Annotated in this window: 433 protein-coding genes, 2 tRNA genes, 1 other RNA gene and 1 riboswitch (2 of these 437 only partly in view); of the genes, 213 read left to right on the top strand and 223 right to left on the bottom strand. The window is 60.1% G+C overall.

Annotated features, from left to right (window positions below):
• Together leuA and GGD46_RS07535 are read right to left on the bottom strand one after the other, a co-directional pair.
• Nucleotides 1-307 carry the beginning of a 2-isopropylmalate synthase gene (leuA, locus tag GGD46_RS07540; RefSeq protein ID WP_184703101.1) on the bottom strand. 1,406 nt of this gene lie to the left of the window's left edge, so the window shows 307 of its 1,713 coding nt (coding positions 1-307); the start codon lies at nt 305-307; its stop codon lies beyond the left edge, outside the window.
• Nucleotides 308-635: 328 nt separating this feature from the next.
• Nucleotides 636-1,820: a benzoate/H(+) symporter BenE family transporter gene (locus GGD46_RS07535; RefSeq protein ID WP_184703100.1), complete on the bottom strand. Its 1,185-nt coding sequence runs from the start codon at nt 1,818-1,820 to the stop codon at nt 636-638.
• A 191-nt stretch (nt 1,821-2,011) separates the two neighbouring features.
• Here GGD46_RS07535 and GGD46_RS07530 point away from each other — a divergent pair, with 191 nt between their 5' ends.
• Both GGD46_RS07530 and GGD46_RS07525 read left to right on the top strand, forming a co-directional pair.
• Nucleotides 2,012-2,797 carry a DeoR/GlpR family DNA-binding transcription regulator gene (locus tag GGD46_RS07530; RefSeq protein ID WP_184703099.1) on the top strand — a complete coding sequence of 262 codons (786 nt, stop codon included), beginning with the start codon at nt 2,012-2,014 and terminating at the stop codon, nt 2,795-2,797.
• Nucleotides 2,798-2,813: 16 nt separating this feature from the next.
• Complete coding sequence (locus tag GGD46_RS07525) at nt 2,814-4,010, top strand: MFS transporter (RefSeq protein ID WP_184703098.1); 1,197 nt, start codon at nt 2,814-2,816, stop codon at nt 4,008-4,010.
• A 285-nt stretch (nt 4,011-4,295) separates the two neighbouring features.
• Here the strand turns inward: GGD46_RS07525 and GGD46_RS07520 are convergent, their stop codons facing one another.
• A complete protein-coding gene (locus GGD46_RS07520; RefSeq protein ID WP_184703097.1) occupies nt 4,296-4,883 on the bottom strand; it encodes an ATP-dependent Clp protease proteolytic subunit in 588 nt (195 codons plus the stop codon).
• A gap of 232 nt (nt 4,884-5,115) precedes the next feature.
• On the opposite strand from GGD46_RS07520, the gene GGD46_RS07515 reads away from it, so the two are divergent.
• The gene (locus tag GGD46_RS07515; protein ID WP_184703096.1) at nt 5,116-5,943 is read left to right on the top strand and encodes a DUF2076 domain-containing protein; all 828 of its coding nucleotides are present in this window, start codon (nt 5,116-5,118) and stop codon (nt 5,941-5,943) included.
• Nucleotides 5,944-5,999: 56 nt separating this feature from the next.
• On the opposite strand, the gene queF is transcribed toward GGD46_RS07515, so the two are convergent.
• Nucleotides 6,000-6,464, bottom strand: a complete 465-nt coding sequence (gene queF / locus GGD46_RS07510; RefSeq protein WP_184703095.1) for a preQ(1) synthase — start codon at nt 6,462-6,464, stop codon at nt 6,000-6,002.
• A gap of 364 nt (nt 6,465-6,828) precedes the next feature.
• Between queF and bluB the strand changes: the two genes are divergently transcribed.
• Nucleotides 6,829-7,572, top strand: a complete 744-nt coding sequence (gene bluB / locus GGD46_RS07505) for a 5,6-dimethylbenzimidazole synthase (protein WP_246806227.1) — start codon at nt 6,829-6,831, stop codon at nt 7,570-7,572.
• A gap of 38 nt (nt 7,573-7,610) precedes the next feature.
• Here bluB and GGD46_RS07500 read toward each other — a convergent pair whose 3' ends face one another.
• From GGD46_RS07500 to GGD46_RS07480, 5 genes are all read right to left on the bottom strand, one after another.
• Complete coding sequence (locus tag GGD46_RS07500) at nt 7,611-8,246, bottom strand: glyoxalase superfamily protein (RefSeq protein WP_184703094.1); 636 nt, start codon at nt 8,244-8,246, stop codon at nt 7,611-7,613.
• Between the two features lie 117 nt (nt 8,247-8,363).
• On the bottom strand, nt 8,364-9,074 hold the full coding sequence (locus GGD46_RS07495) for a TIGR02117 family protein (protein ID WP_313206289.1): 711 nt from the start codon (nt 9,072-9,074) through the stop codon (nt 8,364-8,366).
• 130 nt (nt 9,075-9,204) lie between these two features.
• A complete protein-coding gene (locus GGD46_RS07490) occupies nt 9,205-11,394 on the bottom strand; it encodes an anthranilate synthase (protein WP_184703092.1) in 2,190 nt (729 codons plus the stop codon).
• 255 nt (nt 11,395-11,649) lie between these two features.
• On the bottom strand, nt 11,650-13,173 hold the full coding sequence (locus tag GGD46_RS07485) for an ABC-F family ATP-binding cassette domain-containing protein (protein ID WP_184703091.1): 1,524 nt from the start codon (nt 13,171-13,173) through the stop codon (nt 11,650-11,652).
• 424 nt (nt 13,174-13,597) lie between these two features.
• Nucleotides 13,598-15,841 carry a TonB-dependent hemoglobin/transferrin/lactoferrin family receptor gene (locus GGD46_RS07480; RefSeq protein ID WP_184703090.1) on the bottom strand — a complete coding sequence of 748 codons (2,244 nt, stop codon included), beginning with the start codon at nt 15,839-15,841 and terminating at the stop codon, nt 13,598-13,600.
• Nucleotides 15,842-16,117: 276 nt separating this feature from the next.
• Between GGD46_RS07480 and GGD46_RS07475 the strand changes: the two genes are divergently transcribed.
• The gene (locus GGD46_RS07475; protein WP_184703089.1) at nt 16,118-16,933 is read left to right on the top strand and encodes an extensin family protein; all 816 of its coding nucleotides are present in this window, start codon (nt 16,118-16,120) and stop codon (nt 16,931-16,933) included.
• Between the two features lie 99 nt (nt 16,934-17,032).
• On the opposite strand, the gene GGD46_RS07470 is transcribed toward GGD46_RS07475, so the two are convergent.
• Together GGD46_RS07470 and GGD46_RS07465 are read right to left on the bottom strand one after the other, a co-directional pair.
• A complete protein-coding gene (locus GGD46_RS07470; RefSeq protein ID WP_313206288.1) occupies nt 17,033-17,872 on the bottom strand; it encodes a methyltransferase domain-containing protein in 840 nt (279 codons plus the stop codon).
• Between the two features lie 116 nt (nt 17,873-17,988).
• A complete protein-coding gene (locus GGD46_RS07465) occupies nt 17,989-19,668 on the bottom strand; it encodes a formate--tetrahydrofolate ligase (RefSeq protein ID WP_184703088.1) in 1,680 nt (559 codons plus the stop codon).
• Nucleotides 19,669-19,835: 167 nt separating this feature from the next.
• Here GGD46_RS07465 and GGD46_RS07460 point away from each other — a divergent pair, with 167 nt between their 5' ends.
• A complete protein-coding gene (locus tag GGD46_RS07460) occupies nt 19,836-20,345 on the top strand; it encodes a TIGR00645 family protein (RefSeq protein WP_184703087.1) in 510 nt (169 codons plus the stop codon).
• Nucleotides 20,346-20,351: 6 nt separating this feature from the next.
• On the opposite strand, the gene GGD46_RS07455 is transcribed toward GGD46_RS07460, so the two are convergent.
• Nucleotides 20,352-21,062 carry a hypothetical protein gene (locus GGD46_RS07455; protein ID WP_184703086.1) on the bottom strand — a complete coding sequence of 237 codons (711 nt, stop codon included), beginning with the start codon at nt 21,060-21,062 and terminating at the stop codon, nt 20,352-20,354.
• 171 nt (nt 21,063-21,233) lie between these two features.
• Nucleotides 21,234-22,172, bottom strand: a complete 939-nt coding sequence (locus tag GGD46_RS07450; protein ID WP_246806226.1) for a hypothetical protein — start codon at nt 22,170-22,172, stop codon at nt 21,234-21,236.
• A 621-nt stretch (nt 22,173-22,793) separates the two neighbouring features.
• Between GGD46_RS07450 and GGD46_RS07445 the strand changes: the two genes are divergently transcribed.
• Complete coding sequence (locus GGD46_RS07445; protein ID WP_184703084.1) at nt 22,794-23,525, top strand: LuxR family transcriptional regulator; 732 nt, start codon at nt 22,794-22,796, stop codon at nt 23,523-23,525.
• Between the two features lie 95 nt (nt 23,526-23,620).
• On the opposite strand, the gene GGD46_RS07440 is transcribed toward GGD46_RS07445, so the two are convergent.
• From GGD46_RS07440 to GGD46_RS07425, 4 genes are all read right to left on the bottom strand, one after another.
• Complete coding sequence (locus GGD46_RS07440) at nt 23,621-24,760, bottom strand: DUF2333 family protein (RefSeq protein WP_184703083.1); 1,140 nt, start codon at nt 24,758-24,760, stop codon at nt 23,621-23,623.
• 198 nt (nt 24,761-24,958) lie between these two features.
• Nucleotides 24,959-25,981, bottom strand: coding sequence for a hypothetical protein (locus GGD46_RS07435; RefSeq protein ID WP_184703082.1), 1,023 nt, complete (start codon nt 25,979-25,981; stop codon nt 24,959-24,961).
• Between the two features lie 71 nt (nt 25,982-26,052).
• Complete coding sequence (locus GGD46_RS07430) at nt 26,053-26,439, bottom strand: cytochrome c family protein (protein ID WP_184703081.1); 387 nt, start codon at nt 26,437-26,439, stop codon at nt 26,053-26,055.
• A gap of 92 nt (nt 26,440-26,531) precedes the next feature.
• Nucleotides 26,532-27,113 (bottom strand): thymidine kinase, encoded by a 582-nt coding sequence (locus GGD46_RS07425; RefSeq protein WP_184703080.1) that lies wholly within the window; start codon nt 27,111-27,113, stop codon nt 26,532-26,534.
• 234 nt (nt 27,114-27,347) lie between these two features.
• Here GGD46_RS07425 and GGD46_RS07420 point away from each other — a divergent pair, with 234 nt between their 5' ends.
• The 8 genes from GGD46_RS07420 (at nt 27,348) to GGD46_RS07385 (ending at nt 36,077) form a co-directional block, all read left to right on the top strand.
• On the top strand, nt 27,348-28,304 hold the full coding sequence (locus tag GGD46_RS07420; RefSeq protein WP_184703079.1) for a choline ABC transporter substrate-binding protein: 957 nt from the start codon (nt 27,348-27,350) through the stop codon (nt 28,302-28,304).
• A gap of 181 nt (nt 28,305-28,485) precedes the next feature.
• Nucleotides 28,486-29,331 (top strand): choline ABC transporter permease subunit, encoded by an 846-nt coding sequence (gene choW / locus GGD46_RS07415; RefSeq protein ID WP_184703078.1) that lies wholly within the window; start codon nt 28,486-28,488, stop codon nt 29,329-29,331.
• A complete protein-coding gene (gene choV, locus GGD46_RS07410; protein WP_184703077.1) occupies nt 29,328-30,377 on the top strand; it encodes a choline ABC transporter ATP-binding protein in 1,050 nt (349 codons plus the stop codon). Before choW ends, choV begins: the two co-directional genes overlap by 4 nt.
• A gap of 36 nt (nt 30,378-30,413) precedes the next feature.
• Nucleotides 30,414-30,905 carry a HugZ family protein gene (locus tag GGD46_RS07405; protein WP_184703076.1) on the top strand — a complete coding sequence of 164 codons (492 nt, stop codon included), beginning with the start codon at nt 30,414-30,416 and terminating at the stop codon, nt 30,903-30,905.
• 369 nt (nt 30,906-31,274) lie between these two features.
• Nucleotides 31,275-31,592 (top strand): ArsR/SmtB family transcription factor, encoded by a 318-nt coding sequence (locus tag GGD46_RS07400; protein WP_004116664.1) that lies wholly within the window; start codon nt 31,275-31,277, stop codon nt 31,590-31,592.
• 460 nt (nt 31,593-32,052) lie between these two features.
• The gene (locus tag GGD46_RS07395) at nt 32,053-33,381 is read left to right on the top strand and encodes an aspartate aminotransferase family protein (protein WP_184703075.1); all 1,329 of its coding nucleotides are present in this window, start codon (nt 32,053-32,055) and stop codon (nt 33,379-33,381) included.
• 92 nt (nt 33,382-33,473) lie between these two features.
• Nucleotides 33,474-35,171: an adenine deaminase gene (gene ade / locus GGD46_RS07390; protein WP_184703074.1), complete on the top strand. Its 1,698-nt coding sequence runs from the start codon at nt 33,474-33,476 to the stop codon at nt 35,169-35,171.
• 90 nt (nt 35,172-35,261) lie between these two features.
• Complete coding sequence (locus GGD46_RS07385; protein ID WP_184703073.1) at nt 35,262-36,077, top strand: DUF2066 domain-containing protein; 816 nt, start codon at nt 35,262-35,264, stop codon at nt 36,075-36,077.
• A 15-nt stretch (nt 36,078-36,092) separates the two neighbouring features.
• On the opposite strand, the gene GGD46_RS07380 is transcribed toward GGD46_RS07385, so the two are convergent.
• Complete coding sequence (locus tag GGD46_RS07380) at nt 36,093-37,739, bottom strand: alpha-glucosidase family protein (protein ID WP_184703072.1); 1,647 nt, start codon at nt 37,737-37,739, stop codon at nt 36,093-36,095.
• A 295-nt stretch (nt 37,740-38,034) separates the two neighbouring features.
• Here GGD46_RS07380 and GGD46_RS07375 point away from each other — a divergent pair, with 295 nt between their 5' ends.
• From GGD46_RS07375 to GGD46_RS07340, 8 genes are all read left to right on the top strand, one after another.
• On the top strand, nt 38,035-39,615 hold the full coding sequence (locus GGD46_RS07375; RefSeq protein ID WP_184703071.1) for a peptide ABC transporter substrate-binding protein: 1,581 nt from the start codon (nt 38,035-38,037) through the stop codon (nt 39,613-39,615).
• A gap of 51 nt (nt 39,616-39,666) precedes the next feature.
• Complete coding sequence (locus GGD46_RS07370; protein ID WP_184703070.1) at nt 39,667-40,590, top strand: ABC transporter permease subunit; 924 nt, start codon at nt 39,667-39,669, stop codon at nt 40,588-40,590.
• Nucleotides 40,587-41,504 carry an ABC transporter permease gene (locus tag GGD46_RS07365; RefSeq protein WP_184703069.1) on the top strand — a complete coding sequence of 306 codons (918 nt, stop codon included), beginning with the start codon at nt 40,587-40,589 and terminating at the stop codon, nt 41,502-41,504. Before GGD46_RS07370 ends, GGD46_RS07365 begins: the two co-directional genes overlap by 4 nt.
• Before the next feature lies 1 nt (nt 41,505).
• Nucleotides 41,506-42,501 carry an ABC transporter ATP-binding protein gene (locus GGD46_RS07360; RefSeq protein ID WP_184703068.1) on the top strand — a complete coding sequence of 332 codons (996 nt, stop codon included), beginning with the start codon at nt 41,506-41,508 and terminating at the stop codon, nt 42,499-42,501.
• Complete coding sequence (locus GGD46_RS07355) at nt 42,494-43,480, top strand: ABC transporter ATP-binding protein (protein ID WP_184703067.1); 987 nt, start codon at nt 42,494-42,496, stop codon at nt 43,478-43,480. The genes GGD46_RS07360 and GGD46_RS07355 overlap by 8 nt, the downstream gene beginning before the upstream one ends.
• Before the next feature lie 192 nt (nt 43,481-43,672).
• A complete protein-coding gene (locus tag GGD46_RS07350; RefSeq protein ID WP_184703066.1) occupies nt 43,673-44,587 on the top strand; it encodes a sugar kinase in 915 nt (304 codons plus the stop codon).
• 242 nt (nt 44,588-44,829) lie between these two features.
• Nucleotides 44,830-45,942: a glycosyltransferase family 4 protein gene (locus GGD46_RS07345; protein ID WP_184703065.1), complete on the top strand. Its 1,113-nt coding sequence runs from the start codon at nt 44,830-44,832 to the stop codon at nt 45,940-45,942.
• 237 nt (nt 45,943-46,179) lie between these two features.
• Entirely contained in the window at nt 46,180-46,620 is a 441-nt protein-coding gene (locus GGD46_RS07340) for a MarR family winged helix-turn-helix transcriptional regulator (protein ID WP_184703238.1), read from the top strand.
• A 29-nt stretch (nt 46,621-46,649) separates the two neighbouring features.
• Here the strand turns inward: GGD46_RS07340 and der are convergent, their stop codons facing one another.
• The 3 genes from der to GGD46_RS07325 form a co-directional block, all read right to left on the bottom strand.
• Nucleotides 46,650-48,080, bottom strand: a complete 1,431-nt coding sequence (der, locus tag GGD46_RS07335; RefSeq protein ID WP_184703064.1) for a ribosome biogenesis GTPase Der — start codon at nt 48,078-48,080, stop codon at nt 46,650-46,652.
• A 15-nt stretch (nt 48,081-48,095) separates the two neighbouring features.
• Nucleotides 48,096-48,779: a tetratricopeptide repeat protein gene (locus GGD46_RS07330; protein WP_184703063.1), complete on the bottom strand. Its 684-nt coding sequence runs from the start codon at nt 48,777-48,779 to the stop codon at nt 48,096-48,098.
• 102 nt (nt 48,780-48,881) lie between these two features.
• Entirely contained in the window at nt 48,882-49,463 is a 582-nt protein-coding gene (locus GGD46_RS07325; protein WP_184703062.1) for an NnrU family protein, read from the bottom strand.
• Nucleotides 49,464-49,639: 176 nt separating this feature from the next.
• On the opposite strand from GGD46_RS07325, the gene GGD46_RS07320 reads away from it, so the two are divergent.
• Nucleotides 49,640-50,620, top strand: a complete 981-nt coding sequence (locus GGD46_RS07320; RefSeq protein WP_184703061.1) for a polysaccharide deacetylase — start codon at nt 49,640-49,642, stop codon at nt 50,618-50,620.
• Between the two features lie 174 nt (nt 50,621-50,794).
• Here the strand turns inward: GGD46_RS07320 and sbmA are convergent, their stop codons facing one another.
• On the bottom strand, nt 50,795-52,060 hold the full coding sequence (gene sbmA / locus GGD46_RS07315) for a peptide antibiotic transporter SbmA (RefSeq protein ID WP_184703060.1): 1,266 nt from the start codon (nt 52,058-52,060) through the stop codon (nt 50,795-50,797).
• A gap of 426 nt (nt 52,061-52,486) precedes the next feature.
• Here sbmA and GGD46_RS07310 point away from each other — a divergent pair, with 426 nt between their 5' ends.
• Nucleotides 52,487-53,053, top strand: coding sequence for a PadR family transcriptional regulator (locus GGD46_RS07310; RefSeq protein ID WP_184703059.1), 567 nt, complete (start codon nt 52,487-52,489; stop codon nt 53,051-53,053).
• A 201-nt stretch (nt 53,054-53,254) separates the two neighbouring features.
• Here the strand turns inward: GGD46_RS07310 and map are convergent, their stop codons facing one another.
• The 8 genes from map to glpK all read right to left on the bottom strand — a co-directional run bounded on the left by map (nt 53,255) and on the right by glpK (nt 60,195).
• A complete protein-coding gene (gene map, locus GGD46_RS07305; protein ID WP_184703058.1) occupies nt 53,255-54,013 on the bottom strand; it encodes a type I methionyl aminopeptidase in 759 nt (252 codons plus the stop codon).
• Between the two features lie 131 nt (nt 54,014-54,144).
• A complete protein-coding gene (locus GGD46_RS07300; RefSeq protein WP_184703057.1) occupies nt 54,145-54,657 on the bottom strand; it encodes a GNAT family N-acetyltransferase in 513 nt (170 codons plus the stop codon).
• A gap of 115 nt (nt 54,658-54,772) precedes the next feature.
• Nucleotides 54,773-55,201, bottom strand: coding sequence for a DoxX family protein (locus GGD46_RS07295; protein WP_184703056.1), 429 nt, complete (start codon nt 55,199-55,201; stop codon nt 54,773-54,775).
• 30 nt (nt 55,202-55,231) lie between these two features.
• The gene (locus tag GGD46_RS07290; protein ID WP_184703055.1) at nt 55,232-55,702 is read right to left on the bottom strand and encodes an SRPBCC family protein; all 471 of its coding nucleotides are present in this window, start codon (nt 55,700-55,702) and stop codon (nt 55,232-55,234) included.
• A 100-nt stretch (nt 55,703-55,802) separates the two neighbouring features.
• Nucleotides 55,803-57,059: an RNA polymerase sigma factor gene (locus GGD46_RS07285; RefSeq protein ID WP_184703054.1), complete on the bottom strand. Its 1,257-nt coding sequence runs from the start codon at nt 57,057-57,059 to the stop codon at nt 55,803-55,805.
• On the bottom strand, nt 57,056-57,430 hold the full coding sequence (locus GGD46_RS07280; protein ID WP_184703053.1) for a YciI family protein: 375 nt from the start codon (nt 57,428-57,430) through the stop codon (nt 57,056-57,058). The genes GGD46_RS07285 and GGD46_RS07280 overlap by 4 nt, the downstream gene beginning before the upstream one ends.
• 64 nt (nt 57,431-57,494) lie before the next feature.
• Nucleotides 57,495-58,544, bottom strand: a complete 1,050-nt coding sequence (locus GGD46_RS07275; RefSeq protein ID WP_184703052.1) for a serine hydrolase domain-containing protein — start codon at nt 58,542-58,544, stop codon at nt 57,495-57,497.
• Nucleotides 58,545-58,698: 154 nt separating this feature from the next.
• A complete protein-coding gene (gene glpK / locus GGD46_RS07270; protein ID WP_184703051.1) occupies nt 58,699-60,195 on the bottom strand; it encodes a glycerol kinase GlpK in 1,497 nt (498 codons plus the stop codon).
• A gap of 230 nt (nt 60,196-60,425) precedes the next feature.
• On the opposite strand from glpK, the gene GGD46_RS07265 reads away from it, so the two are divergent.
• The 3 genes from GGD46_RS07265 to xdhB all read left to right on the top strand — a co-directional run bounded on the left by GGD46_RS07265 (nt 60,426) and on the right by xdhB (nt 65,085).
• Nucleotides 60,426-61,202, top strand: coding sequence for a 3-hydroxybutyrate dehydrogenase (locus GGD46_RS07265; protein ID WP_184703050.1), 777 nt, complete (start codon nt 60,426-60,428; stop codon nt 61,200-61,202).
• A gap of 70 nt (nt 61,203-61,272) precedes the next feature.
• Nucleotides 61,273-62,742, top strand: a complete 1,470-nt coding sequence (gene xdhA / locus GGD46_RS07260) for a xanthine dehydrogenase small subunit (protein WP_184703049.1) — start codon at nt 61,273-61,275, stop codon at nt 62,740-62,742.
• Between the two features lie 3 nt (nt 62,743-62,745).
• The gene (gene xdhB, locus GGD46_RS07255) at nt 62,746-65,085 is read left to right on the top strand and encodes a xanthine dehydrogenase molybdopterin binding subunit (protein ID WP_184703048.1); all 2,340 of its coding nucleotides are present in this window, start codon (nt 62,746-62,748) and stop codon (nt 65,083-65,085) included.
• 114 nt (nt 65,086-65,199) lie between these two features.
• On the opposite strand, the gene GGD46_RS07250 is transcribed toward xdhB, so the two are convergent.
• A complete protein-coding gene (locus GGD46_RS07250) occupies nt 65,200-65,403 on the bottom strand; it encodes a hypothetical protein (protein WP_184703047.1) in 204 nt (67 codons plus the stop codon).
• 102 nt (nt 65,404-65,505) lie between these two features.
• Here GGD46_RS07250 and GGD46_RS07245 point away from each other — a divergent pair, with 102 nt between their 5' ends.
• Complete coding sequence (locus GGD46_RS07245) at nt 65,506-66,402, top strand: LysR substrate-binding domain-containing protein (protein ID WP_210325481.1); 897 nt, start codon at nt 65,506-65,508, stop codon at nt 66,400-66,402.
• Nucleotides 66,403-66,433: 31 nt separating this feature from the next.
• On the opposite strand, the gene GGD46_RS07240 is transcribed toward GGD46_RS07245, so the two are convergent.
• Entirely contained in the window at nt 66,434-66,769 is a 336-nt protein-coding gene (locus GGD46_RS07240) for a hypothetical protein (RefSeq protein ID WP_184703046.1), read from the bottom strand.
• 213 nt (nt 66,770-66,982) lie between these two features.
• Here GGD46_RS07240 and GGD46_RS07235 point away from each other — a divergent pair, with 213 nt between their 5' ends.
• Genes GGD46_RS07235 through GGD46_RS07225 form a run of 3 tightly spaced genes read left to right on the top strand, consistent with a single transcriptional unit; the run spans nt 66,983 to nt 70,710 of the window.
• Nucleotides 66,983-68,221 (top strand): urate hydroxylase PuuD, encoded by a 1,239-nt coding sequence (locus GGD46_RS07235; RefSeq protein WP_184703045.1) that lies wholly within the window; start codon nt 66,983-66,985, stop codon nt 68,219-68,221.
• Nucleotides 68,218-69,525: a guanine deaminase gene (gene guaD, locus GGD46_RS07230; RefSeq protein WP_184703044.1), complete on the top strand. Its 1,308-nt coding sequence runs from the start codon at nt 68,218-68,220 to the stop codon at nt 69,523-69,525. Before GGD46_RS07235 ends, guaD begins: the two co-directional genes overlap by 4 nt.
• A gap of 45 nt (nt 69,526-69,570) precedes the next feature.
• Nucleotides 69,571-70,710 (top strand): alpha-hydroxy acid oxidase, encoded by a 1,140-nt coding sequence (locus tag GGD46_RS07225; RefSeq protein WP_184703043.1) that lies wholly within the window; start codon nt 69,571-69,573, stop codon nt 70,708-70,710.
• 49 nt (nt 70,711-70,759) lie between these two features.
• Here the strand turns inward: GGD46_RS07225 and GGD46_RS07220 are convergent, their stop codons facing one another.
• The 8 genes from GGD46_RS07220 to GGD46_RS07185 all read right to left on the bottom strand — a co-directional run bounded on the left by GGD46_RS07220 (nt 70,760) and on the right by GGD46_RS07185 (nt 76,406).
• Nucleotides 70,760-71,500 carry a metallophosphoesterase family protein gene (locus GGD46_RS07220; protein WP_184703042.1) on the bottom strand — a complete coding sequence of 247 codons (741 nt, stop codon included), beginning with the start codon at nt 71,498-71,500 and terminating at the stop codon, nt 70,760-70,762.
• Nucleotides 71,501-71,503: 3 nt separating this feature from the next.
• Entirely contained in the window at nt 71,504-71,860 is a 357-nt protein-coding gene (gene uraH, locus GGD46_RS07215; protein WP_184703041.1) for a hydroxyisourate hydrolase, read from the bottom strand.
• Nucleotides 71,857-72,357 (bottom strand): ureidoglycolate lyase, encoded by a 501-nt coding sequence (locus tag GGD46_RS07210; protein ID WP_184703040.1) that lies wholly within the window; start codon nt 72,355-72,357, stop codon nt 71,857-71,859. The genes uraH and GGD46_RS07210 overlap by 4 nt, the downstream gene beginning before the upstream one ends.
• Before the next feature lie 7 nt (nt 72,358-72,364).
• Nucleotides 72,365-72,727 carry a DUF86 domain-containing protein gene (locus GGD46_RS07205; protein ID WP_184703039.1) on the bottom strand — a complete coding sequence of 121 codons (363 nt, stop codon included), beginning with the start codon at nt 72,725-72,727 and terminating at the stop codon, nt 72,365-72,367.
• Nucleotides 72,728-72,804: 77 nt separating this feature from the next.
• Nucleotides 72,805-73,302: a 2-oxo-4-hydroxy-4-carboxy-5-ureidoimidazoline decarboxylase gene (gene uraD, locus GGD46_RS07200; protein WP_184703038.1), complete on the bottom strand. Its 498-nt coding sequence runs from the start codon at nt 73,300-73,302 to the stop codon at nt 72,805-72,807.
• 1 nt (nt 73,303) lies between these two features.
• Nucleotides 73,304-74,227, bottom strand: a complete 924-nt coding sequence (gene puuE, locus GGD46_RS07195) for an allantoinase PuuE (RefSeq protein WP_184703037.1) — start codon at nt 74,225-74,227, stop codon at nt 73,304-73,306.
• 181 nt (nt 74,228-74,408) lie between these two features.
• Entirely contained in the window at nt 74,409-75,116 is a 708-nt protein-coding gene (locus GGD46_RS07190; RefSeq protein ID WP_184703036.1) for a DUF1045 domain-containing protein, read from the bottom strand.
• Between the two features lie 105 nt (nt 75,117-75,221).
• Nucleotides 75,222-76,406, bottom strand: coding sequence for an NAD(P)/FAD-dependent oxidoreductase (locus GGD46_RS07185; protein WP_184703035.1), 1,185 nt, complete (start codon nt 76,404-76,406; stop codon nt 75,222-75,224).
• Here GGD46_RS07185 and mnmD point away from each other — a divergent pair.
• Nucleotides 76,405-77,139: a tRNA (5-methylaminomethyl-2-thiouridine)(34)-methyltransferase MnmD gene (gene mnmD, locus GGD46_RS07180; protein WP_184703034.1), complete on the top strand. Its 735-nt coding sequence runs from the start codon at nt 76,405-76,407 to the stop codon at nt 77,137-77,139. The two genes, GGD46_RS07185 and mnmD, sit on opposite strands and share 2 nt — an antisense overlap.
• On the opposite strand, the gene GGD46_RS07175 is transcribed toward mnmD, so the two are convergent.
• Entirely contained in the window at nt 77,136-80,387 is a 3,252-nt protein-coding gene (locus tag GGD46_RS07175) for a response regulator (RefSeq protein WP_184703033.1), read from the bottom strand. The genes mnmD and GGD46_RS07175 overlap by 4 nt on opposite strands.
• Before the next feature lie 340 nt (nt 80,388-80,727).
• Here GGD46_RS07175 and GGD46_RS07170 point away from each other — a divergent pair, with 340 nt between their 5' ends.
• On the top strand, nt 80,728-81,051 hold the full coding sequence (locus GGD46_RS07170; RefSeq protein ID WP_184703032.1) for a hypothetical protein: 324 nt from the start codon (nt 80,728-80,730) through the stop codon (nt 81,049-81,051).
• A gap of 321 nt (nt 81,052-81,372) precedes the next feature.
• Complete coding sequence (locus GGD46_RS07165) at nt 81,373-83,070, top strand: DEAD/DEAH box helicase (protein WP_184703031.1); 1,698 nt, start codon at nt 81,373-81,375, stop codon at nt 83,068-83,070.
• Between the two features lie 69 nt (nt 83,071-83,139).
• On the opposite strand, the gene GGD46_RS07160 is transcribed toward GGD46_RS07165, so the two are convergent.
• Nucleotides 83,140-84,033 (bottom strand): DMT family transporter, encoded by an 894-nt coding sequence (locus GGD46_RS07160; protein WP_184703030.1) that lies wholly within the window; start codon nt 84,031-84,033, stop codon nt 83,140-83,142.
• Nucleotides 84,034-84,411: 378 nt separating this feature from the next.
• Between GGD46_RS07160 and GGD46_RS07155 the strand changes: the two genes are divergently transcribed.
• Genes GGD46_RS07155 through GGD46_RS07145 form a run of 3 tightly spaced genes read left to right on the top strand, consistent with a single transcriptional unit; the run spans nt 84,412 to nt 87,606 of the window.
• Nucleotides 84,412-85,821 (top strand): circularly permuted type 2 ATP-grasp protein, encoded by a 1,410-nt coding sequence (locus GGD46_RS07155; RefSeq protein ID WP_184703029.1) that lies wholly within the window; start codon nt 84,412-84,414, stop codon nt 85,819-85,821.
• Nucleotides 85,822-85,827: 6 nt separating this feature from the next.
• Nucleotides 85,828-86,769, top strand: a complete 942-nt coding sequence (locus GGD46_RS07150) for an alpha-E domain-containing protein (RefSeq protein WP_184703028.1) — start codon at nt 85,828-85,830, stop codon at nt 86,767-86,769.
• 12 nt (nt 86,770-86,781) lie between these two features.
• Nucleotides 86,782-87,606 carry a transglutaminase domain-containing protein gene (locus GGD46_RS07145; RefSeq protein WP_184703027.1) on the top strand — a complete coding sequence of 275 codons (825 nt, stop codon included), beginning with the start codon at nt 86,782-86,784 and terminating at the stop codon, nt 87,604-87,606.
• Nucleotides 87,607-87,741: 135 nt separating this feature from the next.
• On the opposite strand, the gene catB is transcribed toward GGD46_RS07145, so the two are convergent.
• From catB to chvE, 7 genes are all read right to left on the bottom strand, one after another.
• Entirely contained in the window at nt 87,742-88,377 is a 636-nt protein-coding gene (gene catB, locus GGD46_RS07140) for a type B chloramphenicol O-acetyltransferase (RefSeq protein ID WP_184703026.1), read from the bottom strand.
• 293 nt (nt 88,378-88,670) lie between these two features.
• Nucleotides 88,671-90,416 (bottom strand): L-arabinonate dehydratase, encoded by a 1,746-nt coding sequence (araD, locus tag GGD46_RS07135; RefSeq protein ID WP_184703025.1) that lies wholly within the window; start codon nt 90,414-90,416, stop codon nt 88,671-88,673.
• Nucleotides 90,417-90,480: 64 nt separating this feature from the next.
• Nucleotides 90,481-91,914 carry an aldehyde dehydrogenase family protein gene (locus GGD46_RS07130; protein WP_184703024.1) on the bottom strand — a complete coding sequence of 478 codons (1,434 nt, stop codon included), beginning with the start codon at nt 91,912-91,914 and terminating at the stop codon, nt 90,481-90,483.
• Nucleotides 91,915-91,979: 65 nt separating this feature from the next.
• Nucleotides 91,980-92,978 (bottom strand): AraD1 family protein, encoded by a 999-nt coding sequence (gene araD1 / locus GGD46_RS07125; protein WP_184703023.1) that lies wholly within the window; start codon nt 92,976-92,978, stop codon nt 91,980-91,982.
• Between the two features lie 118 nt (nt 92,979-93,096).
• Nucleotides 93,097-94,305 carry a multiple monosaccharide ABC transporter permease gene (mmsB, locus tag GGD46_RS07120; RefSeq protein ID WP_184703022.1) on the bottom strand — a complete coding sequence of 403 codons (1,209 nt, stop codon included), beginning with the start codon at nt 94,303-94,305 and terminating at the stop codon, nt 93,097-93,099.
• Nucleotides 94,302-95,840, bottom strand: coding sequence for a multiple monosaccharide ABC transporter ATP-binding protein (mmsA, locus tag GGD46_RS07115; protein ID WP_184703021.1), 1,539 nt, complete (start codon nt 95,838-95,840; stop codon nt 94,302-94,304). Before mmsA ends, mmsB begins: the two co-directional genes overlap by 4 nt.
• A 105-nt stretch (nt 95,841-95,945) precedes the next feature.
• Nucleotides 95,946-97,010: a multiple monosaccharide ABC transporter substrate-binding protein gene (gene chvE / locus GGD46_RS07110; protein WP_184703020.1), complete on the bottom strand. Its 1,065-nt coding sequence runs from the start codon at nt 97,008-97,010 to the stop codon at nt 95,946-95,948.
• A gap of 270 nt (nt 97,011-97,280) precedes the next feature.
• Here chvE and GGD46_RS07105 point away from each other — a divergent pair, with 270 nt between their 5' ends.
• On the top strand, nt 97,281-98,288 hold the full coding sequence (locus GGD46_RS07105) for a LysR family transcriptional regulator (protein WP_184703019.1): 1,008 nt from the start codon (nt 97,281-97,283) through the stop codon (nt 98,286-98,288).
• 66 nt (nt 98,289-98,354) lie between these two features.
• Complete coding sequence (locus tag GGD46_RS07100; protein ID WP_184703018.1) at nt 98,355-98,828, top strand: hypothetical protein; 474 nt, start codon at nt 98,355-98,357, stop codon at nt 98,826-98,828.
• Here GGD46_RS07100 and GGD46_RS07095 read toward each other — a convergent pair whose 3' ends face one another.
• Nucleotides 98,829-99,089, bottom strand: coding sequence for a hypothetical protein (locus GGD46_RS07095; RefSeq protein ID WP_184703017.1), 261 nt, complete (start codon nt 99,087-99,089; stop codon nt 98,829-98,831).
• A 231-nt stretch (nt 99,090-99,320) separates the two neighbouring features.
• Between GGD46_RS07095 and iolG the strand changes: the two genes are divergently transcribed.
• The 4 genes from iolG to GGD46_RS07075 all read left to right on the top strand — a co-directional run bounded on the left by iolG (nt 99,321) and on the right by GGD46_RS07075 (nt 101,812).
• The gene (gene iolG, locus GGD46_RS07090; protein WP_184703016.1) at nt 99,321-100,313 is read left to right on the top strand and encodes an inositol 2-dehydrogenase; all 993 of its coding nucleotides are present in this window, start codon (nt 99,321-99,323) and stop codon (nt 100,311-100,313) included.
• 151 nt (nt 100,314-100,464) lie between these two features.
• The gene (locus GGD46_RS07085; protein WP_184703015.1) at nt 100,465-100,779 is read left to right on the top strand and encodes an ArsR/SmtB family transcription factor; all 315 of its coding nucleotides are present in this window, start codon (nt 100,465-100,467) and stop codon (nt 100,777-100,779) included.
• Nucleotides 100,776-101,135 (top strand): SRPBCC domain-containing protein, encoded by a 360-nt coding sequence (locus GGD46_RS07080; protein ID WP_184703014.1) that lies wholly within the window; start codon nt 100,776-100,778, stop codon nt 101,133-101,135. The genes GGD46_RS07085 and GGD46_RS07080 overlap by 4 nt, the downstream gene beginning before the upstream one ends.
• Before the next feature lie 44 nt (nt 101,136-101,179).
• A complete protein-coding gene (locus GGD46_RS07075) occupies nt 101,180-101,812 on the top strand; it encodes an ATP-dependent Clp protease proteolytic subunit (RefSeq protein WP_184703013.1) in 633 nt (210 codons plus the stop codon).
• A gap of 105 nt (nt 101,813-101,917) precedes the next feature.
• Here the strand turns inward: GGD46_RS07075 and GGD46_RS07070 are convergent, their stop codons facing one another.
• Complete coding sequence (locus GGD46_RS07070; protein ID WP_184703012.1) at nt 101,918-103,159, bottom strand: ROK family transcriptional regulator; 1,242 nt, start codon at nt 103,157-103,159, stop codon at nt 101,918-101,920.
• Between the two features lie 223 nt (nt 103,160-103,382).
• On the opposite strand from GGD46_RS07070, the gene xylF reads away from it, so the two are divergent.
• The 4 genes from xylF (at nt 103,383) to GGD46_RS07050 (ending at nt 107,077) form a co-directional block, all read left to right on the top strand.
• Complete coding sequence (xylF, locus tag GGD46_RS07065; RefSeq protein ID WP_184703011.1) at nt 103,383-104,423, top strand: D-xylose ABC transporter substrate-binding protein; 1,041 nt, start codon at nt 103,383-103,385, stop codon at nt 104,421-104,423.
• 290 nt (nt 104,424-104,713) lie between these two features.
• Nucleotides 104,714-106,042, top strand: a complete 1,329-nt coding sequence (locus GGD46_RS07060; RefSeq protein WP_184703010.1) for a sugar ABC transporter permease — start codon at nt 104,714-104,716, stop codon at nt 106,040-106,042.
• Between the two features lie 15 nt (nt 106,043-106,057).
• The gene (locus GGD46_RS07055) at nt 106,058-106,840 is read left to right on the top strand and encodes an ATP-binding cassette domain-containing protein (RefSeq protein WP_184703009.1); all 783 of its coding nucleotides are present in this window, start codon (nt 106,058-106,060) and stop codon (nt 106,838-106,840) included.
• Nucleotides 106,841-107,000: 160 nt separating this feature from the next.
• A tRNA-Arg gene (locus GGD46_RS07050) sits at nt 107,001-107,077 on the top strand.
• A 159-nt stretch (nt 107,078-107,236) separates the two neighbouring features.
• Here the strand turns inward: GGD46_RS07050 and GGD46_RS07045 are convergent.
• The gene (locus GGD46_RS07045) at nt 107,237-109,270 is read right to left on the bottom strand and encodes a glycosyltransferase family 2 protein (RefSeq protein ID WP_184703008.1); all 2,034 of its coding nucleotides are present in this window, start codon (nt 109,268-109,270) and stop codon (nt 107,237-107,239) included.
• A gap of 379 nt (nt 109,271-109,649) precedes the next feature.
• On the opposite strand from GGD46_RS07045, the gene GGD46_RS07040 reads away from it, so the two are divergent.
• The 4 genes from GGD46_RS07040 to GGD46_RS07025 all read left to right on the top strand — a co-directional run bounded on the left by GGD46_RS07040 (nt 109,650) and on the right by GGD46_RS07025 (nt 114,667).
• Complete coding sequence (locus GGD46_RS07040) at nt 109,650-110,993, top strand: glycosyltransferase (RefSeq protein WP_184703007.1); 1,344 nt, start codon at nt 109,650-109,652, stop codon at nt 110,991-110,993.
• Between the two features lie 119 nt (nt 110,994-111,112).
• Nucleotides 111,113-111,682 (top strand): acyltransferase, encoded by a 570-nt coding sequence (locus tag GGD46_RS07035; RefSeq protein WP_184703006.1) that lies wholly within the window; start codon nt 111,113-111,115, stop codon nt 111,680-111,682.
• Nucleotides 111,679-112,860 carry a DegT/DnrJ/EryC1/StrS family aminotransferase gene (locus GGD46_RS07030; protein ID WP_184703005.1) on the top strand — a complete coding sequence of 394 codons (1,182 nt, stop codon included), beginning with the start codon at nt 111,679-111,681 and terminating at the stop codon, nt 112,858-112,860. The genes GGD46_RS07035 and GGD46_RS07030 overlap by 4 nt, the downstream gene beginning before the upstream one ends.
• A 10-nt stretch (nt 112,861-112,870) precedes the next feature.
• Nucleotides 112,871-114,667 (top strand): glycosyltransferase, encoded by a 1,797-nt coding sequence (locus tag GGD46_RS07025; protein ID WP_184703004.1) that lies wholly within the window; start codon nt 112,871-112,873, stop codon nt 114,665-114,667.
• Nucleotides 114,668-114,775: 108 nt separating this feature from the next.
• On the opposite strand, the gene GGD46_RS07020 is transcribed toward GGD46_RS07025, so the two are convergent.
• On the bottom strand, nt 114,776-115,939 hold the full coding sequence (locus GGD46_RS07020; RefSeq protein ID WP_184703003.1) for a TMEM43 family protein: 1,164 nt from the start codon (nt 115,937-115,939) through the stop codon (nt 114,776-114,778).
• A gap of 337 nt (nt 115,940-116,276) precedes the next feature.
• Between GGD46_RS07020 and GGD46_RS07015 the strand changes: the two genes are divergently transcribed.
• Nucleotides 116,277-116,738 (top strand): cupin domain-containing protein, encoded by a 462-nt coding sequence (locus GGD46_RS07015; protein ID WP_184703002.1) that lies wholly within the window; start codon nt 116,277-116,279, stop codon nt 116,736-116,738.
• Between the two features lie 141 nt (nt 116,739-116,879).
• On the opposite strand, the gene GGD46_RS07010 is transcribed toward GGD46_RS07015, so the two are convergent.
• Nucleotides 116,880-117,875, bottom strand: coding sequence for a LysR family transcriptional regulator (locus tag GGD46_RS07010; RefSeq protein ID WP_184703001.1), 996 nt, complete (start codon nt 117,873-117,875; stop codon nt 116,880-116,882).
• Nucleotides 117,876-117,995: 120 nt separating this feature from the next.
• Between GGD46_RS07010 and GGD46_RS07005 the strand changes: the two genes are divergently transcribed.
• Complete coding sequence (locus GGD46_RS07005) at nt 117,996-119,396, top strand: MFS transporter (RefSeq protein WP_184703000.1); 1,401 nt, start codon at nt 117,996-117,998, stop codon at nt 119,394-119,396.
• 32 nt (nt 119,397-119,428) lie between these two features.
• Here the strand turns inward: GGD46_RS07005 and GGD46_RS07000 are convergent, their stop codons facing one another.
• Both GGD46_RS07000 and GGD46_RS06995 read right to left on the bottom strand, forming a co-directional pair.
• Complete coding sequence (locus tag GGD46_RS07000) at nt 119,429-120,700, bottom strand: RNA polymerase sigma factor (protein ID WP_184703236.1); 1,272 nt, start codon at nt 120,698-120,700, stop codon at nt 119,429-119,431.
• Nucleotides 120,701-120,731: 31 nt separating this feature from the next.
• Entirely contained in the window at nt 120,732-121,124 is a 393-nt protein-coding gene (locus GGD46_RS06995) for a YciI family protein (protein WP_184702999.1), read from the bottom strand.
• 369 nt (nt 121,125-121,493) lie between these two features.
• On the opposite strand from GGD46_RS06995, the gene GGD46_RS06990 reads away from it, so the two are divergent.
• Together GGD46_RS06990 and GGD46_RS06985 are read left to right on the top strand one after the other, a co-directional pair.
• Nucleotides 121,494-121,871 (top strand): VOC family protein, encoded by a 378-nt coding sequence (locus GGD46_RS06990; RefSeq protein WP_184702998.1) that lies wholly within the window; start codon nt 121,494-121,496, stop codon nt 121,869-121,871.
• 379 nt (nt 121,872-122,250) lie between these two features.
• Complete coding sequence (locus tag GGD46_RS06985) at nt 122,251-123,912, top strand: phosphoethanolamine transferase (RefSeq protein WP_184702997.1); 1,662 nt, start codon at nt 122,251-122,253, stop codon at nt 123,910-123,912.
• Between the two features lie 59 nt (nt 123,913-123,971).
• Here the strand turns inward: GGD46_RS06985 and GGD46_RS06980 are convergent, their stop codons facing one another.
• Nucleotides 123,972-124,349, bottom strand: a complete 378-nt coding sequence (locus GGD46_RS06980; protein ID WP_184702996.1) for a cupin domain-containing protein — start codon at nt 124,347-124,349, stop codon at nt 123,972-123,974.
• Between the two features lie 215 nt (nt 124,350-124,564).
• Between GGD46_RS06980 and GGD46_RS06975 the strand changes: the two genes are divergently transcribed.
• From GGD46_RS06975 to GGD46_RS06955, 5 genes are all read left to right on the top strand, one after another.
• Complete coding sequence (locus tag GGD46_RS06975) at nt 124,565-125,602, top strand: LLM class flavin-dependent oxidoreductase (protein ID WP_184702995.1); 1,038 nt, start codon at nt 124,565-124,567, stop codon at nt 125,600-125,602.
• Between the two features lie 260 nt (nt 125,603-125,862).
• Nucleotides 125,863-126,762, top strand: a complete 900-nt coding sequence (locus GGD46_RS06970) for a MurR/RpiR family transcriptional regulator (protein ID WP_184702994.1) — start codon at nt 125,863-125,865, stop codon at nt 126,760-126,762.
• A gap of 121 nt (nt 126,763-126,883) precedes the next feature.
• Nucleotides 126,884-127,630, top strand: a complete 747-nt coding sequence (locus GGD46_RS06965) for a COG4280 domain-containing protein (RefSeq protein ID WP_184702993.1) — start codon at nt 126,884-126,886, stop codon at nt 127,628-127,630.
• Nucleotides 127,627-127,833, top strand: coding sequence for a hypothetical protein (locus GGD46_RS06960; protein WP_184702992.1), 207 nt, complete (start codon nt 127,627-127,629; stop codon nt 127,831-127,833). Before GGD46_RS06965 ends, GGD46_RS06960 begins: the two co-directional genes overlap by 4 nt.
• Before the next feature lie 131 nt (nt 127,834-127,964).
• Complete coding sequence (locus GGD46_RS06955) at nt 127,965-128,546, top strand: histidine phosphatase family protein (protein ID WP_184702991.1); 582 nt, start codon at nt 127,965-127,967, stop codon at nt 128,544-128,546.
• A gap of 76 nt (nt 128,547-128,622) precedes the next feature.
• Here the strand turns inward: GGD46_RS06955 and GGD46_RS06950 are convergent, their stop codons facing one another.
• Nucleotides 128,623-129,558 carry a phytanoyl-CoA dioxygenase family protein gene (locus tag GGD46_RS06950; RefSeq protein WP_184702990.1) on the bottom strand — a complete coding sequence of 312 codons (936 nt, stop codon included), beginning with the start codon at nt 129,556-129,558 and terminating at the stop codon, nt 128,623-128,625.
• 132 nt (nt 129,559-129,690) lie between these two features.
• On the opposite strand from GGD46_RS06950, the gene GGD46_RS06945 reads away from it, so the two are divergent.
• A complete protein-coding gene (locus GGD46_RS06945) occupies nt 129,691-130,554 on the top strand; it encodes a helix-turn-helix domain-containing protein (protein WP_184702989.1) in 864 nt (287 codons plus the stop codon).
• On the opposite strand, the gene GGD46_RS06940 is transcribed toward GGD46_RS06945, so the two are convergent.
• A complete protein-coding gene (locus GGD46_RS06940) occupies nt 130,544-131,968 on the bottom strand; it encodes a PLP-dependent aminotransferase family protein (RefSeq protein ID WP_184702988.1) in 1,425 nt (474 codons plus the stop codon). The two genes, GGD46_RS06945 and GGD46_RS06940, sit on opposite strands and share 11 nt — an antisense overlap.
• A gap of 94 nt (nt 131,969-132,062) precedes the next feature.
• On the opposite strand from GGD46_RS06940, the gene GGD46_RS06935 reads away from it, so the two are divergent.
• Together GGD46_RS06935 and GGD46_RS06930 are read left to right on the top strand one after the other, a co-directional pair.
• Nucleotides 132,063-132,746 carry a pyridoxamine 5'-phosphate oxidase family protein gene (locus tag GGD46_RS06935; protein WP_184702987.1) on the top strand — a complete coding sequence of 228 codons (684 nt, stop codon included), beginning with the start codon at nt 132,063-132,065 and terminating at the stop codon, nt 132,744-132,746.
• 29 nt (nt 132,747-132,775) lie between these two features.
• A complete protein-coding gene (locus GGD46_RS06930; RefSeq protein WP_184702986.1) occupies nt 132,776-133,438 on the top strand; it encodes a GNAT family N-acetyltransferase in 663 nt (220 codons plus the stop codon).
• 21 nt (nt 133,439-133,459) lie between these two features.
• Here GGD46_RS06930 and aac(6') read toward each other — a convergent pair whose 3' ends face one another.
• On the bottom strand, nt 133,460-133,900 hold the full coding sequence (gene aac(6'), locus GGD46_RS06925; protein ID WP_184702985.1) for an aminoglycoside 6'-N-acetyltransferase: 441 nt from the start codon (nt 133,898-133,900) through the stop codon (nt 133,460-133,462).
• 137 nt (nt 133,901-134,037) lie between these two features.
• Here aac(6') and GGD46_RS06920 point away from each other — a divergent pair, with 137 nt between their 5' ends.
• The 5 genes from GGD46_RS06920 to GGD46_RS06900 all read left to right on the top strand — a co-directional run bounded on the left by GGD46_RS06920 (nt 134,038) and on the right by GGD46_RS06900 (nt 142,350).
• Nucleotides 134,038-135,036, top strand: a complete 999-nt coding sequence (locus tag GGD46_RS06920; protein WP_184702984.1) for a sterol desaturase family protein — start codon at nt 134,038-134,040, stop codon at nt 135,034-135,036.
• A gap of 228 nt (nt 135,037-135,264) precedes the next feature.
• A complete protein-coding gene (locus tag GGD46_RS06915) occupies nt 135,265-138,588 on the top strand; it encodes a thiamine pyrophosphate-dependent enzyme (RefSeq protein ID WP_184702983.1) in 3,324 nt (1,107 codons plus the stop codon).
• Nucleotides 138,589-138,832: 244 nt separating this feature from the next.
• Nucleotides 138,833-139,978 carry a PspA/IM30 family protein gene (locus GGD46_RS06910; protein WP_184702982.1) on the top strand — a complete coding sequence of 382 codons (1,146 nt, stop codon included), beginning with the start codon at nt 138,833-138,835 and terminating at the stop codon, nt 139,976-139,978.
• A 3-nt stretch (nt 139,979-139,981) separates the two neighbouring features.
• The gene (locus GGD46_RS06905) at nt 139,982-140,635 is read left to right on the top strand and encodes an OB-fold-containig protein (protein WP_184702981.1); all 654 of its coding nucleotides are present in this window, start codon (nt 139,982-139,984) and stop codon (nt 140,633-140,635) included.
• Nucleotides 140,632-142,350 carry a flotillin family protein gene (locus GGD46_RS06900; RefSeq protein ID WP_184702980.1) on the top strand — a complete coding sequence of 573 codons (1,719 nt, stop codon included), beginning with the start codon at nt 140,632-140,634 and terminating at the stop codon, nt 142,348-142,350. Before GGD46_RS06905 ends, GGD46_RS06900 begins: the two co-directional genes overlap by 4 nt.
• Nucleotides 142,351-142,430: 80 nt before the next feature.
• Here GGD46_RS06900 and GGD46_RS06895 read toward each other — a convergent pair whose 3' ends face one another.
• The 14 genes from GGD46_RS06895 to GGD46_RS06830 form a co-directional block, all read right to left on the bottom strand.
• Nucleotides 142,431-143,276, bottom strand: coding sequence for an aspartyl/asparaginyl beta-hydroxylase domain-containing protein (locus GGD46_RS06895; protein WP_184702979.1), 846 nt, complete (start codon nt 143,274-143,276; stop codon nt 142,431-142,433).
• Between the two features lie 298 nt (nt 143,277-143,574).
• Nucleotides 143,575-143,964: a fluoride efflux transporter CrcB gene (gene crcB, locus GGD46_RS06890; RefSeq protein WP_184702978.1), complete on the bottom strand. Its 390-nt coding sequence runs from the start codon at nt 143,962-143,964 to the stop codon at nt 143,575-143,577.
• A 23-nt stretch (nt 143,965-143,987) separates the two neighbouring features.
• Nucleotides 143,988-145,358 carry a voltage-gated chloride channel family protein gene (locus GGD46_RS06885; RefSeq protein ID WP_184702977.1) on the bottom strand — a complete coding sequence of 457 codons (1,371 nt, stop codon included), beginning with the start codon at nt 145,356-145,358 and terminating at the stop codon, nt 143,988-143,990.
• Nucleotides 145,359-145,472: 114 nt separating this feature from the next.
• A riboswitch (Fluoride riboswitch) is annotated at nt 145,473-145,561 on the bottom strand.
• A 64-nt stretch (nt 145,562-145,625) separates the two neighbouring features.
• Nucleotides 145,626-146,453, bottom strand: a complete 828-nt coding sequence (locus GGD46_RS06880; RefSeq protein WP_184702976.1) for a class I SAM-dependent methyltransferase — start codon at nt 146,451-146,453, stop codon at nt 145,626-145,628.
• A gap of 40 nt (nt 146,454-146,493) precedes the next feature.
• Nucleotides 146,494-147,537, bottom strand: a complete 1,044-nt coding sequence (locus GGD46_RS06875; protein WP_184702975.1) for a Gfo/Idh/MocA family protein — start codon at nt 147,535-147,537, stop codon at nt 146,494-146,496.
• Nucleotides 147,538-147,545: 8 nt separating this feature from the next.
• Nucleotides 147,546-148,331: a ThuA domain-containing protein gene (locus GGD46_RS06870; RefSeq protein ID WP_184702974.1), complete on the bottom strand. Its 786-nt coding sequence runs from the start codon at nt 148,329-148,331 to the stop codon at nt 147,546-147,548.
• A 164-nt stretch (nt 148,332-148,495) separates the two neighbouring features.
• Complete coding sequence (locus GGD46_RS06865; RefSeq protein WP_184702973.1) at nt 148,496-148,837, bottom strand: SMR family transporter; 342 nt, start codon at nt 148,835-148,837, stop codon at nt 148,496-148,498.
• A 19-nt stretch (nt 148,838-148,856) separates the two neighbouring features.
• Nucleotides 148,857-149,420, bottom strand: coding sequence for a TetR/AcrR family transcriptional regulator (locus tag GGD46_RS06860; RefSeq protein ID WP_184702972.1), 564 nt, complete (start codon nt 149,418-149,420; stop codon nt 148,857-148,859).
• A 95-nt stretch (nt 149,421-149,515) separates the two neighbouring features.
• Nucleotides 149,516-150,604, bottom strand: a complete 1,089-nt coding sequence (locus GGD46_RS06855) for an ABC transporter ATP-binding protein (RefSeq protein ID WP_184702971.1) — start codon at nt 150,602-150,604, stop codon at nt 149,516-149,518.
• Nucleotides 150,605-150,704: 100 nt separating this feature from the next.
• The gene (locus GGD46_RS06850) at nt 150,705-151,580 is read right to left on the bottom strand and encodes a carbohydrate ABC transporter permease (protein ID WP_184702970.1); all 876 of its coding nucleotides are present in this window, start codon (nt 151,578-151,580) and stop codon (nt 150,705-150,707) included.
• 1 nt (nt 151,581) lies between these two features.
• The gene (locus GGD46_RS06845; protein ID WP_184702969.1) at nt 151,582-152,487 is read right to left on the bottom strand and encodes a carbohydrate ABC transporter permease; all 906 of its coding nucleotides are present in this window, start codon (nt 152,485-152,487) and stop codon (nt 151,582-151,584) included.
• Nucleotides 152,488-152,554: 67 nt separating this feature from the next.
• Nucleotides 152,555-153,823 (bottom strand): ABC transporter substrate-binding protein, encoded by a 1,269-nt coding sequence (locus GGD46_RS06840; protein WP_184702968.1) that lies wholly within the window; start codon nt 153,821-153,823, stop codon nt 152,555-152,557.
• 233 nt (nt 153,824-154,056) lie between these two features.
• Nucleotides 154,057-154,950, bottom strand: coding sequence for a sugar phosphate isomerase/epimerase (locus GGD46_RS06835; protein ID WP_184702967.1), 894 nt, complete (start codon nt 154,948-154,950; stop codon nt 154,057-154,059).
• Nucleotides 154,951-154,954: 4 nt separating this feature from the next.
• A complete protein-coding gene (locus GGD46_RS06830) occupies nt 154,955-155,998 on the bottom strand; it encodes a Gfo/Idh/MocA family protein (RefSeq protein WP_184702966.1) in 1,044 nt (347 codons plus the stop codon).
• Nucleotides 155,999-156,133: 135 nt separating this feature from the next.
• Here GGD46_RS06830 and GGD46_RS06825 point away from each other — a divergent pair, with 135 nt between their 5' ends.
• The 3 genes from GGD46_RS06825 to GGD46_RS06815 all read left to right on the top strand — a co-directional run bounded on the left by GGD46_RS06825 (nt 156,134) and on the right by GGD46_RS06815 (nt 158,042).
• Entirely contained in the window at nt 156,134-157,177 is a 1,044-nt protein-coding gene (locus GGD46_RS06825) for a substrate-binding domain-containing protein (RefSeq protein ID WP_184702965.1), read from the top strand.
• A gap of 90 nt (nt 157,178-157,267) precedes the next feature.
• Nucleotides 157,268-157,657 carry a group II truncated hemoglobin gene (locus GGD46_RS06820; RefSeq protein WP_184702964.1) on the top strand — a complete coding sequence of 130 codons (390 nt, stop codon included), beginning with the start codon at nt 157,268-157,270 and terminating at the stop codon, nt 157,655-157,657.
• Nucleotides 157,658-157,664: 7 nt separating this feature from the next.
• Nucleotides 157,665-158,042 (top strand): DUF423 domain-containing protein, encoded by a 378-nt coding sequence (locus GGD46_RS06815; RefSeq protein ID WP_184702963.1) that lies wholly within the window; start codon nt 157,665-157,667, stop codon nt 158,040-158,042.
• A 45-nt stretch (nt 158,043-158,087) separates the two neighbouring features.
• Here the strand turns inward: GGD46_RS06815 and GGD46_RS06810 are convergent, their stop codons facing one another.
• From GGD46_RS06810 to GGD46_RS06790, 5 genes are all read right to left on the bottom strand, one after another.
• Complete coding sequence (locus GGD46_RS06810) at nt 158,088-158,402, bottom strand: antibiotic biosynthesis monooxygenase (RefSeq protein WP_184702962.1); 315 nt, start codon at nt 158,400-158,402, stop codon at nt 158,088-158,090.
• Nucleotides 158,403-158,420: 18 nt separating this feature from the next.
• The gene (locus GGD46_RS06805) at nt 158,421-158,699 is read right to left on the bottom strand and encodes a hypothetical protein (protein WP_184702961.1); all 279 of its coding nucleotides are present in this window, start codon (nt 158,697-158,699) and stop codon (nt 158,421-158,423) included.
• On the bottom strand, nt 158,696-159,094 hold the full coding sequence (locus tag GGD46_RS06800; RefSeq protein WP_184702960.1) for a DUF2325 domain-containing protein: 399 nt from the start codon (nt 159,092-159,094) through the stop codon (nt 158,696-158,698). The genes GGD46_RS06805 and GGD46_RS06800 overlap by 4 nt, the downstream gene beginning before the upstream one ends.
• A 233-nt stretch (nt 159,095-159,327) precedes the next feature.
• Entirely contained in the window at nt 159,328-160,581 is a 1,254-nt protein-coding gene (locus tag GGD46_RS06795; protein ID WP_184702959.1) for an energy transducer TonB, read from the bottom strand.
• A 5-nt stretch (nt 160,582-160,586) separates the two neighbouring features.
• Nucleotides 160,587-161,036 carry a hypothetical protein gene (locus tag GGD46_RS06790; RefSeq protein WP_184702958.1) on the bottom strand — a complete coding sequence of 150 codons (450 nt, stop codon included), beginning with the start codon at nt 161,034-161,036 and terminating at the stop codon, nt 160,587-160,589.
• Nucleotides 161,037-161,229: 193 nt separating this feature from the next.
• On the opposite strand from GGD46_RS06790, the gene hemP reads away from it, so the two are divergent.
• The 7 genes from hemP (at nt 161,230) to GGD46_RS06755 (ending at nt 166,253) form a co-directional block, all read left to right on the top strand.
• Nucleotides 161,230-161,403, top strand: a complete 174-nt coding sequence (gene hemP, locus GGD46_RS06785; RefSeq protein WP_184702957.1) for a hemin uptake protein HemP — start codon at nt 161,230-161,232, stop codon at nt 161,401-161,403.
• 9 nt (nt 161,404-161,412) lie between these two features.
• A complete protein-coding gene (locus GGD46_RS06780; protein ID WP_184702956.1) occupies nt 161,413-162,468 on the top strand; it encodes a hemin-degrading factor in 1,056 nt (351 codons plus the stop codon).
• 10 nt (nt 162,469-162,478) lie between these two features.
• The gene (locus GGD46_RS06775; RefSeq protein WP_184702955.1) at nt 162,479-163,411 is read left to right on the top strand and encodes a hemin ABC transporter substrate-binding protein; all 933 of its coding nucleotides are present in this window, start codon (nt 162,479-162,481) and stop codon (nt 163,409-163,411) included.
• Nucleotides 163,412-163,430: 19 nt separating this feature from the next.
• Complete coding sequence (locus GGD46_RS06770; RefSeq protein ID WP_409527666.1) at nt 163,431-164,522, top strand: FecCD family ABC transporter permease; 1,092 nt, start codon at nt 163,431-163,433, stop codon at nt 164,520-164,522.
• A 7-nt stretch (nt 164,523-164,529) separates the two neighbouring features.
• A complete protein-coding gene (locus GGD46_RS06765; RefSeq protein WP_184702954.1) occupies nt 164,530-165,321 on the top strand; it encodes a heme ABC transporter ATP-binding protein in 792 nt (263 codons plus the stop codon).
• Between the two features lie 167 nt (nt 165,322-165,488).
• Nucleotides 165,489-165,839: a YqjD family protein gene (locus tag GGD46_RS06760; protein ID WP_184702953.1), complete on the top strand. Its 351-nt coding sequence runs from the start codon at nt 165,489-165,491 to the stop codon at nt 165,837-165,839.
• A gap of 9 nt (nt 165,840-165,848) precedes the next feature.
• The gene (locus GGD46_RS06755; RefSeq protein WP_184702952.1) at nt 165,849-166,253 is read left to right on the top strand and encodes a hypothetical protein; all 405 of its coding nucleotides are present in this window, start codon (nt 165,849-165,851) and stop codon (nt 166,251-166,253) included.
• 97 nt (nt 166,254-166,350) lie between these two features.
• Here the strand turns inward: GGD46_RS06755 and GGD46_RS06750 are convergent, their stop codons facing one another.
• Together GGD46_RS06750 and GGD46_RS06745 are read right to left on the bottom strand one after the other, a co-directional pair.
• The gene (locus GGD46_RS06750; RefSeq protein ID WP_184702951.1) at nt 166,351-166,902 is read right to left on the bottom strand and encodes an RNA polymerase sigma factor; all 552 of its coding nucleotides are present in this window, start codon (nt 166,900-166,902) and stop codon (nt 166,351-166,353) included.
• Nucleotides 166,903-166,913: 11 nt separating this feature from the next.
• Nucleotides 166,914-167,120, bottom strand: a complete 207-nt coding sequence (locus tag GGD46_RS06745) for a NepR family anti-sigma factor (protein WP_184702950.1) — start codon at nt 167,118-167,120, stop codon at nt 166,914-166,916.
• Nucleotides 167,121-167,384: 264 nt separating this feature from the next.
• On the opposite strand from GGD46_RS06745, the gene GGD46_RS06740 reads away from it, so the two are divergent.
• The 4 genes from GGD46_RS06740 to preA all read left to right on the top strand — a co-directional run bounded on the left by GGD46_RS06740 (nt 167,385) and on the right by preA (nt 172,554).
• Nucleotides 167,385-168,179, top strand: a complete 795-nt coding sequence (locus tag GGD46_RS06740) for a response regulator (RefSeq protein ID WP_184702949.1) — start codon at nt 167,385-167,387, stop codon at nt 168,177-168,179.
• A 228-nt stretch (nt 168,180-168,407) separates the two neighbouring features.
• Nucleotides 168,408-169,358 carry a sensor histidine kinase gene (locus GGD46_RS06735; protein ID WP_184703234.1) on the top strand — a complete coding sequence of 317 codons (951 nt, stop codon included), beginning with the start codon at nt 168,408-168,410 and terminating at the stop codon, nt 169,356-169,358.
• Nucleotides 169,359-169,868: 510 nt separating this feature from the next.
• Complete coding sequence (locus tag GGD46_RS06730; protein ID WP_184702948.1) at nt 169,869-171,227, top strand: NAD(P)-dependent oxidoreductase; 1,359 nt, start codon at nt 169,869-169,871, stop codon at nt 171,225-171,227.
• Between the two features lie 13 nt (nt 171,228-171,240).
• On the top strand, nt 171,241-172,554 hold the full coding sequence (gene preA, locus GGD46_RS06725) for an NAD-dependent dihydropyrimidine dehydrogenase subunit PreA (protein ID WP_184702947.1): 1,314 nt from the start codon (nt 171,241-171,243) through the stop codon (nt 172,552-172,554).
• Nucleotides 172,555-172,619: 65 nt separating this feature from the next.
• On the opposite strand, the gene GGD46_RS06720 is transcribed toward preA, so the two are convergent.
• Nucleotides 172,620-172,931, bottom strand: coding sequence for a hypothetical protein (locus GGD46_RS06720; RefSeq protein ID WP_184702946.1), 312 nt, complete (start codon nt 172,929-172,931; stop codon nt 172,620-172,622).
• A gap of 212 nt (nt 172,932-173,143) precedes the next feature.
• Nucleotides 173,144-173,788: a TetR family transcriptional regulator C-terminal domain-containing protein gene (locus GGD46_RS06715; protein WP_184702945.1), complete on the bottom strand. Its 645-nt coding sequence runs from the start codon at nt 173,786-173,788 to the stop codon at nt 173,144-173,146.
• 306 nt (nt 173,789-174,094) lie between these two features.
• Between GGD46_RS06715 and GGD46_RS06710 the strand changes: the two genes are divergently transcribed.
• Entirely contained in the window at nt 174,095-175,348 is a 1,254-nt protein-coding gene (locus GGD46_RS06710) for a Zn-dependent hydrolase (RefSeq protein WP_184702944.1), read from the top strand.
• Nucleotides 175,349-175,396: 48 nt separating this feature from the next.
• Nucleotides 175,397-176,851, top strand: coding sequence for a dihydropyrimidinase (gene hydA / locus GGD46_RS06705; protein ID WP_184702943.1), 1,455 nt, complete (start codon nt 175,397-175,399; stop codon nt 176,849-176,851).
• A 33-nt stretch (nt 176,852-176,884) separates the two neighbouring features.
• On the opposite strand, the gene GGD46_RS06700 is transcribed toward hydA, so the two are convergent.
• Nucleotides 176,885-177,298: a cupin domain-containing protein gene (locus GGD46_RS06700; protein ID WP_184702942.1), complete on the bottom strand. Its 414-nt coding sequence runs from the start codon at nt 177,296-177,298 to the stop codon at nt 176,885-176,887.
• Nucleotides 177,299-177,422: 124 nt separating this feature from the next.
• Between GGD46_RS06700 and GGD46_RS06695 the strand changes: the two genes are divergently transcribed.
• From GGD46_RS06695 to GGD46_RS06665, 7 genes are all read left to right on the top strand, one after another.
• The gene (locus GGD46_RS06695; RefSeq protein ID WP_184702941.1) at nt 177,423-178,214 is read left to right on the top strand and encodes an ABC transporter ATP-binding protein; all 792 of its coding nucleotides are present in this window, start codon (nt 177,423-177,425) and stop codon (nt 178,212-178,214) included.
• A gap of 7 nt (nt 178,215-178,221) precedes the next feature.
• A complete protein-coding gene (locus tag GGD46_RS06690) occupies nt 178,222-178,557 on the top strand; it encodes a hypothetical protein (RefSeq protein WP_184702940.1) in 336 nt (111 codons plus the stop codon).
• Nucleotides 178,558-178,559: 2 nt separating this feature from the next.
• A complete protein-coding gene (locus GGD46_RS06685; protein WP_184702939.1) occupies nt 178,560-179,447 on the top strand; it encodes an ABC transporter permease in 888 nt (295 codons plus the stop codon).
• On the top strand, nt 179,444-180,577 hold the full coding sequence (locus tag GGD46_RS06680) for an ABC transporter permease (protein ID WP_184702938.1): 1,134 nt from the start codon (nt 179,444-179,446) through the stop codon (nt 180,575-180,577). Before GGD46_RS06685 ends, GGD46_RS06680 begins: the two co-directional genes overlap by 4 nt.
• A gap of 57 nt (nt 180,578-180,634) precedes the next feature.
• Nucleotides 180,635-181,603: an ABC transporter substrate-binding protein gene (locus tag GGD46_RS06675; RefSeq protein ID WP_184702937.1), complete on the top strand. Its 969-nt coding sequence runs from the start codon at nt 180,635-180,637 to the stop codon at nt 181,601-181,603.
• Between the two features lie 390 nt (nt 181,604-181,993).
• Nucleotides 181,994-183,184, top strand: a complete 1,191-nt coding sequence (locus GGD46_RS06670) for an efflux RND transporter periplasmic adaptor subunit (protein ID WP_184702936.1) — start codon at nt 181,994-181,996, stop codon at nt 183,182-183,184.
• Nucleotides 183,185-183,198: 14 nt separating this feature from the next.
• Nucleotides 183,199-186,522 carry an efflux RND transporter permease subunit gene (locus GGD46_RS06665; protein ID WP_184702935.1) on the top strand — a complete coding sequence of 1,108 codons (3,324 nt, stop codon included), beginning with the start codon at nt 183,199-183,201 and terminating at the stop codon, nt 186,520-186,522.
• A 37-nt stretch (nt 186,523-186,559) separates the two neighbouring features.
• Here GGD46_RS06665 and ureG read toward each other — a convergent pair whose 3' ends face one another.
• The 23 genes from ureG to GGD46_RS06550 all read right to left on the bottom strand — a co-directional run bounded on the left by ureG (nt 186,560) and on the right by GGD46_RS06550 (nt 209,406).
• A complete protein-coding gene (gene ureG / locus GGD46_RS06660) occupies nt 186,560-187,171 on the bottom strand; it encodes an urease accessory protein UreG (protein ID WP_184702934.1) in 612 nt (203 codons plus the stop codon).
• A gap of 106 nt (nt 187,172-187,277) precedes the next feature.
• Entirely contained in the window at nt 187,278-187,949 is a 672-nt protein-coding gene (locus GGD46_RS06655) for an urease accessory protein UreF (protein WP_184703233.1), read from the bottom strand.
• A gap of 21 nt (nt 187,950-187,970) precedes the next feature.
• Nucleotides 187,971-188,462, bottom strand: coding sequence for an urease accessory protein UreE (gene ureE, locus GGD46_RS06650; RefSeq protein ID WP_184702933.1), 492 nt, complete (start codon nt 188,460-188,462; stop codon nt 187,971-187,973).
• Between the two features lie 79 nt (nt 188,463-188,541).
• Nucleotides 188,542-189,402 carry a GGDEF domain-containing protein gene (locus GGD46_RS06645; protein WP_184702932.1) on the bottom strand — a complete coding sequence of 287 codons (861 nt, stop codon included), beginning with the start codon at nt 189,400-189,402 and terminating at the stop codon, nt 188,542-188,544.
• 272 nt (nt 189,403-189,674) lie between these two features.
• A complete protein-coding gene (gene ureC, locus GGD46_RS06640; RefSeq protein WP_184702931.1) occupies nt 189,675-191,387 on the bottom strand; it encodes an urease subunit alpha in 1,713 nt (570 codons plus the stop codon).
• Between the two features lie 3 nt (nt 191,388-191,390).
• Nucleotides 191,391-192,014 carry a Urease operon accessory protein gene (locus GGD46_RS06635; RefSeq protein WP_184703232.1) on the bottom strand — a complete coding sequence of 208 codons (624 nt, stop codon included), beginning with the start codon at nt 192,012-192,014 and terminating at the stop codon, nt 191,391-191,393.
• 14 nt (nt 192,015-192,028) lie between these two features.
• The gene (locus GGD46_RS06630; RefSeq protein WP_184703231.1) at nt 192,029-192,460 is read right to left on the bottom strand and encodes a lysozyme inhibitor LprI family protein; all 432 of its coding nucleotides are present in this window, start codon (nt 192,458-192,460) and stop codon (nt 192,029-192,031) included.
• A gap of 23 nt (nt 192,461-192,483) precedes the next feature.
• Nucleotides 192,484-192,789 carry an urease subunit beta gene (locus GGD46_RS06625; protein ID WP_184702930.1) on the bottom strand — a complete coding sequence of 102 codons (306 nt, stop codon included), beginning with the start codon at nt 192,787-192,789 and terminating at the stop codon, nt 192,484-192,486.
• A gap of 10 nt (nt 192,790-192,799) precedes the next feature.
• On the bottom strand, nt 192,800-193,054 hold the full coding sequence (locus GGD46_RS06620; protein WP_184702929.1) for a DUF1272 domain-containing protein: 255 nt from the start codon (nt 193,052-193,054) through the stop codon (nt 192,800-192,802).
• A 7-nt stretch (nt 193,055-193,061) separates the two neighbouring features.
• Entirely contained in the window at nt 193,062-193,364 is a 303-nt protein-coding gene (locus GGD46_RS06615; protein ID WP_184702928.1) for an urease subunit gamma, read from the bottom strand.
• Between the two features lie 143 nt (nt 193,365-193,507).
• Complete coding sequence (locus tag GGD46_RS06610) at nt 193,508-194,329, bottom strand: urease accessory protein UreD (RefSeq protein ID WP_184702927.1); 822 nt, start codon at nt 194,327-194,329, stop codon at nt 193,508-193,510.
• A 327-nt stretch (nt 194,330-194,656) separates the two neighbouring features.
• Nucleotides 194,657-195,628 carry a D-glycerate dehydrogenase gene (locus GGD46_RS06605; protein WP_184702926.1) on the bottom strand — a complete coding sequence of 324 codons (972 nt, stop codon included), beginning with the start codon at nt 195,626-195,628 and terminating at the stop codon, nt 194,657-194,659.
• Nucleotides 195,629-195,776: 148 nt separating this feature from the next.
• Nucleotides 195,777-196,898: a branched-chain amino acid ABC transporter substrate-binding protein gene (locus GGD46_RS06600; RefSeq protein WP_184702925.1), complete on the bottom strand. Its 1,122-nt coding sequence runs from the start codon at nt 196,896-196,898 to the stop codon at nt 195,777-195,779.
• 184 nt (nt 196,899-197,082) lie between these two features.
• Nucleotides 197,083-197,436 carry a DUF6867 family protein gene (locus GGD46_RS06595; RefSeq protein ID WP_184702924.1) on the bottom strand — a complete coding sequence of 118 codons (354 nt, stop codon included), beginning with the start codon at nt 197,434-197,436 and terminating at the stop codon, nt 197,083-197,085.
• Nucleotides 197,437-197,460: 24 nt separating this feature from the next.
• Entirely contained in the window at nt 197,461-198,189 is a 729-nt protein-coding gene (locus GGD46_RS06590) for an ABC transporter ATP-binding protein (protein ID WP_184702923.1), read from the bottom strand.
• Nucleotides 198,189-199,061 carry an ABC transporter ATP-binding protein gene (locus tag GGD46_RS06585; RefSeq protein WP_184702922.1) on the bottom strand — a complete coding sequence of 291 codons (873 nt, stop codon included), beginning with the start codon at nt 199,059-199,061 and terminating at the stop codon, nt 198,189-198,191. The genes GGD46_RS06590 and GGD46_RS06585 overlap by 1 nt, the downstream gene beginning before the upstream one ends.
• Nucleotides 199,061-200,485 carry a high-affinity branched-chain amino acid ABC transporter permease LivM gene (gene livM, locus GGD46_RS06580; RefSeq protein ID WP_184702921.1) on the bottom strand — a complete coding sequence of 475 codons (1,425 nt, stop codon included), beginning with the start codon at nt 200,483-200,485 and terminating at the stop codon, nt 199,061-199,063. The genes GGD46_RS06585 and livM overlap by 1 nt, the downstream gene beginning before the upstream one ends.
• 4 nt (nt 200,486-200,489) lie before the next feature.
• Nucleotides 200,490-201,392 carry a branched-chain amino acid ABC transporter permease gene (locus GGD46_RS06575; RefSeq protein ID WP_184702920.1) on the bottom strand — a complete coding sequence of 301 codons (903 nt, stop codon included), beginning with the start codon at nt 201,390-201,392 and terminating at the stop codon, nt 200,490-200,492.
• A gap of 309 nt (nt 201,393-201,701) precedes the next feature.
• Complete coding sequence (locus GGD46_RS06570) at nt 201,702-204,128, bottom strand: FAD-dependent oxidoreductase (RefSeq protein WP_184702919.1); 2,427 nt, start codon at nt 204,126-204,128, stop codon at nt 201,702-201,704.
• 219 nt (nt 204,129-204,347) lie between these two features.
• The gene (locus GGD46_RS06565; RefSeq protein ID WP_184702918.1) at nt 204,348-204,902 is read right to left on the bottom strand and encodes a sarcosine oxidase subunit gamma; all 555 of its coding nucleotides are present in this window, start codon (nt 204,900-204,902) and stop codon (nt 204,348-204,350) included.
• A 7-nt stretch (nt 204,903-204,909) separates the two neighbouring features.
• Complete coding sequence (locus GGD46_RS06560) at nt 204,910-207,867, bottom strand: sarcosine oxidase subunit alpha family protein (protein ID WP_184702917.1); 2,958 nt, start codon at nt 207,865-207,867, stop codon at nt 204,910-204,912.
• Nucleotides 207,864-208,142 carry a sarcosine oxidase subunit delta gene (locus GGD46_RS06555; protein ID WP_184702916.1) on the bottom strand — a complete coding sequence of 93 codons (279 nt, stop codon included), beginning with the start codon at nt 208,140-208,142 and terminating at the stop codon, nt 207,864-207,866. The genes GGD46_RS06560 and GGD46_RS06555 overlap by 4 nt, the downstream gene beginning before the upstream one ends.
• Before the next feature lie 13 nt (nt 208,143-208,155).
• Nucleotides 208,156-209,406, bottom strand: coding sequence for a sarcosine oxidase subunit beta family protein (locus GGD46_RS06550; protein ID WP_184702915.1), 1,251 nt, complete (start codon nt 209,404-209,406; stop codon nt 208,156-208,158).
• A gap of 328 nt (nt 209,407-209,734) precedes the next feature.
• Between GGD46_RS06550 and cysQ the strand changes: the two genes are divergently transcribed.
• The 3 genes from cysQ (at nt 209,735) to GGD46_RS06535 (ending at nt 211,715) form a co-directional block, all read left to right on the top strand.
• Nucleotides 209,735-210,529, top strand: coding sequence for a 3'(2'),5'-bisphosphate nucleotidase CysQ (gene cysQ, locus GGD46_RS06545; RefSeq protein WP_184702914.1), 795 nt, complete (start codon nt 209,735-209,737; stop codon nt 210,527-210,529).
• Nucleotides 210,530-210,821: 292 nt separating this feature from the next.
• Nucleotides 210,822-211,097, top strand: a complete 276-nt coding sequence (locus GGD46_RS06540; RefSeq protein WP_004107124.1) for a DUF1153 domain-containing protein — start codon at nt 210,822-210,824, stop codon at nt 211,095-211,097.
• Nucleotides 211,098-211,433: 336 nt separating this feature from the next.
• Nucleotides 211,434-211,715: a GNAT family N-acetyltransferase gene (locus GGD46_RS06535; RefSeq protein WP_184702913.1), complete on the top strand. Its 282-nt coding sequence runs from the start codon at nt 211,434-211,436 to the stop codon at nt 211,713-211,715.
• Nucleotides 211,716-211,942: 227 nt separating this feature from the next.
• Here the strand turns inward: GGD46_RS06535 and GGD46_RS06530 are convergent, their stop codons facing one another.
• Nucleotides 211,943-212,299, bottom strand: a complete 357-nt coding sequence (locus GGD46_RS06530; RefSeq protein WP_184702912.1) for a flagellar export protein FliJ — start codon at nt 212,297-212,299, stop codon at nt 211,943-211,945.
• A 441-nt stretch (nt 212,300-212,740) separates the two neighbouring features.
• On the opposite strand from GGD46_RS06530, the gene ctrA reads away from it, so the two are divergent.
• Nucleotides 212,741-213,442 carry a response regulator transcription factor CtrA gene (ctrA, locus tag GGD46_RS06525; protein ID WP_004116994.1) on the top strand — a complete coding sequence of 234 codons (702 nt, stop codon included), beginning with the start codon at nt 212,741-212,743 and terminating at the stop codon, nt 213,440-213,442.
• A gap of 136 nt (nt 213,443-213,578) precedes the next feature.
• Here ctrA and GGD46_RS06520 read toward each other — a convergent pair whose 3' ends face one another.
• Both GGD46_RS06520 and chpT read right to left on the bottom strand, forming a co-directional pair.
• Entirely contained in the window at nt 213,579-213,941 is a 363-nt protein-coding gene (locus GGD46_RS06520) for a PleD family two-component system response regulator (RefSeq protein ID WP_184702911.1), read from the bottom strand.
• Between the two features lie 203 nt (nt 213,942-214,144).
• On the bottom strand, nt 214,145-214,792 hold the full coding sequence (gene chpT / locus GGD46_RS06515) for a histidine phosphotransferase ChpT (RefSeq protein WP_184702910.1): 648 nt from the start codon (nt 214,790-214,792) through the stop codon (nt 214,145-214,147).
• 305 nt (nt 214,793-215,097) lie between these two features.
• Between chpT and GGD46_RS06510 the strand changes: the two genes are divergently transcribed.
• Nucleotides 215,098-215,709 (top strand): DUF1134 domain-containing protein, encoded by a 612-nt coding sequence (locus GGD46_RS06510; RefSeq protein WP_184702909.1) that lies wholly within the window; start codon nt 215,098-215,100, stop codon nt 215,707-215,709.
• A gap of 182 nt (nt 215,710-215,891) precedes the next feature.
• Nucleotides 215,892-217,085, top strand: a complete 1,194-nt coding sequence (locus GGD46_RS06505) for a hypothetical protein (RefSeq protein ID WP_184702908.1) — start codon at nt 215,892-215,894, stop codon at nt 217,083-217,085.
• Nucleotides 217,086-217,122: 37 nt separating this feature from the next.
• Here GGD46_RS06505 and GGD46_RS06500 read toward each other — a convergent pair whose 3' ends face one another.
• Nucleotides 217,123-217,953, bottom strand: a complete 831-nt coding sequence (locus tag GGD46_RS06500) for a TrmH family RNA methyltransferase (RefSeq protein WP_184703230.1) — start codon at nt 217,951-217,953, stop codon at nt 217,123-217,125.
• A gap of 10 nt (nt 217,954-217,963) precedes the next feature.
• A complete protein-coding gene (locus GGD46_RS06495; protein WP_184702907.1) occupies nt 217,964-218,341 on the bottom strand; it encodes a hypothetical protein in 378 nt (125 codons plus the stop codon).
• Between the two features lie 50 nt (nt 218,342-218,391).
• On the opposite strand from GGD46_RS06495, the gene GGD46_RS06490 reads away from it, so the two are divergent.
• From GGD46_RS06490 to rpoH, 4 genes are all read left to right on the top strand, one after another.
• A complete protein-coding gene (locus GGD46_RS06490; RefSeq protein ID WP_184702906.1) occupies nt 218,392-219,417 on the top strand; it encodes an RluA family pseudouridine synthase in 1,026 nt (341 codons plus the stop codon).
• A 198-nt stretch (nt 219,418-219,615) separates the two neighbouring features.
• Nucleotides 219,616-220,182, top strand: a complete 567-nt coding sequence (locus GGD46_RS06485) for a hypothetical protein (RefSeq protein ID WP_184702905.1) — start codon at nt 219,616-219,618, stop codon at nt 220,180-220,182.
• Between the two features lie 35 nt (nt 220,183-220,217).
• Nucleotides 220,218-220,784, top strand: coding sequence for a hypothetical protein (locus GGD46_RS06480; protein ID WP_184702904.1), 567 nt, complete (start codon nt 220,218-220,220; stop codon nt 220,782-220,784).
• Between the two features lie 378 nt (nt 220,785-221,162).
• Nucleotides 221,163-222,071 carry an RNA polymerase sigma factor RpoH gene (gene rpoH / locus GGD46_RS06475; RefSeq protein ID WP_184702903.1) on the top strand — a complete coding sequence of 303 codons (909 nt, stop codon included), beginning with the start codon at nt 221,163-221,165 and terminating at the stop codon, nt 222,069-222,071.
• An 87-nt stretch (nt 222,072-222,158) separates the two neighbouring features.
• On the opposite strand, the gene GGD46_RS06470 is transcribed toward rpoH, so the two are convergent.
• The 3 genes from GGD46_RS06470 to GGD46_RS06460 all read right to left on the bottom strand — a co-directional run bounded on the left by GGD46_RS06470 (nt 222,159) and on the right by GGD46_RS06460 (nt 226,916).
• Nucleotides 222,159-224,537, bottom strand: coding sequence for a hypothetical protein (locus GGD46_RS06470; protein WP_184702902.1), 2,379 nt, complete (start codon nt 224,535-224,537; stop codon nt 222,159-222,161).
• Nucleotides 224,538-224,598: 61 nt separating this feature from the next.
• The gene (locus tag GGD46_RS06465; RefSeq protein ID WP_184702901.1) at nt 224,599-225,894 is read right to left on the bottom strand and encodes an adenylosuccinate synthase; all 1,296 of its coding nucleotides are present in this window, start codon (nt 225,892-225,894) and stop codon (nt 224,599-224,601) included.
• A gap of 167 nt (nt 225,895-226,061) precedes the next feature.
• A complete protein-coding gene (locus tag GGD46_RS06460; protein WP_184702900.1) occupies nt 226,062-226,916 on the bottom strand; it encodes a GNAT family N-acetyltransferase in 855 nt (284 codons plus the stop codon).
• Nucleotides 226,917-227,245: 329 nt separating this feature from the next.
• Here GGD46_RS06460 and GGD46_RS06455 point away from each other — a divergent pair, with 329 nt between their 5' ends.
• Both GGD46_RS06455 and GGD46_RS06450 read left to right on the top strand, forming a co-directional pair.
• Nucleotides 227,246-228,568: a UDP-glucose dehydrogenase family protein gene (locus GGD46_RS06455; protein ID WP_184702899.1), complete on the top strand. Its 1,323-nt coding sequence runs from the start codon at nt 227,246-227,248 to the stop codon at nt 228,566-228,568.
• A gap of 116 nt (nt 228,569-228,684) precedes the next feature.
• Entirely contained in the window at nt 228,685-229,689 is a 1,005-nt protein-coding gene (locus GGD46_RS06450; RefSeq protein WP_184702898.1) for an NAD-dependent epimerase, read from the top strand.
• Nucleotides 229,690-229,754: 65 nt separating this feature from the next.
• On the opposite strand, the gene GGD46_RS06445 is transcribed toward GGD46_RS06450, so the two are convergent.
• The 3 genes from GGD46_RS06445 to GGD46_RS06435 form a co-directional block, all read right to left on the bottom strand.
• Nucleotides 229,755-230,483, bottom strand: a complete 729-nt coding sequence (locus tag GGD46_RS06445; RefSeq protein WP_184702897.1) for a class I SAM-dependent methyltransferase — start codon at nt 230,481-230,483, stop codon at nt 229,755-229,757.
• 66 nt (nt 230,484-230,549) lie between these two features.
• Nucleotides 230,550-230,939, bottom strand: coding sequence for a RidA family protein (locus GGD46_RS06440; protein WP_184702896.1), 390 nt, complete (start codon nt 230,937-230,939; stop codon nt 230,550-230,552).
• 60 nt (nt 230,940-230,999) lie between these two features.
• Nucleotides 231,000-231,899 (bottom strand): DMT family transporter, encoded by a 900-nt coding sequence (locus GGD46_RS06435; RefSeq protein WP_246806223.1) that lies wholly within the window; start codon nt 231,897-231,899, stop codon nt 231,000-231,002.
• 249 nt (nt 231,900-232,148) lie between these two features.
• Here GGD46_RS06435 and GGD46_RS06430 point away from each other — a divergent pair, with 249 nt between their 5' ends.
• The gene (locus tag GGD46_RS06430; protein WP_184702895.1) at nt 232,149-232,574 is read left to right on the top strand and encodes a hypothetical protein; all 426 of its coding nucleotides are present in this window, start codon (nt 232,149-232,151) and stop codon (nt 232,572-232,574) included.
• Nucleotides 232,575-232,622: 48 nt separating this feature from the next.
• Here the strand turns inward: GGD46_RS06430 and GGD46_RS06425 are convergent, their stop codons facing one another.
• The 4 genes from GGD46_RS06425 to GGD46_RS06410 all read right to left on the bottom strand — a co-directional run bounded on the left by GGD46_RS06425 (nt 232,623) and on the right by GGD46_RS06410 (nt 235,847).
• Nucleotides 232,623-233,234, bottom strand: a complete 612-nt coding sequence (locus GGD46_RS06425; RefSeq protein WP_184702894.1) for an alpha/beta hydrolase — start codon at nt 233,232-233,234, stop codon at nt 232,623-232,625.
• A 14-nt stretch (nt 233,235-233,248) separates the two neighbouring features.
• On the bottom strand, nt 233,249-234,181 hold the full coding sequence (locus tag GGD46_RS06420) for a VOC family protein (RefSeq protein WP_184702893.1): 933 nt from the start codon (nt 234,179-234,181) through the stop codon (nt 233,249-233,251).
• Between the two features lie 164 nt (nt 234,182-234,345).
• Nucleotides 234,346-235,047 (bottom strand): uracil-DNA glycosylase, encoded by a 702-nt coding sequence (gene ung / locus GGD46_RS06415; protein WP_184702892.1) that lies wholly within the window; start codon nt 235,045-235,047, stop codon nt 234,346-234,348.
• Nucleotides 235,048-235,133: 86 nt separating this feature from the next.
• Nucleotides 235,134-235,847, bottom strand: coding sequence for a septation protein IspZ (locus GGD46_RS06410; protein ID WP_313206287.1), 714 nt, complete (start codon nt 235,845-235,847; stop codon nt 235,134-235,136).
• A gap of 194 nt (nt 235,848-236,041) precedes the next feature.
• Between GGD46_RS06410 and GGD46_RS06405 the strand changes: the two genes are divergently transcribed.
• Nucleotides 236,042-236,581: an AAA family ATPase gene (locus GGD46_RS06405; protein WP_184702891.1), complete on the top strand. Its 540-nt coding sequence runs from the start codon at nt 236,042-236,044 to the stop codon at nt 236,579-236,581.
• Between the two features lie 131 nt (nt 236,582-236,712).
• A complete protein-coding gene (locus GGD46_RS06400) occupies nt 236,713-237,084 on the top strand; it encodes a hypothetical protein (protein WP_184702890.1) in 372 nt (123 codons plus the stop codon).
• A 110-nt stretch (nt 237,085-237,194) separates the two neighbouring features.
• Here the strand turns inward: GGD46_RS06400 and GGD46_RS06395 are convergent, their stop codons facing one another.
• Both GGD46_RS06395 and GGD46_RS06390 read right to left on the bottom strand, forming a co-directional pair.
• Nucleotides 237,195-239,645 (bottom strand): FAD-dependent oxidoreductase, encoded by a 2,451-nt coding sequence (locus GGD46_RS06395; protein ID WP_184702889.1) that lies wholly within the window; start codon nt 239,643-239,645, stop codon nt 237,195-237,197.
• A 6-nt stretch (nt 239,646-239,651) separates the two neighbouring features.
• A complete protein-coding gene (locus GGD46_RS06390) occupies nt 239,652-240,530 on the bottom strand; it encodes a choline/ethanolamine kinase family protein (RefSeq protein ID WP_184702888.1) in 879 nt (292 codons plus the stop codon).
• A 308-nt stretch (nt 240,531-240,838) separates the two neighbouring features.
• On the opposite strand from GGD46_RS06390, the gene GGD46_RS06385 reads away from it, so the two are divergent.
• The gene (locus GGD46_RS06385) at nt 240,839-241,648 is read left to right on the top strand and encodes a DeoR/GlpR family DNA-binding transcription regulator (RefSeq protein WP_184702887.1); all 810 of its coding nucleotides are present in this window, start codon (nt 240,839-240,841) and stop codon (nt 241,646-241,648) included.
• Between the two features lie 35 nt (nt 241,649-241,683).
• Here the strand turns inward: GGD46_RS06385 and GGD46_RS06380 are convergent, their stop codons facing one another.
• On the bottom strand, nt 241,684-242,625 hold the full coding sequence (locus GGD46_RS06380) for a LysR substrate-binding domain-containing protein (protein WP_184702886.1): 942 nt from the start codon (nt 242,623-242,625) through the stop codon (nt 241,684-241,686).
• 114 nt (nt 242,626-242,739) lie between these two features.
• On the opposite strand from GGD46_RS06380, the gene GGD46_RS06375 reads away from it, so the two are divergent.
• Nucleotides 242,740-243,762, top strand: a complete 1,023-nt coding sequence (locus GGD46_RS06375) for a YeiH family protein (protein WP_184702885.1) — start codon at nt 242,740-242,742, stop codon at nt 243,760-243,762.
• Here the strand turns inward: GGD46_RS06375 and GGD46_RS06370 are convergent.
• From GGD46_RS06370 to GGD46_RS06345, 6 genes are all read right to left on the bottom strand, one after another.
• The gene (locus tag GGD46_RS06370) at nt 243,725-245,557 is read right to left on the bottom strand and encodes an EAL domain-containing protein (protein ID WP_184702884.1); all 1,833 of its coding nucleotides are present in this window, start codon (nt 245,555-245,557) and stop codon (nt 243,725-243,727) included. The two genes, GGD46_RS06375 and GGD46_RS06370, sit on opposite strands and share 38 nt — an antisense overlap.
• Nucleotides 245,558-245,684: 127 nt before the next feature.
• Nucleotides 245,685-247,469 carry an IlvD/Edd family dehydratase gene (locus tag GGD46_RS06365; protein ID WP_184702883.1) on the bottom strand — a complete coding sequence of 595 codons (1,785 nt, stop codon included), beginning with the start codon at nt 247,467-247,469 and terminating at the stop codon, nt 245,685-245,687.
• A gap of 7 nt (nt 247,470-247,476) precedes the next feature.
• Nucleotides 247,477-248,361, bottom strand: coding sequence for an NAD(P)-dependent oxidoreductase (locus GGD46_RS06360; protein WP_184702882.1), 885 nt, complete (start codon nt 248,359-248,361; stop codon nt 247,477-247,479).
• A gap of 275 nt (nt 248,362-248,636) precedes the next feature.
• Complete coding sequence (locus GGD46_RS06355; RefSeq protein ID WP_184702881.1) at nt 248,637-251,834, bottom strand: efflux RND transporter permease subunit; 3,198 nt, start codon at nt 251,832-251,834, stop codon at nt 248,637-248,639.
• Nucleotides 251,835-251,954: 120 nt separating this feature from the next.
• Nucleotides 251,955-253,145, bottom strand: coding sequence for an efflux RND transporter periplasmic adaptor subunit (locus GGD46_RS06350; protein ID WP_184702880.1), 1,191 nt, complete (start codon nt 253,143-253,145; stop codon nt 251,955-251,957).
• Between the two features lie 171 nt (nt 253,146-253,316).
• Entirely contained in the window at nt 253,317-254,129 is an 813-nt protein-coding gene (locus tag GGD46_RS06345; protein ID WP_184702878.1) for an alpha/beta hydrolase fold domain-containing protein, read from the bottom strand.
• A gap of 233 nt (nt 254,130-254,362) precedes the next feature.
• Here GGD46_RS06345 and GGD46_RS06340 point away from each other — a divergent pair, with 233 nt between their 5' ends.
• Complete coding sequence (locus tag GGD46_RS06340; RefSeq protein WP_184702876.1) at nt 254,363-255,274, top strand: LysR family transcriptional regulator; 912 nt, start codon at nt 254,363-254,365, stop codon at nt 255,272-255,274.
• Between the two features lie 55 nt (nt 255,275-255,329).
• Here the strand turns inward: GGD46_RS06340 and GGD46_RS06335 are convergent, their stop codons facing one another.
• On the bottom strand, nt 255,330-255,788 hold the full coding sequence (locus tag GGD46_RS06335; RefSeq protein ID WP_184702874.1) for a carboxymuconolactone decarboxylase family protein: 459 nt from the start codon (nt 255,786-255,788) through the stop codon (nt 255,330-255,332).
• Nucleotides 255,789-255,921: 133 nt separating this feature from the next.
• Between GGD46_RS06335 and GGD46_RS06330 the strand changes: the two genes are divergently transcribed.
• Complete coding sequence (locus tag GGD46_RS06330; protein ID WP_184702872.1) at nt 255,922-256,806, top strand: sigma-70 family RNA polymerase sigma factor; 885 nt, start codon at nt 255,922-255,924, stop codon at nt 256,804-256,806.
• A 5-nt stretch (nt 256,807-256,811) separates the two neighbouring features.
• On the opposite strand, the gene GGD46_RS06325 is transcribed toward GGD46_RS06330, so the two are convergent.
• The gene (locus GGD46_RS06325; RefSeq protein ID WP_184702870.1) at nt 256,812-257,573 is read right to left on the bottom strand and encodes an AraC family transcriptional regulator; all 762 of its coding nucleotides are present in this window, start codon (nt 257,571-257,573) and stop codon (nt 256,812-256,814) included.
• Nucleotides 257,574-257,711: 138 nt separating this feature from the next.
• On the opposite strand from GGD46_RS06325, the gene GGD46_RS06320 reads away from it, so the two are divergent.
• From GGD46_RS06320 to GGD46_RS06290, 7 genes are all read left to right on the top strand, one after another.
• Nucleotides 257,712-258,659: a DMT family transporter gene (locus GGD46_RS06320; protein ID WP_184702868.1), complete on the top strand. Its 948-nt coding sequence runs from the start codon at nt 257,712-257,714 to the stop codon at nt 258,657-258,659.
• A gap of 81 nt (nt 258,660-258,740) precedes the next feature.
• The gene (locus GGD46_RS06315) at nt 258,741-259,463 is read left to right on the top strand and encodes a GntR family transcriptional regulator (protein ID WP_184702866.1); all 723 of its coding nucleotides are present in this window, start codon (nt 258,741-258,743) and stop codon (nt 259,461-259,463) included.
• Between the two features lie 102 nt (nt 259,464-259,565).
• Entirely contained in the window at nt 259,566-260,846 is a 1,281-nt protein-coding gene (locus tag GGD46_RS06310; RefSeq protein WP_184702864.1) for a cysteine desulfurase-like protein, read from the top strand.
• Nucleotides 260,847-261,025: 179 nt separating this feature from the next.
• The gene (locus GGD46_RS06305; protein ID WP_184702862.1) at nt 261,026-261,808 is read left to right on the top strand and encodes an HpcH/HpaI aldolase family protein; all 783 of its coding nucleotides are present in this window, start codon (nt 261,026-261,028) and stop codon (nt 261,806-261,808) included.
• A gap of 189 nt (nt 261,809-261,997) precedes the next feature.
• Nucleotides 261,998-263,206 (top strand): pyridoxal phosphate-dependent aminotransferase, encoded by a 1,209-nt coding sequence (locus tag GGD46_RS06300; RefSeq protein ID WP_184702860.1) that lies wholly within the window; start codon nt 261,998-262,000, stop codon nt 263,204-263,206.
• 81 nt (nt 263,207-263,287) lie between these two features.
• Complete coding sequence (locus GGD46_RS06295) at nt 263,288-264,085, top strand: ABC transporter substrate-binding protein (protein ID WP_184702858.1); 798 nt, start codon at nt 263,288-263,290, stop codon at nt 264,083-264,085.
• A gap of 195 nt (nt 264,086-264,280) precedes the next feature.
• A complete protein-coding gene (locus tag GGD46_RS06290; RefSeq protein ID WP_184702856.1) occupies nt 264,281-264,955 on the top strand; it encodes an amino acid ABC transporter permease in 675 nt (224 codons plus the stop codon).
• A gap of 207 nt (nt 264,956-265,162) precedes the next feature.
• Here GGD46_RS06290 and GGD46_RS06285 read toward each other — a convergent pair whose 3' ends face one another.
• Nucleotides 265,163-265,678, bottom strand: a complete 516-nt coding sequence (locus tag GGD46_RS06285; RefSeq protein ID WP_184702854.1) for a MarR family winged helix-turn-helix transcriptional regulator — start codon at nt 265,676-265,678, stop codon at nt 265,163-265,165.
• 97 nt (nt 265,679-265,775) lie between these two features.
• Nucleotides 265,776-267,344 carry an NAD(P)/FAD-dependent oxidoreductase gene (locus GGD46_RS06280; RefSeq protein ID WP_184702852.1) on the bottom strand — a complete coding sequence of 523 codons (1,569 nt, stop codon included), beginning with the start codon at nt 267,342-267,344 and terminating at the stop codon, nt 265,776-265,778.
• A gap of 395 nt (nt 267,345-267,739) precedes the next feature.
• On the opposite strand from GGD46_RS06280, the gene GGD46_RS06275 reads away from it, so the two are divergent.
• The 3 genes from GGD46_RS06275 to GGD46_RS06265 all read left to right on the top strand — a co-directional run bounded on the left by GGD46_RS06275 (nt 267,740) and on the right by GGD46_RS06265 (nt 270,721).
• The gene (locus GGD46_RS06275) at nt 267,740-268,522 is read left to right on the top strand and encodes a cyclase family protein (RefSeq protein ID WP_184702850.1); all 783 of its coding nucleotides are present in this window, start codon (nt 267,740-267,742) and stop codon (nt 268,520-268,522) included.
• Between the two features lie 78 nt (nt 268,523-268,600).
• Nucleotides 268,601-270,190, top strand: a complete 1,590-nt coding sequence (locus GGD46_RS06270; RefSeq protein WP_184702849.1) for an NAD(P)/FAD-dependent oxidoreductase — start codon at nt 268,601-268,603, stop codon at nt 270,188-270,190.
• 24 nt (nt 270,191-270,214) lie between these two features.
• On the top strand, nt 270,215-270,721 hold the full coding sequence (locus GGD46_RS06265; protein WP_184702848.1) for a MarR family winged helix-turn-helix transcriptional regulator: 507 nt from the start codon (nt 270,215-270,217) through the stop codon (nt 270,719-270,721).
• A 29-nt stretch (nt 270,722-270,750) separates the two neighbouring features.
• Here the strand turns inward: GGD46_RS06265 and GGD46_RS06260 are convergent, their stop codons facing one another.
• The 3 genes from GGD46_RS06260 to GGD46_RS06250 all read right to left on the bottom strand — a co-directional run bounded on the left by GGD46_RS06260 (nt 270,751) and on the right by GGD46_RS06250 (nt 275,886).
• The gene (locus GGD46_RS06260; RefSeq protein ID WP_184702847.1) at nt 270,751-272,061 is read right to left on the bottom strand and encodes an MFS transporter; all 1,311 of its coding nucleotides are present in this window, start codon (nt 272,059-272,061) and stop codon (nt 270,751-270,753) included.
• Between the two features lie 102 nt (nt 272,062-272,163).
• Nucleotides 272,164-273,723: an indolepyruvate oxidoreductase subunit beta family protein gene (locus GGD46_RS06255; protein WP_184702846.1), complete on the bottom strand. Its 1,560-nt coding sequence runs from the start codon at nt 273,721-273,723 to the stop codon at nt 272,164-272,166.
• Nucleotides 273,724-273,732: 9 nt separating this feature from the next.
• Entirely contained in the window at nt 273,733-275,886 is a 2,154-nt protein-coding gene (locus GGD46_RS06250) for an indolepyruvate ferredoxin oxidoreductase subunit alpha (RefSeq protein WP_184702845.1), read from the bottom strand.
• A gap of 358 nt (nt 275,887-276,244) precedes the next feature.
• On the opposite strand from GGD46_RS06250, the gene GGD46_RS06245 reads away from it, so the two are divergent.
• The 5 genes from GGD46_RS06245 (at nt 276,245) to GGD46_RS06225 (ending at nt 281,622) form a co-directional block, all read left to right on the top strand.
• The gene (locus tag GGD46_RS06245; RefSeq protein WP_184702844.1) at nt 276,245-277,780 is read left to right on the top strand and encodes an ABC transporter substrate-binding protein; all 1,536 of its coding nucleotides are present in this window, start codon (nt 276,245-276,247) and stop codon (nt 277,778-277,780) included.
• Nucleotides 277,781-278,014: 234 nt separating this feature from the next.
• Complete coding sequence (locus GGD46_RS06240; RefSeq protein WP_184702842.1) at nt 278,015-279,022, top strand: ABC transporter permease; 1,008 nt, start codon at nt 278,015-278,017, stop codon at nt 279,020-279,022.
• Nucleotides 279,015-279,908 carry an ABC transporter permease gene (locus tag GGD46_RS06235; protein WP_184702839.1) on the top strand — a complete coding sequence of 298 codons (894 nt, stop codon included), beginning with the start codon at nt 279,015-279,017 and terminating at the stop codon, nt 279,906-279,908. The genes GGD46_RS06240 and GGD46_RS06235 overlap by 8 nt, the downstream gene beginning before the upstream one ends.
• Nucleotides 279,905-280,777 (top strand): ABC transporter ATP-binding protein, encoded by an 873-nt coding sequence (locus GGD46_RS06230; RefSeq protein WP_184702837.1) that lies wholly within the window; start codon nt 279,905-279,907, stop codon nt 280,775-280,777. Before GGD46_RS06235 ends, GGD46_RS06230 begins: the two co-directional genes overlap by 4 nt.
• Nucleotides 280,774-281,622, top strand: a complete 849-nt coding sequence (locus GGD46_RS06225; protein WP_184702835.1) for an ATP-binding cassette domain-containing protein — start codon at nt 280,774-280,776, stop codon at nt 281,620-281,622. Before GGD46_RS06230 ends, GGD46_RS06225 begins: the two co-directional genes overlap by 4 nt.
• Nucleotides 281,623-281,634: 12 nt before the next feature.
• Here GGD46_RS06225 and GGD46_RS06220 read toward each other — a convergent pair whose 3' ends face one another.
• The gene (locus tag GGD46_RS06220; protein ID WP_184702832.1) at nt 281,635-283,245 is read right to left on the bottom strand and encodes an AMP-binding protein; all 1,611 of its coding nucleotides are present in this window, start codon (nt 283,243-283,245) and stop codon (nt 281,635-281,637) included.
• Between the two features lie 300 nt (nt 283,246-283,545).
• Here GGD46_RS06220 and GGD46_RS06215 point away from each other — a divergent pair, with 300 nt between their 5' ends.
• The 9 genes from GGD46_RS06215 (at nt 283,546) to GGD46_RS06175 (ending at nt 293,435) form a co-directional block, all read left to right on the top strand.
• On the top strand, nt 283,546-285,864 hold the full coding sequence (locus GGD46_RS06215; RefSeq protein WP_184702830.1) for a bifunctional salicylyl-CoA 5-hydroxylase/oxidoreductase: 2,319 nt from the start codon (nt 283,546-283,548) through the stop codon (nt 285,862-285,864).
• A 7-nt stretch (nt 285,865-285,871) separates the two neighbouring features.
• Complete coding sequence (locus GGD46_RS06210; RefSeq protein ID WP_184702828.1) at nt 285,872-286,651, top strand: SDR family NAD(P)-dependent oxidoreductase; 780 nt, start codon at nt 285,872-285,874, stop codon at nt 286,649-286,651.
• Nucleotides 286,652-286,656: 5 nt separating this feature from the next.
• Nucleotides 286,657-287,508 carry an enoyl-CoA hydratase family protein gene (locus tag GGD46_RS06205; protein ID WP_184702826.1) on the top strand — a complete coding sequence of 284 codons (852 nt, stop codon included), beginning with the start codon at nt 286,657-286,659 and terminating at the stop codon, nt 287,506-287,508.
• Nucleotides 287,509-287,512: 4 nt separating this feature from the next.
• Nucleotides 287,513-288,691, top strand: coding sequence for an acyl-CoA dehydrogenase family protein (locus GGD46_RS06200; RefSeq protein WP_184702824.1), 1,179 nt, complete (start codon nt 287,513-287,515; stop codon nt 288,689-288,691).
• Between the two features lie 114 nt (nt 288,692-288,805).
• Complete coding sequence (locus tag GGD46_RS06195) at nt 288,806-289,987, top strand: acyl-CoA dehydrogenase (protein WP_184702822.1); 1,182 nt, start codon at nt 288,806-288,808, stop codon at nt 289,985-289,987.
• An 8-nt stretch (nt 289,988-289,995) separates the two neighbouring features.
• Nucleotides 289,996-290,427 carry a thioesterase family protein gene (locus tag GGD46_RS06190; RefSeq protein WP_184702820.1) on the top strand — a complete coding sequence of 144 codons (432 nt, stop codon included), beginning with the start codon at nt 289,996-289,998 and terminating at the stop codon, nt 290,425-290,427.
• A complete protein-coding gene (locus GGD46_RS06185) occupies nt 290,405-290,800 on the top strand; it encodes a RidA family protein (protein ID WP_184702818.1) in 396 nt (131 codons plus the stop codon). Before GGD46_RS06190 ends, GGD46_RS06185 begins: the two co-directional genes overlap by 23 nt.
• Nucleotides 290,801-290,923: 123 nt before the next feature.
• Nucleotides 290,924-292,891 (top strand): 3-hydroxyacyl-CoA dehydrogenase NAD-binding domain-containing protein, encoded by a 1,968-nt coding sequence (locus GGD46_RS06180; protein ID WP_184702816.1) that lies wholly within the window; start codon nt 290,924-290,926, stop codon nt 292,889-292,891.
• Nucleotides 292,892-292,988: 97 nt separating this feature from the next.
• On the top strand, nt 292,989-293,435 hold the full coding sequence (locus GGD46_RS06175) for a VOC family protein (protein WP_184702814.1): 447 nt from the start codon (nt 292,989-292,991) through the stop codon (nt 293,433-293,435).
• A 25-nt stretch (nt 293,436-293,460) separates the two neighbouring features.
• Here GGD46_RS06175 and GGD46_RS06170 read toward each other — a convergent pair whose 3' ends face one another.
• From GGD46_RS06170 to GGD46_RS06160, 3 genes are all read right to left on the bottom strand, one after another.
• The gene (locus GGD46_RS06170; protein ID WP_184702812.1) at nt 293,461-294,672 is read right to left on the bottom strand and encodes an adenylate/guanylate cyclase domain-containing protein; all 1,212 of its coding nucleotides are present in this window, start codon (nt 294,670-294,672) and stop codon (nt 293,461-293,463) included.
• Nucleotides 294,673-294,827: 155 nt separating this feature from the next.
• On the bottom strand, nt 294,828-295,730 hold the full coding sequence (locus GGD46_RS06165; protein WP_184702810.1) for an SDR family oxidoreductase: 903 nt from the start codon (nt 295,728-295,730) through the stop codon (nt 294,828-294,830).
• Nucleotides 295,731-295,809: 79 nt separating this feature from the next.
• Entirely contained in the window at nt 295,810-296,550 is a 741-nt protein-coding gene (locus GGD46_RS06160; protein WP_184702808.1) for an SDR family oxidoreductase, read from the bottom strand.
• 122 nt (nt 296,551-296,672) lie between these two features.
• Here GGD46_RS06160 and GGD46_RS06155 point away from each other — a divergent pair, with 122 nt between their 5' ends.
• The 3 genes from GGD46_RS06155 (at nt 296,673) to GGD46_RS06145 (ending at nt 299,635) form a co-directional block, all read left to right on the top strand.
• Entirely contained in the window at nt 296,673-297,584 is a 912-nt protein-coding gene (locus GGD46_RS06155) for a LysR family transcriptional regulator (protein ID WP_184702806.1), read from the top strand.
• Between the two features lie 137 nt (nt 297,585-297,721).
• Nucleotides 297,722-299,068 (top strand): LLM class flavin-dependent oxidoreductase, encoded by a 1,347-nt coding sequence (locus GGD46_RS06150; RefSeq protein ID WP_184702804.1) that lies wholly within the window; start codon nt 297,722-297,724, stop codon nt 299,066-299,068.
• Nucleotides 299,069-299,092: 24 nt separating this feature from the next.
• On the top strand, nt 299,093-299,635 hold the full coding sequence (locus GGD46_RS06145; protein WP_184702802.1) for a carboxymuconolactone decarboxylase family protein: 543 nt from the start codon (nt 299,093-299,095) through the stop codon (nt 299,633-299,635).
• A gap of 181 nt (nt 299,636-299,816) precedes the next feature.
• On the opposite strand, the gene GGD46_RS06140 is transcribed toward GGD46_RS06145, so the two are convergent.
• A complete protein-coding gene (locus GGD46_RS06140; RefSeq protein WP_184702800.1) occupies nt 299,817-300,245 on the bottom strand; it encodes an OsmC family protein in 429 nt (142 codons plus the stop codon).
• A 152-nt stretch (nt 300,246-300,397) separates the two neighbouring features.
• Here GGD46_RS06140 and GGD46_RS06135 point away from each other — a divergent pair, with 152 nt between their 5' ends.
• The gene (locus GGD46_RS06135; protein ID WP_184702798.1) at nt 300,398-301,663 is read left to right on the top strand and encodes a glycerate kinase; all 1,266 of its coding nucleotides are present in this window, start codon (nt 300,398-300,400) and stop codon (nt 301,661-301,663) included.
• A gap of 18 nt (nt 301,664-301,681) precedes the next feature.
• Here GGD46_RS06135 and GGD46_RS06130 read toward each other — a convergent pair whose 3' ends face one another.
• Nucleotides 301,682-301,864, bottom strand: coding sequence for a hypothetical protein (locus tag GGD46_RS06130; RefSeq protein ID WP_184702797.1), 183 nt, complete (start codon nt 301,862-301,864; stop codon nt 301,682-301,684).
• Nucleotides 301,865-302,187: 323 nt separating this feature from the next.
• Here GGD46_RS06130 and ggt point away from each other — a divergent pair, with 323 nt between their 5' ends.
• From ggt to GGD46_RS06115, 3 genes are all read left to right on the top strand, one after another.
• The gene (ggt, locus tag GGD46_RS06125) at nt 302,188-303,930 is read left to right on the top strand and encodes a gamma-glutamyltransferase (RefSeq protein ID WP_184703227.1); all 1,743 of its coding nucleotides are present in this window, start codon (nt 302,188-302,190) and stop codon (nt 303,928-303,930) included.
• A 354-nt stretch (nt 303,931-304,284) separates the two neighbouring features.
• Complete coding sequence (locus GGD46_RS06120; RefSeq protein ID WP_184702795.1) at nt 304,285-305,739, top strand: MFS transporter; 1,455 nt, start codon at nt 304,285-304,287, stop codon at nt 305,737-305,739.
• A gap of 128 nt (nt 305,740-305,867) precedes the next feature.
• On the top strand, nt 305,868-307,421 hold the full coding sequence (locus tag GGD46_RS06115) for a VOC family protein (protein ID WP_184702793.1): 1,554 nt from the start codon (nt 305,868-305,870) through the stop codon (nt 307,419-307,421).
• Nucleotides 307,422-307,496: 75 nt separating this feature from the next.
• Here the strand turns inward: GGD46_RS06115 and GGD46_RS06110 are convergent, their stop codons facing one another.
• Both GGD46_RS06110 and GGD46_RS06105 read right to left on the bottom strand, forming a co-directional pair.
• Entirely contained in the window at nt 307,497-308,774 is a 1,278-nt protein-coding gene (locus GGD46_RS06110; RefSeq protein ID WP_184702791.1) for an L-fuconate dehydratase, read from the bottom strand.
• A 40-nt stretch (nt 308,775-308,814) separates the two neighbouring features.
• Nucleotides 308,815-309,975 carry a CaiB/BaiF CoA transferase family protein gene (locus GGD46_RS06105; RefSeq protein WP_184702789.1) on the bottom strand — a complete coding sequence of 387 codons (1,161 nt, stop codon included), beginning with the start codon at nt 309,973-309,975 and terminating at the stop codon, nt 308,815-308,817.
• A 229-nt stretch (nt 309,976-310,204) separates the two neighbouring features.
• On the opposite strand from GGD46_RS06105, the gene GGD46_RS06100 reads away from it, so the two are divergent.
• On the top strand, nt 310,205-310,621 hold the full coding sequence (locus tag GGD46_RS06100; protein ID WP_184702787.1) for a carboxymuconolactone decarboxylase family protein: 417 nt from the start codon (nt 310,205-310,207) through the stop codon (nt 310,619-310,621).
• A gap of 57 nt (nt 310,622-310,678) precedes the next feature.
• Here the strand turns inward: GGD46_RS06100 and GGD46_RS06095 are convergent, their stop codons facing one another.
• A complete protein-coding gene (locus GGD46_RS06095) occupies nt 310,679-311,068 on the bottom strand; it encodes a hypothetical protein (protein WP_184702785.1) in 390 nt (129 codons plus the stop codon).
• Between the two features lie 338 nt (nt 311,069-311,406).
• On the opposite strand from GGD46_RS06095, the gene GGD46_RS06090 reads away from it, so the two are divergent.
• The 4 genes from GGD46_RS06090 to GGD46_RS06075 all read left to right on the top strand — a co-directional run bounded on the left by GGD46_RS06090 (nt 311,407) and on the right by GGD46_RS06075 (nt 314,824).
• Entirely contained in the window at nt 311,407-311,904 is a 498-nt protein-coding gene (locus tag GGD46_RS06090) for a cupin domain-containing protein (RefSeq protein ID WP_184702783.1), read from the top strand.
• A 211-nt stretch (nt 311,905-312,115) separates the two neighbouring features.
• Nucleotides 312,116-312,964 (top strand): MetQ/NlpA family ABC transporter substrate-binding protein, encoded by an 849-nt coding sequence (locus tag GGD46_RS06085; protein ID WP_184702781.1) that lies wholly within the window; start codon nt 312,116-312,118, stop codon nt 312,962-312,964.
• A 128-nt stretch (nt 312,965-313,092) separates the two neighbouring features.
• On the top strand, nt 313,093-314,178 hold the full coding sequence (locus GGD46_RS06080; protein ID WP_184702779.1) for a methionine ABC transporter ATP-binding protein: 1,086 nt from the start codon (nt 313,093-313,095) through the stop codon (nt 314,176-314,178).
• Nucleotides 314,168-314,824, top strand: a complete 657-nt coding sequence (locus tag GGD46_RS06075; protein WP_184702778.1) for a methionine ABC transporter permease — start codon at nt 314,168-314,170, stop codon at nt 314,822-314,824. The genes GGD46_RS06080 and GGD46_RS06075 overlap by 11 nt, the downstream gene beginning before the upstream one ends.
• Nucleotides 314,825-314,875: 51 nt before the next feature.
• On the opposite strand, the gene GGD46_RS06070 is transcribed toward GGD46_RS06075, so the two are convergent.
• Both GGD46_RS06070 and GGD46_RS06065 read right to left on the bottom strand, forming a co-directional pair.
• Nucleotides 314,876-315,907 carry a hydroxyacid dehydrogenase gene (locus GGD46_RS06070; RefSeq protein ID WP_184702777.1) on the bottom strand — a complete coding sequence of 344 codons (1,032 nt, stop codon included), beginning with the start codon at nt 315,905-315,907 and terminating at the stop codon, nt 314,876-314,878.
• Between the two features lie 51 nt (nt 315,908-315,958).
• The gene (locus tag GGD46_RS06065) at nt 315,959-316,657 is read right to left on the bottom strand and encodes a DNA-3-methyladenine glycosylase I (protein WP_184702776.1); all 699 of its coding nucleotides are present in this window, start codon (nt 316,655-316,657) and stop codon (nt 315,959-315,961) included.
• A 258-nt stretch (nt 316,658-316,915) separates the two neighbouring features.
• Here GGD46_RS06065 and GGD46_RS06060 point away from each other — a divergent pair, with 258 nt between their 5' ends.
• The 3 genes from GGD46_RS06060 to GGD46_RS06050 all read left to right on the top strand — a co-directional run bounded on the left by GGD46_RS06060 (nt 316,916) and on the right by GGD46_RS06050 (nt 318,522).
• Nucleotides 316,916-317,176, top strand: coding sequence for a DUF982 domain-containing protein (locus GGD46_RS06060; RefSeq protein WP_184702775.1), 261 nt, complete (start codon nt 316,916-316,918; stop codon nt 317,174-317,176).
• Between the two features lie 714 nt (nt 317,177-317,890).
• The gene (locus GGD46_RS06055; RefSeq protein ID WP_246806222.1) at nt 317,891-318,145 is read left to right on the top strand and encodes a DUF982 domain-containing protein; all 255 of its coding nucleotides are present in this window, start codon (nt 317,891-317,893) and stop codon (nt 318,143-318,145) included.
• 122 nt (nt 318,146-318,267) lie between these two features.
• Complete coding sequence (locus GGD46_RS06050; RefSeq protein WP_184702774.1) at nt 318,268-318,522, top strand: DUF6074 family protein; 255 nt, start codon at nt 318,268-318,270, stop codon at nt 318,520-318,522.
• Between the two features lie 5 nt (nt 318,523-318,527).
• Here GGD46_RS06050 and GGD46_RS06045 read toward each other — a convergent pair whose 3' ends face one another.
• Nucleotides 318,528-318,854 (bottom strand): hypothetical protein, encoded by a 327-nt coding sequence (locus GGD46_RS06045; protein WP_184702773.1) that lies wholly within the window; start codon nt 318,852-318,854, stop codon nt 318,528-318,530.
• Nucleotides 318,855-319,224: 370 nt separating this feature from the next.
• Here GGD46_RS06045 and GGD46_RS06040 point away from each other — a divergent pair, with 370 nt between their 5' ends.
• Nucleotides 319,225-319,479 (top strand): PilZ domain-containing protein, encoded by a 255-nt coding sequence (locus GGD46_RS06040; protein WP_184702771.1) that lies wholly within the window; start codon nt 319,225-319,227, stop codon nt 319,477-319,479.
• A 146-nt stretch (nt 319,480-319,625) separates the two neighbouring features.
• On the opposite strand, the gene GGD46_RS06035 is transcribed toward GGD46_RS06040, so the two are convergent.
• From GGD46_RS06035 to GGD46_RS06000, 8 genes are all read right to left on the bottom strand, one after another.
• Nucleotides 319,626-319,702, bottom strand: a tRNA-Met gene (locus GGD46_RS06035).
• A 162-nt stretch (nt 319,703-319,864) separates the two neighbouring features.
• Nucleotides 319,865-321,064 carry a tRNA 2-thiouridine(34) synthase MnmA gene (gene mnmA, locus GGD46_RS06030; protein WP_184702768.1) on the bottom strand — a complete coding sequence of 400 codons (1,200 nt, stop codon included), beginning with the start codon at nt 321,062-321,064 and terminating at the stop codon, nt 319,865-319,867.
• Between the two features lie 332 nt (nt 321,065-321,396).
• Complete coding sequence (locus GGD46_RS06025; RefSeq protein ID WP_184702766.1) at nt 321,397-322,092, bottom strand: CDP-alcohol phosphatidyltransferase family protein; 696 nt, start codon at nt 322,090-322,092, stop codon at nt 321,397-321,399.
• Between the two features lie 23 nt (nt 322,093-322,115).
• Nucleotides 322,116-322,517 carry a hypothetical protein gene (locus tag GGD46_RS06020; protein ID WP_184702764.1) on the bottom strand — a complete coding sequence of 134 codons (402 nt, stop codon included), beginning with the start codon at nt 322,515-322,517 and terminating at the stop codon, nt 322,116-322,118.
• On the bottom strand, nt 322,514-323,464 hold the full coding sequence (locus GGD46_RS06015) for a phosphatidate cytidylyltransferase (RefSeq protein WP_184702761.1): 951 nt from the start codon (nt 323,462-323,464) through the stop codon (nt 322,514-322,516). Before GGD46_RS06015 ends, GGD46_RS06020 begins: the two co-directional genes overlap by 4 nt.
• Nucleotides 323,465-323,466: 2 nt before the next feature.
• Nucleotides 323,467-324,114 carry a lysophospholipid acyltransferase family protein gene (locus GGD46_RS06010; RefSeq protein ID WP_184702759.1) on the bottom strand — a complete coding sequence of 216 codons (648 nt, stop codon included), beginning with the start codon at nt 324,112-324,114 and terminating at the stop codon, nt 323,467-323,469.
• 204 nt (nt 324,115-324,318) lie between these two features.
• Nucleotides 324,319-325,914: a phosphoglycerate dehydrogenase gene (serA, locus tag GGD46_RS06005; RefSeq protein WP_184702757.1), complete on the bottom strand. Its 1,596-nt coding sequence runs from the start codon at nt 325,912-325,914 to the stop codon at nt 324,319-324,321.
• A 143-nt stretch (nt 325,915-326,057) separates the two neighbouring features.
• Nucleotides 326,058-327,236: a phosphoserine transaminase gene (locus tag GGD46_RS06000; protein ID WP_184702755.1), complete on the bottom strand. Its 1,179-nt coding sequence runs from the start codon at nt 327,234-327,236 to the stop codon at nt 326,058-326,060.
• A 264-nt stretch (nt 327,237-327,500) separates the two neighbouring features.
• Here GGD46_RS06000 and GGD46_RS05995 point away from each other — a divergent pair, with 264 nt between their 5' ends.
• The gene (locus GGD46_RS05995) at nt 327,501-328,286 is read left to right on the top strand and encodes a glycosyltransferase family 25 protein (protein WP_184702753.1); all 786 of its coding nucleotides are present in this window, start codon (nt 327,501-327,503) and stop codon (nt 328,284-328,286) included.
• Nucleotides 328,287-328,295: 9 nt separating this feature from the next.
• On the opposite strand, the gene GGD46_RS05990 is transcribed toward GGD46_RS05995, so the two are convergent.
• Entirely contained in the window at nt 328,296-329,120 is an 825-nt protein-coding gene (locus tag GGD46_RS05990; protein WP_184702751.1) for an outer membrane protein, read from the bottom strand.
• A gap of 243 nt (nt 329,121-329,363) precedes the next feature.
• Nucleotides 329,364-330,212 carry an outer membrane protein gene (locus GGD46_RS05985; RefSeq protein ID WP_184702750.1) on the bottom strand — a complete coding sequence of 283 codons (849 nt, stop codon included), beginning with the start codon at nt 330,210-330,212 and terminating at the stop codon, nt 329,364-329,366.
• Between the two features lie 320 nt (nt 330,213-330,532).
• Here GGD46_RS05985 and GGD46_RS05980 point away from each other — a divergent pair, with 320 nt between their 5' ends.
• On the top strand, nt 330,533-331,087 hold the full coding sequence (locus tag GGD46_RS05980; RefSeq protein ID WP_184702748.1) for an SH3 domain-containing protein: 555 nt from the start codon (nt 330,533-330,535) through the stop codon (nt 331,085-331,087).
• A gap of 98 nt (nt 331,088-331,185) precedes the next feature.
• Here the strand turns inward: GGD46_RS05980 and glmM are convergent, their stop codons facing one another.
• The 12 genes from glmM to ybgC form a co-directional block, all read right to left on the bottom strand.
• Entirely contained in the window at nt 331,186-332,538 is a 1,353-nt protein-coding gene (gene glmM, locus GGD46_RS05975) for a phosphoglucosamine mutase (RefSeq protein WP_184702746.1), read from the bottom strand.
• Nucleotides 332,539-332,809: 271 nt separating this feature from the next.
• A complete protein-coding gene (locus tag GGD46_RS33740; RefSeq protein ID WP_246806221.1) occupies nt 332,810-333,037 on the bottom strand; it encodes a GDCCVxC domain-containing (seleno)protein in 228 nt (75 codons plus the stop codon).
• Nucleotides 333,038-333,225: 188 nt separating this feature from the next.
• Nucleotides 333,226-335,169: an ATP-dependent zinc metalloprotease FtsH gene (gene ftsH / locus GGD46_RS05970; RefSeq protein ID WP_184702745.1), complete on the bottom strand. Its 1,944-nt coding sequence runs from the start codon at nt 335,167-335,169 to the stop codon at nt 333,226-333,228.
• 116 nt (nt 335,170-335,285) lie between these two features.
• The gene (tilS, locus tag GGD46_RS05965) at nt 335,286-336,617 is read right to left on the bottom strand and encodes a tRNA lysidine(34) synthetase TilS (RefSeq protein ID WP_184702744.1); all 1,332 of its coding nucleotides are present in this window, start codon (nt 336,615-336,617) and stop codon (nt 335,286-335,288) included.
• A 5-nt stretch (nt 336,618-336,622) separates the two neighbouring features.
• On the bottom strand, nt 336,623-337,633 hold the full coding sequence (gene ybgF, locus GGD46_RS05960) for a tol-pal system protein YbgF (RefSeq protein ID WP_184702743.1): 1,011 nt from the start codon (nt 337,631-337,633) through the stop codon (nt 336,623-336,625).
• Between the two features lie 159 nt (nt 337,634-337,792).
• The gene (pal, locus tag GGD46_RS05955; RefSeq protein WP_184702742.1) at nt 337,793-338,329 is read right to left on the bottom strand and encodes a peptidoglycan-associated lipoprotein Pal; all 537 of its coding nucleotides are present in this window, start codon (nt 338,327-338,329) and stop codon (nt 337,793-337,795) included.
• A gap of 151 nt (nt 338,330-338,480) precedes the next feature.
• Entirely contained in the window at nt 338,481-339,785 is a 1,305-nt protein-coding gene (tolB, locus tag GGD46_RS05950) for a Tol-Pal system beta propeller repeat protein TolB (RefSeq protein ID WP_184702741.1), read from the bottom strand.
• Nucleotides 339,786-339,813: 28 nt separating this feature from the next.
• Nucleotides 339,814-340,221 carry a cell envelope integrity protein TolA gene (locus GGD46_RS05945; RefSeq protein WP_184702740.1) on the bottom strand — a complete coding sequence of 136 codons (408 nt, stop codon included), beginning with the start codon at nt 340,219-340,221 and terminating at the stop codon, nt 339,814-339,816.
• 8 nt (nt 340,222-340,229) lie between these two features.
• Complete coding sequence (locus GGD46_RS05940; RefSeq protein WP_184702738.1) at nt 340,230-341,462, bottom strand: hypothetical protein; 1,233 nt, start codon at nt 341,460-341,462, stop codon at nt 340,230-340,232.
• Nucleotides 341,463-341,471: 9 nt separating this feature from the next.
• A complete protein-coding gene (gene tolR / locus GGD46_RS05935) occupies nt 341,472-341,930 on the bottom strand; it encodes a protein TolR (RefSeq protein ID WP_184702736.1) in 459 nt (152 codons plus the stop codon).
• Between the two features lie 26 nt (nt 341,931-341,956).
• Complete coding sequence (gene tolQ, locus GGD46_RS05930; protein WP_184702734.1) at nt 341,957-342,679, bottom strand: protein TolQ; 723 nt, start codon at nt 342,677-342,679, stop codon at nt 341,957-341,959.
• Nucleotides 342,680-343,094: 415 nt separating this feature from the next.
• Nucleotides 343,095-343,550: a tol-pal system-associated acyl-CoA thioesterase gene (ybgC, locus tag GGD46_RS05925; protein WP_184702732.1), complete on the bottom strand. Its 456-nt coding sequence runs from the start codon at nt 343,548-343,550 to the stop codon at nt 343,095-343,097.
• A gap of 136 nt (nt 343,551-343,686) precedes the next feature.
• Here ybgC and GGD46_RS05920 point away from each other — a divergent pair, with 136 nt between their 5' ends.
• The 3 genes from GGD46_RS05920 to GGD46_RS05910 are packed head-to-tail and all read left to right on the top strand — an operon-like array spanning nt 343,687 to nt 346,654.
• On the top strand, nt 343,687-344,907 hold the full coding sequence (locus GGD46_RS05920; protein WP_184702730.1) for an NAD-dependent epimerase/dehydratase family protein: 1,221 nt from the start codon (nt 343,687-343,689) through the stop codon (nt 344,905-344,907).
• Nucleotides 344,904-345,770: a glycosyltransferase gene (locus GGD46_RS05915; protein WP_184702729.1), complete on the top strand. Its 867-nt coding sequence runs from the start codon at nt 344,904-344,906 to the stop codon at nt 345,768-345,770. The genes GGD46_RS05920 and GGD46_RS05915 overlap by 4 nt, the downstream gene beginning before the upstream one ends.
• Nucleotides 345,767-346,654, top strand: a complete 888-nt coding sequence (locus tag GGD46_RS05910) for an NAD(P)-dependent oxidoreductase (RefSeq protein ID WP_184702727.1) — start codon at nt 345,767-345,769, stop codon at nt 346,652-346,654. Before GGD46_RS05915 ends, GGD46_RS05910 begins: the two co-directional genes overlap by 4 nt.
• A gap of 10 nt (nt 346,655-346,664) precedes the next feature.
• Here the strand turns inward: GGD46_RS05910 and GGD46_RS05905 are convergent, their stop codons facing one another.
• The 6 genes from GGD46_RS05905 to ruvC all read right to left on the bottom strand — a co-directional run bounded on the left by GGD46_RS05905 (nt 346,665) and on the right by ruvC (nt 351,042).
• The gene (locus GGD46_RS05905) at nt 346,665-347,228 is read right to left on the bottom strand and encodes a DinB family protein (protein WP_184702725.1); all 564 of its coding nucleotides are present in this window, start codon (nt 347,226-347,228) and stop codon (nt 346,665-346,667) included.
• 12 nt (nt 347,229-347,240) lie between these two features.
• Nucleotides 347,241-347,750 (bottom strand): NUDIX hydrolase, encoded by a 510-nt coding sequence (locus tag GGD46_RS05900; protein ID WP_184702723.1) that lies wholly within the window; start codon nt 347,748-347,750, stop codon nt 347,241-347,243.
• A 6-nt stretch (nt 347,751-347,756) separates the two neighbouring features.
• The gene (locus GGD46_RS05895; RefSeq protein ID WP_184702721.1) at nt 347,757-348,659 is read right to left on the bottom strand and encodes a metallophosphoesterase; all 903 of its coding nucleotides are present in this window, start codon (nt 348,657-348,659) and stop codon (nt 347,757-347,759) included.
• A 1-nt stretch (nt 348,660) separates the two neighbouring features.
• Nucleotides 348,661-349,701 (bottom strand): Holliday junction branch migration DNA helicase RuvB, encoded by a 1,041-nt coding sequence (ruvB, locus tag GGD46_RS05890; RefSeq protein WP_184702720.1) that lies wholly within the window; start codon nt 349,699-349,701, stop codon nt 348,661-348,663.
• 153 nt (nt 349,702-349,854) lie between these two features.
• Nucleotides 349,855-350,469: a Holliday junction branch migration protein RuvA gene (ruvA, locus tag GGD46_RS05885; protein ID WP_184702719.1), complete on the bottom strand. Its 615-nt coding sequence runs from the start codon at nt 350,467-350,469 to the stop codon at nt 349,855-349,857.
• Between the two features lie 45 nt (nt 350,470-350,514).
• Entirely contained in the window at nt 350,515-351,042 is a 528-nt protein-coding gene (ruvC, locus tag GGD46_RS05880) for a crossover junction endodeoxyribonuclease RuvC (protein ID WP_184702718.1), read from the bottom strand.
• 189 nt (nt 351,043-351,231) lie between these two features.
• Between ruvC and GGD46_RS05875 the strand changes: the two genes are divergently transcribed.
• Nucleotides 351,232-352,230 (top strand): LLM class flavin-dependent oxidoreductase, encoded by a 999-nt coding sequence (locus tag GGD46_RS05875; RefSeq protein ID WP_184702717.1) that lies wholly within the window; start codon nt 351,232-351,234, stop codon nt 352,228-352,230.
• A gap of 68 nt (nt 352,231-352,298) precedes the next feature.
• Here GGD46_RS05875 and GGD46_RS05870 read toward each other — a convergent pair whose 3' ends face one another.
• The 3 genes from GGD46_RS05870 to GGD46_RS05860 form a co-directional block, all read right to left on the bottom strand.
• On the bottom strand, nt 352,299-352,736 hold the full coding sequence (locus GGD46_RS05870) for a DoxX family protein (protein WP_184702716.1): 438 nt from the start codon (nt 352,734-352,736) through the stop codon (nt 352,299-352,301).
• A gap of 103 nt (nt 352,737-352,839) precedes the next feature.
• Nucleotides 352,840-353,301 carry a tetratricopeptide repeat protein gene (locus GGD46_RS05865; protein WP_184702715.1) on the bottom strand — a complete coding sequence of 154 codons (462 nt, stop codon included), beginning with the start codon at nt 353,299-353,301 and terminating at the stop codon, nt 352,840-352,842.
• A gap of 24 nt (nt 353,302-353,325) precedes the next feature.
• Nucleotides 353,326-354,300 carry an MBL fold metallo-hydrolase gene (locus GGD46_RS05860; RefSeq protein ID WP_184702714.1) on the bottom strand — a complete coding sequence of 325 codons (975 nt, stop codon included), beginning with the start codon at nt 354,298-354,300 and terminating at the stop codon, nt 353,326-353,328.
• 342 nt (nt 354,301-354,642) lie between these two features.
• Between GGD46_RS05860 and GGD46_RS05855 the strand changes: the two genes are divergently transcribed.
• Nucleotides 354,643-355,398: a sigma-70 family RNA polymerase sigma factor gene (locus GGD46_RS05855; protein WP_184703225.1), complete on the top strand. Its 756-nt coding sequence runs from the start codon at nt 354,643-354,645 to the stop codon at nt 355,396-355,398.
• Nucleotides 355,395-356,195 (top strand): anti-sigma factor family protein, encoded by an 801-nt coding sequence (locus tag GGD46_RS05850; RefSeq protein WP_184702712.1) that lies wholly within the window; start codon nt 355,395-355,397, stop codon nt 356,193-356,195. The genes GGD46_RS05855 and GGD46_RS05850 overlap by 4 nt, the downstream gene beginning before the upstream one ends.
• A 54-nt stretch (nt 356,196-356,249) precedes the next feature.
• Here the strand turns inward: GGD46_RS05850 and GGD46_RS05845 are convergent, their stop codons facing one another.
• The 8 genes from GGD46_RS05845 to GGD46_RS05810 form a co-directional block, all read right to left on the bottom strand.
• A complete protein-coding gene (locus GGD46_RS05845) occupies nt 356,250-356,996 on the bottom strand; it encodes a YebC/PmpR family DNA-binding transcriptional regulator (protein ID WP_184702710.1) in 747 nt (248 codons plus the stop codon).
• Between the two features lie 114 nt (nt 356,997-357,110).
• On the bottom strand, nt 357,111-357,662 hold the full coding sequence (locus tag GGD46_RS05840; protein WP_184702708.1) for a hypothetical protein: 552 nt from the start codon (nt 357,660-357,662) through the stop codon (nt 357,111-357,113).
• Nucleotides 357,663-357,813: 151 nt separating this feature from the next.
• Nucleotides 357,814-358,638 (bottom strand): YmdB family metallophosphoesterase, encoded by an 825-nt coding sequence (locus GGD46_RS05835; RefSeq protein WP_184702706.1) that lies wholly within the window; start codon nt 358,636-358,638, stop codon nt 357,814-357,816.
• Between the two features lie 3 nt (nt 358,639-358,641).
• A complete protein-coding gene (locus GGD46_RS05830) occupies nt 358,642-359,229 on the bottom strand; it encodes a 5-formyltetrahydrofolate cyclo-ligase (protein WP_184702703.1) in 588 nt (195 codons plus the stop codon).
• Between the two features lie 104 nt (nt 359,230-359,333).
• The gene (locus GGD46_RS05825) at nt 359,334-360,008 is read right to left on the bottom strand and encodes an HAD family hydrolase (RefSeq protein ID WP_184702701.1); all 675 of its coding nucleotides are present in this window, start codon (nt 360,006-360,008) and stop codon (nt 359,334-359,336) included.
• A gap of 329 nt (nt 360,009-360,337) precedes the next feature.
• Entirely contained in the window at nt 360,338-361,735 is a 1,398-nt protein-coding gene (locus GGD46_RS05820; RefSeq protein WP_184702699.1) for a virulence factor, read from the bottom strand.
• Nucleotides 361,732-364,302 (bottom strand): bifunctional lysylphosphatidylglycerol flippase/synthetase MprF, encoded by a 2,571-nt coding sequence (mprF, locus tag GGD46_RS05815; RefSeq protein WP_246806231.1) that lies wholly within the window; start codon nt 364,300-364,302, stop codon nt 361,732-361,734. Before mprF ends, GGD46_RS05820 begins: the two co-directional genes overlap by 4 nt.
• 679 nt (nt 364,303-364,981) lie before the next feature.
• Entirely contained in the window at nt 364,982-365,464 is a 483-nt protein-coding gene (locus GGD46_RS05810) for an SRPBCC domain-containing protein (RefSeq protein WP_184702694.1), read from the bottom strand.
• 73 nt (nt 365,465-365,537) lie between these two features.
• Here GGD46_RS05810 and GGD46_RS05805 point away from each other — a divergent pair, with 73 nt between their 5' ends.
• Nucleotides 365,538-365,861, top strand: a complete 324-nt coding sequence (locus tag GGD46_RS05805) for a helix-turn-helix transcriptional regulator (RefSeq protein WP_184702692.1) — start codon at nt 365,538-365,540, stop codon at nt 365,859-365,861.
• 30 nt (nt 365,862-365,891) lie between these two features.
• On the opposite strand, the gene GGD46_RS05800 is transcribed toward GGD46_RS05805, so the two are convergent.
• Nucleotides 365,892-366,755, bottom strand: coding sequence for a helix-turn-helix transcriptional regulator (locus GGD46_RS05800; protein ID WP_184702690.1), 864 nt, complete (start codon nt 366,753-366,755; stop codon nt 365,892-365,894).
• A gap of 100 nt (nt 366,756-366,855) precedes the next feature.
• On the opposite strand from GGD46_RS05800, the gene GGD46_RS05795 reads away from it, so the two are divergent.
• Together GGD46_RS05795 and GGD46_RS05790 are read left to right on the top strand one after the other, a co-directional pair.
• Entirely contained in the window at nt 366,856-367,674 is an 819-nt protein-coding gene (locus GGD46_RS05795) for an SDR family NAD(P)-dependent oxidoreductase (RefSeq protein ID WP_184702688.1), read from the top strand.
• Between the two features lie 54 nt (nt 367,675-367,728).
• Nucleotides 367,729-368,445, top strand: coding sequence for an SDR family oxidoreductase (locus GGD46_RS05790; RefSeq protein WP_184702686.1), 717 nt, complete (start codon nt 367,729-367,731; stop codon nt 368,443-368,445).
• Nucleotides 368,446-368,493: 48 nt separating this feature from the next.
• Here GGD46_RS05790 and GGD46_RS05785 read toward each other — a convergent pair whose 3' ends face one another.
• The gene (locus tag GGD46_RS05785) at nt 368,494-368,934 is read right to left on the bottom strand and encodes a MarR family winged helix-turn-helix transcriptional regulator (protein ID WP_184702684.1); all 441 of its coding nucleotides are present in this window, start codon (nt 368,932-368,934) and stop codon (nt 368,494-368,496) included.
• A gap of 226 nt (nt 368,935-369,160) precedes the next feature.
• Here GGD46_RS05785 and GGD46_RS05780 point away from each other — a divergent pair, with 226 nt between their 5' ends.
• Nucleotides 369,161-370,960 carry a chloride channel protein gene (locus tag GGD46_RS05780; protein WP_184702681.1) on the top strand — a complete coding sequence of 600 codons (1,800 nt, stop codon included), beginning with the start codon at nt 369,161-369,163 and terminating at the stop codon, nt 370,958-370,960.
• 74 nt (nt 370,961-371,034) lie between these two features.
• Here the strand turns inward: GGD46_RS05780 and ssrS are convergent.
• The 3 genes from ssrS to GGD46_RS05765 all read right to left on the bottom strand — a co-directional run bounded on the left by ssrS (nt 371,035) and on the right by GGD46_RS05765 (nt 371,960).
• Nucleotides 371,035-371,193: non-coding RNA, 6S RNA (ssrS, locus tag GGD46_RS05775), on the bottom strand.
• Between the two features lie 66 nt (nt 371,194-371,259).
• Nucleotides 371,260-371,637 (bottom strand): cell division protein ZapA, encoded by a 378-nt coding sequence (locus tag GGD46_RS05770; RefSeq protein WP_184702679.1) that lies wholly within the window; start codon nt 371,635-371,637, stop codon nt 371,260-371,262.
• 47 nt (nt 371,638-371,684) lie between these two features.
• Complete coding sequence (locus GGD46_RS05765) at nt 371,685-371,960, bottom strand: DUF4164 domain-containing protein (protein WP_184702678.1); 276 nt, start codon at nt 371,958-371,960, stop codon at nt 371,685-371,687.
• 404 nt (nt 371,961-372,364) lie between these two features.
• Here GGD46_RS05765 and tkt point away from each other — a divergent pair, with 404 nt between their 5' ends.
• The 7 genes from tkt (at nt 372,365) to GGD46_RS05730 (ending at nt 381,987) form a co-directional block, all read left to right on the top strand.
• The gene (gene tkt / locus GGD46_RS05760; RefSeq protein WP_184702676.1) at nt 372,365-374,347 is read left to right on the top strand and encodes a transketolase; all 1,983 of its coding nucleotides are present in this window, start codon (nt 372,365-372,367) and stop codon (nt 374,345-374,347) included.
• A 64-nt stretch (nt 374,348-374,411) separates the two neighbouring features.
• Entirely contained in the window at nt 374,412-375,422 is a 1,011-nt protein-coding gene (gene gap, locus GGD46_RS05755) for a type I glyceraldehyde-3-phosphate dehydrogenase (RefSeq protein ID WP_092850606.1), read from the top strand.
• A gap of 2 nt (nt 375,423-375,424) precedes the next feature.
• The gene (locus tag GGD46_RS05750; RefSeq protein WP_184702674.1) at nt 375,425-376,009 is read left to right on the top strand and encodes a putative glycolipid-binding domain-containing protein; all 585 of its coding nucleotides are present in this window, start codon (nt 375,425-375,427) and stop codon (nt 376,007-376,009) included.
• A 320-nt stretch (nt 376,010-376,329) separates the two neighbouring features.
• A complete protein-coding gene (locus GGD46_RS05745; RefSeq protein WP_184702672.1) occupies nt 376,330-378,180 on the top strand; it encodes a potassium/proton antiporter in 1,851 nt (616 codons plus the stop codon).
• A gap of 73 nt (nt 378,181-378,253) precedes the next feature.
• Nucleotides 378,254-379,453, top strand: a complete 1,200-nt coding sequence (locus tag GGD46_RS05740) for a phosphoglycerate kinase (protein ID WP_184702670.1) — start codon at nt 378,254-378,256, stop codon at nt 379,451-379,453.
• A 239-nt stretch (nt 379,454-379,692) separates the two neighbouring features.
• Nucleotides 379,693-380,967, top strand: coding sequence for a serine hydrolase (locus GGD46_RS05735; protein WP_184702668.1), 1,275 nt, complete (start codon nt 379,693-379,695; stop codon nt 380,965-380,967).
• A gap of 102 nt (nt 380,968-381,069) precedes the next feature.
• Nucleotides 381,070-381,987 (top strand): PhzF family phenazine biosynthesis protein, encoded by a 918-nt coding sequence (locus GGD46_RS05730; protein WP_184702666.1) that lies wholly within the window; start codon nt 381,070-381,072, stop codon nt 381,985-381,987.
• 48 nt (nt 381,988-382,035) lie between these two features.
• On the opposite strand, the gene GGD46_RS05725 is transcribed toward GGD46_RS05730, so the two are convergent.
• Nucleotides 382,036-382,269, bottom strand: coding sequence for a hypothetical protein (locus tag GGD46_RS05725; protein WP_184703246.1), 234 nt, complete (start codon nt 382,267-382,269; stop codon nt 382,036-382,038).
• Nucleotides 382,270-382,423: 154 nt separating this feature from the next.
• Between GGD46_RS05725 and GGD46_RS05720 the strand changes: the two genes are divergently transcribed.
• The 4 genes from GGD46_RS05720 (at nt 382,424) to GGD46_RS05705 (ending at nt 386,996) form a co-directional block, all read left to right on the top strand.
• Entirely contained in the window at nt 382,424-383,698 is a 1,275-nt protein-coding gene (locus GGD46_RS05720; RefSeq protein WP_184702664.1) for an MFS transporter, read from the top strand.
• 28 nt (nt 383,699-383,726) lie between these two features.
• Nucleotides 383,727-383,918, top strand: a complete 192-nt coding sequence (locus GGD46_RS05715; RefSeq protein WP_184702662.1) for a DUF1192 domain-containing protein — start codon at nt 383,727-383,729, stop codon at nt 383,916-383,918.
• 366 nt (nt 383,919-384,284) lie between these two features.
• Complete coding sequence (locus GGD46_RS05710) at nt 384,285-384,800, top strand: DUF1465 family protein (RefSeq protein WP_184702660.1); 516 nt, start codon at nt 384,285-384,287, stop codon at nt 384,798-384,800.
• Between the two features lie 258 nt (nt 384,801-385,058).
• A complete protein-coding gene (locus tag GGD46_RS05705) occupies nt 385,059-386,996 on the top strand; it encodes a translation factor GTPase family protein (protein ID WP_184702658.1) in 1,938 nt (645 codons plus the stop codon).
• Between the two features lie 140 nt (nt 386,997-387,136).
• On the opposite strand, the gene rpmE is transcribed toward GGD46_RS05705, so the two are convergent.
• Nucleotides 387,137-387,358 carry a 50S ribosomal protein L31 gene (gene rpmE / locus GGD46_RS05700; RefSeq protein WP_184702656.1) on the bottom strand — a complete coding sequence of 74 codons (222 nt, stop codon included), beginning with the start codon at nt 387,356-387,358 and terminating at the stop codon, nt 387,137-387,139.
• A 174-nt stretch (nt 387,359-387,532) separates the two neighbouring features.
• On the opposite strand from rpmE, the gene GGD46_RS05695 reads away from it, so the two are divergent.
• The gene (locus tag GGD46_RS05695; RefSeq protein WP_409527665.1) at nt 387,533-389,350 is read left to right on the top strand and encodes an ABC transporter transmembrane domain-containing protein; all 1,818 of its coding nucleotides are present in this window, start codon (nt 387,533-387,535) and stop codon (nt 389,348-389,350) included.
• Nucleotides 389,351-389,460: 110 nt separating this feature from the next.
• A complete protein-coding gene (locus tag GGD46_RS05690; protein ID WP_184702652.1) occupies nt 389,461-389,649 on the top strand; it encodes a YegP family protein in 189 nt (62 codons plus the stop codon).
• A gap of 161 nt (nt 389,650-389,810) precedes the next feature.
• Here GGD46_RS05690 and GGD46_RS05685 read toward each other — a convergent pair whose 3' ends face one another.
• The 5 genes from GGD46_RS05685 to GGD46_RS05665 all read right to left on the bottom strand — a co-directional run bounded on the left by GGD46_RS05685 (nt 389,811) and on the right by GGD46_RS05665 (nt 394,908).
• On the bottom strand, nt 389,811-390,842 hold the full coding sequence (locus tag GGD46_RS05685; RefSeq protein WP_184702650.1) for a peptidoglycan -binding protein: 1,032 nt from the start codon (nt 390,840-390,842) through the stop codon (nt 389,811-389,813).
• A 3-nt stretch (nt 390,843-390,845) separates the two neighbouring features.
• Complete coding sequence (locus GGD46_RS05680; protein ID WP_184702648.1) at nt 390,846-391,889, bottom strand: flagellar motor protein MotA; 1,044 nt, start codon at nt 391,887-391,889, stop codon at nt 390,846-390,848.
• A 132-nt stretch (nt 391,890-392,021) separates the two neighbouring features.
• Nucleotides 392,022-392,822, bottom strand: coding sequence for an inositol monophosphatase family protein (locus GGD46_RS05675; protein WP_184702646.1), 801 nt, complete (start codon nt 392,820-392,822; stop codon nt 392,022-392,024).
• Between the two features lie 193 nt (nt 392,823-393,015).
• Complete coding sequence (locus GGD46_RS05670) at nt 393,016-394,245, bottom strand: tetratricopeptide repeat protein (RefSeq protein ID WP_246806220.1); 1,230 nt, start codon at nt 394,243-394,245, stop codon at nt 393,016-393,018.
• 9 nt (nt 394,246-394,254) lie between these two features.
• Nucleotides 394,255-394,908 (bottom strand): thiamine phosphate synthase, encoded by a 654-nt coding sequence (locus GGD46_RS05665; RefSeq protein WP_184702643.1) that lies wholly within the window; start codon nt 394,906-394,908, stop codon nt 394,255-394,257.
• A 224-nt stretch (nt 394,909-395,132) separates the two neighbouring features.
• Between GGD46_RS05665 and GGD46_RS05660 the strand changes: the two genes are divergently transcribed.
• Nucleotides 395,133-395,393, top strand: a complete 261-nt coding sequence (locus GGD46_RS05660) for a helix-turn-helix transcriptional regulator (protein WP_184702641.1) — start codon at nt 395,133-395,135, stop codon at nt 395,391-395,393.
• A gap of 230 nt (nt 395,394-395,623) precedes the next feature.
• Here GGD46_RS05660 and GGD46_RS05655 read toward each other — a convergent pair whose 3' ends face one another.
• Nucleotides 395,624-395,797: a YdcH family protein gene (locus GGD46_RS05655; RefSeq protein ID WP_184702639.1), complete on the bottom strand. Its 174-nt coding sequence runs from the start codon at nt 395,795-395,797 to the stop codon at nt 395,624-395,626.
• Nucleotides 395,798-396,028: 231 nt separating this feature from the next.
• Between GGD46_RS05655 and GGD46_RS05650 the strand changes: the two genes are divergently transcribed.
• The 6 genes from GGD46_RS05650 (at nt 396,029) to GGD46_RS05625 (ending at nt 399,964) form a co-directional block, all read left to right on the top strand.
• Nucleotides 396,029-396,232: a YdcH family protein gene (locus GGD46_RS05650; protein ID WP_037151625.1), complete on the top strand. Its 204-nt coding sequence runs from the start codon at nt 396,029-396,031 to the stop codon at nt 396,230-396,232.
• Nucleotides 396,233-396,251: 19 nt separating this feature from the next.
• On the top strand, nt 396,252-396,746 hold the full coding sequence (gene purE / locus GGD46_RS05645; RefSeq protein WP_184703223.1) for a 5-(carboxyamino)imidazole ribonucleotide mutase: 495 nt from the start codon (nt 396,252-396,254) through the stop codon (nt 396,744-396,746).
• Complete coding sequence (locus tag GGD46_RS05640; RefSeq protein ID WP_184702637.1) at nt 396,743-397,801, top strand: 5-(carboxyamino)imidazole ribonucleotide synthase; 1,059 nt, start codon at nt 396,743-396,745, stop codon at nt 397,799-397,801. Before purE ends, GGD46_RS05640 begins: the two co-directional genes overlap by 4 nt.
• Nucleotides 397,802-397,953: 152 nt before the next feature.
• Complete coding sequence (ykgO, locus tag GGD46_RS05635; protein WP_003582204.1) at nt 397,954-398,079, top strand: type B 50S ribosomal protein L36; 126 nt, start codon at nt 397,954-397,956, stop codon at nt 398,077-398,079.
• 92 nt (nt 398,080-398,171) lie between these two features.
• Nucleotides 398,172-398,804: a hypothetical protein gene (locus tag GGD46_RS05630; RefSeq protein WP_184702635.1), complete on the top strand. Its 633-nt coding sequence runs from the start codon at nt 398,172-398,174 to the stop codon at nt 398,802-398,804.
• A gap of 110 nt (nt 398,805-398,914) precedes the next feature.
• Nucleotides 398,915-399,964: an alpha/beta fold hydrolase gene (locus GGD46_RS05625; protein ID WP_184702633.1), complete on the top strand. Its 1,050-nt coding sequence runs from the start codon at nt 398,915-398,917 to the stop codon at nt 399,962-399,964.
• Here the strand turns inward: GGD46_RS05625 and GGD46_RS05620 are convergent.
• On the bottom strand, nt 399,943-400,884 hold the full coding sequence (locus GGD46_RS05620; RefSeq protein WP_184702631.1) for a LysR substrate-binding domain-containing protein: 942 nt from the start codon (nt 400,882-400,884) through the stop codon (nt 399,943-399,945). The genes GGD46_RS05625 and GGD46_RS05620 overlap by 22 nt on opposite strands.
• A 111-nt stretch (nt 400,885-400,995) precedes the next feature.
• On the opposite strand from GGD46_RS05620, the gene GGD46_RS05615 reads away from it, so the two are divergent.
• From GGD46_RS05615 to GGD46_RS05600, 4 genes are all read left to right on the top strand, one after another.
• On the top strand, nt 400,996-401,388 hold the full coding sequence (locus GGD46_RS05615; RefSeq protein ID WP_184702629.1) for a tautomerase family protein: 393 nt from the start codon (nt 400,996-400,998) through the stop codon (nt 401,386-401,388).
• Nucleotides 401,389-401,393: 5 nt separating this feature from the next.
• Entirely contained in the window at nt 401,394-401,789 is a 396-nt protein-coding gene (locus tag GGD46_RS05610; protein ID WP_184702627.1) for a cupin domain-containing protein, read from the top strand.
• 3 nt (nt 401,790-401,792) lie between these two features.
• Nucleotides 401,793-402,365, top strand: a complete 573-nt coding sequence (locus GGD46_RS05605; RefSeq protein ID WP_184702624.1) for a DUF4865 family protein — start codon at nt 401,793-401,795, stop codon at nt 402,363-402,365.
• Nucleotides 402,366-402,454: 89 nt separating this feature from the next.
• Nucleotides 402,455-403,426 carry a threonine/serine dehydratase gene (locus GGD46_RS05600; protein ID WP_184702622.1) on the top strand — a complete coding sequence of 324 codons (972 nt, stop codon included), beginning with the start codon at nt 402,455-402,457 and terminating at the stop codon, nt 403,424-403,426.
• A 3-nt stretch (nt 403,427-403,429) separates the two neighbouring features.
• Here the strand turns inward: GGD46_RS05600 and GGD46_RS05595 are convergent, their stop codons facing one another.
• Nucleotides 403,430-404,065: a LysE family translocator gene (locus tag GGD46_RS05595; protein WP_184702620.1), complete on the bottom strand. Its 636-nt coding sequence runs from the start codon at nt 404,063-404,065 to the stop codon at nt 403,430-403,432.
• 135 nt (nt 404,066-404,200) lie between these two features.
• Nucleotides 404,201-404,794 (bottom strand): hypothetical protein, encoded by a 594-nt coding sequence (locus GGD46_RS05590; RefSeq protein WP_184702618.1) that lies wholly within the window; start codon nt 404,792-404,794, stop codon nt 404,201-404,203.
• 72 nt (nt 404,795-404,866) lie between these two features.
• Between GGD46_RS05590 and GGD46_RS05585 the strand changes: the two genes are divergently transcribed.
• Together GGD46_RS05585 and GGD46_RS05580 are read left to right on the top strand one after the other, a co-directional pair.
• Nucleotides 404,867-405,430, top strand: coding sequence for a hypothetical protein (locus GGD46_RS05585; protein WP_184702616.1), 564 nt, complete (start codon nt 404,867-404,869; stop codon nt 405,428-405,430).
• Nucleotides 405,431-405,528: 98 nt separating this feature from the next.
• Nucleotides 405,529-405,768: a helix-turn-helix transcriptional regulator gene (locus GGD46_RS05580; protein WP_184702614.1), complete on the top strand. Its 240-nt coding sequence runs from the start codon at nt 405,529-405,531 to the stop codon at nt 405,766-405,768.
• 113 nt (nt 405,769-405,881) lie between these two features.
• Here the strand turns inward: GGD46_RS05580 and pyk are convergent, their stop codons facing one another.
• Both pyk and GGD46_RS05570 read right to left on the bottom strand, forming a co-directional pair.
• On the bottom strand, nt 405,882-407,321 hold the full coding sequence (pyk, locus tag GGD46_RS05575; protein ID WP_184702612.1) for a pyruvate kinase: 1,440 nt from the start codon (nt 407,319-407,321) through the stop codon (nt 405,882-405,884).
• The gene (locus tag GGD46_RS05570; RefSeq protein WP_184703222.1) at nt 407,321-407,809 is read right to left on the bottom strand and encodes a DUF1036 domain-containing protein; all 489 of its coding nucleotides are present in this window, start codon (nt 407,807-407,809) and stop codon (nt 407,321-407,323) included. Before GGD46_RS05570 ends, pyk begins: the two co-directional genes overlap by 1 nt.
• A 204-nt stretch (nt 407,810-408,013) precedes the next feature.
• Here GGD46_RS05570 and GGD46_RS05565 point away from each other — a divergent pair, with 204 nt between their 5' ends.
• The 3 genes from GGD46_RS05565 (at nt 408,014) to GGD46_RS05555 (ending at nt 409,566) form a co-directional block, all read left to right on the top strand.
• Nucleotides 408,014-408,808, top strand: a complete 795-nt coding sequence (locus GGD46_RS05565; RefSeq protein ID WP_184702610.1) for an N-formylglutamate amidohydrolase — start codon at nt 408,014-408,016, stop codon at nt 408,806-408,808.
• Nucleotides 408,809-408,836: 28 nt separating this feature from the next.
• Nucleotides 408,837-409,142 carry a DUF1244 domain-containing protein gene (locus tag GGD46_RS05560; RefSeq protein ID WP_184702608.1) on the top strand — a complete coding sequence of 102 codons (306 nt, stop codon included), beginning with the start codon at nt 408,837-408,839 and terminating at the stop codon, nt 409,140-409,142.
• A 172-nt stretch (nt 409,143-409,314) separates the two neighbouring features.
• Complete coding sequence (locus GGD46_RS05555; RefSeq protein WP_004117455.1) at nt 409,315-409,566, top strand: DUF2312 domain-containing protein; 252 nt, start codon at nt 409,315-409,317, stop codon at nt 409,564-409,566.
• A 190-nt stretch (nt 409,567-409,756) separates the two neighbouring features.
• On the opposite strand, the gene GGD46_RS05550 is transcribed toward GGD46_RS05555, so the two are convergent.
• The 4 genes from GGD46_RS05550 to GGD46_RS05535 all read right to left on the bottom strand — a co-directional run bounded on the left by GGD46_RS05550 (nt 409,757) and on the right by GGD46_RS05535 (nt 414,583).
• Complete coding sequence (locus tag GGD46_RS05550; RefSeq protein WP_184702607.1) at nt 409,757-410,806, bottom strand: NAD(P)H-dependent flavin oxidoreductase; 1,050 nt, start codon at nt 410,804-410,806, stop codon at nt 409,757-409,759.
• A gap of 168 nt (nt 410,807-410,974) precedes the next feature.
• Complete coding sequence (locus GGD46_RS05545) at nt 410,975-411,898, bottom strand: NAD(P)-dependent oxidoreductase (RefSeq protein ID WP_184702605.1); 924 nt, start codon at nt 411,896-411,898, stop codon at nt 410,975-410,977.
• 133 nt (nt 411,899-412,031) lie between these two features.
• The gene (locus GGD46_RS05540; protein WP_184702603.1) at nt 412,032-413,129 is read right to left on the bottom strand and encodes a branched-chain amino acid aminotransferase; all 1,098 of its coding nucleotides are present in this window, start codon (nt 413,127-413,129) and stop codon (nt 412,032-412,034) included.
• A gap of 191 nt (nt 413,130-413,320) precedes the next feature.
• On the bottom strand, nt 413,321-414,583 hold the full coding sequence (locus tag GGD46_RS05535) for an NAD(P)/FAD-dependent oxidoreductase (RefSeq protein ID WP_184702600.1): 1,263 nt from the start codon (nt 414,581-414,583) through the stop codon (nt 413,321-413,323).
• A gap of 135 nt (nt 414,584-414,718) precedes the next feature.
• Between GGD46_RS05535 and GGD46_RS05530 the strand changes: the two genes are divergently transcribed.
• The 5 genes from GGD46_RS05530 to copC all read left to right on the top strand — a co-directional run bounded on the left by GGD46_RS05530 (nt 414,719) and on the right by copC (nt 418,421).
• On the top strand, nt 414,719-415,135 hold the full coding sequence (locus GGD46_RS05530; RefSeq protein ID WP_184703221.1) for a hypothetical protein: 417 nt from the start codon (nt 414,719-414,721) through the stop codon (nt 415,133-415,135).
• Nucleotides 415,136-415,385: 250 nt separating this feature from the next.
• Nucleotides 415,386-416,759, top strand: a complete 1,374-nt coding sequence (locus tag GGD46_RS05525; RefSeq protein ID WP_184702598.1) for a PepSY domain-containing protein — start codon at nt 415,386-415,388, stop codon at nt 416,757-416,759.
• 56 nt (nt 416,760-416,815) lie between these two features.
• Nucleotides 416,816-417,313, top strand: a complete 498-nt coding sequence (locus GGD46_RS05520; protein ID WP_246806219.1) for a copper chaperone PCu(A)C — start codon at nt 416,816-416,818, stop codon at nt 417,311-417,313.
• A 49-nt stretch (nt 417,314-417,362) separates the two neighbouring features.
• Nucleotides 417,363-417,956, top strand: a complete 594-nt coding sequence (locus tag GGD46_RS05515) for an SCO family protein (protein ID WP_184703220.1) — start codon at nt 417,363-417,365, stop codon at nt 417,954-417,956.
• Between the two features lie 96 nt (nt 417,957-418,052).
• A complete protein-coding gene (gene copC / locus GGD46_RS05510; protein ID WP_184702593.1) occupies nt 418,053-418,421 on the top strand; it encodes a copper homeostasis periplasmic binding protein CopC in 369 nt (122 codons plus the stop codon).
• A gap of 74 nt (nt 418,422-418,495) precedes the next feature.
• Here copC and GGD46_RS05505 read toward each other — a convergent pair whose 3' ends face one another.
• The 5 genes from GGD46_RS05505 to GGD46_RS05485 form a co-directional block, all read right to left on the bottom strand.
• Nucleotides 418,496-419,197: a polysaccharide deacetylase family protein gene (locus GGD46_RS05505; protein ID WP_184702591.1), complete on the bottom strand. Its 702-nt coding sequence runs from the start codon at nt 419,195-419,197 to the stop codon at nt 418,496-418,498.
• A gap of 16 nt (nt 419,198-419,213) precedes the next feature.
• On the bottom strand, nt 419,214-419,993 hold the full coding sequence (locus GGD46_RS05500) for a glycosyltransferase family 25 protein (RefSeq protein WP_246806217.1): 780 nt from the start codon (nt 419,991-419,993) through the stop codon (nt 419,214-419,216).
• Nucleotides 419,994-420,212: 219 nt separating this feature from the next.
• Nucleotides 420,213-420,746, bottom strand: coding sequence for a hypothetical protein (locus tag GGD46_RS05495; RefSeq protein ID WP_313206286.1), 534 nt, complete (start codon nt 420,744-420,746; stop codon nt 420,213-420,215).
• A 451-nt stretch (nt 420,747-421,197) separates the two neighbouring features.
• Nucleotides 421,198-423,156, bottom strand: coding sequence for a DUF882 domain-containing protein (locus GGD46_RS05490; protein ID WP_184702585.1), 1,959 nt, complete (start codon nt 423,154-423,156; stop codon nt 421,198-421,200).
• A 175-nt stretch (nt 423,157-423,331) separates the two neighbouring features.
• Entirely contained in the window at nt 423,332-424,912 is a 1,581-nt protein-coding gene (locus GGD46_RS05485; RefSeq protein WP_184702583.1) for a sigma-54-dependent transcriptional regulator, read from the bottom strand.
• Nucleotides 424,913-425,133: 221 nt separating this feature from the next.
• Between GGD46_RS05485 and GGD46_RS05480 the strand changes: the two genes are divergently transcribed.
• From GGD46_RS05480 to hemH, 9 genes are all read left to right on the top strand, one after another.
• On the top strand, nt 425,134-426,984 hold the full coding sequence (locus GGD46_RS05480; protein ID WP_184702581.1) for a M3 family oligoendopeptidase: 1,851 nt from the start codon (nt 425,134-425,136) through the stop codon (nt 426,982-426,984).
• A gap of 24 nt (nt 426,985-427,008) precedes the next feature.
• Nucleotides 427,009-428,169 carry an aminodeoxychorismate synthase component I gene (locus tag GGD46_RS05475; protein ID WP_184702579.1) on the top strand — a complete coding sequence of 387 codons (1,161 nt, stop codon included), beginning with the start codon at nt 427,009-427,011 and terminating at the stop codon, nt 428,167-428,169.
• Nucleotides 428,154-428,795 carry an aminotransferase class IV family protein gene (locus tag GGD46_RS05470; protein ID WP_184702577.1) on the top strand — a complete coding sequence of 214 codons (642 nt, stop codon included), beginning with the start codon at nt 428,154-428,156 and terminating at the stop codon, nt 428,793-428,795. The genes GGD46_RS05475 and GGD46_RS05470 overlap by 16 nt, the downstream gene beginning before the upstream one ends.
• A 3-nt stretch (nt 428,796-428,798) precedes the next feature.
• Nucleotides 428,799-429,083, top strand: coding sequence for a YciI family protein (locus GGD46_RS05465; RefSeq protein WP_184702575.1), 285 nt, complete (start codon nt 428,799-428,801; stop codon nt 429,081-429,083).
• A 242-nt stretch (nt 429,084-429,325) separates the two neighbouring features.
• The gene (locus GGD46_RS05460; protein ID WP_184702573.1) at nt 429,326-430,777 is read left to right on the top strand and encodes a homospermidine synthase; all 1,452 of its coding nucleotides are present in this window, start codon (nt 429,326-429,328) and stop codon (nt 430,775-430,777) included.
• Between the two features lie 181 nt (nt 430,778-430,958).
• On the top strand, nt 430,959-431,345 hold the full coding sequence (locus GGD46_RS05455; RefSeq protein WP_184702571.1) for a hypothetical protein: 387 nt from the start codon (nt 430,959-430,961) through the stop codon (nt 431,343-431,345).
• A gap of 25 nt (nt 431,346-431,370) precedes the next feature.
• Nucleotides 431,371-431,694, top strand: a complete 324-nt coding sequence (locus tag GGD46_RS05450; protein WP_184702569.1) for a hypothetical protein — start codon at nt 431,371-431,373, stop codon at nt 431,692-431,694.
• 150 nt (nt 431,695-431,844) lie between these two features.
• Complete coding sequence (locus GGD46_RS05445) at nt 431,845-433,944, top strand: 5'-nucleotidase C-terminal domain-containing protein (RefSeq protein WP_184702567.1); 2,100 nt, start codon at nt 431,845-431,847, stop codon at nt 433,942-433,944.
• A 97-nt stretch (nt 433,945-434,041) separates the two neighbouring features.
• Complete coding sequence (hemH, locus tag GGD46_RS05440) at nt 434,042-435,076, top strand: ferrochelatase (protein WP_184702566.1); 1,035 nt, start codon at nt 434,042-434,044, stop codon at nt 435,074-435,076.
• A 69-nt stretch (nt 435,077-435,145) separates the two neighbouring features.
• Here hemH and GGD46_RS05435 read toward each other — a convergent pair whose 3' ends face one another.
• Nucleotides 435,146-436,054: a S1C family serine protease gene (locus tag GGD46_RS05435; protein ID WP_184702564.1), complete on the bottom strand. Its 909-nt coding sequence runs from the start codon at nt 436,052-436,054 to the stop codon at nt 435,146-435,148.
• Between the two features lie 313 nt (nt 436,055-436,367).
• On the opposite strand from GGD46_RS05435, the gene GGD46_RS05430 reads away from it, so the two are divergent.
• Both GGD46_RS05430 and GGD46_RS05425 read left to right on the top strand, forming a co-directional pair.
• On the top strand, nt 436,368-437,384 hold the full coding sequence (locus tag GGD46_RS05430; protein WP_184702562.1) for an SPFH domain-containing protein: 1,017 nt from the start codon (nt 436,368-436,370) through the stop codon (nt 437,382-437,384).
• A 1-nt stretch (nt 437,385) separates the two neighbouring features.
• Entirely contained in the window at nt 437,386-437,844 is a 459-nt protein-coding gene (locus GGD46_RS05425) for an NfeD family protein (RefSeq protein WP_184702560.1), read from the top strand.
• 85 nt (nt 437,845-437,929) lie between these two features.
• On the opposite strand, the gene GGD46_RS05420 is transcribed toward GGD46_RS05425, so the two are convergent.
• A complete protein-coding gene (locus tag GGD46_RS05420) occupies nt 437,930-438,925 on the bottom strand; it encodes an SIS domain-containing protein (protein ID WP_184702558.1) in 996 nt (331 codons plus the stop codon).
• A 197-nt stretch (nt 438,926-439,122) separates the two neighbouring features.
• On the opposite strand from GGD46_RS05420, the gene GGD46_RS05415 reads away from it, so the two are divergent.
• Nucleotides 439,123-440,640 carry an outer membrane beta-barrel protein gene (locus GGD46_RS05415; RefSeq protein ID WP_184702556.1) on the top strand — a complete coding sequence of 506 codons (1,518 nt, stop codon included), beginning with the start codon at nt 439,123-439,125 and terminating at the stop codon, nt 440,638-440,640.
• Nucleotides 440,641-440,747: 107 nt separating this feature from the next.
• Here GGD46_RS05415 and galU read toward each other — a convergent pair whose 3' ends face one another.
• Nucleotides 440,748-441,635, bottom strand: a complete 888-nt coding sequence (gene galU / locus GGD46_RS05410) for a UTP--glucose-1-phosphate uridylyltransferase GalU (RefSeq protein WP_184702554.1) — start codon at nt 441,633-441,635, stop codon at nt 440,748-440,750.
• Between the two features lie 202 nt (nt 441,636-441,837).
• Between galU and GGD46_RS05405 the strand changes: the two genes are divergently transcribed.
• The 3 genes from GGD46_RS05405 to GGD46_RS05395 all read left to right on the top strand — a co-directional run bounded on the left by GGD46_RS05405 (nt 441,838) and on the right by GGD46_RS05395 (nt 445,324).
• Nucleotides 441,838-443,061: a lytic murein transglycosylase gene (locus tag GGD46_RS05405; protein WP_184702552.1), complete on the top strand. Its 1,224-nt coding sequence runs from the start codon at nt 441,838-441,840 to the stop codon at nt 443,059-443,061.
• Nucleotides 443,062-443,144: 83 nt separating this feature from the next.
• On the top strand, nt 443,145-444,341 hold the full coding sequence (locus GGD46_RS05400; protein ID WP_184702550.1) for a DUF459 domain-containing protein: 1,197 nt from the start codon (nt 443,145-443,147) through the stop codon (nt 444,339-444,341).
• A gap of 233 nt (nt 444,342-444,574) precedes the next feature.
• Nucleotides 444,575-445,324, top strand: a complete 750-nt coding sequence (locus GGD46_RS05395) for an aminoacyl--tRNA ligase-related protein (protein ID WP_184702548.1) — start codon at nt 444,575-444,577, stop codon at nt 445,322-445,324.
• A gap of 65 nt (nt 445,325-445,389) precedes the next feature.
• Here GGD46_RS05395 and GGD46_RS05390 read toward each other — a convergent pair whose 3' ends face one another.
• Complete coding sequence (locus tag GGD46_RS05390) at nt 445,390-446,844, bottom strand: glutamate synthase subunit beta (RefSeq protein ID WP_184702546.1); 1,455 nt, start codon at nt 446,842-446,844, stop codon at nt 445,390-445,392.
• Nucleotides 446,845-447,022: 178 nt separating this feature from the next.
• On the bottom strand, nt 447,023-451,765 hold the full coding sequence (gltB, locus tag GGD46_RS05385) for a glutamate synthase large subunit (RefSeq protein ID WP_184702544.1): 4,743 nt from the start codon (nt 451,763-451,765) through the stop codon (nt 447,023-447,025).
• Nucleotides 451,766-452,330: 565 nt separating this feature from the next.
• Between gltB and GGD46_RS05380 the strand changes: the two genes are divergently transcribed.
• A complete protein-coding gene (locus GGD46_RS05380; RefSeq protein WP_184702542.1) occupies nt 452,331-453,377 on the top strand; it encodes a low specificity L-threonine aldolase in 1,047 nt (348 codons plus the stop codon).
• Nucleotides 453,378-453,451: 74 nt separating this feature from the next.
• Here the strand turns inward: GGD46_RS05380 and GGD46_RS34240 are convergent, their stop codons facing one another.
• Nucleotides 453,452-453,583 carry a hypothetical protein gene (locus GGD46_RS34240; RefSeq protein ID WP_281414627.1) on the bottom strand — a complete coding sequence of 44 codons (132 nt, stop codon included), beginning with the start codon at nt 453,581-453,583 and terminating at the stop codon, nt 453,452-453,454.
• Between the two features lie 200 nt (nt 453,584-453,783).
• Nucleotides 453,784-454,035, bottom strand: the final stretch of a protein-coding gene (locus GGD46_RS05375) for a LysR substrate-binding domain-containing protein (RefSeq protein WP_184702540.1). Its footprint extends 606 nt past the window's final position; the window shows 252 of its 858 coding nt (coding positions 607-858); its start codon lies beyond the right edge, outside the window — the gene reads right to left on this strand; its stop codon occupies nt 453,784-453,786.

The following is a 454,035-nucleotide window of genomic DNA, read 5'->3' as shown; positions in this document are numbered from 1 at the left end:
GCACGTTGCCCTGCTCGATGCACCAGCGGGCGAAGTCGAAGTCGGTCTGCGAAGCAGAGGGGAAGCCGATCTCGATTTCCTTGAAGCCCATATCCAGCAGCAGCTGGAACATGCGTGCTTTGCGATCGTGACCCATCGGATCGACCAGCGCCTGATTGCCGTCACGCAGGTCGACCGAGCACCAGATCGGCGCCTTGGTGATCACCTTGGACGGCCATGTCCGGTCGGGAATGTTGATCTGGGGATAGGCGCGGTATTTCACCGTCGCTTCGGGCATGCCTTTGGGGGAATGGCTGTTCGCGTCCATGGTCTCGTCTCTTCCTTTCCCGTCATTTTATCCCGCGTCTTAACCGATCGGATGCGGCTTGGCGATGATAAATACGGACCCTTTGCGGGTATGCTGTCGATTTTAGGGTAAGTCGCGAGGAGCGATGGCCAGCGGGCTTTTCGGCCGCCGGGCGCTCCTCAAAGGACCCGGCAACCGCGCGTAAGGCCGAGGAGGAGAAGCGAAGTAAGGGCGCGCGTATTGTCCCGCAAGGCTACTCGCCCACGTGCAATCTGCTCGGAAATCTTTGCGCCAGTCAACTTCATGGCCGCGCTTATAGCCGCCGGATGAGAAAGACGCAACCCCCTGCTCACTTCTTCAGCATCTGCACGCCGCGCGACAGCGCCATCATCAGGCCGCCCGCAACCAGGCCCCAGAAGGCGCCGGAGATTCCGCCGAAGGAAACGCCCGATGCCGTTACAAGAAAAGTAATGGCCGCAGCCTCCCGCGAATCCGGCTGCTGGAAGGCATTGAGCGCAGAATTCGACAACGCACCAACGAGTGCCAGGCCGGCAACGGCCTCGATCAGAATCGGTGGCGCAAGCGCAACAAAAGCCGTCACCGCGCTCGCGAGCAATCCGAGGATGACATAGCCTACACCAGCAATGATCGCCGCCCAGTAGCGCCGCTTCGGATCAGCATGAGCATCCTGCCCAGCACACATCGCGGCGGTGATGGCAGCGAGATTGACGGCGTGGCCGCCGAAGGGAACGGCGAGAAGCGAGAAGACGCCTGTTACGGCAAACAGCGGACCAGGATTCGGATCGTAGTGATGCACCTTGAGCACGACGATGCCCGGTATGTTCTGCGACGCCATCGTCACGATGAACAGCGGCAGTGCAATGGAAACAATGCCGGCCAGCGTAAACACCGGCTTTACGAACTCCACTGTCGGCAACAACGAGTGCTCGATCGAACCAAGTGCGCCGTCCGGTATCTTTACGCCGAAGGCCAGCACCAGCGCAAAGGCGGCAAGGGCCGCCGGCACCGCCCAAAGCCTCTTGAACGAGCCGACGACGATCCAGGCCAGGATGATCGGCAGGCCGAAGGCAGGATTGAAAGCAATCGCCCTCACTGGCGCAAAGCACAGGCCGATCAACACGCCGGCAAGCATGGCGTTGGCAAGTGGCGCCGGGATCGAGGCCACCGCACGGCCAAACGGGCGAAAGAGCCCGGCAATGACAATCAATATTCCACAGATGAGGAAGGCCCCGACCGCCGCCGAAAATCCACCCTCGATCGCCCCGCCGCTTGCGAGCAAAGCAGCGCCAGGCGTGGACCAGGCGATGCTGATCGGCAGTCTGGTGACTGTACTGAGCACGATCGCGCAAAGACCCATCGCGACCGACAATGCCATAAGGCCAGAGGCAGCCTGAGCGTCGGAAGCGCCCACCACCTGAAGGCCGTGAAAAACGACGGCAAAGGAGCTGGCGAAACCGACGAAAGCCGTGAGGCAGCCCATGAACAGGCTTTGAACGGAGAGATCTTTGAGCATGACAGCGGAGACTCGGACGAAAGATGATTGAAATCGCATGGAGCATTACGCGCGTCGGGCGTGCAAGTGCAGTTTCGCGACAAAATGGCAGTGCCAATCGTCAAATCGATCGCCGCATGTTTCAAGATCGGCGCAAATCGTGCATAAACGTGCATATTGACTCTCTTGTTCATGCACGATATTGCAAATTCATGAGCACTTCACTTCCACTGTCCCGACGCGACATCATAGAGGCCCGCCTTGCCGAGGGACGGCAGGTGGTGGCTACCTCGCTCGCAGCCGAGTTCGACGTCTCCGAAGACGCCGTGCGCAGGGATCTGCGAGCGCTTGCGGCAGAGGGCAAATGCCGGCGTGTCTATGGCGGCGCACTTCCGCTTTTCACGCCTTCGCAACCCATCTCAGCCCGGATCGGCAAGGCATCCGCTCGAAAGAGGATATTGGCACAGGCGGCTGTGACGATGATCGAGCGCGGGGAGTTCGTATTCCTCGATAGCAGCAGCACCAACCTTGAAATGGTGGAGCTGCTGCCGAAGAGCCTCGACGTGACAGTTGCCACCAATTCCGTCGAGATCGCCAGCGCCATCATGAAGCGCGGCGATATCCCCCTCGTTGTTATCGGTGGTGCGGTCAATCCTGTCGTGGGCGGATGCGTCGACGCCTCAGCCGTTGCCGCAATCGCCGCTTTGAACATCGACCGCTGCTTCCTCGGCGTCTGCGCCATTTCGGCAAGAACCGGCATCAGCGTGTACGAACATGCGGACGCAATCTTCAAGCGGATGCTGCTGGAGAGAAGCGCGTCGCGGATTGGGCTGATCACATCTGAAAAATTCCACGAACGCGCGCCGCACCGCATCGGCGGCGCTGCCAACATTGATTGGCTTATTGTCGAGGACGACCTGCCTGACGATGACGAGAGGGCGGCGATCGGCGCCGGTTTCTCGCTCGTGAAGCCGCGAGACGTGACGTCATCCTCCTGATTTCGAAGGACAAGCAATGACCACGCAATCAACGAACCGGCCGGAAACCCGGCTGGCAACAAGACTGGCCTTCCTGGTGGGAGGCTTCAGTCTCGCCTGCTGGGCTCCTCTCGTGCCCTTCGCCAAAGCCCGGCTCGGTGTCGACGACGGCGTGCTCGGCATGCTGTTGCTTTGCCTGGGTCTCGGTTCGGTCGCGGCGATGCTTGCCACCGGCATGTTAAGCGCCCGCTATGGCAGCAAGCCGATCATCATTGCCGGCGGACTAGGGTTGGCGCTCACTCTGCCGCTCCTGACCATAGCCAGCACGCCGTTTACGCTCGGCATTGCCCTGGCCGCCTTCGGTGCCTTTCTCGGATCGCTCGACGTCGCCATGAATATTCACGCCGTCGAAGTCGAGAAGAGTTCGGACCAACCGCTAATGTCCGGCTTTCACGCGCTTTTCAGCATTGGCGGCTTTATCGGCTCCTTGCTGGTCACGCTGCTGCTATCCGTCGGCGCCGGCCCCTTCGTCGCAACAGTGCTATGTGCTGCTCTGATGATAATCGCCATTGTCGTCGCTTGGCCCAGACTGCTGAAGACGGTTCCGTCCGAGGATGCACCGCTCTTTGCCATTCCTCGCAGCTTCGTCATGCTGCTTGCCATCCTCGCCGCCATCACCTTCCTTGTCGAAGGCGCCATTCTCGATTGGAGTGCGCTGCTCCTCACCACCCAGGGCCTGGTCAATACGAGCCACGGCGGCCTCGGCTACATGCTGTTCGCAATCGCCATGACCATAGGACGTCTCGGCGGAGACAGGATCACGGCAAAGCTCGGTGACAAGGCAATGATGCTATGGGGCGGGCTTGTCGCCGTGATCGGCTTTGTCGTGCTGTTGCTCAGCCCTATCGCGATCCTTGCCATGAGCGGCTTCCTCTTGATCGGCTTCGGCGCCTCCAACATCGTGCCGGTACTCTTCCGCAAGGGAGGAACACAGACGGTGATGCCGGCGGGACTGGCCATCGCCGCGATCACCATGACCGGTTATGCCGGCGTGCTGATCGGACCCGCCAGTGTCGGCTTCGTCGCGGATCATGTCGGCCTGCCCGGTGCTTTCTGGATGCTCGCCCTCTTGTTCTGCGCCGCACCTTTTTGCGCCGGCGTTGTCACCCGCAATCGAGATCAAGGTGAAGCAGGAACGGAGACCCATGCTTCATACCGCTCCGTGGATACGTGAGATCGGCGCTGCGATGACGCTGCGGTCCCGTTCGGGGCTGACGCCAGCGAGCAGGATCGAACCGGCAACCGCCTTTTGCATTCTTTAGGCGCAATAGCGGCTTTAAAAGTTCGCCACCTCTGGAAACGTTGCACCCTCTCGAGTGGCGAAGGCTGGCGGCGGATCGTTCCGCCGCCGGCACTATGTTTCACCCCAATGACCGTTTCCGTCCGCGCCAAATGGAAAAGCGCCCCCGCCTGCCTTCCGGCAAAACGAGGGCGCTATGTGTAAGCAAAATCCGCTAGATCAGATGTCTGCCTGCGAGGTCACGATGCGCGAGACCAGACCGTAAGCCTTGGCTTCCTCGGCAGAGAGCCAGTAGTCACGATCCGTGTCCTTGGCGATGCGCTCGACTGGCTGACCGGTGGCTTCCGAGAAGATCTTGTTCAGGCGCTCGTTCATCTTGATGATTTCGCGTGCCTGGATCTCGATATCGGAGGCCATGCCGCGCGTGCCACCGGACGGTTGGTGCAACAGGAAGCGCGTATTCGGCAGGCAAAGGCGGCGCTCCTTCGGAGCGGCGACGTAGATCAGCGCACCGGCGGAAGCAACCCACCCCGTGCCGATCACCCAAACCTTCGGCTTGATGAACTTGATCATGTCGTGAATGGAATCGCCGGATTCGACGTGGCCGCCGGGCGAATTCACATAGATGCGGATATCGTCATCGCTGGCGGCGGAAAGCGCCACGAGCTGCGAGCAGACCTTCTGCGCCAGTTCCTGTGTGATACCGCCATAGATGAAGATCGAACGCGACTTGAAAAGATTCGCCTCCGCGTCCTTGCCCAAAGGCTGCTCGGTCTTCTTGTCTTCCTGTTCGTCTTCGTCGTTCATTCAACTCTCCAGCATGATGCGTCGTTCACCGCACATAGTGCGACTCAATGCGTAAAACAATGCTGGAAAAAGACAAGGCGGGAATAGCGACTGACAACATGGTGTTACGATTACGAATTACCGAAATGTAACTTGAACGGCTTTGAAAAGCCGAGATTGGATCCTACGTCAGGTCAGCGCGAGAAGAATCGCGCCCCGAAATTTACAGCAACAGATCGCCAAGGAGGCCATCATGTCGCCTGAAGAACGTCAATTGCTCGCCTCTCTCTTCGATCGCGTTCGCTCGGCCGGAAGTGCCCAGCGCGATGCCGATGCGGAAGCTTTCATCAACCAGTCGGTCCGCGACCAGCCCTATGCACCTTATTTGCTGGCACAGGCTGTCATCATGCAGGAACAGGGCATGAAGGCTGCTGCCGATCGCATCCAGCAGCTTGAGGCGCGCGTGCATGAATTCGAGCAGCAGGGCGCTGCCGCCAGTCAACCACAGGGCCAGAGCGGTGGTTTCCTTGGTGGCATCGGCTCGCTCTTCGGCGGCGGCCAGCAACAGCAGCGTGCACCCGCGCCGCAGGCCGCCAGCCCGCAACAGCAGGGCCGCCTCTATGACGATTATGCCCGCAATGCGCCACAGCAACAGCAGCCCGGCCCCTGGGGCGGCCAGCCACAACCGCAGCCATCCGGTCCCTGGACCCAACAGGCAGCCGCACCTTCAGCGGGCGGCAGTTTCCTGCGCGGTGCACTTGGCACGGCAGCCGGTGTCGCCGGCGGCGTGATGCTGGCGGAATCGCTCTCCAGCCTCTTCAGCCCGCATACCGGCGGCACAGGCAGCGGTCTCTTCGGCGGCAACGCCGGCAGCGGCCTCTTCGGAGCCACGGCAGCAAACGCGGCAGAACAGCCGGTGCAGGAAACCGTCATCAACAACAACTATTTCGGTAATGACGGCAATAGCGATCAGAATGATCAGAGCGCGGCCGATTACGCCCAGGATGCTGCTCAGGACGCTCTGGACGACGCCGATGACGATTCCTTCGACAACAGCGACGACGACAGCTCATTTGCCTGAGCCGAAGCCGGTGCCAGCCTAAAAAAGCCGCCATCCCCGGATGGCGGCTTTTTCATTCAACCTCGGCCGCGATAGGGTTGAACGCCCTGATCCGGCAACCAGACACCTTCCGGCGGCGTGCCGGTCTGCCAGAAGACGTCGATCGGAATACCGCCGCGCGGATACCAGTAGGCACCGATCCGCAGCCATTTCGGCTCCAGCAGCTCCACCAGCCGCTTGGCAATGTAAATCGAGCAATCCTCGTGAAATGCGCCGTGATTGCGGAAAGAGTGCAGGAAGAGCTTCAGCGACTTCGATTCCACCAGCCATTCGTTCGGCACATAGTCGATGACGATATGGGCGAAATCCGGCTGTCCCGTCATCGGACACAGCGAGGTGAATTCCGGCGCGGTGAAGCGCACGACATAGTCCGTGCCGGCATGGCCGGATGGCACCTTTTCCAGAACGGCGGATTCGGGGTTGGCAGCCGTTTCCGTCTGGTTGCCGAGCATCGACAGGCCGGACACATCGGTTGTTGGCATCTCAGGTCTCCTTGATCATTCGAGGCGGATTCCACGGGCTTCCCTGCCCTCCGGCTCCACATGAATATTTATTCGGCCCCCACATGGATCGCCCTTGTGGCACCTTCAAGGCGACTAAAGCATGTCGCGTGAAGGTGCGCAGCGGTTTTGCGACAACGACATGCACGAAATCGAAAACCTAAGGCGTGGAAAGCGTATCTGAGAGATCGCGACGCATTTTGGGCCGCCTCTACGTGCCGGCCCAACAAAAGCCGCAGTCCAAATGCCGTTTGCAATCCGACACTCAGCTGCGCCTCAGCCCGATGTGCGAGAACGGACAGCAACGACCACCGTACCATAACAATCCAAGAAACAATGGTTGAACATGCCCGTCTTTGAGAATCTCGCCGGCACCTCTCCATCTTCACCAGCCAAGGCGCCTGCCCAAACAGCAGATCATCTGGTCGCAGCCGGCGCCTTTGCCGAAGAAGAACGCAACGCCGTCTATCGCGCCATAGAGACGCGCCGCGATGTGCGCGACCAGTTCCGGCCCGATCCCCTGCCCGACGACCTCGTCAGACGCTTGCTGGAGGCAGCCCATTCCGCTCCATCGGTAGGGTTCATGCAACCATGGAATTTCATCCTCGTCCGCCAATCGCAGACGCGCGAACGCGTTTGGCAGGCGTTTCATCAGGCCAATGAGGAAGCTTGCGCGATGTTCGAAGGCGACCGTCGCGCGCAATATCAGCGGCTGAAGCTGGAAGGCATCCGCAAGGCGCCGCTCAGCATCTGCATTACCTGTGACACCAAGCGCGGCGGCCCGGTCGTGCTCGGCCGCACGCACAACCCTGATACCGATGTCTACTCGACCGTCTGCGCCGTCCAAAATCTCTGGCTCGCGGCCCGCGCCGAGGGCGTCGGTGTCGGTTGGGTCAGCATCTTCCATGAGGACGCCATCAAATCGATCCTCGGCATACCCGAGCATGTGAAGATCGTCGCCTGGCTCTGCATCGGCTATGTCGACGAACTCTACGACATGCCGGAACTCGCCGTGAAGGGATGGCGCGACCGCCTGCCCCTCGACAAGCTTGTCTTCGAGGAAGGCTGGCAGGATTGCGATGATATGTGAGAGCCGCACTCTGCGGCAACCCTCGACAGATCAAAGCGTTACGATCTAAACGTAACAAACGAGATCACATTGCCATCCGGGTCGCGCACATGAAAATCGGTGCCGCCCCATGCTTGCTTGGCGAGCGGTTGCGCGAACTCGACACCCCGCGCCTTGAACTCCTCGAACAATCCCTGAACATTCGAAACTTCGATAGAGGCGAGAATGAGCGACCCCTCCTTTGCCGCCGCGGCAGCAAAATAGGGCTCATAGACGAGCCGCAAGTGGATCCAAATACCGTCGCGCGACACCGCACCATAGAACGGCGGTGACCCATGCAGAAATTCCGCTGCAAAGCCCAGCTTGTCCCTGAAGAAGGCCGCGCTGGCCGTCACATCCCGCACGAAAAGGATCGGTATGACGCTCTTGAAAACCGGCGGTTCGGGTGAAGCGGCCGGCGTCTTCGGCGCATCCGCGGCAACGGCCTTCAACTCGGCCCAATTTCTGTGGCCTGCTTCGACGGCAACGATCTCTTGCGCCAGCGCCAAAGGGAACTTCATCGCCAGGATCTCACGATCCGTCATTGCGCCGAAACGGTCGAGCACGCGAACTCTTCCGCCGATGGAATAGTCACGATCACGGTGCCAGCGCATCAGCAGCTTGGCTTGCTTGCGATAGGTATCAAGAGTGGGCATGGACGGACTCCTGCTGAGTGATATCAGCGGGCGGGCCTAGCCCTTTCGGCCCAATGCCGATGTGCCCCACAGGAACGCTCAAAGCGTAATTTACGGCCAGCCATAAGTCAAACAAAGCTAAGGCAAAGCGTGGCTTGCAGCGAAACGCTCATCCTCGTTATGCAGCTCAAGCGACCAGTGCAGCAGGAAAGGCAACGACGTCCAGAGACCGGAGGTCAATCCTGCTTGCCTCAGCGCGGCCGCAGTCCAGGTATTGCATCCCATGAACGCGTTGAAATATCCCCGTGCCTCGAAGAACGCATCGTTCTCACCATAATTGCTGCCGATCAACGCACTCGGCTGGCCGTTCGTTTGCTCGAAGCTGCCAAGAACGAACTGCTTGAGCCGCTCCAGCCCCTCGGCATCGAGGCTGATCGTCGCCACACCTGGCGCACTCGGGGGGATAGCGCCCGCCAGCTCCACATGCATGACCGAACGATCCAGAGCAAAGCTCTTCAACACGGGACCAGCCTTCAGATCGGCCCATGTTCGCGTCTCGATGTAGAAACTCCGGCCGCCCCAGCCGAAGACGATATAACGCAGGTTCGGATTGTCGAGATCGAGCCCGGACGTTCGCAGGAAGGCGAAACGGGCGAGAAGATCGCCATCGACGGGAATGGCAATATCCGTATGGATAGGGTTGCTGAGCATGAGGATTTGTTGCGAGCGCTCGGCTTTTCCAACCGGTGCGGCATGCCAGAGCGGCCGAGGCACGACAATGCCGAGGCCGACGAGAAGCGCGAGGGCAAATACGGCGAAAAAAACGCCCCTGAATATCCTTGAAATCACTGACCGAAAGCCCCCGCCAACAATCAATCTCTTTAGCGGTTTATTGGCTGTTTCAAGGCAGAAAAATACCCCCATTGCACTTTTTCCGAGTGCATGGGGGTATCAACTTTCATGGCTATGAGCTCTCGGCTCAGGCCGCTTTCGTTTTCGCCCGCCGCGCCAGATGGGCGACAACATTCTCGATCATCCGCATACCGGCGTCGCCGCCGAGCGTCATGATTGATTCCGGGTGGAACTGTACGGCCGCGATCGGCTCCTTCACATGCTCGATACCCATGATCGTACCATCCTCGCTTTCGGCAGTGATGGTGAACTCCGGCGGTAGGCTCGAGGGATCGGCAAAGATCGAATGATAGCGGCCAACCGTCACTTCGCGGCCGAGTCCGGAGAAGACAAGACCTGGCTCCAGCACGCGGATGCGCGAGGGCTTGCCATGCATCGGGATCGCCAGATGGCGCAGCTCGCCGCCATAGGCCTCGGCGATCGCCTGCAAGCCCAGGCAGACGCCGAAAATCGGCAGGTTGCGCGCCCTCGCCTTCTTGATCGTCGCCTTGCAATCGAAATCCTTCGGATTGCCGGGGCCTGGCGACAGCACGAGCAGATCCGGATCGAGCCGGTCGAAAACTTCTTCCGGCACCGGCGTACGCACGGTCGAAACCGTTGCGCCCGTCTGGCGGAAGTAGTTGGCAAGCGTATGGACGAAGCTGTCTTCATGGTCGACGAGCAGGATCTTCACGCCCTTGCCGACGGAAGCGACGTCACGTTGCTGTTTGCCGGAATTGCCGGTCTTGGCATCACGAATGGCGGAAAGCATGGCGGAGGCCTTCAGTTCGGTTTCGGCTTCTTCTTCCTCGGGGATCGAGTCGTTCAGCAGCGTCGCGCCCGCCCGTACCTCTGCAATGCCGTCCTTGATGCGGACGGTGCGCAGCGTCAGACCGGTGTTCATGTCGCCGTTGAAGCCGACCATGCCGATCGCGCCACCATACCATGCGCGCGGGCTCTTCTCATGGCTCTCGATGAAGCGCATGGCCCAGAGCTTCGGTGCGCCTGTGACAGTGACGGCCCAGGCATGGCTGAGGAAACCATCGAAGGCGTCCATGTCGTCGCGCAGACGGCCTTCGATATGGTCGACCGTATGGATCAGGCGCGAATACATCTCGATCTGACGGCGGCCGATGACCTTGACCGAACCCGGCTCGCAGACCCGGCTCTTGTCGTTACGATCGACGTCGGAGCACATGGTGAGCTCGGATTCGTCCTTCTTGGAGTTCAGGAGCTTCAGGATCTGCTCGCTATCGGCGATCGGGTCGTCGCCGCGCTTGATCGTGCCCGAGATCGGGCAGGTCTCGATGCGGCGACCGGAGACGCGCACGAACATCTCGGGCGATGCACCGATCAGATATTCCTGATTGCCGAGATTGATGAAGAAGGAATAGGGCGACGGGTTGATCGCCTTCAGGCGCTTGGAAATGTCTGATGGTTTGCTGTCGCAGCGTTCCATGAACTTCTGGCCAGGCACGACTTCGAAAAGATCGCCCTTTCGGAAGCTCTCCTTCGCCTTGACCACCAGCTCGGCATATTCGCCCGGGCGATGGTCGCTCTTCGGCGGGATGGTGTCGGTGTGATGGAAGGGCTCAGGCGCAATCTCGCCAGACTTGCCTTCGGTCGATTGACCGTCCTTGGCAAAGTCATAACGGTCGATCCAGGCCTTGGCGGAATAGTTGTCGACCACCAGAATTTCATCTGGCAGGTAGAGCACCATGTCGCGCTGGTCGCCGGGGCGTTCGAGCTTGAGGTTGATCGCGTCGAACTGGAATGCCAGATCGTAGCCGAAGGCGCCGTAGAAGCCGATGCTGGCGTCGGCCTGTGAATAGAATAGCTCCGTCACTGCGCGCAGGACGGTGAAGACCGTCGGCATCTTCGAGCGCTCTTCCTCGGTGAAGACACGATCCGGCGTCTTTACCGTCAGATCCAGCCGGCGCGGCGACGAAGCACCGAGAACCACCTCTGAAACCGTCTTCAGCTTCTCCGCGATGAAGCCGAGGATAATCTCGCCGCGCTCGTTATAGGCTTCGATCCAGACATTGCGTCCATTGCAGGACAGGCCGAGCGGCGGATCGACGACGGCTGTATCCCAGCGCGTATAGCGGCCGGGATATTCGTAGTTGGAGGAGAAGACGGCGCCGCGGCGCTCATCGAGCTTGTCGATGTAGGACGATACGGCGTCCGCATAAGGCGTCGGCCGGCGCTGCCGGGTGACGGTAATGCCGCCTTTCGTCTCGTAGATTTCCGCACCATCATCCCGAAGGATCGTTACCATTGTTCCTCACTCCGTTGTCGGGCCCGGATGACAGGCGGCCAATATAACAAAAAAGCCGCCTCGAAATCTCGGGCGGCTCACTCGTCGTCTTTGAACACGATTGGTCGAGGCCGCCTCAGCGTGCCCACCACCAAACTGCAATGTTGTTCAAGGACATGTTCATGGCGGAATTGTTAGCGTGAGATGCCGCGATACGCAAGCCGCAATCTCGGCAATGGGCAGAAACGATTTTTCGTCCCTGCCGATCCCCTATTCCTAGCCCTGCGTCCTGGCCGCTTCGAAAAACTCCTCCGGACTATCGACTTCGACCAGCCGCTTCCGGTCGATCAGCCAGAAGCGATTGCCGACCGAGCGCACGAAACTGCGATCGTGCGAAACGAGCAGGCAGCTCGCCTCGCTTTCCATCAACTCGCCCTCCAGCGCCTCCTGACCATCGATGTCCAGATGGTTGGTGGGTTCGTCCAACAGGTAGAAGTTCGGATTGGTGAGCCTCAGCACCAGCATCGCCAAGCGCGCCTTCTGTCCACCGGAAAGCCTGCCGACCGGGCGACCCTGCATCTCGATGTTCATGCCGGCACCGGCAAGCAAGGTGCGCGCCCGTTGCTCGCCAAGCTCGAACAGCCGCGTAACCACGCCGAGCGGCGTGTCGTCCTGGCCGAGATTGGATAGCGACTGGTCGCTGTAGCCAAGCACCAGCGAGGGCGTTGCCTTGATGGCCTCAACGGCGAATTGATCCGCGATGGCAGAGCGGATCATCTCGACAAGGCGCGTCTTGCCGGCACCGTTGGCTCCCAGCAGGACGATGCGATCCCCCTGGCAAATCCAGCGTCTGCCCGTCTTGAACAACAGCGTCCCATCGGGCGTTTCGACGGAAGCATCCTCGAGCGTTACCAATATCTTCGCCTGCGTGCCGCGATTGGCAAGCTTGATGGCACCCGCCGAACGCTCCTGATAGCCCGGCCGCGCCGCATCCTCGAGGCGTTCGGCGCGCGCCTTCAACTGCTTCGTCTTCACCGTCAGCAGGTCGCTACCGGAATTGACGCCAAGATTGTAGAGCTTCGCCGCCTGTTTGCGCAGCTGTTGTGCCGTCTTCATATCCTTCTGATAGCGCCGCTCTTCCGAGGCATCCGCCTCGTCCAGCGCCGCCCGCGCCCGGCTATAGGGCAACGCATAGACCTGCGACTGCTCCTGACGCAGGAAGAGCGTACGGTTGCTGACGGCATCGAGAAACGCGCGGTCGTGGCTGGCGATCATCACCGACACATCGCGCGGCAACGCGTTCAGCCAGTCCTCCAGTAGTGCGATCTTGGCGAGATCGAGATGGTTGGTCGGTTCGTCGAGCATCAACACGTCGGGCTCGGTCACCCAGACGCGGGCAAGCATGGCGAGCCTTTGCCAGCCGCCGCTCAACTGGGCCAGCGTCCTCTCCCGCATCTCTGCGGGCACCGCCAATGAATCGAGTGTGACATCGACGCGCCAGCTTTCGCTCGCGATCTGCTCCTTCGGCAGCACGCGCAGAACGGCATCATAGAAGGAAACATCGAGAAGATTGGCAGGCACATACTGCTCGACATAACCAACACGGAGGCCGCGTGCCCGCGTGATATCGCCCGTCGTCGGCTCCAGCTTGCCCGCTATGCAGTTGAGCAGCGTGGTTTTCCCGCGTCCGTTCGCTGCAACGATACCGAGACGATCGCCTGCATCGACGGTGAGATTGAGGTTGGCAAACAACGGCGCGCCGAGAGTGGCGCCAAAATTGCGGAGATTGATCAGAGTCATGGTCTTATCCGGTCTTGCACGAGCATTCCCAAAGCATCGCCGCCGGCTCCTTTCGCCGTGCTGCAGATGTGGTTGGCCATTACAGGCCAATGCTCGAAAACATGTCATGACGCGGCCGCACGAGAACGCGCAAGCCTACGTCTCCCAAAGGGGCAGACCAGAAGAAATGAGTGAGTTACAGCCTCTGATCAGCCCTGCAAACGCATCTGCAGGGCACAAGTCGGACCGAACTGGCGAATATGCCAGACTATCTTTGTCATACGGTCCTCCTCTCTTTTCTCTCAATAGGTTTAAAGACTGCGCGCTTCAGATAGCATCGAACGATACGATTTACAATTGCGCTGACGTCCCGATGCATCCCCAGAGGGGCAAAAAAGAGGCGACGCCGAAGCATCGCCCGAGTTTGCTGCGTCGATGAGACGGCTTAGAACCTTTGCGTCAGCGTCAGCTTGAAGGTCCGGCCGGGCTCGGAATAGTAGGATGCAGGCTGCGTCTGTGCACCGCTGTAGGACGGTGAATTGAGCGCATCGTAATAGGTCTTATTGAAGAGGTTGTAGACGCCGCCGCGGATGCTGAGCCCCTTCACCTGTTCCGGCTCCCACCAACCCGTCAGGTCGAAGATGCCGTAGCCGGGTGTGCGCAGGGTGTCGCCCGTCTTCTTCGGCTCGCTGGTCGCCGCAACGAAGGTCAGGTCGGTTCCCCAGACTTCGGTAGCATAGCCGACCGTGAAGGCCGCTTTGGCGGGAGCAACGGAGTTGATCCACTGATCGGTGTCGGAGTCCTTGCCGTTCACATAGGCAAGCGCGCCATTGATATGGAAGCCATTGTCGAACTTCTTATGCGCGTTCACTTCGACGCCATACATGCGGACATTGGCACGGTTGAAATATTCGGTAATGCCGAGCGGATAGGTGCCCGTCGGGTCGCGGCGATTGGATGTGTCAATGAAGTTCTTGTATTTGTTGTAGAAAGCACCGACATGGCCGCCGAAGTCGTCGTCACCGAGGTTGGTGCCGATTTCGATACCGTTGCTGGTTTCGGGCTTCAGGTTGGGATTGCCGTAGTTTACGTAGCCGCCCGGCACGCCGTAATTCACGTAAAGCTCGCTGGCGCTCGGCGCGCGGAAGGCCATGGCCCATTGCGCGTAGATCTCGACATTGTCCTGCGGCTGGTACGAGGCGCGCAACTTCGGCGAGATACGGCTGTCCGACTGACCGGCGGGCAGACCGCGATAGTTGGCGCTGTCGCGATAAGCGGCCGTATTCTTCGGTGAGTAATCATACCATTCGAAGCCCAGACCCGGCATCAGCGAGAAGCCGCTGGAGCCGAACTCGATCTTGTCGTCGATGAAGGCACGAACGCGCCTGCCATCAACATCGGGCATGTCGGACTGGTTGGTGTGCAGGAACGAGCAGGAGAAAGCCCAACGCGGATTGGCGCAAGCGTCCTTGCCCGCCGAATACTGATGGATCTTGTTGAATGCGGTATCAAGACCGAAGGTGACCTTGTGATGCAGGCTGCCGGTATCGAACGCCTTGGAGGCGTTGCCGCTGAAACCGATGCTACGATCCCGCATCTCGTTGCTGCGCCAATAGTCGCCGATGACGGAAGTGTAGCGATAGCCGTCGACGCCGCCTTCACGCAGGAGGTTCTGCCAATAGAAAACGGCATTGGCGGTATCAAGCAGCGAATCGGCGCTCTCGGCCTCATACTTGTAATCGAGCGAAACACGATTGCGCTCGACATTATCAGTCGCATTGTAGTTGCCGGGCCGGAAGTTCCCGGTCGGGCTTTGCAGCGTCGTCAGATCGGTGGTCTTATCCTTGTTGTAGTGCTCCGCCGTGATGCCGAAGGTGCCGATGTCGGTATATTGGCGGATCTTGAACAGGCCGCTTCTCTGATTGTAGTCGGCCGGATTCGCCTCGGTACGCTTGGTCGAATAGCCGCCGACATCGCCATTGTTCTCAAGCTCATGACCACGCGTGTAGCCGCCCTGGAAGAGAACGGCGGTATTGTCGATGCGCTTGGCAACAGCCGCGGCACCGCCGATGCTGCGATCGTCGCCATTGTAGCCGAACTTGAAGACGCCGCCCCAGGTGGAGCCGGGTGCGATCAGATCTTCCGGCTCCAGGGTCCGCAGAACGAAGGCTCCACCGAGCGCGCCCGAACCGGCACGGCTGGAATCGGCGCCACGCACGACATCGACGCTGGAAAGCGCGTTGAAATCGAAGCTGTTCACACCGCCATTGGCACCGTTGGAGGAACCACGCGAAGCATCAAGAAGATAAGGAATTTCGATGCCGTCGACCGTGGTCAGCACGCGGTCATCGCCAAGACCGCGAATATTGACGCCGCCGCTGGCGCGATTGAAGCCGACGCCAACCTCGGTGCTTCGGCCGAGATCTTCGATGCGGGTGATCTGCTTGTCGTCGATCTCCTTGGCGGTCGTCTCGCTCGCAGTCGGGGAATCGGCAAGCACATCCTTGCTCGCCTTGCTTTTGCCGCTGACAACGATCGGCTTCAGGCTCGTGACCCGATCGCCCCTGGCGGCTTCACCAGTCGCCTCTTCATTCTGGACCGCCGTCTGCGCAAAAGATGCCGTCGTAAACCCAAGGGTCAGAAACGCGGTGCATGCTAAATGAGCCGAGCGTGAGCGCCGAACAACCATAACCATTCCTTTCGAACTGCTTCACCGGGCTGGCTGGTTGCTGCGTCGAAGGCAGGCAAGGGGCTGGCTAGGTTAGTCGTGTTAACGAGACGGAAATATTCCGCCTTCTTTCTGCCGCATAAAAAACATGACTATTATTGTCAATATATTCACCGCCAATAATCATGAATAAAATTATCATGTTTACGCGAGGCCGCAAAGAGTTGCTGATTTGCAACGAAACAGCCACCTCGGGCGTTCTATCGGCACCACCATTAGAATTGGCTGTTTTACTTGATGCTGTTTAGAATTGTTTCACTCACGTCTGCGCTTGTTTGGCTCATGGCCGCGGCCCTCCCGCAAACCGGTCCGATCCCGGAGCAGAAACCGGTTAGGGAGCAGCAACCCGCCCAAACGCCGCCGGTCCCGATGGAGAAGCCGCCAGCTCCCTTGGATAAGTCAGCAGTTCCTGCCGACAAGCCGGACATCCCGGCTCCAACACCGGCGACCGGAGAAATGCAGGGACCGCCTCGCCCGTCTCCGACAATCGCCCCGGAATCGGACGAGGAGCACCAGGCCTGTCTGAAGGAGCTGACCGCCATCGGCGCGATCTTCAAAGAGATCCCCCGCATCGATGACGGCGATGGCTGCGGCATCGACAAGCCCATCGCCCTCACCTCGCCGCTGCCTGAGATAGAACTCAAACCCGAGGGTAAGATGCGTTGCGAAACCGCGCTGGCGCTGGCGCAATGGATGAAAGGAAGCGTCATCCCCTCCACCGCCGCCTTGGAGAATGGCAAGATCGTCACGATCAACCAGGCATCAACCTACATCTGCCGCCTGCGCAACAATGCATCCACGGGAAAGATCTCGGAGCATGCTCGCGGCAACGCTATCGATGTCGCAAGCTTTACCTTCGAGAACGGCAACACCATCGGCATCGAGCCCAGACGCGAAGACCCGACCCTGACAGGCGCATTCCAACGCGCGGCAAGCGCCTCAGCTTGCCTCTATTTCACGACCGTCCTCGATCCTGAAAGCGACGCTGCCCACGAGACCCATTTCCATCTGGACGTGCTCGAAAGGAATGGCGGCTTCCGATACTGCCATTAGAGCATTTCCGGGAAAAGTGCGCAGCGGTTTTCCGTCCGGAATGCGCAAGAAAACAACAAGATAGAGCGTTTTCGCAGCTCAAAGAAAAGCGGAAATGCCCTAGACATGAGAGTTTGAGAACCAGACATCCCGGTAGATCGCGACTGCCGTCTCATCCGGCTCCCGATCGCGTCTCAGCCAGACCGAACGGATGGTCCAGGCGGCGCCGACGCTGGGGACCATACTGCATTGGGCCGGATCGGACGCGCCGATGCAGGGGATGAAAAAAGCGGGCATCAGAGCTCTGACAGCATATCTCTCATCCGCGCGCTTGATCAGAACAGCAAGGCCTATCCTGTCATTGGCCTGCCACGGCATGATGATCCGGCCACCGGGCAGCAGCGCCTGAAGCCACGAGAGCGGCGGCGCCACGACGCCGGCATTGACATAGATCACGTCGGCAGGCGGCAGTTCGAGCATAGTCGCATCGCCGCAGAGGACCGAAACATCCTCGAAGGTGGCGAGATTTTCGCGTGTCCGGTTCGCCAAAGCCTCATCGATTTCGATCGCGTGGACATGGCCGCCCGGTGCGACGAGCGTCGACAAAAGCGCGGTATAGTATCCAGTACCAGTCCCGACATGAATGACCGTCTCGCCGGGCATCGGGGCGACCACGCCCAGAAAGGCGGCATGAAGAAACGGCTCGCCATTGTTGATACCCTTCGCTTTGTCCAGCGCAACGAGCACATTCTGGTAAAGAAAAGCAGGATCGTCATTCGGCGTTTCGAGATAGTGCCGGTTGACCACGATCTGCCACGGCCCCGGTCCCATGAAAGCTTCGCGCCTGACGGCATTGAAGGCGCGCTCCAGCCGTTCGTCCCTGGAGTTTGCGGCAGCCGCCATCATCCTCGCATGGAAAGCGCGTATCTTGTCCAGACTGGCTCGCTTGCCTGCGGTCACGACCGACCTCCATCGTCACATGCGACGATATCAATGCATCGTGTCGATCTTGCCGGCAATTTTCGCAGCGTCAATACGGCGGGTGGCCGATAGTGACGTTGAATCAGAATCAGAACTTAAAACAATCCTTCGATGTAGCCTTGATCATTGAGGAAAATCCGTTCCGCTGCCGGTGATTTGGGAAGACCGGGCATGGTCATGATCTCGCCGGTGATGGCGACGACGAAGCCGGCACCAGCCGACAACCGCACCTCGCGAACCGACACTATATGGCCTTCCGGCGCGCCGCGAATGTTCGGATCGGTCGAGAAGGAGTATTGGGTTTTCGCCATGCAGACCGGCAGATGGCCATATCCCTGGTCCTCCCAGGAGCGCAACTGGTCGCGCACGGCCTTGTCGGCGGTGACTTCGCCGGCATGATAGATCCTCGAGGCGACGGCCTCGATTTTCTCGAGCAGGGAAAGATTGTCGGGATAGAGCGGATGAAACTTCGCCATGCCGGATTCGGCAAGTTCGACGACCTTATGTGCGAGATCGACGATCCCGGCCGAACCTTCGGCCCAATGGCGGCACAGGATGGCTTCTGCTCCGAGCCGGGCGACATAGTCCTGCAGCGCTTCGATTTCGGCGTCCGTATCCGAGACGAAATGATTGATGGCCACCACGACAGGCACGCCGAACTTGCGGACATTGGCGACATGCCGGCCGAGATTGGCGCAGCCCTTGACCAGCGCCTCGACATTCTCCTGGCCGAGATCGTCCTTCTTGACGCCGCCGTTCATCTTCAGCGCGCGAACGGTCGCCACGATGACGGCCGCATCCGGCGAAAGCCCTGCCTTGCGGCATTTGATGTCGAAGAATTTCTCCGCGCCGAGATCCGCGCCGAAGCCGGCTTCTGTCACCACGTAATCGGCAAGCTTCAGCGCCGTGCGTGTGGCAATGACCGAGTTGCAGCCATGGGCGATATTGGCGAAGGGGCCGCCATGCACCAGCGCAGGATTGTTTTCCAGCGTCTGCACGAGGTTTGGTTGCATCGCATCCTTCAAGAGCACGGCCATGGCGCCGTCGGCCTTCAAGTCGCGTGCATGGACCGGCGTGCGATCGCGGCGATAACCGATGATGATATCGCCGAGCCGTTTTTCCAGATCCTTGAGATCGGATGCCAGGCAGAGGATCGCCATGACCTCGGAAGCGACGGTGATGTCGAAACCGCCTTCGCGAGGGAAGCCGTTGGAAACGCCGCCAAGGGAGGACACGATATCGCGCAGAGCCCGATCATTCATATCCATCGCGCGGCGCCAGGTGATACGCCGGATATCGATATTCTGCTCGTTGCCCCAATAAATATGGTTGTCGATCAACGCGGCGAGCAGGTTATGGGCCGAGGTGATCGCGTGGAAATCGCCGGTGAAGTGCAGATTGATGTCTTCCATCGGCACGACCTGCGCATAGCCGCCGCCGGCCGCCCCGCCCTTGACGCCGAAGCACGGACCGAGCGACGCCTCGCGTACGCAGACCATCGCCTTCTTGCCGATGCGGTTGAGGCCATCTCCGAGACCGACCGTCGTCGTCGTCTTCCCCTCGCCTGCCGGCGTCGGGTTGATGGCCGTGACAAGAATAAGCTTGCCGTCTTTCCTGCCGGCCTGGGCGGCAATGAAATCGGCGCCGATCTTCGCCTTGTCGTAGCCGTAGGGTGCAAGGTCCCCTGCAGGAATGCCGAGTTTGGCGCCAATTTCGATAATAGGCAGTTTCTTTGCCGCACGCGCGATTTCGATATCGGATGCCACTGTCGCCATTAAACTTGCCCCCAACACACGGTCATTTGCCTGTCGGGATAAACCAATATGTTTACGGTGTGAATAGGAACGGCCGCGTCTCCCCTTGGAAACGAACCGGCTTGTCCCGGGACATCCGGATGCCTATTTTCGGGATCCGATTCCGAAGCGAGAACAAAGGAAAACATATGAAGTCCCTGGAATTGCTGGTCGAGCGCATCATCCTCTCCAGTCGCTGGCTCCTGGTGATCTTCTATCTCGGCCTGGCCGCCTCGCTTGCCGTCTACGCCGTTTCGTTCATTTACAAGTTCTACAAGGTCGCCATCAACGCGCTCGTCTATGACGAAGCCGATATGATCCTGGCTATCCTCGGCCTGATCGACGCCGCCCTGGTAGCAAGCCTGATCGTCATGGTGATGATTTCCGGCTACGAGAATTTTGTCAGCCGCTTCGACGAAGCCGAAGGTCAGGTTTCCTTCCTCGGCAAGCTCGATTCAGGCAGCCTCAAGATCAAGGTCGCGTCTTCGATCGTCGCGATCTCGTCGATCCACCTGCTGCAGATCTTCCTCAATGCCACGCAATATGACAATGCCAAGCTGATGTGGTTCACCATCATCCATCTGGCTTTCGTCGTCTCGGCGCTGCTTCTCGGCTTCCTCGAAAAGATCATGACGAAAGCCAAAAGCAAGGATAGCTGAGAGCAGTTATTTTCTGGGTGGGATGCGGGCCCTTGTGGCGCAAGTCGCAAGCGCTTCATTGTCCCGACAATTGCGCGCCGCCACGAGATCCTCAACGGTCGCTAGCTCCGTCGTCAGATTGAGCGATCTTGCCTCCGTTTGCGACACATTGCGCAATTGGTTTGGTTTCGCCTCAAGCGAGATGTCGAAGAGGCTTTTGTCGACGCCCATTTCGCCTATAGTCTGGATAACCATCTTCCTCAGGTCTGCTGGAAGCCCCACTTTCTCGACGTGAGCAGACATGTCGAATGATCTAGCCTGATGCACGCCAAGCCAGGCCCACTGGCCACAAACACGATTGATGCCACCGGCGAAAAACAGGGTGCATGCGGAGCTGCAGAAAGCGCCACCTGTATAGACTTCACCTTTCCTTGCACCATCTGGTGTGTATACGGCGCACGTTGGATTGGCTACGGGACAGGTACGCCACCGCGTTTGCCCGACGCCGATCGAGAGCTTATGCTTGCGCATAATCCATGCCATCTCCAGCGCTGCGCGGATATTGCCGCCCGGCGAATTCACGACGACAGGCAAGCTGGCGTCCCCAAGAGGGCCAAGAAATTTGCGCAGCTTTGCAGGAGTGTCGTTTTCGATCTTACCTTCGGCGGAAATCCACTCGGGACAACGATCGTCATTTCTGCACCAGGCCATATCGCCGCGCACCAGTACAAATTCCATCGGTTTGTCTGTTGCCGCCCAAACGGGATGAAGGGACACAATCGCAAAGATTGCAGCGATCACGACCATTGGCAGAGAAAAAGCGTTTCTAGGATATCGGAAGAGCAGCATCGGGACGGAACAGCATGGCAGGAACGTGCAAACAAGTGGAATCCGCAATTCTAGCAACAGTCATTTTTCTCCCGCAGAAGCCCGTCCAGCCTCCTGGGAGCTCGAACTGACGGCAACCGGCGAATCGGATCTTGTCTGTTCCACGCAATCGGCGACCAGTTGATGAGAACGACAATCATACAGGGTTACAAGCGCGAGTGCATCCACTGGCTCCGTCGTCAGCTTCAATTTGAGAGCATCCATCTGCGAGATCAGGTGGATGCCGTTCGGGTCAGTCCCGAGCATCAGATCGACAAGCGCGTTGTCGACGCCCATCTTGCCGAGAAATCCCACCAACCTCGCTTTCTGCGCCTTATCGAGCTTGGTCGTATCGTACTTGCCGACGAATTTGCGTCCGATTTCCTTCTTCGAAATGATCTTCCGCTTGCCATCAACCATTTCATATTCGGTACGGTATTGGACACGCACCTCGCTATAGGTGGTCGTGATCTGATGAACGCCCATAAGCGCAAAGGGGCTAAATACCCGCTGGATGCCGCCCGTGAAAAATAACGGGCAGGCCGAAAAGCAGATCGCCCCTGCGGAAAACGGCTCGCCCTTGATCGAGCCGTCCTTAGCGACCGCGGCCGGGCAGATCGGTTCCGAATAAGGGCATGCCCGCGAGCGGGTGCGGCCGACCGCGACCGAGAGCTTCTGCTTCCGGATGGTATGAGCCATTTCCATCGCGGCCTTCACATCGCCGCCGGGTGAACTCACGACGATCGGCAACTTACGATTGCCAAGCTTTTTCAGCAGCTTTTGCAGCTTCCTTGGCGAATCCGCCATGATCTGCCCTTCTGCCGAAATCCAGTCTGGGCAGCTGCTGTCGCCGCGGCATTGCCCCATATCGCCATGGACGAGCCGGAATTGCATCGGCTGGCCACCAGTGACCTCGGCCGCTCCGGCAGACGCGGGCGACAGCACCAGAAGCGAAATGACCGTCAGTAGCCACAGCGCCATTTGACAACACCGCATTGCAAGCTGCGGCAGGAAGCGAAAATTCATGAGATACACGCCTGAGAAAGCGATTGCTTTGGCATGACCGATAGCAACCGCTTTGGGCCTTCGCAAGGCAGGGCTTTGCAGCGCAACATCATTTCAGAAAAGGCAGACCCATTCTCAGCCCGGAAGGCGGTTTTCCACGAACAACAGCCTCAAGCTTTCCAGCGTGAAACTTCATTCGCAGCAGGCGGTTCGAGCAAGCCGTCTATCATACCATATAATCAGACGACCACTCAACCATAAGCATGCAAGAGCGCAGGCATAGAGCCCCTGAAGCATGTCGAAGATTACTGGACGGGTCCGCCAAATCCGCATCGGGCAAGGTCTGAAAATATGAGATTTTTCACCACCGCCATCGCGGGAATATATGACGCCTATCGGCACCGCATTTGCGGATACCGAAGGTAAAAATTTCGCTCTTAGGCGTCTCTTTGGCAAAAAGTCATACAATTCCGCACGTTCGCATATTAAAATATATGAAAATGAATTTATTTCTGGTCCTGTGGTATTTTTGCGTCTAGCATTCACCCATAGATCGGGTATTTGATAACGATAATACGCTGTGGGCGCCTTTACCATATGTCCTATATCATTGCTGCCGAGAGACAATTGCTGCTTTCTGCCGAGTTGGCCGCTGCTCGGACACAGACGGCATTTGCAGAGGCGCTGGAACGCTCGGCAACAGCCTTTGGCTTTAGCCACGTGGCTTTTTTGAACGCGCCGCTCCCGGACGATTCGATGATGACGCCGCTGCTGATCCAGGGCTCCGTGCCGGCCCAGTTCGTGCGCGAATTCGATCGTCAGCAACTGGTTCGGCGTTGCCAGACATTGCTCCGCGTTCGCGATTCGGTGATGCCGCACGCCTGGCATCTGCTGGAAAAAGACAATGAACCAGAGGTTGAGTTGTCGCGTGAGCTGCAGACGCTGCTGATCAACTACAATTGCCCGGCGAACGTCATTGTTCCGATCAATTCCGCCGATGGGCAGCGTCTGATTTTCTGGTTCATGGGCAATCGCAGCAGCCTCAGCCAGAGCGAGCTCAACGAGCTCTCCATGATCATGCTGCAGGCGCTCGATGCCTATAGCTGCCTGAAGCGCAACGATGGCTCGGCACCGCATACGCTTTCTGCCCGCGAACTCGAAGTTGTTCGCTGGACGGCGCAAGGCAAGACGTCAGTGGAGATTGGCCAGATCCTGTCGCTCTCCGACCACACCGTCAACGCCTACATGACGAACGCGATCAAGAAGCTCGATTGCGTTAACCGCACGCAACTCGTCGCGAAAGCCATTCGGCTCAAGTTGATCAGCTAGTCTCTCCGAACTTCGACCGCTTTAGAGCCAAAAGCATGACCGCACGTCCTGACGGACCAACGCGCGCGCAGACATGCGCGCGATCGGCCCGACAATCAGCGACCACCCAGAACCGTACGGATTTCAACGAGATTCGACCGTACCCGCAGGACATGGAAGCCCATCGTGGCAAGATGGCTTGGCATGAAGGAGCTGTCTTCGCTGCCATTGGAGATGATAAGCGGCTGGATCCGTAACGCCGCCCGCAGCATATCGAGAGTGCCGTTCCAGAGCACGCCGACATTGCGCTCGGCGATGACCTGCTGAAAGTCCGCACCGGCAGCACTCAGAATGCCATAGGTGGCGTAAAGCTGGCCGTAGGCGAACCAGAAGCGATCGTCGGCCCGCGTGTCGAACCATCCGTAACTATAGTTCTGAGATCGGTCGGCCAGGATATTGGCCGTGCTGCCGAGGTCGCCCGCGATATGATCGACGAACTGCAGCAAATTGTCGGCGCGACCGTCGAAGATCGTCTTGCAGCTGCTGAGGTCAGTATTGAAGCTGCGAAGATTGGTAATTGCAGCGCGATAGTAGCTCGGCGTCGGCGTCTTCGGCCCGAACGGATGCAGCCCGAAATACCAGCTCGATTCGTCGAATTGCAGATTGCCGCGTGCCTTCTGCAGGTCGCTGTTGATGCCTGATGTCCCGCGCACGCGGCCAATTGTATCGACAAGCTCCGCCGAGGTGCGACGAACAATGGAATTCACACCACGCTGGAAGGAAGCCTTGTTATCGAGAAACGGCGTGTCGTCCCATGAGAGCCCGAAGAAGCCTGCCTTGTAGAGCAGCATCGACGAAATCCAGGCATTCTGGTTGACGTTGAAATCGGTGAGATCAGCTGCAACGTCGACGACAGCCGAGGTCTGGCAGGCCTTGGGCGCGCTGGCCGCAGCCTGCTGCCCGCTCGGCGCCGGCAATTCTTGCCCGGCGGAGAATTTGCGTTCGGAGAACTTGTAGACGTCGGGATAGGCCGTATTGAACCCGCTCCAAACCTGCGTCTGCCAGACGAAATAGACGTAGAGGATCGCAAGCAGGGCCACAAAGGCTGCGATCGGCACCTTGATCACCCAGTTGCGCTGCCGGTACCAGCCATGCGCCGCCAGGAAAGGCCACGCAATCCCGACGAAGACCAGGCCCAGCCACCGCCCGATGGCAGAGGTCATCCGCTTCCAGAGCGCCTTGATCGAGTCGAGCATGGATACGCCTCCTAAACCTCAACGCGCATCCTGTCGACACGCGAAGGACGCACCACACAGAATCCGCGCATCCGCTCTTGCGAAAATCTCTTTCGATTTCCGTGCTCTAGAGCTTTGGCGCTATCCCAGCTCCAGCAAATATGTGTTCTGGAGGAAAACGACAACAGTCTGTACCGCTTTTTCAGCAAGGGATGCCAATCATCCTTCCGGTTGCGCCTCCTCAGAGGCCCCTCCCGGCTCGGCGGCGACGGGCAATGAATGTGGCTCCAACCGCCTGGCGAAGACGAAATCGACATGCGCCTTGCGTGCCGCAAGATCGTGCCCGGCCAGCACATTCGCCTCGAAGGCCTGGATCAGGCTCTCAACGGCCGGGGACCGGCTTGTCGAGGGTGGCAGCGCATCAACTTCCGACGTCAATGCCTTCAGCAGGGCGATGCGTTGCTCGATATCGACGGTGAGTTTTCCCGCCATGGCCCCGACAGCGGCGATCTGCCCATTCAGGACGCCCGCCAACCCCTCATAGATATCGATCAGACGCTGACGCATCGTCCGATCGGATTGCAACTCTCTCTCACGTTTGCGCAGCGCATCCTGCCCGGCCAGCAGGTCCCGATAGTCGTCGTCGAGCTCGAGATGCGTATCGGAATTGCGCGTCGAAGACAGGCTGCGACGCAGATCCGTGACCTGGGTCATGACCACATCGGCTTCGCGCTGCACTTCCTCGATCGCAAAGTCCAGTTTTCGCCGTCGCTCGATCGCCCCGTCCAAATGGCTTTCGCAGTCACGAAAGCATCGCGACAAGGCAGGTCTGGCCTGTTTGAACAGGCGATCGAGGGCCGCCGATGCGCTCAGCGTTGCCTCAATATCGGCGATGATCGCTTCCGGCTTCATCGGGCCGCCCGCCAGTTTCCTGCGAAGCAGACTGGCATCTTGGAGGCCAGCATTTTCGTCGAATAGCCGGCGATGCTGCAAATCTGCATTCGCAGTCATCCGATCCAGCTCCTTCACCAGGGACAGAGCAAGCGATTTCCATCGCTCCAGCGTTTCCACAGTCTCACGGACCAGCGCCTCTTCTACCGGAAAATTGACGACCTCGGCGCCTCCCTCGCCTCTGGCATGCCCCGCAAGCGTCGCCACGGCGGCAGTCGCACTGCCAATAGCGTCGTCAAGCGTCGTCTGCGCCTTGTCGAGTGTGCCGTCGAAGGAATGAGGTACAGCCATGAACGCATCTCTCCCCTGCCTATCAGGGTGAGACTAGCTGCTTACGGACGACATGAAAATGCCCGACCGCATTATTGCGCGGCGGCGGGATTCCGCAAATAGGCGATCAGATTGTCGAGGTCCCTGTCGCTCTTCAAACCGGGGAAAGTCATCCTGATCCCCTTCACCAGGGCCTGAGGCCCCGGCAGGTATTTGCGTAGCAACACCTCATCCCAGACCTTGCCGTCAGCCCCAAAGGCTTTCATCGCCGGCGAGTAGTTGTAATCCGGCAGGCTCGCGACCGGGCGGCCGATGATATCAATCAGCGATGGCCCGACACGGTTCTCATGGGCGGTCGCCGTATGGCAGGCCGCGCATTTCCTGAAAACGGCAGCGCCCGCGACCGCATCTCCATCCGCAAGCACCTGAGAAGCCGAAGCGAGCAGGACGATCATCAAGGTCAGACAGAGCAGCTTCATCACGCCTCCCAGTTCCTCATGCTGTTTGCTTGATCCCGACAGTGGCGCGAAGAGACCGCAGTTGCATCGCGCGTCGTAGAAGACATCGAGCCTCACTCGCCCGATATCGCTTCTTCCCAATGGCGGCGGCAGAGCGAGACATATTTGTCGCTGCCGCCGATCTCGATCTGCGCGCCCTCGCGCACGACCTCACCTGCTGCATCCAACCGCACGACCATGGTCGCCTTCCGGCCGCAATGGCAGATCGTGCGCACTTCCCGCAGCTCGTCGGCAATCGTCAGCAGTTCCTGCGAGCCCGGAAACAGCCTTCCATGAAAGTCCGTTCGCAGCCCGTAAGCCATGACCGGGAGGCCAAGCCGGTCGACGATATGAGCAAGTTGCCACACCTGCTCCCGCGAGAGGAATTGCGCCTCGTCGACGAAGACGCAATTCAGCGGCTCGCTCGCATGCAACTCCTCGACCATGGAATACAGATTGTCGCGGGTGTCGAAGGGTATGGCGTCCATCGTCAGGCCGATGCGCGAGGCAATCTTGCCGCGGCCGGCCCGATCGTCGAGGGCGGCGATGAAGGCGGCCGTGCGCATGCCGCGCTCCTGATAGTTATAGGCCGCCTGCAGCAACATCGTCGACTTGCCGGCATTCATCGTCGAGTAGTGGAAATAGAGCTTGGCCATGACATTCTCCTTGAATGCTTCATGGGTTCTGCGAGCCGATAAGAAAAGATATGCTTAAAGAAAACCACAGGATTCGGAAGCCGTTCGCCGTCGCGCCCAAAGCCCTGGCAGTGCTCGCACAGAAAAATGCCGGCGTCGCAATCAGCCCCCTCAAACCGGCGCAAATACACTGTGGTCGCTTGAAAATGTCAGTTATTGATGGTTGCTTGGGAACGTTACACTGGGAGTCACGCAATGATAAAAATGACCCTTACCGCAGTCGCTTTCGCTTCAGCTCTTTCGGCCCTGACACTGACCTCCACTGCTGCTTCCGCAGCCGAGCAGGCAAGCTGTGGCACCGTGCATTTCGCCGATGTCGGCTGGACCGATATCACCTCCACCACGGCGACGGCCTCCGTCCTCCTGAAGGCGCTGGGCTACGACACCGACGTCAAGGTGCTTGCCGTGCCGGTGACCTATCAGTCCCTCAAAAATAAGGACATCGACGTCTTCCTCGGCAACTGGATGCCGTCCATGGCCGAGAACATCAAGCCATTCGCCGAAGACAAGTCGGTCGAAACCGTTCGCCCCAACCTCGAGGGCGCGAAATACACGCTGGCAACCAACCAAAAGGGCGCCGCGCTCGGCATCAAGGACTTCAAGGATATCGCTGCCCATAAGGACGACCTCGACGGCAAGATCTACGGCATCGAGCCGGGCAACGACGGTAACCGTCTGATCATCGACATGGTCGACAAGAACACCTTCGGCCTCAAGGGCTTCGAAGTCGTCGAATCCTCCGAACAGGGCATGCTGGCGCAGGTTTCCCGCGCCGACAAGGAAGGCAAGCCGATCATCTTCCTCGGCTGGGCTCCGCACCCGATGAACACGACCTACAAGATGACCTACCTGTCCGGCGGCGATGACGTATTCGGTCCGAACTACGGCGGCGCGACGGTCTATACCAACGTGCGGGCCGGCTACCTGCAGCAGTGCCCGAATGTCGGCGCCTTCGTCAAGAATCTCGTCTTCTCGCTGCCGATGGAAAACGAAATCATGGGCAAGATCCTGAATGACGGCAAGGATCCGGAAGTGGCCGCCAAGGAATGGCTGAAGGCCAATTCGGCGGCGGTTACGCCCTGGCTCGCCGGCGTCACCACCAAGGATGGCGGCGACAGCCTGGCGGCGGTCAAGTCCAAGCTTGGCCTGTAAAACCGGCAGATCGAGGGGCGGCAAAACCGCCCCTTTCTCTTCCGCAAACGGATTGTTTCCTTCGCGTCCCGCCATCCCAAGGGCAATGCTCCATGTGGCGTGACAGACCGTTATTCTTCGGCGGCAACTTCCGGACCATAAGATAACATCGGAACAGCCGCCCCCAATCGTGGGCAAAGACGTGAACTGGTTAACCGACTACCGCCTCCCTATCGGGCCTTGGGCCAAAGCAGCTGTAGATTGGCTGACGACGAACTTCATATGGTTCTTCGACGGCCTCGCATTCGTTGTCTCCCATGGGATCAATGGGCTGTTGTTCCTCTTGCAGGCACCGCATCCGTTGATCGTCGTCGCCGTCTTCGCCGCTATCGCCTATTGGATGCGTCGAAGCGTTTCAATCGCCGCACTTACCCTCGTCGGCTTTCTCGTCACCATCAACCAGGGCTACTGGAAAGAGACGACCGAGACGCTTGCGCTGGTTCTGGCCTCGACTTTCGTCTGTATGCTCGTCGGCGTACCCCTCGGCATCGCAGCTGCACGGCGACCTTGGCTGTATGCTATCATGCGGCCGATCCTCGACCTGATGCAAACGATCCCGACCTTCGTCTATCTCGTGCCAGCGATGATCTTGCTTGGTCTTGGCATGGTGCCTGGTCTCGTCGCGACAGTCGTCTTTGCCATTCCAGCTGCAATCCGAATGACCCGTCTCGGCATCATCTCGACACCCCCCTCCCTCGTCGAGGCAGCCGAAGCTTTCGGTGCAACGCAGCGGCAGGTATTGCGTAAGATCGAACTACCCTTCGCGGCACCGCAGATCATGGCCGGCCTGACCCAAACTATCATGCTGTCACTCTCGATGGTGTCCATTGCAGCGCTCGTGGGTGCGCCAGGTCTAGGGGTGCCTGTTTTGCGCGGGCTGCAAAGCGTTAATGTCGGCAAAAGCTTCGATTCCGGCTCCTGTATCGTGATTCTGGCGATCGTTCTCGACCGTATGTTCCGTGCCCCCGGCGAAGGAGATCGCTCATGACCGTCGCTGTCGGCTTCAATAATGTCAGCATCATCTTTGGCGATCGTCCTAACGCCGCACTGAAACTCGTCGACGAAGGCAAGTCGCGCGACGACATCGGCAAATCCACAGGCATGGTGCTTGGCGTCGCCAACGCTTCGCTGGAGATCGAGGAAGGTGAAATCCTCGTGCTGATGGGCCTCTCCGGCTCCGGCAAATCGACGCTGCTGCGCGCCGTCAACGGCCTTGCGCCTGTCGTGCGCGGCGACGTCGTCGTCAATACCAAGAACGGCCCGGTCAATCCTTATTCCTGCAATCCGAAGACGCTGCGCGATCTGCGCATGCACACGGTGTCCATGGTGTTCCAGCAGTTTGCGCTGCTGCCGTGGCGCACCGTGGCCGACAATGTGGGCTTCGGCCTGGAACTTGCCGGCGTTCCGGAAGCCGAACGCAAGAAGCGGGTCGATGAACAGCTGCAACTCGTCAATCTCACGCAATGGGCCAATCGCAAGGTCAACGAGCTTTCTGGCGGCATGCAACAGCGTGTCGGCCTGGCGCGCGCCTTTGCGACCGGCGCGCCGATCCTGCTCATGGACGAGCCGTTCTCCGCGCTCGACCCGCTGATCCGCACGCGTCTCCAGGACGAACTGCTGGAATTCCAGCGCCGGCTGAAGCGCACAATCCTGTTCGTCAGTCACGACCTGGACGAGGCCTTCCGCATCGGCAACCGCATCGCCATCATGGAAAGCGGCCACATCATCCAGTGCGGCACGCCGCAGGAGATCGTCAAAAACCCGGCCGATCAATACGTGGCCGATTTCGTGCAACACATGAACCCCATCAGCATGCTGACCGCACAGGACGTGATGCAGCAAGGGATTGGACATTCGGCTAATGCCGGCTCCGTAACCGCTACGGCAACGGCCGCAACGCCGCTTGTCGATATCCTCGATGCGCTCACACGCCAGCCGGGAAACATCGGCGTGGTTGACAACGGTACGATTATCGGAACGATCTCGGCGCAAGATGTCGTGACTGGCCTCACCAGCCACCGGCGCAGGGAGTAGTCGTTCGCGACTGCTCCTCAATTCATGGAGCAGTTAATGAGCGATAAACCATCGGTAATCCGGGAAACGGATGAGGACGCGCGCAAGCTGGCGCGCGATCTCATGCACATGGCTGCACACGCAGCCTTGGCGGTCATCGACCCGGATACCGGTTTCCCTTACGTCAGCCGCGTTCTGACTGCCATGGATTCGGACGGCGCTCCGGTCATTCTCGTCTCCGGCCTCTCAGCACATACCAAAGCGTTGATGAAGGATCCGCGCGCCTCGATGCTGTTCGGCGAACCGGGCAAGGGTGACCCCCTCGCCCATCCTCGCCTGACCGTTCGATGCAGCGCAGAACGCGTTGATCGGCAAGGCGATGCACATCAACACATTCGCGGACCGTTCCTCGAACGTCACCCGAAATCCAAACTCTATATCGACTTTCCGGACTTCAGCTTCTTTCGGCTTGTTCCCCTCGATGCCAGCCTCAACGGCGGCTTCGGCCGAGCCTACATTCTGTCCTCGCAGGACCTCATGATTCTTTAAGCTGAAAACAATTTCCCGCAGCAGTAAGACCATACAATAGTGCGAGAATTAGTAACCGGACAGCCAGAGGTGGCAGCGACCATTATTGGTATGTTTTCACCCGGCAGCCCTAAAAATCGGCATATTTATGGTCCGGAAATGATTATAAACGACCTATTTTGGGTAAATTAGTGTCCTAAAAAGGTTCTTCGGCGCTCTTGGCGCCGCTGCTCAGCGCTCATACATACATGTCTAAAATAGCATACCCGATACCTTAAATTTAGGTATATACAATCTTCGTCCGGTATTGGTATTGTTCGATATCGGTTTCATACCGGCTTGGAAATAGCACAATTTCTGATGTGCGCTCCGCATTGGGAAGATCAAAACATGAAGACAAGAAATTTGGCCGAGCATTCCAATGTTGCGGCAGCATTATTATCGGCAATGGCGAATCCAAAGCGCCTTTTGATCCTTTGCAGCCTCGTTAAAGGCGAAGTTCCTGTTGGCGTTTTGGCCAATCAGGTAGGCTTGAGCCAGTCTGCGCTTTCTCAGCACCTTTCTAAGCTGCGCGCTCAGAAGCTGGTGAAGACGCGTCGCGATGCTCAGACGATTTACTACTCCAGCACTTCGGAATCGGTCATTCGAGTTCTCGAAACGCTGGAAGATATTTATTGCGAACCTGAAAAAAGTAGATCGGCTGCTTAAGAGTTGAAATAGACTCCAGGTTTGCCGGCGAACGATCCTACGGGTGCACTTTATCCCTGAAGATCGACTTGCTTTCATCACCACAAATTTGACTGCTCCGGCCGACAAATCTCAGATTTGCCGGCCTTTTCCTTTTGATATGTGCTTTGGCATCGACTGGTGTAGCTCCAGGAAAAATGCGGCGCCCTTCCCCGTCCGAAATGCGCGAGGAAGCACAAAGATCCAACGTTTTCGTGATCCAATGAAAGCGGAAACACGCAGGCGACAGCCGGCTCGGCGCCGAGATCAGTCCCCCGCTCCCATCTTCATGTAGGTGCACCTTTCGAGCGCCCCTCCCTTCAATGCCATCTTTGCCTTGACGCCAAAAGGCCGGCTGATAATTTGACCAAGCAGTAAATATAATCGCGCGGCGCAGCGTCGCGGACGGGAAATGGCCCCCGAATGGCTATTGGAGAACAGCATGTCGGACCGTTTGAATGCCACCCCCAACGATTTGCGCGCCTTTTGGATGCCGTTTACGGCAAACCGCCAGTTCAAGAAGGAGCCCAGGCTCTTCGTGGGCGCCAAGGATATGTACTACACCACCCATGACGGTCGTCAGGTGCTGGATGGAACTGCGGGACTGTGGTGCGTGAACGCAGGACACTGCCGACCGAAGATCACCGAAGCTATCGCCCAGCAGGCCGGCGAGCTCGACTACGCTCCCGCCTTTCAGCTTGGCCACCCGAAGGCGTTCGAGCTGGCCAACCGGCTGGTCGATATCGCCCCTGAAGGGCTCGATCACGTCCTCTATACGAATTCTGGCTCGGAGTCGGTCGAGACGGCCCTTAAGATCGCGCTTGCCTATCACCGTGTTAAGGGCAACGGCTCGCGCTTCCGTCTCATCGGCCGCGAACGCGGCTATCACGGTGTCAATTTCGGCGGCATCTCCGTCGGCGGCATTGTCACGAACCGCAAGATGTTCGGCACGCTGCTGACGGGCGTCGATCACATGCCGCACACGCATCTTCCCGGCAAGAATGCCTTTACCCGCGGCGAGCCCGAGCATGGCGGCGACATCGCCAGCGAGTTGGAGCGTATCGTCACGCTGCATGATGCCTCGACCATCGCTGCGGTCATCGTCGAGCCGGTTGCCGGTTCCACCGGCGTTCTCATCCCGCCGAAGGGTTATCTGCAGAAGCTGCGCGAAATCTGCACCAAGCACGGCATCCTGTTGATCTTCGACGAAGTCATCACTGGCTTCGGCCGCCTCGGCACCCCCTTTGCCGCCCAATATTACGATGTGAAGCCTGATATGATCACCACGGCCAAGGGCCTGACCAACGGTGTCATCCCGATGGGTGCGGTCTTCGTCACCTCGGAAATCCATGACGCCTTCATGCAGGGACCCGAGCACATGATCGAGTTCTTCCACGGCTACACCTATTCCGGCAACCCGATCGCATCGGCCGCAGCGCTTGCGACGCTCGACACCTACAAGGAAGAAGGCCTGCTCACCCGCGCAGCCGAGCTTTCCGATTACTGGGCCGACGCTTTGCACTCCCTCAAGGATTGCCCGAACGTCATCGACATCCGAAACACCGGCCTGATCGGGGCCATCGAGCTCGACCCGATCGCCGGCGAACCCACCAAGCGCGCCTTCACGGCCTTCCTGAAGGCCTACGAGAAGGGCCTCCTGATCCGCACCACCGGCGACATCATCGCCCTCTCGCCGCCGCTGATCATCGAGAAGCATCACATCGACGAGCTGTTCGGCAAGCTTCGCGAGATCTTGCAGAATAATATCTAAGGCATAAGCTCGAACACATCTGCGCCCCTCATGCCTTCTTTTGCACAGCAAAGGAGCCGGCATGAGGGGCGATCCATATGCGAGGGATGAACATGACCACCAAACTCGAACGCTATATCGACCAGGGCGTCGGCCGGGAGCCTGCGGACATCGTTTTGAAGAACGGCCGCTTCTTCGATCTGGTGACGGGCGAGCTGGTGGTGTCGGATATCGCCATCTGCGGCGATCGAATTGTCGGCACCTATGGCACCTATCACGGTTGTGAAGAGATCGACATCTCCGGCCGCATCGTCGTGCCCGGCTTCATCGACACTCACCTGCATATCGAATCCTCGCTGGTAACGCCGCATGAATTCGATCGCTGCGTCCTGCCGTATGGCGTCACGACCGTGATCTGCGATCCGCATGAGATCGCCAATGTGCTGGGCACGGAAGGCATCCAGTACTTTCTGGATTCCTCCCTCGAGACCATCATGGATATCCGCGTCCAGCTCTCCTCCTGCGTGCCGGCGACACATCTGGAAACCTCCGGCGCCGACCTGCCGATCGAAACGCTGCTGCCCTTCCGCGATCATCCGAAAGTCATCGGCCTTGCCGAATTCATGAATTTCCCCGGCGTGGTCCATAAGGACCCCGTCTGCATGGCGAAGTTGGAAGCCTTCCAGGGCGGCCATATCGATGGCCACGCCCCCTTGCTGCGCGGCAACGACCTCAACGGCTATCTCGCCGCCGGTATCCGCACGGAGCATGAATCGACAACGGCAGAAGAGGCACTGGAGAAGATCCGCAAGGGCATGCATGTGTTGGTACGCGAAGGCTCTGTTTCAAAGGACCTGCACGCGCTGATGCCCATCATCACCGAGCGCCTGTCGCCGTATCTCGCGCTCTGTACCGACGACCGCAATCCGCTCGATATCGCCGAACAGGGCCATCTCGACTACATGATCCGCACAGCGATCGCGCACGGTGTCGAGCCGCTCGCGATCTATCGCGCCGCCTCCATCTCCGCTGCCCGCGCCTTCGGCCTGCGCGACCGCGGCCTGGTGGCTCCCGGCTGGCGCGCCGATCTTGTCGTCATCGACAGCCTCGAGAATTGCAAGGCAGAGATGGTCTTCTCGGCTGGGCGCCGCGTCACGACTGAACTCTTCGCCACCCGCAAGCCTGTCGCTCCGGTCGGCCTCGACAGCGTCAAGGCTCGCCCGATCAACGCCGCGGCATTCGGCGTACCCGCCACGGAAGGCGAAAGTTCCGTCATCGGCGTCATGCCCGGCAAGATCATCACCGAACACCGCCGTTATCGCCTGCCGACCAAGGGCAATCAGACCGATATCGATCTCGGCAACGATGTCATCAAGGTCGCCGTCATCGAGCGACATGGCAAGAACGGCAATCACGCCAATGGCTTCGTCCAGGGCTTTGGTTTGAAGAAAGGTGCGATCGCCTCAACCGTCGGGCATGACAGCCACAATATCTGCGTCGTCGGCGTCAACGAAGACGATATGGCACTGGCCGCCAATCGCCTGAGCGACATCAACGGCGGCTTCGTGGTCGTCGAAAACGGCAAGGTCACCGGCGAAATCGCCCTGCCCATCGCCGGCCTGATGAGCCTTGAGCCTTATGAAAGCGTGCGCGACACACTGCATCATCTGCGGCAGGCGGCCTACGCACTCGGCGCGACGCTGGAAGAGCCTTTCCTGCAACTGGCCTTCCTGCCCCTACCCGTCATCCCGCACCTGAAGATATCGGACAAAGGCCTTGTCGATGTCGACAAGTTCATGCTGATCGGCTGACGGCAGCCGGCGCCTATCCATCCTTGTTTCGCCCCCGAGCCCGTCCTATCCTGTATGCTTTCGTGGCTCGGGAGCCGCAAGGAGGGAATGATGCGCAATCTCGCTCATGTAACGAGTCGGCGATTGCTTGCGCTGCTGTTGAGCGCGCCCCTTCTCGCTTCTGAGGTACAGGCTTTCACGCCGGGCGATGTTTACACCAGCGTGTGCGTCGTCACCGGCCAAGGCCCGGAGAATCGGACCAAGGGCTTTGCCGATTGTCTGGATAAGGTCCTTCCCCGCGTTTCCGGCAACTCGCGATTGGCCGACGGCCCTGTCCTCCAGGCCGCTCGAGAGCATGCGGCTGAATACATAGAGGAATTCTCCTACCACGACAGGCTCGCAGGCCGACCTGTCCATGACGAGCAGGGAACTCATGATCGGCCCTTCGACCTGACATGCCGTTTTCGCAAGCAACGCATCGACGATCTGCTTGACAAGCTTGGAACCCGCCCGTGGCTCGCAAAGCGCCCAATACTTGAAATCGTGCTGGACGTCCGTCGTGGCGACACGAGCTATCGGGTGACGGCCGAGGCCAGTCGCGATTTGGCCATGCGGCAATCCTTCGCCGTAGCGTCCGATCTCAGCGGCATTGACGTGGTTTTTCCTTCCGAAGGAAATTTCAGCGCAGGTTCGACGACCGGCGCCACTCCCCTAAGAGGCGAGTTGGATTGGAACGAGACCGCTCTAGGCTGGGTCGCGACATGGACGCTAAACGATCGGCATAACGGCGTTACACCGCATGACGTGACATGGCAGGTTCAGGGTGTCGGCTTCGACGATGCATTCCGCGCAGCCCTCAGGGGCGCCGCGCAGATTCTATCGGGAAATGGCGAACCCATCGGTACCCTGGCCACCGTCAGAAAATAGGTTCGGCACATTCGATCATTCGACCCGGCCGCAATAGACGTCCAGCGCGGCAAGCGCCACCGTCGTTCCTGCGTCGGCAGTCGTAAATCCCGGCATGGCGATTGTCCTGCCGAGCTTGATCTCTTCCGGCAACGCGACCTTCACCGGTTTGCGGGAGAGATTGAAAACGAATAGCAACGTCTCGTCTCCCTTGGAGCGCGTGAAGGCGAGGACGTCTTCCTTGGTATCGAGGAAAACCATGTCGCCGTCGCGCAAAGCCGCATGCTCGGCGCGGAAGGCGAGCGTCTTCCGATAGTGGTTCAGCACGGAATCCGTGTCCGCCTCCTGCTTGTCGACCGCGAGCGCCGCATGCTGGTAGGGAACCGGCAGCCATGACTTGTCGGCGGTCGTAAAGCCCGCGTGAGCGCGGCTCCCCTCCCAAGGCATGGGCGTGCGGCATCCATCCCGCCCCTTGAACGCCGGCCAGAAGCGAATGCCGTAGGGGTCGCGCAGATCCTCGAAGGCGAGCTCCGCTTCCGGCAGTCCAAGTTCCTCGCCCTGATACAGGCAAATCGAACCGCGTAACGTCGATAGCAGCGAAATTGCAAGCTTTGCGACACGCGGCCGTTCTTCCTCCGTCTCGGCAAAACGGCTGACATGACGCTGCACGTCATGGTTGGAAAAGGCCCAGCAGACCCAGCCGTCGACGACATTGTCCTGGAAGTCGCCAACGCAGCGGCGGAAGTGTGCCGGTGTAAAATCGGGGCCAAGCAAGTCGAAAGTATAGCACATATGCAGCTTGTCGCCGCCGCTGGTATAGGCTGCTACCGTCTGCAGCGAACGGGCGCCATCACCCACCTCGCCAACCGTCGCGCGATCCTCGTATTGATCAAGCAACACCCTGAAACGCTTGAGGAAAGCGATATTCTCGGGCTGCGTCTTGTCGTAGAGATGGTTCTGCATTCCATAGGGATTGCTTTCGGGCGCATCGAGGCCACCGGTGGAGACGAGCGCCGGCGGATTATCCCGCAGTTGCTTGTCGCAGAAATAATAATTCACCGTATCAAGCCGGAAGCCGTCGACGCCGCGATCGAGCCAGAACTTCACCGCAGCCAGCACGGCATCCTGAACCTCCTGATTGTGGAAATTCAGGTCAGGCTGCGAGATCAGGAAATTGTGCTGGTAATATTGCCGGCGCACGCCATCCCACTCCCAACCGGGACCGCCGAAGATCGACAACCAATTGTTCGGCGCCGTGCCGTCCGGCTTCGGATCGGCCCAGACATACCAGTCCGCCTTCGGATTGTTACGGCTCGTCCGGCTTTCGACGAACCAGGGATGCTGGTCCGAGGTGTGTGAGATGACCTGATCGATGATGACCTTCAGCCCCAGTTCGTGCGCTGCCGACATCATCTCATCGAAATCGGCAAGCGTGCCGAAAATCGGATCGACGTCGCAATAGTCGGCGACATCATAGCCCATATCGGCCATCGGCGAGGTAAAGAATGGCGCCAGCCAGATCGCGTCGACCCCGAGTGCGGCAATGTGAGGCAGACGCCGGGTAATCCCTTTGATGTCGCCAAGCCCGTTGGCATCCGTATCCTGAAACGACCGCGGATAGACCTGATAGATCACCGCACCGCGCCACCAATCGGCTCCTGCCGCCTGCTTCGTCGATTTCATCAAACCGCCTCGATATCGCACAAGGCTTTCCAGTTTGCACACTCGGACGCAGGCAGCAAGCCGCAATCGGCCGGGCACGCGAATGCTACTAGGAGGACGTGTAAATTCGGACTATCAATTTTAGAGATTTATCAACACGGAAGTTCGCACGGACATCAACTCCGTCTCTTTTGGGCTTGAAAGCGACGCGGCTTCGGATAACTTCGCCACTGACCTGCACGTACAGGTCACCTGTGGGATCAAAAATACCCCTGAAAAATCAGGGATAATAACTCCAAAAAGGTGGGAAAAACGTATGACTCATTTCGCCAGGAAATTTCTAGCGACAGCTTTCGTCAGCACGATGTTGAGCTTCTCCGCACATGCCGCGACCCTCAATATCCACAACGGCGGCGACACGACTTCGCTCGATCCGCAAAAACTTTCCGGCGACTGGGAAAATCGTATCGCTGGCGATATTTTCGAAGGGCTGGTGACCGAGGATCCCAAGGACAATCCCGTTCCAGGCCAGGCTGCAAGCTGGACCGTTTCTCCAGACCAGAAAGTCTATACGTTTAAGCTGCGCGACGGCATCAAATGGTCCGACGGCCAGCCGGTGACGGCGCAGGACTTCGTCTTTGCCTTCCAGCGCCTGATGGATCCGAAGACCGCTGCTCAATACGCCTATCTGCAATACACGATCAGGAACGCGGAAAAGATCAACAAGGGCGAAATCAAGGATCTGAACGAGCTCGGCGTCAAAGCGATCGACGACAAGACACTGGAAATCACGCTTGAGAGCCCTACGCCTTATTTCCTCAACGCCTTGATGCACTACACGGCCTATCCGCTGCCGAAGCATGTCGTCGATGCCAAAGGCGACCAGTGGGTCAAAATAGGTAACATCGTTACCAACGGTCCATATAAGCCCGTCGAATGGGTGCCCGGTTCACACGTCACCACTGTCAAGAACGATCAGTTCCACGACGCCAAGGACGTAAAGATCGACAAGGTCAATTTCTACACGCTGGAAGATCAGTCCGCTGCCCTCAAGCGCTATCGCGCAGGCGAATTCGATATTCTGACGGATTTCCCCGCGGACCAATTCGACTGGATCCAGAAGAACCTTCCCGGTCAGGCGCACGTGGTTCCGTTCCTTGCGACCTATTATTACGTCATGAACGCCAGCAAGCCGCCTTTCAACGATAAACGCGTCCGCCAGGCTCTCTCCATGGCCGTCAACCGCGAGGTCATCGGCCCGAAGATCCTCGGCACCGGCGAATTGCCGATGTATTCGTGGGTACCGCCGGGCACGGCCAACTACGGCGAACCGGCTTATCTGAGCTGGAAGGACGAGCCCTATAAGCAGAAGGTCGAAGACGCGAAGAAACTGCTGAAGGACGCTGGTTTCGGCCCTGATCACCCGCTGAAGGCGCAGCTCCGCTACAACACCAACGACAACCACAAACGCGTCGCCGTCGCGATTGCTGCGATGTGGAAGCCGCTCGGCGTCGATGTTGAGCTCTACAACACCGAAACCAAGGTGCATTACGATGGATTGAAGCGCGGTGAAGTGGAAATCGGCCGCGCCGGCTGGATTGCCGACTACAACGACCCGATCAACTTCCTCAGCCTGCTGTCTACTGGCGTCGATATGAACTACGGCCGCTGGAGCAACAAGGATTACGATGCCTTGATCAATCAGGGCAACGAAGAAACCGATCTCAAGAAGCGCGCCGAGATCTACAAGAAGGCCGAACAGCTCGCCCTCGACGACAGCGCCGCTATCCCGATCTACTATTACGTTTCCAAGAACATCGTCGCCTCGAAGGTCCAGGGCTTCGTCGATAATATTCAGGACATCCACCGTACGCGCTGGCTGTCGATCAAAGAATAATTGGGAACAGCCTCCCTCCCGGACAAAACCGGGAGGGAGGCGTCTAAGATCATGTTTGGCTATGCTCTCCGTCGTCTGCTGTCGACAATCCCCGTAATGTGGATTGCCGTGACAGTATGCTTTTTCATTTTGCGTCTCGCTCCCGGCGGCCCCTTCGATGGCGAAAGGCCATTGCCGCCGGAAGTCAAAGCCAACCTCGCTGCTCACTACAACCTCGATAAGCCCCTGGTTGAGCAATACCTGATCTATGTCGGCGATGTCATGAAGGGCGACCTTGGCCCCTCGTTCGCCAATCAGGATTTCACCGTCACCCAACAGATCATGTCCGGCTTCCCCTATACACTGACCATCGGCGGCTCTGCCTTCGTGCTCGCAACCGTCGTCGGCGTATTCATAGGCTGTCTCGGGGCGCTTTATCAGAATCGCGCGGCCGACTATTGGCTGGGCGGCGGCCTCCTCATCGGTCTTGTCATGCCGAGCTTCCTGATCGCCCCGATCCTTCAGCTCGTCTTCGGCAATTCGCTCGGCTGGCTGCCGGTCGGTGGCTGGGGCGATGGTTCGATCAAGTTCCTGATCCTGCCCATCATCGTTCTGACGCTGCCGCATGCGGCACGCATCTCGCGTCTGATGCGCGGCTCGATGATCGAAGTGATGGGGCAGAACTTCATCCGCACCGCAAAGGCGAAGGGTATCGGCCCACGACTGACGGTCATGCGTCACGCCTTGAAGCCAGCTATGATGCCCGTCGTCTCCTATCTCGGACCGGCGGCAAGCTATCTGCTCACCGGCTCGCTGGTGGTCGAAAGCATCTTCGGTCTTCCCGGCGTCGGCCGCTACTTCGTCGGAGCGGCGCTGAACCGCGACTACGGCATGGTTCTCGGCACGGTCATCTTCTACATGGTGCTGATCGTGGTCCTCAACCTACTGGTCGACATCGCCTATGCCTGGCTCGACCCGAAAGTGAGAATGCGATGATCCTCAATTCCGCCAAGAGAGAATTGCTGGAAGCGGAATTGCTTTCAGCGGAGGGGCTCGCACCCAAAGGGCGCTCCCTCACCGGCGATGCAATGCGTCGCCTCCTGCGCAACAAGGCGGCGGCGCTTTCGCTCGTCGTGCTGGCAGTCCTGGTGCTGATCGCCATATTCGGCCCATATTTCCTGCCCTACAACTATGAGGATCCAGACTGGAATTCGTTCCGAGGCGCTCCGGATTTCGCCGCCGGTCACTACTTCGGCACCGACGGCAACGGCCGCGACCTGCTGTCACGCACGCTCTACGGCACGCGTGTCTCGCTCACCGTCGCGCTCGTGGCAACGCTCGTCTCGGTGGTCATCGGCGTGCTGTATGGCGCTGTCGCAGGCTATTTCGGCGGTCGCATCGATGCCATCATGATGCGTTTCGTCGACATCATGTACGCCCTACCCTACGTCCTCTTCGTCATCCTGCTGATGGTGATCTTCGGCCGTAACGTCTATCTGCTCTTCGCAGCGATCGGCGCGCTCGAATGGCTGACCATGGCGCGTATCGTCCGCGGTCAGACGCTATCGATCAAGCAGCGGGAATTCATCGAAGCGGCACGGGCCTCCGGACAAAGATCGTTCAAGATCATCCTCAAGCACATCGTGCCGAACCTCGTCGGTCCGGTCGTCATCTATGCGACACTGACCGTCCCGGAAATCATCGCGACGGAAAGCTTCCTCTCCTATCTGGGCTTCGGCGTTCAGGAGCCGCTGACATCGCTCGGCACGCTGATTGCCGACGGTTCTGCCGGCATGGAGACGACGCCCTGGCTGCTGCTCTTCCCTGCCGGATTCCTGGTCGCGCTCCTGATGAGCCTGCTCTTCATCGGCGACGGCCTGCGCGACGCTTTCGACCCGAAGGATCGCTGACATGACAGACACCCTTCTCGAACTCAAAGACTACTCCATCACCTTCCGCACGCCGGAAGGAGAAGTCGCCGCCGTCTCGAAGATAAACCTGAAGGTCGGCCGCGGCGAGCGCATCGCCATCGTCGGCGAATCCGGTTCCGGCAAGAGCCAGACCTTTCTCGGCCTGATGGGCCTGCTCGCCAAGAACGGCCGCACCAGCGGCCAGGCACTGCTTGACGGCAAGGACCTGCTGACGCTGAAACCGCGCGAACTCGACCATGTGCGCGGCAAGGACATGGCCATGGTCTTCCAGGATCCCATGACCGCACTCAATCCGTCCCTGCGCATCTCGCGGCAGTTAACGGAACAGCTTGAGGTTCATGGCGGCTTGACGGCGCGCGCAGCATCTGCTGCGGCGCTGGACATGCTGAAGCGCGTCGGCATTCCTGACCCGACGCGCCGCTTCAACCTCTATCCGCACGAGCTTTCGGGCGGCATGCGCCAGCGCATCGTCATCGCCATGGCGCTGCTAACCAAGCCAAAGCTCCTCATCGCCGACGAACCGACGACGGCGCTCGACGTGACGATCCAGGCGCAAATTCTGGATCTTTTCAACGAGTTGACGGCGGAAATGCATACGGCACTTGTCATGATTACCCATGACCTCGGTGTCGTCGCCGGCCTCGCCGACCGCGTTGCCGTCATGTATGCCGGCCGCATCGTCGAAGAAGCCCCGGTCGAGGAACTGTTCGAGGATCCGGCGCACCCCTACACGGCGGCGCTTCATGCCTCGATCCCCCGCCCCGACCAGGATGTCGACGATCTCGCCGTCATCCCCGGACGACCGCCGAACCTGATGCATCTGCCGCGCGGCTGTGCCTTCTCGCCGCGCTGCGCCCATGTGGAAGACGACTGCATCGACGCAGCACCGCCGCTCGACCGGCTCGGAGCTCAGCGTTGCGCCGCCTGCTTCCATCCCCTTACGGCTAATCAGCAACGGAGCCTCGTCCATGGCTGAACAAACGCTTCTGAAGGTCGAACACCTGACCACCGAATTCGAGTTGCCGTCGAAATCCTTCTTCAGGCCATCATTGGTTCTGACTGCGGTCAACGATGTCAGTTTCGAGTTGAAGACCGGCCGCACGCTCGGCATCGTCGGCGAGTCCGGTTGCGGCAAGTCGACGCTCGGCCGCTCCATTCTGCGGCTGATCAAGGCACAGAAGGGCCGCATCATGTGGCAGGGTAGCAACCTGCTCGATCTCACCGAAGAAGAGATGCGCGCCGCGCGCCGCGACATGCAGATCATCTTTCAGGATCCCATCGCCTCGCTCGATCCGCGCATGACCGTGGGCGATATCATCGCCGAGCCGCTGACAGTGTTCGAGCCGAAGCTGACGAAAGCTCAGCGGCAGGATCGCGTCCGTGAGATCATGGCGGCCGTCGGCCTCGTACCAGAGATGATCAACCGCTATCCGCACGAATTCTCGGGCGGCCAGGCGCAGCGCATCGGCATTGCGCGAGCCGTCATCACCCGGCCAAAGCTCATTATCTGCGACGAGCCGGTCTCGGCCCTCGACGTCTCGATCCAGGGTCAGGTCATCACGCTTCTGCGCCGCCTGCGCAAGGAGTTCGGCCTGACGCTGATCTTCATCAGCCACGACCTCTCGGTGGTGCGCCTGATCTCGGACGACGTGCTGGTGCTCTATCTCGGCAAGGTGGTGGAGGCCGGTGATGCAGCCACCGTCTTCGATCATCCGGCCCATCCCTATACCCAGGCGTTGTTCTCCGCCGCGCCGATTCCGGATCCGAGATTGGCACGCGCCCGGGAGCGCATCCGGCTGCAGGGAGATCCGCCGTCGCCGCTCAACCCGCCATCGGGTTGCGTCTTCTCGCCGCGCTGTTGGAAGGCCACGGATATCTGCCGCACGAAGATGCCGCCGACGCAACAGGTGCGCGCAGGTCAGACGGCGGCCTGCTATCATATGGACAGGCCGTAGACCAATTCCGGGAAAACCGCGCGATCGCTTTCCCGGAATTGCTGAAAACAACGAGACGGAGCGGCTCGGGGAATCCGTGAGACAATGAACCGCTCCGGAACTTCATGAGGTGGGCAACGACAGTCGTCGCCCACCTTGCCCGAGCGGCCGCTTGCGCGTATGCAGCAGCAAGGTAAAGTGCAGGAGGAAGACTTGGGCGGACGTTTTCTATCGATCGGCGAATGCATGGTGGAGCTGTCGCAGGCTGATGACGGCCACTTGCGCAAAGGTTTTGCCGGCGACACCTTCAATACCGCCTGGTACGCCCGCGCCTGCTTGCCTGCGGACTGGTCGATCGACTATTTCACCGCTCTTGGCGACGACGCCATGTCCGACGAGATGGCCGCCTTCATGGGCTCGGCAGGCATCGGCACCGCCAATATCCGCAGGCTTCGTGGCAAGACGCCCGGCCTCTACATGATCAACCTGAAGGACGGAGAACGCTCCTTCAGTTACTGGCGCGACAGTTCCGCAGCCCGCCAGCTCGCAGCCGATGGCGACGCGTTGCGCGCAGCGATCGAAGCCTCGGACGTGCTTTATTTCTCGGGCATCACTCTGGCGATCCTGCCACGTGAAGACGCCTATACGCTGCTTGCCGAGCTTCGCCGCGCCAAGGCGATCGGCAAGGTCGTTGCCTTCGACCCCAATCTGCGCCCGCGCCTCTGGTCGAGCCTCGATGCCATGCATACGCTGATCGCCGATGGTGCTCGCGCTTCGACCCTTGTCATGCCAAGCTTCGACGACGAAGCCGCCCATTTCGGTGATGATTCCATCTCCAGCACCATTCGCCGCTACCACCAGTACGGGGCCAATATGGTCGTGGTCAAGAATGGGCCGGAAGGTGCGACGATCGGCTCCGACGCGGAAGAAACGCTGGTTCCGGCCGTCAAGGTCGGCAAGGTCATCGACACCACCAGCGCCGGCGACAGCTTCAACGGCGGATTTCTCGCCCATTATCTGCAACATGGCGACCCCATCGCCGCAGCAGCCTTTGCGGCCGAAATCGCGGCGAAAGTCATTCAGGAATATGGCGCCCTGGTCTCGCCAAAGAAGCTGAAGATCGCCTGATCGGCACTGTAATATTTCCATCATGGACGCCGCCCACAATAGGGCGGGCGCGGGAATCATGTTTGAAGCACCGCAATCACCAGAGCCGGATTATTTAGGTCTGCTCGACCTAAAATCTGAATCCGCTCTGGAATCAAACAAATAGAGCATGATGTCGTCCGAAATGTCCTCACACGTTTCGGACGACATCATGCTCTAGCACCGTCATCATGAGGATACGGTGCGGATGGGCTGTTTTGGGCATGTTGCAACGCTTGTCGGACATCGAAGACAATATCTGGGCTCAGGCCGCGACACCTGTCGCGATACCGGAACGGCTGCTCATCGTCAGCGACGCGTGGCATCCGCAGGTCAACGGTGTCGTTCGCTCGATCGAAAACACCAATCGCGAGCTGATCCGCCGCGGCGTTGAAGTGTCCATGATCACGCCGGACGGCTTCCGCAATATTCCCTGCCCGACCTATCCGGAGATTCGGCTTTCGATCGCCTCATACGGCAAGGTGGCATCGAAGATCGAGGCAGCGAATCCGACTTATATCCATATCGCCACGGAAGGCCCTCTTGGGCTTACCGCGCGCCGTTGGTGCATCCGCAACGGCATGCCTTTTTCGACCAGCTACCACACGCGCTTTCCCGAATATGTCGCAGCGCGCCTGCCCATACCGGAAAGCTGGCTCTATGCCTTCGTGAAATGGTTTCATAATGCCGGCTATGGCTGCATGGTGGCGACACCGAGCCTCGCCGACGAGCTCAAGCAGCGCGGCATTCGCAATCTACTCTCGTGGAGCCGTGGGATCGATTCCCACCTCTTCCGGCCCTATCCATTGGAAAACAATCCCTTCGGCCTGCCGCGTCCGATCTTCATGACCGTCGGTCGCGTGGCGCTTGAAAAGAACCTGCCGGCCTTTCTTGACCTCGATCTCCCGGGATCGAAGGTCGTCGTCGGCGATGGTCCGGCGCGGGCCGAGCTGCAGAAGCTCTATCCGGACGTGCATTTTCTGGGCGCAAAATTCGGCGAGGAGCTGGCACACGCCTATTCCCAGGCCGACGTCTTCGTCTTTCCATCCAAGACCGATACGTTCGGCAACGCCATCCTTGAGGCGTTGGCGAGCGGCGTCCCCGTTGCCGCCTATCCCGTCACCGGCCCTGCCGATATTCTAGCTGGGAACGGCAAAGCCGGCGTCGTGGACCGGGATCTGGCGAAAGCCTGTCTTGCCGCACTCGCCTGCTCCCGCGAAGCAGCACGCACCGTCGCTCTCAACTATTCTTGGGAAGCGGCCACCACGCAATTCATCGGCAACGTCCGCGTCGCCAACCATCGTGGCCGCAAGCAGAGCCGGGCGCTCACCCTTTAGCGCCATTCCCTCACATTGAATTTTCGACGCCCGACTCCAATTATCAAACGGTGCCTGCATGTGCCGCGACCGAAGCAGGCCGCCCTGGCGCGAAGTCTCAATGGCGTAATCCACGCCAAGCTGGCGGTCACTTCGAAACGACTCTTCACGAATGACAAGAAACCCGTAGCCGTTTTGCGCGTTAAGGTGTACGATTATTTATCGCACGATTTAGAAAATCCCTACGGAGTACTGGAAATGGCGGACGACCCGCTGAAATTGGACACCTTCATCTGCTTCGCGCTCTATTCGGCGAACCATGCGATGAATCGCCTGTATAAGCCCATGCTCGATGCACTGAACCTCACCTACCCGCAATATCTCGTCATGGTCACACTGTGGGAAGAGGACGGACAGACCGTTGGTGGCATCGGTGAGAAGCTGTTTCTCGAGTCGAGCACGCTGACGCCGTTGCTGAAGCGCCTGGAAGCCGCGGGCTTCATCCAGCGCATCCGCAGCAAGGACGATGAGCGCCAAGTCGTGATCCATCTGACCAGCGAAGGTACTGCCCTGAAGAAGAAGGCGGCCAGCATCCCGGCCTGCATCCTCGATGCCTCGGAACATTCCGTTGACGATTTGACGCGATTGAAAGTCGAGATCACCGCATTGCGCGAGGCGCTGAGCAAGAACGCGGCCTGATAAGCCGCGCTCCTGGCAGAACAAGCGGATCAGGTCCGCTTCTTCTTGTTTTCGTACGGATTTTCCGACGACCGGAAATGAATACGGATAGGCACGCCCGGCATGGCGAAATCCGCGCGCAGGCCGTTGATCAGGTAACGCACATATGAATCCGGCAGCGCATCGGAGCGCGTGCACGAAATCATGAAGGCCGGAGGCCGCGCCTTCACCTGTGTCATATATTTCAGCTTGATGCGGCGACCGGAAACCGCCGGTGGCGGATGCTGAACCTGCTGTGTCTCGAGCCAACGATTGAGGCGCGCAGTCGATACACGCTTGTTCCAGACCTTGTCGGTATCGACGATCGCCTGCATCAGACGATCAAGTCCCTCGCCCGTCTGTCCGGCAATCGGGATGGCGCGGATACCGCGGGCCTGCGGCAGCAGCCGGTCGGTCTTTTCGCGCAGGTCGGCAAGCACCGCCTGACGATCCTCGATCATGTCCCACTTGTTGAAGGCAAGCACGGCGGCACGGCCTTCGCGGATCACGAGATCGACGATCTGCAGATCCTGCTTTTCGAAAGGAATGGTCGCGTCGAAGACGATAACGACGGTTTCGGCAAAGCGAATGGCACGCAGCGTGTCGGCAACGGAGAGCTTTTCGAGCTTCTCCGTGACCTTCGCCTTGCGGCGCATCCCGGCGGTGTCGAACATCTTCACGGTGCGGCCACGCCAGCTCCAGTCGACGGAGATGGAATCGCGGGTAATGCCAGCTTCCGGACCGGTCAGCAGCCTATCCTCACCGAGAAAGCGATTGATCAGCGTCGACTTGCCGGCATTCGGGCGGCCGACGATGGCGACGCGCAGCGGGCGCGTATCGTCATAGGCGGGCTCTTCGTCGATCTCTTCACCATCTTCACCGACAGCCGGACGCGGAATGGAAACATTCGTTTCCGCTTCGTCATCTGCTTCCGGGAAGGCACGCTCGTGGCCGAGGGCCTCGACGATCGCGTCGCGCAAGTCCATCATGCCCTGGCCATGCTCGGCAGAGATCGGGCAAGGATCGCCCAAGCCCAGCGTAAACGCATCATAAAAGCCGCTGTCGGAACCGCGCGCCTCGGATTTATTGGCAACGAGCACGACCGGCCGGCCGCGCTTGCGCAGCATCTCGGCCAGCGTCTTGTCCACATGGGTCAAGCCCATCTTGGCATCGACGACGAATAGCGTCAGATCGGCTTCATCGATCGCCGCTTCCGTCTGGGCACGCATGCGGCCCTGAAGCGATTCATCCTGCGCCTCCTCGAGGCCGGCCGTGTCGACGATGCGGAAGCGCAGATCGATCAGCTTGGCATCGCCAGGACGACGATCACGCGTCACGCCCGGCGTATCGTCGACAAGCGCCAGCTTCTTGCCAACCAGGCGGTTGAAAAGGGTGGACTTGCCGACATTCGGGCGACCGACGATCGCAACCGTGAAACTCATTTAACGATCCGTCCTTCAGCCTTTTGCGACCGGTGCCTTACCGGTTGCCGTGATGAGATCGAGCATCATCTGCGCGCGATTGGCGACATTGCGCGGGCTCTGCGGATCATCGACGATCGCCTGGAACCACTGCCGCGCCTTGGCAAAATCGCCAGCCTTGTAGGCGGCGAGGCCCAGAACGTCGCGCGCCGAATGACGGAAAGCGTCGGCGGGTACAGCAAGTTCCTGCACTTCGGCAGCGACCTGATCATACGTGCCGGTTTCGACGAGCAAGTAGGCAGCACGCAGGCGGGCGGCATTGCGAACAACGGCCGGGATATCGGTCTGCTTGCCGACGGCTGAGAAGACGGCGATGGCACCAGCCTTGTCACCCTTCTGCGCCTGCAGCGTCGCTGCGCGCAGACGAGCAAGCAACGGATAGGAACCCGGGCCGGTCTTTTCGATGTTGGTGAGCGCCGCAAGCGCATCATCCGTCTTGCCCTGATCGGCCAATGTCAAAGCGGCAAGGAACTGATCGCCGCCGCTGCCGGCCTGGTTGCCGGACCAGTAACGGTAGCCGCTATAGGCTGCAGTGCCGAGAACGATGAGCACCGCTCCGGCGATGATGAGCCGGCCAAAACGGCGCCATACGAACCGCAACTGGTCCGAACGCAGTTCCTCGTTCACCTCGCGGATGAAGCTATCGTCATTAAATGCCATTCTCGTCTCCGGCCCAGGCCAAATAAATCTCAAAAAGCTTAGGGGTTAGTCGGGCCTTCTACTCCATTTTGCGGCCGTTGTAAGGGGGAATGGCAGAAATCGTCACATAACGAGCGGCGAAACCCCGATAATCCACGCATGAAGCTTCCAGATGATCAGTCCCCAGGCTACGACGCCGAGGATGATCGCATAAAGATCATATGTGGCCGAGACGAACGGACGCCGGCTGATTTCGCCGGCACGCTCGCGCCGCTTCAGCGAAATGCGCAGGATGACGCCCCAGGCGAGAAACGCGGCAAAGAGCAAAATGGCAGCGCCATCGCCATTCGAGAGAAGATGCGCAAGCGCCCAGATCTTCACCGAAAGCACCATCGGATGCTTGGTTTTGGTCGCGATATGCCCCGCCGGAAGCAGCGAGGCCGCCAGACAGATCATCGCAAACAGCATCAGCAGGACGGTGATGTGGCTCATCCAGGATGGCGGCGACCAGATCGGCGTCATGTCGCGCGCCTGGCCGAAGCCGTAGATCAGCACGATCAGCGCGACGATACTTGCGATGGAATAGGCGATCTTCCAGCCGCCCTCTCCGAGGCTAGCGATCAGCGAGGCGCGCAGGCCGGGAGCGACAACGCGGATCAAATGAATGCCGAGAAAAAGAACAATGCCGAGAATAAGCAATGCCATGGATGAAATCCCTTCGGTTTTGTCGGAACATCCTTACCGACATCGATAAAAAATTGCCAGCATCACCGCAGCTTCGCCGCATTTGCACGAAAGGAAGGATGCGACCCGGAGCATGCCGTCCCAGGTCGATGGTTGATCTTTGGCAAGGCATGCTCGATCAAGCAATGTCGGTGCCCATGTTACGTTTAGCCTCCTGCCTCTCTCTTGCGTTTTCCCTCGCCCTGCCGGCTGTCGCCCAGGCTGACGGAAAGCCCAAGCAGCTCGTGATGATTTCCTTCGACGGCGCTCACGACAATGCGCTCTGGACGAAGAGCCGCGAGATCGCCTCGCGCAACGGCGCACATTTCACCTATTTTCTCTCCTGCACCTTCCTGATGAACAAGGCGCAGGCCAAGGCTTACCAGGGGCCTAAGCAGCGCGTTGGCAAATCCAATGTCGGCTTTGCCAAGAGCGAGGACGATGTGCGCACCCGCATCGCCAACATCTGGGATGCCCATCAGGAAGGCCACGACATCTCAAGCCATGCCTGCGGCCATTTCGACGGTAAGGGCTGGAGTGCTGCCGACTGGAAGCAGGAGTTCATGAGTGCTCGCGTCGCCCTTCGCGACGCCTGGAAGAATGTCGGCCTCGCCGACAAGGAACCGCAGGGCTGGGAAGATTTCGCCACGCACGATGTCAAAGGCTTCCGTGCCCCCTATCTCTCCACCAGCGACGGCCTGATGCCGGCGGAAAAAGAGGCGGGCTTCCAGTATGATGCAAGCCTGGTGACCAAAGGCCCTGCCCTGCCGCAGGTGGGCGACGGCATCTATCGCTTCGGCCTGCCGCTCATCCCCGAAGGGCCTGAAAACCGCGTGGTGATCGGCATGGATTATAATCTCTATGTCCGGCACTCCAAGGGCGCCGAAGACAAGGCGAACGCCAAGATCTATGAGGACCGCACCTTCGAAGCTTTCGAAGCCGCCTTCAACAAACAATATGACGGCGATCGCATCCCTCTTCAGCTCGGCTTCCACTTCGTCGAGATGAACGACGGCGCATATTGGCGTGCGCTCGACCGCTTCGTCAGCGATGTCTGCCACAAGCAGGATGTCGCCTGCGTCAGCTATTCCGAAGCCATCCCGCTGATCGCAGCCCGAGGCAAGTCGCAGCAGGGGTGAGGAACGCTCGGGCAAAGCCCGAGCCAATCGATCCAGTGAATCGATTGCAGCGACGAACGCCCCTTCGACGAGCTCAGGATGCCAAAGCGAAGGGCCAATAGTGTGGCAAACGAAGATCTTCCGTTGCCCGCCTCATCTCATAAGAAAAGGCCCGGTTACCCGGGCCTTACTCCATCAGCCATCCCTTTGGACGACGCCCACTTCGCGCTCTAGGTAGCGCTGATCGATCGACGGCAGCGGTTCGTCGTCGATGGCAGCCTCGAACGCCTTCAGGCGCTTGTGGATCGACAGGAGTTCGATGATCGTCGTCCAGGAGCTGACGAGGTATTGGAAGGAATCGCTGACCTGCCCGAAGGCGGTCAGTATCTGCTGATAGATACCATAGGTGATCTTGCCGGCGACGATCGTCGGGACCAGCATGATGGTCAGGAAGATACCGTCGGCCTGGACGTAGAAATAGCGGGCAATATTGAAATAGAGATAGTGGAAATACATGCGGAAATAATTGCGCCGCACATTGGAGAAGAGTTCCTTGACCGTGGCCGGTTGAGCGCGGTCCGCGTGATCCTCGCCGTAGACAAGCTCCTTGCGATAAGCAGCCTCGACGCGCTGATTGCGGAAATTGAGACCCGGCAGCTTGACGCCGACAACGGCGAGCAGGACGGTGCCGAATACGGACCAGAAGAGCGACAGCCAGAAGAGCGTGTGGGGGATTTGGCCGATGAACGGCAAATCCGTAACATAGCCCGAAAGAGCGAAAAGGATGGGCAGGAAGACGATCAGCGTCATGACGGAATTGATGAGGCTGGCGCCCAACCCTTCGAGGATCGTCGAAAAACGCATCGTGTCTTCCTGGACACGCTGCGCGGCGCCTTCAATATGCCGAAGCTTCTCCCATTTCGACATGTAGAAATCGTTCATCGCTGTGCGCCAGCGGAAAATATAGTGGCTGGTGAAAAAGTCCGTCATCACCAGCAAGAACATCCGCAGAAACGCCAGCTGCGCAAACAGGATGAACAAGCCATAGAAATCCGCCGCCGTGACGTTGCCCTGTTTCGAGAGGGCATTCTGCAGCGTGTTGCCGAACGGAAGGCGCCAGTTGTTCAAGACGACCGCGGCCTGCACCAGAAAATACGTGACGAGAACGATCAGGGCCGAACCCCAGATCGACCAGTTCTTCCAGGGGTGATTTCTTGCCAGCACGTGCCATGTTCCGCAGAACAGAACCACGCAGAGCAGGAAATAGCTGTAGAACCAGACATTGCTGGCGACCAGAAAGAACGTCAGGTCATAGGGTTCCTGGCCCTCCGGCAGTGCAACGATGCCGTAACTCGTCGCAAGATTTGCTCCAAACAAATACCAGACAGCAAGGCAAATGACGATCCACACAAGCATGGACGAGAAGAACAGCTTCGGCTGTGGGAAGAAGGAATGGAACACGGGTGGCGCAGCTTTCCTGTGAAGGCGATCGAAATCGCAAATCGCATCAAATTCGCGGGAGCCTAAGACAGTTCGTCAGGGGCGGCAACTATCGAGGATCTATTCTTACGCAGATGTAATCGCTTATCCCGTGATCGTGATGCAGTTGTTCAGCATCGGATCTTCACCCGTTGGATGAATTTTCCCTCCTCCACCTCACCCAATTCACAGGCCATCGACGTTGAACAATCACCCCCTTGCACAAAGCTATCTTACGATATATGTCTTACGACATGACTAACGATATAAACTCTCACCCGCAAAAGGAGAAACGCAATGAGAGGTTTTAGAGATCGCATGTTCGGAGAGGGCTTTGACATGGTCGAGGCATATATCCTACGACATGGTCGAGGCCGTGAATCGCGCGGCGACCATAGGAGAGATTTCATGAGAGGCTTCAAGGGCGGCATGTTCGGCGGCGGGTTTCGTACCGGCCGTAAGTTCGATGCAGCCGACCTGCAGCTCATCATCCTCGCCCTGCTCTCCGAGCAGCCGCGCCACGGCTATGAGCTGATCAAGACTTTCGAGGAGCGCTCCGGCGGCTTCTATGTGCCGAGCCCGGGCGTCATCTACCCCGCCCTCACCTATCTGGAAGAAACCGGCCAGGCCGAAGTCGAGGCGAGTGGCACCAAGAAGCTCTACCGCATCACCGAAAGCGGCCAGAAGCGCGTCGACGACAACAAAGATCTGGTGGAAGCGACATTCGCCAAGCTGGCCGCGATTGGCGAAAAAATGGCCCGCGTTCGCGAAGTCTTCGATGGCGGTGAGGATGATGGCCGCGACAGCCCGTTCGATCGCCACGGTGCCGGCGACGTGCATCGCGCCCGCCACCTGCTGCGCTCCGCCCTTCGCTCGAAGTTCCCTTGGACGAAGGCCGAAGGGGCACGCATCGCAGCCATTCTCGAGCGTGCCGCAGCCGATATCATCCGCGGCGACGTGAAGAATGAAGACTGACGACACTGCACAATTCCTCAAATCGGAACCGATTTGAGGATAAAATTATGCAGCAGATTTAAAGTGCTACAGCGACCTTTGCGCGTCACAGATGACGCGCGGCGCTGTAGTCGCGCAAAGTGCCGCGCGGTTTTGCGACAACGACATGCGCAAGACAAAGGCTTAAAGCGCAAAAGCAAATACTGGAGATCGCGGTGCGCTTTAAGCCTGTACGTCAGGCAAGGTCAGGATCACCGGCCCATTGCGGGTGGCGACGATCGTATGCTCGTACTGAACCGTAGGCGCCTGCGGATCGGCATAGAGCGTCCATGCATCGTCGCCGCCCTCAGCCCAGGTCGCGCCAAGCGACAGGAACGGCTCAACGGTGAAAACCAGTCCGTCCTCCATGATCCGGGTCTCGTCCGGATCCGCCCAGGTGGACAGTTCCGCCGGCTCCTCGTGCAGGGATCGGCCGATACCGTGACTGGCGAGATTTGCGATCAGCGTATAGCGGTTCTTCTGCGCGAAAGCGCCGACGGCGTGGCCGATCTTCGAGAGCGGCGCGCCGCTGCGCACCTGATTAAGCCCGACCCATAGCGCCCGCTTGCCGTCACGGCACAGGCGTTCGATCTTCGGCTTGACCGGCGGCACGGCGAAGGATGCGCCCGTATCGGAGAAGAAGCCGTCCTTCTCCGCGGAAACGTCAAGATTGACCAGATCGCCCGCCCGGATCACGCGTGGCCCCGGAATGCCGTGAGCCACTTCCTCGTTCACACTGATGCAGGTGGCGCCGGGAAACTTGTAGACCAGCTCCGGCGCCGACTGCGCCCCGGCATCCTCCAGCACCTTGCGGCCGATGGCATCGAGTTCCAGCGTGGTGATCCCCGGTTCGAGCGCCGCCGCCATGGCCTGCAACGCGTTGGCGCAGATGCGGCCGATATCTTTCAGCTTGGTCAGTTCGTCTTCACTCGAGATGATCATTTACGGCTTCCGGCACCCTCGTGCTCTCGGCAATAATCTGCGAGAGTTTGAGATCTGGCTTTCGCCTCTTCACCCCACGCAGTCAATGCCTTTCTGGCCGGCAGGCGCGACTTTCGCCTTTCCAAGGCGGATCAAAGCCGCGGATCGTCCGACAGCAGCGCCCAACGCTCATGATCGCACCAGACGCCGCCGATCTTCAGATATTTGGGCGAGAACCCTTCCTTGCGGAAACCAAGCCGCTTGACCAGCGCGATCGAAGGATGATTGCCGGGCTGGATATTGGCCTCCACCCGGTGCAGGCCGATGGCATCAAAGGCATGGGCGACGGCCAGCCGAACAGCCTCCGTCATGAACCCTCGGCCGGCAAAACCCACCATGCCGTGATAGCCGAGAAAGGCGCTGCGAAACTCGCCCCAAACCATCTGACTGATATTGACGACACCGACAATGCCACCCGATTCCGGATCGCGCGCCACCAGACCGATGTTCGGCCCTGTTACTGTCTGGCCGAACCATGCATCGAAGCCAGCCCGGTCAAGAAAGGGATGAGCCCAGGGTACATGGTGGATGCTGCTGGCGATATTGGCGGCAATTAACTCTTCTGCATCCGATTGCCTGACCGGCGCGATCATCACTTTCGGCATGGCTCGCTCCCCTTGTTCAAGCGTGACGCCGAAAAGCGCATGCGGCTTTCGGGCGATATCACGCTCTACCCGTTTGCTTCCAGAGGGAGCGAGCCTTAGCAAATCGATTCAAAAATCAAAAGCTTCGATCAATGAACGGAATCATTCTGCGAACTGCTTCATTCCGAAGATAAAGTCCACCCCAGGCAATCACGCCGACATAGACGCCAAACAGCAGATGCGAAAAGATCGGACTGCCCACACGTAGATGCGTAGCGATGGCGCCGCCGAGAAGACCGGTCAGCAGGATTGCGCCAAGGACCGAAGTTCTCGGGATCGCATAGAGGATGGCACAGCCGAGCGTGATGACGCCGAGGAGCCGCGCAAGCGCAGGGTCGGCGGAATAGCCGAGCCCCGCCATCGTCTCCGTGACGACGGGAAGCGGAATGATCTTTATGACACCGTCGAATACGAGAAAGACGACGATCAGGCCGCTGAGGATTATGCCCGCTACCCGCTGGGCGCGCGTGACAGATGGTGAAGGTGAATCGACTGCGTAAGACATCTATGTATCCCCCGGAATTGAATCAGTAATTCAGATCTTTGCTGCCAGCGCGGCAAGCTGGTCGGCGCATTGGGCCCATCCCTGATGGAAGCCCATTTTCTCATGCGCCTCGCGATCTTCGGCCGACCAGTGCAGGACGGTTGCGGTGTAGCGCGTCTTGCCGCCGCCGAGATCGTCGAGCTGGATCGTCACCACCATGAACGGCTTTGCCGACGGCACCCAGGCGCTGGTGAACGCATCGGTGAAAACGATCCGTTCGTTCGGAACCACCTCCAGATAGACGCCGTTGCCGGGATAATCCTCACCTTCGGGGCTGCGCATGGTGATCGAACTCGCACCGCCGGCACGAAGATCGATCTTGGCGGCAGATACCGTCCATGGCAGCGGCGCAAACCACTGCTTCAAAAGATCGGCCTCGGTCCAGCACCGAAAGATCTTCTCGTGCGGCGCGTTGATAACGCGCGTCAGCGAAAGTTCGTGCCGTTGGCTCTGTTCGGTCATGTCTCAGTTCCTCTTTGCTGTTTGGCGCGGCCGCTGCCGCCTATATTTTAACGACGTTCAGCACAGTCATTTTCCGACAGCGCGGACACACTTTTTTCGATCATTTCGTCGCTGCAAGCGCACCAGCATTCAGGCAATCGAGCTGATGACGGATATGGGCGGCCTCGGCGGGTGAACGCGCAAGCGCAATGGCCCTGTCGAAGGCGATGCGCGCCTCCTGCGGGCGCTGCAGCTGCATCAGCAAGCCGCCCCTCAGCCCGTGGAAATAGAAATAGCTGTCGAGCGGCCCCTCAAGCGGAGCGATCAATGCCAGTGCCTCTTCCGCGCCCTTCAGTTTCGACAGGGCGACTGCACGATTGAGCGTGACGACAGGAGATGGCGTCAGCTTTTCCAGCATTTGATAGAGCAGATCGATCTCCGCCCAGTCGGTATCAGCGGCACGTTTCGCCCGCGAATGCAGCGCAGCGATCGCGGCCTGCACCTGATAAGGCCCGGGCCGACGATGGCGGATCGCCTTGTCGAGCAACGCCAGCGCCTCGTCGATGGATGTCCTGTCCCACAGCGAGCGGTCCTGCTCTTCCAGAAGGATAATCTGCCCATCCGCATCGAACCGTGCCTCCTTGCGCGATTGCTGCAAGAGCATCAGCGCCAGCAGTGCCATGGTTTCCGGCTCGGAGGGAAAAATCCGCAGTAGCAGCCGGCCGAGACGGATCGCCTCATCAGCAAAGGCGGCAGCCTCGCGATGCGTTCCGCCAGCCGAATAGCCCTCATTATAGATCAGGTAAATCATGGCGCTGACGAGCGCTAGCCGCTCGCTTCGCTCCACGGCGCCCGGCGTTTCGAAGGGAACGCCAGCGGCCGCAACACGCGCCTTGGCGCGGGTAATCCGCTGTTCCATGGCGCTTTCGCTGACGAGGAACGCGCAGGCGATTTGCGGCACCGACAGGCCAGAGACGATGCGCAGCGCAAGCGCAATCTGCTGCGTCGCCGGCAGATCGGGGTGACAGCAGATGAACAGCAGCCGCAGAATGTCATCGCGATAGCCCGAGCCATCGAGGCGCTCGGCAAGATCGCTCTCGGCATCGTCGGTATCCGATATCGTCTCCTCATCCGGCAAGCTCTGCAATTTCGACCGCTTGCGCACGGTATCGATGCCGCTATTCCGCCCGACGAAGATCAGCCAGGCAATCGGATCGCGCGGCGGTCCCTTGTCGGGCCAGGCTTTCAGGGCCTTGAGGCAGGCCTCCTGAAAGGCCTCCTCGGCGATGTCGAGATTGCGGAAATAGCGCAGCAGCGCACCCAGCACCTGCGGCCGGGCATTGGTCAGCGCGATATCGATCCAGGCGAGATCTGTCATGTTGCAATTGTCCCCGGTCTGAACGCATAAAGCGGACGGATCTCGTAGGAGCCGACGCCCGGATTGGCCACGGCCAGCTCCTTGGAGAATTCGAGGGCGTCATCGAGCGTCTCGAAATCAACGACATAGAAGCCCAGCAATTGTTCTTTTGTTTCCGCGAAGGGACCATCGATGACGATCGGCTCGTTCTTGCCCTTGCGCAGTGTGGTGGCGGCGGTCGTCGGCATCAAACGCGCGACTGGGCCAAGTTTGCCAGCCTCGGCGAGCGGCGTCTGCACAGCAATCAGCCGCGCCATGGTTGCCTCTTCCTGTTCCTTGGACCAGGCAAAGACGGCATCTTCGTCGTTGTAGCATAGGATCGCATAAAGCATGATGACTTCCTTCCGTTATAATGACGAAGGAATAGCATCTGCTCCGACAGACCGCGCCAAAAAATTATCGTTGGAAATGACCGGCTTGGCGAATGAGGTCGATCAAACCGGCAACCTCGTGCAGCTTGGGAGACGGCAGTTGCAGATCGCGATCCGTACGCTCGACGATGACAAGATCGTCATGCGGGATGACGAAGGCGTACTGCCCGCCCGCTCCCCAGGCAAAATAAGAGCCCGCCGGAAGGTGAAACACGTTCCTACCACCATTCCCGGTCCACGATGCGGCTTCGCTTGTCCACCAGAGATATCCGTAGCCCAATCCCTGATCCGCATTCGAATGAGGCGTCGTGCTCTCGCGCACCCATTGCTGGGGAACGATCTGCTGACCGTTCCAGCGCCCGTCATTCAGAAAGAGGAGCGCAAACCGGGCAAGGTCGCGCGCACTCATTCGGAATATGTAAGCGGCATGGATGGATGCCTCTCCAAGAAACTTGTGCTGGGCACGCGGGTCGTAATCTTGCATGTCGATCTTGCGGGCGATTTCGTTTTCGAAAGCGTCATAGATCTGACTGCCGGTGGCCTTTTCGTAGATTGTTCCGAGCGCGTTGAAATCCCAGTTGTTGTAATACCAGAAGGTTCCCGGCGCATGGCTGAACCGTTGCGGCCGCGCTGCCGCCATGGCCGGCGTCTCGTAGAGAGCCGGGTGATAGACGCCAGACCGCGCCTCAAGCAGCATCTGGATCGTCGCCTGCTTTTCCTGCGCCGATAGCGACGGCGGATTGTCGTCGATCGCAGTCTGTTGCAGCGTGGCGCTGAGATCGATCTTGCGATGTGCAACCGCAATCCCGATCAGCGCATCAAGCAGACTTTTACGGATCGACGCCAATTCCATCGGCTTGTCAGTATCCCCCCACTCTGCAACGACTACCCCGTGCTGAACGACCATCACGGCGCTGACATCATGCTCGTCCGCAAACGCTTCCGCCTCGGCCAGCTTTGCCGCCGACCACCCGGATTCCTCTGGTGACGGATGCTCCCATTCTTCTGAAGGAACCGTTTGCGCCATCGCTGGAGCCGATAGCATTGCAACAAGTAGCAGCAAGATGAAACGCATAGCCGGTGTCCTGTTTCAAAGTTTGTGGCGAGGTTTCGAGGAATGGAGCGTTTTCGGTGACGGGACCCGGTGCCGCTCATTTTCTCGGAAACATCAGCGTGATTGTTTTGCCGATGAACGATGAGGTAGGCGACCGTATAAATGCCCCGATCCCCTAACCGGTGGTCAGGGTCCGCTTCACCGCGTTTTTCCAGCCTTTCAGCTTTGCGCTTCGGGTCTTGTCATCCATGGCCGGTTCAAACCGGCGGTCGCGCGCCCAGGCCTTGGCGAAGCCTTCCCGGTCCGGCCAGACGCCGGCTCGGCTGCCCGCGAGCCAAGCGGCGCCGAGTGCCGTGGTTTCCAGAATGGTCGGACGGTCGACGGGCGCGTCCAGCAGATCGGCTAGTCGCTGCATCGTCCAATCGGAGGCGACCATGCCGCCGTCGACGCGCAACACAGTGTCCTCGCCGCTGCCATTGCGCCAGTCCTTGTGCATCGCATCCAGCAGATCGCGCGACTGATAGCAGACCGCCTCCAGCGCCGCACGGACGATTTCCTCCGGGCCGGTATTGCGGGTCAGCCCGAAGATCGCACCGCGCGCATCCGGGTCCCAATGGGGTGCGCCAAGGCCGGTAAACGCCGGCACCAGATAGACCTCCTGAAGCGGGTCCGCCTTGGCAGCGAGATCGCCGGAATCGGAGGCGCGCTGGATGGCTTTCAGGCCATCTCGTAGCCACTGCACGGCGGCGCCCGCGATAAAGATCGAGCCCTCAAGCGCATAGGTCGTCTGGCCGTTCAGCCGATAGGCGATCGTCGTCAGCAGACGATTCTTGGAGCGCACCATATCCGCGCCGGTGTTGAGCAATGCAAAGCAACCTGTGCCATAGGTGGATTTCATCATGCCGCGCTCGAAGCAGGCCTGGCCGATCGTCGCCGCCTGCTGATCGCCGGCAACACCGAGGATCGGGATTTCGGCACCGAAGAGTGAAGGATCGGTCACGCCGAAATCGGCGGCGCAATCCTTGACCTCAGGCAGCATTGCGGACGGCACGCGCAGGACCTCCACCAGCTCGTCGTCCCACTCGTTGCTGGCGATATTGTACATCAGCGTTCGCGAGGCATTGGTGGCATCCGTGGAAAAACTCCTGCCTCCCGTCAACCGCCAGATGAGGAAGGCATCGATCGTGCCGAAGCAAAGCTCGCCTTTTTCGGCGCGTACGCGTGCGCCTTTCACATTGTTAAGCAGCCAGGAAAGCTTGGTGCCGGAAAAATAGGGATCGAGCAGCAGGCCGGTGCGGCGGGTGAACAGTTTTTCGAGATCCTGTCGCTTGAGCTTCTCGCAATAGCTGGCCGTGCGGCGATCCTGCCAGACGATGGCATTGTGGATCGGCTTGCCGGTCTCGCGATCCCAGACGACGACGGTCTCACGCTGATTGGTAATGCCGAGTGCTGCGATATCCTTGGCGGTAATGCCAGCGGCGTCGATGGCCTTGCGAACGGTGAAGAGGACGGACGACCAGATTTCTTCCGGCTCGTGTTCCACCCAGCCCGGCTTCGGGTAATGCTGGGTGAATTCCTTCTGCCCCACACCGGCAACCTTCATCTTGCCGTCGAAAACGATAGCCCGCGTCGACGTCGTCCCCTGGTCGATCGCCAAGACATAACCGCTCATGCATTCCTCCCTGCCTTCGTGGGATCAACAGATACGCGACCAAAACGAATGTGAAAAGAAAGCAAAACGAAATTTCTCGCGAAAATTCTGCTTTCTCAGCTGCGCCATGATGGTCGACGTAACAGCAAAAGAACCTGACGGCGATACGATTGCCATGTTCGCGGGTTTGGGACTAGGCTCAATCGGCTTTTGCATTGCAGCAGAAAGCTGCGCTGTCCAGGGAGAAGATCATGGCAAGAACAGTTGTCGTCACCGGTTCCACGAGCGGTATCGGCCTCGCCATCGCGGCGGCCTTTGCTGCCAAGGGTGATAACGTCGTCATCAACGGCTTCGGAAAGCCGGAGGAAATCGACGCGATCAAGGATAAGCTGGAAGCATCGGGCGGCGGCAAGGTGATCTATCATCCGGCCGATATGACCAAGCCCGCCGAGATCGCCGACCTGATCGCAACCGCGAACTCCACCTTCGGCAGTGTCGATGTTCTCGTCAACAATGCCGGCATCCAGCATGTCGAGAAGATCGAGGACTTCCCGATCGAGAAGTGGGACCAGATCATCGCGATCAATCTTTCCAGCTCCTTCCACACCATTCGCGCCGCCATCCCGCTGATGAAGGCGAAGAAGTATGGCCGCATCATCAACATCGCCTCAGCGCATGGCCTGGTCGCCTCCCCGTTCAAATCAGCCTATGTCGCTGCAAAACATGGTATACTCGGCCTGACCAAGACGGCGGCGCTTGAGCTTGCCGAATTCGGCGTCACGGTAAACGCCATTTGCCCCGGCTATGTCCTGACCCCGCTCGTCGAAAGGCAGATCCCGGATACGGCCAAGGCGCGAGGGATGACCGAGGAGCAGGTGAAAAACGAGGTCATCCTCAAGGCTCAGCCCACGCATGAATTCGTCAAGGCCGAGGAGATCGGCGCCCTTTCGCTTTACCTTGCAAGCGACGAGGCACGCCAGGTGACCGGCACACACGTCTCGATTGACGGTGGCTGGACCGCGGCATAACGATATGCGGTTAGGGCCGGATTCGCGTCAGCACCTCTGGCCCCGACAAACGAATAAAAACGGGAACGACATGAGCGACAGCATCCGCTTTATCCTCAACGGCGAGGATATCACGCTATCCAGCCTGCGCCCCACCGAGACGCTGCTCGATTTCCTGCGCCTCCAGCGGCGCCTGACGGGAACCAAGGAAGGATGTGCTGAGGGCGACTGCGGCGCCTGCACGGTATTGGTCGGCCGCCTCATCGATGGCGGGCTTCAGTACGAGTCAGTCAATGCCTGCATTCGCTTCGTCGGCTCGCTGCATGCAACCCATGTCGTCACCGTCGAACATCTCGCCGCCCGCAACGGCGCGCTGCATCCTGTACAGCAGGCCATGGTCGATTGCCACGGCTCCCAATGCGGCTTCTGCACCCCGGGCTTCGTCATGTCGCTCTATGGCCTCTGGCTGACGACGGAAAAACCGAGCCGCGCCCATATCGAAAAATCGCTCCAAGGCAATCTCTGTCGATGCACGGGCTACGAGCCGATCGTCAAGGCGGCCGAGCAGGTCAGCCAGAAGCGTCCGAGCGCCCTCTTCGACCCGCTGGAAAAGACGCGGGCAGACATCATCGCCCGTCTCTGGGCCATGCAGGGCGGCGATACCATTACCATTACCGAAGGTGAAGACCGCCTCATCGTGCCCGGTTCTGTTGCAGCTCTGGCGCAGGTGCTGGCAGAGGAGCCGAACGCAACCGTCGTTGCCGGCTCCACGGATGTCGGCCTGTGGGTCACCAAGCAGATGCGCCGGCTGAACCCGGTCGTCTTCATCAATCATTTGACCGACCTGCAGAAAATCACGGTCGAAGATGCGGGCCTGACCATCGGCGCCGGCGTCAGCTACAGCCGCGCTTTTACCGTGATGGCGGAAAAAATCCCGGCTCTTGCCAATCTCATCGACCGCATCGGCGGCGAGCAGGTGCGCAACATGGGCACCATCGGCGGCAATATCGCCAATGGTTCACCGATCGGCGATAGCCCGCCGCCGCTGATCGCCCTTGGCGCCACCGTCCGGCTGCGCTCCGCAGCCGGCACCCGCAGCCTGCCACTGGAAGATTTCTTCATCGACTACGGCAAGCAGGACCGCAATCCCGGCGAGTTCGTCGAGAGCATCTATGTGCCCTACCCGGCCGACGATGCGCATTTCGCCGTCTACAAGATCACGAAGCGACGCGATGAGGACATCACCGCCGTGCTCGGCGCTTTCCATCTGACACTGGACGATGCCGGCAATGTCGCAGATATCCGCATCGCCTTCGGCGGCATGGCCGCCACACCGAAGTGCGCCCGCACGGTCGAAGCCGAGTTGATCGGAAAGCCCTGGACCGAGGCGACGGTCACCGCCGTCCGCCCCGCCTTCGATGCCGATTACAAGCCGTTGACCGATTGGCGCGCCACCGCCGAATATAGGCAACTGACAGCAAAAAACCTGCTCCTCCGATTCTACCTGGAAACGGCTGGTGCGCCGCAAGAACTGAAGCGCTTTGCGGCGGAGGAGGTCTAAGCCATGGATAAATCCACTTTCGAAGAAGCCAAGGTCGTCATCAACGGATCGATGCACGGATCGTTGCGCCATGATTCCGCGCATAAGCATGTGACCGGAGCAGCCGACTATATCGACGATATTCCTGAGCCGGCAGGATTGCTGCATGGTGCGCTTGGCCTTTCCGACCGCGCCCATGCCGAGATCGCCGGCATCGACCTTTCTGCCGTCAAAACCTATCCAGGCGTCGTCTGGGTCTTCACCGGCGCCGATATCCCCGGCGTCAACGATACCAGTTCCAACGGTATGCATGACGAGCCACTGTTGGCCGAGGGCAAGGTCGAGTTCCACGGTCAGCCCATCTTTGCCGTCATCGCCGAAACCCGCGATGCCGCCCGCCGCGCCGCTCGCCTTGCCAAGATCGATTATCGCGATCTGCCGCATTGGAGCGATATCGACGGCGCGCTCGCCAACGGCTCACCGCTCGTTTACGAGCCGATGACCCTGAAGCGCGGCGAGCCCGAAACCGAGATGGCAAACGCCAAGCATCGGATCAAGGCGCAGATGCGCATCGGCGGCCAGGAGCATTTCTACCTCGAAAGTCATATCGCCATGGCGATCCCCGGCGAGGACGATGAAGTCGCCGTCTGGTCGTCAACGCAGCATCCGAGCGAAATCCAGCATATCGTCGGCCATGTCCTCGGCATTCCGTCCAACGCCGTGACCGTCAACGTCCGCCGCATGGGTGGCGGCTTTGGCGGCAAGGAAACGCAGGGCAACCAGTTTGCGGCGCTCGCAGCCGTCGCCGCCAAGAAGCTCGGCCTCGCCGTGAAATTCCGGCCCGACCGCGACGAGGACATGAGCGCGACCGGCAAGCGGCACGATTTCCTCGTGGATTACGAAGTCGGCTTCGACGACGAAGGCCGCATCCACGCCGTCGATGCCACCTATGCCGCGCGCTGCGGCTTCTCTTCCGATCTTTCGGGCCCGGTCACCGACCGCGCGCTGTTCCACGCGGATTCCAGCTATTTCTACCCGCATGTGCATCTGGTCTCGAAGCCGCTGAAGACGCACACCGTCTCAAACACTGCCTTCCGCGGCTTCGGCGGTCCGCAGGGCATGGTCGGCGGCGAGCGCATGATCGAGGAGATCGCCTATGCCCTCGGCAAGGACCCGCTGGAGGTGCGACGCGCCAATTTCTACGGCCAGCTAGGCTCCGGCCGAACGCTGACCCCCTATCACCAGGAAGTCACCGACAACATCATCAACCGCATCGTCGATGAACTGGAACAGTCCTCCGACTATCAGGCCCGACGCAAGGCGATCATCGAGTTCAACCGCTCCAGCCGCTTCATCCGCAAGGGTATCGCGCTGACGCCGGTAAAATTCGGCATATCCTTCACCATGACCGCCTTCAATCAGGCAGGCGCGCTGGTGCACATCTATCAGGATGGTTCCATCCACCTGAACCATGGCGGTACCGAGATGGGGCAAGGCCTCTACACCAAAGTGGCGCAGGTCTTGGCCGACAGCTTCCAGGTCGATATCGACCGGGTGAAGATCACCGCGACGACAACAGGCAAGGTGCCGAACACCTCGGCAACGGCAGCGTCGTCCGGCTCCGACCTGAATGGCATGGCAGCCTTCGATGCCGCCCGGCAGCTCAAGGAGCGGCTTATCGCCTTTGCAGCAGAAAAATGGGGCGTCGGCGCCGAGCAGGTGCAGTTCCTGCCCAACCGCGTGCGCGTCGGCGAGGAGGAGATCCCCTTCCCGGATTTCGTCAAGCAGGCCTATTTCGCCCGCGTCCAGCTTTCGGCCGCCGGTTTCTACAAGACGCCGAAGATCCACTGGGATCGCAAGGCCGGCCGCGGTACGCCCTTCTATTATTTCTCCTATGGCGCCGCCTGCTCGGAAGTGTCGATCGATACGCTGACTGGCGAATATCTGATCGACCGCGCCGATATCCTCCATGACGTCGGCCGCTCCCTCAATCCGGCGATCGATATCGGCCAGGTCGAAGGCGCCTTCGTGCAAGGCATGGGCTGGCTGACCACAGAGGAGCTCTGGTGGGATGCCAAGGGCCGTCTGCGCACCCATGCACCGTCGACCTACAAGATCCCGCTCGCTTCCGACAGACCGAAGATCTTCAACGTCCGCCTTGCCGAATGGTCGGAAAATACGGAAGCCACCATCGGCCGCTCCAAGGCCGTGGGCGAGCCGCCTTTCATGCTCCCCATCTCGGTGCTGGAGGCCCTATCGATGGCAGTGGCCAGCGTCGCGGATTACCGCGTTTGCCCACGGCTCGACGCACCCGCAACGCCGGAGCGGGTGCTGATGGCAGTCGAACGGCTCAAAGCCATGTGATGATGTGAGCGGCGGCATTGCGAATATGCCGTCGCCACGTGCATAGGGTCTTGCCGCAATAAAAAAGGCGCTCATCCAAGCGCCCTATTCATAAACATCCAGCGACCCTCGCGCCTATCGAAGCCGGCTATCCTCATAGCGCGGCTCGCGCCCGTCGAGAAAACCGATATCGCGCTTCACACGATCAGGAACCTCATCCAAATCGAGTTCAGGCGACTGTTCGCCCGAGCGCGCGAAAACCTGCGACAACGCTTCCAGAACACGCGCCAGAACCGTGGGCCTGGCTGCTTCCACTTGCTCCACGACACTGCAATCCATAACGATACCTCAATTCATTCAACGATATGAATTGCAGCTTGCCGCTAAAAGTGCTGATATTCCAATGGAACTATTGTCTACATAGATAAAGAGAACTTATCCATGAAACTGTCGAAACGCTTCCCGCTGAATGCCCTGCGCGTTTTCGAGGCCGCCGCCCGGCTCGGCAGTTTCACCCGCGCCGGCGACGAACTGGGCATGACACAGACGGCCGTGAGCTATCAGATAAAATTGCTGGAGGAGACGGTGGGCGAACCGCTGTTCCTGCGCCGTCCGCGACAGATCGAGTTGACGGAAACCGGGGAGCAACTGGCACCGAAAGTCGCCGAGGCCTTCGCCATGCTACAGGAAGCCATGGCCTCGATCAGCGGTGATGCGGAGACCACGCTACATATCCATTCAACCCCAACTTTCGCCTCACAGTGGCTCGCCCGCCATCTCGGTACCTTTCAGCTCAAGCATCCCAATGTCGCCGTTCGCTTGTCCTCATCCGAATCCATCATCGATTTCGGCCGGGTACCCTCCGACATCGCCATCCGCGCCGGCCGCGGATCCTGGCCCGGATTGCGCGCGCATCTGCTGATGAAGATGAATTTTACGCCCATGCTGAGCCCAACTCTTGCAGCGACGATCGGCGGCGTGCACGAGCCTGCCGATCTTCTGAAGCTACGCATCATCGATGCCGGCGACCCCTGGTGGGTTCAATGGTTCGGAGATGCGGGGGTGCCGGACCCTGGCCTCCAGGGTAGACCTCGAAGCAGGCTTGGCGCGCAGTCCTTCGAGGCGGCGGCGGCCATAGCCGGTCAAGGCGTCGCTGTGTTGACACCGGAATTCTACACGGATGAGGTTGCTGCCGGCCGGTTGGTTCAGCCTTTCGACATCCTCTCGACCGATGGCGTGGACTATTGGATCGTCTACCCTGAGAACAGGCGCCATACGCCGCGAATCCGCGCCTTCAGGGACTGGATCCTCGGCGAATTCGGCCAACCGCTCACTTAGAGTAGCTCCGCAAGCTCAGCCGGTTCGACGCTTATTCGGACATGTCGGGCGCGTAGAAGCAGCGCGGCGTGTTTTCGTCCGGAAACAGACAGAGGTGATAGGCGCCGTCCGGCGAATGCATCGCCCTTCGCTGTGGCAGGGTAAAGATGTGGCCACGCGTCACATTATGATGATCGCCGGGATTGATCGTCAGCCGATAACCACCCGGTATTATCGTGACCGTGCGCGACGGGATCATTTCGCAATCGCCGGTCTCACCATCGCCATTGCAACAATAGGGATCATATGACCAGCCGGAAGGCGCATCATGCGCCAGGGCAGGCCCCGCGATTAAAAGAAGGGAAACGAGCGCCAGAATACCACGCATGGGCGATTCTCCGTCGAAATGGACGGCTGCCGCGGACACGGCCCGCTCCAAGCAGCCGAGGGCATCTTATTAAAAACTGCCATAATCTGATCTAATGCGGTCCGGACGCCAAACAAGACCACGGCTTTTGGCCGGCGGATTAAACTCTCTCCTTCCATCCGACCGCAACATTTTGCAAAGTGCCGAGTCGAAGAAGGAAAAAAGGGGAACCGAATGTATGAATACGCCATAGCTTGGGAATGGCTGGCCTTTGCCGTGCGTTGGTTCCACGTCATCACCGCCATCGCGTGGATCGGCTCCTCCTTCTATTTCATCGCGCTCGATCTCGGGCTGGTGAAGCGGCCGCATCTTCCGCCCGGCGCCTATGGCGAGGAATGGCAGGTCCATGGCGGCGGCTTCTATCACATCCAGAAATATCTGGTGGCGCCAGCGCAGATGCCGGAGCACCTCACCTGGTTCAAATATGAGAGCTACTTCACCTGGCTCTCGGGCTTCCTGATGATGTGCATCGTCTATTATGGCGGCGCCAATCTCTTCCTTATCGATCGGCATGTGCTTGACGTCAGCGTTCCCGTCGCAATCCTGATATCGCTGGCCTCGCTCGCCGTCGGCTGGATCATCTACGACCTGCTCTGCAAGTCTCCGCTCGGCAACAACACCTGGGGCCTGATGATCGTGCTCTATGCCGTTCTGGTCTTTATGGCTTGGGGCTATACGCATCTCTTCACCGGCCGCGCCGCCTTCCTGCATCTCGGCGCCTTTACCGCGACGATCATGTCGGCCAACGTCTTCATGATCATCATCCCCAATCAGAAGATCGTCGTCGCCGACCTCATCGCCGGCCGCACGCCGGATCCGAAATACGGCCGCGTCGCCAAGCAGCGCTCGCTGCACAACAACTACCTGACGCTGCCCGTCATCTTCTTCATGCTGTCGAACCATTATCCGCTGGCTTTCGGCACGGCTTACAGTTGGGTCATCGCAGCGCTGGTGTTCCTGATGGGCGTCACCATCCGCCACTGGTTCAACACGACGCATGCCCGCCAAGGGCGCCCGACCTGGACCTGGATCGTCACGCTCGTCCTCTTCATCGCCATCATATGGCTTTCGACCGTTCCGAAGGTGCTGACCGGCGGGAAAGAGGCCAACGCCGTCTCGCCCGCCTTCCAGCAATTCGCCTCCGACGCGCATTTTCCGGCCGTCAAGCAGATGGTTTCGGCACGCTGTTCCATGTGTCATGCAGCCGAGCCCGTTTTTGAGGGAATTGTCCGCCCACCGAAGGATGTCATGCTGGAAAATGACGAGCAAATCGCTATGCATGCCCGGGAAATCTATATCCAGGCCGGCCGCAGCCATGCCATGCCTCCGGGCAATGTCACCGAAGTGACGCCCGAGGAACGCAAGCTGCTGGTCGCCTGGTTCGAAAGCTCCATCGGAGAAAAAAGCCAATGACCACCCTTCTGCGCGGCCGCCTGCTGTCCTTCAAGCGTTTGCCTCAAAGCCTCGACGATGCCGATAGCTATAGCTATGAAGACGATGGCGGCCTGCTGATCGAAGACGGCGCGATCGCAGCGACAGGCCCTTATGCCGACATCAAGGCGCGGGCGCCGGAAGGCGTGACCGAAATCGACCATCGCCCACACCTGATCCTGCCGGGGTTCATCGACATGCACCTGCATTTCCCGCAGATGCAGGTGATCGCCTCCTATGCCGCCAATCTGCTCGAATGGCTGAACACCTATACCTTCCCCGAGGAATGCCGCTTCGTCGAAAGCGCACATGCTGAACGCATCGCCAGACATTTCTACGACGAGATGATCCGCCACGGCACCACGACGGCCGTCGCCTATTGCTCCGTGCACAAGACCTCGGCCGACGCCTATTTTGCCGAAGCGATGCGCCGCAACATGCGCATGGTCGGTGGCAAGGTCATGATGGACCGCCACGCGCCACAGGGCCTGCTCGACACGCCCGAGATGGGCTACGACGAGACCCGCCAGGTAATTGCTGATTGGCACGGCAAGGGCCGCAACCACGTCGCCATCACGCCGCGCTTCGCCATCACGTCGACGCCGGCACAGATGGAGGCGACGGCCGCGCTTGCCCGCGAATTCCCGGACCTGCATATCCAGACGCACCTCTCCGAGAACCACGACGAGATCAAATTCACCTGCGAGCTCTATCCGGACGCGATCGACTATACCGATATCTATGCCCGCTACGGCCTGCTTGGCCCCAAGAGCCTGTTCGGCCACGCGATCCACCTTTCCGAGCGCGAAGCCGACGCCATGAGCGAGGCGGGTTCCGTCGCGGTGCATTGCCCTACCTCTAACCTCTTCCTCGGCTCCGGCCTCTTCCCGCTGAAGGCGCTGGCGCGCCGCGAAAAGCCCGTTCGCATCGGCGTGGCCACCGATATCGGCGGCGGCTCCAGCTATTCCATGCTGCGCACCATGGATGAGGCCTACAAGATCCAGCAGCTGCTCGGCGAACGCCTGAACCCGCTGGAAAGCTACTACTACATGACGCGCGGGAATGCAGAGTCCCTCTCCCTTGTCGACAAGATCGGCACGCTGGACATCGGCACCGAAGCCGATCTCATCGTCCTCAACGCCGCCGCAACGCCGGCCATGGCGTTGAAGATGGAGGTGACGAAGAGCCTCACCGAAGAGCTGTTCCTGCTGCAGACCATGGGCGACGACCGCGCCGTCGTCGAAACCTACGTCGCCGGAAAGCCGATGAAATCGACCCTGCAATAGGGTCGGGAACCCACCACAACGCCACCACTGAGAAAGCATAGAGCCATGACCGCGCCGCTGACCATCGCCGAACTGAAGAAGCTCGCCGAGCGGCGCGTGCCGAAAATGTTCTTCCAGTATGCGGATTCCGGCTCGTGGACGGAGTCGACATACCATGCGAACGAGGCTGATTTCGCCGAGATCAAGCTGCGCCAGCGTGTCCTCGTCGACATGTCCGACCGGTCGCTCGCCACCACCATGGTCGGCCAGAAGGCTTCCATGCCGGTGGCGCTGGCTCCGACCGGCCTCACCGGCATGCAGCATGCCGATGGCGAGATGCTGGCGGCGCGTGCTGCGGAGGAATTCGGCATTCCCTTCACGCTCTCGACCATGAGCATCTGCTCCATCGAGGATGTCGCCTCGGTGACGAAACAGCCTTTCTGGTTCCAGCTCTATGTCATGAAGGACCGCGACTTCGTCCTGAACCTGATCCAGCGCGCCAAGGCGGCGAAATGCTCGGCGCTGGTGCTGACGGCCGACCTCCAGATCCTCGGCCAGCGCCACAACGACATCCGCAATGGGCTCTCGGCACCGCCGAAAATGACGGCGAAAAATCTCTGGCAGATGGCAATACGGCCCGGCTGGTGCATGAACATGTTGAAGACCAAGCGCCATTCCTTCGGGAATATCATCGGCCATGCCAAGGATATTTCCGACATGACGACGCTGGCGCACTGGACGCATTCGCAGTTCGACACCAAGCTTTCCTGGAGCGACGTGCGCTGGATCAAGGAGCAATGGGGCGGCCCGCTGATCATCAAGGGCATTCTCGATGTCGAGGACGCGAGGGCCGCCGTCGATTCCGGTGCCGACGCCATCATCGTCTCCAACCATGGCGGCCGGCAGCTCGACGGCGCCCTCTCCTCCATCAGCATGCTGCCCCGGATTGTCGATGCGGTCGGCGACAGGATCGAGGTGCATATGGATGGTGGTATCCGCTCCGGCCAGGATGTGCTCAAGGCTGTCGCACTTGGGGCCAAAGGCACCTTCATCGGCCGCCCCTTCCTCTATGGCCTGGGTGCCATGGGCAAGGAGGGCGTGACGCTGGCCCTGGAGATCATCCGCAAGGAGCTGGATATCTCCATGGCGCTCTGCGGCAAGAGGGATATCAAGACTGTGGATCGGTCGATCCTGGCTGATCTTTAAAGCACATGTCGTTGCCGCAAAACCGCTGCGCACTTTTGCGCGACAGGCTCTAGCGCAGCCAGCCCGTTGCCAGGCCGCTTGCCCACTCCGCGCGCCCATTCTCAGCCGCAAGCTTTGCCATCGCCATGTGATCATAGGCGACCTGTCGGAACACAGGCAGCCAAGTCTCACCCTGCCTTTCAAGAATGGCGTAGGAGGCGAAGGGGTGGCCGACTTCCACCTTGTGATAGTGGGGCAGATCGTCGTCATAGGCGGGGCAACCAACGCTGCCCGGATTGACGATCAAGCGGCCATCGGAAAGCCTGACGAGGCGCGGAATATGCGTGTGCCCACACAGGATCAGCGGAAAGTCGATGCCCGCAGCCAGCGCCTCGATATCTTCGATCGACTTCTGATAGACATGACCATCCGCCGAGACCGACTCCAGCCAATAACCATTATCGGTCTCTGGCGTAGCATGGCAGAGATAGGCAGCGTCCCGGTAGACGGCGCTAAAGGGCAAGCCGCGCAGCCAATCGAGATGGCGCTCGGTCAGTTGCGCATAGGCCACCTTGTCGGACGGATGCATCGCTTCCGGCGCCTGCTCGATCAGATACCGGTCGTGATTGCCGCGCACGGTCAGTGCATTCAGCGCCACCAGCATATCCGCCGTCTTACCCGAGGTCAGCGGACCGCTGAAGCAATCGCCCAGATTGACGATGTCGGTAATGCCCTGTGCACTTATATCCTCCAGCACCGCTTCGAGCGCCAGATGATTGCCGTGGACATCCGCAATGGTAGCAAACCGCAAGTCTCAGCTCCCGCGATAGGTGGAATAGCTATAGGGCGAAATCAGCAGCGGCACATGATAATGCGCCGTCGTATCGGCAATGCCAAAACGGATCGGCACGAGGTCGAGAAAAGCGGGTTCGGTCAACTTGACACCGCTCGCACGCAAATAGTCGCCCGCGCGGAACAGTAGCTCATAGGTACCGGCGACAAAACTGTCGCCGATGAGAATGGGACCGCCATCCACGCGCCCGTCGGAATTGGTGACGACCGTCTTCAGATGGGTGCGGGTTTCACCGTCGATCCTGAAAAGGTCGATAGTGAGGCCTTCGGCCGGCTTGCCGAGAGCGGTGTCGAGCACATGGGTGGTCAGTCCGGTCATAGCGCTGGCGCTCCGATGGTGAAGGGAATATCGAAGAAATATTCCTCGAGATTGTTTCCCGGCCCGTCGCGATCGACGACGAGGAAATCGCTCCGCTCGCCAAGCGCCATCAGCGGATAGTGCCAGGCATTGACGCGGTAATTCACGCCCTGATCGCCGCGCGCCAGGAAAACCTGCGGCTTGCCGGGCTTGCCGTCATCATCCTGCGAGACGACGACGAGAAACGGCCTGCCATTCAGCGGGATAAAACACTGGCTGCCGAACGGATGGCGCTCCATCATCTCGATCGCAAAGGGAAAGGCCCGCGGCTGGCCGCGGAAGATGTTCAGGATAACCCGCGCGCCCTCGCCGATGGCTTCGGCGCTAGAGAGCGCATGGAAGCGTTCGGTCGTCCCGCCATTGATGAAGCGCATCGTTGCCGGATCGGCCTCGATCACATCGCCGAATGGTGCGAATGCGGCCTTTGTCAAAGGTTTGATGTCTAGATGCTGCGTCATTGAATGATTATTCGCCTTCCGCTCGCCAACGGCGAATGGAGTCCAGTTGCAGGAGCAACCCAGGAAGAGATGTGTGGGCGAGATCCCAAAGGGCGGTCGACTCGATGTCGAAATACCCTTGCGCAATCCGATTCCTGAAGTCGCGCATCACATGCCAAGGCAAGTCGGGATGGTCAACGACAAACTCCGGATATTCTTGCTCAATGCGGGCCGCTGCTTCGCCAATCAGCATAAGATTCATGCCGACGGCCCGCTGTTTTTCAACCGAATTGGAGAAGGCAGCCTTGTCCGCTGCTTGCAGAAACTGACGGATTTCGGATCCGGCCTGCTGTATGTGGTCGAGATAGGCAATCAGCCGGTTCAGGCTCATGTCACGCGGCGCCTCCCAGGCCAATTATCAAATGGTAGCCGCAAGCCTGAACGATAAGACGAAGCGCCGGCCGCAAATCAGCTCTCCGGAAGCATGGATTGCAAGCGCAGTAGCGCGATCTTCTCCACCTGCGCGGTTGCCGTCGCAAACTCCGCATCGCGATCATTGCCGATGCGCGTCTCGAAGGCGGCGAGAATATCGTCCTTGCCGAGACCTTTCACCGCAATGATGAAAGGAAAGCCGAACTTCGTCACATAGGCGCCGTTGAGTTCGGTGAAACGGGCATGCTCGGCCGGGCTCAGCCGATCGAGCCCAGCCCCCGCCTGTTCCTCGCGGCTGTCTTCGGTAAGCTCGCCGGCGATGGCCAGCCGACCGGCCAGATCCGGGTGCGCCCGCAGGACACCGAGCCGCTCATCAGCGCTCGCCGCGCGAAAAACTTCGACCAGAGCTCCATGCACGCCACCAGAGGTCAGCGGCTCGATAACGGCGCCTTTGTGAAAAGCGCGCTCAGCGATGAAGGGAGAATGTTCGAAGACGCCGCCGAAGCGGCTCACGAATTCATCGCGCGACACCATCTTAGCGCTCGCCCGTCGGAAGATGATGCTGGTGCCAATGCTTGGCAATCTCGACACGCTGGGGAATCCAGACCTTGTCGTGCTTCAGCACATACTCCATGAAGCGCCGCAGGGCTGCAGCGCGGCCGGGACGGCCAACGAGGCGGCAATGCAGGCCGATCGACATCATCTTCGGGCTGCCTTCCTTGCCTTCCTCGTAAAGCGTGTCAAAGGCGTCCTTGAGATAGGTGAAGAATTGGTCGCCGGAATTAAACCCCTGCGGCGTCGCAAAGCGCATGTCGTTGGTTTCGAGCGTATATGGGATGATCAGGAACGGCTTGCCGCTCAGACCATCGACCCAGAAGGGCAGATCGTCCGCGTAGGAATCGGAGGAATAGAGGAAGCCGCCCTCCTCCATGACCAGCCGCAGCGTATTGTCGGACGGCTTACCCTGATACATGCCGTAAGGGCGCTCGCCTGTGATCTCGGTGTGCAGACGCACCGCCTCCTGGATGTGTTTGCGCTCCAGATCCTCGGAGAAATCCTTGTATTCCAGCCAACGATAGCCGTGACTGGCGATTTCCCATCCGGCTTCCTTCATCGCGGCAACCGCTTCCGGGTTACGCGCCATGGCAAGCGTCACGCCATAGACCGTCGCCTGCACCTTGAGTTCGGTGAACAAGCGCCACAAGCGCCAGAAACCGGCGCGTGAACCATACTCGTAGATGGATTCCATGTTGAGGTTACGCTGGTTCGGCCAGGATGCGGCGCCAACGATCTCGGACAGCAGGTTCTCCGAGCCCGCATCGCCATCAAGAATGCAGCTTTCGCCGCCCTCTTCATAGTTGATCACGAACTGCACCGCGACGCGGGCGTCGCCCGGCCATTTCGGATCGGGTGTGTTGCGGCCGTAGCCGATGAGATTGCGCGCGTAATTTTCCGACATTGAGCCACCTTTTCTAGTGAGGGAACGGTAGCACCCATCCCACGAAAGTCGAGATGGAATGTGGGAAAATCACTTTCTCTTCAATGGCAAGCCACTAGAGCGCCTTGAACCTACACATCAGGCTTTCCGAAAATCGATTCCGATTTTCGGGCCGATGCTATAGGATAAGGTTGCCGCCTGCCTAGGCAATCTTGCGCGCGCTCACCTTGCCCATCGGATGGAGAGAATGGACCCGGAAAGGGCCGCCGGACCCTTCTTCCACCATCAGCGCAATATTGGAGATCGGAATGGGTGCCACAAGCGAAGGCTCGAAAAAATCGCGCAGCGCCTGTTCCATCCGCTGTATGTCGCCGGGGCTGACGGTGCCGGTCAGCATCATCTGGAAGCGGAACTCGTCCATCACATGCGGATGGCCCCAGCGATGGAGATTGGCGAACTGCGTGGCAGACAGACCATCGGGATCGATGCGTTCGATTTCCGCCTCCGTGAGCGGCGCGCGATAGAGATCGAAAGCCTGCACCAGAGACGCCGCAAGAAAGTGCATTTGCTGGCTTGGCGCAGACGGGACGAGACCCAGCGCGCCGCCAAGCCGCGCAACTTCCAGCCGCGGAATCTCGAACGGTGCCGCCGAGCCGGAAAAACGCATGAGATCACGCAGCAAAGCCGCTTCGGACATCTCCTCGGCCAATCTGAAGGGTGCCTTCAGCAGACCCATGAAACCGTAGCGACGGGGGACGGCGGTATAAAAGGCTATTTCGTGGATCCCGAGCCCGCGGATAGCCGGCGGATCGACCATCTCGCCGGAATAGACGTTGCGACCCAACCAATTTGCGGCCACGAGCGTCAGCGGATCGCTCGCAGACGGCGTGAAGCAAATGGCATAGCGCATAAGATCTCCTCCAGATCACAGTCGACCGGCTGACCAAGCCGGGTCCCGACGGCCAAGGAGATAGGTGATTTGCGTGACAGATTGACGACCCGAAGGGGCGTATATTCACGTTTTATGTGATACGACTGCAATATGACTTGCGAGGGTGAAACTCTGTGGCAAGTTGAAGCGACAGGCCACATCCGCGGCCTCGCAGACGGCTGTTTCGGCCAGCCGATGCGCCAATCCGAAGCTCACCTTGAAGCCGCCCGTCAGAGCGATCAGCGACGGATGATCGGGGTGCGCGCCCACCATCGGATCCCGGCCTATGGCCTTTGGTCGCAGGCCGGCCCAGCGCTCGATCACCTCCGCTCCAGCCAAAACCGGCGCCATCGCACGGGCTGCGACCAGCAGATCGTCGAGCTGACTGTCGGTGGACAGCGGATCCTCGAAGCGGTTCTCGCTGGTGCTGCCGACAGCAACAAGGCCACCCTCATGCGGAACGATGTAGAGACCGTCGCGAAAGATGACCGGAAGCGTATCGTCGACATTCGCCTTCAGCAGCGCGGCCTGCCCCTTGACCGGTTGTCCTAGCGCCGACTTTCGATCACGTGTCAGTTCGTCCAGCATTGGAAAGGATCTGTAACCGGCAGACAGAATGCAGCGGCCGAAACGGATATCGCCGCCACTTGCAGTCGCGATACCCCTGTCAGGATCGATACGATCGATATTCAGGCCTTCGACAAGTCGCACATGCCTGGCTGAGGCAAGAAACCTCTGCAGTACGGCCAGCAAGGCGCGCGGGGCGACGCGCGCCGCCAGCGTATCGAGAACGAAGCCGCTCTCGCCAGCGGCGGGATCGATCCAGTCTGAAGCTGGCGCGGCATCAAGCACTTGCCAGTGAAACTCGTGGCCGCCCTGATGCCAGTGGGTTGCGGCATCCCGCTGATGACCGAGCGCGATCTGTCGCAGATGCGGCTTCGGCAGCGGGATCAAACGGCCTGCGCGCCTGTAGGCTGCGGAAAGACCCGTCGCCGCTTCCAGCGCCGCAATCTCTTCCTCCAGGGACACCAGTGCATCGAACTGAAACTGCTTCTTCTCCGACCACCTGTCCGGCATATGCGGCATCAGCGCCCCGAGGAGCCCGCCGCTGGAACCCTGCCCGAACGCGCCGGAATCGGCCAGCAGCGCTTGAATACCGAGACGTTCGGCATGAACCGCCGCCCACAAGCCCATGATGCCGCCACCGACGATCAGCAGATCGACGGACGATTGACCGGCAGGTCGCGGAGGATTATCGGCTCTTTCCATGACAGATCCAGTTTCAAATCGGACTGACGCGTCCGAAACCAATGCGGCAAGCCCGGAGCTCGAATGGCGCGACGGCGATATGCCCTATTCGCCGGCCTTTGGCGACCATTTTTATTGCCAGACCGATGGAAGGTTGGAATGCGGCCATGTCTTTCTCGCCGGCAATGGACTGCCCGCACGTTGGGAGCAGCAGCCGCATTTCCTCATCGGTGAGCTTGGCTTCGGCACCGGCCTGAATTTCTGCGAGACATGGCGCCAGTGGCAGCAGCAGGCAACCCCAGGCTCGGAACTGCACTTCATATCCTTCGAGCTTTACCCTATGCGCGCCAAAGAGATCGATCGCGCCCTGTCGCACTGGCCCGAAATCGACAGCCAGCGTCAGGCCCTGGTCGCCGCCTGGCCCGCCGATCCACAGGGCGTTGTATCCTTGACGCTTGACGCACACACGCGCCTGACCGTCGCCTGCGGCCCCGCGCTGGAAGGCGTAACCAACGCTCAGCCGGGCTTCGACGCGTGGTATCTTGACGGTTTCGCACCGTCGCGCAATGCGGACATGTGGTCGCTGGAGCTGATGCAGGCACTCTGCGACAAGACGGTCGCGAACGGCACCTTCGCCACCTATGCCGCCGCCGGTTTTGTGCGCCGCAATCTGCAGGCCTCAGGGTTCACCGTCGAGCGACGGCAAGGCTTTGCCGGCAAGCGGGAAATGCTCTGCGGCGTCAAATCGGCCTAGCTGTTGGAACGGTCTGCCTGCACGGCCGCATCTTCGAGCCAGCGCTGGATCTTCCCTTCGAGAAGCTCGGGGCTGATGGGCTTTGACAGGCAGTCATCCATGCCCGCCTCCATGCACATGACCCGATCCACCTCAAGCGCCTGCGCCGTCACGCCGATGATGGGCACATGCCAGCCCTGCCCCATCTGCGCCTCGAATTGGCGGATCATCCGCGTTGCCTGATGACCATTCATGACCGGCATGGAAACATCCATCAGGATCAGCGACGGTCGTAGCTGACGCCAGGCATCGACGGCTTCCTGACCGTTCTCCACGACAAGAAAGCGCAGATTCGTGGCCTGCAGGATCTGCGTGAAGACGATCTGGTTCACCTCATTGTCTTCGGCGACGAGAACGTCGATGGCGTTGGCGGGACGTTTCGAGGATATGGCTTCGGCGGCCTGTATGGCGGCCGCTGCTTCGACCTTTATCGGCATATGCCGGACATCGGCATTCTGCTGGCTGTTCGCTCTTCGCCGCCGCGAGGTCCGCACCACGTCGATGATCGTGTTCCGCAGCACGTTGGCGCGCACCGGCTTCATCAGATGCGCCTGGCCATTGACGGCGGAGAACTCCTTGTCGGACCCCATCGTCCCCATCGATGTTAGAAACATCAGCGGCAGCGCATCGAAACGGGGATCGGCACGGACGGCACGGGCCACCTGATAACCGTCTTGGTCCGGCATGTTGTAGTCGATGACCATGGCGTCGACCGGTACGCCCATGTCGAAAGCCGCGTTCAGAATGGCAAGCGCCGTCACACCATCCTCGGCGACATGGCCGTCAAAACCCCACAGCGCCAACTGTTCGCGCGATATGTGCCGATGGATTTCATTGTCCTCGACGATCAGGATACGCGCGCCCTTAAGATCGGCGGGCAATTCCGGCGCCCTGCCGCGCGCGGCAACAAGCGGCATCGGCAAGTGAACCGTGAAGGCCGATCCCTTGCCCCAATCGCTTTCCACGGAGAGCGAGCCGCCGAAAAGATCGACCAGACCGGCCGTAATCGCGAGTCCCAGGCCTGAACCGTCCAGACGCCGCGCAAAAGACGAATCCGCCAGCGAGAATTTGTCGAAGATGCTGTCGAGTTTTTCTTCCGGGATACCGATGCCCGTATCCTCGACACGCAGCATCAACAAGACATCGTCGCCGATATCGGCCTGGCTATCGAGCTCCACCAGCACGTGGCCGCGCTCGGTGAACTTGATCGCGTTGCCGACAAGATTGGTCACGATCTGACGGAAGCGCCCGGCATCGCCGAGTATCGCCGCCGGCACGCCGGGAGCGGCGCGCACGATCAGCTCGATATTCTTTTCCGATGCCGCAGCCGCCAGCAGCGCCGCAATATCTTCAATCGCCTCAACGGGATCGAATGCCATCTTGCGCAGATGCATTTCGCCGGTGTCGATCCGCGAGAAATCGAGAATGTCGTTAATGATGGTCAAAAGTGCATTGGCGGATTTGACGATGATGTCCACAAAGGTCTTCTGCCGTGGGTCGAGACCGGTCTTTGCAAGCAGCTCCGCCATGCCGAGAACGCCGTTCATCGGTGTGCGGATCTCGTGGCTCATATGGGTCAGGAATTCGGATTTCGCGCGATCGGCTGCATTGCTGCGGGCAAGCAGAAGCTGAAGATCGGCTTCGCGCTCCTTCATTTCCGTGACGTCGGTCAGAACGATGGTCCAGCGGCGGTGCCCGCCGATCGCCGCGTCGAGCTGGATCCAGCGGTCGCCCATGACCTGGAAGACATGATAGATCGGCTCACCGGCAGCGATGCTTTCTCCCCAGGACTGCCGCACCGTTTCCGCCTCGTCTCCGAAATCGCCGCGTGCCGCGCAATGGTTAAACGCCGCCGACCATTTCTTGCCGACCTCCAGAAGCTCTGCCGGCACCTTCAGCATGTGCCTCAGCGTGTCGTTTGCCAGCATGATCGTGCCGTCGTGCACGATCAACAGACCTTGCGACATCGCCTGCATCGCATCGGCCATCAGTTCGCCGAGGCGCTCGAGCGCGAGCCGTGTCTCGGTAATCTCCTGCGACTGCTGCTTTGTGGAGGAAATATCCGTGTAGGACATCAATGTCCGGCCATTGGATATTCGGCGCGCATCGATGATGACGGATTTGCCGTCGGCAAAATTCACTTCTGTCTGCAGATGCGATCCTGCCTTGCGCAACGCAGCCAGACGCGCCTGATAGATATCCTCGACGCTCCGGCTGTTTTCCGGGCCGAAGCGCTCCAGCGCGAAGTGTCTTGCGATCAGATCGCGATAGGGCCGGCCTTCGAAACGCTCGTCCTTGGAGAAATCCCAGATCTCATACCAAGCATCGTTGACATATTCGACAATGTAGTTGCTGTCATGGATCAGCACGCCGATCGGCATCGAGCGAAGGATATTGTCAAGATCGTGGTGCAATGCCTCGGCACGGGCCTGCGCCTCGATAATCTGCATCTCGCGTTGTTTCAGCGCCGAAATATCAGTTACGGAACCGATGGTGTAATGACTGCCATCGGCTGTTGTCGCCCGATTGAGGCGGATTTTTACCGGTCGCCGTACCTGCTGCCGGTCGACGATTTCGCTCTCGAATTCGCGTCCGCGCCCTTCCCTCAGAGCGGCCTCATTCGCGGCATAGAAATCGTCGGCGCCGATGTCGAACATCTCATGTTCGGTCTTGCCAAGCATCTCCTCGCGATCAAGCCCTGTGATGTCGGCGTGTGCACCGTTGGAGTAGACGAGCCGATGATTCGCATCGCGCACAAAGGTCGCGACCGGCAAATCTTCGAGAACGGTGCGGAAAAAGTCCGCGCGGTCGATCTTCTCATGAGAACCCTCAGAGGCAGGAACCGCGCTGTGGATCGCCGGCACGTCCAGAAACACGCCGAAGATGTACACGCGATCTTCCGAAGGGGAAAAGCTCTCAATCTGTATGCGCGACCTCTGCCGCCCCGCGGGGTCGAAGCAAAGCGCCATCTCTTCGGAAGCGAAGACAAGCGCACGACGCTCCTTGTCTTCCCTCTCGGCGCTCTCGCCTTCATTGAGGAGATCGTGGCTGCGGTTGCCGATGAAATCGGAGATGTCGTGCCCAAAAAAACGCGCATAGGCTTCATTAACGGCGACGTATCGTAACTCGCTGTTCTTGATGTAGGCAGGCCTGTCCAGATTGGCTATCCGGCGGCATGCTATGTCAAGCAGTTCACCGTCCAGGGTCAAACAGAGTCTCTCTTCTCACCGCGCATGATGGTTCATCAAACGACGCTCTATCATAGGTCGCTTTAAAAAGATGTTAACCATGTTCGCCCAACTCGGAGGCCAGGGGATGGTCCAGGCATCAAGTGAGGAATGGGGCTTATCGTTACCCTCCCTCCGGCAGGCACAGGGATAGTGATACAACTTCCAGGGGTTTTCACAGCAAAATCAAAAGCTTTGCCTATTTCATCATGAACAAAGTTTAATGCCATAGTCCATTTTTCAGCCGCGACTTCGCCCCGTTTGCCACGCACCTTCAGGCTCGGCTTTCGGCTGGGAGGCCTTTTTTGGGAAAGGGATTTCAATGTCTGTGCTTCGCACCTTAACGACAACCGGCTTGATTGCGCTCATGCTCGGCAGCGCCGGCGCCATAACCACCACCAATGCCGGCGCGTCCGAGCGCGGCGCCTTCTTCGGCGGTCTTGCCGCCGGCGTTGTCGGCGGAGCTCTGGCTGCCGAAGCGGTAAGGCCCGCCTACCCCGCTTATTATCCGGCTTACCGCTCCTACCCTGCTTACTATGACGGCCCGGTCTATGAACGCGTCTATGTACGCCCATATCCGAGCTGCTACTGGGCATGGCGCCATGATGGCTGGGGCCGCCCATATCGTGTCGAAGTCTGCCGCTAAGGCATGACACGACCTTGCATTTGCCCGGCGTCGACGCCCAGGAATGCCGCCGGATCTCGGCGGCATTTTCGTTTGCCTGTTAAAGAGCTTTTGCCCGCCCTCTTGACTTTAGCCGCGAAAAAGACCAAATGCGCCTCAGCTTTCACCTTCCGGCCGCCGCGTGAGCGTGCCCAGCGGGACTAGACGTACGCAAGAGAGGGACAAAAGCGCCTTAGAGAATGAGACCGTACCCAAGACGGTCAGATGCGCTGGAAAGCTATTTCCAACTTACAAGTTCCCACTTCACGCGGGGTTCTTGACGCCAGAGACAGACCGGACCGCATGGTGCGACCCGGCCTTTTTGCTTTGGCGCCCCCGAAAGGTATTGAATTGACCGATTTTCACTCGCTTGGTCTCTCCAAGCAGATCGTCGATACGCTGTCGCAGAACAACTTCGCCACTCCGACGCCGATCCAGGCACAGGCGATTCCGCTCGTTCTGCAGGGCCGCGATCTCGTCGGCCTCGCCCAAACCGGCACTGGCAAAACGGCCGCCTTCGGCCTGCCGATCATCGAAATGCTGTTGAAGGACCCCAAGCGCCCGGACAACCGCACCGTCCGCACGCTGATCCTCGCTCCGACCCGCGAGCTGGTGAACCAGATCGCCGACAACCTCAAGCTCTTCGTGCGCAAGACGCACTTGCGGATCAACCTCGTGGTCGGTGGCGCTTCAATCAACAAGCAGCAGCTTCAGCTTGAGCGCGGCACCGATATTCTCGTCGCCACCCCGGGCCGCCTGCTCGATCTCATCAGCCGCCGCGCTTTGTCGCTCGGCCATGTCACCCATCTCGTCCTCGACGAGGCCGACCAGATGCTCGATCTCGGCTTCATCCACGATCTGCGCAAGATCTCGAAAATGGTCCCGGCCAAGCGCCAGACCATGCTGTTCTCGGCCACCATGCCGAAGGCGATCGCCGATCTCGCCGCCGACTACCTGACCGATCCGGTCAAGGTCGAAGTATCGCCTCCGGGCAAGGCGGCCGACAAGGTGGAGCAGTATGTCCACTTCGTCGCCGGCCAGAACCATAAGACCGAGATCCTCAAGGAAACGATCTCCGCCAATCCGGATGGCCGCGCCATGGTCTTCCTGCGCACCAAGCACGGCGCTGAGAAGCTGATGAAGCATCTCGACCATGTCGGCTTTGCCGCTGCCTCCATCCATGGCAACAAGAGCCAGGGTCAGCGCGAACGCGCGCTCAAAGCCTTCCGTGACGGCGAAATCCGCGTTCTCGTCGCCACCGATGTCGCCGCCCGTGGCATCGACATCCCCGGTGTTTCGCATGTCTACAACTTCGATCTGCCGGAAGTGCCGGACGCCTATGTCCACCGCATCGGCCGTACCGCCCGCGCCGGCCGCGACGGCATAGCCATCGCCTTCTGCGCTCCGGATGAAATCCGCCTGCTGCGTGATATCGAACGCCTGATGGGTATCGAGATCGCCGTTGCCAGCGGTGAAGCTCCGGCCGATCGCGGCCGTCCTGTTCGCGGCAAGGGTCGCAGTGGCCAGGGTCAAGGTCAGAACCGTGGCGCAGGCCAGGGTCGTGCCGAAGGCCGTCCGGCGCGCCCGGCCCGTCGTCCCTTCTTCGACAAGGAAAACGGCGAAGCCCGCGGCCAGGCCGGCGAGCGTCAGGAGCGCCGGCCCCGCGAAGATCGTCCGCAGCGTGAAAACAACCGCAACGCCGACTTCCGTGGTCAGCGCCGCAACGAGCCGACGCCGCGTTCGGAGCCCGACAACGATCTCGTTTCGACCTCCGATTTCCGCCCGGCCCGCAAGCCGCATCACGGCAATCCTTCGAACGGCAACAGCGCCGCACATGAAAATGGCGGTCATCGCGGACAACGCCATTCTCACGGCCGCCCGCAAGGCCGTCACAATGAAGAGCGCAATCAGAACGGCCAGGGCGAACAGCGCAACGGCGGCAATGGCCGCATGAAGCGCCGCGGCCCCGGCAATGGCGGCCAGCGCCGCGAGCGCGCCTGATACGTCATCAAACTGATACGCGATAAAAGGGGGCCGATTGGCCCCCTTTCTTTATTCCGTCATTCAAGCCTATTCCGGCACGACATCCGCCGTGCGCCGATTGGTCAGATAGACGCCGATCACCACGACGACGGTACCGATGATGATCGGCAGCGTCAGCGGCTCGCCGAACGCAATTGCCGCTTCGATGGCGACGGCCGGCGGCATCAGGTAGATCAGCGATGCCGCGCGCGAGACCTGCCCGCGGCGGATCAGATAGAGCAGCAGGCCGACAGCCCCCATCGACAGTCCGAACACAGACCAGAGGAGCGAGAGGATCGCCGTCTGCGTGCCGTCGAAGCGCAGGCCTTCGAATATGAAGGCCAGAGGCACGGTGACGATTAGTGCGCCGACATATTGCAGGGTTGCGATAGTGCGAAGATCACCGGTTTGAAGATGGCGCTTCTGGTAGAGCGTTCCATAGGTCACCGATACCATCGCCAGAAGATTGACGACGAGCGGGACGGCTGACTGCCAGAGATCGGCCGTGCCCGACGCCAGCAGCTTCGGCGAAATAGCAATCGCGATGCCGACAAAGCCGAGCAGCAATCCAAGACGCTGGATCGGCTGGATGCGTTCGCCGACGAGGAACGGCGCCGCCATGGCCGTCATCAGGGGCTGCAAGGCCGCGATGATGCCGGAAATGCCGGCCGGCACGCCCTCGGCGATCGCCCACCAGAGGCCCGCCAGATAAATGCCATGCAGGAAGACACCGGAGTAAATGGCCCGGTAGACGCTCGACCAGTCTCGCGGCCAGCGTGCGCCCGTGACGGAACAGACGAGCACGAAAGCAAGCGCCGACAGGCTGTAGCGGATCATCAGAAAGGTGAACGGTCCCGAATGCAGCGATGCATACTTGGCAACGATCCAGCCAGTGGACCAGAGAAGGACGAAGATCGCCGGTGCAAGTCTATCGAGGGACATGAAAATCGAACCGAAATATGTTGGCGCGTCGATACCGGAAGCAGGATCTTGCTCCCATTGCCGCGCGGAGGGGCAAACGGCTGATAGCCGATGGCGGCGGAACCGTCAAAATCCATCTGCTGACAACATCCATCAATTTTTCTTCACAGCCGGAGAAGCATCGTCGCGCCTGAGATCCGCAGGCTGCAAAACAAGCAGATGCTTAAATTTTGATCCGAGCAATGCAGCAGTATCCAGTCAGCAATGACCTATCTATTCTTAACTGCCTGCAAATCCGGCACTTTTCGACATTGCTAAATTCTCACCGGCAACTGCGCATACTTCTTGCATTGTAAAAACCATTGTATTCAAATGGGTAAAAACACGGGGACCGCGCCTTTGGCATTTAACGAAATGATGATTGCGGATGAAGATCCGCGCGCACCTTATGAGAAATACTTCGAGTGGTACTCCGGTCAGGATAGAGGCCACCTGATTGCCAAGTCCCGAGATGCGGAAACCATCTTCCGAAAAACGGGAATTACCTTCGCGGTCTACGGACACGCAGACTCCTCCGAAAAGCTCATCCCCTTCGACATCATCCCCCGCATCATTTCAGGCCGCGAATGGCGCAAGCTCGCCCAGGGCATCGAACAGCGGGTCATTGCTCTCAACGCCTTCCTCCACGACATCTACCACAAGCAGGAAATCATTCGCGCCGGCCGTATTCCACGCGAGCTGATCGAGAAGAACGACGCGTTCCTGCCGGAGATGATCGGCTTCCGCCCACCGGGCGGCGTCTACACCCACATTGTCGGCACCGATATTGTCCGCACCGGCGAAGACCAGTTCTATGTGCTCGAGGATAACGCCCGCACGCCTTCCGGCGTCAGCTACATGCTGGAAAACCGGGAAACGATGATGCAGATGTTCCCCGAGCTGTTTCACCAGAACAAGGTGCAGCGCGTCGAGGACTATCCGCTCCTGCTGCGCCAGAGCCTGGCATCGCTCGCGCCTCCCGGCTGTACGGGCAAACCGCGCGTCGCGGTGCTGACACCCGGAATCTACAACTCCGCTTATTACGAGCATTCGTTCCTCGCCGACATGATGGGCGTGGAGCTGGTCGAAGGTTCGGATCTGCGCGTCATCGACGGCAAGGTGAAGATGCGTACGACGCGCGGCTATGAGGCCATCGACGTGCTCTATCGCCGCGTCGACGACGACTTCCTCGATCCCCTAACCTTCCGCCCGGATTCCGCGCTTGGCATTCCCGGCATCATGGATGTCTATCGCGCCGGCAATATCACCATCGCCAATGCGCCCGGCACCGGCATTTCCGACGACAAGGCGATCTATTCCTACATGCCTGAAATCGTCGAGTTCTACACAGGCCGCAAACCGATCCTCGAAAATGTGCCGACATGGCGCTGTTCAGAGCCGGATAGCCTGCAGTATGTGCTCGACAACCTTGCCGATCTCGTCGTCAAGGAAGTTCACGGCTCCGGCGGCTACGGCATGCTCGTCGGACCGACGGCCTCGAAGAAGGAGCGGACGGCCTTTGCCGAGAAGCTGAAGAGCAAGCCGAACAACTACATCGCGCAGCCAACCCTTTCGCTGTCGACCGTGCCGATCCTGGTCAACAAGGGCATTGCGCCCAGGCATGTCGATCTGCGGCCCTATGTCCTCGTCTCCGACAAGGTGCGGATCATTCCCGGCGGGCTCACCCGCGTGGCGTTGAAGGAGGGCTCGCTGGTGGTCAACTCCAGCCAGGGCGGCGGCACCAAAGACACCTGGGTTCTGGAGGACTGATCGGACATGCTGGGAAGAACCGCGAATGGCCTCTACTGGATGTTCCGATACATCGAGCGCGCCGAAAACATAGCCCGCCTCGTCGATGCCGGTCAGCGCATGTCGCTGACGCGCAGCGATGCCGCCGATGACGACTGGGACGGCGTTCTGCAGAGCGCCGGCGTACGCGAAGCCTACGGCCAGGTGCACGACAAGATGACGGGCGCCGACGCCATCGACTACCTGATGCGTGACCGGTCCAACCCGTCGAGCGTCATGTCCTGTATAGAATATGGCCGCAACAATGCCCGTATGGTGCGCACGGCGCTGACCCGCGACACCTGGGAAGCGACCAACGAATGTTGGATCGAACTGAAGACCCTCCTCGGCAAAAAGCTGAAAACAGCCGAGCTGCCGGAGACGATCGATGTGATCAAGCAGCGCGCCGGCTTAATCCGCGGCGCCTTCCATGGCTCGATGCTGCGCAACGAGCTTTATAATTTCGCCCGCATCGGCACCTTCATCGAGCGTGCCGACAATACCGCCCGCATTCTCGACGTGAAGTATTATGTGCTTCTGCCTTCCGTCTCGCATGTCGGCTCCTCGCTCGACAATGCGCAATGGGAGTCGATCCTGCGATCGGTGTCGGCGCATCGGGCTTACAAATGGGCCTACGACCCCGAATACAAGCCGGCCAACATCGCGGACTTCCTGATCCTCAACGGCCAGATGCCGCGCTCTCTTGCCTACTGCTACGACAAGATCGTCAGCAACATGGGCTATCTGGGCGCCGAATACGAAAAGCGGTTGCAGGCGCATGACACAGCGGAAGCCATTCGCCAGTCGCTGCAAAAACTGACGATCAAGCGCATCATGGACCAAGGTCTGCATGAGTTCCTGGAGGATTTCGTCGCTCGCAACAACAAGCTTGGCGCGGAGATTTCCGATGGCTATCGGTTCTATGAGTAGGCGGGCGACATTATGAAACTGACCATCAGCCATATTACGGAATATCGCTACGACGAGCCGGCACAATTCTCGCTACAGCGGCTGCGCCTGACACCCTTGAGCGGCGCCGGCCAAACTGTCATCGACTGGAAGCTGACAGTCGAGGGCGCCAGTCCGGAAGTCGAATATGACGACCAGTTCGGCAATCGCATCACGCTCGTCTCACTCGACGGCCAGCAGGAGGCGACGAGAATCGTGGCTGCTGGGGAAGTCGAAACCCAGGATCTCAATGGCGTCGTGGGGCAGCATCTCGGCTTCACCCCGCTTTGGCTGCATTTGCGCGAGACACCGCGTACCAAGGCCGGCAAGCTCACGAAAGAGCTGTTGCGCGGTGTTTCCGGCGACAACGAGCTTGGCAGGATGCACGCGCTGATGAGCACCATCCATCAATCCGTGGAATACAAGCCGGGTACCAGCGATACCGAAACAACCGCCGAGCAGGCGCTCGAAAAGAAGAGCGGCGTCTGCCAGGATCATGCCCATATCTTCATCGCAGCCGCCCGTGCCTTGCAGATTCCGGCCCGCTACGTCTCGGGCTATCTGATGATGGAAGGCAAGAACGAGCAGGCTGCCACACATGCCTGGGCTGAGGCACATATTCCCGGCCTTGGCTGGGTCGGCTTCGATCCGGCCAATGACGTCTGTCCCGACGCCCGCTACGTCCGCTTGGCGACAGGTCTGTGCTATCGCGACGCCGCGCCCGTTTCCGGCATGCGGGTCGGCACACCAGGCGAAACCCTGACCGTCAAGGTGTCTGTGGCAAGTCAGGGGCAGAGCCAAAGCCAGAGTCAGAGCTGACGGAGGCAAGCGCGGCCTGCCACATTCGTTAGAACACCTTCGCGCTCCTCCGGATTGGCCGCAACACCTCGAGGATCGAGAGTTGCTGCGGCCAACCGTTCTGGCTGAAGCGGGCATCAACTGCCCGCTTCAGGATCAGTCAGATTTCACAGCGTCCTGCCAATGATGATGGAGAGCTTCAATATCGCCGCCGGTCAGGATCGGCATGGCCGCCTTCAGCTGATCGTCCGACCAATCCCACCACTTCATCTCAAGAAGCAGTCGCACGCGATCATCGTCAAACCGTTTGCGGATCGTGCGGGCGGGATTGCCGCCAACGACGGCGTAGGGTTCGACATCGCGTGTCACCAGAGCGCGCGTGCCGATGACCGCTCCGTCGCCGATTTTGACGCCCGGCATCACCATCGCCTCGGAACCGATCCAGACGTCATTGCCGATCACGGTGTCCCCTGCCGGCAGGTAACCGTTCTCCGCCTCTGCAAAAGCGGAAACTTCCGACATCCAATAGAAGGGAAATGTGCTGATCCAATCGTGGCGGTGACCCTGGTTCCCGCACATGATGAAGGCGGCACCTGACCCGATCGAGCAGAAGCTGCCGACGATCAGCCTGTCGACACCCTTCGCCGGAGGAAGGAATCGTGCGCAGTCGTCAAAACTGTGGCCGTGATAATAGCCCGAATAGTAGCTGTAACGGCCGACGAGGATGTTGGGATGGGTGACCTGCTCGACGAGGGTCTTGCCCTTGAAAGGGCTCTCGAAAAAATTGTCCATTGTAGAACTCACTGCATGAGAAAATGCGCTTGCGGAACGGCAAGCGGCAACTCCGCGAGCGATTTGACCATCGCTCGCGCTCACGCTCTCCACGCATTTAGCGCGAGAGCACGATGCAGATGATACTTCGACAAAGCTTCATGCCGCCCTCATATCCCGGGAAGGCCAGCAAGACAAGAACACCCACTTTCAACACATGCCGAGGTTGCTACTTTAACCTTGCATCCAGTGCACGCCATAAAGAATGGGCGGGATTTTCATCCCGCCCCTGGCTGTACTTCAAAACACCGATCTTAGTGGCTGTCGCGATTGTTCGGGATTTCCGAGCCGCGCGGACCGACGAGGAAGTCGAGATCGGCGCCGGTATCGGCCTGCATGACAGTGTTCACATAGAGACCGCCGTAGCCGCCGGTCAGCGGCTTGACCGGGGAAACCCAGGCAGCGCGACGCTTTGCCAGTTCCTCGTCCGAAACTTCGAGCTGGATGGTACGGGCGGGCACGTCGACGGCGATGATGTCGCCGTTCTGAACCAGCGCCAGCGGTCCGCCATCGGCAGCTTCCGGAGCCGTATGCAGGATGACGGTGCCGTAGGCCGTGCCGGACATGCGCGCATCGGAAATGCGGATCATGTCGGTGATGCCCTTCTTGAGCACCTTCGGCGGCAGGCCCATATTGCCGACTTCGGCCATGCCCGGATAACCCTTCGGGCCGCAGTACTTCAGCACCATGATGCAGCTCTCGTCGATGTCGAGATCCTCGCGGTTGATGCGGGCGTGATAGTCCTCGATGCTTTCGAAGACGACAGCACGACCCTTGTGCTGCATCAGATGCGGCGAAGCGGCGGACGGCTTCAGGACAGCCCCCTTCGGCGCGAGATTGCCGCGCAGAACGGCGATGCCGCCCGACTGCGTCAGAGCCTTTTCCTTCGGAACGATGACATCGTCATTGTAGTTGACGACATCCTTGACACCGGCCCAGATCGTATCACCAGTGACCGTGATCGCATCCTTGTGCAGCAGGCCCATTTCGCCGACTGCCTTGATGACGACAGGCAGACCGCCGGCATAGTAAAACTCTTCCATCAGATGCTTGCCGGACGGCTGCAGGTTGACGATCGTCGGCACTTCGCGGCCGAGACGATCCCAGTCGTCCAGCGACAAGTCAACACCGACACGGCCGGCAAGCGCCAGTAGATGCAGAACGGCATTGGTCGAGCCGCCGACGGCGCCGTTGACACGGATCGCGTTTTCGAAGGCTTCCTTGGTCAGAATGTCGGAAGGCTTCAAGTCTTCCTTGACCATATCGACGATGCGGCGGCCGGACAGTTGCGAGATGACGCGGCGGCGCGCATCGACGGCGGGAATGGCGGCATTGCCGGGCAGCGTCATGCCGAGCGCTTCGGCCATCGACGCCATGGTCGAGGCCGTGCCCATGGTCATGCAGCTGCCGGCCGAGCGTGCCATGCCCTGCTCCGCATCCATGAATTCATCCAGCGACATTTCGCCGGACTTCACCATTTCCGAGAACTGCCAGATCGCCGTGCCGGAACCGACATCCTTGCCGCGCCACTTGCCGTTCAGCATCGGGCCGCCGGAAACGAGGATGACCGGGATATCGACGGAAGCGGCCCCCATCAGCAGGCTCGGCGTGGTCTTGTCGCAGCCGCCGAGCAGCACGACGCCATCGACCGGATTGCCGCGGATCGCTTCTTCGACGTCCATGGCAGCGAGGTTGCGGAACATCATCGCCGTCGGGCGCAACGTGCTTTCGCCGACGGAGAAGACCGGGAATTCCACAGGGAAACCGCCCGCTTCGTAGACACCGCGCTTCACGCGCTCCGCCAGATCGCGCAGATGCGCGTTGCAGGGCGTCAGCTCCGACCAGGTGTTACAGATGCCGATGATCGGACGACCGTCGAACGTATCGGCCGGCAAGCCCTGGTTCTTCATCCAGGAGCGATGCATGATCGCGTTCTTGCCGGTGCCGCCGAACCAGTCGTAAGAGCGCAGCTTGCGCGGCCATTCAGCTTTCTTTTTCATAGTCTCGGTACCCTTTGTGTCACCCGGGCCGCCTCGTTCGCGCCCGGGGCTTTGAATTCGATGATCAGGCCAGCGTGTAGGCGGTCTTGACGGTGGTGAAGAACTCGGCGGCATATTTGCCCTGCTCGCGCGGACCGAAGGACGAACCCTTGCGGCCGCCGAACGGCACGTGGAAATCAACGCCGGCCGTCGGCAGGTTGACCATCACCATGCCGGCTTCCGCGTTGCGCTTGAAATGCGTCGCATGCTTCAGGCTCGTGGTGGCAATGCCGGAGGACAGGCCGAACGGCGTGTCGTTGGCAACAGCGAGCGCCTCGTCGTAATCCTTGACGCGGATGACGGAGGCCACCGGCCCGAAGATCTCTTCGCGGCTGATGCGCATCTGGTTCGTCGCTTCGGTGAACAGCGTCGGCTGCAGGTAAAAGCCGGGCGTCTCGCGGCTGACGAGTTCACCGCCGAATGCGAGCCTTGCGCCTTCCTGCCGGCCGATCTCGATGTAGTCGGTATCCGTCTTCAGCTGCTTGGCATCGACGACAGGGCCGATATGGGTGCCGGACTTCAGGGCGTTGTCGACGTTGAGTGTCTTCAGCTTCTCCGTCAGCGCCGCCACGAACTTGTCGTGAATGCCTTCGGTAACGATGAGGCGCGACGAGGCGGTGCAGCGCTGACCAGTCGAGAAGAAGGCGGAATTGGCGGCGGCCTCGACGGCAACCGTCAAGTCGGCATCGTCAAGCACGACCATCGGGTTCTTGCCACCCATTTCGAGCTGGTACTTGCGGCCATGCTCGACGGAAGACAACGCCACACGCTTGCCGGTGCCGACAGAGCCCGTGAAGGTGATGCCGGAAAGAACCGGGCTGTCGAGCATGGCCTGGCCGACGACCGAGCCTTTGCCCATGACGAGGTTCATGACACCCTTCGGCAGACCGGCACGGTGGAGGATATCGACGATCGCCCATGAGCAGCCTGGCACGAGATCGGCCGGCTTGAAGACGATTGTGTTGCCGTAGCAGAGCGCCGGCGCGATTTTCCAGGCCGGAATGGCGATCGGAAAGTTCCAAGGAGTGATGATGCCGATGACGCCGAGCGGCTCGCGGGTGATCTCGACACCGATGTTCGGGCGTACGGAAGGCAATATCTCGCCTGCCAGGCGCAGCGCCTCGCCGGAAAAGAACTCGAAAATCTGCGCAGCACGGATCGTCTCGCCGATCGCTTCCGGAAGCGTCTTGCCTTCTTCGCGGGCGAGCAACGCGCCGAGCTCTTCCTTGCGTGCCAGGATCTCCTCGCCCGTCTTCTTCAGGATCGTGTGGCGCTCCAGAATGCCGGACCGCGACCAGGCCGGAAAGGCAGCCTTGGCGGCAGCGATCGCATCGGCGACATCCTGCGTGGTCGCACTCGCATAGAGGCCGACGACCTCATTCGTGTCCGACGGGTTGATGTTCTCGGTACCGGCGGTTCCGGTCCACTCGCCGGCGATCAAGTTTTGATGAATGGTCATGGCGTCATGCCTTCCTGGTTCGCATTGGAGATGCCCGGCCGAGCCTAACAGCCGGGCTCGACGAATTACAGCTGGCGAACAGCCACATTCTCTTCAGCCGCAACCGCTAGCGGATTGCGCAGCGGCAGGCCGAAATCGGCAACTTCGATTTCAAAGACATCGCCGGCTTCCGGCTTGATGCCCTCGGCGAAAGAAAGCGTCGCCGTGCCGAACATGTGCACATGCACATCGCCGGGAGCGCGGAAGAGGCCGTACTTGAAGTGATGATATTCAAGGTTGGCGAAGGTGTGCGACATGTTCGCCTCCCCGGAAAGGAAAGGCTTTTCGAAGATCACCTTGTCGCCGCGCTTGATACGGGACGTGCCGCGAATATCCTCCGGCGCCAAACCGATGCGGATTTCCGGGCCGAAGCTTGCCGGACGCAGCTTGGAGTGGGCGAGATAGAGATAGTTGATCCGCTCGGTGACGTGGTCGGAAAATTCGTTCGACAGTGCAAAGCCGATGCGGAATGGCGTACCATCCTTGGCAATAACGTAGATACCGGCCATTTCAGGCTCTTCACCGCCGTCGAGCGCGAAGGACGGAGACACGAGCGCGGCACCCGGAGCTGCGGCGCCATGGCCGTTGCCCTTGTAGAACCACTCGGGCTGAACACCCTTTTCGCCGGCCTTCGGCTTGCCGCCCTCGATGCCCATCCTGAACATCTTCATGGAGTCGGTCAGCGTTTCCTCGGCAACTTCCGTCGTCTTCTTGTGCATGGAATCGCGCGTCGCAGCCGAGCCGAGATGCGTCAGGCCGGTGCCGGTCAGGTGCAAATGTGCCGCATCGGGATGCGTGATCGGCGGCAGGAAACGGCCTTCGGCATAGGCCTTTTCGAGATCGATGGTCTCGCCGAGACCGTGAGCCTCAATGACCGATGCAAGCGACTTGCCGCTATCGGCAGCTTCCATCGCGAGCTTGTAGACGCTGCCGCCATTGACGACGGTTTTGGCGGCTTCGCCTGGTCCGTTGCGCACCGCAACGACGATCTCGCCGTTCGAACCCTTGATCTGCGAGATGAGCATGTCTTTCATCCTTTCCGAATAGACAGAGATCGGATGCAGTTTGCCGTTCCGGCTCTCAGCGAGAGCCGGACTCTGTCATGGATTTGGTTTTAAAGGCCTCGGTTGATCGCTTGTGCGATCAACCCTTGTTCTTATTGTAGACGTCGATGAACACGGCAGCGAGCAGCACTGCGCCCTTGATCATCTTCTGGGAATCCGTCTGGTAGCCGAGGATCGACATGCCCTGGTTCAGGACGCCCATGATCAAGGCACCGATGACGGCACCCGTTACCTTACCGACGCCGCCGGAAGCAGATGCACCGCCGATGAAGCAGGCCGCGATGACGTCGAGCTCGAGGCCGTCGCCGCCCTTGGCCGTTGCCGAGTTCAGGCGCGTCGCGATGATGATCCCGGCGATACTGGCAAGGATGCCCATGTTGATGAAGGTGTAGAAGGTCAGGCGGCGGGTATCGATACCCGAGAGCTTCGTCGCCTTTTCGTTGCCGCCCATGGCATAGATGCGGCGGCCGATCGTGGTACGCTGTGTTGCGAAGCTATAGAGCGCGATCAGCAGCAGCATGAGGATCAGAACGTTCGGCAGGCCTCTATACGAGGAAATCTGATAGCCGATGAAGATGGTCGCGGCGGCAACCACCAGATTCTGGCCGAGGAAGAAGCTGAATGGCTCGACATCGATGCCGTGCTTTTCGTTTACCGAGCGCCGACGCCAGGCGAGGAGGAACATGACGATCGGAATGACGATGGTCAGGAAGATAGACGTCGAACGTATACCGCCCATGTCGACGAAATCGGGAATGAAACCGGTCGCGACGATCTGGAACGCCGGCGGGAACGGTCCGATGCTGCTGCCGTTACCGGTCGTGTTGATGATGGTATAGGTCAGACCGCGGAAAACCAGCATGCCCGACAGCGTGACGATGAACGAGGGAATGCGATGATAGGCGATGAAGTATCCGTGCCAGGCACCGACCGCAGCGCCCATCAACAGACAAATGACCGTAGCGAGCGCCAGGTTCATATGCATCTGCACGACCAGCACGCCGGCAACGGCGCCGACGAAGCCAACGACGGAGCCGACCGAAAGGTCGATATGCCCCGCCACGATGACCAGCAGCATGCCAAGCGCCATGATGACGATGAACGAGTTCTGCAGCACGATGTTGGTCAGGTTCTGCGGTCTGAACAGAACGCCGTTCGTGAGATACTGAAACAGCAGCATGATGACGACCAGGGCGATCAACATGCCGTATTCGCGAATATTGTTGCGGATATGGTCGCCGATCGAAACGACGTGGCTGGTTTCCGTGGCTGGGTTGGCCGAACTCATTGTTGTTTCTCCCCTGAGCGCATGATAGCGCGCATGATGCTCTCCTGGCTCGCTTCTGCCTTCGGCAGTTCGGCGACGATGCGACCTTCGTTCATGACGTAGATGCGGTCGCAAGTGCCGAGAAGCTCCGGCATTTCCGATGAAATCATCAGAACGCCCTTTCCGTCGGCGGCAAGCTGGTTGATGATGGAATAAATTTCGTATTTCGCGCCGACATCGATGCCGCGCGTCGGCTCATCGAGGATCAGGATGTCCGGATCCGAGAACAGCCATTTCGACAGCACCACCTTTTGCTGATTGCCGCCGGAAAGGTTGCCCGCCTCTTGAAAGACACCGGAGGAACGGATGCGCAGCTTGGCGCGATAGTTCGTCGCCACCTGCAGCTCCCGCACATCATCGATGACGGTCGCTTTGGAAACGCCGAGCAGGTTGGCAAGCGTCGTGTTGTGCAGGATGCTGTTCGACAGAACCAGACCCAGCTGCTTTCGATCTTCCGTGACATAGGCAAGACCAGCATCGATTGCCCGGCGCACCGTGCTGGTATCAACCTGCTTGCCGTCCACGAAGACTTCGCCGGAGACCTTGTGGCCGTAAGACTTGCCGAAGACGCTCATGGCGAATTCGGTGCGTCCGGCCCCCATCAGGCCCGCAATACCAACGACTTCGCCCTTGCGCACATTGACGTTGATGTCATGCAGCACCTGGCGATCGCGATGCTGTTGGTGGAAGGCATTCCAGTTCTTCACTTCGAAGATCGTCTCGCCGATCGGCACCGAGCGCGGCGGATAGCGGTCGGCGAGTTCGCGACCGACCATGTTGCGAATGATGATGTCTTCGCTGATCTCTTCCTCATGACAGTTCAGTGTCTTCACGGTCATGCCGTCGCGCAGCACCGTGATCTGGTCGGCCACCTTGCGCACTTCGTTGAGCTTGTGCGTGATGATGATCGACGTAATGCCCTGAGTGCGGAACTCCATGAGAAGATTGAGAAGCGCGTCTGAATCGCTTTCGTTGAGCGACGCCGTCGGCTCGTCGAGGATGAGAAGCTTGACGCTCTTCGACAGGGCCTTGGCGATCTCGACAAGCTGCTGTTTGCCGACGCCGATGTCGGTCACAAGCGTATTCGGCGATTCCTTGAGGCCCACCTTGGAAAGAAGCTGCTTGGTGCGGGTGAAGGTTTCCTGCCAGTTGATCATGCCATTGGCAACGACCTCGTTGCCCAGGAAAATATTCTCGGCAATCGACAGAAGCGGGACGAGCGCCAGCTCCTGATGGATGATGATGATGCCGATATCTTCGGAGTCCCTGATCGTCTTGAATTGACGAACAGCGCCATCATAGTGGATGTCGCCTTCATAGGTGCCGGCGGGATAGACGCCTGAGAGCACCTTCATCAAGGTCGACTTGCCGGCCCCGTTTTCGCCGACCAAGGCATGTATCTCGCCCTGACGAACCTTCAGATTGACATTTTCCAAGGCGTTCACACCGGGGAACGACTTGGTGATGTTCTGCATTTCGAGAATGGTATCGTCCATAGTCCAAATCCAACGCCGCGATCGAACATAGCAGACCGCGCGATCGTCTTAAATATCAAAGCCGGGGCTCGCATCGAAGCGAGCCCCGACCACTATGTTGGAAGATTACTTGAGCTGGTCAGCCTTGTAGTAACCGCCCTCGACGAGGACCTTCTCGTAGTTGGTCTTGTCAACTGCGACCGGGGTCAGCAGGTAGGACGGAACAACCTTGACGCCGTTGTCGTAGGTCTTCGTGTCGTTGACTTCAGGCGTCTTGCCTTCCATCAGAGCGTTGACCATGCCGACGGTGACCTTGGCGAGGTCACGGGTGTCCTTGAAGATCGTGGAATGCTGTTCGCCAGCGATGATCGACTTGACCGACGGGATTTCGGAGTCCTGACCGGTAACGACCGGCAGCTTCACGCCGCCGGTGCCGTAGCCGACGCCCTTGAGCGAGGAAAGGATACCGATCGACAGACCGTCATACGGAGACAGAACGGCATCGACGTGGCTATCGGTGTAGTAAGCCGACAGCAGGTTATCCATGCGAGCCTGGGCCGTTGCCGGATCCCAACGCAGCGTGCCAACCTTGTCCATGCCCATCTGGCCGGACTTGACGACCAGCTTGCCGCTGTCGATGTAGGGCTTCAGGACCGACATTGCGCCGTCATAGAAGAAGAAGGCGTTGTTGTCGTCCGGAGAACCGCCGAACAGCTCGATGTTGAACGGGCCTTTGCCGTCCTTGAGGCCGAGCGAGTCGACGATCGAGCCAGCCTGCAGGACGCCGACCTTGAAGTTGTCGAACGTTGCATAGTAGTCGACGTTGCCGCTGTTGCGGATCAGACGGTCGTAAGCGATGACCTTGATGCCGGCATCGTGAGCCTTCTGCAGAACGTCGGACAGCGTCGTGCCGTCGATCGAAGCGATGACGAGAACCTTGTCACCCTTGGTGACCATGTTCTCGATCTGCGAAAGCTGGTTCGGAATATCGTCGTCGCCGTACTGCAGGTCGGTGCCGTAACCGGCAGCCTGAAGCTGCTTGACGATGTTGTTGCCGTCGTCGATCCAGCGAGCCGATGCCTTGGTCGGCATAGCGATACCGACAGTTCCCTTATCCGCTGCGAAGGCAGGTGCCACCAGCGTCGTGACGCCGAGCGCAACGCCGGCCATCAATGAGATAATGGATTTCATTACTCTCTCCCTTGTTGATAAAATGACGGGCAAGAGCCCGCCCGAAACTGCAGCAAGTTCCGTAGAAGGAATGGTTTACTTCTAATTGTGAGAAACGAAGTAGGTCTCCTCCACGCTCTCACGGCTTATGAGCTGCAACCAGCACACGATTGGCAAACTCGTACGATTTCGTATAACTGTCAAATAGAATAACTGGCTAAACATATACCAGGTTTGGTATAATCATAAAAAATAGTACTTTTTTGCCGACGAATGGGAAATTTGGCCGTTATGGAGAAAATATATAACGATTATGTGAGCGAAGGCATCGAGATTCATTCCGACAGTTTTCGCGATGACACGCTGCTCAAGGCTGGTCTGAAGCTTAATCACCTGCGCATGATTGTCACAATCGAGGATCACGGCCAGATCTCCGCCGCCGCTGAGTCCATGAACATGTCACAACCTGCAGCTTCACGCATGCTCTCTGAAATGGAGTCCATCGTCAAAAGCCCGCTCTACGAGCGCGTCGCGCGCGGCGTGGTCCTGACCCCTTTCGGACTGGCGCTAGCCAAGCGAGCGCGCAAGATCCTGCTCGAGCTGCGCGAAGCAAGCCGCGAACTCGGAGCCCTGCGGACAGGAAGGGGCGGATCGGTCTTCCTCGGCGCCGTAACCGCGCCCGCCATCAGCCTTGTCGTACCGGCCATCCAGCGGGTCACGCGCAGCTATCCGAGCATCGAGATCAACATCGAGGTGGAAAACAGCAACGTTCTCGCCCGGGAGCTTCTGGCGGCGCGTCACGACTTCATTATCAGCCGCATTCCCGATGATCTCGACCCGCGCCTGTTCCTGGCCCATGAAATCGGCGTGGAGAAAGCCTGCCTCATCGTCCGCAACGGACATCCGCTGCTCAAAAAAGGTCCCGCAAGCCTTGAAGATCTCGGTCGCTACGATTGGGTCTTCCAGCCGCCCGGAACTTTGCTGCGCCGTAAAGTGGAGGACATTTTCCTTGCCGCCGGCGTGCCGCTGCCGGAAAATATCGTCAATACCTCGTCGCTGCTGCTGACGCTGGCCGTGGTCTGCAAGACGGATGCAATCGCGCCGATCGCGCTCGATATGGCGCAATTCATCTGCGGGCAATCGTCGCGGGCCGGCGAGTCCTGCATATTGCCGACCGATTTCGATATCGACGTCAGACCCTATAGCCTCATCACCGCACGCGAGCGGGCCATGCCGCCAAGCGCCCGATTGCTGCACGACATGATCCTGGAAGAGAGCAAGAACCTCTCTCTGACATAAAGGCCGAGCCGCTCGCATAAGCCCCACGCCAAGTTCCGCTCCTATGGAGATGGCATGGAGGCCGGCATGCTGTTCAAGCAATCATTGTTTCAATCCGTACTTGACCGTCTCGATACGGAAGAGGAGGCCTCCGAGAAGGAAGAGCTCGCGCATCGCATCCGCGGCCTGAATGTCAGCTTTGCGGCAACCGTGCTTGGCGGCGAGACGCCGGAGGCGCATCGCCCCGATGACGCCTATCGCGATAATCTCGGCGATCCGATCGTCCCGCTCCCACCGGAGCCGGAGCCAGAACCCGCGCCGAAGGAGCCGGAACCGCCTGTCATGCCGGAGCATCTGGCTCGGGTCTCGCGGGAAGAGGTTGCGGCGGAGCTGGCGATAACGTCGGACACCACGCTCCATCCTCTTCACGAAAAACGCCGCAGCTTCGCCAAGGCCAATCATCCCGACAGTGTTGCCGCACCTTTCCGCGAGCAGGCAACGACCCGCATGACACTCGCCAACCAATTGATCGACGAGGCGATACGACGCCTCTCCCGATGACTATTTCTTGTCGTCCGAAGGCGTCTCGTCTTCATCAGCGTCAGTCTGAGACGCAGCCTCTACGTTGGCAGCGGGCGGCTCTGGTTTGAAATTCAACAGGAGCATCCAGGCCGCATAGGCTCCGAGCGCGCCCGAAAGCATGGCCCAGAAGGGCTGTGAACCGAGAGTTTCGACCGCGGACCACCCGAAGCAGACGGCAACGATCAGAATCCTCACCCAAAGCGGCTTATAGATAGGATGGGTCGGATCGATCAGTTGCATGGGTCTCGTTCACCTGTTCAAGAAGATCTGTCTTTAACGCATCGCCGGGAAAGCTGTGAAGTAGTTTGAATGAAATTAGCTCGCACAGGCAAATTTCCGATATCGCAGTATGGTATGACGGTTTTCGCAATTGTGAAGAACTGGCGGCTTGACGCCGCCTTCGGAAAATGGAATGAAAATTTCATATAGATTATTATTCGGTTCATTTGTTCCGAATCCTGGGAGGTAAGAATGACTGTCAGATTTGGTCTGCTCGGTGCCGGACGTATCGGCAAGGTGCATGCGAAGGCCGTCAGCGGCGACGCCAATGCCAAGCTCGTGGCCGTTGCGGACGCGTTTCCGGCAGCAGCCGAAGCCATCTCCGCCGCTTACGGATGCGAAGTGCGCACCATCGAGGCGATCGAGGCCGCCAAGGATATCGATGCCGTCGTCATCTGCACGCCGACCGATACCCATGCCGATCTCATCGAGCGTTTCTCCCGCGCCGGCAAGGCCGTCTTCTGCGAAAAGCCCGTCGATCTCGACCTCGCCCGCGTCAAGGCCTGCATCAAGGTCGTCGATGAAACCAAGGGCAAGCTGATGGTTGGCTTCAACCGCCGCTTCGACCCGCATTTCATGGCCGTCAAGAAGGCCATCGACGAAGGCCGCATCGGCACCGTCGAAATGGTGACGATCACTTCGCGCGATCCGGGCGCCCCGCCCGTCGACTACATCAAGCGCTCAGGTGGCATCTTCCGCGACATGACCATTCATGACTTCGACATGGCGCGTTTCCTGCTCGGCGAAGAGCCGGTCGCCGTCACCGCAACCGCCGCAGTCCTCGTCGACAAGGCGATCGGCGAAGCCGGTGATTACGACAGCGTTTCCGTCATCCTCCAGACGGCATCGGGCAAACAGGCGATCATCTCCAATTCTCGCCGTGCCACCTACGGCTACGACCAGCGCATCGAAATCCACGGCTCGAAGGGTATGGTATCAGCCGAAAACCAGCGCCCCTTCTCCATCGAAGTCGCCAATGGCGATGGCTATACCCGCCCGCCGCTGCATGATTTCTTCATGACGCGCTACACCGAAGCCTATGCCAATGAGATCGCAAGCTTCATCGCCGCGATCGAAAAAGGCGCCGCCATCACGCCGTCGGGTGCCGATGGCCTCGCTGCGTTGAAGCTGGCGGACGCCGCCCTGCAATCGGTCAAGGAAGGTCGCCTGATCAAGGTCGACTGAGAGCTCCGTTCCCACAGGGAATATGATCCTCCCAAAAGTCCGTCGCGAATCGCTTCGCGGCGGACTTTTTCTTTGACGTGCCGCTGTCCAGCCTCCGCCACTCCACGCGAAATCTCTTGCGAATCACATAAGTCCATGCTTATCTGTTCTCATGATAGAGAACGAGATATTCCGGGCCTTGTCTGACCCAACCCGTCGCGCCATTTTCGAAAAACTGGCGGCGGGCGGGATGAACGCCAGCGCCCTGCGTGAAGGCGTCGACATCAGCCAGCCAGCGATGTCGCAGCATCTCGCGGTCCTGCGGAGCGCCAGGCTGGTCAGGGAAGAACGACGGGGGCGTTTCGTGAACTACGAAGTCGATCCGGAGGGGCTTGCCCTTATCGCCCAGTGGCTGGCGAAATACCGCGCCTACTGGCCGGCACGCATGGAAGCTCTCAAGCTCTTGTTGAAGGATATGGACCAATGAACCGCCAGAAGATGCCGGAGCAGAAGAACGCGATCGAGCTGGAATACGAGTTCAGCGAATCGCCGCAAAAGGTCTGGCGCGCAGTCAGCACCCCCGAGCTTCGGGAAAACTGGCTGCCGAAAGAGGCATTGGCCGATCCAGAGGCGATCTCGGTCACGCCGGGTGAAGAGGTGCGCTATCGGTTGCGCGATGATGCGCCACCCTTTTTCGAAAGCACCGTGATCTTCCGGATCTCACCGAACGCAAGCGGCGGCACGAGCCTTCGCATCATCCATGAGCTTGATGATGTCAGGCTTCGCAAGGCCGAGAAGGCTGCGGCGAACAACAACGGCTTCTGCGTCATGCGCGCCGCGTAACCGCGCCAAAACCGTCAACAATTTCAAACGATTGGAGTTCGCCGATGCGCGAAGCGATGCAACTCGTCCCCATGGTCGTGGAACAATCCAGCAGAGGGGAACGGTCTTTCGACATCTATTCCCGTCTGCTGCGCGAGAGAATCATCTTTCTGAATGGCGAGGTGAACGATACCGTCTCAGCTCTCGTCTGCGCGCAACTGCTGTTTCTCGAGGCGGAAAGCCCGAAGAAGCCGATCAGCCTTTATATCAATTCGCCAGGCGGCGTCGTGACCAGCGGCCTAGCAATGTACGACACCATGCGCTACATCCGCGCGCCGGTGCACACGCTCTGCATGGGAACGGCCCGCTCGATGGGATCCTTCCTGCTGATGGCGGGCGAGCCAGGCCAGCGCGCCGCGCTGCCCAATGCCAGCATCCATATCCATCAGCCCTTGGGCGGCTTCCAGGGTCAGGCGTCCGACATGCTTATCCATGCCGAGGAGATCAAGCGAACGAAACACCGCATGACACGCCTCTATGCCGAGCATTGCGGCCGTTCCTACGAAGAATTCGAGCGCGCCATGGATCGCGACTACTTCATGACCGCGGAAGAAGCGCTGGAATGGGGATTGATCGACCGCATTCTGCAGATTCGCGACCTGGATCAGCATCTTGAGACGACGGAACGATCTCAATAGCGCCTGCCGTGATCGGCATCATGCCTCGCTTGGCGGCATTCGATTACAGACGCTGAGGCGTATCAGCTCGGCGCCCGTTGTCACGACCCGCATCATCGTCACCTCTCAACCGGCCTGAGCCCGCAACTCGATGCTCGAGCCGACCCTCTTCACGATATCATTGTCGATGATTGAAAAAGCGCGGTTGATATGCCCATCGAAAACGAGCGTCGACTCGTCAAGCGCAACACGCAGTTCCGGCATGCCTTCCATGCGCACGACATGCGATTCCGCCAGTCCTTCCGTTATGCCCTCGATCAACAGGTCGTAGTAACGCACACCCGGCCCGGTGATGACGATCGGCATGCGCTCGTGCAAGCTGAGAACGCGAGAAAGACCGTTGCCGAGCGCCAGACCGGCCTGGCGGAAGGCAAGCACATTCCGGCGGCCGCCGTTGCGGGCGCTGACCGCAATCTTGTCCAGCTCCGCAATGGGAACGAATTTCGCCGGGATGGTATCGAGCGGTACGTCGAAGGCGGTGCGCAGCATGGCATAAAAGCCGGCATAGGCTTCGATGCAGCCCCGTGCGCCGCAACGACACAGGGCACCGCCGGGCACATGCATCATGTGACCGAAATTCGGGGCCGAGACCTGATGCCCGCCCCCCTCTTCCCGGCGAACGATGCCGAGGCCGATACTGTGCCCCAGCGATAGCGCCGCCATGGCGCGGAAATCGGAATCCTTGTTGTTTTCTTCCTGCCGGCCGAGAGCTGCGGCGACGAGCAAGGTCTCGTTACCGAGCATGATCTTTGCTGGCCATTCGTCGGCAAGCACGGCGGCGAAGTCGATTTCGTCCCGCCCGAAAATCGGCGACCAGCGCAGCACCGTCTCGGAGTTGTCGACCAACCCTTTGCTGCTGATCGAGATCATCAGCACCTTGTCGTGATCAAGCTGCGAACGCGCGGCGATACGTCGTAAAGCATCACGCATAGCAGCGATGAATGGGCCAACGCCAGATACCTCCTGCGGCCGCTCCTCGCTGAAGCGGTCGATCAGGCGACCGGCATAGTCCACCAGCGAATATTGCACGGCATCGGAAGAGATAACGACGATGATGAGATAACCGAAATCCCGCCGCTGCGAGAAAAGGACCCGCGGCCGCCCACGACCGCTGGCGGCCTGTTGCTCCGCCTTCTCGATGATCTGCGCTCGTTCCAGATCGGCGGTGATGACTGAAACCGTTGCGGATGAGAGCTTGGTGAAATCAGAGAGTTCGGTATGCGCAAGTGGGCCGTGTCGGCGCAACGCCGACAAAACCAAGGCACTGTTCTTCTGACGGACCAATTCGGTACTCGATTTGGCCAGCATCGGTAACTCTCCCGCTCATTCCACCCTCCCCTCCGCATCTACGGACGACTCTTATCGGGCAACCGATTTAGCCTGACAATGCGGGTGTTGACAGTTGAAAAAATCTCTGACAGTTAATTTCTCGACTGTCGAGAAAAAAATCAAAACCTTTTCTCGTCAGCATTATCGCGGCGGCCGGCGGGAGTTCAGGATACGCCCGGCCGCGTTCACTCGGGAGGATAATATGAAAGCTTTTGTTAAGCTGGCTGCGGGCGCGGCCATCGTTTTGACCATGCAGACGGCAGCCTTCGCAAAGGATCTCGTCGTCGGCGTTTCCTGGTCCAACTTCCAGGAAGAGCGTTGGAAGACCGACGAAGCCGCCATCAAGAAGGCACTCGCAGCCGTCGGCGCCAAGTATATTTCCGCTGACGCGCAGTCGTCCGCTTCCAAGCAGCTGACCGACGTTGAATCCCTGATTTCGCAGGGTGCCAACGCCCTCATCATTCTCGCTCAGGACTCCGACGCCATCGGCCCGGCCGTTGAAAAGGCTGCCGACGAAGGCATTCCGGTTGTTGGTTACGACCGCCTGATCGAAAACCCTGCCGCCTTCTACATCACCTTCGACAACAAGGAAGTGGGCCGCATGCAGGCTCGCGAAGTGCTGAAGGCAAAGCCGGCAGGCAACTATGTCTTCATCAAGGGCTCGTCTTCCGACCCGAACGCCGACTTCCTCTTCTCAGGCCAGATCGAAGTATTGAAGTCCGCGATCGACGCCGGCAAGATCAAGAATGTCGGCGAAGCCTATACGGACGGCTGGCTGCCGCAGAACGCGCAGCGCAATATGGAGCAGTTCCTGACCGCCAACAACAACAAGGTTGACGCGGTCGTCGCCTCCAACGACGGCACCGCCGGCGGCGCAGTCGCAGCCCTCGACGCCCAGGGTCTCGCAGGCTCCGTTCCGGTTTCCGGCCAGGACGCCGACAAGGCAGCCCTGAACCGCATCGCGCTCGGCACGCAGACCGTTTCCATTTGGAAAGACTCGCGTGAACTTGGCAAACGCGCCGCCGAGATTGCCATCGACCTCGCCAAGGGCAAGAAGCTGGACGAGATCTCCGGCGTCCAGACTTTCAACGGCGGTCCGAAGCACGTCCCGATGAAGTCGGTCTTCCTCACCCCGATCCCGGTCACCAAGGACAATCTGAACGTCGTCATCGACGCCGGCTGGATTTCCAAGGCTGAAGCTTGCCAGGGCGTGAAGGCCGGCAGCGTTGCGGCCTGCAAATAAGCACCAGACTTGACGGGCTGACCCGAATATAATGCCGACGCCGCAAGGGGATCCCGTTGCGGCGTCGAATGCGGATAAGAAGCAGACAACTCCAGCCAGAATGGAGAGAAGGGTTTCCCGCACGTGTTGCGTCATCGCATATCCGATCGGCCTGCCGGATGGCGGTCGTGGAACCGGAAGAAACCGGATGGGCGAGCGATGACGTCTATTGTGACCAGCGCGGATACTGCCCAGCGATCAACAAAGTGCAATCGCGGGCCTGCGCCCAACAGTGGGAGAACGGCAAAGCGATGGCCGACATGACACATTCCACAACATCGAGCGGTCCGCGCAATGCAGAAGAAGGCGCCATCACGCGCTTCCTGCGCGCCACCGAAATCGATACCCGCCTGCTTGGCATGATAGCGGCGCTGCTGATCATCTGGATCGGCTTCGATCTTTATCTGCGGATATTCGACGGCCGCGAGTTCCTGACAGCCAGAAACCTTTGGAACCTCTCGGTGCAGACCTGCGAAATCGCAGTTCTCGCCACCGGCATGGTGCTGGTCATCGTCACGCGCAACATCGACCTGTCGGTCGGCTCAGTGCTTGGCTTCGTCGCCATGATCATGGGCGTCATGCAGGCCAAATGGTTGCCGCAATATCTCGGCTTCGACAGTTCATGGACCTGGATCATCACCTTACTCTGCGGTCTTGTGATCGGTACGGCCATCGGCGCCTTCCAGGGCGGGATCATCGCCTTCATGAACGTCCCCTCCTTCATCGTCACGCTCGGCGGCCTTCTCGTCTGGCGCGGCCTTGCCTGGTATGTCACCAGCGGCCAGACCGTTGCGCCGATGGACTCCACCTTCATCATCATGGGCGGCAGCGGCGCCACCGGTTCGATCGGGGCGAACTGGAGCTGGATCGTCGGCGTCCTCGCCTGCCTGATGATCATCACCGGCATCGTCGGCTCGCGCCGTCAGAGAAAGCGCTTCGGCTTTCCGCGCCGTCCGCTCTGGGCAGAATATTTTCTCGGCTGCCTCGGCTCCGTCGTGGTGCTCGGTACCATCTATCTTTTCAACAGCTATAACTGGCCGGTCGGCATCGCCAAGCGCTACGCCACTGAACACAATATCGCCTGGCCCGAAGGTGGCCTGGATATTCCCTATGGCATTTCCGTTCCGGTTCTCATTGCCGTCGTCATCGGCATCGTGATGACCTTCATCGCTACACGTCTGCGCTTCGGCCGCTATGTTTTCGCGATCGGTGGCAATCCTGAAGCCGCCGAGCTCGCCGGCATCAAGACCCGATGGGTCATCGTTAGGATCTTTGCGCTGATGGGCCTCCTTGCTGCGGTCGCCGCAGCAATCTCGACGGCCCGCCTGAATTCGGCCGTCAACTCGCAGGGCACCACCTACGAACTCTTCACCATCGCTGCGGCGGTCATTGGCGGCACGTCGCTTGCCGGCGGCAGCGGCACGGTCGCCGGCGCCATGCTCGGCGCCCTGGTCATGCAATCGCTGCAATCCGGCATGGGCCTCGCCAATGTCGACACGCCGATCCAGAACGTCGTCGTCGGCATCGTTCTCGTTGTCGCCGTCTGGCTCGACATCGTCTACCGCTCGCGCGCCAAGTAAAAGGAATTCTGAACCATGACGGATAAAACCACTCCGCTTGTGGAAATGAAGAACATTTCCATCGCCTTCGGCGGCATCCACGCGGTCGACAACGCCTCCGTGGACCTCTACCCCGGCGAAGTCGTCGCCCTTCTCGGTCATAACGGCGCCGGCAAATCGACCCTGATCAAGATCCTCTCCGGCGCCTACAAGCGCGACAGCGGCGATATCCTGATCAATGGCGAGCCCGCCGATATACGCACCCCGCGCGACGCCAAGAAATACGGCATCGAGACGATCTACCAGACGCTCGCCGTCGCCGACAATGTCGACGCCGCCGCCAATCTCTATCTCGGCCGCGAGCTGCAGACCCGCTGGGGCACGCTCGACGACGTCGCCATGGAAGCCAAGGCCCGCGAAGTCATGGGGCGCCTCAACCCCAACTTCAAACGCTTCAAGGAGCCCGTGAAGGCGCTTTCCGGCGGCCAGCGCCAATCGGTGGCAATCGCCCGCGCCATCCTCTTCGATGCCCGCATCCTGATCATGGACGAACCGACGGCAGCGCTTGGCCCGCAGGAAACGGCGCAGGTCGGCGAGCTGATCAAGCAGCTGAAGAAGGAAGGCATCGGCATCTTCCTCATCAGCCACGACATCCACGACGTCTTCGACCTCGCCGACCGTGTCTCAGTCATGAAGAACGGCCAGGTCGTCGGCCACGCCCGCACCGAAGACGTCACCAAGGACGAAGTCCTCGGCATGATCATCCTCGGCAAGGTCCCGCCAAAAGCCATCCCCGGCCCCGGCGCGATGAAAGAATAGGCGCAAACGGTCACACACGACACGAAGCCGCGGCGCAAAGGCCGCGGCTTACCTCATAAATTACCCGATCTGTGTTTTCCTGAATTTTCCGCATTGAAGCCAAGCGCTTCCTAGGCTAAGAACCAGCCATCGGACAGGCGATTCAACCCGCCTAAGGCATGCACCCGTAGCTCAGCTGGATAGAGTGTTGGATTCCGATTCCAAAGGTCACAGGTTCGAATCCTGTCGGGTGCGCCATTTCTTCTGAAATTCCACTTATCCAGAACGAACAGTCACCCGTTCTCAGCAGGAATGCACACAATGCCTCGGCAATAGGCATACCATAGGGCACGTCTCCATTATGCGCCGCCGGTTTGCAATCCTTGCCCGCACCGTGCTCTTCGGCGGACGCGCCGGTTATGATGCCTTTTGCATCGTGTCGGAATAGGCGGATGCAGTGCCGGCTTCCAGGAAAATCGATGCCATCTGCGCTGCCTCGGCCCGCAGAGGACAGGAATTCGCGGTAGAGAGAGCCCCGTTCCGCAATGTCGCCAGCAGCGAAGGCGACTGGAGTGAGCCGATGATTGTGGCCACCATCGATTGCGCGTCGCGGCTGTCCGTCAGCAGGCTGTTTTTCATGTGCTCCGCACCACAAACCTCTGCCGAGCTAACATCCATCATTGCGATGCCGCCGCACGCGGCAATCTCCAGGAAGGTCAGCCTCGACTGGTTTTCCGCGCCCCAATGGAGAACGATCTCGACTTCGGAATAGCAAATCGCCAGCTCGGTCATCCGGTGCGGACTGCCCCGATGGGCAATCGCCGGAAGATCGCTCTTCATCGCGGCAGGGCCGGTTGCCGCAAGGCGGATACCGGGCATCGCTTCGCTCAGCATGCCGCAGAAGCGAATAATTCCGGCCCGATCCAGCCTCCACGCCTCCTCGCTGATGCAAAGAAGGACGTCACTGCTGCGCGGCGTATCGCGCGGATAGAAAATGTCGAGATTGACGCCGGGAAGCACACTTGGCACATCGCCGCGGGTATTCGTCAAACCGGGTATACGTGCGATCGAACGTGCCTTTTTTGGGCTATGCCGGAGCAACGGAGAGCCGCGATCGCTTGTCACGAAGCTGAACAGAGCCGCCCCAAGCGACGCATCAAAGGCTTCGATCAGTTCGGATGTTTTTTCGCAGGTTCCGACATAGATATTGTAGCTTCTGATCTGCTCGACGGACGCCTCGATGATCAGCGGCCGGAAGTACATTGGCGTCATGTCCAGCAGCGTTTCGTCGATACCGCTGAGGTAGACGATATTTGCGCTGATACCCTCGGCCACCAATCCGTTGACCAACTGGATCAGCGCGATCGACTGCTCAGTTCTGCGGCCATCCATGCTCACGAAGAGAATGCGCGGCTTGTCGGACCGGGTATGCGACACGGCTGCAAGCCGCGAGGAGACGGCGTCGGTCGGATTGTGGAAGCGCCAATTTGCATCCAGCGCCGCATATTGCCGTTCCCAGCGCGCCATGAAGGTCGATCTGTTGCGGGCCATGTGAACGTCGCGGCCAGTGCTCTGGAAGCTGCCCCATCCGTGATGATAGATGTAGAGCTGCCGATCGACGACGACGCGCCAGCCCTTTTCCAGGGCAAGCATGCAGAAATCGGTTTCCTCCCAATAGCCGGGATTATAGGCCTCGTCGAACAGACCGAGCGTGTCGAAGAGCTTGCGCCGTATCGCAAAGAAGAAGCCGGATGCGTTTCCGATATCGGCAATCCCGAGATCATTCTGCCGCGCGATGAATTCCCGCAGGTCCAGCATGTTCGTGCCGGGCGGAAAGGGTATTTTCGTCCAGTTGGCCCAGGTGGATACGGCGGTGATGACGCCAATCTGTGCGTCACGCGCAAAGCCATCGCGAAGGCGCTCGCAGGCGCCGGGAGAGAGCATCGCATCGGAGTTGACGAGAACGCAGATTTCCGCCCTTCCGAGCCCCAGCGCCTCGTTGACCGATTTCAGGTAGCCGGCATTCTGGCTATGGGCGATCAAGGTCACGTTGTCGAGGCCGGAGACCATTGCCGCCAGTTCGCGCGACGTATGGCTGTCGCCTTTGTCATCGACCACGAAGAGATGATAGGGCGGCGTCGCATGCCGCAATATGCTGGCGATGCAGAGCCTTGCATGGTGAAGCGAATTGTAGACCGGCACAACGAAATCGATCGGCTGAACTTCGCTCTGACCGGCGGCGGGCTCCATCGAGGACTGATTACCCAACGAAGCGAAGCGATCCTGCTGATCCTTGAACAGCCCCTGCAGCAGCTCCGCGCCTTCGACATATAGGTCGACCATCTGCCGCTGCTGCGCCAGGATCGCATCGAGATCCCTGTTGATCGCCGCGATCCGGCGGCTCGCATCGTCATGCTGTTCTTCGGAATTCGTGATGATGTCGTCAGCCATTAGCGTATCGCCCAAATATGGATTCCGGATGTGCTTCACATGCAACGGGCGCCCAACTCATAACGCCCGCAGAACAATTGCCGGCGACGATCGCCTTCTTTGCGATCCGCTCGAAAATAGCCAAGCAATTGCAAAGGACCCACGCCCGTCCCGAGCGCAAGCATCACAACACCAGCCAACCGCCGTGCATTTCAGCGAGAACCGCCTCTTCCTAGAGTTAGGTCGACAAGCTTGCGTGAGCCTGTAAGAAACAGCCGCCTGCCCGCCCCGCCGCGAACACAGGCATCAGGTCGACACCTGCACGCAACAAAGACAGGCCGGCGCAAGGAATCCGGATTAAGCGATATGCAGATTTCGATGATCACTGGGCGTGGGCAGAATGGACGACCTGAATCTCATGAAGACTGTGGTGCATGGGGGAGTTATCGACCAGGCGCAGCTTGCCGCACTTGAAACGCGCGTTTCGGAAGTGGTTGCGCAACAACAGGTCCTGACAGATTTCCAGGTTGAGATGGTGCAGTTGTTCAAGCTGCTGCGAACGGAGCAAGGGCGATGCTTCGACGCGCTCGGCGATGCACGCCATGCCAGCGTCACGCCTTCTCGACCGCTTCTCCCGCAAGGCACGGCTCCCGTGCCACTGCCGACCTCAAACGCCGCCCGTATCCATTTCTTCCCCGACTACGGCGCCGCAAACCCCTATCAGCCACTGATACAAGTGTCGTTTCCCGATGAAAGTACGATCGGTCCCGGCACGATAGATCAGGCCATCGCCGCCTTGCGGGCGGAGCGCGGCAGCGTGCGGCGCAAGCATATCTTCCACCTGCATTGGACAAACACCATCGTCGCCTACGCGCCGAACCACGCCGTTGCAGAAACGCTGAAGGATGCTTTCATTTCGAAACTTCGGACATTCCGCAGCCTCGGCGGCTTTGTCATCTGGACGATTCACAACGCCCTTTCGCACGAAAGCCCCTACCTTGCCGTGGAGCGGGCATTGTCAACCGAGATTGCCGCCTGCTCGGACAGGATACATCTGCACTCTGCGGGCGCCATACAGGTCGTGCAGGAGGAGTTTCCGCTGCCGGAGGACAGGATCGTCATCCTCCCCCATCCCAACTACGTGGGCGTCTATCAGAATTTCGTCAGCGAAGCGACGGCGCGCGCGCGCCTGGGTCTTGCCGAAAGCGACATCGTCTTCTCGTTCATCGGCATGCTCCGGCCTTATAAGGGCATCCAGCCGCTCATCGAGGCATTCCGTCTCATTCGTATGAAGCATCCATCCATCCGTCTCGTCATCGCGGGTCAGCCGATGCCGCCTTACGTCCCCGGGACGGTTGCTCAGATGGCCGGCAATGTGCCCGGCATCACGTTGATCGAGCGGCGCCTCGGCGATGCGGAGCTGCAATGGATATTCAATGCGTCGGATTTCGCGGTCCTACCCTATAGCAGAATCCTCACCTCTGGCTCGGCGTTGAATGCCCTGTCGTTTTCTCGACCGGTTATCGTTCCCAATCTCGGGGTCTTGCCGGAAACCGTGCACGACGGCGTGAACGGCATCGTCTACGACGCAACCACCCCGGCAGGCCTTTCCAAGGCGTTGGAGCGCGCCGTATCGCTCGCCGCCGACGAACGCCAAAGAATGCGGCAAGCCGCCATCGAAAGCGTGGCCGGCCTGACGTGGCGACGGCTCGCCGAGGGGCTGTACACCGGAATCGCCGGATAGCCGGACCCAGGCCTTGCCGAAATAATCGGCTGAGCGTCTAGCACCCGCCACCAACCTCCTCAAGCTCCACGCAAGCGGCCGGAGCTATCCGGTTGTAGGTACCAAAAACGGAACTCAGAATGAGCACGAGCTTCTTGTCCGAGCAGGAGTTGCAGGCTGTCGGCTTCCGCAGTTTCGGAAGAAATTGCCAGATCAGCCGATACGCAAGGTTTTACGGCGCCGCGTCGATGTCCATGAAGGACAATGTTCGCATTGATGACTACACGATACTAAGCGGCACGATTACTCTCGGTAGTTACATCCACATCGCCAGCCACTGCGTCCTCCATGGCGGCAGCGATGCTGCGGGTATCTCCATGGAGGACTTTAGCGGCCTCTCCGCTCGCGTCTCCGTTTACGCTCACAGCGACGACTATAGCGGGTTATGGCTGACCAATCCGACCGTTCCCAAGGAACTGACGAACATCATATCCGGAACTGTCTCTATTGGCCGACACGCCATCATCGGCACTGGCAGCGTCCTGTTGCCCGGCGTCCTCATCGGTGAGGGAGCCGCATTGGGCGCCATGAGCTTGGCAACGAAAAGCCTGGAACCGTTCACGATATATGCAGGAAATCCCGCTCGGCGCCTCAAATCCCGCCAGCGGGATTTTCTTCTCCACGAAAAGAAACTTGAGGAACGCCTATGAGCAACGAGCTTTCATCCATCGCGGTCACTCGTCCTCTGTTGCCCGATCAAGCAGACGTACAACGCAAGATCGCCGAAATCTGGTCCTCGCAATGGTTGACCAATATGGGTGCGCAACATGGCGCGCTCGAAAGCCGGCTCGCCGATTTTTTGGAAATGCCGTTTGTGAGCTTGTTCAACAACGGCACCAACGCCCTTTATGCCGCTCTTCGCGTTTTGGATCTGCCCGCGGGTGGAGAGGTGATCGTCACGCCATTCACGTTTCCGGCAAGCGTTCATGTCATAACGGCATGTGGGCTCACGCCGGTCTTCTGCGATATCGATCCGATCACGCTCACCTTGGATCCGGCCTGTATCGAACAGCTCATCACGCCGAGAACCTGCGCCATCCTGGGCGTCCATGTCTATGGAATCGCGTGCGACGTGCGGGCCATCGACACGATTGCAACGCGTCATAACCTCAAGGTTGTCTATGACGCGGCACATGCGTTCGGCAGCCGTATCGACGGCATTCCAATCAGCCGCTTCGGCGACGTCACGATGCACAGCTTTCATGCCACCAAGCTGTTTCACACGATCGAAGGCGGTGGGTTGCTGTCGCCGCATCCATCACTCCAGCGGAAAATCTATCTCGAACGCAACTTCGGCATCGCAAATGAAGAGACAATTCTCAGCGCGGGGTTGAATGGCAAGGCAAACGAGATTCAATCCGCCATCGGCCTGCTGGTGCTCGACATGGTCGAGGCCGAGTGGGAGCGCCGCAAGGCCCTGCTCGATCGTTACAGGCCTTTCCTGAGTGCTATGCGCGGCATTACGTTGATGGAACCGCAGGCGAATGTAACCCCGAGCTATCAGTATTTGCCTATCCGTATCGATGCGGAAAGAGCGGGCTTCAGCCGCGACTCGCTTTACACGCGGTTCCGCAGCGAAAACATCCTGCCGCGCAAATACTTCTATCCGTTGTGCAGTTCGGCCCCGCACTACAAAGATCTACCATCGGCACAGGCTTCCAACCTTCCGGTCGCCACAAAGGCATCGGGCGAAGTGCTCTGCCTACCATTCTACGGTGCGCTAACCGCAAACGAGCTGGCGAGAGTAGTCAACACGCTTCTGGCGGCGCACGAGAATCCCGATCGAGTGCCCATCGGCGACAACTCGCTTTCCCGACGCGCGATTTAAGAGGACGACCATGCAAAGCAACTCCTGTTGCCCCGTCTGCCGAATGAACGGCTACGGTTTCCAACCGCTTCCATCCTACTATGCGGACAATCTTCGGGCGCATGGCTGGCCGCACGGCCTGGACAACTTCGAGACGCTGAATGTCGCCGCCTATACCTGCCCCAATTGCCTCAGCAATGACCGAGACAGACTTTATACGCTCTTCCTCGAGAGAGTGTTTTCTCACCTCGACAAAACCCAAACCTACACGTTTCTGGAGTTCGCCCCGGCAGCGCTATTCAGCCGTTGGGTCAAGAGCCATCCCTTCATCTCCTATCGCAGTTGCGATCTCTATATGCCCGAGGCCGACGATAAGGCGGACATCCACGCGCTGCCTTACGCTGACAATACCTATGACTTCATTCTTTGCTCGCACATTTTGGAACATGTCGAAGACCCGGTCAAAGCAGTTTCGGAACTCCGCAGAGTACTGAAGCCCGGTGGTTTTGCGATCATCATGGCTCCAATCCTGTTGAGCATCGACAAGACCTACGAAAACCCTGCCGCTGTTACGCCGGCGGACCGCTGGCGCCACTTCGGGCAGGATGACCACGTTCGCATTTTTTCCAAGTCCGGCTTTCGCGACACATTGACGCGCGGCGGTGTTACCCTCAGCGAATATCCGATCCTGGAAATGGTGTCCGAAGAGCAAGCAGCCGCATACGGCATCAACAAGCGATCGGTCATCTATCTCGGTATGAAAGAGGTCGTGAGCGCTGCAGCAACGACATCGACACCCGAACATAAAACCGAAGTCTTGGGCGGGGTACCCGCTACATCGACCCGGCCGAAAGTTTCCGTCGTCATACCGGCATACAATCACGAAAAGTATGTCGTTGAGGCCGTGGAGTCGGTGCTGGGGCAGAGCTACCAGGATTTCGAGCTGCTGATCATGGATGACGGTTCCACCGATGCGACGCCGCAGGTTCTGCGCCGCTATGCGGGCAACCCCAAGGTAAAGCTTTTCCTTTTCGAGAAGAACCGTGGCGCGGCCTATTCACATAATCACGGCATCGTCGAAAGTCGTGGCGAATATATAGCGCTGCTCAATTCTGACGATGTTTGGGAGCCCAATAAGCTTGCCGAGCAGGTCGCATTTCTGGACGCTCACCCGCAAATCGCGGCGGTCTTCACTCCGGCAAGTTTCATCGGAGAGCAGAGCCAGCCGCTCGCCGATCACCAGCATCACCTTGGCCGCATTTTCGACCAGCCAAACCGGACTCGACACGAATGGCTGAGATTCTTCTTCGTACGCAACGCATTGTGCCATCCGAGCAGTCTGGTGCGCCGCGAGTGCTATGAAGAACTGGGGCTGTACGATCCGAGGTTTGGCAATCTGCCTGATTACGAGATGTGGATCAGGCTTTGCCTAAAGCATGAAATCCATGTCATGCCGAAGCCGCTTGTTCGCTTTCGCATTCGCGACGGGGAAGCACAGGCCAGTGCTCCATCGAGTGCCGGAAGCCATCGTTGGCGGCTCGAGCACAAGCAGCTTGCCAAGCATTATCTGGCCATACCCTCAATCGCCGACTTCAATCTCATCTTCCCCGAGAATGCGGGTAACCGCTTCGACGACGCCAGACTGATCCCTTTCTATCTGGCAGATTTGATCCTCTCGCAGAACGTCAACCCGCATACGCGCGATTTCGCGTTCGAGACTCTCTACGACTTCATGGCTTCCGACGAAAACCGATCGCTTGTCGAAAGCATTCATGGCTTTCAGATGAAGAACTTCCTCAATCTGACAGGCGGAAAACCTGCGAACTAGCCCAGAGCCCTAGCCATCTGGGTGGCCGGGGCCTCCCCGCCGAAATGCCACAGCAAACGGCCCGGCAGACGAACCTGCCGGGCCGCTATCTCATTGGGTGATCCGCCGTTACGCCGCAGATTGTGTGGCTTTCCTTTTGCGGTAGCGAACGACAAATGCAGCCAGCACGACGCCGCTTGCGATGATGCCGATGGAAATCACCGGCCTATATGCCAACCAGCCGATGGCGATCAGCAGCGGACCGACAAGCAGTGTCAGAATAACGGCCAGAACGGTCGTTCCGAACGCAACGATCGAGCCGATGAACGGGATCACATCCCCGATCACGCTCAACAGCGAGAAGATGCAGACGAAGCCGATGAACAGGCCGACCATGCCTGCCCCCCTCATCAGCCATGTGATGAGAGCATTCTCCTTCTCGGCGGTCTTGAACATTTGCGCAGCATCGGTGTCGCCGGCGGCGCTAAGAAGGATGTTGTGATGATTTGTCGTTTCGTAGGGAACGAGCGTGGTGCCACTTTGCCTGCCGACAACGCTGGCCTCCTTCGCATCGATCCGTTGGTACGAAATGCGAAGGTCGCCCACCTCAGGTGTTGACGCTCCTCGGCCGATGTAGACGGCGTGGCCGTCGCGCTTCACCGGCTTGTCCGTTCCGAGCCCTTGCGCCAGCTTTGCAAGCTCCTCATCTGTTGGCGTAAGATCGGAATAGGCACCGATATCGGCAATTGCTTTCCCCAACACCGAAAACGCTCCGACACCGGCGCGTTCGACGGCGAAAGTCTTACTTTCGGGCATACGCTCTGGATTCTGATGGTCTAGTGGCTGTTTGAAGTCACCGGATCGCACAAGCTCCGAACGCCATTCCGTCGTGTAGGAATAGGTCGTGGTGGTTTCCTCGCTCCCGCCCAGCTTCTTTTCCGAGCTGCTCTGCTTGTGTTCGACCCACTGATACATCTCGACTTGGCGGAATAAGGCGATGGCATCCCGCGCCGACACGCCCAGATCGCCGTCCTGCGGCACACCCTCCGGTTTGACCGCGCCGCTGATATGGACGAGCTTGCTTTCGTTCGAAGCTTGTACTGCGTCGCTCGGGATGGATGCGACTTGAGCGGCACCTTCGGCAAGCGCCCGATAGGTGCCGATGGCGCGCCCTTCGTTCCAGATCAGGAGCCAAGCGCATGCGATCAGCAGTACAATGCCGACGAGGACGCCTATGAGCGCATTTTTGAGGCGTCCGAACCAGGATGTGGATGTTGTTTCAGTAATGCTCATCTTAAAGAACACCTTTTGTGGATTCCGCCTCCGACACTTGCGTAATGCGGCGAACTTTGAGGGATAGGGCAGACAATAAACGTATCCGATGAAAAATGACTGGCTGCACAAACCTTGCGAAAATGCGGAAATGTCAACCTGTTAGATTGGATCGGCCATGAGATCGCAGTCCATTTTGGGGCAGGTATGGACCTCCCGCTCACATGGCGACATTGAGCTCTCCCTGAGGTTGTAACGGGCAGGCGAAGCCTACGGCTGGACGCCGCAAGGTGATCTTTGCTAAGCTCATACTCTCTCCAAGTCACAAAATCAGTCGCCAATCGCAGACAGGTTCCTCATGCCGAAAATCGATGTTACGGCGGTGCCAAAACTTAAGGGTACCCGCTATCCCGCGCCATTCAACGACCCCTGCGCCGAGCGCATCCGGCAGCGGCTGGGCGATGCCGGCGGCCTCAGGGACTTCGGGGTCAATCTCATGCACCTCCCGCCGGGCAACTGGTCGAGCCAGCGGCACTGGCACTCGGAGGAGGACGAGTTCGTCTACGTTCTCGAAGGCGAGCTGACGCTGGTTGAGGATAATGGCGAGACAATACTGCGCGCCGGTGATTGCGCAGCCTTCCCGAAGAATTCGGGCAACGGCCACCATCTGATCAACAGGTCCGACACGACGGCCGTTTACCTCGAGGCGGGAACACGCGCGCCCACAGATCTCATCACCTGTTCCGATGTCGACATGATGAGCTCGAGCACTGACGGAAGGTTTGTGCACAAGGATGGCATGCCCTATCCGGACGGCTAGAACATCTCAAGCAAAAGCGCCTGGCGGCTTTGCGTGAAAACAAAGAGATAGAGGCTTCCATGACTCCGCTTGAAACGGAACGCCCGGGATGTCTCCAGAAAGCCGTGCGGCGGTTTTCCAGTTTGTACGCCTGGGCGGAGGCTATACCGCCTCGGCCAGGACCGGCTGCTCGTAGCAGCCGGCGTCGGTGGAGACCCCCACGCTGCAGCCATTCGCCCGCAGCGAATCCGCGACCACTTCAACGACCAGACGGCGCAGCCAGATCGCACGGCCATCAGCATGATCGACGCGCCGATAGAGCATGGTCACCGGATCGGCAGGAAGTTCGAAAGGCGGATAGCTAATCGCCAGATCATGCAGCTTCGCCATGCAGCGCGCAATCGATTCGGGAACGGTCGCAATCGCCGGCATGGCCTGCAATGTCAGAGGCAATGCCGAAAACCGCGGCGCGGTCGCCACGATCTGGCGGCGGTAGCCAAGTCTTGCCAGAGCGGTATCTACGCTTGTCGATATGGTGCCTTCTACGGACACGGTGACGTGCGGCGCATTCGCGAACTGTTTCAGGCTGAGCGGCTCGGCACATTTCAGGTGCCGAGGATCGTAGACGCACAGCGACGCCTGCTCGAACATCGGCGCGCGAACGTGCCACGAGGCAGGTTCGTCATGCACGGAGATGCTCAGATCGAACGCCCCTTCGTCCAGTAGACGTGCCGCATCGCGCCGGTCGAAGGCGACGCTGACAAGCCGGGCATTCGGCGCCAGCTTCCGCAACCGGGCGACCAATGGCCCGAAAAAGGAGGATTCGAGATTGTCGCACATGCCGATGCGGAACTCGCCCTGCCATTGCGCGGGATCGAACGCCGCGGGCGGACGAATGGCGCGCTCGATGCCGGAGAGCGCATCCTCGATCGCCGGCGCGATGGAAAGAGCCCGCGGCGTCGGCTGCAAACCGCGGCCGACACGTACGAACAATTCGTCGTCCAGCGTCTCGCGCAAGCGCTTAAGTGCGGCGGAAAGTCCCGGCTGGCCGAGCAGCAGACGCTCCGCGGCACGGCTCACATTCCGCTCCTGCATCAGCACCGAAAAGGCAAGCAGCAGGTTGAGATCTATTTTTCTAAGCGTCGCATCATTCATCATCGTCAGTAATACCTGACATGGTTACTATCAATTTGCAATAGGGTTTGAAGATGTACATTTTCTCGTTCCCTGCCGCATTCGACCTCCCAAGAGACGGCAGCCTAGAAAGGAACGATTCCGATGACTTCTTCCCAAACCCGAAGTGGGGCGGGATTGGCGTTGCTGCTGCTATGCGCCGCCAATTTCCTCGACGCCATGGACGTCTCCACCATCGGCGTGGCCCTGCCCGCAATCCAGAAAGAGCTGGGCATGCAGGCCACTTCCCTGCAATGGGCCGTCAGCGCCTATGTGCTCGGCTATGGCGGCTTCCTGCTGCTCGGCGGCCGCGTCGCCGATCTGTTCGGCCACCGCCGCGTCTTTCTCTGGTCGCTTGCCGTCTTTGCCGCCGCCAGCATTGCCGGCGGCTTCGTCGATAGCGCCCCGACGCTCATCGCCGCTCGCCTGATCAAAGGCATCGCTGCCGCCTTCACGGCGCCGGCAGCACTTGCCCTCCTTCTCTCCGTCTTCGGAGAGGGCAACGCCCGCGCCAAGGCACTCGGTGTCTTCTCTTCCACGGGGGCTGCCGGCTTCGTGCTGGGCATGGTGCTGGGTGGAGCAGCGACCCTCATCAGCTGGCGTGCGACCCTCGTCATGGGCGCTCCCGTCGCCATCCTCACGCTGATCGTCGCCCCGCTCGTCCTGCCTGCCGATCACAAGCGAAGCGGCCAAAGCACTCGTTTCGACTGGGCCGGCGCCTTGACGATCACCCCCGGCCTGCTCCTCTTCGTCTTCGGCGTCACCAACGCCGCCGCCGATGGCTGGCAGGCTTTCGCAACCTGGGGTTCGCTCCTTGCCGCGCTCATCCTGATCGTGCTGTTCCTGATCGTGGAATCGCGCCATCACGATCCAATGGTGCCGCTTGCCATGTTCCGCCGCGCCAGACTTAGCCATGCCAATGCCATCGCTGCATTGTTTCAGGGCGCCTATGTCGGCTTCCAGTTCATCGCGACGCTCTATTACCAGACCGTCGTCGGCTGGTCGGCCTTCGCAACCGGCTTCGCCTTCGCCATCGGCGGCACCTGCGTGATGTTTCTAGCACCGCGTTTCGCCACGATAGGCCAGAACCGGGGCACCACCCTGCTGATGACCTTCGGCGTGGGGTTGCAGGCCATCAGCTACCTCTTCTGGGTTATATCTGCCGGACATATCGATACGATGGTGCTTGTCGCCATCTCGCAGATCCTGCTCGGCGTCGGCTATGCCATGACCTACCCGTCGATCCAGGTTGCGGCCCTCTCCGAAGTCAGCGATGACGAATCCGGCCTGGCGTCCGGCATGCTCTTCGCCTCCTTCCAGATCGGCGGCGGTATCGTTCTGGCGGCAGCTTCAGCGGTATTCAGCGCCGCACCGAGCTTCGGCTGGAACCCTTACATCGCCGGCATCGGTTTCGTGACGATCCTTGCCGCCGCCATCACCCTGCTTGCCGCTGTCGGACCGCGCTCATCCACCGCAAGAGCCACGAATTATCAGGCTGCGGAATAGCTCGAAGCAAGAAGACCCGCCCGATAGGCGGGTCACTCCTTCTCCGCACGGGTAGCCTCGGCTGCACGGCGCAGAAGAAGATCGCGTTCCCTCTGATTTTCAGCAAGCGCGGCAGCCGCTTCAAAGGCTCGCCGCGCTTCTTCGTATCGACCTAGTTTATGGAGAAGATCGCCGCGAACGCTTGGCAGAAGATGATAGCCCTTCAGCGCAGGCTCATCATGCAGACGCTCGATGATTGCAAGCGCCGCCTCCGGACCGTCGGCCATGCCGACCGCGACTGCACGATTGAGTTCGACGACCGGAGACGGAATGAGATCGGCAAGCTCCGCATAGAGATCGGCGATCCGCCGCCAGTCGGTTTCCGCAGCCGTATTTGCCCGCGCATGGCAGGCAATGATCGCGGCCTGAAGAGCATAGACCCCGCCGGCACCACCGAGCTGCTGTACCCGTTTCAGCGCGTGCAGACCGCGCTGGATCTGCAGGCGGTCCCAACGGGCACGATTTTGTTCAAGCAGAAGGATCGGATTGCCGTCGGCATCCGTCCGCGCCGCGGTACGGGAAGCGTTGAGCTCCATCAGGGCCAGTAGCGCATGCGCCTCCGGCTCCATTGGTGCGACGGATGTCAACACGCGACCCAACCGCAGTGCTTCCTGGCACAATTGCAATCGAAGCCAATTTTCGCCCCGCGCGGCCGTATAGCCCTCGTTGAAGATCAGGTAGACCACCTCCAGCACCGAGGCCAGCCGTTGCGACAGCTCCTCACCGTGCGGCGTCTCATAAGTCAGCCCCGATTCAGACAATGTCTTCTTGGCGCGGACAATGCGCTGCGCGATCGTCGCATCCGACACCAGAAATGCCCTGGCGATCTCTTCCGTCGTAAGACCACAGATCATTCGCAAGGCCAGCGCCACGCGCGCCTCGCGCGAAATCAGCGGATGGCAGGCCGTGAAGATCAGGCGCAGCATCTCGTCGCCGATATCGTCATCGAGAGGGGTGTCGAGATCAGGCATGGTCTGCTCATCCTCCTCCATCTCTCGAACGATCAACTCGTGCTTCTGATCAAGCATCCGGCGGCGGCGCATATGGTCGAGCGCCCGGCGTTTGGCTGTGGTCATCAGCCACGCGCCGGGGCGCTCGGGGATGCCCGTTTCCGGCCATCGCTCCAAAGCCACAATCAATGCTTCCTGAGTAAGATCCTCGGCCAACGGCACATCGCGCAGCAATCGCGCCAGACCGGTGATCAGCCGCGGCTGCTCGATCCGCCAGACGGCAAGGATCGCCCGATGAGTGCCGGCGACCGTCACGGCCGCCTGCCCCGATGACAGATCGAAAGCATCATGCCCTTGCTTCGGCGAGCGGGTCGCATACACCCTCGGCATTGGGTTCGAAGTACGGGCGCACCTCGCATGTGCCTTCCCAGCCGGGCATGAGATCCTTGTGCAGCTGCATGAATTCGACCGCCAGGGCCACGGCCTCTTCCTTGCTCTGCAGCTCGAAGATCGCATAGCCGCCGACAACCTCCTTGGCCTCGACGAACGGGCCGTCGACAACGCTCAGCTTGCGATCCTTGATTGTGACGCGCGCGCCGGTCGCAAGCGGCATCAGCCCCGCAGTATCGATCATACGGCCAGCCTTGATTTCACGATCGGCAAGCTTGTGGATGGCTTCCATCAGCGCCGGCGACGGCTGCAGGAAATCGGTAGAGGTGACGATAGACATGAAACGCATGGGAAAATTCCTCCGGGAGCGAGGCGCCGGCACCATTGCCGCTCAACAAGCCCGCTCATATTGACGACGAAGCAGCTCTCTGGAAATCGACAGCCCTTCCGAAAAAATCTACCTCGCCGCCGAGACATCGATAAATCGTACCTTCAGCCCCTGCGTGTCATCAAGATCTGCGGCGCATGAAGCGGCTTTGGATATGGCCGAAAGCCCGCTTCAGACGATCCCGCAACCGGCCCCATCGCTTTGTTGACTTCGCATAGCCATTGCAAGATGGTGAGGCGAAATTGCACTTGCAGACTTCCGAAAGCTGGCATCTCTACGGGGCGCAGCCTCCGGCAAACTCTGCAGACAACCCGGCAGGAGCTTGTTTTCATGTTCGACCATATTTCGATCGGCGTCAAAGACCTCGCGCGGGCGCAGAAGTTTTACGACGCAGCGCTATTGCCGCTCGGCCATGAACGCCTGAGCAACTTCGACGGCACGATCGGGTATGGCACGGAGCGTCCACAATTCTGGGTCAGCGAAGTCGAACATCCCGTGCCTGCCGATCGCAGCTCCGGCCTGCACTTCTGCTTCGTCGCCCCGAGCAGGGAAGCCGTCGACGCCTTCTATGCCGCCGGCATCGCCAATGGCGGCGAAGACAATGGCAAGCCGGGCATCAGGCCGGATTATAGCCAGTTCTACTATGCGGCATTCGTCATCGATCCCGATGGCTACCGGCTGGAGGCCTACTTCAAAACCGGCGAGTAACCGCGATCCACGTGCTATCGAGCTCTGGCTCAATCGGCAGTCGGGGCTCGAAGGCCGGGGGATCAAACCGTTAATTTCACCGGATGCCTGATCTCTCCGGCGCGTGTCGGGCCGTTGCCGGACAGTGTGTGCTCCATCACGGTACAGAAGCCCGGCGGCCGCGTATTCCGGCTTTTTTTATCGAGAGGGCTTGGTGCCGCCCATCTCTCGCACATCGGCCTGATGTTGGCTTCTTTCGCCCACGACGTCTATGTTCGATTATATCATTCAGGTAAATGTCAGGAATGGTCGCCAAGCTTATGAGCTTTAGCGCTCAAAGCTACGCCCTGCGATAAGGGTCCTGCGGCTCCGCCGATAGCAAACGCCTCGGAGAAAATGTTTGAACGACCACAAAGCTTCACCTGGCTGGCGCCTCGCCAGGCCAGCCGTCGGCAGTGTCACATTATGCCTCATAGCCACCCTTTATGTGCTTCTCGTGACAAACCGGATGTTCTGGAGCAAGTCCTACGGTTATTTCACGGCTGAGCCTGCCGCCTACTTCGCCTTTGCAGCCGGCATCTCCGTCGGCATCATGGCGCTCTTCACCTTCTTCTCCGCCAAATACATGACGAAACCAGTCCTGATCTTCTTCGTCCTAGTGGCATCAGTATCGTCCTGGTTCAACGATCAATTCGGCGTCATCATCGACAAGGAAATGATTCGCAACGCTGCGGTTTCGACAGGGGCTGAAGCCGGGCACCTGATCACGGCGCGCTTTGCGACATATGTCGCGCTGACCGGCATTCTGCCCTCTCTGCTGATCGTCTGGGTGCGTGTCATCCACCGCCCCATCCTCAAGAAGCTCACCCACAACACCGTGATCATTCTTGCCTGCTCGGCGATCTTCGTCGCTGCCGGAACCGGTTTCTATAAGACCTATGCCGGTATCGGACGCGCCCATCGCGACCTCATGGACACCCTTAACCCCGTGATGCCGGTCGCCAATGCGGTACGTTATGTCATCGATTCGACCAGGGATGCCAATGTTGTCGCAGCTCCATTGGGCACGGACGCCCGCAGAGTGGGCATTGTCGACAACGGCAAGCCGCGCGTCACGATCATCGTGGCCGGCGAAACCGCACGCGCCCAGAATTTTTCGCTTGGCGGCTACGACAAGCCGACAAACCCGGAACTGGCAAAGCGCGATGTCGTCTATTTCCCGAACACCAGCAGTTGCGGCACGGCAACGGCGACCTCGATCCCCTGCCTGTTCTCCGTCTACACGCGCGAGCAATACAGCCATCGCAAGGGGCTGGAGACGGAAAACCTGCTCGACGTGCTGACCCATGCGAAGGTCGATGTCACTTGGCTGGACAACGACACCGGCAGCTACGATGTGGCAGACCGCATTCCATACACCTATTTGCCGCCTTCGAATGATCCGCGTTTCTGCAAGGATGGCGAATGCAGGGACGAGATCCTCGTCGACAAGGTCGACGGCTGGCTGGACAAGGTAAAGGGCGACAGCGTTCTCGTTCTGCATCAGCTGGGCAGTCACGGCCCTGCCTACTACCAGCGCTATCCGGAGGAGTTCCGCCGCTTCCGCCCCGATTGCCGCTCCAATGATTTCAGCTCCTGTTCAAGGGAGGAAATCACCAATGCCTATGACAATACGATCCTATACACGGATCACATCGTATCGATGATCATCGACAAGCTGAAGCAGCGCTCGAATTCGGTCTCCGGCGCCGTGCTGTACTTCTCGGATCACGGCGAGTCGCTCGGCGAAAACGGCATCTATCTGCACGGCGCACCCTATATCATCGCTCCGGTACAGCAGACGCAGGTGCCGATGCTGGTCTGGATGGCCGACGATCTGGCGAAGGTGGCAGGCTATGATATGGCCTGCATGTTGAAGCGCGCCGCGCAAGGCGCACATTCGCACGATAATATATTCCACAGCGTCCTGGGGATGATGGACATATCGACGAAAGTCTATGATCCGGCCCTGGACCTGTTCGCCGCCTGCCGCACGCCATCGAACAAGCTGGCGCTGAACTGAGGAAAGACCTGTGACAATCGGCGGCCGCAGTTCCGCGGCCGCCGGTTTCACAAGTTCGCTCAAAGCCGCTTGGGCTCGCGGATCGTACGCTCGTTTTCGACATTGCCGGTATTGAGTGTCGTATTGCGCTCGAACAGCACGACTTCACACGTCGGTTCGGCGACCGGGCAATGTTCCACCCCATGCGGAACGATGATGTATTCGCCCGGACCAAGGACGACATCGCCGCCGTTTTCCTCGCGCAGCTTCATGCGCAGCGTGCCTTTGACGACGAGGAACAGCTCGTCCTCTTCCTCATGATGGTGCCAGTGGAATGCCCCTTCCAGCTTGGCGAGCTTGATCTGAAAATCATTGATATCGCCACCGACACGCGGACTCCATGTCTCATCGAAGGCTGCAAAGGCTTTGGTAAGATTGACCTTTTTCAGTGCGACCATGTGTTTCCTCCCTTGATCCAATTGCGCTGACGTCGAAGCTAATATTGGCGCGAGTGTTGCCGATCGCAACGCCGACACTGCCGAATACCGCCGGTTACTATCGGCATATCGAATTCTTCGAAGGTTTCAGCCGAAACTTTCCGGGTAGTGGATGGCCGGGAGCGACACTACATGCTGTCTCAACATTATCATTTCGACACATGACAGGAAAAATCATGACGACAAAAAATGTCGAATTCGGACTCGATACCTTCGGCGACGTCACCTTCGATGAAAACGGCGCGCCGCTTCCGCATGCCCAGGTTCTTCGCAATGTCGTCGAGGAAGGCGTCCTGGCCGACCAGCTCGGAATAGACTTCTTCGGCATCGGCGAGCATCACCGCGAAGATTTCGCGGTCTCCTCGCCGGAGACGATCCTGGCCGCCGTCGCCAGCCGCACATCGAAGATCCATCTGGGATCGGCGGTGACGGTGCTGAGCTCGGATGACCCGATCCGCGTCTTCCAGCGCTTCTCGAGCCTCAACGCCATCTCGAACGGTCGAGCCGAGGTCATTCTCGGCCGCGGCTCGTTTACCGAATCCTTCCCGCTGTTCGGCTTCGAGCTGTCGCAGTACGAGCAGCTCTTCGAGGAAAAGCTCGATCTGTTCGCGGCCCTGCTCAAGAACGAGCCGGTGAACTGGCAGGGCAGCATCCGCCCGCCGCTGCGCAACCAGAAAGTCTTCCCGACCATCGAAAGCGGTCAGCTGAAGACCTGGATCGGCGTCGGCGGCAGTCCGGAATCGGTAGTGCGCGCCGCTCATTACGATCTCCCGCTGATGCTGGCGATCATCGGCGGCAGCCCTTATCGCTTCCAGCCCTATGTCGACCTCTATCACCGCGCCTATGAACAGATGGGCAAACCGGTGCAGCCGGTCGGCATCCATTCGCCGGGCTATATCGCCGAGACGGACGAACAGGCGCGTGAGGAGCTATGGCCCTGCTTCAAGGCCATGCGCGACCGCATCGGCCGCGAGCGCGGCTGGCCGCCCATGACCCGCGCGGAATTCGACAACGAGATCGAAAAGGGCTCGCTCTATGTCGGCTCGCCGGAAACCGTCGCTGCGAAACTCGCGCCGGTCATCAAGACGCTCGGCATCGATCGCTTCCAGCTGAAGTACAGCGCCGGTGGGCTCGGTCACGAGAAGATGATGCGGTGTATCGAACTCTACGGCCAGAAGGTGATCCCGGCCGTGCGCGCTGCGCTGGCAGCATAGTCCGGGGCGCATACTTCGCCCTACAGCGCAGCGCGTCCTATGTGACGCGAAAGGTCGCTGTAGTGCTTTAAATCTGCTGCATAATTTTATCCTTAAATCGATTAGGATTTAAGGAACTGTGCAGTAGCCTTTCATGATCACTCGGCTCAACGGGCGCTTCGCGACACAGCGAGGCGCCCGTTGTTATTTCTGCTGTCATTCTACTGAAGAAAATGCTACCGATAATAGAATTGGTAGCAATCACTACGAAGAATTAACCGATGCCGGAAAAGGCGCACAAGCCTCACACTTTCGACGCCCGCGTTTTCGGAATAATCGAAACGCTGGCGCCCGCAGAACAGCGTATCGCACGCTTCTTCGTTGACCAGAAGCAGGCCGCCCTGCTGAATTCGGCCGCCCAGATCGCACAGCTCGCCGGCACCAGCGATGCAACGGTCGTCCGCACTGCCCGCGCCCTCGGTTTCGAAAGCCTGTCGACATTACGGGCCGCCTTACTTGCGGAACTGACGGGAACGCCCTCACCCGGCGCGCGGTTGGAACGCACGCTGGCAGAGACGGGCAGCCAGGCCAGTAATGCGCTTCGCCATGTCATCGACATGCATGAACAGGCATTGGGGGTCATGCGACAAGATGCGTTTGCCGCTAGCTTCGAGCGCTGCGTCGATAGTCTGGCGGGTGCCACTCGGCGCCATGTCTTCGGCATCGGGCCATCGGGCGCCATGGCCGACTATGCCAGCCTGCAGTTCAATCGCATCGGCCTGCCGACGAACGCGCTCTCCAGCTCGGGCGTCGCACTCGCCGACCGCCTTCTCTGGATCGGTACCGGCGATGTCGTGCTGATGATCGCCTATGCGCCGCCCTATCGCGAAGTGGAGGTGCTGCTCGAACATGCCGGTCGCCACGACGTGCCCGTTATCCTGATCAGCGACGACCTCGGCCTGCTGGTTGCTGACAGGGTGGCCGAAGTCCTGCCCGTTCCGCGCGGCAATGCCGGCCACCTTGCGATGCATGGCGGCACCATGGTGCTGATCGAGGCGTTGATCGTGGCGCTCGCCGCAAAGGCCCGGGATACCGCCATCAATAGCCTCGACCAGCTCAGCCAACTGCGAGGCGCTATCGACAAGTCATGGAGCAAGCGCGGCACGAGGAAACGCAAATGAACGGCAAGCCAGATCGCCGGGCGGGAGCGTCGTTTTTGCAAGTTCATCCGGAACATCAAGAAAATTTCCCGCTAAATAGCATGACAATTCAAAGCCCTAACCGTCATTCGGGAATCAACTCATGAACAGCCTCACACCCATTCTATCAACGGTGACGGCATCCTTTCTCGGCTCGTTCGTCGAGGTCGTCGAAGCCTTCACCATCGTTCTCGCCGTCGGCGTCACCCGCAGCTGGCGTCCGGCACTGACAGGCGCAGTACTTGCGCTTGCGGTACTGGCGGCGCTCGTCCTCATCTTCGGGCCGCTGCTTGCACTGATCCCGATCGAAATATTGCAGTTCGTCGTCGGCGTGCTGTTGATCCTTTTCGGCATGCGCTGGCTGCGCAAGGCCATCCTTCGCTCGCTCGGCGTCATCGCCCTGCATGACGAGGAGACAGCCTTCTCCAAGGAGACGGCAGCATTGCGGGCGCAGTCCACTGATCGCCGTGCCGATTATCTCGCCGGACTCGCCGCCTTCAAAGCGGTACTACTGGAAGGCGTCGAAGTGGTCTTCATCGTCATCGCCGTCGGCGGCGCGCACGGCCTGACGCTCTATGCCGGCCTCGGCGCGCTTGCCGCCTTCGTGCTCGTGATGTTGATCGGGCTTCTGGTTCATCGCCCGCTTGCCACCGTGCCGGAAAATACCCTCAAATTCGTCGTCGGCCTGATGCTGTCAAGCTTCGGCATTTTCTGGACCGGCGAAGGCATCGGTGCGCATTGGCCGGGAGAGGATCTCGCCTTGATTGCCATATTCGCGATCGTCTCCCTCACCTCCTACGCGATCATCCGCAGCATGCGCGGCTGCTCTACAGCAAAGGCAGCCCAATGACCGTCCTGCGTATCGTCCTGTCCGAGCTGATCGGCATGTTCATCGATGACGGCAGCCTTGCCACGCTCTGCCTCATCCTCATCCTCGTCATTGCCGGCGCAGTGGAGTTTCTCGCCATGCCGCCGCTTGCCGGTGGGCTGCTGCTGCTTGCCGGCTGCCTCGCCATCCTGCTCTACAGCGTCCGCCGCGCCGTGAAGCGCTGAGATTCACAACCGCCTGCAAGGCTTTGGTTTTGCAGGCGGTTGTCATGCCGCCTGTCCATTAGCTTTAACTCTCGACACAACCCTTCGCAGATGCGAAGAATTTCGCACGCCAAGCGCAAAGGAGAACCGGCATGAGCAGCGCCTATCCCGAAGTCTACCTGGTGCGACACGGGCAGACGGAATGGAGCCTTTCCGGCCGACATACCGGCCGCACGGATATCCCATTGACCGCCGCCGGCGAAGAAGCCGCCCGCAAGGTGGTCGGTCGCCTGCCCGCCATCGATTTCGCCGCCGTCTGGTCAAGCCCGTCCCAGCGTGCGCAAAATACCTGCGCGCTCGCCGGCTTCGGAGACCGGCGCATCGTCAAGGACGATCTGGCGGAATGGGATTACGGCGCCTATGAGGGCATCACCACCAAGGCAATCCTTGCGGAGCGCCCGGGCTGGCAAGTCTTTCGCGACGGCTGCCCGAATGGCGAGACAGCGGCCGATGTCGGTGCACGCGCCGACAGGATCATCAGCGAGCTTCGTGCCATTAACGGCCCCGTGCTGATCTTCTCGAGCGCCCATTTCCTGCGCGTCTTCGCCGCTCGCTGGGTCGGCCTGCCGCCGGAAGGTGGTGCGCATCTGGTGCTCGACACCACAAGCATCAGCGTGCTTGGCTATGAGCATGATCTGACCGAGCCGGTCATCCGCCGATGGAACGAAATCTGACAGCTTCGCATCACCATTAATAAATCGAGCGGCCCAAGGCCGCTCGATGCTTTTCAAGAACTCGATCTTCAGCCACTTACCAGGCCGTGAGACCCAGCAGCTTCTCGCCGAGCGGCGTCAGCTTCGCCGTGGTCGCATTGTGCTTTTCCCATTCACGCGGATCGCCGGGAAAAGCATCGCGCTTCGGGGAGTCCAGTTCCCGCCAAAGGCGGATACGTTCCTCGCGTTCAGCGACATTGTCGTATTCTGCCGGATGCATGGAGATGTATTGCGCCATGCGAACGCGGTTGTCAGAATGGTTCGGGCGGACGCCATGTGCGAGCAGCGAATTGAAGATCATCAGATCGCCCGGTTCCATGTCGATGTTGACGACGGACAGGCCCGTCATGTCGGGATGCATCGGATCGCGATCCTCGGGCTGCGTCTTTTCCCATCGATCGAAATGCTCGAAGAGTTCAGGTACGCACTGGAAGCCGCCGACGTCGCCGTCCTGCTTCTTCAGGCTCAAGACGGCCTGGACACCGATGGGCATCGGACGGATCGAGGTGTCGACATCCCAGTGGATGAAGCCGTTCGGATTGCCCTTCACCTTCTTCGGCGGATTGAGATTGGCGCGATCGATGGTGACCCAGAGATCCTCGCGATCCCAGATGTCGACGAAGACATCGTAGATGCGCTTTTCCATGCGGTTGTCCCAGAGATACTGGTGATTGTAGATCTCCAGCATGCCGGTATTGTTGAGCTCTTTCATCTTGTGCTCGCGCCGCTGCGGCGCATACCAGGTCGAAGGGTCGCTCGGATCCTTCTCGTCAAAACGCCAAAGAAGCTCGACAAGCCGTTCGACATTCGCCTGCGGCACAGCCTGGCGAACAATCACATAGCCCTTGGTGATCCAATGTTGCCAGTCGTCCTTCGACAACACCCTGAGCGGCAATGTCTTCTGGATATCCTTCAGTTGCGTCGTGACTGCGGAAGCGGTCGGGTGAGCATCTCTTTTCAAGGCTGGCTGCATCTGTTTCCTCCATCTGGCTACCCCTTTGATTTCGGGTGACGCAAATGTTGTAGCCGCATTCGCTACCATCATGTTGCCCGGCCATGGCCAATTCTGATACTATTCTGGCCTTCGTTATCCTATGGACGCGCTATGAGGCCCTATCTCGAAGTCCTGTCTCGCCCACCTGAGGCATCGTGGAGCATGCTGAACCGCAGGCTGGACGATTGCATTCCTTTCCAATGGCATCATCATCCGGAATTCGAACTGACCCTGACGCTGAACTCGATCGGCCAGCGCTTCATCGGCGATCACAGCGGCGAATATGAAGACGGCGATCTCGTGCTGGTCGGCCCCAACCTGCCGCACAGCTGGGCCTCACGGGCCAAGATCGAGGAGAAGAAACCGCACATCGCGCTCGTGCTCTGGTTCCATCGCGATTGGCTGTTGCAGATGACGGGCGGAGCCGTAGAATTTCGACCCGTCGAGGCAATGCTGCGGCGTGGCGACAACGGCCTTCACTTTTCGAATGATGTCGCCGCAGCCGTGCGGCCAGCCTTCGAGACGATCTTCGAAAAGCCGCCGGTCGAACGCCTTCTGTCACTGCTCGGTATTCTCGTCACAGTGGCGGAGGACCGGCAGGCAATGCCGCTCGCTAGCACGCCCGCTCAAGCGCCGGACGCCAGGGAAAGCCGCGAACGCATCGACCGCGTGCTGACGCATATGCATCTTCACTATGCCCATGCGATCAGCCTTGGCGAGCTGGCGGATATCGCCGCGCTCAGCGTCTCCGGCCTGCATCGCATGTTTCGGCGCCACACTGGCGTGGCCATTTCCGACTATCTGATGCGCATGCGCATCGGCGACGCATGCGCCCGCCTCTCATCCACGGAGCAGGCCATTCATCACATCAGCGATGCCGTCGGCTACGCCTCGCTTGCCAACTTCAACCGGCAATTCAAGGCGCTGAAAGGCATGACGCCGCGCGAATACAGGGCTATGTTCGTCAGCCGCTGACGGATGAAGTCGCCAGCGCATTTGCGATTCTCGCCGCCGCCGCGTCCGCCCCCTCGGCGCCCATTCGGGCGATGCCGAACAGCAGGCCAGGCCGCGCCGGCCCCAGATGCAGCGACGACATCGCCCGCAGCGCGAAGCCGTGAGCATTGACGCTACGCATCGCCGCAAGGTCATCGACGGCTTCATCCCGGAACCAGCTTGCCAGCTGCAGCCCTCCCGTCCCGGCGCCGACGCAAAGCCACGCGCCACAATGGCTGTTGAGAGCGGCAACGGAAGCTGCCATGCGCTCGGCATAAACACCATTCATGCGGCGCAGATGGGCGCGAAAACGCCCCTCGCGGATAAAGTCAGCAAGCGCCGCCTGAATATGAACCGGCACGATCGCGCCTCTCAGCCGCTGCGCCGCCTCGACGGACGCCACCAGCCTTGAAGGCACCACGGCGTAGGCGACGCGCAGCCCGGGCGCGAGGGTTTTGGAAAACGTGCCGAGATAGGCGACGACCTCTCCGCGGTCGATCCCTTGCAACGCGGCAATCGGGCGAGACTCATATTGAAATTCGCTGTCGTAGTCGTCCTCGATCACGATCGCACCCCTGGTGCGCGCAAATTCGAGCAATGCAAGGCGACGGGAAAGGCTCATCGTTGCGCCGGTCGGATACTGGTGCGACGGCGTGACGTAGATAAGCCGAGGCGGCGGCCCAACCGCACGTCCGATGTCGATCCCCTCGGCATCGCAAGGGACAGGCACCATCGTCGCGCCTGCCATCCGGAGCAATGCGTGCGCCGTGGCATAGCCCGGATCCTCGATCCAGGCGACGCCGTCATTCGGATGGTCTGCCCAAAGCAGAATGCTGGTCAGCAGATTGATCGCCGCACCCGTTGTCGGAACGATCACCACCTGTTCGGGCCTTGCAATCACGCCGCGCGTCGTTGCGATGTGGTCGAGGATCGCTTCCCGCAGCTCGCGGATGCCGCCATGCGCGCCGTAGCCGAGATCGTGCACCCGCAGCGAACGGCCGCGCGCGCCGAGATAGCGTGCCCAGGCGGCATGGGGAAACGCCTCGACATCGGGAACGCCGGGTTCGAACAATCCCCCGGTGGCGAACTCCGTGGCCTGAGGCAGCTTGGACCTGAGCGTCACGGACTGCCCCAGCAACGGTGACGGGAACGCCGCGACCCGGGTCGCCGCCCCTGTCGTCGACTGCAGATAGCCTTCCGCTTTCAAGCGGTCATAGGCGCTGACGACAGTCGAACGCGCGACACTGAGAGCAATCGCCAACGCCCGCGTTGAAGGCAGGCGCTGTCCCGCCGCCATTTGGCCATGCAGGATACGATCGCGCACCACGCGATAGACTTGCCCCTCAAGATCGCCGGCGGCACGGTCGATATCGGCCCATTGCACCACGGATACCATGAGGCCTCAACTGGTCTGCTCAAAATTGAAAAACTGGCTGTTTATATCATACCTCTTTGCTGACAGAGATCAATGGCACAACGGAGAAGAGGCCATGAGCGATCACCTGCCACCATCAACAGCGGACTACCCCACCACAGAACGGACACGCGTGCGGCGAAGCCCGAAACGCGGCACCCATGCCCGCGCGGACGTCCATACCATTCTGGATGCCTCGCCCCTCTGTCACGTCGGTTATGTCATCAGCGGCGCCCCCTATGTGACGCCGACCCTGCATTGGCGCGAAGGCGACTATGTCTACTGGCACGGCTCCTCCGCCAGCCGATTCCTGCGCGCTGCCGAGGACATGTCGGTCTGCCTGACCTGCAGCATCATGGATGGCTATGTGCTTGCCCGCTCCGCCTTCAATCATTCGGTCAACTATCGCTCGGCGATGGTCTTCGGTACGGCTCGGCTGGTCGACGATCCCGACGAAAAGAACCATGCTCTGCGCCAACTCATCGAGGACCTGTTTCCGGGACGGTGGGACACCCTGCGGCCGATGACCACGCAGGAGGTCAAGGCGACATCGGTGCTGCGGATGAGAATCGACGAAGCCACCGCCAAGGTCCGCAACGCTCCGCCGGGCGACATCGACGAAGCGGATTATCCGGTCTGGGCCGGCGTATTGCCGATAACAAGCCATCTGGCAACGCCGGAAACCGCGCCCGGCATGCCCAGCAATATTGAGCTACCACAAGCGCTGGTAGACCTGATAGCATCAGGCCGAATTCGCTGACCTGCATTCGAAGACCAAAGGACGTTAATATGGATCTTGCCAACTGGAGCGGCGTGTCTCGCCCCGAACGGACCACCCTCGAAGGTCGCTATGTCAGGATCGAACCGCTCGATCCGACACGCCATGGTGCCGAGCTGTTTGCCTCGGCTCAAGCCCCCGGCGCCGGCGATCGCTTCCGCTATCTCTTCGAAGACGCTCCAGCCGATTATGCAGCCTTTTCTCCCTGGCTTGAGAAAGCCTCCTCAGGCACCGATCCCCTGTTCTTCGCAACGATCGACAAGCGAACCGGCCGTGTCGAGGGCCGGCAGGCATTGATGCGGATCGACAGCACACATGGCGTCATCGAGATCGGCAGCATTCTCTGGGGGCCAGCGATCGCCCGCAGCCGGGTAACGACCGAAACGCTCCATCTCTTCGCATCCTACGTCTTCGACACGCTCGGATATCGCAGATTCGAATGGAAGTGCCATAATCTCAACGAGCCGTCGAAGCGCGCCGCCCAACGTTTCGGCTTCACCTTCGAGGGTATCTTCCGCCAGCATATGGTCGCCAAGGGCAAGAACCGGGATACCGCCTGGTTTGCCATGATCGATGCCGACTGGCCGAAGCTGAAGGCCGGCTATGAGCGCTGGCTGGATCCTGCGAATTTCGATGAGGCAGGCCAGCAGAAGACCAAACTGACGTTTGGATAGACCAGCAGGCGGCGGTTCTCGCTACGCAGGCTTGCGAAAATAAACGACGCGCTGGGTTTCCACGAAGCCAAGCGCGGCGTGAAATGCATGGCTTTCGAGATTGTCGATCAGCGCATCGGAAGCAAATTCGGAACAGCCAGCTGCCCTTCCCCAGCCGGCAACGGCCTGACAAAGCGCGCTGGCCACACCCTTGCGTCGGTCCTCATGGCGAACATAGATCCCCTCGAGAAACAGAACTGGCGAGGTTTCACAGCCGTTGACGTAATCGTGCCGTAATGTCGCTTCGGCAAAACCGACAGCATGGCCCAGAGCATCGATCGCGACAAACCCAACACTGCCCTCAGCCGAACAAATCTCTTCGATCTCGGAGCGATGATATTCGAGCGAACGATGGGGCCAAAGCTCGGCGCGCAAACGCGCCCAAGCATCCCAATGCCGATCTCCAGCAATCTCTATCCGCATGCCAATACCCCCTCAACGTTTTTGCAGACGACCAGTGAGGCCGGAAAAATTTCACTTTCGACTCCACAATCATCACGCTACATATCGCGCTTGCTCACGCGAAGATTATTCGATGACCAATATCTGAGGACGATGGCATGACATTTCAAAGCAGTTCGCGTCTTTACGCTGCTGTTTCAGCCCTTCTATGGCCGGCGATCTTCTGCGGTGGTTTGATTGGCGCTTATTTCGCCTTCGAATCGAACATGCATCTCCTCTGGTTCAATGTCACCTATCTCTCGACCGTTGCGGTGATCGCGCTTTTCGAGCGGCTGATGCCCTACGAGAAAACCTGGCAGAAGCGCGATGGCGAAACCTTCAACGATATCGCCCATACGCTGCTGAGCAAAGGCGGCGTTCAGATTGCCGCCGCCATCGGCACATCCTTCCCCATGGCCGTGGCGACCGTCGCGCAGCCGGTGCTGAGCTATCACTCACGCTTCTGGCCGGACCAGTGGCCGATGATCTTCCAGGTGGCTCTCGGCCTCGTCATCGCCGAGTTCGGCCTCTACATGGCGCATCGCCTTGCCCATGAGCATTTGTCGCTTTGGCGCTTTCATGCGCTGCATCACAGCGTCGAGCGGCTTTGGGTCATCAACACCGGCCGCTTCCATATCATCGACTCGCTGTTCAAGATCGCGCTCAGCCAGATTCCGCTCTATCTGCTCGGCGCGCCGCTGCCTGTCTTCTTATGGATCGGCGCCGTGACAGCCACCATTGGCCTGCTCACCCACTGCAATGTCGATATGCGTACCGGCCCGCTCGACTGGATATTCTCAACGCCGCGCCTGCATCGCTGGCATCATTCCAAGCTGCTTTCGGAGGGCAATACGAACTACGGCGAAAATCTTGTGATCTGGGATCAGCTCCTCGGCACTTTCTACAATCCGCCGCGCCCTTCCTCCACAGATATCGGCATCACCGGCAAGGTCGCCAAGGGCTTCCTTGCTCAGATCGCGCAGCCCTTCTCCAAGAAGGGCCGCAAGGAAATCATCGGCAAGAAGCCCAAGGAGCTCATTCTAAAGGAAGAGCAAGCGGCAAAGGCTGCAGCGGCGGCGGCCCGGCGCGACGGCAGACCAATGCGCAAAAGCAGCTAGAAATACGCGGCACTGGAACGTCGGGAGGTGTCGGCCCAACCTCCCGTCGGTCCGCCCCGTTTGCACTGTGGATAGCAACATTCCGAAAAATTTCGACCCGACAACGCACGCAATTGCGTTTCAAACCGGGAAGATATTGTCATTTAACGTGTATTGAAAAAGCCCCCCCAGGGGATTACCTAGGTCCACGCAAATTGTTCGTGATGAAAGATTAGGAAAATCATTGAGATGGAAGGGAGGTTCAGCACAGAATACCTCAAGCAACTTCATAGAATATTTTATGTTTCTAGAGAGATAGACCGCCTTGAGCGAGAACTCATCAAGCAAGGCATAGCACATTTCCATGTTTCCGGCGCCGGACATGAGTCGACGGCGTTGCTCAACGAATTCCTCCAGGAAGACGACTGGCTGCACCTTCACTATCGCGACAAGGCACTGATGCTGGCACGCGGCATGCCAATTCGCGAATTTTTCTCAAGTCTTCTCGCCACCGCCAATTCCCATTCCGCCGGCCGGCAGATGAGCGCACACCTTTCATCGCGCGCTCTCAACATCACGTCGATCGTCGGCCCGGTCGGCAATAATGCGTTGCACGCAGCCGGCGTCGGCGCGGCGCTGAAAAACAGATCCGGCAAGCCGATCGCGATCTGTTGCGTCGGCGACGGCACGACCCAGCAGGGCGAGTTCGTCGAGGCCGTGGCCGAGGCCGTACGCAACCAGTCCCCGGTCGTCTTCGTCATTGAAGACAATAGTTTCTCGATCTCCACACGGACGAGTAAGCAGACTTTCTTCGATCTGCCCGGTGGCCCCGCCTCCTCGTTTTACGGCGTAGACATCATTCGCACTGACGGCGATGATCTGACAGCCTCACGTGAGGCTTTCCGCAAGGCCGTTCGCCAAAGCCGCGAGAGCCGCGCACCGAGCATCGTGCTTCTCAATGTCGAGCGCCTGTCCGACCACACCAACGCCGACGATCAAAAGACTTACCGCACAACACTGGAGATCGAAGCGAGCTCCACCCGTGATCCGCTTCCCAATCTGCGCGCGCTGTTGAAAGATGCCGGCATCAATACCGGCGAGCTTGAAATGATCGAGCAGGAGCTGACGGCCGAGGTGCAGGTCGAGGCCAACCTCGCCCGCAAGGAAGATGCGCCCAAGGTCGAGCCGGAAGCAAAGGCTCCCTACCCCGCATCCTTCAGCAAAGCAGCGGAATATCGCGGCAACGAACGCGAAGCGACACTGACAATGCGTGAGGCATTGAACGACGTGCTGGAACGTCAGCTCGCCGCCAATCCCGACGTCGTACTGTTCGGCCAGGACATCGAAGACCCGAAGGGCGACGTCTTCGGCGTCACCCGTGGCCTCAGCACGAAATATCCGGACCGCGTGCGCAACGCCGCGCTGACCGAATCTACGATCGTCGGAACCGCCGTCGGTCGCGCACTTGCAGGGCAGCGTCCCGTCGCCTTCCTGCAGTTCGCCGATTTCTTGCCGCTCGCCTACAACCAGATCGTCTCGGAAATGGGCAGCATGTTCTGGCGCACGAATGGCGCCTGGGAAGCCCCGGTCATCCTGATGGTCAGCTGCGGCGGCTACAAGCCAGGCCTCGGCCCGTTCCACGCTCAGAGCTTCGAGAGCTTGCTAGCGCACACGCCCGGCATAGACGTCGTCATGCCATCCAGCGCCGGCGACGCCGCCGGTCTGCTCAATGCCGCCTTCCAATCGCGGCGTCCCACCGTCTTCATGTATCCCAAGGCGGTGCTCAACAATTCCGACGGCCGCACCTCGCCCGACCTCGACAAGCATTTCGTCCACCCCGGACTTTCGCGCCATGTCGCCCGCGGCCGTGACCTGACGCTCGTCAGCTACGGCAATACCGTCTCGCTATGCGCCAATGCGGCCAAGGCTTTCGAAGCTCAGGGCTTCTCCGTGGAAGTGCTTGACCTTCGCTCGATTTCGCCCTGGGACGAAAAAGAGGTATTGGCCAGCGCCCGGCGCACGCGCCGCCTGATCGTCGTCCATGAAGACAACCGCACAGTCGGCATGGGCGCGGAAATCGTTGCTACGGTTACCGAAAAGACCGATGTGCCGGTCGTCGTGCGCAGGCTTGCCCGCTCGGACGCCCACGTCCCGTTCAATTTCCGCAATCAGCTCGAGACCTTGCCTTCCTACAGCAAGCTTGTGGATTTGATGGCCGAAGTTCTCGAATGCGAAGTGACCTGGCACGAAGAGGACGACAGCGGCCCGACTGCCGCCATCAAGGCAATCGGCTCCGGCCCGGCCGACGAAAACGTGCTGATCACCGATCTGCTGGTCAAGCCCGGCGACACGATCGAAGTCGGCCAGCTCGTGGCGGTCGTCGAGGCAACGAAGGCCTCGGTTGAGATCTGCGCCAATATCGGTGGCGTCGTCCAGGAAGTCTTCGCCAGGGTCGGCGATCAGATCGCGACCGACAGCCCGCTTCTGACTGTCGACGCAAACCGCGAGAGCAGCGAACGCAACTTCGCACTTGCCTCGGAAGTCCAGAACAAATTCGTGCTGCGCCGCCTGAAATCGCATGCCATCCCGACGCTGCGCCGCCATTCCGGCAGCTTCTCGGAGATCGCGGTCAGCGGCATTGGCTATGCGACAGGCGGGCGCCGCGTCGCCAACGAAGACATCATCCATCACTGGCCGAACCGGCGCGCGGAAGAGATCTTTGCCTTGACCGGCATCAAGAGCCGCTACTGGGTTGCTCCCGGCGAAGGTACGCTTAGCCTTGCGACCAAGGCCGTGCGCGATCTGCTTCGCCAGACCCAGATGACGATCCACGACATCGATCTGGTCATAGCAGCAACGGGCACGCCTGATATCGCGACGCCGTCGCTCGCAAGCCGCGTTGCCGTCGCCGTCGCGGAAGACGGCGTCCGGCCATCTCTGGCCGCTTACGACATGGGCGCTGCCTGCTCCGGTTATCTTTACGCTCTGCAGCAAGCCTATGATTTCATTGCGCAGCAGAACGACGCAAAGGTGCTGATCGTCACCTCCGAAGTCCTGTCGCCACTGCTCGACATGAAGGATTTCTCCACTGCCATCCTGTTCGGCGATGCCGCAACTGCGAGCCTGGTGACGACCCGCGAAATGGCGCGCAACCCCATATTCGCAGCAAGCCGTCCCACGATCAGCGGGCGGCCCGAGCCGGGCGATCTTCTCTATGTACCGCTGCCGGATGATGGCGTCATCGCCATGAATGGCCGTACGGTCTTCACCGAAGCCGTCCACTCCATGTCCCGATCGATCGAGGATGCCTGCGTCGATGCTGGTATCGAGCTTGCCAATCTCGATCTGCTCGTGCCACATCAGGCCAACCAGCGCATCATCGACACCATCGCCAAGCGCAGCGGTCGTCCCGCTCTGAGCGTGATCGAGAACTACGGCAACACCAGCTCTTCGAGCATCCCGCTCGCCATGATGCATGTCGCCCATGAACGATCCGAGCCGCTCAGCCTGGGCCTCGTCGCTTTCGGCGGCGGCATGACCTCAGGCGCGGCGATCGTCCGCACGATCAAGTAGTCAGCCCTTAGACCTCAATCCGAAAACGATGCTTCGCCCTGACCGGGGCGCGGCATCGGCTGGATACGGCACGTTGGGGAGCAACTTCCACACAAACGGGAGTTGCTATCGGCTGCGATCTTCCATAGAGAGCGCGAAGCATCAAGTTTTTGCAACTTATGCGGCCCATCTTTCACTACAATTCATTCATGTTTGCTGATGCAAGGCCTTGAAAAGCACTTGAGCGGTGCTTTACTTGAGATGCATGGCTAAGACACCCGCTCCATCGCACGCAACGGATCTGCGGTATGAACTCGCGCCCGATGCAGAAGCACAACAGGCGATGGATGAGACCTTCGCCGCATATAGGCAGATGATGACACTTTTGGCAGAGATCGTTCCGGACAGAGCCGGTTCGAACCTCGTCAGGCTTCATGACCTTGCCTATGAAACCATCCGCGAACGCACCGCTTTGCCCGCGCGTCTCGTCACGCTCGGCCTGCGGGACTTCGCGGCAGGCCGAGGGGCGTTGACGGCGATCAACCGCCTGCCCCTCGACGAGAAGCTTTTTGCCATCAAGGGTCCGTCGGACCTGACAATCTCGACGGTGCGCGGCCGCTTTGCCGTGCCCTTCGACGTGGCCGGTTATTTCAAGGGCTGGGAGAGCGTCTTTCCCGCCTATTTGATCGCCGATGACGGCCGCTACGAGATTCACATCGGCGTAACGCCCAACTCCCCCCGAACGGAGGAAAACACCATGACGAATGAAGGCATTCTTTCCCGCATGGGGCGGCTGATCGCCGGCCTCGCCAACACCGCCATCGACAAGGTGGAAGGCGCGAACAAGATCGCAGTCATCGAGCAGGCGCTACGCGAGATCGATGCGGCCGCAGACGATGCACGCACAGATCTGGGCAAGGCGCGCGCCGAGGAATATCGCATCCAGAGCCGCCGTACTGAAATCGCCGATGACCTCTCAGCCCTCGACGAGAAAATACGGCTCGCCGTTTCCGCCGATCGCGACGATCTCGCCAAGGCCGGCGTAGCCCGCCAGATCGACCTGGAAGCTCAGATCGCCGCGCTTGACAAGGCGCTGGCGGATTCCCACGAGCAGATCGACGAGGGCCAGAAGGCGCTACAAGCCATTCTCGCCACACGCCGCGAGGCGGAAGCCCGGCTCGTCGACTTCAAGCGCAGCGTCACCCGCCATGCGCCGGAGGAGACAAGCGGCGGAAAGCCACATGTATCGCCTAGCGTCGGCGCAGCTCGCGCGGCGTCGGCAGTTTCTCGCCTGACGGGCGTACCGGCGGGCGAGCCCACCACCAGCGCCGAGCTCGATGAGCTCGACCGCCTGCACCGGGAGCAGGCTATCGAAGCACGCCTTGCCCGCTTCAAGGCCAGTGGCCAGTAAACGATGCACCTGTTTCTCGCACCCGAATGTGCGCCTTTTGCCATTGCGGCAATGATCCTGATCGGACTGACGGCAATCGAAATCCTGTCGATGCTGCTCGGCTTCTCGCTGAGCGAACTCATCGGTAAGCCGCATTTCGATGGTCACGATGGTGCGCTCGCCGGCCTGCTCTCCCGGATCAATATCGGCGGCGTGCCGCTGCTGATCCTGATCATGCTGCTGCTCGGCATGTTTGCCATCACCGGCTTCGCCGTGCAGACGGTCGCCGACAGTATCTCTGCACCACTGCCGGCAATCGTCGCGGTCATTCCCGCCACGGCTCTGACCATTCCGCTGGTAAGAGGCTCAACCCGCACCATCGCGCGGCTCATTCCACGCGATGAAACCTATGCCGTCGACAGCGCCGATTTCGTCGGTCGTACCGGCACGGTTACCATCGGCCCACTGGACCAGGGCCTGCCTGGCCGCGTCAGCGTCAAGGACGCCTTTGGCAACTGGCATCAGCTGCGAGCCAGCGCCGCCAAGGGCGAAGGTCCCTTGCCGATCGGCGCCAAAGTTCTGCTTGTCGACCGCAAGGCCGACATCTTCATCGCAGTTTCCGCCCCATCGGACCTTGTGGAGCCCGGTGATAAATCCTCTACGGAGAAACATTCATGACCGACCTTTACGACCTTATCGTTCCCGCAGGCATCGGCCTCGTCCTGATCCTCGGGATCGGCTTTGTCCTTGCCTCGCTCTATGTCCGCTCGAGCCGGGATGAAGCCTATGTGCGGACCGGCCTCGGCGGTCAAAAAGTTGTGCTCGACGGCGGTTCCGTCGTCCTGCCGATCTTCCACTCGATCGCTCGCGTCAACCTCAAGACCCTGCGCCTGGAAGTTCAGCGCGGCGAAAACGACGCGCTGATCACCAAGGACCGCATGCGCGTCGATATCGGTGCCGAGTTCTATGTCCGCGTCAAGCCGGACAGCTCGTCGATCGCCCTTGCCGCACAGACACTCGGCAGCCGCACCAATGACAGTGAGCAGCTGCGTCAGCTGATCGAAGCAAAGTTCGTCGACAGCCTTCGCTCGGTCGCGGCCACCATGAACCTTGACGCCCTGCAGGAACAACGCATGGATTTCGTCAAGGCAGTGCAGGATGCGGTTGGTTCCGACCTGCAGTCCAACGGTCTCGAACTGGAATCGGTGTCGCTTACCCGCCTCGACCAGACCGATATCAAACACTTCAATGCCAACAACTTCTTCGATGCCCACGGTCTTGCCGCGCTGACCCGCGTCACCGAAGCCCGCAAGAAGGAGCGCAATGAGGTCGTCCGCGATACCGAAGTCGCGATTGCCCAGAAGGACCTTGAGGCTCGCCAGCAGTCCCTCACCATCGAGCGGACGAAGCGCGAAGCCGAGTTGAACCAGCAGCGTGACATTGCCAACAAATCGGCAGCAACTCGCGCTGAAACCGCACAGCAGGAACAGGCAGCCAAGCGCGCGGAAGAAGAAGCCCGCATCGCCGCCGAACAGGCGATCGCCGAACGCGAGGCCGCCGCAAAGCAGGCTCGCGAATCCGCCAACATCGACTCGACCCGAGCCGTGCAGCAGCGCGATACAGAAGCCCGCCGAGACATTCAGATCGTCGCCCAGGAAAGCGCCATCGCGGTCTCCAACAAGAGCCGTGAGGAGTCGGAAGCCAAGGCGAAGGCAGAGGCTGCCCGCGCACTCGCCATCGCGGCCGAAGAAAAGGTCGGCACCGCCAAGGCCGTTGAGATCGCAGAACGTGAAAAGCAGATCGCAGTGATCGACGCGCAGAAGCGCGCTCAGACCCAGGCGACCGCCGTTACGATTGCCGCAGAAGCCGAAAAGCAGGCAGCCATCGACCAGGCAGATGCCATCAAGACGCTGGCAACCGCCGATGCCGATGCCGCGATCATCAAGGCCAAGGGTATTCTCGAAACCGGTAAGGCAACGGCTGAGAGCGAAGCGCTGCTCAACGAAGCCCGCAACAAGCTCAGCCCCGCCATCATCGAATTCGAGATCACCCGCGAGCGCATCCGCATTGTGCCCGCCGCTCTTGCCGAAGCGGTTAAGCCGATCGAGAAGATCTCCGACATCCGCATCTTCGACACCGGCGGCATGCTCGGCCGCAACACCGGCGGCACGAATGGCGGCAGCGGCGTCGGCCTCGGCGAAGGTCTTGCCGGCCAGCTTCTCTCCTACCAGGCCAACAAGCCGATCCTCGACCGCCTGCTCAAGGAAGCCGGCTTCGACGGCGACAACGCCATCTCGGCGCTGCTCGGCAAGCTCGACGGGAAGTCCGCGACAGCCGAGCCGGAAGAAGAAGACTATGAGGAAGAGGAAGGCGACGCGAGCAAGCCTGCCTGACGCGGGCCTCTGATCGACAAAACAAAACCCCGGAATCCGCAGGGATTCCGGGGTTTTGCTAAATCAAACAGCCGATGAAATCAGGGCTTCGGACGGTTTCTGAACGCCTCGGCTTCGGCGTAGAACTTCTTTTCCCATTCCTTGTGATTGTCGAGGCCTTCCTTGATGAAGGGCGTGAAGATCGCCAGGTTCATCAGGGCCCAGTTGACGATGCGGGCCGGGAATTTCAGCGGCTTGACGAAATCGACGAAGAGCACCACGCGGGTCTTGTCGGAATGGTTCCAGGCTTCATGCTCATAAGCGTCGTCGAAAATCAGCGCCTTGCCCTCCTGCCAGTGGCAAACCTGCTTGTCGACGCGGATGGCAAGCTTCTCGTTCGGCTCCGGCACGATGAGGCCGAGATGCAGGCGAAGCACGCCGTTATAGGGACCGCGATGGGCCGGAAGATGCTTGCCCGGCTCGAAGATCGAGAACATCGCCGTCGTCAGGCCGGGGATCTTCTGCACGGCCGCCCAGGTATTCGGGCAAGCCTTGATGTTCTGCTCGGACTTCACGCCGAAACCGAGGAGGAAGAAGGTCTTCCAGCGCGTGTCGGTCGAAATCGTCTTCACATCGGTCGAGATGTCCTGGAAGGTCGGCAGTTCGCTCTGGCGCAGCAACACCTTCTCAAGCTCCGCACGGATCGCCGGATAATCCTTCTCGATCTCGGCAGCCCAGGGGAAGGTTTTGGTGTCATAAACAGGCGGGTTGCCAAGCTTGGCGTATTTCAGATTGAGTCCCTCGGCCCAGGCGACGATGCCCATGAAGAAGCGCGTCATTGCGCTCGCGCGCTCCATGGGCGCGATCCCGGCCGTGCCAAAAGTCTGTTCCGGAGTATGCGATTCGTTGGAAGTGGGAGCAGGTGCGCTCAAGGAACTCTCCGTCATGTCTGTCTTTAAGGGCTGTCCAGGGAGGAAATCTTCGCCAACGGAATCTGCATGCAAATCCCTAGGAGGCAACAGGCTTGAAGCTTGGGATATCAGTCTGTCCCTTCCCGATTGACACCCGACTCCTTTGTTATGCGGTGATCATAATAATCGATTATATGAGTTGAATAGTCGAATTTCGCAAGAGAGCCCGTTCGCAACGAGCAGTGGTTCATCCTGGGATGAATCTCCAGCGATTCTCGTGAGCCATTCACCTCAGAATCGACAGAAATGCGGCGAAATCTGCCGACCTCCATCACTATGCAGTTTGAGCCTGAATTATTAGCCGGACAATTGCAAGTCCAGCAATTAACGCACAGATCGACAGGAAAACGGACAGGGCAATATAGGCAATTGCCGGCACCCACTGACCGCGCTCCCAAAGCAGGACGCTCTCCAGTGCGAAGGTCGAAAACGTCGTGAACCCGCCCAGGATGCCTGTGGTCAGAAACAGCCGCACCTCCTGCGACACACCGCCGCGGAAGGAGAAATACTCCGTCAGCAATCCCATGAGGAAGGCCCCGAGGACATTGATGACAAGGGTGCCGAAGGGAAACTCCCCGCCGAGCAGACGGTCGGCAACTTCATTGATGCCAAGGCGGAAGGCGCCGCCGACCCCGGCACCGATAAACACGATGAAATAGAGCACGCCAATCTCCAGCCTTCGTTACATCAAGCCTTTTCGATCTTATGGGTATCTTCCCGCTGCGCCGTCAGGCTGCCATCGCGAATATGTCTCAGCGGTGTATCCGCAGGAAGCGGTCCCGAGGCTGCGCTCTTTGCGATGCCAAGCCGCTGCGCCAGATAGATGCTGGTATGGCCGCTGCAGATATAGGCAAGGAAGCAGGCGACGGCGAGATAGACGGTATGCGTCGCGCCGAAGAGCTCGATGCCCATGATCATGCAGGCCAGCGGTGTATTCGTCGCTCCGGCAAAGACGGCGACAAAACCCAATCCGGCGAAAAGATCAGCCGGGCCCCCGAGGACGGCGGCAAGGGCATTGCCGAGCGCAGCACCAATGAAAAACAGAGGCGTCACCTCGCCGCCCTTGAAGCCGGCGCTCAGTGTCACGATGGTGAAGACCGCCTTCCAGAACCAGCTCCAATAGTCGGCATGGGTGGGATCGAAGAAGCCGAGGATCGTCGCATCGCCGGGGTTGGGCGACCAGACGCCAAGCCCCAGATATTGTCGCGTTCCGAGCAGGTAGACGAGGCCGATCAATATCGCGCTGGCAATAACGGGCCGCAGCGGCGCATAGGCGCAGACCCGCTTGAACGCCGCCGACGCCCTATGCGAGACCTCGCTGAAACAGCGGGCGGCCAGACCGAAGATCACGCCGGCTATGCCGACCTTGAGAAGCAGCAACGCATCCAGATGGAAAGTGCCCGCCGGCGTGTCCGCAAGATAGCCGATCCGATACTGGATATGCTCGATACCCCACGCGTGGCAGGTCCAGTCCGCCGCGATCGCCGCCGCAAGGCTCGGGATGAGCGCTTCATATTGCACTCGCCCGATCGTCAGCACTTCGAGCGCAAAGATCGCCCCGGCGATCGGCGTGCCGAAGACCGCACCGAAACCGGCGGCGATACCCGCCATGAGAAGCACGCGGATCTCGGCATGACTGAGCCGAAAAACCTTGGCAAAGGCGCTGGCAACGCTGCCCCCGAGTTGCACGGCCGTGCCCTCGCGCCCCGCCGAGCCGCCAACCAGATGCGTCAGAACGGTGGATACGAGAATGAAGGGCGCCATGCGCAGCGGCACGCCGCCGCCCGGCTCATGGATCTGGTCGACAATCAGATTGTTGCCGCCTTCGGAACCGCGGCCGAAGCGCTGGTAAACCAGCACCATCAGAAAGCCGGCAACCGGCATCAGGAAGATCAGCCAGGGATGGTCGAAGCGCGTTGCCGTCGCCTTGTCCAGGCTCCACAGAAACAGTGCACAGAGCGAACCGACAACGACAGCCATCGGCGCGACCAGGAGGATCCATTTGAACAGACTGCGAAATTGCTGAAAGCGATGCTGAAAATAGGCGGATGCGGACATCAGTTTGCCCCTCCCGCGAAGCCATACGAAGGTCTTACGGGGATACCGGATGGGGGATAGGATTGGGATGACGGTAAGAAAAAAGGCACGACTCTACTCCTTCGCCTTCAGGCGGGTTGAGTAGGAGTCATCAGCTTCCCTGGAAAAATCAGAGCAGCGGTTCGGCCACCATGGCCCGGCAGAAATCCATTACCGTTGAGATTGCAATATAGAAATAGCCCCGCCGCTGTCAACGCACTACAACCAAGTGCCTCGAACGCGACATCATCAAACGGCTTTCGCGATCATCTCGATCGGCGCGAGCAATCCGCCTTCGACCGACGTGTTGACATTGTTGCTTCGCTCACCGGCTTTCGGACCCATCAGTGCGCGGAACCCTTGGTCGCGCGCGCCGCCTACGGCCGCCTTGGCACGCGCCTCGTGCGCCAGACGGATCGCCAGCGCGCTGCGATCCTGTTCCAGCTCCACCACCAAACCTGCCTCATCGAGCAGTCGACGATAGACATCGGGGCTGCGAACGAAACTGGTCTCCGGATCCATCGCCCAAGGCATTGGAAAGGGTAGCGCGCCATCACGCATCTGCATCACTTCATAGAGGCCGAAACGACCGCCCGGCTTCAGGATGCGCCTGATCTCCGCGAACAGCTTCGCCTTGTCCTCGATGTTCATACCGACATGAATGAGTGTCGCGCGGTCGAAACTGCCGCTCTCGAAAGGCAGGGACAAGGCACTCCCCTGCTGGAAGGACACTTGCTCCGCCAGACCGCAGCGCGCGGTCAGCGAATTGGCAACCTGAACGAATTCTTCGGTAAGATCGATACCCGAGACGACGCATCCATAGGTGTCGGCAAAATGGCGTGCAGGCCCGCCTAGCCCTGATCCGATATCGGCAAGCCGGAGACCTGCCGAAAGATCAAGATCGCGCGCAAGATCCACCGTGGCAGCATGGCGCCCCAGGTGAAACTCATCGACGCCGGCCAGATCGCGAAGGCGCAGGTTGTCGATATCCCTGCCGTTATCGGCAAGGGTTTGCAGGATCGCCGTTTCCAGCGATCCGCGTGTGTAATGGTTGGCAACTTTTTCCTCGGTAGACATGCACGCACTCCCAAGGCTTTGCCTGAAGGGTCTTAGGATATCAGACCTTCAGTTCGCGCCGCTCTGTTTCCGTTACCATGGCAAGATCCAGCACGCGCTGCAAGTTTGCTGCATGGCGGAAGCTCGGATCCTGGCTGCTGCCGGTCATGACGGCTTCGGCGAAGCGCTGGTAATTGGTCGGGACCGGCGGCACCTCGATCACCTTCCACGTCGCCGTTTCGGTATCGTCGCCGAGGCAACCGCGCAGCTCGGAGCCGTTCGGGCTGTGGGTCACTTCCAGGCCGCCGCGCTCGCCATAGATGCGAAGCTTCAGCTCATTCAAGTGACCCGTTGCCCAGCGGCTCGCATGCACGACGCCGAGCGCACCATTGGCGAAATCGACCGACATCGAGAAGCTATCGTTGGCGTCGAGCGTATATTCGCCGATGCGTTCACCAGGAGCCTTGGCGAATGTTTTCAATCGCGCGAAGACGTGGTCGATATCCGTCGCTGCGCCATAGGCGGCGAAATCGAGAATATGGATGCCGATATCGCCGAGAACGCCGTTCGAACCGTGTCCGGTCGATAAGCGCCACAGCCATTTGGATTCGCTGCGCCAGTCACCCCAGGCCTTGGAGACGAGCCAGCTCTGCAGGTAGGACGCCTCGACATGCTTGACCGTGCCGATCTCGCCCGAGATCACCATCTCGCGCGCCTTCTGCAGCTGCGCGACATTGCGATAGGTCAGGTTGACCATGTTGACGACCCCTGCCCTTTCGGCAGCTTCCGTCATCTCCAACGCCTTCTCGTAGTTCTCCGCGAGAGGCTTCTCGCAGAGAACATGTTTGCCGGCGGCAAGCAGCGGCAGAGTGGTCGGATTGTGAGCCTTGTCCGGCGTGACGTTTGTCACCGAATCAAACTCACCCCAGGCCAGCGCCTCGTCCAAAGACAGAAAGCGCTTTTTGATATCGAACGTATCGCAAAAGGCAGTGAGCCTTGTCGCATCCGTATCGACGGCGCCGACAATTTCGACGCCAGGAATGCGGGCGAAATGCTCTACATGGTTCTTCGCCATGCCGCCCGTGCCAACTACTATGAGACGCATGTGATACCTCAGCGATAACCGGCTTCGCCGGCCTGGTGCAGTCTCGGGCCGCGTTCGACGATCTGCTCCAGTGCCTTCTCGACCGGCACATTCGGCGCATCATGGATACTGGCCTGCGTGCCGAGCGGGTTATGAGCCCATTTCACGGAATTGATCAGAACCTTGTGAACGGTGCCGTTGTGATAGGTCGGATAGGTCTCGTGGCCCGGGCGGAAGTAGAAGATGTTGCCGGCACCGCGGCGCCAGGTCATGCCGGAGCGGAAGACTTCCCCACCCTGGAACCAGGAGATGAACACGGTTTCGAGCGGTTCCGGCACGGAGAACTGTTCGCCGTACATCTCCTCATTCTCGAGTTCGAAATGCTCGCCGAGGCCGGCTGCGATCGGATGGCGGGGATTGATGACCCACAGGCGCTCGCGCTCACCGGCCTCGCGCCATTTCAGCGCGCATGGCGTGCCCATCAGGCGCTTGAAGATCTTGGAGAAATGGCCCGAATGCAGGACGATGAGGCCCATACCTTCCCACACGCGCTTGGCAACGCGCTCGACCACTTCGTCGCTGACGGCACCGTGGTCCTTGTGGCCCCACCACAACAGCACGTCGGTATCCTTCAGCCGGGCTTCACTGAGACCATGCTCAGGCTCCTGCAACGTTGCAGTGGTCGCCGCGATACCAGCGTCGGCGTTCAGCGCCTTGGCGATGGTATTGTGCATGCCTTCCGGATAGATCTCGGCGACGACCTTGTTTGTTTGCTCGTGAATGTTTTCGCCCCATACGACGGCACGAATAGTCATTGCGGCACTCCTTTAATACCATTGGGTTTGAATAGTTTATGCATTCCAAAGCGCTTTGGGAAAACGCCGTAATACGAGCCTCGATCAACCCATCTATCGCAAGACATAGTGCGTCCAAAGCGTTTTGACAAAGGTAAAAATAACGATGGACAACACCTGTCTTTTCAGTGCGACACGGACTTTGAAAAGAGGTTGACGACCAGCACGCCGATGATGATCAGCGCCAGGCCAATGATGGCGGCAAGATCGAGCTTCTGCCGGAAGAACACCAGCCCGACCACCGAAATCAGCACGATGCCGAGGGCACTCCAGATGGCATAGGCTATGCCGACCGGGATCACCCGCAACGTTACCGAAAGACAATAGAAGGCAGCGGCATAGCAGACCACCAGCACAATCGTAGGACCGAGGCGCGTGAACTGCTGCGACAGCTGCAACGCCGTCGTGCCGATCACTTCGAGCACGATCGCAACCATCAGCATTGCATAGACCGATGCGTTCGCCATTCCATTTTCTCCGATAATGTTAGAGCTGCGTCAGCTCAATCAGCCGCCCGATAAGTCTTTCGCGCGCGTCTTCGCCCATGTCGTGGCTGCCGAGCAGGTCTGCGAGCCAGATCCCGTCGGTCGCCAGCCTGACGATGGCCGCATCCACCGAGGAATCCGTACCCACATATTCCTCGCTGCGCTCGCGCACCCAGTCGCGCCAGCGTTGCCGCAATTGCGGCTCGCTGAGCAGCACCATGGTCACCTGCGCCCAGTCCTTCGTTCCCTGCGGCTGGTCCCGCAATGCCAGGCAGGCACGCAGGTAGCCACGGGTAAACCGGCCGTGCGGCATCGGATCGGCACGCATCGCCTCTTCGATCGCAGCATCCAGACGTTCAAGCAGGCTGTCGAACAACGCTTCCAGCAGCATGTTCTTGCTGGGGAAGTGATGCAGCAAACCACCCTTGCTGACACCGGAAGCGCCGGAAACGGCATCCAGCGTCACCGCAGTCATCCCTTTTTCGGAAGCAAGCCGCGCCGCGACCTCCAGCAATTGCTGGCGGACAAACAAAGGCTGCTTCTTCCTATGGTGCGCAGTGGACATGGCGACATAACATACCAGTTAGACGGTTTCGTCAATGATCTGATTGATGACTTCTAAGCCCCATTGATTTTGAATGATCCTCGTATTGCTCCTCCTCAGTTGACGGAATGATGCGCGACATCGCCCGCATCGAAAATGCTCACCTTCGCCGCCTCGACTGCAAAGGTGATTGGCGAACCTGTCGTGATGCTCGTCATGCCGGGATCCGTGCCGATGATCTTCGACCCGTCCCTTAGCCGGACATGGACGAGCGAACGGTCACCGAGGCGCTCTACTGTCTCCACCTGCCCGGCGATATCGCTCTTCTCGGCCGTGGTGACGACGAGATGTTCCGGCCTGACGCCAAGCGTCAGCCCCGAGTTGTCAAGACCGTTCAACGCGACAGAAGTTTTGATGACCGATCCGTCCGGCAAGGTCGCGGTTGCAAGCCCGCCTGCCTCGCTGACGCCGGCTATATTGATGAAGTTCATACCCGGCGAGCCGACGAACTGGGCGACATAGCGGGTCGCGGGGCGCGTGTAGATCTCAACCGGCGACGCCACCTGCTCGATCTTCTTGTTGTTCAAGAGCACGATACGGTCGGCAAGCGTCATTGCCTCCACCTGATCGTGAGTGACGAACACCATCGTCGCGCCCAGCCGCTCATGCAGCTGCGCCAACTCGACGCGGGTGCGCGTACGCAATCCGGCATCCAGATTGGAAAGCGGCTCGTCGAAGAGGAAGACATCCGGTTCGCGCACGATGGCGCGGCCGATCGCAACACGCTGGCGCTGGCCGCCGGACAATGCCGAAGGCTTGCGATCGAGAAGATGCGGCATTTCAAGGATCTTTGCCGCCGCCTCGATGCGCCGGTCGATCTCGGCCTTCGGCGTCTTGATGTTGCGCAGGCCGAAAGACATGTTGTCGCGAACGGTCATGTGCGGATAGAGCGCATAGGATTGGAAAACCATGGATACGCCGCGCTCACCGGGCGGCAGCTGGTCGACCCGCTTTCCGCCGATCCAGATTTCACCGCTCGTGATCGACTCCAGGCCCGCGATCATGCGCAGCAAGGTCGACTTGCCGCACCCCGAGCCGCCGAGAAAGACGACGAACTCGCCGCGCTCGATCGTCAGATCGATATCGTTGAGAACCTGTACGGCCCCGAAATGCTTGGTGAGGGACTTGATGTTGATTCCTGCCACTTGCTCCTCCTGCGGAAAATTCGAACTTCGTCAGAACTGCCATTCACCGAACCCCGCCTCTTCGGATCATCCCCGTTGAGACGGAGCTTTCCGCATAAGTTTATTTGACGGCACCGGCGGCCACGCCTCGTGTCAAGGTGCGTTGGAAAATCAGGAAGAAGATCACCGTCGGCAAGATGCCGAGTAGCGAGGCCGCCGCAATTGCTGTCGGCTCCTGCGTATTGGATCCCGACAGCACGCCCATGGCCACGGAGATGGTCTGGTTGTTGTTGGAAACCAGGAACACGAGAGGGATCAGGAACTCGTTCCAGGTCCAGATGAAGAAGAAGGTCGCCAGCACCGCAAGCGTCGGGCGCAGCACGGGCACGATCACGAGCCAGAGAATCTGCCAGCGTGTCGCATTATCGATTTGCGCAGCCTCGATGATCTCGCGTGGAAACGTCGCCAGGACCGATGAGAGCAGGTAGGTGCCGAAAGCAGTGTGAAGTACGCCGAGAATGATGATGACCGACAGCATCGAGTCGAACAGACCCACCAGCTTGGCCATATAGTAGAGCGGATAGACCAGCGCCTCCTGCGGCGCCATGATCGCAATCAGCAGGATCACCAGCAACGCCTGCCCGCCGCGCACACGGCCGATGCCGATAGCATAGGCATTGAGCAGGCTGAGCACCACCGCCAGAATGGCCGTGCATGCACTGATCAAGATGCTGTTGAAGAGCTTCCGGGGGAAATCCACCGTTGTCCAGAAGTTCTTCAACGCGGTGAGATCGAAACTCCGCGGGAAAGCGAGGGGACCGTTTGCAGCATAATCCGCCGCCGTCTTGATGGCATTGAAAGCCGCCAGAAAGAACGGGAAAAGCGTTGCGGCCAGGAAGACGAGCAGGATTGCCAGAACGACCCAGCGACCGATTCCCTTCTTCCTGCGATGCTCCGTGTGCACGACCGGAACGGAGAGCGAAGACGTCGCGGCCATATCAATGTCCCCCCGCGGTTTGCTTCGATTGCATGCGCATGAAGATGACGCCGAGCACGATGGTCATGGCGGTCTGCAGCGTCGCAATCGCCGCGGCGTAGCCGACGCGGTTCGTCGTGAAGAAGTGATAGTAGGACAGGTAGGAGGGCACCGTCGTCGCGTTGTCCGGTCCGCCTGATGTCAGAACGTAGATCGGTGCAAACACCTTCAGAGCTGCGATCAACGTCGTCAAGGCGACGACGAAGATTTCAGGCATCAGCATCGGGATGGTGATGGAGCGAAAGCGGCCGAACCAGGTCGCATTGTCGAGTTCGGCAGCCTCGTAGAGCGATGGGTCTACGCGTGCGAGCCCGGACATGAACACGACCAGACAATAGCCGACCTGCACCCAGACAATGACGGCGGAAACCGCCAGCAGCGCATAACTCGCATCGCCCAGCCAGTTCTTCGCCATGAAATCGAGACCAAGCGCCCGCAAGACAGCGTTGATGATGCCGAAAGGGTTGAGGATCCATGTCCACAGGACGCCTACCGTGGTCAACGGCAGAATCTGCGGCAAGTAAAAGCCGGCGCGAAAGAAGCTCGACCAGGTCTCGCTGAACTGGGCAGCGATGTAGTCGAAGAGTACTGCAGCCAATACCAGCCCGAGAAGGATGGGTACGATCGTCATCGAAATGATGAACAATAGCGTATGCTGCATCGCCCCCCAAAACACGGAATCCTGAAGCAGCCGCTGATAGTTTTCGAAGCCGACATAACGTGGCGAAATGTTGCCGCCCTTCCACGTCGTGAAGCTGATGGCCAAATTGGCAATCAACGGAATGAGGACCACCAGCGCAAATCCCAGCATACCGGGAATGATATAGAGATAGTACCCAGCCTTACTTTCGCTGCCTGCCTTCACCATCGAATTCCTCCCTCCGATACGGCGAGGCGGCATTGAGCCGTCCCGCCGTTGTGATTGTCGACGATGATTATTGGGCCGCCTGCGCGTCGTCGTAAGGCTTCTTTATGCGTTCGGCGAACTGCTCGGGCGTAGTCGAGCCAGTGACTAGGCCGGTCGTCGCCTGGATCAACAGTTCGTAATAGCCGGGCACCGGCCAATCCGGATAAAGGCCGAGACCGCCCTTGCCGGAGATATTGCTAAAGAGCTCGACATTGCGCTTGCCGAGTTCGTCCTTAACCGCAGCCGGATCGGCGGCAATGGCGACGCCGCCAAGATTGGCCTGCTCGTTCTGATTTTCCTTGCCAAGCGCAAGATCGATGAATTCGTAAGCGAGATCCTTGTTCTTGGAGCCCTTCGGCACCACGAACAGGTTTCCGGTAGAGCCGACGGTGTATTTTGGCGTCGGGAAGACGAACTGGCTCCATTTGAAGTTCTTGATCGAGCTGGCGAAATTGCCGTTGTTCCATGTGCCGCTGATGAACATGGGCGCCTTGCCGGAGGAGAAGAGGTTGTCAGCGCCGCCTGTGCCCTTCAGACCGGTCGAATCCTTGGAGATGTAACCCTTGCTCACCCAATCGACGATCTTCTTGGCGGCGAAGAGAAAGGGCTTGGTGTCTAGCGGTACCTTGAGGCCCTGATAGTTATTGACCCAGGTATCGTCCGCCTGTGTCAGTGCCAGCGTATAGAGCAGATGCTGCCCGTTTGAATCCACTGTCCCCAGGGAAAGCGGCGTGATGCCCTTCTGCTTGAATGTGGCGAGCGCGGCTTCGAACTCATCCAGTGTCGTCGGTACTTTCACGCCATTCGCCTGGAACAGGTCGATATTATAGAAAACGGAGACAAACTCCGCATAGGCCGGAATGCCGATAATCGGACCAGAACCATAGATGCCGTTGGCGTCATACTTGCTCAGTTGCGTGCTGTTGTCGTTCAGGATCTTGTCCCAGCCGCGCGACTTGAATTGATCGTCAAGCGGCGTCAACAGGCCCTGTGAAGCAACGAGGCCAGCGGTGGCATTGCCTTTGTTGTATTCGAGCACGTCAGGCGCCTGATCCGAATTGAGAATGAGACTGCCGGCCTTTTGCAATTGCTCGAAAGTCTTCAGTTCGAAATTCACGGTGACATCCGGATGCTTGGCCTTCAGTTCGCCAAGAGCCTTCGTCCAAGCCTTGGACTGAGGCGTGTCAGGCAGCTCGAACCACCAGATGTTGAATGTCTTGTTCTGGGCTTGCGCCACGCCGGCAGCCAGCAACAGCGACATGCCGGCTGAGATCGCCAGCTTCGAAAAAATATTCATATATTCTCCTCCACCTGCGAACCGTGACGGTTTTGAACCGACGACATGGCCCGCGCTGCCGTCGGCTTTTCCCTCATGCTACCGGGGCATTCGCTAGTCCCTCGGGACGATCAGCGGATGCTCGGCAGCTCCTCCATTTGGTTGCCCGTCTTGCGCAAAGCGTTGGCCGCTCCACGCTTTTGATTAACGCACAACTTGCCTCCTAAATCGATGCAGATTCGCAGATACGTACATCACTCGACGAATTCACCGCCTCGGCTTCTCTTGAGATAGTTCAGTCCGTGAACCTGACCAGTCATCTCGAGCGCATCGCGATAGACAGGATCGTGCCAGCCCTCGATGTCGATCGAGCCGGACCAGCCGGCAAGGCGCAGTTCGGAGATGATGTCGGTCCAGTTGCTATCGCCGAAGCCCGGCGTGCGCATGAAGACGAACTTCTCCTTGCCGAAAATGCCGTGTTCCTTGATGACGTCCCAACGGATCGTCGCGTCCTTGCCATGAACGTGAAAAATCTTCTTCGCCCATTTGCGGATCTGCGGCAGCGGCTCGATCAGATAGACCATCTGATGGCACGGCTCCCATTCCAGACCGATATTCTCGTCCGGGGTCTCGTTGAACATCAGTTCCCAGGCATCGGGGTTATGCGCGATGTTCCAGTCGCCCGTCGCCCAATTGCCGTCCATAGCGCAATTTTCGAAGGCGATCTTGATACCCTTGTCGGCAGCACGCTTGGCAAGCTCGCTCCAGACCTGCTTGTAGCGCGGCAGGCTGTCGGTGAGCGGCTTGTTGCGGATGCGGCCGGTAAAGCCGGCAACGCAAGTGGCGCCAAAATGATGGGCATTGTCGATGCAATCTTTCCAGCCCTGCAGTGTCTGCAGGTCCATCTCGCGCTCTTCGAGCGGATTGCCGAACATACCGACGGTCGAGATGGTGATGTCGCGATCACCAATGGCGTCGCGGCAGCGTTTACCGAGATCCGCCAGATTCTGGCCGTTGGTGGTCTGCCAGAAGAAGGGCTCGAAGCTTTCGAAGCCGAGATCGGCGATCTTGGCGATATTCTCTGCGGCATCCTCGTTCGTCGCCCTGATCATCGTGCCGATACGGATGGCCTTTGCCGGATTGGTCATGCTCTCATTGTCCTTGTGCTGAAATATCGACGCGGCGGCCCGTCTTGGCGCTCTCGATGGCGCCTAAAACCATGGCGAGGCTGCGAATATTGTCATCGCTTGCCGTCTCGGGCGCTTTGCCGGTCCTGATCGCCTCGATGAAGGAGGCGATGACGCTGGCATGGCCGTGCGTCTCTTCCTCACGTTTCGGCCCGGGAACCTCGATCGGCACAAAGCCATGCAGCAGGCCGGGCTCGTTGCCGGCGACGCTGGCTTCGAAATTCTCCTCGCCATCCCAGGTGAGCATACCCTTGCTGCCGGTCAGCCGCCATTGGCTTTCCCAGCTCGTGCGCCGGCCCTCGGCGCACCAGGAGCCACGATAGCTGAAGACGACATCGTCGGAAAAATCGAAGAGCGCATGAGCCGATGCGCCATGCTTGTACCAGGACCCCACAGGGTTCTTTTCCATGCAGTAAACTGAAAGCGGTACCTTGCCGGAGACGAAGCGGGCCGCGTCGAAGGTATGGATCGCCATGTCGAGCAGCAGGACGTTATCCATTTCCTCGCGGAAACCGCCGAAATGCGGGCCAAGGAAGAAATCGCAATGGATGCCCGTGAGTTCACCGATCGCGCCCTCCTCCACAAGCCGGCGCAGGCGACGGATGCCGGAGATGTAGCGGCGGTTCTGGATGATGGCGTGGACCTTGCCCGCCTTGGCGGCAAGGTCGATCAGGGCGGCACCTTCTGCGAGCGAGGTCGCCATCGGCTTTTCGCTGAGCACATGACAGCCAGCCTTCAAAGCCGTCGAAACCACATCGAAGCGTGCCGCCGGGATGACGACGTCAAAAACCAGATCTGCCTTCGTCTCCGCGATGACATCGCTGAGATCCGCGCCGATGACGGCATCTTCCAGCGAGAACTCTTTGGCAAGGTTTTCAGCGGTCGCTCGATTGAGATCGACGAGGCCGACGACCTGAATGGAATCGGCAAGCGCCGGCGTCGAGGCGATGGCCCTGAGCCAGCCCTTGGACATAGCTCCGCACCCGCACAAAATGGCATTGAATTTCACGATGTCCTCCAGCGGGCGGTGGTCAACCCCTCATGACACACGCTCCGTAAACGTTTACGATACTATGCGAAAAGATTTTCCTGTGTCAATAGAGGAGGACTACGGAAAATGGTGGATGGAGGAAAACCGCGGCCGATGAAGGGAATTCGCCAGCTTGCCGAGCATCTCGATATCTCGATCGGCACAATATCACGCGCATTGAACGGCAAGCCGGATGTGAACGAGGAAACCCGCAAGCGCGTGCTCGCCGCTGCCGAACAACTGGGCTATGTGGCCAACCAGTCTGGACGCAGCCTTCGGCAGGGAACGACCAACGTCATCGGCCTGATGATCCAATCCAGCAAGGAAACGGTCGAAAATAGCGACAACTTCTTCCTGACCGTGACGGGTGGATTACAGAGCGTGTTCTCGCGGCACAATCTCGATCTGATCATGCTCCCCTGCCCGCATGACGAAGACCCCTATGAGTATCTGAAGCGCATGGTGGCGAGGCGCATCGTCGATGCGCTGATCCTGTCCGAGACGCAGCGCGTCGACAAGCGCTTCGATCTGCTCGCCAAGGCGAAGATCCCCTTTGCCGCACTCGGCCGCAGCCTCTCGGGCGTGCAGCACCCCTGGGCCGACCTCGATTTCGACAGCGTTGCCAACAGCGCCGTCGACAGGCTCGTCGCGCGCGGGCACCGGCGCATCGCAATCAGCGTGCCCACCAGCGACATCAACCTCGGCTTCGTCTTCGCGGAAGGCTATCGCCACGCTTTGGAGCGGCACGGAATTCCCTACGATCCGGCGCTGATCATCCGCGCCAAATCGAGCGAACAGGGTGGCTATCAGGTTGCCGACGAATTGCTTCGGCTCGAAGACAGGCCAACGGCCGTCATCCTGATCTACGAGCTGATGGCCATCGGCCTTTATCGGCGCGTCATGGAAGCCGGCATCATTCCCGGCCGTGACATCGCCGTCGTGGGCTTTCGCGAGGCGCCGCGCGCCAAGTTCCTGCAGCCGGCTCTCACCTGTTTTCGCACGTCGCTGCACGATCTCGGCGTCGAACTCGCCGAAATCCTGCTCTCCAGCATGCCTGCCTACAATCACTTGTATCCCGATACAAATCGGCAGCGAACCTGGTCGCTCGAGCTCGTTCCGGGGGAGAGCGACGCCTTCTACCTGCCGTCGAGCAAGTAAGGCAGCGCCGAAACGCCGCAGCGAGCATATCGACGGTTGCGGCGTCGCCCATCAATTGCCATGTAGGGCATCGTAAACAGGGGTAGCGGCTTGAGCGAAGAAACCATCACACTTTACGAAGCGATCGGCGGCGACCGGACCGTGCGCGCTCTGACGTCACGCTTCTACGAACTGATGGACACGCTGCCCGAGGCCGCCAATTGCCGCGCCGTGCATCCTCCGAGCCTCGAAGGCTCGCAGGAGAAGTTCTACGAATATCTGACCGGCTATCTCGGCGGCCCGCAGCTCTACATCGAGAAGCGCGGCCATCCCCGCCTGCGCAGCCGCCATTTCGTCGCCGCTATCGGTCCGACCGAACGCGACGAGTGGTTGTTCTGCTTCCGCCGCGCCATGGACGAAACCATCGAGAATGAGAAACTACGAGCCATCATCTGGGAGCCGGTCGAGCGCCTGGCCTTCCACATGCAGAACAGGGAATGAGGAAGACATGAGTGTGAGCGCCATAATCCGGCCGGCAACCCTGTTTGTGGCTGGCATCCTCGGTGGTGCCGGCGTAGCCCTTGCCGCAGCCGCAACCCATGGCGGCGACACGCATTTCCTCGGCGCGGCTTCGACCATGAGCCTGGCACACGCCCCTGCCCTGCTGGCGCTTTACGCTGCCTATGACCGGATCCGCACCGCGCCGCTCGCAGCCGTATTGCTAGGTCTGGGAACATTGATCTTCGCCGGCGATCTCATCGTCAGGCATTTTGGAAGCAGCTCGCTGTTCCCGATGGCGGCTCCAACGGGCGGCATGGGCATGATTGCCGGATGGGCGATGATCGCAATCGGCGCGTTCTTTGGAATGCGCGACGCAAAGGCATGAAGGCGACGCCGCCTTAAAGCCTAATGCAGCGAAGAAGATCCCGGCTCAGATTCCGGGAACCACGCTGAAGCCTTCGAACTGCGGCGGCCCCCAATAGAGCCGCTTATTGTCGCCGGCATTGCGGTGCGCCACGCGAAAATGCTCGGATTTCGTCCAGTTGATGAAGTCGTCCTCGGTGCGCCAGCTCGTGTGCGAGGAAAACACCGTATGGCCCTCTTCCACATTCGATTTACCGCGTAGGAGGCGAAATTCTATGAACCCGGGCACGTCAGACAGCCGGGAATCTCGCCCTCTCCAGACCTCTTCGAATTCGCCCTCCAAACCGATGACGACCTTGAAGCGGTTCATGGCGATAAACATGGCAACCTCGTTCGACGATCAGACCTTCTTGCGACGCGTGACAGTCTTATCCACGTCCGGCGCAAAGGCAACGATATTTGCGCCATCGAGAGCGGTCGTGCCCGTGATGCGATCCGATGCCTCACCTGGGCGACGTACCTTCCAAGTCGGAAAGGTCGCCACATTCGGAGCGCGCTGTTGCTCCTCGGCCCGACGCATCAGCAATTCGTAAAGCTCGGGCACAAGCCCGTCACCATTCTGCGCGGCCAGCTTGTGCAGGCCGATCAGCATAACCCCGTCAGGGCCGTCATCAATCATTGGGAAACGTCTCGTTCTTTCATGGTCTGCAGCGCTCTTTCGAGGCTGGACTTGCTGCCGTTGCGTAGCGGAATGAAGGCCTTGCCGAATTTCTTGCAGCCGGTCTTCACCCGCAGGCAGGCATCGTGGCTGATACAGTCGATGGGGCAGAAGACGCAGTCGACCGAAGGCAACACCGTATCGATGCGTGAAACGGCTTCACGCAGGCCGCCATCGTGATGGATGAGTTCGGCCCCGAAGTTGCTGGCGATCTGGCGCAGATGCGCCACCTGGCAATCGCGCCCGCCGACATAGAGGAAGCTGCGCACATCGAGGCTAGATTTCCCGGAAACCTGCGCCGTCGCCTGCACTTCGCGGCTTCCGCGACCAGAATCCTTCTTCCCCTTACGCGCCATGCATCACCCGTTTGCTGGTTGCTCTTGCACGCTCGATTCCGCCGAGCGCGAGGCGACCTTATTAAACATGATTTTTGGAGTAAAGTATAAAGTTGATGATTTCCATCATATTTTAAGAGGCAGCGCCGCGGCGCTGTGAACATGTCCGGGAAAGTGCGCGGCGGCTTCCATCCGGAATGCGCGAAAGCAATCAGATGGAGCGTTTTCCCGATGCAGTGAAAAGCAGAAGCGCTCTAACGGCCCGCCGTTTGAACGGCCTGCACGAACGACCATGTCGGCTTACCCCATTCCGGAGGCAACGGCGAAAATGGCGCGGCATTTCGCACTTGCTCCATCACCGCATCATCCAATCCGGAATTCCCTGAGCTGCGCGCCAGGGAGACGGACCGCAGTTCGCCATCGGAGCCGATCGACAGCCTGACGACAAGGGTCAGGCCCTTTTCATATTTGGAGGAGACGCGCTGCACATAGCGCTTGATGCGAGATTGCAGCTTACCCTGATAATTCGCAATTGCCGCATCTCCCGAACCGGTCTTGCGCGCGTTCAGTTGAGAGTTTTGGTCCGATTGGGCTGCCTCGGTGCCGTTGATCGACCCCCTCTTGGAGTCCTCCTCGCTCTCGCCGCGCGACCCGGACTTGACTTTCGCCACCTTCGGAACCGGCTTCTTGACGACCCACGGCCTTTCCACGGGCTTCGGCTTGGCAAGGGGCGTTACGACCTCAGGCATGGGCTGAATGGGTTGCCCTTCGGCAACCTGGTTGTCCACGGGCTGGATCGGTTCGGCAGTCTGGATCACCGTCGTCTCTGCAGGCGTTTGTGTCACCAAGATCTGCGGCTGCTCGGGCACGACGGTCGTCGGTGGCGCCTGCTCGACCGGCTGCACGGCTTCCGCCGTCTGAACCGACTGAGCCGCGGCGGGCTGCGTCTGAACGGCTTCGGGTTGCGACGCCTGTGGCTGAACTTCCTCGGGCGTGACCTCAGTCGGTTGCACCGTCTCCGGCTGAACCGCCTCTGCAGTCATCTGCTCGGGCTGCTGGTTTTCCTCGCCCGCGGCCATCTGGTCGGCGTCGGAATTGCCGATCATGATGACGCTGACCGTATCGCCCGCTTCCTCCTTCGCCTCTTCCGGCGTCGCAACGAAGGTTAGCAGCAAGAGGGCAACTACAATTCCATGGAAAAGGCACGATCCGAGACCGGGGAAAAAAAGCGGCACTTTACGCCCGGAGGCTGCCGCATGAGGCTTCTCGGGCAGCGCGTCCATCGGCAGCGGATCCGCCGCCTCGATTTGTGTCGGCTCGGTCGGATGCTCTGGAAAGGAGCTGATCTGCGTGAAGCAGCTGTAGTGTATCACGGTCTCGCCGGCCGGCGGACGCGGCACGCCTTCGAGGCCGGTCAATTCATGGCCCGGCAACGCGCTCGGATAGTTGTCATTCAAACCGCCGTCGGAACGGCGCTCCATGGAAACCTTGACCGAGCGCATAGCCATGGCCTTCAGCCTTCAAAAGCTACGGATATCTGCGAGCGGGTGGTTAGCGCGGCTTTGCACTCGCCCGCCGCCGGGCCATCACATATCGGCGTATCGTTGATGATAATGCGTGTGACCGTCTCGCACTTGACGCCGGGCATATCGAATTGCCGCACCCGCTTCTTGCCGAGCGGCAGGTCACGGAAATCGAGGACGGTAACGCGATCGACGGCGTTCTTGTCGTTGAAGAAGGCAAGTTCGAAGGAGATCTTGTTGATCGGCGTTGCCATGGCGTTTTCGGCAACGAAGGTCATCATGCATCCCTTCTGCGACGGCGCCAAAGCATTGAGTTCGACGCTGAGCTTACGCGCGGCCGCTGCTGGAGTTGCGTTCGCCTCCTCGGCAAGGGCCGGAGCGAAGTTTGCAGCAGCAAATATCCCCGAAATCGCAAGCGCCAAGATCGTCTTCGTCAGCATCGGCCTGTCTCCTGAATATGCTTCCACACGCGCCTTCGCGGTCGACTGCCCTGGCGTGTGTCGTCGAAATTTTTAAACTTGACTTTATCCGTATCCTATTGCGTCTTTATGAAACCATGAGTATGAGAGTCAAGATAAATTTGGCCGGACGGCGGTTCGGCCCCCGATGAATTTTCAGGCAAAACCAAGCAGGATGATTGCTGACAAAAACCCGACGCCGCCGGCACAGAACACGGCGGCACCGCAGCTAAGAATAGTCGAGAGCACGGATATTTTCCGCGGTCAGACGGAAATCATGATCAAGCACGAAGGCGTCATCTACCGCATGAAGATTACGCGCCAAGGCAAGCTCATACTCAACAAATAGGCATGACAAATGACTGAGACGACACGACCGACCCCCGCTGAGATCCGCGCGTTCCGCGCCGAGAACCCGAAGATGCGCGAGCGCGATATCGCCGTCCGCCTCAACATTTCCGAAGCAGCCCTCGTCGCGGCCGAAGTCGGCATTTCCGCCATCCGGATCGACGCGAGCGTCGATCGCTTCCTGGAGCGGATCGCCTCGCTCGGCGAGATCATGGCACTGTCGCGCAACGAAAGTGCCGTCCACGAAAAGATCGGCGTCTATGAAAACATGAAGTTCGGCGCCCAGGCCGCGATCGTGCTCGGCGAAAATATCGACCTGCGCATCTTCCCGAAGCGCTGGGCGCATGGCTTTGCCGTCACCAAGGCCGATGGCGATCAGCAGAAGCTGAGCCTGCAGTTCTTCGACAAGGCAGGCGACGCTGTCCACAAGATCCATCTGCGTCCTGCCTCGAATGTCGAGGCCTATCACACCATGGTCGCCGAACTGCGCATCGAAGATCAGTCGCAGGAATTCGTCGAGGACCGCTCGGGCTACGACAACGGCGCGACGGATGGCGATGTCAGCCGCGACGAGCTGCGCGACCACTGGAGCCGCATGACCGATACGCATGAATTCTTCGGCATGCTGAAGAAGCTGAAGATCGGACGCCAGGACGCCATTCGCACCGTCGGCGACGACTATGCATGGAAGCTGGATGCTGGCGCTGTCGCCGAAATGATGTACGCCTCCGTGCGCGAAGGCCTGCCGATCATGTGTTTCGTCGCCAACGAAGGCACCGTGCAGATCCATTCCGGCCCGATCGTCAACGTCCAGACCATGGGCCCGTGGATCAACGTCATGGATCCGACCTTCCATCTGCACCTGCGGCAGGACCAGATCGCCGAGACCTGGGCCGTGCGTAAGCCGACCAAGGATGGCCATGTGACTTCGCTCGAAGCCTACAATGCCAAGGGCGAGATGATCATCCAGTTCTTCGGCAAGCGGAAGGAAGGCTTCGACGAGCGTCCCGACTGGCGCGCCATCGTCGAAAACCTGACGAAAGACGGCGCCAGCGTCGCTGCATGAGAGACGGCAAATGACGATGTTTAGGAACTTCAAGCGTATCAGGGCGTGGGAAATCGCGCTGACCATGGCGGTCATGGCTCTGCCATTCGTTCCGGCAAGCCCCATCGCGGGCTATGGCAGCCTCGTGCGGCACGCCCAAGCCGCCGAAACAAAGAAGCTCGACACCACGCGGCTGGTCTCCATCGGCGGCGATGTGACCGAGATCGTCTACGCGCTCGGCGAGGAAAAGCGGCTGATTGCCCGCGATTCCACCAGCCTTTATCCCAAGGAAGTCACCAAACTTCCCGATGTCGGCTATATGCGCGCCCTGTCGCCGGAAGGCATCCTCGCCGTCAACCCGACGGCCATCATTGCCGTCGAGGGTTCAGGTCCGCCGGAGGCGCTGGCCGTGTTGCGCAATGCCAGCCTGCCGTTCGAAACCGTGCCGCAGACCTATGATCGCGACGGCATCCTGAAAAAGATAGAGGCCGTCGGTTCGCTGCTCGGCGTGCAGGAAAAAGCGAAGGCCCTGGAAGATAAGGTTGCCGCCGACCTCGATGCTGCGATCAACGATTCGGCCAAGCGCCCGGAGGCCGAGCGCAAGCGCGTGCTCTTCGTGCTCAGCCTCCAAAACGGCAAGATCCTCGCTTCAGGAAGCAACACGGCTGCCGATGGCATCATCAAACTTACGGGCGCGATCAATGCGATCAGCGGCTTTTCCGGCTACAAATCAGTAACGGATGAAGCGATCATCGAAGCCAAGCCCGATGTCATCCTGATCATGGATCGCGAAGGACCGCTATCGATGTCGGACGAGGACCTGCTGAAGCAGCCGGCCATTTCGCTGACGCCCGCCGCCAGCCACAAGGCGATCGTCCGCATGGACGGCCTGCATCTGCTCGGGTTCGGCCCGCGCACCGCCAGCGCCATTCGCGAGCTGAACGCAGCGATCTACGGAGGCTGACGTGGCATTCAACGATGCCATGGCAGGGCTGAAGCAGATGTCGCAGACCAAGGCACGCCGTCATAACGGGGATCGCACCGCACTTGCGATCCTCGTCATCGCCGGCCTCGTTCTGGTGTCAATGGCAGCCCTCGCCTTCTCGATCACGACCGGCGCCTCGAATGCGTCGATCATCGACGTGATCGGCAGCATGGTGAGTGGTGAGGCAGAAAGCGCGCTCAGCGTCCGCGACCGCATCGTCATTTTCGACATCCGTCTGCCCCGCGCCATTCTCGGCTTTCTGATCGGCGGTGGCTTGGCGGTTTCGGGTGCCGTCATGCAGGGCTTGTTCCGCAACCCGCTGGCCGATCCCGGCCTGATCGGCGTTTCAGCCGGCTCCAGCCTCGGTGCGGTCGCGATGATCGTGCTCGGCGGCAGCGTGCTCGCCCCGGTCGTACACCTCTTCGGCATATTCTCGCTTCCCATCGCCGCCTTTGTCGGCGGCCTGATAACGACGATCCTGCTCTACAGGATCGCCACCCGGCACGGTCAGACCTCGATCGCGACCATGCTGCTGGCCGGCATCGCGCTCGGCTCCCTCGCTCTCGCAGCCACGGGGATCCTGATTTACATGGCTGATGATCGGCAGCTGCGCGACCTGACCTTCTGGAGCATGGGATCGCTGGCAGGCTCGACTTGGAGCAAAGTCGCCGGTGCCGGCCCGATCATCATCCTTTCGCTGCTGCCCCTGCCCTTCATGGCCCGCGGTCTCAATGCGCTGACGCTCGGCGAAGCGGCAGCCTTTCACATGGGCGTCGCCGTGCAGCGGCTGAAGAACGTCGCCATCGTCAGCGTCGCCGCAGCCGTTGGCGCTTCCGTCGCCGTCAGCGGCGGCATCGGCTTCGTCGGCATCGTCGTGCCGCATATTTTGCGCATGATCATCGGGCCGGACCACCGCTTCCTGCTTCCCGCTTCGGCACTGCTCGGCGGCTCGCTTCTGGTCATTGCCGATGTCGTCGCCCGCACCATCGTTTCCCCCGCCGAACTGCCGATCGGCATCCTGACGGCCGGCGTCGGCGGCCCCTTCTTCCTGTGGATGCTGCTCAGGCAGCGCTCGCGCCTCAGCCTGTGAGCCCGCCATGATCGATGTATCCAATCTCTCCGTCCGGCTCGCGGGCAAGGCGATCGTGCAGGACGTATCCTTTGCGGCAGAAGCCGGAACGCTGACCGCGATCTGCGGACCGAACGGCTCCGGCAAGACGACCACGATGAAAGCCATTTCAGGGGAACTTGCCTATCACGGCTCGGTCCATATGAATGACGTCGAGATCAGAAGGCTGGAACCATGGCATCTGGCGGAAATGCGGGGCGTCCTGCCGCAGGCAAGCTCGATCTCCTTTCCCTTCACCGTGCGCGAAATCGTTCGCATGGGCCTGACGAGCGGGCGTAACCGGCATCAGGAACAAGCCGATCACATTGCCGCCGAGGCGCTCGCGTCTGTTGATCTTGCAGGATTCGAAGGCCGTTTCTATCAGGAGCTATCCGGTGGTGAACAACAGCGCGTCCAGCTCGCCCGCGTCGTCTGCCAGATTTCCGAGCCTGTCATCGACGGGAAGCCTTGCTGGCTACTGCTCGACGAACCCGTTTCCAGCCTCGATATCAGTCACCAGCTCACCATCATGACGCTCGCCCGGCAATTCTGCCGACGCGGAGGAGGCGTCATCGCGGTCATGCACGATCTCAACCTGACCGCGCTTTTTTCCGACCGGATGGTCCTACTGAAAGGTGGCCGCCTGCAAGCAGCAGGTTCCGTCAAGGAGGTTCTGACCGACCAGCATCTTCAGGACGTGTTCGGCTGCAATCTCCGGGTCAATCGCCTTCCCGCCAACGACGCACCCTTCGTGCTCGCCCACAGCGCGCTCATCGAGTGACGCGCGGCTGATCGCCCCTTCGGAACCTTTTGCTACACCCGCGCGTTGAGATCCAGTGATCGGAATCAACGTTCCGAAAGCAATATGGTTGGTCTGTCTGAGGACACCGAACCATCGCGAACAACAGGCGCCCATCGAGCGCCCAGGCAAAGCAAAGGGAGCTAGATATGGCTGCATCCATTTTTCATTCGGCGCGAAGCAAGCGCAATGGCAGCAATCTCCATGACGTCGAGGCAAGCATCGAGGACCAGATCGAATCGCTGCGCGAAGAAGTCGCTGCCTTTGCCAAGCTCATCGGCGAGAGCGGCGCGAAGCAAGGCAAGAAATTACGTGCGAGCGCTGAAACGGGATTCGACGACCTGACTGCCCGTGGCGAGGAACTGCTGCACGAGTTGCAACGCGGTTATACGAAAGGTTCGCGCGAGGTCCGCAGAACGGTGCGCCAGCATCCGGTCGCCACCATCGCCGCGGCTGCGACCTTCGGTCTTGCGGTTGCTCTGCTTCTGTCACGCCGCTAGGGTGGCGCGATGATCGCTCCTCTCCTTGGCCTGCTGCTGTCAGGCACATTCAATCGCACCGTTGCGCGAACCAAGCGCAACGGTATTTTTGTCGCCATAGCAACCCTTCTTCTGCTGACCGCCTATGTCTTCGCTCTCGTCGCAGCGGCCATCTGGCTTGCGACCATTTATGGCGCCGCGGTCTCCGCGCTGTTGATCGCGGCAGGCGCCCTTCTGCTGGGACTGATCGTGCTCGTCATCATGGCGATTATCGACAAGCAGGAGCAACGCCGCGCGCGCGAACGCCGGCTCGCAATGGAAACCATGGCGGCCGCAGTCATAGGGCTCGTGCGCAAGCAGCCGTTGATGACCGCAGCGGTAGCGGCCGCCCTTCTCTTCGGCAATCTGTTTGGAAAGAGCGAGGAAGACGATTGATCCGCCCGCTTCCAAATTGGGAGCGGCTCCCACTTAGACGGCAAAGCCTTGCAATTGATTGAAATGAAAAAGCCCAATCTTTCGACCGGGCTTTTTGTCAGAAGGCGAATGCCTTGGAGGTTAGCGGCGCCGAGGTGGCATCCGGGCCGAAATCGGCTTCGCCGGAAATGTCGAGCAGCTCCTGCAGGCGCTGGCGGGCGCGATTAACGCGGCTCTTGATGGTACCGACCGCGCAGCCGCAAATCTCGGCGGCTTCCTCATAGGAGAATCCGGAAGCGCCCACCAGGATGATCGCTTCGCGCTGGTCCGGCGGCAGCTGATCCAGCGCCTTACGGAAATCCTGAAGGTCGACCGCGCCATATTGCGAGGGATGCGTCGCCATCGATTCGGTGAAGATACCGTCACTGTCCTGCACTTCACGGCCGCTCTTGCGCATCTGGCTATAGAGCTCGTTGCGCAGGATGGTGAAGAGCCAGGCCTTCATATTGGTGCCCATCTCGAAGTGATCCTGCTTCGCCCAGGCCTTCATGATCGTGTCCTGGACAAGATCGTCGGCGCGATCGTGACGGCCGGTCAGCGAAATGGCAAAGGCGCGGAGGCTTGGCAGGGCCGCGAGAAGCTCGCGTTTAAAGCTCGTTTGCGTTTCCATGACGTCACCGCCTATTCGGAAACTTTTGCGGCGGCCAGGCGCTCGGCGTGATCAAGCTTCTCAAGAAGATCGAGGAACCGATCCGGAATAGCCTCATCCTGCATGGCAGAATAAAAGGAACGCAGCCTGTTGCCGATCTGGTTGTTGGGATCGAGGATATCCACTGCGCGCAGGTCCGATACTGTCTTATCTGCGTCCTCGGAATTCTGGATAGTCATCTAGCCTGCTCGCTTTTCGATTATCTCGCATTCAAGGGTGGAGCACGTTCACTGCTTCCATGCCCGGGAGACCAGTCAACTTCATTCAAAACTGTTTCTAAACGAATCGTAAAGGATGAAGTCGACTGATTGTAAGCATTGAAATGCGACTGCCTAAAAAAAGTTCCGACAAAGAGGAACTTTTTTACTGAACTGACGTTTGTTAGTCACTGCAGCCTCCGCGCTGTATTTTATTTAGAATTTGATAAAAGGCGGGAACCATTGATGACACTTTCCACACGCATCGCGCCGCATCTTCCTTATTTGCGTCGCTATTCTCGTGCTTTGACCGGAACTCAGACCTCCGGGGACGCATATGTTGCTGCGGTTTTGGAAGCCATCATCACCGACATCTCCATCTTTCCCGACACGGATAGTGACCGTGTCGCACTCTATAAACTGTTCACCAAGCTGTTCGGTTCCGTAACACTTCAGATTCCCGAGCCGACCTCACCCTTTGCCTGGGAACAGCGTGCTTCCGTCAACCTGTCCAAGGTTTCTCCACGCGCCCGCCAGGCATTTTTGCTCGGGTCCGTCGAAAGTTTCCGTCTGGACGAGATCGCCGATATTCTCGAGATCACGGAAAGCGAGGCCATGCACCTGCTCGACACCGCGTCGCAGGAGATATCGCGACAGGTGGCGACGGAAATCATGATCATCGAGGATGAGCCGCTGATCGCGATGGATATCGAGCAAATGGTCGAAAGCCTCGGCCATCGCGTCACCGGTATCGCCCGCACGCATGCCGAAGCGGTAGCGCTCTACAACGCAACAAAACCAAGAATGGTGCTTGCCGATATCCAGCTTGCCGACGGCAGCTCGGGCATCGACGCCGTCAACGATATCCTGAAGAGCGCCAGCATCCCGGTCATCTTCATCACCGCATTTCCGGAACGGCTTCTGACCGGAGAACGGCCGGAGCCGACCTTCCTTGTGACCAAGCCATTCAATCCCGACATGGTGAAGGCCCTTATCAGCCAGGCACTTTTCTTCAATGAAACCACAAGAGTGGCGGCCTGACTAGGTTGCAAAGCCTGTTGCGGAACAAAGATTACGGCCGAGCGTTGGCATTCAAAACGATCGGTTTACCGACTGTTATACCGGGCGATTTAAGAGGTCGTTCCAAAATTCTACGAGTGGAGATGCCCTGTCGGCGGGGCTCTCGAAATCCCAGTGAAAGGCAAGCCGGTGAGTACGTCTGAACCATTAGCCGGCGCGCCTTTGAGTTTGGAAGGCAAAGCCGCCCTGATGGAGCGCGCTCTTGCGAGCGCCAGCGTGTCGATTCTGTTTCAAGATCAGACCCTTTCGATACGCCATGCTGAAAATTTGCCAGATCATCTACAGCCATCCCTTATCGTTGGCGGCAATGATCTGAATTTGTTTGGCGAGAAGGATGGCGAACACCTTCTGCGCCTGAAACGCGGCGTTCTCGAGAGCGGCAAGCCGGCAACCGCCGAAGTCGAAATTCCAAGCGGCGACGGTATTCGCGTCTATGAGCTGAAAATGGAACGCGTCGGCGGCCGCAAGCCGCAGGGTGTGTTGTCCGTTATCTCCGAAATCACCGAGAGCCGTCATCGCGAGAAGGTTCTGAAGTCGCTGCTGCGCGAGTTGTCGCATCGCTCCAAGAACCTGCTGGCAATTATCCAAGGTATCGCGACGCAGACCGCGCGCCATACGCTTTCAGTCGATAATTTCTTGATCAAGTTCCGCGGACGATTGCAGTCGCTGTCGAATTCGCAGGATCTGATCACCGATTCCAGCTGGCGCGGCGCCTATCTGTTCGAACTGGCTGAGAAGCAATTTGCGCCCTATTGGCCCGATGCCGGCGTGCCGATGCCGATCTATGGCATCAACGCCCATCTGACGCCCAATGCGGCCGTGCACCTGGGGCTTGCGCTGCATGAGCTGATCGTCAATTCCGCCTCGCACGGGGCCATCTCGGCCGGCGCCACCAGCATCACCTTGAACTGCAAGGAAGCCGAACTCGACGGTAAGAAGGCGATCGAAGTCGCCTGGTCAGAACGCTTTTATGCGCCCGGCAACCATGAGTTCGAGGATAATAGCTTCAGCCGCACCGTGCTTGAGCGCGTGGTGCCGACCTCAATGAACGGCCGCGCCGACTTCGCGATGGGCGACGGCAGCATCGGCTATCGCCTCACCATCCCCGAAACCGAGTACGAGATACTGCGACGCCGCTGATGGCGATGTCGCCAACTGGAATAGGAACTGGCTGTAAATAAGAAAACAGCCAGTGCGAGGGCGGCGCACTGGCTGCTTTACACTCATCGGGAGGGGACCGTGAGTAGAGTCCGATGACGCTTTGGGCATGCATCAGGGGGATGCAATCGTCATCGCGACGACTCCTAAACGACACCGCCGGATCTTGGTTCCATCGAACCCCGAAAAATTTCATTTTTTCTTCATACAGATCGCGACGACGATCGGTGGCACCGCCAACGCGCCATGCAAATCGCACCTTCATAGAAGCGCGCTGATTTTTTCGGCCTTCCTCACCTGATAGGGAAGACCCGAATTTAGATACATAAAAACATAGAGTTAAGCCGCTTCACCGAGCTGGCAACACCGCTGATCGGCCCGGTCAAAATGTCGTTCTGAGCAAATTCGCGGGTCAAAATTTTACCGTTTGATAAATTTTTTAACCTGAGTTACCGTTCTTGTACTAGCCGTTTACTATAAGAGGGAACTTCAATGGGACGACTGGAAACTGGGATTCATAAAGGCAGGCTCACGCCGGCCGAATATGATGCAAACTTTTCCGATCTTCACCCGCGCCTCAACAAACACGAGGCGCTGGTCGCATCCGACCGATGCTATTTCTGCTACGACGCGCCGTGCATGACGGCCTGTCCCACCTCCATCGACATTCCGATGTTCATTCGCCAGATCTCGACGGGCAACCCGCTCGGCTCGGCGAAGACGATCTTCGATCAGAACATCCTCGGCGGCATGTGCGCCCGCGTCTGTCCCACCGAACAGCTCTGCGAGCAGGCTTGCGTGCGCAACACTGCCGAAGAGCGCCCGGTCGAGATCGGCCGCCTGCAGCGCTATGCGACCGATGCCGCGATGGCCGAAAACAAGCAGTTCTATTCGCGGACCGAATCCACCGGCAAGAAGATCGCCGTCATCGGCGCCGGCCCTGCCGGTCTTGCCTGTGCACACCGTCTGGCCGTCAAGGGCCATGACGTCACCATCTTCGATGCGCGCGAGAAGGCCGGCGGCCTGAACGAATACGGCATCGCCACCTACAAGGCGGTCGATGACTTCGCGCAGAAGGAAGTCGACTACGTGCTCGCCATCGGCGGCATCGAGGTGAAGAACGGCCAGGCACTCGGCCGCGATTTCAGCCTTTCCGACCTCTCTCAGCAGTATGATGCCGTCTTCCTCGGCCTCGGCCTTGCCGGCGTCAATGCGCTACGCGCCGAAGGCGAAGATCTCGATGGCGTCGCCGACGCCGTTGCCTATATCGCCGAACTGCGCCAGGCCGGCAGCAAGGCCGATATCGCCATCGGCCGCCGCGTCGTCGTCCTCGGCGGCGGCATGACCGCGATCGACGCGGCCGTGCAGGCCAAGCTGCTCGGCGCCGAAGAAGTGACGATCTGCTATCGCCGCGGCAAGGAGCATATGAACGCCTCGGAATTCGAGCAGGATCTCGCTGCCTCCAAGGGCGTCATCATCCGCCATTGGCTGGCTCCGAAGCGTATCGTCGACAAGGACGGCAAGGTCGCCGGCATCGAGGTCGAATATACAGAACTGCGCGACGGCAAGCTGACGGCCACCGGCGACGTCGGCATCATTGCTGCCGATCAGATCTTCAAGGCCATCGGCCAGACATTCGAAGCCTCAGGCCTCGGTGCCCTCCGCATGGAATCCGGCCGCATCGCCATCGACAGCGAAGGCCGGACCTCGATCGACGGCGTATGGGCCGGCGGCGACTGCGTGCTCGGCGGCGATGACCTGACGGTCTCGGCCGTAGCGCAGGGTCGCGACGCGGCTGAATCCATCAACAATGCGCTCGCTGCCGCCAAGTCGGCCGCTGCAGTCGCCTGAAAGGAGAACCGACATGGCTGATCTCCGCAATAACTTCATCGGCATCAAATCGCCGAACCCGTTCTGGCTTGCCTCCGCGCCGCCAACCGACAAGGCCTACAACGTTGAGCGCGCCTTCAAGGCGGGCTGGGGCGGCGTCGTCTGGAAGACGCTCGGCGAGGAAGGCCCGCCGGTCGTCAACGTCAACGGCCCGCGTTACGGCGCGATCTGGGGTGCCGACCGTCGCCTGCTCGGCCTCAACAATATCGAGCTGATCACCGACCGCGACCTCTACACCAACCTGCGCGAAATGAAGCAGGTGAAGATGAACTGGCCGGATCGCGCGCTCATCGCCTCGATCATGGTGCCGTGCGAGGAAGAGTCCTGGAAAGCCATTCTGCCGCTGGTCGAGGAAACCGGAGCTGACGGTATCGAGCTCAACTTCGGCTGTCCCCACGGCATGTCTGAGCGCGGCATGGGTGCCGCGGTCGGGCAGGTGCCGGAATATATCGAAATGGTCGTGCGCTGGTGCAAACAATACACCCGCATGCCCGTCATCACCAAGCTGACGCCCAACATCACCGATATCCGCAAGCCCGCCCGCGCCGCCAAGGCGGGCGGCACCGACGCCGTATCGCTGATCAACACCATCAACTCGATCGTGTCCGTCGACCTCGACAGCTTCGCCCCGAACCCGACGGTCGGCGGCAAGGGTAGCCATGGCGGCTATTGCGGCCCCGCCGTCAAGCCGATCGCGCTCAACATGGTGGCCGAGATCGCCCGCGATCCCGAGACCTACGGGCTGCCGATATCGGGCATCGGCGGCGTCACGACATGGCGTGACGCGGCGGAATTCCTCGCACTCGGCGCCGGCAACGTGCAGGTCTGCACCGCCGCGATGACCTATGGCTTCAAGATCGTCGAGGAGATGATCTCAGGCCTTTCCGACTGGATGGACGAAAAGGGGCACCGCAGCCTGGACGACATCATCGCCCGGGCTGTGCCGAACGTCTCGGATTGGCAGTATCTCAACCTCAACTACATCGCCAAGGCGAAGATCGATCAGGACGCCTGCATCAAGTGCGGCCGTTGCTACATTGCCTGCGAAGACACCTCGCATCAGGCAATCACCAACATGGTCGACGGCGCCAGACACTTTGAGGTCATGGACGAGGAATGCGTCGGCTGCAATCTCTGCGTCAGCGTCTGTCCCGTCGAGAACTGCATCACCATGGAAGAACTGCCGGCAGGCAACCTCGACAAGCGCACCGGCAAGATCGTCGACCCGAACTACGCCAACTGGACGACCCATCCGAACAATCCGATGGCTCGACAGGCGGCCGAATAGCGACTGGCGCAGGCGCCCCTGCTATCGTGTTGAAATTCGGTCAATATCGGTGAAATGGCGCGACCCTAGGCGGGGTTGCGCCGCAGCCACCACCAGCCACGAATGCCTGCGGTAGCCAGCAACATGTATAGGATAGCGAGCGCAGAGCCCAATATGGGGAAAAGCAGAACGTTTACCGCCAAATTGATCAGATATAGAGGCATGACGATCGGGATAACGCGGAAAGCGCCGGCTCGGATGCGCCAACCGACGGTGGCGATAAATAGACCAAGCGCAACAGTCAGGAGTGGGGTTATCGGACCGTTGTCCCAAGAGCCATTGGCAAGGACCAGAGCGGTCGTGGAAAGTCCAGCGAGGAAGATCGGCAGTCCGCTCATTCTTGCAGCGTAAATCGCACTTTCTTGGTCAGATATTTTGATCCAATACCACCGCTGATCTTCTTTTTTTACCACCCTTCAACACCACCCATTCATCGCACTGACCTTACCGGGCCATCGCATAGATTGTGCGTGTCGTAAACGCTCGTTCTCAAAGAAGCACTTTCGATCGGACAAATTCCACCCATATGGTAACCGAATAAATCAATCGGCTACGATCGGCGGATGCCGAGACCATCGACGAAGAGCTGCTCCAGATAGCGCGCGGCGTCTTCGAAGCGCCCCTCGCCCGCATGCTCTTGACCCAGAACGGCGCGCACCTGCACGTCAAAGTCGGCATAATGCTGCGTCGTGGACCAGATCGAGAAGATCAGGTGATAAGGGTCGCATTTGGTGATCTTGCCGGTCGCTGCCCAGGCGCGGATGACCTCGGCCTTCTCGTCGACAAGAGCCTTCAAGGGTCCGCGCAGCTCGTCTTCCACATGCGGCGCGCCCTGCAGCATCTCATTGGCAAAAAGCCGGCTTTCGCGCGGGAAATCGCGCGCCATTTCGAGCTTTCGTCGGATGTAGGAGCGGATTTCGCTCTCAGGATTGCCGTTGGCGTCGAAGGCCCTTAGCGGCTCCAGCCAGGTAAACAGCACCCGGTCGATCAGTGCCCGATGTATTGCCTCCTTGGTGCGGAAATAATAGAGCAGATTCGGCTTCGACATGCCCGCGACTTCGGCGATCTGGTCGATGGTCGTGCCGCGGAAGCCGTTTACCGAGAATACGTCAAGCGCAGCCTCGAGTATGATTTCCTCTTTCTCTTCCTGGATTCGGGTGCGGCGCTGGGTCTTGGCGGCTCTGGGGATGGCCATGTGTGCTCTGTTTCTCCTTGAAATCCAAGCCTTTCGGCCGGGCTCTCATTCACCCTGTCAGTGCATCTAATTTAGGCAATCGCCTGAAATTTTATCGGAAATTTTCGTGCTTTTCGTCTTGAGCCGCGCCACGGAAGTTGTAATGTTTACCAACCGGTCAAATTATCCGTCAGATGTTTCTTAAACGCAACTGACGATTTTCCGGGCGAGAAAAACAAGACGCCGCTCCGGGATTTGGAATAAGACCAACGGGAACATTAGAGCATGCGCCTTGCATGCTCAGGACAAACAGGTGAGGATTGCATCATGGTGGCAGCGCCAGGAGAAAACATGCGTATCAATGGCGACCGCCTTTGGGATATGCTGATGGACATGGCGAAAATCGGCCCCGGCATTGCCGGCGGCAACAATCGTCAAACGCTGACCGATGCCGACGCTGAAGGACGCAGCCTTTTCAAAACCTGGTGCGACAAGGCCGGGATGACCGTTGGCGTCGACAGGATGGGTACGATGTTCGCGACCCGCGCCGGCACCGACCCGAATGCACTGCCCGTCTATGTCGGCTCGCATCTCGACACCCAGCCGACCGGCGGCAAGTATGACGGCGTCCTCGGCGTGCTCGCCGCCCTCGAAGTCGTCCGCACGATGAACGACCTCGGCATCAAGACCAAGCATCCGATCGTGGTCACCAACTGGGCCAACGAGGAAGGCGCGCGCTTCGCACCGGCCATGCTGGCCTCGGGCGTGTTTGCCGGCATGCACACGCTTGATTATGCCTATGGTCGCAAGGATCCGGAAGGCAAGACCTATGGCGACGAGCTGAAGCGCATCGGCTGGCTCGGCGATGAAGAGGTCGGCGCCCGCAAGATGCACGCCTATTTCGAATATCACATCGAGCAGGGTCCGATCCTCGAAGCTGAGAACAAGACCATCGGCGTCGTCACGCACTGTCAGGGCCTGTGGTGGCTGGAATTCACGCTGACCGGCAAGGAAGCCCATACCGGCTCGACGCCGATGGCCATGCGCGTCAATGCCGGCCTTGCCATGTCGCGCATCGTCGAGATGGTGCAGAGCGTGGCGATGGAAAACCAGCCCGGCGCCGTTGCCGGCGTCGGTCAGGCCTTCTTCTCGCCGAACTCGCGCAACGTCCTGCCCGGCAAGGTGGTCTTTACGGTCGACTTGCGCACGCCCGACAAGGAAAAGCTCGATCGCATGCGCGCCAAGATCGAAACCGAGGGCAAGAAGATCGCCGAAGCCCTTGGCGTCGGCTGCTCGGTGGAAGCCATCGGCCATTTCGAGCCGGTGACCTTTGATCCGAAGCTCGTTACCTCAGTGCGCAATGCAGCCGAGAAGCTCGGCTACAGCCACATGAATATCATCTCCGGCGCAGGTCACGATGCCTGCTGGGCCGCCAAGGTCGCCCCCGCCACGATGGTCATGTGCCCCTGCGTCGGCGGCCTCTCGCACAACGAAGCCGAAGAAATCTCCAAGGAATGGGCTGCCGCCGGCGCGGATGTGCTGTTCCACGCAGTCGTCGAGACGGCGGAGATCGTGGCCTGACGGCCACGATTCCCAACATCGGAACTTCACACATCTGGAGCATGCGCCATGAGCACAGTCATTAAGGGTGGAACCATCGTCACGGCCGACCTGACCTATAAGGCGGACGTCAAGGTCGAAGGCGGCAAGATCGTCGAAATCGGCCAGAATCTCACGGGCAACGAAGTGCTGGATGCCTCCGGCTGCTACGTCATGCCCGGCGGCATCGATCCGCACACGCATCTCGAAATGCCGTTCATGGGGACCTACTCTTCCGACGATTTCGAAAGCGGTACGCGCGCGGCCCTTGCCGGTGGCACGACGATGGTCGTCGACTTCGCCCTCCCCTCGCCCGGCCAGTCGCTGCTCGAGGCGCTGACCATGTGGGACAACAAGTCGACCCGCGCGAATTGCGACTATTCCTTCCACATGGCTATCACCTGGTGGGGAGAACAGGTCTTCAACGAAATGGAAGCCGTCGTCCGCGACAAGGGCATCAACACCTTCAAGCACTTCATGGCCTACAAAGGCGCACTGATGGTGGATGACGACGAGATGTTCTCTTCCTTCCAGCGCTGTGCCGAACTTGGTGCGCTGCCGCTCGTCCATGCGGAAAACGGCGACGTGGTCGCGCAGATGCAGGCAAAGCTGTTGGCTGAAGGCAATAATGGGCCGGAAGCGCATGCCTACTCCCGCCCGGCGGAGGTCGAGGGCGAGGCAACGAACCGCGCCATCATGATCGCCGACATGGCAGGCTCGCCGGTCTACATCGTCCATACCTCCTGCGAGCAGGCCCATGAAGCCATCCGCCGCGCCCGCCAGAAGGGCATGCGCGTCTATGGCGAACCGCTGATTCAGCATCTGACGCTGGACGAAAGCGAATATTCCAACCCGGATTGGGATCATGCCGCCCGCCGCGTCATGTCGCCGCCCTTCCGCAACAAGCAGCATCAGGACAGCCTCTGGGCCGGTCTTGCTTCCGGCTCGCTGCAGGTGGTCGCGACCGACCATTGTGCGTTTACGACCGAGCAGAAGCGCTTCGGCGTCAACGATTTCACCAAGATCCCGAACGGCACCGGTGGCCTGGAAGACCGCATGCCGATGCTCTGGACCTATGGCGTCAACACCGGCCGACTGACGATGAACGAATTCGTCGCCGCCACCTCCACCAACATCGCCAAGATCCTCAACATCTATCCGAAGAAGGGCGCGATCCTCGTCGGCGCCGATGCCGATATCGTTGTCTGGGATCCGAAACGGTCGAAGACCATCGCCGCCAAGACCCAGCAATCGGCGATCGACTACAACGTCTTCGAAGGCAAGGAAGTGACCGGCCTGCCGCGCTACACGCTGACGCGCGGCGTCGTCGCCATCGAGGAAGGCACGGTCAAGACGAAGGAAGGCCATGGCGAGTTCGTTAGGCGCGATCCCTTCACTGCAGCCAACCGGGCGCTTTCGACCTGGAAGGAAGTCACCGCGCCGCGCAAGGTTCAGCGCAGCGGCATCCCCGCCAGCGGGGTTTGACGCTTGGGCACAGCGCTTCGGCTCATCCGCCGCTCAGCGCGGCACATACCGCTCCAGATCCGGCAGCAGGACCACGCTTTCCTGCTCGTTCGGATCGGTGCGGGCGATGACAGCTGTCGCCGGCCGGTCGCTGAGATTCGCAGGAAGATGCGGAACGCCGGCCGGAATATAGAACATCTCGCCCTCGCGCACGATGACATGCTCTTCCAACATATCTCCGAACCAGCAATGCGTCTCACCGGAAATCGCATAGATCGCGGTCTCATGCGAGGCGTGAAGATGCGCCTTGGCGCGAGCGCCCGGCGGGATCGTCAACAGATGCATGCAGATCCCCGTCGAGCCCACTGTCTCGGCGGCGATTCCTCCAAAATAATTGAGGCCCTGTTTTCCGGCATAGCTACCGCCGGGCCGCACGACACGGCAGGTGGGCTTCGATGACACACTCATGGCATTACTCCCCTGGATCCAGCAGCCGCAAGGCACCCTCGCCAATCCAGGCTGCAGCAATGCCAGACACGATAACACGCAATCCGCCCCGACCGAGCGGCGAAAACAGGACTGGTAGGTGTTAATGACGTCATCCGCTTCTTCCGTCGTCTCCGCGCGGAATCTCTGTCTCACCTACGATACGAACGACGGGCCGGTGCACGCACTGAGCAACGTCGATCTCGATGTTCGAAAGGGCGACTTCGTCTCCTTCATCGGTCCATCCGGCTGTGGCAAGACCACCTTCCTGCGTGTCATCGCCGATCTCGAGCGCAAAAGCTCCGGCGATATCACCGTCAACGGCATGTCGCCGGAGGATGCCCGCAAGGCGCGCGCCTATGGCTATGTCTTCCAGGCCGCCGCCCTTTATCCCTGGCGCACCATCGAAAAGAACATCGCCCTACCTCTTGAAATCATGGGCTATGACAAGGCGGAACAGGCCAAGCGCATCGCCCAGACGCTGGAACTCGTCAATCTCAGCGGTTTCGAGAAGAAATTCCCCTGGCAGCTTTCCGGCGGCATGCAGCAGCGTGCTTCGATCGCGCGCGCACTGGCCTTCGACGCCGATCTCCTGCTGATGGACGAGCCCTTCGGCGCACTCGACGAGATCGTCCGCGACCACCTCAACGAACAACTCCTGAAGCTGTGGAAGCGGACGAACAAGACGATATGCTTCGTCACCCATTCCATTCCGGAAGCGGTCTATCTCTCCACCAAGATCGTCGTCATGTCGCCTCGCCCGGGCCGCGTTACCGACATTATCGAATCGACGTTGCCGACGGAGCGGCCGCTCGGCATTCGCGAAACGCCCGAATTCCTGGAAATCGCCCATCGCGTCCGCGAAGGTCTGCGGGCCGGACATAGCTACGAGGAATAGGATCGCCATGAACCCGCAATTCCTTCTTTGGCTTGCCGGCGCGATGGCGATCTTCATCAGCGGAGCGACCGCTTCCCGCGCCTATGTCGCCAGCAACAACATACTGATCCTCATCCTGTCGCTCGTCCTCTATTGCGTCGGCAATCTGATGATGGTGCGGCTCATGCGCGAAGGGGGCTTGGGCCTGGCGATTTCAGCCTCTGCCATCACCCAGCTCGTCGTCATCAACATCATCGCCTTCATCGTCTTCGGCGAGCGCCTGAGCGTACCGCAGCTCACAGGCGTCGGCCTCGGTGTCATCGCCATGGCGCTGATGCTGCTCCCGGCGCAAAAAGGAGCATGAGGATGGAGAAGGAGCAATTCTTCAAACACAAGTTCCTGCCGGTCGGAACCATCGTCTTTGCGATCCTGGTCCTCTGGTATGTCTTCGCCGTCGTCCTCAACGCGCCGTTCCAGCGCGATCTTGATCGCCGCGCCAACGTCAACTCGACGACGATGGAATTCATCGGCAAGACGCTGGCCCAGCCGAAGCCGATCCTGCCCGCACCCCATCAAGTGGCGCAGAACGTCTTCGAAAATACCTTCCTTCGCGCTCCGACGAGCAACCGCAGCCTCGTCTACAATGCCTGGGTCACACTGTCCTCCACCGCCGTCGGCTTCGCTTTCGGAACCGTTCTCGGCATCTTGATCGCGGTCGGCATCGTCCATGTCGTCGCGCTGGACCGCAGCCTCATGCCCTGGATCATCGCATCGCAGACGGTGCCGATCCTCGCGATAGCACCGATGGTGATCGTCGTGCTCGCGGCTGTGGATATCACCGGCCTCATTCCGAAGGCGCTGATCTCGACATATCTATCCTTCTTCCCGGTCGCAGTCGGCATGGTGAAAGGGCTGCGCTCGCCGGAAGTCATGCATCTCGACCTGATGCGGACCTACAATGCCAGCGCTTCGCAGACTTTCTGGAAACTGCGCGTGCCGGCCTCCATACCGTTCCTCTTCACTTCGATGAAGGTAGCGATAGCGGCAAGTCTTGTCGGCGCCATCGTTGCCGAGCTTCCAACGGGTGCCGTCGCCGGCATCGGTGCAAAGCTGCTGGCCGGCTCCTACTACAGCCAGACGATCGATATATGGGCTGCTCTTGTCGCAGGCTCGGTTCTGGCGGCGATCCTCGTCGCCATCGTCAGCGTCGCGGCCCGCATCGTCGATCGCTCGATGGGAGGGAGAACGGCATGAAGCAGTTTCATTTCTCCTGGCAGGGCGTGGTCTGTCTTCTTCTCTGTCTCGCCGCGATCCCTGCTTTGCCGTTGCTTGCGGCAGATGCAGCAGCGCCGGTCAGCAGCGGAACGACCTTCGTCATCTTCATTCTGATTGCCGCGGCCGCGCTTATTTCCTTCACGAAGCTGTCCGAGACCCTTTGCGCTGCAATTCTCTTCTTCGCAGCCCATGCCGCCGCGTGGCTGCTGCTGGCGGGAATCTCGGGCAATGAAGGCAAGGCGCAGGCTTCCTTCTTTCTTCTGATCGCCGCCGCCTGGCTGCTTGCCTGGCGCTGCGTCTCCATCCTGTCGACCATTCGGTCGCGCTCGGCAGCCGGCAGCTATACGCTGCGGTTGCTGATCCCGGCGATTTTCGGCGCGTGGATCCTGATCATCTGGGAAGCGGCCACGCGCGGGGCCGGCATTCCCTTCATCCTGCTGCCGCCGCCAAGCGCCATCGGAACTCGGCTCGCCGGTTCCGTATCGACGCTGTGGACGGATGTTCAGCAGACGATCTTCAAATCGGTGCTGATCGGCTACATCATCGGTTGCGCCAGCGGCTTCGTCGTCGCCATCCTTGCGGATCGCGTCGCCTTCTTGCGCCGCGGCTTGTTGCCCATCGGCAATCTCGTCTCCGCCTTGCCGATCATCGGCGTCGCGCCGATCATGGTCATGTGGTTCGGTTTCGATTGGGAATCCAAAGCCGCCGTCGTCATCATCATGACCTTCTTCCCCATGCTGGTGAACACGGTGGCCGGACTTGCCGCCTCCGGCAACATGGAGCGCGACCTGATGCGCACCTATGCATCGAGCTACTGGCAGACGCTGTTCAAGCTGCGCCTGCCCGCTGCCGCCCCCTTTATTTTCAATGCGCTGAAGATCAACTCGACCTTGGCTCTTATCGGTGCCATCGTGGCGGAATTCTTCGGCACACCCATGTCGGGCATGGGCTTTCGCATCTCGACCGAAATCGGCCGGATGAATGTCGACATGGTTTGGGCCGAGATCGCGGTTGCCGCGGTCGCAGGCTCCGTCTTCTACGGTATCGTCGCCATTATCGAGAGAATGACGACGTTCTGGCATCCGTCTATCCGCGGTGGGCAGACGTAATCCGGGGTCTCCTCAAGGGATCAAGGCATAACTTCAGAGGGAAAAAAGGGTGAAGACATGAAAAAAATAATGCTCGCATTGATGGCAAGTGCAATGACGCTGGCGGCCGCCCAGACCGCAATGGCCGCCGACAAGATAACGCTGCAGCTGAAATGGGTGGCCCAGGGCCAGTTCGGCGGCTACTTCGTCGCCAAGGGCAAGGGCTTCTACAAGGAGGAAGGCCTCGACGTCGAGATCAAGCCGGGCGGCCCGGATATCGCTCCTGAGCAGGTCATCGCCGGTGGCGGCGCCGATGTCATCGTCGACTGGATGGGCGGTGCGCTCGTTGCCCGCGAAAAGGGTGTGCCGCTGATCAACATCGCCCAGCCCTTCGAAAAGTCCGGCCTGGAGCTGATCTGCCCGAAGGATGGCCCGATCAAGACGGAGAAGGATTTCAAGGGCCACACGCTCGGCGTCTGGTTCTATGGCAACGAATATCCCTTCTTCGCCTGGATGCACAAACTCGGCCTGAAGACCGATGGTGGCAAGGACGGCGTCAACGTACTGAAGCAGAGCTTCGACGTGCAGCCGCTCGTCCAGAAGCAGGCCGACTGCATCTCCGTCATGACCTATAATGAATACTGGCAGGCGCTGGATGCCGGCTTCAAGGCTGAAGATCTCACCGTCTTCAACTACACCAAGCTCGGCAACGACCTTCTGGAAGACGGTCTCTACGTCAAGGAAGACAAGTTGAAGGATGCGAAGTTCAAGGCCGATATGGTGAAGTTCGTCCGCGCTTCGATGAAGGGCTGGAAATATGCCGTCGAGCATCCGGACGAAGCCGCCGAAATGGTCATGGACAATGGCGGTCAGGACGAGAACCATCAGAAGCGCATGACGGCCGAAGTCGCCAAGCTGATCGGCAGCGGCAAGCTCGACATGAAGACTTATGATCGTACGGTCGAAGCCTTGCTCGATCAGAAGATCATCAACAAGAAGCCGACCGGTGCCTATACGCACGAGATCACGGACGCAGCTCTGAAATAGTTCTTTCTATCTGCAGCAATGGAAACGCGCTGGATTCATCCCCCGCGCGTTTTTTTTCATTTTGTAACAGCGGCAACAAAAAGCTGGCTTTGCCGCAACATTTGCCTAAAAACCAGTCACCATCAACTATTCGAGTTCCGACATCACAATGCCGTGATTGCTTCGCATGGTTGTTAGCGATAGAAATACCCGCGAAATCATTTTCTCGTGATCTTGCGGAATTTGAAATCCGCTCCCATTTACAGGGCGTTTTTAAGATGAGGGACCTGCAGGGCATGACAGACGGATGTTGATCCGCCGGGTGTACCCGGCTCGCATGCATTGATCCCCCGTGTTCGCGACGGAAACAGCGAACCCCTTTTGACCAATTGCCGAACTGGAACCGGACGCATGGCCTCCACGCCGTTTAGACTGCTGAACACGACCGCAATCCTGCTTTCCCTGCTGGCGGCACCCGCGGCAATGGCCGAAGAGCCTGTCGTTACCATGCCAAAACAGAACTTGCCGGCGATCGTCATCACCACCGCCGCGATGCGCAAGATGACCGACAAGGTCGTCGCGACAGGTACAGTGAAGGCTGTAGAGGAAGTCTACATCCAGCCGCAGGTCGATGGCCTGTCGATCCGCTCGCTCAATGCCGATGTCGGCGACAAGGTCGGTGCGAACAGCACCCTTGCCACGCTCAACGACGACGCGCTGGTGCTGCAGAAGAGCCAGATGCAGGCGACACGAGCCAAGGGCGAAGCAAGCCTCGCCCAGCTGCGCGCCCAACTTGCGGAGGCTCGCGCCAACGCCGAGGAAGCGGAACTGCAGCGTGTCCGCGCCGTGACGATGGGCGCCAAGGGCACCATGTCGACCTCCGCTGTCGAGCAGGCAAATGCGGCGGCAGCAGCCAACAAGGCGCGTGAGGTATCTGCCGAACAGGCGATTGCGGTGGCAGAAGCCGACCTCAAAGTCACCGACAGCCAGATCGCCGATACCGATCTCAAGCTGGCCCGCACCGGTATCAAGACGCCCGTCGCCGGCACGGTCGCTTCGCGCAATGCCCGCATCGGCGCCATCGCCAACGGCAATGGCGATCCGCTCTTCACCATCATCCGCAACAGCCAGCTCGAACTGGTGGTCGACGTCTCCGAAAGCGACATTACCAAGATCGTCATAGGGCAGAAGGCACGGATTTCGTTGTCGGGCAGCCGCGAGAAGCTTGCCGGCACCATCCGGCTCGTCGCCCCGATCGTCGATTCCGTCACCCGCCTCGGCGCGGTGCACATTTCGATCGATGACGGAGAAAAGGCCCGCGCCGGCATGTATGGCAGCGCCGAGATCATCATTCGCCAGGAAGAAGGCGTTGCCCTGCCCTTGACCGCCGTCAACACCGACGAAAACGGCTCCTCCGCCCGTAAGGTCGAGAACGGCGCCGTCAAGTTTGTCAACGTCGAGACCGGCATTCAGGACGGGACCTATATCGAGATCCTCAAGGGCCTGAAGGCGGGCGAGGATGTCGTTGCCAAGGCCGGCGCCTATGTCCGCGACGGCGACCGCATCACGCCCGTGCGTGATGCCTCGCAAGCCTCCAACTGAGCGAGAACGATCCCATGAACTTCTCCGCCTGGTCCATCCGAAATCCGGTCGCCCCGCTCCTCGGCTTTTTCCTGCTGATGATCGTGGGCGCGCACTCCTTTTTCAACCTGCCGATCACGCGCTTTCCGAATATCGACGTGCCGGTCGTCAACGTCACGGTGACGCAGAGCGGCGCCTCGCCGGCCGAGCTCGAAATGCAGGTGACGAAGGAAGTCGAAGACGCGGTTGCCGGCATCAACGGCATCGACGAAATACAATCGACCGTTACCGACGGCCAGTCGCAGACGGTCGTCATCTTCCGCCTGGAAGTGCCGACGCAGCAGGCCGTCCAGGATACCAAGGACGCCATCGACCGCATTCGCGGCAACCTGCCGTCCACCATCGACCAGCCGATCGTCTCGAAAGTCGACGTCGTCGGCCAGGCGATCCAGAGCTTTGCCGTTTCCTCGCCGAACATGACGCTGGAAGAGCTGTCCTGGTTCGTGGACGATACGGTCAAGCGCGCCCTTCAGGGCAAGGCCGGTATCGGCCGTGTCGACCGTTACGGCGGCGCCGACCGTGAAGTTCGCATCGAGCTCGATCCGAACAAGCTGAATGCCTACGGCATCACGGCGCTGTCGGTCAGCCAGCAGCTGCGCAGCACCAACATCGACCTCGGCTCCGGCCGCGGCCAGGTCGCCGGCAGCGAGCAGGCAATCCGCGTGCTCGGCGACGCCCGCAACGTCGCTCAGCTTGTCGATACAACGATCGCTCTGACCAACGGCCGCTTCGTCAAGCTTTCCGACCTCGGCGTGATCAAGGATACCTATCAGGAACCGAAGTCCTTCTCGCGGTTCAATAGCACTCCTGTCGTCACCTTCGGCGTGTTCCGCTCCAAGGGAGCCAGTGAAGTGACCGTCGCCAATACGGTCGCCGACACGCTCTCCAAGGTTCGCGCCGAAAATCCGAACGTCTCGATCGAGATGATCGACGACGCGGTCTACTACACCTACGGCAACTACGAATCCGCCATGCACACGCTGCTCGAAGGCGCGCTCCTGGCTGTTATCGTGGTCTTCCTCTTCCTGAGGAACTGGCGCGCGACGCTGATTTCGGCGGTAGCATTGCCGCTGTCTGCGATCCCGACATTCTGGATCATGAACCAGATCGGCTTCTCGCTGAACCTCGTCAGCTTTCTGGCATTGACGCTGGCGACCGGTATTCTCGTCGACGACGCCATCGTCGAGATCGAGAACATCGCCCGCCACATCAAGATGGGCAAGACGCCGTATCGCGCAGCCATCGATGCGGCGGATGAAATCGGGCTGGCCGTCATCGCGACGACCTTCACGATCATCGCGGTCTTCGTGCCCGTCTCCTTCATGCCCGGCATTCCGGGCCAGTACTTCATCCAGTTCGGCCTGACGGTCGCCTTCTCTGTGTTCTTCTCGCTGCTTGTCGCGCGTCTGATCACGCCGATGATGGCCGCCTACCTCATGCGCGCCGAAGACGCTGTCGAGGATCACCATGACAATGACGGCCGCTTCATGCGCGGCTATAGCGCCCTCGTTCGGCTGACGACGAGGAAGTGGTATACGCGCTATCCCACGCTGATTGCGGCATTCGCTTTCTCCATCGCCTCGGTCGCCGCGCTTATCGTCTTCGTTCCCGGCAGCTTCATCCCGCCAGAAGATTCTTCGCGCATCGTCCTGTCGGCCGAGCTTCCCCCGAACGCGCGGCTCGACGACACCGAACAGGCGACTAACGAGATCTACCGCCGCGTCAAGGGCATCGACGGCGTCGATAGCATCTTCGTTCTCGGCGGCGCATCGCCGAAGGGCGATTTGGAACTGCGCCGCGCCACGGTGACATTAACGCTTGGCAAGCTCGATCAATCGCTCGTCAAGAAGTTGGTGAACGATGTCCTCGGCTCGCTGCCCGTCATCGGCCCCCATCTGCCGAAGGTCACCGTGCACGGACGTGTGCGCCCGCAATGGGAAGTAGAAAAGGAAGTCTTCGCGAAACTGCGCTCAATCCCCGATGTGCGCATCACCAAACTTAACGACCGTGGCGATCGCGACCTGACCTACAACTTCCTCTCGCGTAACGAGAAGGATCTGAAGCAGGCGGTTGGCATTCTGGAAGCCGAGCTGCGCACCGATCCGGCGCTCGCACACGTCAGTGCCGACGGCGCGCTGCCGCGTCCGGAACTGCAGATCTATCCGCGCAAGGATGAGGCCGCTCGCCTCGGCATCACGCCTCAGATGATCTCTGATACGGTGCGCGTCGCCACGATCGGCGATATCGACGCTTCGCTTGCGAAGATCTCGCTCGACGATCGCCAGATCCCGATCCGCGTCCAGGCTTCGCTCGGCATGCGGCGTGATCTCGCTGCCATCCGTGCCTTGCGCATCAAGACATCGACGGGTGCGACCGTGCCGATGTCAACCGTCGCCGACATCAACTACTCGGAAGGTCTGTCCTCCATCAAGCGCAACAACCGCTTCCGCGTCGTCGCCATCGGCGCCGACCTGCCGCAGGGCGTGGCGCTGGATACGGCATCGGAGCACTTCCTCGAGATCGTCAACAAAGCCAAGATCCCGGCCACCGTGCATCTGGCGGAAAGCGGCGATACCAAGGTGCAGAAGGAAATGCAGCAGAGCTTCGGCAATGCCATGCTGCTCGGCCTGCTGCTTGTTCTGACCGTGCTGATCCTGCTGTTCAAGGACGTGATTCAGCCTTTCACCATCCTGTTCTCGCTGCCATTGGCAATCGGCGGTGTAGCGCTGGCATTGATGATAACAGGCAATGCACTCTCCATGCCTGTGATGATCGGCATTCTCATGCTGATGGGCATCGTGACCAAGAATGCCATCCTTCTGGTCGATTTCGCCATCGAGATGATGCATCAGGGCATGCCAAGGCTGGAAGCGGTCATCGAGGCCGGCCGCAAGCGCGCCCGCCCGATCATCATGACCTCGATCGCCATGTCGGCCGGCATGCTGCCATCAGCTCTCGGCGTCGGCGAAGGCGGCTCCTTCCGCGCACCGATGGCAATTGCCGTCATTGGCGGCATCATCGTCTCTACTGTCCTCAGCCTTGTGGTCGTGCCGTCCTTCTTCCTGATCATGGACGATGTATCGCGACTGCTCGGCTTCCTCTTCGGCCGATTGTTCGGCAAGAAGGACGCGGATGATGAAGTGGTGACCAAGGATGGACTGGCCGCAGCCGTCAATGAAAACCGCCAGTCACTCGCGACATTGGAAGAGCGCGTGGATGCCATGGAAAACAGGGACAGCCGCGGCTCCAAGCCGACGGGCACGAATGTGCTGAGGCTGCCACCCTTTGCCGCTGAATAGGCGGCGCGATTGGATAATCAAGTCATGACGGGGCAGCTCAAAGGCCGCCCTGTTCCTTTAGGAAATCGACGATCTTGCTGACGCCCTCGCCCCGCTTCATGTCGGAAAAGACGAAGGGACGCGACTGACGCATGCGGTTGGCATCGCGGTCCATCACATCGAGATCGACCTCGACGAAGGGCGCCAGATCCTTCTTGTTGATGACGAGAAGGTCGGACTTGGTGATACCCGGCCCACCCTTGCGCGGTATCTCCTCGCCCTGGCACACCGAGATGACATAGATGGTGATGTCGGCAAGGTCCGGCGAGAAGGTTGCCGCCAGATTGTCGCCGCCGGATTCGATGAACACCACGTCGAGATCCGGAAGCCGTTCGTTCAGACCGGCGATGGCCTGCAGGTTGATCGTCGCATCCTCGCGGATCGCAGTGTGCGGGCAGCCGCCGGTTTCGACGCCGACGATACGGTCCGACGTCAGCGCCTGCATCCGCACCAGCGCCTCCGCGTCCTCGGTCGTATAGATGTCATTGGTGACGACGGCGACGGAATAGTCGTCGCGCATTGCCTTGCAAAGCTTCTCCGTCAGTGCCGTCTTGCCCGAACCGACAGGCCCGCCGATGCCGACGCGCAAAGGTCCATTTCTCGATTTCATACTCGCAACTCCGGTAAAATGGCAGGATAGCGAAGCATCGCTGCGCCGCACAGCGGCGAATGACGTAGGACGACTTTCGTTGGCGAAATTTTGCCGAATGCGCACGTCATGAACGGAAGAGCCGCGTTTCCTGCGTTTCATGCCGCAGACTTGCAATATCAGCCTGCACGGTCGCCGTACCCAGATCATCGAGATCGGATTGCGTCGCCGCCATCGCCACATGGCCGATCATATCCTCCAGAGCCGCAAGGATAGCGACTCCATCCTTCTGCCCGGTTACGCCCAGCCGAATCCCTGCGGACAACAGCTGGGAGGCAACGGCGTGCAGGAACGCGGCAAGGGTCTTCTGGAGAGGAATATCGTGTGCTCGGGCTACGGCGCCGACGGCAACGGGATAGGCGGTCTTGGCCGGAAGCAGCGAAAAGATCGCATGCGGCCAGGCGCCGGCGGCAGACAGGAAGGCCTCTCCAAGCAGCATGGTCTCGGTGTGACGCTCCTTCGAACCGGCGAGCGCCTCGCCAAGCTCCGCGACGGCCGCGAGCCGCAACGCGTCGTCTCCGGCTTGATGCGTTTCGGCAAGCAGAACGGCATCGTTCCAAACAGAGCCATGCTGGATAAGAGCGGCAATCCACTCCTGCAGGCTCTTGCTGTCGCGAACCAGGGCATCGTGAACGGCACGTTCAAGGCCCCCGGAATAGGCAAAGGAACCCACCGGGAACGCCGGCGACAGCCATGCCATCAGCCGCAGCAAAGCCCGAAGATCGCAATCATCAGTCATCGCCATGTCGCCTGCTTGCGCTCAATCATGTGAATGGTGATCATGCCCATGATCGTGGTGATGACCATGCGAATGGCTGCCGTGAGAATGATAGGCGCCGCGCGCGGGCTGGAAAGGCTCACTGACCTCGGCAACAGTGGCGCCGAGCCCTTCGAGCATGGATCGAATCACATGATCGCGCAGAATGAGGATGCGCTCCTCCTCGATCTGCGCCGAAAGATGACGATTGCCGAGATGCCAGGCAAGCTCGATCAGATGACGGCGATCCCGCGGCTTGATTTCGAAGAGCTTTTCATCTGCAGCGACGATCTCGATCAACTCGCCGTCCTCGCGCACCAGAAGATCGCCATTGGCAAACAGCACCGGCTCCTTCAGGTCGAGCATGACCATCTCGCCGTTCTCGAGATGCAGCAGCTTGCGGCGCAAGTGCCTGAGGTCATGCGGCAGCACGACGCGATCAATCGGATTGGACGACGGAGTACCGGCTGGTAGGTAGGAGGTTACGCGTAGCATGGCTGATCCAGATTGAAACGTCGTCGAAGCATGCAAAATAGTCGCCTCGCACGCAAGCGCCAATGCCGCTCAGCAGGTGCTACATTCGTAGTGCATAGCGCTGCAGTTCCATGAATTCCGCCGGAGCCTCTTCGTCCTGCTCGACGGCGCAACGGCGCCAGATCTGAGAGAGCCGCTCGCGCTCATGAACGACTCGGTTGCGGCCGAGTGTCTTGGCAAGATAGAGGGCCTTGTCGGCAGCGGCGTAAACGCCCTCAGCCTTACGCTCCCTACTCATGTCGGCAATGCCGGCCGAGATGGTGATCTTGACCGAACCGCCGTCGATGGCGATCGCATGATTGGCGATCTGATCCTTGATCTCCTCGATACGGCTGATGCGGTCGGCGGTCTCCCCACCATGAATGATGGCGCCGAACTCCTCACCGCCGAGCCGGCCGATCACATCGTTGTCGGCGAAGACATCCCTGAACAGCTGCGCTACGGCAATGATGACGGCATCGCCGGAAGCATGTCCGAAGCGATCATTGATCGTCTTGAAACGGTCGACATCGAAAATCACCAGCGAAGCGCCATGGTCGGCTTCGTTCAGCGCTTCCGTAAAGGCGCGACGGTTGAGCAAACCCGAGAGCCCGTCGGTGCGGCTCAACCGTTCGAACTCGGCGCGGGAAACGGCGAGTTTGTGCATCGATGAGCCTGCCAATATCGCCAGCGCGCCGGAAACCGTACCGCCGACGATCCATGCCAGCAGGACGCCGAAACGCATAACCTCAAGAATCGGCAATGGCAGAAGATCGAACCACTGCAAGACGGGAAGCATAACAATCATGATCGCAAGCGACATGATGACGGCGGTAAAACTCATCTTAAGCGCGAAAATATAAATCGCACGCCTGTGTTGAAAGTTGCCGACTTCGGTCTGCAGCGAAATCCATTGTTTCATGCGATTCACCTTCTTCTGCTACCGTTTCAGTCACGTGAGATAGGGGTGAAGACGCTTCCAGGTCTTTAATCGAATCATTAAAATGCCCGGCATTTCCCAACTTGTGAACAATCTGCGATAGCCGCGTTCCCGGTCTCCCGGGCAAAGCGCCAGGCGAGGAGCGGCTGAGCCTTCGCAAACCTATGATAAAGCTGCACTAACCCGAACAAGGCAATGAAGGCGCCGGAAACCGGAACCTTCATGTCTGCCGAATCGATTGCTCGGAGTGTTTCTCAGAAAAGAAAATAGCGCTGCGCCATCGGCAGCACCGTCGCCGGCTCGCAGGTCAGAAGCTCGCCGTCCGCCCGCACCTCATAGGTCTCGGGGTCCACCTCGATATGAGGGGTGAGACTATTGTGGATCATGGATGCTTTCGAGATGCCGCCGCGGGTATTCCTGACCGGCAATAGCGTCTTGGCGACACCAAGCTTGCCGGCAAGCCCGGCATCGAATGCAGCCTGGGAAACAAAAGTCACCGAGGAATTCGTGCGGTTCTTGCCGAAAGCGCCGAACATCGGCCGATAATGCATCGGCTGCGGCGTCGGGATGGACGCGTTAGGATCGCCCATCGGAGCCGCGGCAATCGAGCCACCAAGCAGAACCATCTCGGGTTTCACGCCGAAAAAGGCCGGGTTCCACAGCACCAGATCGGCGCGCTTGCCGATTTCGATCGACCCGACTTCATGGCTGACGCCATGGGCGATGGCCGGGTTGATCGTATATTTGGCGATGTAACGCTTTGCGCGAAAATTGTCGTTGTCGCCGATCTCCTGAGCCAGGCGGCCGCGCTGACGCTTCATCTTGTCGGCCGTTTGCCAGGTGCGGATCGCCACTTCGCCGACGCGGCCCATGGCCTGACTATCGGAAGAAATGATCGAGAAGGCGCCGATATCGTGAAGAATATCCTCGGCCGCGATCGTCTCCTTGCGAATGCGGCTCTCGGCAAACGCGATATCCTCGGGGATGGAGGATGACAGGTGATGGCAAACCATCAACATGTCGAGATGTTCGGCGATCGTGTTAACCGTATAGGGCCGGGTCGGGTTGGTCGAAGACGGAATGACATTCGACTGACCACAGATCTTGATGATGTCGGGCGCATGCCCCCCACCCGCACCCTCGGTATGGAACGCATGGATCGTACGACCTTTGATGGCACCGATCGTATCCTCGACAAAGCCGCTTTCGTTCAATGTATCCGTGTGGATCATCACCTGTACGTCGTAGGCATCAGCCACACTGAGGCAGCAGTCGATCGCCGCCGGCGTCGAACCCCAATCCTCATGGAGTTTCAGTGAACAGGCGCCCCCGAGCACCATTTCCTCCAGCGCGGCGGGCAAGGAAGCGTTGCCCTTGGCTGAAAGACCGATATTCATCGGAAAAGCATCGAAGGATTCGATCATGCGCGCCAGATGCCAAGGCCCCGGCGTGCAGGTCGTTGCAAGTGTGCCATGCGCCGGGCCGGTGCCACCGCCGAGCATGGTTGTAATGCCCGACATCAAAGCTTCCTCGATCTGCTGCGGGCAGATGAAATGAATATGGCTGTCCATGCCGCCAGCGGTGATGATCTTGCCTTCGCCCGCGATGACCTCCGTGCCCGGCCCAACGATGATGTCCACGCCTGACTGCATATCCGGGTTGCCGGCCTTGCCGATCGCAGCAATACGGCCCTCCTTCAAGCCGATATCGGCCTTCACGATCCCCCAATGGTCAAGGATCAGCGCATTGGTAATGACGGTATCGACAGCTCCGTTCGCCCGCGTCACCTGACTTTGCCCCATGCCGTCGCGAATGACCTTGCCGCCTCCGAACTTCACTTCCTCGCCGTAGGTCGTGAAATCCTTCTCCACCTCGATGAACAGCTCGGTATCGGCGAGCCGTACCTTGTCGCCGACGGTGGGTCCGAACATGTTGGCGTAGGCAGCGCGAGAAATCCTGTAAGGCATGGTTCAGTCTCCTTGGGAGGCAGAAATGAAATTCGTGTCGTCAAGGCGTCTCAGGCGGCCGAGAGATATGTATGCATCGACCAACCGCTTCTCGGCCGCAAAGGGATGCTCACCCCAGCCCACATGGCCGAAGCCGGTAATGGCGACATCGGCGTCGGGATGATGCGACAACACTTCGGCAATCACGATCATGCCGCTGCTCGGCACCACGTAAGAGCCCGGTTCATAGGCAGCAAGAGCCGCATCGACGCCATCGTGGACTGACTGATCGATCACCACATGGCGTTTGCCCGTTGCGTGGCAGAAGGCCGTAAACTGGTCCGTATAGTCATCGCAGAAATCATCGAGCTCGGGATGCGAGATCGCGAGCGGCGCACGGAGCGCCGCGAATTTGCGGGGATCGCGCACGCTCCATATCTCCGATGCAGAGGCAACCGCCGGGCTTTTGCGCCATGCGGCAGAGCCCAGCATGGCACGCGCCGGCCGGCCGGTATTGCAGACAGCAACCACATCGGTCCGGCCGCCGCCCGCTCCCATCGACCTACAATCGTTGAAGCGGATGACGAGATCGGCGGCATCGATCGTAGCTGCCAGTTCCGGCGCGACATCACCATTGCCGACGATCACGATGCGCCTGGAACTCACTGATTGCCCTCCGGCCCATCGGCGAGATCCTTCAATTCCTTGGTTCGCTTCTTTGTCAAATCAGCCTTGCAGCCCGAAACCAGCATGGGTTCCATGGAGCCGCCGCGAGCCTGAAATCCCTGTGCCTCGCACTCGCCGTCGCGATAATCCACCCAGGCACGCTGCGCCTTGACGAGCGCCTTTTCGGCGCCCTTCATGTCACTGTCCAGATCCGCATCCATGGCGACCATCGCAGCACGCGTTTTCTTGTATTGCGCGTTCAACGCCTTGTCGGCGGTATCGAAATCAAGCGCGGCGCATATATTGAGGTCCGTCTGCGCTTCGGCCTTGGCGCAATCGATCTTCGGGTTATCCGGATTGTTCTGCGCGACAGCAGGGCCGCAGATCAGGACTGCGACAAGAGCCGCAGCCGATGCATGCAATTTCATCGACATCGAATTCCCCCAAAAGCCTAGAGCTTGCCCATGATCTGCTGCCGGAAGCCGTAAACTTCGCGCTTGCCGGAGAGCTGAATCAGCGTCACCGAGCGTGTCTGGCCGGGCTCGAAACGCACCGCGGTCCCCGCCGGAATATCGAGCCGCATTCCCCTCGCCTTGTCGCGCTCGAAGGAAAGACCGGCATTCGTCTCGGCAAAATGATAGTGGCTGCCCACCTGCACCGGCCTGTCGCCCGTGTTGGACACCTCGAGCGTCACGGTCGGCGCGCCGGCATTGAGCTCGATATCGCCAGCTGCAGCAATGACTTCGCCTGGAATCATGGTCTTCTCCTCATGCAGCCCGAACAGGCGCACATCCCTCTGCTTTCAAAACACGCTTGGTCGAGGCCGGATATTTGGCAAGCAATGCCGCAGGCCGAACAGGCCGCAGCACGAACCCGCCGCCGCAATTCGGGCAAACGCCGCCCAGAACCTTATCGACGCAGTCGGCGCAGAAAGTGCATTCGAAAGTGCAGATCCTCGCCTCCTGGCTCTCCGGCGGCAAATTTCTGTCGCAGCATTCGCAATTGGGCCTCAGTTCCAGCATGTCGGCCTCACCGGATCGGTTCGTGAACGGTGACGAGCTTCGTTCCGTCCGGAAACGTCGCTTCCACCTGAATATCGTGGATCATCTCGGCGATGCCCTCCATCACCTGATCGCGGGTGATGACATGGGCGCCTGCCTCCATCAGCTCTGCGACAGGACGGCCGTCGCGGGCGCCTTCGACGACAAAATCCGTGATCAGCGCGATGGCTTCCGGATGGTTGAGCTTCACGCCGCGCTCCAGCCGTCGCCGCGCCACCATTGCCGCCATGGAAACCAGCAGCTTGTCTTTTTCTCTCGGAGTAAGGTTCATCGCCTACCTACTTGATCGCTGTTTTCCAGAACATGACACCGAAAAGCTTGAGCGGTTTCGAACGACGTCATGCTCTACCTGTTTGATTTTGGAGCCGGACGATTTTAGGTCAAGCAGGCCTAAATTCATCCGCCGCCGGGGACTTATAGGTTCCAGACTTTCGGCACTGGCGCACCATTGCGCAAGGCGGAAATGATCGGGATCAGGACTTTTCTGAGCGCAAAACCGTCGGCCGCAGCAAGCCGCACCACAAGCTTGTCCTTCCACTGGCTGGCCCCCGCCATATGCGCATCGACAAGCGGCCTGACACGGCCGAGATAGGTCTCCGCCAGAGGCCCGGTATAGAGCACGGTCGCAAAGGCAACCTGGCCGCTCAGCACGGCGCTCTTGCCGGTCAGGGTCGCGATATCGCCGTCCAGGCGCAACTCCTCGGCATGGATCAGGCGGCCGGCGCGGCGGATGCGCCAGCGGTCGCGAAACAACCCTTCGGCCATCGCCTCGCCCATGGCCTTGCGCCCGAGCAAAATGGCCTCGACGGCAAGAAATTCAGCCGTCTCGTCAAGCTCTACATCCAGCCGCCGCGAAAGCGAGGCCCGGTCGAACAGGATTGTCTCCTGCGGCAACCAATCGACGCGTGCAGCCGCACCGACGCTGATGGAAGTCCTGACTTCCGCGGTATCGCTCGAAGACTTGTAGATCTTCTCGCAGGCCTGTGTGGTCACATCGATATGCGTGCCCGGCCCGGCAACGACACTCCAATCCATCCGGTCGCCGCCGGTAAGGCCGCCAGCCGTATTGATGATGACCGCTTCCATGGTGTTGTCGAAGGTCTGGGGCAAGCGGATCTTCGCCGCGCCCTCCTGAAACAGCTCGGCAAGCCGCGTGCGATCGCCAAGCGACTTGGCCGCAAGATGGCCGCGGCCCCGCGCCCTCTGCGGTCTTATGCTTGCCGCCGCCATTGCCATTCCGCCTCTCCATCTATCCGATGCGCCGGTGCCCGATCATTGAAGCCCGGCACGAAGTAAACGCAAGCAATTTCTGTGCCTTATGCGAAAGGGATTGCCCAGGGACACATGCAGAGTGGTTTTCCGCCTGGAATGGGTAGAGATACAACAAGACCGAGGGTTTTCACCCGCGAAGAATAACGAGACTCCTTCGGCCAGCGGCAGCGCCCGACCGAGAGCCGAACGCGCTTCATTTTTCGCCAAACGCCAAAAAGAGTGGCATCGGCACTTGGCACGGACGCTGACGGCTGAAGCCCCCGTCATCTATCCGCCCGATACGAGAAAGCCTCAGACCACCCGATCCGGCGGTTCGCGCCCTGCAAAGAAGGCTGTAATATTATCCACCACCTTCATGCCCATCGCCGTCCGCGTCTCCTCGGTGGCGCTGCCGAGATGCGGCAGGAGCACGACATTGTCCAGCGCCCGCAATCGCTCCGGCACATGCGGCTCCGCCTCGTAGACATCGAGGCCGGCGCCGCGGATCGTGCCCTGCTCGAGGGCGGATATCAGAGCCGCCTCGTCAACCACGTCGCCGCGCGCAGTATTGATGAGGAATGCTCCAGGCTTCATTGTCGCGAAACGCGCGGCGTTCATGAGATGACGATTTTCCGCGCCGCCGGGGCAATGTAGCGAGACAAAATCGGCAGCACCGAGCACGTCTTCCACCGTCGGCAATTGCCTCGCGCCATAACGGGCGGCCTCCGCCGGATCGACGAGGGAGCGATTGTAGAACACCACATCCATGCCGAAGCCGAAATGGCAGCGCTGCGCAAATGCTTTGCCGATCCGGCCGAAACCGATGATGCCGACGGTCTTGCCCGTGACCTTGGTGCCGACCAGATGCGTCGGCCGCCAGCCGGCCCACGCACCGGCGCGCACCTCACGCTCCCCTTCCCCACCGCGGCGCGCAATGGAGATCAAGAGCAGCATAGCGATATCGGCGGTGCAATCGGTGAGCACACCCGGCGTATTGGTGACGACGATGCCTTTCGACTTGGCGGCTGCGATATCGATATGATTGAAGCCGACGCCGAAATTGCCGAGTATCTTCGATCTCACCGCATCGCCTTCAAAGAGCGCTGCAGGAAGCCTGTCGGAAACGGTGGGCAGGACGGCGTCATAGGAAAGCAATGCCTCCCGTAGTTGCGACGCATCGAGCGCAACATCGCCCTCGTTCAGCGTGGCATCGAAAGCTTGCGACAGGGCCGCCTCGACGGAAGCTGGCCAGCGCCGCGTAACTAGAATCCGGGGTTTGCTCATGCGCTTATCCTCCTGCCCATATCAGGCAGACTTAAAGCACGCCCGTCGCGAAGGAAATGCCGATCCTTCGGCAGCAACAACGAAAAAAGCCCGGCGCGCAGCCGGGCTCTCTAGATCGTGTCGAAGCCGAAAACCGGCAGCTCGAAGCTTACTTCGAGATTTCGGCGTAGCTGTACTTGCCGTCGGAACCCTTGGACCACTTGTACATGACATAGTCCGGACGGGTGATGTCGCCCTTGGCGTTGAAGCTAAGGTCGCCGATAGCGGTCTTGAACGGGCCCTTTGCCTTGATGGCGTCAGCGACGGCCATCGGGTCGTTAGAGCCGGCAGCCTTTGCAGCGGCGGCAATGACCTGCGTCGCAGAATAGGAGTACAGCGTGTAGCCTTCCGGCTCGTAGCCGGCAGCGCGGAACTTGGCAACGAGTTCGGTCGAAGCCGGGTTCTTGCGCGGATCCGGAGCGAAGGTCATCAGCGTGCCGTCGACAGCGTCACCGGCGATCGAGGCCAGTTCGTTGGAGACGATACCGTCACCCGACATGAAGTGAGCCTTCACGCCCTGGTCGGCCATCTGGCGCAGGATGAGGCCAGCTTCGGTGTGGAGACCGCCGTAATAGACGAAATCGACGCCTGCCTGCTTCATCTTGGCGATGAGGGCCGAGTAATCCTTGTCGCCGGGGGTGATGCCTTCATAGAGAAGTTCCGTCACGCCAGAGGCATTCAGGTTCTTCTTGGTTTCATCGGCAAGACCCTGGCCATAGGGGGTCTTGTCGTGAACGACGGCAACCTTGGCGCCCTTGAAATTGTCGGTGATGTACTTGGCGGCAACTACGCCCTGCTGGTCGTCACGGCCGCAGGTGCGGAAGGTGTTCCAAAGACCGCGCTCGGTATAGACCGGGTTGGTGGCGGCCGGCGAAACTTCGAGGATGCCATTTTCGGCATAAACTTCCGAAGCCGGGATGGAAACGCCCGAGTTGAAGTGACCGACGACGAACTTAACGCCGTCAGAAACGAATTTGTTAGCGACCGAAACGCCCTGCTTGGCGTCGGAGACGTCGTCGCCGAGTTCGATCTTGACCTTTTCCCCGTTGATACCGCCAGCCGCGTTGATATCGGCGGCAGCCTGTTCGGCACCCTTCTGAAGCTGCGCGCCGAAGGCGGCATTAGGGCCCGTGAGGGGAGCACCGACACCGATGATGATATCGGCCTTCGCAACGCCACCGAATGCGATCATCGCCGACAATGCCACTGCCGACAGAAGATACTTCTTCATATTGTTACTCCCAATTTTAAAGCGGGTTCCGTTTGATTTGCCCTGCGCGATACCCACCAATCATCGCGCCGGTAACGCTTGTATTCCGAACTCTGGAAGTATGATCCTGCCGTAAGCTGCTTATATTTATGAGACAGGATGACACGGATGCTTGATCAAAACTGAGCCTAGTTTCGGCGCAGTGTCAATTCTTCTTCCGCCAGGAAAAGGCGGAGGTCTTTTCGTAAAGCCAGTAGTAATTATTGACCATCTGATCGGTACGTCGATACCGGTATCCCGCAATCGCAAAGAGCAGCAGAAGAACGACATCGATGATGTAGATGGTGAGGTCGAATACCGGCCCGTTGAACAGCGCATGGTGCAGGAACTGCAGGCCAAGGCCGATTAGGAAGCAGTAGATGACGGCGAGCGGATAGTTTTCCCAGTTGGACGCGACAGCGCGACCGGCGCGCCATGCGGTCCAAAACCCGAGAATGACGATGACCACGCGGATGACCATGCGGCCGCCGCTATCGCTGTCGAAGAGAAGTCCCTGCATGTCAAATTCCCCGCGAAACGAAATTCAATGATGTCCGCCTTCGAGATAGGCAGCGCGTACTTCCGGATTGGCGAGCAACTCCTTGCCCGAACCGCTCATCGTCACCCGGCCGTTGACCATCACATAGGCACGGTCGGATAGCTTCAGCGCCGCAAAAGCGTTCTGCTCGACAAGGAACACCGTCAGCCCCTGGGTCTGGTTCAAGCCCTTGATGGCCTCGAAAATGCCCTTGACGATCAGCGGCGCAAGACCGAGCGACGGCTCATCCAGCAACAGCAGTTTCGGGCGCGCCATGAGTGCGCGGCCGATCGACAGCATCTGCTGCTCGCCGCCCGAAAGCGTGCCGCCGCGCTGCGACTGGCGCTCCTTCAGCCGTGGAAACAGCGTAAAGATCTTCTCGACGTCCTCGTTAAAATATTTGAGCTTGTCGAGGCTCGCCCCCATCTGCAGGTTCTCGTAGACGGTCATGCGCGGAAAGATGCGGCGCCCTTCCGGCGACTGGGCGATACGAAGCCGCGCAATTTCATGCGTCGGCATGCGCGTGATGTCCTGACCGTCAAAGATCACCGACCCGCTGCGAGCCTGCGGGCTGCCGCAGATCGTCATCATCAGCGTCGATTTCCCCGCGCCGTTGGCACCGATCAGGCTGACGATCTCACCGCTGTTGACCTCGATATCGACGCCGGAAAGCGCGCGGATATTGCCGTAATACGTCTCGACGCCCGCGACTTTCAGAAGTGGCTGCCCCGTCATCAATTCCCACCTTCCTGGAGGTGTTCGACTTCGGCAATCACCTCTTCCACTTCCTCGTCCTCGACACCCAGATAGGCGGCGACCACCCTCGGATCGTGCTTGACCTCGTCCGGCGTACCGTCTGCGATCTTCTGGCCATATTCGAGCACGATGACATGGTCGGAGATTTCCATGACCACCGACATGTCGTGCTCGATCAGCAGGATCGATGTGCCGGTATCCTTGCGGATGCTGCGCAGAAACTCGTTGAGCACCAGGGACTCGCGAGGATTGAGGCCGGCGGCCGGCTCATCCAGACAAAGCAATTCAGGACCCGTGCACATGGCGCGGGCAATCTCCAGGCGACGCTGAGCGCCGTAGGGAAGATCGCCGGCCGGATCGTCGGCCCGATCGACGAGATCGGCCTTTTCGAGCCAGAAGCGCGCCAGTTCGATCGCGTTCTTGGCCTCTGCGCGATAGGGCCCGATACCGAGCAGACCGAGGATCGTATAGCCGGAGGCGCGCATCAGCTTGTTGTGCTGCGCCACCAGCAGGTTCTCAAGCACGGTAAGGCCCGAAAACAGACGGATATTCTGGAACGTGCGCGCCACTTTGGCTTCGCGCGTGATCCGGAAATCCGGAAGCCGCTCCAGGAGATATTCCTTGCCGCTTCTCTGCTGGAGGGTCAGCATGCCCATCGTCGGCTTGTAGAAGCCGGTGATGCAGTTGAACACCGTGGTCTTGCCGGCGCCGTTCGGGCCGATCAGCGCCGTGATATCGCCGCGCTTCGCCTCGAAGGAGAAGTCGTTGATCGCCATCAGGCCGCCGAACTTCATCGACAGGTGCTCGACCTTCAGCAGGATGTCGTTGGGGGTTGTGGTCACAGCGTTCATCAGCCGTGGCCCTCCTTGGTGAAGCTGCCGGAGATCGCTTTTCGCTCCTTGAGGAAGGCGGTCGGCTCACGCGTGCCGACGAAGCCGCGTGGTTTGAAGATCATCACGACGACCATGGCAAGACCGAAGATCAGCATGCGGTAGAGTTCGGGAGTGAAATCGGGGCCGAAGCCGGGAATGATCGTGGTGTCGCCCCAGACCAGACCGGTCTTGAGGAAACTCATGTTGCGCAGCGCTTCGGTGCCACCGATCATGGCGATCGCCGCGATAGCGATACCCTTCAAAGACCCCATGCCGCCCAGGACCACGATCGCCAGGATGATCGCAGACTCGAGGAACACGAAGGATTCCGGCGAAACGAAGCCCTGACGCGCCGCGAAGAAGGACCCCGCGAAGCCGCCGAACATGGCGCCTGTGGCGAAAGCGGTCAGCTTCGTCGTCACCGTGTTGATGCCCAGCGAACGGCAGGCGATCTCATCCTCACGCAGCGCTTCCCACGCCCGTCCGATCGGCATACGGCGCAGCCGGATCGTTACATAGGCCGTCAGCATGCAGAGCAGCAGGATGACGTAGAAGAGGAAGATCTTGTACCAGGCCGAAGACATAGGCAGGCCGAAGGACCGGATGAAATTATGCGGATCCTTGAGGTCAAAGCTATAGATGCCGAACAAGGATGCCTTGGTGATGTTGGAAATGCCGAAGCTTCCCTGCGTCACATCCGTCCAGTTGGTTATAACGATACGGATGATTTCGCCGAAGGCGAGCGTGACGATAGCCAGATAGTCTCCGCGCAGGCGCAGCACCGGAAAGCCCAGGATCATGCCCCAAAGTGCGGCAAGCATGCCCGAGAGTGGCAGGAGAAGCCAGAAGGACAGGCCGAAATGCATCGACAAGAGCGCGTAGGAATAGGCGCCAACCGCATAGAAGGCAACGTATCCCAGATCGAGCAGACCGGCGAGACCGACGACGATGTTCAGGCCCCAGGCAAGCATCACGTAAATCAGAATCTGGATGCCGAAATTGTCGACGTAGGTCAGCGAGCCCTGCGGGCCGAAGATCGCGACTGCCGCCAACGGATAGATGAGCAGAAGCAGAAGGGCGATCTTGTTGAAATGCTTGGAGGCAAAGCTGGGTTCGCCTTCCACCGGCGCCACCTTGGCCTTGGCGGCCTTACGCGCCGCCAGGTATGGCTGAACGGACACCGTCATGATGAAGCGGCCAACCGCGGCGATGGCAACGATGATCGCCAGTACGCCCCAGCGCTGCACGATGACCAGCTTGTTGTCCATGTTCTGATCGGTCTTGAGACCGATATAGAGGACGAACATGCCGAAGGCTATCAGCGCGGTCCAGAGGGCGTCCGTAATCCCTTTCCGGACAAGGCCGGGCGCGGTCTTGCCTGCAACGAAGTTTGAATTTGCCATGGCGTTATACCTTTTCGACTTCCGGCCGGCCGAGAATACCCGTCGGCTTGAAGATCAGCACGTAGGCCAGGATGCCATATGTCGCGACGTCCTTGTACGCGATGGCGAAATTGCCGGACCAGAACGACTCGATGAAGCCGATCATCAGGCCGCCGAGAACAGCACCCGGAAGCGATCCGATGCCGCCGAGAACCGCTGCCGTGAAGGCCTTGACGCCCGGCACGAAGCCGTCCGAGAAGTTGGCCACGCCATAATACATCAGATACATCGTGCCGGCGACAGCAGCGAGCGCCGCGCCCATGATGAAGGTGACGGAAATGGTCCGGTCGACATTGATGCCGAGCAGCGCCGCCATCTTGCGGTCCTGCTCGGTGGCGCGCTGAGCGCGGCCGAGCGCCGTCTTGTTGACCAGATACCAGAAGGCAGCCAGCAGCACGACCGTGATGATGAAGATGATGATCTGCTTCAGCGACAGCGAAACGCCGCCGAAATTGTAGACATCGCCCACCAGCGTCGGGATCGGCTTGTTGCGCGGGCCCTGAGAAACCTGGATGAAATTCGAAAGTACGATCGACATGCCGATTGCCGTAATCAGCGGCGCGAGGCGGAACGACCCGCGTAGCGGCCGATAGGCGACACGCTCGATCACCCAATTCCAAAGGCTCGTCATCAGCATGGCGACGATGAGCATCACCAGCAGCATGACCGCGACAGGCAGACCGGCAAAAAGTGAGATGAGCACGAGGTAGGTGATAAGAGCGGCAAAGCCGCCAAGCATGAAGACGTCACCATGGGCAAAATTGATCATGCCGATGATGCCGTAAACCATAGTGTAGCCGATGGCGATCAGGCCATAAATCGACCCTAGAGTCAGCCCGTTTAAGAGCTGCTGGATAAAGTAATCCATATGTCATTTCCCCTGGACGCGGCGTTATACGACCACATCTCATTTTACTTTTTTAGGCTCCTTCGAGAGGCCCTATAGGGTCGATTCCATACCGCTTTCGAAAGAAATGTGAAGCCAAAAAGGCGAGAAACTGACAAATTCTTTTCAATTCCCCGTGCGCTGATGCGAATCCGACCAAAAATGACACAAAAACGGCAGCGTTTGGCGCAAAACTGGTCAGAGCGGGGCGGCAGCGCGCTTATCCTGAAAAACTATTATCAGTGACGGGCCTGGTTAGGGACCCGCCACCTTCTCCGTGATGCCTTGCCATCACCCGCGCATGCGTGCGCCATCGGCATCGAACAATGGCTCGGCCTGCAGCCTTGCCGGCAGCAGCTCGCCAAGCAGCTCGATGGACCAACCCTGCGTTTCATCGGCGATCTCCTTCGGCACATAGCCGACGGCCACGGAGAGGCCGGACGCATAGGCGTAGCCGCCGGACGTCACCCAACCGCACACGGCACCGTTGTGATAGATCGGCTCATCGCCGATAACGTCGGCATCCCGCGCACTCAGGATAAACGTGCGCAGCCGCAGCGTGCCGCCCTCGGCCTTTTCCTTGGCCGCAGCTGCCTTGCCTATGAAATCAGCGTCTTTGGTCAGCGCAACGAATCGGTTGAGGCCGGCCTCGAATGGCCCATAGAGCGGCCGGTATTCGCGCGACCAGCTGCCATAGGATTTATCGAGACGCAGCGCATTCAGCGCTCGCAGACCGAAAAGTCGAATGTCGAATTCGGCACCTTCCTGCATCAGCAGGTCGTAAATATAGCGCTGATATTCCGGCTTCATCCAGATTTCGTAGCCGAGATCACCCGTATAGGAGACACGCCCGACGATAGCGGGAGCCATGCCGAGATCCATGCGGCGAATCGACATAAACGGGAATTCTGCGGTCGAAAGATCCTGATGGGTCAGCTTCTGCATTAGCTTGCGGGCATTCGGGCCGGCGATCGAGAGGCCGAGAAGCGACAGGCCAAGAGCCTGGAGTTCGACCGAGCCGTCCTTCGGCAATAGGCTTTCGAACCAACGCATATGGTAGGCTTCGGCAATGCCGGAGCCGATGAGAAGAAAATCTCCCTCGCCGAGCTTTGCCAGCGTGAAATCGCCGATGAGCTTGCCGTCATGCTTGAGCATCGGCGCGAGCGTCATGCGGCCCACGGCCGGAATGCGGCAGGTGAGCAACCTGTCGAGGAAGGCCTCTGCCCCAGGTCCCTTGACCGAATATTTGGCAAAGCCCGAGGTCTCCATCAGGCCAACGCTCTCGCGCACTGCCTTGGCTTCCGCGCCGACGACGTCGAAATCGTTGGAACGGCGCCAGGAAAACTGATCGACCTCGCCCTTCGGAGCGAACCACAGCGCCTGCTCAAGGCCGTAGTAGGCGCCGAAGACGCCGCCGGCTTCCTTCAGTCTATCGTAGATCGGCGTGGTCAGCAGCGGACGGGCCGCCGGCAGCTCTTCGTTCGGATAGCGGATGGAGAAGCGGCGGGCATAATTCTCGCGCACCTTGGCATTCGTATAGGCGAGCGTCGCATAGTCACCATAGCGGGAGACGTCCATCGCAAAGACGTCGAAGCCCGGATCGCCGTAGATCATCCAGTTTGCGAGCGCGAGGCCGACGCCGCCACCCTGGCTGAAGCCGGCCATGACGGCGCAGGCTGACCAATAGTTACGAAGCCCGCGCACGGGGCCGACCAGCGGATTGCCATCCGGAGAGAAGGTGAAAGGGCCGTTGATGATCTTCTTAATGCCGGCATTGTTGAAGGCCGGGAAGTGACGGAAACCGACTTCCAGTTCCGGCGTGATGCGCTCGATATCTTCAGCCAGAAGCTCGTGACCGAAATCCCAGGGCGTCGTCACCGGCGACCATGGGCGACAGGCCTTCTCATAAGTGCCCATCAGCATGCCCTGGCGTTCCTGGCGCAGATAGATCTCGCCGTCGAAATCGACGCAGTGCATCAGCTCCCTGCCCGTCGTCTTGTTGAAGTCGATGACCTCGGGCATGTCCTCAGTGATGAGATACATGTGCTCCATGGCGAGCACGGGCAGCTCGAGCCCGACCATGCGGCCGACTTCGCGCGCCCATAGGCCAGCGGCGTTGACGACATGCTCGGCGATGATCTCACCCTGGTTGGTGATGACGCGCCAGGAGCCATCCTCACGCTGCACCAGCTCCTCGACTTTGGTATGCAGATAGATCTCGGCACCGTTCTTCTTGGCCGAGCGGGCATAGGCATGCGTCGTGCCATAGGGGTCGAGATGGCCCTCGACCGGGTCATAGAGAGCGCCCACGAATTGATCTGGGTCGAGAAGCGGCATCATCTCATGCGCTTCCTTCGGCGTCAGCAACGTCGCCTCCAGGCCATTATAACGGCCCTTGGCGAGGATGGACTTCAGCCAGTCGAAGCGCTGCGGCGTCGCCGCCAGCATCAGGCCGGAGGTCAGGTGCAGGCCGATGTCCTGACCGGAATATTCCTCGATCTCCTTATAGAGCTCGACCGTGTACTTCTGCAGCTTGGCAACGTTCGGATCGCCATTGATCGTGTGCATGCCGCCCGCGGCATGCCAGGTCGACCCGGATGTCAACTCGGAGCGCTCGAGCAGCACCACATCCGTCCAGCCGAATTTCGTCAGGTGATAGAGCACCGAACATCCGACGACACCGCCACCGATGACGACGACCTTGGCATGGCTTTTCATCTAGGAATCCCCTGTTTTCGGCACGAAGCCGCCGGGTGTCTTCCCGCGCGACCGACCGCATTTGAGAGGAAACCTAGAGACTATCCGACAAGCCAAATAGCCCGAACTGCGAAACGGATATGTCTGTTTGCGCCATGGCAATTGTTCGGATCGCGCCATTATCGTGCGGAGACCCAAACCGATCGGCAAGACCTCCCCGGTCCGGCAATATCACGCTTTTCAGTCGACGAAGGCGGCTGTCAGGGCGAATTCCCGCCCCATCTCCATAATCTCTTCAAAAACGCTACCGGCATAGGAGCGCGGCACGATGATTTCGAAGCGATCGGCACCCGTGCGGGCGACATTGGCGCTGACATGACAGCACAGCATGTTGGCAGACTGTCCTTCGGCAAAGACTTGCGGATGCAGGTCTACAGCCACGCATTTGGCGAGAATGCGACGGACGTTGGGACCGGAGATGCGAAGCAGCACGCGACCATCGCTCTGCTCGAAAAACGAGACCTTGGCGGGATCGAGCCCGAAGAGATCGCGCGCCACACTTTCAGAGCCGAGCGTGTCGGAGACCACAAGCCACTCCCTCGGTCCTGCGTTGCGGACGGAAACATCGTCGATCACCTTCAGCCCGGCCAGAACCCAGTCTTCATCGCCGGCCTTTGCGAGCACGGAGAAGATGGCGGGCCTGCGAACGACGGCGAGATGATTCGGATTGGCGGCAGCCTCGAAGCCGGAAATATGATCTTCCAGCACATGTCTGTTTTGAAACGCGACGCTCATCGATCCCTCACCCGAAGAGTTTCTTGTTATCAGGATCGACGAAGACCGGATTGCAGACCTCCGCCGGCACCTCTTCGCCGCGTAGCCCATCCCAGACGACCACATGTTCGCCGATCCGTTCGCGGCCCGATTTCAGGAAGGCCAATGCGATGGAATGACCAAGAACCGGCGAGAAGCAGGCTGAGGACACATGCCCCTGATCGTTCACTGTCGACGGCCTTGCACCTTCCCTCAGAAGATGCGCGCCGGCTTGGATCTCCTTCGTCGTGTCGAGCGGTTTCAGTCCCACGAGCTGCCCGCGATCGGCCGCAGTCAGACCGAAACGCGTCGATAATCTTTTGCCGATGAAATCCGGCTTCTGGGCCGACATCATTTTTCCAAGGCCGACATCGTCGGGAGTTGTCCGACCATCCAGCTCGTTGTGGGTAACATGGCCTTTCTCGATGCGCAGCACGTTGAGGGCTTCGACCCCATATGCGCAGATGCCGTGAGACTTGCCGGCTTCCATGATCGCATCCGCGACGGCCTCGCCGTAGCCGGCCGGAACGGCAAGTTCGTAAGCAAGCTCACCCGAGAAGGAGATGCGGAACAACCGTGCCTTCAGGCCGCCCTTCAGCATGACTTCGGCGGCTGCGAGAAATGGGAAGAACGCATCGGATATATCGTCCTCGACGATCTGCTCCAGCACCAGCCGCGCCTTCGGCCCGGCAATCGCCATCTGCGCCCATTGATCGGAAGAGGAAACGAAGCGGACGTCGAGCTGCGGCCAGAGCGTCTGCGCCGAGAATTCCATATGCGTCATCACCTCGCCGGCCATTGCCGTCGTGGTCGTCAGGAAAAAGTGATCCGGCGTTAGCCGGCTCGTCGTGCCGTCGTCGAAGACCATGCCGTCCTCACGCAGCATCAATCCATAGCGCGCCTTGCCGACCGGCAGCTTCAGGAACGCATTGGAATAGAGGCGATTGAGAAACTCCGCCGCATCCTTGCCGAAGACCTCGATCTTGCCGAGCGTCGACACGTCGCAAAGACCGACACTGTTGCGCACATTCAGCACTTCGCGGTCGACGCTGTCGCGCCAGCCCTTCTCACCCGGCCGGGCAAACCAGGAGGAACGATACCAGAGGCCGGCTTCGACGAAGCTCGCGCCATTCTTCTTCGCCCAACCATGCAGCGGCGATTCCCTGACCGGCTGCGCGTGCTTGTCTCGTGCCGTACCGGCCAATGCCCCGAAGGAAACAGGCGTGTAGAACGGCCGAAACGTCGTCGTGCCGACGGCGGCGGGGCTGACGCCACGCATGCCGGCAATGATACCGGCGGCATTGACGTTGCCGAGCTTGCCCTGGTCCGTCGCCATGCCGCTCGTCGTATAGCGCTTGGCATGCTCCACATGACCGAAGCCTTCGCGCAGAGCGAGGCCCAGATCCTTGGCATGTACATCGTTCTGGAAGTCGACGAATGCCTTGTCCTTCGCGCCCGGCACATGCCAGATCGCCGCGAAGGAGGGATCATATTCGCCCTCGACTTCGAGCAAGTCTGCCGCATGAGCCGTACGACCGAGACTTTCGACGACCAGCCGAGCCTTTTCCACACCATCGGCAAGACAACCGGAAACGCTCTCAATCCCCGCGGCCGAGCCGGCGATCTCCAGCTCGCCGCCCACGAGCGGCGCCATGAAGGCCTGCTTTTCATCCGACCAGACCGGCTTGGCGCCACGCTGGCAGGCAAGATGGATGATCGGAGACCAGCCACCCGACATGGCAAGCGCGTCGCAAGCAATCAACTCATCGAGGCCACCGCGATCGGCGATGACGCCGCTGATACGGTACTTGCCTTTGGTCGCATGGATGCTTGCCGCATGAACCACGCGAACGCCCTGAGGCGTCGCATCGGCGGATGCAGCACGGGTATCGAGGATGGCCGCGATCTCAACGCCAGCCGCCGCAAGATCGGCAGCCGTGCGGTAGCCGGAGCCGCCATTGGTGAAGACCGCCACCTTCTGGCCGGCAACAACGCCATAGCGATTGAGATAGCTGCGCATAGCGCTGGCCATCATGACGCCTGGACGATCGTTGCCGCCGAACACCAGCGGCCGCTCCTCAGCGCCGGAAGCGAGGATGGCGCGCTTGGCTGCGATGCGCCAGAGACGCTCGACGGGCAAATCCGGCGATGGCATCGCCACATGCTTCTGCACCTTTTCGACCGCGCCGAAGACGTTGCCGTCATACCAGCCGAACACGGTCGTGCGCGGCATCAGCGTCACATTCTCGAAGCTCTGCAGTTCGTCCAGCACCGTCTGCACGAAGGCATCGGCGGACGTGCCGGCGATTGTCAGCCTTTCCGACAGCAGCGAACCGCCCAGACGAAAGCCTTCATCCGCCAGTACGACACGCAGACCCGCACGAGCTGCCGTCAGGGCCGCCATCAAACCCGCAGGCCCAGAACCTATGACGAGCAGGTCACAATGCGCCCAGGCCTTTTCATAGCGGTCCGGATCGGCCTGCATGACAGCCTTGCCAAGGCCGGCAGCACGCCGGATCAGTGGTTCGTAGACCTTCTCCCAGAAGGCGGCGGGCCACATGAAGGTCTTGTAGTAGAAGCCCGCACCGAGGAAGGGCGAAAGCAGGCCGTTAACCGAGCCCAGATCGTATTTCAGCGATGGCCAGCGGTTCTGGCTCACCGCCGTCATGCCCTGATAAAGCTCGGCGACGGTGGCGCGCGTGTTCGGCTCGGTGCGGCCTTCCTTGCCAATGGTGACGAGTGCATTCGGCTCGGCCGATCCTGCCGTCAGAATACCGCGTGGTCGGTGGTACTTGAAGCTGCGGCCGACAAGCAGCTGGTCATTGGCGAGAAGAGCAGCAGCGAGCGTGTCGCCTTCCAGCCCCCTCATCTCCTTACCGTCGAATTTCAAGGACAGCGGGCGGCTGCGATTGACGAGACCGCCGGTCGAGAGACGATAAGCCGTCATCGCGCCGCCTCCTTCGCCTTGTCCTCGGCATCGGTAACGGAAAAGACCTCGTGGGTGACATTGCTGCGCTCGACGACGAGCCAGCGGCGACATCCCGCGCTATGATGCCAGTACTCCTGGATCCGACCGCGCTCATTGTCACGAACGAAGACATAGCGATTCCAGTCTTCATCCGGCGCTGTCGGCGCCGGGCGGGCGACGGACGCCGAGCCGCGAATGGAGAATTCTTCCTTGGGTCGCACGCCGCAATGCGGGCAGTTGATCAAGCTTGCCATTGGTATTGTGCCCTCAATGCAGGTTCGGCTGCGGACCCTTGCCGCCTTCGTCGATCGCGAAGCCGCGCTCGAAGCGGTCAAGACGCAGGAGGCGGCTGACATCGTGGCTCTCGCCCTTGGCGATCAGATGCGCGAAGCAGAAGCCCGAGGCCGGCGTCGCTTTGAAGCCGCCATAGTTCCAGCCGCAATTCAGATAGAGATTCTCGATGGGGGTACGGTCGATGATCGGCGAGCCATCCATGCTCATGTCCATGACGCCGCCCCAGGTGCGCAGCACGCGGACGCGCGACAGGCCGGGGATGAGCGCCACCCCCTCCTCCATCGTGTGCTCGACGGTGGCGAGATTGCCGCGCTGGGCATAGGAGCTGTAGTAGTCAATATCGGCGCCGAAGACCAAACCGCCCTTGTCGGACTGCGATATATAGAAGTGTCCCGCGCCGTAGGTGATGACATTGTCGATGACAGGCTTCAGCCCTTCGGAAACGAAGGCCTGAAGCACATGGGTTTCGATCGGCAGTTCCAGATCGGCCATATTGCCGAGGATCGACGTGTGGCCGGCGGCCGCAAGCGCCAGCTTGTTGCAGCCGATGAAGCCGCGATTGGTCTCAACGCCGGTGACGATGCCGTTTTCACGACGGATGCCGATCACTTCACATTGCTGGATGAGATCGGCGCCCCGGCTGTCGGCGCCGCGTGCATAGCCCCAGGCGACGGCATCGTGCCGCGCTGTGCCGCCGCGCCGCTGCAAGAGGCCGCCGAGGATCGGAAAGCGCGCGTGGTCGAAATTCAGATAGGGCATCATCCGGCGAACCTGCTCGCGATTGAGCAACTCCGCATCGACGCCGTGCATGCGCATGGCATTGCCGCGCCGGGCATAGGCATCACGCTGGCCATCGGAATGGAACAGGTTGAGGACGCCGCGCTGGGAGACCATGGCATTATAATTGAAATCCTGCTCCAGTCCTTCCCAGAGCTTCATCGAGAATTCGTAGAAAGGCTCGTTGCCGGGCAGCAGATAATTGGAGCGGATGATCGTCGTGTTGCGGCCGACATTGCCGGAGCCGATATAGCTCTTTTCCAGCACCGCAACATTCGTGATGCCGAATTCCTTGGCGAGATAATATGCCGTAGCCAGTCCATGTCCGCCGCCACCGACGATGATGACATCATAATGCGGCTTGGGCTCCGGCGTCCGCCATACCGGCTGCCAGTGACGATTGCCCGAAAACGCCTGTTTTAGAAGCTGATATGCCGAATATCGCATGCATTCATCCCGATGCTACCCCGGCCGCACATTCGCACATGCAATAAAAACGACAAGTCCCGAAAAAGCGAAAAAGCTTCGCAAACAGAACATCTTCTATGCAGATTGCGCACGCGCAATGAGCGATTGTCACTCAAACGACACGCTCACTGATCGAGGGGCGTGCTGGCAACGCTGGGATGCAGAGCCTTGTTGCGAAAGGGCCGCCCGGGCGCTAAGCCATACGGAGCCGGATTATATCAGCTCTAAACTCCGTGTTTGCGACTTCCTATCTATAAGGTCCGGACACTTGCAGCGCAAAGACAGAGCGCGGAAGACGAACAGGCAGATGCTTGCAACATTCGAAACAGCAGCACTCGAAGCGGGAAAGGCCATATTGGAGGTCTATCGCGCGGGCTATGCTGTTGCTCTCAAGCAGGACATGAGCCCTGTCACCATCGCGGACGAGCGCGCAGAGCACATTATTCTCGAGCATCTGGCGCGCGACTTTCCCAGTATTCCGGCAATAGCCGAGGAATCGGTTTCAGCCGGCAGGATCCCGGATATTCGCGGACGTTCCTTCTTTCTGGTCGACCCGCTTGATGGCACGCGTGAATTCATCGAACATCGCGACGAATTCACCGTCAATATCGCCTATATCATGAACGGCACACCTGTCGCCGGCATCGTCTATGCCCCTGCCCTTGGCATAGCTTTCACAGGCGAACCGGGGAAAGCCCGCAAACTGATCGTCGATGAACATTTTGCCATCACCGATCGCCTGACCATCGCGGTGCGCGAACGGCCGGACAAGCTGATGGCACTTGCCAGCCGTTGCAACAGCAATTCGATAACAGAGAGCTTTCTGACGCATAACGACGTTTCCGCCTGCACCTCGATCGGCTCCTCGCTGAAATTCTGTCTGCTCGCCGAGGGCAAGGCCGATGTCTATCCGCGGTTTGCCCGCACGATGGAGTGGGACACGGCGGCCGGCGACGCCGTGCTGCGCGCGGCCGGCGGCGTCACGCTGACGGCAGACGGCGATCCTCTCGCCTACGGCAAGATCGACCAGCTTGCCGATAGCGACTTTGCAAACCCGCACTTCATTTGCTGGGGCGGAAAGAAGAACGCCGTACACGCATAAGATCATTTTCTTCGAAAGAAACCGCATCTTTTGTGCAACCGGCAGCAGCACGGCGGCGGCATTTTCTTGCTCAAAAGCGTAAGTTTTCACTGACAAAAAATAATAGAGAAAAGCCTGTTTCTCCCGAAATAACAGGGAATTAGCGGCTTCTCCGCGCGTCCGGTTATCGGCAAATCACCCACCGGCCACATTCCTTAAAATTCTTAGCAAAGTCTTACTACGTGCTTAGGCAATTTTTAAATGTGGCAAGATAGAGTGCCTCTCGTGGTCTTGAGTGTGTGTAGAGAGTCCAATGACCGAAATGATACGTCCCCGAGTGAAGTATGTCATCGGCCCCGATGGCAGCCCGCTGACGATAGCCGACCTTCCGCCGCCGAATACGCGCCGCTGGGTCATTCGTCGCAAGGCAGAGGTTGTCGCCGCCGTGCGTGGTGGTCTGCTCAGCTTGGAAGAAGCCTGCGAACGATATACGTTGACCGTCGAAGAGTTCCTCTCCTGGCAGTCGTCCATCAATACCCATGGCCTTGCCGGCCTTCGGACGACGCGCATACAACAGTATCGCCACTGACAGCAGCGACAGCACCACCTTTCTGATCTTTCTTTCGGGCCTCTTCCCAACGGAACAGAGGCCCGAATTGTTGATTAGCTTGACCTAAGGCGGCCACATCTCATGAACAAGGCCTCCCCCGACACAAGAGCGCTTCCTCCTTCAGCTCGGAGACAATCCGTTTACAATCTCGATGGTTGGCAGATGACGGAGCTCATGCAATCCTTGAGACAACAGAGCATTTCCGCTGCCTTGTGAATCGCGAAACCGCTCGGTCTTATAGTTCTGCGCATTCCAGGCGGGAAACCACCACGCAATTTTCCTGGAAATGCCCTGGAGACGACAAGGGAGAAAGTCATGGATATCCGCAACGAAAACAACGCATCGGGCGGCCGTTATGTCGCGACCGTCGACGGCCACGAGGCGGAAATGACCTTTTCCCGCACCTCTGCCAAGCTGATCATCGTCGATCATACGGGTGTGCCGGATGCCCTGCGTGGAAAGGGGGTCGGCCAGGCGCTTGCCCTCCACGCCGTCGAAGAAGCACGCCGCGGTGGCTGGAAAATCATTCCGCTCTGCCCGTTTTTCAAGGGACAGGCTCAGCGCCACGACGATTGGCGCGACGTCGTTAATCTCTAAACGAACCCCGCAATTGCATTAACAGGACCCACGATGATGCACCGGGCATTGCGCCCCGTGCATCAAAACAGGTCTGCAAATACAAAAAGCCCCGCATGGCCGGCCTCTTCAAGGCCGGTCATGCGCGGCTTTTGTGCCGCTTCGATCAGATCCCGCACATTCCAAGATAGGCCCCGTGTCGGAATGGAATGATGCCTGGATCGAAAGAGGACGACGGGCTTGCGACCTCAGGCGCGTGCCCTTGCCGGCCCCGAACCGTCGCGCTCTTCGAGCGCTGCAGCCTTGGCATACTCGGCCTGCATGTCTTCAAGCAAGTGTTCCAATGCCTCTTCCTGAACCTGGAGTTCCCTGATCGACACCTGCAAGTTGTCCGCACGCTGACGGGCGGCCTTGGCAAAGGTCGGGTACGCAAAGTGGTTCGGGTCGGCAATGCCGGACTTTTTCTCTTCCAGCACGATCTGGCTTTCCAGATCCTTTGTCATACGGTCAAATTCCGCCATCATCATCTGCAACTGCTGCAGCTGACGGCGTTTTTCGTTCACCTGAAACTCTTTCAGGCGAACTAGGCTCTCACGTGACTTCATACGCATTACTCCCGTGATGCGAGACCCCGGCTCTCGATATTCTCACCCGCCGAGCCGCTTTGAGACGGCTTGGTTAAAAAAATTTCCAGCGATATTAATAAATGCCTACCGCTGGTAACCTTTCGTTTACGGGCATCGTTAATGATAGGCGCAATGATTTAAGGCTCGGTAAATGTTTCGGTCGGAATTCGACATGTTGGCATTGATGAGTCGGATGAATCACTTGGCGTGGGTTCTTAACGCGATACTTTAGGAGTCGATTTTACTGATTGTCGTTGGAAAACAGTGCAATGGAAAAATTATTTAATAAATTCGATACGACTTGCCAGAGTGAATCAGAATTTGTTAACCATTGCATGGCAGCTTCCAAATCAAGCAGTGATTTGATCGGTATCGCGTAAGGGGGCTGACGACCTTTCGGCGGCGGTAAAGGGGACAATTATGCGGGTTCTATTAATTGAAGACGACAGCGCGACAGCGCAGAGCATCGAACTGATGCTCAAATCCGAAAGTTTCAACGTCTATACCACCGATCTCGGTGAAGAAGGCGTCGATCTCGGAAAGCTCTACGACTACGATATCATTCTTCTGGATCTCAACCTTCCGGATATGTCGGGCTACGAAGTGCTGCGCACGCTGCGCCTTTCGAAAGTCAAGACACCGATCCTCATCCTCTCCGGCATGGCTGGCATCGAGGACAAGGTTCGCGGCCTCGGCTTCGGCGCCGACGACTACATGACCAAGCCTTTCCACAAGGACGAGCTGGTTGCCCGTATTCACGCCATCGTCCGCCGTTCCAAGGGCCATGCCCAGTCGGTGATCATGACCGGCGAGCTCATCGTCAACCTCGACGCCAAGACCGTCGAAGTCGGCGGCCAGCGCGTTCATCTGACCGGCAAAGAATACCAGATGCTCGAGCTGCTCTCGCTGCGCAAGGGCACGACGCTCACCAAGGAAATGTTCCTTAACCATCTCTACGGTGGCATGGACGAGCCCGAACTGAAAATCATCGACGTCTTCATCTGCAAGCTGCGCAAGAAGCTTGCCAATGCAGCCGGCGGCGCCAACTACATCGAAACCGTCTGGGGCCGCGGCTACGTGCTGCGCGAGCCTGACAGCAACGATTTCGCAGAAAGCGCCTAAAGCCGCCTCCCCGTCAAATACCGCCATGCTTTGGAATCCCGCCCCGTGGGCGGGATTTTCTATTGGCGCTGACTGCAGGCAAAATAAAAGCCGCCCCAAAGGACGGCTGTCATACCTGCAACGGTGTTTTCTAAGTTCAGGCAGCGACGGCGCGATTGCCGAATATGGCCGTCAGGATCTTGCGATCGAAGGGCTTCAGCAGGAAATCCGTGGCGCCTGCCCGCTTCCCGGCCATCAGCTTGCGCAGATCCGCTTCGATGACGCAGTAGTAGATCTTAACGTCCTTGCCGTTCGGCATGGCACGAATGTTGGAGATGAGCTCAAGCGCGCCCTCCATACCGGCGTCAACGATCAGATAGTCCGGAATCTCGGCCTGGCAGCGCATCAGCGCTTCCTGGGCATCGCCTGCTTCGCTCACGAGGAAATCCAGCTCGGACAGGATTCGTTTGCCGACCTTGCGCACGACATCCGAAGCGTCCGTTATCATGAACCGCTGCATCTAGAACTCCCTGGCACCATCAGCCGTCGTTGAACGGCGACATCAAATTGGAACGATAGGACCAGCATGCTAAGGATTCGTTACCACTACATTATCAATTGCGCGGACAACCATAAGATTTTACGTCAAGGGCATTGCACGAAATAATAAGCCCGCAACCAGGATCTGGATGCGGGCCGAAAAATACAGACGCACCGATCCGTCTACTCGGTCGGTATCTGAGCGATAAAGGTCAACACTTCCGGGGTCGCGTTGTAGGAGAGTTCCATACCGCTCTCATCCGCCAGAAGCACCGTGTAGTAAGGCTGGATGGAGTGGGCATCGACTGCCTCTTCCAGAGCTCCGGAGCAGATTTCGGCGAATTTCGGCGGTACACGCATCAACCGCCCCTTGGCGGTGATGGTGAACTTGGCATCCAACTCGGGATTTTCCAGCGTCACCTCGATATTGCCGCCGCGCGGGATCGCGCCATAGGCAACGAGGAAGAGATTGAGCAGCAGCTTGACGCGGTTTTTCGCGATGATCGCACGCGGGCCGACCCAGCTGACTTCGGTCTTCTTCTCCGCGGCGGCGAAATCCTTCGCCGCACGCTCTGCTTCGCCGGTATCGATCGACGCACCGACCGAGCCGGAGGCACCGAAAGCGAGACGGGCGAACTTAAGGCGAACCGAGGCATTGAGCGCGCTGGTGCGGATCAGATCCATCGCATCGGCGTCGGCACCGCCCTCGTCGAGCAGCTCCAGGCCATTGTTGATCGCCCCGACCGGCGAGATCACATCATGGCAGACGCGGCTGCACAGCAGCGCGGCCAGATCCGGTCCGGTCAGAGTGAGGTTTGGATTCTTCGACATTCATTGTCTCCTGAATGCTGACAAGGCGAAACACAGTAGATTGCACGTTGCCATAGCAAGGTTGCCCGAGGGTTGTCACAGGCGCTGTACCGAACGCCATAATGACACCATATTTGGTAAACCGATTGTTAAGACCATAGACGCAAAATGCATTCATCACCATCAGACCTTTTCGCACGCGAATCGTCCTGCGATGGAAGGGCGTAACGGTCTGAAGGAGGAGGCGAACGACATGTGGCGCAGTCAGACGAATGTGTCCCACATCTGCCCCCTTTCGCACCGACCATGATGAACGGATGACTTTGATGCGCTATGAATTCCTGAAGAGAATGCCAAGCCCCGGCACCAGGACGCTCGGCCTAGGCCTGATCCTGGCCATTGCCGCATTCGTGAGTTTCACATTCCCGGTCCGTCAGGCCGCCGCCGCGCCCAACAATCGCTATTCAGCCCAGGAAATCGTCGATGCCGGCCATTCCTTCTTCGGCTCCACCAGCGGCGGTCTCGCCAAGGTCATCGAACGGGCTTTCCAGCAATACGGCCTGCCGAACGGCTACATTCTCGGCGAGGAAGGCTCCGGCGCATTCCTTGCAGGCCTGACCTATGGCGAAGGACAATTGAACACAAAAAACGCCGGCGAGCATTCGCTCTACTGGCAGGGTCCGTCGCTCGGTTTCGACTATGGCGGCCAGGGCACGCGCGTGATGATGCTGGTCTACGATCTGCCGAGCATCGACAGCGTCTACACCCGCTTTGGCGGCGTCAGCGGCCAGGCCTTCGTGGTGGCCGGCTTCGGCATGACGGTACTCAAGAACAACAATGTTGTGCTTGTTCCTATCCGCACCGGCCTTGGTGCACGCCTCGGCATCAACATGGGCTACCTCAAGGTTACGCCCAATCCGACCTGGAATCCCTTCTAAGCCGTATAATACCCGCTCCCAGGCAGCCGCAGCTTTGGCCCGCTCAGTTTGCGGGCCTTTTCTTTCAGTAAATCCGGCCCGCAGCGATAAACCATATCTGATTTAAACGCTTGCCCATGTAGCCTGCCCATGATTATTCATTTCATCGAGATCGAAAATAACCCCAGGATACTGGCCGCGTCGTGATTCAATTTGCTCTTTTGTTCGGATTGGGCTTTCTGACGGCCGCGCTTCTGGTCTTTCTCATTGCGCCGGCAATCCATCGCCGCATCGTTTGGTTCACCGAAAAACGCCTGAAGGCGACCATGCCGCTGAGCCCTCAGGAAGTGCGGGCGCAGAAGGATATGGCCCGCGCACTCTTTGCCGCCGAAAACGCCAGAACCGAGCAGGCTCTGACGCAGGAGCGAGACAAAACTGTCGCGCTGCGGATCCATAACGGCAAGCTGCAGCAGGAAGCCAGCCGACTCGTCAGCGGCAATACCGAGCTGCAGACGCGCATCGACGACCTGGAAGTGGAAGCGGGTGAGCTGCGCTCGCGCTTGCGCCGCGAGGAGAGCTACATAAGTCAGCTGAAGTCGGGCATTCACGCAGCCGAACAGGCAAGTGCCGAGAAGGAAGCCGATATCGACGGCCTGCGTAAGCGCATGACCAAGATGGCCGCCGACGCCGATAATCTGAAAATCGACCTCGCAACGCGCGAAACTGAGATCGAAAGCCTGAAGCTGCGCATCAATGGCTTGCGGGATGAGCGCGAGACGCTGCGCCAGGATCTGAGCACGGCGAGCCTGCGTGCGGCGGAGGCCGAGCAGGCGCTGCATCAGGAGAGCGACAAGAACAAACGGCTGGAAGAGCGGTTGAATCGCGAAATCGCCGGCAACGCCGACAAGGAAACCGCGATCGCGCGGCACGCCCAGGACATGGCGCGCTTGAAGGAACGCCTCGAAGCAACCGTCAAGGAATCGAGAGAAGCCAACAAGCTCCTGCGTAGCGCTGGCATCACCCCACCCAGAAAGTCGGCAAAAACGCCTAAATTGTCCGCTATATCGGCCATCAAGGATACGGCCGACAATCAAACGAACTCGGCCGAACCGGAACGAACAGTGGAAGACGATATCGCCCAAATGACGGAAGAGGCTCGCAATCGGGCCGCCGCCCTTTCGGACCGACTGGTGAAGGCACGTTCGCCGGCACATGAAGAAGCCATACGCGAGGAAATTGCGACGATTGCCGCCAACATGGTGGCGTTGACGGCCCTCAAGGAAGGCGACACTTCGCCCATCATCGACCTTCTTTCCAAGGATAGAGGCCCTGCCGAAGCTGGCTCGCGCGTCAGCCTTGCCGACAGGGTGGCAGCCCTGTTGCCAAAGCATCCGTAGTGGGCGGAAATATCCTGACGGGCACGAGGCGTTACGCTTAGATCCGCTTGATCCGCGCCGCCATCTCGAAAAGTGCAATGCCGCTGGCGGTCGCAACGTTCAGGCTGTCCAGACCGGGAGCTTGCGGAATACGCACGCTGCCGAAGGCGGACAGGATGCTCTGGGGCAACCCCTCCCCCTCCGTGCCGACGACAAGCGCCATGCGCTCGCGGGCCGGCACATCGCGAATATCCACCTCGCCTTGCGGAGACAGGCTCCAGATCGCAAAGCCGCGATCGGCCATTGCGGCCAGCAGGTCGAGGTCGCTCGACTGCCGGCAATAAGGCAAGGTCAGGATCGAACCGACCGAGACACGCAGCGCCTTGCGATAGAGCGGGTCGCAGCACGTCTCGTCGAGCAGTACCGCATCGGCCCCGAAGGCCGCCGCATTGCGGAACATGGAACCCATATTATCGTGGTTGGAGATGCCACAGCCGGCAAGCACAAGCGCCTGCTGCGGCAAGCGGTCGAGAAAAGCGCCAAGTTCGATCTCGCTCCTGCGGCGACCAAGCGCCAGAACGCCGCGATGCAGATGAAACCCGACGATGCCATCGAGCACCTCCGAGGTCGCGACATAGACTGGAACATCTGCCGGAAACGCATCGATGATGTCGCTGAGCCCTGAAACGCGGTTCCTGAGCAGCAGCACTTTCTCCGCGACGAATTCTCCCTGCGCCGCATGCGCTCCGGCAAGAAGTCGCAGCACGACCGTCCCCTCGGCAATGAAACGGCTCTCTCGGCCGGTCAGATCGCGCTCACGAATATCCCGGAACTCGGCGATACGGGGATCGTCGGGATGCGTGATCTCGATGAGCCGGTCGCTCGTCATCATGATGCCGTCAGTTCGACAGGGATATGGTCGTCACGATGCGGCCAATGGCATAATCGAAGATGATGGCCTGCCTCTGGCCGCTGGCGAGCGTACCGTAAAACAGCACCTGATTTCCCGATAGCGCAGTCGACTGGACGGTGAAGCCGGCCGGCAACAGTGCCTGAACGGCAGCCGGAGCATCCGAAGGAATATTGGCGCTCGTCTGGCTCGCCGGCTTTGCCGGTTGCTTCATCGTCTTGTAGACAACGGCGCCGAAGACAGCCATAAGGCTCACCACCATGACAGCCGCGGAAACGATCTGCAGGCGGATCATCTTGCGTCGGACTTTCTCCAGGGCCGGATCGAGGGGCTTTTCCTCTTGATCTTCTGGCTCGAGATTCGTCATCGATGCGTCCTTACTGATTGAGAGCGCCCTTGAGCGCCGGAGAAATACGTTTGAGCGACCCCTTTAAAGAAGCCGCGGACAATAGAAAAGTCCTAACCGCCGATGAAAACGCCGAAGGACGGCTCGATGCGTGGCTGACGGCCCAGTTCGGCAAGGAATTTTCCCGCAATCGCGTCCAGGCGATGCTCAAGGAAGGTGCCGTATTGCTCAATGGCGAGGCAGTGACCGATGCCAAGCGCAAGGTGCGCCCCGGCGACACCTACGAGATCACCCTGCCTGAGCCCGAGGACCCGACGCCACTGGGCGAAGATATCCCGCTCGACGTGCTTTACGAGGATGAGGACATCATCGTCATCTCAAAGCCGGCCGGGCTTGTCGTTCATCCCGCAGCGGGCAACTGGACGGGCACGCTGGTCAACGCGCTGATCCATCATTGTGGCGATAGCCTTTCCGGCATTGGCGGCGTGCGCCGGCCGGGTATCGTCCACCGGCTGGACAAGGACACGACCGGCGTCATGGTCGTTGCCAAGAACGATGTCGCCCACCGCCATCTGTCGCTGCAGTTTGCCGACCACGGCCGAACGACATCGCTGGAGCGCGCCTATCAGGCCATCGTCTGGGGTCGTCCGCGCCAGCTCATCGGCACCATCGACGCCCCCCTGGGGCGCTCGAGCGTTGACCGCACGCGCCGCGCGGTCAAGCGTCCCACCTCCCAGGATGCCGACGAAGCCATCACGCATTACGAAGTGCTGGAGCGCTTCCACGAAGGGGCGGATGCAATCGCCCTCGCCTCGCTGGTCGATTGCCATCTCGAAACCGGCCGCACGCACCAGATCCGCGTACACATGGCCCATATCGGCCATCCGCTGCTGGGCGACGCGGTCTATGGCGGCGGCTTCAAGACCAAGGCCAATCTGCTGCCGGAGCCGGCCAAGCAGGTCGTCAACCGCTTCACCCGGCAGGCGCTGCATGCCTATATGCTGCAGTTCGAACATCCCCGCACCGGCGAGATTATGCACTTCGAAGCGCCCCTGCCGGATGATATGGAGGAGTTGGTGGCAGCGCTCAGGGGATAGCGAAACACACCGTCCGCAATTTCGATCGCTGTCCGGTGGATATAGATCTGCGCGCAGCAGCAACATCGAAAACAGACCGCAGGCCTGTCTCCAATTCCGCTACATCTCCAGGTTGCCCGAATCCACCGTCGCTGGCATGCATCGCATGACATGCGGACAATAACACGCCATGTGAAAGACCATTCGAGGGAGAAGATGATGCGGTCGGTTCTTGCAGTCCCATTGGTAGTCCTATTGACCGCCGTTTTCGCGAATCCAGCAATGTCGGCGCAGCATCTGGACGAGTTTCGGCAAGCAAAGGCAAAGTTTTATTTTCCAGTGTCGCCCGATATCATGCCCACCGCCGTCGCAAAGTTGCGCCGCGAGATGTTGATGGGGTTGGTCACCAACAGTCGATGGACTTGGTTTGCATCCGACTCCCGTCGAAGCGCAGATCAGGAGGAGCTGGCAAAGAATTGCCGCGACAATCCCGTCACTTTCACCAGATTGTCGGAGTATTCATTTTCCGTTGAGAGCAATGCTGGAGGAAGATCGGTAAAAGACGTCTACATCAGTGATAGTGGAGCGCAATATAATGTCAGAAAGGATTTCGAGACGGATCTCAAGCTTTACAGCTCGCTTGGCTACGAGAAACAGAGAGATTTTTTTCTGGCGAATACCTTGCACAACGCAAATCAGGTGGTGACCGTTATCCCGCTCTCACAAAATGTTCTGATGACCACCAATGATGGCGTGCCATTATTATTAGCTCGTTGCGAACAATAGAGTTTTTAAAAATCGTTGGCATCGGGGAGCAGGTAATGCATAAATTATTGATTACATCTGTATTTTTGTTAGTCGCGCCAAGTCTTGGGCAGACCTCACCGTTGAAGGATGAATTTGCCGCATCTCTTGAAATGGTCGTTCCCGCCCTTTCAGATCGAGCCCATTTGACGATTGGGGAAGCAGACAAAGTAGATTCAAACCGGAATGATCGCTTGCTTGATCAGATCCAGGGCACGTGGACCATCCTGGACATGATTAGCCTGGACAATGAGGACGCCATCGCGAAATCCTGCGTGAATGTACCCGTCAGGTTTCAGAAAATAAACGATTACACGGCATCCAAGTCGATCACACTTGGAAAAGCCACCTATGAATTCAAGTATATATTTCGAAAGGGCATTTCCTATCACATTAGGACCGACATCGACGCCCTGATTGCAAATAACCACCAAAAGGACAATCTACCATCAAAGGAATTGGATATATTCGACCGGCAATATTTGGAGACCGCTAATCGGGTGGCAAACCTTCTGCTCGTCAGCCCCAACGTCCTGCTTGAAGTGATTGATGGAAACGAGCGCCTATACGGGCGTTGCGAATAGAGGCAAGATTGCTTCCGCCTTTTGTCCAACTGGACTGCCGGCGTTCACCGCCCTATAATAACGGACCATGAAGGACCGAAGTCCGAGCGCCTGCGCTGACCGAAAACGCGACCGCGTTTGGGGAAATCGATACGGCCATGCCATACGGCGCCGGACTATTCGGGAGGAAATCCCAAGGGCGACGTCACAGCGGGACCAGTGGTCACGCTGCTATAACACTTGCGTGACCACATCCTTGAATCACGGTTTCGCCGTACTTATCTTTACATTGGTTGAGTGCGGGGTCCCCGGACCCGTACGCCTTGGTCCGCTTCGCAGAAGGCGCGCAAATTACGCCCCCAGAAGGAACCAAATCTTTGAATAGGAGGGTGCACAATCATGGCCCGTAATACCTTACCGTCCATTGCTGCCGGAGAAGCCGGCCTCAATCGTTATCTGGACGAGATCCGCAAGTTCCCGATGCTGGAACCGCAGGAAGAGTACATGCTCGCCAAGCGCTATGCGGAACATGCAGACCGTCAGGCCGCACACAGGCTCGTCACCAGCCATCTGCGCCTCGTGGCGAAGATCGCCATGGGCTATCGCGGCTACGGCCTGCCGATCGGCGAAGTCGTTTCGGAAGGCAATGTCGGCCTGATGCAGGCCGTAAAGAAGTTCGACCCAGAACGCGGCTTCCGTCTGGCAACCTATGCCATGTGGTGGATCAAGGCCTCGATCCAGGAATATATCCTGCGCTCGTGGTCGCTGGTGAAGATGGGCACGACTGCCAATCAGAAGCGCTTGTTCTTCAACCTGCGCCGCCTGAAGGGCCGTATCCAGGCCATCGACGACGGCGATCTGAAGCCGGAACACGTCAGCGAGATCGCCACCAAGCTGAACGTCTCGGAAGAAGAGGTCATTTCGATGAACCGCCGCCTCTCCGGCGACGCTTCGCTGAATGCGCCGATCAAGGCTTCCGAAGGCGACTCCGGACAGTGGCAGGATTGGCTGGTGGATGACCACGACAGCCAGGAAGACGTACTGATCGAACAGGATGAACTCGACACGCGTCGCCGTATGCTGGCCCGCGCAATGGGTGTTTTGAACGATCGCGAACGCCGCATCTTCGAGGCTCGCCGCCTTGCAGAAGACCCGGTTACGCTGGAAGACCTCTCGGCCGAATTCGACATCAGCCGCGAACGTGTCCGCCAGATCGAAGTCCGCGCCTTCGAGAAGGTTCAGGAAGCCGTGCAGAAGGATGCGCTGGAGCGTGCCAAGGCGCTTCGCGTCGTCGAAGCAACGGCATAACACGCGCCGCTCGAAAAATTAAGCCGTAGAAACAGAAAGGCGGGCTGCAAGCCCGCCTTTTGCATGTCGTATGACTTCCGGAGATTTCTACTGCCCGCTGGAAGCAACCCCACCCAGCGCCTGCCATTCGGCAATCGCCTTGTTGAAAGCATCCGTGCCGGTCGGCCCCTTCTCCATGGTCAGAAGCGCACGGCGACCATTGCGATAGACAACCGGAATATCGATCCAGTTGCGGCTCTTGAGCAGGTCGAGATTGGTCTTGCGCGCGTCCGGGAAATCGTTGAGCGCAACCATATAGACATCGTCGGTAACCTTGGCCGGCACCGCGATGAGAGCATCGCCGCGATCCTGCTCGGTCGCTTTCAGTGCAACACGTTGCACGTTGTCGATCGCTCCGCCCTCGAAATTCGGCGGCACCTGGAAGGCAAGTTCGATCAGATGGCTGGCCGGAAGTGAGGGATCACCATTTCGCGAAACAGTAATCGTTGCCGCGAGGCCGCGGTCGGGAACGCTGATGAGACCCTGGACCGAAGGCTCAGGACGGCCATCAGCACCCTTGCCTTCCTGCAGCGACCAGCTGACCGTGCCCTGGAATGCCGTGGGCGAGGTTTGGCCCAGGCGCTCTTCATAAAGGAAAACCTTCTGTCCGTTGACAACCGGAGCGGCCTGCTGAGTGGCGGCAGGCGGTTGCGTCGCGGTCTGCGGCTGAGTAGTCGCAGGCGTCTGCTGGTCCGAAGATGCCGGCGGGGCGCCGGCCGGCGTCTGAGCCTGGGGCGCAGCCGCATTGTTTGCAGGCGGCGTTGCGGCGGCAGCCGGTGGCGTGCTCGCGGCAGCTGGCGTCGCAGAGGCCACATTCTGCTCGGCAACAGACTTGCCTTCGACGACACCCGGCTGACCACCTGCCGCCGGACCCTTATCCTCTTCCGAGCCGTCGGCCAAAAGGCGCTGTGTGAACTTGGTATTGACGGTGTTCGGATCGCCATTCAGCGCGGCGACATCGGTATTGCCGGCTCCCGCCGGCTTGGTGGCAGCTGTATTGCTCTGCGTCGGTGCGGCCGCCGGCTGCGCCGGAGCAGTCGCAGCTTTGTTGCTGGCAATGTTGTTGCTCGACGCTTCCGAAGCGGGAGGCGTCGAGGTGCTTTTCGGTGCCGAGCTGACGAGCTTGGTCACCATATTGTTGAGCGCGTCACGGTTCAGCCATGCCGCATAACCGCCACCGCCAACGACGGCGAGACCGACAAGCGTCAGGATTACGCCCGTGACATTGAAGCGGCGGCGCTTCGGCTCCATGCGGAAGCTCTTGCCCTGCAGCTTTGCCGCCATCGCCTGATCGAGATCCGGTGGAACGGAGGCCGAGCCACCGCGATCGTCTTCCGCGCGCTTGTCGAAACCGGCAAGTTCCTTGAGCTCGCGCCAGCCGTCATTGCTCGTATCCGCAGTGGGTTCGGCCTTGCGGGTCGGATGCACGTCAGCGAAAAGATCGACATCCTCGAAAGCATTGTCCGGCATCTGCCGAACTGGCTGCGCCGGTTGAGTGGCAGCCGGCAGCGGCTGCAACTCTTCGAACACATCCGCATCCCAGGCGAAACCGGTATTGGCAGCCGGCGCCTTCGCGTGTTCCGCGGGGGCCACCGGATGTCCGAATGCGGCGTCGGCAAAAGCCGCAGCCGGCATGGAAGGTTCATCATGATGTGGAGCCGCCGGCTCGGGCGCAACGTGACGAACCGGCGCGTCGACCTCAGCCCAAATCTGCTCTACCTGATTTATGACGTCATCGACCGGCGTTATCGCAACCTGAGGCGCAGGAGCTGCGTGGGCAGGTTCGACGGCAACAGGCTGTATTTCTTCTGCATGGTGCCTGGGTTCTTCATGATAGGCAGGAGCCTCTTCATGATGGACCGGCTCGTGGACCGGTTCTTCGGGAACAGCGACATGATGCTCGGCAGCGGCAGGCTGCTCGGCTGCAGCATGATGCACTTCCTGATACGGCTCGCTCCATTCCTCCGCACGCGCATGTTCATGCGATCGGTCTGGCTCGGCATAAGCAGCCGGCTCTTCATGGACGAGTTCTTCATGAACAGGTTGAGGAGCGCTTGGCTCCTCATGGTGAACTTCGGCGGAAACCGGTTCCTGCTCGTGCGCTTCGGGCTCCTGATGAGCCTCCACTTCGGCGTGATGCTGCTCGGCGGGTTCGGGCGCGACCTCATGATGCACGACAGGTGCTGCGGCGACCGGCTCTTCTGCCGCCGGCATCGCCTCGGCATGTTCGGCCTCGACCTCGACGATCGCGGCCTCAAGCTTGTCGAGCTGACGGCGGAGCATTTCCTCGGGCGGGCGCGGCTTCATACTCTCAAGCTGCCGTTGAACGGCACCACGAGCCCGATCGTAAACCTTGACCCGCATCTCGGGAGTATTGTCCGTCAGGCCGTCAACGGCCCGTCGAATGACTGCTACAAAATCCGCCATCAGCACTTTCTCATGATGCCCGGCGAGCGGCCAGGCCGGGATTCGTCATAGGTTCGCGAGTTTAGCCCTCAAAAGGGTCCGTCACAAGTATGGTGTCCTCGCGCTCAGGGCTGGTCGAAAGCATCGCCACCGGCGCACCGATCAGCTCTTCCACCTGACGCACATACTTGATCGCCTGGGCAGGCAGATCGGCCCACTTGCGGGCACCAACGGTTGATTCCTTCCAGCCTTCGAGCGTGATGTAGATCGGCTCGACGCGGGCTTGCGCCGCCTGGCTGGCCGGCAAATAGTCTATTTCCTTGCCGTCGAGCTTGTAGCCGACGCAGATCTTCAGCTCGTCGAGACCATCCAGTACATCGAGCTTGGTAAGCGCAATGCCGGTGATGCCGGAGGTCTTCACGGTCTGGCGCACCAGAACGGCGTCGAACCAGCCGCAGCGACGCGGACGACCGGTGTTGACGCCGACTTCGCGGCCGACGGTCGACAGATGCTTGCCGATCTCGTCATGCAGCTCGCACGGGAACGGCCCTTCGCCGACGCGGGTCGTGTAGGCCTTGGTGATCCCAAGGACATAGCCAAGCGCCGTCGGTCCGAGGCCGGAGCCCGCCGCGGCCTGGCCGGCCACGGTGTTGGACGAGGTTACATACGGATAGGTGCCGTGGTCATTGTCCAGAAGCGCGCCCTGTGCGCCTTCGAAAAGAATGCGGGCACCGGCCTTACGCTGTTCGTCGAGCAAGCGCCAAACCTGATCGATGTAAGGCAGGATATGTTCGGCAACCGAGGTCAGTTCCTCGTGCAATGCATCGAAGGAGATTTCGGCAACACCCATGCCGCGACGCAGAGCGTTGTGATGGGTCAGAAGCCGGTCGATCTTGGCCGGCAGCGTTTCCGGCTCGGCAAGGTCGATAACGCGGATGGCGCGACGGCCAACCTTGTCTTCATAGGCCGGGCCAATGCCGCGGCGCGTCGTGCCGATCTTCGTGCCGCTGTTGGAGGCGGCATCTTCGCGCATGGCATCCAGGTCGCGGTGCAGCGACAGGATCAGCGGCGCATTCTCGGCGATGCGCAATACATCGGGCGTAACGGCAATGCCCTGAGCACGCAGCTTGTCGACTTCCGCGACGAAATGATGGGGATCGACAACGACACCATTGCCGATGACGCTCAGCTTGCCGCGCACCAGGCCGGAGGGCAGCAGCGCGAGCTTGTAGCTGACACCATCGACAACGAGCGTATGACCGGCATTGTGCCCGCCCTGAAAGCGTACAATCACATCGGCACGTTCCGAAAGCCAGTCGACAATCTTGCCCTTGCCTTCATCGCCCCATTGCGAACCGATCACTACAACGTTGGTCATTTCTCAATTCCCGCTTCCTGCGCACGGAGACGCGCCTTACTCAAACCCGCGCATCTATAAAGCTTTGTTTTTGGGAAAGCGACCCTGTTGTCTCAGGAGATTCAGCTTTTTGCATGACGAATCAGCATGTCCAACAGGATTTTCCCCGCAGGAAGGCCGCAGAAGAGCTAGCCGAGTTCGAGCGTGGTGATGCCATATACGCGATCGAGCGGCGTTTCCGGCGGCTTGCCGCGATACATGCGAGCGGTTTCGAACACGGGCGCCAGGCCGCACTCTTCCGCAAGTTCTATTGCCTGCACATTGTCGGTCGGCACATCCAGATAGACCGGCTGCCCTCCGGCCACCGCCAATAATCGCGCCAGCAATGCACGTGCCACATCCGGCTTGTTGGCAAAGAGCGGGCCGATCTTGTAGCCATGGAAACAGCGCCGGATGGTGCCGTAGCCCCGTACGCGGCTGCCCCCGCCGACGATGAAGGACTGGCGTCGTTCCGGCGCGCCGCACCATGCCTTGATGAAAGAGTGACGCAGACCTGGGAAAATCCCGGCGTCGTAGTGGACCAGCCCGTCGAGCTTGCCATGCGTAACCGGCATGACCTGCGCAACCTGCTCTCCAACGTCCGGTATCGCGGCAATGCCGGCATAACGCAGGGTGCGGTAGGCCGTTTCGAAGCCATGACGGTGATAATATTCCTGTTGGGCAACGACCCCATCCAGCCCGACAACGCGATTGCCGGCGAGCGCCATGCCCTTGTTCCAGAGCAGTTTGCCGTAACCCTTGCCGCGAAATTCTGGATGCAGCATGTACAGGCCAAGAAAGGCAAAGCTCTCGCCATAGCGGACGACGGAGATGCAGCCAACCGGCACTTCTCCCATCGCAGCGACGAGGAAACCGGAGGGATCCGCTTCCCAGAAAGCCGGTGCGTCATCGACGCCGGGATTCCACCCCTCTTGCCGAGCCCATTCCAGAGCGAGCTCCAATTCCCCGGCCCGCATTGTACGCACGGCAAAAGACGACTTCATGCAACAGTCCCGAACAACCCAATATATACTCGTCCCCACGCGGAACGATTGCGCCCAATTCATCATGTGGCAACATGACGACATTCACAAGCGACAGCCAATGATAGACTTAAAGTACAAAGGCTTCGTTTCATTTTGAGCCGAGTAATGGCTTCAGTAAAAAACAGTTGTGGAGACATGCTTTCATGACAGTTCCGTCGCAATTGCCTCGTCGGAGATATCGCGCATATAGGCAGCACCGGTGATCCTGTGTATAAGCGCGGACGACCGCCAATGCCGGCTTTGCGTCTCGACGCTGGATCCGGCGCCAGCAAAAGGATTGAAGTTTCATGCGCATCACGATGATCGGCTCCGGATATGTAGGGCTCGTGTCAGGCGTCTGCTTCGCCGATTTCGGCCATGATGTCATCTGCGTCGACAAGGACGCCAGCAAGATCGAGGCGCTGCAGCGCGGCGAGATCCCGATTTTCGAACCGGGATTGGACCAGCTCGTCGCGGACAATGTCCGTGCCGGCCGCCTCTCCTTCACGACGAATGTGGAGGCAAGTGTTGCCGAGAGCGACGTCGTCTTCATCGCAGTCGGCACACCTTCGAGGCGCGGCGATGGCCATGCAGATCTCTCCTATGTGTATGCCGCCGCTCGCGAAATCGCCGAGCACGTCAAGGGCTTCACGGTCATCGTCACGAAATCGACCGTGCCGGTCGGCACCGGCGACGAAGTGGAACGCATCATCCGCGAAACTAACCCTAACGCCGATGTCGCGATCGTCTCCAATCCGGAGTTCCTGCGCGAAGGTGCCGCCATTGAAGATTTCAAGCGGCCGGATCGTATCGTGATCGGCCTCAATGACGAGCGCGCGCGCGGCGTCATGACCGAAGTCTACCGGCCTCTCTACCTCAACCAGGCACCGCTGCTCTTTACCTCGCGTCGCACCTCCGAGTTGATCAAATACGCCGCGAACGCCTTCCTTGCCATGAAAATCACTTTCATCAACGAGATGGCCGATCTTTGCGAGAAGGTCGGCGCCAACGTGCAGGAAGTGTCGCGCGGCATCGGCCTTGACGGCCGCATCGGCTCGAAGTTCCTGCATGCCGGTCCCGGCTACGGCGGCTCCTGCTTCCCGAAGGACACGCTGGCGCTCGCCAAGACGGCGCAGGATTACGACAGCCCCGTGCGCCTGATCGAAACGACTGTCTCGATCAACGACAACCGCAAGCGCGCCATGGGCCGCAAGGTGATCTCGGCTATGGGCGGCGACATCAGAGGCAAAGCGATCGCTGTCCTCGGCTTGACCTTCAAGCCGAACACCGACGACATGCGCGACAGCCCGGCGATCTCGATCATCCAGACGCTGCAGGATGCCGGCGCGACGGTCACAGGTTACGATCCGGAAGGCATGGAGAATGCCCGGCAGGTGATCGACAATATCGCCTATGCCGAAGACGCCTACGCCGCCGCCCGCGATGCCGACGCGCTGGTCATCGTAACGGAATGGAACCAGTTCCGCGCGCTGGACTTTGCCCGGCTCAAATCCGTGATGAGGGCCCCTGTTCTCGTCGATCTCAGAAACATCTATCGTCATGACGAGATCGCCAAGCACGGCTTTTCCTATACGAGCATCGGCAGGCCTTCGAGCGACGCCGCGCTCTAAGGCTTTTCTGCCTCTCATTTAAACGTGGGAATGCTTATTCCTCTTGTTTTCTACGCATTCCCGATGGAAAGCCACTGCGCCCTTTTCCTGGAAATGCTTCAAGCGAAGGCCGACCAATGCGTTATCTTATCACCGGCACTGCCGGCTTCATCGGATTCCATCTTGCCAAGCGCTTGCTTGACGAGGGCCATTTCGTCGTCGGCTTCGACGGTATGACGCCCTATTATGACATCAAGCTCAAGGAGAAGCGGACTGCCATCCTCGCACGCTCGAATGGCTTCAAGTTCGTAACGGGCATGCTCGAGGACAAGGCGGCGCTGGATCATGCAGCGGAACTCGCCGAGCCCGACGTGATCGTCCACCTCGCCGCCCAGGCTGGCGTGCGCTACAGCCTTGAAAATCCCCGCTCCTACGTCGATTCGAACCTCACCGGCTCGTTCAACGTGCTGGAACTAGCGAGAAACCTGCAGCCGAAGCACCTGTTGCTGGCCTCGACCTCCTCCGTTTACGGCGCCAATGAGAAGATCCCGTTTGCCGAAAGCGACAAGGCCGACGAGCAAATGACGATCTATGCGGCGACCAAGAAGAGCATGGAGCTGATGGCACACAGCTATGCCCATCTCTTCAATGTGCCGACAACAGCCTTCCGTTTCTTCACCGTCTATGGCCCCTGGGGCCGCCCGGACATGGCGCTCTTCAAGTTTGTCGATGCCATCAAGAACGACAGGCCGATCGAGATCTACGGCGAAGGCAAGATGAGCCGCGATTTCACCTATATCGACGATCTCGTCGAAGGCATCGTTCGCCTCATCGGTGTCGTTCCCTCCGAGGAAAACCGGGTCGTGTCGGACACGATCATCGACACGCTGTCGAAGAACGCCCCGTTCCGCGTCGTCAATATCGGTGGCGGCCAGCCTGTGGGGTTGATGACCTTCGTCGAAACGATCGAAACGATGCTCGGGAAGAAGGCGATCCGCAAAATGCTGCCGATGCAGCCAGGCGACGTGCACAACACCTATGCCGTTCCGGACCTGCTGGTGGCATTGACCGGCTTCAAGCCGCACATCGAAGTCGATGAAGGCGTGCGCCGCTTCGTCGAGTGGTATCAGGAAAATTATTGAAGAAAACCGGCCAATCGGCCGGGTTAAGCACCCGGCCGAGTAAGCGCATTCTTCCCGCGATCAGGTCAGGTGCGGGTAGAAATCAGCAGAAACATCGGTCGTTCGCGCTCGATCACCCAGTCCGGATGCGCAGCCAGGTCTGTATCGCTCGGCGACCATTCCTCGACATGGGCGATGTTGAAACCAGACTTGATCAGAAGGTTGAGCGTCGTGCCCATGGTCCGATGCTGTTTGACCACGCCTTCGGCGAGCCAATTCGTCAGCCTCTTCCCTTCGATCTGATAGGCATTGAGCGGCCAAGTCTTCCCGCCATCTTCTTCCGTCAGCCATTCCGGCTGCCGCGGCGCCATATAGATCGGATGCTCGATCGAAAAAATCAGCCGACCGCCGGGCTTCAAAGCCCGCCGGATAGTCGCCAGAAGCCCGGCAAAATCCTCAATATAGTGGAAAGCCAGCGAACTGTAGATAAGGTCGAAGCTTGCCTCCGGAAGCTGCAGCTTTTCGAGATCAGCTCTTTCATAGCGGATCCGTGAATTCTCGCTCTCGGCGCAGGCACGGCCAAGCATCTTGTCGGATACGTCAACCCCCAGCACGCTAGCCGCACCTTGCTCTGCCGCCCAGCGGCAGAACCATCCGAAGCCGCAGCCAAGGTCGATGACATCCAGCCCGCGCAGTTCCGGTAGCAGGGCGCGTACGGCCGGCCATTCCGCTGCTCCCGCCAGACCGGAAACCGACCGCTGCAGCCGGCTATAGCCTTCGAAGAAACCCGGATCGTCGTAAATATTTTGGGTCATTATATTCTCCCGAAACTCAAGTCGACATGACGGTCAAGGTTGCCGAAGCCCTGATCGTCACGCAGATCACATCACCTTTGCCGCCATAACCTCGACCTCAACCAGAAACTCCGCTCGATTGAATCCGCTGACGATCAGCAGCGTCGAGACGGGTTTCGGGTCCAGCGTATAGCGATCGCGAACGGCGATGTAGGCCGGCATATCCTCGCGCGTCGTCACGAAGCCGCCAATGCGGATCACGTCGGCAAAGCTCATGCCGGCATCATCGAGAATGGCCCCTATCGCCTTGAAGCACATTTCGGCCTGCGAGGTGACGTCCGGCGGAATGCGGTCATCCAGACCGATGCCCACCTGGCCGGATACGACCAGAAGGCTGGCACCCGGAGGTACCAGAATTCCATGATTGTAGTTGGTGAAGGGGCGTCTGACAGACGGCGGATTGAATATCTTTTTCATCGATATCGACTCCTCGTGATTGGTCGATTTCAGCATTTTGGGATTGGGCCGACAAGCGGTTCAATGCGTCTTTGCTGAAGTAACCGCTCGATTGCGCCGTACCTCCAGCAGGATATGGCCGAAAAGCGCGGCAAGAACGATCGGCCCGCCGATCAGCGTCGCAGTCGAAGGGCGCTCAGCAAAGACCATCCACACCCACAGCGGCGTCAACGGCACTTCGAGTGCCGTCAGCAGCGCCGCATCGGAGGCTGGAACAAGCCGCGAGCCGAAGGTGTAAAGGCTGAGACCCATTGCATTCTGAACGATGCCGAAGGCGATGATCAGGCCGAGATCCTGTCCGGACACCGTGAGCGGCGATGCGAACCAGAAGGTAATGAAGGAGCAAAGCCACGCCGACATTGCCATTGCCGGCAGCATTGGCACATTGCGATGCTGACGCATGACTACGGCAAGCGCGGCGACGGTCAGCGTCATGACGGCCGCCAGCCCCTTGCCGAGCCAGCTGCCACCGTCGCTTGTATGTCCGGAGAGCATGACGAGTACGCCGATGAAGGCGATGCCGCTCGCGATCAGCGTCCGCACGTTCGGGCGCTCGCCGATGAAAAGAAAGGCCACACCCGCGGTCACGAAGGGTACCGTGGCGTAGATGACCATGGCGTCGGCAACCGACGTATAATAGATCGAGCCGATGCCGCTGATCATCGATGCAGTGGAAAAGATCGTCGCCGCCAGCGAGGGGCCGCGCATGGAGCGCAGGATGCGAAAAGCGTTGCGCCGCTCGATATAGAAAAATAGCGCGAATACGCCGAGGCCGGAGACGATGCCGCGGCAGAAGAGGATCGTCATCAGGTCGGCGCCGATCGCCCGCACAAAGAGTCCGGAAGTCGACCACGCCAGCGCCGAAAGCGCCACATAGGTCACGCCCAGCCTGTATTGTTGCTGTTCCGCCAGCGTCACCATCAGGTTACCCCCCCATCGCATTGCGACGGATCATTAGCGAGTAGCAGTGACGCTCACAAGCGAAGCCTGCGCCGCGGCATGTCGTGATTACCGGAAGATGGCAAGGGTTGCAGGAAGGCCACGCTCCCGGTCCTCGAGGTTGAAGATCGGGCGGATGGTGCCGTCTCAAATGCGACATCGGCCACATTCATCTTGCAGATATTCTCCACCGCTCTACGGTCTGCTCTGTTTCGATCGAGGGAGAATCAGTTGCGCCTGCTGTCAGCCACCTTGTTCGCGTGCGGCTGTGTCAGCTTGGTAGACGGCCCCATGTGGCCGCCAGCCGAGACCTATGTCGATACGACCGTGCAATGCAGCCAAAGCAGCAATCCCGCCCGGTGCCAGCATACGCGCAACCAGTGGAAAGCCGAGTATGAAGAGGCAATCGCGGGCGGATACCGGGCACAGAAGCACGTTGCTCTTTGCCTGAGCACCGGCTGCGACGAGGCAATCCAACCCGACAAGATGCTCGGCTGCGCGTGGCGCATGATCATTGCCGACGCCCGACATCCTCAACCCGACGATATGGATGCCATCAACCTCAACCGCTTCTGCGGAACGGCCTATCTCGACGAAAAAGGAAAGCTCGCAGCCGCCTCACAGGCAAAGGCGATGCTGCAGCAGATCGGCAAATAGCCGGCCGCGGAACAGCCTGAACTGTACCGCAGCCGGGGTTAGTCGTCCTTACGCGTAGGGCGCAAGGAAAGTGCGGATGGCCTCGATTTCATTGGGCCTGATATCATGCCCGCCCGGATGCCAGTCGAGCGTTACCTGTGCAACCTGTCGAACGAAGTAATCAGCCAGCGCCTGGGTGACTGGTGCGGGCGCGATCGGGTCTCGTTCACCCGCGGTGATCAGCACGCGCCTGTCCTGCAGCCGGCCATTATCTTTCGGCTGAAATGGAATAAGCGGATGCATCAGGACGGCGGCGTCAAAGAGATCGCCATGCTCGATCAGCACGTTGGCAAGGATGTTGGCACCATTGGAGAAGCCAAGCCCAATCACCTGCGACGCCCCATATTCCGCCGCGAGACCCGAGACGTAATTCGCCATCTTTTCCGTCGCCCGGGCGAGATCGACCATGTCATAGACGCCCTCGCCCGTCCGGCGGAAGAAGCGCGCTGCGCCATGTTCCGAGACATCGCCGCGCGGCGATACGATGGTCGCCTCCGGCAGCAGCCGGGCAGCAAAATCGAAGAACTGGTTCTCGTCGCCGCCGGTGCCGTGGAACGTGAAGAAGATCGGCTTTCCGGATGCACCGGCCTTCAGCCGGTGCACATAGCTCGTATCAGTCATAGTCCTTCCTCCGATTAGCCTTCCAACGGCTCCAGATGTTGCTCGATCAGGCCGCGCAGATGCGCATGCTGCTCGGGCAGTTTCAGCGCTTCGCCGAGATGAGCCGTATCCTCGTCGCGGTTGAAGCCGGGTTCATTGGTGGCGACTTCGAACAGCACGCCGCCCGGCGTGCGGAAGTAGATCGCCCAGAAGTAGTCGCGGTCGATGACCGGAGTGACCTGGTAGCCCGTGTCCATCAGCGCCTTGCGCACTTCGAGCTGCTTTGCCCGGTTCTCGACGGCAAAGGCGACATGGTGGACGGAGCCGGCACCTGGAAGCGCCCGATTTATGTTTGGCATGGTTTCGAGGTCGACATAGTCGGCACCGTTGCCGCCGGGAATGGCGAGCCGCTTGATTCCTTCATGGGTGTCGACGACTTCGTAGCCCATGTATTTCAGCAGTTCGGCGGTCGCGCCCTCATCCCTGAGCCGCATGGCGACGGAATGGAAGCCACGGATCGCATGTTCGGCATCGACGCCGTTATGGGTCCAGGGCTGACGCTTGTCGTCCTTGACCTCGACGAGGGCAAAGCCGTCGCCGTCCGGACCGGCGAAATGCAGGCGCTTCTGGCCGAAGGATTCATCGGCCTTCAGGCCCTCGACGCCATGCTGGCCGAGGCGCTCGGTCCAGTAGCCGATGGCACCTTCCGGAACGGAATAGACCGTATTGCCAACTTCGCCGGTACCCGGGCGACCGCGCGCCATCTTCGGGAACGGGAAGTAGGTCATGATCGTGCCGGGCGTGCCGATCTCGTCACCATAGTAAAGGTGATAGACATCGGGCGCGTCGAAATTCACCGTCTTCTTGACGCGGCGCAGGCCGAGCGTGTCCGTGAAGAACTTGTTGTTGGTGCGGGCGTCTTCCGCCATCGAGGTAACGTGGTGAAGACCTTTGATCTGGTTGAGCATCTTAAACCCCTTGTCTCGCCTGCACCGGCAGGCGTTTCTCATGGGCAGAAGATGGTCTTCCGGGGCCTGTTTCGATAGCCCTCAATAGCCAAACGGATTGTCTTCAATAAGTGAACGACAAATTTTCATCGTTCACTGATGGGCCAAAACGGGAAGGCTATGTCTTACTGCGCTTCGGGATTGCTCGGCAGCGCCCAGTCGATCGGATCTCTGCCCTGCTCGGCCAGATAGGCATTGGCCTTGGAGAAATGCCGGCAGCCAAGGAAGCCGTTGTGGGCCGAAAGCGGCGACGGATGCACGGATTTCAAGACGAGGTGCCGCTCGGTATCAACGAAAGCGGCCTTCTTCTGCGCATAGGAGCCCCACAGCATGAAGACGACGCCGTCGCATTCGTCATTGACCTTGCGGATGACGGCGTCGGTAAAGCGTTCCCAGCCCTTGCCCTGATGCGAGGCGGCCTGCGATTCTTCCACCGTCAGCACGCTGTTGAGCAGAAGCACGCCCTGTTTCGCCCAGCTTTCAAGAAAGCCATGCCGGGCCGGCGGGATGCCGAGATCGGCCTCCAGCTCCTTGTAGATATTGACCAGCGACGGCGGAATGCGCACGCCGGGACGCACGCTGAAGCAGAGCCCATGCGCCTGGCCCATCCCGTGATAGGGATCCTGCCCGAGGATGACGACTTGCACCTCATCAAGCGGCGTCAGATCCAGTGCCCGGAAATACTCGCTGCCGCGAGGAAAGATCACTTTGCCGCGCTGCTTTTCCTCGACAAGAAAAGCCTTGAGTTCATCCATGTATGGGCTGGTAAACTCCGGCGACAATGCCTCTTTCCAGCTTTCTTCAAGCTTGATGTTCGCTTCCGCCATTGGTCATGCCTCCATCTTCGTCAGCAGTTCGATTGAGGGCGAAAGTGCCGGCAAGTCAAGGAAAGGACTTCCATTGCAGCAGCAGATCACAGCTTTCCGGTGGCGGACATTGCAGACAACGGCGATTGCGCCCTCTCCCCTGTTGAGACCAGCAGAGCATTACGTTCGGCCTCGGGCATGGCGCGCATGCGTCGCGTTACCGTGAGGCGAATCGCGACAAATCCGGCCAACATCAACACCACTTTGCTGCCGGTGGCGAAGGCCGGCATGACAACCGCCCATGTGGAGAGATCAAAGGCAATAGCAATGAATGCATTGAGCGCAGCGGACAGGAACATCAGGCCGGCCCAGACAAAGCCCACATAAGTGGCGACATCGGGCGCTACCGTGCGTACGATCGCCGGCAGATACCGGTTCATCCAACCTGGCTTCAGCATCACGATGCCCACAATCGCATAGATGATACTCGGCTTGAACAACACGAAACGCGGATCGTCCGTCAACAGCGTTGCCACACCAGCGGCAATGACCAGAATGAGGCTGAGCCACTCCATGACCTCGATGGGCTTGCCTCGAATGAATTGAACTCCGATCTGCAGAAGACCGAGCGCGATCGCCAGACAAGTCGCAAGCGTGGCGTTGTGTGTCAACGACAGCAAAATGACGAACAACAAGCTTGAGGCTAGATCGGCAAGCAGCAGCCTGGCCGCATTGAAAAAGCTTCTCACTGCACCCTGGCTCTCATTTCGATAGAGGTTAAATTCATAGAGCACCGGATCGCCGCGATCAAGGATATCCACCGGATCATCCTCAGTGCAGGGATAGGACCAGGCTGGAGCTTGGCGCCAAACAGCGCCCTTTTCCAGCTCTCATCCGGCTTGGGGCCGATCTTCTTTGCGGAGAACCATCAATAACAGCGGCAGGGTTGCAGATCGTTGACAATTGCACCCGCTTCAGCCAATGGAAGTCATCCCGATTTTTCGACCGGTGCCCCATGCTTCCCTTGCATTCCCTTGGCGAGCGCATCGTCGTGCTCGGCCCTTCCAATGCCGGCAAGTCAACCCTTGCGGTTGCGCTTTCCAAAAAGCTTGGCTTTCCAACCGTCCATCTCGATCAGCTGCATCACCTGCCCTATACGGATTGGCAGCAGCGCCCCGAAGCGGAGTTTGCCGCCCTCCACGATGCGGCGATCCTTGGCGAACAATGGATCATGGAGGGCAACTACACGCGCCTGATGCCGCAGCGCCTGGCGCGCGCTACCGGCGCCATCCTCATAACCTCAAACCACTGGCTGCGTTTCACCCGCTATATCAAGCGCACGCTTCTCAACAGCGCGAACCGAGCCGGACATCTCGAAGGCGCCAGGGACAGTATCAAGTGGGAGATGGTTCAGTGGATCCTTGTCAAAACCCGCGACAGCAGCACCAAATACGCAAAAATCCTCCAGGCATCGGAGTTGCCGATGGTGGAGTGCCACACAGCGGAAGCGCTCAATAGCCTTTACCGGGCTTGGGATTTGCCCGCTCGGCGATAATGGGATGGTTGTGGCGATCCATACCTGACGACCCAGCTCGGCGAAATCTCCTCCGCCGGCCCAAAGCAGGCGTAATCCCATGGCACTCGCCTATCTTAGCAAATGAAACACTCAGCCAGGAGATGCACGCAATGAGCGAAAGCTGCCCTATTCCGACGCCGGATCAGAAACAGTATGGAGACATTCAGGAGCGGGCCGAACGGGCTATGCTGGCAACGATCTATCAAGCGCTTGAGCATGCAAGCAAACAGGCGGCTGACGAGCTGAAATCCGTTGGATCACAGGAACGGCCGCCGGCATACGAGTACTTTGCAGCGGTCGCCCACCAGAAGCTTTTCCTTCTTCTATGCGGCGCCGATCCCGAAACGTTCATCGGCGGGAATCCTGATATCGCCACAAGCATCATCGATAACAATCAGAAGATATCAGACCATTATTGGACCAACAGGGATGGCGGCCAAAACACGGGGCAGTCTTCGAAGGGATCGCGAAGGCGACCTTGATGAAAACCATAAGATATAGCCCGGCTCGGCCAAATCAGCGCATGGCGAGCGGGTAGCACTCCCGGTACCCAGCTCCTGCCCTGCAGAGGTGCCACCTCGTCTGTCTGCGCTCACCCCTTGATCCGCACCATCTGCGGATCATAAAGCGGTTTCAACGACACCTGGCATGGTACGCGGCTCTGCGCGACATCGAGCTCGTAGCGGCCGGACAACACGAAATTCTCCGTCACGCCGCCGGGATCGCGGACATAGCCGTAGCCAATGGCCTTGCCCACCGTGTAGCCATAGCCGCCGCTCGACAGCCAGCCGACGCGCTGCCCGTCGCGATAGATTGTCTCCCGGCCGAGGAGCACGATCTCGGGATCGTCAGGCACGAAGCAGGCAAGCATCTTCTTCACGCCTGAGGCCAGCTGCCGCTCAATCGCCTCCCGGCCGCGGAAGGCGACGTCCTTTTTCGTCTTCACCGCCCAGGCAAGCCCGGCTTCGACCGGCGTATGGTCCGGCCCGATATCGGAACCCCAGGCGCGATAGCCCTTCTCCAGGCGGCAGCTTTCGATGGCGCGATAACCGGCATTGACAAGGCCATGTTCACGGCCAGCCGCCATCAGCACATCATAGACGGTCGCGGCATATTCCACCGGCACATGCAGCTCATAGCCGAGTTCGCCGACATAGGTGATGCGCAGCGCCCGGACGGGGCAACCGGCGATGCCGACGGTCCTCACCTTGCCGAAGGGGAACGCGGCGTTCGAAACATCGGCAGAGGTCACGGCCTGCAATATCTCGCGCGACTTCGGCCCCATCAGCGACAACACGGAGTAAGCGGAAGTTACATCCACCAACTCCGCATGCATTTCGAGCGGAATATTCCGGGCGATCCAGTCAAAGTCGTGGGTCGCAAAGCCGGTGCCGGTGGTGATGTAGAATTCGTTCTCGGCGACGCGGGCAACGGTAACATCGCATTCGATACCACCGCGGTCGTTCAGCATCTGCGTGTAGGTCAAAGAACCAACGGGCTTTGCGACATCGTTGGAAGCGATCCACGACATCGCCGCCTCCGCATCCCTGCCCTTCAGCACGAATTTGGCAAAGGAGGTCTGGTCGAAGATTACAGCCGCCTCGCGAACAGCCTTATGCTCGCGGCCTACTGCGTCGAACCAGTTCTGGCGGCCATAGGTATAGACATCCTTCGGCTCCTCGCCGGCGAAGAGATCGGCAAACCAGTTCGGCCGTTCCCAGCCAAGCTTTTCGCCGAAGCAGGCACCCTGCGCCTTCAGCCGATCATAGAGCGGCGACTTGCGGCAGGGACGGCCGCTGGAGTGCTCTTCAAAGGGCCATGCCATGGTGTAGTGCTTGCCATAGGCCTCCAGCGTGCGGGTCCGCACCCAGTCCGTATCGAAATGCGGGCGGCCGAAGCGTCTGATATCGACCGGCCAGAGGTCATAGGGCGGTTCGCCCTTGGCGACCCATTCGGCCAGCGCCATGCCTGCCCCGCCGGCCGAGGCGATGCCGAAAGCATTGAAGCCGGCACCGACGAAGAAATTCTTCAACTCGGGCGCCTCGCCGAGAATGAAATTACCATCAGGCGTAAAGCTCTCCGGACCGCTCAGCAATTGCTTGACGCCAGCCGTCTGCAGCGCCGGCACACGTACCAGCGCCTGCTCCATGATCTGCTCGAAATGATCGAAATTGCTGTCGAGCAGCGTGTAATGGAAATCTTTAGGAATGCCGTCAAGCGCCCACGGGATCGGGTTCGGCTCATAGCCGCCCATGACCAGCCCGCCGACCTCCTCCTTGTAATAGGTCAGCCGGTCCGGATCGCGCAGCGTCGGCAGGTTGGAGGGAACCCCGAAGGATTCGGTGATGAGATATTGATGCTCGACCGAGACAAGCGGCACGTTCACGCCGAAGCGGCCGGCAAAGGTCCGTGTCCATTGCCCCGCGCAGACGACGACGCGCTCGCATTCGATACGGCCTCTCTCGGTGATGACGGCGCGAATCCGGCCCTTGTCGATCTCCAGATCGAAAACCTCGGTATCCTCGAAGATCGAGACACCGCTCATACGGGCGCCCTTCGCCAACGCCTGGGTAATATCGGAGGGATTGGCCTGCCCGTCGGTCGGCAGGAAGGCTGCGCCGACGAGATCGTCGACATCCATCAACGGCCAGAGCTCGAAGGCCTCCTTGGGCGTCAGCAGATGCATTTGCAGGCCGAAGGACTGTGCCGTCGTCGCCTGTCGCTTGACCTCCGTCCAGCGCTCCTCGTTGCAGGCGAGACGCAGGCCGCCATTCATCTTCCAGCCGGTGGCGAGCCCCGTCTCCGCCTCGAGCTTCTTGTAGAGATCGACGGAATAGCCGAGCATCTGCGTGATATTGGCGCTGGTGCGCAGCTGGCCGACGAGGCCGGCGGCATGGAACGTCGTGCCCGAAGTCAGCTTCTTGCGCTCCAGAAGCACGGTATCGGTGAAGCCGAGCTTGCCGAGATGGTAGGCAGTCGAGCAGCCGATGATGCCACCGCCGATGACGACGGTCTTTGCGGTAGCGGGCAGTTCCTTCATCATGTCACCTCAAGAGTTGCGAAAGCTCTGCCATGCGCTCTCGAAGCGCCGCAGGTTTTCAGCTGTATAGGAAGAATAATCGAATTCGATGTCGGAATGGATTTCCGAGACCATGCTCCACATCGTCTCGCGCAGCAGCGATGCACATTTCATCGCCTGATAGCGCCGGCGCAAATCGTTGCTGACATCAGCCTCGAAATAGGCTTCCAGCATTGCGTCTTCCTGCGCTTCGGTGAACTCATTGTTGGAGGCGAGCCCGCCGAGATCGAAAAGCGGCGTGTTGAAGCCGGCATAATCCCAATCGATCAGCCAGAGCCGCTTGCCGTCATCGAGGAAATTCGCCGCCAGCAGATCGTTGTGGCCGAAGGCGATTTCGAAAGGTCCGGCTGCGCGCTCCAGCCGCTCGGCGATATCCAGAAAGGACGGCAAGAGCGACGTGTGCCGGCTGCCGCCAGCCTCCAGAAGCGCCGCATAGTCCCTGACCACATGGAAGACCCAGAAGATCGCGGCCGGCCCGCGAAAGTGCCTCGCGACATCGCGATGGCAGGAGCGGACGAGTGAAACGACCCGCGCCATGGATGAGGGATCGCGGACGTCCTCGGCAGACAGCGGTTTTGCGTCGATATAATCGAGCACCAAAATGCCGGGCTCATGATGGATAACGGCAGGCGAAAGACCGGCCGCGTGGGCGGCCCTGCTTGCCGCCACTTCGTTGGTGCGGCTGATATGGTGAACGGGAATATCTGACCCGAGCCTGACCACGAAACGTCGGCCGGCATCGGCGATGAGATAATTGCGATTGGTGATGCCGCCCACAAGCGGCGCGATCTCGATCGGCCCGTGCCAGATGGCGAGAGAACATATCCTGTCTTCCGGCGTCGCAGTCATTCCCCCTCCGGCGCTACTGCTCAGCATCCTCTGGACGGAAAGGTTCCTCACAAACAACGGGCTGTCAAGATCAATCCACAAAATGAAACGAATGTTTGGCTTTTTGTTGGATTTTAGCGTAAATCTCAATTGAATGAATGATGGATATTGTGAATTCAGCGCTTCACCGTAGGTGAGATTTGCCTTAAAAACTGCATCGCGGGGCGATCGGATTGAACTGCAAACCTTGATGCCGCTTTGGCGGCGCTGCCTGCTCGATCCGGATGCCGCAACAGTCTTGGGATCATACGCTCAATAGGATCAGGATCATGTCGGGCATGTCCCAGCCACCGCTTCACGGCAATCATCGCGAGCGTGAGATTCTGGAAGAGCTCCGGCTGGCCGGCGGCGCCAGTCGCATTCAGTTCCTGGCCGAGCGGCTTGGCGTTTCGGAAGAGACGATCCGCCGCAACATCCGCAGCCTCGAAGCCAGCGGCCTCGTCACCAAGGTGCATGGCGGCGTCCATATCAAGGACTCCATGATCGAGCCGCCGCTGCACCTGCGCATGAATGAAAATGCAGAAGCCAAGCGGATGATAGCCGCTTCGGTGGCGGCCATGATCGAAGACGGCGATACACTCTTCCTCGATGTCGGCTCGACGACGGCCTTCATCGCCGTTGCCCTGCAAAAACACCAGAAGCTTTTCGTCGTCACCAACGCCCTGTCGGTGGCGCACGCACTCGCCACCCGCAACGGCAACCGCGTCTTCTTCGCCGGCGGCGAATTGCGTGGCCATGACGGCGGCGCCTTCGGCATGGAAGCCGCCAATTTTCTGCGCCGCTTCAATATCCGCCACGCCGTCCTCTCGGTCGGCGCCATCAACGCCACATCCGGCTTCATGCTGCACGATCTCGAAGAAGCGGAATATTCGCGGGAAGCGGCAAGCCGCGCGGAAAACTGTATCATCGTCGCCGACAGCGCCAAGTTCGGTCGCAGCGCCCCGATCATCCTCAACGAACCGTCGAGCTTCGACACGCTGGTCACCGACGACGCACCGCCGGCCGACATCAGCGCCATGCTGGAGCGCAACGAGATCGAGCTGGTGATTGCCAACCGCCAGCGGATGGAACGGCGCTAAAGCCTCGCAGGCTCACCTGCCTCTGGATTTCACGATCAGCTGTTCTCGCCCGCCCCTTCGCCCTTCCCATCCGCTTCGAAGCATGCGTATTTGCGGTAGCTCTTGCACATGGTTTCCAGTGTCTGGGCAGCCTTGCTGGCATGACGCTCCTTGTGACGCAGCAGGCGAAAGCTCCGAGCCGGAAGATCGAATGCCGACTGAACCAGCAATCCCTGCCCGAGATAGGCCTTCGCCGCCGCGCTGGAGATCGCCGCCGCGCTTTGACCGGCGCAGACTGCGGACAGCACGGCCTCGTTCGACGGGAGCACAAGCGCGATCTTGAGATCGCGTGGCGAGGCGCCGAGCTTGGAAATTGCGTTCTCGAACTCCGAACGGGTGCCCGATCCCTCCTCACGCATCACCCAGGACGTATCCGTCACGAGGTCTGTGATGGAAAGCTGCCGCCCGTCGGCCCAGGGATGATGCGGTGAGATGACGATGACAAGCGCATCCTGCGCGACGATCTTCATCGATAGCGCCGGCGCATCTACCTCACCCTCGATGAAACCCAGTTCCGCCGCACCGTCGATAACGGCTTCGGTCACGGTTCGCGTGTTGCCGATGGTAAGATCCAGTTCGATGCCGGGGTAGTCACGCTGAAACCGCATCAACAAAGGCGGCAGCCAGTAGCTGGCGATCGTCTGGCTGGCATAGAGGCTGAGCCGACCACGCTGCAGGCCGCCGAGTTCGGACAACATGAGTTCGGCTGAACGCACGCGGGCAAGCGTCGCTTTGGCCTCTCCCAGGAAAGACCGCCCCGTCTCTGTCAACTCGATCCGCCTGCCAACGCGATGAAACAGCTCCACCCCGTAATAGGCCTCGAGGTTCTTGATCGCCGAGCTGACGGCCGAAGGCGTCAGGTGGATGGCTTCCGCCGCATTGGTCAGATGTTCGCGTTCGGCGACGGCGACAAAAATTGCGAGTTGCTCAAAGGTCATGGGAAATCATTCTAATTTACCGAACGAAACATAGGATAATATTCGATGGAAGTCGACAAGAGCAGATGAGACTTTCCAGCCGTCAACGCATCGTAAGAAGAATGGCGGCTCCGCATGTCAGTAGCTCAAAACACAAGCAAGATCCTTCCCGGCCTCGCACTCACCTGTGCAGTTGCAATCGCCGCCTATGCCGGCGAGCATGTGGAGGTCGGCCTGTTGGGCGGCCGGTGGATCGAAAGCCTGGTGCTCGCCATAGCCCTCGGCATTGCCGTTTGCACGTTCAAGCCGCTGAAGCCATCCATGAAACCTGGTATCGATTTCAGCGCCAAGATCCTTCTGGAAATCGCCATCGTGCTCCTCGGCGCCTCCATCAGCCTCTCGGCGATTCGCGGCGCAGGCGCCTGGCTGATCGCAGGCATCGCCGTCGTCGTGGTGCTTTCGATTGCCGCTACCTATGTGATCGGGCGGCTGCTCGGCCTGCCGCCGAAACTTGCAACGCTGATTGCCTGCGGCAATTCGATCTGCGGCAATTCCGCTATCGTCGCCGTCGCCCCCGTGATCGAAGCGAACTCACAGGAGATCGCCGCAGCACTTGCCTTCACTGCCGTGCTGGGCATCGCCGCCGTCTTCCTCCTGCCGTTTCTCTACTTCCAATTCGGCATGAGCGTCCCGCAATACGGCACGCTGGCCGGCTTGACCGTCTACGCCGTCCCGCAGGTGCTTGCGGCCACCGCTCCCGTCAGCCTTCTCGCAGTCCAGACCGGCACGCTGGTCAAGCTGATCCGCGTCCTGATGCTCGGACCCGTCATCTTCCTGCTCGGCATCATCACCAAGGTCGAAACGACCGACACGAATGGAAAAGGCGGTCGTCACCCCTCGCTGGTTCCGTGGTTCATCTGCGGCTTCCTCGGCCTGATGGCGATGCGCTCCTTCGGGCTTATTCCGGAGGCCGTGATCACACCGATGGAAACCGCGTCGGGCATCCTGACCGTGATTGCCATGGCGGCACTCGGTCTCTCGGTAAACGTGCGCGCCGTGGCCCATGCCGGCGGCCGGGTCATCGTTGCAGCCACACTGTCGCTGCTGATGCTGGGTGCTATCAGCTACGGTTTGATCGTCGCGTTGCAGATCCAGTAGTGCGGCCGTGGCCGGCAACAGGCGATCGGCTCCTGCTCTTCGCATGAGCCGATTTCAGCAAGGCTGCGACCTCGGCTTCCGGGGAAGGATAACCGATAGCGTAGCCCTGAAGCTCATCGCAGCCGATCTCCGCCAGGATGCGCGCATGCTCTTCTGTCTCGACGCCTTCGGCAACGACTTCGACATTCAAGGCCCGCGCGATATCGACGATGGAGCTGACAAGGCGACGTTGCTCGTCCGACACCGGCACCGCCGTCACCAGTTGCCGATCGATCTTCAGCCGCTTGGGCTTGAGCTTGACCAACCCAATCAGGGAAGCGTGGCCCGAGCCGAAATCGTCAATCTCGATATCGATCCCCATCTTCTTGATGCCATCGATATTGGCGAGCACCCTGTCGTCGGGATCGTCGAGGAAGATCGTTTCCACGAGTTCGAAGGCAATGGCATGGCGCGGTATCTTCAGCGCCTCCAGCCCTTCAATCAGGTCCGGATCGGCAAGCCGACGCCCGGAAATATTGACGGCGATACGCGGCGGCACGAGACCGCGGGAAACCCATGTAGCGCGGTCGGCCAGCGCACGTTTTAGCACGGCAGCGTCGATCTCGGCGGTCAGCCCATATTCGTCCGCCACCTTGAGGAAAGCGGCTGGACTAAGCAGCCCCTTCTCCGGATGCCGCCATCGTGCCAGTGCCTCTAATCCCACGATGCGGCGGCTGCGCGCGTCCACCTGAATCTGATAGAAAGGCTCGATCTGCCGCAGCACCGGTGCCAGCCGCAATTCGTCAGCCAGTCGGCGTTCGGCATGCAGATCAGCCTGGAGTTCGGGAGTGAAGAACTCCGCTCGATTGCGGCCGAGCTTCTTGGCCTGGAAGAGCGCAACGTCCGATTCCGCCAGCAGATTGGCTGCGTTGCCGGTCAGGCTCAAAGCCACACCGATGGATGCACCGATCCGCAGCATCTCGTTGCCGAAACGCACCTCGCGCCGCAGTCGCGAAAGGATATCGTTCACGATACCTGCCAGTCGCTCCGCGCTGCCGACATTGACCAACACGGCCACGAATTCGTCACCGCTCACCCGCGCAACGATATCGTTGGCAGTGATCGCAGCGGAGATGCGGGCCGCAGCACTCTGCAGCGTCGCGTCGCCGGCCGCGTGCCCCCATTTATCGTTGATCTCCTTGAAGCCGTCGATGTCGATGTGAAGTACGGCCAGGGTTTCAATCACCGCATCCCTGCGCAATTCGGCAAGCCGCCGATCGAGGTAACGCCGATTGGGCAGACCGGTAAGGTAATCATGATCGGCCGCATATTCGATGCGGGTCCGGCTTTGCTCGAGCGCCACTGCGCGTGCCTCGGCAATCGCCTTCTGGCTTGTCAGCTCCCGATTGAGCAGGATATCGGCGGTCACATCCCATTCGGCGCCGATGAAGGACGGCGCGCCGTCAAGATCTTCGTAGAAATGCGCCCGCGAGCGGATGTAGCGAACCTCGCCGCCCGGAAGGACGATGCGAAACTGAGAATTGTAAAAACCACGCGCGTCGAGCGCGATCTGGAAGTCGCGGAGCGCCTTCTCGACATCCTCGGGATAAAGCGCCTTCATCCAGACGTCGGACGATACTTTGCGATCCTGAAGACCGGTTCCGTAGAGCCTGTGCATCTGCGGATCCCAAAGCAATTCCTTGTCATCGACATTATGTTGCCAAACGCCGATCTGGGACGCGTCAAGCGCCAGCTCCAGCCTCCTCAACAGGTCCTGGAACTCCTCTTCGGTCCGCCCGGATACCACCTCTGCCAAAGAGCCCCTCCCTTCGGAAACTGGAGAGATTACATAACTGCAACTCGGTTAACTTGCACTACTCCAGTTTCGCGAACTTTAACGGCAGTTCGATCGGCATGCGCCAAGGGATCGAACCGGCACCCCGTCAGTGATTATGCCGCGGCGGGGTGGCGGCGATATCGCGGAAATCAGCGGCCCCATCGAGCACGGCACCATCGGAAAGCTGCGTGACCGAGCGACGATAAATACGTTGCCACGGCGTCGCATCGGGCGGAACGGCTGGGATGCCATCACCCTTGCGCCGCTCGATTTCCGCCTCCTCAACCAGCATGTCGCAGCGGCCATGGTTGAAATCGATGCGAATCACATCGCCGGTCCTGAGCCAGGCAAGCCCGCCCCCGGCAGCACTTTCCGGCGAGGCGTTGAGGATCGAGGGACTGTCGGCCGTACCCGACTGGCGTCCGTCGCCGATTGTGGGAAGGCTGCGGATGCCGCGCTTGAGCAGCGCATCCGGCGGCTGCATGTTGACGACTTCGGCAGATCCCGGCCAGCCGATCGGCCCGGCGCCGCGGATCACCAGAATGGTCCGCTCATCGATACCGAGCTCCGGATCGTTGATGCGCTTGTGATAATCCTCGGATCCGTCGAAGACCACAGCCCTGCCCTCGAACACGCCTTCGTGGCCCGGCTCCTGGAGATAGCGGCTGCGGAAATCTTCGGAGACGACGCTCATCTTCATGATGGCAAAATCGAACAGATTGCCCTTGAGCACGAGGAAGCCGGCACGCTCCTTCAAAGGCTCGGCGAACGGGCGGATAACATCGCGGTCGCTCGCCTCCCGCCCCTTCAGGTTTTCCGCCATGGTCCGGCCCGTGACCGTCGGACAGTTGCCATCCAGCTTGCCGGCCTGCAGCAGCTCCCACATGATGGCCGGAACGCCGCCGGCGCGATGGAAGCGTTCGCCTAGATAGGCACCCGCCGGCTGCACATTGGCCAGCAGCGGGATGTCGAAGCCATGCACCTGCCAGTCGTCGGGGTAAAGCTCGACGCCGGCGTGCTTGGCCATGGCGGCCAGATGCGGCTGCGCATTGGTCGAGCCGCCGATGGCGGAATTGACCCTGATGGCATTGAGGAAGGCCTCACGCGTCAGCACGTCCGAAGGCTTGATATCGTCAAGCACCAGCTCGACCGCACGCCGCCCGGTGCGATAGGCCATCTGACCGCGTTCGCGATAGGCGCCGGGAATGGCAGCACAGCCCGTCAGCGACATGCCGAGCGCCTCCGCCATGGCATTCATGGTCGAGGCCGTTCCCATCGTATTGCAGTGACCTACAGAAGGAGCTGAGGCGAGCGCCGCCTCCAGAAAGCCCTCCTCGTCGATCTCGCCAGCCGCCAGCTTGCGGCGCGAGCGCCAGATCGCCATGCCCGAGCCGGCAAGCTCGCCGTCATGCCAGCCATCGAGCATGGGGCCGCCTGAGAGAACGATGGCCGGAATATTGACGGTCGAAGCGGCCATCAGCGCCGAGGGCGTCGTCTTGTCGCAGCCGGTCGTCAACACAACGCCGTCGATCGGATAGCCGTAAAGCACTTCGACAAGGCCGAGATAGGCAAGATTGCGATCGAGCGCCGCCGTCGGGCGCTTGCAATTCTCGAAAATTGGATGGGTCGGAAATTCGATCGGAATGCCGCCGGCATCGCGAATGCCGTCGCGCACGCGCTTGGCGAGATCGAGGTGATGGCGGTTGCACGGCGTGAGATCGCTGCCGCTCTGAGCGATACCGATGATCGGCTTGCCCGACCGCAGCTCCTCCGGCGTGATGCCGTAGTTCATGAAACGCTCGAGATAAAGCGCCGTCATGTCGATATGATCCGGATTGTCGAACCAGTCCTGCGAACGCAGACGACGCTTGGATACAACCTTATCGCTCATCTCTTTCTCAAGCCTTTCCTCGGGCATTCTTGTCTTCCAGGTGCTGCAGCAAGGCGCTGTGATCTAGCTCCCCGCCACCATTCTCGACGAATTCCGCAAATTCGGCCCTAACCGTCTCGGTCAGAGGGAGTTGCAGAGACAAGCCGCTGGCCGTAGCGAGGATCATATCGAGATCCTTCAGCTGTATGCGGGCGGTTCCGCCCGGCTCGAAACTACGCTCGATCATGCGCTGGCCGTGCAGTTCCAGGATCCTGCTCTCGGCAAAGCCGCCGCGAATGGCATTGCGAAAGGCCTCACGCGAACCGCCGCCGGCTTCGACCAGCAGCATCGCCTCCGCAACGGCACCAATCGTAACGGCAACGATCTGTTGATTGCCGAGCTTTGCAAGTTGCCCGGTGCCGCTCGGCCCGACGCGTGTCACGCGCCCGAGCGGTGCCATGACATCACGAACGCTGTCGATAACATCGGCGTCGCCGCCGACCATGATCGCAAGCGTTCCGGCCTCCGCACCCACGACACCGCCTGAAACCGGCGCGTCGATATGTCGGATGCCACGCTCGGCAAGCTTGAAGGAATGCTCGCGCGCAGTGGCCGGCGGTATCGAGCTATTGTCGATGACCACGGCGCCGATTTCCAGAGCGTCAGCCACGCCGCTGCCGAACAGAACCTCACCGACGGCGCCGCCATTGGTGAGCATGGTGAACAGCACCGAGGTTCCTCGCGCCGCCTCCGCCGCCGTATCGGCAACGATCGCGCCATCAGCGGCCAGCGGCTCCGCCTTGCTCCGGTCGCGATTCCACGCGGTCACCGCAAAGCCGGCGGCCAGCAACCGCCGCACCATCGGCGCGCCCATTAATCCCGTACCGAGAAAAGCGATCTTTCTGCCGCCCATAGCCTATCCTCCGAATGGAACACACGGACCTTGCGACAGCATGCTATCGATGTTTCGGTCCTTGCGCCAACGAGCCGCTCTCGCCAGCCCGACGTACGTCCATCAATTCCTCCAAGAGCTTGATAAACCTATGGTGCCGCCATGCAAAGAAAATCGGCGCGCCAACAGAAAATTCTTCGAAAGCTTGGCCGCAAACGGCTTCAAAACAGAATGGGCGGGACCTTGCGGTCCCGCCCTTGGCGTATCGAGCACTGGAGTTCCGCTCGGCACGGCCCCTATTCGGCGGCGATCGGGAGTATCTCCGCCGAATGTTCATTGTCGTTGTGATGGTGCTGTTTCAGCGGACGGTTGCCCGTCAGCCTGCGGATCAGCACGTAGAAGACCGGCGTCATGAAGATGCCGAAGAAGGTGACGCCGATCATGCCGGCAAACACCGCAACACCCATGGCCGCGCGCATCTCCGCACCGGCACCGGTCGAGGTGACAAGCGGCACGACACCCATGATGAAGGCCATGGAGGTCATCAGGATGGGGCGCAGACGCAGGCGGCTGGCCTCTATCGCGGCCTGAACCGGTGTGCGGCCTTCGAATTCCAGCTCGCGGGCAAATTCCACGATCAGGATCGCGTTCTTCGCCGACAAACCCACCAACACCACCAGGCCGATCTGGGTGAAGATGTTGTTGTCCCCACCCGTGAGCCAGACGCCGGTCAGCGCCGCCAATACACCCATCGGCACGATCATGACGATGGCGAGCGGCAAGGTCAGGCTCTCGTATTGGGCGGCCAGCACGAGGAAGACCAGCAGCAGCGCCAACGGGAAGACGACGACGCTGGAATTGCCGGCCAGAATCTGCTGGTAGGTCAAGTCCGTCCATTCGAAGTCTATACCGGGCGGCAACGTCTCATGCAGAATCTTCTCGATCGCTGCTTGTGCCTGGCCTGACGAGAAACCGGGCGCCGGGCCGCCATTGATGTCGGCCGCCAGGAAACCGTTATAGCGGTTCGTGCGTTCCGGACCGGTTGTGGCGTTCACCTTCAGCAGAGCTGAAAGTGGGATCATCTGACCCGAAGCCGAACGGACCTTCAACTGGCCGATATCTTCCGGCTGAGCGCGGAACTTGGCATCGGCCTGCACGCGGACGCTGTAAGTGCGGCCGAAGGCGTTGAAGTCGTTCACATAGAGCGAACCGAGATAGATCTGCAGCGCTTGGAAGACGTCGGTGACGGAGACCCCGAGCTGCTCGGCCTTGGCGCGGTCGAGATCGGCAAAGAGCTGCGGCACGTTGATCTGGAAGCTCGAGAAGATGCCGGTGAGTTCCGGTGTCTGATAGGCCTTGCCAATCACTGCCTTGGCTGCCTGGTCGAGGGCCTGGTTGCCGAGGCCGGCGCGATCCTCGATCTGCAGCTTGAAGCCGCCTGTCGTGCCGAGACCGTTGACCGGCGGCGGCGGGAACATGGCGATGAAGGCATCCTGGATGACGCCGAACTTCTGGTTCAGCGCCATGGCGATCGCCCCGCCAGAAAGGTCCGGCGTCTTGCGCTCGTCGAAGTCCTTCAGCGTCACGAAAACGACACCGGCATTCGAGGAATTGGTGAAGCCGTTGATCGACAGGCCCGGGAAGGCGATCGCATTGGCGACGCCCGGCTGCTTCAGCGCAATGTCCGTCATGCGCTTAATCACGTCTTCCGTACGGTCGAGGCTTGCGGCATCCGGCAACTGTGCGAAGCCGATCAGATACTGCTTGTCCTGCGACGGCACGAAACCGCCTGGAACCGTTGCAAACAGACTATAGGTTGCCCCCACCAGCGCGAGATAGATCACCATGACGATGCTCTTGCGCGACAGCAGGCCGCCGACGCCCTTACCGTAGTATTTCGAACCGGCTCCGAACGCCCGGTTGAAGCCGCGGAAGAACCAGCCGAAGACCGCGTCCATGATCCGTGTCAACCGATCCTTCGGCGCATGATGGCCCTTCAGGAGCAGGGATGCCAGTGCCGGAGACAGGGTGAGCGAGTTGAAGGCCGAGATGACGGTCGAGATGGCGATCGTCAGCGCGAACTGGCGGTAGAACTGGCCGGATAGGCCGGAGATGAAGGCGAGCGGCACGAAGACCGCGACGAGGACCAGCGCGATCGCGATGATCGGACCGGAGACTTCCTTCATGGCTTTGTAGGTAGCGTCTCGCGGACTGAGCCCGTTCTCGATATTACGTTCGACGTTCTCGACCACCACGATCGCGTCGTCCACGACGATACCGATCGCCAGCACTAGGCCGAACAGACTAAGCGCGTTGATCGAGAAGCCGAAGACATACATCACCGCAAAAGTGCCGATGATCGAGACCGGGACGGCGATCAGCGGGATGATCGAGGCGCGCCATGTCTGCAAGAACAGGATGACGACCAGGACGACGAGCGCGATGGCTTCGAGCAGCGTGTCGATCACCTTCTCGATCGAGGCACGGACGAATTTCGTCGTGTCGTAGACGATCTCGTACTTAACACCCGCAGGCATGGCCTGCTGCAGCACGTCCATGGTCGAGCGCACGTTATTCGCGATCTCGATCGCGTTCGAACCGGGCGCCTGGAGAACCGCGACAGCGACGGCCGGCTTGCCGTCGAGCAGCGAACGCAGCGTATAGTCTTGCGCACCAAGCTCGACGCGGGCGATGTCGCGAAGGCGGGTGATCTCGCCGTTGGCGCCCGTCTTGACGATGATGTTGCCGAACTCCTCAGGGGTGCGTAGGCGGCCCTGGGCATTGACGTTGAGTTGCAGATCCACGCCCGGCCGGCTGGGTGAGGCACCGATGATGCCGGCCGCAGCCTGGACGTTCTGGGAGCTGATCGCATTGCTAATGTCGCCGGCGGCAAGATTATGCTCGGCCGCCTTCTGCGGATCAATCCACACGCGCATGGAATAGTCGCCGGCGCCGAAGACCTGCACCTGCCCGACGCCTTCGATCCGGGCGAGCCGATCCTTAATGTTCAGGGTCGCATAGTTTCGCAGATAGGTGATGTCGTGGTCGGCCCCATCCGAGACGAGGTTGACGACCACGATGAAATTGGGCGAGCTCTTGACGGTCGTGATGCCCAGGGCACGGACTTCCGCGGGCAGGCGCGGCTCGGCCTGCGAAACGCGGTTCTGCACGAGCTGCTGCGCCTTGTCCGGATCGGTGCCGAGCTTGAAGGTGACCGTCACGTTGAGAGCGCCGTCTGATGTCGCCTGGCTGGACATGTAGAGCATGCCCTCGACGCCGTTGATCTGCTCTTCGAGCGGCGTCGCCACCGTTTCGGCGATGACGGTCGGGTTGGCGCCGGGATAGGTGGCGCGCACGACAATCGACGGAGGCACGACCTCTGGATATTCGGAGATCGGCAGCGCTCTGAGGCCGATCAGGCCGGCGACCACGATGAGGACCGAAAGAACACCGGCAAAGACCGGACGGTCGACAAAGAATCTGGAGATGTTCATATCAAAGCCCCCTCTGGGGTGAGAACGGATGCAAAATTCCTGTCCGACGATTTGAGAGCCGCCGGCGGATCATGTGATTTCGGAATGTCGGCCTTCTGCCCGCGGGCAGAAGGCGAAGTCTTATTGAGCGGTCGCGACCTTCTCTGCCAACTGCGGTGCGACGACTGCACCGGGACGGATGCGCTGCAGCCCGTTGACGACGATCTTTTCGCCGGCTTTCAGGCCGTTCTCGATCACTCGCTGGCCGTCAACCAGCGACCCGAGCTGGACCTGCCGGTAATTGACCTTGTTCTCGCCATCCACGACGAAGACGAACTTCTTGTCCTGGTCGGTGCCAACTACGCGGTCGTCGATGACGATCTTGTTCTCGGCCTTCGGCTGACCCATACGGACCCGCACGAACTGACCAGGGATGAGACGACCGCCCGGATTGTCGAAGACTGCGCGAACGCTGACGGTGCCGCTCGCCGCATCGACCTCATTGTCGATCAGCTGCAACTTGCCCTTGATCGGCGTGCCGCTATCGCTTGCCGTACCGATCTGAACCGGGATCTGCTCGATCGGCGGAACGGCACCACCGTTCGCCGGCAGTTCGGCCAGCGCCTGGGTCACGGTCTGCTCGTTGGCGCTGAAGCTCGCATAGATCGGATCGACCGATACGAGCGTTGTCAGTGCCGGCGACGAGGAGCCGGCGGCCACGAGGTTGCCGACGGTGACGGCAATCTTGCCGACGCGACCGGCGATCGGAGCACGGACCTGCGTATAGTCTAGGTTCAGCTGCGCGGTCTGCAGAGCCGCTTGCGCTGCCTTCAGATTGGCCTCTGCCTCGGCATAATTGCTTGTGCGCGTATCCATATCGCTCTGCGAGATCGTCTTGTTGTCGAAGAGCTTCTGGCCGCGGCCCACCTCGACCTTGGTCAGATCGAGCTTCGCCTTGGCGGCGGATACCTGGGCCTGTGCCTGTGCGACCGTCGCCTCATAGGGTGCAGGGTCGATCGTCACAAGCAGGTCACCCTGCTTGACCAGGGCTCCCTCGCGGAAATGCACTGACTGGATCGCGCCGGCGACGCGCGACCGAACTTCGACGCGGTCGATAGCTTCAAGCCGGCCGGAAAACTCCTGCCAGGAGGTGATGTCGCGCGGCTCCACGGCAGCGACGGTGACCGGAATGGCCGGCATTGCCGCCGAGCCGGGAGCCTCGGTTGCCTGAGCGCCGCGCGGCAGCTCCAGATAGAAAGCCGCACCTGAAATGGCCGCAGCAACACCCATGCCGGCGCCCCATAGGGCCCAGCGCTTACCGTTGGAGTTCATGTTCGTCTCTCCTTTGATCCCCTCTTGGGATTGGGGACCGAAAATTCTTATCGTCTCGATGCGGTCAGGCGCGCGAGCCGCAGTGTGTCACCACGGAAATCACGTCGGTCTTACCGTCGACATCCCGTCCAAATCCGCGACTTTCCTCGCGACCGAGATGCTGATTGTCGATTAAGCCTGCACGTCTTCGACAAAGCTCTTGAAGCAACAGCACACATCCTGCCGCCATGAAGGCCTGTCTTTCGACTGCCCGCCGTAGAGAGTGGGCCAGCCCGTCCCGGCGGGAAGGACTTGCTGGCGAACACGGACGCCAGCCGCTTTCAGCCGGCTGCCGTATTCCATGCTCTCGTCGCGGAGCGGGTCGTCCTCGGCCGTGAGCACCAATGCCGGCGCGAGGCCCGAAAGCCGCGAACAGTATCGAGGCGCCGCGTAGGGATGACAGACACCGCCCAGGAAACCCAGGTAACGGTTCCAACCCTCCGTCCAGCGCTCGCGCATGCCGCTTTCCTCCGCTTGGAGGAAAGATTTCGATCCCATGAAAGGATCAAGTAAAGGCGATATCAACACCTGCCCGTCCAACGAGCCGGGTATCTGATCGCGCGCCTTTAAAGCGACACCCGCTGCGACATTGCCACCCGATTCTTCACCGGCGACAAAAAGCAGCGATTTTTTCGCCCCACCCAGCGCAAGCATGTTCCGCTTGTTGCTGAGGTAGGCAAAAATCCCGTAGGCGCATTCGAGCACCTTCGGAAAAGCATTATGGTTGCAGCTGGTATAATCCGCCGCAACGACGATGGCGCCGGCCTCAGCGAGGCTCAAAGCCACCGGTCGATCGATCGCGTGATCGGTATCCAGAAAAGCGCCGCCGTGCAGATAAAGCACGAGAGGTGCCGCCTTCTTCAAACCTTCACCGTTGTAGATCCGAGCTGCCACCGGCCCCGTAGGCACGTTTTCCAGCACAACATCTTTCCACGGCGCACTCATCGACCCAAATCCTATCTGTTCGGATGAACATGATTAAACCAAGCCGGTCCTCTAGCACGCTTTGCAATCATATTCTCGATAATGCGGTCTTGAGCGCCCCGTGCCGCATTGCAACAATCATAGAAACAACATATCGTTATTCCGTTCTGAGAATAAGTAGCCTATATTCGATCAGACTATTCACAATTACAAACAATCGACCTCTTCATTTTGTGGTCGAGGGACATCATGGAATGGACCAATTATCAGCAATGCGGGCATTCGCGCGCGTGGTGGAGACGGGCAACTTCACCCGTGCAGCCGCCGCCCTTTCCATGCCGAAGGCAACGGTGACGACGCTCATCCAGTCGCTCGAAGCCCATCTTCACGCGAAGCTCCTGAACCGCACGACCCGGCGCGTCATGGTGACCACCGACGGCGCACTCTATTATGAGCGCGCCATTCAGATCCTCTCCGAAATCGAGGAACTGGACGGCAGCATCAGCAATTCGCAAAGCCTACCGAGCGGCCGCCTGCGCGTCGAAATGGCCGGCGCCTTTGCCGAGCGGATCGTCATGCCGGCCCTCTGCGACTTCCACCAGCGCTATCCCGATATCCATATCGACCTCGGCGTCGGCGACCGGCTTGTCGATTATCTGGCCGAAAATGTCGACTGCGCGCTCCGCGCCGGCATGCCGAGCGACCAGTCGCTGATCGCCCGCCGCGTTGGCGAAATGCATGTCGTCACCTGTGCCTCGCCGCTTTACATAGAAAAGCACGGCATCCCGGAACGGCCGGAAGATCTGGAAAGCAAGCATCACGCGGTCAGCTACTTTCGCGCACAAACCGGCCGTACGGTTCCTTTCCTGTTCGAACGCGGCAACGAATCCCTGGAGATCAGCCCGCGCTACATTCTCTCGGTGAATGACGGACGCAGCTACATCCAGGCGGCTTTGACCGGTCTTGGTATTGCGCAGGTGCCAAGCTTCATGGCGCGAGATGCGCTTGCCAAGGGTGACCTCGTGCCCATCCTCGCCGGCTGGACCCGACCCGTCATACCCATGCACATCGTCTATCCGCCCAACCGACATCTCAGCAACAAGGTGCGCGTTTTCGTTGACTGGCTGGCCAAATTGCTGGTGACCGCGCGGGTCGGAGAAGCCTGAAAAAACTGCCTTCTCCCCTGCGCGGGGGAGAAGGATCGGCATCCTCCGGCATTCTTCAATTCCAGGAGGCGCCTGCAGGCTGGCGGACCGTCGAGTTCAGCCGGTTCCAGACATTGTCGATCGCAATCGCAACAATGAGAGCCGAGAGCGCCTTTTCGTCGTAGTGCCTGATAGCTTCGTTCCAGATCTCGTCGGTGACGGCGTCGGGCCGGTCTGCAAGCCGCGTGACGGCCTCGCCGAGCGCGAGGGCCGCACGCTCAGCATCCGAGAAGTATGGCATTTCACGCCAAGCGGAGACGCCGACGATACGCTCCATCGTCTCGCCCGCCTTCTGCAACTTGCGGAAGCCCATGTCGGTGCAGACGCTGCAGCCGTTGATCTGGCTGACGCGCAGATGCACGAGATCCATGGTGTTTTCCGACAGGCCGCGATCCTTAATGGAATTGCTGACGGCCAGAAGCGCCTGCAGCGTTTCGGGAAGGACGAGGACGGGGTTCTTCATACGAGCTTGCATATTTGTTTCCTCTGTTGTGCGAGCGCTGTTGCCGCTCTCGTTCAGACGATGCACTTTCCCGCCGATCCGTTGTCACACCGGCCGGATGTCGTTCGTCATAGGTCTGACGGAACACGATGAAGGAATGTGACCGATGGACGAAAAAAAGTGGCAGGCGGAAAAATTCGAGGCGAACCGGCCGCACTTGCGCGCCGTTGCCTATCGCATGCTCGGCTCACGCACGGAGGCCGAGGATGCCGTGCAGGAAACATGGCTGCGCCTGGTCAGAAGCGACACATCTCATATCGAAAATCTCAGCGGCTGGCTGACGACGGTCACGGCACGCATCTGCCTCGATTTGCTGCGCACCCGCAAATCCCGTCGCGAAGAACCGCTGACCATCCATGTTCCAGAGCCAATGGTGGTGCATGAAGCCGGAAACGGCACCGATCCGGAACAGGATGCCCTGCTGGCCGATTCCGTCGGTCTCGCCCTCCTGGTGGTGCTGGAAAAACTCAATCCCGCCGAACGGCTCGCCTTTGTTCTGCACGACATGTTCGACGTCTCTTTCGACGACATCGCCCCGATTCTGGGACGCACCACGGTCGCAACCCGCCAGCTTGCGAGCCGTGCCCGCCGGCGCGTGCAGGATACGCCATCGACGACGGAGGCCGATCTCACCCGGCAGCGCCACGTGGTCGACGCCTTTCTGACAGCCTCCCGTGTTGGCGACCTGCAGGCGCTACTGGCCGTACTCGATCCCGAAGCGCTCTTCCGTCCCGACGCAGTTGCAGCTCGAATGGGGTCTGTCGGCGAACTTCAGGGGCGCTCTGCCATTGCCGCGACCTTCAATGGCCGCGCGCAGGCGGCGCGAGCAGCCGTTATCGATGGCGCTGTAGGCGCCGTCGTGATCATTGGTGGACAATTGCGCATCGCGCTCCGCTTCACCCTCAATGAGGACAATCTGGTCACGGCTGTCGATGCGATGGCTGATCCGGAACGGCTGCGCGCGCTCGACATCGTGCTGATCGAGCCATGAGCACGTTATCGCATCTGCGTCGGACTCGTTCCCGTCAGCCGACGAAACATGGCGATAAAGGCGGAAGCATTGCTGTAGCCCAGCCGCGATGCGATCCGCTGCACCGGCTCGCCGGCTTCGATCAGCGACAACGCCGCGACCAGCTTCAGACGTTGGCGCCATTCGTTGAAGGAAAGGCCGAGATCGTCCTGGCATCGGCGCGACAGGGTGCGCTCGGTGGTGCCCACCCTGCGCGCCCATTCGCTGAGCGAATGCCGGTCCCCGGGATCGGCTTGCAGGGCTGCGAGCACCGGGCCGAGCAGAGCATCGTCGGACAGCGGAAGATAGCTTTCGCAGCGCGGCGCGAGACGAATCTGGTCGACCAGCACCTGCACAAGCCTCAGATCCTCAGCCGTTTCGGGCATGGTGACGTCGCGCGCCGCAAAATCCGCCAGTATTGCCTTCAGCAATGGACTGATGCTGAGCGTGGACGTCTGAGCCGGGAGATCTGCGCAAAGAGCGCGCTCAACGTAGACGGTCGCATAGCGCAGATCGTGCTGCATCCCGACGCCGTGCATCGTCTCGGGTGGCAGCCAGATGGCATAGTGCGGCGGCGACAGATAGCGCACGCCCTCGATATCGAACTCCGCAACGCCGGTTATGGCGTAGTTGAGCTCTCCCCAGGGCTGGCTCTTCTTGGGGATGATGGTGCCGCCCTCGTAGTTCTCGGTTCGAAAAGAAACCGGATTTGGTGGATCGCCCTGAATGCGCGGGAGCCGATTTCTCATGTCCTCATCTCACTACTGTTGTCCTATCTTCGTTATATACCATAATTCAGACAGGCAGTAGAAGATCATCGCGCCGGCATAGCGTGTTCGCCCTCTTCATACCCATTGAAGTTAGAACGACATCGAGAGATCAATCCCATGAGCAATCAGCCGAACTCCTCCGCATCCATCGTGAGCGCCGCCGGCCTGGCGCCGCTGCTGACCGTGTTGATCTGGTCCGGCAATACTGTGGTCACCAAGGCGTCGGCGGGCGTCATTTCACCCGGCTCCATCTCGTTCTATCGCTGGCTGCTTGCCTTCGTCGTGCTCCTGCCTTTCGTCGGCCGCGCGGCCTGGCGCAATAGAGCTGCGTTGCGCGACCATTGGCTGAAACTCGCCACGCTCGGCGCCCTTGGCATGGTGATCTACCAGAGCCTCGCCTACGAGGCGGCGAAAACGACCTCGGCAGTCAATATGGGCGTGATGGTCGCCCTTATGCCGCTGCTGTCGACCGTGCTTGCCGGCCTCTTGGCGGGTGAAAGGCTTACGGTGGCAAGCCTCGCGGGTGGCGGCATTTCACTGATCGGGCTCGTCTATCTGACATCCCGCGGCGATCCGATGATCCTGATCAACGGCGGCTTTCACATCGGCGACGGCCTGATGATCATCGCCGTTCTCTCAAATGCGCTCTATGGTGTCATGCTGAGGCGTTGGGCAATGCCGCTCTCGATGTGGCAACAGCTCTTCTGGCAGATCGCCTTCTCGACTGTGCTGCTGATCCCTGTCTTCCTGATGGGCGATATCTCGCCGGTGACGGCGGCAAACCTGCCGCTCATTCTCTATGCCGCGATACCGACCTCTCTTATCGCTCCCTTGTGCTGGATGATCGGCATTCACAAACTCGGAGCCGGCCGTGCCTCGCTGTTGATCAATCTCCTGCCGATCATCGTTGCGGCCTTGGCCTGGGCACTCCTTGGCGAGGAACTGCATTCCTATCATGCCATCGGCGGCGCCTTGGCCCTTATCGGCGTTGGCCTGGGGCTACGGAAGGCTCCGGCGAAGGCGGATGCGGCCGATGAAACAAGCTGGGAAACGGAGGAAGCCTGATCGCAGTTGCGATGCCCCTTTCCTTTCGCACGCCCTTCGTTCTACCATGAACGAGTCCCCAGAAGCGGAGAGGAAGCAAGCGTGCGCATAGCCCTGGAACCGGTGTCCTCCAGAACGACGATCCAGGAGAGCGTCTATCAACAGCTGAGAAATGCGCTCATGGCCGGCAATTTCGACCCCGGGCAAACCCTGACCATCGCCTCGCTTGCTGAAACCTTCGGAACCAGCAACATGCCGGTTCGCGAGGCCCTGCGTCGGCTTGCGGCAGAAAATGCCCTCGAAGTCGCCGCCAATGGTTCGGCCCGTATCCCGATCGTGACACTCGCGCGGCTCGACGATCTTTGCCGTGCTCGTATCGCAGTGGAAGGCCTTGCCGCCGAACTTGGCTTGCCGAACCTCACCCCGACAGACATCGCAACGCTCGAACGCATCGCCGGCGAACAGCATGTCATCGGTCTCGGCGCCAATGTCTACGACCTGATGGCCAAGAACCAGCAGTTCCACTTCACCATCTACAGCGCCTCCGGCTCCGAGGTCTTACTGCAGCTGATCGAGACCCTGTGGCTGCGCTTCGGCCCTTATATGCGCATGCTTTCCGCTTCGGTCGAACCCCTGATGCGCAGCGGCCAGCTAGACCCTGCCGGCGAGCACGTTGCGATCGTCAAGGCGCTGAAGGCCGGTGATTTCGCCGCTGCCCGGGATGGCGTCGTCGCCGATATCAGACGTACCCATGAAATCCTGCAGGATTACTGCCCGGCCACTCAGGACGAGCCGCGCAAGGGTTCCGGCTCAGCCCGACGCTAAGCTTCCAAAATGAGTTTGAGAAATTTGGTTGAACCTTAAAGTATTTTGTGATCAAATGATCAAATTAGAGGCTCCAATCCCAACATCCAGAGCGAGATCCCCATGAGCTCCGCCGCTTCCGCATCGCAATTCGCCGGCCATAACAGCTTCCCGGTCGACGAGGTCCGCGCCATGTTCCCGGCCATTCAGAAGGCCGGCGACTTCGTCTTTCTCGACAATGCGGGCGGGGCACAGGTGCCTCAGGCGGTGGTCGACGCGGTTGCCAACCATCTCATCGATTTCAACGTCCAGCGCATGGCGAAATACCAGCACAGCCAGGGCGTCGACCGCAATCTGGATGAGGCGCGCGAAAGCGTCGCCATGTTGGTCAACGCCTATCGCCCGGAAGAAATCTCCTTCGGCCAGAATGCCACCTCCTTCATCCGCCTTGTGAGCCTCGGCATCGCCAAGCTGCTCGGCGAGCGCAACGAAATCGTCGTCACCGACATGGATCACGACGCCAACATCGCCACCTGGATGGCGCTGGAAGGTGACGGTGCCAAGATCGTATGGTGGCGCATGCGCGAGGACGGCACGCTGCATGTAGAAGATCTGAAGCCGCTGCTCAACGACAAGACCCGCCTCGTCGCCTGCACGGTCACCGCGCATTCCATCGGCACGATCGTCGATGTCGCCGCCGTCTGCAAGCTGGCGGCCGCAGCCGGTGCCGAAACCTTCCTCGATTGTGTCCACTACGGTCCGCACGGTCTGATCGACGTGCAGGCCTGGGGCTGCGATTATCTTGTCTGCTCGGGCTACAAGAATTTTTCACCGCACATGGGCTTCCTCTGGGGCCGCTACGATGCGCTGGTCAAGCTTCCCACATTCAAGGAAGACTTCATTCCGGACGTGCCGCCCTACAAGATCGAGGTCGGCACCTTCACCTATGAGAACGTCGCCGGCATGAACGCCGCAGTGAAATATCTCGAAGGCCTCGGCCGTCGCTTCCTGCCAAATGGCGAGCATAGCCGCCGCCAAGCACTCGCTGCCGCCATGGGCGCGATCCGCCAGTACGAGCTGATGCTCTCGCGCGAAATGATCGCCGTTCTCAAGCGCCACGGCGCCGTTATTTATGGCATCTCCGACGAAAACCGGCTGGAACAGCGCGTTCCCACAATCTGCTTCAACATACCGGGCATCACGCCGCAGGAATTCGCTGGCGAGATGGGCAAGGAGCGTATCGGCCTGCGCGACGGCCACATGTTCGCACCGCGCCTGATGAAACGCCTGGGTCTTTCGATGGAAACGGGCGCTATCCGCGTGTCGCTCGTGCACTACAACAAGGTCGAGGAGATCGCCCGCTTCGATGCGGTCCTGACCAAGATCATGGCACGGCGCAAGTAAGCCGTGTCCGTGAGCGGTGGCGGCGCCCGAACAACCCCGCCACCGCAATGCCTCCGCGCCGCCGACCCGATCGGCAGCGCGTCGCAAGCAACCCGAGGTTCGAAACAGAATGTCGCTTCGCAGCTAGGTCGTTTCGGTCTATCCGTCGTCGGGTGGACCGCTGAAGTGGGAGGAAAAGGATGAGCGATTTCCGCGGGAACTGCATCGAGCATAGGCTGCTTATCGGCACCTTTGCCGCGATTCCGCATCCGGTAGCCATCGAAGTAACGGCAGCCTCCGGCGTCGATTTCCTCTGCATCGACTGGGAGCACTCTCAGATCAGCCGCGAGCGCATCGAGGATTTGATCCGGGCCGCCGATATCCATCGCGTTCCCGCCATGGTTCGTGTGCCGGGACATGCGGCGGAAGATATCGCCGCCGTATTGGATGCCGGGGCCGCGGGCGTTCTCGTCCCACGCGTTTCGACGGCGGAGCAGGCGCGCGCCGTCGTCAAAGCCATGCGTTACCCCCCGCTCGGCGCCCGCGGCGTCGGCCCGGGCCGGGCCGCAGCCTACGGCTATCGCATTCCGGATTACCTCGCCAAGGCCAATGCCGAGCTCGTGCTTGCCATTCAGGTGGAGACCGCCGAAGGGCTTGCGAACATTGCTGAAATCGCCGCCGTAGCTGGTGTCGATCTTATTTTCATCGGCCCCGGCGATCTCTCGGTCTCAATCGACGCGATGGGACCAACCGGCAAGGACAAGCTTGACGCCGCCATTCGCACCATTACCAAAGCAGCCCTCACAGCGGGTCGCACGGTCGGTATTTTCCGTCCGTCGCCGGATGATGTCGCTGCATGGTCGGAAGCGGGCATAAGCTTCTTCATACTCGCAAGCGATACGATGTTTCTCGGCGCCGGCATGGCCGCCGGCGTCATCGATGCAAAGAAGTCGAGCGGCAGTTTGGAGGTGAAGGAAAAATGATTTGTTCCAAAGCCTTACCTCTTGCTGACGCCACTGTCGATTCGGGCAGGAATGCGGACTTTTTAAGCTTAAACTTTACCCTTGAAATGCATTGGTTTTTGGATAACCATTCGAAATCAAATGGCAATCCAGGCATGAATTTCAGCACTCGTTTCGTTTCTTCAACATCGGATTCCCAGGGGAAATTTCTTGTCTCTTCTGCCGCAGCATAACCTGCCGAACGCGATCACGGGCCGCGATGCCCTCGAAGGCATTCGCGCCCAGATTCGTGACATGCGCACCGACAACATTGCCGTGCTCGCCAAGCGTGCCCGCGAACTCGGCGGTGTCATTCCGCTCTGGTTCGGCGAAGGTGATGTGGTGACCCCGGAATTCATCCGCGACGCCGCGAAGAAAACGCTCGATGACGGCGCAACCTTCTATGTCCCGAACATGCGCGGCCTGGCGACGTTGAACGAGGCTCTTTCGGATTATCAGACGCATTGGCACGGCCGCCCCATCCCGATCGAGCGCACCACGGTCGCCCCCGGCGGCATGCAGGCGCTCTACATGGCGCTCGAATTGCTCGTCGATGTCGGCACCAATGTCGTCTACGTCGCGCCGCAATGGCCGAACATCCACAACGCCATCCACCTGATCGGCGGCGAGCCGCGTCCTGTCTCTCTCGACTTCGATACCGACTGGCGCCTCGATCTCGACAAGCTCTTTGCACGCTGCGATGCGCGCACGCGTGCCATCTTCCTCTCGACCCCCTCCAACCCCACGGGCTGGACGGCGTCTCGCGAGGAGATGCAGGCGCTGCTCGATTTCAGCCGCCGCACCGGCATCTGGATCATCTCCGACGAGGTCTATGCCCGCCTCTACTTCGATGGCGAAATCGCGCCCTCGATCGTGCAGGTGGCCGAGGATGGCGATCGCGTGATCGCGATCAACAGCTTCTCGAAGGCCTGGGCGATGACGGGTTGGCGCGTCGGCTGGCTGACGCACCCATCGGCCGTCGCCGATCAGCTCGGCGCGATGACGCAGTATATCAACAGCGGCACTTCGGCCATGGTTCAGGCAGGAGCCGCCGCCGCTTTACGTCAAGGCGAGCCGCTGGTTTCGGAAATCCGCGGACGGATCAAGGCCGGCCTCGATCTGGCCTATGAGAAGCTGCCGAAAATACCGGGCATGATCCTGCCGGAAAAGCCGCGCGGCGGCATGTATGCCTTCTTCGCGCTGCAGGGGGAACCCGATGCGACCGCCTTGTGCGAGCGCATTCTTGAGACGGCCCGCGTCGGTCTGGCGCCCGGATACCATTTTGGAGAGTCGTCCCGTGCCTTCCTGCGCATGTGCACCTTCCGCGAAACCGAACAGATGCGCCTCGCCCTCGACCGTATGGTCGATGCGATGACATGAGACGACCGCCCGCTTGGGCGGACGGGGACTACCGCGGGTGAGAGGAAAGCCCGCAGCTATAATCAGAGGGAGACCAAGAAAATGCATATAACTCGTCGCAGTCTACTGGTCCTTGCGACCGCCGTCGGCCTGGCCGGTGGAAGCCACTTCGCCTACGCGGCCGATGTCCTGAACGTCGGTTCCTATCCGAATAACCCGCCCTTCGAATACAAGACCGCCAATGGCGGCTTCGAAGGCTTCGAAGTAGATGTCGTCAACGAAGCCGCAAAGCGCGCCGGCATGTCGACCAACATTGCCGACTACGGCTTCCAGGCCCTGTTTGCGGCAACCAGTTCCAAGCGCATCGATGTGGCGATTTCGTCGATCACCATCACGCAGGAGCGCTTGAAGTCGCAGTCCTTCACACAGCCTTACTACGATTCCGACATGGGCGTCGCCACCAAGGAAGGCAGCTCGATCAAGGCGCTCGCCGATCTCAAGGGCGCGGTCGTCGGCGTACTCTCCGGCTCGACCGGCGAGAAATGGGTCAACGACAACAAGGCCGCCCAAGGCTTTGCCGACATCAAGGGCTACAACTCGCAGCAGGACATGTTCCTCGATCTCGGTGCCGGCCGCATCGACGCCGTCGTCAGCGACATCCCGGGCATGCAGTACCTCTTCGTCAAGACCAAGGGCTTCGCCATCAAGGATCGCATCAAGACCGGCGAACAGTACGGTTTGATGATGACCAAGGATTCGCCGCTCCTCGCCAAGATCAACGATGCCATTACCGCGATGAAGAAAGATGGCTCGCTGGACAAGATCCACGAGAAGTGGTTCGGCGGCAAGGCACCGGCTGGCTCCTCCACCGTCACCGAATTGCCTATCCCTAAGGCGTGATCAAAAGATCATCACCGAAATAGGCTACGCCGGTCGTGACGACCGGCGTAGATACAAGAGCAATTCCAGCAAAAGTGCGAAGCGATTTTGCGCCAGGAATTGCGTAAAAACAAAGAGATAGAGCATTTCTGCGACTCCGTTGAATGCAGAAATGCTCCAAGAAATCTTGTCTTCGTCTTGCACACGGGAGTGCCAATGTCTTTCGTCGATACCTTCTTCAATTCCGACGTCATGATTTCGGCCTTCCCGCAGTTGCTGCGCGGGCTCTGGATGACCATCGCACTCGGCGTCGTCAGCATCCTGATCGGCGTCACTGGCGGCCTCATCGTCAGCCTGATCCGCCTTTATGCGCCGAAGCCGATCCAGCTGCTGATGATCGCCTATATCGACATCATGCGCGCCATGCCGATGCTGGTCGTGCTGATCCTGATCTATTATGCGCTACCCTTCGTCGGCATCAGCTTCTCGGCCTGGTGGTCCGCAATCATTGGCTTTTCCATCGTGCTTGCGGCCTATTCGGCCGAGGTCTTCCGCTCGGGTATCGAAAGCGTGCCGCGCGGCCAGTTCGAAGCTGCCGCCGCTCTCGGCATCCCCTTCCTGATCACGCTCTACAAGGTCGTACTGCCGCAAGCTGTCCGCATCGTCATTCCGCCGACCACGAGCAACTGCGTCTCCATGTTCAAGGATACCTCGCTCGCCTCGACGGTTGCACTGCCGGAACTCTTGAAGGAAGGGCAGAACGCGCAAGGGTTCTACGCCAATCCCTCGCCGCTCATCATGGCAGCGGTGGTCTACGTTATCCTGCTCTGGCCGATGGTCCGTCTGGTGAGCGTCCTCGAAAAGAAGTTCAAGAGCGAGCGCGCCCGCTAAGGCATCCCCAGGAAAAGTGCATAGCGGTTTGGCGCGGAATTATCGGAGATAACAGAGGGGAGCGGCCTGGCGTTTCAGAGAAACGCTGGGCCGCTGAAACCCCAGAGCAACTCGCTGAAAAGTGCGAAGCGGTTTTCCGTCCAGAATCGCGGAAAAATAAAGAGATAGAGCCTTTTCGCGTTTCGAAGAAAAGCGGAAAGACTCTAGTCAGTCGAAATCGCTGCCAGACAGGTGGTTGCTGACCGACGACTTCACCGCACCGATATCCTGCCACAGCTCGGTAACGATCGCAGGATCGACATCCGCCATCATGTCGCGCAGCCAGCCCTCGTGAGCCGTCGCCATGGCACCGAATAGCACCATGCCCTTTTCCGTAAGCTTGGCAACCGTCACGCGGCGATCGCCATCGGGCGTCACGCGCAGCACCAGCCCGTCCGTCTCCAGCCGTTCGACCAGCCCCGTGACATTGCCGTTGGTGACCATGGTTCGCTTGGAAAGCTCTCCAAGGCGCAGGCCGTCGCGCTCGCGATAGAGCTGCGCCATCAGGTCGAACTGCGGCAGGGTCGCCCCGAATTCGTTGCGTAGCCGGCGGCGGATTTCCTGCGAGACCAGCTTCGTGGTTGACAGCATCCGCAACCAGAGCCGCAGCTCCAGCTTTTTGCCTTCCTGTGCGCCCTGAACGATGATCTCCAGGTCAACGGTTGCACTCTCGGACTCTGTCATGACGTCGCCTCGGTCTATCGTTCCGCATCACTCAGATAAGCGATCTAGGGAACGATATTTGAAATGTCAAAGGTTTGGCCGTCAAGTCGGATTGGGCCTACTTGGCCAGCATTTTCCCCAACATGAAGCCGGAGCCGGCTCCCGTCCCCGCGCCGGGCCATGTCGAAGCCCCGCACATGAACAGAGATCCCACTGGCGTCTTGTAGCGCGAATAGCCTGCAACGGGACGGAACAGGAAGTTCTGGTCGAGATGATGGCTGCCGGAGAGATTGTCGCCGCCGACGAGATTCGGGTTTTCGCGTTCGAGATCGACCGGAGAGAACACCGACCGTCCCAGTATCTTGCCACGCAGGCCGGGCGCATAGCGCTCGGCAATGTCGAGGACACGCTCGGCATAGGCATCCTTGATCTCATCCCAGCTTGCGCCGCTGATTTGACCGGCTGCATCGCCGCTGAACTCTGCCGGCAACACACGCACCTGTATCCAGAGCGTGTGCTGTCCGGCAGGCGCGCGCGAGGAATCGATCGCCGTGGGCTGCCCGACCACCAAGGCCGGCTCGGCAGGCAACAGCCCGCCCATCGCCTCGGCATAGACGCGGGACATCATCTCAAGATCAGGCGCGATATGAACATAGGCGAAGTTCTGCAGCGCCTTGCCCGCCGTCCAATCCGGAAGACCCGACAACGCCAGATGGATCATCATCGTGCCGGGGCCGGCGCGGAAGTGGGAAACCTTCCTATCGAACTCCTGCCGCGACTGATCACGGTCCAAAAGCTTGCCGAACAGGACCTGGGGATGGACATTGGCGATAACGGCGCGTTTTGCCTCGTAGCGACGCCCATCGGCTAGAACGACGCCCGTCGCCTTGCCGCCCGCCGTGACGATCTTGTCGACGCGCGTGCCGAGCATCAGCTCGCCACCCTTGCTCTTCAACACCGCAGCCATGGCCTTGATGATCGTATCGGCCCCGCCCTTGCCGATCACCATGCCGAACGCCTGATTGGCCATGGATTCGAGATAGGGAAATAGCGCGCCGCCGGCGACATCGGGCGCAAAATCGAGATGCAATCCCCAGGCCGCCATCATCGTCTTCAGCTTGGCGTTCTGGAAACGCGCATCGAGAAAATCGCGCGGCGATGCAAACAGCATGCGCGCCGTGTCGTAGACCCAGCCGGTGCCTTTCTGCCGCCAGGCCTTCCAGACCACCTTGGCGGCCGCCATGGATGGCATCGGCGATCCGAGGAGACCGAAGATATGCGGAGCGTCCGCGCCGAACTCGGAGAGCATGTGGCGCCATGCGGCGGCGTCCTGAGGCGAAATGTCGGCAATGGCACCCGTTGTCTTTTCCAGATCGGTGCTGACGCCAAGATAGGTGCCATCGCGAAAGACGCTGGCAAAACAATCGGCAGCAGGTACGAAGTCCAAGCCTTCGGCCGACAACTCATTCTTGTATTGCGCAAAGAAGCCTGAGCCGGCAAACATGGAGAGGTTCATCGCGCAGAGATCGTGCCGGAAACCCGGCAGCGTCACCTCTCGGGTTTTGACAGCGCCACCCGGTTCGGCATTGCCTTCGATGACGGCGACTTTCCAGCCTTTCGCCGCCAGATGCACCGCCGCCGCCAGGCCATTGTGGCCCGCCCCCACTATGATCGCATCATAGCTCATCGTCTGCCCCTCATTCGTCGGTGATTATTATTGTCACATGCATACATCTTGAGCTTTAAGCTTCAAGTATTTATTCGCGGGAATTTCACAATCATCAGCAACTAATGCGAGCATACAGCAAAGTGCTAGTTGTGATATCCTTTTATTTTCAGCACCTTAATGAGCCGGCAGCGACACTCGCAAACGTGTCAAAATTGGACGTCTCCGCCATGCCGGAATGCTTGCAATATCATATATTGTGACATAGGCTTCCCTCATTCCGCCGCCGCGCGGGCCTGGTGCTGAGAGGAAAGGCACCCCGCGTCTGGCGAAAATGGCTTCACGCTAGATCCCGTTTGAAGACCCGCGAAGCGGTTCTCCGTACGGGATCCTGCGACAACAAAGGGAACGCTATCATGACTGCCAATACACTCGCCAGCCTGGCCACCGCCCTGATTTCAGGCTCCGTCAAAGTCGTCGACCTCACCGCGCCGCTCGGCCCGGATACTCCGGTGCTTTACCTGCCGCCGCAGTTCGGCAAGAACACGCCGAACGTCAAGGTCCACACGATCTCCGAATACAACCAGGACGGTCCTTTCTGGGCCTGGAACTGGCTGGAACTGGGCGAGCATACCGGCACGCATTTCGATGCACCCTGCCATTGGATCACCGGCAAGGACAATCCGAACAACACCACGGATACCATCCCGCCGCAGAATTTCGTCGCTCCCGTCAACGTCATCGACCGTTCGAAGGAAGCCGCAGCCAATCCCGACTACCTGCTGACGGTAGACAGCATCAAGGAATGGGAAGCACAGAACGGCGCGATCGAAGCCGGCAGCTGGGTGCTGCTGCGTACCGACTGGTACAAGCGCAACGGCTCCACCGAGACCTTCCTGAATGCCGACGAAAATGGCCCGCACTCCCCGGGTCCGACCGCCGAGGCGATCGAATATCTGCTGACCAAGGGCATCATCGGCTGGGGCCAGGAAACGATCGGCACCGACGCCGGTTCGGCCGGCGGCATGAACCCGCCCTTCCCGGCACACAACCTCATGCACAAGGCCAACCGCTATGGCCTCGCCAGCCTCTCCAATCTCGATCAGCTTCCGGCCAAGGGTGCCGTCCTGATCGCCGCTCCACTGAAGTTCGTCAAGGGAACCGGCTCGCCGGTTCGTGCACTGGCGTTGATTGCATGATAGGCTGGAAAGGTTGGGGTCTGGGGGCAATTTAGGCTCCGCCCTTTCCAACTATCTTGCCTATGAGGGGCAACGGCAATGGGCGATCATGATTACATCATCGTCGGCAGCGGCATTAATGCGCTTGTCGCTGCGGCGATGCTTGGCAAGAAGGGCCACAAGGTGCTCGTCCTCGAGCGCAACGACCGCATTGGCGGTTGCCTGCGCACCGAGGAGATCACCGAGCCCGGCTTCATCCACGACGTCATGGCGACGACCATGGTGCTGTTCCTGACCTCGCCGGCCTATGGCGCCATCGGCAAGGATCTTGAGGCGCGGGGCCTGGAATTTGCCCATGCCGATCTTCCGACAGGCGTGCTGCGGCCCGACGGTTCGCACGTGATCTTTTCAAAGGACAGGCGGCGAAACATCGCCACCTTCGACGAATTGGCTCTCGGCGACGGACAGACCTTCTCTCGCGAGATGGAATCGCTTGCCGCCGACGCTCCTTTCCTGTTTTCCCTGCTCGGCGGCGCGCTGTGGTCGGGATCGACCCTGATGACAGTTGGCAAGCAGAGCTGGAACCGTGGCATGCGCAAGCTTGCCGCCTGGTTTGGCGATGCCTTGACGCCGGCGCGCGGCTATCTCGAAGCCAATTACAGGTCCGAGGATATTCACGCCCTTTGGGCGCCCTGGGTGCTTCATTGCGGGCTCGGACCGGAAAGCGCCTATTCCGCCGAAATGCTGAAAGTGATCGGCTTTGCGCTGGAGCTCGGCGGCGCACCGATCGTCAAGGGCGGCGCCGTACAGCTGCTGACCGCCTTCCAACGGCTGATTACCGATCACGGCGGAGAAATCCGCCTCAATGCCGATGTTGCAGCCATCATCCCAGGCCCCAATCGCCGCGCCGATGGCGTGCGCCTTGCGAATGGCGAGACCTTGCAGGCCAAGGCTGGAGTGATCTGCTCGGTCACACCCAACCAGCTGTATGACAGGCTGATGGGAGACTGGCCTGACCCGATGCCGGCGGAGGTCAAATCCGGCGTTGCCAATTACCGTTACGGCAAGGGCGACATGCAGATCCACTATGCACTTTCGGAGCCGCCGCGCTGGAAGGCCGATGTCGAGCTCGGCAAGGTCGCGCTGCTGCACCTGACCCCCGGCCTCGATGGCGTCTCGCGCGCCGCCAACGAATGCGAGCGCGGGCTCCTGCCCGCCGAACCCACGATTTGCGTCGGGCAGCCCGTGGCGCTCGACCCCAGTCGCGCCCCGGAAGGAAAATCGATCCTCTGGCTGCAGCTCCCCGAAGCGCCGCGCCATATCAAGGGCGATGCCGCCGGCGAAATCGCAACCCCGGACGATGGCCGCTGGACGGAAGAGGTGCGGGAACGTTATGCCGACCGCATCGAAGCGCTGCTATCAGGCCATATCGAGAACTTCTCTAACATAAAGCTCGCACGTCGCGCCTATTCTCCGGGTGATCTCGAAGCGATGAACATGAACCTGGTCGGCGGCGACCCCTATGGCGGCTATTGCGGCCTCGACCAGTTTTTCATCTGGCGTCCATTCAAGTCATCTGTTAACCACCGCACCCACATATCAAGCCTGTACCACATCGGCGCTTCGGCACATCCCGGTCCAGGTCTCGGCGGAGGCTCCGGCTTCCTGCTCGCATCATCGCTGAAGTAACAGGTTTCCTAGGGAGCATCGTCGATGGAGGAACGGTTTTCAGGCACCGTTTTGAGGCGCAAGCAGGATGAGAACGCCAAACGCCCCACCATGGGCGAAATCGGCCTCAACCACTTCGCGCCGTACCTGATGAACCGGCTGATGGCCCGCTGGAATGCCAATCTTTCCGAAGAGCTGCGCGAATACGACATGACGACCGCCAAGATGCGAACGCTTGCCGTTCTGTGCGTCTCGGCCAGCCTTACCATCAACGAGCTCTCCGTTTTTGCCGTCACCGAACAGTCGACGATGAGCCGCACCTTGGATTCCCTCGAGCAGCAGGGCTACATCCGTCGCCAGCCGCGTGTCGAGGACATGCGCATCCGTGACGTCTCCATCACAGAGGAAGGTCGTGCCGCCTTCGAGAAGGTGTGGCCGACCATGTACGACCTGTTCCTGCAGATGTTCGACGGCGTCGACGAAGTCGAGTATCGCGGCTTCATCTCGACCCTGCACAAAGTTCTGCACAACATCCGTAAGCACGAGATCTAAGCGGGCCAAAAGGCCCGCTGGAGATCAGATCATCGCTTGTTGGGAATGAGCGCCGTCGCCAGTGCCGCGATGGCGGCAATGATGGCGAAAACGTAGAAATTCCACTCCGGACCGACATTCAGGCTGGCGATATATCCGCCCATCAGCGGCCCGGAAAGCGCGCCGATGCGCGAGAAGCTCAGCGCCCAGCCGGTGCCGGCCGCCCGCACGAAGGGCTGCAGGTAGGCAGCCAGATAGCCGGTGAGGATCAGCGATGCCGATACCGTGCCGAAACCGGCGATGGCGACGACCGTATAGTTAAGCCAGATAGATCCTTTGAAGGCGAGAAGCGCGATGCCGACCGCGCCGAGCAAATAGGACAGCGTGACGGTCAGCCGCACGCCGAAACGATCCGCCCATTGACCAAGCACGATACCGCCGATTGCCGAAGTAAAACTGAAAACGGCAAGGAACAGCAGGCTGTCACCAAGATCGTAGCCGCTCTTACGCATGATCTGCGGCAGCCATTGAGCCAGGCCGTAGACCAGAAGCAGACCCATGAATAATGCAATCCAGAAGCACGCGGTGGCAAAGGCGTTTCTCCGCGAGAAAATCTCGCCCAGCACGACACGCCAGCCGAGGCTCGTTTCCCGCGGCTGAGTTCCCGCAGGAACGGAAACGCCAAGCCTGGCAGCCAGACGCTTCGCCTTCTCGCTTTGTCCTCGCGCCACCAGAAAGTCGAGCGACTCGGGCAGCAGCCATGCCATAACAGGCACGAAGAGAACCGGCAGTGTGCCAACCACAACGACCGGCCGCCAGCCATGCTCCGGCAGCAGCCACCTGCCGACGAGCGCGGCTGCGAACAAGCCAAGCGAATAGCCGGAATACATGATGCCGTAATTGAGGTTCTTCTTCGCCGTCGGCGAATATTCAATGGTCAGTGCGGCAGCCAAAGGGATGATGCCGCCGAGCCCAAGACCGGCCGTGAAACGGCTGACGCCAAACCACATCGGCGTCGGAGACCAGGCGGTGACCGCCGTGCAGACGGCAAAAAGCGAGAGGCAGGCGAGAAACATCGGCTTGCGGCCATAAAGCTCGCTGAGTGTACCGACGACAATGCCGCCGACGAGCATGCCGAAGACGGTGTAGCTGCCCATCGCTCCGAGCTGGAGCGGCGAGAGATGCCAGACATTGTCGGTGGAGAGCGCCGGCAGAATAGCGCCGAGGACGCCGACATCATATCCTTCCGCGAAGATCGCCAGCCAGCAAATGAGGACGACGACGAGGCTTTTGGCATACGAGATCTCTCCGCCGCGAGGACTTGTGAGGTCCTTCGCAACGCCATTTCGAAGACTGTCCATGCAATCGTTCCCTTTTGGAGATTATCGGTCTTGGCCGATATTGTCTGCATCCAGAGGACGCACGGGGCGGGATACCCGCCCCGTTCAATTGGTCTGATCGTGTCAGAGCGTTTCTACAGTCTTCAGTGCGCCGTCGAGAGCGATACCCTTCTCGTCCAGCAGCGCCGCCTGCCGCAGCCGCTTCATCCAGGCAGCGCCGTCCTCACGGTCACGCAGCAGCGGCAGCGCAGACATGACGCGATCGAACTTCGACAGGCCGCGCACATGCGTATCGGAATAGCCTTTGACGAGGCGGCGATTGCCAAGCACCTCGACGGCCAGATCGTAATTCGCCGTCAGCAGATTGGATGCCGCGGTGAGCCATGCCTCACGATGCTCGACCTCGCGCGAATGGCGCAGCGTACCGCGGCGAATGCGCCGCAGCCCAGAGACCATATAGAGGCCGAGGAACCAGAACAGCATACCAGTTTGAACGCGTCGGCCCTTGTTGACGAAGCGGTCAAGCCGGGCAAACAGGCGCGGACGGTTCTCGATCCACAGGCCCACGCCTTTCGGCATGGTGCCACAGACCTCATCCATACGCGGATGCATGTATTCGGTCATATAGACGAGCTGGTCGTCCTTGGCACCGACCTCCTTGCGTACCCGCTCGAAGCGCGAACCGCGCACTTTCAGATCGGCAACGCGAATGACATCGTCATAAGCCATGGCAACGGCGACATATTTTGCCGCCTGCACGGTGAAAGCGAAATCCTTGGTTGCACCGCCAGCTTTACGGTCCAGCGCATGAAGCGCTGCAACGCGGCTTAGATATTCGTCGGCATAGGCCGGGTCCTGATAGTCGGTCAGCCGCTTGGCGCCGGCAAACAGCAGCGGGTGTGCCGCATCAGGAAACTCCGCGCGGATGCGATGGACCAGCCTGTCCAGCGCCGGATGACCAGCCGTCTCTGGCAGAGCGTCGAAATGCTTCGGCGGAGTTGCGGAAACAGCGTCGCGCGGCTTTTCCTTGACCCTGTCGAAAGCGGCATTGAACGCTTTGAGGCTCGGCTCGATGCCCTTGCCGCCGGCGCGAATCATCGCCTCGAAAGCCTGCTTTGCGAAAGGAAGCGCACCGGAGCCGGCCAGCGCGCCAAACATGGATGCGGAAATCACACTGCCGTTCTTGACGGCGAGTGTCTCCATGTCAAAGGCGATCGTGCGTTTGGCGGCGAAATCCGTCGCGTCGACCACGACCTCCGGGTTGCCGATGCCATCGCCCGGCTTCTCCTTCTCGCCCACAGCAAAGGAGCGATGCGTCGATGCAATCAGCACGGTCTTGTCCGGCGTGACCAGGCCGCGCAGCACGGAACGGCCGGCCTCCATCAGTTCTGCCGCCATGACGACATCGACATCGCCGGGAGTCGGCATCAGCGAAAAGGTCGGTGCGTGACCGTCGCGGGCCGGCAGCATCTCGATGTAATAAATTGTCGCGCCCGTTCGCTGCGCCACGCCGGGCACCGACGTCGTCTGCGCCATCCAGCCTTCGGCTTCGGCAAGGCCGACGATCCAGTCGGCCAGCACGCCGCCGCCCTGCCCGCCCATGGCAAGAACGGCAAGCGACAGCGGCTTGTCCGTGGAAAGTCTGTTGGCGCCGAGATCACTCATGCTCACATGCTCGTTCATATCGCCCTCTCAATCTGCGAAGACGATGCGGCCGGCGCGGCGACGTGCCTGCAGCCAACCGATGACGCGGGACCGCAGGCGGGCGACAAAGCGATCCCAGCCTGTCGGATTGTGAATGATATCGGCACGGTAGAAAGAGGGACAGAGCACCGCGGCCTCCGAAACCTCACCGCAATTGCCGCAGCCGACGCAATTATTGTCGATCGCCGCCACCGGATCGTCCTTCAGCGGATCGTCGGTATGCTTGACCGAGAGCGAGGGACAGCCGGACAGGCGGATGCAGGCGTGATCGCCTGTGCAGACGTCTTCGTCCACCCCGAAGCGCTCCTTGACCATGCGCTTGCCGTCCTTGACAGCCTTGGCGAATTGCGGCTTCACGCGGCGCTGCTTGTTAAGCATGCATTCCGAAGAAGCGACGATGATCTTCGGCCCTGGCTCCTTCGATGTCAGCGCCTCGCGCAGCGTATCGCGCATCTTGCCGACATCGTAAGTGCGGTCGATCTGGCGCACCCAGGTCGCTCCGATGCCTTTCACGGCATTGACGATGGAATTGTTGGTCTTGCGGCGCGGATTGAGCGCGCGCGAAGACGGTATGTCCTGTCCCCCGGTCGCCGCCGAATAATAGTTGTCGACAACGAGGATGACACCGTCCTGCTTGTTGAAAACGGCATTGCCGACCGAGGTCGCCAAACCATTGTGCCAGAAGCCGCCGTCGCCCATGACCGAGATGGCGCGCTTATCTGCCGCCACGTTGAAAGCCGAGGCAGCGGCCGGTCCAAGCCCGTAGCCCATGGTCGTGCTGCCCAGGTTGAAAGGCGGCAGGATCGAGAACAGGTGGCAGCCGATATCGCCTGATATGTGATGCTGGCCGAGTTCACCTTCGACCAGCTTCATGGCCGCGAAGATAGGCCGCTCGGGACAGCCGATGCAGAAGCCTGGCGGACGCGGCGGCACGACCTCGGCCAGCGCCTTGATCTTCGGATCGTTGAGGATCGGCGTAGGGTCGGGCAGCGGCGGCTGATTGCCGAGCAGCACACGCTGGTGAACTTCCAAGAAGTTCTTGATGCCCTTCATCAATACGGGGGCGGTATATTCGCCGCCCATGGGCAGGACATCCTTACCCGCAATCTTGGTCTGGATGTCGCGGCGGCGCAGGATGGTGTTGAGGGACTGCTCGATATATTCGGGCGCCCCCTCCTCGACCATCAGCACCGCCTTCTTGTTCGCACAGAACTCGGCAATCTGATCGTCGATCAGCGGATAGGCGACATTGAGGACATAGAGCGGCACGGCGGAATTGCCGTAAACGTCCGCAAGACCGAGCTGCTGCAGCGCGCGCATGACACCATTATAGGCGCCTCCAAGCAGAATAATGCCGACCTCACCCTCGGAGGGGCCGAAATATTCGTTGAGCCGCCGCTTCTTGATGAAATCGACCGCAGCCGGCCAGCGCTTCTCCAGCTTTTCCTTCTCGTGCAGGAAGGATGCCGGTGGAAGCACGATGCGGTTGACGTCACGGACAGGCTTTTCCAGTGCCTGCTTCAGCGTATAGGCCGGGCGCTTATTGTCCTTGGCGACAAATTGGCCATGCACATGGCAGCTGCGGATGCCGACCTGCAGCATGACTGGTGTATTAGAGGCCTCGGAAAGTTCGAAGCCCTCCTCGACCGCCTGCACGATCGACGGCAGGTTCGGACGTGGATTGAGCAGCCACATCTGCGATTTCATCGCATAAGCGTGGCTGCGCTCCTGCATGATCGAGGAGCCTTCGCCGTAGTCCTCACCGATGATGATCAGTGCGCCACCCGTGACCCCACCCGAGGACAGGTTGGAAAGGGCGTCGGAGGCAACATTGGTGCCCGCCGTCGATTTCCAGGTGACGGCGCCGCGCACCGGATACATGACAGAGGCGGACAGCATGGCGGCGGCAGCCGCTTCCGATGCCGACGTCTCGAAATGAACGCCGAGATCTTCCATCACGTCCTTGGCATCGGCCAGCACGTCCATGAGATGGGAAATCGGCGATCCCTGATAGCCTCCGACATAGGATACGCCGGACTGCAGAAGTGCCTTGGTGATCGCGAGAATACCCTCGCCGCGGAAGACATCGCCTTCCCCGAGCTTCAGATCCTCGACCTCGCGCGCAAATGATCGCTCGGCCATCGTCGTTACCCCTTCGCCCTTGAGGGCTTCTTTAAATCATTTGCAAAATCATATTTTGAACTTCCTCGAACTGTCAACGAACAAATATGCGATATCGCTGAATGGATTGCCGATCGAAGGCGGCAGCGATGCATTCTTCTCCTCAATCCCAAATCGCTCAATAACGACCAGCAGCGCAGATATATGCAGAAGCATGGAATATATGTACCAAATGCGGGCCGGATTTTTTGAAAGAACCAGAGAAAGCGCTTGCCGCTCCAAAATACATATTTTAGGATTAAAACATTCCGACAATAAATCGCCAGCGGCAGGCGAGCGTCATGCTTTTTCTGCCGCTTAACAGGGGAACGGAGTGACCATGACTAAACTTACACGGCGTGAGGCCCTGAGCCTCGGCGCAGCAGCATTTATTACTGGGATTCTCGCAGGCAGGACGCCTGTCGAAGCTGCCGAAACCGGCACGCTGACCATCGCCTTCAACGTCAACCTGCCATCTTTCGATCCGACGACCGGCCCTTCCGCCGTCAACCCGACGATCCAGGCGATCTATCGCTCGATCTTCGACCAATATATCGGTCAGGGACCGGATCTGAAGTTCCAGCCGGGCCTGCTGACCGCATGGGGTTGGAACGACGACAAGACCAAGCTCTGGATGGACGTTCGCGAGGGCGTAACCTGGCATGACGGCTCCAAGTTCACGCCTGATGACGTCGTCTGGTCGCTGGAGCGCGCCGCCAAGCAGGAAACCGGCAATCCCATCCAGTTCATCTGGTCGACCGCCAATAACTACAAGGTGGAAGGCAACCGCATCACCGGCGATGTCGTCCGCTTCGAGCCGACCTTCTTCAAGTGGATGGCCTTCCTCACCGGCTATATCCTGCCGAAGAACTATTACACCAAGGTGGGCGCCGAAGGCTTCGAGAAGAAGCCGATCGGCACCGGCCCCTATATGGTCGATGCTTATGAGGGCAATTCCTATCTGCGCCTGAAGGCAAACCCGAACTATTTCGGTGGCAAACCCGCCTTTGACACGGTCATCTTCAAGTTCGTGCCCGACACGACGAGCCGCGTCGCGGAAATCGAATCCGGCTCGTCCGACGTGACGCTGGAAATCCCGTATGAGGATTTCGATCGGCTGAAGCAGAAGTCCGGTCTCGCAGGCGTTGCAACCCCGGTCTCAGACATCGGTATGATCTTCATCAGCAACGTCGATCCGATGCTCGATAAGAATGTCCGCCTCGCCGCCAACATGGCGATCGACAAGGACGCGATCATCAAGCGGCTGCTGCGCGGCTATGGCAATCCGCTTTCGACGCTCGAAGCCCCGGAATACGAAGCCTACGACGCCTCCATCAAGATCTCTTACGATCCGGAACAGGCCAAGAAGCTTCTGGCGGCAAGCGGCTATTCGACGAAGAAGCCGGTGAAGTTCACCATCAAGACCACCCGCGGCTTCAAGCCGAAGGACTACGAGATGATCCAGGCGATCGTCGGCATGTGGCGCAAGGTGGGCATCGAGGCTGAGATCGAAGTCTACGAAATCGCCAAGCATTACGAGCTGCGCGCTGCCCACAAGCTCGGCCCGGCCGCCTTCTACAACTGGGGCAATGCCATCGGCGACCCGACGACCTCGACCGGCTTCGCCATGTTCGGCCCCTCGCCGCACTCCGCCTGGAAGACCAAGGATATCGACGACATGCTCGGGCCGCTCTGGGTCGAAAAGGACGAGGCAAAGCGCATTGCCGGCTGGAAAGCGGCGATCAAATACATCGCCGAACAGGGCTATGTGATCCCGCTGCTGCAATATGTTCAGCCCATCGTCTACAAGTCGAGCCTGAAGGTCACGCCGAACGTCTCCGGCGCCCTGCAGCCGACGCTCTTGTCGAAGGCTTGATATCATTTTTGTGGCTTTGCCCCTCACCCTAACCTTCTTCCCGCCCTGAGCTCGTCGAAAGGGCGGAGAGAAGGAACGACCTCTGTTCCCTCGCGTGAACAGGCAATTAGGGGTAGGCTGCAGACGCCTCCTTCCCCTTCTCCCCGTCAAAACGGGGAGAAGGTGCCCGACAGGGTGGATGAGGGGCTTGGCCTCTTCATTTGCAGCAGCGAATGCCATCGGATTTCATAACGCATGATAGCAATTTCCATTCTCAACCGGCTGGTCATGGCCGCCATCACGCTGTTCGGAGTGGCGTTGATCGTCTTCGTCCTGCTGCGCGTCGTGCCGGGCGATCCGATCGCCATGATGATCTCGCCGGGCGCAAGCCCTGCCGACATCGCAGCACTGCGCGCCCATTACGGCCTTGATGCAAGTCTAACGACCCAATTCATGATCTGGCTGAAATCGGTTCTGATGGGTGACTTCGGAACGTCGATCTCCCTGAAGCGCGATGTGCTCTCCCTGCTCGGCGAGCGTCTCCCCGCGACGCTGGAGCTTGCGTTTGCCGCCCTTGTTCTGGCCGTTCTTCTTGGCGGCGCGGTCGCCATCGTCGGCACGCTCGCCCGCCGCACGATTTTCGAGCCTGTGATCGATAGTCTGAACGGCCTTTTCCTCGCCGTACCGGATTTCGTCTGGGCCTTGGCGCTAGTTTTGGTTCTCGGAGTTCTCTTTCCGCTCTTCCCGCTCTCCGGCCGCATCGACCCGAGCATCGACGCGCAGTTTGCGACCCCATTCTATCTCATCGAAAGCCTGGTGACGCTTCGCTTTGCGATCTTCGTCGATATCTGCGCGCACATAGTCATGCCGGTGCTGGCGCTCGGCCTGCCGCTCGCCGCCATCATCGCCCGCGTGCTGAAAGCCGCACTCTCCGAGGCCATGGTGCAGGATTATATCCTGCTCGCCAAGCTGAAGGGTATGTCCGAGCTCCGGCTGGTGCTGCAGGAGGCATTGCGCAATGCCGTAGGCCCGACAATCGCGTTGACGGGCGTGCAATTCACCTTCCTCATCGGCGGCACCGTCATCGTCGAGCGCATCTTCGCCTATCCCGGCATCGGCAACATGGCGATCGATGCCGTCATCAACCGCGACCTGCCGCTGATCCAGGGGCTTGTCCTGGTCTTCGGCGCCATCTTCATTCTCGTCAATCTGGCAGTCGATCTCCTGGTCGCGGCCTTCAATCCGAGGCTCGCCCATGGCTGACGTCACCTCGCCCGCCATACCACTATCGCCCTCCAGAATGGCGAAACGCGTTCGGGCGCTGCTGTCCGAGCCGAAGGTGATCTTCGGCGGCGGCTTCATTCTCACGCTCCTCATCCTCGCGATCTTTGCGCCTTATATCGCGCCGAAAGATCCGCTGGAGCAGGATCTGATGTCCGGCACCCTACCGCCGGCCTGGATCGAGGGTTCCGATCCCGGCTTCCTGCTGGGCACCGACGATCTCGGCCGTGACGTGCTGTCCCGCGCGATCTTCGGCACGCGCATCGCGCTCACGGTCGCCTTCGTCGCAGCCGGCCTCGCGGCTCTGATCGGCACGCTGCTCGGCCTCCTCGCCGGCTGGTATGGCGGCTGGATCGACAAGGTCATCTCACGCCTCGTCGATATCTGGATGGCCTTCCCGCCCGTATTGCTATCGATATTGCTCGTCGCCGTCTTCGGCTCCGGCGTCCACTCGGTCATCGCCGCTATCGTCATCATCGACTGGACACGCTTCTGTCGCGTCGTGCGCTCGGAAACGCAGGCCCAAGCGCGAATGGATTATGTGACCGCCGCCCACACGATCGGCTTTTCGCGGGCCAGAATCCTCTTCAGCGAAATCCTGCCCAATGTGACGCCGGTGCTGATCGCCCTTGTCAGCCTGGAAATGGGCATCGCCGTCATCGTCGAAGCCATTCTGTCCTTCGTCGGCCTGTCGGTCGCATCCGACACGCCGACCTGGGGCGGCATGATCGCCGAGGGTCGGCAGATGATCTATCAAGGCTGGTGGGTTCTGGTCGTGCCGTTGATCGCGCTCTTTGCGACGGTGCTTGCCTTCAATCAACTCGGCGACGGCCTGCGCCGCGCCCTCGATCCGGTGATGCGCCGATGACATCTCCACTTCTCTCCATTACCGGCCTCAACGCCATATCCGACCGTGACGGCGGCGCACCGATCCTACGCGATGTCTCCCTCACCCTTGAGCGTGGCGAAGTGCGCGGGCTCGTCGGCGAAAGCGGTGCCGGAAAGTCCACCATCGCCAAGGCTTTGCTCGGCATCCTGCCGCGCAGCGTCCGTATTACGAGCGGATCGATCCTGTTCGAAAGCCGTGACCTCCTTACTCTCTCAGCCGGGGAATTGCGCAGCATCATGGGCAGCGAGATTTCGTTGATCCCGCAAGACCCGCAAACGGCGCTCAATCCCGGCCGGCGCGTCGAGGCGCAACTGACCGACGGCCTGCGGCTGAAGCGGGGCATGTCATCGGGCGACGCTCGGCGGCGGGCGCTGAAGCTGTTGGAGGAAGTGCATATCCGCGATCCCGAGCGCGTGCTTCACGCCTACCCGCACGAATTGTCCGGCGGCATGCGCCAGCGTATATTGATTGCCGCAGCCTTCGCGCTGGAACCAAAACTGGTCGTCGCCGACGAACCGACCACGGCACTCGACGTCACCGTGCAGAAGCAGATCCTGCGGCTGATCCGCGGCCTGCAGGAAGCGCATGGCACCGCCGTCATCTTCGTCACCCATGACCTCGGCGTCGTCGCCCAGATTTGCGATAGCGTCACCCTGCTCTACGCCGGCAAGGTCATCGAAGAGGGACGCACGAGCGATGTGCTCACCCATCCCCGACACATATACACAAGATCATTGATATCGGCCGGGCCGCGCTACGACCGGCCGGATGCTGGGTTGACACCGGTTCCGCAAGCCGTCTTCGAACAATTGCGCCGTGAGATTGGCATTCCGGAGGGTGGCCGATGAGCGTTTCCGATAATCTCCTGTCGGCTAAAGGCATCGAAGTTACCTATGGCGCCAAGCCGCACCTTTTCGGACCGCCGGGCCACGGCATCAAAGTGCTGCATGGGGTCGATATCGACATCCGCCGCGGCGAAACGGTCGGCATCGTCGGCGAAAGCGGCTCGGGCAAGACGACCCTCGGCCGCGCCCTGCTACGGCTGGTCGATGTGACCGCAGGCAGCATCCACTTCGACGGCAGGGACATCACCCGTCTGCCCGATACCGAGATGCGGCCGCTGCGTCGCCGCATGCAGATGATCTTCCAGGATCCGATGGCCTCGCTCAATCCGCGCCATACCATCCGCCGCATCCTCGTCGAACCGCTGCTGCTGCATAGGCTGGCTTCTGACCGGAAAGACGCTGAGCGACGCGTCGCCAAGATCCTCGAGCGGGTAACGTTGCCGCAGGCCTGCCTCGATCGCAATCCGCATGAGCTTTCCGGTGGCCAGCGCCAGCGCGTCGGCATCGCGCGGGCCGCGTTGCTGGAGCCTGATTTCGTGCTGGCAGACGAGATCGTCTCCGGCTTGGACGTGTCAACGCAGGCACAGGTGCTCAATCTGCTGAAAGAGCTTTCGCGCGACCTCGGCTTGTCCATGGCCTTCATCAGCCACGACCTCTCGGTCATCCGTGCCGTCTGCGACCGTGTCTATGTCCTGCGCCATGGCCGTGTCGAAGAGGAAGGCGATTGCGAGCGCGTCTTCACTGCCCCCGCCTCCGCCTATACCCGCATGCTGCTGGATGCCATCCCTCTGCCGGAAATCGACCCGCACTGGCTCGGGCGCGATGCAGGGCAGGAGAACGCAGCCTGAAAGGCGTTTCCGCTACTTGAGGCGGAAACGCTGAATCTTGCCTGATTCCGTTTTCGGCAGAGCCTCGACGAAGATGATGGAGCGTGGATATTTATAAGGCGCGATTATCGCCTTGACATGATCCTGCAGCGCCTTGACCAGCAAATCCGAACCGGAGACACCCGGCGCCAGCACCACATGAGCCTGAACGATGTGGCCCCGTTCCTCGTCCGGTTTGCCGACGACGGCGCATTCCAGCACGTCGGCATGCGAAAGAAGGGCAGCCTCGACTTCCGGTCCGGCAATATTGTAGCCGGCCGACAGGATGATGTCGTCGGAGCGCGCGGCGAAGTGGAAATAGCCATCTTCGTCCTGAACGAAGCTATCGCCCGTCAGGTTCCAGCCAGCGCGCACGTAGTCTGCCTGCCGATGGTCGGCGAGATATCGGCAGCCGATCGGGCCACGAACGACGAGCTTGCCGATCGTACCGCGCGGAACCTCGTTCATATCCTCATCCACAACGCGGGCTTCATAGCCCGTCAACGGCTTGCCGGTGCAGTTCGCCTTGGCATCGGAAAGCCGGTTGGAGATGAAGATATGCAGCAACTCCGTCGAGCCGATACCGTCTAGGATCGGCTTGCCGGTCTTGCGCGTCCATTCCTCGAAGATCGGCCCGGGCAGCGTCTCACCCGCCGAAACGGCGATTCGAAGTGAGGAAAGGTCGGCCCCCTCTTCCATGGCGGCCAGCATGGCACGATAGGCCGTCGGCGCGGTGAAGCTGATGGTCGCGCCATATTCCTGGATGATCTCGATCATATTCTTCGGCGAAGCATTCTCCAGCAGCGCCGTCGACGCACCGAAGCGCAGGGGGAAGACGACGAGACCGCCGAGCCCGAAGGTGAAGGCAATCGGCGGCGAGCCGATGAAAACGTCATCGGGCGTGACCTGCAAGACTTCCTTCGCATAGGCATCGGCGATGATCAGGATATCGCGATGGAAATGCATCGTCGCCTTCGGCACGCCCGTCGAGCCAGAGGTGAATCCGAGCAGCGCCACGTCATCCCGACCGGTTTTGACCACTTCGAAACGAACGGGCTTATTGAGCGCGATGCGGTCGAGCTCGGCATCGTGATTGGCGGTGCCGTCAAAGCCGACGACCTGCTTCAGGAAGCGGCTATCCTTGGCGACTGTGACCAGCTCCTCCAGCAGTCTCGTATCGCAGAGTGCAAAGGAAATTTCCGCCTTGTCGACGACCTTCGAGAGCTCGCCCGCCCGCAGCATCGGCATCGTATTGACGGCGACGGCGCCGACCTTGGTCACCGCCAGCCAGCAGGCGATCATGGCGGGGTTGTTGCCGGAGCGGATGAGAACGCGATTGCCGGGTTTGACGCCAAAGTTCTCGACAAGCGCGTGGGCGATGCGGTTGGTCCAATCCGCAAGCTCCTTATAGGTGCGGCGGCGGCCGTTGCCGATCAGTGCCACATTGTCGCCGAAGCCCTTTTCCACCATCCGGTCGCTAAGCTCGAAGCCGGCATTCAGCCATTCCGGATAGTCGAAACCGTCCATTCGCAATTCGGGCCATTCCCCGAAAGGCGGCAGGTTGTCCCGCGTGAATGTATCGGTATGACCGGTCGGTCCCAGCATTGCCTCGCTCCCAGATAGCAATCAATCAAGCCCCATCGCAGCGACCTCCCCAAGGCCCTATGTGTGGCATGGCTAAAAAGATCGCACTGAAAAAAGGAATGTTCAAGCAAGAAATTTTAAGCCTAAAATATTTTCTGCTTCCGATTGATTTAAAAGGATATTTTTAGATTTCTAGAGCGCTGCGCGGCCGCGTGATCACGAGATTCAGACAAGAGATATCTTGACGAATGCGACCGGCAAGATATTTTAAACTTAAATAATTTTTCGGAACCCCCACGGTTTCAAGAGGAGGGATAAGCGATGCGCATCGTCTGTATCGGCGGCGGTCCGGCTGGGCTCTACTTCGCGCTTCTGATGAAGAAACTCCATCCCGAGCATTCGATCCGCGTCGTCGAGCGCAATCGCCCTTACGACACCTTCGGCTGGGGCGTTGTCTTCTCCGATGCGACCATGGTTTCGATGCGCGAATGGGACCCCGAAAGCGCTGCCGAAATCGAGGATGCCTTCAACCATTGGGACGATATCGAAGTCCTGTTCAAGGGCACGCGCCAGCGCACATCGGGCCACGGCTTCGTCGGCATCGGCCGCAAGAAACTTTTGAATATCCTGCAGAAACGCTGTGAGGCGCTGGATGTCGAGCTGATCTTCGAAACCGACGTCAATTCCGATCTCGATTACCCCGACGCCGATCTGATCATCGGCTCGGATGGCCTCAATTCGCGCATTCGCAATCATTATCCGGAAGTCTTCCAGCCGGACATGATCACCCGGCCGAATCGCTATATCTGGCTGGGCACAGACAAGCTGTTCGACGCCTTTACCTTCGATTTCCGCAAGACCGACCACGGCTGGTTCCAGGCGCATATCTACAAGTTCGACGACAAGACCTCGACCTTCATCGTCGAAACCACCGAAGAAGCCTATCTCGCCCACGGCCTCGACAAGGTCGATCAGGATGGCTCTATCGCCTTCTGCGAAAACCTGTTCTCCGAAGTGCTCGAAGGCTCGTCGCTGATGACCAATGCCCGCCATATCCGCGGCTCGGCATGGCTGAACTTCAACCGCCTGATCTGCGGCAAGTGGAGCCATTTCAACGGCAATTCCCATGTCGTGCTGATGGGCGACGCGGCGCATACCGCGCATTTCGCCATCGGTTCCGGCACCAAGCTCGCCATCGATGACGCCATCGAGCTGACCCGTCAGTTCCAGATCCACGGGCACCAGAAAGACAAGATCCCGGCCGTTCTCGAGACCTACGAGGAAATCCGCCGCGTCGACGTCGCCCGCATCCAGAATGCCGCCCGCAATGCCATGGAATGGTTCGAGGTCGTCGGTCGCCGCTATGCCGACACGCTCGAGCCGCCGCAATTCATGTATTCGATGCTGACCCGCTCGCAGCGCATCAGCCACGAAAATCTGCGACTGCGCGACAAGACCTGGCTTGAGGGCTATGAGCGCTGGTTCGCCGAGAAATCCGGCCTTGCCGTCGGCAATGATCGCTGCCTGCCGCCGATGTTCACACCCTATCGCCTCCGCGACGTCCAGCTCGTCAACCGCATCGTCGTCTCGCCGATGGCCATGTACTCGGCCACGGATGGCGTGATGAACGACTTCCACATTATCCATCTCGGCTCGCGCGCCCTCGGCGGTGCCGGCTTGATCTTTGCGGAAATGACCTGCGTCACCCCGGATGCGCGCATCACCCCCGGCTGCCTCGGCCTCTGGAACGAGGAACAGGCTGCGCAGTGGAAGCGGCTCATCGACTTCGTTCATACGAGCAGCGCCGCCAAGGTCGGCATCCAGATCGGCCATGCCGGCCGCAAGGGTGCGACGAAACTCGCCTGGGAAGGCATCGACCAGCCGCTGGCCGAAGGCGAGTGGCCGCTGATCTCGGCGTCATCAGTCCCCTACCTCAAGAACAGCCAGGTGCCGAAGGCCATGGATCGCGTCGACATGGACCGCGTCAAGGCTGACTTCATCCGCTCAACCAAGCTGGCGGTCGAAACCGGCGCAGACTGGCTGGAATTGCACTGCGCCCACGGTTATCTGCTGTCGAGCTTCCTGTCGCCGCTCACCAATCTGCGTGACGACGAATATGGCGGCAGCCACGAAAACCGCGCCCGCTACCCGCTTGAAGTCTTCCATGCAGTCCGCGCCATCTGGCCAGCGAACAAGCCGATCTCGGTGCGCCTCTCCTGCCACGACTGGACCGATGGGGGCAACACGCCGGAAGATGCGGCCATCTTCGCTGCCATGTTCAAGGAAGCCGGCGCCGACCTGATCGACTGCTCTTCGGGCCAAGTCTCGAAACAGGAAAAGCCGGTCTACGGCCGCCTGTTCCAGACGCCTTTCTCCGACAAGATCCGCAATGAGATCGGCATCCCGACAATCGCCGTGGGCGCGATCTCGGAGGCAGACCATGCCAATTCGATCATCGCCGCTGGCCGCGCCGATCTCTGCGCCGTCGCCCGCCCGCATCTGGCGGATCCGGCCTGGTCGCTGCATGAGGCCGCCAAGATCGGGCTGACTTCCATTCCCTGGCCGAAGCAATATGTTTCCGGCAAGCTTCAGTACGAAACCAACCTCGCCCGCGCAGCCACCACAACACCGGCGAAATGAGGATGAAATGACGAGTTCGGGCAAACTTGCAGGCCGCCACGCCCTCGTCACCGGTGCCGGCAGCGGCATCGGCGCTGCGATCGCCAAGGCGCTCGCCGCAGAGGGTGCGCAGGTCAGCCTGGCCGGTCGCCGCATGGAGCCGCTGGAAACGGTTGCCACCGAAATCGGCGCGCAGGCCTTTGTGGTCGATGGGTTCGATGTCACCAACACCGAAGCCGTAGCCCAGGGCCTTGCCAAAGCACGCGAAAAATTCGGCCCGGTCGATATTCTCGTCAACAATGCCGGCGAAGCGCCGAGTGCACCCTTCGAGAAGACGAGCCTGGAAGCCTGGAACCACGTCCTAACGGTCGACCTGACCGGCGTTTTCGTGGTGACGCAGGCGGTTCTTCCCGACCTGAAAGCCCGTGGCATCGGCGCGCGCATCATCAATATCGCCTCGACGGCGGGCTTGAAAGGCTATGGCTACGTCTCGGCTTACGTCGCCGCCAAGCATGGCGTCGTCGGCCTGACGCGCTCGCTGGCGCTTGAACTTGCCAAAACCGGCATGACGGTCAATGCCGTCTGCCCCGGCTTCACCGATACGCCGATCATTCAGCGCTCGATCGAAACGATCGTCGCCAAGACCGGGCGCACGCCCGAACAGGCGCTTGCCGAGTTCACGAAGTCCAATCCGCAGGGACGGCTGATCAGGCCGGAAGAAGTTGCCGACACCGTGCTCTGGCTGGCATCGCCGGCCGCGGCATCGATCAATGGACAGGCAATTGCGGTTGCCGGTGGGGAGATTTGAACGCCATGAGCGATCGGGACATGACGATGAAGGGGCATCTGAAGCCCTTTAGGGATTACAAGCCTGAGCATTTCCTGTGGGATGTCAGCGAAGACGGCCGTGTCGCCACCATCCGCCTGAACCGCCCTGAGCGTAAGAACCCGCTGACCTTCGACAGCTATGCCGAGCTGCGCGATCTCTTCCGCGATCTCGCCTATGCATCGGATATCCGCGCCATCGTGCTGACCGGCGCAGGCGGCAATTTTTCCTCCGGCGGCGACGTCTTCGAGATCATCGAGCCGCTGACCCGCATGGCGATGCCCGAGCTCCTGGCCTTCACGCGCATGACCGGCGATCTCGTCAAGGCGATGCGCAAATGCCCGCAACCGATCATCACGGCAGTCGACGGCATCTGCGCCGGCGCCGGCGCCATCCTTGCCATGGCCTCCGATCTGAGACTGGCAACGCCGGAAGCCAAGACGGCGTTCCTCTTTACCCGCGTCGGCCTTGCCGGCGCCGATATGGGCGCATGCGGCATCCTGCCCCGCATCATCGGCCAGGGCCGCGCCGCCGAGCTTCTCTATACCGGCCGTTCGATGACGGCAGCGGAAGGACAGGCCTGGGGCTTCTACAACGGCCTGCACAGCAACGCCGATCTGGAAAGCGAAGCAGTCAAGCTCGCCCGCTCGCTGGCCGACGGCCCCTGGTTCGCCCATGGCATGACCAAGACCATGCTGAACCAGGAATGGGCCATGGGCATCGAGGAAATGATCGAATCCGAAGCGCAGGCGCAGGCGATCTGCATGGCGACGCAGGATTTCCGTCGCGCCTTCGAAGCCTTCGCCGCCAAGCGTCGGCCGGAATTCCAGGGGGATTGAGTTGATGTCCACGGCAAGCAGCCTCTCCGGCCCGACACGCGATCATCTGGATTGGCCGTTCTTCGAAGAGCGTCATCATCGCTACGCTGCGCAAGTCGATGCTTTCGCAAAATCTGGCGTCATGGCTTCGATCGATCACGCCGATGTCGATGCTGCGTGCCGGAAGCTGGTCAAGTCGCTGGGCGAAGCCGGGCTTCTGACCGCCGCAACCGGGTCCTCCGACAGCGAACCACTGATCGATTCCCGCATGGTCTGCCTCGCCCGCGAAACGCTCGCCTGGCATGACGGCCTTGCCGATTTCGCCTTTGCCATGCAGGGGCTCGGCACGGGAGCCATCGGCGTGTCCGGCTCGCCTGAATTGCGCTCGGCCGTTCTGCCCAAGGTGCGCTCGGGTGACTGGCTCGCCGCTTTCGCGCTCTCCGAAAGGGATGCCGGCTCCGATGTGGCCGCGATGAGCTGCGCCGCCCGCCTCGAAGGCGATCACTATATTCTCGACGGCGAGAAGACCTGGATTTCGAACGGCGGCATCGCTGACGTCTACACCGTCTTCGCGCGCACCGGCGAAGCGCCGGGCACCCGCGGCATTTCCGCTTTCGTCGTCTTCGCCGACGATCCCGGCTTCTCGATTGCCGAGCGCATCGAGGTCATCGCGCCGCATCCGCTGGCGACGATCCACTTCGACAATTGCCGCATTCCCGCGTCGCGCCGCCTCGGCGCACCGGGCGAAGGCTTCAAGATCGCCATGCGCACGCTCGACATCTTCCGCGCCTCGGTCGCCGCCGCAAGCCTTGGCTTTGCCCGCCGCGCGCTGGATGAATCGCTCGCCCATGTTCGCGCCCGCCCGATGTTCGGCGCCACGCTGGCCGACCTGCAACTGACCCAGGCAGCCCTCGGCGACATGGCGACCGGCATCGACGCGGCAGCATTGCTGACCTATCGCGCCGCCTGGCGCCGCGACGTGCAGCGCCTGCCGACGACGCGCGAAGCGGCCATGGCCAAAATGACGGCAACGGAAACCGCGCAAAGCGTCATCGATCGTGCCGTCCAGCTCTTTGGCGGGCGTGGCGTGCGGTCGGGCGAGATAACGGAGAAGCTTTATCGGGAGATCCGCGCGCTTCGCATCTATGAAGGTGCGACCGAAGTTCAAAAACTCATCGTTGCACGCGAACTTCTGAAGACCTAGAGCAGTTCCAGGAGAGTTGCGCTGCAATTTTCCGTCCGGAACTGCATGAACAAGGAAATTGAGCGGTTCAGCGCTTTTGAAAGACGCCGAACCGCTCCAATGGGAGATAAGAGCATGAGCCGCGAGATTTTCGACTGGGCCGATCCGTTCCGCCTGACGGAGCAGCTGAACGACGACGAACGCATGGTGCTTGAAACAGCGCATTCCTATGCGCAGGAAAAGCTCGCACCGCGCGTCCTCGAAGCCTTCCGCAATGAACAGACCGATCCGACGATCTTCCGCGAAATGGGCGAACTCGGCCTGCTCGGCCCGACGATTGCTCCGGAATATGGCGGCGCCGGTCTCGGTTATGTCGCCTACGGCCTGATCGCCCGCGAAGTCGAGCGCGTCGACAGCGGCTATCGCTCGATGATGAGCGTTCAGTCCTCGCTCGTGATGGTGCCGATCGATGCTTTCGGCTCGGAAGCGCAGAAGCAGAAGTATCTGCCGAAGCTCGCAACCGGCGAATGGATCGGCTGCTTCGGTCTCACCGAGCCGAACCACGGCTCCGACCCGGGCTCGATGGTCACGCGGGCAAAGAAGGTCGATGGGGGCTATAGCCTGACGGGTGCCAAGACCTGGATCTCCAATGCGCCGATCGCCGATGTCTTCGTCGTCTGGGCCAAGACGGAAGATGGCCTCATCCGCGGCTTCATCCTCGAAAAGGGCTGGAAGGGTCTGTCTGCACCCGCGATCCACGGCAAGGTCGGCCTGCGCGCCTCGATAACGGGCGAAGTCGTCATGGATAATGTGTTCGTGCCCGAGGAAAACCTGCTGCCGAATGTATCCGGTCTCAAGGGGCCCTTTACCTGCCTCAACTCGGCGCGCTTCGGCATTGCATGGGGTGCGCTTGGTGCGGCCGAGGATTGCTATGCCAAGGCGCGGCAATACGTGCTCGACCGCAAGCAGTTCGGCCGGCCGCTTGCCGCCAACCAGCTTATCCAGAAGAAGCTCGCCGATATGGTCACCGAGATCACGCTCGGCCTGCAGGGCTGCCTGCGCCTCGGCCGCATGAAGGAAGAGGGCCATCCGCCCGTCGAGCTGACCTCGATCCTCAAGCGCAACAGCTGCGGCAAGGCGCTGGATATCGCCCGCGCCGCCCGCGACATGCTTGGCGGCAACGGTATCTCGGACGAATTCGGCATCGCGCGTCACCTCGTCAACCTCGAAGTGGTCAACACCTATGAGGGCACGCATGACATCCACGCCCTCATCCTCGGCCGCGCCATCACCGGCATCGCCGCCTTTTCGAACTGAGGCCCGCTTTGGCGTTTAAAACCACCAGACCCCTGCGTTTCGGAGATTGCGATCCTTCTGGGATCGCATACTTCCCCTCCTATCTGAACATCCTCGTCGGGGTTCTGGAAGACTACTTTGCCTCGCTCGGCTTCCCATGGAGGCGATTGATCGACGACCGCCGCATCGGTGTCCCCACCGTGCGGCTCGATCTGACCTTCATGAAGCCGGGCCTGCAAGGCGACGAACTGGAATTCGTGCTTGTCGTCCGCGGCATCGGCCGTTCCTCGCTCGATCTGGAGCATCAGGTCTCGGCGAACGGCCAGGTGCTGTGGACGGCCAAGCACCGTGTCGTCGCTACCTCGCTCGACAACAATCAATCATACGCATGGCCGGATGACATCCGCGCCGCGCTGACCTCTCATCTGGAGATGCCCGATGCACACCATCCTGCAACCTGAAGGCTGGGCCAAGCCGATCGGCTATGCCAACGGTATAGCGGCGACAGGCCGCACGGTGTTCGTCGGCGGCCAGATCGGCTGGAATGCCGCCTGCGAGTTCGAAAGCGACGATTTCGTCGATCAGGTGCGCCAGACGCTGAAGAATGTCGTCGCCATCCTTGCCGAAGGCGGCGCGGAACCGAAGCACATCACCTCGATGACCTGGTATTTCACCGACAAGCAGGAATATCTCGGCAATTTGAAGGGTCTCGGCCAGGCTTATCGCGAAACCATCGGCCGCCATTTCCCAGCCATGGCGGCCGTGCAAGTCGTTGCTCTCGTCGAGGATCGCGCCAAGATCGAGATCCAGGCGACGGCCGTCATTCCGGAATAACGCTGGAGCAATTCCAGGAAAGGTGCGCAGCGGTTTTTCGTCCGAAATGCGCGGAAACAAAGAGATAGAGAGCTTTCGCGTTTCGAAGAAACGTGAAAACTCTCCAGACAGGTGGTCAAGATCATGTCGGCATTGCGCTTTTCGGACACCATCTCGGCGGCGCTCGCCGATGGCATCCTGGTCGTCACCATAGACAACGCACCGGTCAACGCGCTCTCCGCAGATGTGAGAGCCGGCCTGATGGCCGCGCTCGATCACGCAGAGAAAGACGGCGCAGTCGCGGGCGTCGTCATCACCGGCGCAGGCAGTACCTTCATCGGCGGCGCCGACATCAAGGAATTCGGCAAGCCGCCGGTCGAACCGCTGCTGCCCGATGTCATCTCGCGCATCGAAACCTTTGCCAAACCCGTTGCCGCAGCCATCAATGGCGCAGCACTCGGCGGCGGCCTGGAAGTGGCGCTTGCCTGCCATCGCCGCCATGCTGCCCCGTCAGCCAAGCTTGGACTGCCTGAGGTCAAGCTCGGCATCGTTCCCGGCGCCGGCGGCACGCAGCGCCTGCCCCGCCTGATCGGTATCGCCGCGGCCATCGACGTGATCACGAGCGGGCGCATGGTCTCCGCCGCCGAAGCCCTGAAGCTCGGCATTATCGATAGCCTGTCCAGCGGCGTTCCGGTCACGGAAGCCGTCGCAGATATCAAGACAATCGACAGCTCCACCCTTCGCCGCACCGGCCTGCTGCCCACCCCTGCGGAAGCAGCCGACATCATCGACAAGGCTGCAACGGACGCATTGCGCAAGGCCCGCGGCCAGCGTGCGCCCTCCGAGGCAGTCCGCCTCGTTCGCCTGGCGGCTACCGCACCCTTGGCAGAAGGTTTAGCCGAAGAGCGCCGCACGTTCATCGAGCTTCGCGACAGTGAAGAGGCTGCCGCCTTGCGTCACGTCTTCTTCGCCGAGCGGGCCGCAGGCAAGGTCGAGGGACTGGAAGCGGTCGCGCCACGCAAGATCGAAACGATCGGCATCGTTGGCACAGGTCTCATGGGCTCGGGTATCGCCGTTTCGGCACTCAATGGTGGCTACCGCGTCATCGGTGTAGAACAGAACCCAGAAGTTGCAGAAAAAGGCCGCGAACGGATCATCGGCCTGCTCGACAAGGCCATACAATCCGGCCGCCTCGATGCGGCTGGCCGCGAGGACCGCGTTGGCCGCTTGACCGTTACGGCCGATATGCAGCAGTTGTCACGGGCCGACATCGTCATCGAAGCCGTCTTCGACGATCTCACCGTCAAGACGGAATTGTTCCAGCGCCTCGATACGATCGTTCGGTGCGACGCCATCCTTGCCACCAATACCAGCTACCTCGACCCGGATGTCATCGCCGCCGCCACTGCACAGCCGGAACGTGTCGTCGGACTGCACTTCTTCTCGCCCGCGCATATCATGCGGCTGCTTGAAGTGGTGAACTGCAAGCGGACGGCGCCTGACGTGCTGGTGACAGCCCTTGCGCTTGCAAAGCGGCTGGGCAAGCTGCCCATCGTCTCCGGCGTTACCGAAGGCTTCATCGGCAACAGCATCTTTTCCGCCTATCGCCGCGAAGCCGAATACATGCTCGAAGATGGCGCCTCGCCGCAGGAGATCGATGCGGCGCTGGAGGCCTACGGTTTTCCGATGGGGCCGTTCGCCGTCTTCGACATGGCGGGTCTGGAAATCGCCTGGGCACGCCGCAAGCGGCAGGCAGCAACTCGCGATCCTGCGGAACGCTATGTCGTCATCCCTGATCGGCTCTGCGAAGCCGGACGCTTCGGCCAGAAGACCGGTCGCGGTTGGTATGCCTATCCCGACGGCAGGCGGACTGTCGATCCGGACGTGACGGCCATGATCGAAGCCGCCCGTGCAGAGAAAGGCATCGCGCCGAAGCAGTTTACGGCGGAAGAGATTGTCGCTCGGCTGCTGAAGGCCATGACCAATGAGGGCGATGCTCTGCTTTCACGAGGCATTGCCGCCCGCGCCAGCGACATCGATCTTGTGATGATCAACGGCTACGGCTTCCCGTCGAGCAAGGGCGGCCCGATGTTTGCAGCAGGCCGTCGCTGAGAGACGAATGACCTCGGGTGCTTGAGGTAATTCAATCCTCCGTTGTTCGGCCGGGTAACACCCTGTAGAGTCGGGCAACACTCGGGAGATCGGCGCCATGGCACTCAAGCGAATGGACAATGTCGGAATTGTCGTCGAAAACCTCGGAGCGGCGATCAATTTCTTTCTCGAACTCGGCCTCGAGCTCGAAGGGCGGGCCACGATCGAAGGAGAATGGGCCGGACGCGTTACGGGGCTGGGCGATCAGCAGGTCGAAATTGCCATGATGCGCACGCCGGACGGACACAGCCGGCTCGAGCTCTCCCGTTTCATCAGGCCAGCTGTCATCGCAGACCACCGCAACGCCCCGGTGAACGCCCTCGGCTACCTCCGCGCTATGTTTACCGTTGATGACATCGACGAGACGCTTGAAAGACTCGGAAGGCAGAGCGCACAACTCGTAGGCGATGTCGTCGATTACAAGAATATCTATCGGCTCTGTTACATCCGCGGGCCTGAAGGGCTTCTCATCGGACTTGCCCAGGAACTGAGCCAAGCTCGATAGGAAGGCAAAGCGCCCTTTTCGCGTATCAGGCGGCCGAAGACAGCAGTGTGAAGAGTTCCTGCGGCCGGTTGACGCCACGCAGCGCATAGCGGCCGACCGAGACGAGATCGTTGCCGCGGTTGGTGGACAGCGCCTCGACGAAATTCGACGACATCAGGATGTTGCGATCGGCCGAACGGCACATCGAGGCGATGCGGCTGACCTCGTTGACGGCAGGTCCGATGACCGTGAAATCGAGCCGGTCCATGCTGCCGATATTGCCGTAGAAGACATCGCCGATATGCAGGCCGAGATAGACATCCGTCACCGGCCTGCCCTCGATCTGCCGCTGCGAATTGAGGTCGCGCAGCCGCTGACGCAGCAGCGATTCCGCCATCAGGGCGGCGGCGCAGGCATCCGCGGAATTCCGCGCCTTGAAGATCGCCAGCGTGCCGTCACCGATCAGCTTCAGCACATTGCCGCCCGCCTCATGGATCGACGAGATGACCGCATCCGCATAGGCATTCAGCATCGGGATGATATCGTCCGGCTCGGCGGTATCGGAGATGCGTGTGTAGTTGGCGAGATCGGAAAACCAGAGCGCCGCTGAAATCCGTTCGGTCTTGCCTCGGGTAATCTTGCCCTCAAGCACATGCCTGGCAGCGTCCTCGCCGAGATAGACCTCCGCGATGGTGCGGGCGATGCGGCTCATACCGGTGCACTTGATTGCAAGCGCGAGCGCCGGCGTCAGCTTGCGTAGCACGCGGAGATCCTCTTCCGGGAACCCGACTTCGCCTGCGGTGGCGAAGTTGGAGTAGAAGCAGTCCATCTCGCCGATCGTGCCGCCCTCTTCGAAGCGATGCACCATGGCGATATAATCGGTGTGACCGTCTTCCTTCAGCTTGTCGAGCCCGAAGAAATCCGTCGGCTCGCCAAAGCCGATCCGCCGGCGCACTTCGTCTCCGCCCGTCGTCAGCATGTGATAAAATGCGGAACGGACCCAGTTCTCGGAGGCGATCCCCTGATGCGACGGGCCATATTCGAACTCGCGCTCGATCACCTGGTTGCCGTCCCAACGGAAGGCGCGACCCTCATAGACCGGATGCAACGTATCCATCAGCGCCATGGCGCGATCAAGCTTGAGGCCGTGCGCGCAGCACTGGTCGCAGAAACCCGAGAGGATATCGACTTCCGCCATCCCCTTGAGACCGGCCTGCATGAGCCAGCTGGCAATTTCGCCGATGTCCTTCGCGTCCATGGATATCTCCCGACCCTATGAAGGATTCGCTTTAGTACGAAACTCTAAGGCTTGGAATGCCGTACTGCACAAAATAGTCTCGACGAACGTAAGTCATTGCCGCCCCTGTGGCACAGAAGCGGCGATTTGACACGCTGGAAGGTGGCCGTGAGGTGTCAGCCTCTCACTATGGGCCACAGCAAATCCTCCAGACCGATGCGTCGGAAGAGTTCTGCGCGCACCCGGTCGGCAACGCCATTGACGATTTCCGCACCATCCTCGGAGGGGTCTATGTGGGTACGGAACGGTCGAGTTCCAAACGGCATGTCGACGACGTCGACAATGGCGGTCGCGACCGAGGCGGCATCGGCATCCGCCGGCTCAAGCGAGGCAAGCCCCTTCAGCGCCTGATCGGGAATGCCCGCATAGGGACCGTTATCATATTCGGCGGCGCGAGCCTTATCGGCCGGCGCGCCGGAATGGGCGAAGTGATTGGTACCCTTCGTAAATGCGCCGGGCACGATGATGGCGGTCTCGATGCCCCAACGGGACAGCTCCGAAGCGTAGGAGACGGCAAGCGAATCCATCGCCGCCTTGGCTGCGAAGTAAGGCGAGAGATAGGGCGGCGTGCCACCACGGGTACTGGACGAGGAAATCCAGACGACCAGCCCCTTCCCTTCCTTGCGCATATGGGGCAGCACGGCTCGATTGACGCGCTGGGTGCTGAGTACATTGATATCGTAGAGTTCGGCAAACTGCTCCGGCGTGAAGGCTTCTGCCGGGCCGAAGGACATATGACCGGCATTGTGGATGATGGTATCGATGCGGCCGTGCGCGGCGATGACGGCGGCAATGCCGGCATCGACGGAGGCATCCGAGGTGACATCAAGTTCGACGGTCCTAAGATCGACGCCGTTCTCTGAGGTAAATGCCGCTGCCGCCGCAACCTGCGCCGCATTGCGTCCCTTGGCTTCGCGGATGCCCGCATAGACAGTATGCCCTGCCTTGGCGAGAGCGTGTGCCGTCAGAGCGCCGAAGCCGCTCGATGCACCCGTTATGACAATGACTTTCTTGCTCATGATCCTGTTCCTTTGCTGGATTGGCTGCTTTTCGCGATAGGTTGGAGGGCGACAGGCTTTGCCCTGCCACTAGGTTGGCTCAGATCATGCCGCCATTGGCGCGCAGCGTCTGACCGTTGATCCAGCTGCCATCCGGGCCGACGAGAAAGGAGACGGTGGCGGCAATATCCTGCGGCGTGCCGAGACGCTCCAGCGGGTTCATCTTGGCCATGCGATCGATGAGTTCATCGCTTTTGCCGTTGAGGAAGAGATCCGTGGCCGTCGGGCCAGGAGCGACAGCATTGACCGTGATCGCGCGGCCGCGCAGTTCCTTCGCCATGATGCCGGTCAGCGCCTCGACACCGGCCTTGGTTGCCGCATAGACACCGTAAGTTTCGAGTTTTAGGCCGACGATGCTGGTCGAGAAGTTGACGATGCGGCCGCCATCGCGCAGCCGCTTGCCGGCCTCGCGCAACGTATTGAACGTACCCTTGAGATTGATGGCGACTTGCCGATCGAAATGTGCGTCGTCGGCATCGGCAATCTTGGCAAGCTGCATGATGCCGGCATTGTTGACGAGAACGTCGACTCCACCGAAGGCTGCCTCGGCCGCATCGAACATGCGGCGCACGGCATCGACATCGGAAACATCGGCTTTCGCGGTCAGCGCCCTGCCGCCCCTTTCCTCGATCTTGCGAGCCAGTTCCTCGGCGGCGGCTTCGCTGCCGGAATAGTTGATGACAACAATGAAGCCATCTTCGGCCAGACGTTCGGCAATCGCCGCGCCGATGCCGCGGGATGCACCGGTGACAATCGCTACCTTATTGGAATTGCTGCTCATTTTCCTCATCCTTCATTGCTTTGCGCCACAGTGCGTTTCGATGAGGAGAAGATGCCCCTTTTCATTCAGCGGATAATCAGCCATTAATCGGCATCACTATCCGAAAATTGCGAACAAATAAGATGGACAGATTCGATGCCATGCGAGTGTTTTGCCGGGTCGTCGAACGGCGCAGTTTTACGTTGGCCGCGGACGATACCGGCCTGCCTCGATCGACGGTAACGGATGCGATTAAGCAGCTCGAGGCTCGGCTTGGCATACGCCTGCTGCAGCGCACGACACGGCATGTCAGCCCGACACTCGACGGCGAGGCCTATTACCAGCGCTGTCTGCGCATCCTCTCCGATATCGAGGATGCGGAAGGCGCCTTTGCCGGCGCCAAGCCGAAGGGCGTGCTGCGCGTCGACGTACACGGCACGCTTGCCCGGCACTTCGTCCTGCCGAACCTGCCCTCCTTCCTCGAAACCTATCCGGACATCGAACTGCAGATCACCGAAGGCGACCGGTTCGTCGATCTGATCCGCGAGGGGATCGACTGCGTGCTGCGAGTCGGGACATTACAGGATAGCGACATGATCGGCCGCCGCGTCGCGATGCTGGAGGAAGTGACGCTCGCGGCGCCCGCCTATGTCGAACGTTTCGGCACGCCGGCTCATCCGGATAGGCTCGATGGCCACCGGATGGTCGGCTTCCGTTCGTCCGCCACAGGTGGGCTGCTGCCGCTGGAATTCCAGATCGACGGCGCGGTCCGCGAGATCACCTTGCCGGCCACCATTTCCGTCAACGCAGCCGAGAGCTATTTCGCCGCCGCCATACTCGGCCTCGGCCTGATCCAGGTTCCGCGCTATCACGCCGAGGAAGCATTACGATCGGGCGAGTTGCTGCATGTCCTTCCGAACTACCCGCCGACACCAACGCCTGTCTCGATGCTCTATCCCCGCAGCCGGCAGCTGTCGCCGCGAGTGCGCGTCTTCATAGACTGGCTGGTCAAGGTTTTCGCCGGACAGAACAGCGCCGAAACCGTGCCCGGATGAATATTCCGCGAAAGCGATCAAATAAATGAAATCGGCTCTTTGAATGCGCGAGGACCACGCCTACGTCGTAGGGCATCATTCCGTTCGCGACGCCGTTTCGGCGTCGTGACAGCCTGAAGATTTTCGAGAGAGAGCCGATGACCGAACAGAAGCAATTGAAGCTCGGGGCCTTCATGCGTCCCGTCAGCCTGCATACCGGTGCCTGGCGTTATCCCGGCGCCTATCCGGACGCCAACTTCAATTTCCAGCATATCAAGAGCTTCGCTCAGGAGCTGGAAAGGGCGAAATTCGATGCCTTCTTCATGGCCGATCATCTGGCGGTTCTCAACATGCCGATCGAGGCGCTGAAGCGCAGCCAGACCGTCACCTCCTTCGAGCCCTTCACCCTGCTTTCGGCGCTCGCCGCCGTCACCGACAGGATCGGTCTGGTCGCCACCGCCTCGACGACCTTCGACCTGCCCTATCACATTGCCCGCCGTTTCGCCTCGCTCGATCACATCAGCGGCGGCCGCGCCGGCTGGAACATCGTCACCACGTCCAACCCCGATGCCGCCCTTAATTTCGGTCTGGACGAGCATATGGAACATGGCGAGCGCTACCATCGCGCCCGCGAATTCTACGATGTCGTCACCGGCCTCTGGGACAGTTTTGCGGACGACGCCTTCATCCACGACGCCGAAAGCGGCATCTTCTTCGATCCCGAGCGGATGCATGTGCTTGGGCACAAGGGCGAAGAGCTTAGCGTTCGCGGCCCGCTCAACATCGCCCGCCCGCCGCAAGGCTGGCCCGTCATCGTGCAGGCCGGGCAATCGGATGCCGGCCGCCAGCTTGCCGCCGAAATGGCGGAGGCGGTCTTTGCAGCTCCCCGCGATCTCACCGATGGCAAGTCGATCTTTGCCGATATCAAGGGGCGGATGAAGGCAATCGGCCGCGACCCGGATCACCTGAAGATTTTGCCCGCCGCCTTTATTGTCGTCGGCGATACCGTCGAAGAGGCGAAGGCCAAGCGGGCGAAGCTCGATAGCCTCGTCCATTACGACAGCGCCATCGCTTCCCTGTCGATCGCGCTCGGACACGATGCCTCCAAGTTCGATCCGGATGGCCCGCTGCCGGAAACGCCTGAAACCAATGCAAGCAAGAGCGGCCGCGAACGCGTCATCGCCCTTGCCGAAGCCGAAAAGCTCACCGTGCGCCAGCTAGCCCAGCGCCTCGGCGGCTATGCCGGCCTCGCCTTCGTCGGCACGCCGCAGGGCATCGCCGACGAGATGGAGCAGTGGTTGCACGAGGAAGGCTCCGACGGTTTCAACGTCGTCTTCCCCTTCCTGCCGCAAGGCCTGCTTGACGTGACGACCCGTCTTGTTCCAGAGCTTCAGCGTCGCGGCATCTTCCGCCGCGAATACGAAGGCACGACATTGCGCGAACACCTCGGCCTGCCGCGCCCGGAAAACCGCTTCTTCAAGGCTACCGCTGAAGCCGCGCAATAAGAGAGCCCATCACAAGAGAATAACATGAGCCATATTACCCCGATCGACTACGAAACCGCTTCGGACGCCGTGCGCGCCGAGCATGACCGCGAAGTGCAGCTGCGCGGCCGCATGACGAACATGAAGCGGACATTGCTGCATTCGCCGGTGGCGCATCGCATCTATGCGGAATGGTTTCCTCTGCGCGAGGAACTGCGCCCGGCGCTGGACGATCGCGGCGTCTGGCTGCTTTGCCAAGCCATCGCGATCGAATGCCGCTCGATTATCCCGGTCGGCTTCTTCCGACGTGCGCTGATCAATGCCGGCCTGACGCCGGAAACGATCGTACCGACGGAAGACGAAGCCCTGCTGATCGATTTCGGCAAGGCAATCGTCAGGGATTCAAACGCGATTCCCGAAGACGTCTGGGCACGGCTGAAAGCCCGCTACGACGAGCCGACCCTTGCCAATCTCGTGGCTTTCGCGGGGATCATGATCGCGACTGCGATCTACAACAATGCTGTGAAGGTGGATATCGATCCGGAGCTTGGGCCTTATCTCGAAGGATTTGAGTTTCCGGCGAAATAGCGAAGGCCCCTCACCCTAGCCTTCTCCCCGCACGCGGGGAGAGGGAATGACCTCTGTGTCCTCGCCTTACTCAGCGCTGAAAGAGGGAACGGTGATAGCGCCGCTATCCCCTTCTCCCCGTCAAAACGGGGAGAAGGTGCCCGACAGGGCGGATGAGGGGCTCTCGCCACCTACTCCAAAGTTACCCAGAAATCGTCGTCGAAAACTGCGGATTGCCGCGGATCGTGTTGCTGACCGTGCAGATCTCGTCTTCGGCGGCATGCGCGATCGCGTTGCGCACCTCGTCGCTAAAATCGCCCTTGATGGTGAAGGCGATGTTGAACTTCTCGACGCGGGAAAGGCCTTCGGTGGCCTTTTCGCCTGTCACGACGGCGGTGACTTCGGTGAGCTTGTCGAGCACGCCAAGGCTGCTGGCTGCCATGCGGGCGCTCAAGACCAGGCAGGCGGACAGCGACGAATAGAGCAGGTCGAGCGGATTGAACCCCGGCTGCGACGGCGAGGTAACGATGTCGATCTCACCGCCGGTCACCGAGGTCACATGTGGAAAACCGGTGCGGCCAACCGTTGCAGTAGCACCCGTCTGCCTCGTCTTCACTTTCAGTTCGGCCATTTCGAAAATCCTTGCAATAACAGCGTGAAACCCTTTCCCTCTACATAGGGATTCATCGCGCGGGACACAATTGCAGTTCCTACCCCTTGCGTCTTCAAAACAGTTAAGCCACCAAATGGTTACAAGATCATCGCAAGACAGGCAGTTTCGATATGACCGTTTCCGATCCCCGCGCCTTCCTGATCTCTCTGTTCGATGCCGCCGTGCGCGCCGCCGATCCGCTGACCGGCATCCGCGCCCATCTGCCGAAAAAGCCGAAAGGCCGGACGATCGTCATCGGCGCCGGCAAGGGTTCGGCCCAGATGGCGGCAGCGCTGGAACAATGCTGGGATGGCCCGCTGGAAGGCCTGGTGGTGACACGATACGGCTTTTCGGCCCCCTGCCGCCAGATCGAGATCATCGAAGCTGCCCATCCGGTGCCGGATGAAGCGGGACTTACCGCCTCCCGCCTGCTGCTCAAGCTTGTCGAGGGCCTGACCGCAGATGATCTGGTGATCGCCCTGATATCGGGTGGTGGCTCGGCCCTCTTACCCTCGCCCGCCGGCACGCTCAGCCTCGCAGACGAGATCGCCGTCAACAAGGCGCTGCTCGCCTCCGGCGCCCCCATCTCCGCAATGAATGTCATTCGCAAGCACCTGTCGACCATCAAGGGCGGCCGGCTCGCGGCAGCAGCCTACCCTGCCAAGGTCGTCTCGCTCGTCGTTTCGGACATTCCCGGCGACGATCCGGCCCTGGTCGCATCCGGCCCGACCGTGCCGGGTGCCGGCACCCGCACCGAGGCCCTCGATCTTATCCGCCTCTACCGCATCGAGTTGCCGTCAGCCGTTCTCGCCCATATCGAAAAGCCCGGAGCGGATGCACCGCGCCGGGACAATCCACGCTTTGCCGGCAATGAGGTTCATCTCATCGCATCGGCCGGGGTCTCGCTGGAGGCAGCAGCCGAGGTGGCCCGCGCCGCCGGAATAGAAGCAGCTATCTTCTCCGATGCCATCGAAGGCGAAGCCCGCGAGGCCGCCCATGTCCACGCCGCCATCGCCCGCGAAGTGCTGCATCGCAACCGCCCCTTCGCCAAGCCGATCGTGCTGCTTTCCGGCGGGGAGACGACGGTGACGCTGAAAGGCAAGGGCAAGGGTGGGCGAAACTCGGAATTCCTTCTGTCGCTCGCCATCGACATTGACGGCCACACCGGCATTCACGCCATGGCGGCCGACACGGATGGCATAGACGGCAGCGAGGACAATGCCGGTGCCTTTGCCGATGCAGGCACAGTGGCACGGCTTCGCGCGGCCGGGCTGGTTCCCGCAGAGATGTTGGCAAACAATGACGCCTGGACGGCGTTCAACGCAATCGATGATCTCTTCGTACCCGGCCCAACCGGAACGAATGTCAACGATTTCCGCGCCATTCTGATTCTATAGGCCGCCCAGCGGACGCGCTCAGGCGATGGTGCTGCAATCGTCGCAGCGCCAATAGGCTGCGGCCATCGACGACCAACGGAAAAAGTGCCGGTGGCAATGGCTGCACTCGATTTCCACGACATGCGTCTTCTGAGAAACCACGAGCGGCTTGACCTGCGCCTTGCGCTCGCTTTTCCATCGCTCAAGCTTCGTAACGGCCATCAACACCCCCAACGCAATACACTTGCCTCGCCCGAAGATGCCATAAAGTAGATTCAACTAATAAAAGAAATGTTACAGGCCCAAGGCCGTTGATCGCCCACGCGTCGCGGGAAAACTGGAACCAATCCACCCCTCACATTTGCGCAATCTACAGTCCCTCGGCCGCAAATTCGCTGTTGGCAGCAAAAGCTCCGTCAATCGGTTGCCGACTTATATCGCCAGGGCACCTTCGAAAACTTGCAACTGCGGATATCGCTATTTCCAGGCGAGGCACCATTTCAAGGGTGGGCTTCGTTCCAAAACCAGTAACGGGAGGCATGATGATGCGCCATTTCCGCCATCGAGCGATTTCGTCGGTGACCTTGATCACCTTTGCCCTTTTCTCGGTAACAGCCAGAGCCGCCGCACCGCCGCCGGTCGAGGCCGAACATGGCATGGTCGTCACGGCGCAGCATCTCGCCACCGATGTCGGCGTCGAAGTGCTGAAAAGTGGCGGCAACGCCGTCGATGCGGCTGTCGCCGTGGGCTATGCATTGGCGGTGGTCTACCCGACTGCCGGCAATATCGGCGGTGGCGGCTTCATGACCATCAGAATGCGGGACGGCAAGACGACTTTCCTCGATTTCCGCGAGCGCGCGCCGCAGGCCGCCAAGAAGGACATGTATCTCGACGATAAGGGTAACATCGTCAAAGGCGCAAGCACGGATGGCTATCTCGCCGTCGGCGTTCCCGGCTCGGTCATGGGTTTCGAGACCGCCCGCGAGAAATACGGCACGAAATCCCGCCAGGATCTCATCGCACCGGCCATTCGTTACGCTAAGGAAGGCTTCACGCTGAACCAGGCCGATGCCGCCGAACTGAACGAGGGCAAGGATTGGCTTTCCCGCGACCCGGCAACCGCCGCGATCTTCACCAAGTCGGACGGGAAACCTTTCGCGACGGGTGACAAGCTGACCCAGCCGGACCTTGGCAACGCTCTCTCCAGCATCTCCGATCAGGGGCCGGATGGTCTTTACAAGGGACCGGTTGCCAATGCCATCGTCAAAGCAAGCCAGGACAAGGGCGGCATTCTCGCCAACCAGGATTTCGAGCAATACAAGGTCCGCGAACTCGACCCAGTGAAGTGCGATTATCGCGGCTACCAGATCATTTCCTCGCCGCCGCCCTCCTCGGGTGGCGTCATCATCTGCGAAATCCTCAATGTGCTTGAGGGATATCCGCTCTCCTATACCGGCTACGGCTCGGCCGAAACCGTGCATGTCATGGTCGAAGCCATGCGCTACGCCTATGTCGACCGCAATTCCGCGCTCGGCGACCCGGATTTCGTCAAGAACCCTGTCAGTAAGCTGTTGGACAAGGACTACGCCAAGACGATCCGTGACGACATCGACCCCTATAGAGCCGGGGTCTCGAAGGACCTGATGCCCAAGGGCCTCGGCGAAAGTCACGAAACCACGCATTATTCGATCATCGACAATGACGGCAATGCCGTCGCAGTCACCTACACGCTGAATGGCTCCTTCGGCGCCGGCGTCGTCGCGCCCGGCACGGGTATCCTCTTGAACAACGAGATGGACGATTTCACCTCCAAGCCCGGCGTTCCCAATCTCTATGGCTTGGTGCAGGGCGAGGCCAATGCCATCGAGCCGAAGAAGACACCGCTTTCGTCCATGAGCCCGACCATCATCGCCAAGGACGGAAAGCCCTTCATGGTGATCGGCAGCCCCGGCGGCTCGCGCATCATCACCATCACGCTCGAGGCAATCATCAACGTCGTCGATTTCGGCATGAACATCCAGGAAGCGATCGACGCACCGCGCATCCATCATCAATGGCTGCCGGATAAAGTCTACATGGAGCCGCATGCGCTTTCACCTGACACGGTCAAGGTACTCGCCGGCATGGGCTACACCGTTCAGGTCGACAATGACTGGCCGATCTGGGGTCAGTCGGCCGGCATCCTCGTCGGCGGCAAGAGCCTGAGCGACATCGCCAAGGGCGGCGGTGCCCGCTACAACGGCGCCATGGACAGCCGCGCCGGCTCCGGACTGGCCGCCGGCTACTGAACCGCCAGACACCAGCCGACTCGATGAACCTGATCGGTGCCGCCCTTGTCGGCACCGGTCTTTTCGGCAGAGAAGATCGCGCGCAACGAGCACATTATCTTACGCTGAAAAACCAACCGTGAGCATTTCCGCGCGATATCGCGCAATTCATTCACTTAGCGTTCATCTGCCGCCGCGTTCACGCTTATGTGTGTCATTTTTTTCATCCCATCAATCAGATTTGCGGTTTCTGATATGGCCATCGCGGCCGAGCGGGAGTATACAAACCGCCGTTCAAACAGGCCTTCGCGGCCTTGACCAGACTTGCGGTTCTGTCTTCGGACCCCACTGCACCATCGAGAGCGATCCCCGACAATGTCGGATCAGATATTCCAGGCCGCCCCCACCCGGCGGGCCGCACCGAATTTTCGTGTAGTAGCACTTATCGTAGCAAGTGCGATGTTCATGGAACAGCTAGACGCGACCGTGCTCGCAACAGCCCTTCCGACCATGGCAAGAGACTTCGGCGTCAGCGCGCCGGCCATGAGTATCTCGCTGACATCCTACCTCCTCAGCCTCGCAATCTTCATTCCCGCCAGCGGCGCCATTGCAGACCGCTTCGGGTCGCGCACTGTCTTCCGATCCGCCATCGCGGTTTTCGTTCTCGGCTCGCTTTTGTGCGCGCAAGCACCGAACCTGTTCTTCCTTGTCCTTGCCCGGCTTCTACAAGGGCTCGGCGGCGCCATGATGCTGCCGATCGGCCGTCTCGTGCTGATGCGCAGCGTCGCCCGCAAGGACATGGTCAACGCTATGTCGTGGCTGCTGATCCCCGCGCTTGTCGGCCCCATCCTCGGGCCGCCGGTCGGCGGCATGTTCGTGACCTATCTCGACTGGCGCTGGATCTTCTATATCAACGTGCCGATTGGTATCATCGGCTTTATCCTCGTGACGATGTTCATCGAGGAGGTCAAAGGCCCGCGCACCGGCCGCTTCGATCTTTCGGGCTTCATCCTGTCGGGCATTTCGCTCGGATCGCTGCTCTTCGGCTTCGAAATGTCGAGCCGTGAAGGCGAAGGCTATCTCGCCATATTCCTGATCTCCATCGGCCTCCTGTTCGGCATCGCCTATCTGCGCCATGCCCGCAAGCATCCCTCGCCGATCATGGACTTCTCTTTGATGAAGGTGCCGACATTCCGCACCTCCGTCATCGCAGGTTCGCTGACACGCATCAGCCAGGGCGCTCACCCCTTCTTGATCCCGCTGATGCTTCAGCTCGGCTTTGGGCTTTCGGCCGCCGCTGCCGGCCAGATCGCGATCGCGACCGCACTCGGCTCGATGGCGATGAAGCCTTTCCAGGTTCGCATTTTACGCACGCTCGGCTTCCGAACCGCGCTCATTATCTTCGGTCTCATCGGCACGCTCGGCTACGGCCTGTGCTCCATCTTCAAGCCGGACTGGCCGCTGCCCGTCATCTTCGTGATCCTGTTCTTCTGCGGCTTCTTCATGTCGTTCCAGTTCACGGCTTACAACACGATCGCCTATGACGAAATCGAGCGCGACCGCATGAGCATCGCGACCAGCTTCTACTCGACCTTCCAGCAGCTGATGCTTTCGCTCGGCATCTGCGTCGCCGCCCTTGCGCTGCATGGCTCGACGCAGTTCCTTGGCCATGCGAAGCCCGAGATGGCCGACTTCTCCGTCGCCTTCATCGTCGTCACCGCGATTGCACTCCTCGCAGTCATCTGGAACGCCAGCTTCTCCCGCACCGCCGGCTCGGAAATCAGCGGCCACCGCCGCAAATCACCGGAAGAGAGCCTCGGCGGGCACTGAGGCTCGCCGGCGGCAAATTCAAGCAATAGCGCCTTTTGTGAACAGTGCCTTCACGGGCGGTGCATTGCATTGAACAATAGCCGCGCCCTAAATAGCGATCAGAACGAAATCTCAGTCTGGAGCATCCCATGGTCACCGGCATCCATCACATCACGCTGATCACCCGCAAGGTTCAGTCAAATGTCGATTTCTACGTCGGCTTCCTTGGCCTGCGCCTCGTCAAACGCACCGGCGGCTTCGAGGATGCCACACAGCTTCATCTCCTTTACGGTGACGCCACCGGTTCGCCCGGCTCGCTGATCACTTTTCTCGTCTGGGAAGACGGCTCGCCCGGTCGCGCCGGCGTCGGTCAGATCGGCGAAATCTCGCTGGCAATCGATCCCGCGAGCATCGGCTTCTGGCTGACGCGCGCCTTGAGCGCCGGTCTCAAGCCGGAGGGCCCGTCGGATGAATTCGGCGAGCCGGTCCTGCGGTTGAAGGATCCGGATGGTGTCATCGTCAAGCTTGTGGGGACCAATGCTCTGCAGGCAACGGCTCCGTGGACGAGCGAGAATATTCCGCAGGAACACGCGATCCGCCGCATTCGCGGCGCAACGCTGTTCAGCGAAACGCCCGAGGAAACGCAGGCCATCCTGATCGACCACTTCGATTACAAGCCACTCGCCACGAGTGGCGCGATCAGCCGTCTCGTCTCGGAGCCTGGGGATATCCTCGACATCAGGGACGCACGCGGCTTCTGGGCAAGCGCGCCGGGTACCGGCACGGTCGATCACGTCGCCTTTCGCGCCGAAGACGATGCCGAATTGCAGTCGGTCCGCACCGCGCTGCAAGCGGTCAATTCTTGGCCAACCGCGATGCATGACCGCAAGTACTTCCGCTCGCTCTACGTGCGCGAACCGGGCCGTATCCTGTTCGAACTCGCGACGGATGCACCGGGCATGTTGATCGATGAGGACGAGGCGACGCTTGGCACACGCCTCTTTGCCCCCGGCGACAGTCCGAAGCTTTTGGCCGAACTCAACGTGATCCTGCCGCAGTTCTCCATGCCCGGCGAACCGCGCGTGATCTATCGCGACCTGCCCTTCGTCCATCGCTTCTTCACGCCCGAGCAGCCGAACGGCAACGTCTTCGTCCTGCTGCATGGTTCCGGCGCCAATGAAACGACGATGCTGCCGCTCGGCCACAAGATCGACCCCAATGCGACCTTGCTCACCGTGCGCGGCCGCGCGCTTGAGGAAGGTGCCCCGCGCTGGTTCCGTCGCAATGGGCCGATGTCCTTCGATCAGGCCGATATCGCCAGCGAGGCCGAGGCTTTTGCCGCCTTTATCGATGGCGCCATCCATGCCTACGGACTCGATCCGGAGCGCATCGTCTATATCGGCTATTCGAATGGCGCCAACCTGTTGAACGCCATGCTGTCGCTGCACCCGCACCTCATCCGCCGCGCGGTGCTCCTACGCTCCATGGCGGTGCTCGAAAATCCGCCAGCTGCGGATATGTCGAATGCCGACGTGCTGGTGGTCGCCGGTGAGAAGGATTTGTACGGGCCATACGCTCACCCACTCGCCGAACGCCTGCATGATGACGGCGCAAAGGTCGAGCTTGCAACGGTGCTGGCCGGTCACGAGTTTGACGATGCCGATGCGCCGGTCATTCAGGCATGGCTCAACAAGTCCGCCTGAAACCGACCTCTTGAGCAGAAAGACAAAAAAGCCCGCCATCTGGCGGGCTTTTGCTTTGGCAGACTCGGCTGGGGCTCAACCCTTGAACGTATATTCCGCGATCGATTCCGGCTTCATCTCGATCGAGAAGCCCGGCAGGCTCGGCGGCATATAGGCGGCGTCGCGGATGATGCAGGGGTCGATGAAATGCTCGTGCAGGTGATCGACATATTCGATCACTCGGCCATCCTTGGTGCCTGAAACGGCGATGTAATCGATCATCGACAGATGCTGCACATATTCGCACAGACCGACGCCACCGGCATGCGGCCAGACCGGCAATCCATACTTCGCGGCGATCAGCAGCACCGCCAGCACCTCGTTGAGACCGCCCATGCGGCAGGAATCGATCTGCACGATGTCGATCGCACCCTCGGCAATGAACTGCTTGAACATGATGCGGTTCTGGCACATCTCGCCCGTGGCGACTTTCACCGGACCGATGGCCTGGCGGATCTTGCGGTGTCCCGCGACATCATCCGGGCTTGTCGGCTCTTCGATGAAGAACGGCTTTGCGAAGGCAAGCTTCTGTACCCAATCGATCGCCTGATTGACTTCCCAGACCTGATTGGCGTCGATCATGAGATAGCGGTCGGGGCCGATCACCTCGCGGGCGATCGTCAGGCGGCGAATGTCGTCTTCGAGATCACGGCCGACCTTCATCTTCACATGGTTGAAGCCGGCATCGATGGCTTCCTGGCAGAGGCGACGCAGCTTGGCATCATCATAGCCGAGCCAGCCGGCCGAGGTCGTGTAGCAGGCATAGCCCTCGCACTCGAGCGTGGCGATGTGCTCGGCCTTGCCGGCTTCGGCTTTCTTCAGGATGGCGACGGCTTCGTCGCGGGTCAGCACGTCGGTCAGATAGCGATAGTCGACGATATCGGCGATCTGCTCGGGGTCCATCTCCGCGACGAGGCGCCAGACCGGCTTGCCGGCTTCCTTGGCGAGCAGATCCCAGACCGCATTGACGACGGCGCCTGTTGCCAGATGCATCGCGCCCTTTTCCGGACCGATCCAGCGCAGCTGGCTGTCGCTGGTCAGATGCCGCCAGTATTTGCCGGGGTTTTCTAGAACAGTCGCAAGCTCCGTTCCGACGACCAGATGCCGCATCGCCTCGATCGCCATGCAGCAGATGTCGTTGCCGCGGCCGATTGTGAAAGTCAGGCCATGGCCGGCAAGGCCCGGTCTATCGGTCTCGAGAATGACATAGGCTGCCGAATAATCGGGGTCCGGATTCATCGCATCCGAACCGTCGAGGCTCTGCGATGTCGGGAAGCGCAAATCGAAAACGCGAAGATTGGTGATGCGCGTCATTGGAAAACTCCTTCTGAATCCATCGCGACCTCTCGACCCCTTAACCGAGGTCGAACTCCTCCCAGAGTGCCGCATTATGCTCGCCGACGTGCGGAGCCGCACGCTCGAATTTCGGCCGATGCCCATCGATGCGGATAGGCGAGCGGGTGGTGTGCAGGCTGACGCCATCATCGCGCCCAACCGTCTGCAACATGTCGAGAACGTGGAAGCCCTCGCTGCCCAGCAGCTCCGGCCAGTTCAGCACGCGGGCGCACCAGATGTCGGCAGGCTCCAGGATCCCAAGCCAATCGTCGACATTGCCAGTCGCAATGCGCGCCGCGATCAGCGCCTTGATCTCGTCGCGCGCGGTAAACCAGCTTTTTGGATCATCGCGATAGGGCGCGAGTTCGTCCATGCCGAGCAGATCGGCAAGCCTGGAAAGCGGTGTCATGGCAATGGCGAGATAGCCGTCGGCCGCGGGATAGACGCCATAGGGGGCGGAAAGATAGGCATGGGCACTGCGGACATGGGAGCGCTCGGGCAGCTTGTTGCTGCTGTTCATGTGGACGCTCAGCACCTCGACCTGCAGATCGACCAGAGCCTCGAGCAGGCTGGTCTCCACCAATCCGCCCTTGCCCGTCACGCCGCGACGCACCAATGCTGCAAGAATGCCCTGGGCCGCAGCCGCACCCGCCAGCATATCGCCGATCGCAAGACCGAAGGGCACTGGGCCCTGCCCCTCGTCGCCGTTCAGCCACATGACACCGGATCGCGACTGCGCCAGGAGATCCTGCCCTGGCCGCGCCACCCATGGCCCTTCTTCGCCATAACCGCTGATCGAGCAATAGACGAGGCGCGGATTGAGCTTGCGTGCGGTTTCATAATCCAGACCCAGCCGTTCGATCACGCCGGGGCGGAAATTCTGCACGAGGACGTCGGCTTTGGAGACGAGCTTGCGCAGCGCGCGCATGTCGCGCTCGTTCTTCAGGTCGATCGTCAGGCTCTCCTTGGAGCGGTTGATCGCATGGAAGATGGTCGAATCGCCGCTCTCATGGTCGCTGAGATAAAGGCCGCGCGAGAGATCGCCGCCGGCAGGCCGCTCGATCTTGATGACCCTCGCGCCGAGATCCATTAGCCGCAGAGTGCAATATGGGCCGGACAGAAACTGGCTCATGTCGACGATAACAAGCCCGGCCAGCGGCAGGTCCTTCTTCAGCGCCATCGATACTTCCGCCCTCTTCATTTCGCTCCGGCAAACGCGCTTCTCCGCCCGACCATCACCGTCGTGCGATTTTCGCGTCAACCTCAATCTTCTTATGTAAATAATATTTTCACATATGGATTATTTTTGCAAATGGAAATACGGAGGATATTTACCGGCCATCCGGCCTACGTCACCGGAAAATGCGCTATGTTCCAGCAAAATAAGGTTCTCGATAAGGAGGCAGAGAATGGCGACGGTCAAATTGCTCGACGATGCTCAGGTGGAAGCAATCCCGGCGGTGAAGGCGGTGTTCGATGACATCCGCGCGGTCAGAAAGTCTGATTTCATCAATAATTTCTGGCGCGGCCTCGCCAACGATCCGGTTCTGCTCAAGCGCACCTGGGAAGGCTTGAAAGCGGTCATGATGGCGGACGGCCCGCTCGATCCGCTGGTGCGCGAGATGATCTACATTGCGGTCTCGACCGCCAATGGCTGCACCTATTGCATCCATTCTCACACGGCTGCCGCCAGAGCCAAGGGCATGACGGATGCACAGCATGCCGATCTGCTTGCCGTTATCGGCCTCGCGGGCCAAACCAACCATCTCGTGACGTCGATGCAGATCCCCGTCGATCCGGAATTCGAGGTCGGCCACCGCAAATAAAGCAAAAAGGCCCGCAGGCGGGCGCCGACGGGCCTTCTATCAGTAATGTTGACGCTTTTAGCGGTCAGACTTTTCGGTAGCCTGAACCTCTGCGGCAATGGCTGCGACATTGATACCGTTGTTCACGGCCAGCAACCTCTTGCGAACCAGAACGCCCATGACGCGCGCAGCCGTCGAGAAGGTCATCGTATCGAGCGGACCCTCTCCTTCCCACGGCTTGGTCAGTCGCTCGGTCACGGCCGAGACGATATTGTTGGGCACGATGTCGGTGCATTCGCGCATGGCTTCGAAGACGACGCTGATGGGGACAATGCGCCCCTCGAACGTCACGATCGGTTCGGTGACTTCGCTGTCCCATTCCTCAAAGGCATAGAGCGCCTCGCGGAACAGCTGCTGCAGAGTAATGGGGGCATGACCCTCATGAAGGGGCGGCAAGGCATTCGACATGTCTGTCTCCTTTCAATTGGAAGTCCGGCGCATGTATGAAACTAAACGATCTCCTCGGAGACCCAGGCGCTGCTTCTTCAGTTTGGCGCGCCCCAAACGCAATCAGTGGGGCAAGCGGCGCGGCAAACCATCTTCTAACTGGTGCAACGCGGGAACCACACGAAATGTTCCCACCAGTCATTTAACTTGATCAAGTCTATAGATTAATCTCGACTTGAAAAGCCTAATTAATAATTTTCTGAATTTCCCTTTATTTTTGAATGGCTTCGCGTAGACTGAAATCGCGTCTGGTAGCCGGAAGGCATGCGAATCCCTTCCAAAACGGTGAAAGGAAGACCATGTGCGGCGATCATGAACACGGACATGAACACAGCCACGACCATCAACCGATCGACTGGCGCGAACATGGCATCAAAATCATCCCCGGCAATGCACTCGACCCGAATACGGCGCAGACGCCCGGGATGAACCGTGCAACCGCCATCAACAATGCCCGCGCCGGCGCCGAAAAGATCTGGGCGGGAACGGTCACGATCCACGCCAACGCCAAGACCGGCGCCCACCATCATGGCGACCTTGAAAGCATCATCTACGTCGTCAAGGGTAAGGCGCGGATGCGCTGGGGCGAGAATCTGGAATTCGTCGCCGAAGCAGGCCCCGGAGACTTTATTTTCGTGCCGCCATTCGTGCCGCATCAGGAAATCAATGCCAGCCGCGACGAGACTTTGGAATGTGTGCTGGTGCGCTCCGGGCAGGAGCCTGTCGTCGTCAATCTCGACATCGAGCCGGTGGAAAAGCCGGAAGAGGTTCTCTGGATAGATCCGATCCACCGTTGATCTGCATAATTTCTAGGCAACCACCCAATTTGCTGTATAAATAACCCATAATATTTGTAGAAAATTAATTCCCGCCTCCATCCCATTCTGAAAGAGTTTTTCAGAAGTGCAGCGCACAACGCATGATCCTGCTTCGCAGCATGAACACGCGTCTGAAATGATCTGGCCGTCAACGAGACAACGATCTCGATCATCTGGAACAGGATTTCCCATGACTGATAAGCTTTCTAGAGGTTTCGACGTGCTGCGCCTTTCCCGCCGCGCCGGCCTTGCTGTCATCCTCGCCTCAGCTGTCGCCGCCTTCGGCTTGACGGCCACCGCCACCAAGTCCGTTGCGGCAGACAAGACGATCAAGGTCGGCATCATGAGCGGCGAGGACGAAGACGTCTGGCGCGCAGTTGTGGCCGAAGCCGCAAAGAAGGGTCTGAAGGTCGAGCCGGTCGTCTTCAACGACTATACCCAGCCGAACGAAGCACTGGAGCGCGGCGAGATCGATGCCAACGCCTTCCAGCACAAGCCGTACCTCGACAACCAGGTCAAGCAGCATGGTTACCACATCGTGGTTGCCGGCTATACCGGCATCTGGCCGATCGGCCTCTACACAAAGAAGTACAAGACCGTAGCCGAGCTGCCGAAGGGCGCCGTCATCGGCGTACCGAACGATCCGTCGAATGAAGGCCGCGCACTGCTCGTTCTGCAGCATGAAGGCGTCATCAAGCTCAAGGATCCCAAGAACATCCTCGCCACCGCCGCCGATGTTGCGGAAAATCCGAAGAACGTTGAGATCAAGGAACTGGACGCCGGTATCGTCGGCCGTTCGATCGACGACCTCGACGCGGCTGTCGTCAACACCGACTGGGCGCTGAAGGCCGGGCTCTCGCCGAAGGACCGCATCGCCCAGGAACAGATCGACGGCAACCCCTACCGCAATTTCATCGCCGTTCGCCAGAGCGACGAGAGCGCACCGTGGGTGAAGACCTTGGTGGCCGCCTATCAGAATGATATTGTGAAGGCCGAGTTCGACAAGGTCTACAAGGGTACGGGCCAGAGCGCCTACTGATAACCGGACGGCGCGGGGGACAGCGCTAAGCGGCTGGGCGGTCCGGGCATATATTGCCCAGGCCGCCTTTGGCGTTTACAGCGCAGCATCACCCGCGCCGAACGCAATAAGAAGATCGGGAAACAGACATGAATTCCTTCACCCCCGCCACGTCAATCGATGGACAGGCGCCGCCCGAGCGATCGTCGGGCGAAGAGATCGTCCGTCTCGTAGACGTCCGCCGCCGGTTCGGCACGACGCCCGCGCTCGACGGCATTTCGCTGACTGCGCGCCGTGGCGAGATCGTCGGCATCATCGGCCGCAGTGGCGCCGGCAAATCGACGCTGATCCGTTGCCTGAACGGTCTGGAACGTGCCGATAGCGGCGAAATCCACATCGAGGGCCGCGATATCGCGCGTTTGTCGGAGAAGGAACTGCAGCCACTGCGACGCCGGATCGGCATGGTCTTCCAGCATTTCAACCTGCTGTCTTCACGCACCGTCGAGGAAAATATCGCGCTGCCGCTGAAGATCGAGGGTATCGGCAAGGCGGAACGATTGCAGCGCGCCCGCGAGCTGCTTGATCTCGTTGGTCTCGCCGACAAGGCGAAAGCCTACCCATCGGCGCTGTCAGGCGGACAGAAGCAGCGTGTCGGCATCGCGCGCGCTCTTGCCGCCCGGCCTGCCATTCTTCTATCGGACGAGGCAACATCGGCGCTCGACCCGGAAACGACCCGGGCCATCCTGACTCTTCTGAAGGATATCAACCGCAAGCTTGGCCTGACGATCCTGCTCATCACCCACGAGATGGAGGTGATCCGCTCGATCGCCGACCGCGTGGCCGTCATCGATGCCGGCCGGATCGTCGAGGAGGGGTCAGTCTGGACCGTCTTTGCCAATCCCGCAGCGGAAATCACCGCAAGCCTGCTCAGCGGCGCTCGTCCGCAGCTTCCGGATCACATCGCCGCTCGCCTTTCTCCAACCTCAGGGGCCGAGGCCATCATCAGCGTCGATCTCGCCGGCCCCGCCGCTCAAGGCGCGCTTTTTGCAGACCTTTCGGCCGCTCTGCCGCGCTCTTTCCGGCTGGTCCACGGCGGCATTGATCATATCCAGAACCAGCCTGTCGCCCGCTTCTTCGTTGCCGTGCCGACGCGCGACGCGACCTTGCCGGCACAGGTCGTCGATTTCTTGAAAGCCCGCTCCGCCCGGGTGGAGGTTCTAGGCTATGACAACTGATGTAATCCTCGGCCTGCTTTGGCGCTCCTTCTGGCAAACCATCTGGATGACGGGCGCATCCGGCTTTCTGTCCCTGATCATCGGTCTTCCGCTCGGCCTCGCCCTCGTCGTTACCAGCCGTGGCGGCATCGCCGAGCAAGGCGCGATCAACCGCGTCCTGGGTATCCTGGTCGATGGCTTCCGAGCCGTCCCGTTCATCATCCTGCTCATCGCGTTGATTCCGCTGACGCGCCTGATCGTCGGAACAGCACTCGGAACGACGGCTGCCATCGTGCCTCTGACCATCGCCGCAATCCCCTATTACGCACGCGTTGCCGAGGTCTCGCTGCGCGATGTCGATCGCGGCCTGATCGATGCCGTGCGGGCCATGGGCGGCAATCGCTGGACCATCATCCGCGAGGTGCTGATACCCGAGGCCATGCCTGGCATTGTCGCCGGCTTTACCGTAACCATCGTGACGCTGATCGGCGCTTCGGCGATGGCCGGTACGATCGGCGGCGGCGGCCTCGGCGACCTTGCCATCCGTTATGGCTATCAACGTTACGAAACGAATGTGATGATTGCAGTCGTCATCATCCTGATCATTCTGGTCTGGGGCATGCAATGGCTGGGCGATCGCCTCGCCACCCGGCTCGATCGCCGTTAATCCCACCATTCCCGGCGCAGGAGACGCTCCGCCGGGAATGGACGCCAACGATCAGTTGCGTGTCACCGGCTTGGAGCGCATGCGCGACACCGTCTCCCGTTCCGCACGTTTGCATCGCATCGGCGGCAGGCCGCGATCCATCAGATCCATATCCTCCAGCACCATGTCACCCATTTTTTTGAAGGCGCTGTCGAGTGCACCGGCTCGATGGGCCGAGCGCAGGAAGCCCTTGAGTTTGCGCACGGGATGATCGGGGCTAAGTGGCTCTTCCGGATAAACGTCGCTCGCCGCAACGATGTGGCCGGAGGCGACCGCCGACATCAACGCATCGAAATCGACGACATCGGCACGGCTGAGCAGAATGAATGCAGCCCCCTTGCGCATGCTGGCGAAAGCCTCAGCGCCGAGAAAACCTTTATTCTCGCTGGTGACGGAGGCGACCACGAATATGAAATCGCTGCCCGACAGAACCTCGTCCAACCCGGCTGGCTGCACACCGTGTTCTCTGAGGATCGATGGCGGCATCCAGGGATCGAACACTCTGATATTGGCCCGGAAGCCCGAGAGCACCCGGTTCAGTGCCTTGCCGAGATCGCCGAAGCCGATGATGCCGATATCGCTGCCCGAGATCAGGCGCGACTTCGCATTGCCGTCGCCGCCCCAAAGCTCCCTGCCCTCGCGAAAATCCAGATCCGCATCGGTAATGCCGCGCGCCACGCTCAAGGCAAAACCGAGTCCGATCTCGGCAACCGGCTCGGCAAAGACCAGACCGGTGGTCACGACATGAATACCGCGTTCGAAAAGCACCTCATAAGGCATGTTGTTGATGAGGTTGCTCTCGACGTTCAGGATGCAGCGCAACTGCGGCATGCGATCCAGCGTTTCCTTCGACAGCGGCGGCTGACCAATGATGTAGCGCGCCTCGCCAAGCACCTCGTCTCCCAGTGCGGCGATATCGTCCTGATCCGCCTCCACGATGCGGTATTTGGCGTGGAGGAGTGATAGCGCTTTCCTGGTGAAAATGAGTTCAAGCGAACGCGGCTCCGGCGCGCTGATGGCCAAAGGTCTGCTGTCGGTCGTCATTCCATTCCTCCCTGTCTCAGGCGGGGATCCAATATCATTCGCTGAGGGAGATCAATCCGCCTCACCCTCTTCGCCAGGCATTCCGACGGAGAAGGCGCAGATGCGCGAGAGATGGGTGAGCGGCAAACCCGTCTCCGCATGCCATGCATTGAACTGCTCCTGAATCAGCCGCAGATCTTTCTTGGTGGGCTTGCTTTCCGAGATTGGCAAGCCGGAAAGCCGCAGGCAGACGAGAACATCATGGCTCATGACGAAGCTATCGCGACCAAGCGCGCGGAGAAGATATTGGCCGGTCATGCCGCCGAGCCGGTTTGCCTGCTTGTCCAGCACAGCAAGCAGGCCGATCTGGTCCTCGAGCGGCCAATCGGCCAAGAAACGGCCGGCACTGCCGTACTCGTCAGCGAGCCGCCGGACGAACTGTGCATTGGCACGCACGGACATGATCTTGGCGCCATTGCGGATAACCCGCGTGTCCGAGGTCAGATCATGCCAGTAATCATCGGGTGCGAGGTTGAGGAACGCAGGATCGAAGCCGGAAAAGGCGGCTTCGAAACCCTGCCATTTGGCATCGATGATATTGCGCACGAAGCCCGCATAAAAGACATAGCGCGTCATGTCGGACAGAATGCGGTCATCCGGCACCGCCCGCAGCACGTTGTGGTCGGGTATTTCGGGCATCAGCGCCCTCAGCCCTTCGGCGCCGCCCTTGCGCTTCTCCGCACGCTCCCTGATCTCCGCAAAGCTTCCCATGAATATCCTCCTTCGACCGCGCTTTATGCCAAATCTTTTACATCCGGCGCCCGCGCGCAAGGGGTTGCGGAGCAAGCTCGCGCCCATCGGGAGCGCGGCATCGAAACCACCGACAGAAAGTTGATCGAGCTCCCGCTTGAATCGATCAGCCGACGATTGAAACGATGCGGGACTGCACCAGATACCCTCATGAAATTAGCTTGAGATTTCACGCATCGTGGCGTTAATTTCGGCGGCGTCGGATCGGAGCCTCGTACCATGAACAATAACGACTGGAACTACCCCATCATGGTCATCTGCAAGCGGACCGGAAAGGTCTACACAGTCGCCAATACGAAGGAGGCGCTGGACATGCTGCTGAACGCCTGGCCAGTGGCGGAAGGCAAGGCCTTCATGATGGCCCTGCAGATTTGTGCCGACGTAGAAAGCGGCCATGGACAGGAGACGGAAGCTCGGAACAGCTTCGTGGCGGCTGCGATGGAAGCAAGCGTTCCGATCGAGACCCCGGTGATCCAGTAGGATCGCGGGCAAGCCTTGCTGCATATCCTAATGCCGGCGATCGCCAGATCCGGCTGATGTGGCTTTGAAGGAATTGAGGCGCCTATCGCGCTCGCGCCGATACGCACCGCAGCTTCATATCGCAAAAGTGTTCCGACTAATTTTCCGGGAAATTGCGAAACCTTTTCCCGTTGCGCGAGTTTGGATAGCGATGTCGAAGCACGATGGAGCTACATATGATGGTTAGAGCAATTCCGGGTCGATGCGCTGCAACTTTCCGCCCGGAACGCGTAACGAACCAGGAAGATCGATTGCTTCCGCAATTCGGACAGAGGCCGAAACGCTCCGAAGCAGCTGAAGTCTGCTTGGAAAGCAAGGTGCTGGAATAGCTCTACCGGCAGAAACTCGGGCAGGCTTGCACCCCACGCCGAAACAGCAACCGCTCAAAAAACACCTCTGTTGTTAAACGGCGCTGCGGGAATGCCTTGTCCGACTGCTTTCACAGAGTTCCAAAGGCGGAACCACCACCTACTTTTGCCGGAATTGCCTTAGCCGCCATCAAAATTCACAGTTGATCCGTTCGCCGACGGATAGAGCTGCAGCATATGGCTGACCACCGCGCGGCCGTGGACGCACAACCGAAAACAACCTTAATAATGCCGTGCGAGATAGCGTACCATACGGAATGCTTTTTGCAGGCTTACCGGAGCATTTACGTTTCGGAGGTAACGCGTTTTGAAACGAAACACTTTACGACCATTTCCTGCTGTCACTCTCGTGATGGGAGAGAACGGCGATTATCGCCGTGTCAATTCGGTACACAAGGTTGCAGAATTATTGTTGGAGCATTGGCCGGTCGAAAACGGCGAAGAATATGTTGCTGCGGTGCGTGTCTGCCTCGAGGCGATGCTGGGTGCCGCCCCTCCGGAAGCGGCAAGAGAAGCCCTGATCAAGGCCGCGCGGGAGGCCGGCATATCCGTGATGCAGTGAAATCCTCACTGTGCGCCGCAAGCGATTGTAATCTAACAAGAAGCAATTCACCTTTTGTGAACCACTGCCAGCGATTGTTCCAACAAGGGCAGGCGATTCGCCTTGCCAATGACGGAGAGATTATGTCGCTTTTAGCATTCCCGGCCGACAGACGCACCAGCGATATCAGGCGCTGCGCTAAGGCATTGTTGCAACTGAACGGCGAAGAAGCCAATCGCTTCTGGCGTTCGGAAATGGCAGGCTTCGCTGCGAGATTGACGGCACAGGGGATGGACCAGGGCGAGATTTCGCGGCAGGCCGCGCTTTTCATGCATGCGGTTCAAATGGAACTGCAGCTCGCTTTCGCGATAGATGACGAACGCAACGCCTCAGCCTGAGGCCGCTATCTCGGCAACCTGCAGAATGCCACAGACTTGTCGCCGCTCGTCGGCGACTTGAGCTGCACAGTCCATTCCCCACCGGGAAAATGATATCCCTTGGAAGTGGCAACGCCTGCAATCTGCATGCAGGCTTTCCGGGCATCGGCGGTCGGCACGTCGATCGTTGCCGTTACCGCATATTTTCGGCTGGAAACCTGGCAAGGCCCCGTAAACAAGCCGGTATTGTCGATCATCTTGCAGACCCGATACGCGTTGCTCACGGCATCGTCGGCAGCCATTGCGCCATCGGCGACCACCAAAATAGCGGCCACCGCCAAAAATCGTTTCATTGAAAACCCCGTTCCCCGCAACGGCACGCTGCCAGAGCCCGTTTCGCCTTGCAAGAGATGTTGCGCGAATTTGCGGTGACTGTTTGAAAATACAACGCAAATCGAGGCAGCTTGTTCGCAAAAAACAAAGGCGCGACCTGCATTTCATCAAGTCCTCGACCACAGGACCATGCAACGGTTCCGCCAAGGACCTGGCGGGCGCAAGCATGCAAAGCATGCCGCGATCCCTCAGCCGAGTATCCGACAGGAATATCGCAGCGCCGCCACATGCTTCGCGACATGTGGAAAACGCTCCGCCGACAGCATCCTGTTAACCACTAGGATATTAGAACATGGCAAATTAGCTAAAGTAAAATCCGGAAACGACAAGATGACCGAAGCTTCGCAAAACAACCGGATGTCGGCACGGAAGCGGACACTTCTCGGAGCCAAGATCATCTTCAACGAAGGACATTCGGTCTACGACTGCCTCGTCAAGAATCTGTCCGATACGGGCGCGATGATCCAGATAGAAAACCCGCTCGCAGCCCCGAACGCATTTGACCTTCAGCTTTCGGACAACAGGCTGCTGACCTGCGAAGTCCGCTGGCGAAAGATCAACAGCATGGGCGTTCAGTTCGTGTAGATGCGCGCGATGATCGATGAGGATCGTCGCATCGAGCCATTCAGCCGCCGAAAGCCAAACATGCAATTGCCAAGGTGCGCATCGAGGCTTGGACAATCAGCTCCAAACTACGCAAGCACTCAACTCTGAGGCACATTTGTGAAATATGGTAGCGGAGGAGGGATTTGAACCCCCGACACAAGGATTATGATTCCTCTGCTCTGACCTACTGAGCTACTCCGCCACGCCGCGTTTGATGGCTAGCATCACACGCAAAGGTCAATCGAACCGCTGCCCGGAAGCGCCAGCTCGTTGGTGAGCGGCTTATAAGGTGCGGTTCGGCTTGGTGTCAAGCGGATGATTTGGAAAAATCAGCGCTTTCTCTTAAGCCCGAGCGTTCCGTCCCTCAGGCAGCCACCGGGCTGACCAGAAGAGCCTTCAGGGAAGCTTCCGCGAGCGGCTCTCTTTCCGAGCGTTCGATGAAGCCGCCACCATAGACGCGGGCATCGTCGCCCGGCGCCGAATAGAGCGCGCAGGCCTGTCCCGGAGCAACGCCTGCCTCGCCGACCGTAAGATCGACATAGATGCCGCTGGCATCGGCATGCAGCACGGCCGGGGCCGGTGCGCGGGTGGAGCGCACTTTGGCGAAACAGGCAAAGCCCTCGCCGGAAGCTGCCTGCAGCAGCGGCTCGTCGCCGAGCCAGTTGACATCCCGCAGATAGACGCGATGCGTTTCGAGCGCTTCCTTCGGCCCGACGATGACGCGGCGCGAGCGGGCGTCGAGATAGACGACGTAGAGCGGCTCGCCGGTGGCGATGCCGATGCCGCGGCGCTGGCCGATCGTATAGTGCAGGATGCCTTCGTGCTGCCCGAGCACGCGGCCGTCGAGATGGACGATCTCGCCGGCAAGCGCCGCATTCGGCTTAAGCTTGGCGATGACATCGGAATACTTACCTTGCGGCACAAAACAGATGTCCTGGCTGTCGGCCTTCTTGGCGACGACAAGGCCCATCTCCTCGGCAAGCGCGCGGGTCTCGGCCTTCGGCATGCCGCCAAGCGGAAAACGCAGATAGTCGATCTGCTCCTGCGTGGTGGCAAAGAGGAAATAGCTCTGGTCGCGATCGGCGTCGGCCGGGCGATAGAGCGCACGGCGGCCGGGATTGTCGGCAGTCGGATTTGGACGCGAACGGATGTAGTGGCCGGTCGCCAGCGCATCGGCGCCGAGCTCCTTCGCGGTCGCCAGAAGATCGGCGAACTTGACGGTCTGGTTGCAGGCAACACAAGGGATCGGCGTTTCGCCGGCGACATAGCTTTCGGCGAAGGGGTTGATCACCGTTTCGCGGAAGCGTTTTTCATAGTCGAGCACGTAATGCGGGATGCCGAGCGTCTCGCAGACGCGCCGTGCATCGTCGATATCCTGGCCGGCGCAACAGGAGCCGGCGCGATGTACCGCAGCGCCATGATCATAGAGCTGCAGCGTGATGCCGAGCACGTCATAGCCCTGCCGCTTCAAAATGCCGGCGACGACGGAGCTGTCGACGCCGCCAGACATGGCGACGACGACGCGGGTATCTTCCGGCCTCTTGTCAAAATCCAGTGTATTCACGGTCGTTGCCGCCAGTCTTCCACGATCTTCGATGCTATCCTGAGCGGGATGACTTTTTCGAAAAGCCGTCACGCCTTCATTGTCTGATACCGCATGACCTTGTCCAAAAACCGCTACGCACTTTTCGGGATCATGCTCTCGCCGCCGGATGCCATGCAAAAGCGGCGAATTTTCATCATGCGGGGCCATCGGCCGCTCTTTGCGGCCAGCCTCAATTGTGGACGGATATAGAAAGGATTGCCAACCCATGCAAGGGGTGGGCGAAATCGCGAATCATCCCTCAGAGCGCCGTGCCTCCTTTCGGAAGCACAAAGGTCGCTCTAACCTCGAATCTACGCATCGTGCTTTCCGGAAAGCGATTCCGATTTTCGGGCCGATGCTGTAGTCTTCAAATGCCCGATCAAATTGCCTGCACGCCGCAAAACAGTGACTGCAGAGCCTACGGCAACGATCCAGAGCGCAGCCGTCAAAACCCAGCTGCCACCGCTCCAGAGGGCCTCGATGATGGAGAGAAGGGCCGCACCCGTGGCCACGGCCATGCGATGCTGCTTGGCCATCGGCCCGCCGAAATCACTGGGATTGCCAGTGGCGCGTCCAAGCTCGCGGACATAAGCCGTCAGCACGGCGAAGGCGGCTGCGGCCCAGCCAAGCCCCGGCGTTGCGATGCCATAGCCGAAACCGGCAAAGATGAGGATATCGGCGATCCGATCCGGAAACTCGTTCCAGAAAGGCCCATCGGCTTCGCCCTTCCCGCCTTCGACGGCCACCATGCCGTCAAGCAGATTGCAGAGGAGACGCAGCTGGCAGAACAGGGCCGCAAGGATCAGCAAGGCCACACGCATCCCCGCACTGCCGGCGGCCCCCGAAAGCCAGAAGGAACCGCCCGCCAGCGCCGCCATCAACATGCTCGTCTGCGATATCCGGTTCGGCGTCACAGAAAGTGCGGTCATACGCCGCGCCAACGTCTGAGCCCATCGCGTGTTGCGGCTCGCCAGCGGCCGCCTGTCGCCCATCCCCTCGTTTGTCATGGCCCCTCACCCGTCATGGCCGCTCACCTCTCATGGTTTCGCCTGCTCCCACCCGATATCGAATAATTGTAGATGGCCGCATAGCTGGAGGAGACCAGCAACGGCACAGCAATGGTCTTCAGGATCTCCGGCGTGCCGCTCAGCGCATGGATGACAATCAGGATGGTTGCCGAGCCCAGGCAGGCAATCAGCGGCGGCGCCCAAAGGCGTATGAGGCCCCTGAACCGCTGCGCCAAAGCTTCGACCACGGACTTCAAAAACAGCGTCAGGCAGCCGGAAAGCACCCCCTGCACGAAACCTGATATCAAGGGGCGCGGCATGGGATGCATGCGATTGGCGAAGAAGGCCCAGCCGCCCATGGTCAGGAAGGCGAAAAGCACATGCACGATGCTGCTGCCGGCAAGCGCTTTCAGCCTTCCGCTCATGACACGGACCACCAGAAGCGCACGAGGTGGAAGAAGATCGGCGCGGAGAAGACGACCGAGTCCAGCCGGTCGATCAACCCGCCGTGCCCCTCGATGAGGTGGCCCCAATCCTTGACGCCGCGATCCCGCTTGATCGCCGACATCACGAGCCCGCCGAAGAAGCCCATGATCGTGATGACGAAGGCGAGCAGCCCGGCCTCCAGCGGCGTGAATGGCGTCACCCACCAAAGCGCCGCGCCGATCAGCGAGGCGCTGACCACGCCGCCGACAAAGCCTTCCACCGTCTTCGATGGCGACAGACGCGGCGCGATCTTCGTTTTCCCGAACAGCTTGCCCCAGACATATTGCAGCACGTCGCTGAGCTGCACGACGATCACCAGGAAGGCGATGAGCAGTACGTTGCGGCCTTCATAGCCGGGAATATGCAAAGTGAGCAGCGCCGGCACATGCGAGGCACAGAAGACGCAGATCATCAGCGCCCATTGTACCTCGGCGATGCGTACCAGAAACCGTTCGGTATCGCCGCGCAGCACCGCGATAATCGGCATGAAGAGGAAGGCGTAAACGGGAATGAAGATCGAATAGATGCCGTATTGCTCGGCCCACAGCAGATAATACTGCACCGGCAGGACGACGAAGAAAGCCGCGGCAAGCGCCCAATGATCCGCCCGTTTCGTATTGATCAGCGTCACGAACTCGCGCAGCGCCGCAAAGGAGCAGAAGGCGAAAAGCAGAATGACGCCGGCGCGCCCGGCAATGAAGGCGATGCCGATCAGCACCACCATCACCCACCAGGCCTTGATGCGCGCATTCAGGTTCTCGATCGCGGCATTCGATCCGTCGGGCGACAGCCGACGCTCCAGCACATAGCCGATGACGGAGGCGACGATCAGCACGCCGAAAATGCCGAGGACGAGATGGATCAGATCGGCGCTTGCTGCCTCCATTCTCAGTCTCCCGCCCGCTTCGGCGCAAGCGCCAGCAGGGCCGCTTCGGCTCTCGCCAGGAAATCCGCCTTCTCCTCGGTCTCGCCGATATGCAGCGCCTCGCCGAAAGTGACGGTGCAGATCAGCGGAATAGGCACGAATTCACCCTTGGGCATAACGCGGTTGAGGTTGTCGATCCAGACCGGAACAAGGTCGATCTCCGGGCGTGCCTTGGCAAGGTGGAAAAGCCCGCTCTTGAAGGGCTGCAGCGGCTGATCGGTTAGATTGCGGGTGCCTTCCGGAAACAGGATCAGCGACGAGCCGGCATCGAGCGCCTGCGTCATCTGCGTGACCGGATCCTCCTTGCGCGCCTCGCGATCGCGCTCGATCAGCACGGCATTGAAAACATCGCGGCCGATGAAGCTGTTCAGCGATGACTTCAGCCAATAGTCGGCGCCGGCCACCGGGCGCACCCGTCTGCGCAATCGTGGCGGCAAAACTGTCCAGATCAGGATGAAATCGCCGTGACTGGAGTGATTGGCGAAATAGACGCAGCGGCTAGTACGCATGCCGCTCTCGGGCCAGATGGCTCTGACGGCGGTAATCGCCCGCGCGAAGAGAACGATGGCCACCGAGGCTGGTTTTGCCAGCCATTCGATCGGCGTGCCCATTCCTTCCCCGAGAATGTTCGTCCGCAAAGCCTCCATGACAAAGAAATAAGCTCGTTTCGCAAACCTCGATAGCTGCTCGCCCAGCTTATCCACAACCGTCGCAGCAGTAGAAAAAACCCGGCGCAACTCATGTCGCACCGGGTTTCGGAGTTGGCTCTTGGGAGGAGCAAACCGGATGGTTCGACCGACCCTCGGAGGGGTGGCTTAGTCGATGTTGAACACCAGCGGCTTCGCCTGGCGGATGGCGTGATGCGCCGTCAGCTTGGCAAGCACATCATCGCTGAGCGCGCCGTCGACATATAGCAGTGCGATGGCATCGCCGCCCTGCTTGTCGCGGCCGAGCTGGAAGTTGGCGATGTTGACGCCAGCAGAGCCGAGCGTCGTGCCGATGAAGCCGATCATGCCAGGAACGTCGGTATTGGCGATATAGACCATGTGGTTGCCCACGTCGGCGTCGAGGTTGATGCCCTTGATCTGGATGAAGCGCGGCTTGCCGTCCGAGAAGACGGTACCGGCAACAGAGCGCGTCATGCTGTCGGTGGTGACCGTCAGCTTGATGTACCCGTCGTAGACGCCGGTCTTGTCGCGCTTGACTTCGGCAAGCACGATGCCCTTTTCCTTGATCATGATCGGCGCCGAAACCATGTTGACGTCGGCGACCTGATTGCGGATCAGGCCAGCGAGCAGCGCGCTCGTCAGTGCCTTCGTGTTCATGCCGGCAGTTACGCCGTCGTAGAGGATCTCGATTTCCTTGATCGGATCTTCCGTGACCTGGCCGACGAAGGCGCCGAGAACATCGGCAAGCTTGATGAAAGGCTTCAGGATCGGCGCTTCTTCAGCGGTGATCGAGGGCATGTTGATGGCGTTCGAAACCGCGCCTTTGACGAGATAATCCGCCATCTGCTCGGCGACCTGCAGAGCGACGTTTTCCTGCGCTTCCGTGGTGGAAGCGCCGAGATGCGGCGTGCAAACGACATTCGGCAGACCGAACAACGGGCTTTCCTTGGCGGGCTCGACTTCGAAGACGTCGAATGCGGCACCAGCGACATGACCCGACTTGATGGCCGCAGCAAGGGCCGCCTCATCGACAAGTCCACCACGGGCGCAGTTGATGATGCGAACGCCCTGCTTCATCTTGGCAATGGCAGTCGCGTCGATAATGTTGCGGGTCTTGTCTGTCAGCGGCACGTGCAGCGTGATGAAGTCGGCGCGGGCGAAAAGCTCATCGAGCTCTACCTTGGTCACGCCCATTTCCTCGGCACGCTCCTTCGACAGGAACGGGTCGAAAGCAACCACATGCATCTTCAGGCCGAGTGCGCGGGCGATGACGATCGAGCCGATATTGCCGGCGCCGATGATGCCGAGCGTCTTGCCGGTGATTTCGACACCCATGAACTTCGACTTTTCCCACTTGCCCGCCTGCGTCGAGGCATCGGCAGAAGGAAGCTGGCGAGCAACCGCGAACATCAAGGCGATAGCGTGCTCGGCCGTGGTGATCGAGTTGCCGAATGGCGTGTTCATGACGATGATACCGCGGCGCGAAGCGGCGGGGATATCGACATTGTCGACGCCGATGCCGGCTCGGCCGACGACCTTGAGGTTCTTGGCCGCGGCGATGATCTTCTCCGTCACCTTGGTGGCGGAACGGATGGCGAGACCATCATAGTTGCCGATGATTTCGAACAGCCGATCCTTATCCTTGCCAAGCTGTGGCTGAAAATCGACTTCGACGCCGCGATCGCGGAAGATCTGGACGGCGGTTTCCGACAGTTCGTCGGATACGAGTACGCGAGGTGCCATTGAGGCCTCCTGAAAAAGTCACCTAAGACGGGCAATTTCCGGGAAATGCAAAGCGGCTTTCCGTCAGGAATTGCATGAAAATAACAAGAAATCCGGAATGCTGAGCTCCGCCTTTGCCGGCGGAGCCATTCACGCTTCAAACCTCAGGCAGCAGCCTGGGAGAGCGTCGCCTTCTGCGTTTCGAAAGCCCAGGCAAGCCAGGGCATCAGCTTCTGCATGTCGGAGGCTTCGATCGTGGCGCCTGCCCAGATGCGCAGGCCCGACGGTGCGTCGCGATAATGGCCGACGTCATAGGCGACGCCTTCCTTTTCGAGGAGCGAAACAAGGCCCTTGGCGAAGTTCGCCTGACCATCGGCATCGAGAGCGACGACATCCTTGTCGACGATCTTCAGGCACACCGAAGTGTTGGATTCCGTCTCGGCCTTGACGGCGAGATTGGCGATCCAGTCGTTGGCGGCGACGAAATCGTGGATGACCTTTGCGTTGGCATCGGCACGACCGATCAGCGCCTTCAGGCCACCGAGTTCCTTGGCCCAGAGAAGCGCGTCGATATAGTCTTCGACGCAAAGCATCGAAGGCGTGTTGATCGTCTCGCCCTGGAAGATGCCTTCGATGAGCTTGCCGCCGCTTGTCATGCGGAAGATCTTCGGCAGCGGCCAGGCCGGCACATAGGTCGTCAAGCGCTCGACGGCGCGCGGCGACAGGATGATAACGCCATGTGCGCCCTCGCCGCCCAGAACCTTCTGCCAGGAGAAGGTGACGACATCGAGCTTGGCAAAATCGAGGTTCTGAGCGAAAGCCGCCGAGGTGGCGTCGCAAATCGTCAGCCCCTTGCGGTCGGCAGGAATAAAATCACCGTTCGGAACGCGAACGCCAGAGGTGGTGCCGTTCCAGGTGAAGACTACGTCGCGATCGAAATCGATCGTGGAAAGATCAGGAAGCTCGCCGTAACCGGCCTCGAGCTTGCGGACGTCCTTGAGCTTCAGCTGCTTGACGACGTCGGTAACCCAGCCTGCACCGAAGCTTTCCCAAGCGACCATATCGACGCCACGTTCGCCGAGCAGCGACCAGAGCGCCATTTCGACGGCGCCTGTGTCGGAGGCCGGAACGATGCCGATGCGGTAGTCCGCCGGCACTTCGAGAATTTCACGGGTAAGGTCGATGGCCTGCTTGAGCTTGGCTTTGCCGACCTTCGCGCGATGCGAACGCCCGAGGGACGCGTCGGAAAGAGCATCGAGCGTCCAACCGGGGCGCTTCGAGCAGGGGCCAGAAGAGAAATGGGTATTGTCCGGACGGATGTCCGGCTTGGCGAGCTTAGTCATAATGCTATCCTCTCAGATAGAAAGCCCTTCGTTGGGGAAGGGTGTCCCGCCGCCGGATATATTGGAAGCCGCCTGCCGGCGCAACAGGAAAGTGGAACTCCGGCATCACTTCACAAATTCGTGCGAGAAATTTGATGGCGCAAGTTAGCCGTAATGAAGTTGATCTAAATCGGGCCTCGCAAAAGCTGATTTCTACGGCGAAATGCAATCACATTAGGTCGAGCGCGAGTTGATTCGCGCCGCCGGAAATAACAAGTGTGCTCGATGTCACTCACTGCACTCGCCGAACTTCCTTTCGAATTCCCACAACCCATTCCCGTATATCTGATCAACATCGATCGAGCGGTGGACAGACTAGCGGAGATCGAGCGTCAGAGCCGTGAGTTCGGCTTCCGCTTCGAGCGCATCGATGGCGTCGACGGCGCCCTCATTCCACGCGAACAATGGATTGACGTCGACCACCGCCGCTTCCAGCGCCGGCATGGCAGGACCATCCTGCCCGGCGAGTACGGCTGCTACCGGAGTCACCTGTTGGCGTTGCGCCAATTTCTGGCAGAGGGTGGCGAGACGGCCGTCATCATTGAAGACGATGTGGCCCTGAATAGGGATTTCCTGGATCGCGCCATATCCGCCAGGGAGGCGGCACCGACAGCGGACCTGATCAAGCTCGTCAATCACCGCTGGAATGGCTTTCATGCTCTGGCGGCGAGCCCGAAGGGTGACATTGTCGGCCGCTGCCTTTTCGGCCCCCAGGGTTCGACTGCGTGCTATCTCATAACGCGCCGGGGCGCAGAGAGGCTCTTGAGGTCACTATCCGTCATGTCGCTGCCGTGGGATGTCGCAATTGAACGCGGATGGGATATGCGGCTGTCCATCTTCACCACGCGCACCAATGTCGTCGGCTTTAATCCGCTGCGAGGAAGCACGATGGTCGGCTGGCGTCGCGACTATCGTGCCGCCAAGCTGTCTCCATGGCGGCGGTTACCGGCGCACCTGTTCCGTACCTTGGATTTCTTCAGGCGCATCGCCTATGTTCTGACGATGCCATGAGCGCCGGGACTACCAGGTGGTGATCCGGAGCCCGACCCGAATTTCATGGCGCGAAAGCGCGCCATCGCGGCCCGTAGCGCCTGCCGCCGCGTCTGCAGCGGAGGAGCTGAACATGTCGCCGCCGGCGATGTGCGAGAAACGATAGCCGAGATCGACCTTGATGTTCGGCGAGACTTCGTAGGCCACGCCTGCCATCAAGGCATAGGTCAAGCGCCAGTCGCTGTCGCCGGAATAGCGGGTGCTGACCGGAACAACGCCCCCACAACTAGAAGTACCGTCAACGCATGAACCGATGGCATTGACACTGCCCCAAGAAACTCGCGTTGCACCGAGACCTGCGCCGAGATACGGCGTGAAGCCGGCAACGGTTCCGAGATCGACATAGCCATTGACCATCAGGCTTCCCGCCGTAAACGATGACCGAGCGTTCGTGGAACAACCGGTGCCCCCTGCTCCGCCGGAGCAAGACATGGCGCTGGAGAGGCGGCCGTTGAAATCGCCGCTGAAAATATCGCCCGTCACGTCGGCGCGAAACAGATCGTTGAACTGGTAGCCGATACCCAGGCCGCCGGAGAAATCGCCGCCGAAGCGATTCGAATCGAAGGAGCCTGAGTGATCATCACCACCGGCCGGATCGTAGGAACGAACCTTCATGTCGCCACGGCTGGCATTGACAGCATAACCGACATCGCCGCGCACGTACCAGCCATTCGCTGCCTGAACGCTGACTTCGGGCATCTTGATCTCGGGCGGGGTTGCGTCGCCGGCAAGGGCAACGCCGGTCGATGCGCCTGCCATCGCTGCGGCTAGCGCCAAAGCGTCGAAACGGATCATTACCCCTCGCCTTCCATCCTCGTACGGATGCCCGCCCTTTTCACCGGCTGGCTTTCCTGCCCGTGCAAAGACCTCAAGAGGGCCAGTGACCGGGAACACGCCATTTTCATTTCATTAACCATAGGGAATTCATGGTTAATGAAGCTTTAAGGCGATGGAAAATTGCTTAATGGGAAAGGCAGGAAAGGCAAAAGCCGCCCGGGGGAAACCGGACGGCTTTTCAATAACTTGCGAGACGGAGGCTTACTTGTAGACCGGCTGGATCGGGATATCGGCCGGCGGCATGTAGCTCGCCGTCTGGCAACCGCCGAAGGTGTAGCGGGCACCGAGGCGGGCTTCATGAAGGTTGATGCCCTTGTCGTAGCCGGGGCCGCCGTTTTCGGCATAACCGAACATGTCGCCGCCCTGGATATGGCGGTAACGGTAGCCAACATCGGCCTTGAGGTTACAGCTGAGGTCGATGGAGGTACCAGCCATCAGCGCATAGGTGAAGCGCCAGCTGCCGCGGCCATTGTGATTGACGGACCCGTCGCAAGAATCGGGATTGGCATCCGAGCAAGAGGTGTTGTTCAGCTTGTCCCATTTGACGTAGGTGCCGCCGATACCGGCGCCGACATAGGGCGTGAAGACGCTGTACGTACCGAGATCGACATAGGCGTTGGCAAGCAAGCTATAAGCCGTCAGGGACGCCAGATCGCGGGAAGTCGCAGGCACAGCGGTCCAATTCGGGCCGCAGGCGCCGCAATCGCCCTTCGTCGAGCCCTTGAAGTCGGACTTGAAGAGATAGTCGAGCGTCAGATCCGTGCGCAGATAGTTGTTGATCTGATAACCGACACCGCCGCCCAGTGTAAGGTTGCCATCGAGCTTGGCGCTGTCGAAATCCACCAGGCTGCCATTGGAGCCCTGAAAATAATTCGCGCCGCGCAGCTTCGTAAAGGCATAACCGACATCGCCGCGCAGATACCAGCCGCTCGACTGGGCAACGACCACTTCCGGCGCCGGCTGCTGCGGCTCTGGTGTATAAAGATCAGCGGAAAAGGCTGACGTGCCGACAAGCAAGGTGGCAAGTGCGCCGATCACGGTTTTCATCATGGTTTTGGCTCCAAATTTCTTGCCATTGGCGCAGCAGATGCTTGCCAACCGAAAAGACATGATCGGGATAATGAAGAAAAGGAGTTAAAACCTGATTAACTACGAATGTTTACCCTGTTTTACTCGCAGGTTATACTCAAGCCAGAATATTAGGTATAAACAAATCACAAATAAAAATAAATAGATAGCATCTACATCACCTCATCCAGAACCACCTGAAGCATAAAATCCGCCGGGGCGTATCTGCAGAATTTCTAAACAAATTGGCAAGAACCCGGCCATTACAGTGCACCCGCCGGGAGTTCACCAATGAGAGGTCATTGACTTACCAACGAAAAATACGTGCCGGCCTGTGCGTCACCTTAGTCTTCTTGAGCTCAATCGGTTTCGCCGGAACTCCGCCGGCAAGCCCCGTCGCCACGACGGCCTGGAAGACGGGTCGCCAAACAGGTTTGCCCATTCCCCGCTTCGCTTCCGTCAAGTCCTTTAAGGCTCGTATGCGGGTCGGTCCGTCGACAAACTATGCGACGAAATGGATCTACATAAAGCCCGGCCTTCCGATGGAGATCATCAACGAATATGGCCATTGGCGACAGGTTCGCGACGATACCGGCGTCACGGGCTGGATGCACAGTGCCCTTCTTTCAGGCGCACGAATGGCTGTTGTCGCGCCCTGGCTGACGAAGAACGCCATGCTGCGCATGGACCCGGAAGCAACCGGCGCCGTGGTTGCCGAACTGCAGCCGCGCGTACTGCTGTCGCTGCATTCCTGCAGCGGAAGCTGGTGTCGCGTTTCCGTCAAGGGACATTCAGCGAGAGGCTATATCAGGCAGAGCAAGCTCTGGGGCGCCTATCCCGGCGAAATATTCCAGTAAAGTCAGACATCCCGCAGTAATGAGCCAAGAAATGAAATGGCCGCCTTCAATAAAGGCGGCCATTGATCTGATACTCACGATGATGCCCGGGCGCCAACTCAGGCGGCGGTGCGCACGCTCGAAATAACGTCGATCAGGCCGCCGACGATGCGTTCGATCTGGCTGCGGTCATCACCCTCGGCCATGACACGGATCAACGGTTCCGTGCCGGAGGGGCGGATCACCAGGCGTCCATTGCGGGCAAGCTCGCTTTCCGCGTCGGCGATCGCCTTGCGCACTTGGCTGTCTTCCAGCGGCCTGCCGCCGGAGATGCGGACGTTGCGCAGCAATTGCGGCACCGGCTCGAAACGCCGGCAAACCTCGCTGACGGGCTTGCCGGTGCGCTTCACCGCAGCAAGAATCTGCAGGGCGGCAACGAGGCCGTCGCCAGTCGTGCCGTAGTCGGACAATACGATATGGCCGGACTGCTCGCCACCGACATTGAAATTGTTCTGGCGCATGTGCTCCACAACGTAGCGGTCGCCGACCGCGGTGCGGGCTAGCGACAAGCCGCGCTCCTCCAGGAAGCGTTCCAGGCCGAGATTGGACATGACCGTCGCCACGATGCCGTTGCCGCGCAGCAGCTGGCTCTCGGCCCAGCTTTCGGCGATAGCTGCCATCAGCTGGTCGCCATCGATGATCGTGCCGGTTTCGTCGACAATGATGACACGGTCGGCGTCGCCATCAAGCGCGATGCCGATATCGGCACGCACTTCATGCACCTTCTTCTGAAGCGCCACCGGGCTGGTGGAGCCGCAATTGAGATTGATATTCGTACCATTCGGCTCATTGCCGATCGTCACCACATCGGCGCCAAGCTCCCAAAGGGCGGCCGGGGCAACTTTGTAGGCGGCACCATTGGCGCAGTCGATGGCGATGCGCAGCCCTTGCAGCGTCACGTCGCGCGGCAAGGTCCGCTTGGCATGCTCGATATAGCGGTCGTGTACGCCATCGACGCGCTTGGCACGGCCGATATTCTCGGACTTGGCAAGATGCTCCGACATGTCTTTATCGAGCATGTCCTCGATTTGCATTTCGAGATCGTCGGACAGCTTGTAACCATCGGGGCCGAAAAGCTTGATGCCGTTGTCTTCATACGGATTATGAGAGGCGGAAATCATGACACCGATATCGGCTCGCAGCGAACGCGTCAGCATCGCGACCGCAGGTGTCGGAATAGGTCCGAGAACGAAGGCATCAACGCCGGCGGCCGTAAAGCCCGCGACCATCGCATTTTCCAGCATGTAGCCGGAAAGGCGTGTGTCTTTGCCGATGACCACGCGATGGCGGTGACTGCCTCGCTGGAAGATCGTGCCTGCAGCGATACCCACGCGCATGGCAAGATCCGGCGTCATCGGATAGGTATTGGATTGACCGCGAATTCCGTCGGTTCCGAAATAGCGACGTTTCATATGCACTCCCGTGATTGCGGCGTCCCTATGAGGGACTGCGGCATCCCGTTCACCTCCACTGAATTCCGTGGGCGGCGCGAACATCGATGCTTGAGGCTCATGCCATAGATTGCAAAACTCGGCACGTAAATTACCAAGAAAGCGTATTACAACGCGTTACCATTAATAAGCACTAAAAAAGGCTGATCCCCAACGAAACGGAACCAGCCTCCTAATCTATCGGCGTAAATAAGGTGACCGCTGGTGCAGCAGCGGTTGAGAACCTGCCCCCTCACACGTACTTAGCGGCATTGCCTCTCTGAACCTGGACCGGCGGGCAAGGGACAGTTCCGTATGAACAGAACACGCAACAATCGCCGGGTTTCGGCCGGAGAATGGCGCCGCAGCCCCTGCAATCATAGAAATGCTGGCAGGCATCGGTTGGCATGACTTCGGTCGCCTCAAAGCGGCAGATCGGGCAGGTAATCGTTGAACTGAGGATCACCGACGCTTCGCGCATGTAGATATCCGATCTTCAGTAAGACAACATCAGCTCACGGAATGCGGCACTTCGGTCACGTTCGAACTCCGGGCGATCAGCGAGACCACCTCGGCTTCCGTTTGTTACCCGCCAATCAACAAAAGAGGCCAGGTCCCTATTCAAAGGAGAACTGGCCTCTTCGTTCGCATATTCAACGACTCTGCGCCTCAGCGAGGCTGGGGTTCGAAACCACCTTCAGCTTCGTCGCCCTTGGTGCCGAGCGGGCCATCCTTCTTTGCGCCGGTCTTCGGCACTGCCGAACCGCGGCTTGGCGGAGTGTCGTCACCGAGGTCGCGTGCCGGCTTTTCGCCACGAATGAGGGCCTTGATCTCCTCGCCCGTCAGCGTCTCGTATTCAAGCAGGCCTTCGGCAATCGCCACGAAGCCATCATGCTGTTCGGTAAGGATATCCTTGGCCTGGCGGTAGGCTTCGTCGATCAGACGGCGCACTTCGTTATCGATCTTCTGCGCGGTCGCCTCCGAAACATTCTTCGACTGCGAGACCGAGTGACCCAGGAAGACTTCCTGCTGGTTCTCACCATAGGCGACCTGACCGAGTTCATCGGAGAAGCCCCACTGCGTAACCATGGCCCGGGCAAGCTTGGTGGCCTGCTCGATATCCGAAGATGCGCCGGAGGTGATGTTCTCCTTGCCGAAGGTCAGCTCTTCAGCAACACGGCCGCCCATCATGATGCAGAGGCGGGAAACCATCCACTTGTAGCTCATCGAGTAGCGGTCGCCCTCGGGGAGCTGCATGACCATGCCCAAAGCACGGCCGCGCGGAATGATGGTTGCCTTGTGCAGCGGATCGGCGACGGCGACATAAAGCGCCGTAATGGCGTGACCAGCCTCGTGATAAGCGGTGAGCTTCTTCTCCGCTTCGGTCATGGCCGAAGAGCGGCGCTCGGCGCCCATCATGATCTTGTCCTTGGCGTCTTCGAATTCCTGCATGGTCACCAGACGCTTGTTGCGGCGGGCGGCCATAAGGGCAGCTTCGTTGACGAGGTTCATCAGATCTGCACCGGAGAAGCCGGGCGTACCGCGGGCGAGCGTCTTCAAGTCGACATTCGGCGCGAGCGGAACATTGCGGGCATGAACCTTGAGGATACGTTCGCGGCCGACGATATCCGGGTTCGGAACCACGACCTGACGGTCGAAACGGCCCGGACGCAAAAGCGCGGGGTCGAGAACGTCGGGACGGTTGGTCGCCGCGATCAGGATGATACCTTCATTGGCCTCGAAGCCGTCCATCTCGACCAGCAACTGGTTCAGCGTCTGTTCGCGTTCGTCGTTACCGCCGCCGAGACCGGCGCCACGATGGCGACCGACGGCATCGATTTCGTCGATGAAGATGATGCAGGGCGCATTCTTCTTCGCCTGCTCGAACATGTCGCGGACGCGGCTTGCGCCGACACCAACGAACATTTCAACGAAGTCGGAACCGGAGATCGTGAAGAACGGCACATTGGCTTCGCCGGCGATAGCGCGCGCCAAAAGCGTCTTGCCGGTACCGGGAGGACCTACGAGCAGAACGCCGCGCGGGATACGACCGCCAAGACGCTGGAACTTCTGCGGATCGCGCAGGAATTCGACGATTTCTTCCAGGTCCTGCTTGGCCTCGTCAACGCCAGCAACGTCCTCGAAGGTCACACGACCGTGAGCCTCCGTCAGAAGCTTGGCCTTGGACTTGCCGAAGCCCATGGCTCCGCGCGAACCGCCCTGCATTTGCCGCATGAAGAACAGCCAGACACCGAGGATCAAGAGCATCGGCAACAGCGTGCCGAGATAGCTCAGGAAGCTCGAGGAACCGTCCGACTCGGGACGGCCGACAATGTTGACGTTCTTGTTCTGCAGGCGTTCAAGCAGGCTGTCATCCACGACCGGAGCATAGGTCTGGAAGGGTGTTCCGTTTTCAACATAGCTGCCGACGACGCGATTGCCGGTGACGGTAACGTCACGGACGCGGCCGGAATCAACTTCCCGAAGGAACTGCGAATAAGGAATTTCCCTGGAGCCTGTTTGTGCCGGCGCGTTCTGAAACATACTGAACAGAGCAATCAACAGCAGAGCTATGATTGCCCACAGAGCGAAATTACGAAAATTAGGGTTCATCGAACTCCCCAGCACTGAAACTTCCGCCGCTAAGCGACGGCATTACTTGTTCCCTAACATAGGGTTGCGCCAAGCCGTTGCCAAGGCAAACCGCGTCGGCGCATGCCTTTTTCCGTCTATAGGACCGAAAGCGGCAGCCGCCTATAGGCTTGACGGCCAAAAGCGATCGAAAGCCGATCTGCAAACATGAGGTCGAATCGTGTCAAAAAGCGGTCGAAGGGTGCAAGATAGGGGGCGACTGCGACGATTGGGGCCACGCCAGCATCGTTCGACACGAACAGGGGCATGGCGGCACGGGCGCGCTGCACTGCTCCTCTTGGCAAGTTCGGCGGAAAAACCTGCGCGCCATCCATGCCGGAAGCCTTCACGCAAATAGGTGCCAAGCCCTGATTGGTCACTTCGAAACGGCCGTCCCAGACGCCGGCCGCGCCAGGGGCAAGCGCTAGCGGCTCGATGTTGCGGCTTTCCCGCATCAGAAAGAGCGCCTCGCGGCGCAGATCGAAGACCACGCCGCCTACCGTCCGCCGCCCGGGAATACCGGCATTCACAAAATCCCGAACACGCTCCATTTGCTTGCGGCCAGGCCCATAGGCCCCTCCCCCGAACACGGCCGTCAGGTAAGAGAGCGCATAGGCGATAACGGCAGGATCTGCGGAGAATGCCGCCCTACGAATGTCACAAAGCGCTTCGGCATGAACGGTCACATGCTCATCCAACCAGGTCGCCGCCTTTTCGGCCAACGCAGTGCGCTTTGCACCAATGTTCGCGGCAAGGACAAGAGGTGGCTGCACAGCGAGATGCATACGTGTCCGCACGCGCTCGTAGCGGGTATCCTCGTTGCTCGGGTCTTCGAGCCAGGATACCCCATATTCTTCGAGATAAGCGCGGATATCGGCCCGCGTGCATGAAAGAAACGGCCTGACGATCCAGATGCGGCGATCGAACAACATTGCATCCGCGATGCCGGTGCCGCCCTCGTCCTTCGCCTTACCTCCACGTGCGCGTCGCATGGCAAGCGTCTCGCGCTGATCGTCGGCTGTATGAGCGGTAACGATCACATCGGCTGAGATCTCACCGGCAAGGTCGGCCATCAGCTCATAGCGCGCTTCGCGGGCGGCGGCCATAATGCCGCTTTTCGGCTTGTCGCCGTCCCAACGGCGGGTGAAATGGGAAATGCCACGTTGGGCACAGAGCGCGGCAACCTTCAGCGCTTCATCTGCAGCGCCTGCGCGCAAACCATGATCGATGGTTACGGCAGAAAGAGTGACTTTCGAATGGAGAGAGGAGTTCAGCTGCTCGGCAAGGGCGATCAATAGCCCGGTAGAATCACTACCGCCGGAGATGGCGACGAGAATGTGAGCAGGCTTTACAAGCGAACGAAGAAACTCGGCTGCGGCGGCTTCAGGCGCAAGGGCTGTGGCGGCGGCGGTCACAGCAACGTCAGACATGGCATTCAGCAGGCAAGACGCTTCTGTTCGCTTGCAACTTTGCTGGTCACGGCCTTGGAAGCCTTGGGATAACGCTTGCCGACTTCGCGAAGAGTGGCGCAGGCGGTGTCCTTGTTGTCGAGCGCGGCGAGCGACATGCCGAGCTTCAGGAGCATCTCAGGAGCCTTCTCCGAAGTGCTGTATTTCTGATGCGCATTCAGAAAAGTCTTGGCGGCATCGTTGTACTTGCCCTGCGAATAGAGCGCTTCACCGAGCCAGAAATTCGCATCGGCAGAGCGCGAGCTGCTGGGATAGCTGTCGATATACTGGCGGAATTCCCGTTCGGCGACACTGTAGTCGCCGGACAGGACGTGGCCATAAGCTGCCTTGTACTGATCGTTCTCGTTGCCGAGCGACGCCGTCTGCGCCCCGGAACCGGAACTGGGCGGCGCGCCGGAACCGTTATTTGTGCCGGTAGACGAACTGCCCACTTCACTGCCGCTTTGATCGAACTGGATCGAGCCGAGCTGCGACGGCGGCTTGCCCGTGCTGGAGCCCCGCTGGGGAGCTGCGCCGGCGTTCTGCGAATCGCCGATGACACTGGCAATGTCATCCTGCTGCCCGCCAGAACTTTGCGCCGGCACATCGGCCTCGCTCTTCTTCATTGTCCCGCCGCTTGCCGGCGCGCCACCGCGCTTTTCCAGCTGCTGGAAGCGGAACTCGTTGTCTTCCTGCGTCTTGCGGATCTGCTCCTGCATTTGCAGCAGCTGATAGCTCATCTCCTCCACGCGACCGTTCAACTGGCGCAGCTGATCTTCAAGCCGCTGCAGACGAACCTCGGCGTCGCTGCTCTGCACCTTAACGACCGGCGCACGGTTATATTGTGCTTGTCTCTGATACTCGCTGTTGGGCGCCGACTGTGCGGAAGCGTCACGGCCTCCGAGGTGGATTCCAAACAGCGACAAGGCAGAGGCATCCCGCTCACTACCTGCAAAGGCAGCGAGACACAGCATGCTCGCCACGACAAGTTTTCTCATATGGATCGTCCTGTCTCATTGATTCTTCGGGCCAGAGGCTCGAACAGGAGATTTTTACAATTGCTCTCAAAAAGCAACGGAGTTCGGCCAAAGTGTGGTCAAAAAAACAAAGGCGGCCGCAAGGACCGCCTCATGCATTTCGAGCAGTCGTTTGACCTATCAGGAACCGGCGCCGTTAAGCACGGTGACCGAACGACGGTTCTGCGACCAGCAGGAGATATCATCGCAGGTCGCGACCGGACGTTCCTTGCCGTAGGAGATCGTCTTCATGCGCTTGGCCGGAACGCCACGCGAAGCGAGGTAGTCCTTGGCGGCAGCCGCACGGCGAGCGCCGAGAGCCAGGTTGTATTCGCGCGTACCGCGTTCGTCGGCATGGCCTTCGACGGTGATTGCGTAGTTCGGATAGCGAGCGAGCCACTGAGCCTGACGGTCGAGCGTCTGAGCGGCGTCAGCGCGGATCGAGGTGCTGTCGGTATCGAAGAAGATGCGGTCGCCGACGTTAACGGTAAAGTCCTGCGGCGAGCCCGGAGTAGCGCTGCCCGCACCACCGTTCAGGCCAAGACCGTTAGCATCGTTCGGCAGACCCTTCTTGGAGGCGCAGCCAGCCAGCGAAAGGCCGACGAAAAGCGCGATCATGATCGGATTGCGAGCGAGGTTTTGCATATGGCCAACGGCCGGGGTTGCGATGCGGCTCATTGCCGGTCTCTCCTTAGTCTCTATCAGGGTTGCCAGACTGTAACCGGGTTCGGTTAATCCGATTCCAACAAATATGGTTAATGATGTCCTAAAATTGTCCGGAACCGGTCAAGTCACAGGACTTTGCGGCGATAAAGTGGCGAACGCTCCACTACTCGAGCAGCGGCGACCAGGCGGGATCGGAAGAAAAGCCCGGCGTGGGGATTTTCTGCTCGTTGTAGCCGGTCAGGTCGATGGAGAAGAGCTGCGGGCCACCGGAGCCGGCGGGCTGGCGGTAGAACATGATGACGCGGCCGTTCGGAGCCCAGGTCGGGCCTTCGTTGTGGAACCCGGTCGTCAGCAGGCGTTCGCCCGAACCATCTGTCTTCATGACGCCGATGGAGAAGCTGCCGCCGGACTGCTTGGTGAAGGCGATGAGGTCGCCGCGCGGCGACCAGACCGGCGTCGAATAGGAACCGTCGCCGAAGGAAACGCGGCGCTGGTTGGAGCCATCCGCACCCATCACATAGATTTGAGGCTTGCCGCCGCGATCGCTTGTAAAGGCGATCTGCGAGCCGTCAGGCGAATAGGAGGGCGAAGTGTCGATGGCAGCCGTCGAGGTCAAACGCGTGGTGGTGCGCGAACGCAGGTCCATCGTGTAGATGTTGGCGTTGCCTTCCTGCTGAAGGCTCATGATCACGCGCTGGCCATCCGGCGAGAAGCGCGGCGAGAAGGTCATGCCGGGGAAATTGCCGACCAGTTCGCGCTGACCCGTCTGCAGCTGCAGCAGATAAACGCGCGGCTGCTGGTTGGCGAAGGACATGTAGGCCACTTCCTGGCGGTTCGGCGAGAAACGCGGCGTCAGCACGAGATCGCTGCCGTCAGTCAGCATGCGAACATTGGCACCGTCCTGATCCATGATCGCGAGCTGCGTCTTGCGGGCCGTCTTCGGGCCGCTTTCGGCGACGAAAACGACGCGGGTGTCAAAATAGCCCTTCTCACCGGTGATCTTCTGATAGATCGCGTCGGCGATGATGTGAGCGACACGGCGCCAGTTGTCGGGCTGCGCGTAGAACTGCTGGCCGATCATCTGACTGTTGCCAAAGGTGTCCCACAGGCGGAACTCGGCGCGAAGACGACCGCCTTCCTGCGTCACGCGGCCGGTCACCAGAGCCTGCGCGTTGATGGTCGTCCAGTCCTGGAAGCGCGGCGTCGAATCCGGGTTGCTGATCTTCTCAATGAAGGCCTGCTTGTTGATCGGCGCGAACAGGCCGGAACGCTGCAGATCGGCTGCGATCACGCCCGAGATCTGCGGACCGAGACTGTCATTCGACAGAAGATCGGTGATCGCGATCGGCATGGGCTGGACATTGCCCTTGTTGATGTTGAGCTCGACCACGGCATAGGCCGGGGTTGCGAGGGCTGCCGTCAGGCCCGCCAGCACCAGCAGGAGACGAACGAGGGAATTTCTGATCATATGTGCCAAGCCTTTCAGCATTAATTCGTCAGATAGCCGGACCGAAGTTGATGGTGACTTCTTTCCAGTCGTCATATTGATCTATTGGCAGTTTCTTGAACGGAGCAGACCGGAGCACAGCTCGCACAGCGGCTGTCGTTATGGCTTGCTGTGTCGCCTTGGGGCCGCCGGTAACCGTAACTTTTGGCTTACCGACGATCTCTCCGTTTCGGCTGAGCCTGAGATGCAGCCTGACACGGACCTCTTTAGCTCCCGTCATGCCCGGCATGACGTTGAAGTTCTTCGCAAGATCCTCGCGCAAGCTGTTCAGCGCCGAATCCTGATGCCGCCGCGCATCGCTTCCCGCCTCTGCCGACAGAGCGCCCGTCAGCACCAGCGCCAAAGCCAGGAGCAGGCCCAAGCCTGTGCGCGAACAGTGGTTCGTCAAAAGCTGCATACCTCGCATCACATCCCCAGGTCCGCTGCGCTGAAGTTGACGACGACTTCCTGCCAGTCGTCATACTTATCCGCCGGAAGAATCGTCATGAACTCAGATTGCGCGCGAAGGACAGCGCGTACAGCAGCGGATTGCATGGCCCCCTGCGTCGACGCCGGTCCACCGCTCGTCGTTGCCTCTGGCTGACCGACGATCTGCCCGGATTTATCGAGCTTGAAATGCACCTTGATTCGCACGTCGCCTGCGCCTTCGAGCCCGGGAGGAAGGTTCCAATACTTCTGGATCAGATCACGCAAACCGTCCTGTTGGCTCTGGCTAAGCTTGCCTGCGCCAAGCGATTTCATCCCGCCGCGCGAGGCGACCTGCGTTTCCGCGCCAGCGGAAGCCTGTTGGGAAGATCGCTTCGCGCCGCCCTTCGAAGAGGTGTTGTTTAGAAGGTCGCTGATCTGGTCAGCGAGACCGTCATCCAGGCCCTTGTTGGAGGCTTTGGCAACTTGGCGCTTCTTGTCAGCATCCTTCTTGCCGTCATCGTTGGATGTGGTCTTGCTGGTGCTCTGTGTCGTCGTCTTGTCTGTCGGCTTCGCTTCAGCCACCTTCACGTCCGGCTTCGGCACCGGCTTGACTTCGGGCTTCTGTTCGGCAGTCTTCGGTGGCGTCGGCTGCGGCTTTACATCCGGTACGGGAACATTGTTCGGCAACTGGATTTCAGCCTGCTGCGTCGGCTGTTGGGCTGGCGGCGGTGTCGGCGTTACGTCGGCTTTCGGAGTAGGAGGCGTCGGATCGGTCTTAGGCGCCGGAGTGGGCGTCACATCCGGCTTCTGCTGCGGAACAGCGGCTACTTCCTTCGGCGCAGCCTCTGTGTCCTTCTGCTCTACGGTCTTGACGTCGTTCGGCCGCGGATCATTCTGCGGAACGGGCGCATCCACCTTCTTCGGCGCCAATGCCGCGGTGTCGCTCTCCGGTCGCTGTGTCGGCACGACCGGGTTCTTGATATCAACCTTGTTCTCGCCAACGTTCTGGGCGTTGGCGACCTGGTCTTGCTTCGTGGTCTGCTTGCGCGAGACGTGATCCGTCACCGGAGCCTTCTTCTCGCCCTGCTGGAGCTGGTCTGCCGGCACGATGTCGACATCCATCGCCGTGCTTTCCGGCGTCGCCAACGGCGCCGGCGCACTCAGCGTCACCATGGCGCCAATCAGCACCAGGACGTGAAAAACCGCAGATGTGGCAAGACTGCGCTTCATGGCGATTCGTCAGTGATCCGTTATCTGCTGCGTGACGAGGCCGATATTCTTGTAACCGGCTTCCTGGATGCGCGACATGACATCGGCGATGACGCCATAAGGCGCCTTGCCGTCACCGCGGACGAAAATGCGTTCGTTATAACCGGTGGTTGCGATCGCCTGCAGCTTTGCGGCGATCTCGGTCACGTTGAGCTGCGTTTCCTGCAGAAAGACCTGACCGTCGGCCTTGATCGAGATGGTGATCGGCTGGGTCTGGGCGTTCAGCGCGCCGGCCTGCGTTTGCGGCAAGTCGATCGGCACGCCCGATGTCATCATCGGCGCAGCCACCATGAAGATGATCAGCAGCACGAGCATGACGTCGACGAGCGGTGTCACGTTGATTTCGGAAATCGGGCCACCTCGGCCTCCGCCGCGACGACCGCCTCGGCGGCCACCGCCGCCACCATTGCCTCCAACAGACATTCCCATGTGAATACTCCGGTTCTGTCCGCTACTTACTGCGCTGCCTGGCGCGGCTGCAGCTTCTCATCGATCTGGCGCGAAAGGATGGCGGAGAATTCATCCGCGAAACCTTCCATGCGTGCAGAGAGCTTGCCGGCGTCGCCCGAGAACTTGTTGTAGGCGATAACGGCGGGAATAGCCGCGACCAGACCGATGGCGGTTGCCAACAGCGCTTCGGCGATACCCGGCGCGACAACCGCGAGGTTGGTCGACTTCGAACCGGCGATCGCCTGGAACGAGGTCATGATACCGACAACCGTACCAAACAGGCCGATGAACGGGCCGGCCGAACCGATGGTCGCAAGCGATCCGAGACGAGCAGTCAGGTGTTCCGATTCGCGCGCGAGGGTGACATCCATGGCGCGGTCGATACGCATCTGCAGGCCGATCGGCGAACGTGCGCCGCGCTCGAACGACTTCTTCCACTCGCGCATGGCCGAGACGAAGATGGCGCTCAAGCCGGTATTGTTGCGCTCGGAAAGAGTACGGTAGAGTTCTTCGAGCGACTGGCCGGACCAGAAGACCTGCTCGAACTGATCGAATTGGCGACGTGCCCGCGCATAGCTCAGATACTTGTCGATGACGATCGCCCAAGTCCAGACGGACGCGGCCAGAAGGCCGATCATGACGAGCTTGACCACCAGGCCCGCCTGCATGAAGAGCGACCAGAGGGTGATGTCCGGTGTGGTGGCCGCTGCCAATGCTACTTGTTCCATTGATCCAAAATCCCCGAATCCAAACGCCCGGCGCTAGACCGGGCGGCTAAAAGTGATCTCACAAGAAATGTTTGGCAGCCGCCGCTGAACGCCCTGGTCAAGCCTTCCAAGCTTACAATTGCCTTCTTGCCGTCAAATTTGGTCAAAGGAAGGCGTGCACCGCACAAACTCCGACGAAAGCAGTAAGACACTATTATGGTTAAAAGAATGTTAGCGTCGAACCATGAAGGATTTAGCTGCGAAGGAAGATTATTCTAGCTCCAGGGAAGAACTGACCGGACGAAACCGGCGACAAACGCAGACATGACTTGCGCGCCAAATTCCTTCACATAAAACTCAAGTTATTGCAAGCGCCGGCAGGCAAATAGCGATCCCCTGCCCGCCTAGGCTGGCAGCCCAGCCATCGAAAGCCTTGCTAGCCAGCGGCTTCCGAAGCGGTGAGCATCTGCGTCGCGAGCTTTTCCGGCAGCCGCCGCGGCCTGCCCTTGGCATTGATCACGGCAATGATGACCTTGGCTGCGATCAGCAAAGTATCGTCGCGGCGTATTTCCTGGGAAAGCACCATCTTGGCACCGCCGGCCTTTTCGGTGACGGTGCGGATCGTCAGCACGTCATCCATGCGCGCCGGTCCCTTGAAGTCGATCTCCATGCGATGAACGACGAAGACCAGCCCTTCTTCGTCTGCATTCAGCAATTCGCGCTGTTCCACTCCGAGACAACGCAGGTAGTCCGTGCGGCCCCGCTCGAGGAAATGCAGGTAGCGCGCGTGATAGACGAGGCCGGAAAAATCCGTATCTTCGTAATAGACTCGCTGCACCAGCCGGTGGCTTCCGGCTTCCAGTTCCCCAGCTATCAGAAAGGGGCTGTTCATTGTTGCCGCATCTCCTTGAATGTCCGGCACCTCTTTGGCCGAACTTCTGCCATCAAGCAAGCTTTGAACAATTGTCATAAACTCCGACTATCCGGAATGATGCCGGACAGCGGATCGGCGCAGAAGGAAAAACCTCATGAAAATAGCGGTTATGGGCGGCGACGGATTCATCGGTTGGCCAACCTCGCTCCATCTCTCCGATGCCGGTCATGAGGTCCACATCCTCGACAATCTCTCCCGTCGCTGGATCGACACCGAACTGGGCGTCCAGTCGCTGACGCCGATGGATTCGATCCAGGAACGTACCCGCATCTGGCATGCCGAAACCGGCCGACGCATCCATTTCAATCTGATCGACCTCGCCAAAGACTACGAACTCCTGAAGACGTGGCTGGCCGAACATCGCCCCGATGCCATCGTCCATTTCGCCGAGCAGCGCGCCGCCCCCTACTCGATGAAAAGCGACCGCCACAAGAACTACACCGTCAACAACAACGTGAACGCGACGCATAATCTGCTGAACGCGTTGGTCGAGCTCAATCTGGACGCACATCTCGTGCATCTCGGCACGATGGGTGTCTACGGCTATTCCACCATCGGCGCCGCCATCCCCGAAGGCTATCTGCCTGTCGGCATCGATACGGTTGATGGCCGCACGGTGAGCCAGGAGATCCTTTACCCGGCCAATCCCGGCTCGATCTACCATATGACGAAATGCCTCGATCAGCTGCTCTTTCAGTTCTATGCCAAGAATGATGGGCTCAGGATCACCGACCTGCATCAGGGTATCGTCTGGGGAACGCATACGGAGCAGACGCGCCGGCACACGCAGCTGATCAATCGCTTCGACTATGACGGCGACTATGGCACGGTGCTGAACCGCTTCCTGATCCAGGCGGCGATCGGTTATCCGCTGACCGTGCACGGCAGCGGCGGCCAGACCCGCGCTTTCATCCATATCCAGGATTCGGTGCGCTGCATCGAGCTTGCGCTGAAGAACCCGCCGGCCCGCGGCGCCCGTGTCGAAATCTTCAACCAGATGACGGAAACCCACTGCGTGCGCGACCTCGCCGACATGATTGCAAAGATCAGCGGCGCGGAAATCGTTCGGCTGCCGAACCCGCGCAAGGAAGCGCCGGAAAACGAGCTGATCGTCAAGAACGACAAGTTTCTCGACCTCGGATTGTCGCCGACCACGCTGGAGGCCGGCCTGCTCGGCGAAATCGTCGATGTCGCCAGGAAATACGCCTATCGCGTCGATCGCTCGCGCGTCCCCGCCGTCTCTGCCTGGACGAAGGATCTCGCCGCGACGGTCAACCATGACCCAGAAGGCAAGAGGTTGAAGTCCGTGTCATGATGCTCGGAAGCGAAATGCTGCAGGGGCTGCGCCCCCACACCCGCCCTCGCTCAGGCCAGGCATTCGTGACCCTTGTCACGAATGCCGACTATGCCATGGGCGCGCTGGCGCTGGCGCGCTCGATCGTTCGGACCGGCACCAAGGCCGATATCGTCGTGCTGCATACCGCCGGCGTGCGCGAAAGCGACCTCGCTCCGCTCGCGGCGCTCGATTGCCGCCTCATCGAAGTCGAACACCTGCCCCTCTCCGAGGGCTTCAACGAGCGACATGCGCGCGGCAACCTTCATGCCGCCGCCCCATTCACCAAGGGCCGCAAGCCATCCTTCCACACGCCGCTCGACAATTTCTGCAAGCTGCGGCTCTGGCAGCTCATCGAATACGATACTTGCGCCTTCATCGATGCTGATGCGCTGGTGCTGCGAAATGTCGACAGGCTTTTCGACTATCCCGAATTCTCGGCCGCCCCGAACGTCTATGAGAGCCTCTCCGACTTTCATCGACTGAACTCCGGCGTCTTCGTCGCCAAGCCATCGCTTGCGACATTTCAGGACATGCTGCAACGGCTCGACCGGCCTGATGTCTTCTGGCGCCGGACGGATCAGACCTTTCTTGAGTCCTTCTTCCCGGAATGGCACGGCCTGCCTGTATTCATGAACATGCTGCAATATGTCTGGTTCAGCATGCCCGACCTCTGGAACTGGAACAGCGTCTCGATCCTGCACTATCAGTATGAAAAGCCCTGGGAGGAAAACCATCCCAAGGCCGAGCTGCTAAGGCCGCTGATCGACCTCTGGCATTGCTTCCATACGGGGCAAGGCGTGCCGGACATCGCGACGCTCGCCAATCCAAAAGAGGCGGCATGAAGGTTCTCATATCGGGAGGAACAGGTCTTGTCGGCCGATACATCGCCGAGGAGTTGCTGTCGGCCGGCTACAAGATCGCGGTTGGGGGTCGCAACGCTCCGGAAGCAGGCTTCTTCTCACGGCCGGTTTCCTTCGTGCCGCTGAGTCTCGACCCCCAAGAGGACCAAAGCCAAGTCTTCGACGACGCCTATGTCTTTGTGCACGCGGCCTTCAGCCATGTGCCTGGCAAATATCGCGGCGGTGAGGGAGAGGACCCGGATGGGTTTCGCCGGCTCAATCTGGACGGCACGATCAAGCTGTTCGAGACTGCGAGAAAGGCTGGCGTTCGGCGTTGCATCTTCCTATCCTCGCGCGCCGTCTATGGCGATCGGCCTGCAGGGGAGACATTGACCGAGGCAATCAAAGCGATGCCGAACACTCTCTACGGTGAGGTAAAACGCGACGCCGAGCATGCCCTATTCTCGCTCTCCACACCTGGCTTTGCCACGGCGAGCCTGAGAGCGACCGGCGTCTACGGCGACCTGCGACCGAACAAATGGGACGGGCTGTTCGACGATTATTTGCATGGTAGATCGGTCACCACACGTGCAGGAACGGAAGTTCATGGGCGAGACCTGGGCCGCGCCATTCGTTTGCTGCTGGAAACGGAAGCTGGTCGGATCGACGGTGAAACCTTCAACCTGTCCGATATTCTCACCGACACCCATGAGATTCTAGGTCATCTTCAAAGCGCGACACGCTGTCCCCACCCATTACCGGCACCTGCGCCTCGAGAAGCGGTCAACACCATAGATACGTCGAAGATCCGAGCGCTTGGATGGCAGGGTGGCGGCGAGACTTTGTTCCGGCAAACGATAGAGAAGCTAGCCGAGACGACGACCTAGCAGCCCAATATCAGCGCATCAGCTTCGTCTCGTCCCATCCGAGCGCCGCCAGCTCCCCGCCCCTGAACCGCGCATCGTCGGCAACGACAAATTCGTCGAGCTGCGGCGGCGCAACGCTCGTTCCGGCCAGCATGGCATGCACCTGGCCGCGATGATGCGTCTGATGCTGAAACATATGGTTCAGCACATCGTCCGCCCTCTCCCGCTGAACGCGGCCCGTGCGCTCGATATCGACGATCCGCACTGCCGCATCCGGCGTCAGTCTCTCGCAGAAGGCGACTAGCCTGCCGTCGACCTCGACCTGCTGCGCCGTCAAATCACCCAGCCGGTCATAAGGCTCCTCGATGTCGAAGGCTTTGAGGCCGAGTCTTCCGCTTTCCAGCGCATCGACATAGAACCAGTCCACCGTCAGGATGTGGTTGAGGGTCGACTTGATCGACGGAAAGAAGCTGACGCGCTTTGCCTCGAACTCGCCAGGCAGCAATGCCGCGCAAGCGCGATGCAGCCGGATATTTGCCAGCGCATTGTTATAAGCAAGCCTTCGAAAGCTCCGAACGGGGTCGAAACCAGACATCGAATCCTCTCCCTAACCTTGGTCGAGATCGCCGTCGCGCCAGACGAGATGACGCGGCGTCAGCGGCAGATCTTCGATCTCCTCGGCAATGAAATAGGGCGGGATATCGAGTGCAACCAGCGCCTCCCGCGTCGCCCGCACCCATTTGAATTCCAGATCGTTGTCGCCGTCCTGCACGCGATGCACGATCTCCTGAGGGTCGAACGGAAAGCTCGCGGGTATCTCCATCAGGTAATAAAGGCCGAGCTCGTGCCAGTCGCGCTCCTCGTAGTGAAAGAAATTTTCGACCGACCAGAGAAGCCTCATGACCGTGGCATCCACGCCAAGCTCCTCCTGCATTTCCCGCCGCAGCGTGTCCTCGGAGGTCTCCCCGATCTCCGCCCGGCCGCCCGGAAAGGTCCAGAAGCTCTCTTGCACGGCTCTATGGACCAGCACATGCCCGTCGCGAAAGGCGAGGCCCGCCACACGCATCTGGAAGCGCGAGCGCCCCGCATTCAGTCTGATCAGCTTGCGTTTCGACATGATCCCTCAACCCATATCGATGACGACGATCTCGGGCGGGACGCCGAAGCGAACCGGCATGATAGAGCAGCCGAGGCCGCCGGAGACGATGATGTGACGCTCCTCCTCGATGATATGGCCATAGACATATCTGTCGCCATAGCGCGACGGCGAATAAGGCGACCAACCGAAGACCCGCACCTGCCCGCCATGCGTATGCCCGGAAAGGGTCAGCGACACCCTCGGCGGCACATCCGGAAAGACATCGGGCTCGTGAGCAAGCAGGATAACAGGCGCATCGTCGGTAATTTGAGCCAGCGTCCCGCCGAGATCATGGAGCCCCTGGGTGAAAGGCCGCTTCCAGCGGATGCTGCGCCTCAGCGCCAGCTGATCCTCAAGGCCGGCGAGCCAGAACCCCTGCCCGTCCTTCTCCAGACGCGCCGAGCGATTGGAATAGACTTCGATCCCGACGCCGCCCAGGGCCCGATGGCTGAATGTGGGGCCACGGCCGCTTCTTTGAGCGGCGGCATCGTGCCACCAGTCGTGGTTGCCGAGGATGGCATGGACGCCGAGAGGCGCCTTCAATGTGGCTAGCTGCGCCGCCCACACGCGATGATCGACCCTGCCCGTGATCAGATCGGTCCCGGACGTATAGTCGCCGAGCAGGACGATGATGTCGCCGCCAAGCTCGTTGGCACGGGCACAGATCGACCCGATGCGCTCGGCCGTCATCCACGGTTCGCACGCATGGAAGTCGGCAAGCGCCACGATCCGAAGCTTCAACCCCGGCGTCCATCCAGGCGGCGTCAGCGCATAGCGGGTCACATCCAGCCTGATGACGGGCTCATAGCCGAGCGCATAGCCTCCGAGTGCCATCAAGCCGAATACGCTGCCGCCGAACAGCTTCAAAAAGGCACGACGGCCGAGCAACTCAGTCCCCCTCCTGGAACAGCCGGAACTGGGCTGCCTCCAGATCCTTGGGCGGCTGCATATCGAGATGCTTCCAGGCAATCGCGGTCAAGACGCGGCCGCGGGGTGTGCGCTGAATGAAGCCCTGCTGGATCATATAGGGCTCGATGATATCCTCGATTGCATCGCGCGGCTCGGAAAGACCGGCGGCGATGGTTTCGATACCGACGGGGCCGCCACCGAAATTGACGGCGATCATATTGAGGTAGCGCTTGTCGAGCTGATCGAAGCCGACATTGTCGACGAGGAGCCGTGTCAACGCCTCGTCGGCAACCTCCCGCGTCACCGCCTCGACCTTGGCCACTTCTGCGAAGTCGCGCACGCGGCGCAGCAAGCGGCCGGCGATACGCGGCGTGCCGCGGGCCCGGCGCGCAATCTCGCGCGCACCCTCGTCGGTCATGCCGAGCCCCATCAGCCTCGCGCCACGCCGCACGATCAGTTCCAGCTCCTCGACGGTATAGAAGCTCAGGCGGACAGGAATGCCGAAGCGGTCGCGCAACGGCGTCGTCAGCAAGCCGAGACGGGTGGTGGCAGCAACCAGCGTGAACTTGGCGAGATCGATCTTCACCGAACGCGCCGCCGGCCCTTCGCCGATGATGAGATCGAGCTGAAAGTCCTCCATGGCCGGATAAAGGATTTCTTCGACTGCCGGGTTGAGGCGGTGAATTTCGTCGATGAAGAGCACGTCGCGCTCTTCGAGATTGGTGAGCAGCGCCGCAAGATCGCCCGCCTTGGCGATGACCGGGCCGGACGTGGAGCGGAAGTTGACGCCGAGCTCCTTGGCCATGATCTGCGCCAGCGTCGTCTTGCCGAGACCTGGCGGGCCGACGAACAGCACGTGATCCAGCGCTTCACCGCGCCCCTTGGCCGCCTCGATGAAAACCTTCAGATTGGCGCGCGCTTCTGCCTGGCCGGTAAACTCGTCCAGCGATTGCGGCCTGAGCGTCGCATCGATGTCTTCGCCACGCTTTTCCGGCGATATCAGACGTGCGGCTTCACTCATGTCAGCGGTTCCATTCCAGATATGCGTTTCCCGGCGCTCCTGCCGAATGCGGCGGCCATTCCGCCACGCTCAAGATAGTCTTCGACGAGAGAGCACTCCATGGCGATCTAGCGATTTTGAGACAATAGTAAGGAAAGCGGAGGGTGCAAAGCCTCAACGCGACAGTTCCTTTAGGCCAAGACGGATCAGCTTGGCACTATCGGCACCCTCGCCGGCCGTCTTCAAGGCTGCGGCCACGGCATTGGCGGCCTGATCCCGCGAATAGCCGAGATTGGTGAGCGCCGATACGGCATCCGCAACGGGCGCTGCGGCAACGCCTTCGCCCAACTCCTGCTTGAGCCCGATATTGGCGGCATCGCCAGCAAAGGCCGGCGCCTTGTTCTTCAGTTCCGTTACAATGCGCATGGCAACCTTCGGGCCGACGCCCGGCGCCCGCGAAACTGCGGCACGATCCTGCAAGGCGATCGCATTGGCAAGCTCGGCCGGCGTCAGCGTCGATAACAGCGCCAGCGCTACCTTCGCACCGACGCCCTGAACCGTCTGCACTATATTGAACCACTCGCGCTCCAGCGCCGTCATGAAGCCGAACAGCCGGATCTGATCTTCGCGGACATAGGTCTCGATGAAGAGAATGCAGGCCTCTCCGACGGAGCCGAGCTTCGACAGCGTCCGGGCCGAGCAATAGGCGACATAGCAGACGCCATGCACATCCACGAGCACATAGTCTTCGCCGATCTCTTCGATTGTGCCTTTCAGCTTGCCGATCATGAATGGTGTCCGTCAGGAGTGGGTTTAGCGAACGGGTTGAAGCGGTTACGAAGCCTTCGCGGCTGCCAGAAGCGACGCTTGCCGCAGCCGGCTGGCGCCGCGGTTGTGGGCATGGCAGACGGCAATGGCGAGCGCATCGGCCGCGTCATTGCCCTTGAATTCCACTTTGGGCATCAGGATCTTCAGCATCATGTGGATCTGCTGCTTCTCGCCGTGACCGACGCCGATGACCGCCTTCTTGACCGCATTCGGAGCATACTCCGAGACCGGCAGGCCTGCCCGCGCCGGAACCAGCATAACGACTCCGCGGGCCTGGCCGAGCTTCAGCGTTGCCACCGCATCCTTGTTGACGAAGGTCTGCTCGACGGCGGCCTCATCCGGCTGATAGCTGTGAACGACCTCGGCAAGCCCATCATGCAGCTGGCATAGACGGGATGCGAGATCCATGTCGCCATCCGAAGTGACGGTTCCCGAGGCCACGAAGCGAAGCGAGTTGCCAAGCGTATCAATGATGCCCCAGCCGGTGCGCCGAAGGCCCGGATCGATGCCGATGATGCGAATCGTATTCTGCATAAGCCAACCTATCTTTCGGGCTGAAGATGTGCCAGCAAAATGTGAACAAAACAAAAACAAGACACAGATTGGACCGCCAGCGCCACGCTGAAACATCGTGACGAAATTGCGGCGGCGGGGTTTGGAATAGGCGGACCGCGCTCCTACATGTTGGAGCGACCCTCCCTTCCACCACGCAGGTTTCTTGCCATGGTTCCCTTTTCCATCCTCGATCTTTCGCCCGTTGCCGAGGGCAGCACCATCCGCCAGTCCTTCGAGAGCTCGAAGCGCATGGCGCAAAAGGCGGAAGAGCTTGGCTACAACAGGTTCTGGCTCGCCGAGCATCACGGTATGCCGGGCGTTGCCAGCGCCGCGACTTCAGTCGTGATCGGCCACATCGGCGCAGCGACCTCGCGCATCCGCATCGGTTCGGGCGGCGTCATGCTGCCGAACCATTCACCACTCGTCATTGCCGAGCAGTTCGGCACGCTGGAAGCGCTGTTTCCCGGTCGCGTCGACCTGGGGCTTGGCCGTGCGCCCGGCACCGACATGCGCACCGCCCAGGCCCTGCGTCGCAATATCGATGCCGGCGCGCAGAGCTTTCCGCAGGATATCGTCGAGCTACAGCACCTCTTCAGCCCGGCTGATGACAACCAGATCATCCTCGCTGTTCCCGGCCATGGCGCCAACGTGCCGATCTGGCTGCTCGGCTCCAGCCTCTATAGCGCCCACCTCGCCGCCATGCTCGGCCTGCCCTATGCCTTCGCCTCGCATTTCGCACCAGATTCGCTGCTGGACGCCATCGCCATATACCGCGACCGCTTCACGCCTTCGGCCACGCTCGACAAACCTTATGTGATGGTCGGCGCCATGGGCTCCGTCGCAGATACCGATGAGGAGGCGCGATATCATTTCACCTCTGCGGAACAGCAATTCGTCAATCTGCGCCGCAACGTGCGCGGCCCCTTCCCCCGCCCACGCAGCGACATGGACGATTTCTGGACGCCGATGGAGAAGCTGAATGTGGAAAATACGTTGCGCTACGCCGTGGTCGGCTCCCCTGCGACGGCCGAAGCAAAGCTCTCGCGCTTTATCAAGGACACGGAGGCCGACGAAGTCATCATTTCGATGCCGGTCCATGATATCGAGGCCCGCCTGAAATCGGTGGAACTCTTCGCGACGCTTCCAAGCTTCAAGAAGGTCTCCTGATTTTCGGAAGCAGGCATTTGTGCGGTGAGCCGATCTTATATACGCGGCTCACCGAATGACCAACGGGCTCAAGCCACGAGCCTCGTGTTCCAATGACGCCGGATGAGCATGTCGAGCGACAGCTTGCCGGCGCCGGCGACGATCAGCGCGAACATGCCGCCTGCGATCGCCAGATCCTTTTCGAAGTGCAGCAACTCATTGTGGCTGGCGAAGTTGGTGTGAAAGAGCAGCGCCGTCAGCACGCAGAACAAGCCGAGGCCAAATGCCGCCAGCCTCGTCATCAGCCCGAGCGCAATGGCAAGGCCGGCGCCTAGTTGCAGCGCGATTGTTGCAATCGCGATGGGGGCTGGAACACCGAGCTTGGCCATAACCTCCAATGCATTGTCGAAATTGCTGGCGAGTTCAATGCCTTCTTCCAGGAAGAGCAGTGACAGCAATATGCGGCCGAACAACAATGCCATGTCGGCCATGTTCACAAGAACGGCACTCTCCTCTTCGAATTCCATGGCTTGTCTCCTTCCCGTCGATATCCGCGCGCTCCGGTCCTGCCCGGCGGCATCCTCTCGACTTGGTCGAGCGAAATGCCGCCGGATCGGTTGAAGCTGCGGGCTAGTTGGTTCCCTTGGCTGATATCGCCTTGGTCAGATCTTCGAGCTCTTCGCATCCAGCCGGGCAGAGCTTGGTCAGCGCGGCAAGCTGCTCGCGAGCCTTGGGCATGTCGCCGGTCTCGACATAGAGCTCACCGAGATATTCATGCGCGCCCTTGTGATCCGGCTGCAGTTCGAGAGCCTTGGTGTAGTAGGTCAGCGACGTCTTGAAATCACCGGTCTTGCGCAGGGTGAAGCCCATCAGATTGTAGACGTCGGCCTGCTGGTGTTCCTCTGCAATGTCCCTGAGCTCAGTGAGCGCGCCGGCATAGTCCTTCGCATCGATCTTCGCGCGCACCGAGGTGAGGTCCGGCGCATCGGTCGATTCCATATTGTCGACGGCAAAGGCGAGGCCTGCCGTTGCGCCCGGAAGGATGGCAACGGCGCACAGGCCGGCGATCCCGAAAATGGCATGTCTGAACATGGTATTTGCTCCTGTTTTGGCCGCTCAGGCCTGAATGGTGGGGGTGAATCCGTAGGCATTGCCGTCCTTGACGAAGGTGCCGGAGCCCGGGAATGGAAAATGCGAGCCGCAGATCCTGATCTTGTCGGCAATGACGCGATCGATCAGCTTGCGGCGGGTTGCGACGGCCATCGGGCCGTCCTGGTCATAGGCGCCTTCCCATTCCGGATGGGGCGCGAGCAGCGCCGGCACATACATGATGTCGGCCGAAACCATCAGCTGCTCACTGCCGCCATCGATGAGGAAGACGGAATGACCGGGCGTATGGCCGTAAGCGGCCAGCATGTGCACGCCGGGTGCCACTTCGGCATTATCGTCGACCAGCTTCCAGTTCTTCCATTTCGGAAAGACGGAGGCGATACGCCGGCCGGCTTCCTTGCGTCCCTCAGCCAGTTTGTCGACACGGCCGGGATCGGTCCACCAGTTGAATTCGGCGGCATTGACGATCAGCTCGGCATTCGGGAAGACGGCGGCGTTCGTCCCCTTTTCCATCAGGCCCCAGACGTGGTCCGGATGGAAATGCGAGATCATGATCGTATCGATCTTCTTGTAGTCGATGCCGGCTGCGGCCATGTTGGCCGGCAGATGCGTGGCATTGGTCTGCCACTGGCCGACACCCGAGCCGGCATCCATCATGATCTTGCGTCCGCCGATATCGAGAACGACGACGGTCAGCGGAATGGGCATGAAGTCTGTCGTCAGGCCGGCCTTGGAGAGCGCTTCCTTGGTATCATCGACCGAAGCATTCTTGATGAAGGCCGGATCATGCGGCTTGCGCCAGATGCCATCATAAATGGCCGTCACCTCGATCGAGCCGACCTTGTATTTATGGAAGCCGACCGTCGGCTCCAGCGGCGTGGCGGCAAAGGCTTGCGGGATGAATTCGAGCTTCGACGACAGACCGAAGGCTGCCGCAGCTACAGCCGTACCGAGAACGGTGCGGCGGGTCATATCAAACATCGCAATATCTCCTCAGGGTTATGGCTTTCGAGCCAGGCGGAGGACGCTTCAAATCGCGACCGTCCACTGAGGAAGAAGATCAATGGCAATGAGCGCTTATTCCCAACCGCGCGAAGAATTTTCCCAAACCATTGAGATATATGGCATTATTTTTACCGACATGGATTGAAGCGGTGGAGACGCGGGCGTCCGCATCCGGGCTCTGCAATTTTCTGCATCCGATCGGGAATAAAACTCACGCGGGCGTGATCTAGTATCGCAGGCAACATTGCAAGCACCGTATCCACGGCTTACAGTCGGTATCGGCGTTTTGCGGGGATCATGATGACAGACGCCCGAATGATGACTTCGATGACGCTCGGCGGCCAACTCCACACATGGACTTGGAACTGGCCGCAAACGACCGCGATGCGCCGGCTGGCGCGACTTCTGGCCCGCCTGCGCGCCTTCTTTGCGCAGCCGAAACCGGCCCATCACGCCATCCTCATGGCGGTGGCAGAGCCGACGGCCAATGCCGGGTCGCAACACCTTGCAATCTCCTCTCCCGACGAGACCATGCGCCGCTTCCAGCGCACCATCATCCCGCATCTGGACGCCGCCTATAATTTCGCACGCTTCCTGAGCCGGGATGCCGATGCTGCGCAGGATATCGTGCAGGAGGCATATCTGCGCGCCTATCGCGGCTTTGGCGGCTTTCGCGATGGCGATGCCCGCGCCTGGACCTTCACCATCGTCCGCAATTGCTACCATGCCTGGCTGCAGGAGGGCCGGCGCAAGACCCGCTACGAACAGCCGATGACCGACGAAAGGGATCGGGACGAAGGCTCGCCCTCCCCCGATCCGGCCTCGGAGGAGGATACGCCGGAAGCCGCCTTCATCCGCAAATCGGAAACACAGCGGGTGCGCGCGGTCATCAACATGTTGCCTGATGCCATGCGCGAGGTTCTGGTTCTGCGCGAACTCGAGGATCTTTCCTATAAAGAGATTGCCGACATCATCGATGCGCCGATCGGCACCGTCATGTCGCGCCTCGCCCGCGCCCGCCGCGATTTCGGCGAAGCATGGCGCACCCTTGAAGAAAAGGGGGCGGCGCAATGAGCAGCAGAAAGCACGATGATCACAGCGAATGGGCGGACCTGCTGCACGGCTTCATCGACGGGGAATTGGACGCAACCAACGCAGCGCGTTTCGAGGCCCATCTGGCGACGTGCGCCGAATGTGCCGGGGAGATGGAGAACGCCATGATGGTCAAGCGTCTTTCCGCACGCGAGGGTGTGAAATGGCAAGCACCGGACACCGTCCATGCCCGCGTTCAGGCCGCACTTTCGCTGGAACAGGCGATGACGAAGCGCGCGGCGGCGGTGATCAACACGGAAAGCCCATGGCGGCGCGCTTGGCGGTTGGTTCGCGAATGGAGCTTCGTGCCGTCTCTAGGTGTTCTGGCCGCGAGCCTTATGCTGGTGCTGAACGTGCCGCAGCAGAGCCAGACGATCGAGGATCAGCTTCTTTCAAGCCATGTGCGCTCGATGCTGGCTGATCATCTGACCGACGTGCTGACCTCCGACCAGCACACTGTCAAGCCATGGTTCAACGGCAAGATCGATTTCTCGCCGCCCGTGGTCGATCTGGCGACACAGGGTTTCCCTCTCGTTGGCGGCAGGGTGGACTACCTCGACGGCCGGGTAGTCGCAGCGTTGATCTATCGCCGGCACGGTCATGTCATCAATCTCTTCATCTGGCCCGCCACCTCGGAAACTCGCAGCAATGCCGAGAAGGACGGCTACAATTTCGTCGAATGGCATGCGGACGGGCTAGTCTTCTGGGCCGTCTCCGATGTCGCCGCCGCCGATCTTGCCACGTTCCGCGACGATTTCATCCGCGCAACAAACCCATGACGCACAAAAGCCGGCCGCATCGCTGCAGCCGGCTTTTTGATGGATCTCGATGGATCAGGCCGAGAGCTTGGCCAGAACTTCTTCCGAGACTTCGAAGTTCGAATAGACATTCTGAACGTCGTCGTCGTCTTCGAGGCTGTCGATGAGCTTCATCAGCGACACAGCCTTTTCTTCATCGACCGGCACATTGTTCTGCGCGCGCCAGATCGCCTTGACCGTTTCGGCTTCGCCGAGCGTCGCTTCGAGCGCCTTGGCGACTTCACCGAGAGATTCGAACGCGCAGATGATCCAATGACCTTCTTCGTCGCTTTCGACATCGTCAGCGCCAGCTTCGATCGCCGCTTCCATCACCTTGTCGGCATCGCCAACAGTCGCCTTGTAGGTGATCTCGCCGACGTGATCGAAGGAGAAGGATACCGAACCGGTTTCACCAAGCGCACCGCCGGCCTTGGTGAAGATCGAGCGGACATTGGAAGCCGTGCGGTTGCGGTTGTCGGTCAGCGCCTCGACGATGATCGCCGTGCCGCCTGGACCATAACCCTCATAGCGGATCGCATCGTAATTCTCGGTGTCGGCGCCGGACGCCTTTTTGATGGCGCGATCGATATTGTCCTTCGGCATCGACTGCGCCTTGGCGTTCTGAATCGCCAGACGCAGGCTTGCGTTCATGGTCGGGTCGGGCAGGCCCGATTTGGCAGCGACCGTAATTTCGCGCGCCAGCTTCGAGAACATTTTCGAACGCACCGAGTCCTGACGACCCTTACGGTGCATGATGTTTTTAAACTGTGAATGGCCAGCCATGGCACCCCTGTTCACGTCTTTTGTTGGGAATGGCTGCCTTATAAGAGCGAAGCGGCCTTCATTCAAGTAAAAAGCCGGGTAACGGCGGCTGCAAGAAGCCTTCCGCCGCCATTCCTATGGTTTGACGGCAAGCCTTCCCGCCTGGATATCCGCAACGGTTTCCATGGCCTTGTTCAATCCTTCGAGCGACGCGCGTGAGTCCTTGATTACGGATCGTAGATCGGGCGACCAGTCATTGATGGCGCCAACGCGCGCCAGGAAAGTGCTGCCGCTTCTCATCTGGTGAATGATCCGGCTTGCCGAAACGCAACCCTGTGTGTCCGTAGCAACCGCCGGATGGCTATCAACCCTGATCAACGCCGTCATCCCCGGCGCATCATGCAACAAGGCACAGACGCGTTGGGGTTTTGGTGAACTACCGTAGTCAATGAACAAAGCCCCCGCCAGGGAGGTAATGCTGCAATTGCGTTTGCCGGTCATTGCATCGGTCTGGCATGACACGCTCCAATTACCGGCGGCCAACAGATTGGCGCTTTTGCCAACAGAAACCGTTCCCTGACTGAATTTTTGTATGCGGTAGCCATCGGATGTCGTGCTGACCGGATTAGGAGACACGCAGCCCGATAGTGTCGCGGCTATGATGGCAGTCAAAAGAACCCGATTCATGCGCTTCCCCCAACGGTACAGCGCAATCAATCATGACGAGTGGAAGTTGCAAAGACGGCGAAACACATTTCCCGGCAAAAATTGCTCAGGCTCGTCCGAGTTGTCGCCGAACCGCCTGATTGACGTCGGTTCAGCGACGAAATCCGGACAGCTAACGCCAGAACTCCGGAATGGTCTCCGCAAGCCGCGGGCCGAGCCGCAGCGGCGCGATCTTTTCGGCCAATCCCGTTGCGTCGGAAATCTCGACGCCGACGCCGCAGATGGTCGCAGGCCCGGAAGCCGCTTCGAACCGTCCCTTCGGCATCTTTGAAATGAACCGGTTGAGCGGCTCTTCCTTTTCCATGCCGAGCGAGGAATCGTAGTCGCCGCACATGCCGGCATCCGACATATAGGCCGTGCCGCCATTCAAGATCTGTGCATCGGCCGTCGGCACATGCGTATGTGTGCCGACGACAAAGCTTGCGCGACCATCGACGAAATGCCCGAAACACTGCTTTTCGCTCGTTGCTTCCGCATGGAAATCGAAGATGATGGCGTCTGCCTGTTCCTTCAGCGGGCAGGCATCGAGAATGGCTTCTGCCGCCTTGAAGGGATCATCCAGCTCGGGATGCATGAAGACGCGGCCCATGATATTGGCCACGAGAACGCGCGCGCCGTTGCGGGCATAATAAAGCCCGGACCCACGGCCCGGGGTGCCGGCCGGATAGTTGGCGGGGCGCAGGAACTGGTCGTGCCGCTCGCTAAAAACCACGGCTTCCTTCTGGTCCCAGACATGGTTGCCTGTCGTCACGACATCGGCGCCGGCATTGATCGTTTCGAGAAAGATATCCTCGGTGATGCCGAAGCCGCCGGCGGCATTCTCGCCGTTGACGATGACGAAGTCGAGTCTCAGATCGGAGACGAGTCCCGGAAGGCGGTCCCATACCGCAGTCCGTCCGGTTTTCCCGACCATGTCACCCAGAAAAAGCAGCCGCATTCGCTATCCAATCGCTTCCGAAACGAAATTGAGTCCGCTCTCGGTCAAAATCGCGTCAAGACGGACATCATGCGGCTCAGCCGGTACTGATGGCACTTCTTGGCAATCAAATGCAATGCCGATGAGGCGCGGATTCAGGCCTTTTTCATGCAGGCGGGTGATCGCGCGGTCGTAATAGCCGGCTCCGTAGCCGATGCGGTGGCCGGTTTTGTCGAAGGCCGAAAGCGGTATCAGCATGACCCTTGGGTCAAGCACCGCCGCCTCGGGGCCGGGTCCGGACGTGCCGAATCCGCAAGGGACGAGCGGCGCACCCGGCACGAGCTCGCGAAAGACGATCGTGCTTTTATCGAGAATAATGGGCACGCAGAGCCGCGCGCCCCGCGCCCTGAAGTGTGCCATCAATGGCCTTATGTCTGCCTCCGAGCGGATCGGCAGAAAGCCGGAAACGACCGTGCCGGGCTCGATGTCGATCGCATCGCCGCCATGGGTAGCCATGGCCAACGCCTTTTCGATGCGCTCGTCGGCCGGGATGGCGTCCCGCGCCGCCAGACGCTCGTTGCGATATTGGGCTTTCAGCTCTTTCGGGGTCATCGGATCTTCGCAAAAATCTATGATATCACGAAAACATAATGAGCCGGCCACCCAATGCAATGCGCGAAAGCGACATGCGGCAATCGCATGGCCTATCCGGCATATCAGCCGTTACGGACAAGAGACATCTTGCCGTTGCCGTCGACATGCGCACGAACATTTTCATAGTTCAGCAGCGTCGAGTGATCGGTTTCCACGGGATGGGAGTGCGTCGCGGTAATGACAAGCACATCCGCGCCGGCTGCCTCGCCGGCCTTGATACCCGCCATCACATCCTCGAACACCAGGCAATCCGAGGTGCGCAGACCAAGGCGTTGCGCCCCGAGGATATAGCCCTGCGGATCTGGCTTGCCGACCTTGACATCCTCTGCAGTCACGATGAAGCGCGGCACAGGGATGCCTGCGGCATCAAGGCGGGCCATCGCCAGACGATATGGGGAGGACGTCACGATCGCCCAGCGCTCCGGCGGCAGGGATGCAAGAAAATCGATAGCGCCGGGCAGCGCGACCACGCCCTCGATGTCGGCAATTTCCGCTTCCATGATCAGGTTCGACTCGGCAACCGGATCGACTCCGGGCAGGTTCAATTGGCCGATCGTGTCGACGCCGCGCTTGCCATGCATGGTCGGCATGAACTTCTCGACATCGAGACCCTTGCTGCGGGCCCAATTGCCCCAGACGCGTTCGGCAGCGGCGATCGAATTGATGATCGTGCCATCCATGTCGAACAGGAAGCCGGAATAGGATTTGGCGAAGGCGGAAGACTGTGCGGCGGACAAGGCAGGCCCTTTCTAGAGCAATTCCAGCAAAAATGCGCAGCGGTTTGCTGGAATTGCGTAACGACAAAAAACAGAGCATTCCCGCGACAGCGTTTGAAGCGGAAATGCTTGAGGCGTGAAAGCGAATGACGGCGCCAGCCGCACTGCTCGCGATAGGTACTTCTTCCGACTAACCGCAGCCGTAGCAAGAAGCAAATGATTGCTGGGCGGCAAACCCCGGAAAGGTCCGCTCGCCGCGTTCGACTGCCTCCATATCGGAAGGAAGTGCCCGCATTATGGGAGAATATCGATGCGAGCGGCTGCGCAAATCAGCCGCCCGCATCGATCTGTCATTCGCCGAGACGGCTCTTCAGACCGTTGATGATATGGTTGGACAAAGCCTCATAATCATCGTCGAAGTGGTGGCCGCCGCTCATGGCGATGATTTCGGCGCCGGTGTCCTTGAGCAACGGGCACGCGACATCTTCGTCATCGTCCTTGCCATAGACGCACTGGACCATTTTCGGATTGATCGACTTGAGGTCCTTGATCGGATCTCCGCCCTTGCCTTCGCTCGATGCGCCGAGCCAACCCATGACCGAAATCACATAGTCAACCCTCTGTGAGAGCGACAGCAGCGACATCTGCACGATCTTGTCCTTTGCCGCTTGCGGCAGGCGATTATAGCTCGCCGGCAGCACGTCGGCGCCGAAGGAGTAGCCGACCAGCACCACATGCTTGACCTTGAAGCGCTTGGTGTAGAAATCGATGATCCGGGCGAGGTCATTGGCCGTCTGCTGCGGATCCCGCTCTGTCCAGAAATAATGCAGGGAATCGACGCCCACCACCGGAATGCCCTGATCCTGCAGATAGCTGCCAACTTCCTTGTCGATGTCGCGCCAGCCGCCATCGCCGGAATAGACGATGGCAAGCGTATCCTCGGTCGGCGTCGCTTCCATGATGTCGAGCGGCAGGCCGAGCGGCGACTTGGCGTCGTCGATCGACTTGATCAGGTCGACGAGCGAAGCCTCAAGCGTGGCATAGGTGTCGGTATTGCTCGAATCCGTGGTCTGGACCTCGGGATGGTCCTTCTGGATGTCTGTAACATGGTCACGGCCATCTTTCGGTGCATTCGCCGTGAAGCTCACCACGATCGGATCCGGCAGCGCGCCTTCCTGCAGGCCGAAGGACACCATGTCGCCATCGGTCTTCTTCTCGGCCGGCGTGCACAACTCCTGCTTCAGGGCGATACCGGCTGCCGGGTCAACGGCAAGCGTGCCTGCGACCGTAGCATCCGGGGTCTGGGCCGCGATCGTCAGCGCCATCGCGCCACCGGCACCGACGCCGGCGATGATCGGTGATTGATAAGTGCTGTCGGCAAAGGAGCGTTGCACCTGCTGGCTCAGCGATTCCAGGTCCGCGACGATGTAGATGCAGCCGTCGTTCTTCTTGACGTCGTAATTGTTGAGCGACGTCAGAAAGGACGGATAGTCGATACCGATGACGAGCGAGCCATTGGCGACGAGCTTGTCGGCAACGGCCTTCTCCTTGTCGCCCCAGCCGGCAAGATCGGAAATCAGGACGACTTCATTCGAGACCTTGCCTTGTGGGCGCATGATATGCGGCGACGGGATCATGCCCAGATCGTATTTGGTATCGTCGGCTTCCGCTCGTGCCTGACCCGACACCAGCAGGCCCGCCGACAACATGCAACCGAAAGCCAATGACATTGCGTATTTCAAAATCATTTCCTCACGACCCCCTTAAGTCCGCCCCCGATGAGGAATGTAGCATCCATCAACGCGATTATCGGACTCACACCGCCCGAAACAGCCAGATAGCGCGGCTGCCATTCGGGATGAAACTTTGATTTGAAGGCACGAAGCCCTTTGAAGTTGTAGAAGCGCTCACCGTGTTCGAACACCGTTCCCCCGACCCTATCCCAAACGGGTGCCGATTCCCGCCTCGACATGCCCGATAGCGGCGCCATGCCGAGGTTGAAACGATGAAAGCCCTCGCCCTTGAGGTATTCGAGGACCTGAACGAACAGGAAATCCATCGAACCTTTCGGGGCATCGGGCGAAAAGCGCATCAGGTCGACGGATCCTTCTTCCTTGGTCTCCGTCATCAGAATATTCGCAAAAGCGACGATCTTCCCATCCTTCTTCAATATGCCTACCGGCTGTGATCTCACATAGTCCGGATCGAACGCGCCCAGCGAAAAGCCTTTTTCCTTGGCATTGTGATCGGCCAGCCATGTGTCGGAAACATGGGCCAGATCGTCCATCACCTCCGCTATATCTTGGGGCTGGATAACGGCAAATTCTAGTCCGTCGCGAACTGCGCGGCTTGCCGTCTGCCGGAGATTGGCCCATTTGCCGCCTTTCAGTTCGAAATTCGACAGATTGACCACCGCCAGTTCGCCGAGTTTGAAGGCGCGCAAACCAGCGTCCGCGCAATAGGAAAGCAGTGCCGGCGAGATCTGATAGAAAACGGAACGGCAGCCGGCAGCGCGGGCCGTTTCGACAAAGCGCCAGATGAGGTCGGGGAGTGCGTGACGCGGGCCGACGGGATCGAAGAGCGCGATCCAGGAGCGGCCTTGCTTGCCATACATGATGAAGGCATCGCCCTTTTCCGAGAACATGATGTTCTTGTCGCCCATACGCACGAGATTGGCGTCGGCAATGCCCTGTCTGCGGACGATCTCGACCGCCCGCGCCACCACATCGCCCGTGACCGGCTCGAGCCGCTTCGCGGCCGGGCGCAGCAAGCTGAAGATCGCGATCGCTGACGACAGAATGGAAATGCCGAGCGCGGCGCGCAGCCCGCGCGGCGCTTCATCGGCGAATTCGAATTGCCACCAGAGCTGGTTGCTATATCCGACATCGCGATAGACGAAAAAGAGCACCACGACGGCACCGATGCAGATCACCGCGATAGCTGTCAGCCATCCGGCCGTGAGCGTCTGGCTCAAAAGCGATGCCGGCCGGTTGAAGAGCCGGCGGCTGACGACGAGACTGAAGATGAAGAAAGCCAGCAAGCCGGCTTCGACAACGGCGATGGCCTTCAGCAGCGACAGCAAAAGGGCGAATGCCGCCGAGAAAATCGATACCCACCATGCGCCGTCGAGCCGCTGCCCGAGACCGCGTGCGGCAACGACGATGGTCAGCCCGAGAAGGCTGGAAAAGAAATGCGCGCTTTCGACGACAGGCAGGGGCAGATAGTCGGACAGGACGATCAGGTTCTGGTCGGGCGTCGGCGTCACGCTCGAAAAGATCAACATCATGCCGAGCAGCAGCGCAAAGGCTGACAGCAATTGCGGCATCAGGCGGCCGCCGACACGGCGCATGCTCGATGCGGCGGGATGATCGACGAAGCGGCGAAGTTCCGCCAACGAGATCGCGGCAATCGCGATGACGAGCGGAATGACGTTGTAGATGACGCGATAGAGAACCAGCGAACTCAGCACCGCATCTTCGTTCACCGAGCTGCCGAGCCAGGCGATGATGATCGTCTCGAAAACGCCGAAGCCGGCCGGAACGTGGCTGAGGACGCCGAGACCGACGGCGATGGCATAAATAGCGAAGAAGCCCGGCCAGCCGATCGAGGTATCCGGCAGCAGCACGTAGAGCACGGAAGCCGAGGCGGCGATGTCGAATGCGGTGACCAGGAACTGCCGCGACCAGGTGCGCGAATCCGGCAGACGCACGGCAACGGGGCCGAGCCGAATTTCGCGGCCATTGCGTCCTGCAAAGACGACGAAGGCAAGCGCCGCGAGAATAGCGCCGGCAACGAGACGCAGCCAAAGGCCGCTGACGCTGATCAGTGGCCCGATCTCATCGGCGATGACAAGCAGCGCGATCGCGCCGACGGCGGCCAGGCCAAGGCCGAAGGCAAGCGTAACGAATGCGATGACACGGGTGATGTCGTCGGGCGACAGGCCCATCCGGGCATAGGCGCGATAGCGGATCGCACCGGCGCTGAGCGCGCCGAAGCCGGCGGTATTGCCCACGGCATAAGCGCTGAACGAGGTGAGTGCCACGTGCGGCAAGGGCAACTTCTTGCCGATATAGTCGAGTGCGTTCTGATCGTAGACGATCAAGGAGGCGAAGCTCAGCCCCGTGAAAAGCAGCGCCAGGAGCACCGAGGAGATCTTCGTCGTGGTCAGGGCATGCACGACGTCGTCGTAGCGGACTTCGTTGGTCAGATCATAGATCGCGTAGGCGGCTATGCAGAAGACTGCAACGGTGAGGACGGCGACGATCAGCGTGCGGTTGCGATTGAGGAAACCGACAATACCGCCACGCTCTTCCATTTCCTCATCGGCATTTTCCAGATCGATTGAACTCGACATGCTCTACCCGCTTGTTGACCTGGAGCGTGATGCCGAAAAGTGCAAGCGGTTTTCGGACAACATCACGCTCTATCTAATTTGATTCCGGAACCGGATGATTTCGGGTCGAATCGACATAAATTCATCCGGTTCCAGGTCGGCCCTGATTGTTTGGATCCTCAGTAACACCGACAGTATGTCTTTATGTTACAGTCCTGCATTTCTTTCATAGGCCCGTTTTGATGCGAGCCCCCATCATTCTAAATTTAGGCAATTTTGGCGCAGGCTAGGTTTCACCAGCGATGAATCTGTCGTTATTTGAGGGATTCTCTCACTCCGCCAGCTTTTGCACATGCTCTCGTTGCACAAAAGCAACCTTGATATCTCGCCTTGGGCGCAGCTCCCTATCAGGAATTGCCTGTCCGGTCACCTGCCCCAATGCGCCTTTCGAAGGCGGCTTGCGCGTGGAGAGAAAGGCGGACAAAGCCAAGTTTTGCGCGATCTCCCAGAATACGTCACAACGCTGAATAGATAACTTCACTATTCGCTCGATGAAACCCCGCAATCTGCGATTGGAAATACGATGGCAGACATAAATCGACTCATCCGCGTATGACCGCACGGATGAGTCGAGGGGCATTTTTCATAATATTAAGGCGCTTTAGCGATCCGGCGCCTCAGCCGGTTCGCCGCGCATCTCGCTGCGGAAGAAGCCTTCGCGCAGGTTGATGCCATATTCGACGAAGGCCTTCATGCAGCAAAGCATCTGGGTCCATCCCTCGCAATTCAGGTAGGTGCCGCGGCGGCCGGCTTCGTCGTCACGCCAGCCGGATTCTTCGATGATGACGAGCGTACCACCATCATCCAGAGCATCGAACGTCATCTCGACCCTGGTTTTGTAGCGGATGCCATCATCTCCATTGCCGCCTTCCCAGTGGAGGACGATACGCTTGCCGTCTTCCACTTCATTGACCTCCACAGGCGTATTCTTCCACCAGATGACTGTCGTGCCGGCCACCAGCGGCCCGCTCGCACCGCCGATGGTGGTGAAGTAGCTCGAGAGCTTCTTGGGATTGACGACAGCATCGAAGACCTCATCGACCTTGCGGCCGATCCGTCCCGAAATCCGAACATTCAATGTCATGACATCTCCTCCGTTGTCAGTTTGCCACCATCGCTCCATTGCGAATGGCCGCATTATGTTATAAAAACATAACATGTCAAACGAATCGGATAGCGACCTCATTTTCAAGGCCCTCGCCCATCGGCGGCGGCGCGAGATTCTGGACATGCTGAAGGATGCACCGCGCACGACAGGTACGCTCTGCGAGGCCTTTCCGGATATGGACCGCTGCACCGTCATGCAGCACCTGAAGGTTCTTGAGGAAGCGGATCTCGTCATCGCCAGGAAAGACGGGCGCGAGCGCTGGAACCATTTGAACAGCCTGCCGATCAAGCAGATTCACGACCGCTGGATCAGTGCCTACGCCGGCCACGCCCTCACCATTCTCGATCAGTTGAAGAGCGATCTGGAGAGCTAAGAAGCAGGACGCAACCGCTTGGAATGAAAACTACGTGGCGCTGTGCCGGCGCAGCAGCTCTTTCAGCCTGACGCTCGTCCCATCCTCGTCGAGCGGCGTATAGACCACCAGCTTCATATCGGGTCGATCCATAACCGCAAGCGCGGTATATTCGAATGTCATCATCCCGCCTTCGGGATGGCGCAACCGCTTGTGGCCAGCAAGAGGCCGCAAAACATCCTGCCTCGGCCACCATGCGCGGAACTCGGGACTTGCCCGCGTCAGAGTGGCAATCAAGCGTTCAAAATCGGGATCGCCGGCGTAACGGGCGCTATCGGCACGGAACATTGCGAGCGAATTCGCCGCCACGCTTTCCCAATCAACGAGAAGCTTCCGATGGGCGGGGTCTGTGAACACCCGATGGACGCTGTTGCGCGCATCCCCCTCCAGCAGACCATAATCTCCGAAAAGTGCGACAGCAGCTGCATTCCAGGCCAGCACATCCCAGCGTCGGCCTAGAACATAGGCCGGCTGACCGGCAAGGCTGACAAGCATGCGCTGTAGCGCGCCCGGCACATCCTCCGGCCCATGCAAGGGCAGATCTGCGGAGGGTCGATCGCTGAGCGTAAAAAGATGGCGCCGCTCGGCCGGGTCAAGCCGCAATGCGTCCGCGAGCGCCGATAGGACCTCCGCGGATGCGCGCACATCCCTGCCCTGCTCCAGCCATGTATACCAAGTGGTGCCGACACCGGCCAGGAGCGCGACCTCCTCGCGCCGCAGCCCAGGCGTTCGACGCCGAAACCCTTCGGGAAGACCAACGTCGGCCGGCATCAGCTTTTCGCGTCTGGAACGAAGGAAGGCGCCGAACTCGCGACGTCTGGCCTCGATGATCGTTTGGCTCGGATTGATGGTCATCGCTTATCATAGCAGGATCAATACTAGGATAAAGTGAGAACTGTTTGCCGTCTCCGCAAGCTGCCAAATATCGGTTACCGACAAGATGGAGACAGTGCCGATGAAGATGAGCGGCAAGACAATCCTCGTGACCGGTTCGACCGATGGCGTCGGCCGCCGGGTCGCGGAAAAGCTGGCGGCAGCGGGAGCCCTCGTACTGGTGCATGGCCGCAATACGGCGCGGGCCGAGGCTCTGGTTTCGGGCATCCGCGATGCTGGCGGAAAAGCAGTCTTCTATCCCGCGGACTTCGCCTCGCTGGATGAGGTCCGGACATTGGCCGATACGATCGAACGCGATCACGATCGCCTCGATATCCTGATCAACAATGCCGGGATCGGCACGGGAGGCAACGATGCGGGACGCAAGATAAGCCGTGACGGGCACGAGCTACGTTTTGCCGTCAACTACCTGGCCGGATTTCTTCTGACGCATCGGTTGTTGCCGCTCTTGAGAGCGAGTGCCCCCGCCCGCATCGTCAACGTGGCCTCCGCCGGCCAGCAGGCAATCGATTTCGCCGACGTCATGCTGATACGCGGCTACAGCGGTGTACGTGCCTATTGCCAGAGCAAGCTGGCGCAAATCATCTTCACCTTCGACCTTGCCGAGGAATTGATGGGCACAGGCGTGACCGTCAATTGCCTTCACCCGGCGACCTATATGGATACGACGATGGTGCGGCTGGCCGGCGTTGCGCCGCTAAGCAGCGTCGAGCAAGGCGCCGACGCCATCCTGAACCTGGCAACGAGCGACGCTTTGGACCGACGCACCGGTCTCAATTTCGACGGATTGCGCCCTTCGCGCGCCAATGCCCAGGCCTATGACGCGGCTGCGCGCCGCAAACTGCAAGCACTCAGCCAAAGCCTCACCGCCCTCGCATGAACCCTCAACATCTACCCACTCGCAAACTCCCTAGCCAATAGAAAGGAGAGACTCATGTCGTCTCAACATACTGTCATTATCGGTGGCTCGTCCGGTATCGGCCTTGCGACCGCTGCCCATCTTCTCGAGAAAGGACATCGGGTGACGATCACGGGCCGCGATGCGGCAAAGCTGCAGGCGGCGGCGCAGAGCCTGGATGGCGATATCGCCGCGATAGTCATGGACGCCGCCGACCTCGCCGCTCTTCCCGCCGCCTTCCGAGCAATCGGCCCGCTCGACCATCTCGTCCTGGCACTGGGCGGCGGCAACGGCGCCGGCCCGTTCACCGCGGTTGATCTTGCCGATGTCAGGAAAGGCTTTGAGCAGAAGACGCTGGCGCATTTCGCCTGTGCACAGGCCTGCCTGCCCTATCTGTCGAAGCAGGGCAGCATCACCTTCGTCTCCGCAGTATCCGCGCAAGCCGCCATGCCCGGGACGGCTGGATTAGGCGCTATCAACGCGGCCATCGCTGCGCTGGCACCGATACTCGCGGTCGAACTCAAGCCGATCCGGGTGAACTGCATTTCGCCCGGTGTCGTCGACACGCCCTGGTGGGATTTTCTGGGGGCGGATCAAAAGGAACCGACCCTTACCGCCTTTGCTGCACGAACACCCGTCGGCCGCGTCGGCAGACCGCAGGAAGTTGCCGACGCCATCGCCTTTCTGATCGGCAACGGATTTACCAGCGGCCACACGCTGATCTGCGACGGCGGCATTCGTCTAGGTCAATAACCTCAGTAACCTCAGCGCCATCGCCGGCCGTAACGGCGATGGCGTTCCTCAGCTTTCAGCCCGAACACCCGCCTGAAGCTGCGTGAGAATTTCGATCAGCTTCGGCGCCATGTCGCGAATTTCGACCAGATGGATCGAGCTGAGCTGCTGCAGAACCTTGTCGGACTTTTCCGTCAAGTGCAGGGTCTGGCGGCGCTTATCCGCAGGGTCGGGCTGGCGTGTAACATATTCGCCATCGATCAATCGCCCGACCAACTCCGTAGCAGTGTGGGGAGCAATCAACAGCTTCTCCGCCAATGCGCCGATCGTCATCGGCTCGCTGGCACGGTTGCCCTTGATGGCCAGAAGCGCTTGGTGCTGCTGCGGCGGCAACCCCGCCTCTTGCGCTGCTGACGTGCTGAAATCCGTGAATTTGCGCAGGGTGTAGCGTAGCGTGGCCAACGCCTCGTAATCCGCCTGCGACAAGGTTTCATCCGAATTCCGCACCATCACATCGTCCTCTTTGCCGCAGCCGGCAATCTTTGTTGATTTATATCGCATTACGATATAATTGCCATCTCGCGCCAAAATGCAATCGACTGACAGGCGCGCACGCTTAGAGCAATTCCGGGAAAAGTGCGAAGCGGTTTTCCGTCCGGAATGCGTAAAAACAAGGAGATGGAGCATTTTCGCGGCTCGAAGAAAGGCGGAAACGCTCTGGCACAGAAGGTCGGCAATGCAGGACACCCCCACCCTACAAAGTAACAGGCATGATTTCTCCGGCGGAGCGTCCCGGAAAGACAATGGCGATTTCACCACCGACAAGCGCGTGCTGCTGTTGATCTCCATGGCGCTGGTGGTCGGCACCGGCGGCGCTTTCGCGGCATGGGCGCTGATCAAGTTGATCGCACTCGTCAGCAATGCCGTCTGGCTATTCAAGATCAGCACGGAGCCACTGTCCTTCACCGCCGTGGCACGCTCGCCCTGGATGGTGGCGGCACCCATCATTGGCGGCCTCGTCATCGGCTTCATGGCGCGCTACGGATCGGAGAAAATCCGCGGGCACGGCATTCCGGAGGCCATCGAGGCCATCCTGATCGGCGGCAGCCGCATGTCGCCGAAAGTGGCGGTGCTGAAGCCGCTGTCATCGGCGATCTCGATCGGCTCGGGCGGTCCTTTCGGTGCCGAAGGCCCGATCATCATGACGGGCGGCGCAATCGGTTCGCTCTTTGCCCAACTCTTTCATCTGAGCGCCGCCGAGCGCAAGACCCTGCTCGTCGCCGGCGCCGCAGCCGGCATGACTGCCGTATTCGGCACGCCGATCGCAGCGGTCATGCTCGCCGTCGAACTGCTATTGTTCGAATGGAAGCCGCGCAGCTTCATCCCCGTTGCCGTCGCAGCCTGCGTCTCGGTCGTCTGGCGCCCACTCCTGATCGGCAGTGGCGCGCTGTTTCCTGCGCATTTCGATATGACGCTGTCCTGGTGGGGAATTCTGCTCGCCGCCGGCCTCGGCATCGTGTCGGGCCTGCAATCCGGCCTGCTGACCACCCTGCTCTACAAGATCGAAGACGCCTTCGAAAAGCTGCCGATCCATTGGATGTGGTGGCCGGCCCTCGGCGGCCTCGTCGTCGGCCTTGGTGGATTGATCGAGCCTCGCGCACTCGGTGTCGGCTACGATATCATCGCCGACCTCCTGAACAACCACATCGCCACGGCCGCTGTGCTGGCGATCCTGCTGGTCAAGGCGGGAATCTGGCTGGTCGCCCTTTCCTCCGGCACGTCGGGCGGCGTACTCGCACCGCTCCTCATTCTCGGCGGCGCGCTCGGCTGGCTCGTCGGGCTCGCACTACCCGGCGATCCCGGCTTCTGGGCGCTGCTCGGCATGGCGGCAATGATGGGCGGCACCATGCGCGCTCCGCTGACCGGCACCTTCTTTGCCACGGAACTGACCGGAGACATGGGCGCGCTGGTGCCTCTGCTTGCCGCCACGGTAGCGGCCTATGCCGTAACCGTGCTGCTGCTGCGCCGCTCCATCCTTACCGAGAAGATCGCCCGGCGCGGTCAGCACATCACCCGCGAATACGGCATCGATCCGTTCGAACTCACTCGCGCCGCCGATATCATGATCGCCAAGGTGGATACCCTGCCCGCCTCCATGCGTCTATCCGAAGCTCTGACGCATATGACGGAGCGGCTGGATGCGCATCGCTTCTATCCTGTTGTCGAAAGCAATGATCGCCTGGTCGGCATGATCTCGCGCGCCGACGCCCTGCGGTGGCAGAGTGAACCGGATCTGATGGATCAAACGCTTTACGACGTGATCTCCGACACGGCCATTCCCGTTGCCCATCTCGAGGACACGGTCGGCCGCGTTGCCGACATCATGATCCACGCCGATACGGGTCGCGTCCCCGTCGTCGAGGCGCAGACCGGTCGGCTTGTCGGCCTGATCGCCCGCAAGGACCTGCTGCGGCTGCGCAGCGCGACCAACCGGGCCGAACTGGAACGGGGCGTCTATCTGGGCTCGAAAAGTTAAGGGGAGGAGGAGTGGCGTCAGCGTGGCAGAAGAACTGCGCGGCGCCTTCCTTGCCTTATCGGGGAAAAGTTGAAGAGCGATCCACGACGACCGATGGATGTTTACGATCCTGGGTGCCTACAAACGTAGGTGGGCGCCATATGTCCAGGCCCACGGGCCTGGTCAGGGACAGCTCCCTTTGGATCGAGTATGGCCCCAGGGATTGTGGTTCCTGTCGGGAAGCGCAGACCGCACGACCTATATAGAGCGGATCGCGTTATCGCACCAGAGGGCCCCGGTGCGCATCCGCAGAAATAAACTCAGGCCTGTTCGGCGTTTGGCCGGGCGATCAGCTTCTCGGTGATGCCCTGAATGCGCATCGTCACCTCATCGATGACGCTTGCGAGCGTCTCCTCGGCGCGCGCATTGGCGGCCATGGTCGTATCGCGATTGCTGCGCAAGCCCTCCAGCTCGGTCTCCAGCGCAGAAACGCGACGCGTCAATTCCGACACCTCGTCGGTGATCATGATGCCGGCCATGACGGTGAGGCGCAGGTCGCCAATCTCCCCGAACTGGCTCTTCAAGTGCAGCACATATCGGTCGAAACGAGTGGCGAGATCGGTCAGATGATCTTCCTGGCCCTCTTCGCAGGCCATCCGGTAGGCTTTGCCGTCGATCGTTACCGTTACTTGTGCCATTCGACTTTCCGATCATTGCCGTGCCGCGACGGCTGCCTCCCGAGGGATCAGCGGTCCAGCACGGCTCTTATGGTTTCCATCGCCGTAACAAGCCGGCGCGACACCTCACGATTGACTTCCTCGAGCCGGTTCGCACGAAACTCGGCCTGATCGAGCTCCTGAGCCAAGCGCGAGCGATCGGCATGAACCCGGCGAACCTCGCCTTCTATGTCGCTGTGCGCACGCTCGCGCTCGAACCGCCCGTCAACCGCGTTTTCCAAAGTGGAAAGCGCCTGGCGCAACTGGGCGAGCGCTGCGTCCACCGTTTTGCCTGAAGGTGTCATGGCCTTCGATACTCCGCGCAAGGCCCGAATCAAAACATCCGGCCACTTGTCTGATTTCGCAACAATATTCAACTCGGCGACTGCACGTCAATAAAGGCCGTCATGCGACAGGCACCCTATTCTGTGGATGAATGCCGCCTTTGCCGACCGCATAGGCCTTGTCGCATGATTGTCGTCTTTTGTAAAAGTGAACGGGCAAATGTCAAAAAATTGCCGCACCCTGCCCTGAATACCCCCTCGATTTGTTGACTTGCTCGTCCCAACTGCTATGTCTCAGCCGCCTGAGGCGACGTTGGAAATGGCGTTCGGAAGAGCGTCTCCCCTTAGTCCGCCTTTCAACCGATGGCCCTCCCTCCCAAGCGTGTGGCCATCCCCCGAGAACCCGGAACACTGCGGAAAAACCCATGAACTCTCGCGAACAACACGACCGGATGGCAAATGCAATCCGTTTCCTTGCCATGGATGCTGTCGAGAAGGCCAATTCCGGTCACCCCGGTTTGCCAATGGGGATGGCCGATGTTGCCACCGTTCTCTTTAGCAAATATCTGCGCTTCGATCCGAAGAACCCCCATTGGCCGGACCGCGACCGTTTCGTCCTGTCGGCTGGCCACGGCTCGATGCTGCTTTACTCGGTTCTCTACCTCACCGGCTATCCGGACATGACGGTCGAAGAGCTGACGCGCTTCCGCCAGCTCGGCTCCAAGACCGCAGGCCATCCGGAATATGGCCACGCCACCGGCATCGAAACCACCACCGGCCCGCTCGGCCAGGGCATTGCCAATGCCGTCGGCATGGCGATCGCCGAACGCAAGCTGCGTGAGGAATTCGGTTCAGAGCTTCAGGATCACTATACCTACGCCATGTGCGGCGACGGCTGCCTAATGGAAGGCATCAGCCATGAAGCCATCGCGCTTGCCGGCCACCTCAAGCTCAACAAGCTGATCCTGTTCTGGGACAACAACTCCATCACCATCGACGGCGCCGTCTCGCTCTCGGATTCGACCGACCAGATCATGCGCTTCAAGGCTGTTCACTGGAACACCATTGAAGTCGACGGTCACGACCAGGCCGCCATCAGCGCCGCCATCGAAGCCGCTCACAAGTCCGACCGTCCGACGCTCATCGCCTGCAAGACGATCATCGGCTTCGGCGCTCCGAACAAGCAGGGCACGCACAAGGTTCACGGATCGCCGCTCGGCGCCGAGGAAATCGCCGCGACCCGCGTCGCACTGAACTGGCCCTACGAGCCCTTCGTCATCCCGACCGACATTCTCGGTGAATGGCGCGCCGCCGGCGAACGCTCCATCGGCACCCGCGAAGCGTGGGAAGGCCGCCTTGCCGCAGCCGACGCCGCCAAGAAGGCCGAGTTCACGCGTCGCTTCGACCACAAGCTGCCCGCCGGCTTCGACGCCGCCATCAGCGACTACAAGAAGAAGCTCGCTGAAACCAAGCCGACGGTCGCAACCCGAAAGGCATCGGAAGATGCGCTCGAAGTCATCAACGGCTTCATTCCGGAAACGATCGGCGGCTCCGCCGACCTGACGCCGTCGAACAACACCAAGACCAGCCAGATGAAGTCGATCACCCCGACCGATTTCTCCGGCCGTTACATGCACTGGGGTATCCGCGAACACGGCATGGCTGCCGCCATGAACGGCATTTCACTGCATGGCGGTCTCATCCCCTATAGCGGCGGCTTCCTGATTTTCTCGGATTATTGCCGTCCGCCGCTCCGTCTCGCCGCCCTGATGGGCATCCGCGCCATCCACGTCCTGACGCATGATTCCATCGGCGTCGGCGAAGACGGCCCGACCCACCAGCCGGTCGAGCAGGTCGCCAGCCTGCGCGCCATCCCGAACTTCCAGCTGTTCCGCCCGGCAGACGCCACGGAAACGGCCGAATGCTGGCAGATCGCCATCAAGACGACCAACCGTCCGTCCGGCCTTGCCCTGACCCGTCAGAACCTGCTGGCTGCTCGTACGGAATACAGCGAGAAGAACCTCTGCGAACAGGGCGCCTACACGCTGGCCGGCAATGCCGATGCCAAGGTGACGATTTTCGCTTCAGGCTCCGAAGTCGAGCTTGCCGTCGCGGCTCGCACGGCTCTCGAAGGCAAGGGCGTCTCCACGCGCGTCGTTTCCGTTCCCTGCACCGAACTCTTCTTCGAGCAGCCGGAAGCCTACCGCAGGGACGTCATCGGCAATTCGCCGGTCAAGGTTGCCGTCGAAGCCGGCGTTCGCGAAGGATGGGATGCCTTCATCGGACCGGAAGGCGCCTTTATCGGCATGAAGGGCTTCGGCGCTTCGGCTCCTTATAAGGACGTCTACAAGCACTTCGGCATCACCACCGAAGCTGTTGTCGCCGCAGCTGAAGCAAAGCTCTCCTGAGGGCGCTGACAAGCGCTCTCAAATCCAATAGACAGACACCCTGAGTGAACGGGAGTGAATTTCAATGACTGTAAAAGTAGCCATCAACGGTTTTGGCCGCATCGGCCGTAACGTCCTGCGTGCAATCGTCGAGTCCGGTCGCACCGACATCGAAGTCGTTGCCATCAACGACCTCGGCCCGGTCGAAACCAACGCACATCTGCTGCGTTACGACTCCATCCACGGCAAGTTCCCTGCCGAAGTGAAGGTCGAAGGCGACACGATCATCGTTGGCGGCGGCAAGCCGATCAAGGTCACCGCGATCAAGGACCCAGCAACCCTGCCGCACCGCGATCTCGGCGTCGACATCGCGATGGAATGCACGGGCATCTTCACCGCCCGCGACAAGGCCGCAGCTCACCTGACGGCCGGCGCCAAGCGCGTCATCGTTTCGGCTCCTGCCGACGGCGCCGACCTGACGGTCGTTTTCGGCGTCAACCACGACCAGCTCACCAAGGAGCACCTGGTCATCTCCAACGCTTCCTGCACCACGAACTGCCTGGTGCCGGTCGTGAAGGTTCTCGATGACGCCGTCGGCATCGACCACGGCTTCATGACAACCATCCACTCCTACACCGGTGACCAGCCGACGCTTGACACCATGCACAAGGATCTGTACCGCGCCCGCGCCGCAGCCCTGTCCATGATCCCAACCTCGACGGGCGCCGCAAAGGCCGTTGGTCTCGTGCTACCGCACCTGAAGGGCAAGCTCGACGGCACGTCGATCCGCGTTCCCACGCCGAACGTCTCGGTTGTCGACTTCAAGTTCGTATCCAAGAAGGCAACGACGGTTGGCGAAATCAACGAAGCCATCAAGGCTGCATCGAACGGCAAGCTGAAGGGCATCCTCGGCTACACCGACGAGCCGCTGGTTTCCCGCGACTTCAACCATGACAGCCACTCGTCGATCTTCGCGACCGACCAGACCAAGGTCATGGAAGGCAACTTCGTGCGCGTCCTTTCCTGGTACGACAACGAGTGGGGCTTCTCCAGCCGTATGTCCGACACGGCTGTTGCCTTCGCAAAGCTGATCTGATCATGGCCTTCCTCCCGCTCCTTCCGACGACAGTTCGCTGGCGTCCGATGGAAGGAGACGGGCTGGAGCACCTGACGATTGCCCCTATCGACAATGCCGGCGGCGCGGCCATCCGTGCCGCCGGCATTATTATTGGCGGCCGTGGCGGCACGCCCTATGGCGTCTCCTACCGCATCGATTGCACCGCCGGCTGGGCGGTCCTCTCCTTCTCCGTTGAAACCACCGATGGCCGCCGCCTTGCCTTGATCTCTGACGGCCAGGGTCACTGGCGCACCGAAGACGGCAAAGCCTTGCCGCAGTTCGACGGCTGTATTGACATCGACCTCTATGGCTCGCCCTTCACCAACAGCCTGCCGATCCGTCGGCTCGAGCTTGCACCGCAGGACGGCACGGCGAAGCTCTCCATGCTCTATATCCCATACGATCGTTTCGAACCCGTGCGCGATCACCAGAACTACACCTGCATCGTCCCGGAAGCGCTCTATCGCTACGCCGCGGAAGACAGGGATTTTACCGTCGATCTGCCCGTCGACGCGGATGGTCTCGTCATCGACTATCCAATCTATTTCAGACGCGTCCACCTCTGATCGGCCACGAAGGCAGATCCCCGCATCATCTTAAAAACATTTCGATTTTTCGAATGCTGCCCTGCTATGGTCCAGATTTACCAGTAAATTTCGAGAGAGAGGTCCCCAGGGCGTTCAAAGCCGCTTTGCTGTTCTGGCAAAGCGCATCACACCATGACGTTACAGTCATCGGAGACGGGTTTCGGTTCGCAAACTCTCCTCCGAGCGATTTCCGTGTTTGCCAATCGACCTGGCACGGCGGCATGATGGAAACTGGAGAGATTTCCAACATTCCGGGCTTTTTTGGCCCCAGTTGTGGCGCACGGAAAGGGAAAGATAAGGTGGAGGCATTTTACGTCATCGTGCTGATCAGCACGGTCCTCATTCTCATTGCGGCCTTCTCCAGCCTCATTGCCTTTCGCTTCGGCGCCCCCCTGCTGCTGCTCTTCCTGATGATCGGCCTTGCCGCCGGCACGGATGGGCTCGGCATCGAATTCTCCAACAATTATCTCGCCTATATTCTCGGCTCCCTCGCGCTTGCCATCATCCTCTTCGATTCAGGCTACGGCACGCCGATCCAGGCCTTCAAGCTTGCCGCCGCACCGGCGCTGACCATTGCCTCCGTCGGCGTCATCGTGACGGCTGCGCTGTTCGGCCTTGCCTCCACCTGGCTCCTCGGCTTCACTTGGCTGCAGGGCCTGCTGCTCGGCTCCATCGTCGCCTCGACGGACGCGGCCGCCGTCTTCTTCCTGCTGCGCATCGGCGGCATCAATATCCGCGACAAGGTGCGCTCGACGCTGGAAGTCGAATCCGGCACCAACGACCCGATGGCGATCTTCCTGACGCTCGCCCTGGTGGAGCTTCTCGCAAGCGGCGAAGGCTATGCGGGCATCAATATCGCCATGCTGGCGACCTTCATCAAGCAGATGGGCCTCGGCGTCATCCTCGGCCTTATCGGCGGCATGATGATCGTCCTCATCGTCAGCCGTCTCGAAACCGACCGCGGCCTGACGCCGATCTTCGTGCTGGCGCTGGCGCTCCTCGTTTTCTCCTTTACCGGCGCCGTCGGCGGCAGCGGCTTCCTGGCCGTCTACGTCGCCGGCATTTACGCCGGCAACCGCAAAATGCCGGCCTCCGCATCAATCAAGCGCTTCCAGGATGGCATGACCTGGCTGGCGCAGATCATCATGTTCCTCGTCCTCGGTCTGCTCGCCACGCCATCGCAGTTTCCCGCTATCGCCATCCCCGCCGTGGCGCTCGCGCTGTTCTTGATCTTCATCGCCCGTCCGATCGCCGTCTGGCTCTGCCTGCTGCCCTTCGACTACACCCAGCGCGAGACCGGCTTCGTCGCCTGGGTCGGCCTGCGCGGAGCGGTCTCCATCCTGCTTGCCATCATGCCGATCCTCGGCAATCTCCAGTCGGGACAGACCTATTTCAACGTCGCCTTCATCGTCGTGCTGGTGTCGCTGCTCGTGCAGGGTTGGACGATCAAGCCGATGGCACGGCGCCTGGGCCTCATCGTCCCGCCACGCATGGGCGCGATCGACAAGGTCGAAGTCGATCTGCCGGGCACGGTCAATCACGAGCTGCTCACCTACCGCGTCGTCAAGGACAGCCCGGTTCTGCGCGGCGAGCGCATCCCACGTTGGGCCATGCCCTCGCTCGTCGTCCGCGACGGCAAGTCGATGCGTTATCAATATGCCGGCCGCCTGCGCGAGAACGACGTCGTCTATCTCTTCGTCTCACCCAACTATTCGCGCCTGCTCGACCGCATCTTTGCCAGCCGCGCACCTGTCGATCCGGACGACGCGGAATTCTTCGGCGCCTTCTCGATCTCGCCGCTGCGCCCCGCCGCGGATCTCGACGCCGCCTACGGACCGGGGCTGCTCAGCGAACAGGAAAAGGGCCTCACCATCGCCGAGCTCATGCGTCACCGCCTGGGCGGCAAGGCCGATTATGCGGATCGCATTCGCCTGGGCGAGATCATCCTCATCGTCCGCGATCTCGACGAGAACGACCACATCCAGTCCGTCGGCATGTCCCTGGAAGCGGTCGAACCGCCTGTGCTCTTGCCGATCTTCGTCAATTTCCACGATATTTTTAAGAGCGTCCGAACCTACCTGCAAAAGCGTCGGGAACGCCCGGCAGAGGCCGTTTCAAACGATTCAAATGCGGGCAAAAACGACAGCTGAATGTCCTTGCGTCTCCGGTCATCCGTAGTATGGTCTGCCCGCTTCACGCCACCAACAATATTGGATCCTCCCCATGGCAGCCTTCAAAACCCTTGACAATCTCAACGACATCACCGGCAAGCGCGTGCTCGTGCGCGTCGACCTCAACGTGCCGGTCAAGGATGGCAAAGTCACCGATGCGACCCGCATCGAGCGCGTCGCGCCGACTATTCTCGAATTGTCGCAGAAGGGTGCCAAGGTCATCCTGCTCGCCCATTTCGGCCGCCCGAAGGATGGCCCCTCGCCGGACCTTTCCCTCGGTCTGATCGTGCCGGCCGTCGAGGAAGTTCTGGACCACGCCGTTCTTTTCGCCTCCGATTGCATCGGCGCCCCGGCCGCAGACGCCGTCGCCAAGATGAACAATGGCGACATCCTGCTGCTGGAAAACACCCGTTTCCACAAGGAAGAAGAGAAGAACGACGCGGCCTTCACCAAGGCGCTCGCCGCCAATGGCGATATCTATGTCAACGACGCCTTCTCCGCTGCCCACCGCGCCCATTCCTCGACCGAGGGTCTCGCTCAATTGCTGCCGGCCTATGCAGGCCGCACGATGCAGGCCGAGCTTGAAGCTCTGGAAAAGGGCCTCGGAAATCCGGTTCGCCCGGTCGTCGCAATCGTCGGCGGCGCCAAGGTTTCCACGAAGATCGACCTTCTGATGAACCTCGTGAAGAAGGTCGACGCACTGGTGATCGGTGGCGGCATGGCCAATACCTTCCTCGCCGCCCGCGGCACCAACGTCGGCAAGTCGCTCTGCGAGCATGATCTCGCCGACACGGCCAAGCAGATCATGATCGAAGCCGCCACCGCCGGCTGCGCCATCGTGCTGCCTGAGGACGGCGTCATCGCACGCGAATTCAAGGCCGGCGCCGCAAACGAAGTCGTTGCCATCGAAGCCATCCCGGCTGATGCGATGGTACTCGATGTCGGTCCGAAGTCGGTCGAAGCGATCAACAACTGGATCGGCCGCGCCACCACGCTGGTCTGGAACGGCCCGCTAGGCGCCTTCGAGATCACGCCTTTCGATACCGCGACGGTTGCCGTTGCCAAGTATGCCGCCGAATGCACCAAGGCCGGCAAGCTGACGTCGGTCGCGGGCGGCGGCGACACCGTATCCGCGCTCAACCATGCCGGCGTCACCGACGACTTCACCTATGTCTCCACGGCAGGCGGCGCCTTCCTCGAATGGATGGAAGGCAAGGTTCTTCCGGGCGTCGCGGTTCTGCAGGGCAAGTAATCGAGCCGCCTCCTCATGAACAACAAAAGCCGCGAAAGCTAAACCTTTCGCGGCTTTTTGCTTTCAGCTAATAGACATCCGGTAACCCGACGTCCATGACTGGGCGAAGGCATAGTCCAGGCAATGAAATGATGGCTTGCTGCAGCGTCGAAAAGCAATCATGTCAAACAGATGTCACGAAAGCGCGGCACTAGCTTGTCCCGCCTATTTATAGAGGGGCTTAATTGAGGGGTTGCCGTATGTTTGCCTGGCGCAGTCTTGTTGCTGTTCTTGCCGTGGTGATGGTTTTTCAAATAGATGCTGCGCATGCCCAGCAGATGCAGCCGGCCAACCCCGTCTTTTCCCCGACCGGACCGGACGCCGAAGCTTATGGTGAGAAACTCGGTTATCCCACCGGCCCGTCACTAAGCCCACCAATGGGCAGGCAACAAAACATGATCGGCAACTTCAGCCACGCCGATCAACTGGCGCCGACGCACACGATCGCTCCAGCCGAACGCCCATTGCCGTTGTTACGGGCTGCAGCCGAGATTTCTGTCAAGTTCACGTTCGGCAAGGAAGCCGCCTCTTTGGCGAAGTATCTCGACACCAATCCCACGACGGGACTGCTGATCGCACATAACGATACGATCCTGTTCGAACACTACCAATACGGCCGTACCGATCGCGACCGCCTTGTCTCGCAATCCATGGCAAAAACCTTGACCGGCATGATGATCGGAATTGCCATTTCCGAAGGCACCATCCACTCCGTCGACGATACCGTGCAGACCTATGTGCCGGAATTGAAGAACACCGAAATGGGCAGCACGCCGATACACGCGTTGCTGCACATGGCCTCCGGCATTGCTTTCACCGAAAACTTCGGCAATCCCGACGATAACGTCCGGCTCAGCAATTCATTGCTTGGCTCGGAAAAGCTCGATCCCATTACCGCCGTATCGCGTTTCAACAAGCGGGTCGCGCCTCCCGACACGGTTTGGCACTACAGCAATCTCGACACCGAAGGGCTGAGCCTGGTCCTGACCCGCGCCACCCATATGACGATGTCGGACTACCTCCAGACCCGGATATGGCAGCCGATGGGCGCGGAAGCCAGCGCCAACTGGCAGGTCGACAGCACGGGCCAGGAAGTCGGCTACTGCTGCTTCAGCGCGACACTTCGCGACTATGCCCGCTTTGCTCTGCTGCTCGCCCATGATGGCGCACTGAACGGTCGTCAGATCATACCGCGTCAATGGCTGCTGGATGCGACGCAGCCGGTCAAGCAGGGCTCCTTCCTCGCGGTCAATCACGAGACCAACCCATGGGGCTACGGCTATCAAACCTGGCTTATGCCCGGCCCGCGCCGAACATTCTTCCTCGATGGCCGGGCAGGTCAGCGCATTCTCGTCGATCCGACGACACATCTCGTCCTCGTCCACACTGCTGTGCGTGCAAAGCCGAACGATGTGGGCAGCGCCGAACTGGTCGAACTCTGGTCGAGCGTGCTGAAACAGTTTCAGGGCAATTGAGAGGGACGCCGGCGAACTTGTCATGGGCACAAGTTCGCGCTTCCCGGCTCAGCGAGGCAAAGGCTAAATCTCTGGAGTTCAACGAAAGCTCCGGAGATCGCCATGAATACCGTCGCCTACGTCACCGTCGACGTCTTCACCTCCGAACGTTTCGTCGGCAATCCGCTGGCGGTCATCCCCGATGCCCGCGGGCTCAGCAGCGACGCGATGCAGAAGATTGCGACCGAGTTCAACTACTCGGAAACGACCTTCGTGCTGCCGCCTGACAATCCCGATCATACGGCGCGGATTCGCATCTTCACGCCAACTGCAGAGATCCCTTTTGCCGGTCATCCCAATGTCGGCACCGCTTTCGTCCTCGGCCAGCAGCGGGAAATCTTCGGAAAGCCCGCCGGCGACCGGCTGACCTTCGAAGAGGATGCCGGCCTGGTCGAAGTGACGGTGCTGCGCGAGGACGCGCAAGTCACCGGCGCCCGCATACGCGCTCCGGCAAAACTCACGCTCGGCGAGGCGATTGCCGACGATCTGATTGCGCGCTGCGTACAGATCGATCCGCAGTCGATCCGCCGGTCGTCCCATGCTCCGACATTCGCCTCCGTCGGTCTTCCATTCGCCTTTGCGGAACTGGACAGTCTCGAAGCGCTGGCCAAAGCAAAACCGAATGCCGCCGTCTTTGCCGAAGCCGCCGCGCGACACAAGGAAGACAAGACCGGCTTTTCGCTCTTTCTCTATGTGCGTTCGGCAGAAAATCCCTGGCATATCCGCGCCCGCATGTTCGCTCCTCTGGACAATGTGATGGAAGACCCTGCAACCGGCAGCGCCTCCGCCGCCATCGGCGCCTATCTGGCCTCGCTCCTGCCGCAGCAGGATGCGGAGCTAAAAATCACCATCGAGCAGGGCGTGGAGATGGGAAGACGCAGCGTGATCGGCGTCGAAGTCGGGAAAACCGCTGGCGTAGTAAACGAAGTCTTTCTGACCGGCAGCAGCGTACACGTCATGCGCGGCGAGATCTTGCTCTGAAGAGGAAGGCTGGACCGGTTAAAGCGCCGAATATCGGCCCGAAACGCCTCAAAACGTCTCGTTGATGACCAGTGCGATCGTCCAGATGCCGAAGGCGATGATCGCGATCTTCCAAAAATCGGCCCGGCGTCTGAGGCCCGGCAGCCCCAAGGGCTTGATCAGTTGCACCGCCATCGCGAGCAACAGCACCACCGCGATGGCTTTTGTCACGCTATTTTTCCCCGTTTGCGCAAGAGTGAGAACAGCCGCGACCAAAAACCGCTGCACAGTTTTTGCGAACATGCTCTAATCGTCATAGGACGGACATTTTTCCGCGCCAACAGACTGTTTCTACAGGCCGATAGCGGCAATCCGGGACACAATCAATAGCGAATACAGGCAGGGCGGGATCCTGTCTTATCGGCTCCTGAAGCGGAGCCGCATGAAGGTGAGGAGCATGAAAAGAAACATTTTGCCGGTATTGGCCCTGCTGTTCGGTACGCTCTTCCTATTCACCGGAAATGGCCTTCATAGCCTGCTGCTGCCTGTGCGCGGCACGGCCGAAGGCTATGCGACGACGACGCTCGGCCTGCTTGGCACGACCTGGGCTACCGGTTTCGTGCTCGGCTGCCTCACAGCCCCGAAGCTGGTCAGGCGCATCGGCCATGTCCGTGCCTTTTCGGGCTTCATCTCCGTCATCGCCATCATAGCGCTGTTGACCGGCATCATCGTCGACCCGATTTGGTGGGTGGCGCTGCGCGCCGTGACCGGCTTCTGCACGGCCGGCACTTCTATGATCATCGAGAGCTGGCTGAATGAGCGCGCCACCAACGAGAGCCGCGGCGCGATCTTCTCGCTCTATATCGGCATCACCCTGATCGGCGCGGTCGCCGGCCAGATGATGGTGCCCTTCGCAGATATCCACACACCCATTCTCTTCATGATGTGCGGCATCTGCTATTGCGTCGCCATGCTGCCCACCACACTGTCGACCGCCGCCTCCCCGCAGCCGCTGAAAGCCGTCAGCCTCGATCTCAAGGCGCTCTACCGCAATTCTCCGGTCGCCTCGCTCGGCATACTGCTGGTCGGTATCGCCAACGGCGCTTATGGTACGCTCGGCGCGGTCTTCGGAGCTAATGCCGGCCTGTCCCAGAGCGATATCGCGCTGATGATGAGCATGACCATCTTTGCCGGCGCCGTGATGCAGCTGCCGGCGGGCCGCCTTTCGGATCGTATCGACCGCCGCTACGTGCTCGCCGGCATGGCCGCCGTCGCGGCTCTGGACGGCCTCCTGCTATTCCTGCTGAAGCCCGGCAGCCCCTACTTCCTCATCAGCATGGTGGTGATCTACGGCGCCTTCGCCAATACGCTCTACCCGATCGCCGTCGCTCATGCGAACGACTTCGCGGCACCGGAGGATTTCGTCAAGGTTTCCGGCGGCCTGCTGCTGCTCTATGGCATCGGCACGATCATCGGCCCGACCATCGGCGGCCCGGTCATGTCCTCCGTCGGCCCCTACTCGCTTTTCTTCCTGACAGCCGTCGCGCACGTGCTGATCACGTCCTATTCGATCTTCCGCAGCCGCCGCCGCGCCGCAAAGCCCGCGGGCGATCGCGATGCCTATACGACCATGCCGTCGGCCAATGCGCAGATGATCACGCCGGAGAGCATGGCACTCGCGCGAAGCGACACTTCAAAAAAGGACGATATTTCTATAAATTACGGCACCTGAACCCTTTGCAGAAAAAGGAGGCGCCGAAATGAGCATATTCGACGACGATCGCCCGCAGAAGCCTTCCGCGCATGAGATCGGCAGCGACCTGTCGCTGCTTTCGGTCGACGAGTTGAACAATCGCATTGCTTTGCTGAAGAGCGAAATCACCAGGCTGGAAGAAGAGGTCGCCACCAAGGCATCCGGCCGAAAGGCGGCGGAAGGCCTCTTCCGGTTCTAGGAGCACGACCAACGGAACCTTGGCTTGCAAGCTCAAGATTAAGACATGCTCAACAGAATATTAAGCTTTACGACATATTACTATGACCATCCAGATTCGCTCTGGACTCAGACGGTTCCTTCACTTGGCGAATTGGTCTGATTTTTCTCCCTGTTTTACCTTGAGAGCCGCTTTTGCGGCTCTTCTTTTTTGCCATGTATCGTCTTTCCCGACGAAACTGTGGAGATTAACCCTTTCTTAAGAATCGCCTTGCGAATTTCAGTTAAAACCACCATCTTAAAGTCATAAAAGCGGATGCCGAAAGCTCTTAGGGACTTGACCGGCTTTTCCTGAACAAAAGTGTTGCGTGAAGCAGGGATTTATTCGATGTCAGAACTTGGGTTGAACACGATCAGCTTTGCTGGCCACGCGGCATCGTCGGCACAGTTCAGGGCGCTGTACTCGGAAGGCATGTCGCTGGTTGAAGAAACCGCCGGCTATCTCGACGGCCAGGGCCGCGCCGCTTCCAAGGTGCTGCCGCGCATGGCATCTGTGCTGTACGCCGCAGAATCCATGCGTCTGACGACCCGCCTCATGCAGATGGCCTCGTGGCTGCTGCTGCAGCGCGCCGTCAACAACGGCGAAATGTCCCGCGATCAAGTACTGGCGGAAAAGAACAAGGTTCGCCTCGACGGCTTCAACGTCGATCGCACCGCTCCCGGCTGGAACGACCTGCCGGAATCCTTCCGCGACCTCGTGGAGCGCTCGCTTCGCCTGCAGAACCGCGTCGCCCTGCTCGACCGCGAGATCTACCGCCCGACAGAGCCCGCAATCGTTCCGGACAACCAGAACAGCGTCAAGGCGCAGCTAAGCCTCTTGCAGACGGCCTTCGGCAACAACTGAGCCGATCACCACATTGCTGATGAATTTCAACCGGCTGCGCCTCGCGCGGCCGGTTTTGTCTTGTCGATATGCCATGGCAAAAACCAGCAGCCGTGGGCAGACTTGACGAATTTCACAAAGCAGCGGTAAGAGTGTCTCCGCGCGTTCTCTCAACCTTCGGGAGTTGCGCCAGCCGATATCAAATGTCCCTGGAGGTCCCAATGCGCCGACTCACTTCTCACGAAAATCAAATCCGAAATTCTGAGAAGTTGATGGAACATGCGCACTTTGAATTTGGGCATATTGGCCCACGTAGATGCAGGCAAAACTAGCCTTACGGAACGACTCCTTTTTGACGTTGGCGTCATCGACAAGCTCGGCAGCGTCGATGGCGGCAATACACAAACCGATAGTCTCGAACTCGAGCGGCAGCGCGGCATTACCATTGCCGCCGCGGTAGTCTCGTTTACGATCGATGACCTGATCGTAAACCTCATCGATACGCCCGGCCATCCCGACTTCATCGCCGAGGTCGAGCGCGTGCTGCAGTTGCTGGATGCGGCAATCGTCGTGGTCTCGGCCGTCGAAGGGGTGCAGCCGCAGACCCGCGTGCTGGTCCGCGCGCTGCGGCAGCTCGGCGTCCCCTTCCTGTTCTTCATCAACAAGGTCGACCGCCTTGGCGCCCGCTATGAAGAAATCCTTGAGGAGATTTCAAGCCAGCTATCGGCACGCCCGATCGCGATGTCGACCATCCGCAATGCCGGCAGCAAGCTCGCCGAAGTCGTGGCTGCAGATATCGGACAGGAGCCACATCTGACTGCTGTCTGCGAAATTCTGGCAGCGGGCGACGAAGCAATCATGGACGACTACATCCTGACGCCCGAGCGACTGACCACCGACAGGCTCGAAAAGGACGTTGCGAGCCAGGTTACCGGCGGACTGGTACATCCCGCCTATGCCGGCGTGGCAATGAGCGGCGCCGGCGTTTCAGCTCTGATCTCTGCCATCGGCACTCTGCTGCCAAGCCGGCAGCCGGACCCCGACGGGCCTGTCAGCGGCAGGATCTTCAAGATCGAGCGTGGATGGGGCGGCGAAAAACTCGCCTATCTGTGCCTGACGTCGGGCACCATTTCGGTTCGCGATCATCTCGATCTGCCCAAAGGCCCTGCAAAGGTAAGCGCCATCCAGCTATTCACCGAAGGCAGGGTCGAAAAAGCCACGCAGGTTGGCGCCGGGCATATTGCGAAAATCAGCGGGTTGAGCGGCGCCCGCATCGGCGATGCGATCGGTGGCGAAGGCTCTTCGCACAATCGTCTCCATTTCTCGCCGCCGACATTGGAAACCAGGGTCCGCCCGTCGCGCGCCGCTGACAATGCGGCGTTGTGGCTGGCGCTCACGCAGCTGTCCGATCAGGATCCCCTCATCAATCTGCGCACGAACGAGGACGCGACGGAGATATTCGTCTCGCTCTACGGCGAGGTGCAAAAGGAAGTCATCCAGGCAACCCTGGCCAATGACTTCGGGCTGGACGCACTCTTCGAGGAAAGCACGATCATCCATGCCGAACGCCCGATCGGCAGCGCTAACGCGATTGAGATCATATTCAAGGAACCCAATCCCTTTCTCGCGACCGTCGGCCTGCGTGTTGAACCAAGGCCCGCTGGAGCAGGAAACAGTTTCGCATTCGATGTGGAAATGGGCCAGATGCCGGCAAGCTTCTATCGCGCGGTCGAGGAGACGGTCTTCGAAACACTAAAGGAGGGCATCTTCGGCTGGCAGGTCGTCGATTGCCATGTCGCCATGACGGCAGCCCGCCAAAGCTCTCCAGCGACCACCGCCGTCGACTTTCGCAGGTTGACGCCACTGGTGCTTGCAGCGGCCTTGACATCGGCACAAGTAGTCGTATGCGAACCGATCGATCGCTTTCAGCTCGAGGTGCCGACGGCAGCGCTGACCGGAATACTCGCGCTGCTGGCAAAATCAGGCGCATCGACCAGGGAATCGGTCATTACGGCCGGCACAGCCCGGCTCGAGGGTACGGTCGCTTCGGCGCTGATCCAGGGTATCCAGAAGCAGCTTCCAGGACTGACAAGCGGAGCGGGCGCGATGGATCATTCTTTCGACCACTACGCCCCGATCGGCGGCACGCCGCCGCTTCGTCAGCGCGCCGGCGCCAACCCGTTCAACCGCGCCGACTATCTGCAGCGGATACGCTGAGACTGCTGCGGCAATGCCTGTGGGGCAGCGCAGAGCGAAAGCTGCCCCACGCTCAACGAGCCTCGGACTTCGGCCAATTCACGCAACAAAAAAGCCCGGCAAAACCGGGCTTCTTTTCAAAACACCAGATCGCTTGGCGATTAGATGCCGAGACCGCCGAAGCGCTTGTTGAACTTCGAAACGCGGCCAGCGCGGTCGAGCATCTGCTGGTTGCCGCCCGTCCATGCCGGATGGGACTTGCTGTCGATTTCGAGGTTCATGACAGCGCCTTCGGAACCCCAGGTCGAGCGGGTTTCGTATTCGGTGCCGTCGGTCATTACTACCTTGATGGTGTGGTAGTCGGGATGAATGCTTGCCTTCATAACAATCTTCCTGTCATGGCAGGGTCCATTTGTCGCAAGGCATTGCGGCAACCGAACCGATTGAATAAATGAAGCCGCAGTCCGGTTAGGCCACGGCTTCCAATTAAGATGGCGTGCCTATACATGAAGGCGGCAGGGATAACAAGGGGCGAAAACGTCAAGGCCCTTGCTGATATGGGGATTGGAGACGACTTGTCGGAAATTGGTCAGGCAGAAGAAAAGAGAAACAGATCAATCCGGCCCCTTGGACGACTGGCACCTTATCTCAAGCGCTATCGGGGCATGGTCGCCGGAGCGATCGTTGCCCTCGTCGCCGCTGCCGTCACATCCCTTGCCTTGCCGATCGCCGTGCGGCGCATGATTGATCACGGCTTCGATCAGGCCGACCGCGGCCTCATCGACAGCTACTTCATCGCCATCATGATCATGGCTCTGATCTTGGCTGCCGCGAGTGCGCTGCGCTACTACTTCGTCATCTCGATCGGCGAGCGCATCGTTTCCGACATCCGTCGCGAGGTCTTCGATCACGTGACACGGCTGTCCCCCTCCTTCTTCGACGTCAACCAGTCGGGCGAGATCGTCTCGCGCCTCACGGCCGATACGACGCAGATCAAGTCCGCGGTCGGCGCAACGGCTTCGGTGGCGCTGCGCAATCTCATCCTCTGCCTCGGAGCGGTCGGGATGATGATCGTTACGAGCCCGAAGCTGTCGAGCATCGTGCTGATCGCAATTCCCGTCATCGTCTTGCCGCTGGTGAGCTTCGGCCGCTCCGTGCGCAAGCGCTCCCGCGCCGCGCAGGACACGCTGGCCAACGCGTCCTCCTATGCCAACGAAACCATCGCCGCCAGCCGCACGATACAGGCCTATAATGGCGAGGATGCAGCCTCCAGACATTATGGCGCCGCCGTCGAGAATGCCTATCAGGCGGCGCGCGCTGCCATCACATCGCGCTCGTTGTTGACGGGCTTCGCCATTACCATGGTCTTCGGCAGTATCGTGGCGGTTCTCTGGGTCGGCGCGCAGAACGTGCTTGCGGGCACGATGTCGGCGGGAACGCTCGGCCAGTTCCTCCTCTATTCCGTCATCGCCGGCTCTTCGCTCGGCTCGCTGTCGGAAGTCTGGGGAGAGCTCTCACAAGCAGCCGGTGCGGCCGACCGCCTCGGTGAACTACTTGCCGAGGTATCCCCGATCGCAGCGCCTGCCAATCCGGTGCCTCTGCCACAGCCGGAAGGCCGGGTAGATTTCTCGGACGTGCATTTCTTCTATCCGTCTCGGCCCGGCAGATCGGCACTACACGGACTTTCCTTCTCGGTTAAGCCGGGCGAGACGGTCGCAATCGTCGGCGCCTCCGGTGCCGGCAAGAGCACCATCTTTTCGCTGCTTCTGCGCTTCTATGATCCGCAGCAGGGCAGCGTCTCCGTCGATGGCGTCGTTATCAGCAGCGTCTTGCCCGAGGCATTGCGCGAACGCATTGCCATCGTGCCGCAGGATACGACGATCTTCGCCACTTCGATCCACGACAACATCGCCTTCGGCCGTCCGGGTGCATCCCGAGACGAGGTGCGAGCCGCCGCCGCCGCAGCACAAGCGGATGAGTTCATCTCGCGCCTGGAGCAGGGATACGACACACAGGTGGGCGAGCGTGGCGTGACGCTTTCCGGCGGCCAGCGCCAGCGTATCGCCATTGCCCGCGCCATTTTGAAAAACGCACCTATTCTGCTGCTCGACGAAGCGACGTCCGCCCTCGATGCGGAGAGTGAAACACTCGTTCAGAAGGCTCTCGAAAGCCTGATGGAAGCGCGCACCACCCTTGTCATCGCCCATCGGCTTGCAACCGTGCTCAAGGCAGACCGCATTCTCGTGCTGGATCAGGGCCGTATCGTCGAGGAAGGCACGCATCAGAGCCTCATCCGCCATGGCGGCATCTATGCGAAGCTTGCGCGCCTGCAATTCGACGCTGCGATCGAAGAACGCATGTTGATTGCGAAGTAACGCAAACCGGGTCAAATCGAGCCACATACAACCATGTAGAAATAACTTTGAAGTTGAGCTAGATTTTCAGCGTTATCCCACGCTGACGCGATTCTAGGAGACGAGAACCAATGTATAAATTTGAAGTCTACAAGGACAAAGCCGGCGAGTTTCGCTTCCGCTTCAGGGCCTCGAACGGAGAAATCATGTTCGGATCCGAAGGCTACAAGGCGAAGGCCTCGGCTCTCCATGCCATCGAATCCATCAAGGCTCACGCTCCTGGCGCGGCTCTCGAAGACCAGACGACCGCTACCGCCTAAGACTTCGCGTCAAAGCTTCCCATAAAGATCGGCCGGCCGTTGTTCGACGCGCCGGCCGTTTTCTTTTCTCGGCGATGGATTTGTGAAATCGTCGCAATCGCAGCGGAGCCCTGCAATCGCGTCTCCTGACCCTGCTGAGCACATATACTGAAGCTGACCGATTACTTCTCGGTCAGCTTCAGTTCGATGCGGCGGTTGGTGGCGCGCGCTTCCGGCGTATCACCGGGAGCGATTGGCTGGAACTCACCAAAGCCGGCGGCAACGAGCCTGTCGGATGGCACACCCTGCAAAATCAGGAACTTGACGACGGCGATTGCACGCGCCGAAGACAGCGCCCAGTTATCCGCATAGCGACCACTGCCGGACAGAGGCACATTGTCGGTATGGCCATCGACGCGCAGCACCCAGTTGATCTCAGGTGGAATCTCCTTGGCGAGATCGATCAAGGCAGCCGCGAGCTTGGCCATCTCCGCCTGGCCAGCCGGATTGAGATCGGCGGCACCCGACGGGAACAACACTTCGGACTGGAAGACGAAGCGGTCACCGACGATACGGATATTGTCGCGGTCCGAAAGAATCTCACGCAACCGGCCAAAGAAGTCCGAGCGATAGCGGTTCAGCTCCTGCACGCGCTGCGCCAGCGCCACATTCAGCCGCCGCCCGAGGTCGGCGATCTTCACCTGGGATGACTGATCCTTGGCTTCGGAGGCTTGAAGTGCGGCTTCGACGGCAGCGATCTGGCTGCGCAGCGCGGCAATCTGCTGGTTGAGAAGATCTACCTGGCTGAGCGCACGCGCGCTTGCCTGCTTCTGGTCGTCAAGCTGCTGCGTAAGCGTGCCGACTTTCGTCTCGGCGGCCTGACTGCTACCGGAGCCAGCCGCAAGCAACGCCTGCAGACGCGAACGCTCGCTTTCCGCTGAGGACAGCGAGGCCTGCAGGTTGGCAACCGTATCTTCAAGATCCTGCTTGCCATTCTTCTCCAACGCCAGCTGTTCGACAAGATCATTGATACGGCTGTTGAGGCGATTGAGCACCTCGTCGCGACCAGAAATTTCGCGGCTAAGAATGAACTGGCCGACGACGAAGACGGTCAGCAGGAACATGATGGCCATGAGCAGCGTCGACAGCGCATCGACGAAGCCTGGCCAATAGTCGACGGATCTCTGGTGACGTCGGTTGCGAGCGAGCGCCATGGGTTACTTGCTCCCGGTCTTCTCGACATGGCTGATGCGATCGGCAAGCCGGTCGAGCGTGCGCCGCATCGATTTCGCCTCTTCCTGCTGAGCCTCGATCCAGTCTCGCAACATCTGTTGCTCGTTGCGCATGTTCTTGACCAGTCCCTGAATGCCTTCAGCAAGGTTCGCCATCGCGGTTACCGACCGCTGACCGCCGCCCTCGTCGGCGATCTTGCGCAGGTAGTCCGACAGCGCCCGCATATCCTCCGAGGAGGAGCCAGCTGCATTTTCGATGACGGGAGCGATATCGGAGCCGACATCCGTGACCGAGGAAAGCCAGTTTTCAAGCTCGGTATAGAAGCGGTTCTGCGCACGCCCCGCCTGCAGGTCAAGGAAGCCGAGGATCAGCGAGCCGGAAAGGCCGAGCAGCGACGACGAGAAGGCCGTGCCCATGCCGACGAGCGGACCAGAAAGGCCGGATTTCAGGGCGCTCAGAATATCGCCGCTGTTGCCGGTACCGGCATCGAGGCCCTGGATAACGTCATTGATCGAGCCGATCGTGCCGATCAGGCCCCAGAAGGTACCGAGCAGGCCGAGGAAAACGAGCAGGCCGATGAGATAGCGCGAGGTATCGCGCGATTCGTCGAGGCGCGTGGCGATCGAGTCGAGAATGGAGCGCAGCGTCGCAGTCGAGAGCTGCATCGCGCGGCGATTGCCGAGCAGCGCGCGCATCGGCGCCAGCAGCCGCGGATTGCGGCCGACCTTGTCCGCATTGCCGACGGCGCGGAAATGATTGAACCAGCGAACCTCGGGCCTCAGCATCAGCACGTGATTGAAAACCAGCAGAATGCCGACGACGAGAACCCCGACGATCAAGCCGTTGAGACCGGGATTGTGCAGGAAGGCGACCTGAGCCTGGCGGAACAGGATGGCCACGATGAAACCGACGATGACCAGGAAAAGGATCATCGTCCAGAAGAAGGCCATCGGGCTTGAGAGCTTGTAGGTGTAGTTTCCCGATACGTTGTCGGTCGATCCCAGATCCGACAGTTTCACATTTTCCATCATACGCTCCGCCGCCGCATTTTCCGCAGCGGAGACTAGAGCAACATTGTGCCGAATTGAAGAGACGGAAAGCACAAAACAGCCCGTTGGCAACAGACTGTTTCATGACGGAAAGAACGGTCGGGCAGTAACTTACTTCGTCGGGATCGGCCGCTTGACGACCTCGGCAAGCGCCTTCTGGATATGTTCGTTGCCGCAAATGATCTCGCCGGTGTTGAGCATGTCGGTGCCGCCATCGAAATCCGAGACGAATCCGCCTGCTTCGCGCACGAACAGAATGCCTGCTGCCACATCCCAGGGGGACAGGCCGGTTTCCCAGAAGCCGTCGAAACGGCCAGCCGCCACATAGGCGAGATCGAGCGCCGCGGAACCGAGGCTGCGTATGCCGGCGGCTTCGCCCATGGCGTGACGCAACTCGACAAGGAACTTGCCGTGGCTGCCGCGGCCAAGATTCGGGATGCCGCAGCCGATGACGCTGTCGGAAAGCACCCGGCGCGAGGCAACGCGCAGACGACGGTCGTTGAGGAATGCACCACCGCCGCGCTCCGACGTGTAGAGTTCATCCGTCGCCGGATTGAAAGTAACGCCTGCCACGATTTCGCCGTTGCGCTCCAGAGCGACGGAAACCGCAAACAACGGAATGCCGTGCAGGAAGTTGGTGGTGCCGTCGAGGGGATCGACGATCCAGCGGTGAGCGCCGTCCGTACCCTTGATCTCATCGCCCTCTTCGCCGAGGAAACCATAGGTCGGGCGTGCCTTCATCAACTCGTCGCGGATGATCTTCTGTGCCTTGAGGTCGGCCTGGCTGACGAAATCGCCCGGTCCCTTCACCGAAACCTGCAGGTTCTGCACTTCGCCGAAATCGCGGCTGAGCGACTTGCCTGCCTTGAGGGCAGCCTGAACCATGACATTGAGAAGAGCAGAACGGGCCATCGGGTTTCCTTGGATAATGCAGAAGGTGCTGACCGGACCCGAAATCGGGGCCCCGGCGGAGCGGCAGCGTCAGCGCAAATAAAAGATTGGCGGCCTCAAGACCATAAAATCGGGGGAATTTCAAGTGGTGAGGCAGTTGCGGGCGCAAACTGCCGCAACGGAGCGCACAATTAGACCGCATTGAGGGCGATTGTTACCGTGCGCGGCGGTATTTGTTGGCGGCTTCGATGGCCGCCTTCTGCTGATAGTCTTCGATGCCCTGATAGAAATCCTCAAGCTCCGGATCCCTGAGGCCGGCGCGACGGGAAATGACGTACCAGGTCGCTGCTGCCACAGGATCCTGCTTCGTGCCGATGGCATTGATATAGAGGTGCGCGAGCTTGTTCTGCGCGACGACATTGCCGCGATAGGCGGCAACCCGCATCCAGTTGAAGCCGTTTTCGAGATCCTGATTGCCGCCCGTACCGTTGATCAGCCAGATGCCCATGTCGAGCTGAGCAGTATCGAAACCGGCGTTGGCGGCGCGCGACAACCACTCGCGGGCACGCGCCTTCTTCTCCGGCGGCAGATCCGGGAGATTGAGATAGAGCTGCGAGACGGCATATTGCGCATCGGCAATGCCCTGCTCGGCGGACTTCTCATAATAGGGGAGCGCCACCTGCAGCCCCTTCAACCCGGGCTTTTCCGCAGTAATCATCTGCGCCACGTTGAATTCGGCGGAAGCCTGGCCGGCGTCGGCCGCCTTCCGCATCCACTGATCCGCCTTCTTCTGATCGCGGGGGACGTCGCGCCCTTCCATCAGGACCAGCGCGTATTTGAACATGGCCGTGGCATCGCCGCCCTCGGCCGCCTTGCTATACCAGAAGGCAGCATCCTTGGTGTCGCGTTTGACACCCAGACCCTGCGTCATCAGCTCGGCAATCAGAGTTTGCGCAGCTGGATCGCCAAGCTGCGCCCGCGGCAAGGCACGTTGAAAGGCGGTCAGGTAATAGCCGCGCTGGAAGGCGCCATAGGCATCATCCACCTTGCCGGCGTAAGGTTTTTCCGGAGGCAGGTCGGGCAACTTCGCGCCCATGCGCTCGAACACGCCCACGCCGGCCGATGGCTTGATGTTGCTATCGGCCTTGGGCTCTGCGCTCGGCTGGATCTTTTCAGTCTTGAAGGTGTTGACATCGGCATTCAGCGGCCGCGTGACGATGCTCTGGTTTGATTGCGGCACATCCTTGTCCGCAGCAGCAGAGGAATCATCGGGCTGTGCGTTGTCGTCAGGTCGCGCACCCTTTTCCGCCGGCGTCGTCACGCCCGGCAGCGACGTATCGCCGCCGGTTCCCGACTGTGCCACGGCCAGTAGCGGAAATGTCACAAGCCCGGCTGCAAGCAGGGCGAGAAAGGATCGATGGCGGAATCGTGGCTTCGGCGACATGAATCGCTATCAATCCTCAAACCGTGGCGCTTTTTCGTCGAGAAGCGCATTCACTTCCGCAACGATAGCAGGCGCATTCGCCGGTTCGGCAAAAACCGCTGCGCGCAAGGCGACGAACTCGGCGCCGCTCAAGGCAACGTCCAGCGCCGATTTCGGATCCGTGCCACCCATGACGATGCAGGGGATCTCGATCATCGAAGCCCACCATTCGCCGAGCGCCACATTCTTCGGATGCGCTTCCGGCTTGATATCGCCGTCCAGCTTGCCGAAGAAGATATAGTCCGGACGAAGCTCCCCGACCTCGAGAGCGCTGTGCCTTTCGGTGGCGTTGCCACCGCCGACGATCAGCTTCGGCGTGAATTTTTCCACCGCCTCGGCAAGCTCCGCGACATTGCCTGTAATGTGCAAACCGTCGGCCTTGGCGCGGCCGGCCACGCGGGTATCGCCTGATATCAGCGCCGCGGCACCCGCGGCCTGCACCACCGGCACGAGCCTTTCGGCATGCTTCTGGAAGGTCCCGTCATCCAGCCCATACTGGGGAATGATGACCGAGGCGACATCGCCGCCCCTAAGAGCATCGGCAACAATCTTTGCCTGTTCCTCCATATCGGCGATATCGGGAACGATGAGAACGAGGCGGCAACGATCTTCGGGCACGGTCATGCGAGCTTCCATGGTTTCGGGCTTACCGTCAGGGACGATGCACCGGTTCGACAATCGTGAGTAAATCCGTTAGTCCGCTCTGACAAGGGGCAGCCGCCGAAACTGGCCTCGCGGAGCCGGTATCCAGCGCGAATAACGCGCCCGCAATCGCTCCTTGCAACACAATCTATCGTGCAGCGCACAATTAACTTGCCGCACCCTAGCGTTTGACGTAGCCTTTCCTCATGTCGACCATGGATCCCTTCGCAGCCATCGCGGACCCGAACCGGCGCTACTTGCTGGAGGAGCTGCGACGCTCACCCAAAACGGTCAATGAGCTGGCGCAAGGCCTGCCGATCAGCCGCCCTGCCGTGTCGCAGCATCTCAAGGCATTGCTCGATAGCAATCTCGTTTCCGTGACCAATGAAGGCACGAAACGCATATATGCCGTCAACAGCCGCGGCTTCGATAAACTCAATTTATGGCTGGATCAATTCTGGGCCTAAGGCGCCGCCTGCGCATGAGGTTTTTGCTCTGCACGGTCTCTATCGCAATGTAGTCAGACACTTTCGCGCGGCATATCTAAGGAAAGCTGCGCCGACCCACCCTGACACTGTAACGTCGGCGCACTCGCTCTAGGCGGCGATAGTTTTCGATCCTGACGGCTATTCCGGAACCTCTCGATCCGCTGGCCTACCCGCCAAGATCGATGATTTTGATCTTCTGACGCTTTGCGTCAGTGCACCGACGAACGAAGACGCTGGATTTCGTCTTTGACGCGCAATTTCCTGCGCTTGATGTCAGCTATTGTGGTATCATTGATAGAGGGAGACGTCAGTGCCAGATGTAGCTCCTCCTCCAGAGCGACATGTTTCTTTTCGAGCGATTCAAGATGAGCTTGAACAGTCATATGACCCTTCCTTCCTCTTTGGGGGCCCTGACCATCCATTCGCCAAGGCCCTAGGTGTCAACCCTCCCACTGTGCCATAATATCGAGCCCTTGTCGAAGGCGAAAACGTGGCCTATAGGCGGCAAATTCGTGATGAAGGATAACTTCCCGTTACCGCCATTTGATGATAGGAGCTTGCGGGATTTAAGAGGCGGAAGACATGCGATTCCGCGATATGCTGGGGAAATGAACATGGCCGATCAGGAACAGGCGGAAATCAGGCTGATCGTGGCGCGGCTGCGCCAGGAACACGAGGATTATGATGCCGCAATCAATGCCATGATCCAGACGGGCTGCGAGGCCCTTCGCATCCAGCGCATGAAGAAGAAGAAGCTCGTCATCAAGGACAAGCTTTCCAAGCTGGAAGACCAGATTATTCCCGACATCATAGCCTGAGGAGCATAACGCGACGATGATGACCGAAAGACCGCCTGTCGCCATCATCATGGGAAGCCAGTCCGACTGGGAAACCATGAAAAATGCCGCAGACACTCTTGAAGCCCTGGAGATCACCTATGATGCGCGCATCATTTCAGCGCATCGCACGCCCGACAGGCTGGTGAGTTTCGCCAAGGGCGCAAGGGATGAAGGCTTCAAGGTCATCATTGCCGGCGCCGGTGGCGCGGCCCATCTTCCCGGCATGGCCGCCTCCATGACGCCGCTGCCTGTTTTCGGCGTGCCGGTGCAGTCCCGCGCGCTCTCCGGGCAGGATAGCCTCCTCTCCATCGTGCAGATGCCGGCCGGTATCCCCGTCGGAACGCTGGCGATCGGCAAGGCCGGGGCGGTGAATGCCGCCCTTCTCGCCGCCGCGGTCCTGGCGCTTGGCGACGAAGAGATCGCCGAGCGGCTCGACGAATGGCGCGCGCGACAGAGCGCCGCCGTTGCCGAATATCCAATGGACGACCTATGACCGAAAAAACGATCGGCATCATCGGCGGCGGCCAGCTCGGCCGCATGCTGGCCATGGCGGCTGCACGCCTGAATTTTCGCACCCTCATCCTCGAACCGCAGGTGGATTGTCCGGCAGCGCACGTTGCCAGCGAGCAGATCGTCGCCGCCTATGACGATCCGGCAGCACTTGCCGAACTGGCACGGCGCTGCGATGTCGTGACATATGAGTTCGAGAACGTTCCGGTCCATGCTGCCGAGAAGCTCGCGGCGGATGTGGACGTCTATCCGCCGCCAAAAGCACTCGAGATGGCGCAGGACCGGCTGACCGAGAAGCGCTTCATCAACGGTTGCGGCATTCCGACCGCACGCTTCCATGCCATCGACAGCCAGGCCGATCTTGAAGCCGCCCTTGCCGATTTCGGTGGTCAGGGCGTGCTGAAGACTCGCCGTCTCGGTTATGACGGCAAGGGCCAGCGCGTCTATCGCTCCACCGCCGACAGCCCCGAAGGCGGCTATGCGGCGCTGGGCGGCGTACCCCTTATCCTTGAAAGCTTCGTCTCCTTCGATCGCGAGATTTCCATCATTGCCGCCCGCGGTTTCGATGGGGCGGTTGCCTGCTACGATCCCGCCGAGAACGTCCACCGTGACGGTATCCTCCATACATCGACCCTGCCCGCCGGCATTTCCGAACAGACAGCCGTCGCCGCACGCGAGGCCGCCGACAGGATATTGACGGCACTCGGCTATGTCGGCGTGATCGGCATCGAGTTTTTCGCCCTTTCCGACGGAAGCCTGATCGCCAATGAAATGGCACCGCGCGTGCACAATTCCGGTCACTGGACGGAGGCCGCCTGCGTCATCTCGCAATTCGAGCAGCATATCCGTGCCGTCGCCGGCTTGCCGCTCGGAAATCCACAGCGCCATTCGGCCTGTGTCATGACGAATCTGATCGGCGACGACATTCTGGCCCTGCCGGAATGGCTGAGCCTTGACGATACCTTGGTGCACCTTTACGGCAAGAGCGAAGCCCGGCCCGGCCGTAAAATGGGCCATGTTACACAGCTTCTCCGCTAAGAGCGGCGGGAAAAAGCCCCTGACATGGTTGACAGGGCACGGGCGACAGGGTATTTGCTCCCCACCCTAAAGAGCGCGCCCCGAGCGCGCTTTTGATTGTTAAAGACACGGGCGAATGTGACATTCCCCCTCGAACATCGCGGATCAGAAAAATGAAGATCAAGAATTCGCTCAAGTCGCTCAAGGCGCGCCACCGTGACAACCGTCTCGTTCGCCGCAAGGGCCGCATTTACATCATCAACAAGCTGAACCCGCGCTACAAGGCTCGTCAGGGCTGATATAGCGCGTGGCTCTGATCCCTCGGATCGAGCGCACAGTTTTAGTTGATCGCATCAAATTTGTTTTTGATCTTCGACACTGGCGGGCTACTATGCCCGCCATGCGCGTTTTAGCTTTGCCCTATTTTGCTCTTCCGATTCTGCTTGCCTTGAGTTTAGCAACGCCGCAAACGGCGACGGCTGACGATTCGAGCAATGTCGCCGAACGGAAGGATCCTAGCGATGCCTCCGGCAGTCTCTCGCCCAAGCAACGGCTCGACAATCTCTTCACCTCACTGAAGCGTCAGCGCGATCCCGATCAGGCAAGCCTGATTGCAGATCAGATCAATGCCGAACTCAGCGATTCCGGCAGCGCTACGGTCAATCTCCTGATGCAATGGGCCGATAAGGCCATTCTGGACAAGCGCAACGCCGCCGCGATGGACTATCTGGATCAGGTGATCTCGCTGAGGCCTAATTATGCCGAAGGCTGGAACAGGCGCGCGACACTCAACTTCGCCATCGGCGACTACCGCAAGTCGATGGAAGACATCAACCAGGTCCTGCGGATCGAGCCGCGCCATTTTGGTGCGATTGCCGGCATGGCGGCGCTTCTGACGGAACGCGGCAATGACGCGCTTGCACTGAAGACCTGGGAGCGTTTCCTCGAGATCTATCCGGCGAATCGCGCGGCGCAAGAAGAGGTAAGCAAGCTTTCGGAGAAAATTGCCGGCAGCCGCACCTGAAGCGAGGCCGCAAGCGCAGCTATCGCTCGTCGCGGAAACTGCGTCCCAAGGGGTGAAAAGCCGCGATAATGCACTAGATTAGTGGCTTACGATATCTGATCCGTGCCGCGATGATCGATTCTCTGCTCACTGCTGTCATTACGTTTGTTGTCTTCGCTGCGGGCTTTTCCGCATACAAGACGCGCGAGATCGAGCAAACCTATCCCAACATCGGCGAGTTAACCGACATCGGTGGCTATCGCCTCAATGCGGTGCATCTGCCGCGTCCGGCATCGGCCGACCTCCCTGCCCTCGTCTTCATCCACGGCGCAAGCGGCAATCTGCGCGACCAGCTCGCTGCCTTTGCCGGCCCCTTGAGCGGTCGCGCTGAAATGCTCTTCATCGATCGCCCCGGCCATGGCTATTCCGAGCGCGGGCCGGCGGAAAATGCATTTCCCTCGGGTCAGGCCGATGCCATCGCAAGATTGATCGACAAGCGCGGCATCAAGAGCGCCATCATCATCGGCCACTCGTTCGGCGGCGCCATCGCCGCCGCATTCGGCATGCGACATCCGGACAGGACCGAAGGACTGTTGTTCCTCGCACCAGCCACGCATCCCTGGCCCGGCGGCGTCGACTGGTACTATACGCTCGCCGCGATGCCCATCTTGGGCTGGCTTTTCACGCATCTCGTCGTCATGCCGATCGGTCTGCGCAGGGTCGAGACCGGTACGCTCAGCATCTTTCACCCCAACGCGCGGCCGGCGGACTACATCATGAAGACGGCGCCGGAGCTGGTGCTGCGGCCTCATACCTTCCGCAACAATGCCACCGACGTGGTCAATCTCCTTGCCTATGTCTCCACCCATGCGCCGCGCTACAACGAGATCAAGGCACCCACCGTCATCATCACCGGCGATAGCGACGACATCGTACTGGAGGAGCTGCATTCGCGCGGGCTTGCGCGCGATATTGCCGGCGCCGAGCTCGTCACCATCCGCAATCTCGGCCACAAGCCCGACTATGTGACGACCGATGTCGCGATTGCCGCCTTAGAACGGCTGGCCGGCCAGCCGCGCGATCTGCAGATGCTTGCCGCGCAGGCGGAAATCCGCATCACCAGCCTCACCGGGGAAGCGTCGCAGGCCAATGAAGTATCTCAGGTCGTAACGACATCGTAGCCGGGTGCATCCTCGAAAATCCGGCTCTGCGGTACCATCTCGACGGTTTGCCGCACCGACTGCAGGATGATTGATGCCAGACGCTCCGTCGCAGGGCTCGCCTCGGCCTCGGCGCGATGCAGCACGAGATCGAGCTTTGGCAAAGCCGGCAGGCCGGCCTCGCCGGGCGTCATTTGCCGAACCTTCTGCGGCAGACCGAGCGGCGTGCGCAGCGCAAGTCCGAGGCCGGCCGCCGTCGCTGCCCACAGACCTCCAAGGCTCGGGCTGACGAAGGATATCCGCCAGCCGATGCCGGCGCGGTCGAGCGTTTTCGTCGCAATATTCCGCAGCAGGCATGGCGCCTCGAGCGAGGCGAGCGGCATGGCCTCGCCGCCGTCGGCGTGCCATTGCATGTCGCCGTTCGCGGGGCCGACCCAGCAGAGCGGCACTTCGGCAACGCGATCCGTATGAGCGGTGCGAAAGCCGTCACTCCAAGCAAGCGCTAAGTCAAGTTTGCCAGACGTGACCCGCTCGACCAGCTCGACATTACGCACAACGCGCGCCTCGATACGCACCTTCGGATGCGCGCGGGCAAACCGCCCAAGCACCTCAGGCAGCAGGGTTTCACCGAAATCCTCCTGCAATCCCAGCCGCACCCAGCCCTCAAGCTCGGTTCCATGCAGCGCCGTGGCAGCCTCGTCATTCAGATCCAGCAGCCGCCGGGCATAGCCGAGCATGGTCTCGCCTGCGTCCGTCAGCGCCAGCCCCCGGCCCGCCTTGCGGAAGATGGGCGTACCCGCCTGCTCCTCAAGCTTCTTGAGCTGCGCACTGATGGCAGAGGTCGAACGACCCAGGCGGTCAGCCGCCTTGGCGTAGCTGCCGAGATCCATGCCGGTGACGAAGCTGCGCAGCACATCGAGATCGAAGATAATCTTCCGCATGGATAATCATCCATATTTTTGGGACTATAAATCCAGAATTATCTGATTTTCGGGACGATTATCTACTGGCATTCTATGATCGTCAAGAGACACGGAAACAGGAGCAATTCCATGCCATTCACCCGTATCACCCTTCTGCGCGGCAAATCGCCGGAATATCTCAAGGCACTGTCGGACAATTTTCATCGCGCCCTGGTCGAGGCCTTCGATACGCCGCCGACCGATCGCTTCCAGTCGATCCATCAACTGGAGCCGCATGAACTTATCTTCGATCGGACCTATCTCTCCAGCAAACCGCGTTCGGACGATTACGTTTTCTTCGACGTCACGATTGGCAAGCCGCGCAGCACCGAAACCAAGAAGGCCTTCTATCGCCGCGTTGCCGAGCTTCTTGCCGATGCGCCTGGCGTCCGCGCCGAGGACATCATGATCACCATCACGACCGCGACGCGCGAGGATTGGTCTTTCGCCGATGGCCGCGCCCAGATGATCGAACAGGTTTGAGAGCCATGTCACAGGCCACATCTATCCAGTCGCCCGCCATTCATCGTGCCGGCACGAATATGCGGCAATCGCCCGAGGGGATTGCGACAGCCTCCTTCCTGGTCGAATCGCTGGTGGAAAGCAGTGAGAATGGCGGCTTGACCGCCATGCGCTGCGACCTCGAACCCGGCATCATGACGCGCTGGCATACGCATCCGCATGGGCAGATCCTCTATGTTCTGTCCGGCGTCGGCCTTGCCGAACGCTTCGGCGGCCCGGCAGAAGAGTTGCGCGCCGGCGATTGCATCAGCTTCGCACCGAATGAACGCCATCGGCACGGTGCGGCACCGGAACATCCCTTTTCCTATATCAGCATCCAGGCGGTACAGGATGGAAGCGCCGTAACCTGGCTGGAGGAATGACCAATGATCGCCATGCAATATAACTTCGCCCTTCCCGCGGATTACGACATGGCGATCATCGATCGCCGCATCCGCGAGAAAGGCCCGCTGCTCGACAATCTCCCCGGCTTGAAGTTCAAGGCTTACCTGACGGCGAGAAAGGGTGATGCGGTGACGGAGAGCCGGCAGAACTTCTATTCTCCCTTCTACGTCTGGCAGCAGGAAGAAGGCCTGAGCGATTTCGTCTGCGGTCCCGGCTTCCTTGCCTTGAGCGAGAACTTCGGCCGCCCCCAGATCAATACCTGGATCGCCTGGCACGCAGATACGTCAAAGGATATTCGAAGCACCAAATTTGCCACGCGCGAGGTGATCGGGATCGATGCCGCAACATCACTCGCCGAACTCCGCGCAAACGAGACTGAGGCGGCAGCGCAGGCCATATCCGATGGCGAAGCGCTGGCATCGGTGGTCGCCTTCGAGCCGACGCACTGGACCCTGGTGCGCTTCCGCCTGTTGGCTGAACCATCGAAGGATGCGGCAAGATCCGGCCTGCAGACATACAATGTCGGGCATCTCTCACTGCCCGGCGTCGCCTGAAGTGTCACGGAGACAATCTCATTGTTTTAAAGGAGAGGTGCGCGCTTTATGGATGGAAAGTCTTTCTGAAGCAGAAGAGTGATCCCTCCATGGTCGATATTGCAATGATCGAAGCCGCCCGCACTCGCCTCGGCGGTCGGGCCCGGCGCACGCCGCTCCTCTCCTCTCCCTTTCTCGACGAGATTGCCGGCCGCCGCCTGTTCGTGAAAGCCGAGTGCCTGCAACACTCCGGTTCCTTCAAGTTTCGCGGCGGCTGGTCGGCGGTCTCGGCGCTGGAGCCAACCGTACGCGCCAGGGGGGTGATCGCCTTCTCGTCCGGCAATCACGCTCAAGGCGTGGCACTGGCGGCAAAGCTGCATGGCGTCCCCGCCGTCATCATCATGCCGACGGACGCTCCGAAGCTGAAGATCGCCAATACCCGCGCCTTCGGTGCAGAAGTGGTGCTCTATGACCGCGTCAAGGAAGATCGCGACGAGATCGGCGCACGCATTTCCAAGGAGCGCGGCTTGACGCTCATCAAGCCCTTCGACGAGCCGCAGGTCATCGCCGGCCAGGGAACGACCGGACTCGAAATCGCCGAACAGGCTGCCGAGGAAGGCATCGAGGCGGCAAGCGTCCTCGTCCCCTGCGGTGGTGGCGGCTTGACCTCGGGCATCGCGCTGGCGCTCGAATCCCGCGCTCCTCGCTTCAAGGTGCATCCCTGCGAACCACAGGACTTCGACGATACCGCCCGCTCGCTCGCCTCGGGCAAGATCGAACGCAATGCTGCGCTGCAAGGCTCGATCTGCGATGCGATCATCACACCGCAGCCGGGCAACATCACCTACCCGATCCTGAAGCGTCTTTGCGGCCCCGGCCTCGTCGTGACAGATGAGGAAGTGCAAAAAGCCATGGCACTTGCCTTCACTCGCTTGAAGATTGTTGTGGAACCGGGCGGCGCCGTCGCGCTGGCGGCAGCGCTGTTCCACGGCAAGGATATCGGCGGCGATACAGCGATCGCCATCACCTCGGGCGGCAATGTCGATCAAGATGTCTTTGAAGCGGCTCTGAACCGCCACTAGACCTCAGTTGGTGGCGCGACGATAGAGCGCCAGCGATCCGGCAAGAGCCAGCAGCGCGCCGCCACAGGCGCGCTCGAGCCATTTCGCCCCTTCCGATTTCAGCACCCTTACCGCCTGCGAGCCGAAAACGGCGTAGGCTAACATGATGGTGAAATCGAGCGTAGCGAAGATGGCGCCCAGAATGATGTATTGCTGCAGCTGCGGCGCCGAGGGGTCGATAAACTGTGGCAGGAAAGCCGAGAAGAAAAGATAGCCCTTCGGGTTGGTGACGGCGACCATGAAGCTCTTCAGGCCAATGGAAAATGCCGTTCCCTTCGGCTGCGTTGCGCTCGCCCGCAAGGCGCCGTCGATACCCCCCTTTGAGCGCAGCATCATGATGCCGAGAAAGGCAAGATAGGCCGCCCCCACCCATTTCAGAGCCGAGAACCAGAACTCGGAGGCGGCGAGCAGAGCACCAAGACCAATGGTGACGGCACTGATCAGAACCGCATCGGAAAGAACAGCACCGATCATGCCCGGCAAGGCGCGTCTGACCCCGAAACGCGAACCATTCGTCAGCGCCAGAAGCACGGTCGGTCCGGGCGTTGCGATACCGATGAAGGAAACGGCGGCAAAGGCGAGCAGCGTGGTCAGATGCATGATGTCCCTCCTCTTTGAGCAAGGAAGGTTGCATGTGGTGCGACGGTTAGCAAGTACCGGCATGGTTTCCTGCGTGTCACGTTTCGATACCCTCCATCGCCTCTCGACAGACCTAACCGCCCCTCCCCGCGCGCCTCAGCAACGCGGAAGAGAGACCTGCTGCCCCTTAGCTGCAATCATCCCCCTGAGGTCGGCATTGGCGCTCAAGGTGATGAAGCCTTCGCCACGAGCGGGCTTGAGATAGGTCGACACGGCCAAAGGTCCCGCGGGGATGGTCTCGCGCGTACAGCCGCCGGTCACGGTAATCTCGATGCTGCCGCGCACGCGCGGCCCATGCTGAAGTGAAGCGCGTGTGCGTTCCTGGATCGCTGCCAGCCGCGGCACATCCGTCGGCGCGACCCGCCAGGCACTCAGCGCAAACCCAGATTTGACCTCCGTGGCCAGAGATTGCAGCTCTGCCGGCTCGGTCGTTTCAAGAAGGACGAACCTGTCGACGGTTTCATCGCTGCTGCCGTCGGTCTTCGTCTTCACGGTCATCACGAAATCACCCGGCCGCAAGGCCAGCGCGGAAGGTTGACGCAGCCCGGCCCTGACCTCGGCAAAATCCATGGTGAGGAAATCGAGCCGGGCGAGCTTCGGCAGGCTGGAAAGCGGCGTGCTCAGGCAGCCACCCAATGCGAGCAAGGCAAGCAGCATGAAGACGCGCAGAATAACGAGGGATATCGGCATAAGAATTCCTCATTGACGATCATTAATTATCGTAATACAGAAATTAAATATCGAGTCAATTGGAGCGTTCTCATGACGCATATCATCGATCACCCACCGGCACGGGTGACGGATCGCCGCCGGCGCTGGGCACGCATCATGTCCGGATCGACCGTTGCGGGCATGGTCTTCACGGTCGCGGCCATGATCTGGATATGGGTCGATAAGAGCACCGTTCAGACCATGCTGGCGCCTTATCTCGGCATCGCCGGTTCCCCCGTAACGGTCACATTGGCCACTCAACTCATGGGACTGGCCCTGTCCGCGCCGCCGGCTGCCCTGCTCGTCTATCTCCTGCTGCAGGCGCGCGTGGTCTTCACTGGCTTTATCGCCGGTCATGCCATCACCGATATCGCCGCAGCGCGGGTATGGCGTATCGGCATGATCCTGATCGCCAAGGGCCTTCTTTTGCCGTTCTGGCGGATGGCGGCCAGCGTTCTCATCACGCTCGGCAATCCTCCCGGACAGAGACTTGCGGCCCTGACCGTAAGCCTTGACGATATTCTGTGGGCGATTGTCGGAGGGCTTCTCGTCGCCATCGGCTGGACCTTGCGGGAAGCGGCCCGCATCGCCGATGAGAATGCGAATTTCGTCTAAAGAGTTTTCGCTTTTCTTCGCGTGGCGAAAAGCTCTATCTCTTTGTTTTTGTGCACTCTGGATGCGAAGCCGCCGTGCATTCTCATGGAAATGCTTTCATGGCGATCCTCGTCAATCTCGATGTCATGCTAGCGCGCCGAAAGATGCGTTCAAAGGAATTGGCCGCTGAGGTGGGCATCACGGAAGCCAATATCTCGTTGTTGAAATCCGGCAAGGTGAAGGGCATCCGCTTCGAGACCCTGGAGGCGATCTGCAAAGCGCTGGATTGCCAACCGGGCGATCTTCTCGAGTTCGTCGGCGACGAAGATTCGCGATTGAGCCGCCCAGACGCGGGATAAGTGCGCGCACGTTGGCAACGACGCGATCAGCTTCCCCTCCAAGAAAAAACCCGCCCTCTTTAGAAGGCGGGTTCCGCATATTTCAGGCCATAGCCAGTATCTTATGTCGGCAATCAGACGCCCGACTGGCCGTCGGAACCAATATAGGCGATGCGCAACATGTTGGTCGCGCCCGGCGTGCCGAGCGGCACACCGGCCGAAATGATGATGCGGTCGCCCGGCTTGCCGAAACCTTCGTCGGCGACGATGCGGCAAGCATTGTTGACCATATCGTCGAGGTCCGTCGCATCGTGCGTGACCACGCAGTGCAGCCCCCATACCACGGAAAGACGGCGAGCCGTCTGGATGATCGGCGACAGCGCCAGGATCGGAACCTGCGGACGCTCGCGCGAGGCGCGCATGCCCGTCGTGCCGGACGAGGTGTAGCAAACGATCGCGGCGAGCTTCAGTGTCTCGGCGATCTGACGGGCGGCAAGCGAAATCGCGTCGGCACCGGTTGCCTCAGGCAAAGCGCGCTGGGCATAGATGATGCCGGGATAATGCGGCTCGCGCTCGATGGTACCGGCGATGGACGCCATCATCGAAACGGCTTCGACCGGATAGTCGCCGGAAGCGGATTCGGCCGAGAGCATAACGGCATCGGCGCCTTCGAAGACGGCCGTTGCAACGTCGGACACTTCGGCGCGGGTCGGGACCGGCGCGGAGATCATCGATTCCAGCATCTGCGTGGCGACGACCACCGGCTTGCCGGAACGGCGGCAAGCGCGGATCAGCTGCTTCTGAATACCGGGAACGGACTCCAGCGGCATTTCAACGCCAAGGTCACCACGCGCGACCATTAGCGCGTCGGAAAGTTCAATGATTTCCTCGATGCGTTCGACAGCCTGCGGCTTTTCGATCTTCGACATCAGACCGACGCGACCATGCGAGATCTTACGGACTTCCGTGAGGTCTTCCGGGCGTTGGATGAAGGAGAGCGCGACCCAGTCGACTTCATTGGTGGCGAGAACAGCATCGAGGTCGATGCGGTCTTTCTCGGTCAGTGCGCCGACGCCGAGTAGCGTGTCGGGCAGGCTGACGCCCTTGCGGTCGGAGATCTTCGTGCCGGAAATGACCGTGGTCACGATGCTCTTGCCGTCGCACTTCTCGGCACGCAGCGCCAGCTTGCCGTCATCGATCAGCAGGCGATGGCCGGGCTGCACCGATTCCAGAATTTCCGGATGCGGCAGATAGACACGCGTGTTGTCGCCGGGGATATCCTGATTGTCGAGCGTGAAAGTCTGGCCGGGCTTCAGGTCGACTTTGGTGTCGGCAAACTTGCCGACGCGCAGCTTAGGACCCTGCAAGTCGGCGAGAATACCGATCGGACGGCCACAGCGGCTCTCGACGGCGCGAATGCGCTGGATCAGCGTGCGCATCACATCATGGCTGGCATGGCTCATGTTGATGCGGAACAGGTCCGCCCCGGCCTCATGAAGCTTCTGGATCATCTCTTCGGAGGAGGATGCCGGACCGAGCGTTGCGAGGATTTTGACTTTTCTGTTGCGTTTCATCAATTCTGGCTTTCCTGGCTGCCCGGGGTATCGGAGAGCTGAACCATCCAGCTCGCCTGACGCCCCGTGTCGTATTCCTTGAATCCCATCTTCTGGTAGCCGCGCGCGTAGCAGTCCTTCACGCCTGGGATCTTGAATTCGTTTTCCGCCACGCACATTTCGACATCGCCGGTCCAGCGGCCGCCACGAGCCGCATCTTCTGCGTAGAGATAATAATAGCGGGATTGGAGAGGCCCTTCGATCAGGGTCGCGCAGGTATTGGCCGGAATCTGCCACCAGCCTTCCGTTACCCAGCCTTCCTTGGCCCTATAGCCGATTGCCACGCCAACGAGGTTCTGTGTTCCGTTGCAAGTTCGGAAATCGGCGCGAGCCGCATTCGGCATGAAAAAGAACGGCGCTGCTACAGCGAGAATGAGGAAGGCGATTCGGGCTAGCGGACCTGACCGCTTAACGAAACGTGGCGCGACTTGGCTGGACACGGCTTCCAATTGGCTCCCGGTTATTCGTTGTTGCGTCTTCTTGCGCTGCCATCCGATGAATGTCAACGCAACTCTAATCGATTATATTTTCTTCACGGGATGGTGACGGCACCATGCGCCGCTCGCCATCCAACGGACGTTGCAAACCTTGCACCTTCCATCCGCGCATGCAATCAAACAAAGAGTTGAAAATTTTAATAATCGACAATCCGCATGACCAACTTCGCATCATTCGAAATCATATCGGGCAATCGTGACAAAGGCATGGTCATTCTCGGGGATCACGCCATGCGGCATCTGCCCGAGCGTTACGGCCGCCTGGGATTGCCGGAGGCCGCTTTTTCCCGTCATATCGCCTATGACATCGGCATAGAAAGCCTATGCCGCCATCTCTGCGAGCGATTGGGCGTGCCGGGCGTGCTCGGTGGCTTTTCCCGCCTGTTGATCGATCCGAACCGCGGCGAGGACGACCCGACGCTGATCATGAAGATCTCCGACGGAGCGATCATATCAGGCAACCACCCGATCACGGATGAAGAGTGGAACTACCGTATAGAGGCCTTCCACAGACCCTATCACAAGGCGGTCGACGAGACGATTTCCGCAGTGGCCGAGGCGACGGGCAAAGCACCCCTGATATTCTCGATGCATTCTTTCACCCCGGCATGGAAGAGCGTGCCGCGTCCCTGGCACGCAGCCGTTCTTTGGGATAGCGACGAGCGTGCCGTAGTCCCGCTTCTTGCAAAGCTTGGCGCCGATACCGATCTCGTTATTGGCGACAACGAGCCTTACGACGGCGCCTTGCGCAACGACACCATGTTCCGCCATTGCATGATGAAAGGCATTCCGCATGCGCTGCTGGAGGTCCGCCAGGATCTGATCGGCGACGAGGCTGGGGTTACCGAATGGGCCGACCGGCTGGCACCGATCTTCGCACAGATCAATGCCGATCCAGCCCTGCACGAATACAAACGCTATCCTTCGCGCACCGGTCCTTACGAGGCATGAGGCGGCGAGCGAACCGAGGAGAACAGAGATGACCGCACTTACCAGAGAACAAGAGACCGAGCTTGAAGCCGCCGCGTTCCGTCGCCTCGTCGCGCACTTGCGCGAACGCCGCGACGTCCAGAACATCGACCTGATGAATCTCGCCGGCTTCTGCCGCAACTGCCTGTCCAATTGGTACCGCGAAGCAGCCGAAGAGGCAGGTCTGCCCGTCAGCAAGGACGAGTCGCGCGAGATGATCTACGGCATGCCCTACGAGGAATGGAAGAACCAGCATCAGAAAGAGGCCTCGCCTGTGCAAAAAGCCGCTTTCGAGCAGAACAAGCCGAAAGATTAACGCTCCCTTCACCAATCCGGCTTGACCTTGCGCGCCATTCGCGGCACGTCAACTGCCCGATCGAATTCGAAATACCGCGCAGGCCCTGAAGCGAAGTGTAGCATCGGTTGAGCCACCGATCCCATTTGCAACCGGCTTCGAGCGACCCTCTAGGACCCTTTAGGAGAAGTGCATGGAAGAGAATAGCGTCGAGAACGTAGCGGCAGCCGAACTGCGCCAATTCATCGAGCGTATCGAGCGCCTGGAAGAAGAAAAGGCCGCGATCGCCTCCGACATCAAGGACGTCATGGGCGAAGCCAAGGGCCGCGGCTACGACACCAAGGCGATCCGCACGATCATCCGCCTTCGCAAGAAGGACGCGAATGAGCGCCTGGAAGAAGAATCTATCCTGCAGACCTACATGGCCGCCCTCGGCATGGAATAATCGCAGGCCTTCGACAGCCTTGCGAGATGATCGGGAGCCGGCTTGCCGGCTCCTTTCTTTTTGCCCTCACGAGAGAGACAAAGCGTCGCCAGAACCTCTCCGCCTTTCCTCGAAACGCGACAACGCTCTATCCCTTTGTTGTTACGCGATTCCGGACAGAAAGCCGCTGCGCACTTTTCCTGGAATTGCTCTATGCAAAAAGGCGCTCGATCAGGTCGGCAGCCTTGCCCTGCCAGAGCTTGCCCTTGCCGGTTCCCGACCAGAGAGACAGAAAGTCCGGCGATCCCTGTGCGGTCGAAGCGCCGCGCATGTCACGCGTGAACTTGTTCTGCGCGGGAAAGGGAAGAATCCCTTCCGGCTTTCGGTCCATTTCGTCCATGAACCGGTTTTCGATGCCGCGGGCGAAGCGGCCGGAGAAGGCGCGTGTCGTCCGCGTCCTGCGCTCCGATGTTTCGAGAAGCTTCTTGCGATAGGGTGCCGATGTCCCGGCTTCAGTACAGGCGAGGAACGCCGTCCCCATCTGCACCGCTCGCGCGCCAGCCTTCAGCGCAGCCCGTATGTCCTCTGCGGTCATAAGGCCGCCGGCCGCAATCAGGGGCACGCGGATAGTGCCTGCACATTGCGCCAGAAGGTCACGAATGCCGATCTCCGGGTCGGCGGCCTTGGCACCGAAAATGCCGCGATGCCCGCCCGTTTCGAAGCCCTGCAGCGTCACCGCATCCACGCCGCTGTCCTCGAGCGCCCTCGCCTCCTCAAGCGTGGTCGCCGTGCCAATCAGCGGAATGCCCGCCTTCTTTGCCTCGCGCACATGATCGGCAGACAATAAGCCGAAGACGAAGCTGAAACATGCCGGCTTGAGGCGCAGCACCGCCTCGAATTGCGGGCCGAAATCCTCTTCGTAAGGAGGGCTAAGTTCCGGTGATGGCAACTCCAACTCCTGGCGATATCCGGCGGTCGCCTCGATAGCGCGCTCGACCCGATCTGCAGCGACTTCGGGGATCGAGTGCGGAATAAACAGATTGATCGAAAATGGCTTGTCGGTTCGCTGGCGCACCTGGGCTGCAAACGTCTCGATCGCGGCGGCGTTGGAATAGGCGCCTCCCATGGCGCCGAGCGCACCCGCAGCCGAAGCGGCCGCCACGAGATCGACCGAGGAAGGACCGCCCGCCATCGGCGCGACGATCAAGGGATGCTTCAAACCAAGTTTTTGAAAAAGATCACTGTCCGTAAGGGCAGACATGTCCATGTTCCTTTCAGGAATGTCTGTTTGAATCTCAACTCAACATAGGCGCTGCCCGCCGGTTTGCCAAAGCAATTTCAGGATATGGGCAAGGCACCTCTCTGTCCGAAAACTACGAAAAACGAGCATTTATAATAGGTTACAGATTCCGCAACGCGTTCACCCGCGTCAGGAGCGACCAAGCGCCACGGTGCGTGCCTCGATCGCCGCAACCACCGATATCATGTCGAGCCGGCCATTGCCGAGTTCGACGCTTTCTCCGTAAAGCGTCCGGCACAGGTCGAGCAGCGGCGATGCCGTCCCGGCGGTTAGGGCGGCCTGCGCGATCAGATTTGTGCTGTTGAATGCGTCGGCAGTCGCCGCCTGCACTGAAAAATCCCGAGCGACAAGCTTCGGAATTTTCACGCGGGTCAGATCGCTGGCCATAGGCCCGGAGCCGATAGCGGCCTGGAAAGTCGAAAGATCGAGCCCGTTCCGCTCGGCAAAATGCGACGCCTCGGCAAGCCCGGCCAGCATCGTGCAGAGATAGAGATTGACCGCCAGCTTCATCAGCAGCGCATTGCCGACCGGACCGCACAGGATCGTTTCGCGGCACATCGGCACAAGCAGCAGCCTGACCTCTTCGACCGTCTCGGCATCACCACCCAGCAATGCGACGAGCTGCGCCGTCTCGGCTGGCTTCCTGGAGCCCGAAACCGGCGCTTCGACATAGCGACCACCGGCAGCAAGAATATCGGCAGCAAGTCCGCGTGAGTATTCGGGCGGGTTGGATCCCATCGAGACCACGATATGCCCGGCAACCAGATTCGCGAAACCCGGCTCTCCGCGCTGCAAAACGGCGTCCAGCACCGTTTCGTTGACAAGCATCAGGATGACGATACGGGCGCGCTCGAATACTTCCTCGACGCTTCCCGCGACCCTGGCGCCAGCCTCGCGCAACGGGTTCGTCGCTTCCGGCGACCGGTTCCAAACGACGAGCTTCGTGCCCGCTCTTGCAAGATTGAGGGCCATAGGCTGGCCCATGACGCCGAGACCGACAAAGCCGATCTCCTCGCCCGGCTCGCCGCCGGGACGTTCACTGACGTTGGTCATCACAACAACTCCGATGGTTTTCGGGTAACTATGCGATCTCAGATGTCAGCGCCCGGCGGGAGGACCCCTTTTGAGTTCCCGCCGGATGTCTATCGAGCTCCGGTCAAACTGACGCGGATCAAGGACTTTCCGCTTAGAACAGGCGGTCCAGCCACTCGTTCTTGTCCGGCGCACGGCCGAACTGGATATCGGTCAGCGCGGCCTTCAGACGGAGCGTTGTAGCCCCGGCATTGCCATCGCCGATCGTGAAATTGTGCTTGCGGCCCTTCACCTTGCCGATCGGCGTAACGACTGCCGCAGTACCGCAGGCGAAGGATTCGCGCAGGCGCCCACTCTGAGCATCGGCCTGCCACTGCTCGATCGAATAGGGCTCTTCGCGAACCGTGAGGCCCATGTCGCGTCCGAGCTTGATCAGCGAGTCGCGAGTGATGCCCGGCAGGATGGTGCCCGTCAGCGGCGGCGTCTGCAGCGAGCCGTCGTCGAAAACGAAGAAGATGTTCATGCCGCCAAGCTCTTCGATCCAGCGCTTTTCGACGGCATCGAGGAACACGACCTGATCGCAGCCTTCACGCTGGCCTTCGGCGAGCGCGGAAAGGCTTGCAGCATAGTTGCCGCCGCACTTGGCTGCACCGGTGCCGCCGGGAGCCGCGCGGGTATAATTCTCCGAAACCCAGAGCGTGACAGCCGATGCGCCGCCCTTGAAATAAGAGGCAACCGGCGAAGCTATGACGCAGAAAAGGTAGTCCGTGGCCGGCCGGGTGCCGAGCGCGGATTCCGAACCGATCATGAACGGGCGAAGATAGAGCGATGCCCCCTCGGCGGTCGGGATCCACTCGCGATCGATCTTGACCAGTTCGCGGACGGATTCGACGAAGACCTTTTCCGGCAGCGGCGGCATGGCCAGACGCTCGGCCGAATTGTGGAAGCGCTGCGCGTTGGCGGTCGGGCGGAAGAGCGCTGCCCCGCCGTCAGGCAGGTGGTAGGCCTTCATGCCTTCGAAGATTTCCTGCGCATAGTGGAGCACCACGGTCGCCGGATCGAGAGCCAGCGCCTTGCGCGCCTCGATCTTGGCGCCATGCCAGCCGCGATCCTGCGAATAGCGGATCGTCACCATGTGATCGGTGAATACGCGGCCAAAGCCCGGGTTCTGCAGCAGGGCTTCACGCTCGCTGGCCGTTGCGGGGCTCGAATTTTTCTGAATGTCGAACGTAAGTGCGTCGCCGTTACTCATGGCTCCTCCAATGCTTCATTTGTTGCGGCTTGGGCCGCCGATCTCCCGAAAGAAGAATTAAACCAAATCGGGTGGTATTTGATTGCGTTTACGCCTGTTGCCGCGCAAGTTTAAGAGCGCTTTAGATAAATTTTCGACCGGAATCGCTATTTTTCGCCCATCAGCCTGTCACGCCTTCCGTCAGCCCCATATCACAGCGCCCTCGCCACCGCTTCCGCCGCCAGAGCGCCGCTCTCGTAAGCACCGTGCGCCGTCGAGTATCGAGCCCGCGAACAAGCTTCCCCGGCAAAGAAAAGGCGATCATTATGGGGCGCGGCCAACACGCCGCGCAGGTCGGAGGCACCGGGAACAGCGTAGGAATAGGACCCGCCGACAAAAGGCTCGCTCGCCCAGGCAGACGCGACGAGAGGCGAAAGTTTCGCTCCGATACCCCCACCGAAGACGCGCTTAAGCTGTTCCACCGAAAAGTCAAAGGCTGCTTCTCTGCCTTGCCGTTCGAGATCGAGCGCAAGATCCCCGGCGAAATAGGCCTCGATAACAGGCGCGCCGAACGGCCGCAGCTGATAGGCGCCTGTACGGCGATCCTGCCGCGACCCCATGACATGCGTATCCTCGGGGAACATGCCGGGCTCGGAGGTCTGGATGAAAAGCTTGTTGGCCAGCCCGAGAGGCAAACGCGAAGCAGCCTCGATCTTCTCCGGCAGCGGCGGCCAGAAGGCGATCCGCTCTGCGGCAAGGACATTGGTGGAGACGGAGACAACAACCGCCCTTGCCTTAAGCTCACCCTTGCTTGTCGAAATGACAAGACGATCCGCGCCGCTATGGTCGATCCGGTTGACCTCAACGCCAAGAATGGTCGGCACCGGCAGACCATATGTGGCGACAAGCGTGCCGTAGCCTTCACGGACGCGCCAGTCCGGGCCGGGACCGGGGTCATAGCGGCCAAGATCGATGACCGAAGACTTGGGTAATTCCGCACCAGTCATGAATGCGCCGACGGCGTAGATCCTTTCGCACCACGGTTCGTCCGCGGGCAACATGGCCGAGAGATCGGTGTCGCCAGCTCCATCATAGGCGTCGACCCGCTCGAAAAAGTCAGCCACCGCGCTTGCGGCCGCCTTCATATCAGGGTCGTTGCGTTCGAATTGCCGTCCGCCGTCGCTCCAAGGCGCTGGCGTGCGATCGACCGTCAGGCCGATCTCTTCGGTAATCTTCGTCCAGGGATTGCCGCGCGCGCCGTGCAGCCAGCCGCAGCCGAGATCGAGTGCCGCGCCATTCGCACCGAAGGGATGGACCGTTCGCGCCCGCCCACCGACACGATCGGAAGCTTCGAGCAGCACGATGGAAAGGTCGGGCCGGAGCAACTGCAGGCGCCGGGCAGCACCGACACCGGCAGCGCCGGCGCCAATCACGGCGACGTCAACTTCGCCGCCCCTCCAGGATACGCTGGGCATTCCATTTCCTTTTCGCACACGCGCCTGACGATCTGTAACTGACCTTCGCGCGCCATGTAAACGGCACTGCGGCTGCGCATACCAAATTGCCGCATTGAGATGCGGCTGCGAATGTCGTAGTTGCTTTGGACAATAATGGGGGCAAACGTGCGGAAGCGAACCTTTGGGACAACGCAGTGGCTGGTGCGCATTCTATGCGCCGTCGCTCTGCTGTCCGTCGGCTTTGCCCACCGCCCCGCCGTTTCGGCAGCAGCCGAACCCACCCCGTTCGAACTCGCTCAATACCGCCTGCCGGATGGAACACTGCCGATCATCTGCGTCACCGAAAGGACGCTTGGCGGCAAGGAGCACAGCAAGGCCTATATGCCGGGATGCGAAGCATGCCGCATTTCCGCAGCCGCCCTGCTCCCTGCCCCGCCGACGGACATCTGCGAGCATCTCGCCTTTGTCCGTGACGATGTCGTCGTTGCCAAGAACGAAGCATTCCACCGCCAGCTTTATCCGCCCAATAGCGGCCCACGCGCTCCTCCCACCCTGCGAAGCTTTGCCTGAACCCTGCGTCCCGGCCCATGTCGTGACGCTTGTCGTCAATGGCGGCCGGACCATGCACGAGAGCAATCGTGCCGGCTGCGGGTAAGGTGTCCCTCGCGCCGATGTCTTAAAGCTTAATGGAGCGCTCATAGCGGCTCCTAAGGTGACATCGGCATGGGCAGTGACCGGAGCGGTCGCGTCTCCCCCGCAGACAGGCATTCCTCTCTCAGACTGGATCATTCCGCGCCGCCGCCTCTTCGGGGAGTCCCCCATGTCTGCCTTCACCGCGACCGAGCCGAGTGCCGTCGCAGCCGACAATATCTCACTCTATCGCGCGATCTGGCGCTGGCATTTCTTCGCCGGTCTGCTTGTCATTCCCTTCCTGCTCAATCTGGCGATCACCGGGTCCATCTATCTTTTCAAGGATCAGATCGCCGACACCTTCTATGCTCATCGCCACATCGTCGCCGACACCGGCTCCACGCTCCCGCCGCAGAAGATCGTCGACGCGGCGCTGGCGGCAATGCCGGGCGCCAAAGCGACATCCTATCGCGAGGCTGCCGCGGGAGACCGCTCCGCCATGGTAACGGTGTCGAAGGCGGGCCAATCGACGCTCGTCTACGTCAATCCGCACAATGGCGAGGTGCTCGGCTCGGTCGGCTCCAAGCAGGAGTTCAGCTGGGTCGTCAAACGCATCCACAGTCTCGAATATTTCGGCACCTGGACCAACCGCATCATCGAAATCGTCGGCGGCTTCGCCCTGATGCTTGTTGTGACCGGCATCTATCTCTGGTGGCCGCGGCGCCAGACGGGCGGCGTGCTGACGGTTCGCGGCACTCCATCCCGCCGCGTCTTCTGGCGCGATCTGCATGCCGTGACCGGCGCGATCGCCGGCATCCTCATTTTCTTCCTGGCATTCACGGGCATGCCCTGGTCCGGCTATTGGGGCGCCAATGTCAACGCCTGGCTGACGGCAAACGACTTGGGAACGCCGGCGGCGGTCTGGGACGACGTTCCGAAATCGACGAAGGTGACACAGGATGTCGTCAGCCGCGCCGGCTGGATCGTCGAGAACGCTCCCGTTCCGCTTTCCAACACGGCTTCAGTTCAATCGGCCCGGCCGATCGGCCTGAATGAAGCCGTCAACATCATGCACGGATTGGGAATGATCGCCGGCGCAGATCTGGCAATCCCGACCAACGAGACGGGCGTCTACACCGCCAGCCATTACTTCGGTGATCTCGGCAAGGAGCGCACCGTTCATATCGACCAGTACTCCGGCAAACCGCTGGTCGATATTTCCTTCGATCAATATCCGGCGCTCGGCAAGGCGATCGAATGGGGCATCAACGTCCATCAGGGACAGGAATGGGGCCTCTTCAACCAGTTGCTGATGCTGGCGACCTGCCTTGCCATCATCCTCAGTTGCATCACCGCCGTCATGATGTGGTGGAAGCGCCGGCCGACCGGCCGCCTCGGCGTGCCGCCCATGCCACCGCAGAGGTCCGTCTATATCGGCCTGTGGCTGATCGCGATCGTCTTCGGCGCGGCCTTTCCGCTGACCGGTTTCGCCATCGTGGTGATGCTGCTGCTCGACCAGACCATCCTTCGTTTCGTACCGCCGCTGAAGCGGTTCTTCTCATGAAAGGCGGCGCGGCAGCATCTGCCGCGCAGCACCCAGATCTCCAGAGGAAACCGATCATGAACCATTTTATCAGCTCTTTCGTTGCCGCCAGCCTCTGCGTCGCTGCTCCGGGGCTGGCTTGCGCCGCCGACATAACGCTTGGAAGCCTCAAGATCGCCAACCCCTACGCCCGCGCCATGGTGCCGGGCGCCGAGGTCGGCGGGGGCTATATGACCATCACCAATAGCGGCAAGACCGACGACCGATTGATCTCCGCAACATCATCGAGAGCAGCCAAGGTCGAGATCCATGAAATGAAAATGGACAAGGACGTCATGGTGATGCGCAAGCTCGAAAGCGGCTTGGCTCTCCCGGCTGGCAAGAGCGTCCAGCTGAAGCCCGGCAGCTACCATGTCATGTTCATGGATGTCATCGACCCCTTCAAGCAGGGCGAGACGATCCGGGCGAGATTGACCTTCGAAAAGGCCGGATCGATCGATGTCGACTTCGCCGTCGGGTCGGCGATTGCCAAGAAGGCCGACAATGGAGGCGACCATGCCAACGCAGCTGAATGAACGACGTAGCGCCAGCCGCATCTCCCTTCACAACAGACGTCAGAAGCCGATGTTCACCAGAGAATGGTCCATCCCGGCGATCCTGACGATCTTCCTGCTCGGCGTCTGCGGCTTGATCGCCTATTTCACCTGGAGCCTCATCCCGCCGGCAACGGCAGCGGAGAACCAGATGGGCGGGCCGTTCAACCTGATCGACGACCGCGGTCAACCGATCACGGAACAGACGCTCAAGGGCCATCCTTCACTGATCTACTTCGGCTATACCCATTGCCCCGATGTGTGCCCGACGACGCTCTTCGAGATGGCCGGCTGGTTCAAGACGCTCGGTCCCGAGGCGGACAGGCTGAAGGCCTATTTCTTTTCCGTGAACCCCGAACGCGACACAGCTGAAGTCATGCACAAATACACCGGCAACTTCACGGATCGCATCACTGGCATCACCGGCGATCCCGCCGAAATGCAGAAGGCCGTCAAGGCTTGGCGCATCTATGCCAAGAAGGTGCCTTCTCCCGGCGGAGATTACACGATGGATCACACCGCCTCGGTTCTGCTCGTCGACACCAGCGGCAATCTTCGCGGCCTGATCGCCTATGGCGAAGACAATGGCGTCGCATTGCAAAAGATCCGCAACCTTCTGAAATGAACGGCCGTCGGCCGCCCACATCAAATCCCCGGCAACATAAGTTGCCAGCAAACCGGCCGCAGCCCCTGCGGCACCCACAACCAAAAGGAAAACCACATGCCCCGGATGAAGACGCTGCTTCTCGCCACACTGACCGCCAGCCTCGCACTTGCAGGGCAGGCCTTTGCACATGCCCACCTCAAATCCTCGGCGCCTGCCGCCGATAGCGCCGTGAAGCAGACGCCAGCGGAACTCGACCTCACCTTTACCGAGAGCCTCAACCTGAAATTCAGCGGCGCGACCGTTACCGGCCCGGACAAGAAGGCGGTGAAAACAGGCGCCTCGTCGCTGATGGACAGTGACAAGACGCTGATGGTTCCCGTGAGCGATAAGCTCGCTCCCGGCAAATACACGGTCGACTGGCACGTGCTCTCGACGGATGGCCACAAGACCAACGGCACCTACAGCTTCACAGTCGCGCCCTGATCCGAGATGTCCAGAGCGGCTGGCACAGCCGCTCTGCAAGATGGGTTCGACAGGGAAGCAGGCGCGGCCGGCGACTAGCCGGACACGCATTTCCTGACGAATTGCAGCCAGGTGTCGTTGCGTCGCACGGTCGCCCTCGGTAAGCCGAACGGATCGTCGTGCGGCCTTGCCCTGCCACGCTGCGTCGTGGTCGCCGCGCTATAGCCAGCCTCGCGGACCAGCTTTCGATCGAGCGGCTTTTCATCGCCATAGGGAAAGCAGAACGACGAAACCTCGACAGCGAGCATATCTTCCAGCAGACCGCGTGATTGGGAGATCTGGCGACGTGCTTCCCCTTCGTCCAAATGCGGCAGGTGGACATGGTCGAGCGTATGCGAACCGATCTCGTGCCCCAAGCTGCTCCAGTGGCGCAACTGCTCCTCTGACATGCAAGCAGCAGGTCCGACACCAAGCGGCACGTCCCAGACATTGCCGCCGCCGATCTGATTGGCGACCACGAAATTCGTTGCGGTGAAGCCGTGCTCCTGCAGCACCGGCAGGGCATTCTCATAGACGTTCAGGTAGCTGTCGTCGAAGGTGATGGCGGCGACCTTACCTGTCTTCGCGCCCATGACGTAAGGCATCGCTTCGCGCAGCGACAACCCCTGTATTCCGAGCCTTTTCAGCCATTTCATCTGACTGCGGAAAGCGTCGGGGTGGACGACCATGCTTCTGAACGGCGCCCGGCCCGAAGGCGGCACCGCAATCTGATGATATGCGAGGATAGGAACGGGCAAATTGATGGTCTCAAGGTCAGATGGATCGGCGCGAACGCAGTGCAATTCTTGTACGGTATAGCGGTCGCAGCACCTCTCTGGAAAGCCTTTCCATCAGCGTCCTGCTACTCTTGATCGTGCTGCCACCGAGCTGCGAGGAGATTTCATGAACGCCGCCGGGCAGAACCGCAAGCGGCGAAACATGGGTCAGCCAACTCATCTGCACAAACGTATCGACCGGACGGTCGAAGGCCTCGGTCGCTTCCAGCAGACGAACGGCCGCCTCGCGAGTTACAAGCTGCGCCACCATGCCAAGGCCGATGCGGACCGGACGGATGACAGTGGTCCGGCCCTGCGTCAGCACGCTTCTCCCCTGTTCCTTACCCATGCGGAAAGGAAAGCGAATGAAAGCGCCGGCCGTCAGGCAAGCCTTGGCAGCCGCAAAAGCCGCCGGGAAAAGATCATCAACCTCCACATCGTCTTCGAAGATGAGACCCGCATCAATATCCTGCTCGACGATGGTGGCCCACGCTTTCCGGTGCGACAGGAAGCAGGCGATCTCGCCGGTGCTCAATTCGAAGGGATAGGTCGGCTTATGAAGCCGGCGGCGATACACCCGGTCGATCTCGGCCTTGGTCAGCCGCCGTCCATCGACTGCCTCAACGATTTCGCAGGGGACCTGAAGCTGCGCCATCAGCCTTTCGACCTGCGGCATGCGATCACGCGCACGATCCAGGTGGACGACGAAGGCGCGAATGACAGGCTGGCCCGGCTCGCCCGCGCCAGTCTTGGAAGCGTTGTCGAATCCGAATCCCATATGCGATCTTTCAAGCGGGATCGCTGAAGACGGATTGAATTCGCGATTCTGCATTAAATATAACCCCGATATTGTGGAAGCAGGCTCTAGCAACCGTGAATGAAAGCGAGATTAGGCAAAACTGAGCCAAAACTGAAAATCGCCTTTTATTCAACCCTGATATATGACGCGATATAGAGACACATCTCGAGATGTAGTCTCGCGATGGATTGGCAAACCTCACAAAAGCATGCTGATTCGACCGCTCGCGATCTTGTCGCTGACCCAGCGACGCTCGTCCGGCCAGGAATGGCGCGTCGCTCCCTCCCAGCTGAAGCCGCACAATTTCACCTCCCATTCACAGGCAGGCAGGGTCGAAAGTGCGTAGCGGATACCAAAGAATCCGGCGCTGACAGAGGCCTGATGCATCCGGCAGCCGGTAACCCCGAGCTCCGCATAGCCGTCAATGTAAAACTGCGGCGGCATGATGCGGACTTCCTTGCCGGCGGTCCCGACGAGCTCAATCGTGCGTTTGACCCAGTCACCCGCACGCCGCTCGCGGGGCGACAAGGAGCGCAACCTGCGGCGAGGCTTGCGGACACTCTCGGGATGACAGGCAAGCACGATTTTCTCCGCAGCCTTGAAAGCAGTGCTCTCAAGGAAAGATAGGGCGGCTGACCCGCGTTGCGTCGTTCCGCCAACGGCTCCAAGCACAAGGATGTCCGTGCGCGACCCACTCATGCCGGCCGAGGCCGTAGGCTCGTCGAAGCGCATCGTGAACTCCGCACTATCCACAATCTCGGATAGATCACGATGCAGTTTTCCGTTGCCGATAATAACAGCCGTCTTGCGCATAAGCTGAAAATGCCCACCCCTGATATTTTCTGCAGCAGCTATGCAATATTAAATAAAATTAAGTCAATATTACTACCGAACAAAGGAAGCAGCACAATAATCTAAATGGGTTGGGGCTATTATTTGCGCTGGGCGCCTAGCGTTAAGCCGGGAGGCTTCCGTCTAAAGCATCCCTGTCCTCGACAAAGTTCCGGAAATGCTCTATCTCTTTGTTTCTCCGCAAATTCACTGAGAGTTTCTGCTGCAGTTGCTCTGGAAGAGTTCGGTCGCGATACTTCTGCATCGATGTAGCTGCATGCAATACTACATGGCATAGCGACATAAAAAAGGAGCCCAAGCGGGCTCCCTGAATGCCAGAATGCGGTCTTTACTATTCGACCGAGTTGAACTTCTTCACCTGAAGGAAGTTCACGGCCGAACCGCTGAAACGCTCCGGATCAATCGATGCTGTCTGCATCTTGAAGCCATCCGTATAGACGGCCGTCGGCTGGGCCCGAAGTGCCGGGCTTACGAAACGTGGCGCCTTGACCGGACGGTTGACGATCTCGACGCGAGCCTTGGCGATCGCCCACTGGGAAATCATCTTTTCCGTCAGCTTCGGCGCAGTCGTGATCGTTGCATGGCCAGCATCCGCATCGACCGCATCCTGCTTGTTCGGGCGGCCGCCCTTGGCGGGAATGCCCGCTGCGATCGGACGCTCCTGCGGCCGTGCTGCATCGAAATTATCGTTGAAGCGACGGCTGGTTGCCTTGACCTCATTGCGGATCGGCGCCAGTGCGGCCACCTGCATCGGCATTTGCTGCGCCGGCCTCTGCTGCGGCAGAACGGACGCGATCGCCTGTGCCGCGCTGTTGTCAATGGCGCCATTGTTCGCCTGCGCAATCTCATCCTTCGACGCAACATTGTTGAGCGGCGGGGTCACCGCGGCGGCAACATTGACGTCAGACCGATCCGGCCGGCTCTGCTCGAGCGCAGCGATGATCGAAGGCGAGAGCGTGTTCGCATCCGCCTGATCATCCATGGCTTCCTGATCGACATTGGCAGAAGCCAGCAGACTCTCGGCGACTTCGGGACGCTGCACCGGCAGAGGAACGGCTGCAATCTGCCCCCTCATATCAGCTTCGGCGGATGCGACTTCGGCGTCGCCGGGCGCCCGGCGCTCAAGCAACGAAGGCACCGGCACACGATAGGAGCGCAGATCGGCATATTGCGGCTGGTCGTTGGCTTCAGGCATAGCCGCGGCAAGCGCCGCCTGAGCATCGTTGCTCGGCTGCGATACGAGAGCTGACGCAACCTCGCTGCCTGCAGTCTGATTGCTGAAAGCCGGACGAACTTGCGGAACGGGTGCATTCACGCTGGCAACCCGAACCTGAGGCTTGGTTTCGGCCTGAACCGGCGCGCTATCATCGCCATCGTCGGAGGCAGCCGGAGCCGGCTGGCCCTTGCGGCTAGCCGAAGCGACAGCCACAGGCGCCGCTGCTACGCCGCTTTCCGCATTGTCCTCTTCCTCATCCGCACCGCCGCCGATACCGAACAGGCGGGCGAAGAAGCCACGACGAGGCGAAGAAGAGCTGGCGATCTGAATGTCTGATGACATGCGGCGCTTATAATCGGCAACCGCTTCCTGATAGCCCGGCAACGGCCGGCCATCGGCTGGAATATGCATCGTCTTGCCGTTCGGGAATAGCCGAACCAGATCCTGGCGATCCATGCGCGGCCACGCGCGCACGCCGCCGACGTCCATGTGCACGAAGGGCGAACCGGAGGTCGGATAGTAACCGACGCCACCCTCTTGAAGCTTCATGCCGATTTCGCGCAGCTTGGAAAGCTTGACGTCCGGAAGATAGAAATCCATCGCATTGCCGAGCATGTGCTGGCTTTTCTTGGCAACACCGGTATGGGAGGAGCGCGTGCGCAGCATCTCGTTGGTGCCCGGAGACCGAAAACCACAGATCACGTAGATGAATTCGTGCGAACCGCTTTCGCGATAGGCTTCCCAGATCAGGTCGAACAGGCGCGGGTTCATCTTGGTCGGCTGGTTCTTGCGCCAGTCGCGCAGGATGCGGTTCAGCTTTTCCAGACCATCCGGATCGAACTTGCCATTGCGCTTGTAGGTGATGACGGCCTTTTCGCCGGTGTGGACGTAATAGATCTTCAGGCTGCGGGTTTCGCCGCCCGCCTGCGAGGGAGTGCTGACGAATACAGGTGTAGAAACGGCCAAAGCAAGGAGGCCAACGGCTGCAACCTTGGCCACCTTGCTGAATAGATTCGAGCACACAGAAAGCCGGCTCAAGCTATTAGGCTTGGTATTTCTACTCAAATTCGGCAATTCGATCCCCGTCCGACAGACAATGTCGCATCGTGTTCCAAATGGCTGTCAATTGCGGTGACACGATGGCAAAAATGCCACACATGGTCGCCCTCTTCATACATGGTGAACGATGCACTAACAAGTGCTTTACGACGGGTAACAAAATATGCTTGCTTAAACGTTAAGCATCCCTTTACGCCGCGCTTTTCTGCGGGTCATCCGGGTCTATCCCGTAATCCTTCAACTTGCGATAGAGAGTTGAGCGGCCGATTCCCAGTTTCCGTGCGACCTGGCTCATCTGGCCGCGATAGAATTTCAGGGCGAATCGGATCAGTTCCTCCTCGACATCAGCCAGTTTTCGAACATCGCCCGATATATTGGTGCTGACGATGACATTGTCGGAGGCACCCGATAGAGCGTCACCTCCGGAATGCAGAGAGGTTGCAACCGCCTCGGATGGAACAACGCGCATGCTGCGTTCCGTCCGCTCTTCCGTCGCGGTTTCGCCAGCGTAAGCGTGGGAATTATCCACAACTAACGTTGGCTGTTCGCCGGAGAAATAGCCCGGCAATTGCGCGGCGATCTGCGGAAAATCGGTATCCTGCAGCTCCGGCCCTTCGGAAAGAACGACCGCGCGGAACACGGCATTTTCCAGCTGGCGGATGTTGCCGGGCCAGTCATAGGCCGTCAGCAGAGCAAGCGCGCTGTTGCTGATCGAGAGCGAATAGTCGAGTCGCTGCTCGACTGCGAAACGATCGGCGAAGGCACGTGCCAGATGCGGAATGTCTTCCTTGCGACGGCGCAACGCCGGCATGGTGATCGGGAAAACGTTCAAGCGGTAGTAGAGATCCTCGCGGAACCGGCCGGCCTTGACCTCTTCGATCAGGTCCTTGTTGGTCGCCGAAATCAGCCGGACGTTGACCTTCTGCGCGACGCGCGCGCCGACGGTCTCGATCTCGCCCTGCTGCACGGCGCGCAGCAGCTTCACCTGGACTTCCAGTGGCAGATCGCCAATCTCGTCGAGGAACAGCGTACCGCCATCGGCCTCCATGAATTTACCGACGTGGCGTTCGGCCGCTCCTGTGAATGCGCCCTTCTCGTGTCCGAAGAGGATACTTTCGACAAGGTTGTGCGGGATCGCGCCGCAGTTCACGGTGACGAACGGCTTGCCGGCGCGGTCGCTGCCGGCCTGGATGGCGCGGGCGACAAGTTCCTTGCCGACGCCGGACTCGCCTTCCAGCACGACGGGGATATTCGATTGCGCCGCACGATGGGCGAGATCGAGCACGCGCATCATCGCCGGGCTTGCCGAGACGATGTCGTCGAAGGTGATGGCGCTGGAGCGCGACTTGCGCCCGGCACGAGCCTTCGCCTCACGCTGATCGAGCTTGAGCGCATTGGCAATGGACGCAGCTATGCGTTCCGGAGATACCGGCTTGACGACAAAATCGAAGGCGCCGGCCCGCATGGCCTGCACCACGGTGTCGATGCCGCCCTGCCCCGTTTGCACGATCACAGGCAGATCGATCCCCATATCGTTCAGCGCACCCAGAAACTCGATGCCGTTCATTTCCGGCATCATGAGATCGAGCACGATCACGTTGATCTGCTCGCTGTTGCGCTTCAAAACTTCAAGGCCGAAACGGCCATTCTCTGCCAGATGGGCAACGTGTCCGTGCCGCTCGATGGCATTTTTCAGCAGACGGCGTTGAATCGGATCATCCTCAACAACGAGAATCTGCGCGCCAACCTTGGCGCCACTATAAACGGTCATTGGTGCCTCACTTCATGCGAAACCTGACGCAGACACTCGCAGAAAGGCTTGAACATGAAGTTTTGCCAAATCATTGCATTTTAATCATTGTGACGAATGTATCCTGGCCTATGATTCAACCCGCCGGTGCAGGAAAATCAGGCCTTGCGACAGGCTTTCCAGCCGAATAGACACGAACGAACCGGACGTTCCGAAATAATAAAGCAGAGGAAATATCGCCCATGAGCCCGACCTCGCTCCGTCAATCCCTTAACTTCGCAGTAAGCCAGGCAGCCGCCGACAACGCGCTCGGAGAGCTGCCGGCCTGGAAGCTCAGCGACCTCTATCCATCTGCGACTTCGCCGGAATTCCTGGGCGACATGGAAAAGGCCGGCAGGCTGGCTGTTGCCTTTGAGGAAAAATGGAAGGGCAAGCTTGCAGATGCCGCTGGCAAGACCGGTGAAGCGGGAATCGGCGCGGCCATCAAAGAATATGAGGCGCTCGATGACATTATGGGCCGTCTCGGCTCTTTCGCAGGCCTTACCTATTTTTCCAACACCAGCGATCCCGCCAACGGCAAGCTCTATGGCGATGTACAGACGCGACTGACTGACTACGCCGCCCACCTGCTGTTCTTCTCGCTGGAACTGAACCGCATCGATGACGCCGTCATGGATGCCTGCATGGCGAACGACGCAACCGCTGGCCACTACCGCCCCTGGATCGTCGACCTGCGCAAGGACAAGCCGCATCAGCTCGACGACAAGCTTGAGCAGCTGTTCCTCGAGAAGTCCATGACCAGTGCCGCCGCCTTCAACCGGCTGTTTGACGAGACGATGGCCGAGCTGCGCTTCGAGATCGACGGCGAAAAGCATCCGCTGGAAGTCGCGCTGAACATGCTGCAGGAGAAGGATCCGGAAGCGCGTCGCAAGGCCGCGATGGCGCTGGCCGAAACCTTCAAGGCCAATCTGCGCACCTTCACGCTGATCACCAATACGCTCGCCAAGGACAAGGAGATTTCCGACCGCTGGCGCGGCTTCGAAGACATCGCCGACAGCAGACATCTGGCAAACCGCGTCGAGCGCGAGGTCGTCGACGCCTTGGCAGCTGCCGTGCGCGACGCCTATCCGCGCCTTTCGCACCGCTATTACAAGATGAAGGCCAAGTGGCTCGGCATGGACCAGATGAACTTCTGGGACCGCAACGCGCCGCTGCCGGAAACGCCCAATGCGCTGATCCCCTGGGTCGACGCCAAGGAAACGGTTCTGTCTGCCTACGGCAGCTTCGCGCCCGAAATGGCCGATATCGCTAAGCGCTTCTTCGATGAAGAGTGGATCGATGCACCGGTACGCCCGGGCAAGGCGCCGGGTGCGTTCGCGCATCCGACCGTGCCGTCAGCCCATCCCTATGTGCTCGTCAACTACATGGGCAAGCCGCGTGATGTGATGACGCTTGCGCACGAACTCGGCCACGGCGTGCATCAGGTGCTGGCCGGCGGTCAGGGCGCGCTGATGTGCCAGACACCGCTGACGCTGGCCGAGACGGCGTCCGTCTTCGGTGAGATGCTGACTTTCCGCGCGCTCCTCGACAAGACCACCGACAAGCGCGAGCGCAAGGCGATGCTTGCCCAGAAGGTCGAGGACATGATCAATACGGTCGTGCGCCAGATCGCCTTCTACGAATTCGAGCGCAAGGTGCATACCGCCCGCAAGAACGGCGAGCTGACTGCTGACGACATCAATGCTTTGTGGCTTTCCGTGCAGGCAGAAAGCCTCGGACCGGCGATCAAGATCTCCGAGGGCTATGAGACCTACTGGGCCTACATCCCTCACTTCATCCACTCGCCCTTTTATGTCTACGCCTATGCCTTCGGCGATTGCCTCGTAAACTCGCTCTATGCGGTCTACCGCAATGCCGAAAAGGGCTTCCAGGAGAAGTATTTCGAGCTTCTGAAGGCCGGCGGCACCAAGCATCACTCCGAACTCCTGAAGCCTTTCGGCCTCGACGCGACCGATCCGTCGTTCTGGAGCAAGGGATTGTCGATGATCGAAGGGCTGATCGACGAGCTGGAAGCACTAGATAAGGATCTGTAACCCAGATCGGCAAAGAACCGCGCCATGGCCGATGCCCGACCCTACGTCCTTTTCAGGGATGACAGCACAGGACAGATGATGATCTTCGCCGAACCGACGGAGATCATCACGGCACGGACATGCGCGGAATTCTTCGATGCACTGGATCGGATGGAGAGAGCCCGGCAGGCGGGAAAATGGCTGGCGGGCTATATGGCCTACGAAGCAGGCTACCTCTTTGAGGAAAAGCTTGCGGCTTTTGCCGAAGAGAACCGCGAGACGCCGCTGCTGTGCTTCGGCGTCTTCGACGCCCCGGCAGCCGACGATCATCCGCTGAGTCAGCGGATGCAACGCCCGGAAAACCAGGAATTCCTGACCGAGCCGAGAGCCGCATGGGATTTCCCGACATATAAAGAGAGATTCGACCGCCTGCACGAGCACCTTCGGCTCGGAGACTGCTATCAGGCAAACCTCACCATGCCGATCCATGCCCGCTGGAACGGCGACGCGCAAGCCGCCTTCTGGTCGCTGATCGAGCGGCAGCCTGTGAAATACGGCGCGCTCGTCGATCTCGGCGGCCCGATCATCCTCTCGCGCTCGCCGGAGCTCTTCTTCCGAACCGATGAAGAGGGCTGGATCGAGACGCACCCGATGAAGGGCACGGCCAAGCGCGGCGCGAATGCAGCCGAGGACGACGCGATCATCGCCGCGATGCTCGCCGACGAGAAGACGCAAGCCGAAAACCGGATGATCGTCGATCTCCTGCGCAACGACATCTCCCGCGTCACCGAGGTGGGCACACTCGATGTGCCCAAGCTGTTCGAGATCGAGACCTATCCCACCCTGCACCAGATGGTGAGCCATGTGCAGGCGAAACTGTTGCCGGGTATGACCATTCGCGACCTGTTCGCAGCGCTCTTTCCCTGCGGCTCGATCACCGGCGCGCCGAAGATGTGGGCGATGGAAATCCTGCATAAGCTCGAGGATAGTCCCCGCGACGCCTATTGCGGCGCGATCGGCATGATTTCCCCAACCGGCGCCATACGTTTTTCGGTGGCGATCCGCACGATCACGCTTTTCGAAGACGGCCGCGCGGTGTTCAATGTCGGCGGAGGCATCGTCTTCGATTCGACGGCGGAAGCGGAATACGAGGAATGCCTCCTGAAGGCGCGCTTCGCCGTGGGGGACAGATGGATCGACCGCTAGAGGATTTTTCCCTCATCGAGACGCTCCGTTACGAGCCTGAAACGGGCTTTGTGCGTCTGCGCCTGCATCTCGCCCGGCTGCAGCGCTCCGCCCGGCGCCTTGGCTTCTCAACCCCGAAGAACGTCCTTGGAAAGTTGGAGGAAGCCGTCGCCGGTGCCGCCGTACCCTTGAGAGTTCGCCTGACGCTGGACCGCGAGGGCCAAACGCAGGTGACGACGACGCCGTTCGTTCCGCTTTTGCACGACACGGTCTGGCGTGTCCGCATTGCTGCCACACGGCTCGATTCCTCCGACAAGCTGTTGCGCGTCAAGACCACCCGCCGTGGCGTCTATGAAGCGGCGCGCGCGGAATATAGGCCGGACGAGGCGGAAGAAGTGCTGCTGCTCAATGAGAAGGACGAGGTTTGCGAGGGGACGATCACGTCCGTTTTCATCGTGGATGACCCGGACAAGCTGCGCACCCCGCCGATTTCCTCGGGCCTGCTTGCTGGCGTGCTGCGCACCGAGCTCATCTGCCAGCGCAAAGCTCGCGTCGGCCGCATCCGGCTTGACGACCTGAAAGATCATACCCTTTACGTCGGGAACTCCCTGCGCGGCCTGATCCGCGCGCAACTCATATGGAATTGATGCATGTTCATCCTCTCGCTCACCTACCTCACGAGCAATGACGAAGCCGACAAGCATATGGAGCCGCACATGGCCTGGGTGAAGGAGGGATATGCCAAAGGCTGGTTTCTCGCATCCGGTCGCAAGGTGCCGCGCACTGGCGGCGTCATCTTCGCGCGGGGCGAACGCGCCGAACTGGAAGCTTATGTCGCAGCGGACCCTTTCACCGTTCACGGCGTCGCCGCCTACGAGGTTCAGGAAATCGCCCTCACCACCGTCGTCGACGGGCTGGAAAGTCTGAAAGCGTAATCGGCAGCGGACAGAGATCGCAGTCCGATTCTTGATAAGTCAGCGAAAACCTCCCTTGAAGGCAACAAACTCGTCGCATATGGCGTGTATGTTGGCCTCGACTTGACTTTGTCCGGCTAACCCTGAACAGCTCTTTATTGTGACATCAAATTATGATTAGAGCCGCTCACCTCGCGTTTTCGCGCAAACTCTGATTGAATTTCGTGAACCGAACGGCGTCCTGCCTTTCGAAGGAGAAAAGAATGACGAAACACAACTATCCGGTATATGCCGAAATTACCGGTCCGATCGTAATGATCGGCTTTGGCTCCATTGGCCGTGGCACCCTGCCCCTGATCGAGCGCCATTTCAAATTCGACAAGAGCCGGATGGTCGTTATCGACCCGCGTGAAGAACCAGCCGATATGGAAATCCTGGCAAAGCACGGCGTCCGTCATATCAAGGAATATGTCACCAAGGACAACTACAAGGAACTCCTGAAGCCGCTCCTGACGGAAGGCAGCGGTCAGGGCTTCTGCGTCAACCTCTCGGTCGACACCGGCTCGCTCGATCTGGTCAAGCTGTGCCGCAAGCTCGACGTGCTCTACATCGACACCGTCGTCGAGCCCTGGCTCGGCTTCTACTTCGACAAGAGCATGAAGAACGCCGACCGCACGAACTATGCCCTGCGCGAAACCATGCGCAAGGAAAAGGAAAAGAACCCGGGCGGCACGACGGCCGTTTCTACCTGCGGCGCAAACCCGGGCATGGTCTCCTGGTTCGTCAAGCAGGGCCTCGTAAACCTTGCCAAGGATCTCGGCGTGAAGTTCGACGAGCCGGATCAGCACGACCGCGAAGGCTGGGCCAAGCTGATGAAGAAGGTCGGCGTCAAGGGCGTGCATATCGCCGAGCGCGACACGCAGCGCACCAAGCATCCGAAGCCGCTTAACGTCTTCTGGAACACCTGGTCGGTCGAAGGCTTCATCTCCGAAGGTCTGCAGCCGGCAGAACTCGGCTGGGGCACCCATGAAAACTGGATGCCGAAGAACGCCAAGAAGCACAAGAAGGGCAACAAGGCGGCGATCTACCTCGAGCAGCCGGGCGCCAATACCCGCGTCCGCACCTGGTGCCCGACGCCAGGCCCGCAATACGGCTTCCTGGTCACGCACAACGAATCGATCTCGATCGCCGACTATTTCACGGTCCGCGACAAGGACGGCGAAGTCACCTTCCGCCCGACCTGCCATTATGCCTATCATCCTGCCAACGACGCCGTGCTCTCGCTGCACGAAATGTTCGGCAACGGCGGCAATGCGCAGCCGGTTCACCACGTTCTCAACGAGGATGAACTGGAAGACGGCATCGACGAACTCGGCGTGCTGCTCTACGGCCACGACAAGAACGCCTACTGGTACGGCTCACGCCTGTCTCTCGAAGAGACCCGCCGCATTGCTCCCTACCAGAATGCCACCGGTCTGCAGGTAACCTCGGCCGTTCTCGCCGGCATGGTTTGGGCGCTGGAAAACCCGAAGGCCGGCATCGTCGAAGCCGACGAAGTCGACTACAAGCGCTGCCTCGAAGTGCAGCTGCCCTATCTCGGCCCGGTTGAAGGTCACTACACCGACTGGACCCCGCTCGATGGCCGTCCGGGCCTGTTCCCGGAAGACATCGACACGAAGGATCCGTGGCAGTTCAAGAACATCCTCGTTCGCTGATAGGAACAGCTTTCGCGATACGAAATGCTGGAATGCCCGCACAGATCGTGCGGGCATTTTTGTTACGCAAGCGGGATAAATCAAGCAGTTGCCTTCTGAAGCCTTGCTTTAACCCAATAGCCGCGCCATCTTTCTCGCAACCGAGACGACACAACTCCGCCCTTCATCGCGGGAGATCTTTATGAAGTTCAGAACCATCCTTCCCCTCGTTGCCGCTGCGGCAGCACTGTCCGCCTGTGTCGATTTCGGCGGATCGAGACCGCCGCCGATGACGATGAGCCCAGGAGCACAGCCACGGACAAATTCGGTGGAAGGCAGCTGGGCCGATTCCAACGGCCTGAACTCGACGTTCAACGCCGGCCGCTTCGAGACTCACACGACCGACGGCACGAACCAGCAGATGGCGTCTGGAACCTACACGACCGATCCTTCCGGCGTGATCCAGATCAATCTCTATTCGAACATCAAGCGCACCAGCTCCAAGGTGAATTGCTTCATGGCAAACCCAGGCCAGCTGAACTGCACCTCGGAGACGGGCGGACACTTCTCTCTCAACCGCCAGGGCTGAATGGCCAGCGAATGGATAGGACGCCATGCGTAGCATGACAGTTCTCTATCTGGCTCTCATCGCGGCGCTGCCCCTCGCCTTCATGGCGGTGGTCTTTCCGGTCAACGCCTATCGGGCCCAGGGCATCGACGCGCTTGATTGCGACGGGCCGATCAGTATCCTTATATTCGCTGTTCCAGCCCTGCTGATCTATGGCGCCGGCGCAATCCTGCTTTATCGGGATCAGAGCCGGCGCTTTCATTTTGCCGTGGCCCTCTGCTGTCTGCTTCTCTTTCTCTCCGTCGGCTGGAATGCCGCGTTGGCGATCCGTGAATCCTACGGAAGCGCCTCCATCGAAGCCTGCGGCTGACCGGCGAGCGATCACGTTCTGTTGCTTTGTAAAATCCTAATGAAGCCAACAGCTTTCGCTTGCGCTCGCTCCGCCATGATGAAAACATTCGGGCGGGGGACCGTTGCGGGGTGTGCGCGGGCCGATTGCAAAGACGAACAGGAGAGATAGATGAAGCAGCCCTTCGGAGTGGGTCTTTTGGCCGCCGCGGCTCTGGCGCTCAGCAGCGGTGCCGCCTTCGCGGACTATCAGCTCAACATCCTGCACTTCAACGATTTCCATTCGCGCGTGGAGTCGATCAATAAGTTCGACGCCACGTGCTCGGCAGCTGAGGAAGCGAAGAACGAATGCTTCGGCGGCGCCGCGCGACTGAAAGCTGCCATCGACCAGCGCCGTGCCGCGCTTGCCGGCCAGAACATAGTGGTGCTCGACGCCGGCGACAATTTCCAGGGCTCGCTGTTCTACACGACCTACAAGGGTGCAGCCGAAGTCGAATTCCTCAACGACATGAAGATCGACGCGATGACCGTGGGTAACCACGAGTTCGATGACGGCGAAGGTCCGCTGGCCGCCTTCCTCGATAAGGCACAGTTCCCGATCGTAACGGCCAATCTGATTGTCGACGACCAGTCGAAACTCGGCAACCGCATCAAGAAGTCGATCGTTCTCACCATCGGCGGCCAGAAGATCGGCATCGTCGGCGCGGTGACGACCGAAACGCCCGAACTCTCCTCCCCCGGCCCACATGTGAAGATCACCGACGATGCCGCTGCCATCAGCGCCGAGGTGGACGCGCTGAAATCGCAGGGCATCAACAAGATCATCGCAGTCACCCACGTCGGCTATCCGCGCGATGTCGACAAGATCGCCAAGATCGCCGGTGTCAGCATCGTCGTCGGCGGCCACTCGCATACCCTGCTATCGAATACGGACCCGAAAGCCGCCGGCCCCTACCCGACCATGGTCGACAATCCGGCCGGCTACAAGGTTCCGGTGATTCAGGCTGCTTCCTACGGCAAATATCTCGGCGATCTTGTCGTCACTTTCGATGATAACGGCGCCGTCAAGGACGCCAAGGGTGATCCGATCCTGCTCGATTCCTCGGTCAAGCCGGATCCGACGATCCTGGCCCGCGTGGAGGAGATGGCAAAGCCGATCCAGGAACTGCGCAAGAAGGTCATCGGCAACTCGCTAGGCCCCATCGAAGGCGCGCGCGAAGTCTGCCGCGTCCAGGAGTGCTCGATGGGCAACCTCGTCGCCGATGCCATGCTCGACCGCACCAAGGGACAGGGCATTTCCATCGCCATCCAGAACGGCGGCGGCCTGCGTGCCTCCATCGGCGCCGGCGATGTCAGCATGGGCGATGTCCTGACCGTGCTGCCATTTCAGAACACGGTTGCGACCTTCCAGCTGACCGGAGCCGACGTAAAGGCGGCGCTCGAAAACGGCCTCAGCCAGATCGATGACGGCGCGGGCCGCTTCCCGCAGGTCGCCGGCCTCAAATACAGCTTCGACAAATCGAAACCGCCAGGCGGCCGCCTTGTATCGGTCGAAGTGCAGGAAGGCACGGAATTCAAGCCTATCGACCCCGAAAAGACCTACGGCGTCGTCAGCAACAATTACATGCGCGCCGGCGGCGACGGCTACACGGTCTTCGCCAAGGATGCGAAGAACGCCTATGATTTCGGCCCGAACCTGGAATCGGTGGTTGCCGACTATCTCGCCGCGCACAATCCCTACAAGCCTTACACGGATGGTCGCGTGACGCAGATCGCCGCAGCGCCGGTCGCCCAGCCGGAACCGGCAAAACCTGCCGAAACAAAGCCGCAGGCCGCACCTGAGCAGAAGCCGGCGCCCGCTGCAGCCGAAAGCACCGCAGCAGCGCCGGCAGCGACTGCACCCGCCACTTCCGCTCCGGCCGTGACCACGCCAAGCACGACCATGCCGGCGAATCCAGCACCGGCGCCAGCCGCCCCGACAAAAACGGACCCGGTAAAGTCGATGCCTGCCGCATCAGCCCCTGCTGTTGAAGCCCCGGCCACCACGACACCGGCGACGCCGGAGCCGGCAGTAGCCGCACCAAAAGCTGCTGTCAGCGAAGAGCCGAAGACCCCGACGACCCATGTCGTCGTCGCCGGCGACACGCTCTGGGATCTCGCCAAGACCTACTACGGCAGCGCCAAACAATGGCGCAAACTTCTGGCCGCCAACCGCAATATCAAGCCGCACCATCTGTCGGTTGGTGAAAAGTTGAGGATTCCAGCCAAGTAAGGACGATTTGTCTCGCATATCTGAGCCGGCCCGGGCTTCCCCGGACCGGCTTTTGTTCCTATGTGGAGTGCTCCGTATCTTGAGAGGAATTCAATCGATGACCGCAAACCCGACCGCGCTTCCGTCCGATCACCCGAGCGTGAAATCCGGCAAGGTTGGCGTTTTGCTCATCAACCTTGGGACACCCGATGGCACCGACTACACCTCGATGCGCCGTTATCTGCGGGAGTTCCTGACGGACCGCCGCGTCATCGAATGGTCGCGCTGGAAATGGTACCCGATCCTCTTCGGCATCGTGCTCAACACCCGGCCACAGAAGGTCGGCAAAGCCTATGAGACGATATGGAACAAGGATAAGAACGAGAGCTATCTGCGCACCTACACGCGCAACCAGTCCGACCTGATGGCCGAGCGTCTGCACGATCTGCCCAATGTCCGGGTGGACTGGGCGATGCGCTACGGCCAGCCCTCGATCGGCGACCGTATCCAGGCCCTGAAGGACGAAGGCTGCGAGCGCATCGTGCTCTTCCCGCTCTATCCGCAATATGCAGCGGCGACGACAGCAACGGTCAACGACAAGGCATTCGAGAAGCTGGCAAAGATGCGCTGGCAGCCGGCGATCCGCACCGTGCCGCAATATCACGACGATGACACCTACATCGAGGCGCTTGCCAATTCCGTGAACCGGCACCTCTCGACGCTGGACTGGAAGCCCGAGAAGATCCTCGCGTCGTTCCACGGCATCCCGATGTCCTACTTCAAGCTGGGCGATCCCTATTACTGTTTCTGTCAGAAGACCGGCCGTCTGCTGCGCGAGAAACTTGGCCTATCCGAAGAGCAGTTCATGGTCACCTTCCAGTCCCGTTTCGGACCGGAGGAGTGGCTGCAACCCTACACCGACAAGACGGTGGAAGAGCTTGCCAAGAACGGTACGAAGCGCATCGCTGTGCTGAACCCCGGCTTCGTCTCCGACTGCCTGGAGACGCTGGAAGAGATCGCCGAGCAGGCCGCCGAATCCTTCCATCACAATGGCGGCGAGAAATTCACGCATATTCCCTGCCTCAACGACAGCGAAGACGGCATGAAAGTGCTGGAGAAAGTCGTACGGCGGGAGTTGCTCGGCTGGGTCTGACCGATCGCCGGGCTAAAACGCATCGCGATCTCCAAGATACACTTGCCGCGCTTTAGTCCGGCAATCAGCTCACTGTAACTGCGGCTTCTTGAGGAAGCTGCGCCGATCGGCGGATTTGATGCGTAACCAGGCTTCGCGGCCATTGCGCAACACCCGCAGGGGGATTTCGGCGCCGGCCGGTCCGCTTTCCCATATCTTGCGATAGAAATCGGCAAGCCCATCCACCTCCGCATCGCGGATCTCCGAGATGACATCGCCGCGGCGCAGCCCAGCTTGCGCCGCAGGGCCGCCTTCGGTCACGCTCATGACGACGACCTCGCCATTGCTTTCCGCAGAAAAGGCACCCAGCCAGGGCCGCGGCGGCTTGTTGGCCTGGCCGCGTTTGACGAGATCGTCGAGGATGGGCAGCAGCAGGTTGATGGGCACGACCATGTTGATATCGGCGCCCTCCCCGTTCTGGGTCGCCATCTGCAGGTGCAGCGAACCGACCCCGAGAAGCTTGCCCTCTTCGTCCACCAGCGCCGCCCCGCCCCATGAGGGATGCGCCGGCGCGACGAAGATCGCCTCATCGAGCAGATACTCCCAATAGCCCGCGAACTCCTGCTTGGCGACGATCTTCGCTTCAATGAACTGGCCGATACCGTCGGCGATCACTACAGGATCGCCGATCTCGGCTTTGTCGGCGTCGCCGAATTCGAGAGCGGGAACGTCGAGCGGACCAAGCGCCTGCACCAGACCGAACCCTGTTTCCTGATCGTAGGCCAGGACATGCGCAGGCACGACACGACCGTTATTCGTCGTCAGCCAGACTTCCTCTGCCTCGGTGATAAGGTAGCCGATCGTCAGCACCAGCCCATTTCCCCGAATGACGACGCCATTGCCTTCTCTGCGGGTACCGAGCGTCGCCGCCGTGAAGGCGTCTTCCGGAATTGAGGCATGTACGGCCACCACCGACCGCAAGGTTCTATCCATATTCATTGTTTCACCCTGACGATGCGCTATGGCTGAGCTCGAAAGGCTGCATGGCAGCGGTGCCGAAGAACTTCCCAATAAGGTATGAATATCAACCGTCAGACGCAAGAGCCGGATCGCGAATGATTGATCGGCTCTCGCGCGCCAAGGGATGGGAGTGGAGTGGCGACACCCCATTCCTCCCTTGCCGAGAACGTGCTAACCCACCACATCTGATTGAGCAGCCATTTCGCGAATGCGACCGAAGCGGTAACGGCATGGCAGCGCTTTTTATGGGACGCAAGATCCGTATCGCGGACGGGCGCCAAGGAGGAATTCAATGGTAGTCGGTGGTTTCAGCATCGTTGTGGTTGCCCTGGTGGTCCTGGTTATCCTGGTGCTGTTTGCAGGGATCAAGACCGTGCCGCAGGGCTATCGTTATACGGTCCAGCGCTTCGGCCGCTATATCCGCACGCTTGAGCCAGGGCTCAATCTGATCGTGCCTTTCATCGAAACGATCGGCATGCGGATGAATGTGATGGAGCAGGTCCTGGCGGTGCCGACGCAGGAGGTCATCACCAAGGACAATGCCAGCATTTCCGCCGATGCCGTGGCGTTCTTTCAGGTGCTGAATGCGGCTCAGGCCGCCTATCAGATCACCAATCTCGAAACCGCGATCCTCAACCTCACCAAGACCAACATCCGCTCGGTCATGGGCTCGATGGATCTGGACGAACTCCTGTCCAATCGCGATGCGATCAACGAGCGGTTGCTGCGCGTGGTCGACGAAGCGGTCGAGCCTTGGGGCATCAAGGTGACGCGAGTCGAAATCAAGGACATCCAGCCGCCGAAGGACCTGGTTGACGCCATGGGCCGGCAGATGAAAGCAGAGCGTGAAAAGCGCGCCCAGGTTTTGGAGGCCGAGGGCTTGCGCAACGCGCAGATCCTGCGCGCCGAGGGCGCCAAGCAGGCGGCCGTGCTGCAGGCGGAAGGCCAGCGCGAGGCTGCTTTCCGCAATGCCGAGGCCCGCGAGCGTCTTGCCGAGGCCGAGGCCAAAGCGACCCGCATGGTGTCCGAGGCGATTGCCGAAGGCAATGTGCAGGCGATCAACTACTTCGTTGCCCAGAAATATACGGAAGCCCTTACCGCGATCGGCTCGGCCAACAATTCCAAGATCGTGCTGATGCCGATGGAGGCAAGCTCCATCATCGGTTCGCTCGGCGGCATCGGCGCCATCGCCCGCGAAGTCTTCGGCGACAATGGCGACGGCAATGGAGCGCCGCAGCCGTCTAAGCCGCGCCCCGGCTCCGCACGCACCACGCCTTCGATAAACCCGCTGACGTCAAGGGAGAGTTGAGATGTTCGACAATTTCGTCGTCGAGCTCGGTCCCTGGAGCTGGTGGCTGCTGGGTCTCGTCCTGCTTGCCGCCGAACTGATACTGCCAGGCTTCTTTCTCGTTTGGATCGGCCTTGCCGGCATCATCGTCGGAGCGTTGTCGCTGCTCTTCTGGGAGAGTGCCTTCTGGTCGTGGCAGGTGCAATGGCTGGTCTTTGCCGCATCGGCTGTTGTCGTCACCCTCATCGGGCGACGGTACCTTTATAACAACAATCAGGTCACGGACGAGCCGTTTCTGAACCAGCGCGGTGCGAGCCTGGTCGGACGCACTGCAACGCTCGAGCAGCCGATCACCGAAGGCCGAGGTCGTATTCGACTGAACGATACCTATTGGACGGTCAATGGGCCGGACTTGCCGGTCGGCACCCGCGTCAAGGTCGTCGCCAGCAACGGCCGCGAGCTTACGGTCGAGCCGGCCTGACGGGCGCTATGCGAACAAAAGCGCACTACAGCTTTTCGCCCGTGATGCGAAAAGAAAGCCGCAACACGCCTTTGCGCAAAATGCGTTAGGCCACGCCTATCCGCAGCAGATCGTGGAAATGCACGACGCCGATCGGCCGGCGTGCATCGTCGATGACCATGAGCGCCGAGATATTGTGACGATTGAGCACGGCCATGGCGCTCGTTGCCAGCGTCGTCTCCTTCACCGTCTTCGGATTGGGAGTCATGACCTCATCCACCAGCTTTTCGGCAAGGCTGGCTCCGAGATTGCGTGCGATGTCGCCATCGGTGACGATGCCGCACAGGCATCCCATTTCATCGATCACACCGACACAGCCGAAACGCATTTTCGACAGCATCATCGCCGCTTCCGGCATACCAGTGCCGAGCTTGACGAGCGGTACCCGGTCGCCCTTGTGCATGATATCGGCGACGTGAGAGAGGCTGGCGCCCAGCTTGCCGCCGGGATGGAAAGTGCGGAAATCCTCGGCCGTGAAGCCCCGCGCCTCAAGCAGCGCCACGGTGAGCGCATCGCCGATCGCGAGCTGCAGCATTGTCGAGGTGGTCGGCGCCAGTCCGTGCGGACAGGCCTCCTGTTCCTTGGGTAGCAACAGAACGACATCCGACTCGCGCGCAAGCGTCGAAGTCTCGCCGGCGGTAATGGAGATCATCGGAATGGAAAAACGGCGGGAATAGCTGATGATACCGCGCAGCTCAGCGCTTTCGCCACCCCAGGAGATGGCGATGATGACATCATCCTGCGTGATCATGCCGAGATCGCCATGATTGGCCTCGACGGGATGGACGAAAAACGAGGGTGTGCCGGTGGAGGCCAGGCTGGCGGCCAGCTTGTTGCCGATATGGCCGCTTTTGCCGACGCCGGTGATGACGACACGGCCGCTGATATCGCCGATGATCTCGACCGCACGGCTGAAAGGCCCTGCTAGACCGTTTGCCAAAGCACGTTCCAGCGCTTCGAGGCCCCGTCTCTCGGTCTCGATCGTCCGCATGGCGGATTCGATCGCACCGTTCTCGATCAATCTGACAGCTCTCTTGTTCATGAGCGAGGCCTAACGCTTTTCTGCAAATCTGTCCACCAAAGATCGCCCTTCATCAGCAGCGGCAACTCGCCATCTCAACCCCAGAATATTACCGGTTCATTCCAAGCAACTCCCGTTTGGCAACCAAGCGTTAACCACACGGCTTTACACTTGAGTAAGGATTTACAGTATTTCCAGCAAGGTCAGACATAAACAAGATGAGCATCGGCGGGAACAAGGCGGGAAAAAACACCCTCCGGCTGACGGCATGGGCGACATCCGCCGTGCTGGGCTGGGGTATTGCCCTCGCTGCGCCGATGTCGGCAAGCGCCCAGTCGCTCCCACCTGATCAAAGCCTCGACGACTCGCTGCCCGCACCGACTCCGATATCCGGCCAGACGGCCGATCCGGCGACGGCGTCCGCCAATGGTGGGCAGGCGACATCTGCCACGAATCAGGCCACCGGCACGAATTCGGACGCGCCGCCGAACATGCGTCTTCGCCTCGATCCAATTACGACGAGCTCCGCGCTCGATGACGACCTGCGTCGCGTCAACTCGCGAGAGCCTACAGTCGACGGCCTGAGGACGCGCCCGCAACCCGATCGCGCCGACGCTCAGGGCATACCACTCGGTACCTTCACCCTGCGCCCCTCGGTCAACCAGTCGATCAACATGGAGCGGAACAGCACCGGCCCCAATAAGGACAACCGTACTTTCCTGCAGACGGACCTGCGCAGCACGCTGACATCCGATTGGGATCGCCACGCCTTGACCATCACCGGCGAAGGCGTCTGGCAGAAGAACCTCAGCGGCACCGCTGCGGAACGGCCCGTTGTTACGCTCAATGCCGACCTGCGGCTCGACCTTCCCGCCAACACGACCGCCCATGTTACCGCCGGCTATCAGTTTTACCGGGAAGACACCAACGACCCGAACGCCATTGTCGGCGCTTCGAAGCAATCCGCCGTCAATCAGTTTTCGACCGGGCTCTCGCTGGAGCGGGACTTCGGCCTGCTGCGCGGTTCGACCGCCGTTGCGCTGACCCGAACGGTCTATTCCGACGCCGTGCTCTCCGATGGCACCCAGGTCACGCTCAGCGACCGCGACCAGACGGCAGGCACATGGCGCGGCCGTATCGGCTACGAACTCTCGCCGGTGATTATTCCTTTCGTGGAAGCCGACCTCGGCGCCGCAGTCTACGACCAGACGCGCGACAGCAATGGCTATGCGCGATCGAACCAGAGCTATGGCGGCAAGGTCGGCGTCGAGCTCGATCTCGGCGAGAAATTGAAGGGCGAACTCGGCTTCGGCTACCAGCACACGCAATTCGACGATGCACGCCTTGCCTCGATCGACTCGCCGACGATCGATGGCAGTCTTGCCTGGTCGCCGCAGCGCGGCACCGATGTCAGCATCGGCCTTTCGAGCACGGTTCAACCGTCGACGACTCCGGGCCTGGGTGGCTACACCGCTTACCGGCTCTCCAGCACCGTGAGCCACCAGCTGCGCGACAATCTCACCGCCAAGGTGACGGGTGGAACGATCTGGCGTGATTACCCCTCGGGCGGGAGCGTCGCCGACGAGACCGAATATGACGCAGCCCTCGGCCTGACCTGGGGGATCAACCGCTATCTCGATCTGACGGGTAACCTCGGCTATCAGCTGACCACCAGAAAGACCGGCGACGACACGCGCCAGCTCCAGGCCGGTGTCGGCTTAACGGTGAAGCGCTGACTGCGATTTCGCAGAGCGCTATCGTCCCGATCGGAAACCATCTGCTCCAGAATGAAAAAAGCCCGGCATAACCGGGCTTCAATTTTTGGTCTCGATCAATTGGTCGCTTACTTCAAAGCAGTGATCAGCGCCTTGAACTCGTCCTCGATCGTCGGGCGAATATCCGCGCGTGCCAATGCAAAAGCAACGTTGGCGAGGATGAAGCCGTCCTTCGCACCACAGTCGAAGGTCTGGCCCTGGAAGTGGTAGCCGGCGAAATCCTGGCTCTGCGCCAGCTTCAGCATGCCGTCGGTCAACTGGATCTCGTTGCCGGCACCCCGCTCCTGGCTTTCCAGAATGCGGAAGATTTCCGGCTGCAGAATATAGCGGCCGTTGATGAAGAAGTTGGACGGGGCGGTGCCCTTGGCCGGCTTTTCCACCATCTCGGTGATGCGGAAGCCACTGCCGATCGTATCGCCGACGCCGACGATGCCGTATTTATGGGTCTGATCCGGAGCGCATTCTTCAACGGCGATGACGTTGCCGCCACTCTGCTCGTAAAGCTCGATCATACCCTTCATGCAGCCCTTTTCCGCGCGCATGACCATGTCGGGCAGCAGCAGCGCGAACGGCTCGTCGCCGACGATTTCGCGTGCGCACCAGACGGCGTGGCCAAGACCGAGCGGCTCCTGCTGGCGGGTGAAGCTCGCCGTGCCGGCCTTCGGCAGCAGGCCGTTCAGCAGCGACAGCTCGGCATTCTTGTTGCGCTGACGCAGCGTCTGCTCGAGTTCGAACTGAATGTCGAAATAGTCTTCGATGACGTGCTTGCTGCGGCCCGTCACGAATACGAAATGCTCGATACCGGCTTCCATCGCCTCGTCGACGACATACTGAATCACCGGCTTATCGACGACGGTCAGCATTTCCTTCGGCACCGCCTTGGTGGCCGGCAAGAACCGTGTCCCTAGTCCTGCGACCGGAAATACTGCCTTACGAACCTTCTTATGCTGTCCCACTCATACCTCCTGGGCATTAAATCGCTGGCGCCAAGCCAATCTAAGGGTCAGTAGATTAAATTTGCTACTGTTTTGCAAATAATGACTGAACCCCACTTCCATGGTAAAGAATTTGTTGACTTCGTTCCTTTAGTGTCAAGCTTGGGCCGATGCTACGTGCATTGCCGCACCGAAATCCAACAATCGATGGACAAGGCTGTAGATGACCGTAAACCGCAAAAACTCCTTTCGTGGTCTCGCTCTGGCGCTCGCGCTCGGCGCCTTCGCGGGATTCCTTCCCGTTAACGCCAATGCTGACCCTGGGTTCCAAAAATGGATTGCGGGCTTCTATACGACTGCCGCAAAGAGCGGCATTACGCAGTCGACTTACCGCAACGCATTTGCCGGTGTAACGGACCCCGACCCCACGGTCCTTGAAAAGGCGCAGTACCAACCGGAATTCAAGTCCCAGATCTGGGATTACTTGGACTCCCGTGTTAATCCCTATACCGTCGATATTGGCCGCAAGATGGCGGTCAAATATGGGTCCACACTGCGCACGCTCGAGCAGCACTTCGGCGTTGATCGCAACATCATGTTGGCCATTTGGTCCATGGAGTCGAACTACGGCGCCGTTCTCGCCAAGAACGACCGGCTGCATTACGTGCCGCGCGCGCTGGCGACACTTGCCTATGCCGATCCGAAGCGGGCCGGCTACGCCAAGAAGCAGCTTATCGCCGCGCTGAAGATCCTGCAGAGGGGCGACATCTCGCGCAAGGATCTGAATGGCTCCTGGGCCGGCGCGATGGGCCACACCCAGTTCATCCCCACCAGCTATCTGCTCTACGCCGTCGATGCCGATGGCACCGGTCACGCCGATATCTGGAACTCCATTCCCGACGCCCTGGCGACAACAGCCAATCTCCTTGCCAAGAACGGCTGGAGCACTGGCCGTACCTGGGGCTATGAAGTGGTTGTGCCGCCCGGCGGCCATGGCCAGGCCGGCAAGACGCACACGATTGCCCAATGGGCGGCTCTCGGTTTCGTTCGCCCCAACGGCAAGGGCTTCCGCCAGACCTCCGATCGCGCTCAACTGAAGATGCCTGGTGGCCCGAATGGTCCCGGCTTCCTGATGACCGGCAACTTCTTCACCGTCAAGCGCTACAACGCATCCGACAGCTATGCGCTCGCAGTCGGCCTGCTTGCCGATCAGATCGCGGGCTATGGCGGCATGCAGCAATCCTGGCCGCGCCCGAGCGGGACGCTCAATGTTCAGCAGAAATTCGAGCTGCAGACGCGATTGAAGCAGCTCGGTTATTATGACGGCGTCGTCGACGGCAACTTCGGTTCCGGCTCCAAGGCGGCGATCGCTGCGGTTCAGCAGCGCATCGGCATGGATGCGGACGGCGAGCCCTCGATGAACCTGCTAAACGCGTTGCGCAAGTAGGCAGCTCGCCATCTGTGGACACAGGGATCGCTGGAGGGCACAGCTGCCCTCGCGCGGCTACGGGTCGTGAGCGGAAAGAGACGATGACAGAAAGACCTGCCCGCGCGATCATGGCAAGCCTGAGGATTATCCTCACGGTATTGACCACGGCCGTCATCACGTTCGGCTACCTTTCCGTTACTGCCGAGGCGCAGGAGCGGCCGCGCAGAAACCTGTTCGACATGCTGTTCGGAACGCGCGAACCGGATTATCCGGACCAACCCGAGCAGCCGCCACCACAACGAAAGAGCCAGCCGCGCAAACGGCCGACACCGCCACCGCGGCAGCCCGTAGCGGTCCAGCCACAGACGCCGCCAGCGGCGGAAAAGCTTCAAGACGCAAAGACGATTCTCGTCGTCGGCGATTTTCTGGCAAGCGGCCTTGGAACCGGGCTGGAAGACGCCTTCTCCACCTCCCCCGGCATTGTTATCCAGGCGCGCGGCAATGTCGCCTCCGGCCTCGTCCGACAGGACTATTACAACTGGCCTGAGCAGCTGACCGGGATGATGGATCAGCTGAAGCCGGCAATGGTTGTGGTGATGCTCGGCGCCAATGACCGGCAGCCCATTATCGGTGATGGCCTCAACGAGAAATACGGCACGGATCCCTGGTTTATCGCCTACGAGGAACGGGTGCAGCAGTTTGCCAAACTGGTGACGAACCGTCATATCCCCCTGATCTGGGTCGGCTTGCCACCCTTCGGCTCGGACCAGCTGACGGCAAGCGCAGTCAAGCTCAATCACCTCTACCAAAGCCAGATGGCGGCCGTCGGCGGCGAGTTCGTCGATATCTGGGACGGCTTTACCAATCAGAGCGGCGAGTTCATCGTCACCGGTTCCGATATCAACGGCCAGCAGGTGCGCCTCAGAACCGCCGACGGCGTCAACATGACGGCGGCAGGCAAGCGCAAGATCGCGTTCTATGTCGAAAAGCCGGCGCGGCGGCTGTTGGGCAACCAGGCAAGCCCTGATATCACCCGCCTCGATACCGGCAGTCCGCTGCCGGCACAGCCGGCGAGTCTGCCGGGTGCGGAGCCGGAGAAAATCACCAGCACGCCGCCGATGAGCTTTTCCGATCCCGAGCTTGATGGCGGCTCGCAGCTTCTGGGTGCTGCGCCTGCACCGGCCTCGACAGCCGTATCGCCCAGGGATCTCCTGGTCGACAAGGGCCAGATGACTCCTGCGCCCGCAGGTCGTGTGGATGACTATCGGCTGCCTGCGACGCCGACCGCCACGCCTTGAAGGCGAAGCCGTTTGACAATCCTGCCGTGCGCCAATAGAAAAATGCCATGAGCACCGACCGCGCAGATCAGATCGATCGTAACCCCACCTGCCTGCAGGCCGCGGTTTTGCGCGCTTTCTCCGGCCGAGGTCTCCGCGTCCAGCCGTGACGACCGGAGGCTTTGCGTGTCCGGCCATTGCTGGACGTAAAGCCCTCACTCCAAAACATCAACGTTGCCCATGGAGAATGGCACGTGCTCAATATCTATAACGTCAACTCGCTCGTTCACTGGGAAGAGCGAGACATCCGTCTGCGTGACGACCTCATCCGCTTCTTTTCCGACGAAGTCTCAAGCTTCCTGCGCTCCGCAAACCCCGCCTGGGATATCCGAAGGGTCGAGGCCCCTACCCTGATGCCGAAGAACCTCGTCTCCGACGCCTATTCCAATTCAGACATCTGGGTACAGGAACGAATGTCCGAAACGGAGGCCGAACTTGTGTTGCGGCCTGAAACGACACCGTCCACTTACATCTACATGCAGCACCTTCTCGGCAATCATTCGCGGACGCGGTTGCCTCTATGCGTCTGGCAGGCCGGCAAATCCTATCGCCGCGAACAGGACCAGCCCAGCAAGCATGTGCGGCTCAAAGAATTCTGGCAGCTCGAGTTTCAATGCGCCTTCACCGCCGACAGCGGCAACGACTATCATACGGCGAGCCTGGAACCGGTTCGGCGCATGATTGCCTCGGTCATCCATTTGCCGACGAGGATCGTGCCGTCGGATCGCCTGCCGGCCTACTCGAAGGTCACGATGGATATCGAGGTGGACAATGGCGACAAATGGATGGAGGTCTGCTCCATCTCCAAACGCACGGATTTCCCGCAGCGCTACCGCAGTCAGGCCAAGAAAGGCCCGACGACCGACCATGATGTCACGGTGCTGGAGATCGCCATCGGCCTCGACCGTTGCATCTACAATTGGAACATTGCGGCAAGCAGATAAGACAGAAGGCCGGGTTCTGCGCGAACCCGGCCTTCCTCATGACTGATAGACGATATCGGTGACGCTTAGCGCGGCAGAATCGTCGCACCCATCAGGGCCTCATCGATCGCGCGTGCTGCCTGGCGTCCTTCGCGGATCGCCCAGACCACCAGCGACTGGCCACGGCGAACGTCGCCAGCGGTCCAGAGCTTGTCGACCGAAGTCTTGTAATCCTTGTCGTTGGCAACAACGTTGGTGGAGCCGCGACGATCGGTGTTCAGCGTCAGCTTGCCGTCGAGTTCCTTGAGCACGCTGTCGGTGAAGGGGCCACGGAAACCGATGGCGATGAAGGCAAGATCGGCGCGGATGACGAATTCCGTTCCGGCGATCGGCTTGCGGCGCTCATCGACTTCGCAGCACTTCACGCCGGTCAGCACGCCGTCTTCACCGATGAATTCGAGCGTCGCGACCTGGAATTCGCGAACAGCACCTTCGGCCTGCGAAGAGGAGGTGCGCATCTTCGTTGCCCAGAACGGCCAGACGGCAAGCTTGTCTTCCTTTTCCGGCGGCTGCGGACGAATGTCGAGCTGAGTGACCTTCACCGCACCCTGGCGGAATGCCGTGCCGACGCAGTCGGATGCCGTATCGCCACCGCCGACGACGACGATGTGCTTACCGCCTGCGAGGATCGGATCGGCTGGCCAGCCGGCGCTGTCGATGTTTTCACGGCCGACACGGCGGTTCTGCTGCACGAGATAGGGCATGGCGTCATGAACGCCCGCCAGCTCGACGCCGGGAATGCCGGCTTCACGCGGGGTTTCCGAGCCGCCGCAATAGAGCACGGCATCATGCTCGGCCAGAAGCTGCTCTATCTTGACGTCGACGCCGACATTGACGCCGCAATGGAAGGTGACGCCTTCGCCCTTCATCTGCTCGACACGGCGGTCGATGAAGTTCTTCTCCATCTTGAAGTCTGGAATGCCATAGCGCAGCAGGCCACCTGCCTTGCTCTCGCGCTCGTAGAGATGAACCTCATGACCGGCGCGGCCGAGCTGCTGGGCAGCCGCCAGACCCGCAGGGCCGGAGCCGATGACGGCAACCTTCTTGCCCGTATGAACCGTTGCCGGCTGCGGACGAATGAAGCCAAGCTCATAGGCCTTGTCGGCAATCGCCTGCTCGACGGTCTTGATCGCGACCGGTGCATCTTCCAGGTTCAGCGTGCAGGCCTCCTCGCAGGGTGCGGGGCAGACGCGACCGGTGAACTCCGGGAAGTTGTTGGTCGAATGCAGGTTGCGGATCGCCTCTTCCCAGTTGTTGTTGTAGACGAGGTCGTTCCAATCCGGAATCTGGTTGTGCACCGGGCAGCCGGTCGGGCCGTGGCAATAGGGAATGCCACAGTCCATGCAGCGCGCTGCCTGTTTCTGCACTTCCTGGTCCGACATGGGGATCGTAAATTCGCGGAAATGCCGGATGCGATCCGATGCCGGCTGATACTTGCCGACCTGACGGTCGATCTCCAAGAAGCCTGTTACCTTGCCCATGCTATCGTTTCCTCACTCAAAAAGAGGAGCCGAGGCTCCCGTGCCTGAGGGTAAATCCCGTTTCCCTGTCCGGCACTTTAAATCAAATCCGATTCCGCTATTCGACAGTTGCGATCGCCGTGATCGGCGACCGCAATGCGAGGCGAAATCCTCGACTGGCTTGGTGATCCCAAGCGGATTACTCCGCCGCCACGCTCATCCGGCTGCGCTCCATTTCCTCAAGCGCACGACGGTACTCGACCGGCATGACCTTGCGGAATTTGGGGCGGTAGTCGGCCCAGTGATCGAGAATTTCCTTGGCCCGCGTCGAGCCCGTATAGTGGAAATGGTTCGAAATCAGCTGGTAGAGACGCTCTTCATCATGGCGTGTCATGTCGTCCGAGACGTCGACGCGCCCCTTGTGCATGATGTCGCCGCCGTGATGATGCAGCTTCTCCAACAGTTCGTCCTCTTCGGGAACCGGCTCCAATTCGACCATGGCCATGTTGCAGCGGCTGGCGAAATCGCCCTTCTCGTCGAGCACATAGGCAACACCGCCCGACATGCCTGCGGCGAAGTTGCGTCCGGTTTCGCCGAGCACGACGACGACGCCGCCGGTCATATATTCGCAACCGTGGTCGCCGACGCCTTCGACGATGGCGACCGCACCGGAGTTTCTGACCGCGAAACGCTCACCCGCAACACCGCGGAAGTAGCACTCGCCCTCGGTCGCACCGTAAAGCACGGTGTTGCCGACGATGATCGAGTGCTCGGCCAGGATCTTCGAGCTCTCCGGCGGACGGATGATGATGCGGCCGCCCGAAAGGCCTTTGCCGACATAGTCGTTGCCGTCGCCGATGAGGTTGAAGGTCACGCCCCGCGCCAGGAACGCGCCGAATGACTGGCCGGCAGTTCCCTTGAGCGTGACGTTGATCGTGTCTTCCTTCAAACCGCGATGGCCGTAGCGCTTGGCAACCGCACCCGACAGCATGGCGCCGGCCGAGCGATCGACGTTCTTGATGTCGACTTCGAAGGCGACCGGCGTCTTGGACGACAGGGCCGGTTCGGCCTTCTCGATCAGCTTGCGGTCGAGAACGTCGTCGATCGGATGCTTCTGCACTGATGTCCAGTAGGTTTCCGCCTTCGGCGCATCGACCTTGTGGAAGATGCGGCTGAAGTCGAGGCCTCTGGCCTTCCAGTGAGCGAGCATGTCGTCCTTTTCCAGAAGCTCGGAAGCGCCGATGATGTCGTCCAGCTTGGCGACGCCAAGCGAGGCAAGGATCTCGCGCACTTCTTCGGCCACGAAGAAGAAGTAGTTGATGACGTGCTCCGGCGCGCCCTTGAAGCGCTTGCGCAGAACCGGATCCTGGGTGGCGACGCCAACCGGACAGGTGTTCAGGTGGCACTTGCGCATCATGATGCAGCCGGCCGCGATCAGCGGCGCAGTGGCAAAGCCGAATTCGTCGGCACCGAGCAGCGCGCCGATGATGACGTCGCGGCCGGTCTTCAGGCCGCCGTCCACTTGCAAGGCGATGCGTGAGCGCAGCCCGTTCAGCACCAGCGTCTGCTGGGTTTCGGCAAGGCCGATTTCCCAGGGCGAACCTGCATGCTTCAACGAGGTCAGCGGTGAAGCACCGGTGCCGCCATCATAGCCCGAGACGGTGATATGATCGGCGCGCGCCTTGGCGACACCGGCAGCAACCGTGCCGACACCGACTTCCGAGACGAGCTTAACCGATACGTCCGAGGTCGGGTTGACGTTCTTCAGGTCGAAGATCAGCTGCGCCAGATCCTCGATCGAATAGATGTCGTGGTGCGGCGGCGGCGAGATCAGGCCGACACCCGGCGTCGAATGCCGGGTCTTGGCGACCGTCGCATCGACCTTGTGGCCAGGCAGCTGGCCGCCTTCGCCGGGCTTGGCGCCCTGTGCGACCTTGATCTGCAGCACGTCGGCATTGACCAGATATTCGGTCGTCACGCCGAAGCGGCCAGACGCGATCTGCTTGATGGCGGAGCGTTCCGGGTTCGGCGAACCGTCGACGAGCGGCATGTAGCGGTCCGCTTCTTCGCCGCCTTCGCCGGTGTTCGACTTGCCGCCGATGCGGTTCATGGCGATTGCCAGCGTCGTATGCGCCTCGCGGCTGATCGAGCCGAAGGACATGGCACCCGTCGAGAAGCGCTTGACGATATCGACGGCCGGCTCGACCTGATCGACCGAAATCGGCTTGCGGCCGAGCGCTTCCGCACCCTTGATCTTGAAGAGGCCGCGGATGGTGTTCATCCGAAGGGCCGAGTCGTTGACCATTTCGGAGAATTCGCGATAGCGGTCCTCGGCATTCCCTCGCACGGCATGCTGGAGGGCGGCCACCGCATCCGGCGTCCAGGCATGGCTTTCGCCACGCATACGGAAGGCATATTCGCCACCGATGTCGAGCGTGCTCGCCAGCAGCGGATCGCGGCCGAAAGCGGAGCTGTGACGCGCGACGGTTTCCTCGGCGATCGTGTCGAGACCGATACCTTCGATCATCGTTGCCGTGCCGAAGAAGTACTTGTCGACCAGTTCCTGCTGCAAGCCCACAGCATCGAAGATCTGCGCGCCGCAATAGGACTGATAGGTCGAGATGCCCATCTTCGACATGACCTTGAGGATGCCTTTGCCGACCGCCTTGATGTAGCGGTAGACGACTTCGGTTGCGTCCACTTCCTTCGGGAACTCGCCGCGCTGATGCATGTCGAGCAGCGTGTCGAAGGCGAGATAGGGGTTGATCGCTTCCGCACCGTAGCCGGCCAGCAGGCAGAAGTGATGCACTTCGCGCGGCTCACCGGTTTCGACAACGATGCCGACTGAGGTGCGCAGGCCCTTGCGGATCAGGTGATGGTGCACGGCAGCCGTCGCCAGCAGCGCAGGGATCGCGATGCGGTCCGGCCCGACCTGACGGTCGGAGAGCACGATGATGTTGTAGCCGCCGCGAACGGCGGCTTCTGCCCGCTCACAGAGACGGTCGAGCATCTCGGGCATGCCTTCGGCGCCACGTTCGACATCATAGGTGAAGTCGAGCGTTTTGGTGTCGAAGCGGTCCTCGGTGTGACCGATCGAGCGGATCTTTTCCAGATCGCCGTTGGTCAGGATCGGCTGGCGCACTTCCAGGCGCTTGGCGTTGGCCATGCCGGTGTGATCGAGCAGGTTCGGACGCGGCCCGATGAAGGAAACGAGGCTCATGACGAGTTCTTCGCGGATCGGGTCGATCGGCGGGTTCGTTACCTGCGCGAAGTTCTGCTTGAAGTAGGTGTAGAGCAGCTTCGCCTTGTCGGACATGGCCGAGATCGGCGTATCCGTGCCCATGGAGCCGACGGCTTCCTGCCCTGTCGTCGCCATCGGCGACATCAGGAGCTTGGTGTCTTCGGTCGTGTAGCCGAAGGCCTGCTGTCGGTCGAGCAGCGACACGTCGCGACGCAGCGCCCGGGGTTCCACCGGTTTCAGGTCTTCGAGGATCAGCTGCGTGCGGTTCAGCCAGTTGCGATAGGGATGCTTGCTTGACAGTTCGGACTTCACCTCGTCGTCGGAGATGATGCGGCCCTTTTCCATGTCGATCAGCAGCATCTTGCCCGGCTGCAGGCGCCACTTCTGGATGATCTTCTCTTCCTCGACCGGCAGAACGCCGGCTTCGGAGGCCATGATGATGCGATCGTCGTTGGTAACGAGATAGCGGGCCGGACGCAGGCCGTTGCGGTCGAGCGTCGCGCCGATCTGCTTGCCGTCGGTGAAAGCAACGGCCGCCGGGCCATCCCACGGCTCCATCAGGGCGGCATGATACTCGTAGAATGCCTTGCGCTCGGCAGCCATCAGCTGGTTGCCGGCCCATGCTTCCGGAATGAGCATCATCATGGCATGCGCCATGGAATATCCGCCGCGCACGAGGAATTCGAGCGCATTGTCGAAACAGGCCGTGTCCGACTGTCCTTCGTAGGAAATCGGCCAGAGCTTGGAGATATCCTCACCGAAGAGCGGCGAGGAAACCGATGCCTGACGAGCGGCCATCCAGTTGACGTTGCCGCGCAGCGTGTTGATTTCGCCGTTATGCGCGACCATGCGGTAAGGATGCGCCAGCTTCCAAGATGGGAAGGTGTTGGTCGAGAAACGCTGGTGCACGAGGGCAACCGCCGTCTCGAACCGCGGATCGGACAGGTCCTTATAATAGGCGCCCACCTGATAGGCGAGGAACATGCCCTTGTAGACGATGGTCGAGCTCGACAGCGAGACAGGATAGAAGCTGCTCTCTTCGCCCTCATATTCCGCATAGATGCGGTTGGAGATCACCTTGCGCAGGGTGAAGAGGCGGCGCTCGAACTCCTCGTTCGTGCCGGCATCGCGGCCGGCGCCAATGAAGACCTGCACATGATGCGGCTCGGTGGCGGCAATGTCAGGTGCCTTCGACAGCGAGGAGTTATCAACAGGCACGTCGCGGAAGCCGAGCAGAACCTGGCCTTCCTCGACGACGACCTGCTTGATCGCGGTCTTGAAATGCTCGATCAGCGCCTCGTCGCGCGGCAGGAAGAAATGGCCGACGCCATACTCGCCAGCCTTCGGCAGGATGACGCCCTGCTTTGCCATCTCCTCGCGGAAGAAACGGTCCGGGATCTGCACGAGAATGCCGGCACCATCGCCCATCAGCGGATCCGCGCCGACGGCACCGCGATGTGTCAGGTTTTCGAGGATGAACAGGCCGTCGCGCACGATCTGGTGCGACTTGCGTCCCTTCATATGCGCGACGAAGCCGACGCCGCAGGCATCGTGTTCGTTGCGCGGATCGTAAAGGCCTTGTTTCGGCGGGATGCCCACCGACTTCGAACGATTGGCACGTTTCGACGTTTTGGCCGTCGTCGCGACAGCATTGGCTGCGGCGGTCTGGTCAAAACTCGTGAACGTCTTCCTGTTCGTCATCGTCTTCCCTCCGGTAAGGCCCGCCTCGCGGGCGCTCCTTCGTCCCGCGCGTTCCGTTTCCGGCGCCGACGCGCGACAGCTCTGTTGCATTGTGAAGATCCGGCCGCAAACCATGGCTCCGCTATGGAGCCTGTCGTCAGCGTTCGCGCCCTGCTATTCCACCGCCGCCCTGCCCGGTGCCCGAAAGGCTTTCAGGGGCATGCTCTCGGTAACTATAGCTCGAAATCCGGACATCGTCAGGACCCTTCGACGCATCTTCGGCCTAGGCGGCCAAAATAGGACAGCAACCCTGTCCTAATTCATCAGCTCTATGCCAGAAAGCTTGTGCCTTCGCAAGAGCAAAACGGCAAAAATTCGACAGGGAAAGACGGAAGATTGCCTATGCTGCAGAAATGGAGCAATAAAGTTTCGCTGCGGCGCATCATTTTATTTGTTGATTGCGCAGATCAATTTCTGTGATGGGTTCTTCAAGTTCTTGCTCTTGATAGGTTTTTGCATTGGCGTAATGTCCCGCCGACCCTATTTATCGCTCCCGTAGCTCACTCATTTTATCTGGTGCATCTCCATGTTCTTTGCCTCCGACAATTGGGCCGGCGCCCATTCCAAGATCGCCGAACGTCTCCTCGCCGAGTCGGGAGGCTTCGCATCGGCCTATGGCACGAGCGACCTCGACCAGAAAGTCGAAGCCAAATTCAGCGAGATCTTCGAGCGTGACGTCGCCGTCTTCTTCGTCGCAACCGGCACGGCCGCCAATTCACTGTCGCTTGCCAGTGTCCAGAAGCCGGGAGGCATCAGCTTCTGCCACACCGAGGCGCATGTCGCCGAAGACGAATGCGGCGCCCCTGACTTCTTCAGCGGCGCGCGCCTGGCAACGGTCGACGGCGCTCTCGGCAAGATCGATCCCAAGGCGCTTGCCACCAAGGTCGCCCGCTTCCCGCAGGATGCCGTGCATCATGGCCGCGCCGCCGCGATCACCATCACGCAGGCAACGGAAATCGGCACCGTCTACTCGCTCAGCGAGATCGACGCCGTCGCCTCCATCGCCAAGGCGAACGACCTGCCGCTGCACATGGATGGCGCGCGCTTCGCCAACGCTCTCGTTGCTCTCGGCGCCAGCCCGGCCGAGATGACGTGGAAGCGCGGCGTCGACATCCTGTCCTTTGGCGGCACCAAGAACGGCTGCTGGTGCGCCGAGGCGATCATCTTCTTCGACCCCGGCAAGGCAAAGGAGATGCACTTCATCCGCAAGCGCGCCGCCCAGCTCTTCTCCAAGTCGCGCTTCATTGCCGCCCAGTTTGACGGCTATTTCCAGGACGGCCTCTGGCTCGACCTCGCCCGCCATTCCAACAGCATGGCAGACCGTCTGCGCGCCGGCATCGAGAAGGCTCCAAATGCTCATCTAGCCTGGCCAACGGTTTCCAACGAGGTTTTCGCGATCATACCGAAATCCTCTGCCAAGGCAGCCGAGGATAACGGCGCAAAATTCTATGAGTGGCCGATCCCTGAATCTCAACCTGAGCTGGTCGGCAGCGATGAAACGCTGATCCGCCTCGTGACCAGCTTTGCCACGACCGAAGCCGATGTGGCGAACTTCCTCGCCTGCCTCGGCTGACGGTAGAGTAAAAAAGAGCGCCGGAGCCGGCTTGTTGCCGGACGGCGCCCGCAAAGACGATTGAAGTGTCAGTTTTAGTTGCTATGGGCGAGCATTGCAAAGCTCGACAGGTCATCCCGATCGGCGGCCGGTGCGTGGTGAACGATCATCGTCATGACCATGACACAGACAACAAGCCCGGAAATGAAGATGGCACCATATGTCATCGGCTCGGATATCCTCGCGCAACTCGCACATCGCTACCCAAGATAGCGCAGGAAGCTGACTTCGACCTGAATCGCTTCCGCCGAGAGAGGTGAGCTCATGAGAGCTGAATGTGCGCCGGCAAAATACATGGCAACGACAGCCAGATCCTAGCAACATGATCGAAAACGGCTTTTACCATTGCACCACGGACCGACTGTCGTCAGCTTGATCGCGGCCCCCTGACCTTCGCCAGAATATCCTCCGAGAGCGCCTTAACCAGAAGTTGGTCCGCGCCCTTGCGGGGCACGAGCACGAACTCCACGTCTTCGAGAGCCGGCAGCCAACCAGGCGCGATCTCTAACAACCCGGCAGGCGCCATGCTCCGGGGCTGCACGAGAACCCCCATGCCGGCGCGCGCTGCCGCCGTCAGGCCGCTGAGACTGCCGCAGGTGCAGACGATCCGCCACGGCAT

It is taken from the genome of Martinezella lusitana, from assembly GCF_014207095.1.
Classification (GTDB): Bacteria; Pseudomonadota; Alphaproteobacteria; order Rhizobiales; family Rhizobiaceae; genus Rhizobium; species Rhizobium lusitanum_B.
This window is presented reverse-complemented; position numbering and strand designations above follow the sequence as displayed.

Excerpts from the sequence above, each read along its gene's own strand:
- GGD46_RS06360 (WP_184702882.1), bottom strand. The coding sequence starts at position 248,361 with ATGGGCGGCAGAAAGATCGCTTTTCTCGGTACGGGATTAATGGGCGCG.
- GGD46_RS06075 (WP_184702778.1), top strand. The coding sequence starts at position 314,168 with ATGACAACTGATGTAATCCTCGGCCTGCTTTGGCGCTCCTTCTGGCAA.
- GGD46_RS05480 (WP_184702581.1), top strand. The coding sequence starts at position 425,134 with ATGAGCCCGACCTCGCTCCGTCAATCCCTTAACTTCGCAGTAAGCCAG.
- GGD46_RS06400 (WP_184702890.1), top strand. The coding sequence starts at position 236,713 with ATGAGCGAAAGCTGCCCTATTCCGACGCCGGATCAGAAACAGTATGGA.
- GGD46_RS06615 (WP_184702928.1), bottom strand. The coding sequence starts at position 193,364 with ATGAACCTTACTCCGAGAGAAAAAGACAAGCTGCTGGTTTCCATGGCG.
- map (WP_184703058.1), bottom strand. The coding sequence starts at position 54,013 with ATGATCATCTCGAGTGAAGACGAACTGACCAAGCTGAAAGATATCGGC.
- GGD46_RS07045 (WP_184703008.1), bottom strand. The coding sequence starts at position 109,270 with ATGGCTGACGACATCATCACGAATTCCGAAGAACAGCATGACGATGCG.
- GGD46_RS05500 (WP_246806217.1), bottom strand. The coding sequence starts at position 419,993 with ATGGGATTCGGATTCGACAACGCTTCCAAGACTGGCGCGGGCGAGCCG.
- GGD46_RS06280 (WP_184702852.1), bottom strand. The coding sequence starts at position 267,344 with ATGAGCTATGATGCGATCATAGTGGGGGCGGGCCACAATGGCCTGGCG.
- GGD46_RS05835 (WP_184702706.1), bottom strand. The coding sequence starts at position 358,638 with ATGCGGCTGCTTTTTCTGGGTGACATGGTCGGGAAAACCGGACGGACT.
- GGD46_RS06105 (WP_184702789.1), bottom strand. The coding sequence starts at position 309,975 with ATGGCGCTGAAGAAGGACCTGCCGCTGGCCGGGCTTGTTATCGTCGAC.
- GGD46_RS05590 (WP_184702618.1), bottom strand. The coding sequence starts at position 404,794 with ATGCCGATATCCCTCGTTATTCTGCGCGTCTTCATGCTGCTTGCCTTG.
- GGD46_RS06575 (WP_184702920.1), bottom strand. The coding sequence starts at position 201,392 with ATGGATTACTTTATCCAGCAGCTCTTAAACGGGCTGACTCTAGGGTCG.
- GGD46_RS07130 (WP_184703024.1), bottom strand. The coding sequence starts at position 91,914 with ATGACCATTCATCAAAACTTGATCGCCGGCGAGTGGACCGGAACCGCC.
- GGD46_RS05845 (WP_184702710.1), bottom strand. The coding sequence starts at position 356,996 with ATGGCTGGCCATTCACAGTTTAAAAACATCATGCACCGTAAGGGTCGT.
- GGD46_RS05940 (WP_184702738.1), bottom strand. The coding sequence starts at position 341,462 with ATGAAGCGCAGTCTTGCCACATCTGCGGTTTTTCACGTCCTGGTGCTG.
- GGD46_RS06020 (WP_184702764.1), bottom strand. The coding sequence starts at position 322,517 with ATGAGCGGAAGGCTGAAAGCGCTTGCCGGCAGCAGCATCGTGCATGTG.
- GGD46_RS06895 (WP_184702979.1), bottom strand. The coding sequence starts at position 143,276 with ATGACGGAGAGTTCCTTGAGCGCACCTGCTCCCACTTCCAACGAATCG.
- GGD46_RS05610 (WP_184702627.1), top strand. The coding sequence starts at position 401,394 with ATGTCACAGGCCACATCTATCCAGTCGCCCGCCATTCATCGTGCCGGC.
- GGD46_RS05785 (WP_184702684.1), bottom strand. The coding sequence starts at position 368,934 with ATGGTGCGGAATTCGGATGAAACCTTGTCGCAGGCGGATTACGAGGCG.
- GGD46_RS06910 (WP_184702982.1), top strand. The coding sequence starts at position 138,833 with ATGGCTAAGACACCCGCTCCATCGCACGCAACGGATCTGCGGTATGAA.
- GGD46_RS05750 (WP_184702674.1), top strand. The coding sequence starts at position 375,425 with ATGGCCTTCCTCCCGCTCCTTCCGACGACAGTTCGCTGGCGTCCGATG.
- GGD46_RS07210 (WP_184703040.1), bottom strand. The coding sequence starts at position 72,357 with ATGACGCAGCATCTAGACATCAAACCTTTGACAAAGGCCGCATTCGCA.
- GGD46_RS07015 (WP_184703002.1), top strand. The coding sequence starts at position 116,277 with ATGCCGAAAATCGATGTTACGGCGGTGCCAAAACTTAAGGGTACCCGC.
- GGD46_RS06080 (WP_184702779.1), top strand. The coding sequence starts at position 313,093 with ATGAATTCCTTCACCCCCGCCACGTCAATCGATGGACAGGCGCCGCCC.
- ureE (WP_184702933.1), bottom strand. The coding sequence starts at position 188,462 with ATGCTACGCGTAACCTCCTACCTACCAGCCGGTACTCCGTCGTCCAAT.
- GGD46_RS07375 (WP_184703071.1), top strand. The coding sequence starts at position 38,035 with ATGACTCATTTCGCCAGGAAATTTCTAGCGACAGCTTTCGTCAGCACG.
- GGD46_RS05860 (WP_184702714.1), bottom strand. The coding sequence starts at position 354,300 with ATGTTTGATATGACCCGCCGCACCGTTCTCGGTACGGCTGTAGCTGCG.
- glpK (WP_184703051.1), bottom strand. The coding sequence starts at position 60,195 with ATGAGCGGTTATGTCTTGGCGATCGACCAGGGGACGACGTCGACGCGG.
- GGD46_RS06780 (WP_184702956.1), top strand. The coding sequence starts at position 161,413 with ATGACTGAGACGACACGACCGACCCCCGCTGAGATCCGCGCGTTCCGC.
- ftsH (WP_184702745.1), bottom strand. The coding sequence starts at position 335,169 with ATGAACCCTAATTTTCGTAATTTCGCTCTGTGGGCAATCATAGCTCTG.
- puuE (WP_184703037.1), bottom strand. The coding sequence starts at position 74,227 with ATGTCGGAAAATTACGCGCGCAATCTCATCGGCTACGGCCGCAACACA.
- GGD46_RS05790 (WP_184702686.1), top strand. The coding sequence starts at position 367,729 with ATGTCGTCTCAACATACTGTCATTATCGGTGGCTCGTCCGGTATCGGC.
- GGD46_RS06990 (WP_184702998.1), top strand. The coding sequence starts at position 121,494 with ATGTTCGACCATATTTCGATCGGCGTCAAAGACCTCGCGCGGGCGCAG.
- GGD46_RS06535 (WP_184702913.1), top strand. The coding sequence starts at position 211,434 with ATGGATATCCGCAACGAAAACAACGCATCGGGCGGCCGTTATGTCGCG.
- GGD46_RS07500 (WP_184703094.1), bottom strand. The coding sequence starts at position 8,246 with ATGCCCACTCTTGATACCTATCGCAAGCAAGCCAAGCTGCTGATGCGC.
- GGD46_RS06165 (WP_184702810.1), bottom strand. The coding sequence starts at position 295,730 with ATGAGCAAGAAAGTCATTGTCATAACGGGTGCATCGAGCGGCTTCGGC.
- GGD46_RS05435 (WP_184702564.1), bottom strand. The coding sequence starts at position 436,054 with ATGAATATGGATAGAACCTTGCGGTCGGTGGTGGCCGTACATGCCTCA.
- GGD46_RS05620 (WP_184702631.1), bottom strand. The coding sequence starts at position 400,884 with ATGCGGAAGATTATCTTCGATCTCGATGTGCTGCGCAGCTTCGTCACC.
- GGD46_RS06145 (WP_184702802.1), top strand. The coding sequence starts at position 299,093 with ATGAGCCATATTACCCCGATCGACTACGAAACCGCTTCGGACGCCGTG.
- GGD46_RS06205 (WP_184702826.1), top strand. The coding sequence starts at position 286,657 with ATGAGCGATCGGGACATGACGATGAAGGGGCATCTGAAGCCCTTTAGG.
- GGD46_RS06320 (WP_184702868.1), top strand. The coding sequence starts at position 257,712 with ATGAGCAATCAGCCGAACTCCTCCGCATCCATCGTGAGCGCCGCCGGC.
- hemH (WP_184702566.1), top strand. The coding sequence starts at position 434,042 with ATGACCGCAAACCCGACCGCGCTTCCGTCCGATCACCCGAGCGTGAAA.
- chvE (WP_184703020.1), bottom strand. The coding sequence starts at position 97,010 with ATGAAATCCATTATCTCATTGATGGCCGGCGTTGCGCTCGGCGTCACG.
- GGD46_RS06380 (WP_184702886.1), bottom strand. The coding sequence starts at position 242,625 with ATGACCTTTGAGCAACTCGCAATTTTTGTCGCCGTCGCCGAACGCGAA.
- GGD46_RS06585 (WP_184702922.1), bottom strand. The coding sequence starts at position 199,061 with ATGAACGCTGTGACCACAACCCCCAACGACATCCTGCTGAAGGTCGAG.
- xdhA (WP_184703049.1), top strand. The coding sequence starts at position 61,273 with ATGAGCGACAGCATCCGCTTTATCCTCAACGGCGAGGATATCACGCTA.
- GGD46_RS06045 (WP_184702773.1), bottom strand. The coding sequence starts at position 318,854 with ATGAAACGATTTTTGGCGGTGGCCGCTATTTTGGTGGTCGCCGATGGC.
- GGD46_RS06340 (WP_184702876.1), top strand. The coding sequence starts at position 254,363 with ATGGACCAATTATCAGCAATGCGGGCATTCGCGCGCGTGGTGGAGACG.
- GGD46_RS06115 (WP_184702793.1), top strand. The coding sequence starts at position 305,868 with ATGGTCACCGGCATCCATCACATCACGCTGATCACCCGCAAGGTTCAG.
- GGD46_RS07360 (WP_184703068.1), top strand. The coding sequence starts at position 41,506 with ATGACAGACACCCTTCTCGAACTCAAAGACTACTCCATCACCTTCCGC.
- GGD46_RS06750 (WP_184702951.1), bottom strand. The coding sequence starts at position 166,902 with ATGGAAACGCAAACGAGCTTTAAACGCGAGCTTCTCGCGGCCCTGCCA.
- GGD46_RS06960 (WP_184702992.1), top strand. The coding sequence starts at position 127,627 with ATGACCGTCCTGCGTATCGTCCTGTCCGAGCTGATCGGCATGTTCATC.
- GGD46_RS06970 (WP_184702994.1), top strand. The coding sequence starts at position 125,863 with ATGCCGGAAAAGGCGCACAAGCCTCACACTTTCGACGCCCGCGTTTTC.
- GGD46_RS07105 (WP_184703019.1), top strand. The coding sequence starts at position 97,281 with ATGGAGAAAATATATAACGATTATGTGAGCGAAGGCATCGAGATTCAT.
- mmsA (WP_184703021.1), bottom strand. The coding sequence starts at position 95,840 with ATGGACGATACCATTCTCGAAATGCAGAACATCACCAAGTCGTTCCCC.
- GGD46_RS06690 (WP_184702940.1), top strand. The coding sequence starts at position 178,222 with ATGAACCCGCAATTCCTTCTTTGGCTTGCCGGCGCGATGGCGATCTTC.
- GGD46_RS07445 (WP_184703084.1), top strand. The coding sequence starts at position 22,794 with ATGTCCTATATCATTGCTGCCGAGAGACAATTGCTGCTTTCTGCCGAG.
- GGD46_RS06720 (WP_184702946.1), bottom strand. The coding sequence starts at position 172,931 with ATGAGCGGACTGCCGATCTTCCTCGCTGGACTTTCCACGACCGCTCTG.
- GGD46_RS05735 (WP_184702668.1), top strand. The coding sequence starts at position 379,693 with ATGTTTGCCTGGCGCAGTCTTGTTGCTGTTCTTGCCGTGGTGATGGTT.
- GGD46_RS05690 (WP_184702652.1), top strand. The coding sequence starts at position 389,461 with ATGTATAAATTTGAAGTCTACAAGGACAAAGCCGGCGAGTTTCGCTTC.
- GGD46_RS07145 (WP_184703027.1), top strand. The coding sequence starts at position 86,782 with ATGAAACTGACCATCAGCCATATTACGGAATATCGCTACGACGAGCCG.
- GGD46_RS06685 (WP_184702939.1), top strand. The coding sequence starts at position 178,560 with ATGGAGAAGGAGCAATTCTTCAAACACAAGTTCCTGCCGGTCGGAACC.
- GGD46_RS06135 (WP_184702798.1), top strand. The coding sequence starts at position 300,398 with ATGACCGTTTCCGATCCCCGCGCCTTCCTGATCTCTCTGTTCGATGCC.
- GGD46_RS06070 (WP_184702777.1), bottom strand. The coding sequence starts at position 315,907 with ATGACGACCGACAGCAGACCTTTGGCCATCAGCGCGCCGGAGCCGCGT.
- GGD46_RS07095 (WP_184703017.1), bottom strand. The coding sequence starts at position 99,089 with ATGCAACTGATCGATCCGACCCATCCTATCTATAAGCCGCTTTGGGTG.
- GGD46_RS06980 (WP_184702996.1), bottom strand. The coding sequence starts at position 124,349 with ATGGTCGCACTGAAAAAGGTCAATCTTACCAAAGCCTTTGCAGCCTTC.
- GGD46_RS07400 (WP_004116664.1), top strand. The coding sequence starts at position 31,275 with ATGAAGACAAGAAATTTGGCCGAGCATTCCAATGTTGCGGCAGCATTA.
- GGD46_RS06680 (WP_184702938.1), top strand. The coding sequence starts at position 179,444 with ATGAAGCAGTTTCATTTCTCCTGGCAGGGCGTGGTCTGTCTTCTTCTC.
- GGD46_RS05555 (WP_004117455.1), top strand. The coding sequence starts at position 409,315 with ATGGAAGAGAATAGCGTCGAGAACGTAGCGGCAGCCGAACTGCGCCAA.
- GGD46_RS07285 (WP_184703054.1), bottom strand. The coding sequence starts at position 57,059 with ATGACAGATCTCGCCTGGATCGATATCGCGCTGACCAATGCCCGGCCG.
- GGD46_RS07520 (WP_184703097.1), bottom strand. The coding sequence starts at position 4,883 with ATGAACGACGAAGACGAACAGGAAGACAAGAAGACCGAGCAGCCTTTG.
- GGD46_RS06835 (WP_184702967.1), bottom strand. The coding sequence starts at position 154,950 with ATGACCAATCCGGCAAAGGCCATCCGTATCGGCACGATGATCAGGGCG.
- GGD46_RS06850 (WP_184702970.1), bottom strand. The coding sequence starts at position 151,580 with ATGGCCGCGACGTCTTCGCTCTCCGTTCCGGTCGTGCACACGGAGCAT.
- tolQ (WP_184702734.1), bottom strand. The coding sequence starts at position 342,679 with ATGGAACAAGTAGCATTGGCAGCGGCCACCACACCGGACATCACCCTC.
- ruvA (WP_184702719.1), bottom strand. The coding sequence starts at position 350,469 with ATGATCGGCAAGCTGAAAGGCACAATCGAAGAGATCGGCGAAGACTAT.
- GGD46_RS05660 (WP_184702641.1), top strand. The coding sequence starts at position 395,133 with ATGTCGACCATGGATCCCTTCGCAGCCATCGCGGACCCGAACCGGCGC.
- GGD46_RS07330 (WP_184703063.1), bottom strand. The coding sequence starts at position 48,779 with ATGGCATTTAATGACGATAGCTTCATCCGCGAGGTGAACGAGGAACTG.
- GGD46_RS34240 (WP_281414627.1), bottom strand. The coding sequence starts at position 453,583 with ATGACATATGGTGCCATCTTCATTTCCGGGCTTGTTGTCTGTGTCATG.
- GGD46_RS07395 (WP_184703075.1), top strand. The coding sequence starts at position 32,053 with ATGTCGGACCGTTTGAATGCCACCCCCAACGATTTGCGCGCCTTTTGG.
- GGD46_RS06385 (WP_184702887.1), top strand. The coding sequence starts at position 240,839 with ATGTCGGGCATGTCCCAGCCACCGCTTCACGGCAATCATCGCGAGCGT.
- GGD46_RS06945 (WP_184702989.1), top strand. The coding sequence starts at position 129,691 with ATGAGGCCCTATCTCGAAGTCCTGTCTCGCCCACCTGAGGCATCGTGG.
- GGD46_RS07245 (WP_210325481.1), top strand. The coding sequence starts at position 65,506 with ATGAAACTGTCGAAACGCTTCCCGCTGAATGCCCTGCGCGTTTTCGAG.
- GGD46_RS06790 (WP_184702958.1), bottom strand. The coding sequence starts at position 161,036 with ATGCTGACGAAGACGATCTTGGCGCTTGCGATTTCGGGGATATTTGCT.
- GGD46_RS05905 (WP_184702725.1), bottom strand. The coding sequence starts at position 347,228 with ATGTCTGGTTTCGACCCCGTTCGGAGCTTTCGAAGGCTTGCTTATAAC.
- GGD46_RS06965 (WP_184702993.1), top strand. The coding sequence starts at position 126,884 with ATGAACAGCCTCACACCCATTCTATCAACGGTGACGGCATCCTTTCTC.
- GGD46_RS06630 (WP_184703231.1), bottom strand. The coding sequence starts at position 192,460 with ATGAAATTGCATGCATCGGCTGCGGCTCTTGTCGCAGTCCTGATCTGC.
- GGD46_RS05455 (WP_184702571.1), top strand. The coding sequence starts at position 430,959 with ATGAAGTTCAGAACCATCCTTCCCCTCGTTGCCGCTGCGGCAGCACTG.
- GGD46_RS07345 (WP_184703065.1), top strand. The coding sequence starts at position 44,830 with ATGTTGCAACGCTTGTCGGACATCGAAGACAATATCTGGGCTCAGGCC.
- GGD46_RS07370 (WP_184703070.1), top strand. The coding sequence starts at position 39,667 with ATGTTTGGCTATGCTCTCCGTCGTCTGCTGTCGACAATCCCCGTAATG.
- GGD46_RS06485 (WP_184702905.1), top strand. The coding sequence starts at position 219,616 with ATGCGGTCGGTTCTTGCAGTCCCATTGGTAGTCCTATTGACCGCCGTT.
- ybgC (WP_184702732.1), bottom strand. The coding sequence starts at position 343,550 with ATGAACAGCCCCTTTCTGATAGCTGGGGAACTGGAAGCCGGAAGCCAC.
- GGD46_RS05615 (WP_184702629.1), top strand. The coding sequence starts at position 400,996 with ATGCCATTCACCCGTATCACCCTTCTGCGCGGCAAATCGCCGGAATAT.
- GGD46_RS07205 (WP_184703039.1), bottom strand. The coding sequence starts at position 72,727 with ATGAGCCTGAACCGGCTGATTGCCTATCTCGACCACATACAGCAGGCC.
- GGD46_RS05855 (WP_184703225.1), top strand. The coding sequence starts at position 354,643 with ATGACTTCGATGACGCTCGGCGGCCAACTCCACACATGGACTTGGAAC.
- GGD46_RS05990 (WP_184702751.1), bottom strand. The coding sequence starts at position 329,120 with ATGATCCGTTTCGACGCTTTGGCGCTAGCCGCAGCGATGGCAGGCGCA.
- GGD46_RS06905 (WP_184702981.1), top strand. The coding sequence starts at position 139,982 with ATGCACCTGTTTCTCGCACCCGAATGTGCGCCTTTTGCCATTGCGGCA.
- GGD46_RS06880 (WP_184702976.1), bottom strand. The coding sequence starts at position 146,453 with ATGTCTACCGAGGAAAAAGTTGCCAACCATTACACACGCGGATCGCTG.
- choV (WP_184703077.1), top strand. The coding sequence starts at position 29,328 with ATGACCGTCGCTGTCGGCTTCAATAATGTCAGCATCATCTTTGGCGAT.
- GGD46_RS05540 (WP_184702603.1), bottom strand. The coding sequence starts at position 413,129 with ATGAGTAACGGCGACGCACTTACGTTCGACATTCAGAAAAATTCGAGC.
- GGD46_RS05460 (WP_184702573.1), top strand. The coding sequence starts at position 429,326 with ATGACGAAACACAACTATCCGGTATATGCCGAAATTACCGGTCCGATC.
- GGD46_RS05830 (WP_184702703.1), bottom strand. The coding sequence starts at position 359,229 with ATGACCCCGAAAGAGCTGAAAGCCCAATATCGCAACGAGCGTCTGGCG.
- rpoH (WP_184702903.1), top strand. The coding sequence starts at position 221,163 with ATGGCCCGTAATACCTTACCGTCCATTGCTGCCGGAGAAGCCGGCCTC.
- GGD46_RS05805 (WP_184702692.1), top strand. The coding sequence starts at position 365,538 with ATGTCAAACGAATCGGATAGCGACCTCATTTTCAAGGCCCTCGCCCAT.
- tolB (WP_184702741.1), bottom strand. The coding sequence starts at position 339,785 with ATGATCAGAAATTCCCTCGTTCGTCTCCTGCTGGTGCTGGCGGGCCTG.
- GGD46_RS06540 (WP_004107124.1), top strand. The coding sequence starts at position 210,822 with ATGACCGAAATGATACGTCCCCGAGTGAAGTATGTCATCGGCCCCGAT.
- GGD46_RS05715 (WP_184702662.1), top strand. The coding sequence starts at position 383,727 with ATGAGCATATTCGACGACGATCGCCCGCAGAAGCCTTCCGCGCATGAG.
- GGD46_RS06695 (WP_184702941.1), top strand. The coding sequence starts at position 177,423 with ATGACGTCATCCGCTTCTTCCGTCGTCTCCGCGCGGAATCTCTGTCTC.
- GGD46_RS05850 (WP_184702712.1), top strand. The coding sequence starts at position 355,395 with ATGAGCAGCAGAAAGCACGATGATCACAGCGAATGGGCGGACCTGCTG.
- GGD46_RS06235 (WP_184702839.1), top strand. The coding sequence starts at position 279,015 with ATGGCTGACGTCACCTCGCCCGCCATACCACTATCGCCCTCCAGAATG.
- GGD46_RS06130 (WP_184702797.1), bottom strand. The coding sequence starts at position 301,864 with ATGGCCGTTACGAAGCTTGAGCGATGGAAAAGCGAGCGCAAGGCGCAG.
- GGD46_RS06440 (WP_184702896.1), bottom strand. The coding sequence starts at position 230,939 with ATGAAAAAGATATTCAATCCGCCGTCTGTCAGACGCCCCTTCACCAAC.
- GGD46_RS06655 (WP_184703233.1), bottom strand. The coding sequence starts at position 187,949 with ATGACTGATGATTGCGATCTTCGGGCTTTGCTGCGGCTGATGGCATGG.
- GGD46_RS06480 (WP_184702904.1), top strand. The coding sequence starts at position 220,218 with ATGCATAAATTATTGATTACATCTGTATTTTTGTTAGTCGCGCCAAGT.
- GGD46_RS06355 (WP_184702881.1), bottom strand. The coding sequence starts at position 251,834 with ATGAACATCTCCAGATTCTTTGTCGACCGTCCGGTCTTTGCCGGTGTT.
- GGD46_RS05520 (WP_246806219.1), top strand. The coding sequence starts at position 416,816 with ATGAACCATTTTATCAGCTCTTTCGTTGCCGCCAGCCTCTGCGTCGCT.
- GGD46_RS07235 (WP_184703045.1), top strand. The coding sequence starts at position 66,983 with ATGTATGAATACGCCATAGCTTGGGAATGGCTGGCCTTTGCCGTGCGT.
- GGD46_RS06975 (WP_184702995.1), top strand. The coding sequence starts at position 124,565 with ATGACGACAAAAAATGTCGAATTCGGACTCGATACCTTCGGCGACGTC.
- GGD46_RS06435 (WP_246806223.1), bottom strand. The coding sequence starts at position 231,899 with ATGGTGACGCTGGCGGAACAGCAACAATACAGGCTGGGCGTGACCTAT.
- GGD46_RS07225 (WP_184703043.1), top strand. The coding sequence starts at position 69,571 with ATGACCGCGCCGCTGACCATCGCCGAACTGAAGAAGCTCGCCGAGCGG.
- preA (WP_184702947.1), top strand. The coding sequence starts at position 171,241 with ATGGCTGATCTCCGCAATAACTTCATCGGCATCAAATCGCCGAACCCG.
- GGD46_RS07020 (WP_184703003.1), bottom strand. The coding sequence starts at position 115,939 with ATGAGCATTACTGAAACAACATCCACATCCTGGTTCGGACGCCTCAAA.
- GGD46_RS06120 (WP_184702795.1), top strand. The coding sequence starts at position 304,285 with ATGTCGGATCAGATATTCCAGGCCGCCCCCACCCGGCGGGCCGCACCG.
- GGD46_RS06730 (WP_184702948.1), top strand. The coding sequence starts at position 169,869 with ATGGGACGACTGGAAACTGGGATTCATAAAGGCAGGCTCACGCCGGCC.
- GGD46_RS06220 (WP_184702832.1), bottom strand. The coding sequence starts at position 283,245 with ATGCTGGGACCGACCGGTCATACCGATACATTCACGCGGGACAACCTG.
- GGD46_RS06700 (WP_184702942.1), bottom strand. The coding sequence starts at position 177,298 with ATGAGTGTGTCATCGAAGCCCACCTGCCGTGTCGTGCGGCCCGGCGGT.
- GGD46_RS06595 (WP_184702924.1), bottom strand. The coding sequence starts at position 197,436 with ATGCAGGGACTTCTCTTCGACAGCGATAGCGGCGGCCGCATGGTCATC.
- GGD46_RS07170 (WP_184703032.1), top strand. The coding sequence starts at position 80,728 with ATGTCTGTGCTTCGCACCTTAACGACAACCGGCTTGATTGCGCTCATG.
- GGD46_RS06230 (WP_184702837.1), top strand. The coding sequence starts at position 279,905 with ATGACATCTCCACTTCTCTCCATTACCGGCCTCAACGCCATATCCGAC.
- GGD46_RS07490 (WP_184703092.1), bottom strand. The coding sequence starts at position 11,394 with ATGGTAACGATCCTTCGGGATGATGGTGCGGAAATCTACGAGACGAAA.
- GGD46_RS05465 (WP_184702575.1), top strand. The coding sequence starts at position 428,799 with ATGTTCATCCTCTCGCTCACCTACCTCACGAGCAATGACGAAGCCGAC.
- GGD46_RS06995 (WP_184702999.1), bottom strand. The coding sequence starts at position 121,124 with ATGCGTTTCATGTCTATCGTCACCTCTACCGATTTCCTGCAGCCGTCG.
- GGD46_RS06825 (WP_184702965.1), top strand. The coding sequence starts at position 156,134 with ATGAAGGGAATTCGCCAGCTTGCCGAGCATCTCGATATCTCGATCGGC.
- GGD46_RS06670 (WP_184702936.1), top strand. The coding sequence starts at position 181,994 with ATGGCCTCCACGCCGTTTAGACTGCTGAACACGACCGCAATCCTGCTT.
- GGD46_RS06770 (WP_409527666.1), top strand. The coding sequence starts at position 163,431 with ATGGCAGGGCTGAAGCAGATGTCGCAGACCAAGGCACGCCGTCATAAC.
- GGD46_RS07280 (WP_184703053.1), bottom strand. The coding sequence starts at position 57,430 with ATGCTTTATGCGATCCTATGCTACAACGACGAAGATGCCGTCTTTGCC.
- GGD46_RS07160 (WP_184703030.1), bottom strand. The coding sequence starts at position 84,033 with ATGTCCCTCGATAGACTTGCACCGGCGATCTTCGTCCTTCTCTGGTCC.
- GGD46_RS06460 (WP_184702900.1), bottom strand. The coding sequence starts at position 226,916 with ATGAAGTCGTCTTTTGCCGTGCGTACAATGCGGGCCGGGGAATTGGAG.
- GGD46_RS05485 (WP_184702583.1), bottom strand. The coding sequence starts at position 424,912 with ATGACCGTTTATAGTGGCGCCAAGGTTGGCGCGCAGATTCTCGTTGTT.
- GGD46_RS07535 (WP_184703100.1), bottom strand. The coding sequence starts at position 1,820 with ATGCTCAAAGATCTCTCCGTTCAAAGCCTGTTCATGGGCTGCCTCACG.
- hemP (WP_184702957.1), top strand. The coding sequence starts at position 161,230 with ATGATTGCTGACAAAAACCCGACGCCGCCGGCACAGAACACGGCGGCA.
- GGD46_RS07005 (WP_184703000.1), top strand. The coding sequence starts at position 117,996 with ATGACTTCTTCCCAAACCCGAAGTGGGGCGGGATTGGCGTTGCTGCTG.
- ybgF (WP_184702743.1), bottom strand. The coding sequence starts at position 337,633 with ATGAGAAAACTTGTCGTGGCGAGCATGCTGTGTCTCGCTGCCTTTGCA.
- ruvB (WP_184702720.1), bottom strand. The coding sequence starts at position 349,701 with ATGAGTGAAGCCGCACGTCTGATATCGCCGGAAAAGCGTGGCGAAGAC.
- gap (WP_092850606.1), top strand. The coding sequence starts at position 374,412 with ATGACTGTAAAAGTAGCCATCAACGGTTTTGGCCGCATCGGCCGTAAC.
- GGD46_RS05585 (WP_184702616.1), top strand. The coding sequence starts at position 404,867 with ATGACGCATATCATCGATCACCCACCGGCACGGGTGACGGATCGCCGC.
- araD1 (WP_184703023.1), bottom strand. The coding sequence starts at position 92,978 with ATGCTCATCTCGCAGATCAAGGGTTCGAACGGCGAGATCGTCGTTGCG.
- GGD46_RS05675 (WP_184702646.1), bottom strand. The coding sequence starts at position 392,822 with ATGGCCCGTTCTGCTCTTCTCAATGTCATGGTTCAGGCTGCCCTCAAG.
- GGD46_RS06450 (WP_184702898.1), top strand. The coding sequence starts at position 228,685 with ATGCGTTATCTTATCACCGGCACTGCCGGCTTCATCGGATTCCATCTT.
- GGD46_RS06645 (WP_184702932.1), bottom strand. The coding sequence starts at position 189,402 with ATGAAACAATGGATTTCGCTGCAGACCGAAGTCGGCAACTTTCAACAC.
- pal (WP_184702742.1), bottom strand. The coding sequence starts at position 338,329 with ATGAGCCGCATCGCAACCCCGGCCGTTGGCCATATGCAAAACCTCGCT.
- GGD46_RS05535 (WP_184702600.1), bottom strand. The coding sequence starts at position 414,583 with ATGCCCAGCGTATCCTGGAGGGGCGGCGAAGTTGACGTCGCCGTGATT.
- GGD46_RS07060 (WP_184703010.1), top strand. The coding sequence starts at position 104,714 with ATGGCCGACATGACACATTCCACAACATCGAGCGGTCCGCGCAATGCA.
- GGD46_RS07340 (WP_184703238.1), top strand. The coding sequence starts at position 46,180 with ATGGCGGACGACCCGCTGAAATTGGACACCTTCATCTGCTTCGCGCTC.
- GGD46_RS33740 (WP_246806221.1), bottom strand. The coding sequence starts at position 333,037 with ATGCGCGAAGCGTCGGTGATCCTCAGTTCAACGATTACCTGCCCGATC.
- GGD46_RS05495 (WP_313206286.1), bottom strand. The coding sequence starts at position 420,746 with ATGCGCTTCGACGAGCCTACGGCCTCGGCCGGCATGAGTGGGTCGCGC.
- GGD46_RS05530 (WP_184703221.1), top strand. The coding sequence starts at position 414,719 with ATGGGGGCAAACGTGCGGAAGCGAACCTTTGGGACAACGCAGTGGCTG.
- GGD46_RS07325 (WP_184703062.1), bottom strand. The coding sequence starts at position 49,463 with ATGGCATTGCTTATTCTCGGCATTGTTCTTTTTCTCGGCATTCATTTG.
- GGD46_RS05770 (WP_184702679.1), bottom strand. The coding sequence starts at position 371,637 with ATGGCACAAGTAACGGTAACGATCGACGGCAAAGCCTACCGGATGGCC.
- GGD46_RS06845 (WP_184702969.1), bottom strand. The coding sequence starts at position 152,487 with ATGGTGAAGGCAGGCAGCGAAAGTAAGGCTGGGTACTATCTCTATATC.
- GGD46_RS07070 (WP_184703012.1), bottom strand. The coding sequence starts at position 103,159 with ATGCTGGCCAAATCGAGTACCGAATTGGTCCGTCAGAAGAACAGTGCC.
- GGD46_RS06900 (WP_184702980.1), top strand. The coding sequence starts at position 140,632 with ATGACCGACCTTTACGACCTTATCGTTCCCGCAGGCATCGGCCTCGTC.
- rpmE (WP_184702656.1), bottom strand. The coding sequence starts at position 387,358 with ATGAAGGCAAGCATTCATCCCGACTACCACACCATCAAGGTAGTAATG.
- GGD46_RS06175 (WP_184702814.1), top strand. The coding sequence starts at position 292,989 with ATGGCACTCAAGCGAATGGACAATGTCGGAATTGTCGTCGAAAACCTC.
- GGD46_RS07515 (WP_184703096.1), top strand. The coding sequence starts at position 5,116 with ATGTCGCCTGAAGAACGTCAATTGCTCGCCTCTCTCTTCGATCGCGTT.
- GGD46_RS06930 (WP_184702986.1), top strand. The coding sequence starts at position 132,776 with ATGGATCTTGCCAACTGGAGCGGCGTGTCTCGCCCCGAACGGACCACC.
- GGD46_RS05625 (WP_184702633.1), top strand. The coding sequence starts at position 398,915 with ATGATCGATTCTCTGCTCACTGCTGTCATTACGTTTGTTGTCTTCGCT.
- GGD46_RS05390 (WP_184702546.1), bottom strand. The coding sequence starts at position 446,844 with ATGGGCAAGGTAACAGGCTTCTTGGAGATCGACCGTCAGGTCGGCAAG.
- GGD46_RS07080 (WP_184703014.1), top strand. The coding sequence starts at position 100,776 with ATGAACCGCCAGAAGATGCCGGAGCAGAAGAACGCGATCGAGCTGGAA.
- mnmD (WP_184703034.1), top strand. The coding sequence starts at position 76,405 with ATGACAGATCCAGTTTCAAATCGGACTGACGCGTCCGAAACCAATGCG.
- GGD46_RS05705 (WP_184702658.1), top strand. The coding sequence starts at position 385,059 with ATGCGCACTTTGAATTTGGGCATATTGGCCCACGTAGATGCAGGCAAA.
- GGD46_RS06570 (WP_184702919.1), bottom strand. The coding sequence starts at position 204,128 with ATGAAAAGCCATGCCAAGGTCGTCGTCATCGGTGGCGGTGTCGTCGGA.
- GGD46_RS07265 (WP_184703050.1), top strand. The coding sequence starts at position 60,426 with ATGGCAAGAACAGTTGTCGTCACCGGTTCCACGAGCGGTATCGGCCTC.
- GGD46_RS07480 (WP_184703090.1), bottom strand. The coding sequence starts at position 15,841 with ATGGTTGTTCGGCGCTCACGCTCGGCTCATTTAGCATGCACCGCGTTT.
- GGD46_RS06050 (WP_184702774.1), top strand. The coding sequence starts at position 318,268 with ATGTCGCTTTTAGCATTCCCGGCCGACAGACGCACCAGCGATATCAGG.
- GGD46_RS06160 (WP_184702808.1), bottom strand. The coding sequence starts at position 296,550 with ATGAGCAGCAATTCCAATAAGGTAGCGATTGTCACCGGTGCATCCCGC.
- GGD46_RS06335 (WP_184702874.1), bottom strand. The coding sequence starts at position 255,788 with ATGCAAGCTCGTATGAAGAACCCCGTCCTCGTCCTTCCCGAAACGCTG.
- GGD46_RS06420 (WP_184702893.1), bottom strand. The coding sequence starts at position 234,181 with ATGCTCAACCAGATCAAAGGTCTTCACCACGTTACCTCGATGGCGGAA.
- GGD46_RS06225 (WP_184702835.1), top strand. The coding sequence starts at position 280,774 with ATGAGCGTTTCCGATAATCTCCTGTCGGCTAAAGGCATCGAAGTTACC.
- GGD46_RS06765 (WP_184702954.1), top strand. The coding sequence starts at position 164,530 with ATGATCGATGTATCCAATCTCTCCGTCCGGCTCGCGGGCAAGGCGATC.
- GGD46_RS06110 (WP_184702791.1), bottom strand. The coding sequence starts at position 308,774 with ATGACGCGCATCACCAATCTTCGCGTTTTCGATTTGCGCTTCCCGACA.
- GGD46_RS05470 (WP_184702577.1), top strand. The coding sequence starts at position 428,154 with ATGGATCGACCGCTAGAGGATTTTTCCCTCATCGAGACGCTCCGTTAC.
- GGD46_RS06425 (WP_184702894.1), bottom strand. The coding sequence starts at position 233,234 with ATGACTGATACGAGCTATGTGCACCGGCTGAAGGCCGGTGCATCCGGA.
- GGD46_RS06405 (WP_184702891.1), top strand. The coding sequence starts at position 236,042 with ATGCTTCCCTTGCATTCCCTTGGCGAGCGCATCGTCGTGCTCGGCCCT.
- GGD46_RS06180 (WP_184702816.1), top strand. The coding sequence starts at position 290,924 with ATGTCGGCATTGCGCTTTTCGGACACCATCTCGGCGGCGCTCGCCGAT.
- GGD46_RS06185 (WP_184702818.1), top strand. The coding sequence starts at position 290,405 with ATGCACACCATCCTGCAACCTGAAGGCTGGGCCAAGCCGATCGGCTAT.
- GGD46_RS05985 (WP_184702750.1), bottom strand. The coding sequence starts at position 330,212 with ATGATGAAAACCGTGATCGGCGCACTTGCCACCTTGCTTGTCGGCACG.
- GGD46_RS07295 (WP_184703056.1), bottom strand. The coding sequence starts at position 55,201 with ATGTCTTACGCAGTCGATTCACCTTCACCATCTGTCACGCGCGCCCAG.
- GGD46_RS07085 (WP_184703015.1), top strand. The coding sequence starts at position 100,465 with ATGATAGAGAACGAGATATTCCGGGCCTTGTCTGACCCAACCCGTCGC.
- GGD46_RS07365 (WP_184703069.1), top strand. The coding sequence starts at position 40,587 with ATGATCCTCAATTCCGCCAAGAGAGAATTGCTGGAAGCGGAATTGCTT.
- GGD46_RS07525 (WP_184703098.1), top strand. The coding sequence starts at position 2,814 with ATGACCACGCAATCAACGAACCGGCCGGAAACCCGGCTGGCAACAAGA.
- GGD46_RS06860 (WP_184702972.1), bottom strand. The coding sequence starts at position 149,420 with ATGTCCACTGCGCACCATAGGAAGAAGCAGCCTTTGTTTGTCCGCCAG.
- GGD46_RS06605 (WP_184702926.1), bottom strand. The coding sequence starts at position 195,628 with ATGAGCAAACCCCGGATTCTAGTTACGCGGCGCTGGCCAGCTTCCGTC.
- copC (WP_184702593.1), top strand. The coding sequence starts at position 418,053 with ATGCCCCGGATGAAGACGCTGCTTCTCGCCACACTGACCGCCAGCCTC.
- GGD46_RS05380 (WP_184702542.1), top strand. The coding sequence starts at position 452,331 with ATGTTCTTTGCCTCCGACAATTGGGCCGGCGCCCATTCCAAGATCGCC.
- GGD46_RS07300 (WP_184703057.1), bottom strand. The coding sequence starts at position 54,657 with ATGCCGAAAGTGATGATCGCGCCGGTCAGGCAATCGGATGCAGAAGAG.
- GGD46_RS05820 (WP_184702699.1), bottom strand. The coding sequence starts at position 361,735 with ATGATTTTGAAATACGCAATGTCATTGGCTTTCGGTTGCATGTTGTCG.
- GGD46_RS06025 (WP_184702766.1), bottom strand. The coding sequence starts at position 322,092 with ATGACAAACGAGGGGATGGGCGACAGGCGGCCGCTGGCGAGCCGCAAC.
- GGD46_RS06140 (WP_184702800.1), bottom strand. The coding sequence starts at position 300,245 with ATGGCCGAACTGAAAGTGAAGACGAGGCAGACGGGTGCTACTGCAACG.
- GGD46_RS06270 (WP_184702849.1), top strand. The coding sequence starts at position 268,601 with ATGGGCGATCATGATTACATCATCGTCGGCAGCGGCATTAATGCGCTT.
- GGD46_RS06840 (WP_184702968.1), bottom strand. The coding sequence starts at position 153,823 with ATGAATATTTTTTCGAAGCTGGCGATCTCAGCCGGCATGTCGCTGTTG.
- GGD46_RS06330 (WP_184702872.1), top strand. The coding sequence starts at position 255,922 with ATGGACGAAAAAAAGTGGCAGGCGGAAAAATTCGAGGCGAACCGGCCG.
- GGD46_RS06875 (WP_184702975.1), bottom strand. The coding sequence starts at position 147,537 with ATGCGTCTCATAGTAGTTGGCACGGGCGGCATGGCGAAGAACCATGTA.
- GGD46_RS05685 (WP_184702650.1), bottom strand. The coding sequence starts at position 390,842 with ATGGCGCTCGCTCGCAACCGACGTCACCAGAGATCCGTCGACTATTGG.
- ykgO (WP_003582204.1), top strand. The coding sequence starts at position 397,954 with ATGAAGATCAAGAATTCGCTCAAGTCGCTCAAGGCGCGCCACCGTGAC.
- GGD46_RS07530 (WP_184703099.1), top strand. The coding sequence starts at position 2,012 with ATGAGCACTTCACTTCCACTGTCCCGACGCGACATCATAGAGGCCCGC.
- GGD46_RS06805 (WP_184702961.1), bottom strand. The coding sequence starts at position 158,699 with ATGATTGATGACGGCCCTGACGGGGTTATGCTGATCGGCCTGCACAAG.
- GGD46_RS06000 (WP_184702755.1), bottom strand. The coding sequence starts at position 327,236 with ATGACTAAGCTCGCCAAGCCGGACATCCGTCCGGACAATACCCATTTC.
- GGD46_RS05600 (WP_184702622.1), top strand. The coding sequence starts at position 402,455 with ATGGTCGATATTGCAATGATCGAAGCCGCCCGCACTCGCCTCGGCGGT.
- queF (WP_184703095.1), bottom strand. The coding sequence starts at position 6,464 with ATGCCAACAACCGATGTGTCCGGCCTGTCGATGCTCGGCAACCAGACG.
- GGD46_RS07405 (WP_184703076.1), top strand. The coding sequence starts at position 30,414 with ATGAGCGATAAACCATCGGTAATCCGGGAAACGGATGAGGACGCGCGC.
- GGD46_RS06155 (WP_184702806.1), top strand. The coding sequence starts at position 296,673 with ATGGACAGATTCGATGCCATGCGAGTGTTTTGCCGGGTCGTCGAACGG.
- GGD46_RS06745 (WP_184702950.1), bottom strand. The coding sequence starts at position 167,120 with ATGACTATCCAGAATTCCGAGGACGCAGATAAGACAGTATCGGACCTG.
- GGD46_RS06010 (WP_184702759.1), bottom strand. The coding sequence starts at position 324,114 with ATGGGCACGCCGATCGAATGGCTGGCAAAACCAGCCTCGGTGGCCATC.
- GGD46_RS06095 (WP_184702785.1), bottom strand. The coding sequence starts at position 311,068 with ATGTCGAATGCCTTGCCGCCCCTTCATGAGGGTCATGCCCCCATTACT.
- GGD46_RS06795 (WP_184702959.1), bottom strand. The coding sequence starts at position 160,581 with ATGGCTATGCGCTCGGTCAAGGTTTCCATGGAGCGCCGTTCCGACGGC.
- catB (WP_184703026.1), bottom strand. The coding sequence starts at position 88,377 with ATGGACAATTTTTTCGAGAGCCCTTTCAAGGGCAAGACCCTCGTCGAG.
- GGD46_RS05765 (WP_184702678.1), bottom strand. The coding sequence starts at position 371,960 with ATGACACCTTCAGGCAAAACGGTGGACGCAGCGCTCGCCCAGTTGCGC.
- GGD46_RS05665 (WP_184702643.1), bottom strand. The coding sequence starts at position 394,908 with ATGACCGTGCCCGAAGATCGTTGCCGCCTCGTTCTCATCGTTCCCGAT.
- GGD46_RS07055 (WP_184703009.1), top strand. The coding sequence starts at position 106,058 with ATGACGGATAAAACCACTCCGCTTGTGGAAATGAAGAACATTTCCATC.
- hydA (WP_184702943.1), top strand. The coding sequence starts at position 175,397 with ATGAGCACAGTCATTAAGGGTGGAACCATCGTCACGGCCGACCTGACC.
- GGD46_RS06060 (WP_184702775.1), top strand. The coding sequence starts at position 316,916 with ATGAACAATAACGACTGGAACTACCCCATCATGGTCATCTGCAAGCGG.
- GGD46_RS05445 (WP_184702567.1), top strand. The coding sequence starts at position 431,845 with ATGAAGCAGCCCTTCGGAGTGGGTCTTTTGGCCGCCGCGGCTCTGGCG.
- GGD46_RS05915 (WP_184702729.1), top strand. The coding sequence starts at position 344,904 with ATGATGCTCGGAAGCGAAATGCTGCAGGGGCTGCGCCCCCACACCCGC.
- GGD46_RS07425 (WP_184703080.1), bottom strand. The coding sequence starts at position 27,113 with ATGGCCAAGCTCTATTTCCACTACTCGACGATGAATGCCGGCAAGTCG.
- GGD46_RS06530 (WP_184702912.1), bottom strand. The coding sequence starts at position 212,299 with ATGAAGTCACGTGAGAGCCTAGTTCGCCTGAAAGAGTTTCAGGTGAAC.
- GGD46_RS06295 (WP_184702858.1), top strand. The coding sequence starts at position 263,288 with ATGCATATAACTCGTCGCAGTCTACTGGTCCTTGCGACCGCCGTCGGC.
- GGD46_RS07275 (WP_184703052.1), bottom strand. The coding sequence starts at position 58,544 with ATGCGTTTCATCTTGCTGCTACTTGTTGCAATGCTATCGGCTCCAGCG.
- GGD46_RS05730 (WP_184702666.1), top strand. The coding sequence starts at position 381,070 with ATGAATACCGTCGCCTACGTCACCGTCGACGTCTTCACCTCCGAACGT.
- GGD46_RS06240 (WP_184702842.1), top strand. The coding sequence starts at position 278,015 with ATGATAGCAATTTCCATTCTCAACCGGCTGGTCATGGCCGCCATCACG.
- GGD46_RS06760 (WP_184702953.1), top strand. The coding sequence starts at position 165,489 with ATGGCTGCATCCATTTTTCATTCGGCGCGAAGCAAGCGCAATGGCAGC.
- GGD46_RS07040 (WP_184703007.1), top strand. The coding sequence starts at position 109,650 with ATGGACGACCTGAATCTCATGAAGACTGTGGTGCATGGGGGAGTTATC.
- xdhB (WP_184703048.1), top strand. The coding sequence starts at position 62,746 with ATGGATAAATCCACTTTCGAAGAAGCCAAGGTCGTCATCAACGGATCG.
- GGD46_RS06920 (WP_184702984.1), top strand. The coding sequence starts at position 134,038 with ATGACATTTCAAAGCAGTTCGCGTCTTTACGCTGCTGTTTCAGCCCTT.
- GGD46_RS06815 (WP_184702963.1), top strand. The coding sequence starts at position 157,665 with ATGAGTGTGAGCGCCATAATCCGGCCGGCAACCCTGTTTGTGGCTGGC.
- GGD46_RS06170 (WP_184702812.1), bottom strand. The coding sequence starts at position 294,672 with ATGGACGCGAAGGACATCGGCGAAATTGCCAGCTGGCTCATGCAGGCC.
- GGD46_RS06470 (WP_184702902.1), bottom strand. The coding sequence starts at position 224,537 with ATGGCGGATTTTGTAGCAGTCATTCGACGGGCCGTTGACGGCCTGACG.
- GGD46_RS06800 (WP_184702960.1), bottom strand. The coding sequence starts at position 159,094 with ATGGCGCGTAAGGGGAAGAAGGATTCTGGTCGCGGAAGCCGCGAAGTG.
- GGD46_RS06915 (WP_184702983.1), top strand. The coding sequence starts at position 135,265 with ATGGAAGGGAGGTTCAGCACAGAATACCTCAAGCAACTTCATAGAATA.
- tilS (WP_184702744.1), bottom strand. The coding sequence starts at position 336,617 with ATGTCTGACGTTGCTGTGACCGCCGCCGCCACAGCCCTTGCGCCTGAA.
- GGD46_RS05420 (WP_184702558.1), bottom strand. The coding sequence starts at position 438,925 with ATGAACAAGAGAGCTGTCAGATTGATCGAGAACGGTGCGATCGAATCC.
- GGD46_RS07310 (WP_184703059.1), top strand. The coding sequence starts at position 52,487 with ATGAGAGGCTTCAAGGGCGGCATGTTCGGCGGCGGGTTTCGTACCGGC.
- GGD46_RS07420 (WP_184703079.1), top strand. The coding sequence starts at position 27,348 with ATGATAAAAATGACCCTTACCGCAGTCGCTTTCGCTTCAGCTCTTTCG.
- GGD46_RS05710 (WP_184702660.1), top strand. The coding sequence starts at position 384,285 with ATGTCAGAACTTGGGTTGAACACGATCAGCTTTGCTGGCCACGCGGCA.
- GGD46_RS06610 (WP_184702927.1), bottom strand. The coding sequence starts at position 194,329 with ATGGCAATGGCGGCGGCAAGCATAAGACCGCAGAGGGCGCGGGGCCGC.
- GGD46_RS06520 (WP_184702911.1), bottom strand. The coding sequence starts at position 213,941 with ATGCAGCGGTTCATGATAACGGACGCTTCGGATGTCGTGCGCAAGGTC.
- GGD46_RS07435 (WP_184703082.1), bottom strand. The coding sequence starts at position 25,981 with ATGGCTGTACCTCATTCCTTCGACGGCACACTCGACAAGGCGCAGACG.
- uraH (WP_184703041.1), bottom strand. The coding sequence starts at position 71,860 with ATGACCGGACTGACCACCCATGTGCTCGACACCGCTCTCGGCAAGCCG.
- GGD46_RS07385 (WP_184703073.1), top strand. The coding sequence starts at position 35,262 with ATGCGCAATCTCGCTCATGTAACGAGTCGGCGATTGCTTGCGCTGCTG.
- GGD46_RS06250 (WP_184702845.1), bottom strand. The coding sequence starts at position 275,886 with ATGGCCGAGCGATCATTTGCGCGCGAGGTCGAGGATCTGAAGCTCGGG.
- GGD46_RS06735 (WP_184703234.1), top strand. The coding sequence starts at position 168,408 with ATGGAGCGCGCTCTTGCGAGCGCCAGCGTGTCGATTCTGTTTCAAGAT.
- GGD46_RS05725 (WP_184703246.1), bottom strand. The coding sequence starts at position 382,269 with ATGTTCGCAAAAACTGTGCAGCGGTTTTTGGTCGCGGCTGTTCTCACT.
- serA (WP_184702757.1), bottom strand. The coding sequence starts at position 325,914 with ATGGCACCTCGCGTACTCGTATCCGACGAACTGTCGGAAACCGCCGTC.
- GGD46_RS06150 (WP_184702804.1), top strand. The coding sequence starts at position 297,722 with ATGACCGAACAGAAGCAATTGAAGCTCGGGGCCTTCATGCGTCCCGTC.
- iolG (WP_184703016.1), top strand. The coding sequence starts at position 99,321 with ATGACTGTCAGATTTGGTCTGCTCGGTGCCGGACGTATCGGCAAGGTG.
- GGD46_RS07165 (WP_184703031.1), top strand. The coding sequence starts at position 81,373 with ATGGTGCGACCCGGCCTTTTTGCTTTGGCGCCCCCGAAAGGTATTGAA.
- mmsB (WP_184703022.1), bottom strand. The coding sequence starts at position 94,305 with ATGAGTTCGGCCAACCCAGCCACGGAAACCAGCCACGTCGTTTCGATC.
- GGD46_RS06325 (WP_184702870.1), bottom strand. The coding sequence starts at position 257,573 with ATGAGAAATCGGCTCCCGCGCATTCAGGGCGATCCACCAAATCCGGTT.
- GGD46_RS06950 (WP_184702990.1), bottom strand. The coding sequence starts at position 129,558 with ATGCAGCCAGCCTTGAAAAGAGATGCTCACCCGACCGCTTCCGCAGTC.
- GGD46_RS06100 (WP_184702787.1), top strand. The coding sequence starts at position 310,205 with ATGGCGACGGTCAAATTGCTCGACGATGCTCAGGTGGAAGCAATCCCG.
- GGD46_RS05430 (WP_184702562.1), top strand. The coding sequence starts at position 436,368 with ATGGTAGTCGGTGGTTTCAGCATCGTTGTGGTTGCCCTGGTGGTCCTG.
- GGD46_RS06365 (WP_184702883.1), bottom strand. The coding sequence starts at position 247,469 with ATGAGCGATAAGGTTGTATCCAAGCGTCGTCTGCGTTCGCAGGACTGG.
- GGD46_RS06015 (WP_184702761.1), bottom strand. The coding sequence starts at position 323,464 with ATGGAGGCAGCAAGCGCCGATCTGATCCATCTCGTCCTCGGCATTTTC.
- pyk (WP_184702612.1), bottom strand. The coding sequence starts at position 407,321 with ATGAAACGCAACAGAAAAGTCAAAATCCTCGCAACGCTCGGTCCGGCA.
- GGD46_RS06810 (WP_184702962.1), bottom strand. The coding sequence starts at position 158,402 with ATGTTTATCGCCATGAACCGCTTCAAGGTCGTCATCGGTTTGGAGGGC.
- chpT (WP_184702910.1), bottom strand. The coding sequence starts at position 214,792 with ATGTCGAAGAATCCAAACCTCACTCTGACCGGACCGGATCTGGCCGCG.
- GGD46_RS05525 (WP_184702598.1), top strand. The coding sequence starts at position 415,386 with ATGTCTGCCTTCACCGCGACCGAGCCGAGTGCCGTCGCAGCCGACAAT.
- GGD46_RS06590 (WP_184702923.1), bottom strand. The coding sequence starts at position 198,189 with ATGACGGGGCAGCCACTTCTGAAAGTCGCGGGCGTCGAGACGTATTAC.
- GGD46_RS05840 (WP_184702708.1), bottom strand. The coding sequence starts at position 357,662 with ATGAATCGGGTTCTTTTGACTGCCATCATAGCCGCGACACTATCGGGC.
- GGD46_RS06620 (WP_184702929.1), bottom strand. The coding sequence starts at position 193,054 with ATGCTGGAACTGAGGCCCAATTGCGAATGCTGCGACAGAAATTTGCCG.
- GGD46_RS05565 (WP_184702610.1), top strand. The coding sequence starts at position 408,014 with ATGACCAACTTCGCATCATTCGAAATCATATCGGGCAATCGTGACAAA.
- GGD46_RS06560 (WP_184702917.1), bottom strand. The coding sequence starts at position 207,867 with ATGACGGCTTATCGTCTCTCGACCGGCGGTCTCGTCAATCGCAGCCGC.
- GGD46_RS06065 (WP_184702776.1), bottom strand. The coding sequence starts at position 316,657 with ATGGGAAGCTTTGCGGAGATCAGGGAGCGTGCGGAGAAGCGCAAGGGC.
- GGD46_RS05740 (WP_184702670.1), top strand. The coding sequence starts at position 378,254 with ATGGCAGCCTTCAAAACCCTTGACAATCTCAACGACATCACCGGCAAG.
- GGD46_RS05870 (WP_184702716.1), bottom strand. The coding sequence starts at position 352,736 with ATGGAATTCGAAGAGGAGAGTGCCGTTCTTGTGAACATGGCCGACATG.
- GGD46_RS05605 (WP_184702624.1), top strand. The coding sequence starts at position 401,793 with ATGATCGCCATGCAATATAACTTCGCCCTTCCCGCGGATTACGACATG.
- GGD46_RS07030 (WP_184703005.1), top strand. The coding sequence starts at position 111,679 with ATGAGCAACGAGCTTTCATCCATCGCGGTCACTCGTCCTCTGTTGCCC.
- GGD46_RS07430 (WP_184703081.1), bottom strand. The coding sequence starts at position 26,439 with ATGAAGCTGCTCTGTCTGACCTTGATGATCGTCCTGCTCGCTTCGGCT.
- ade (WP_184703074.1), top strand. The coding sequence starts at position 33,474 with ATGACCACCAAACTCGAACGCTATATCGACCAGGGCGTCGGCCGGGAG.
- GGD46_RS07185 (WP_184703035.1), bottom strand. The coding sequence starts at position 76,406 with ATGGAAAGAGCCGATAATCCTCCGCGACCTGCCGGTCAATCGTCCGTC.
- ung (WP_184702892.1), bottom strand. The coding sequence starts at position 235,047 with ATGGCGGAAGCGAACATCAAGCTTGAAGAAAGCTGGAAAGAGGCATTG.
- GGD46_RS07355 (WP_184703067.1), top strand. The coding sequence starts at position 42,494 with ATGGCTGAACAAACGCTTCTGAAGGTCGAACACCTGACCACCGAATTC.
- GGD46_RS07025 (WP_184703004.1), top strand. The coding sequence starts at position 112,871 with ATGCAAAGCAACTCCTGTTGCCCCGTCTGCCGAATGAACGGCTACGGT.
- GGD46_RS07475 (WP_184703089.1), top strand. The coding sequence starts at position 16,118 with ATGCTGTTTAGAATTGTTTCACTCACGTCTGCGCTTGTTTGGCTCATG.
- ureG (WP_184702934.1), bottom strand. The coding sequence starts at position 187,171 with ATGAAATCGAGAAATGGACCTTTGCGCGTCGGCATCGGCGGGCCTGTC.
- ggt (WP_184703227.1), top strand. The coding sequence starts at position 302,188 with ATGCGCCATTTCCGCCATCGAGCGATTTCGTCGGTGACCTTGATCACC.
- GGD46_RS06870 (WP_184702974.1), bottom strand. The coding sequence starts at position 148,331 with ATGACTATTCGTGCCGTCGTATGGGGCGAAAACATTCACGAGCAAACA.
- GGD46_RS06565 (WP_184702918.1), bottom strand. The coding sequence starts at position 204,902 with ATGAGCGTCGCGTTTCAAAACAGACATGTGCTGGAAGATCATATTTCC.
- GGD46_RS06600 (WP_184702925.1), bottom strand. The coding sequence starts at position 196,898 with ATGAAGAAGTATCTTCTGTCGGCAGTGGCATTGTCGGCGATGATCGCA.
- GGD46_RS05865 (WP_184702715.1), bottom strand. The coding sequence starts at position 353,301 with ATGTTCAGACATGCCATTTTCGGGATCGCCGGCCTGTGCGCCGTTGCC.
- GGD46_RS06455 (WP_184702899.1), top strand. The coding sequence starts at position 227,246 with ATGCGCATCACGATGATCGGCTCCGGATATGTAGGGCTCGTGTCAGGC.
- GGD46_RS06310 (WP_184702864.1), top strand. The coding sequence starts at position 259,566 with ATGAGCTCCGCCGCTTCCGCATCGCAATTCGCCGGCCATAACAGCTTC.
- GGD46_RS06085 (WP_184702781.1), top strand. The coding sequence starts at position 312,116 with ATGACTGATAAGCTTTCTAGAGGTTTCGACGTGCTGCGCCTTTCCCGC.
- GGD46_RS06495 (WP_184702907.1), bottom strand. The coding sequence starts at position 218,341 with ATGACGAATCTCGAGCCAGAAGATCAAGAGGAAAAGCCCCTCGATCCG.
- GGD46_RS06625 (WP_184702930.1), bottom strand. The coding sequence starts at position 192,789 with ATGATTCCAGGCGAAGTCATTGCTGCAGCTGGCGATATCGAGCTCAAT.
- GGD46_RS07035 (WP_184703006.1), top strand. The coding sequence starts at position 111,113 with ATGAGCACGAGCTTCTTGTCCGAGCAGGAGTTGCAGGCTGTCGGCTTC.
- GGD46_RS06510 (WP_184702909.1), top strand. The coding sequence starts at position 215,098 with ATGCGCTATGAATTCCTGAAGAGAATGCCAAGCCCCGGCACCAGGACG.
- GGD46_RS06555 (WP_184702916.1), bottom strand. The coding sequence starts at position 208,142 with ATGGCAAGCTTGATCAACTGCCCGCATTGCGGCGTGCGACCCAAGGAA.
- GGD46_RS06445 (WP_184702897.1), bottom strand. The coding sequence starts at position 230,483 with ATGACCCAAAATATTTACGACGATCCGGGTTTCTTCGAAGGCTATAGC.
- GGD46_RS06885 (WP_184702977.1), bottom strand. The coding sequence starts at position 145,358 with ATGTCCGCATCCGCCTATTTTCAGCATCGCTTTCAGCAATTTCGCAGT.
- GGD46_RS06245 (WP_184702844.1), top strand. The coding sequence starts at position 276,245 with ATGACTAAACTTACACGGCGTGAGGCCCTGAGCCTCGGCGCAGCAGCA.
- GGD46_RS06715 (WP_184702945.1), bottom strand. The coding sequence starts at position 173,788 with ATGGCCATCCCCAGAGCCGCCAAGACCCAGCGCCGCACCCGAATCCAG.
- GGD46_RS05475 (WP_184702579.1), top strand. The coding sequence starts at position 427,009 with ATGGCCGATGCCCGACCCTACGTCCTTTTCAGGGATGACAGCACAGGA.
- GGD46_RS07460 (WP_184703087.1), top strand. The coding sequence starts at position 19,836 with ATGAAGTCCCTGGAATTGCTGGTCGAGCGCATCATCCTCTCCAGTCGC.
- tolR (WP_184702736.1), bottom strand. The coding sequence starts at position 341,930 with ATGGGAATGTCTGTTGGAGGCAATGGTGGCGGCGGTGGCCGCCGAGGC.
- GGD46_RS06265 (WP_184702848.1), top strand. The coding sequence starts at position 270,215 with ATGGAGGAACGGTTTTCAGGCACCGTTTTGAGGCGCAAGCAGGATGAG.
- GGD46_RS06350 (WP_184702880.1), bottom strand. The coding sequence starts at position 253,145 with ATGAACTCCAACGGTAAGCGCTGGGCCCTATGGGGCGCCGGCATGGGT.
- GGD46_RS06215 (WP_184702830.1), top strand. The coding sequence starts at position 283,546 with ATGCGCATCGTCTGTATCGGCGGCGGTCCGGCTGGGCTCTACTTCGCG.
- GGD46_RS07100 (WP_184703018.1), top strand. The coding sequence starts at position 98,355 with ATGCTGTTCAAGCAATCATTGTTTCAATCCGTACTTGACCGTCTCGAT.
- GGD46_RS06940 (WP_184702988.1), bottom strand. The coding sequence starts at position 131,968 with ATGGTATCCGTGGTGCAATGGGCCGATATCGACCGTGCCGCCGGCGAT.
- GGD46_RS05680 (WP_184702648.1), bottom strand. The coding sequence starts at position 391,889 with ATGGAAAATGTGAAACTGTCGGATCTGGGATCGACCGACAACGTATCG.
- GGD46_RS06260 (WP_184702847.1), bottom strand. The coding sequence starts at position 272,061 with ATGGACAGTCTTCGAAATGGCGTTGCGAAGGACCTCACAAGTCCTCGC.
- xylF (WP_184703011.1), top strand. The coding sequence starts at position 103,383 with ATGAAAGCTTTTGTTAAGCTGGCTGCGGGCGCGGCCATCGTTTTGACC.
- GGD46_RS05910 (WP_184702727.1), top strand. The coding sequence starts at position 345,767 with ATGAAGGTTCTCATATCGGGAGGAACAGGTCTTGTCGGCCGATACATC.
- tkt (WP_184702676.1), top strand. The coding sequence starts at position 372,365 with ATGAACTCTCGCGAACAACACGACCGGATGGCAAATGCAATCCGTTTC.
- GGD46_RS06285 (WP_184702854.1), bottom strand. The coding sequence starts at position 265,678 with ATGACAGAGTCCGAGAGTGCAACCGTTGACCTGGAGATCATCGTTCAG.
- GGD46_RS05670 (WP_246806220.1), bottom strand. The coding sequence starts at position 394,245 with ATGTCGCCGAAGCCACGATTCCGCCATCGATCCTTTCTCGCCCTGCTT.
- GGD46_RS06395 (WP_184702889.1), bottom strand. The coding sequence starts at position 239,645 with ATGATGAAGGAACTGCCCGCTACCGCAAAGACCGTCGTCATCGGCGGT.
- GGD46_RS05560 (WP_184702608.1), top strand. The coding sequence starts at position 408,837 with ATGACCGCACTTACCAGAGAACAAGAGACCGAGCTTGAAGCCGCCGCG.
- GGD46_RS06665 (WP_184702935.1), top strand. The coding sequence starts at position 183,199 with ATGAACTTCTCCGCCTGGTCCATCCGAAATCCGGTCGCCCCGCTCCTC.
- GGD46_RS07250 (WP_184703047.1), bottom strand. The coding sequence starts at position 65,403 with ATGGATTGCAGTGTCGTGGAGCAAGTGGAAGCAGCCAGGCCCACGGTT.
- GGD46_RS06550 (WP_184702915.1), bottom strand. The coding sequence starts at position 209,406 with ATGCGATATTCGGCATATCAGCTTCTAAAACAGGCGTTTTCGGGCAAT.
- GGD46_RS05720 (WP_184702664.1), top strand. The coding sequence starts at position 382,424 with ATGAAAAGAAACATTTTGCCGGTATTGGCCCTGCTGTTCGGTACGCTC.
- GGD46_RS05450 (WP_184702569.1), top strand. The coding sequence starts at position 431,371 with ATGCGTAGCATGACAGTTCTCTATCTGGCTCTCATCGCGGCGCTGCCC.
- GGD46_RS07320 (WP_184703061.1), top strand. The coding sequence starts at position 49,640 with ATGTTACGTTTAGCCTCCTGCCTCTCTCTTGCGTTTTCCCTCGCCCTG.
- ureC (WP_184702931.1), bottom strand. The coding sequence starts at position 191,387 with ATGCCTTACAGGATTTCTCGCGCTGCCTACGCCAACATGTTCGGACCC.
- ctrA (WP_004116994.1), top strand. The coding sequence starts at position 212,741 with ATGCGGGTTCTATTAATTGAAGACGACAGCGCGACAGCGCAGAGCATC.
- cysQ (WP_184702914.1), top strand. The coding sequence starts at position 209,735 with ATGCTTGCAACATTCGAAACAGCAGCACTCGAAGCGGGAAAGGCCATA.
- ruvC (WP_184702718.1), bottom strand. The coding sequence starts at position 351,042 with ATGCAGAATACGATTCGCATCATCGGCATCGATCCGGGCCTTCGGCGC.
- GGD46_RS06090 (WP_184702783.1), top strand. The coding sequence starts at position 311,407 with ATGTGCGGCGATCATGAACACGGACATGAACACAGCCACGACCATCAA.
- bluB (WP_246806227.1), top strand. The coding sequence starts at position 6,829 with ATGCCCGTCTTTGAGAATCTCGCCGGCACCTCTCCATCTTCACCAGCC.
- GGD46_RS07010 (WP_184703001.1), bottom strand. The coding sequence starts at position 117,875 with ATGATGAATGATGCGACGCTTAGAAAAATAGATCTCAACCTGCTGCTT.
- GGD46_RS05920 (WP_184702730.1), top strand. The coding sequence starts at position 343,687 with ATGAAAATAGCGGTTATGGGCGGCGACGGATTCATCGGTTGGCCAACC.
- uraD (WP_184703038.1), bottom strand. The coding sequence starts at position 73,302 with ATGGTGTCGCGCGATGAATTCGTGAGCCGCTTCGGCGGCGTCTTCGAA.
- GGD46_RS05650 (WP_037151625.1), top strand. The coding sequence starts at position 396,029 with ATGGCCGATCAGGAACAGGCGGAAATCAGGCTGATCGTGGCGCGGCTG.
- GGD46_RS06040 (WP_184702771.1), top strand. The coding sequence starts at position 319,225 with ATGACCGAAGCTTCGCAAAACAACCGGATGTCGGCACGGAAGCGGACA.
- purE (WP_184703223.1), top strand. The coding sequence starts at position 396,252 with ATGACCGAAAGACCGCCTGTCGCCATCATCATGGGAAGCCAGTCCGAC.
- GGD46_RS06375 (WP_184702885.1), top strand. The coding sequence starts at position 242,740 with ATGTCAGTAGCTCAAAACACAAGCAAGATCCTTCCCGGCCTCGCACTC.
- GGD46_RS06755 (WP_184702952.1), top strand. The coding sequence starts at position 165,849 with ATGATCGCTCCTCTCCTTGGCCTGCTGCTGTCAGGCACATTCAATCGC.
- GGD46_RS07455 (WP_184703086.1), bottom strand. The coding sequence starts at position 21,062 with ATGGAATTTGTACTGGTGCGCGGCGATATGGCCTGGTGCAGAAATGAC.
- GGD46_RS05515 (WP_184703220.1), top strand. The coding sequence starts at position 417,363 with ATGTTCACCAGAGAATGGTCCATCCCGGCGATCCTGACGATCTTCCTG.
- GGD46_RS06275 (WP_184702850.1), top strand. The coding sequence starts at position 267,740 with ATGACTGCCAATACACTCGCCAGCCTGGCCACCGCCCTGATTTCAGGC.
- GGD46_RS05630 (WP_184702635.1), top strand. The coding sequence starts at position 398,172 with ATGCCCGCCATGCGCGTTTTAGCTTTGCCCTATTTTGCTCTTCCGATT.
- GGD46_RS07240 (WP_184703046.1), bottom strand. The coding sequence starts at position 66,769 with ATGCGTGGTATTCTGGCGCTCGTTTCCCTTCTTTTAATCGCGGGGCCT.
- GGD46_RS06865 (WP_184702973.1), bottom strand. The coding sequence starts at position 148,837 with ATGGCGAACGCATCGGTCTATGCAATGCTGATGGTTGCGATCGTGCTC.
- GGD46_RS07190 (WP_184703036.1), bottom strand. The coding sequence starts at position 75,116 with ATGCGCTATGCCATTTGCTTCACGCCGTCTGCGAGCGATCCGCTGACG.
- GGD46_RS05875 (WP_184702717.1), top strand. The coding sequence starts at position 351,232 with ATGGTTCCCTTTTCCATCCTCGATCTTTCGCCCGTTGCCGAGGGCAGC.
- araD (WP_184703025.1), bottom strand. The coding sequence starts at position 90,416 with ATGAAAAAGAAAGCTGAATGGCCGCGCAAGCTGCGCTCTTACGACTGG.
- livM (WP_184702921.1), bottom strand. The coding sequence starts at position 200,485 with ATGGCAAATTCAAACTTCGTTGCAGGCAAGACCGCGCCCGGCCTTGTC.
- GGD46_RS06195 (WP_184702822.1), top strand. The coding sequence starts at position 288,806 with ATGAGCCGCGAGATTTTCGACTGGGCCGATCCGTTCCGCCTGACGGAG.
- GGD46_RS05695 (WP_409527665.1), top strand. The coding sequence starts at position 387,533 with ATGGGGATTGGAGACGACTTGTCGGAAATTGGTCAGGCAGAAGAAAAG.
- GGD46_RS05405 (WP_184702552.1), top strand. The coding sequence starts at position 441,838 with ATGACCGTAAACCGCAAAAACTCCTTTCGTGGTCTCGCTCTGGCGCTC.
- GGD46_RS06775 (WP_184702955.1), top strand. The coding sequence starts at position 162,479 with ATGACGATGTTTAGGAACTTCAAGCGTATCAGGGCGTGGGAAATCGCG.
- GGD46_RS07450 (WP_246806226.1), bottom strand. The coding sequence starts at position 22,172 with ATGGCGCTGTGGCTACTGACGGTCATTTCGCTTCTGGTGCTGTCGCCC.
- gltB (WP_184702544.1), bottom strand. The coding sequence starts at position 451,765 with ATGACGAACAGGAAGACGTTCACGAGTTTTGACCAGACCGCCGCAGCC.
- GGD46_RS06955 (WP_184702991.1), top strand. The coding sequence starts at position 127,965 with ATGAGCAGCGCCTATCCCGAAGTCTACCTGGTGCGACACGGGCAGACG.
- GGD46_RS06305 (WP_184702862.1), top strand. The coding sequence starts at position 261,026 with ATGAGCGATTTCCGCGGGAACTGCATCGAGCATAGGCTGCTTATCGGC.
- GGD46_RS07290 (WP_184703055.1), bottom strand. The coding sequence starts at position 55,702 with ATGACCGAACAGAGCCAACGGCACGAACTTTCGCTGACGCGCGTTATC.
- guaD (WP_184703044.1), top strand. The coding sequence starts at position 68,218 with ATGACCACCCTTCTGCGCGGCCGCCTGCTGTCCTTCAAGCGTTTGCCT.
- GGD46_RS05545 (WP_184702605.1), bottom strand. The coding sequence starts at position 411,898 with ATGACCAACGTCAGTGAACGTCCCGGCGGCGAGCCGGGCGAGGAGATC.
- GGD46_RS07150 (WP_184703028.1), top strand. The coding sequence starts at position 85,828 with ATGCTGGGAAGAACCGCGAATGGCCTCTACTGGATGTTCCGATACATC.
- GGD46_RS07075 (WP_184703013.1), top strand. The coding sequence starts at position 101,180 with ATGCGCGAAGCGATGCAACTCGTCCCCATGGTCGTGGAACAATCCAGC.
- GGD46_RS05810 (WP_184702694.1), bottom strand. The coding sequence starts at position 365,464 with ATGACATTGAATGTTCGGATTTCGGGACGGATCGGCCGCAAGGTCGAT.
- GGD46_RS05795 (WP_184702688.1), top strand. The coding sequence starts at position 366,856 with ATGAAGATGAGCGGCAAGACAATCCTCGTGACCGGTTCGACCGATGGC.
- GGD46_RS05655 (WP_184702639.1), bottom strand. The coding sequence starts at position 395,797 with ATGACTGTTCAAGCTCATCTTGAATCGCTCGAAAAGAAACATGTCGCT.
- GGD46_RS06200 (WP_184702824.1), top strand. The coding sequence starts at position 287,513 with ATGTCCACGGCAAGCAGCCTCTCCGGCCCGACACGCGATCATCTGGAT.
- GGD46_RS06255 (WP_184702846.1), bottom strand. The coding sequence starts at position 273,723 with ATGAACGAGCATGTGAGCATGAGTGATCTCGGCGCCAACAGACTTTCC.
- GGD46_RS06710 (WP_184702944.1), top strand. The coding sequence starts at position 174,095 with ATGGTGGCAGCGCCAGGAGAAAACATGCGTATCAATGGCGACCGCCTT.
- GGD46_RS05900 (WP_184702723.1), bottom strand. The coding sequence starts at position 347,750 with ATGTCGAAACGCAAGCTGATCAGACTGAATGCGGGGCGCTCGCGCTTC.
- GGD46_RS05640 (WP_184702637.1), top strand. The coding sequence starts at position 396,743 with ATGACCGAAAAAACGATCGGCATCATCGGCGGCGGCCAGCTCGGCCGC.
- GGD46_RS06935 (WP_184702987.1), top strand. The coding sequence starts at position 132,063 with ATGAGCGATCACCTGCCACCATCAACAGCGGACTACCCCACCACAGAA.
- GGD46_RS06390 (WP_184702888.1), bottom strand. The coding sequence starts at position 240,530 with ATGACTGCGACGCCGGAAGACAGGATATGTTCTCTCGCCATCTGGCAC.
- GGD46_RS05415 (WP_184702556.1), top strand. The coding sequence starts at position 439,123 with ATGAGCATCGGCGGGAACAAGGCGGGAAAAAACACCCTCCGGCTGACG.
- GGD46_RS07485 (WP_184703091.1), bottom strand. The coding sequence starts at position 13,173 with ATGACTCTGATCAATCTCCGCAATTTTGGCGCCACTCTCGGCGCGCCG.
- glmM (WP_184702746.1), bottom strand. The coding sequence starts at position 332,538 with ATGAAACGTCGCTATTTCGGAACCGACGGAATTCGCGGTCAATCCAAT.
- GGD46_RS06740 (WP_184702949.1), top strand. The coding sequence starts at position 167,385 with ATGACACTTTCCACACGCATCGCGCCGCATCTTCCTTATTTGCGTCGC.
- GGD46_RS05595 (WP_184702620.1), bottom strand. The coding sequence starts at position 404,065 with ATGCATCTGACCACGCTGCTCGCCTTTGCCGCCGTTTCCTTCATCGGT.
- GGD46_RS05800 (WP_184702690.1), bottom strand. The coding sequence starts at position 366,755 with ATGACCATCAATCCGAGCCAAACGATCATCGAGGCCAGACGTCGCGAG.
- GGD46_RS06500 (WP_184703230.1), bottom strand. The coding sequence starts at position 217,953 with ATGACGAGCGACCGGCTCATCGAGATCACGCATCCCGACGATCCCCGT.
- GGD46_RS05780 (WP_184702681.1), top strand. The coding sequence starts at position 369,161 with ATGCAGGACACCCCCACCCTACAAAGTAACAGGCATGATTTCTCCGGC.
- GGD46_RS06345 (WP_184702878.1), bottom strand. The coding sequence starts at position 254,129 with ATGAGTGCGCCGTGGAAAGATGTTGTGCTGGAAAACGTGCCTACGGGG.
- GGD46_RS05995 (WP_184702753.1), top strand. The coding sequence starts at position 327,501 with ATGTCACTCACTGCACTCGCCGAACTTCCTTTCGAATTCCCACAACCC.
- GGD46_RS07440 (WP_184703083.1), bottom strand. The coding sequence starts at position 24,760 with ATGCTCGACTCGATCAAGGCGCTCTGGAAGCGGATGACCTCTGCCATC.
- GGD46_RS06465 (WP_184702901.1), bottom strand. The coding sequence starts at position 225,894 with ATGACCAACGTTGTAGTGATCGGTTCGCAATGGGGCGATGAAGGCAAG.
- GGD46_RS06290 (WP_184702856.1), top strand. The coding sequence starts at position 264,281 with ATGTCTTTCGTCGATACCTTCTTCAATTCCGACGTCATGATTTCGGCC.
- GGD46_RS05550 (WP_184702607.1), bottom strand. The coding sequence starts at position 410,806 with ATGTCTGCCCTTACGGACAGTGATCTTTTTCAAAAACTTGGTTTGAAG.
- GGD46_RS05580 (WP_184702614.1), top strand. The coding sequence starts at position 405,529 with ATGGCGATCCTCGTCAATCTCGATGTCATGCTAGCGCGCCGAAAGATG.
- GGD46_RS06210 (WP_184702828.1), top strand. The coding sequence starts at position 285,872 with ATGACGAGTTCGGGCAAACTTGCAGGCCGCCACGCCCTCGTCACCGGT.
- mprF (WP_246806231.1), bottom strand. The coding sequence starts at position 364,302 with ATGGAAGAGCGTGGCGGTATTGTCGGTTTCCTCAATCGCAACCGCACG.
- GGD46_RS05425 (WP_184702560.1), top strand. The coding sequence starts at position 437,386 with ATGTTCGACAATTTCGTCGTCGAGCTCGGTCCCTGGAGCTGGTGGCTG.
- GGD46_RS07380 (WP_184703072.1), bottom strand. The coding sequence starts at position 37,739 with ATGAAATCGACGAAGCAGGCGGCAGGAGCCGATTGGTGGCGCGGTGCG.
- GGD46_RS06675 (WP_184702937.1), top strand. The coding sequence starts at position 180,635 with ATGAAAAAAATAATGCTCGCATTGATGGCAAGTGCAATGACGCTGGCG.
- der (WP_184703064.1), bottom strand. The coding sequence starts at position 48,080 with ATGAGTTTCACGGTTGCGATCGTCGGTCGCCCGAATGTCGGCAAGTCC.
- GGD46_RS07465 (WP_184703088.1), bottom strand. The coding sequence starts at position 19,668 with ATGGCGACAGTGGCATCCGATATCGAAATCGCGCGTGCGGCAAAGAAA.
- GGD46_RS05400 (WP_184702550.1), top strand. The coding sequence starts at position 443,145 with ATGACAGAAAGACCTGCCCGCGCGATCATGGCAAGCCTGAGGATTATC.
- GGD46_RS05945 (WP_184702740.1), bottom strand. The coding sequence starts at position 340,221 with ATGCAGCTTTTGACGAACCACTGTTCGCGCACAGGCTTGGGCCTGCTC.